This window comes from Pseudomonas crudilactis, assembly GCF_013433315.1.
Lineage (GTDB): Bacteria > Pseudomonadota > Gammaproteobacteria > Pseudomonadales > Pseudomonadaceae > Aquipseudomonas > Aquipseudomonas crudilactis.
The window spans coordinates 115,344-576,716 of sequence record NZ_WXVV01000001.1 but is presented as its reverse complement, the minus strand read 5'-3'; the positions used below and the strand labels follow the sequence as shown (position 1 = coordinate 576,716).

Below are 461,373 nucleotides of genomic sequence, written 5' to 3'. Positions count from 1 at the left end.
AACGCCAGCGTTTAAAAGACATTTCCAAACACTCTCTTAGGCTACACACCCTTGCGCCTTTGCCTACAGCTACGCCAGAATCCGCCGGCTTGTGCGCTTTGTACCTGGTCTTTATCGTCTACGTGTCGCTGGCAACCCAGCGACCGGGTTTAGCGACCTGACCAGGTATAAGTACAACGACGCTCCAGTTTGTCGCAGACGTTTGCGACGACGATATGGTGGCTGTGCGTGGGAGACCTTCGGGTCTGCCGGGTCTTATACCTCTCGGTTCGCTAACCCGCGTACAGCTGCCACCCTTACTTTGTTTAGCGACAGGTTTTGGTGGTTCCACCAGGTATAAATATGGAGCTTCACCATGATCAAACCAACACCCAACCCGCCAGAAACCGCCTCGGTTTCCCCCTACGAATCCATCGATTCCAAAAAACTCCACGAAGCCGCCGACCGCGCGCTCGACCATTACCTCTGTCCGCCCGGTTCCACTCCGCCGCCACGCAAGAAACGCGGGATGTACGCCGTAACGGCGGACTACAAAAACGAAGAACTGCTGATCGATGCCAGTGAAACACTCGCTTCGGCCAAAACCCTCGCGCAGAACGTCGCCAGCCTGTTGCCGGCATCGCAGCGCCAAGCGCTGGCGGGGATTGCGCAGTTGATCATGCTCGGGGAGTTGGCGGTGAATCGGGCGTTGGATAATTTGCAATTGCCGGGTTGATGCGGGTGCCGGGATCACCTGGTGATTGATCGGGTGTTCATTCTGACGCTTTCGCGAGCAGGCTCGCTCCCACAGGGTTTTGTGCTGATTGCAGATGTTGTGTACAACGCTGAAACCTGTGGGAGCAGTTGATTATTACCGTGCCGTCTTCGTTTGGTTATTGAGTCGCTTCAGGACATTCGCGGGTCCATCGCGTCACCGTCATGTCATTGAATTGCTCACCGAGGGTATCGACGCGTAGGCAAGTTCCTTTCTTCGCGTAGTACAAGATGCAGCGCGAGCTATCAAACGAGCAGGTGTCCAGTTCGAAGAACTTGCGTGTAGCCAGCTCCTTCTCCACGCCGCTGTACTCATAGCCGTCGTTGGTATGCATCCGCGTCGGCTTCCAGCCTTGTTTGACTAGCTTGGCCCTGGCCGCCACTAAACGCTCACCGACGACGATGCCTGCTGGCCCGTGCTTTTCGTTTGACGCCTGTGAGCCGCCGGCAAACGCTGCGCTGATACCCATGCAATAAACTGCGACAAGTACTAGGGTTGAAGCCTTCATTGGACAGTTCCTCCGCAGATTGGTAGGTCGATAAAAAGTCCGGATACTCGGCGTAAGGTTGCGGAGGATAGTGATTCTTCTTGCCTGGACCTTCGGGAAGCGCCGCCCACTTTGTTGTCGATTTCTGGTTTCAATCCTTTTCAGGGCATTTGAAGTTCCAGGAATAAACTTTCATGTCTTTGACTTCTTCGCCGACAGTTCCTACACCTAAACAATCTCCGTTCTTGATGTAGTTGAAGCTGCAGAAACGGACGCCCTCCGTGCAAGACTCGATTTCATTGAAGCCTTTTCTTTGGATGACGTTTTCAACCCCGAACTCACCTGAGTAGGACGGATTCGGCTTCCAGCCATTTTTGATCAAAGCTTTTCGGGCTTTCGAAAATGGCATTCCCTCTTTGATAGGAACGTCTGCTGCGCTAGAAAATAAACTGACGCAACATAAAAGGCTGATGGCTAATATTTTTAGGTTCATTTAACAGTACCGCCAAAAATCTACCGTCCATGTACATTTGCGTCGCACAGAATGCCTGAGGCAAAAGTTGCGCTCAACATTTCTTACAACTCTTTGATTGACTGTTGGTGAGTGGCTTCTGTCGAGTCGCTCGCAATGCCTTTACGCCCCGACTGGGTTTACGCTTTGTGCGCGGGAACAATTGCCGGTAATGGGGCAGATTTGTTTAAGGGGGGAGGTGCCGCAGTAAGGTCTCGATAAACACCAGCGTTTAAAAAGACATCTCCAAACACTCTCCCAGGCTACACATCCTTGCGCCTTTGCCTACAGCTACGCCAGAATCCGCCGGCTTGTGCGCTTTTGGGTCGGATTCTATTGTGGTCCGGTCGCTGACGAATCAGCGATCGGGTTTGGTAGCCCGGCTTAGACTTGGCGCATAGCGTCACCCGATACAGACCTTTTTGGGGCTGTGTATTTATGGTGGCCATGCGCAGGGCGTCTTCGGGCGCGCCGGTTCTCCAAGTCACCGGTCTACCAACCTTCGTATGGCCACCACCCCTTCGTTTGGTAGCGAAAGATGATGGCTCCTTTTCTATGATTTGGAGATTCACTCATGATCAAACCAACACCCAACCCACCCGAATCTATCTGCACGTCTCCCTACGAATCCATCGATTCCAAAAAACTCCACGAAGCCGCCGACCGCGCGCTCGACCATTACCTCTGTCCGCCCGGTTCCACGCCGCCGCCACGCAAAAACCGTGGGATGTATGCCGTCACCGCCGACAACAAAACCGAAGAACTACTGGTCGATGCCAGTGCAACACTCGCTTCGGCCAAAACCATCGCCCAGAACGTCTCCAGCCTGTTGCCGGCATCGCAGCGCCATGCGCTGGCGGGGATTGCGCAGTTGATCATGCTCGGGGAGTTGGCGGTGAATCGGGCACTGGATAACTTGCAGTTGCCGGAGTGATGCGGGTGCCGGGATCACCTGGTGATTGATCGGGTGTTCATTCTGGCGCCTTCGCGAGCAGGCTCGCTCCCACAGGGTTTTATGCTGATTGCAGATGTTGTGTCTGGCGCTGAAATCTATGGGAGCGGGTCGGTTACTCTGCTGCGGCGTGTTCATTTGGATTCACGGGGCCACTAAAGTCTCAAACCGTGCCGGCTGCGATCAAAGACCTGCAGTCAGCCTTGGTCAGTCACCTATTCTCCGCCAAACGGATCGTCTGCTTACAGGGCAACAACGATCACCTCTTACCGTGTCTCATCGTTATCTTCCCCATCGACCAGACGGCGTTTGAGCCGTAAATCGGTCATTCAGTTTGTTGCGCGATCAGAGTGATAAATGCGTATAAGCATTTTTCCGCATTATGAAATGCATTTGTGCATTGATTAATTATGCATTAACGCATACCGTTGCTCCGACCGGTTCAACAACCCGGTTCGAAACCCAACGTTTCAGCTGCCCCGGTCTCAACGGTTCGGCGGTAGCAACTTAATCATTGAAAAAACTCTCGGCCCCGACAGGTGCGGAGGATTTTTCACATAAAAGGAGTCATGCCTAATGACAGATAACGCGACCAATAGCGCTGCCCAGGTTGATTGCATCGGTGTCGATACCCTCACCGATTTGCGCGCTGTGAGCTCGGCTACGACCAGGAAGGTTTCCACACTAGGCTTCGCTGCTCGCGGAGATGGCGGCCACGTAGATTACGTTTTAGACGCGGCAGATACGACGACTCCCGAGTCGAGTCCCATGGTCATCGTTGCGTACGATGGCGGCCGATGGAAGTTGATGCACGACGGTAACGTCACGGCTGAACAGTGTGGATTCAAGCGCGATGGCACGGTAAATACCCAGAACGTTTTGAACTCGGCCATCGCAGCAGTGACGAAGGCAGGGGCGCGAATCATGTGGGGACATGGCACCTATGTCTGCGAGCACATTGCAATCATTCCGAATATGTCATGGGTTGGTAAAGGGCAGTTTTTTACTGTTCTCAAGGCCAGAGACGGCCTGAACCAGGACTTCATAACCTCGAATTTCAACATCAACACGGACAACGTTTCGGTTGTGGGTATGCAGTTCCATGGCAACCGCGCCAAAAACTCTAACGGGCAGACCTTCGCACTCAAAGGGGCCAAGCAGAATCTTCGGCAGGTCACCATCACGCAATCGGCACTCCATGGTCTGATCACTGACTTCGACATTATTGATGGTGAACGTCCTCTTGGTTTTGAAAGCACCTATGAAGACATTCTGATCGACACCACGGGTGGCCATGGCTGGATGTATAACGGCCCGACTGATTCCTCAATGACCAACGTAACGTTGCTTGACTGCGGCGTATTGAAGGACAACACCTATTTCGGATTGATTGCGAGCAGGAATTTCAGAGCGGACAACCTGCACCCTTGGAACCGTTCTTCAACCAGTCACGTTCCCGCTGCCTCTGTCTATATCCAGGCGAGTGCACCCGGCTGTACGGCGGTCAACTCACACTTTGAGGGAGGCCACTGCCCGCTGAAGATTCTCAGCAACCAGAACGCCTTCAGTGACTGCGATTACTACGCAACCCGTGGCGTTTATTGCATTGAGAACTATGGCGCGGCGAACAAGATCAGCGGTGTACTTGGTGCGACAGCGGCTGCGGTGAACCCCAACTACCGGGGAATTTTGCTGCAGGGCGCAGGCAATATGGTCGACCTCACGGACGGTGGGTGTGTAAACGGCGCGATCGACTTTAATGGCAGTCAAGGCGGCAACATGGTCAGGATTTCTGGCTATCGGAATTCGGGTGTTCCGTATGTCGGAACGCCTCATCCGGCAGATATCGTGAGTCTGGTTCTTCTTGGCCCGGGAGGAGGGGTACTGACAAAAGCCTATTCGGCGTAATTGTCAGTGCGGTACATCAGTGCCGCATTTCGCTGCCTGCGAGCAGGTTTTGATTGGGTGGGGGTTGTCAGTGACATCTGGCGACCTCGGCCATTTAAAAGGGGAAAAGGGGACGAATTTTTTTTGAAAAATAGATCCGTCCCATCTACCGCATAGGTGGATGCCCATCTAACGGTGCAACCTCTGACGTTGCACCGTATCAAGATCTGCCTAGTCGCCCAAATCAACGGCATTACCGGTAGCCCGGACATAGTAATTATCGAATTCACCGCTTTCGACGAACACGAAGCCATGGCGAGTGTAAAAACGATTTGAAGCGCTTTCCTTGAGAGCCCCCACCTTGATGGGACGCCCGATCTCATCAGCCTCTCTGAAAATCCGAGTAAGCACTTCAGAGCCGATTCCTGCTCCTTGAGCACTGGGTATCACATACAGATGATCAAGCAGCAACTCGCTCTGCTGGTCTTTGATTACGACAAAACCGACCAGATCACCTGATACTTCTATGCGGCGTGTGCTGTTAGCGTTGAACCCACCAATAAATCGTTCGCGCGCACGATCTGGGTCAAATCGTCCAAGCCGTTCAAGGCTCTCGCGCATGGCTTCAATCCTGATGGCTACCAGATCTTCCAGGTCGTTATTGGAAGCGGCGCATAAAACGACAGCGGAGTTTTGATCAGCGGAGGTTGGCATAACAGGCACCCTAAACATGGCCGGTCGGTGATTATAGAGAACAGAATCCGCATAACCACTGCGACCTCGGTTCAATGGAGGAGATGGTTCCATCGTCAGCTTCAGGGGGATGTGTTCGCTGGCCGCTTACGTCTGTTGGGGCAAGGTGCCGGATCTGTCGTGGGATCCGAGACGCAATGAGGATTCCGATAAACGCCAACGTTTAAAAAGACATCTCCAAACACTCTCCCAGGCTACACATCCTTGCGCCATTGCCTACAGCTACGCCAGAATCCGCTGGCTTGTGCGCCTTGGAGACGGGTTCTATTGTGGTCCGGTCGCTGACGAATCAGCGATCGGATTTGACCGTCCGCCCAATATCAAGGCGCGCCAGCGTTCTGCACGTGTTCAGGCATTGTCTGAAATCATGTCGCGGTGGCTGTGCGTGGGACACCTTCGGGTGTGCCGGATTCCTTGATGTCCGGTCGGTCAACCCGCGTACAGCTGCCACCCTGTTTGTTTGACCGCGAACGGTGGCGGCTCCAGTCATCAAGGAGCTTCACCATGATCAAACCAACACCCAACCCGCCCGAAACCGCCTCGGTTTCCCCCTACGAATCCATCGATTCCAAAAAACTCCACGAAGCCGCCGACCGCGCGCTCGACCATTACCTCTGTCCACCCGGTTCCACGCCGCCTCCACGGAAAAACCGTGGGATGTATGCCGTGACGGCGGACAACAAAACCGAAGAACTGCTGGTCGATGCCAGTGCAACACTCGCTTCGGCCAAAACCATCGCCCAGAACGTCTCCAGCCTGTTGCCGGCATCGCAGCGACAGGCGCTGGCGGGGATTGCGCAGTTGATCATGCTCGGGAAGTTGGCCGTGAATCGGGCGTTGGATAATTTGCAATTGCCGGAGTGATGCGGGTGTCGGGGGCACTTGGTGATTGATCAGGTGTGAACTCTGGCGCTTTCGCGAGCAGGCTCGCTCCCACCTTTGAGTGTGTTCCAAGGTGGGAGCGTGCTGGCTCTTCAGCCGCGATAAATGTCGAGATGATGTACGCGTATCAGGACCTGCAAGTGGGATGCATTCTTTGCGTCAATCAACTGCGAGGTTGTCCCGAGCCCACTGTTCAGCCGTAGTGACCTGAATCGACTGCCGCTCGTTGAAAGTCCCCGCTTTCGGCCACGACACGCCTCTGCCTTGGGCAAATACGGCGCGGTATTTTTTGATGTGGTGGGTGGGGTCTTTTTCCAGTTCCTGCATCAGGTACGGAACCGTCCAGACGTTACGCTTGAACGGCCGCCCCAGCACACGCTCGAGCAGGTTCGCCACCTGCCCATACGTCACCGTGTCGCCAGACAGGTAGACGATCTCATTGCGAAAGCGCGGTTCGAAGAAGACGATTTCCGCTGTCAGCTTGCCGATGTCCTCGGGTGTCGTGAGCGTCACGCTGGTTTCCAGGCTGCCCAAGGCGTTGACGGTGTGGTTCTCAAAGTCGACGACTTCAAATACTGGCTCGAACAGAAAACTGGTGAACATGCCGGTCGAGATGATCACCCATTCGGTTTTATCCTGGGCACGAAGCAGCTCGCGCACGTCGAGTTGCGCATCGAACAAATCCTGCGGGCTGCCCCGGCCAATCACTTCGAAATCGACGCCAAACTGCCAAGGGAAGTAGCGCTTCACGCCGGACTTGAGCGCTGCGGTCGCCAGTTTCATCGGCGTTTCCCGGCCCGCGACCATGCCGGCGCAGCCTATGACGGTGTCGAATGCTGCGAACACTTCGGCCAGTTGATCGATGGAATCGTTAACCAGGTCTGCAGCGACCAGTTGGATGCCCAGACTGCGCAGTTCATCGATTTCCAGTTTTTTCTCGGGAGCTTGCGTGTTGATGGTCGAATCCCTCAGCAGGACGCTGATGGTGCTGCCGGTCGAGCGCTCGGCTACCCGCGCAAGATTGCGCAGCACCGGCAGGCCGAGTTCGCCGGCGCCGAGTACGAGAATGGATTGTGGGGAAGGGTGGGTCGCTGCGGTCATGATGTCTCCTGAGATCCGTCGTCTGTATGATTTGGCGATGCTGGCACGATTGCGCAGCGCTCAGAAGAAGGCACACGCGTGATACCAGGGGGACACATGACCGATGAGGAAACCCTTAGCCAGGCAGAAGCGATCTGCCAGACGCTAAGACGAGACGATGATGGCGTGCGGCGCGAAGTCCTGGCTCACGCCGGTAGCCGCTGGTCACTGGGTATCCTGCATGCTCTGGGTGTGTACGGCACGATGCGTCATGCCGAGATCAAACGGCAAATGACGGGCGTGACTCAGCGCATGTTGACCAAGACGCTGCGTGCGCTGGAACGCGATGGTCTGCTGATACGGCGGGAGTTGGATCAAGTGCCGCCCCATGTCGAGTATGAGCTGACGGCGTTGGGGATGGAGCTGTTGGTTCGTATGTCGCCGATTTGGACTTGGGTTGTGGAGCACGTCGATGATTTTCGTGAGGCTCGTCGTGCGTTTGATAGTCAGAGTGGGAAAAAGCCTTCGTGGCAGGTTCCGGTGGTGGGGCTGGTTGATTTGGATGGGGCTGATTGATTGGTTGCTTTGGTTCAGGCCAGTGCGCAGAACGTGGCGAATCTGTTGCCGGGTTTGGGGGCTTGCGATTAGAAGCGGCCCTCACCCCAGCCCTCTCCCGGAGGGAGAGGGGGCCGACCGAGGTGTCTTGCGAGGTACGTCGACCTGGAAGATTTTGGTGATTATGGTTTTGGTGAAAGGGCCTTGGGGATTATGGCTTTGGTGATTCTGGGGGTTGCGAGTAGAAACGGCCCTCACCCCAGCCCTCTCCCGGGGGGAGAGGGGGCCGACCGAGTTGTCTTGCGTGGTACGTCGACCTGGAAGATTTTGGTGATTATGGTTTTGGTGAAGGACCTTGGCGATTATGGCTTTGGTGATTCTGGGGGTTGCGAGTAGAAGCGGCCCTCACCCCAGCCCTCTCCCGGAGGGAGAGGGGGCCGACCGAGGTGTCTTGCGGGGTACGTCGACCTGGAAGATCTTGGCGATTATGGCCTCGGGGAAGGATTCGATTTGGCTTTGTGAGCTTGGCCATTTTGGATTCAATGAAAGACGTTCAAGTCGGTATAGCTCTCGAATATCCCCGAATCGGTTCCCTCTCCCTTTGGGAGAGGGCTAGGGTGAGGGGCTTTCCGTTCGGGACAACAACGTCTCAAGCTTGGCCAACGGCGGTGCATCCTGATTGCGGTCGAATACCTGGATACCAATCTTGAGCAAGCGGCCATTTTCGGCTGCGCTGATCACCTGCTCACACCGCAGCAACAACCGCCCCTGATCACATTCCTGCGCCTTCATCCCCATCGGCAACTTCCCTTCCAACCGCAACTCCGCCATCCGACTCTGCGCCGCAATCATCGCCACCGACCGATCCCTCAAAACTCCGCTGCTCTGCGTCATCAACCCCGCCACCCGCACAGCCGCCGACATCGCCACGGCAATAATCGCTAGCGCCACCAGCACCTCAATCAACGTGAAACCCGCTTCCCGCGAACGCGCACGCATAAACCGCCCAAAACCAAAACCCAGCCCTCGACGCTAACCCGCGTCCTTGACGGCTTGACGACGAAAACACCCGAGGATTTTCAACATCACTGACATATCTTCTTGCAACACTGCGCGTCGAATCGAATCAAGCCAGGGAATGTCGAGATGGATATCGCACCTTTCAAATCGCTTCAGCAACCGATGCGCGCGCCGCGTGGGCAGCAGGGTTTTACCCTGATCGAGATCATGGTGGTCGTGGTCATTCTGGGGATTCTCGCGGCGATGGTGGTGCCGAAAGTGCTCGACCGGCCTGATCAGGCGCGGGCGACGGCGGCGAAGCAGGATATTGGTGGGTTGATGCAGGCGTTGAAGCTGTATCGCCTCGATCACGGCACTTATCCGAGCATGAACCAAGGCCTGAAGGTGCTGGTGGAGCGGCCGGCGGATGCGAAGAACAGCAATTGGCGCTCGTACCTGGAGCGCTTGCCGAACGATCCGTGGGGGCGTCCTTATCAGTACCTCAACCCTGGCGCGAATGGCGAGATCGACATCTTTTCCCTCGGTGCCGACGGTCAGCCGGACGGCGACGGCGTGAATGCCGATATCGGTTCCTGGCAGTTGTAAGGCCGGCCATGAACAGCCGCTCGCCTGAGGGGGCGAAGCAACAGGGCATGGCGATTATCAGCGCGTTGCTGATTGCGGCCGTGGTGGCGGTGATTGCGGCGGGCATGTTGACGCGCCAGAGCGTGTCGACCCGGGCGCTGGAGGCGGATCAGCAGCGTGTGCAGGGGCGCTGGGTGGTGCAGGGTGGGTTGGAGATCAGCCGTCAATTGCTCTGGGACGCACGTCAGCGCGATCCGTTGACCCGGCTCGATCAGCCGTGGGCGCAACGTCTTTCCGCGCAAGGTTTTGAGGGGCGACTGGAGGATGAGCAGGGCAAGTTCAACCTGCGCAATCTGGTCGCCAATGAGCGTGTCGATGAGGCGCAGGTCGCGGCGTTTCAGCGCTTGTGCGAGTTGATCGGGGTCAGTGCCGGGTTGAGTCAGCGCATCAGTCAGCGGGTGATTGCCTCGTACCCGCGGCTGCTGAATGCGCAGATGGCCGAGGCGCCGAAAAGTGGTTTTGACACTGGCCGCGTGACGTCGCCAAACGCTTCACACAAACCGCAGAAGCCGACGTTGCCGATGCTGCGCAGCATCGATGATTTGCGCAGTGTCGACGGTGTTAATGAGGCGCTGATCGGCAAACTGGCGCCGTACCTGACAGTGATCCCCGCGACGACTTGGCTCAACGGCAACACCGCCACCGCGCCGGTCCTGGCCGCTTATGTGCCGGGGCTGTCGCTGGAGCGCGCGAATGCGCTGATTGCCGAGCGCGATTCCGGGCGCTGGTTTATCAACCGTGGAGATTTTGTTAACCGTTTGCGCATGCCGCAACTGGAGCTGACCAGCGTCAAGGTCGGCATCACCAGTGACTGGTTTCGCCTGCGCGGCGAGGCGCGGCGTGATCAGCGGCGGGTCAGTCTGGAGGCGTTGCTGCATCGCAGCCAGGACCGCTTGCCGCAGGTGATTTGGTCGCGGGTGGGCGTATGAGCCAGTTGAAGGTGGCGTTGCCGCCCTTGGCGGAGATGGATCTGCACAGTCAATTGCACTGCGCCTGGCTGGATCGTCAGGGCCAGGTCACGCGCGAAGAACGCCTCAGTCTGAGCCAGTTGAGTCAGCAGTCGAAACTGCCGCCGCTGGTGTGTTTTCTGCACCCGGCTGACAGCTTGTTGGCGAGTCTCGAATTGCCGCCGTTGCCTGCGAACAAGATTGTCGCGGCGGTGCAATGTGCGGCGCAGGCCTTGATGCTTGGCGACAGCAACGAGATGCACATTGCGCACAGCTCGCGGGACGATGCCGGGCAGGTGCTGATCGCTTGGGCTCCTCGACAGCTCTTGTTGCGTTTTGGCCAGTTGCTCAAAAATGCTGGGCTGAACCTGCGCGGTCTCTACCCGGCGCCGTACTGTTTGCCGGTGTTGCCCGGCACCGTCGCTTGCGTGCAGGACGGGCATTTGTTACTGCGCGATAGTGTGCAAGCGGCGCGGGTGCAGCCGTTGTTTGATGACGGCCTCGACGGTGTCGTGTGGGAACCGGGCATCACTTTGCACTGGATCGGTGAGCAACCGCCGCCGGGTGCTGAACTGCCGATGGCGGATGCGCAGCGCTGGACTGGGCCGCTACCGGGTTGGGGGCTGCATGGCGCGGTCCAGCAGCAAAAAACCGAGCATCGCGGCTGGGGCAGGGCGATCGCTCTGTCAGCGTTGGCCGTGGCGGTTTGGGTGATCGGTTTGAACCTGTATGCCGCTCGCGAAGCTGGGCAGGGTCAGCAGTTGAAAACCCAGATGAACTTGCGGGTAAAGCAGGCCTTTCCGGAGTTGCCGGTAATCCTCAACCCATTGCAACAAGCGCGTCAGCAATTGGCCGTGCGGCAGAAGGGCGCGGCGGATGATCCGGCGCAGACTTTCAATCGTCTGGTGTTGCAGGCGGGCAGCGGCATGCCGTCGATGGCTGGCAGTGTCGAGCGGTTGGCGTTTGTCGACGGCGCTTTGCAACTGAGTCTGCTGAGTGAGGCCCGTCGTGGCGGCAATGATCAGGAGTGGCAAAGCACTTTGGCCCAGGCCGGCATCAGCGTGACGGCAGACGACGAGGGCTGGATCTTGCGTCCGGCCACTGAAGCCAGCCCAAGTGAAAGCGACGACAGCGGCGGAGCAGAAGAAGATGAATAAGGCCTCGCTCGCGCTGTACCGCGTCAAGTGGCAACGCTTTAACGCTCAGCTGCAGGCGCGTTGGCAGCCGTTGGCCTTGCGCGAAAAACGCATGGTTGCCGGCATGGCCGTTGCGCTGATCGGCCTGTTGTTGTGGGTTGCGCTGATCCAGCCACCGCTGAAGAAAATTACCTATTGGCAAACCGAGACGCCAAAGCTGCGCGCGCAGACCGAAGCGCTGGAAGTGCTGCTGCGCGAAGTCAGCGTGCGCCCGGACGGGCAAAGCCTGGCGCAGTCGCTGGAGCAAACCCTTCAGGCTAGCGGCCTGGCGGGGCATTACCAATTACAGGAGGCACAGGGCGCCTGGCAGTTGACCTTCGACGCGGCGCCGGCCGATGCCGTGCTCGACTGGCTGTTGAGCAACCCGGCACAACTTTCTCTGCAAGTGGTCGAGGCCCGTTTGCAACGCGCGGACAACCCCTCGACCGAAGTCACTGCCGGCACTTTGTCAGGCACCGTTCGCATGGATCAGGCGCTGGGCGCTAAGGAAGCTTCATGAAGGGGTCAGGATCCAAACCGGCACGTCTGGCGTTGCCGATGCTGCTGATGGCGTTGAGCGCGTGCAGCAACACCAGCACACTGCAAAACCAGCCGCCGTTGCTGGTCGACAGTGAACTGGGTCGGCCGCTGGCCAACACCCAGCGCAGCGGCGACGCGGTGCTCGACCGCGAGCGCGCACAGGCTCAGGCGCGACCTGTGCCGAAGCAATTGCACAACATCAGCAAAAGTGCGCGCAGTGGGGCGGCGGCTTCGGGCATTGCCTTGCCGAGCAATCCTTTGGGCGATCAACCGGTGACGCTGAATTTTGTCGACGCCGATATTCAAGCGGTGGTGCGGGCGTTGTCGCGTTCGACCGGGCAGCAGTTTTTGGTCGACCCTCGGGTGAAGGGCACGTTGACGCTGGTCTCGGAGGGTCAGGTGCCGGCGCGGCAGGCTTACGACATGTTGTTGGCGGCGCTGCGCATGCAGGGTTTCAGCGTGGTCGATGTTGGCGGTGTGGCGCAGGTGGTGCCTGAGGCGGATGCGAAGCTGCTGGGTGGGCCGATTTACAGCGCTGACAAACCGGCGGGTAACGGCATGCTCACGCGCACGTTTCGCCTGCAATACGAGAACGCGGTGAACCTGATTCCGGTGCTGCGGCCGATCGTGTCGCCGAACAATCCGATCAACGCCTACCCGGGCAATAACACCATCGTTATCACCGATTACGCCGAGAACCTGACCCGCGTTGCGCAGTTGATCGCGAGCATTGATTCGCCGAGTGCGATCGACACGGATGTGGTGCAGATCCAGAACGGCATCGCTGCCGACATTGCGCCAATGGTCGCGGATTTGCTTGATGCGCCGGGCAATGATCCGACGCAGAAAATTGCGGTGATTGGTGACCCGCGTTCCAACACCATCATCATTCGCGCTGGCAGCCCGGAGCGTACCGAGTTGGCGCGAAATCTGATCTACAAACTGGATAACGCGCAGAGCAATCCGAGCAATCTGCATGTGGTTTATCTGCGTAACGCCCAAGCGGCGAAACTGGCGCAGGCCTTGCGTGGTTTGCTGACTGGCGAGAGCGACAGCGGCACCAGCGACAGTGCGCGTTCGGTGCTCAGCGCCATGGGTGGCAGCACCGGTGGCAGCAGTGGGCAGAATGGTCAGAGTGGTACGCAAAACAGTGGCACGACATCGACCAGCAATAGCAGCGGCAGTACCGGTGGCAGTTACGCACAAGGCAGTGGCGGCACCAGTAGCAGCGGTAATCAGGCGAGCGAACAGAACGTCGCCTTCAGTGCCGGCGGCGTGACCATTCAGGCCGACGCCACCACCAACACCTTGCTGATCTCCGCGCCGGAGCCGTTGTATCGCAACTTGCGCGAAGTGATCGATCTGCTCGACCAGCGCCGCGCGCAAGTGGTGATCGAAAGCCTGATCGTCGAAGTCGGTGAGGACGATGCCAGTGAGTTCGGTGTGCAGTGGCAGACCGGCAATCTCGGTGGCAATGGCGTGATCGGTGGGGCGAATCTGGGTGGTTCGGGGATCAACGTCAACGGCAAGACAAGCATCGATGTACTGCCACAAGGTTTGAACCTGGGTTACGTCAACGGCACTGTCGATATCCCGGGGATCGGCAAGATTCTTGACCTGAAAGTGTTGGCCCGGGCGTTGAAGAGCAAGGGCGGCACCAACGTGCTGTCGACGCCAAACCTGCTGACTCTCGACAACGAAGCGGCGAGTATTTTTGTCGGGCAGACTATTCCGTTTGTCAGCGGCAGTTACGTGACTGGCGGTGGCGGTACCAGCAATAACCCGTTCCAGACCGTGACCCGTGAAGAGGTGGGTCTGAAGCTCAACGTGCGCCCGCAGATTTCCGAGGGTGGCACGGTCAAGCTCGATATCTATCAGGAAGTCAGCAGCATTGATGAGCGGGCTTCGGCCAGTTCGACCTCGGCGGGGATTGTCACCAACAAACGCGCGATTGATACCAGCATTCTGCTGGATGACGGGCAGATCATGGTCCTTGGCGGCTTGCTGCAGGACGGTTACAGCCAGAGCAATGACGCGGTGCCGTGGCTGGGCGACATTCCGGGGATCGGCGCGCTGTTTCGCAACGAGCGGCGGGCGATTACCAAGACCAACCTGATGGTGTTTCTGCGCCCGTACATCATCCGCGACAGCGAAGCGGGGCGCAGCATTACGCTGAACCGCTACGACTTCATGCGCCGTGCCCAAGGTGGTTTGCAGCCGGAACGCAGCTGGGCAATGCCGGACATGCAGGCGCCGCAGTTGCCGACGGCGGCGCAGGGTGTGCCGGCGGTTATGCCTGCCTCAGGGCCACGCGCGACGATCAAAGCGGTGCCCATCCAATGAGTTCGCTGCCCTACGCTTGGGCCAAGGCGCAGCGCATTCTGTTGTGCGATGGCGTGCTGACCGTGTGCCCGTCGACACCGGGCTGGTCGATCAGCGAGGCGCGGCGGCAGTTTGGCGCGACCACGATTCAGCGGGTGCGCGATGACGAACTCGATGGCTTGCTCGCCGCTGCCTATGCCGACACCGGCAGTGCGGCGGCAGTGGTCGGCGCGGCGGAGAATGAAGTCGACCTCGACCGCCTGATGCAGGACATGCCGGAAATCACCGACCTGCTCGACACCCAGGACGGTGCGCCGGTGATCCGCATGATCAACGCCTTGCTCACCCAGGCCGCGCGCGACGAAGCCAGTGACATCCACATCGAACCCTTCGAAACCCATTCGGTGGTGCGCTACCGCGTCGACGGCACCTTGCGTGACGTGGTCTCACCGCGCAAGGCGTTGCACGGTGCGCTGGTGTCGCGGATCAAGATCATGGCCCAACTCGATATCGCCGAAAAACGCCTGCCGCAGGACGGTCGTATCGCCCTGCGCGTGGCCGGGCGGCCGATTGATATTCGTGTTTCCACGGTACCGACTGGTCATGGCGAAAGGGTGGTGATGCGTCTGCTCGACAAACAGGCCGGGCGCTTGCATCTGGAAACGCTGGGCATGGACGCGCAGGTGCTGGCCAAACTCGATCACCTAATTCGCCAGCCTCACGGCATCGTTTTGGTCACCGGGCCGACCGGCAGCGGCAAGACCACCAGCCTCTATGCGGCACTGGCGCGACTGGATGCGAGCACCAGCAACATCCTCACCGTGGAAGACCCGGTGGAATACGACTTGCCGGGCATCAGCCAGATTCAGGTCAACGCCAAGATCGACATGACTTTTGCCCTCGCACTGCGGGCAATTCTGCGCCAGGACCCGGACATCATCATGATCGGCGAAATCCGCGATCTCGAAACCGCGCAAATCGCCGTGCAGGCTTCCTTGACCGGGCACTTGGTGCTGGCGACTCTGCATACCAACGACGCGGTGTCGGCGGTCAACCGCTTGATCGACATGGGTGTCGAACCATTTTTGCTGGCCTCGTCGATGCTCGGCGTACTCGCACAACGGCTGGTGCGGCGGCTGTGCAATCAATGCAAGGAAGAAGACCCCACCGCGCCCGGCACCTGGCGCCCGGTCGGTTGCGCAAACTGCAATCAAACCGGTTACAGCGGCCGCACCGGCATCCATGAATTGTTCTGCATCGACGACGACATCCGCACCCTGATCCACCAAGGGGCAGGGGAGCAGGCCTTGCGCGCTTCGGCAGCCAAAGCCGGGATGTTCAGTCTGCGCGAGGACGGCGAGCGCTGGATCCGCAGTGGCGCCACTGCGCCCGAAGAAATCCTCCGTGTGACACGGGACGCCTGATGAATCGCTATCGTTTTGAAGCCGCCGACGCCACCGGCAAGATCGAATCCGGGCACCTCGAGGCGGACAGCCAGGCTGCCGCGTTCACAACATTACGCGGGCGCGGTTTGACTGCGTTATCGGTGCACAAAGAAAGCAACGTCGCCCAGCACGGCGGTGGCGGATTGTTCAGCGCCAAACTCTCCGATAACGATCTGGCGTGGGCCACGCGGCAATTGGCGAGTCTGCTCGGCGCCAGTCTACCGCTGGAAGCGGCGCTGAGTGCCACGGTCGAGCAGGCTGAGAAAAAACACATCGCTCACACCCTCAGCGCGGTGCGTGCGGATGTGCGCAGCGGCATGCGACTGGCCGAATCGCTGGCGGCACGACCACGAGACTTTCCCGAGATATATCGCGCGTTGATTGCGGCGGGGGAAGAGTCCGGCGATCTGGCGCAAGTGATGGAACGGCTCGCCGACTACATCGAGGAGCGCAACAACCTGCGCGGCAAGATTCTCACTGCGTTTATCTATCCGGGCGTGGTCGGGCTGGTGTCGATCGGCATCGTGATTTTCTTGCTCAGTTATGTGGTGCCGCAGGTGGTCAGCGCGTTTTCCCAGGCGCGGCAGGATTTGCCCGGTCTGACGTTGGCGATGCTCAACGCCAGTGATTTCATCCGCAGTTGGGGCTGGCTGTGCGCCGCGATCATGGCCGGCGCGTTTTGGAGCTGGCGCCTGTATCTGCGCAATCCGGCGGCACGTTTGAGTTGGCATCATCGGGTGCTGAAGTTGCCGTTGTTCGGGCGCTTCATCCTCGGCCTGAACACTGCGCGTTTCGCCTCGACTCTGGCGATTCTCGGCGGCGCCGGGGTGCCGTTGCTGCGTGCGCTGGAAGCGGCGCGGCAGACGCTGTCCAATGACCGCTTGAGTTTGAGCGTCACTGAGGCCACGGCCAAGGTGCGTGAGGGCGTGAACCTCGCCGCTGCATTGCGGGTGGAGAATGTGTTCCCGCCGGTGCTGATTCATCTGATCGCCAGTGGCGAAAAAACCGGATCGCTGCCACCAATGCTTGAGCGCGCGGCGCAGACCTTATCCCGTGATATCGAACGGCGGGCGATGGGCATGACCGCATTGCTGGAGCCGCTGATGATTGTGGTGATGGGCGGGGTGGTGCTGGTGATTGTGATGGCGGTGTTGTTGCCGATCATTGAGATCAATCAATTGGTCCAGTAGCCGGTTTTTATGGTGTCTGATCGGGCCCCTTCGCGAGCAAGCTCGCTCCCACAGTGTTCGGTGGTGTGAAGTAAATTGCATTAACAACATCAATCCCTGTGGGAGCGAGCCTGCTCGCGAAGGGGCCAGTCAGGCCAATAGATAATTCAAAGTTTTTGCAAAAGATTCTCCATCACCCGAGCCATGTTTCCCCCATCCTCGGGTTCTCCTTTCTGTCATCTGCAACCACCCGCCAACGCCTCCAGCCCGATTCCGCCAAACCCCCGATCCAGACGCTGCACGACACCCGACAAACACCCGAGAAAATCCCTTCGGAAACATCGTTCAGCTCCCGAGGTTTTTTCCTTTATCTGTCACCGGAAGCTGCGAATTTCTCAGTGCGACTTAACCAAGGCCAACGCTAGCGAGGGCCCCGGTGAGTCCTCCCAGTGTCATGCAAGTCACCCGAAAACCTGTGTTCCCAAACCTAGTTGAAAAGGAGATTCTTCATGTTCAAGCGCACTCTGATCGCAGCCTCATTGACCGTCGCCGCTCTGGCATCCGCCCAAGCCATGGCCGTAACCGGTGGTGGCGCCTCACTGCCTGCCGCTCTGTACAAAGGTTCTGCCAACAGCATCCTGCCTGCCAACTTCAGCTACGCCGTGACCGGTAGCGGCATCGGCAAAAGTGCTTTCCTGACCAACACCGCCGCACAGTTCAGCACCACTGGCACTGTGCACTTCGCCGGTAGCGACTCGATCCTCAGCGCTTCGGAAATCAGCACCTACAACACCAACTTCGGCGCTTCGTTTGGTCCGCTGATCCAGCTGCCATCTGTCGCCACTTCGGTTGCCATCCCTTACAAAAAGGCCGGCAACACCACCCTTAACCTGACCAGCGCTCAACTGTGTGATGCCTTGTCGGGCACCAAGACTACCTGGGGCGCGCTGTTGGGTACCTCCGACACTACCGCGATCCGCGTTGTTTATCGCACCGCTTCGAGCGGCACCACCGAAATCCTCAGCCGTCACCTGAACTCGATCTGCCCGACCAAATTCGCCGTCAACACCACCTTCACCAACGCCCGTCTGCCAGCAGGTTCCGCTGTGCCGTCGAACTGGGTAGGCGTGGCCAATACCGCTGACGTAGCCCCGGCAGTCAACGCGGTTGACGGTTCCATCGGTTATGTCGGTCCGGACGGAGTCAACGCTGCGAGCAACGCTGTTGTTGCGCGTATCAATAGCGTTCAGCCAACCAGCGCCAACGTCAACGCTGCTCTGGCTTCGGCTCCACTGCCAACCAACGCGGCCAACCCGGCGCAGTGGTCCCCAGTGGTTGCCAACCCGTCCAGCGGTTATGCAATGGCGGCTTACACCAACTTCATCTTCGGCCAGTGCTACAAGGACGCAGCCGTGGCCGCTGATGTCAAAGCGTTCCTGACCCAGCACTACAGCACTCCGGGCAACGCCGTGGCCACTGCCGCTCACGGTTTCATTCCGGTTCCAACCAACTGGAAAACCGCTGTAACCGCTAACTTCGTCACCAACTCCACCGGCAACAACCTGGACATCAACAACGCCAGCGTCTGCAACGCTGTCGGTCGTCCTTTGTAATACACGCCTCAAGCGTCAGGAAATGGCAGCAGCCTTCGGGTTGCTGCCATTTTTTTTGCTCGATTTACACCTCAATCATGAAGTTTGTGTGACATCCGTTCGGTCGCGCCCCTCGCCAACTGCCTATGTCGTAACAGCAGGTTTTTGCTGGCCTGCAGCTTTGTGTGGCAATCAAAAAGGATCTCGTAGTGATGCTCGCTCGCCCATCCCGTCGCAGTACCCGTGCCCCGATGCTCAAGCGTGAGGTCGCCGATCCGGCGCTGTGGCTGCTCAAGCCACTGGCGCACGCGGTGGCGTTGTGTCTGGTGGCGGGGAGTGCGCAGGCGCAAACGGCGTTCAGTTCCAACTGGTTCGCCGCCAAGGGCGCCGCACAACAAGCGGCGGCAGCGCGGCCGAGTGTTGGCGGGTTGCCGGGGATGACGCCACCATTGGCCCAGCAGCAACGAGCCAATCAGCAATTGCAGCGCTCGTTGCAGACGCTCAACAACACCGTGGCGGCGATTGCCGCACAGCAGGCAGCTCAGGCGGCCGGACGTGCGGTGGCGTTGGGCAGTGTGCAAAACGTGCCGGATGGATTGGGCGAGGGCGGCTTGAAGGTCGACAACAGCCTCAGCCAGGGTTGGCTGAACGCCAAGGGGCCGCAGCAGACTCAGGCTGACGGCAAGACTACGGTGAAGATCGAGCAGACCGCCGACAAGGCGATTCTCAACTGGGAAACCTTCAACGTCGGCCGCAACACCACGGTCGAATTCGCTCAGCAATCCAACTGGGCAGTCCTCAACCGGGTCAACGACCCAAGCGCGCGTGCGAGCCAGATCCAAGGCCAGATCAAAGGCGACGGCACGGTGATGCTGATCAACCGCAACGGCATCGTGTTCAGCGGCAGCAGCCAGGTCAATGTACGCAATCTGGTAGCCGCCGCAGCCAACATCACCGATATCCAGTTCCGCGACCGGGGCCTGTACTTCGACAGCAGCGCCACCCAGCCGACCTTCACTGACGCAGCCGGCAAGGTGCTGGTGGAGCGTGGCGCCAGTATCCAGACCCATGCGCCCAAGGCGTCGACGGACGCTGGGGGCTACGCCTTGCTGTTGGGCAACGAGGTGCAGAACGATGGCAACATCAGCACCCCCAAAGGCCAGACGCTGCTCGGTGCAGGCGATCGCTTTTACATCCGTAAGGGTTCAGGTACCGATGGCAACGCCGTGTCCACGACCTTCGGCAATGAAGTCACGCCGGGCTTCAAGACCGGCGCCGTGGCCGGCAAGGTCAGCAACAATGGCTTGATCCAGGCCGCCACCGGCGACATCACGCTGACCGGCCATGAGGTGCTGCAAAACGGTGTGTTGCTGGCGAGCACGTCAGTGGCCACGCGCGGCACTGTGCACTTGCTCAACCCGGTGACTGACAACGCTGGCAGCGTCACGCTCGCTCAGGGCAGCGTCACCGCGATCATGCTCGATAGCAGCGATCTCACCGCGCTCGACAGTCAGCGTGACGCATCGCTACAGGCCGTCAGTGCCAACAACCGCATCCGTGGTGATCAGTCGCGCATCGACATCGGCAGTGGCGGCAGCGTCGAGTTTCAGAACGGTTCGATCACCCTCGCCACCGGTGGCCAGGTCGCTGTATCGGCGGGGCGTCGCAGCCTGGTGCGCGACGGCGCGTTGATTGATGTGTCCGGCGCTGTCGGGGTGAAGGTGGCGATGGAAGCCAATAACATCAAGATCAACGTGCAGGGCAACGAGCAACGCGATGCGCCGGTCAACCGCGAGGGCGGCGCGCTCAACAGCAACGACATCTGGGTCGATGTGCGTGAGTTGGTGTACGTGCCGGCCGGCACCAACGGCTACGCTACAGATCGTTGGTACACGGCCGGCGGTCTGCTGGAAGTCGGTGGCTATCTCGGCACTCAGGGCCACGGCATCGGTGAATGGATGGCGCAGGGCGGTTCCGTGAATTTTGCCGGCAACGATGTGGTCACCGAGAAAGGTTCGCTGATCAACTTGTCGGGCGGCACCCTCGACGTGCAGAGCGGCGAGATCCGGCAGAGCTGGTTGCGAGGCGCCGACGGGCATTTATATGAAGTCTCACGGGCGCCGGGGGATCTGCTTTATACCGGGTTGTACAAAGGCTATGAAGACAGCAGCGAGCGCTGGGGCCAGACGCAGTTTTTCTACAACCCGCTGATTGCACCGGGCTCGCGTCAGGAATCGGGCTACACCGTCGGCCGCGATGCCGGTCAATTGGTGATTGCCACCCGCAACGCGCTGGTCGATGGCCAGATTCTCGGCGAAGTGTTCCAGGGCGAGCGCCAGACACAAGCACCCCGCGCGGTGCTTGATGGCTATGAGCAGAGTCAGATTGCACGGGCTCGTCGGGCGCAATTGATCGTGGGTCAATACGATCCGGCCTGGTCGGCGACCGCCGGTGGCCTGCAGTACCTGCTCGATCCGCGACTGGACCAGGTGCAGATCGGCAGCACTCACGCAGCGGCGCTCACAGCGCCCGGCCTGACGGATGCCGTGGCGCAGGAGCGGGTCGGCAAGTTGTTTCTCGACAGCGATATGCTCAACGGCTTTCAGCTCGGTGCGTTGAAGGTCTCTGCCGCGAAAAGCATTGTTGTCGATCAGGCGCTGGCCGTTGATTCTGGTGGTGACATCACCTTGTTCGGCCCACAAGTGCAGGTCAATGCGAACCTGACTGCGCGTGGCGGCAGTTTGAATGTGGGGGATATCCTGACCGGCAATTCCGCGTTGCCGGCAGCGGCCGGGACGGCTATCGGTGTCACGGTGGCCGAAGGCGTGCAGCTCGATGCCCGCGGACTGTGGAGCAATCTGCGTACCGATCCGGACGACGTGAACAGTCTGGCCTACCTCAATGGCGGCGTGGTGTCTGTGCGCAGTACCGGCAGCGTCAACCTCGGCAGTGGCAGTCTGCTTGACGTGTCGTCCGGCGGGGCGCTGTTGGCCAATGGCAAGACGCGCGGCGGCAAGGGCGGCGACATTACGCTGGAGTCGAGTCCGTTGACCCGTTCGGCATCGTCACAATTGATGCTTGATGGCGACGTGCGTGGCTACGGTGTCACCGGTGGCGGCAGTCTGACGATTCAGTCCGGCAACGTTTTGATCGGTGGAACCGGCGCCGCACACGGCGACAATACGCTGCAACTGGCATCGAGTCTGTTCAGCAGCGGTTTTGCCAGTTACAGCGTCACCGGCCTGACCGGACTGAAAGTCGCTGATGGTGCGCAGATCGATGTGGTGATGCCGGTCTATCGTTTCGGCGATGCGGCGCCGAACCAGTCCAGCGGCGCCGATCCGCGCACGGCCCTCGAATTGTGGACCCCCACGCTGTTTCAGGAGAACCCGGCCAAAGGCGTTCTGACCCAGCGTGGCGGCGCCAGTCTGGCGCTCCAGGCCGGCTCCAGTGAGTTGGCGCTGATTGACCCGGCGAGCAGTCCGCTGTCCATCGGCCACGGTGCACGTATCAGCGTCGACCCGGGGCAGCGCATCAAACTGCGCGGTGCCGGACAGATTACGGTCGACGGGCAATTGAACGCCTGGGGCGGCACTCTCGATATTCGTCAGCAACAGTTTGGCTCGCTGGACGTGGCGACCATGCCGCAGAACGCCGACCCGCAGGCCCACAACCGCTCGATCTGGATCGGCGAAGACGCGGTGCTGGATGTTGCCGGTCGCGCCTACACAGCCGTGGATGCGTTGGGTCGGGTCTACGGCCAGGTCGGCAAGGGTGGCAGCATTATTCTCGGCGGCGAGATTGATTCGAAGAAAATCACCGCGACGTCGGCCGATGCTTACGTGATTGTGCGCGACGGTGCACGCCTGGACGCTTCCGGTACGCACGCGGTTCTGGATGTCGCCGGGGTCGGACCGACCGACGTCGCCACCGATGGCGGGCGCATTGCCTTGAGTTCTTACAATGGCGTGTTCCTCGACGGTCAGTTGCAGGCTGCAGCGGGTGGCGTCGGCGCGTCGGGTGGACGTCTGGAGATTGTTCAGGACGCGCCGCTCTACCAGATGAATCTGGCGAGCAACGAAGTGCGTGCGCCCCGCGAAATGATCATCAGCCAAGGCTCGGATGGCCCGCTGCTGCCGGCGCATCTGCAGGCCGGCGAAGGCGCGGCGCAGTTGCGTTACGGTCAGACCCGCTTGAGCGCGGAGCGTTTGATGTCGGGTGGTTTCGATCACCTGAGCCTGTTGAGTAACGGCTTGCTCACATTCGCCGGCGACGTCGATCTGCGCATGAATCAAAGCCTGAATCTGTACACCGGCTCAATCTCGCTGGCGCAGACCGCCAGCGACACGACGCGGATCAATCTGGCCGCGCCATACATGCGCTTGTCGGGGCTGGGTCTCTACGTGCCTTCGGATGTCAGCATGCGTCCACGGGTGCTGGCCAACGCGACCACTCAGCTGTCGAACGCCCGCTTCACCGCCAGCGCTGACCTGCTTGATCTGAGCAACACCTTGTCGTTCGGCACCGAAGGGACGATCGCGCAGCTCGACGCGCCGGCCGCTGCCGTCAGCCGTCGTGGCTTCGACCAGGTCACCCTCGACAGTCGTGGCGACATGCGTTTTCTCGCGCCGAACGATAAAGAACGCAGCTCGCGGTTGTGGACACCCGGTGATCTCGACTTGCGCGCTGCGCAGATTTATCCGGCCACGGGTGTTTCGGCCGATGTCCGTGTCGGTTATCAGGGCTATACGGCTGTCCCGGAACTTGCGCGCACCTTGCGTATCAGCGGCCATGGCGAGGCACCGCAGGCCTTGCCGTATTCCGCTTTTGGCAATTTGCTGCTGGTTGCCGGCAAGATCGAGCAGGGCGGCGTTATCCGCGCCCCGTTGGGGTTGATCAGATTGGGCGAGAACTCGCTGGGCAAAACCCAGGAGCTGCGCCTGTTGCCCGGCAGTGTCACGTCGGTCAGCGGCGCTGGTCTGGTCATGCCGTATGGCGGTACCACCGACGGTATCGACTATCGCTACGACGACAAATCCGTGGTGTTGCACGGGATCGCCAGTGCCCTGGATGGCGTGATCCTTACCGGGCAGTACGTCGATGTGCAGGGCGGCGCGTTGATTGACTTGTCAGGCGGCGGCGATCTGCGTGGCGCCGGTTTTGTCTCCGGGCGCGGCGGCTCCACCGATGCCCGATTCAATCCGCTGGTGCGCAACGCTGCCGATGGCACGTTCAGTTTGCCGGGCCTGAGCAGTAACCCGGTGTACGCCATTGTGCCGGGCAACCAGAGTGCCTTTGCACCGGCACTCGCCGAGGCCGGTGCAAGCGATCCGCGCATTGGCCAGCAAATTACCGTCGGCGCCGGTGTTCCTGGCCTGGCCGCCGGCACCTACACCTTGCTGCCTTCAACCTTTGCCTTGTTGCCCGGCGCGTTCCGGGTCGAGGTCAACGGCCAGGCGACGCCGGGCATGACCAGCGGCGCGTTGAAAATGCGCAATGGTTCGTGGTCCAGTGCCGGGCTGATGTCGATTGCCAACAGCGGTGTGCGCGACAGTCTGCCGAGCCAGGTGATCCTGACGTCGGCCGATGTTCTGCGCCGCTATTCGCAGTACAACGAAACCAGCTTCACCCAGTTCATCGAAAGCGATGCGGCCCGTCGAGGTGTGCCACGTGCGTTGGCGCCAATGGATGCGAAATCGCTCAACGTGCAATTGGTGGCCGGTAGCAAGCACGATATCGACATGAACTTTCAGGGCCAGGCCCTGTTTGCCCCGAGCAAAGGCGGCGTGGCCGGGAGCGCTGTCGTGTTGGCCCAGGACCTGGAGGTACTCGGTGAAGGCCGTTCGCGCACGCCGGGGTTTACCGGGGTTTCGCTGTACGCCGGCAGCCTTGACCGGCTCGAAGCCGGACGGCTGAGCCTTGGCGCCACGCCGACGGTGGAATACGGCTCGGCGGGTAACTTCATCCGCTTCGAGGGTTCGGCTGCCAACATCACTCTGCGTGAAGGCGCAGTGTTATCGGCACCGGAAGTGCTGTTGCGCACTGACAAAGTCGACGGTGGCATCACGCTGGAAGCGGGGGCCGGTATCAACACCCTCGGACGCGGTGATGCGCCTTACGACTCGACCGACGGCTTCATTTATCAGCCGGGTTCCGCCAGTCTGTTGGTCGTGTCCAACGGTTGGACCAGCACGCTCGCACCGACGGTCGCCACCTATTCGGAAGGCCCGGGCAGCATCCGCATCGGTACGTGCGCTGCGCAGCCATGCGCGCAGCCAACGTTGCTCTATTCCAATGGCAGCATTACCGCTGCCACCGATAACCAGTTCGAACTGAACGAATCCGTGCGCTTCGGCACCCGTCACCTGGCGCTGGCCGTTGGCGCGGTCAATGCCGGTAGCGCCGAGGCGCTGGCCGCAGCAGGTCGCGTACCCAGTGGCCTGACCTTGAACCAGAACGTGCTCGATCGCCTGCTGCGCGGCGATACGCAGTTTGGTGCGCCGGCACTGGAAACCCTGAGTCTGACCACGCGCGACGCGTTCAACTTCTTCGGCAACGTCAGCCTCGATACGCTTGACCCGCAGACCGGCGTCAGTCGCTTGCAGAACCTGTTATTGGCCACGCCCGCCGTCTATGGCTGGGGCGAGGCTGACGATGTGGCGACCATTCGCACCGCCAACCTGATCTGGAACGGTGCGACCCAGGCGCCGGGCGCGGTGGCCAGTGGTGGCGCCGGGACAGGAAGCGGCACACTGGACATTCAGGCGCAACGCATCGAGTTCGGTTATGGCCCGAACCCGCAACCCAACGGCCTGGATCAGAACAACCGATTGGCGTTGGGTTTCGCCAACGTCAACCTCAACGCCAGCGAACGCATCACCGCCAACCACAAGGGCAGTCTTGCGGTGTATCTGGCGCAAGGGGCTTACGACCCCATTTCCGGCTACGTCTACAGTGGCGGCAACCTCAATCTGCGCACGCCGTTGCTCACTGGTGAAGCGGCCTCGGTCAACCTGCTCAAGGCGGGCGACGACCTGACGGTGAGTGGCGTTGCGAATGCTGCGGTGGCCGATGCCTTGGGTGCGGAGTTGACGCTTGAAGGGCGCAATGTGCTGCTCGACGGTCGCATTGCACTGGCCAGCGGCAAACTGGTGGTCAAGTCCGAGAACAATCTGACCCTGACCAACGCCGCGCACCTGGACCTGGCCGGGCGTACCTTACCGTTCAATGACGTCAGCAAATACAGCTGGGGCGGCGATGTGGCGCTGTACAGCAGCCACGGCAATATCCGCCAGGCAGCCGGTTCACGTATCGATCTGTCGGCGCACAACAACCAGGCCGGCAATCTCAGTGCGGTGGCGCTGGCAGCGGATGCCGGGGTGGTCGATCTGCAAGGCGAGATCCTCGGTGCCAGCAGCGGTTACTACGATGCCGGTGGCACGCTGGTGCCGTACAAGGCCGGTGGCGTGGACATTCGCGCACAACGGCTGGGCGACGATTTGAACCAGGACTTCGCTGCGTTGAACCAGCGCTTGAACGCCGGGCAGGTGTTCGGCAGCCGCAGCTTCCAGCTCAAGCAGGGCAGCCTGGTGCTCGGCGACGGGCTCAAGGCCGGTGAAGTCAATGTATCAGTGGACAACGGCAGTCTGACCGTGGCCGGCCTGATCGACGCCAGTGGTGAGCGGGTCGGCAGCATTCGTCTGTCCGCCAATAACGGTCTGACTCTGACTGGCAATGCCGTGCTCGATGCCCATGGTCGCGTGCTGCGTGTCGACAGCTACGGCAAGATCATCGATGCCCCCAACCGCGCCATGGTCGAACTCGATTCCGGCAATGGTTTGCTGACGCTGGCGTCAGGCGCACGGATCGATTTGCGCCACGGCACCGACGCGCCGCCGGGCAGCGCAGCCGGGCACAACGATGGTCTGCCGCGCGGTACGCTGGAACTCAATGCACCGCGTATCGGCGGCGGCGACATCGCCATCGATGCCAGCGGTGTGTTGAACATTCAGGGCGCGCGTTCCATCGGCCTGAACGCCATGCGCCGTTACACCGATGCAGCCGACGGCACCGATGCTGCCGTCAGCGGGCGCCCGTATCAGGTGATCGATCAGGCTTATCTGGACGCTATCCATGGCGACAGCACGGCGTTCATCGATGCGGCGCTGGGCAACGGCGATTTGCTGCAACGCAAACTGGCCGGATTGAATAACGCAGCTTATAGCGATGCGTTCCATCTACGCCCGGGCGTCGAGATCGCCAGCAAAACCGCCGACGGCGATCTGGTGGTGCAGGGCGATCTGGACCTGTCCGCTTACCGTTACGCCAGTCTGAATCCGCACACGCAAAAAACCGCTGTTTATGGTTCGGGCGAATCCGGCAGCCTGCTGATCCGCGCCGGCGGCAATCTGGATATTTACGGCAGCATCAACGACGGCTTCGCGCCGCCGCCGGAAACCGTTGACGACGCCGGGTGGAAACTGGTGCCGGGCATCCAGCCTTTTGGTGGTGATCTGATCGTTCCGGGCGCCGGGGTGACGCTGGCAGAAGGCACCTCGTTCCCGGTCGGCACGACGCTCAATTACGACTTGCCGATACAGGGCGCGACGCTCGCCAGCGGCACGCTGCTGCCAACCCAGGGCATCCTCGCCGGGCCTTACACGCTGACGGCCGGTACAGTCCTGGCCGGTGCGGTGCATGACGCTGCCGGCAACCTGCTGTACGCCGCCGGTACCTTGCTCAGCGACAACGTGACCTTGCCGGCGGGCAGCCGGCTCGGGGCCGGGACGCGGTTGAACGCGGCCACCGACATGCAGGCGATGCTCTGGCCCAAGGGCGTGCCATTGCCTGGCACGTTTGCCGACAACAAAATCGCTGGCGTTAAATTAAGCGGTGCATTGGCGTTGTTGCGCGGCTCGCTGATTCCGTCGATGACCGACGTGGTGCTGGCCGACGGCACAGCGTTCATCGATTTGCGTCCGTTGAACGGCACGCAGCAGGGACGCAACTGGGCTTTGGCAAGCATGCTGCCGTCGGGCAGCACCTCGTGGTCGATGCGCGTAGTGGCGGGGGCGGATCTTGATGCTGCCGACAGTCGCACCGTGAAACCGCTCACCAGCGAAGGTCACTTGCGACTGGCGGACACGCATTACGGAATGGTCGTCACTACGAAAAAACTCGACACCACTTGGGCGGTTGATAATGCGCTGGGGTTCCCGGCCGGGGAAGTGGTGAAGGACGATGAGATGTTCTGGTGCGACGCAATCCCGGGTGTTTGTGTCGCGCCCGCCAAGTTCCTCTGGACGGACGGCAATCCGATGGGCGCACCGGCCGGGTCGCCGGTCAGCGAAGACGATCTGTTCTGGTGTGATATTGACCCTGCTTATTGCGCCGCCAACGTAGGCGGTACCACGGTCTCCACTCATTCGCAGATGTTCAGCGTTTTGCGAACCGGCGCCGCTGATCTGGACGTGATGGCCGCTGGCAATCTGAGCATGGAATCACCTTTCGGGGTGTACACCGCGGGTACCCAATCCAGCGATGTCGACGCGCGTTACAACCAGCCACGCGGTCGTTTGTCGGACGATGGTTCGGTGCTGGGCAGCGCGGGCAGTGATAACGAAAAATGGGTAGATGGTGGTAGCGACAGTCTGTATCAGGCCTGGTATCCGCAACTGGGGGGTAACCTCACGATTGGCGCCGGCGGTTCTGTTTCCGGCGATGTCGTCGGGCGACGTGCGACCAGTATCACGATGGAAACCCCAGAGCAGGTGCCAAGCGTTGCCGTTGGCAACTGGCTGTGGCGTCAGGGTACGGGGAACGACGAAATACCGACCGCCTGGTGGATCAACTTCGGCAGCTATGCCAGTCAGCCGTTGGCGGATTCGAGCAGGAGTACCGCGCCGTATCTGGTGGGTTTTACGGGTTTCGGCACGCTTGGCGGCGGTAACATCAGCCTGCGCGCTGGCGCAGACGGTGGCATGCTTGACCCGGTCGGTGATGGCCGCAGTAATCTTTATCCGCGTGGCCAGGGCCTGATCGTCGCCGTGGGCAGCACCGGGCGAGTGGGCAGCGATGGCAGCCTGCAACTGACCGGTGGTGGCGATATCGACATGCGTTTCGGCGGTTCGCTCAACCCCTCGCTGCAAGCCCGGGCGGGAGAAACCGAAACGCAAGCGCCGCGCCATGATCTGCAAGGCGCGGTGATCAACTTGCGTGGCGCTGCGCAAATCAATGCCAGTGCCGTGGGCGGCGTCAATCTGCAGTACGGTGCGTTTTCCCTGGATCAGGATTCGCGCGAAGTCCGTGCATACGATCCGTTCAAATCGACCCTGGGCAGTGCCTCCGGCGGTCTGGTACTGATTCCGGGAGATTCGGGGATGCGCCTGAGCACCCGTGGCGACCTGGTGTTGGGCGGTGCAGCAGATCCGGGACGCGTGCGCTTGCAAAACTCCACAGCCTTTACTGACGCCAGTGGGGTGGGCCATGCAGGCGGTGGATTGACCGGTTTCTCGCTGTGGACCGATCACACTGCGATCGATCTGTTCTCGGCGGGGGGCAACCTCACACCCAGTACGCAGTTGGCCGAATCGGACAATCTGTTGGTTTCCACATCCAATACATCACCCACTGACGGTCGCTTCGTCTATCCGTCGATCCTGCGTGCCGTGGCTGCCAAAGGCTCGATTTACGCGGGATCCTCGGCCGCTTATGGCACGGGCAATGTTCCGCCGGCCGAGGGCTACTCGTTGCTGTTGGCACCGTCTACCTCTGGTCAGCTGGAACTGCTGGCAGGCGATTCGATCTATGCCGGCGGTTATGCGATCAATCAGTCAGGCGCCAGTCCAGCGGCGATTACTTCGCCATTTGCGCCGTCCTTCAATGGGTTCGTCAGCAACAGCGCGGACAGGCCGCTCATGACCAATAACAGCGTTGACGGCGTGGCGACGCAACGCAACGCGCGCTACCCATTATTTGCGTTTGGTGCCAATAGCTATTCCGGGTTGAGTGGCGTGCAAGGGCCCGCACGGTTTTACGCGTTGACCGGAGATCTGGTCGGAGTCCGTAGTGGCGAGACGCTGACATTCTTCAGGTCCGGCGTACAGCAGCGCACCTGGTACGAAGCGGCAGGGCCTGTGTGGATGCTCGCCGGGCGCGACCTCGTCGCCTCGGGCACTTATCTGGGCCAGCCAACAGCCGTACCGAATGAAGTACTGAGCTACAACGGCGACGAGATCAGATCCACCGGCAACCTGTTCATTCACAACCGGCCCAACGATGTGTCGCGGGTGGCGGCCGGGCGCGACATTCTCTACAGCAGCTTCGATATCGCCGGCCCAGGTGTGCTTGACGTCAGCGCAGGGCGCAACCTACTGATGGAGGACCGTGCCAGCATCACCAGCATCGGGCCGGTGCTGGCAGGCGATAGCCGACCGGGTGCCAGTGTGGTGCTGCAGGCCGGTGTTGGTGCGCAAGGGCTGGATTACTCACGGTTCATCGCGCGTTACCTGAACCCGCAGAACCTCGCTGATTCGCAGGTCTCTCTCAACGGCCAACCGGGCAAAGTGGTCAAGACCTACCTCGACGAACTGCAGAGCTGGCTGACCCTCGGCTATGGCTTCAGCGGCAACGTGGAGCAGGCGCAAGCGTTCTACGCCGCACTGCCGAGTGCCGAGCAGGCGATCTTCGCGCGGCAGGTGTACTTCGCCGAACTGCGCGCCGGTGGCCTGGAATACAACGATGTCGATGGCCCGCGCAAAGGCAGTTATCTGCGCGGTCGCAACGCCATTGCGGCGCTGTTCCCGACCACCGATGTGGCGGGCAATCCGATCCGTTACGACGGCGACATCACGCTGTACGGCGGGGCAGGGGTCAAGACCCTGTTCGGCGGCGACATCCAGATGCTCACGCCGGGCGGCGGTCAGGTGTTCGGCATCGAAGGCGCGGCGCCACCGTCCACCGCAGGGATCATCACTCAGGGCTCGGGCAACATTCAGCTCTATTCTCAGGGCAGCATTCTGCTGGGGCAGAGCCGGATCATGACCACGTTTGGCGGCTCGATTCTCGGCTGGTCTTCTGAAGGCGACATCAACGCCGGTCGCGGCTCGAAAACCACCGTGGTCTACACCCCGCCGAAACGGGTTTACGACACTTGGGGCAACGTGACCTTGTCGCCGTCGGTGCCGAGCACCGGCGCCGGTATCGCCACGCTCAACCCGATCGCCGAAGTGGCACCGGGCGACATCGACCTGATCGCGCCGCTGGGCACCATTGATGCCGGCGAGGCGGGGATTCGCGTGTCGGGCAACGTCAACATCGCCGCGCTGACGGTGGTCAATGCCGCCAACATCTCGGTGCAGGGCAAGGCGACGGGTGTGCCGGTGGTGTCGGCGGTGAATACCGGAGCGATTACCTCAGCCAGCTCGGCAGCATCCTCGGCCACGCAAGCGGCGGAAGATGTTGCACGTCAGCAGCAAGCGGCGGCGCGGCAGAATCAGGCGTCGGTGTTCACCGTGCAGGTGTTGAGTTTCGGCAACGAACAACTTGCGCCGTCTCGTGATGGTGCCAGCCGTGCGCCGGCACCGGGTTACAACCCGAACAGCCCGGTACAGGTGCTGGGCGCCGGGGCGCTGGATGAACAGGCGAAGCAACAGTTGACCGAGGAGGAGCGCGGGCAACTGACGTTGTAAAAGACTCTCGTGTAGTACGTTTGGGCGGCCGGTTGGCCGCCCTTTTTTTATGTCGATGAAGTTGAAGGGTATTTTTGCCGGGCGTGAAGCACCCCCAGTATTCTGATGCGCCCATTCACTCGATAGACCAGCAGATAGTTCGGATGAATCACCATCTCACGAGTACCAGGCACTCGGCCAGGTCGGTAACCGTAAGGTATTGATGAAAGCCTTTGTGCTGCCGCACCAACCTTGTGTCTTAGCGAAATTGAAGCGTTGGTGTTGTGTTGCTCGATGTATTTGAAGATGTCAGCCAGTTGACGCGAGGACTTGCTGCTCCATTCAAGCAGCAGAGCGGCGCTTCCTGCGCATCTCTTCCAGCATCTGGTCGAGCATCGCCATAGCCTCATCATGGGGAATACCAGGACTAGGATCATCGAGTGCATGCTGTACCTCTGCACGAAACCAGCGATCGTAGCTCTCTGCCTCTTCTTCGGATTCGAAGTCAGAGTAAAACGGGGAAAGTAATATGCTCATAGTGATCTCCGTGATCAATCTCGGCAGTTTAAGGGGGACATGGCCCATTGTCGTCACTGGCAGACGATGCACCCCATGAGCCTTGAGGAACCATGGGATAACGGAGTCCAGTATCTGCAAGCGTCCCCTTTAAATCTGCCAGACGTTTCCCCCTGTTGTCCGGTAATCTCGACCGCCGCTGTAGGCGTATTCCACCCATGCGGTTTTCAGGTTTTCAGGCTACAAACCCAGGTGCGCTTTCCTACAAATACACTCAGAACGCATAGGGAATACTCACCTTCGCCCACAACATTTCCCCCTCCGGCCGGTTCTCCACATCAAATTCCTTGGCCCAGCGAATCTCCGCGCTGGCGTACTTGAGAAAGGTGAAGTGCAGCGCCGGGCCGATCGCGAAGACCTTGCCGCGCACGCCGTCATCGACGTCCTGCCCGGCAAACTGCACGGTGTGGCCGAACTGTTTGTCGTCGGTGGTTTGCTTGAGGTAGTAGCCGTTGATGCCGAGCATCAGGTCGTCGGTGATCTTGTAGCTGGCCGAATAATCGAAGTGGAAGATCTGCCCGGACTTGTAGTCAGTGTCCTTGTTCTTCTCGTTGAAGCTGTAGGTGGTCTTCATTGAGACTTCGGTGCGTTCAGTCGGCAGCCAGGTGAACGAGAACAGCGGCTTATACGTGTAGAAATTGTTACTGGTGTTGGCCAGTCGATCGACACTGTATTCGCCGGTGGGCACGGTGACTTCCACGGCGGCGCCGAGGGTCAGGTGCTTGCCCATGTCCCACAGAATGATCGGTGCGAAGGTGGTGTCGCCCATGCCTTCGCGAGTGTCGCTCAAACCGAACACCGAGACTTCCTGCTTCAGCCAGGGCTGGGCGATGTAGCCGGCCAAGCGTCCGCCGAATATCCGCACCGGGCTTAGATAATCGAGGCGAGGGATCACCGCGGTGGACTCGATTTCGACATTCGGCACTTTGCCGCCGAACGAGCTGATGTTGAGCTTTCGCGCCTTGTAGTGGTTGTAGTAGAGGTTGAACGCGACCATGTTCTCCGGAAGGCTGTCGACTTCCAGCGGCAGCATGAAGAAACCGTCGGTGCCGGTGCCGATGTTGTCAACGCCGGCTTCGGTGGCCAGCGCCGGCAACGTCAGGGGGCAACCCGCGATGAAAAGAGCGAGCGGCAAGAAGGATGTTGCACGGTTCTGGCTCATGACTGTCCTCATTATTATTGTGATTGGGACCCGGTACCGGTCGCTCGGAGCGCCGGTACGCTAGAAATAAGCGTTTGGCGTACGTTGGGGCAGGGTATTGGCGGACACCAAGGGGGGCATCTGCGGACAGTTCGCGCACCCTGTGCTAACTTCCTTCGACATAACCGGTTACAAAAATAACAATCAAGCGTGATCCGGAATGTCAGACCCCATGAACGTAAAAGTCCAAGACCCGACCTTCGAACTGGCGCTGGTCTCGCCGTTTCTTTTGCAAACCCTCGCCGAAGTCGCGCAGAACAAAGGCATCGATCCCCAGAGCCTGTGCCGTGGGCTGGGTTTCACCCTTGAGGATCTGCAGGACCCGGCGCAGCGGATTTCCTATCGCCAGGCCGTGGCGATGATTCAGCGCGCACTCAAAGTGTTGCCCAATCAGGGTTTGGGGTTGTGGGTCGGCGCGCAGAACGTGCTCGGCACGCTGGGTCTGCTCGGGCATGTGCTGTCACTGTGCAAGACCTTGCGTGATGCCTTTGCCCTCGGGATTCGCCATCAACACACCTCGGGCGGGATTGTGGTGTCCAGCGTCGATGTGGTCGGCGTTCAGGTGCATCTCGATGCCGAGTGCCGCTTGCCATTCGCTGATGTGCAGGTGTTCGCGGTCGAGGAGTTTTTCGCCAGTTTGCTGGTGTATGGCCGGGCGCTGGTGGGGGCTGAGTTCAAGGCGATTGCCGTGGAGTTCGTGCATGCCGCGCCGGATTATCTGAGCGAATACCACCGCCTGCTCGGGCCGGATGTGCGCTTCGGCTGCCTGCACAATCGCATGCTGATCGATGTGCAATGGCTGGATGTGCACTTGCCCAATCATCACTCGTTGGCGTTGCGACAGGCCGTTGCGTTACTGGAGCTGGAAGCGGCGCAGGTGCATCAGAAGCTTGATCTGATTCAAGCCGTGGAGCGGGCAATTGCGCGGGATCTGAGTAGCGGCAGTCACATTGAAAAGATTGCCGGTGATTTGAACATGAGCAGCCGCACGTTGCGCCGGCGTTTGACCGAGCATGCGTTGACGTTCGAAGCGTTGTTGGAGCAGGTGCGGCAGGCGCGGACGATGAGTTTGCTGGCCAATCCGGATATGCCGATCGAGCGGATTACCGAGGAAGTCGGGTACAGCGATGTGCGCAGTTTTCGCCGGGCGTTCAAGCGCTGGACGGGGCTGAGCCCGAGTGCCTGGCGCAATGACGCCAACCCTCACCCCAGCCCTCTCCCGGAGGGAGAGGGGGCCGATCGAGGTGTCTTGCGAGTTACATCGACCTGAAAGATTGTGTCGATTATGGATTCACTGATGCACGTTCAGGTCGGCGTAGATCTTCAATATCCCCGAATCAGTTCCCTCTCCCTCCGGGAGAGGGCTAGGGTGAGGGGCTTTTGACTTCCATCCAAACCCCCACAAACCCTGCGGTCACAGGTAAACTCCCGCGCACTTTCCCAAGGAGTTCACATGAGTTACTACCAGCCGGGCATTCTCGCCACCCCAGTTCCTGCGCAAGCACGCCACCTGTTTTTCGCCCTTGAGTCGGTTGAAGCCCTGCCGCAGGCGATCGACAACCTGATCAATCAGGTGGACGGCAAGTCGGCGGTGGTCGGTTTCGGCGAATCCCTGGCCAAGGCCCTCAACGTACAGATCGACGGCCTGCGCAGCTTCCCGGCCATGACTGGCGTCGGCGTCGAGAACCCGTCGACCCAACACGCATTGTGGGTCTGGCTGCACGGCGTCGACCGTGGTGAACTGCTCAACCGCTGCAACGCCCTCGAAGCCGCACTGGCCCCGGCCCTGCGCTTGGTAGAAATGCAGGAAGCCTTCCGCCACAAGGACGGCCACGACCTCACCGGTTACGAAGACGGTACAGAAAACCCGCACGACGAAGCCGCCATCGCTGCCGCTCTGCAAAACGCAGGCGCCGAAGGTCTGGTCGGCGGCAGCTTCGCCGCGATCCAGCAGTGGCAGCACGACCTCAAGGGTTTCCACAAACTGTCCGCCGACGACAAAGACAACATCATGGGCCGTCGCCTCAGCGACAACGAAGAGATCGACGATGCGCCAGTCTCCGCCCACGTCAAACGCACCGCGCAGGAAAGCTTCGCGCCGGAAGCGTTCGTCGTGCGCCGCTCGATGCCGTGGATCGAAGGTGATCGTGCCGGCCTGATGTTCCTCGCTTTCGGTTTCTCGCTGGATGCCTTCGAAGCACAACTGCGGCGCATGAGCGGTCTGGAAGACGGCATCACCGATGGTCTGTATCGCATCAGCCGACCGATTACTGGCGGCTACTACTGGTGCCCGCCGCTGAAGGACGGTCACCTCGATCTGCGCGCTTTGCGCATTGGCTGATCTTGAAAAAAGGGACTGATAAATGAACGTGGTGCGCTGGGGTATGATCGGTTGCGGTGATGTCACTGAACGCAAGAGCGGGCCGGCCTTCTACAAGGTGCCCGGTTCGGCCTTGGTGGCGGTGATGGGCCGACGGCTTGAGGCGGTGACTGACTACGCCGCGCGCCATGGCATCGACCGGGTTTACACCGATGTCGATGCGCTGATCAACGATCCCGAGGTGGACGCGGTGTACATCGCCACGCCACCCGACAGCCACCACGCCTACAGCCTGAAAGTCGCCGCTGCCGGCAAACATTGCTGCGTGGAAAAACCCATGGCGCTGAATGCCGGGCAAAGCCGTGAAATGCAGCAGGCGTTTGCCGAGGCGGGTTTGCACCTGTTCGTGGCCTATTACCGCCGTTCGTTGCCGCGTTTTGCGCAGGTGCGGCAATGGCTGGAGCAGGGGCGCATCGGTGACGTGCGACACTTGAACTGGACGCTGACCAAGGCACCTTCGCCAGCGGATCTGGACGGTCGCGACAATTGGCGCACCGATCCTGCGGTGGCCGGTGGCGGGTACTTTGCCGATCTGGCCAGCCATGGGTTTGACCTGTTCCAGTATTTGCTCGGCGACATTGTCGACATCGCCGGTTTCACCGCGCGTCAGGCCGGGTTGTATGCGGCAGAAGACGCGGTCAGCGCCAGTTGGCGGTTCGCCTCCGGGGCGTTGGGTATGGGCTGCTGGAGCTTTGTCGCGGATCGGCGCGAGGATCGGGTAGAGATCATCGGCAGTGACGGGCGGATCAGTTTTTCGGTGTTTGATGAGCATCCCGTGCAGTTGCATGCCGATGAAAGTATCAGCCTGGAAATCCCGCATCACGAACACATTCAGTGGCATCACGTCCTCGGCATGAATGCGCATATTCGCGGTGATTCACAACACCCCGCAGTCGCCGAACAAGCCCTCAAGACCGACTGGGTCATGGATCAAATCCTCAAACGCCAGTAGCACACAATTTCCCTGTAGGCCTTCGCCTGCTCGCGATAGCGGTGTGTCAGGCACCGGATTCGTATCTGATACACCGCTATCGCGAGCAGGCTCACTCCTACAAAAAGCGATCGTGTGAAGCATCTAAGGTTATGCCCAAACAATATTTCTCAACCTTGTCATAACAACCCTAAGATCACGTCATAACTCGTTATGACAAGTGATCCCGTGATGACCGATAACGTTCTCTCCCTCAGCAGCGTCCCGCTGCACACCCAACTGCGCGACGTCCTCCGTGCGCGCATCCTCGACGGCGAATACCCGCAAGACAGCCAGATGCCCTCCGAAAGCGAACTCGGCGCCTTGTTCAAAGTCAGCCGCATCACCGTGCGCCAAGCCTTGGGCGACCTGCAAAAGGAAGGGCTGATCTTCAAGATCCACGGCAAAGGCACCTTCGTCGCCAAACCGAAAACCTTTCAGAACGTCAGCAGCCTGCAAGGCCTCGCCGAGTCGATGACCGGGCGCGGTTACGAGGTGATCAACCGCCTGCGCAGCTTCAAATTCATCCCGGCCGACAAACGCGTCGCCGAGCGTTTGCAAGTCGTCGAAGGCGAGATCGTCGCGCAGATCAAACGTGTACGCCTGATCAACCGTGAGCCGATCTCGCTGGAAATCACCTACCTGCCCAAAGCCGTCGGCGAGCGGCTGGAGAAGGCCGATCTGGTCACCCGCGACATCTTTCTGATCCTTGAAAACGACTGCGGCATCGCCCTCGGTCACGCCGATCTGGCCATCGACGCGGTGCTGGCTGACAGCGACCTGACCCAGGCGCTGAACGTCGAGGCCGGTTCGCCGATCATGCGTATCGAACGCCTGACCCACGACGCGCAAGGCCAGCCGCTGGACTTCGAACACCTTTACTACCGTGGCGATGCGTTCCAGTACCGCCTGCGGATCGACCGGCAAAAAGGGGAGCAGGCATGACCCGCAACGTTCTCGAACAGGAATACGACATCGTCGTCATTGGCGGCGGCACCGCCGGGCCGATGGCCGCGATCAAGGCCAAGGAAAACAACCGCGACCTGCGCGTGCTGCTGGTCGACAAGGCCAACGTCAAACGCAGCGGCGCGATCAGCATGGGCATGGACGGCCTGAACAACGCGATCATCCCCGGCCACTCGACACCGGAGCAGTACACCAAGGAAATCACCATTGCCAACGACGGCATCGTCAATCAGGCCGCCGTCTATGCCTACGCGACGAACAGCTTCGAAACCATCGAACAACTTGATCGCTGGGGCGTGAAGTTCGAGAAGGACGAAACCGGCGATTACGCGGTGAAAAAAGTCCACCACATGGGCGCCTACGTGCTGCCGATGCCGGAAGGGCACGACATCAAAAAGGTCCTCTATCGCCAGTTGAAACGTGCGCGGGTGAGCATCACCAATCGCCTCGTGTGCACGCGGTTGCTGACTGACGAGGAGGGCACCGTCAACGGTGTGATGGGTTTCGACTGCCGCACCGCTGATTTCCATGTGATCAAAGCCAAAGCGGTGATCCTCGCTTGTGGCGCGGCCGGACGCTTGGGTTTGCCATCCTCCGGCTACCTGATGGGCACCTACGAAAACCCGACCAACGCCGGCGACGGCTACGCGATGGCCTATCACGCCGGCGCCGAACTGGCCAACCTCGAATGCTTCCAGATCAACCCGCTGATCAAGGATTACAACGGCCCGGCCTGCGCCTACGTCACCGGCCCGCTGGGCGGCTATACCGCCAACAACAAGGGCGAACGCTTCATCGAGTGCGACTACTGGAGCGGGCAGATGATGTGGGAGTTTCACCAGGAGCTGGAGAGTGGCAACGGCCCGGTGTTTCTCAAACTCGATCACCTGGCGGAAGAAACCATCCAGAACATCGAGGAGATTCTGCACAGCAACGAGCGGCCGAGTCGCGGTCAGTTTCACGCCAATCGCGGCACCGATTACCGCACGCAAATGGTTGAAATGCACATCTCTGAAATCGGCTTTTGCAGCGGTCACTCGGCGTCTGGCGTTTGGGTCAACGAGCGTGCCGAGACCTCGGTGAAAGGTTTGTACTCGGCGGGCGACATGGCCGCCGTGCCGCATAACTACATGCTTGGCGCGTTCACCTATGGCTGGTTTGCCGGGCACAACGCCGCCGATTTTGTCGCCGGGCGCGAGTTTACCGCGCTGGATGCCGAGCAGATCGAAAAGGAAAAGGCCCGCGTCTACGCACCGCTGGATCGTGAACACGGTCTGCCGCCGGCACAGGTCGAATACAAGCTGCGGCGCTTCGTCAACGATTACCTGCAACCGCCGAAAGTTACCAAGAAGATGCAGATCGGCCTGCAACGCTTCAGCGACATCGAACGCGATCTCGAGCAGATGAAAGCCAACAACGCTCACGAACTGATGCGTGCCATGGAAACCAGCGTGATTCGCGACTGCGCCGAAATGGCCGCTCGCGCCTCGTTGTTCCGCGCCGAAAGCCGCTGGGGCCTGTACCACTATCGCGTTGATCACCCGCAGCGCAACGACAGCGAATGGTTCTGCCATTGCCATCTGAAGAAGGGCGATGACGGCCAGATGACCAGTTTCAAGAAAGCCGTCGAGCCTTACATCATCCCGCTCGATGCTGAAGAAATGCAGGCCTACGACCGCTTGCGGGTCGGCGCTTTCGCCGCTTGATACATCAATAAATCAAAGAGTCCGAACCATGGCCTATCAAGCTCAGGAAATTTTCTTCCGCTCCAACGCCCCCGTCACCGTCGACGAGGACAAATGCATCGCCGAAAAGGGCTGCACCGTGTGTGTCGACGTTTGCCCGATGGATTTGCTGGCGATCAACCCGGCAACGCAGAAGGCCTACATGGCGTTCGACGAATGCTGGTACTGCATGCCGTGCGAGAAGGACTGCCCGACCGGCGCCGTCAAAGTCGACATCCCCTATCTCCTGCGTTGAAACGCTTTCCTCTGTAGGAGTGAGCCTGCTCGCGATAGCGGTGGGTCATTGCGCAATGATGTCGACTGATACTCCGCTTTCGCGAGCAAGCTCGCTCCCCACAGTGGATCGAGTTACTGCACAAATTGAATACGCCAGAAATCCTGTGGGAGCGAGCTTGCTCGCGAAGAGGCCAGCCCAGACACCCCAAAGCCATCCGGAAACCCCGGACGCTGGATTCACCGAAACCCCTCGTTTCCCACCGCGCCCTGATCGCGGCGGAGACGAACTCAAATAAATGATTCGAGGGGAAACACTCATGTTGCGTGCAGCAATCGCCGGTCTGGTACTGGCTTCGTTCACCTTGTCGGCCTCGGCCGAAACCATCCGCATCGCCATCGGTACCCAGGACACCACCATCAACTGCGCCGCCGGCGGCTTGTTGATTCGTGAACTCGGTCTGCTCGACAAATACCTGCCCCACGACGGCGCCTACAAAGACGCGAAGTACGACGTGCAGTGGAAGAACTTCACCAGCGGCGCGCCACTGACCAACGAGATGGTCGCCGGCAAACTCGACTTCGGTGCCATGGCCGATTTCCCCGGTGCATTCAACGGTGTCGCGTTTGAAACCGCCGGCAAGCACAGCCTGTTCATCAGCGTGTTGTCGGGCAGCATCAAGGGCAGCGGCAACGGCATCGTGGTCCCGAGCGCATCCGCTGTGCAGGCGCTGAGCGAACTCAAAGGCAAGACGATTTCCGTGCCGTTCGCCTCCACCGCCCATGGCATGTTATTGCGTGCGGTGGCGGCGCAGGGCTGGGATCCGCTGAAAGATGTCAACATCATCGCCCAGCCGCCGGAGGTCGCCGGCTCGGCGCTGCAAGCCGGCAAGATCGACGCCCACGCCGATTTTGTGCCGTTCGCCGAACTGTTCCCGAGCCGGGGTTTCGCCCGCAAGATCTACGACGGTGCTCAGGCCAATGCGCCGACGTTCCATGGTGCGCTGGTGGATCAGGCGTATGCGAAGAAGTACCCGGAGATCGTCGTCGCGTACCTGCGCGCCAGCATCGAGGCCAATCAACTGCTCGCCGCCGAGCCTGAGAAGTACAGCGAACTGATCGCCAAAGTCACCGGTGTCGATGCCGAAGTCAATTACCTGTTCCACGGTCCGCTCGGCGTGCAGACCCGCGACCTGAGCTGGAAGCCGGAATATCGTCAGGCAGTCGGCACGGCTATCGATACGTTGAAGTTGCTGAAGAAGGCTGATCGCGGGCTCGATCTGAACAACTTCATTGACGATCAATACATCCGTGCGGCGTTCAAGGCGTCGAACCTTGATTACACGGCGCAATTGGCCAATTACGCGCAGACGCCGTTGCAAGCTACGGATGCGGCGACGGGCAAAGCGATTACAGACTTTAGCCATGTTGCGGAAATCTGGGTGCGTGGCGAGGGCAAGGTGCGGCAGTACGCGTCAGCGGAAGAGGCGTTCACTGCGTTGGCGGCTTTGAAGCAGGAAGGCAAAAACATTCGGGCGGTGTATGCGCAGGCCAGTGACAGCGGGATCAAGTTGCTGGCGGAGCAGGCGTGGTTTGCCAGTGATGCCAAGGGACGCCTGAGTGCGTTTTTGCTTAAGGGGCAGGCTCAGCAATTTGCCTCGGCGCAGGGCGGCAAGGTTTTTGACTTCACCGATGCCACGACCCAAGCCGTCGCGGCTCGCTAGTTGAAGATCAGCAGCCCCTCACCCTAGCCCTCTCCCAGAGGGAGAGGGGACTGACCGCGGTGTTTGGACTAGCTACGCCGACCTGAAATACCGAGCCGAACGCAGGTTTTGAAAAGCACGAAGATCGGCTCCCTGTCTGGCCGAACTCAGGTTTGCAAGCAACGAACATCGGCTCCCTTTCCCCCTCGCCCCCTTGGGGGAGAGGGCTGGGGTGAGGGGGTAAATCTCAGCCACAACACAGATCCAGAACTGGAAACCCGCTCCATGAAAATACCCATCCGCTGGACATCAAGAGCCACATCCTTGCTGCTCTGCCTGCTGTTCTGGCAACTCGCCGCCGGCCACCACTGGAACCTCGGCCTCGTCACCTTCGCCAACGTGCCGACACCTATCGCGGTGATCGAAGCAGCATTGGGCCTCGGCGACTCCGGCAAGCTCCTGCAACATCTGACCGCCAGCCTCAGCCGCGTCTTCGCCGGCTACCTCGCTGCGCTAGTCATCGGCATCGCCCTCGGTCTGGCCATCGGCCGCTCGAAATGGGCCGAAGACCTGCTGCTGCCACCGCTCGAAGTCCTGCGCCCAATCCCCGCCGTGGCCTGGATTCCACTGGCGATCCTGATGTTCCCGTCCTCGGAACTGTCGATGGTCTTCATCACCTTCACCGGCGCGCTGTTCCCGATCCTGCTCAACACCGTGCACGGCGTCGAAGGCGTCGACCCGCGCCTGATCGCCTCAGCGAAAAGTCTCGGGGCAGGGCGCCGCGCGATCCTGCTCGAAGTGATCCTGCCCGGCGCCGCACCCAGCATCATCACCGGCCTGGCGATCGGCATGGGCACTTCGTGGTTCTGTCTGGTGACGGCGGAAATGATCTCCGGGCAGTTCGGCATCGGTTACTACACCTGGGAGTCCTACACGATTCAGAACTACGCCGACATCGTCGTTGGCATGCTCCTGATCGGCGTGTTGGGCATGGGCAGCAGTCTGCTGATCAAACGTCTGGGCGGATTGTTCACGCCCTGGCATCGACCGCGAGGAAAAGCCTGATGAGCGTGATGCAAACCCCGGAAGGGCGGATCGACATCCGCCAACTGTCCATCGTCCTCGGCCACGGTCGTGAAGCGTTCGAAGCGGTGCGCGAACTCGATTGTCAGATCGAACCCGGCCAGTTCGTCTGCATTCTCGGCCCGTCCGGTTGCGGCAAGTCGACCTTGCTCGGTGCGCTGGCCGGGCATCTGAGTGCGCATGCCGGCAGCCTGAAAGTCGATGGCGGCGAAGTATCCGGGCCGTCACCGCAGCGCGGCATGGTGTTCCAGCATCACACGCTGTTTCCGTGGCGCACGGTGCGTGACAACGTTGCCTTCGGCCTGAAAATGCGCGGCGTCGGCAAGGCTGAGCGCCACCGCGCCGCTGACGAGATTCTCCAACTGGTCGGCCTCGAAGGTTTCGCCGAACGCTGGCCCGACCAGCTTTCCGGTGGCATGCAGCAACGCGTGGAAATCGCCCGAGTGCTGGTCAATCGTCCGCGCCTGTTATTGATGGACGAGCCGTTCGGCGCACTGGATGCGCTGACCCGCTTGAACATGCAGGAACTGCTGCTGGACATCTGGACGCGGATCCGCACCACCGTGGTCTTCGTCACTCACGACATCGATGAGGCGCTGTTTCTCGCCGACCGCTTGCTGGTGATGAGTGCGCGGCCGGGGCGAATCATCGAAGACTTGCGTCTGGATTTCACCCGGCCACGCACCAGTGAACTGGTCACCAGTCCTGAATTCTCGCGCCTCAAACGCCATTGCCTCGACCTGCTGCGCCACGACAACGACCGACCGCTGCCGCGCCTCAATCCGCTCGGCCTGCCTCCTGAAAACCCTTTGCCGCGATTTGCCCTATGACCTCTATTTTTGCTGTGACCGATAACGATGAAATCCTCGCCCTGCAACCGCGCCTGACTGCTGAAGATGCGGGTGTGCGGCGTATTGCGCTGATCGATCTGGCGGATCTCGAAGAGCCGGATGGCTTGCTCTGGCTGGTCGATCGCCTCGGCCAGGATCCTGCTGAAGAAGTTCGCGCTGAAGCCGCGAGGTTACTGGAGGCCTGGGAAGATGCTGAGGTCGTGCAGGCCTTGTGCGAGGCGCTGACTGATCCGTCGCCCGCCGTGCAATCCGCCGCTGCACAAAGCCTGAGTCTGCTCAAGACTGAAGCAGCGGGGCGGGTGATTCTGCCGTGGACCGATCACGCCGACGTCAGCGTGCGCATCGCCGCGTTCCGGGCCTTGCGTGAACTGCGTTTCGCCGATGCTGCGCCGGCGGCGGTCGCTGCGCTGAACGATGCCGACGCCAGCGTTCGTCGTGAAGCCGTGGGCGTGCTCGGCTGGCTCAAGCAACTCGACGCTTTGCCCGCCCTGGCACGATTGGCCAGCGCTGACCCGGACACCGAGGTCCGCCGCGCGGCTACCGGTGCTTTGGGCCTGGCCTCCAGCGCCGAAGTGTTGCCAGCCCTGCGCCAGGCCTTGCAGGACGAAGCCTGGCAAGTACGCGAAGAAGCCGCGACAACCCTGGGCAAGGTCGGCCACATTGATGCTGGCACCGCGCTGGTTGAAGCCTTGTGCGACGACTACTGGCAAGTGCGCCTGCGCGCCACTCGCAGCCTTGGTCGTTTGCAATTTGCCCCGGCACTGGACGCGCTGATCGACACCCTCGGCCATCGCATCAGCAACCTGCGCAAAGAGGCCGCGCTGGCCTTGGGCGAACTGAATGATCGCGGCGCCGTGGCGGCCTTGCAAGCTGCGCAGGACGACGGCGACCCGGAAGTGCGCAAAGCCGTGCGCATTGCCTTGAGTCAGTTGCAATGAACCCGCTGTCAGTCGGTAACTCGCAGAGTGAAGGGACGCTACGATTGAGCTGGCCGGACGGCCGCGAACAACAGCTCAACCACGCCGAACTGCGCCGTCAGTGCCCGTGCTCGCAATGCCGCGCGTTTCGCCTGAAAGGCCTGACGCCGATGGTAGATGACCGCGTACGCTTGATCGAACTCAACCCGCAGGGCTATGGCGTGCAACTGGTCTTCAGCGACGGCCACCAGCGCGGCATCTACCCGTGGGCCTATCTGGCAAACCTCATCCCATAGGTTCACCACGATCAATTGTGGGAGCGAGCTTGCTCGCGAAGGCGGCAGGTCAGTCGACATCTGTTTTGACTGATCTACCGTATTCGCGAGCAAGCTCGCTCCCACAGGGTTTTGCAGTGTCTGCGGGTTATTGCGCAGCCGTCATCGAAGGCCGGCAGCCATGAAAAATATCCAGCCCCGGCTGATACACCGAGGTCTTCACCTCAAACAACCCCAGCACCGAATGAAACAGGTTGTCATGGCTCAAATCCGTCTGCCCGGTTTTGCCTTGCAGACAACCGCGATCAATCCCTTCGCTGGCGAGCGTGCCATTGCCGAACCACATCACCATCGGCACATGGGTCTGCGCTTCAGGTGCCAGCGCATAGGGCGCCGCATGCAGATACAGGCCATTCTCGCCTAGCGACTCGCCATGATCGGAGACATACACCATCGAGGTGTCCAGCGAATCCTGATTGTGTTTGAGCAGCTCGATGACCTTGGCGAGGAAATGGTCGGTGTAGAGAATCGTGTTGTCGTACACGTTGACCAGTTCATCGCGGCTGCAACTGCCCAACTGGTTGGTGTGGCAGATCGGTTTGAAGCGCTCCATGTCTTTCGGGTAGCGTTCGTAGTACTCGGGGCCGTGGCTGCCGTCCGCATGCAGGACAATGATTGCATGGCCCTTGAGGCTGTCGATGTAGCTTTGCAGATCGGCCAGCAGCGCCTCGTCGAGGCAGTTGTTGCCATCGCAGAACGGCCCCGGCTGATTCTTTGAAATATCGCGATGCGGCACGCGCAGGCAGGTGCCTTTGCAGTCACTGTTATTGTCCAGCCACAGCACTTGCACGCCGGCACGCTGGAGGATGTCGAGCAGGCCCTCGTAGGTTTTGCCTTTCTTGTCGCTGTAATCCTCACGCGGGAACATCGAGAACATGCACGGCACCGAGACCGCCGTCGACGTACCGCAGGAATGCACCTGGGTGAAATTGAGGATGTCGAGTTTGCTCAGTTCGGGGTTGGTCTCGCGCGCATAGCCGTTCAGCGAAAAGTGATCGGCGCGGGCGGTTTCACCGACCACAAACACCATCAGCGATTTCTTCTCGCGGCTCGCAGCCTTGGCGCTCATCACCGCGTCTTCGCCGATGGCCTGCACCACGAAATGCTTTTTGATGCCCAGGCGTTGTTTGGTGTATTTGCTGATCGCGTAGATGTAGTTGGTCGGGTTGATGAAGTGGGTGAGCTTGTCTTCTTCGCGAAAGATCGGCGCGTAGGTCGAATAGAACGCGCCCACTGACGCGGCGATCACCAGCACACAGGCGATGATCACCAGAATCTTGTTGAGCAAGCCGCGAAAGAACGGCCGATAACTCACCGGCCAGCGCCAGATCAGCACTGCCGGCAACACGCCGAGCAGCAGCAGGTAAGCCAGCAGCTTGCCGTTGAACAGCGCGGTGGCTTCGGCGGGGTTGGTTTCGAAGACGTTCTGGATCATCACCGTGTCGATGGTAATGCCGTATTCGTTCATGAAATACGCGGCGCAGGCCGAGAGCAGGGCGACCACGGTGAGTGCCGGTTTCAGTGTCCAGCGAAACGACACCAGGGTCAGCAGCAGGGTGATCGCGGCCCACAAAAACAGCGCAAACGAAGCGAAAAACGCCAGTTTGTGCGCGCCTTGCAGGGTGATCAGCGTACCCAGCGCCTTCCAGGTCGCCAGGTTGTACAACGCCACCAGCGCCAGGGAAAACAGCAGCACCAGTCGGGTAGGAGTGATGGACGGTAAACGCAGTCCGTTGCCAAAAGCCATGTCAAACATCCCTTTACATGAATGAAAACCACGCGGTTGCGCGGGTAACTGTAGAAGAACATTAGTAAAAAAATCGTAAACATCCTGTAACAACTACCGAATTCAAAGCAAATCCTTGTAGGCCTTCGCCTGCTCGCGATAGCGGTGTGTCAGGTGTCGATGTGTTGTCTGACACACCGCTATCGCGAGCAGGCGAAGGCCTACAATGGATCTCGGTGGGGTCAGAGAGATTTGCTGACGCTGGCGACGACGGTGGCAGTGCAGACGTCTTTGAAACCCCAATTGCTCAGGCATTGGGTTTGTGAGAGATCGGTGTCGATGTAGCTCAGGCCCAACACCACGCCGGCCAGGTTGTGGGTGAGTTTGACTTCCCATTCCCGATAACTGTCCTCCGCCTGCCCGGACGCCGAGTACAAATGCGGATCCTTGAAATCCATATTGCCGTAACGCAATTTCAGCCCCGAGTCGTAAGGCAACTCGGTTTCATAACCGATGTAGCTGTACAGCGAACTCTGCTTGCTATCGATCCCCGGCGCATCGCTGGAGTAATACGCCGCCAGTTTCACCCCATAAACCCCGAGAATCCCGTAAACCTCGCTCTGATTGAACTGGCTTTCCTTGGGGTAGGCGTACTTGATGTAGCCCAGATCGAGGCTGACATCCTCGGTCGCCTGCCACAGCCAACCGCCGTAGTAATCGACTTCCTGGCGGGTTTTCAGGCCACCGCCGAAATCGACGTTGGAGCTCCAGGCGCCGAGGTACAGACCGCTGCTGTGAGCGAGGGTCAGGCCGGCCTGCACGGCGGGGTCGTTTTGCGTTTGCGAGATGCCGCGAGTGCGGTAATCGCTGGCCAGGGTCAGGTCTACCTCCAGCGCAAAGTCATCGTTCAAGGGGATCGCTTGGCTGCTCAAAGGCAGCAGACTGAAAAAACTCAGGGCGAACAGGGGCAAGGCTTTCATGTGAACTCCCGATGTTGTGATTATTTTTGGGCAGTACGAAAACTGTGGAGGGAATGCAATCTCAGCCACCCTCACAGTCCCTGTGGGAGCGAGCTTGCTCGCGAAGGCGGTGGGTCAGTCAGTGAAGATGTTGAATGGACTGGCCTCTTCGCGAGCAAGCTCGCTCCCACAGGGTGGGATGGTTGTTGTTATTTTGTGGCGGTATAGACCTGACGGCCGCCGAACCAGGTCTGCAGAACCTGGGTGTCATGCAGGACCTTGTTGTCGACGCTGAACACGTCGCGGTCGAGGACGATAAAGTCAGCCTGTTTGCCCGGCGTCAGCGAGCCGATCTGTTTCTCCAGGCCAATCGTCCGTGCGGCGTTGATGGTGTAGGCATAAAACATCGTGTCGCGGTCCAGACGCTCATCGGCATTGAGCACGCCCAACGGGCCAACGCGGGTGATCGCCTGCGCCATGGCGTTGAACGGATTCGGCGTCGACACCGGCCAGTCACTGGCGCCGGCAATCGTCGCGCCTTGTTTCAGCAGCGAATGCGCCGGGTACTGGTAGCGGAAGGCGAGGGCGCTGACGTAGGGCTTGATCATGTCAGTGGTGTAATCGTCAGCGCTGGCCCACAGCAGTTGCATCGAGGCGATCACGTTGAGCGGCTTGAAACGGGCGAACTCTTTCGGGTTGACCATTTGCAGGTGAGTGATCGAGTGGGTCACGCCGCTCTGCCGATCCTTGCGCGCCTGAGCGATGCCGTTCAGCGATTCACGCACCGCGCGGTCGCCGATCGCGTGGATGTGCACCAGCCAGCCGCGCTGGTCGATGGCGCTGACCAGATCACCGAAATGCTGCGGATCGATCAGCAGTTCGCCCTGTTTGTGCGAGTTGCTGTAGGGGTCGATCATCGCCGCGCTTTGCGCCGGGAACTCGATCACGCCGTCGGCGAAGATCTTGATCCCGGGCAGGGTCAGGTTGGGAATGCCCTGGAATTGTTGGCGCACCTTGTCCAGCGTATCGAGGTCGGCGGGCACGCTTTTCGGGTTGGCCACCAGCAGCGCCGCGACGTGCACGCTCATGTCGCCGCTTTGCGACAGCGCTTTATAGGCCGGCAGCACGCCGACGGTTTTCTCGGTCGGTTTGAGCGCGAACACCGCTTCACCCGGTGCGGCGTTGGCGGCCGGGTCCATCCACGCGGTGATGCCGAGGCTGTTGTTGTAGCGCACCGCTGACTTGGCGGCGTTCAACATGTCGGCGGGGCTTGGCACCGGCATTTTCGAGGCAACCCGGTCCCAACCAGCGTCGACCACAAAGCCATTCGGCTCACCGTTGGCCAGTTTGCCGATGGTGTCTTTTTCTGCGTCGGGCAGGGTTTTCAGCAGCGCGGCGTCGATACCAGCGCGTTTGAGCATGACGTTGTTGGCCCACGCGGTGTGATGGTCGCTGCCGATGAGCACCACCGGCACATCGGCCCATTCGCCGTTGTTGAAGGTTTTGCCCAAGGCCTCGGCCTGCGCCCAATAAACCGAACTCATACCGGCGATGCTCAGCACATCACCGTGTTTCGCTTTGCCGTTTTCGCGCCAGTCGCGCAGGCGTTTTTGCAGCTCGTCGAGGGCGACGACTTCGTCTTCCATGTTCGCCGAGACCATTTCCAGTCCGCCGAAAATCGCGTGGGAATGGCTGTCGATCAGGCCGGGCATCAGCGCTTTGCCCTTGAGGTCGATCACTTGGGTGCCGGGCTCGATCAAGGCTTTGATCTGCGCATCGGTGCCGACTTTCAGCACTTTGCCGTTTTCTACGGCCAAGGCTTGCACCTTGGGTTGAGCGCGGTCGGCGGTGAAAATCTTGCCGTTGAGCAGGATCAGATCAGGTGCGGCCATGGCTTCCATCGAGGCAAAACTTACAGCGCCTACCAACAGACTCGGGATGAATCTTTTCATTGAAGATTTCCTTGTTATTGCTTCTGATGGCCAGATTAGTGGCTGGCAGCGGCTGACAGAACGCCTCCCTCACGAAAAACGTTTTTGCCTGAATGGAAAAAGCATGGACAAGTTGGGTGCATTGAAAATGTTCGTGGTCAGCGCGCAGCTCGGCAGTTTCAGCCGCGCCGCCGAGCAGTTGGGCAAGACCCCGTCGGCGCTGACCAAAGCGGTCAATCACCTGGAATCGGAGTTGGGCGCACGGTTGTTTGAGCGCAGCACGCGGCGGATTCTGCTCACCGAAATCGGCCGTGTGTACCTGGAAACCGCACGGCTGGTCTTGCAGCGGCTGGACGAGGCCAGCGAGGAAATCGAGCAGTTGCAGCACGGTTTGCGCGGCAGCCTGAAAATCACCGCGCCGCTGGCGTATGGGCGGGCGTTTCTCGATCAGGTGTGTGACGGCTTTTTGCAGCAATACCCGCAGATCAGCTTGCAGGTGGACCTGTGCGATGCCTTCGTCAATCTGCTGGAAAGCGGTTACGACCTGGCGTTGCGCGAAGGTCACGATGATTTGCCAGGGCTGATTGCGCGGGTGGTCGGCAGCAATCGTCTGGCGTTGTGCGGTAGCCCGGAATATCTGGCGCGCAAAGGCTTGCCGGTCAATCCGCAGACGCTTGAGCAGCATGAATGGCTGCTCTATCAGCATCCGTTGCTCAGCCGCGAATTCTGGTGGGCCGAGCGCGACGGGCAGCGCTTGAGTCTGACGCAACCGACGGCGCCGCGATTGCGCAGCGACAATTATGACTTGTTGCTGGCCAGTGCCCTGGCCGGGCGCGGTTTGCTGCACACGCCGTTGTGGAGCGCCGCGCCATACATTGCCGACGGGCGACTGGTGCGGGTCATGGCTGACTATGAAATCGACCCGGACACCTTTGGTCCGCACATTCTCGCGGTGTATCCGAGCCATCGGCGGGCCACGGCCAAGGTTGTCGCCTTCATTGATTACATCGCAGCATTTCTCGCAGAACGCGGCTTGAGCTGACTGGCGGCGCTTGTCAGGAAAATCCTACAGGAGTACAAATGTACTCCATGACGAACCTGACTCCCCGCCGTACCGCCATCCTGACGTTTATCCGCGATCGCATCGCCGAACACGGTCAGCCCCCAAGCCTCGCTGAAATCAGCGAGGCTTTTGGTTTTGCCTCGCGCAGCGTGGCGCGCAAGCACGTGCTCGCGCTCACTGAAGCCGGTTTTATCGAAGTCAATCCGCATCAGGCCCGGGGCATTCGCCTGCTCGGGCAGCCGCCGCGTCCGGAACTGCTCGATATCCCTGTGCTCGGCCGCGTCGCTGCCGGTGCGCCGATTGGCGCCGATGCCGACATTCATAGCCGCTTGCTGCTCGATCCGGTGCTGTTCTCGCGCACACCCGATTACATGCTGCGGGTGCAGGGCGATTCGATGATCGAGGACGGCATTCTCGACGGCGATCTGGTCGGCGTGCGGCGCAATCCCGAAGCGCTCAACGGCCAGATCGTCGTGGCGCGACTCGACGGTGAAGTCACCATCAAACGTTTCGAACGGCTCGGCGATGAAGTGCGGCTGTTGCCGCGCAACCCAGCGTACCAGCCGATTGTCGTGCGCGACGATCAGGATCTGGCCATCGAAGGGGTGTTCTGCGGTCTGGTGAGGCAAGGCTGATGGGCGCCGTCGTTGCGTTGGATACGCTGTTCAATGGCGGCCAGGTCTGGAAGGGTCGGCCTGCGCCACCCGCTGCCAGTCCGCAACCGACCGGGCACGCCGCGCTGGACGCAGCATTGCCCAGCGGTGGCTGGCCGGAAGCGGCGCTGAGTGAAATCCTTTTGGCCGGCCCGGGTGTCGGCGAGCTGCAACTGGTCTGGCCAACGCTGGCGCGGTTGTCGGCGGCGGGCGAGCGCATCGTGCTGGTGGCGCCGCCGTTCGTGCCGTACCCGCAGGCGTGGGAAAACGCCGGGGTCGATCTGCGCCAGTTGTCGGTGATTCAGGCCAGCGAGCGCGATGCCTTGTGGGCGGCCGAACAGTGTTTGCGTTCCGGCAGTTGCGGCGCGGTGCTGTGCTGGCCGCACAAGGCCGATGACCGCGCGTTGCGGCGTTTGCAGGTGGCGGCGGAAACCGGCCAGACCCTGGCGTTTGCCTGGCGCCCCTTGAGCGAAGCGGTCAACCCGTCACCGGCGGCGTTACGCATTGCCATCGACGCCAAACCTGCGCAGTTGCGCGTGCTCAAGTGCCGTGGCGGTTTGGCGCGTGCGGCACCGATTGCCTTTGCCGTGGGGCATTGAGGTCGCCATGCGCTGGGTGTGTATTCTGTTTCCGCAATTGGCCCTCGACGCCGTGCTGCGTCAACGTCCCGATCCCGATGAGCCATTAGTGCTGCTCAGCGGGCCGGCCCAGCGCCGGGTGCTGCAAGCGGTCAACCCGGCGGCGCGCAAACTCGGTTTGCGCGCTGGCCAGTCGATGACCGCCGCCCAAGCGATGAGCAAAGGTTTTGCCACGGCGGATTACGAGGCGGCCGAGGTCGAGCACTGGCAGCAGTTTCTCGCTGCGTGGGCTTACCGCTTCAGTTCGCAGGTCAGCGTGCATTACCCGCGCACCGTGGTGTTCGAGATCGAATCCAGCCTGGGTCTGTTCGGTTCGTGGGCGCAGTTCGAAGCACGACTGCGCCAGGAGCTGACCGATCTGGGCTTCCGCCATCGCATCGTCGCTGCGCCCAATCCGGTGGCGGCGCGGGTGCTGGCCAATGCTTACGACGGCTTGGTGGTGCCGGACGGCGAAGCCTTGCAGCATCACCTCGGCCAGTTGCCCGTCGACCGCGTCGGCCTGGAACCGGCGGTGGCCACGGCGTTGTCGCGTATGGGCCTGCGCAATCTTACTCAGGTGCAGAGCCTGCCGCGTCAGGCACTGGCGCGGCGTTTCGAGGCGCAGATGCTCAAGCATCTCGACACCTTGTTTGGTGCGCGACCCTTGGCGCTGGCGTTCTACCTGCCGCCGGATCGTTTCGATGTGCGTATCGAACTGAATTTCGACGTGCAATCTCATCAGGCATTGCTGTTCCCGTTACGCCGTTTGACCGGCGATCTGTCGGCGTTCCTCTGCGGACGTGACAGCGGCGTACAGCGTTTCGACCTGCATCTGGAACACGCCGGGCTGCCGGACAGCGTGATCAAAGTCGGTTTGCTCAGCGCCGAACGTGATCCGGCGATGCTCTTCGAACTGGCGCGCGGGCGCCTGGAGCAAGTGCAGGTCGAGGCGCCCGTGCGTGGCTTTCGCCTGCGCGCCGAAGATCTGCCGAGCTTCGTGCCGCAGTTTCAGGAACTGTTCGACGACCGCCCGCAACAAACCTTGCCTTGGGAGCAGTTGCGCGAACGCCTGCGTGCACGCTTGGGTGATGACGCCGTGCAGGGGCTGCGTTTTCAGGCTGATCACCGTCCGGAGTGCGCGTGGCAGCATGGCGTCGACAAACAACGCTGCGCAGCTTTGCCTAGCGTGCATCGCCCGGGCTGGTTGCTCGGTGAACCGCAAAGCGTGGCGCAAGGTTCGGCGCGGATTCTCATGGGCCCGGAACGTATCGAGTCCGGCTGGTGGGACGGCGATGATGTGCGCCGCGATTACTATCTGATCCAGAACCGCGCCGGTCAGCAGGGTTGGGCTTATCGCGCGGTGGGTGAGGGCGGTCCGTTGTGGCTGCAGGGCTGGTTTGCATGAACGACGGTTATGCCGAACTGCACTGCCTGTCGAACTTCAGTTTCCAGCGCGGTGCCTCCAGTGCGCTGGAACTGTTCCAACGCGCGAAAAAGCACGGCTATCAGGCGCTGGCGATCACCGATGAATGCACGCTGGCCGGGATCGTCCGCGCCTGGCAAGCAGCGAAATCGGTTGAGCTGCCACTGATCATCGGCAGTGAAGTCCGTATCGAAAACGGTCCGAAACTGCTGTTGCTGGTGGAGAACCTGGCGGGTTATCAGGCCTTGTGCGGTTTGATCACCCGTGCCCGACGGCGTATGCAGAAAGGCCAGTATCAGGTGTTGCGCGAGGACTTCGACGAAGCACTGCCGGGATTGCTGGTGTTGTGGGTGCCGGACTCGCTTGATCAGGTGGACGAGGGCCGTTGGCTGCGGCAGACCTTCGGCGAACGCCTGTGGCTGGCGGTGCAATTGCATCGTGGCCAGGACGATCAGCAGCGGCTGGCGGCATTGCTGAGTCTGGCCGCCGAGTTGCAGATTCCGGCCGTGGCCAGCGGCGATGTGCACATGCACGCCCGTGGCCGGCGCGCCTTGCAGGACACCATGACCGCTATCCGCCATCACGTCCCGGTGGCCGAAGCCGGGCTGCGTTTGCACCCCAATGGCGAGCGGCATTTGCGCAGCGTCGAGGTATTGCGCGAGTTGTATCCGCAGGCCTTGCTCGACGAGTCGGTGAAGCTGGCCCGGCGCTGCACCTTCGATCTGGGCGAGTTGCGTTATCAATACCCGAAAGAGCTGGTTCCCGAGGGACACAGCGCCAGTTCATGGCTAAGGCAACTGACCAAGGAAGGCATCGCCTGGCGCTGGAAAAAAGGCGCGCCCTTCAAGGTGCTGAGGCAGATCAATAAAGAGCTGAAGCTGATCGCCGAACTCGGCTACGAAAGCTACTTTCTCACCGTGCACGACGTGGTGCGCTTTGCCCGTGAGCAAAAAATCCTCTGTCAGGGCCGTGGTTCGGCAGCCAACTCGGCGGTGTGTTTTGCCCTGGGTATCACCGAGATCGACCCGGACCGCACCACGCTGCTGTTCGAACGCTTCATGTCCAAGGAACGCAACGAACCGCCGGATATCGACGTCGACTTCGAACACGAACGCCGTGAAGAAGTCCTGCAATACGTGTTCCGTCGCTATGGCCGCCGTCGCGCAGCACTGACCGCAGTGGTCAGCACCTACCACGCCGCCGGCGCGGTACGTGATGTGGCCAAGGCCTTGGGTCTGCCGCCGGATCAGATCAATGCATTGGCCGATTGCTGCGGCCACTGGAGCGATGAAACCCCGCCGGTCGCGCGTCTGCTGGAAGGTGGTTTCGACCCCGACAGCCCGGTGTTGCGCCGGGTGCTGAGCCTGACCGGGCAGTTGATCGGCTTCCCCCGACATTTGTCGCAGCACCCCGGTGGTTTCGTGATTTCCGAACAGCCGCTGGACATGCTGGTGCCGGTCGAGAACGCCGCCATGGCCGAGCGCACGATCATCCAGTGGGACAAGGACGACCTCGATGCGGTCGGCCTGCTCAAGGTGGATATCCTTGCCCTCGGCATGCTCAGCGCAATTCGTCGCTGCTTCGATCTGCTGCGCCGTCACCGCAATCAGGATTTGAGCCTGGCGACGATTCCGCCTGAAGACAAACCGACTTACGAGATGATCAGCCGCGCCGACACCATCGGTGTGTTCCAGATCGAGTCACGGGCGCAAATGTCGATGTTGCCGCGCCTGAAACCGGCGAAGTTCTATGACTTGGTGATCGAAGTGGCCATCGTCCGCCCGGGACCGATTCAGGGCGGAATGGTCCATCCGTATCTGCGCCGCCGGAACAAGGAGGAAGAGGAAACCTATCCATCGCCAGAACTCAAGGTTGTTCTGGAAAGAACCCTCGGCGTGCCGCTGTTTCAGGAACAGGTCATGCAGATCGCCATTGTCGCCGCCGATTACAGCCCCGGCGAGGCCGATCAATTACGTCGCTCGATGGCCGCGTGGAAACGCCACGGCGGACTTGAGCCGCACAAGGAACGCCTCGCCGCCGGCATGAAGAAGAATGGCTACACACCGGAGTTCGCCGCGCAGATTTTCGAGCAGATCAAAGGCTTCGGCAGCTACGGTTTTCCCGAATCCCACGCCGCCAGTTTTGCCTTGCTGACCTACGCCAGTTGCTGGCTCAAGTGCCACGAACCGGCGGCGTTCGCCTGTGCGCTGATCAACAGCTGGCCGATGGGTTTCTACAGTCCGGACCAGATTCTCCAGGATGCGCGCCGGCATCAGTTGCAGATTCGTCCGGTCGACGTGCGTGCCAGTGATTGGGATTGCAGCCTGGAAACCACCACGGCGGCGCAACCGGCGATTCGCATGGGCCTGCGCATGATCAAGGGCTTTCGCGAAGACGATGCCCGGCGCATCGAGGCGGCGCGGGCGCGTGGGGCGTTTGCCGATGTCGCCGATCTGGGCGAGCGGGCCGCGCTCGACAGTCGCGCGCAGGCGTTGCTGGCTGATTCCGGGGCGTTGCGCGGTTTGGCCGGGCATCGCCATCGAGCGCGTTGGGAGGTGGCCGGGGTGCAGCAACAGCTGGGTCTGTTTGCCGGGTTGCCAAGTCAGGAGGAGGCGGAAGTGGTGCTGCCCAAACCCAGTGTCGGCGAGGATCTTCACGCCGATTACAGCACGGTCGGCACGACGCTGGGACCGCATCCGCTGGCGCTGTTACGCGGTGAACTCAAAGCCCGGCGCTGCCGCAGTTCGCAGGAGTTGCTTGAGGTCGAACACGGCCGGCCAGTGAGCATCGCCGGGCTGGTGACGGGGCGGCAACGACCGGGCACCGCCAGTGGTGTGACGTTTGTGACCCTGGAAGACGAGTTTGGCAACGTCAACGTGGTGGTCTGGCGTGATCTGGCCGAGCGTCAGCGGCAAGTGCTGGTCGGTTCGCAGTTGCTCAAGGTGGATGGCCGCTGGGAGCGCGAAGGCGAAGTGCGCCACCTGATCGCCGGCCGCTTGAGCGACCTCAGCCCGTTGCTCAATGGTATCCGCGTGCAGAGCCGCGATTTCCACTGATCCCAGGCCAAACACAAAACCCCTGTAGGGTTTTGTGTGTACTCAAGAAAGCCAATTCACTGGCGTCAAAAAAACCTGTCGCGAATGATGGCACTTTGTCATAATGCCGCCCCTTTTCAGCTCCCGCCGCGCATTGCCGCGTCGGGACATCCCCGATTTTCAAAAGGAATATTCAGTGAGAATGATCTCCCGGATGCTGGTTTCAGGCGTCGCGATTGCTGTGCTCGGCACGATTGCCGGCACACTCGCCGGTTGCGCCACCGAAAGCTCCCGCGCGCTGCCGGTGACCAAGGTAGAAAGCGCCACACAAGTCTGGACCGGCGTTCGCGTGCCAATGGCCGTGGGCAAGTTCGACAACCGCTCCAGCTACATGCGCGGGATCTTCTCCGACGGCGTCGACCGTCTCGGCGGTCAGGCCAAGACCATCCTCATCACGCACTTGCAGCAGACCAACCGTTTCTCCGTACTGGATCGCGACAACATGGGCGAAATCCAGCAGGAAGCGGCGATCAAGGGCCAGGCCCAGCGTCTGAAAGGTGCTGATTACGTGGTCACCGGTGACGTCACCGAGTTCGGCCGCAAAGAGACCGGCGACCACCAGTTGTTCGGCATTCTCGGCCGTGGCAAGACCCAGGTCGCCTACGCCAAAGTCAACTTGAACATCGTCAATATCAGCACCTCCGAAGTGGTGTATTCGACCCAGGGCGCCGGCGAATACGCCTTGTCCAACCGCGAAATCATCGGCTTCGGCGGCACCGCTGCCTACGACTCCACCCTCAACGGCAAAGTACTGGATCTGGCCATGCGCGAGGCGATCAATCGTCTGGTGGATGGCATGAACGCCGGTGCCTGGAAACCGGGCAACTGATCGACGCCCATTGCAAGGAGCAACACCCCATGACTCTGAATTTGTCGCGCTCGTTGATGGCGCTGACGCTGGCTGCCAGCGCCTTGCTGGCCGGTTGTGCTACCGGCCCGCAAACCCTGTACCAATGGGAAGGCTACGAACCCCAGGTCTACGAATACTTCAAAGGCGAAGAGCCGAAAGAAGCCCAGGCTGAAGCGCTGGAACGTGACCTGCAGAAAATCCGCTCCACCGGTAAAGCTGTACCGCCGGGTTACCACGCGCACCTTGGCCTGCTCTATCTGAGCATGGGCAAGGACGACCAGATGGTGCAGCAGTTCAAAACCGAGAAAACCCTGTTCCCCGAGTCCGGCACGTACATGGATTTCCTGCTCAAGAACGCCAAGACTGGAGACGCGAAATGATCGCGCGTACCTTGAAACTGCTGGCCGCCGGTCTGGCCCTGACCGTGCTGGGTGGCTGCGTCGCCCCCAAAACCGTGGATTACTCGGCCTACAAACAAGCGCGGCCGAAAACCATTCTGGTGCTGCCACCGCTGAACACCTCGCCGGATGTGAAGGCGTCGTACAGCCTGTTGTCGCAGGTGACATTCCCGCTGGCCGAGGCCGGTTACTATGTGCTGCCGATCGCGCTGGTTGACGAGACGTTCCGCCAGAACGGCTTGACCACCCCGGACGATATTCATCAGGCACCGCCGAGCAAACTGAAGGAAATCTTCGGTGCGGACGCGGCGCTGTACATCACCGTGACCGAATACGGCACGCGTTACATGGTGATCAGCAGCGAAACAGCAGTGACCGCGACGGCGAAACTGGTCGACCTGAAAAGCGGCACCACGCTGTGGACCGGTTCGGCGCGGGCGTCGAGCGAAGAGGGCGGCAATAGCAATGCCGGCGGTATCGTCGGCATGCTGATCTCGGCGGCAGTGAAGCAGATCATCAACAGCTCCACCGATGCCGGCTACCCGATTGCCGGTGTGGCGAGCAATCGTCTGCTCTCGGCCGGGCATCGCGCAGGCCTGCTGTACGGCCCACGCTCGCCGAAGTACGGCACAGACTGAATTATCAGCTGCGGCAGAAAACCACTGTAGGAGTGAGCCTGCTCGCGATAGCGGTGTGTCAGACAACACATCGATACCTGACACACCGCTATCGCGAGCAGGCTCACTCCTACAGGGGAATGCATTTCTCTGTTGGGTTATTTGGCAGCAGGCCAAAACCGCTCGCCACCGCCCGGCGCTTCCGTCCACGCTTGCAACGAGCGGGTCGGCAAATCGAAGTAATCGCGGGTTCGTGCGTAACCATGGCCACCCATGCGTCCGATCGCATCCAGGCCCAATTGATCGATGTACAGCGTCCTCGGATCGATCAGCTCATCGCGCACATGCGCCATCAACACCTCGCCAAAAATGATCTCCTGCGACTGACCAATGTTCAGCGCCATCATCCGCCGGTATGCAATATATGAATGCAATTTGCAAAGGCCCGGATTAATCTGCGTTTCCATGGCCAGGCATCGCCAAGGGCTGGTTGCCTGACGCCAAAGGAGTGTTCGAATGACCGAAAAGAAACCGGAAACCACGGTCGACCGCGTCTACCAAGGGGTTTACGAGGCGATCAGCAAGCGTTCGTTGCGCCCGGGGATGAAGCTGGGCGAGGCCTCGCTGGCCGAGTTATTCAATGTCAGCCGCACGTCGGTGCGTGCTGCATTGAAGCAATTGGAGGCCGATGGCCTGGTCACCACCGAGCCCAATAAGGGGGCATCGGTGTCGTTGCCGAGCAATGAAGAGATCCGTTCGCTGTTCGAAACCCGCCGGCTGATCGAGATCGGCATCGTCACCGAACTGTGCCGGCGCAAGGACACGGCAGCGATGCAGGATCTGCGCGAACACCTGCTGCTGGAAGATCAAGCGCACGCCGCAGGCGACCATGAACGGCTGATTCATCTGCTCGGCGAGTTCCACATCAAACTGGCGCGCAGCCTCAACAACCCGGTGCTGCTCGACTGGTTCCAGAAGTTGATATCCCGCGCTTCGCTGTATGCCGCGGCACTGGACGACGACAGCCACGAAGTCTGCCGCGATGACGAACACCTGCGACTGATCGAGTACATCGAAGCCGGCAATCAGAGCGCCGCCATCGAGCTGACCTGCATGCATTTGAACGGCATCGAGAAGGCCATTCTCGACGTCGCCGCAAAGATGAAAACTGGCTACCATCCGCTCAAACACCTGATCGGGGTGTGAGTTTCGGCCGAGCGTGAAATCGGCTATACCTCAGATGAAACCATTGCGAATGAAGACGCTCGAAACAGACGGGCGTCGCGTTGCGCTGGCGCGGCAATTTATCGGGCAATCACCTAAGGGCACTGAGTCAGTCGATGCAGTTTTTATCCGATAGCCATGGTTGTGACGGCTGGAGAGGCGAAATGGCCGGGCGCATCAGTGCGTTCGACTGGCGCCACACCGAACTCGGCCCGCTGAACAGCTGGCCAGCCAGCCTGTGCAGCGCGGTGCAATTGATGCTGGCCTCGCCACTGCCGATGGTCATGCTCTGGGGCCGCGCCGGCTACATGATCTACAACGACGCCTATTCGATATTTGCCGGTGGTCGCCATCCATATCTGCTCGGTTCACCGGTAGAGCTGGGCTGGCCGGAAGTCGCCGAGTTCAACCGGCATGTGGTCGACACCTGTCTGGCGGGCGGCACTTTGTCCTTCCGCAACAAAGAACTGGTGCTGTTGCGCGACGGCGTCCCCGAAGACGTCTGGATGGATTTGTATTACAGCCCGGTGGCCAATGATGACGGAGCGCCCGGCGGGGTGATGGCCATGGTGGTGGAAACCACCGAATTCATGCACTCCGAACGCCGGCGTCAGGCGGCAGAACAAGCCTACCGCGCTGACAATGAGCGGGTCCGTCTGGCGCTGAATGCCGGGGCCTTGCTCGGCTCGTTTGTCTGGGACGTGAAAAACAACACATTGTCCGCGGATGAGCGTTTTGCCCGTACGTTCTCGTATCCGCCGGATCACGACCTGAGCAATCTGGCCCAGGACATTGCTGAATCGCGCATCCATCCCGATGACCACGCCTGGGTGCAAGAGCGCGTCGCCCATTCCGTGCAGACCGGCGAGCCATATAACGCCGAGTATCGCGTCCGGCGTAGTGACGGCAGTTATCTGTGGGTGTTGGCCAGTGGCGCGTGTGAGTTCGACGAACACGGTGCGCCGCTGCGTTTTCCCGGGATACTGATCGACATTCATGAGCGCAAGATTGCCGAAGAATCCCTGCTCAAATTTACCCGCAACCTCGAACAGCGCGTGGGCGAGGAAGTCGAGGCGCGGCTGGCGGCTGAAGAGCAGTTGCGCCAGTCGCAGAAACTCGAAGCGATTGGCGGGCTGACCGGCGGTGTCGCTCACGACTTCAATAATCTGCTGCAAGTGATCGCCGGCAATCTGCATCTGCTCGCGCGCCACGAACCGAACAACGCCAATGTGCAGCGCCGGGTCAGTGCCTCGCTGGCGGCGGTCGAACGCGGCGCCAAGCTGTCCTCGCAATTGCTCGCGTTTGCCCGGCGCCAGCCGTTGTCGCCGGCAGTGTGCAATCCGCGGCAGATCTTCGAAGGTGTCGGCGAATTGCTGCAGCGAGCGCTGGGCGAAACCATTCAGATCGATGTGCAGCTGCCGCAGCAACCGTGGCATATCAACGTCGACCGCAACCAGTTGGAAAACGCCATTCTCAACCTGGCGATCAATGCCCGTGATGCGATGAAGGGCGAGGGCACCATTGCGCTCAGCGCCGCCAACGTGCGCCTCGATCGCGAGTTCTGTGCCGGTAAAGGCATCGTTTCCGGCGAGTTTGTCCGCGTCGGTGTCAGTGACACCGGTGCCGGCATCGCGCCAGGCATTCTCGAGCAGGTTTTCGAACCGTTTTTCACCACCAAGGCTGACGGTCAGGGCACCGGCCTGGGCCTGAGCATGGTGTTCGGTTTCGTCAAACAGAGCGGCGGCCACGTCGAGATCGCCAGTACCCTCGGCGAGGGTACGCGGGTGCAGTTGTACTTCCCGCGCAGCCTGCGCCCGATCCTTGATGAGTCGCCCAATCTGCAACGGCAGCAGAGCGGCGGCCACGAGACGATTCTGGTGGTCGAGGACAACGACGCGGTGCGCGCCTCGGCCGTTGAGTTGTTGCGCGAGGAGGGTTACCGCGTGTTGACCGCCGGCCACGGCGATGCGGCCATGCAAATGCTGCTGGAAGGCACCGACGTCGACCTGATCTTCACCGATGTGGTCATGCCGGGGCTGATCAAAAGCTCTGACCTGTTCGCCTGGGCCAAGGTGCAGACGCCGCCGGTGGCGGTACTGTTCACCTCCGGGCACACCCGCGACATCATCTCGCGCAATCACCAATTGAGTCCTGATACTCACTTGCTCGGCAAACCGTACAGCCCCGAAGCCTTATTGCAGATGATTCGGGTGGTTCTCGGCAACTGAGCGCTGAACATTCCTTTATCAAGGCAGGTCGATGACTTCCAAACGCACCTCCAAAGCACCCGCCGGCATGGTCCGGGTGCGCGGCGCCCGTGAACACAACCTCAAGAACGTCGATATCGATATTCCCCGCGATGCTCTCGTGGTGTTTACCGGAGTGTCCGGTTCGGGCAAGTCGTCGCTGGCATTTTCAACCTTGTATGCCGAAGCCCAGCGTCGTTACTTCGAATCGGTGGCGCCGTATGCGCGACGGCTGATCGATCAGGTTGGCGTGCCGGATGTCGACTCCATCGAGGGCCTGCCGCCGGCCGTGGCCCTGCAACAGCAGCGCGGTACGCCGAGTACGCGTTCGTCGGTGGGCAGTGTCACCACGTTGTCGAGCCTGATCCGAATGTTGTACTCGCGCGCCGGCAGTTATCCGCCTGGGCAGCCGATGTTGTACGCCGAGGATTTCTCGCCGAACACCCCGCAAGGCGCCTGCCCGGAGTGCCATGGTCTCGGCCGCGTCTATGAAGTCACCGAAGCGCTGATGGTGCCCGATCCCAACCTGACCATCCGCCAACGCGCGGTGGCGTCCTGGCCGCTGGCATGGCAGGGGCAGAACCTGCGCGACATCCTCGTAACCATGGGCATCGATGTCGACATCCCGTGGAAAAAGCTGCCGAAAAAGCAGCGCGACTGGATTCTCTTCACCGAAGAAACCCCCACCGTGCCGGTGTATGCCGGGCTGACCCCGGAAGAAACCCGCGTCGCCCTCAAACGCAAGATGGAACCGAGTTATCAAGGCACCTTCACCGGCGCCCGCCGCTACATCCTGCACACCTTCAGCCATTCGCAAAGTGCGCTGATGAAGAAGCGCGTCGCGCAGTTCATGCTCGGCAGCCCTTGCCCGTTATGTGACGGCAAGCGCCTGAAACGTGAAGCGTTGTCGGTGACGTTTGCCGGGTATGACATCGGTGAGCTGTCGCAGATGCCTTTGCTGCAAGTGGCCGAAGTATTGCGGCCGGTGGCGGCGGCCAGTTATCTGCAGCACGCCGAAGAAACCGGTGAGACCTTGAGTCATGCGCAGACCCGCGAGGCCCGCCAGCAGCGTGTGGCCCACGGTGCCAGCGGCCATGGCAGTGCGCCGGATGTGCGGCACACGCCAAATCTGTCGCTGGAGAAACGTCTGGCGGCGCAGCGCATCGCCGAGGATCTGCTCGAGCGGGTCAGCACGCTGACCGATCTGGGCCTCGGTTACCTGGCGCTGGAACGCAGCACGCCGACGCTGTCGTCCGGCGAGTTGCAGCGCTTGCGCTTGGCGACGCAGTTGGGCTCGCAATTGTTCGGTGTGATTTATGTCCTCGACGAACCTTCTGCCGGTTTGCACCCGGCCGATGGCGAAGCGTTGTTCGAGGCCTTGCAACGCTTGAAAGCTGACGGCAACACGCTGTTTGTGGTCGAGCATGATCTGGAAACCATGCGCCGCGCTGACTGGCTGATCGATGTCGGCCCGGCGGCGGGCGAGCAGGGTGGGCAAGTGTTGTACAGCGGCCCGCCGGCAGGTCTTGCCGAGATCGAACAGTCACAGACCCGCGCTTATCTGTTTGCCGAATCGCAGCGTCAGACACGCGCCGCGCGCAAACCGACGGCGTGGCTGAAACTCGACGGCATTACCCGCAACAACCTGAACAATCTGAGTGCCGAATTTCCCTTGGGCTGCTTCACCTCGGTGACGGGCGTGTCCGGCTCTGGCAAGTCGAGTCTGGTCAGTCAGGCGTTGCTGGAACTGGTCGGCGCGCAGTTGGGCCGTCCAACGCGGGAAAGCGAGACGCAAGAACTCAGCCTCGAAGACGACGCACCGCAACTCAGCAGCGGCCAGGTCACGTCGGGGCTGGAGTCGATCAAGCGACTGGTGCAGGTCGATCAGAAACCCATCGGCCGCACGCCACGCTCCAATCTGGCCACCTACACCGGTTTGTTCGACAACGTGCGCAAGCTGTATGCCGCGACCGACGACGCCCGGGCGGCGGGTTATGACGCCGGGCAGTTTTCCTTCAACGTCGCCAAGGGCCGTTGCGCCACCTGTGAGGGTGAAGGCTTTGTCAGTGTCGAGTTATTGTTCATGCCGAGTGTCTATGCACCGTGCCCGACCTGCCATGGCGCACGCTATAACCCGCAAACGCTGGCGATTCTCTGGCAGGGTTTGAGCATCGCACAGGTGCTGCAACTGACCGTGGAGGAGGCGGTGAAAGTCTTCGCCGAGCAACCGGGGATTCGCCGTTCACTGGAAGTGCTGCGGGACATTGGCCTGGGTTATCTGCGTCTGGGTCAGCCGGCCACAGAGTTGTCCGGCGGCGAAGCACAACGCATCAAACTGGCCACCGAATTGCAGCGCAACCAGCGCGGCGCAACCTTGTACGTGCTGGATGAACCGACCACCGGGCTGCATCCGCGCGATGTTGATCGGTTGCTTGAGCAACTGGACACGCTGGTGACGGCGGGGCACACGGTGATTGTTGTCGAACACGAAATGCGTGTGGTGGCGCAAAGTGACTGGGTGATCGACATCGGCCCGGGGGCGGGGGATCAGGGCGGCAGGATTGTCGCTGCGGGCACACCGCAGAAGGTTGCGGCGAGCAAGAAGAGCCGGACGGCGCCGTTTCTGGCTAGGGCTTTGAACCGATAGTTGCTGCGGTCCAGTTGGCCCAATGAACTGGATATCAGTACACAAGCCCCCTGTGGGAGCGAGCCTGCTCGCGAAAGCGGAGTGTCAGTCACAGATGAAGTCACTGATTTGACGCCTTCGCGAGCAGGCTCGCTCCCACATTGGATCGGTAATCGACAGAAGTATCTGTGGGAGCGAGCTTGCTCGCGAAGGCATTAGATCAGGCACCATCAAGGGTTCGGCGGACCTTGTCGAGCAGTTCACTGATCTGAAACGGCTTGACCAGCATGTCCATGCCACTGCCGAGAAACACCTGACGATTGATCGCCGTTTCCGCATACCCGGTCATGAACAGGATCGGCAGTCCCTCGCGCCAACCCCGCGCCACATCCGCCAACTCCCGGCCGCTCATGCGCGGCAGGCCCACGTCGGTCAGTAGCAGGTTGATTGACGAGTCGTTCTGCAATCGCTCCAGCGCCGTTTCGATATCCGCCGCCTGAGTGCAGCGATAGCCCGCGTCTTCCAGCACTTCCGTGACAAACATGCGCACCGACGGCATGTCTTCGACTATCAGCACATGCTCACCACTGCCTTGCGGATCGACCACCGGCGCGGGGATGTCGGCGCCTGTCGGGTCGGTGGTGGCCGGCAACATGATGGTCACTTCGGTGCCACGTCGCGCCACACTGCGGATATGCGCGTCACCGCCCGACTGGCGGGCAAAGCCATAGATCGTCGACAACCCCAGTCCTGTGCCCTGACCCAACGGCTTGGTGGTGAAAAACGGATCGAAGACCTTATCGATGACGTTGTGCTCGATCCCGGTACCGTCGTCGCGCACCGACAGCGCCACATAAGCGCCGTCGGCCAGATTCGGATCGCCGTGGGAGTACGCGGCGTAGGTGTTGACCCAGATATTGCCGCCCGCCGGCAGCGCATCGCGGGCGTTGATCACCAGATTCAATACTGCGCTTTCCAGCTGCACCGGGTCGACCAGGGCGATGGCCGGTTTGCTGGTCAGTTCAAGCTTGAGGCTGATCCGTTCACCGATGGTGCGCACCAGCAATTCTTCCAGCGAACGGACTTGGTCGTTGATGTCTACGGGCCGCGTATCCAGCGGCTGCTGACGGGCGAAGGCGAGTAAACGATGAGTCAGGGACGCGGCACTCATCGCCGAATTCAGCGCCGCTTCGCTGTAAAACTGCACCTTGTCCAGACGCTGATCGGCGACTCGTTTCTGGATAAGTTCGAGGCTGGTGATGATCCCGGTCAGCAGGTTGTTGAAGTCGTGGGCGATACCGCCAGTGAGCTTGCCCAGTGCGTCCATCTTCTGCACTTGCAGCAACTGCGCCTCGGCGCGCGCACGTTCGGCGACTTCCTTGGCCAGTTGCGTGGTGGTGTCATCCAGACGCGCCAGATGCGAGCGCTCGCGATGGCGGTGTTCGGTAACGTCTTCGACGAACACCAGGCTCAACTCTGGCGTGCGGTACGGTGAAATCTGCCACTCGGTCTCGCGAATTTCACCCTGCACGCGCATGTTCAGCGTGCCTTTCCAGCGTTCGCCATCGACCAGGCGCAGACGCAGCTCATTGAGGATGGCGCTCTGCTCCTCGGCGAAGCATTCACGCAGGATTTTCGGGTCCTGATTGTCGAGAATCAGTTGGGCGAAGGCCTGGTTGCACTCATGCACCTTGAGGCTGGCATCGAGCACTGCGATAGGTGCGGACACATTGGCGAAAATCTCGCGGAATCGCGCTTCACTTTCGCGCAGGGCATTTTCCGTGTCGCGCACCCGCAACAGCGTACGCAGGGTGGCCAGCAGCACGTCCGGGTCGACCGGGTGAATCAGGTAGGCGTCGGCGCCCGCATCGAGGCCGGTGATGATGTCACCGGTCTGGATTGACGCCGCAGATACGTGGATCACTGGCAGCAACGCCGTGCGTGTGTCCGCACGCAGGATACGCACGATGTCGAAACCGCTCATGTCCGGCAGATTGACGTCGAGAATCAACGCATCGAGCGCTTCACTGTCGATCAGCGCGAGCCCGTCGCCGCCGGTACCGGCCTCAAGGACTTCGTAACCGTGGCGCTCCAGCCGTCGCCGCAGGGCGTAGCGGGTGGCAACGTTGTCGTCGACGATCAACAGGCGGATGTCACGTTTCATCGACGTTCTCCAGAGCGATCGCCAGTGGAATGACCACGAAGAAGGTCGAACCGACCCCCGGCGTGCTTTCCAGCCCGACTTCACCGCCGAGCAGGGCCGCGAAGCGTTTGCACAGTGACAGGCCCAGCCCGGTGCCGCGCAGACGTTTCTGCAGCGGCGAGTCGACCTGGGAAAAGTCCTCGAACAATGCGCCATGTAGCTCTGGTGCGATACCGATTCCGGTGTCGCTGACGGCAAAACGCACCTTGTTCACGCCTTCGAGGCGCGCGGACACCCGCACTTCGCCACGGGTGGTGAACTTCAGTGAATTGGAAATGAAGTTGCGCAGGATTTGTCCGAGTTTCTTGTCGTCGGTGTACAGGCGCGGCAAACCGACCGGTTCTTCGAAAATCAGGTCCACGGCGGAGGCATCGACAATTGGCCGGAACATCCCGCGCAGCGCCGAGAACAGGTCGAACATGTCGAACCACGCTGGGGAAATCGTGATGCGCCCGGCCTCGATCTTCGCCAGATCGAGCAGGTCATCGACCATGTCGCTCAACTCGCGGGCAGCGGTGCTGACGAACGCTACCTGCTTGTGTTGTTCAGGGCTGAGCGGGCCGTCGAGTTCGTCGGCGAGCAGGCTGTTGATGCTGAGAATCGAGCCCAGTGGCGTGCGGAACTCATGGCTCATGTACGACAGGAAACGGCTTTTCAAGTCCGAGGCCTGGCGCAATTCCTCAGCCTGTATATCGAGTTCGGCGTACAGGGCCAGCACACCCTGGTTGGTTTCATCGAGTTCTTCGCGCAGGGCTGCAGTCTCGCTCTGCAACTGCGCAATCAGTGCGGCCTGTTCGGCACTGCTCAGAATCGGCGACTCAGCCATGGGCGGCCTCCAGGGCAACGACCAGCACCGTTACATCATCGCGCCCGCGACAGAAGTCGCGGTGCAGGACGCTGGCTATCACGGCGGGATGGCGGTGCACCAGACCGGGGTAGTCTTGAAGGTTCCAACGGGACTGCAAGCCGTCGCTGTACATGATCAATAGATGTCCGTTCACGTGAGCATAGTCAAAAGGCCGGGCTTTCCGATACTGCACGCCGACAATGCCTGGGTGCGAGGCCAGTCCACGTGACTTGTCGGCGTTGATCAGACTGGCGCCGATGTTGCCGACGCCGGCAAAGGTCAAGTGGTCGCGCCGCGCATCGAACTGGGCGAACGCGACAGCGCCGCCGCGAGTGCCGATCATGTCGCGGTGCATGTCCTCCATCAGCATCACCGGCTCGGCGAAGGGCGTCAGGGCGAAGGTTTCCGCGCCAGCGCGGCCGGCGCGTTCGGCATCTTCTCCGTGACCGAGACCGTCGATGATCAGCGCGCTGATGCTGCCGTTGTCATACGCCAAGTGCCAGACATCGCCGCAAGCAGGATCGTTGTGCAGCGAGTGCTGGCTGACGCCAAAATGCATGTCCGGTTCGCGATCCGAGCGTGGATAAAACCGGGCCAGTAATACTGCGCCACGGGCATCGGCGTACACATCAAACACTTCGGTCTGACGCGATATCGAGCCGAGACCGATGCCCTGGGTGCCTCCGGTCGAAAACCCGTCGGCCATACAGGCCTGCAGATCAAACCCCTGAGCACGGTCGATGGCGAGCAATTCAATGCCAAAACCATTGGCGCGCGGCAACACCCGCAGGTGCATTTCACCGTGGCTCGCGTGCTTGAGCACGTTACTCGCCAACTCCGTAGCCACCAGAGCCACGCGTCCGGCATCGCGCTCGTCAAAGCCATGTTGTTCGGCCAGTTGTTGCGCCGTGCGCCGTGCGTGGCCGATCTGGCTGCTGTCTTCGATCAGTAAAACCTGGGTCATCGACCCGCTGATATTCATGTCCATCGGGTAATCGTTATTCGTGTGCCCTTGCCGGGCTCTGTTTCAAGTTCGAACTCTTCGACCAGGCGCTTCGCCCCGGTCAGGCCCAGGCCCATGCCGCTGCCGGAGGTCCAGCCGTCGGTCATCGCCAGTTTCAGGTCGGGAATGCCCGGGCCTTCGTCGCGGAAGGTCAAGCGCAGACCGACCTTGTGATCCTCATCGAGAATCTGCCAGTCCATGTCGCCGCCGCCACCGTAAACCATGGTGTTGCGCGCCAGTTCGCTGACCGCCGTGACCATTTTCGTCAGGTCGATCAGGCGCATTCCGCATTCGGTGGCCAGTTTGCGTGCGGTCTGGCGCGCGAGCACGACATCCTGCTCGATGTGAATGGGTTGAGTACCGCTGCTGCGTACGGTCATTGCCGGTCTACTCGTTCCTGCAGCAGTTTCATCCCGCGCTCGACATTCAGTGCGGTGCTGACGCCGGGCAAGGTCAGGCCGAGTTCGACCAAGGTGATCGCCACTGCCGGTTGCATGCCGACCAGCATGGTTTCGGCGTCCATGATTTTCGACAGGCCGGAGATTGTGCTGATCATCCGGCCAATGAATGAGTCGACCATGTCCAGCGCCGAGATGTCGATCAGCACGCCCCGCGCCGAGGTCTTGCTGATGCGCTCGGACAAGTCGTCCTGCAAGGTGAGGGCGAGCTGGTCATGCATGTCGACCTGAATGGTCACCAGCAGGAACTTGCCCATCTGAAGAATCGGAATTCTCTCCATGGGTTCAGACCGCTTTGCCGATGCTGATGCCCAAACGGGTCAGGGCCAGTTTCAGCGCGTCGGCCAGATTGGCCTTGGTCACCACGCCTTGCAGGTCGAGGCCAAGGTGGACGATGGTCTGCGCGATTTGCGGACGTACGCCACTGATGATGCAGTCGGCGCCCATCAGGCGGATTGCGGTCACGGTTTTCAGCAGGTGTTGCGCGACCAGGGTGTCGACGGTCGGCACGCCGGTGATGTCGATGATGGCGATTTCCGAACCGGTGTCGACGATGCGTTGCAGCAGCGATTCCATCACCACTTGCGTGCGCTGCGAGTCGAGGGTGCCGATCATCGGCAGCGCCAGGACGCCGTCCCACAGCTTGACCACAGGGGTCGACAGCTCCAGCAGTTCTTCCTGTTGGCGCTTGATCACCGCCTCGCGGGATTTCTGGAAAGTGCGGATGGTGTGCATGCCGAAGGCGTCGAGCAGTTCGGAGACTTCCCAGAGCTGTTCGGCGAGCAGCGCTGGCTGGTCTTTGTAGTGATTCTGGAGCAGGTTAAACAGCGGGCCTTTGAGGGCGAAGATGAAGCTGGCGGTCTGTTGCGAATCCTGGCCGAGCAGGGCGCGGCTGTGGGAGAGTTTTTCGAGAAACTGGCGGGTGGTTTCCCAACCCTGTGCGGCAATGTTGTTGCCGTTGTCGTTCTCGAGGCCACTGACCACTAATTGCAGGAACTCTGTGGTCTGTTGCTGCAGATCGTGATCTTTGAGGTTACGCGTGGCGCCGCTGGCTTGCAGGCCGTTGATCCATTCGCCCAGCAGTTGTGCTTGTTTGTTTTTCATCGCATCGAGTGTGCTGTTCTGCAGTGCTGCCATGTGCCTGTTGCTCCGTCGCGAATTGGGGGGCGATCGTGAAAATGATCGCCGCGAAGTGATCGACATTTGCCGTTCGAAATAGTTGTTCGTTCTTGCACGTATATTTTTGATCTGGCGCAAGGAACGTCCCGGTAACTCTAGTCGGCGTGGCCGGGCGCGGCGAAGTTTTGAACGTTGGCGTGGGGCAGGCTTCGAATCTTCAAGGCCCGGCGGGTTTGCGCCGGGCTGGTTTTGACGAACGAGGTGGTCATGAACGAGCAAAAGAATCAGCAGAGTCAATCTGGCGAACCGATTAACCGCAACGATCCAGCGATTGACCCGCAGGTGCCGGGGCAACCAGCGCCGACGCAGCAGCAGGGCGAGGATGGTCAGGCGCAGAGTGCGGATCCGGTAGTGGATCAAAAGAACACGCACACCGACAACGACAATGAATTCAGTCCGGGCTTCGAACCGCAGCCGGATCGGGCGAAGCCGGGGGAGGAGACGGATGCCGATATTGATACGGATGGCGGTTGATTTTCGGCGGATACGACAAGGCCGCATCTTATGGATGCGGCCTTTTTTTGCTTGAGTCTGGTGGTGTGGCTGAGATCGATCCCCCTCACCCCAACCCTCTCCCCCAGGGGGGGCGAGGGGGAAAGGGAGCCGATCTCGGTGCCTTTCAAAAGCTGAGCTCAACTCGAAATCTCAAGTCGGCGGCTGTTCGGAACCTGAGTTCGACTCAAGACTTTCAAGTCGGCGTAGCTCAAACATCCACCTCGGTCGGCTCCCTCTCCCTCCGGTAGAGGGCTGGGGTGAGGGCAAGCCTTTTATTTGCTCGGATGTTTGGCCTGCAATTCCTTGGCAGCCGCGAGATGTTTTTCCAGCGCCGGCAGCATTTTCTGTGCAAACGCCTTCAATTCAGGGGCACCTTTAACCTTGTCATCCGTCACGGTATTGGCTTCTTTCTTGAACAGCTCGATGGTCTCTTCGTGCGCCTTCACTTGATTGTTGGCGTACGCCGCGTCGAAAGACTCATCGCGCACTTCGAGGATTTTTTCCTTGGCCTGTTTGACCAGGGTCGTGGTGTCTGGAACTTCGATGTCGTTTGCCTTGGCAATGGTCGCCAGCTCATCGTTGGCCTTGCCATGGTCGGTGATCATCATGTTGGCGAAGGCCTTGATGTCAGCCGATTGACTTTTTTCCAGGGCCAGACGACTGGTTTCGATTTCGGCAATGCCACCGGCCGCGGCGTTATCGACAAAGTCATTGTCAGTCGCAGCAAACGCGCTGCCCATACCGCTGCTCAAAGCGACAGCCAAAACCAGATGACGCAGGTTGAATCCGTCCATTGTGTATCTCCACGCAGTTTTTGTTGGTGTTAACCCAATGGAGGGATTGCGGCGAGCAAAGGTTTGATCGCATTTGCGACAGGGCGACGAACGGGCACCGCTGGTCTGACAGGTGGTCGACAGAACCATGCAACCGAGGCCATTCTGATAACTGGCCAGCGCAATCGGTCGCGTTGGCCAGCCGATCAACTGACGGAGGTGTTCCATGCCGGTGACCCATGATCTGTTACAGGATTTGAAGCTTACGAAGGAAGAGATCCAGCAAAAACGCACCGCGGATCCACATCTGGACGCACTGATCAACAAGTACTCCCAGGCGGACGCCGAAGTAGTCAAGGCCGAGACTGCGACCTCGGATGCTCCCAGCGACGACACGCTGAAAAAACTCAAAGAAAAGCGCTTGCAGGTCAAAGACAAGATCGTCGAACAATTACAGGCGCGAACCTGAGGCCCTGTTGATCCGCCGACCTGCGGTAGCGGATTGACGGGAACGACAGCCACGACCGGCACCTCGAATGTACAGAGTCTTTCATCATCGACTCTTTGCGAGGTGCCTTATGAACGATCCCAAATTCCCCGGTGAAGAGCAGGGCGCTTTCGACCCGGTTCCCACGCATCCCGAACCGAACAGCCCGGCGCATACCACGGCCAACCCCGAAGAGCCGGATGAGGATCTGCCTGAAGACGAAGATCCGGACAAGTTCGACAAGTCCAGCAACTGACAGACCGCCTTCGCGAGCAAGCTCGCTCCCACAGAGATATCTGTTGGCCACAAATGCTGTGACCAGCAAATAACCCTGTGGGAGCGAGCTTGCTCGCGAAGGCGTCTGCCCATGCAACACAGAATCCGCATGGCTCACTTCAGCGCCGCATCCAACGGCATCCGCGCCATATGCGTGGCCTTCAACGAGCCAAAGTACAACCACGGCCCGTACTCGCGAACCGTGGTAATCGGCGAGTAATTGCCATTGCTCGCATCCTGCAAATTGGCAATCACCTTGCCCTCCAGGTCCAGCCCCAGCACAAATCCGCGTTTTTCCACTGGTTTGGGTAAAACAGTCAGCGCCCGCACGATCATCTTGCGCACGAACGGATGCCCGGCCGTACCGTCGAGCAAGACATTGCGCGGCGCGTACAACGCCACCCAGAACCGGTTACTGCCATTGAACGCGAGGTTGTCCGGCAGCCCCGGCAGGTTGTCGATAAACACATCGTGAGTGCCGGCTTTCGGCCCGGTCAGCCAGTAACGGCTGATGCGGTAGGCACCGGTTTCGTTGACCAGCACATAGGCGTCGTCCGGGCCGAGGGTCACGCCGTTGGCGAACTCAAGCTTATCGAACAGGACACTGGTTTTGCCGCTCTGGAAGTCATAGCGCAGCAGGCGTCCGTCGCCGCCGTGCTCAATGATCGCTTCGCCGTCATGGCCGTAGCCCCAGCGGCTGGAGGCATCACTGAAATAGGCGTAATGCCCGGACTTGTCGATGGCCACGTCATCAGTGAAACCGAAGGCCAGGCCATTGGACTCCGTGGTCAAAGGAACCAGCTGACCCTGCGCATCAAGGGACAACAAGCCCTTGACCCCATCAGCGATCACCAGCATGCCGTTCGGGTGCCGGGCCAACCCCAGCGGGCGACCACCGGTGTCGGCGAGGACTTTGCGTTGCTGGCCGTCGAGGCTGGTACGGATCAGTCGGCCGTCGTGCAGCCCGGTGATCAGGAAGTCACTTTCCAGCAGCAACGCTTCCGGTCCTTCGATGTCGCTCGGCCCGACCTGCGCTGCGGCTTTGAGTTTCTGATTCTCGGCGTAAATGCCTTCTGTCAGCGATGGCGCTGGCGGCGGCGTCCAGGCTACGGGTTCGACTCTGGTCGGCATCAACAATAAAAACCCGATGACGATGAGCACCAGCAGCAATAGCAGATGTCGCAGCTTCACGCGCTGGCCCTCGCCGAGGCCAGGTACTGGGCGGCCATGTCACGCAGGGCCAGCATCGATGCGGCGGATTCGCGCTCGATGCGGCGTTTGAGCAGCAAGTGATTGGCGATGCGCATGCCCAGCCCGGCGAAACGATAATCCAGCGTGCGCACAAATCGCGTGCCGCTACCTTCGGCGGCGCATTCATAGGTCAGCAGCAATGACAATCCATGATCACCTTGCGCCCGCGCGGACCAGCGTCGGCCGGGCAAGTACTCAGTGACTTCCCAGCTCAAGTGGCCTTCACGGCCGCCGGCATGAATGTCCTCTTCAAAGCGCGCGCCGGCATGCAGCGGGCCGTGTGGGCCGTCGATTTTCAGCGACGACGGGTGCCACTCCGGCCAGCGGTTGACACTGGCGGCGTAGGCCAGCACGGCAATGGGGTCGCCAGCGATATCGATCGTGTGCTGCATGCGGGTCATGGGCATTCTCGCGTAGCTCAAAGGGGTGGTTTCCGGCCCCCAGTACAGGGTGCCGAACAGGTAGTCCATCAGCGGCAGAACGATGTTGAAGTTGCGCTCCTGCATGCGCTCGCGGCGGTGATGCAGCTCGTGCAGGAGGCGCATCTGACGGATCCACGGCAGGCGGGTCAGCGGGTTTTGCGGCGGTAGGTGTTCGCAGGCATGAAACACTTCGTAAGTCAGATAACCGAGCACCATGCAGCCGCCGAACAACCCGGCGACGTTGGCGTTTGCTTGTGCGAGCAGCCACCACAGCGGCAGGGTAATCACCAGCGTGTGCAGCACGATCAGCCACGCCGGGAACAGAATCACCCGCCAGTCGCGGGGACCGTCGTAGGTCATATGGCCGGGGGTGAAGAAGCTGTGATGATCACCCGCGTGCCGGGCGTAGAACATTTTCGCGAAGGTCTTTTTGTGGTGGCCGAGATGGCGGTGGACCATGTACACGCCGAAGTTGAAGAGGAGCAGGGTCAGCGGTACCGTCAGCCATTCCAGCAGACTGACCTGCTGCACACTGCTCCAGAATGAACCGATGGCCAGCGCGCCGAACAGCAGCACGAACGTACCGTGCAGCCACGGGTTGTACCGCGGATGAATGGCCGCTCGGTAGCGGCTGCGAAATGCCTCGGTGGTCTGCCTCACTGCATCACCTGCGGGGATTGTTGTTATACCCGGCAGATTAGCCGATCCGGCCATTTGTGCTGCCCGGACCTCGGTGTCACTTGCGCCATGATCGGCTGTAAAGCCGCCGCTTCAGCTCAACGGGTTCCAGCGTTGCGACCAGTCATCATCGGTGCGGATCACTTCGCGCAGCAGATGGAAGGCTTGCTGCAGCGTCGTCGAATCGCGATCGCGTGAGTAGACAAGGTAGGTCGGATAGCCGAATTCCGGGGCTTTGGTCACCGCTTCGAGGGCGCCGCTTTCCAGATAGGTGCGCACCACACGGGTGCGGAAGTAGCCGCTGCCGCCGTGTTCGAGAATGTATTGCAAGGCCAGCGGGCCGAGGTTGAAGCTTAGCGCCGCTTTGGCTTTTTCCGGCAGGGCGGCGTCATGCTGGCGGCGGAAGTCCGGGCCCCAGTCGATATAGACGTAGGGATCAGGGCGATCGGGCGCGCGCACCAGAATCAGTTTTTCTTCCAGCACTTGCTCGACCTGCAATCCCGGCCAGTATTCCGGCTGATAGACCAGCGCCGCGTCGAGCACGCCGAGTTCCAGTTGGCGCAGCAGGTTTTCGCCGTCGCGGATTTCCATGCGCAGGGCGTGCCCGGGAATCTTTTCGCGCAGCTCCGCCGCCCAACTGAGCATCAACGGGTTGCACAGGCTGACTTCGCCGCCGATATGCAACACGTTGTGGTAGCCCTCGGGCAGCGGCAGATCACGGCGCGCGGCTTCCCAGGTCTGCACCAGTTGATTGGCGTAGACCACAAAGGCCTCGCCATTGGGCGTCAGTTTCGCCCCGGCGCGGTTGCGCACGAACAGCGTGCTGCCCAGCTGACTTTCGAGCTTTTGCACCCGGGCGGTGATCGCCGTTTGCGTGACGAACAGCTTCTGCGCGGCCGCGGCGAGACTGCCGTGACGGACGATTTCCAGAAAGGTGCGAGCGAGGTCGATGTCCATGGGCGGGCCGGTGTTTGAGGTGTCGGGCATTGTAAAGGCAAAAGCCCCTCACCCTAACCCTCTCCCCGAGGGAGAGGGGACTGACCGAGGTGTCTTTCGTCATACATCGACCTGAAAGATTGAAGCGATTATGAATTCAGTAGAGATCGTTCATGTCGGCGAACCTCTAAAGCATCCCCCAATCAGTTCCCTCTCCCTCGGGAGAGGGCTAGGGTGAGGGGAAAACAGTCACCGCAAAATCAACTGGCCAACTCGGTCACCCGCGCCCACTCCTCGATCAACCGCGTCGGCGTGTCTTGCGGCATACATCGACCTGAAAGACCGAGTCGATTATGGATTCAGAGCAAGACCCTCAGGTCGGTGTAAATCCCCAATATCCCCGGCTCAGTTCCCTCTCCCTCGGGAGAGGGCTAGGGTGAGGGGAAAGCAGTCACCGCAAAATCAACTGGCGAACTCGGTCAAACGTACCCGCGCCCACTCCTCGATCAACCGCGTCGGCGTGCCACACACCTTGCGCTTGTAGACAAAATTTCGGCACTTCTCGGCAAATTGATTGCGGTTGTACAGCATGTCTTCCTGCATCTCCTGCAACTCGGTTTCGCGGCATTGCTGGATCAACGCCTGATCAACCCGCGCCTTGCGCTCGCGCACCGCCGCATAGGTCGGATCGCTCAATACGCCGTTGGCCCGTTGCAGCAACCACAGAGAAAACTCGTCCGGGCAACGTGGGCCGATTTCCTGAACCATGCCCAGTTGCCACGCCTGCACCGCGCTCACCGGCAGGCACGCCTGGGTCAGTTGTTCGGCCATCGCCGGGCCGACGGCGCGGGGCAGGCTGTAAGTCCAGTATTCGGAGCCGTACAAACCCATGCTCTTGTAATGCGGATTGAGCACGACATCGGCGCGGGCAAACACAATATCGGCCGCTAGTGCGAGCATCACACCACCGGCGCCCGCGTTGCCGGTAACGCCGCTGACCACCAGTTGCCGGGCCGTCAGCAGTTCTGCGCAGACATCGTCGATCGCCTGAATATTCGCCCAGGCTTCGGCGCCCGGGTCCTGCGCGGCTTGAATCACGTTCAAATGCACGCCGTTGGAAAAGCTGCCGCGCCCGCCCTTGATCAACAACACTTGCGTATCACGGGATTTGGCCCAGCGCAGCGCGGCGACCATGCGCTGGCATTGCTCGGTGCTCATGGCGCCGTTGTAGAACTCGAAGGTCAGCTCGCCGACGATGCCGGATTCGCGATAACGCAGTGGTTGATAGGCTTCTTCGCTGAACGGCTGTGTGGCGATCGACCAGTCCAGTACCGGCACGTTGGCCAATTGCTCGGCCAACAGGTGCCGCGCCGGTTGCTTGAAGGTTTCTTCTCCGGGTTGCGGTTTGCGTCGCAACGAACCAATCCACAAACTCTGATCACCGGCCGCGACCAGCACCGCATCGTCATGCACCGCGAGAATCTCGCCGGGCATGCCGCTGCGCGAATCGAGGTGTGCGTCGTACACGTAATACTGACCACCGGCCAGGCTCGCCAATACGCCGGGCTGGCCGTCGGCAGCATCGATGCAGCGTTTGATGAAACGCGCGCAGTCGTGCCAGCTGAAACTGCGGTCGACCTGTTTCATGTTCGGCTGCAAGCGCCCGCGCACTTTTGCATTGGCATAGTCGAGGACAACCGGTTCAAAGCCCTCGATGAATTTCTCCACCACTTCGCGTATGCAGCGAATCGCCGCATCACTGACCCGGCCGTTGTACAGCTCGGATTTGCGCAGGCCCGACGGCAGATTGAATTCGCAGGTGGCCCACACCGGACCGGCGTCCATTTCCTCGACCGCTTGCAACGCGGTGACGCCCCAGCTCGGCAGCTCGTTGGTAATCGCCCAGTCGAGGGCACTGGCGCCGCGATCGCCGACGATGCCGGGATGAATGATCACCACCGGACGCTGCGCATTGCTCCACAGTGCTTCGGGCACACGGTCCTTGAGGAACGGGCAGATCACCAGATCGGCGCCGCTGTGTTCGATCTGTTCGCACACGGCGTTTTCATCGGTAAACAGCACGACGCTGGGCGAGTGCCCGGCCGCGCGCAGTTCCAGCCACGCACGTTGGGTCAGGCCATTGAACGCTGACGACAGCAGAATGATGTTGAGAGGTCGCATGCTTGCTCTTCCTTGAGTGGGTTCAGCCACGGCTCTCGGTGGCCGTCCCTGGCTTTCGATGGAGCGGCGAGATTAATCAGTGGCCGGCCACGCGCCAGTGATCGAGGTCAACGTTCTGTCAGCCAATGTTTCTGCGGCGACGAAGCGGCTTATGCTCAATGGTTTGCTTGTGGTGATTTTTTATTACTTCAAATGTCTTCGAGGCTATTGCACAGTCGCGCCTGATCAGAGCCGGACGATCCCGGCAGAACGGTGGTTTTTCGCAGCGGGTGGGACCCGTTTCAGGGAGCAAGGCATGGGTGGGTACAACCCGCATTACCAGATCATTGGGCAGATGTTCCAAAAGGACTATCGCTGGCTGTGCGCTGCCGTTGGCCGCACGTTGGGTTGCCCGCACAGTGCGCAGGACATCGCCTCGGAAACCTTTCTGCGGGTGCTGGCATTGCCGGACCCGACAGCCATTCGCGAGCCGCGCGCGCTGCTGACCACCATCGCCCGGCGGCTGGTCTACGAAGGCTGGCGTCGGCAGGACCTTGAGCGCGCCTATCTGGAAAGCCTGGCGTTGGCGCCCGAGCCGGTGCATCCGTCTCCGGAAGAGCGGGCGCTGGTGATCGAAGCGCTGCTGGCGGTCGATCGCTTGCTCAATGGGCTGTCGGCCAAGGCCAAAGCAGCGTTTCTCTACCACCAGCTCGACGGTTTGACTTACAGCGAGATCGGCGAGCGCCTCGGCGTGTCGACCAGTCGCGTGCAGCAATACATGGTCGAAGCATTCAAGCGCTGCTATCAGGCGATGCAGGCATGAGGCCGGACGATGCGGTGATCGACGAGGCCGCGCAATGGCTGGCGTTGTTGCAGTCGGGCGAGGCGGGCATGGCCGAGCGGGCCGCATTCGAGGCGTGGCGCGTTGCCGATCCTCGCCATCAACAGGTCATCGAACAAATGGGCGGCGGCCTGAATCTGCTGCGCAACCCGAGCCTGCGCAACGTGCCGCGCAACAGTCTGTTGCACAGCCTCAATGCACCATCGAGCCGTCGACGCTTTATCAGCGGCAGTTTGAGTGTGCTCGGCATTGCGCTGTTGGCCGGGCTGCTCGGAAGGCGCTACGGCTGGCTGCCGGAGACGGGGGAGTTGGCGACCGGAACCGGTGAACGACGTGACTTCACACTCGCCGACGGCAGCGCTTTAACGCTCAATGCACGCAGTCGAGTGGTGCCTTTGTTCGATCACCAGCAACGCTTGCTCGCGTTGCGCAGTGGTGAATTGTTGGTCGATGTGGCGAAAGAGTCGGCGCGGCCGTTTGTGGTCGAGACCGAGCATGGCCGCATGCGGGCGCTGGGGACGAAGTTTCTCGTGCAGCACAACGAGGAGGCGACGCGCTTGGTGATGCTTCATTCGCAGGTCGAAGTGGTCAGCGCAGGCGGTGCTCGGCAAGTGGTGCAGGCAGGCGAAAGTCTGTTGTTCAACGGCGCCGGACTGTTGTCGCTGGAACGCAGCAACGGTCAGGAAAGTGCCTGGGTGCAAGGTCGCCTGGAAGTGCGCGACCGGCCTCTGCGCGAGGTCATCGACAGCCTGCGCCGCTACCGGCGCGGCATCTTGCACCTGAGTCCCGATGTTGCGGATCTGCGCCTCAGCGGCCTCTATCCGCTCGACGACAGCGACCGCACGTTGCAACTGCTGGAGCGCTCGCTGCCGATTCACGTCACGTGGCACAACCCGTACTGGGTCAGCATCGACGCGCGGTTATAAACCCATAACTTCTTGGCCTAATCGCCGCCCTATAAAAAGCGCCGGCCCGCTGCTCATTCCCTGCAGATGCCTCCAAAAGGGAAACCCTTCGATGTTCTCAATCAAACAACAATTACCTCGATTGACCCTCGCCGCTGCGTTGGCGATGGGCCTCAGCCCATTGCTGGCGATTGCCCAGGAGCCGGCAGCTGCACTGTTCAGCTTCGACATTGCCAGCGGGCCGCTCGACGAAGTGCTGCTGGACATCTCGCGGCAGAGCGGCGTACCGATTTCCTTCAGTCAGCAACTGGTGCAAGGCAAACGCAGTGCGGCGGTGCGCGGGGCTTTGGGCGGTCGTCAGGCAGTGGAAAAGGCCTTGCTCGGCAGTGGTCTGCAAGTCGAACAAAGCGCCCAGGGTTTAACGGTTCGCGCGGCCGATGTGCCGGCGAAAGTCACAGCCGTGGCGCCGGTCACCAGCGCCGATTACCGCATGGAAAAAGTCACCGTCACCGGTTCGCGCATTGCCCGCGCGCAGAGCGATGGCGCCACACCGGTCAACGTCATCACCCACGAAGAAATGGAAGCGCGCGGCTACAAAAACGTCTACGACGCCTTGGCGACACAAACGCAAAACACCGGCATGACCCAAGGCGAAGATTACGGCAACACCTGGCAACCGGCGGCCAGCGCACTCAACCTGCGCGGCCTCGGCCCGAACCATACGCTGGTGCTGATCAACGGCCGCCGCGTCGCCGACTACCCGACGCCGTACGACGGCAAGGTCAACTTCACCAACCTGGCGAATATTCCGTCGGCAGTCATCGAACGTATCGAAATTCTCAGCAGCGGCGCCTCGGCGATTTACGGTTCGGACGCGATTGCCGGGGTGGTCAACATCATCCTCAAGGACAAGATCAACGGCGTCGACGTCAACCTCAAGGGCGGCACCAGTGAGCGCGGCGGCGGTGACAACCAGCGCTTGCAGATCAGCGGAGGCGGCAGTTGGGGGGATTTTGACGGCTTGTTCGGTCTGGAGCTGACTAACCGCGATCCGATCTGGGCCGATGACCGTGGCTTTATGCAAAACGGCCCGCTGGCGGACGTCGGTTACCGCCGCGACCTGAGCAACAGTCGTTATCTGGGACCGGGTTGCGGTGCTTATCAGGGCACCTTCGACAACAAACTGGTCAACAGCGGCGGGCGCTGCCGCACCGACCAGATGTACAACGATTACTGGACTGTGCAGACCCAGAAGGAAAACTACGACGGCTACACCCGTGGCACCTGGCATTTCAGCGACAGCGGCCAGGTCTTCGCCGATTTGATGTACGGCCTCGACCATATCCAGAACAACACACGCGGGCCGACCTTCACCTCGCCGGATTTCATCAACCAGAACAGCGGCAATCTGGAGCGCTGGTATCGACGCTTCGGCGAAGAGGAAATCGGTGGCCGCACGAGCAACAACAGCAAGTGGCGCGATACCTCGTGGACCGGCACCCTCGGACTCTCGGACAAGATCGCCGACACTGGCTGGAGCTACGATCTGGCGGCCAATCGTTCGGAATATCGCAGCGTCAGGACAACGCGTTATACGCCACTGTCGTCGATCCAGGATTTCTACCTCGGCCCACAGCTCGGTGTCAGCGGTGGTTACCCGGTGTTTGCTCCGGATGCCTCGCGTCTCGACCGGCCGCTGACACCGCAGGAATGGCAACAGTTTCGCGGCAACCTGACCCAGAGCAGCAAATCGGTGTCGACCAGTTACAACGCCTCGGTCAATGGCGATCTGTTCGATCTGCCGGCCGGGCCCGTGGGATTCGCCGGGGTGCTGGAGGCGGGCAAGCAGGAGTATCGCGTTGACCCGGACGATGGCCTTAACGACGGCACTTTTTACGGCGTGAGCCCACAGCAAAGTTCCGGCGGCTCGCGCAAACGCTATGCGGCGGGCGGCGAGTTCAGCATTCCGGTCACCGACACGATTCTGGCGACCGCCGCCGGGCGCTGGGACCAATACAAATTCAGCGGCCGCACCGAACAACAGAAGACCTACAACCTCGGGCTGGAATGGCGCCCGGTAACCAGCCTGTTGCTGCGCGGCAGTTATGGCACCAGTTTCCGTGCGCCGGACCTGAACTACATCTATCAATCCGACAGCAACGGCTACTATCCGGCGCAGATCGATTACTACGGTTGCAGCCAGGGCGTGGAGGGCGCGTGTGATCGTGGACGGGTCGATTACACCCAGAGCGGCACCGCTAATCTGGAGTCGGAACGCGGCAAATCCTGGACCTACGGGTTTGTCTGGTCGCCGTCGCGCAACTTCGATTTCTCCACCGATTTCTGGCGCGTCGAGATCGATGATCTGCTGACCACCGTCGATGAAAACCGCTTGCTGCAACAGGAGAACGAATGCCGCAATGGCACGCAGGACATCAACTCGGCCAATTGCCAATCGACCCTGGCGCGCATCGATCGCAACGCTGGCAATGCCGCGGTCGATCCCAACCAGTTGCAGCGCGTTCGGGTCAATGCGATCAACGCCGCCAGCGAGCGGGTCAGTGGTCTGGACTTCAAGAGCAATATCCGCTGGGGTGCCGGGCAGTACGGCGCGTTCAGTTCGGCGCTGGGCTATACCCTGGTGCTGTCGCACTACTACAAGGAATCGGAAGAGGCGCCAACGCAAGACTGGCGCACTTCACGCACCAACTACGACTGGCGCAGCAAGGTCAACGCCAGCCTGACCTGGGATTACCAGAAAGCCACGGCGACGCTGATGGGCATTCGTTACGGTTCAGTCACCAACGGCGCAGGAGACGGGCGTCTGTCGCCGTGGACGGTGTTCAACGCCAGTGCGCGTTACAAACTCAATGACCGGGCGAGTGTCGGGCTGACCGTGAACAACGTGCTCAATCAGATCAAACACGATGACTCGGCGGGTTGGCCGTATTACCCGACCGGCAACTATGACCCGTACGGACGGCAGTGGTGGCTGGATGTGAGTTATCACTTCGGCGGATGATGGCAGGCATTTCGCGTTTTACGTCCTACGGAAAACGGCGGGTTTTGCGGCAAACAGGGGATATTTCCGACGACCTTTTCAGGTTGGTCGTCGGAAGCGCGATCTATAGCATCGGACCTGACATTGAAGTCGCTGAGCGGCTTGAACGCTCAGGCTCCCAGATCAAGGATCTATTATGCGTACCCCACACATCGAACATGAAACCCCTGTTTATTCCCTGCGCAACTTCTGGATCGACGATCGCGCCAGATGCCCCATGGAGGATGTCGCGATGCCCACATCAAAAGCACCCCGGCTGACGTTGCTGAAGAAGGCCGAGGGAAAACCTGTCGATTTGCTCGTGCACGGCCAGGACCTCGGTGATGATGCCATGCTGATTGTCCGCCTTACCGACGAGGGCTTTGAGCTGAGCGACGTCGTCAACATGCTTTCAACTTCCGAAATGTACCTGCGCGAAGACATGGTCAAACGCATCACCGGCAAATCTGTCAGAACCGTGCAGCGGCTGTTGAAGAAAGGCAAACCGGTACGGCTTGACTCGCAACAGAGTGTCGTCGCCTACCAATATGCGCTGGTGCTGGAGATGGCCACTCGGGCGTTCGGGGGGCTGCCACAGGCGGAAATATGGATGCAGAAGTCGACCCCTTACCTTAACGGCTACGTGCCGTTGGAATTGACCCGTCATCCACTGGGCTTCCAGATGGTCGAGCAATACTTGTGTCGGGTCCTGTACGGGGGTTACCCATGAATCCCTTGCCCTGGGAAGGACAGTGGTATGGCTGGCGCCTGGATCAGGAGGCCTACGGAGACACGTGGGACAGCGGGATGGGTCCAAAACTGAAGGGCGGTCGATGGAACGCGCCTGGCCGGCGAGTCGTCTATGCATCTGTCGACCCGTCCTCGGCCATTCTGGAGGTGGCAGCCAATAACAGTTTTGATGCACTGGACAGAGAGCCTTATGTGCTGACGTGCTTTGAGGTCATCGGCGATGCACGGGTCAAAGTCGTTCAGCCCGAAGAGGTGCCGAATCCGTACTGGTTGAGTCCCGCGTGGCCGTCGCCCAATCAACAACGGTTTGCCGACGCATTACTGGATGAACATCCGTTTGTCCTGATTCCCTCGGCGGCAACTCGCCACTCGTGGAATCTGCTGGTGAGCTGCGACCTCGCAGCGGGGCAGTTCAAAATGGTCTCTCAAGAACGTTTTGGTCTGGATACACGGTTGCTGAGGGACATGGCATCGGCTTGATATCGAGGCATGGCTTTTTTTTGCATAACCTCAGCACCCAACAGTCTAAATCGCCCTCTATAAATACTTATTCGTCATCGCACATCCCTGCATAAACCAAAACGCAGGGATGGCTGTTCATGATTCAGTTTTCACCCGTCAAATCACCTTTGAGCCTGGCCTTGCTGCTGGCAATCAACACACTGCCGGCGATCGCCGCCGACAGCACGGCAACTGAACCGACCACCCAACTGCAACGGGTCGAAGTCACGGGGACGGCAATCCGCCGGGTCGATGCGGAAACCGCAGTGCCGGTCACCATCCTGCGCGTCGAAGAGCTGCGCGAGCAGGGTGTTACTACCACGGAGGAGCTGGTCAGTCGCATTTCCGCCAACCAGTCTTCAGTCGGCTCCGGGCGTTCGGTGGGGTCGAGCAGTGGCGGCGCGTCGTATGCCGACTTGCGCGGTATCGGCGCGAACAAGACATTGGTACTGCTCAACGGCCGGCGCCTGAGCAACAACGCCACCAACGCAATCAATGGCTCCGGTGTCGATCTCAACACCATTCCGTTCGCGGCCATCGACCGGGTCGAGGTGCTGCGCGACGGCGCCTCGGCGCTGTATGGCACCGATGCGATCGGCGGGGTGATCAACTTCATCACCAAAACCAGTCTCACCGAGGGGCAGATCAGCACCAATTACGACACGCCGACGCATTCGGGGGGCGGTGAAAGTCGAAACTTCAGCGGCAGTTGGGGCTTCGGTGATTTGCAGGATGATCGCTTCAACGTGTTCGGCGTGGTCAGCTACGACAAACAACAACGTCTGGCCGCCGAAGATCGCGGTTACACCTACAACTATCAGCCCAATCGCGGGCTCGACTACACCTCCGGCACCGCATCGCCGGCCAACTGGAGTCAGGGCAGCAATGCCACCAACCCTTTGGCCGGTTCCGGCTGCAACGCACCGGGTTTGCTGGCACGCAACGGTATCTGCCGGCAAAGCCTGTGGAATTACCTCGATCTGGTGCCGGAAACGGAGAAGACTTCGGCCTTCGCCAAAGCCACCGGCAAGCTGTCGGACGATCACAACGTCAGCCTCGAATACTTTTGGGCGCGCAACGAAAACCGCACGCAAATCGGCCCCGGCACGTTGATGGGCAATCAGGTCAACCCCGGCACGGCGTTCTATCCGGGCAACGGCATCACGCCCGGGCCGAACGGCTTCGCCCTCGATCCGACGCAAGCGGTCGACGTCAACTGGCGTGAAACCGCCGTCGGTGCGCGCCAGCATGAAGACGACAACACCAGCCAGCGCTTGCTTTTGAGTTTCGACGGCACGCTGGTCGGCTGGGATTACAACCTCGGCGCCTCGTACAACCAGAACAAAGTGGTCAACAGCATTCAGGACGGCTACGTCAATGACCGTGCCGTCAGCGCCGGTATTGCCGACGGCGTGATCAACCCGTTCGGCCCGCAGACGGCTGCCGGTTCGGCGCTTTTGGCGGCCAACGCGGTGGACGGCGATTACGCCACGGCGGTAGGGCGGGTCAAGGCCATCGACGGGCGCATCAGTCGTGAAATCGGCGACTGGTTCGGTGCCGGCCCTTCGGCATTGGCGCTGGGCGGCGAGTATCGCAAGGAAGACTTCCATCAGGATTTCGCCGCATTTGCCGGCGACGTGCAAAGCCTCGGTGTTGATCCGAACGGCAGTGTTGCCGGGGATCGCAGCGTCTCGGCCGAATACGCCGAGGTCAATGTGCCGGTGCTCGACAGCCTCGAACTGTCCGCCGCCGTACGCCACGACAAGTACAGCGACTTTGGCAGCACCACCAACCCGAAATACTCGTTCCGCTTCCAGCCGTTCAAGGAACTGGTGGTGCGCGGTGCCTACAGCGAAGGGTTTCGCGCGCCATCGTTGTATGAGTTGTACAACCCGACGTTCAGCAGTTTCACCAACGCCAACTACAACGACCCGCGGTTGTGCGCTGGTGGCAATCCGAGCAATGGCGGCATCGCCAACCGCGACTGCGCGCAGCAGTTCAATCGCACCAGCGGCGGCAATACCGACTTGAGCCCGGAAACCGCACGCAACGTCACCCTCGGGTTTGTCTATCAACCATTCGAGCGCCTGAGCGCCGGGCTGGATTTCTGGTGGATCGACATCGCCAACCAGATTGCCGAGTTCCCCGAATCGGCGGTGTTCGAGAATCCTGAGCTGTACCCGGATCGCTTGGTGCGCAAGGCGGATGGCTCCATCGATCACATCGTCACCGGGCTGGCCAACCTCGGCAAGATCAAGACCAACGGCGTCGACGTCAGCTTTGATTACCGTCTGCCGAGCACACCGTACGGCAACTTCGGCATCGGTCTGCAAGGCACTTACGTCACCCGCTATGACTACCAGCAACAACTCAAGGGCGATTACATCGACAAGCTGGGTGATTTTCGTGGTGGCGACTTTGCCTCGGCGGGCGCCGTCGCGCGCTGGCGGCACAGCCTCACCGGCAGCTGGAATTACGGCCCGTTCGGCGCTGCCCTGACCAACCGTTACACCAGCGGTTACCACGACTCCGATCGCGACACTCACGATTACGTCGGCTCGTACAACGTCTGGGACCTGGCCGGCACCTACACCTGGCGCAAGACCCTGAGCGTGACCCTCGGCGCGAAAAACCTGTTCGACCGCGAGCCACCGTTCAGCAACCAGACGTACACATTCCAGAGCGGCTACGACCCGAAATATGGCGATCCGTTTGGGCGGACGCTGTACACGCGGGTCAGTTACAAGTTCTGAAAATGATCAGCGATGACGGGTTTTAGTCACCTATTGATCTAAGGCCTGCCCTATAAAAATCGCCGGCCTGTTGCACATCACAGGTAGGCAGAAGGTGTGTTGAATGCACTGACGCTTTCGCGAGCAAGCTCGCTCCCACAGGGACTTGAGTTCACTGAAGACCCATGTGGGAGCGAGCTTGCTCGCGAAGAGGCCGTCAGCGACACCGTGTAAAAGGATCTGCCCTATGTTCTCCAGGCTCATTTTATTCAGCGCTTTCGCGCTTCTAACACCGTTCAGTTGGGCCGCCCCGCAACCGGCGTTAACCGTCTACGGCGAACCCGCCAAATACGCCCCCGACTTCCAGCACCTGGCCTACGCCAATCCCGACGCACCGAAGGGCGGCAGCCTGCGCCGGTCTTCGCTGGAAAGCGGCCCGTTCGACCACCTGATTCCTTACACCGACAAAGGCACCGGCGTGGCCGATATCGATGGCTGGCTCTATGCGCCGCTGGCCTATCGCAGCAAGGACGAACCCTACAGCGTCTACGGTCTGGTGGCGCAGCAGATGGAGCTGGATCCGGATCGCCGCTGGATACGTTTCTACCTGAACCCGAAGGCGCGTTTCGACGACGGCACGCCGATCACTGCCGAAGACGTGCGCTACACCTTCGAACTGTTCACCACCCAGGGCAGTCTCAAATACCGCCAGCAGTTTCGCGATGTCGCTGAGGTCGTCGTCGAGTCGCCGACGCAAGTGCGCTTCCTCTTCAAGAACAACGACAGCCGCACCTTGCCGCTGGACCTGGCGACACTGCCAGTGCTGCCCGAACATTGGTGGCGCACGCGGGATTTTGCCGAGGGCGGCGGTTTCGAGATTCCGCCGGGCAGCGGCCCGTATCGCATCCGCGCGGTAGATGCGGGGCGCAGCGTGAAATTTCAACGGGTGCAGGACTGGTGGGCCAAGGACCTGCCGATCACGCGCGGCCTCTACAACTTCGATCAACTGAGCGTGGAGTTCTTCGCCGACACCGACGTGTCGCGGCAGGTACTCAAGGCCGGCGGCTTCGATTACAACCGCGAGTTCTCGGCCACCAGTTTCACCATCGGTTACGCGGGGGCGGCGCTGGAGCAAGGCAAATTGCTCCGTGAGCACCTCGCGCCCGGTGCTGCGCAAGGCGCGCAGGGCTTTGTGTTCAACCTGCAAAAACCATTGTTTCAGGATCGTCGGGTGCGTCAGGCGATCGCCCTGCTCTGGGATTTCGAATGGAGCAACCGCCAGATGATGCGCAGCATGTACCTGCGTCAGCGCAGCTTCTTCTCCCACAGCGCACTGGCGGCCACTGCATTGCCGGATGCCGAAGAGCTGAAGATTCTTGAGCCATTGCGCGGACAGATTCCCGGTGAAGTGTTCACCACGGTGTTTCAAGCGCCGAAAACCGACGGCAGTGGCAATATCCGCGCTGAACAATTGCAGGCACTGAAACTGCTCGAAGACGCGGGCTGGAAGCCGCGCGGCGATGAATTGGTGAACGCCAATGGCGAGCCGCTGCACTTCACCTTCCTCAATGGCCAGAAGGGCTTCGAGCGACTGTTGTTACCGTTCAAGCGCAATCTGGCGCAAATCGGCATCGGCTTCGATATCCGTCAGGTCGACACCGCGCAATACACCAACCGCGTGCGTAATCGTGACTACGACATGATCGTCGCCGGTTATCCGGTGAGTCAGGCGCCGGGGCGCGAGATGTTCAATTACTTCGGTTCTGAGGGCGCCGCTGATCCCGGCTCGAACAATTACATGGTGCTGCGCGATCCGGCCGTCGATGCACTGCTCGAAGGGCTGGTGCAGGCCGACAATCGCGAAAGTCTGCTGCGCCATGCTCATGCGTTGGATCGGGTGTTGCAGTGGGGCTATTACTGGGTACCCAACTATTACCCGCCGGGAATATCCACGGTGTGGTGGAACCGCTTCGGCCGACCAGCGATTGCGCCGCTGTACGACGCCGGTCTCGACACCTGGTGGGAAATCAGCCCGACTGCACTGACGTCAACCCAAACGCACAAGGAGTACAGCCATGTGGGGTTATAGCCTGCGGCGTCTGCTGCTGATCGTGCCTACCTTGCTGGCGATCCTGCTGGTCAATTTCGTCATCGTCCAAGCCGCGCCCGGTGGCCCGGTCGAGCAGGCCATTGCGCGTTTGCAGGGGATTGGCGTGGGTGCAGCGGTGGGTTCTAGCCATGTCGAAACCGTCGGTGGCGAATCCCGCGCCACCCGCGGACTCGACCCGAAACTGGTGGCCGATATCGAGCGTCAGTACGGCTTCGACAAACCCGCCAGTGAGCGTTTGTGGTTGATGCTTAAAAGCTATGCGCGACTGGATTTCGGCCAGAGTTTCTTTCGCGGTGCCAGCGTCACGGAGCTGATCTGGCAGAAACTGCCGGTGACCTTGTCGCTGGGCCTGTGGGCGACGTTGATCACCTACCTGGTGTCGATTCCGCTGGGCATTCGCAAAGCCGTGCACAACGGCTCGGCGTTCGATGTCTGGAGCAGTGTGGCCATCATCATCGGTTATGCGCTGCCCGGATTTCTCTTCGCGCTGCTGCTGATCGTGGTGTTTGCCGGCGGCACGGCGCTGGACTGGTTTCCGGTACGCGGGCTGGTCTCGGACAACTTCGCCGAGCTGTCGCCGTGGGCCAAGGTGGCCGACTATTTCTGGCACTTGGTGCTGCCGGTGATTGCCTTGGTCATCGGCGGTTTCGCCACGTTGACGATCCTGACCAAGAACAGCTTTCTCAACGAGATCTCGCGCCTTTATGTGGTGACCGCGCGCGCCAAAGGGCTGAGTGAACGGCAGGTGTTGTACGGCCATGTGTTTCGCAACGCGATGCTGTTGGTCGTCGCCGGTTTGCCGCAAGCGTTGGTGACGGTATTTTTCGGCGGCTCGCTGCTGATTGAAGTGATCTTTTCCCTCGATGGTCTCGGTCGCCTGAGCTACGAAGCGGCGGTCGCCCGCGATTACCCGGTGGTGTTCGGCTCGCTGTTTATCTTCACCTTGTTCGGCCTGCTGATAAAACTGCTCGGCGACCTTTGCTACACGCTGGTCGACCCGCGCATCGACTTCACCGCGAGGGCTGCCTGATGCTGACATTGTCTCCAATCGGCCAGCGTCGCTGGGCGCGGTTCAAGGCGCATCGGCGTGGCTGGTGGTCGCTGTGGCTGTTTCTCACGCTGTTCGGCGTGAGCCTTGGCGGTGAACTGGTGGCCAACGATAAACCGCTGCTGGTGGCGTATCAGGGCGACTGGTATTTCCCGGCGTTCAAGCGCTACACCGAGCAGGATTTCGGCGGTGAGTTGCCGTTTCAGCCGGACTATCGCAGCGCGCAGGTGCGGCAATTGATCGAGGGGCAGGGTGGGCGGCTGTGGTTCGCGCCGATTCCGTTCGCGTTCGACACGGTCAATTACGACCTGACGGAGCCTGCGCCGAGTCCGCCCAGTGGCGACGACTGGCTGGGCACTGATGATCAGGCGCGCGATGTGCTGGCGCGGGTGATTTTCGGCACGCGCGTGTCGCTGCTGTTTGCCTTGGCGCTAACGGTGGCGAGTGCGCTGATCGGTATCGCCGCCGGGGCGTTGCAGGGTTACTACGGCGGTTGGGTCGATTTGATCGGTCAGCGCGTGCTGGAGGTGTGGTCGGGGCTGCCGGTGTTGTACCTGCTGATCATTCTGTCCGGGTTTGTCGAGCCGAATTTCTGGTGGTTGCTGGGGATCATGGCGCTGTTTTCCTGGTTGAGCCTGGTCGATGTGGTGCGGGCCGAGTTCCTGCGCAGTCGCAGTCTGGAGTATGTGAAAGCCGCACGGGCGCTGGGTGTCGGTGATGCGCAGGTGATCGTTCGGCACATCCTGCCCAATGCCATGAGCGCAACGCTGACCTATTTGCCGTTCATTCTCACCGGGGCGATCGCGACCTTGTCGGCACTGGATTTTCTCGGTTTCGGCATGCCGGCCGGCAGTGCTTCGCTGGGTGAGTTGATCGGCCAGGGCAAGAATAATCTGCAAGCGCCATGGCTCGGTTTGACCGCGTTCTTTGCCTTGGCGCTGATCCTTTCACTGCTGGTATTCATCGGCGAGGCCTGCCGCGATGCGTTTGATCCAAGGACTTGATATGCCGGAACATCTGATTGAAATACGTGACTTGCGCGTCGCCTTCAATGGCCAGACCGTGGTGCACGGCATCGACCTCGATATCCGACCCGGCGAGTGCGTGGCGCTGGTCGGGGAATCTGGCTCTGGCAAATCGGTGACGGCGCAAAGCATTCTGCAATTGCTTGACCCGGCCATCACCCGGATCGACGGCAGCATCCGCTATGCCGGCGAGGAGTTGCTTGGCGTGCATGAGCGCTACTTGCGGCAATTGCGTGGCAACCGCATCGCGATGATTTTTCAGGAGCCGATGAGTTCACTGAACCCTCTGCACACGATTGAGCGACAACTGGCCGAAAGCCTGGCGCTGCACAAGGGATTGGCCGGGGCGGCGGCGCGCCAACGGATTCTGCAATTGCTCGAGCTGGTGGGCATTCAACGCCCGCGCGAGCGGCTCAAGGCCTATCCGCATCAGCTGTCGGGCGGCCAGCGGCAACGGGTGATGATTGCCATGGCGCTGGCTTGCGAGCCGCAGTTGTTGATCGCCGACGAGCCGACCACCGCGCTGGACGTGACCGTGCAACGCAAGATTCTGTTGCTGCTCAAAGAGCTGCAAGAACGGCTGGGCATGGCCCTGTTGATCATCAGTCATGATCTTAATCTGGTGCGCAATATCGCTCAGCAGGTGGCGGTCATGCGTGGCGGATTGATTGTTGAGCAGGCGGCCTGCGAACAGTTGTTCCGCGCGCCGCAGCATCCTTATAGCGTCGAGTTGCTCAATGCCGAACCGGGTGGCGAAGCGTTGTGCCGGGAGCCTGCGGAAGATTTGCTGCAGGTGCGCGATCTCAATGTGCGCTTCCGTTTGGGCGGCGGATGGCTGCGCGCGAAGTCGTACTTGCACGCGGTCAATAGCATTGATTTGAATCTTCAGCGCGGCAAGACCTTGGGTATCGTCGGCGAATCCGGTTCCGGAAAATCGACGTTGGGTCAGGCGATTCTGCGTTTGCTGGATGCTCAGGGAAGTATTCGTTTTCAGGGCGAGGCGCTGGAGTGCTTGAGCGGGAAACAGCTCCGGCCGCTGCGCAAACGCCTGCAAGTGGTGTTTCAGGATCCGTTCGGCAGCCTCAGTCCACGTTTATGCGTGGAGCAGATCATCGCTGAAGGTTTACAGGTGCACAGCGATTTGAACGCAGGCGAGCGCGAGAGGGCGGTGATTGATGTGCTGCGTGAAGTGGGTCTCGACCCGGCCACCCGTCATCGCTATCCCCACGAGTTTTCCGGTGGTCAGCGGCAACGCATCGCCATTGCCCGGGCGCTGGTGCTCAAGCCCGACTTGATCCTGCTGGATGAACCGACGTCGGCACTGGATCGCACGGTGCAAAAACAGATTGTCGCGTTATTGCGGCGTTTGCAGGCGGAACACGGCTTGACCTATCTGTTCATCAGCCACGATCTGGCGGTGGTGCGCGCGTTGGCCCATGACTTGATTGTGATGAAGGACGGTGAAGTGGTGGAGCGAGGCGAGACAAATGCGCTGTTTCATGCGGCGCAGCATCCGTATACCCGTGAGTTGCTCACCGCCTCGTTCACTGACTGACCACATATCAAATGTGTGCGAGCTTGCTCGCGAATGCGATGTGACAGGCAGCGGTGATGTCGACTGAGTTGACGCCTTCGCGAGCAAGCTCGCTCTCACAGGTATTGAGTGCGAGCAGTAATCCTCAGCGCTCGAATGTAAAAATCCCGCCATGGAGGCGGGATCTTCGTGTCACTGAACGTCGCTATTACGACGGGAACAGCTCGGACAGTTTCATCGACAGCATCATGTCGCCTTCAACGCGCAGCTTGCCGCCCATGAAAGCCTGCATGCCGTCGGTTTCGCCGCTGACGATACCCTTCAGGGTTTCGCTGTCCAGCACCAGCGTGCAGTTGGCGTCCGGGTTTTCACCTTCCTGGATATCGCAAGTGCCGTCTTTGACGATCAGCGAATACTGCTTGTCTTCGTCAGTGATGTTGAAACCGAAGACCAGATCCAGACCGGCAGCAGCGGCTGGGTTGAACTTGGCTTGCATTGCTTTTACGGCATCGGCTACGGAGGTCATGGTTCGATCCTTATGAGGTTGATTACAGCAAGGTTCACAGTTAACCGGACTCAACGGAAAGTGATGAGTTCCGGAACCTTCAACAGCTGCAGATGTGCATGACTGTTGAAGGAGGCCAAAGCCACCTCGCGACCGCGGAACTTCAGCTGGTTGAGCGAGGTGTTGACGATTTGCCAGTTCAATTCAAAGGCCTGTTTCGCAGGCATTTGCGTAATGAGGTGGAGCAGGGCGGTGATGGTGCCGCCGGAGGTGAACACGGCGATTTTCTGGTTTTTATCGGCCAGATCAAGAATTCGGTGCAGCCCGGCCTGGACGCGTTCGACGAAACCCAGCCAGCTTTCCAGCCCCGGCGTGTCGTAAGTGCCGGCCAACCAGCGTTCGATGATCAGGGCAAAAATACGTTGGAACTCGCCACGGTTCTGCGCGGCATTGCGCAGGATTTCGAGGGCTTCCGGCTCGTCCGCCAGCATGTCCGGGAGCAGGGCGCGGATCACCGCGTCGGCATCGAATTCGTTGAAGGCAGAATCGGTTTCCAGGATCGGCACCGACAGACCTTTGGCAGTGAATTGCTCCAGCGCGCTGGTGGCCGTGTGTTGCTGACGGCGCAGGTCTCCGGCGAGGCAGCGATCGAAGCTGATGCCCAGTTCAGCGAGGTGCTGACCGAGAATTTCTGCCTGGCGCACACCGGTTGGCGACAGGACGTCATAGTCGTCTGCACCAAAGGAGGCCTGGCCATGTCGAATCAAGTAGATGCTGCCCACGTCCGCGTCATCCCGGTACGTTGAAGGTTTGGCGAGGTTATGAGGATGACGGGGAGCTGTCAATGAAAAAACATACGCTTGTTTGAAATGCCCGTTACAGGGGTGTTGCCAGAGGTTTCACGGCTGGCCGATGAGCCGGCGCATGGGTATGCTGGAGCCATCCCGCGTGTGTTTCACATCCACGCACTGTTCTAAGGAGTCTCTGTGGAGTTTTTCACCGAATACGCCAGTTTCCTGGCCAAGACCGTCACCCTGGTGATCGCCATTCTGGTGGTGCTTGCCAGTTTTGCTGCATTGCGCAGCAAGGGCCGACGCAAATCCGCCGGTCAGTTGCAGGTCAGCAAACTCAATGATTTCTACAAGGGCCTGCGTGAGCGCCTGGAGCAGACCTTGCTCGACAAGGATCAGCTCAAGGCTTTGCGCAAGGGCGAGGCCAAGTCCGAGAAAAGCGCGAAGAAGCAGAAGAAACAACCCGAAGCCAAGTCCCGCGTATTCGTCCTCGATTTCGACGGCGACATCAAGGCTTCCGCCACCGAAAGCCTGCGCCACGAAATCACTGCGCTACTGACTCTCGCCACGCCAAAAGACGAAGTGGTCCTGCGGCTGGAAAGCGGTGGCGGCATGGTCCACAGCTACGGCCTGGCGTCGTCGCAACTGGCGCGTATTCGCGAGGCCGGTGTGCCGTTGACCGTGTGCATCGACAAGGTCGCGGCCAGCGGCGGCTACATGATGGCGTGCATCGGCGAGAAGATCATCAGCGCGCCGTTTGCGATTCTTGGCTCGATCGGCGTGGTTGCACAGCTGCCCAACGTCAACCGCTTGCTGAAGAAGCATGACATCGACTTTGAAGTCCTCACCGCCGGCGAGTACAAACGCACCCTGACCGTGTTTGGCGAAAACACCGAGAAGGGCCGCGAGAAGTTCCAGGAGGACTTGGACATCACCCATCAACTGTTCAAGAACTTCGTCGCCCGCTACCGCCCGCAACTGGCGATTGACGATGTCGCCACCGGCGAAGTCTGGCTCGGCGTCGCGGCGCTGGATAAGCAACTGGTCGATGAACTCAAGACCAGTGATGAATACCTGGCAGACCGGGCGAAAAAGGCCGAGGTCTATCACCTGCATTACGCCGAGCGCAAAAGCTTGCAGGAGCGCATCGGCATGGCTGCCAGCGGTTCGGTAGACCGCGTACTGCTGAGCTGGTGGAGTCGCCTGACCCAGCAGCGCTTCTGGTAAATCGGGCAGGCATAAAAAAACGCCGGTCACATGACCGGCGTTTTTTTGTCCGCGCTAAACCTGAAGACTTAGCGGCGACGGAACAGCGGCAGCGGTTCGTCAGTGGCAGCCTGATAGGTCACCGAGAAGTCCTTGAGGCCTTCAAGCGCTTCGTACGGGTCTTTGTCGGCGCGAATGGCGAAGGCATCAAAACCGCAGCGATGCATGTAGAACAGCTGATCGCGCAGCACGTCGCCAATCGCCCGCAACTCACCTTTGAAACCGTAACGGTCGCGCAGCAGGCGGGCGTTGGAGTAATTGCGGCCGTCGGTGAACGCCGGGAAGTTCAAGGCAATCACCTGAAACTCGGCGACGTCTTCACCGATTTCCTCGGCTTCTTCGTCAGCGTCCAGCCAGACACCCAGACCACCGTCGCGGGCCTTGAGCATGCGGCTGTGTTCGCGCCACAGTTGCAACGGCACGATCAAGTCGTCGCAGTTGCTGATCTCGTCAATGTTGAAATCCTTGGGCAGCAAGTGCCAGGTTTCGTCGACGACCTCGTTGTTCTTAATGATTCGCTGCATAGACGCGTTCCTTGAAGAGGTCGATGCCAATACGCTGGTAGGTGTCGATGAAGCGCTCGTCTTCGGTACGTTGTTCAACGTACACGTCGATCAGCTTCGAGATCACGTCAGGCATGGCTTCCTGAGCGAAGGACGGGCCGAGGATCTTGCCCAGGCTCGCATCACGGCTGGCACTGCCGCCGAGGGAAACCTGATAGAACTCTTCGCCTTTCTTGTCGACGCCGAGGATGCCGATGTGGCCGACGTGGTGGTGACCGCAGGCGTTCATGCAACCGGAGATGTTCAGGTCCAGCTCGCCGATGTCGAACAAGTAATCGAGGTCGTCGAAACGACGCTGGATCGATTCGGCAATCGGGATCGACTTGGCGTTGGCCAGCGAGCAGAAATCACCGCCAGGGCAGCAGATGATGTCGGTCAGCAGGCCGATGTTCGGTGTGGCGAAACCGCCTTCACGCAGTTCGCCCCAGAGGGTGAACAGCTGGCTTTGCTCGACGTCGGCCAGAATGATGTTCTGTTCGTGCGAGGTGCGCAGTTGACCGAAGCTGTAGCGGTCGGCCAGATCGGCGACGGCATCAAGCTGTTTGTCAGTGATATCGCCCGGGGCAACGCCGGTCGGTTTCAGCGACAGGGTCACGGCGACATAGCCCGGCTTCTTGTGCGCCAAGGTGTTGCGGGTACGCCAGCGGGCGAAACCCGGATGCTCTTTGTCCAGCTCGGCCAGTTGCGCGGTCTGGTTGTCCAGCGCCTTGTAGTCCGGGTCGACGAAGTGCTTGGCCACACGCTGCAGTTCGGCGTCGGTCAATGTGGTCTGGCCACCGCGCAGGTGCTCCATTTCCGCATCGACTTTCTGTGCGAACACTTCCGGCGTGAGGGCTTTGACGAGGATCTTGATCCGCGCCTTGTATTTGTTGTCGCGACGGCCGTAGCGGTTGTACACCCGCAGGATGGCGTCGAGGTAGCTCAACAGGTCCTGCCACGGCAGGAACTCGTTGATGAACGCACCAACCACCGGCGTACGACCTAGGCCACCGCCAACCAGTACACGGAAACCCAGTTCGCCAGCGGCGTTGTGCACCGGCTCAAGGCCGATGTCATGGACTTCAATGGCGGCTCGGTCAGCGGTGGAACCGTTGACGGCGATCTTGAACTTACGCGGCAGGTAGGCGAATTCCGGGTGGAATGTAGTCCACTGACGGACGATTTCGCACCATGGGCGCGGGTCGATCACTTCGTCGGCAGCGACGCCGGCAAACTGGTCGGTGGTGACGTTGCGCAGGCAGTTGCCGCTGGTCTGGATCGCGTGCATCTGCACGGTGGCCAGTTCAGCCAGAATGTCCGGGATGTCTTCCACCGCCGGCCAGTTGAACTGCACGTTCTGCCGCGTACTGATGTGGGCGTAGCCCTTGTCGTAGTCGCGGGCAATCTTGGCCATCATGCGCGTCTGACGCGAAGTCAGCTGGCCGTAAGGCACCGCCACACGCAACATCGGCGCGAAGCGCTGGATGTACAGGCCATTTTGCAGGCGCAGGGGGCGGAATTCTTCTTCGCTCAGCTCACCTGCCAGATAGCGTCGGGTCTGATCACGGAACTGCTTGACGCGGTCCTCGATGATCCGCTGATCGTACTCGTCGTATACGTACATATAAGTCCTGTTCTCAGGCTTGGGCCATTCGGAGTAGCACTGCGTTTTCGCTTGCTGGAGTCCGATTGTGCCTCTGCAATTCTGCGCGCACGGCCGCGCACTCCCTAACGGAGCCGGGGCAATATACCCGTTTGCAGTTATGCGCAAAAGTGATGTTTGAGTATATGTAAAGAACCAAATCGCCTAACGAGAATGGCTGTCAACTAACCCACATTTGTCGTGCGGACAATCATCGTCTTAACTGTGGTCGAGTCTTTCTGCAATCACCGATAAAACCGACAAGAGGCGATGCAATGAGCAATCCGACCAAGGCAAGAAAAAGCGACAGCAGTGTCGATGCGTGGGCCATTCTGTTCCTGATCATTCTCGTAGTAGGGACAGCGGTATTCTGGGTCAGCCATCAGTAAACGACCCATCCGGGCCCCGCTTGCGACAGATTGTCGGACAAAAAGCGGGATCAGGCATCAATAGCCGATGAAACGAGGGCTATAATGCGCGGCCATTTTTCGTTGGGCCCGGATGCTTCATGTTCAAGTTTTTCCATATCAGTCTTCTGTTGTTCGGCGCGCTGTTCCAGACCGGCGCGCGGGCAGAGTCTGTGCTGTTTTTGAATCCGGGTTCGACGCAAGAAGCCTTCTGGGTCAGCTATTCGCAATTCATGCAAGCGGCCGCCCATGATCTGGGGATCGATCTGCAGATTCTCTACTCACAACGTCAGCCCGAACTGACCCTCGCTCAAGCGCGCGTCGCGTTGCAGGGGGCGAATCGGCCTGAGTACCTGGTGTTCGTCAACGAACAATATGTCGCCCCGCAAATCCTGCGCCTGGCCGAGAACAGCGGCGTGAAGCTGTTTATGGTCAATGCCGCACTGACAGCTGACCAGCAGGCCATGGTCGGCGAGCGTGACGACCGCATTGGCAGCCTGGTGCCGAACGACGAGGAGGGCGGTTACTTGATGATGAAGGAGCTGATTCGCCTGCACCCGTCGACGCCAGGCACTGAGCCGATTGAAGTGTTGGCGTTCTCCGGGCTGAAGGTCACGCCCTCGGCGCAATTACGCGAGCGCGGCATGCAGCGGGCGCTGGCCGAACATCCACAGATTCGCCTGCGGCAATTGGTCTACAGCGGCTGGACCCAAGAGCGCGCCTATGAACAGGCCAAACAGCTGTTCGCCCGTTACCCGAAGGTGTCGCTGGTGTGGTCGGCCAATGATGAAATGGCCTTCGGGGCGATGCGCGCGTACGCCGAGATCGGCAAAGTCCCCGGCAAAGATGCCTTGTTCAGTGCGGTCAACACCTCCCCGGCGGCTTTGCAGGCACTGGTTGACGGGCGCCTGAGCGCGTTGGTCGGCGGACACTTCACCCTTGGCGGCTGGGCGTTGGTCGAGTTGCATGACGTGGAGCAGGGCGTCGATTTGAATAGTTACGGCGGCCGTGATCGGCAGATTCCGTTGCTGCAACTGATCGACAAACGTCACGCCCGACAAATGCTGGCCATGGGTGAGTCGCCGAACTACGGAGTAAATTTCCGCAAGCTCTCAGCCAAGGGACAACCGCAGTCGTATCGCTACCCTTTTACTCTGCAAACCCTGATGCGCTGAGCGCGTCAGACCCCGGCGAAGTGCAGCACCAGTTTGACGATGGCAAACAGCGTCAACGCAAACACCGCGGTGAACAGAATCCCCAGCATCACGAAATGGCTGGGCTTGCCATGGGTAAAGTCCCTTGCCCGGTTCTTGCCGCTCTGCACCCCGAACGCCGCCGCCATCACGCTGTGCAGCATCTGCCAGAAGGTCGGCGGTTTGTTGTCGACTGGATCGTCCATAAATCCCTCGTCTGCCGTGTGTGTCAGACAAGCATAGCCAACCCTCTGCAGAACACCGCAAAAGCAAATGTGGGAGCGAGCTTGCTCGCGAATGCGGTCGATCATTCAGCATTAATGTTGAATGACATGACGCCTTCGCGAGCAAGCTCGCTCCCACAGGGTTTTGCGTAAGTCTTGATTAGTTATCGTAGCCTAGGTTCGGCGCCAGCCAGCGCTCGGTCACGCTCAGTTCCTGGCCTTTTCGCGAGGTGTAGCTGGCGACCTGATCCTTGTCGACCTTGCCCACGGCAAAGTACTGCGCCTGCGGATGGGCGAAGTACCAGCCGCTGACCGCTGCCGCCGGGAACATCGCGTAGTGCTCGGTGAGGAACACACCGCTGCGACCGGCGCGCATCTCTTCAGCTTCCGGATCGAGCAAGGCAAACAACGCAGCCTTCTCGGTGTGATCCGGGCACGCCGGGTAACCCGGGGCAGGGCGGATGCCGCTGTATTGCTCTTTGATCAGCGCGTCGTTGTCGAGGGTTTCGTCCTTGGCATAGCCCCAGTGCTCTTTACGCACCTGCTGGTGCAGCCATTCGGCGCAAGCTTCGGCCAGACGGTCGGCCAAGGCTTTGACCATGATCGAGTTGTAGTCGTCGCCCGCGTCCTGATAAGCCTTGGCCACTTCTTCGGCGCCAATACCGGCGGTGGTGATGAAACCACCGACGTAGTCGGTCACTTCGCTGTCCTTCGGTGCCACGAAGTCGGCCAGCGAGAAGTTTGGTTTGCCGTCGGTCTTGATGATCTGCTGGCGCAAGTGATGCAGTTTGGCCAATGGCTGGCCGTCATCGCCGTACAGCTCGATGTCGTCGTCATGCACCTGATTGGCCGGCCAGAAGCCGAACACCGCGCGGGCGCTGATCAGCTTCTCGTCGATCAGTTTGGCGAGCATCTCTTGCGCGTCCTTGTACAGCGCGGTGGCGGCTTCACCGACCACTTCGTCTTCGAGGATGCGCGGGAATTTGCCAGCCAGATCCCAAGAGATGAAGAACGGCGTCCAGTCGATGTATTCGGCCAGCACCTTGAGATCGATGTTGTCCAGCACCTTGCTGCCGGTAAACGTCGGTTTGACCGGCTCATAAGTCGCCCAGTCGAACTGTGGCTTCTTGGCGATGGCTGCGGCGTAGCTCAGGCGCTCGGTGCGGGCGCTGCGGTTGGCGGTACGTTCGCGCACTTCAACGTATTCGGCACGGGTTCTCTCAACAAAACCGGCCTTCAATTCTTTCGACAGCAACTGTGTGGCCACGCCCACGGCGCGGGAGGCGTCGGTCACGTAAACCACGGCATCGTTGCTGTACTTCGGTTCGATCTTCACCGCGGTGTGCGCTTTGGAGGTGGTCGCGCCACCGATCATCAGCGGCAGATGGAAGTCCTGACGCTGCATCTCGCGGGCCACATGGACCATTTCATCCAGCGACGGCGTGATCAGACCAGAGAGACCGATGATGTCGCACTTCTGCTCTTTGGCCACCTGCAGGATCTTCTCTGCCGGCACCATCACGCCGAGGTCGACGATGTCATAGCCGTTGCAACCGAGCACCACGCCGACAATGTTCTTGCCGATGTCATGCACGTCGCCTTTCACGGTTGCCATGAGGATCTTGCCCTTGGCTTCCGGCTTGTCGCCCTTTTCCAGTTCGATGAAAGGGATCAGGTGCGCCACGGCCTGCTTCATCACCCGGGCGGATTTCACCACTTGCGGGAGGAACATTTTGCCGGCACCGAACAGGTCGCCAACGATGTTCATGCCCGACATCAGCGGGCCTTCGATCACTTCGATCGGGCGGGCGAACGACTGACGCGATTCTTCGGTGTCTTCAACGATGTGCGTGGTGATGCCCTTGACCAGCGCATGTTCCAGACGCTTGTTGACGTCCCAGTTGCGCCACTCTTCGGTCTCGGCTTCCTTGACGCTGCCGTCGCCCTTGTACTTGTCGGCGATGGCGAGGAGGGCGTCGGTGCCTTCCGGCGTGCGGTTGAGGATCACATCTTCAACAGCATCGCGCAGCTCTTGCGGGATCTGGTCGTAAATCTCCAGCTGACCGGCGTTGACGATGCCCATGGTCAGGCCCGCGCGGATCGCGTACAGCAGGAACACCGAGTGGATCGCCTCACGCACCGGATTGTTGCCCCGGAACGAGAACGACACGTTGGACACGCCGCCCGACGTCAGCGCGTACGGCAGCTCGTCGCGGATGTAGGCACAGGCGTTGATGAAGTCCACAGCGTAGTTGTTGTGTTCTTCGATGCCGGTGGCGACGGCGAAGATGTTCGGGTCGAAGATGATGTCTTCCGGCGGGAAGCCGACTTCGTTGACCAGAATGTCGTAGGAGCGTTTGCAGATCTCTTTCTTGCGCGCTTCGGTGTCGGCCTGGCCGGCTTCGTCGAACGCCATCACCACCACTGCCGCGCCGTAACGCTTGCACAGTTTGGCGTGATGGATGAACTGCTCGACGCCCTCTTTCATGCTGATCGAGTTGACGATGCCCTTGCCCTGAATGCACTTGAGGCCGGCTTCGATCACTTCCCACTTGGAGGAGTCGATCATGATCGGTACGCGCGAGATGTCCGGTTCACCGGCGATCAGATTGAGGAAGGTCACCATGGCCTTCTTCGAATCGAGCATGCCTTCGTCCATGTTGATGTCGATCACCTGCGCGCCGGCCTCGACCTGTTGCAGGGCGACTTCCAGCGCTTCGGTGTAGTTGTCTTCACGGATCAGGCGGGCGAACTTCGCCGAACCGGTGATGTTGGTGCGCTCGCCGACGTTAACGAACAGCGAACTGCGATCGATGGTGAACGGCTCCAGACCCGAGAGGCGGCAAGCCTTGGGAATGTCCGGAATCTGACGCGGCGCGTAACCGGCAACAGCTTTGGCGATGGCTTCGATGTGCCCCGGCGTGGTGCCGCAGCAACCGCCGACGATGTTGAGGAAGCCGCTCTGGGCGAACTCTTCGATGACTTTGGCGGTTTCCGACGGCAGTTCGTCGTACTCGCCGAATTCGTTCGGCAGGCCGGCGTTCGGGTGCGCGGAAACGTGGGTGCTGGCCTTGTTCGACAGCTCTTCCAGGTACGGACGCAATTCGCTGGCGCCGAGCGCGCAGTTGAGGCCGACCGAGATTGGCTTGGCGTGTGCCACCGAGTTCCAGAACGCTTCGGTGGTCTGGCCCGACAGGGTCCGGCCGGAGGCATCGGTGATGGTCCCGGAAATCATGATCGGCAGTTCGAGGTGCAGCTCTTCGAACACGCCTTGCACAGCGAAAATCGCCGCTTTGGCATTGAGGGTGTCGAAAATGGTTTCGATCAGGATCAGGTCGGCGCCGCCCTCGATCAGACCTTTGGTGGCTTCGGTGTAGTTTTCCACCAGCTCATCAAAGGTGACGTTGCGATAGCCGGGGTTGTTGACGTCCGGCGACAGCGAGCAGGTGCGGCTGGTCGGGCCGAGCACGCCGGCGACGAAACGCGGCTTGTCCGGGTTCTCGGCGGTCTTGGCGTCGGCGACCTTGCGCGCCAGACGCGCGCCTTCTACGTTTAACTCGTAGGCCAGTTCTTCCATGCCGTAGTCGGCCATGGAAATGCGCGTGGCGTTGAAGGTGTTGGTTTCGAGGATGTCGGCGCCGGCATCCAGGTAGGCTTTTTCGATGCCGCCGATCACATCGGGACGGGTGAGCACCAACAGGTCGTTGTTGCCCTTGACGTCACTCGGCCAGTCCGCGAAGCGTTTGCCGCGATAATCCTGCTCTTCGAGCTTGTAGCTCTGGATCATCGTGCCCATACCGCCGTCGAGTATCAGGATGCGCTCTTTGAGAGCTTGCTTGAGAGCTTGAAGGCGGACGCTGCGATCGGACATTTGGACTACTCGGAAAGACCATTACGAAGGAGCGGGATCATAGCAAACCTGTGCGCTTTTGGAGCATGCGGGGCTTTTGCATGAATATCGCTCATGTTGGTACGAGCGTCATACTGTAGACTCACGGCGTTTTTTTACAATCGGGATCAGCAGCATGTCTTACCGCGTCATTGGTTTTGTGTTGCTGTTTCTCAGCTGGGGCGCCGTGGCGCAAGAGCCCACGATCTCGTACAGCCGTGATATTCAACCGATCTTCACCGAGAAGTGCGTGGCCTGCCATGCGTGTTACGACTCGGCGTGTCAGCTCAATCTGGGCAGTGGCGAAGGCGCCGCCCGTGGTGCGAGCAAAATGCCGGTCTACGATGGCGAGCGCACACAAGCGGCACCGACTACTCGGCTGTTCTACGACGCCTTTGGCAAACGTGCCTGGCAGCAGAAAGACTTCTATTCAGTGCTCGATGCGCAGGGCAGTCAGGCGGCGCTGATGGCGCGCATGCTCGAACTCGGGCACAAGACGCCGCTGACACCGAACGCCAAACTCCCGCAAGACATCGTGCTGGGCCTGAATCGCGAGAACATGTGCGCGCTGCCCGCCGAGTTCGAAGGCTACGCCGGCGCTCATCCGAAAGAAGGCATGCCGCTGGCGGTCACCGGGCTGACCGATCAGCAATATCAGACGCTGCAGCGCTGGCTGGCCTCTGGTGCGCCGATTGATGAGCAAGGCCTGGCACCGAGCGCCAAAGAGGCACTGCAAATCGTCCAGTGGGAAAACCTGCTCAATACTCCCGGCGCCCGGCAGAGTCTGGTCGGACGCTGGCTGTACGAGCACTTGTACCTCGCGCACCTCTATTTCAAGGATGGCGAGCCGGGGCATTACTTCCAGTGGGTGCGTTCGCGCACACCGACTGGTCAGCCGATCGACCTGATCGCCACCCGTCGTCCGAATGACGATCCGGGCACCCAGGTGTATTACCGCTTGTGGCCGGTGCAGGGCGTGATCGTGCATAAAACCCACATCACCTACCCGCTGAGCGCGGCGAAGATGGCGCGGGTCAAAAGCCTGTTCTACAGCGGCAACTGGCAGGTCAATGCGCTGCCCGGTTACGGCCCGCAGAGCCGCGCCAATCCGTTTGCCACGTTCGAGGCGATTCCGGCGCAGGCGCGTTATCAGTTCATGCTTGATAACGCCGAATACTTTGTCCGCACCTTTATTCGTGGGCCGGTGTGCCGGGGGCAGATCGCCACGGACGTGATCCGCGACAACTTCTGGGCACTGTTCCAGGCACCGGAACACGACCTCTATATCACCGACCCGAACTATCGCGGCCAGGCCACGCCGTTGTTGGCCATGCCGGGGCAGAACGACGATGTCGGCAGCGTCCTCAGCCTGTGGCACAACTACCGCAACAAGCGAAACGAGTACGAGGCCTTGCGCCGCGACAGCTACGCCGATCTGCCCGCGCCGAGCTGGTCGACCCTGTGGGCCGGCAATGACAACGCCTTGCTGAGCATTTTCCGCCACTTCGACAGCGCTTCGGTGACCAAAGGCCTGATCGGCGAGGTACCGCAGACAATGTGGCTGTTTGACTATCCGCTGCTCGAACGCACCTATTACCAGTTGGCCGTCAACTTCGACGTGTTCGGCAACGTCTCGCATCAGGCGCAAACCCGTCTGTATTTCGACCTGATCCGCAACGGCGCCGAGCAAAACTTCCTGCGCTTGATGCCGGCCGATTCCCGCGAGGATTACCTCGACGATTGGTACCAGCGCAGCGGCCAGTTCAAGATGTGGCTGGATTACGAAGCGATCGACGACGACAAGCCGACGGCACTGAAACTTGATGAGAAGGACCCGAAATACGACTTCGCCATGCAGTTGCTGGCGCGTTACGGTGATCTCAATGCGCACCCGGATCCAATCAACCGCTGCGATGGGGCTTACTGCTCGCGGCCGAATATTGACCCGGCCCTGCAAAATGCCGAGCAGGCGCTGAGCCGCCTGACCTCGCGTCCGGCAGCCGGTTTGAAGGTGATCGACCTGTTGCCGGAAGCGACGATGCTGCGCATCGAAACTGCCAACGGCAAACGCGAGGTCTACAGTCTGTTGCGCAACCGCGCGCACAGCAACGTGGCGTTTCTGCTCGGAGAGTCGCTGCGCTATCAGCCTGGGCTGGACACAATTACCATTTTTCCGGGCGTGCTCAGCAGTTATCCGAACTTCATTTTCAACATTCCGGCCGATCAAGTCCCCGAGTTTGTTGATGCAATGGAAAACGCCAAGGACGGCAATCGTTTCGAGAAAATCGTCGAACGCTGGGGTATTCGGCGCAGTCACCCGCAATTCTGGTTCTATTTCCACGATCTGAGCCAATACCTGCACGAAACCGATCCGGTGGAAGAGGGCGTGCTGGATATGAACCGCTACGAGAATCTTTGATCGTTTGAGATTGGCCGACTGTCACAGTTTCAAGCAACACCGCAAAACCCCTGTAGGAGTGAGCCTGCTCGCGATAGCGGAAAATCAGGCACTGGAGATGTTGAATGTGCCGCCGCCATCGCGAGCAGGCTCACTCCTACAAGGGATCTGCGGTGGTTTCAGGAATTGTGGACGGGAGCGGCAGATGTTGATTTCAGTGCAAGCCCTGCGTGCGCTGGCCGCGTGGACGGTGGTGTGCCACCACTTCATGCAGATTTTCTTCGACTTCAAAGCGCGCGGGCCGATCGGCCAACTGTTTATCGACAAAGGCGCGGTGGGCGTCGATATTTTCTTTGTCATCAGCGGTCTGGTGATTTTCCTGTCTACCGAGAGCAAACCGCTGCCGCCAGCGCGATTTCTGCTGTACCGGCTGTTTCGCATTGTCCCGGCGTACTGGCTGTACACGCTGCTGATGGCGCTGCTGGTGGTGTTCGCCCAGCCGTTGTTGCCGGATCAAACCGTGGATTGGGCGCACCTGCTGTTGTCGCTGGTGTTCATTCCGACTGAGAACCCCGGCGGCTACGGTATCTATCCGACGTTGAATGTCGGCTGGACACTGAATTACGAAATGCTTTTCTACGTGCTATTTGCCTGGGCGTTGCTGTTCCGTCTGCAGGTGCGCCTGCTGGTAGTCGCGGCGTTGCTGTTTGCAGTGAGTCAGGCGTGGACCGGGTTTGGCTGGATCAGCGAGTTTTACCGTTCGGACATCGTCTACGAGTTTCTACTGGGGATTGGCATCGGCATGCTTTATCGCCGGGGCTGGATCGGCACCGGCCTGTGGCTGCCGCTGCTGGCGATCGGCGCAGCGCTGCTGATGATCTATCACCTGGCGCCGGCGCCAAGGCTGCTGAACTGGGGCGTGCCGAGCGCAGTGCTGGTCATGGCGTGTATCTCACTTGAGCGTTATGTCGAGCGCAGCCATGTGCTCAAACTGCTGGGTGATTGCTCGTATTCGGTGTATCTGATGCACGTTCTGGTGCTGTCAGCGGGTGGATTTATTGCGCAGCGCTACGCGATCAACCCGTATTTGATGTTTGTGGTGTGTGCGCTGGCGATTGGCGTTGGCTCGTGGTTGAGCTACGAATGGGTGGAAAAACGCAGTTACCATTGGCTCAAGGCGCAGATTGACGAGAAGCCGGACAAGAATCTTTCCCGACAAAAATACTAGGACTTTGTCCGGCGCAACGATTGGCGTAAACTGCGCCCAAGCCTGCGAGGAGTTTCCATGACCGCTATTACCATTACCGACGCCGCCCACGATTACCTGGCTGATCTGCTCTCCAAGCAGAACACCCCGGGCATCGGCATCCGCGTCTTCATCACCCAGCCTGGCACCCAGTACGCCGAAACCTGTATTGCCTACTGCAAGCCGGGCGAAGAAAAACCTGAAGACACCGCGCTGGGGCTGAAAAGCTTCACCGCTTATATCGATCACTTCAGCGAAGCGTTTCTCGATGACGCCGTTGTCGATTACGCCACTGACCGCATGGGCGGCCAGCTGACCATCAAGGCGCCAAATGCCAAAGTACCGATGGTCAACGCCGACAGCCCGGTCAACGAGCGCATCAACTACTACCTGCAAACCGAAATCAACCCGGGGCTGGCCAGCCACGGCGGTCAGGTCAGCCTGATCGATGTGGTTGAGGACGGCATCGCCGTATTGCAGTTCGGTGGCGGTTGCCAGGGCTGCGGCCAGGCGGACGTGACCTTGAAGGAAGGCATCGAGCGCACCTTGCTCGAGCGTATTCCGGAGCTGAAGGGTGTTCGCGACGTGACCGACCACACGCAGAAAGAAAACGCCTACTACTAAGGTGTTCGCTGCGGACATGAAAAACGGCGCCCCGTGAGCGCCGTTTTTTTATGGGTGAAATTTAATGACGCCTTCGCGAGCAAGCTCGCTCCCACATTTGGAATGCGATCAAATGTGGGAGCGAGCCTGCTCGCGAAGGGGCCTTCATGGGCGATAGAGATGAGCATGCCCGGCGCGATACAACGATGATTCGCTAAACACCTCACTGCCCAGCACCCGGCCCACCAGAATCAACGCCGTACGCCGAAACCCTTTCGCCGCAACCTTTCCGGCGATATCCGCCAGCGTCCCCACCACCCAATCCTGATCCGGCCACGTCGCCCGGTGAATCACCGCAATCGGGCAATCCGCGCCGTAATGCGGCAGCAGTTCCGCCAGAATCTTCTCCAGATGGTTGACCCCCAAATGAATCGCCATGGTCGCGCCATGCTGCGCCAGATTGCCGAGCTCTTCGCCTGCCGGCATGGCTGTCTTGTCGGCGTAGCGAGTCAGAATCACGCTTTGCGACACGTCCGGCAGAGTCAACTCCGCCCCAAGCAATGCCGCACAGGCTGCGGTGGCAGTCACGCCGGGAATGATCTCGAATGGAATATTCAGCTCACGCAGATAACGGATCTGCTCACCGATCGCGCCATACAGACTCGGATCGCCGGAGTGCACCCGCGCCACATCCTGACCCTTGGCATGCGCGGTCTTGATAAGTTCGATGATCTGCTCCAGATGCAATTCAGCGCTGTTGACCACCGTCTCGGCCTGATGGCCGTCGAGCACCGCCGCTGGCACCAGCGAACCTGCGTAGATAATCACCGGGCAGCTGCGGATCAGCCGCTGGCCTTTGACAGTGATCAATTCCGGGTCGCCGGGGCCGGCGCCGATGAAGTAGACAGTCATCGTTGAATCCTGAGTAAAAGAGGGCACGACCGCGTTGCAGATGAGCAACGCTCATGATCAATGGCGGGGATTATCGGGACTTTACGCCGCGCCGGCCAATGCCAGTGTTGCCTGAGCGTATTTTTGCCGGGAAATCAGCAGTTTTGCCGGAGCCTGAATCAACTGTTCGGCGAGGGCCAGCGCAGCACTCTCGGCAACGCCGTAGCAGCCGGTTCGTTCGTAGGCGATTTGCGAATGGTGACTGAGTCGTTGCTGGTAACTGGCGAGTTCTTCACTGCTGAAATACAGCAGTGGCAAGGCTAACTGGGCAGCCAGCTCCTGTAGGCCGGGTTCATCCCGTTTCAAGTCGATGCTGGCCAGCGCCTTGACCGCTTCCAGTTCAATGCGATGTGCCTGTAATGCCTGATCAAGCAAGGCGCGCAGCGTGCTGGCCGGGCAGCCGCGCTGGCAGCCCAGGCCGACCACGAAGGTCGGCGCTGCGCTGTCATTGGTCATGCGTGGTATTGGCCAGCGTTTTTGCGGCGGAACAACCAGGCGCTGATCAGGCCCAGGGCCAGCCAGAACGCGACGTTGGTCAGCTGCGAAGCGATTTTGAACTGCGCTTCCAATGCCTCGGGTGCGAGCATCGAATGCACTTCCGGCTGCGGTGCGCCGATCACGTGCGGCACGGCGAGAATGGCCACACCGAGGATCTTCATCAGCCAGTGACGGCTGAACACGATGAGAGCCAGGCCGGCAGCGGTCGAAGCGGCCGTGCCGATCCACCACGTCTGCCGCGAAGCCAGATCGGCCGCAGCGGTGCCGGGCAATTCAGGTGGCAGGCCCATCGTCGGTGCCAGTACGAATGTGGCGTAACCGGCCAGTCCCCAGAGCAGGCCTTGCGAGGTTTTGGTCGGGGCGCGCAGGGTGTACAGGCCCGCGAGCATCAGGGCGAAACCGACGGCTACCACCAGATTGCCGCCCGTGGTCGAGACCACGCGCTGCCAACCGTCTTCCGGTTCCCAGGCTTCAGCATCGTGGGTGTGCGCAGCGGTGCCGGCGGCGTGTTCGTGTACTTCAGCCACCGGTTCGGTTTTCTCGAAGGTTTCCGCCTGCAGAATCAGCGGCGAGACCCAGAAGCTTTGCAGCAGAGTGAGGAGCAGGGCGGCCAGCAGACCGGTGAAACCTGCGGTTTGCGCAATACGCTTGATCATGTCGGCAGGTCTCAGTGGCACGGGAACGCGGCGCTGTGGCGGGTATCGTGGGCGGCGTTGTGCACCGCTTCGATGTGCGAGAAACCGGCGAAGTAGACCAGGCTGGCGCCGAGGATCGACGCGAAGATCGCGGCGGTCAGGCGTTGGCTAAGGGTGGTGGTGCTGGAAATTTTGTCCGTGTTGCTGCCGGTGCTGCTGATGATCGACATGGCGCTTCCCTCTGGAATGTCAGTGGGTGAATCGAGCGCATGAAAACCCCTGCGGGTCGGGCTCGCAGAGGTTCGAACAGCGCCCGCCCACCGCGGGTTTGTTATGTTCAGCGACGCACAAGGTGCGGGCTGTGTGTTGCGGGCCGGTCTCCGGGCTCACGAGGGGTTGGCGTCAGGCCGACCTGCAAGCGTCACCTTCCCATGCCTTGTTGGCACAGTGGTTTTGACGCTTCGCTCGCTTACCGTTGCGGGGGCAGCACCGGACTGACATGGGCTTGAGTAAAGCACATGATTCACCGGTTTCCCGTTTCACCCTGTGAAGGGCACCCGTAACAAGTTGTGTAGGAGAGCATGAGGCGGGGATTTTAGTCAATTTTGTGGGTGGATCCGTTGCTGCGGTAACGGCTTGTTAGGGTTCCGCCCTGACGTTCGGCCCGCTCGCTAAAGCTCGGGGTTCCTTCGCTGCGGGATCGATCCGGGCGCAGCGCCTACGGTTTGCTTCGCTGCACCTCCTCTCGCTGTGTTTGGTTGCGCTCCCACTCCCGGATCAATCCCGGAACGAAGCCTTCCGACGTCGCCCGTGGATCAAGATCAAGAGCAGGCGAGCTGACACTCGGCCTATTGAGTGGTGAAGAGCGCGGGTGTTCGGCTTTTGATTTGCGTTGTTGCTGCCCCTCACCCCAGCCCTCTCCCGAGGGAGAGGGAGCCGATTTTTGGGCTTTTCAGAATGCGCGTTCAACGCGGTATCGCACGTCGGCGTACCTCGCCCAAACAACTCGATCAGTCCCCTCTCCCTCCGGGAGAGGGCTAGGGTGAGGGGCTTTTGATCCGGCTTTTGATCTGGCTTTTTTGCCCCTTCGGCAGGCCGAGCGAAGGTGTTCATCCGGGGGTTAGGCGCGCAGCGCCGTGCGGCGCAGCCGCACACATCGAGAGGAAGTGCAGCGAAGCAAACCGTAGGCGATGCCCCCGGATGGACACCGCAGCGAGGGAACACTGAGCCTCAGCGAAGTGCCGTACGCCGGGGCAAAGCCTTTTGGGTTACCTTTTCGGCGTTTGGAAAAGGTGACTCGCTGTAAGAGCGAAACCGCCAGCAGCAACACCCGCAGCAACGGATATGCCCCCAATCCAAACATTGACCCATAAGCAAGCCATGCGTAGCCTTGCGCTTTCGAGGTTCTTCGGCCCACGCCGAAGCTAAGAAGGGAACGCGGTTAATGCCGCGGCTGCCCCCGCAACTGTGAACGGTGATGTTCGCTGCCACGCCACTGCCAGCTCAATCGATGAGCCAGCGGGAAGGCGCAGCAAACGCCAGGCCCCACGCCTGAACACCGTCAGCCAGGAGACCTGCCTCGACACAGATTCTCACTACAACCGGGCGGGGTGATCCGGTGGCGAACGCTTCCGGCGCGCACGCGCGTTGCCGGTTCTCGTCCCGTATGCCCGCCGCTTGCCAAAGGGCATACCGATGAAAACACTGGCCAAACTCCCCGTCACCATCGTCACCGGCTTCCTCGGCTCGGGCAAAACTACATTGCTGCGGCACATGCTCGACAACGCTCAGGGCCGTCGCATCGCGGTGATCGTCAACGAGTTCGGCGAGTTGGGCATCGACGGTGAAATCCTCAAGCAATGCACCATCGGTTGCACCGAAGAAGAAGCCACCGGTCGCGTTTACGAATTGGCCAACGGCTGCCTGTGCTGCACCGTTCAGGAAGAATTTTTCCCGGTGATGCGCGAACTGGTCGCCCGTCGTGGCGATCTCGACCACATCCTCATCGAAACCTCGGGCCTGGCCCTGCCAAAACCGCTGGTGCAAGCCTTCCAGTGGCCGGAAATCCGCAGCGCCTGCACCGTTGACGCGGTGATCACCGTGGTCGACAGCCCGGCCGTGGCCGCTGGCACCTTTGCCGCGTTCCCGGATCAGGTCGATGCGCAGCGCAAACTCGACCCGAACCTCGATCACGAGTCGCCGCTGCACGAGTTGTTCGCCGACCAACTGGCCAGCGCCGACCTGGTCATCCTCAACAAGGCCGATCAGACCAGCCCGGAAGACCTCGCTCGCGTTCGCGCAGAAGTCGCCGAAGAATTGCCGCCAGCGGTAAAAATCATCGAAGCCAGCAACGGCCGTCTGCCGCTGGACGTGCTGATCGGCCTCGGCGCCGGTTCCGAAGAACACATCGACAGTCGCCACAGCCACCATGATCATCACCACGGTGAAGGCGATGACGACCACGATGACCACGATCACGACGCCTTCGATTCGATCTCCATCGAACTGCCGCAAGCCGACGAAAGCCTGCTGCTCGATGCCCTGACGCAACTGGTGGTCAAGCACGGCATCCTGCGTGTCAAAGGTTTCGCGGCGATTCCGAACAAGCCGATGCGCCTGTTGATCCAGGGCGTGGGCACGCGTTTTGACAAGCACTTCGACCGTCAGTGGGGCGCCGAAGAAGCGCGCGTTACCCGTCTGGTATTGATCGGCCAGCAACTCGACGCCGCGCAACTCGAAGCGCAACTGCGCGCCGCGCTCAGCGTTTAAATCATGCACCTGCTCAGGACCCAGCCCGGCGGTTTCGTCTCGGATGACAACATTGCCGACCTTGGACAAACCCCCGCCGAGCTGGTGATCCTGTGCAGCGGCGACTCCAGCCTGGCGCTGCTCGCCGAAGCCGCGCAGCAGTTGCCTGAGGATTATCCAAGCCTGCGTCTGGCCAATCCGATGCAGGTGCAGAATCACGCCTCGGTCGATCTGTACGTCGATGAAGTGCTGCGCCACGCCAAGGTGATCCTGATTTCGCTGCACGGTGGCATCGCCTATTGGCGCTATGGTGTCGAGCGCTTGGTCGAGTTGGCCGAGCGCGGTGTGCAGGTGATTCTGGTGCCGGGCGATGACCGTCCCGATCCGGAGCTCAGCGACTTGAGCACCGTCAATGCCGAAGATCGCGACCGCCTCTGGCAATTCTTGCGCCAGGGCGGCCTGGGTAATGCGCTGGATTTTTTCCGCTGCCTGGCTGATCGTTGGCTCGCCCGCGATTACGCCTGGGAAGAGCCGCAAACCCTGCCGCGCACGGCGATTTACCACCCGAACAAAACCACCGCCGCATTGGGCGACTGGCAAGCCGAATGGCTGCCGGAAAACCCGGTGGCGGCGGTGCTGTTTTACCGCTCGCACCTGCAAGCGGCGAACACCGCGTTCATCGATGTGTTCTGCCTGCGCTTGCAGGCGGCGGGGCTGAATCCGCTGCCGATCGCCGTGGCCAGTCTGAAAGAGCCCGGCTGCCTGACGGTGGTCGAGGATTGGCTGGACGAAGTGGAGGCTGGGGTGATTCTCAACACCACCGGGTTCGCCCAGTCCAGCCCTGAGGCCCCGCACCTGCGGCCGTTTCGCCGCAACATTCCGGTGATTCAGGCGATCTGTGCGCAGGACAACGAGCCCGGCTGGCGCGACAGCCAGCAGGGCCTTGGCCCGCGCGATCTGGCGATGCATATTGCCTTGCCGGAACTCGACGGACGCATCATCAGCCGACCGATCAGCTTCAAGGATCTGGCCTGGCGCAGCGAGCGCAGTCAGTCCGATGTGGTCTGCTATCGCGCGCAACCCGAGCGCATGGATTTTGTCGCGGAACTGGCGCGGCGCTGGATCAATCTGGCGCGGGTGCCAAATGGCGAAAAACGCATCGCGCTGATTCTCGCCAACTACCCGACCCGCGACGGACGCATCGGCAACGGCGTCGGTCTCGACACGCCGGCAGCGGCGCTGAATATCCTGCGCGCTTTGCAGGCTGAGGGTTATCCGATAACGCCAGAACTGCCGAACAGCGGCACCGAGTTGATCCAGCAATTGCTCGGTGGCGTCAGCAACGATCTCGACACGATTGACTTGCGCCCGTGCCAGCAAAGTCTGGCGATGGACGCTTACCTGACGATGTTCAACGCGCTGCCCGAGGCCAATCGCACCGCCGTTTTCGAACGCTGGGGGCCGCCGCAAGACGATCCGATGTGCCGCGACGGGCGCATGATGATCGCCGGCATTCGCTTCGGCCTGACCTTCGTCGGCATTCAACCGGCGCGTGGTTATCAGGTTGACCCGAGTGCGGTCTATCACGACCCGGATCTGGTACCGCCGCACGCTTATCTGGCGTTCTATTTCTGGTTGCGCAACACCTACGGTGCGCACGGCGTGATCCACGTCGGCAAGCACGGCAACCTTGAATGGCTACCGGGCAAAGGCGTCGGGCTTTCGGAGAATTGCTGGCCGGACGCGCTGCTCGGACCGCTGCCGAATATCTATCCGTTTATCGTCAATGACCCGGGCGAGGGCGCTCAAGCCAAGCGGCGTACACAAGCGGTGATCATCGACCACTTGATGCCGCCGCTGACCCGCGCCGAAACCTACGGCCCGCTGCGTAATCTGGAACTGTTGGCCGACGAGTATTACGAAGCGCAACTGCTCGATCCGCGCCGCGCCCGTGAGTTGCAGCGCGACATCCTGCAACTGGTGCGGGATACGCAGATCGATCGTGAATTGCAGCTCGATGCCGGGCTGGACAGCGATGCCGACGCGGCAATCTGGCTGCCGCGTCTCGACACTTATTTGTGTGATCTGAAGGAATCGCAGATTCGCGATGGCTTGCACATTTTTGGCGAGTCACCGACGGGGCGTTTGCGCATTGATACGCTGTTGGCGTTGTTGCGGATTCCACGCGGAGACGGGAAGGGCGCACAGTCGAGTCTGCTGCGCGCACTGGCGAAGGCGTTCGAACTCGGATTCGATCCGCTCGATTGCACGTTGGCCGAACCATGGACAGGTCCGCGTCCCGAGCACCTGCAATCGCAAAGCGACGAGTCCTGGCGCACAGCCGGCGACACCCGCGAACGCCTCGAACTGTTTGCCACACAGCTGATTTCCCAAGCCCTGCACGATCCATGTGGGAGCGAGCTTGCTCGCGAAGGCGTCGTGTCAGCCAGCACTTCATTCACTGACACACAGCTTTCGCGAGCAAGCTCGCTCCCACAGGGATCGGGGGGGGCTGATGTGAATGCGATTATCCAGTCGCTGCGCGAAGTCGTCGCCCCACGCCTGGATGCCTGCGGCCCCGCCGAAATGCGCGGCCTGCTCGACGCCCTCTGCGGCCGCTTCGTTCCCGCCGGCCCCAGCGGCGCACCCAGCCGTGGCCGCCTCGACGTGCTGCCGACCGGCCGCAACTTCTACTCGGTCGACGTGCGCAACTTGCCGACCACCACCGCGTGGCGCATCGGTTTCCAGTCAGCGACATTGATTCTCGAACGTCACCTCCAGGACCACGGTGATCACCTGCGCCAGCTCGGATTATCCGTGTGGGGCACCGCTACCATGCGCACCGGTGGCGACGACATCGCCCAGGCCATGGCGCTGATGGGCGTGCGTCCGGTGTGGGCGACTGGCAGTCAGCGTGTCGATGATTTCGAGATTTTGCCGCTGAGCCTGCTCGACCGTCCGCGTGTCGACGTCACGTTGCGGGTTTCCGGATTTTTCCGCGATGCCTTCGCCAACCTGATTCGCCTGTTCGACGCAGCCGTGCAAGCAGTGGCCGCGCTGGACGAGCCGGACGATCTCAATCCGCTGGCGGCAAAAGTGCGCGCCGAGCGCGAGTCGCTGCTGCAATCGGGTCTTGATGAAGAAACGGCGCGGCGTCAGGCCGGTTGGCGGATCTTCGGCGCCAAACCCGGTGCCTACGGCGCGGGCGTGCAAGGCGCCATCGACGGTCGCTTGTGGCAGAGCCGCGAGGATCTGGCCGAGGTTTACCTGAACTGGGGCGCTTACGCCTATGGCGGTTCCGACGAAGGCACGGCCGCCCGTGAACAATTCGTCCAGCGCCTGAGCCAAGTGCAAGCGGTGCTGCAGAATCAGGACAATCGCGAGCACGACTTGCTCGATTCCAACGACTACTACCAATTCCAGGGCGGCATGCTTGCTGCTGTGGAAACCCTGCGTGGCGAAGCGGCGGCCAGTTATCACGGCGATCACAGCCAACCGGATCTGCCGAAGATTCGTACCCTTAAAGAAGAACTGAATCGGGTGATTCGCTCGCGAGCAGCCAATCCGAAATGGATCGACGGGGTCAAGCGCCATGGCTATAAAGGCGCGTTCGAAATGGCGGCGACGGTGGATAACCTGTTTGCGTTTGACGCCACCACGCAGTTGATCGATGACCACCAGTACGCTTTGCTGGCCGATGCTTATTTGCTCGATCCGGCGACGCGGGATTTTGTTCGTGAGCATAATCCGCACGCGCTGCGGGATATGACCGAGCGCATGCTTGAGGCGCAGCAGCGGGGGATGTGGCAGGAGCCGGGGGCTTATAAAGAAGCGCTGGAGAATCTGCTGCTGGATATTGAGGAAGATATGTAACCGGTCAGAAGCTACCCTCACCCCAGCCCTCTCCCGGAGGGAGAGGGGGCCGATCTATGTTGCTGTCAAAACTTGAGCTCGGCTCGATATATCAGGTCGGCGTAACTCGCCAGAACAACTCGGTCAGTTCCCTCTCCCTCTGGGAGAGGGCTAGGGTGAGGGCCACCCCGACTGGCCCCCGACAACACTGAAACACACCCACGACCACGACAGAGAAAACCAAAATGACCGACATCCCACATTTCCCGCTCTCCGCCGTGGTCGGCGCCGATCACTTGAAACTCGCCCTGTACCTCACCGCCATCGACCCGAAAATCGGTGGCGTGCTGATCGAAGGCCCGCGAGGCATGGCCAAATCCACCCTGGCCCGTGGCTTGGCCGATCTGCTCGCCAGCGGTCAATTTGTCACCTTGCCGCTCGGCGCCACCGAAGAACGTCTGGTCGGCACCCTTGACCTCGACGCGGCCCTCAGCGAGGGCCGCGCACAGTTTTCGCCAGGCGTACTGGCCAAGGCTGACGGCGGTGTGCTCTACGTCGATGAAGTCAATCTGCTGCCCGATCATTTGGTGGATCTGCTGCTCGACGTTGCCGCCAGCGGCACCAACCTGATCGAGCGCGACGGTATTTCCCATCGGCATTCGGCGAAGTTCGTGTTGATCGGCACGATGAACCCGGAAGAGGGCGAGTTGCGTCCGCAGTTGCTCGACCGCTTCGGCCTGAACGTCGCCCTCAGTGGCCACACCGCACCGACCGAACGCGGGCAAATCATTCGTCGGCGGCTGGATTTCGACAGCAACCCGCAAGCGTTCTGCGCACAGTGGGAAACCGAACAACAAAACCTGCGCGCGCGTTGCGAACACGCTCGCGGCGCCTTGGCCAATATTGCGCTGGACGATGCTGCACTGGCACAGATCACCGAGCGTTGTTTCGCTGCCGGAGTCGATGGTTTGCGTGCCGATCTGGTCTGGTTGCGCGCGGCGCGTGCCCACGCGGCATGGCGCGGAGCTGAGCAGATTGGCGAAGAAGATATTGACGCCGTGGCCGAGTTTGCCCTGCGCCATCGTCGTCGTGAGCAAGCGCCTTCGAGTCCGCAACAACCGGCTCAGTCGCCGGCCGAGACTCAAGCCTCGTCGAGTGAAGGGCAGGGCCAGTGGGGCGACATGCCGGCGCCCGCGCTTGCCACCGGCGCTCGCCGTGAAGTGCCGAGCTGGCCAAAAAAGCCTTAGGCATTCGCCCCCGATCCGATGCGGGGGCGAATGCCAGACCCCGCGCCGGACGGCTGGACAACGGACGCCAGGGCAAACGTCATGCCGCCCGCAGTGGCACGGTGAACTGGCCGGGCACGTTGCTCAATGGACGTCCTCGGGTCCGTGAAGATCTGCTGTTTCAACTGCGTACGCGCTCGCCGCATGAGCTTTGGCTGGTGATCGTCGACGCTTCAGCCTCGACGCGGCGTCATCAGGCTTTGAGCGATGCCAAAGGGCTGCTCGCGCAACTGTTCGATGACGCTTACCGCCAGCGTGCGCGGCTGGCATTGCTGACTGCCAGTGGTTCGGCGCCGAGATGGCAGGTGCAGGGGTTGAAGGCATCCAGCGGTTTGCGTACCTGGCTGGAGGCATTGGGTGCCGGCGGCGGCACGCCGTTATTGGCGGCACTGGTGCAGGCCGAGCAATGGCTGGCGGTGCGACGCAAGCGTTTTCCCGCCGAGCAGCAGCGGTTGCTGGTGGTGACCGATGGGCGTTTGAAACAGTGGTCGGGATTGCCGGCGCTGGGGTGCCCGGGGTTGTTGATCGATATCGAGCGCGGGCCGATCCGGTTGGGCCGGGCGCGGGATCTGGCTGAGGCGCTGGGATCAGAGTATCGACATATCGATGAGCTGATTTCTCTCTGATACCTTCTGTGTATGGTCGGGCCTCATCGCGAGCAGGCTCACTCCTACATTTGGAATACGTTCCCTTGTAGGAGTGAGCCTGCTCGCGATTGCATCGATCCGGTCTCGAGCCGAACACTCAAAACCCGCATCCCTGCTCTATGCTGCACCCAGCCCAATCACAAGGAGTGAGCGATGCGCGTACTGGTCAAAAATCCCGCGGACGATTTCCGCGTCAAAGCCTACGCCGGCACCAACGGCGTGCTGCTGGCCATGGATCTGGCCGAGCCCCGGCGCAAAGGCTTGTTGGGTTTCGCCATCGAAAAGCAGCAGGGCGCCAAACCCTGGTTGTTTCTGTTCAACAGCCTGACCTTCCCCGGCAAGGCGCACACGTTTCCCCAGTTCCACGCCACACCGAGCGATACCGCGCCGCTGCAGAAATTCCGCTGGGCCGATTACGCCGTCAATCCGGGCATGACTCTTCACTATCGTGTGCACCTGGCCTACGGCACTGCGGATGCCGTGCAGTTGGGCGAGTCGCTGCAACTGACGATTACCTCCGATGACGGTCAGCCGAGCAATCAAAGCGTGATATTCAATCGTGCTGTCGCCGCCAGTCAGGCGTTCCAGCGCAAGTTTCCCGATCTCGACGCGCAGATCAGCGCCAATAAAAACATGCCCATCGAAGCCTGGCCCGATGCGGCCCGTCAGTGGCTGGAAAACGGCTTGCTCGGGCGCTTGCTGGGTTTTATCGAGCGCGCCGTCGATCAGCAATGGGCGCTGGACATTGCCATCTATGAATACCAATTGCAGGCGATTGTCGATGCGGTGAATGCGGCGTTCGCGCGGGGCGTAACGGTGCGGGTGCTGTATCACGCCCGGCCGGACGACGAAGACACCACGATCAACCAAGCGAGTCTGGCTGCGCTGCCGCTCGCGAGCAAACGCGGTCGGGTAACCCATAACATTTTTCACAACAAATTCATCGTTCTGAGTCGCGTCGACGGCGGCGAGCATCAGCCTGCAGCGGTGCTGTGTGGCAGTACCAACTTCACCGCCAACGGGATCTATCGTCAGGCCAACGTGGTGCATGTGCTGGACGATGAATCGATTGCTGCCAGTTATCTGCAAACGTTTGAGCAAATCTGGGCGCGCCCGGACGACGTCGGCGCAACCCGTGACTGGATCACCGAACACAATCCGATGAATCCGCAGCAACCTTTGTTCGCCGGGTTTTCACCGCGTACCGGCGGGGCCGATCTACAAGAATTCGTGCGGATCATCGGCGCAGCGAAAAAAGACGTGCTGTTCGTCACGGCATTCTCGCTGCCCGACGCAATTCTCAACGCCTTGCTCGGCCAGCCTCACGACGACATTTTGCGTTATGGCCTGCAAAACACTGCCAGCCGCATCAGCGGTTTCCACGCCGACCGCAGCGCCGAATTCGCCGCCACCGCATTGCTCAACACCGGGCTGGAAGGCTGGCTGCGCGAGAACATGAAAGGCCAGAAAGGCAATCTGCTGGTGCACACCAAAGCGGTGGTCACCGACTTCACCACGGACGCGCCGACCATCATCAGCGGTAGCCACAACCTCAGCGCTTCGGCCAGTAACGGCAATGACGAAAACTACCTGATCATTCGTGGCGACAGCGATCTGGCGGATCGTTATGGCCTGGAGTTGCTGCGGTTCTACGAGCATTACCGGTTTCGTTATTTCGCGAAGAAGCTGGCGTTGAAGCAGGTGAGTCCGTTGGCCGTGGATGACAGTTGGACCAACGATTACTACGTCGAAGGGGATTTGCGGCAGTTGTCGCGGTTGCGTTTTGCCGGCCGCTGACACCGTACTGTAGGAGCTGTTACAGATTTTGAAATGATTTCCAGCTGTAGGAAATGTTCCCAAAGCCTGTACGCTCCAAGGCCATTTTTCATTCAGGATCTACATGAACACCCTCTCGGAGCCTCCCAGTCGCACCTTCCCCTTGCGCCACGGCGCGGTCTTGACGCACTCGCAACATCCAGTTTTCCGACATCCGACTATCGTTGCTAACGCGGCTCCAGAGCCTTCGCGTTGCGCTTTGCCGTGTCCGGCAGCCTGAATTAACCGAGAGAGATAGAGACGTTTTATGGAATGGTTAGCGGATCCCACAGCCTGGTTAGGCCTGTTGACTTTGATCGTGCTGGAACTGGTGCTGGGTATCGACAACCTGGTGTTCATTGCAATCCTCGCGGATAAACTGCCGCCGCATCAGCGTGACCGTGCACGGATTATCGGCCTGTCGCTGGCGCTGATCATGCGCCTGGGCCTGTTGGCGAGTATTTCCTGGCTGGTGACCCTCACGCAGCCGTTGTTCGAGGTGTTCGACAAGAGCTTCTCCGGCCGTGACCTGATCATGCTGTTCGGTGGTGTGTTCCTGTTGTTCAAGGCCACCATGGAATTGCACGAGCGTCTTGAAGGCCATGTCGGCGAACGCACGACCAACAGCGCTTATGCGATGTTCTGGCCGATCGTTGCGCAGATTGTGGTGCTCGACGCGGTGTTCTCGCTTGATGCTGTGATCACCGCCGTCGGTATGGTCGATGAACTGGCGGTGATGATGATCGCGGTGATCATCTCGATCGGCTTGATGATTGTCGCCAGCAAGCCGCTGACGCGCTTCGTCAACGCGCACCCGACGGTGATCATGCTGTGTCTGGGTTTCCTGATGATGATCGGTTTTGCCCTGACCGCCGAAGGTCTGGGCTTCCACATTCCGAAAGGTTATCTGTACGCCGCCATCGGCTTCTCGATCCTGATCGAGGTGTTCAACCAGATCGCCCGGGCCCGGCGCAAGCGCTCGATGCAGGGTTTGCGACCGATGCGCGAGCGCACAGCGCACGCGGTCATGCGTTTGCTGGGCGGTCGCAAGCTGGCGGTGGAAGAAGTCGGTGAGGAGATATCCGATCTGCTGGACAATGGTGACGCGCCAAGCGCGGAGCTGTTCGACCGTCGCGAACGGGTGATGATCAGCGGCGTGCTGCAACTGGCCGAGCGCCCGATTCGCGGGCTGATGACCGTGCGTGCCGATGTCGACACGATTGATCTGGCCGATGACCGCGAGGCGATTCGTACCCGTTTGATGCATTCGTCCTACTCGCGGCTGCCGTTGATTCGTAATGGTGCGGTGGATGAGCCGTTGGGCTTCGTGCACAAGAAGGAATTGCTTAAGGAGTACCTGGCCGGCACCGAGCCGAATCTGGAGCACTTGGCGCGCAAGACCATCAACCTGCTCGACAGTTATTCGATCCTCAACGCACTGGAACAGATGCGCGCGGCCTCGACGCACATTGCCTTTGTGGTCAACGAGTTCGGTGATTTTGTCGGTGTGTTGACCATGACCGACATCCTTGAGTCGATTGCCGGCGAGCTGCCGGATGCCAGCGAAGTCGAAGGCCCGGATGTGATTGAGGAGCAGGGCGGGTTTATGGTCAGCGGTGCGCTGAACCTGGCGCGGGTGCGTCAACGCATCGGGTTTGGCGCTGAACCCACCGAGGACTATCAGACCATGGGCGGGTTGGTGATGAGCCTGCTGGATCGACTGCCGGTGATCGGTGATCGTCTGGAACTTGAAGGCTGGCACATGACGGTCAAAGCCGTTGAGGAACGGCGTGTGACGCGGGTGTTGTTGGTGCGTGCTGCCGCGTAATACTTGCGTTCTCTACTAACTGTGCCGGCCTGCTCGCAAATGCTTGGGCTCAGGCACCGCAGTATTCACTGATGAAAAGTGTAGTTGTTCAGTACGCATGTTCAACACACGTTCCGCAGGCGCGCACGGGCAACGGTGCGCAAAGTACGAAGTGTCTGACGCAACCAGGGCAGATCATGCGTTCGCTTGCGCAGCGCAGTGGGCGCTTTGGTCTTGCCGACGTGCTCGGCGAAATCCCGTGCGAGGGTTTCTTCCGTGCCGATGCCTTTGAGTTTTTTCACCAGTCTGCCGTTCTTGTAAAACAGCACGGTGGGTGTCCCGGTGACCAGTGGATGGCGCGGGGACTCGCTGGTTTTGAGCATGTAGATATTGGCGCGATGCCGATACGGCTCGGCCGTCTGACGAAAAATCGGCCCGGCCCACTCGCAGGCGGGGCAATGTTCGTTGGCGAAATACAGGATTACCGGGCGCCAGGTTTGCAGGGCTTTGCGGTAGGTGGGGGCCAACGTGGAGAGAGGGATATTCGCGTTCATGAGAATCTCCTTTTCGAGTGCAGCAACACCTATAGACGGTAATCCAGTGCAAGCCATGCGCCTACTGTCAGAGTTGACAGGTGTAACCCGCCTAGATTTGTGCCATGCGCCCCGAAATGTGGCGCGAATACCCGGAGTGTGTGGCCAACGGTAGCGTGTATTAATCGCGCTCTTGGTAACAACGCGACTGTCCCTTACTGCATCTCTTTGATTTCGAAAACATTTAGATCTTCTGCAGATTCTCATCCGATCCTGTGGCACACTTTCTGCTGTCTATTCCGTAGTAACAAACCGTGTTCCGGTATAGCGGAATAAACACCATCCTGGAGTGCTTGCCATGCATCGCCGTCCTTCGTTGTTCAAAGCGTGTGTTTTTGTTCTTGCGGCTTCGTCCGCTGTCATGGGTATGGCCCAGGCAGCCGACAGCAAGCTCGACAGTGTTCTGGCCCGTGGCAAGTTGATCGTGGGGACTGGCAGCACCAATGCGCCGTGGCACTTCCAGGGCGCGGACGGCAAGTTGCAGGGTTTTGATATCGACATCGCCAGGATCGTCGCCAAAGGTCTGTTCAACGACCCAAGCAAAGTCGAGTTTGTGGTGCAGTCGTCCGATGCGCGGATTCCCAATCTGCTCACCGACAAAGTCGACATGAGCTGCCAGTTCATCACCGTTACCGCCAGCCGCGCGCAGCAAGTGGCGTTCACCCTGCCGTACTACCGCGAGGGCGTCGGCCTGCTGCTGCCGAACAACAGCAAGTACAAGGAAATCGAAGACCTGCAAGCCGCCGGCGACAGCGTCACCGTGGCGGTGCTGCAAAACGTTTACGCCGAAGAGTTGGTGCATCAGGCATTGCCCAAAGCCAAGGTCGATCAGTACGACAGCGTTGATCTGATGTATCAGGCGGTGAACTCCGGTCGCGCCGATGCCGCCGCCACCGACCAGTCTTCGGTCAAATACCTGATGGTGCAGAACCCTGGCCGCTACCGCAGCCCGACCTATGCGTGGAGCCCGCAAACGTACGCGTGTGCGGTTAAACGCGGCGATCAGGATTGGCTGAATTTCGTCAACACAGCGTTGCATGAAGCCATGACCGGCGTGGAATTCCCGACCTACGCCGCCTCGTTCAAACAATGGTTCGGCGTAGATCTGCCTTCCCCAGCCATCGGTTTCCCAGTCGAATTCAAATGATCCCGTGAGAGTGGGGCGATGCACGTTGCCCCGCTCAAGGTACTGCTGACCATGAACTATCAGTTGAACTTTGCCGCCGTGTGGCGCGATTTCGACACCTTGCTGGCGGGGCTCGGTCTGGGTCTTGAACTGGCGCTGGTGTCGATCGCGATCGGCTGCGTGATCGGCCTGCTGATGGCGTTTGCCTTGCTTTCAAAGCATCGCGCTTTGCGGGTGCTGGCCTCGGTATACGTCACGGTGGTGCGTAACACGCCGATTCTGGTGTTGATTCTGTTGATCTACTTTGCGTTGCCGAGCCTGGGGATTCGGCTGGACAAGATTCCGTCGTTCATCACCACGCTGTCACTGTATGCCGGGGCGTACCTGACCGAAGTGTTCCGTGGCGGTTTGCTGAGCATTCCAAAAGGACAGCGTGAGGCCGGGCTGGCCATCGGTCTCGGCGAGTGGCAGGTCAAGGCTTACGTCACCGTGCCGGTGATGCTGCGCAACGTGCTGCCGGCGCTGTCGAACAACTTCATTTCGCTGTTCAAGGACACCTCGCTGGCCGCCGCGATTGCGGTGCCGGAGCTGACCTATTACGCGCGCAAGATCAACGTCGAAAGCTACCGGGTGATTGAAACCTGGCTGGTGACCACGGCGTTGTATGTCGCGGCCTGTTACCTCATTGCCATGCTGCTGCGTTACCTCGAGCAGCGTCTGGCGATCCGCCGATAGGAGGCTGCGATGTACGAATCTCCCAGTTGGTTACATGAATTGTGGATCGCGCGCGAACCGCTGTGGCAGGGCTTTCTGACCAGCGTGCAAGTGTCGGCGCTGGCGATTCTGCTCGGCACAATGCTCGGCGTGGTCGCCGGGCTGGTGCTGACCTACGGCAAGTTCTGGATGCGCGCGCCGTTTCGCTTCTATGTCGACCTGATTCGCGGCACGCCGGTGTTTGTGCTGGTGCTGGCCTGCTTCTATATGGCGCCGGCGCTGGGCTGGCAGATCAGCGCGTTTCAGGCCGGCGCTTTGGGCCTGACGCTGTTCTGCGGTTCGCACGTTGCCGAGATTGTCCGCGGCGCGCTGCAAGCCTTGCCGCGTGGGCAGATGGAGGCGAGCCAGGCCATCGGCCTGACGTTTTACCAATCGCTCGGTTACGTGCTGTTGCCCCAGGCACTGCGGCAGATCCTGCCGACCTGGGTCAACTCGTCCACGGAAATCGTCAAGGCCTCGACCTTGCTCTCGGTGATCGGCGTCGCCGAATTGCTCCTCAGCACGCAACAGATCATCGCCCGGAACTTCATGACCCTGGAGTTCTACCTGTTCGCCGGTTTTCTGTTCTTCGTCATCAACTACGGCATCGAATTACTCGGCCGGCACATTGAAAAGCGGGTGGCACTGCCATGACTCAAGCTCAAGTTTCCCCACAGAATCAGGCATTGCTGGACATCCGTGGCCTGCACAAACAGTACGGCGCGGTCGAGGTGCTCAAGGGTGTCGACCTGAGCATGCAGCGCGGCAACGTGGTCACGCTGATCGGTTCCAGCGGTTCGGGCAAGACCACGCTGCTGCGTTGCGTGAACATGCTCGAAGAATTCCAGGGCGGGCAGATCCTGCTCGACGGTGAATCGATCGGCTATGACGAGGTCAATGGCAAGCGTGTGCGGCATGCGGAAAAAGTCATCGCCCGCCATCGCGCGATGACCGGCATGGCCTTTCAGCAATTCAATCTGTTCCCGCATTTGACCGCGTTGCAGAACGTCACTTTGGGCCTGCTCAAGGTCAAGAAGATGCACAAGGACGAAGCCGTCGTGCTCGCGGAAAAATGGCTGGAGCGCGTCGGCTTGCTGGAGCGGCGCAATCACTTTCCCGGTCAGTTGTCCGGTGGTCAGCAACAGCGCGTGGCGATTGCCCGCGCCATTGCGATGAACCCAAGTTTGATGCTGTTCGATGAGGTCACCTCGGCCCTCGACCCGGAGCTGGTCGGCGAAGTACTCAACGTGATCAAGGGTCTGGCCGAAGACGGCATGACCATGTTGCTGGTGACCCACGAGATGCGTTTTGCCTTCGAGGTCTCGGACAAAATCGTTTTCATGAATCAGGGGCGGATCGAAGAGCAGGGGCCTCCCAAGGAACTGTTCGAACGCCCGCAATCGCCGCGTCTGGCTGAGTTTCTGAAAAGCACGCGGTTTTAATCTTGCGTTTTCAAATCAGGAGAAACACCCATGAGCATTACGCGTTACGGCACCGGCAGCACTGCCGCTGGCGGCCAGCCACGGCCATTCGCTCGCGCTGTTGAAGCGGATGGCTGGCTGCATGTGTCCGGCCAGGTACCGGCAGTGGATGGCGAGATCATTGTCGGCGGCATCGTCGAACAGACCCACCAGACCATGAAGAACCTGATCGCGATTCTCGAAGAGGCCGGGTATGGCCTCGAAGACGTGGTGCGTGCCGGCGTGTGGCTGGATGATCCGCGGGATTTCAGCAGTTTCAACAAGGTCTTTGGCGAGTACTTCAAGCCCGAGCACGCACCGGCGCGGGCGTGTGTGCAGGCGAGCATGATGGTGGATTGCAAGGTCGAGATCGACTGCATCGCGTACAAGAAAAAGGTTTGAAAATTGCTGCGTTGCCTAGGCCGCAGCCCCTCACCCTAATCCTCTCCCAAGGGAGAGGGACTGATCTCTATCGATGCAGGTTTTGGCGGCTGATCACAACATGTGCATCGATACAGTCAGGCTCCCTCTCCCTCTGGGAGAGGGCGGGGGGTGAGGGCAGCAATCCAACTGACACAACCCCACAGGCCAGTTACCATCCGGCGACTTTGAATGGGAACCACTGAAATGACCGAAGACACCATCAAGCGCCGGGCCCGCGGTCTGGACCGGGCGTTCGATATCCTCGATTTCCTCAAGGAAATCGGCCAGCCGCTGCGTCCGAACGACATCGCCAACGGCATCGGCAGTCCGAAATCCACGGTCTACGAACTGGTCGCTTCGCTGCTGGAACGGCGGATTCTGGAGCCGGTGGGCAAGGACGGTCACGTCTATCTGGGCCGCCAGTTGTACTTCCTCGGGCAAGCGCATTTGCGCCATTTCGACCTCAGCCGCGAGGCCGATCACGCCTTGCAGGAGATCGTCAGCCAGACCCATGAAACCGCGCAGATGTGCCTGCTCAACGGGCGTAAATACACAGTGGCACTGATGAAGGAGGGCGAGCGGCATTTCCGTATTTCCTCCGACATCGGCGAAAACGCGCCAATCCCGTGGACCGCTTCCGGACGGCTGTTGCTCGCACACCTGAGCGATCAGCAGATCATCGACCTGATCGACGAAGATGATTACATCCTGCCCGATGGCGAGCGTTTGCCTCTGGAACGTTTCCTGGCGGAAATTCGTCAGGCCGGCATCGACGGGTTCTTCTCCTTCGACAGCGTCGCCGACACCTTTACCCATTGCTTCGCCGCCCCGGTCAAAGACCGCAATGGCATCGCGATTTGCACCTTGTGCATCGTCGCCCCACGGGCCGATGCGAAAAACAATTACAACGACTATCGCCGAGTGCTGATCGAGAGTGCCAACAGCCTCGCCCGGCGGATCAACGAATAACCGCGGCTGCCTGCGGCCGCGAAAGTGAGGAGTTCGACCATGACGACTGCCAACAAAAACGCTGTGGAGAAGGGCAACGCTGCGATCAGCGCGCACCTGGTACGCGACGTCAGCCTGCCAGCACTGGTGCTGCATCGCGAAGCGCTGGAGCACAACATCCGCTGGATGCAGAAGTTCGTCAGTGACAGCGGTGCGGAACTGGCGCCCCACGGCAAAACCAGCATGACCCCGGCACTGTTCAAGCGTCAGCTCGACGCCGGCGCGTGGGGCATTACCCTCGCCAGCGCAACTCAGACCCGCGCCGCTTACGGCCATGGCGTACGCCGCGTGCTGATGGCCAACCAATTGGTCGGCACGCCGAACATGGCGTTGATCGCCGATCTGCTCGCCGATCCCGCGTTCGATTTCTATTGCATGGTCGATCACCCGGACAACGTTGCCGATCTTGGTGCTTACTTCGCCTCGCGTGGCGTGACGCTGAATGTGATGATCGAATACGGCGTGGTTGGCGGACGTTGCGGTTGCCGCAGCGAACAGGAAGTCATCGAACTGGCCAAGGCGATCAACGCACAACCGGCGCTGGCCCTGACTGGCATTGAAGGCTACGAAGGGGTGATTCACGGCGATCACGCCGTCAGTGGCATTCGTGAATTCGCTGCTTCACTGGTACGTCTGGCGGTGCAGTTGCAGAATAGCGGCGCGTTCGCCATCGCCAAACCGATCATCACCGCCTCGGGCTCGGCGTGGTACGACTTGATTGCCGAATCGTTCGAAGCGCAGAACGCCGCCGGGCGCTTCCTCAGTGTGTTGCGTCCAGGCAGTTATGTGGCGCACGACCATGGCATCTACAAAGAGGCGCAATGCTGCGTGCTCGACCGCCGCAGCGATTTGCACGAAGGATTACGTCCGGCGCTGGAAGTCTGGGCGCACGTGCAGTCGTTGCCGGAGCCGGGTTTTGCAGTCATTGCACTGGGCAAGCGTGATGTCGCGTTCGATGCCGGTTTGCCGGTGCCGTTGTTGCGTTACAAGGCAGGTGTGGTGCCGGCGGTGGGCGAAGATGTCGGTGCATGCAAGGTCACGGCGGTGATGGATCAGCACGCGTTCATGACGGTGGCGCCGGGTGTTGAATTGCGCGTGGGGGACATCATTTCCTTCGGTACTTCGCATCCGTGTCTGACGTTCGACAAGTGGCGTGTGGGGTTGTTGGTGGATGACGAGTTGTCGGTGATCGAGAGCATGGAGACTTGTTTCTAAAGCTTGAGACCGAGTCGCGGCCATTCGCGAGCAGGCTCGCTCCCACAATTTGGAATACATTCCCCTGTGGGAGCGAGCCTGCTCGCGAAGGCGCCAGTCCAGACACCCGCGCATCAACAGAGACAGCACAAGATGAACACCCTCAGCCCCCTGGGCCCGAACACCCCGCGGATCGCCCTGATCGGCGAATGCATGATCGAACTGCAGCAACGCGCCGACGGCAGCCTGCAGCAAAGCTTCGGCGGCGACACCCTGAACACCGCGGTGTACCTGTCCCGCGCCATGGGCGACAAGGCGCAGGTCGATTACGTCACCGCGCTGGGTGACGACAGCTTTAGCGACGCCATGTGCCAGATCTGGACCAGCGAAGGCATTAGCCTCGATCTCGTCCAGCGTCTGCCCGGGCGTTTGCCGGGCCTGTATTGCATTCAGACCGACGCCAACGGTGAGCGGCGTTTCCTTTATTGGCGCAACGAGGCGGCGGTTCGCGACTGTTTCACCACCCCGGCCGCCGAGCCGATTCTGGCGGCGCTGCCGGATTACGATGTGTTGTATTTCAGCGGTATCACCTTGGCCGTCCTCGGTGCATCGGGCCGGGAAAAACTGATCCAGACGCTGATTGAAGCGCGCCAGCGTGATGCGCGGATTGTCTTCGACAACAACTATCGGCCACGGCTTTGGGCCTCGGTAGAAGACGCGCGCGCGGCCTATCGCAGCGTGTTGCCCTACGTTGATCTGGCGTTGTTGACGGTGGATGACGAGCAGGCGCTGTTCGGTTTCGCCGATTGCGAGGCGGTGTTTGCCGCTTATGCGCAATTCGGCACGCCGGAAGTGGTGCTCAAGCGCGGGGCCGAGGCGTGTCTGATTCGCTGTGATGGTGAGTCATTCGAAGTGCCGGCGCAGAAGGTTGAAACGGTAGTGGACACCACAGCGGCGGGGGATTCGTTCAGTGCGGCGTATCTGGCCAGTCGATTGATGGGCGGCAGTCCGGCGGAGGCGGCAGAGGCCGGGCATCAGTTGGCCAGTCGGGTGATACAAGTGCCGGGGGCTTTGATTCCTAAACAGGCTTGAATGGCCGCTTGCTGCGCAATCGGTTCGCGAGCAAGCTCACTCCCACAGGGGAATGCATTCCAAATGTGGGAGCGAGCTTGCTCGCGAAGAGGCCCTGAAGCCAACCCGTCAATCCCGGTAAAACACCTGCACCAGGTGGTACCCGAACTTGCTCTTGATCGGCCCATGCACCGTGCGCAGCGGCTTTTTGAAAATCACCGCATCAATCGCGCCGACCATCTGCCCCGGCCGCACTTCACCCAGATCGCCGCCGCGCTTGCCGGACGGGCAGGTCGAAAATTTCTTGGCCAACACGTCAAACGCTTCACCCTTGGCGATGCGTTGTTTGAGCTGTTCGGCCTCTTCGGCGGTTTTCACCAGAATGTGGCGGGCTTGGGCTTTCATCTTGCGGTACCTGATAACGGGGTGACGGCGGGGCGCGGATTATGCCTCAAGTCAAGGCGTTTGGCTGATCATCGTGCGGATCTTGCTGGCCAGAAGCTCCATGGAGAACGGTTTGGCCACCATGTCCATGCCGTCCTCGAGAAAGCCCTGACGTTCGGCGGCTTTTTGCGCATAACCGGTCATGAACAGCACTTTGAGTCCTGGACGATGCTGGCGAGCGATTTCCGCCAGTTGCCGCCCGTTCATGCCCGGCAGACCCACGTCGGTAACCAGCAGGTCTACGCGTAGATCGGACTCCAGCAGGGGTAAAGCGGTCTTGGCGTCTTCCGCTTGGTGGGCCTGATAACCCAGGCTTGTCAGCAGATCCAGGACCAGCATGCGCACCGCCGGGTCGTCCTCGACCACCATCACCGCTTCACCACTGGCCGCGGCGGCGGGCGGCTGATCGGGTTCGACTGACGGGCTCTGCGTTTCCAGACCCAACAGTCGGGGCAAATACAGGCGCACGCAGGTGCCTTGCCCCGGCAGACTGTCGAGGCTGACGTGACCGCCCGATTGCTGGGCAAAACCATAAATCATCGACAGCCCCAGACCGGTGCCCTGGCCGATGGGTTTGGTGGTGAAAAACGGATCGAATGCCTTGGCGCGCACTGATGGGGTCATGCCCGTGCCGTTATCGCTGACGGCGAGCATCAGATAGTCGCCGGCCTTGACCGGTTCCAGAGTCGTAATGTCGCTGCCATCGAGGTAGACGTTGGCGGTTTCGATCAGCAGTTCGCCGCCCTCCGGCATTGCGTCGCGGGCGTTGATGACCAGGTTGAGCAGGGCATTTTCCAGTTGGCTGACATCGGTGCTGACCGGCCACACGTTGTCGGCCAGACGCAACGTGAGCTCGATCGGGTCGCCCTTTGTGCGGCGAATCAGGTCTTCCAGCGAATGGATGAGCTCGTTGACGTTCAGTTGTTTGCGATCCAGCGACTGCCGCCGCGAAAAGGCCAGCAGGCGGTGAGTCAAGGCCGCTGCACGGTTGGCCGAGGCAACGGCGGCTTCGGTAAAGCGTCCGATCTCATCGGCCCGGCCGTTGGCAATATAGCGTTGCATCAGGTCGAGGCTGCCGATGATTCCGGTGAGCATGTTATTGAAGTCATGAGCAATACCGCCGGTGAGCTGGCCGACCGCTTCCATCTTCTGCGCATGACGCAGCGCATCTTCGGCGCGCTCGCGTTCGAACATCTCGTTCTGCAAACGCTGGTTGGCCTGGGCCAATTGTTCGGTGCGGGCGCTGACACGCTCCTCCAGGGTTTCATTGAGATTGCGCAGAGCCTCCTCGGTTTTTTTACGCTCCGATTCGTCGATCACAAAGATGTAGAAGCCGTTGACTGCACCGTCCGCACCGTGGCGCGGCAGGTAATTCATCAACGCGTGGCGGCTGCTGCCGTCGCGGTGCGGTGTGTACAGGCTGAACGAACAGGATCGCCCGGCCAGCGCCTCGGCGATATACGGTGCGCGCAGGAAGTAAGCCTCTTCTCCGATCACCTCGCGAATGGTGCGACCGTACAGTTCTTGCGGCGTCAGGCCGTACCAATCGAGATAGGCGGCGTTGTTCAGGCGAAAGCGTTCTTCGTGGTCGACATAGCTGATCAGGATCGGCATGGCATTGATGATCAGCTGCAATTCGGTCTGACTCTGGCGCAGCGCCTGCTCGGTGTGCTTGCGCTCGGTCAGGTCCAGCGCCGCACCGAGAAAGCGCACTGGCCGGCCATGGTGATCCTTGTAGCAACGCCCGCGCGCAAAGACCCAGCGCATCTCGCCATCGGCCTGCAGCAGGCGATATTCCTCGGCGTATTCAGTGCCGTGAGTGATGCAATGCTTGATGCTGCACGCGACCAATGCCCGATCTTCCGGATGCACACCGTGCAGATACTCGCTGATGGGCAACTGACTGGCGCGCGCTGGATCAACGCCATGTAACTGGGCGAAATGGGCATCGGCAATGAACCGGTCCTCGCCGATGTCCCAGTCCCAGGTGCCGACTGCATCGGTGGCGGCAAGCGCCAGTTGCAGGCGCTCCTCCGATTGTCGTTGCGCCTTGAGGCTATCTTCCGAGCGCTGTTGCAGTTCAAGGGCGATGCGTCGGCGCTCGTTGGTTTCAATGGCCGTCACCAGAATACCGGCCACTTGCGCAGATTCATCGCGGATCGGGCTGTAGGTCAGATCCAGCCAGAAGTCGGAGTCCTTGCCATCACGTTGCAAGGTAAAACGTCGTTCGCTGTAGGTACGTACCTGACCTTGCAGGACGGCGCTGTAAATCGGATCAGTAAAGTCTCGCAGTTCAGGCCAGATCAGGTGCGCGGGTTGTCCGAAAGCGTGCGGATGCTTGTGGCCGGCGAGCAGAGCGAAACCATTGTTGTAGATCTGCGTGAGCTGCGGCCCCCATAGCAACAGCATCGGCATCGGCGAGTGAATCACGATGTCCACAGCGGTACGCAAGCTCTGCGGCCAGGTGCCAGCAGCGCCAAGCGGGCTGCGACTCCAGTCAGTGCGGGCGATCAATGCCTGGGCGTCATCGGTGGTCGGTACAGCGTTCATTACTTCAATCCTGAGCGGCGGTCGTTGAGACGGCGTCTACTATGCTGATTCGGTAGACGCCGTTTGGCCCGTTGCATCACGGCGCGAGCCCTCTCTGTTCATTGAAAGCTTCGCAGGTGCTTTTTGCCATGGAAATCGACGCACTGCTTAAACAACTGGCGAGCCGTCACGGCTCGGATCTCTATCTTTCCACAGGCGCGCCGCCAAGTGCTCGGTTCGAAGGGGTGCTGACGCCGCTGAGCGAGCAATTCTTCAAACCCGGCGAAGTGGCGATGATTGCCGCTTCCCTGATGGACGCCGAGCAACGCCGGGAGTTCGACCGGGATTTGGAAATGAACCTGGCGATTTCACGAACGGGCGTTGGCCGCTTTCGCGTCAACATCTTCAAACAGCGCAACGATGTATCAATTGTAATTCGTAACGTCAAACTCGATATTCCGCGTTTCGAGGACCTGAAGCTACCGCCGGTGTTGCTCGACACCGTGATGCTCAAACAAGGCTTGATCCTGTTCGTCGGCGCTACCGACTGCGGCAAGTCGACGTCGTTGGCAGCACTGATCGATCACCGCAACCGCCATAGTAGCGGGCACATCGTCACTATCGAGGATCCGATTGAATACATCCATCAGCATAGGCTGTCGATCATCAATCAGCGTGAAGTCGGCGTCGACACGCGCAGCTTTCAAGCTGCATTGAAAAACACCCTGCGCCAAGCCCCCGACGTCGTGCTGATCGGCGAAATCCGCGACCGCGAAACCATGGAGCATGCGCTTTCGTTTGCCGAGACCGGGCATCTGGTTCTGTCGACATTGCACGCCAATAACGCCAATCAGGCGTTGGACCGGATTATCAATATGTTTGCCGAAGAGCGACGACCGCAGTTGTTGCAGGCGTTGGGCAACAATCTGAAAGCCTGTATCTCGCAGCGACTGGTGCGCACGATGGATGGGAAAAGAAGGGCGGCCGTCGAGGTGTTATTGGGGTCGCCTACCGTCGCTGATCTAATTCATCGGAGTGAACTTGGTGAACTAAAAAAACTGATGGAGAAGTCGTCTGAGTCGGGCATGCAAACTTTCGATAAGGCGCTGTTCGCCTTGGTGTCGGAGGGTGTAATTGCCGAAGAAGAAGCTTTCAAGCATGCAGACTCGGCGAGTAATCTGAAGCTACGCATGAGGCTGGTCGGGAATACAGCGGTGACAGAAGATTCAAACTCGGGAAAGTGGGGTTTGATAGAGTGAAAGTTGCTTGTTTAGTTTGTGGTGGTGGTGCTCTGGAAAAAGTATTTAATAAGTTTTAGTTGGCGGATTTTAATTTTAATAAGTAGAACGTCATTGGGCTGAATGATCGGCCATTAACTTGATGAGGTTCTGTAATGAGTGCTGCCACAAAAAACAAACTATTCCGTTCGTCAAATATCAGTCTTGCCGAATGGAGGCGCATGACCGATGCCGATGCGCTAGAGCGCCAACAGGTTCTAGTTCAGCTGGAGCAGGCGCTGGATAAATACGCTGAAGATCAAGTAATAAATTGGTATTCGCATGAAGTTGAACTACAGGAGGGTTCGTCGCTTTACCAGATTTATTACCCCGGTCAGGTTCTGCTACAGCGACTGCTCGAAACCAGCCCGGTAAAAAGTGCGCTGAGTCAGGAACGTGCGACGAATCATGATGGCCTTGTACGTGTCACGTCCGATGGCAAGATGGAAGTCTATTCCAGCAACGGCTGGCTGGACTTGGTCGCTGCTGGTTATTTCAAGCAGAGTGAGCTGACACGCTCTTCAATACAATTGATTGCCGATCTGGCCCGGGTGGCGGGTGGGTATATATGGCCTGACCTGGATATCACACTCGATCAATGGTTCGGCTTTCATGAGGTGGAGTTGCCTGAAAAGAAGGCGAAGGTCAGGAATCTGATCGAGTTGTTCAAGTTTGATCCGGAAGTCAAGGAGCCAGCGAACTATTGGGAGCACTTCCAAACAGATGATCAGGCTCTCGTTGCTCTTTCCGAAGACCAGTTGGCGGCGATTCGCGCAGCGACAGTCAAGCTTATGCCGCAAAGAAAATTGCTCAATGCATTGCACAACCTCACTGGGCGTAACGCTATATCGCATGATAATGCGGCTCAGCGAATCAACGAATTTGTCAGCTACCCGGTCTCGCTGAATCTCGCCAGAAGCTATTTGAGCGAACTGGGTTGGTTTGGTGTCAATGAGGGGCAGATTGTCTCGGAAAATACCCTTCGACAATTACTGACCACGGCCCTTCTGCTGGAACTCGATCCGACGATACTGCACAACCACCAAAGGAGAAAGATCGCTGGTTTTGATCTCTATGCACCCAGTAACGTTGACCGCCAGGCATCGACCGTACGTGAAGAAATAACTGCTTTTGTGCGGGCGAAAGGCTGGGTTGATCTGGATTTGGCGCCTTTGATAACGCACATGCTGTTGGCGCGTACTGCACCGGAGTTTCTGGTCAGGGAAATTCCGTCGGCAATGACTCTGGGATCCATTGGCTGGATCAATTTCTGTCGTGCCGTCGTACTTGTGGAGGCTGCAAAGACAGGCGCGTCGCGAGTCCTGACCTATGCACAGATCATGGCCTATGCGGATCTGGAGCCGGTCAGTGATGCGCAAAAACATTTGCGGGATCTTTCCATGATTGATCCGATCGTCAGTTGGGCGCTGATCAACCAGGTTATAACGCAGACTGAACTCGATCAGGCTGAGGAAGCCAGCACCCGCCGTGCGATAGAGGCATTTGAACAGCACTCGGAAAAGTTTGCCGAGATAGCCAAGGCATTTTCGACAATTCTGCCGAACAGAGCAGGTATCGCCCGTGCAGCATTGAAAGTCGCGGCGCCGGGCTGTGACACGCTGGATGAAAAAGCACTTTCCGAAAAAGGCGGGCAGCAGGTCATGTCCATGGTAGACCTGCACCAATCGGGTGAACTTGTCACCGGCAAATGGGATAGGCGAACCGTACGCCTGGTCACCAACGGCATAGCTCGCCCGGCCATCAATTACAACCCTTCGGGTGTCAGTATCTACAGGCGTTATCCACAGTTACTGAGGCTCGGATCTTGCGACGAAGAGATGGATCGTCAGTTGGCGGTATATCTGAAGGACCTCAACAGTGCCATGTTGTCGACCGTGAAGTTGGCATTGGCGCAGATGCCCGAGGCGGATTTGCGTGCGTTCATGAATGCCCGAATCGACTTTTTGACAGTGCGCGAATCAGCGATTTATACCATTACACGTCGTGCCGGCGGACCTTTCAACGTTGAATTTCCAAGAGAAACGCAACAAAGCCGAGATGCTGCAACGGGGCGATTTGGTCTGGTGATGTGTGCGTCCTACAACAATGCCTTCGTTTGCTATGAGCTGTTCACATCCCGTGGAGAATTCCGCAAAAATGATGCCTTGGGGGCGCTGATCATTCGGGAGCGGAAAATCGAACAGCGTTCGAGAATGAGTCAAACGGCAGATTTGACTGCCCATCTGACACCGACAAATTTGCAGAGTCTACCGATCAATGTGAAGTGTTATACCCACGCTGTTGCACCAGACCCTTCGGTCAAAAGCAGCATGGCCGTCATTGAGAACTTTGGCCTGCTGCCGGAACCGAAAAAAATCGCAAATCCCAAGCAAGGCTTTTACCAGCGCTTCAACGATCCGAACGTTGCGCGTATTGCCGAGTTTATTATCAAACATCGCCCGTTTTTGAATGCCCAGGAACTCAGAGAGCTGGTTCGCATACCGACGCCTCTTGAGCTCTCCCGAGACGAAGGCGAGCGACTACTCACCTATTTCATCGACCTGGTGGTGCCGTTCAAAAAATGCATCGAAGACATTGCCACCGGTGAGCATGACAAGGTGGTAGATGGGATCTACGGCTGCTTAATGGATGGCATCGGCCTGATAGGGACGGTGGCGGGAGCCAGTTCGAAAGCGTTGATTATTTCCGCCAAGGCCATTTCCGCGACATCAAAAGCGGCGCGTTTCGCCAAGCTGGCCTTTACGTCAGCGATCTCTCTGTTCAATCCGCTGGATGGTGTGCCCTCGGGCCTGCAGGCCGGTAGTAAATTGCTGCGCAAGGGTTTGCTGCGGTTCAACAAGAACACCCACGAAATTATCACGAAGGCGAACAAACAGTTGCACACGCTCAGTGGTCGCCGGCAATCCTACGATTTGATCGACAGCGCTGGGAGCGCGCAATTAGGCCTTGGCAGTTGGCGTCCACGCGGCACCGGGAGCGATGCCGTTACGGTTCTGGCCGCGCGCCGTGACAACAAATGGTATGCGTTGAATCGTCGCGGCGATCTGTGGGGCAAGCCGCTGGATGGCTTTTCCTATAACGCGCCTTTGCAATTGAGTTATTCGCCCAGAACCTTGCCAGCAAGCTATACGCGAACGTTCATCGAAAAAAGTCTGCCCCGTGCTCGAGCGAAAATCGATAATGCCATTGGGGTGATGAGCCGGCATGATTTCAAACGCGATTGCAGTCTGGTGATGAAGACACTGTTCGGCGATACCTCATCGGTTGCCACTGAACGTCTGGTCAACTATTTGCGCTTGATTCGCTTCGATTTTGCGGGCTTCTCCATCAGCAACATGGTGCTTGATGAGATCAAGGAGCAAAACACGATCGCGGCGTTTGACATGAACGGGTACACACGCTGGAAAAGCGCCGGAGCCAGCAACGGGTCTGATGTTGCGTTCGTTGAAATCTACACAAAAAATCTCAACCGACACTTCGTCAGTCTCGGCTTCAACCACGATGTGGTGGCCGATGACCTGATTCATGAACTGTTTCATGCCAGCGCGCAAACCAATGATGTCGGTTACGCCTCCGATGCACAGAGCGGCAGCGAAAGCGGGCAGCGAATCGATGTAGCTCCGCTGCTGAATATTGCATCGGGTTGCCTGCCGGTGGTGGAGCAGGGCACGGTCTGTCATGCACCGTCCAGATCTTTTGCAAATGCAGACTCCCTGGCGGTGGCGACCTCGTTACTCAGTCAGCTTTCCACGGACAAAACCACGTATGACCGTAATATGGCGATCATCCGCGGTGCTCTCGACGTCAGTGCTGGCAAGGCAATTGTCGAGCCGGTTGTCATCACGTTGAACAAACAGGCGTGACGGTTACGGTCTTCGGTTGACCGCTTGCCACCGGCCGATCAACTTGCCAGTTCCGGCCGATTCCGAAACTGTTCCAGCGCTTCGGGATTGGCCAATGCATCGGTATTTTTCACCGGCTGTCCGTGCACCACGTTTCTCACGGCAAGTTCCACGACCTTGCCGCTGATGGTGCGCGGGATATCCGTGACCGCGACGATCTTCGCCGGCACATGACGTGGCGTGGTGTTGGCGCGGATCACCTGGCGAATCTGCTCCTGCAGGGGGGCATCCAGTTCAACGCCATCCTGCAAGCGCACAAACAACACCACTCGCACGTCATCCTGCCATTGCTGTCCGATCGCCACGCTGTCGAGCACCTGCGGGACTTTCTCTACCTGACGATAAATCTCCGCCGTGCCGATGCGCACGCCTCCCGGGTTGAGCACTGCATCGGAGCGACCGTGGATCAGCATTGCGCCATGGGGCAACTGTTCAGCGTAATCGCCCTGCGCCCAGACACCAGGGAACAGGCTGAAATAGGATTTTCGCAGCTTCTCGCCATCGGCGTCGTTCCATAGCCCGATCGGCATCGCCGGAAAATGTCGGGCGCAGACCAGTTCGCCTTTCTCGCCGATCACCGCCTGGCCGGCGTCATTCCACACTTCAACGGCCATGCCCAGACTCTTGCCCATGATTTCACCGCGGCGTACCGCCGACAGCGGATTGCTGTTGACGAAGCACGACACGATATCGGTGCCACCGGACATCGAGGCCAGGCAGACATCGGACTTGATGTCGCGGTAGACGAAATCGTAACTCTGCGGCGACAGGGCAGAGCCGGTGCACAGCAGGGTTTTCAAACTGCCCAGATCATGACTCTCGCGAGGTTTGCTGCCACTGCTCTCCAGAGTGGCGAGGAACTTGGGACTGGTACCAAACACGCTGATGCGTTCGTCGTCGATCAAATCCAGCAAGCGATCATTGGCGGGATGAAACGGCGAACCGTCGTACAGCACCACGGCGCTGCCGACCGCGAGCGCCGATACCAGCCAGTTCCACATCATCCAGCCGCAGGTGGTGTAGTAAAACAGGCGATCAGCGGGGCCGAGGTCAACGTGCAGCCCGTGTTCCTTGACGTGTTGCAGCAGCACGCCGCCGCTGCTGTGGACGATGCATTTCGGAACGCCCGTGGTGCCGCTGGAATACAACACATACAGCGGATGATTGAACGGCACCGGTACGAAACGCGGTGCTTCACCGGGTTGGTAGAAATCATCCCAGAGCGTGACGTCGGCCTGCGTCCGGTAATCCTCGCAGCGGGCTTGTGCACGGGCATACGGCACGATGATCAGCTGTTGCAGCGAGGGCAGTTGCGCAAGGATTTCGTTGAGCTTGGTGGTTTGATCCATTTCTTTGTCGGCATAGCGGTAACCGGCGCATGTGATCAGCACCTTTGGTTCGATCTGGCCGAAGCGGTCGATGACGCCGTGGGTGCCGAAGTCCGGTGAAGAGCACGACCAGATTGCGCCGAGGCTGGTGGTTGCGAGCATCGCCACCAGCGTTTGCCAGGTGTTGGGCATGCACGCAGCCACCCGGTCGCCGAGGCCAACGCCGGCGGCTTGCAGGCTGGCTTGAAAACCGCCGACGTGCTCTGCGAGTTCGGCCCAGGTCAGTTGCTCACGCTGGCCATTTTCGGCCACCGCCACCACCGCTACGGCGTTATCGCGACGGCGCAACAGATGCTCGGCGAAGTTCAGGGTTGCGCCGGGAAACCATTCGGCGCCGGGCATTGATGGGCCTTCGCGCAGCACGGCATCGGGCGGGTTATGGAAACGAATATCGAAGAAATCGACGATGGCCTGCCAGAACGCTTCGCGCTGATCGATACTCCATTGGTGCAGGGCAGGGTAGTCATCAAGGTTGAGAGAATGGCTTTGATTGACGAAGCGTCGGAACGCGTCCATGCGCGATCGGGCGATACGATTGGCGTCGGGTTGCCAGAGGATGTCGGACATTGCGTGCCTCTTGTTATCTGATTCATGCACACAGGCTGTGCGCCAAAGCCCCGTCTGAGCCGGGGGCAATTATTGCGCCAGCCAGCCACCATCGATGTTCCACGCCGCCCCGCGTACCTGACTGCCAGCCTCGCTGCACAAAAACAATACCAACTCGCCCAGATGCTGCGGTGTGACGAACTCCAGCGAAGGTTGCTTCTCGGCGAGCAGATCATGCTGCGCCTGCTGTGGATCGACACCCTTGGCCGCGCGATCATCGATTTGTTTCTGTACCAGTGGCGTCAGTACCCAGCCCGGGCAGATCGCGTTGCAGGTGACGTTGCTGGTCGCGGTTTCCAGACCGACCACTTTGGTCAGACCGATTACGCCGTGCTTGGCGGCCACATAAGCCGCCTTGCCCGTCGAGCCAACCTGACCATGCACCGAGGCGATATTGATGATTCTCCCCCAGCCTTTAGCGCGCATTCCGGGTACGCTCAGGCGCGTGCTGTGAAATACCGAGGACAGATTGATGGCGATGATCGAATCCCAGCGTTCGACAGGGAACTCCTCCACCGCGGCGACATGCTGGATGCCGGCGTTGTTGACCAGAATGTCGACACCGCCGAACTCGCGCTCGGCGTAATTGATCATGTCGGCAATTTGCGCCGGGTCACTGACATCGGCCGGATGATGGCCGACCTTGCCACCGAACCGAGCGACTTCGGCGATGACTTTCGAGGCATCACCGAAGCCGTTGAGAATCAAATTGGCGCCGGCCTTGGCCAGGCTCAAGGCGATGCCCAGACCGATGCCGCTGGTGGAACCGGTAACCAGTGCGGTCTTGCCGGAAAGAGTCGTCATGAATACCTCACACAATGCCAGTGGCGTAGAAAGTGCCGATCACTACGAAAACCGCCAGGGTCTTGATCAGCGTAATACAGAAAATGTCTTTATAGGCTTCACGGTGGGTCAGGCCTGTCACCGCGAGCAAGGTGATGACCGCGCCGTTGTGCGGCAGGGTGTCCATGCCGCCGCTGGCCATCGCGGCGACGCGGTGCAGCACTTCCAGCGGAATGTTCGCCGCGTGGGCCGCACTGATGAACTGCTCGGACATCGCCGCCAGCGCAATGCTCATGCCGCCGGATGCGGACCCGGTGATGCCAGCGAGCAGGGTCACGGTGATGGCTTCGTTGACCAGCGGATTGGGGATTTGCTTGAGCCAGTCAGCCAGCACCAGAAAGCCTGGCAGTGAAGCGATCACTGCGCCGAAGCCGTACTCCGATGCAGTGTTCATCGCCGCCAGCAACGCGCCGCTCACCGCGCTTTTGCTGCCCTCCGCCAGTTTGCTGCGAATCGCCTGAAAGCCGAACGCCAGCACCATCAGAATGCCCACCAGCAGCGCGGCCTGGACCGCCCAGATCGCCGTCAGTTTGGCGATTTCAGTGGTCACCGGTGTGGCCATGCCCGGTAGCGCGAGGCTGTGAGTCTTGCCGTACCACTGCGGGATCCACTGGGTGAACAGCAGGTTCATGATGCCCACCGCCAGCAGTGGCGACAGGGCAATCCACGGGTTCGGCAGTTTCAGGTCCTCAGCGGTTTCCGGCTCGTTGCGCAACTCGGTGCCATAACCCTCACCCGCGCGCATCGCCTTGTTGCGCTGACGCTGCAAAAACAGCATGCCGGCGCAGAACACGAAGATCGTACCGATCACACCCAGCCACGGCGCCGCCCATGCGGTGGTGTTGAAGAAGGTGCTGGGAATGATGTTCTGGATTTGCGGCGTGCCGGGCAGGGCGTCCATGGTGAACGAAAACGCGCCAAGCGCGATGGTGGCCGGGATCAGACGCTTGGGAATATTGCTCTGGCGGAACATCTCCGCGGCGAACGGATAAACCGCAAAGACCACCACAAACAGCGAAACGCCGCCGTAAGTAAGCAGAGCGCAAACCAGCACGATTACCAGCATGGCCTGCCGGGTGCCAAGGAGGCGGATCGCTGCGGCGACAATCGAGCGCGAGAAACCCGACAGCTCGATCAACTTGCCGAACACGGCGCCGAGCAGGAACACGGGAAAGTAAAGTTTGATGAAACCGACCATTTTCTCCATGAACACCCCGGTGAAGGCGGGGGCGACGGCGGAGGGGTCGGTGAGCAGGACTGCGCCGAGGGCGGCAATCGGAGCGAAGAGGATGACGCTGTAGCCACGGTAGGCCGCCAGCATCAGCAGCGCCAGCGCTGCCAAGGCAATGATCACACTCATGGTGTGTCTCTCCAGAATTGTTATTTTTGTGGGTGGAACGGGTGTGGGAGAGGTGTTAGCGAGATCTGTGCCAGTTATCTAACACGTTGAAATATAAAGGTATTGTCGTGCAAGTAGGGCAGGCTTCAGAGTTTTTATCTCACTATAGAGACGGCATTAAGCCGAAAAGATCGCAGCCTTCGGCAGTTCCTACAGTGCGGACCCGATATTCCCCTGTAGGAGCTGCCGAAGGCTGCGATCTTTTGATCTTGACGAATTTTCTAATTAATGAGATTCGCGTCTCTTTATAGAGACTCAAGCAATCCCCAGCGCCACCATCTTCTTGTACAGCGTCGACCGACCAAGCCCCAGCCGAGCAGCTGCTTGCGGTACATTTCCCGCGCATTGCGCGAGGGCAGACTGAATCAACTGCCGATCAAACCGCTCGCGTGCCTGGGCGAATGTTTCCTCTGGCACCACCTCAGCCAGTGGGCCAGAACCACGCTCAACCGGCGTCAACGTACCAATCGCCGCACGAATATCCTGCTCGGTCAGCATCAAGTCATCACTGAGCAATGCCGCTCGCTCCAGCACATTGCGCAGTTCGCGAATGTTCCCCGGCCACGCGTGCTGTCCGAGCAATGCCAGCGCATCACCGTGCAGTTCATGCTGGCTGCGCAGTTCTTCAAGAATGGCTTCGCTGAGCGCTGGCAGGTCATCAAGACGTTCTCGCAGTGCCGGCACCTGAATCGGCAACACATTGAGGCGGTAGTACAAATCGGCGCGGAACTCACCGCGTTTGATCGCCGCTTGCAGATCGGTCGAAGTCGCGGCAATCACCCGAACGTCACTCTGAATCACGTCGTTGGAACCGACCGGCTCGAACTCCTTTTCCTGCAGCACACGCAGCAGTTTGCTCTGCAAGGGCAGCGGCATGTCACCGATCTCGTCGAGAAACAACGTCCCGCCCTGAGCGATTTGCAGCTTACCGGTACGACCCTTGCGGTCGGCACCGGTGAAGGCGCCCGGCGCAGTGCCGAAAAACTCCGCTTCCAGCAATGCCTCGGGAATCGCCGCGCTATTGATACTGACGAAGGCTTTGTGTGCCCGCGGCGACGCACTGTGGATGGCCTGGGCCAGCAACTCTTTGCCGGTGCCGGTCTCGCCGAGCAGCAACACCGGTGATTCGGCGCTGGCGCTGCGTCGGGCGCGGCGTTTGACCTCGAGGCTGGCGGCACTGGTGCCGATGAAGTGGGCGAAGTTGTATTTGGTCTGCCGTGCCCGCAGCAGAGAGCGGGTCGAGGCCAGCTCCTCTTGCATGCTCAAGTAGCGTTTGAGCATTGGCGACAAGGTGCGCAATTCGTCGAACAGGGCAAAGCCGATCGCACCGATCACCGTGCCGGCATCGTCGTGGATCGGCAGGCGCATCACCACCAACGGCTCTTTCGGTGTGTCTTGCATGTCCAGAAGAATGGGGCGGCCGGTGCGCACGACTTCGCGCAGCAAACTGCCGGGAATCACGCTCTCGCAGGGTTTGCCGATTGCGCCGGCAGCCGATTCGAGACCGAAACGTCGGGCATAACGTTCGTTCATCCAGACGATGTTGGCATCGCGATCGACAATCACCGTGCCTTCGCTCGACTGCTCGATGATCTCGAACAGCGAGCGGATCGCCAGGGTGCGAACCCGTTGGTAGTCCTTGAGGCTTTCGGTGGTGTTCATCTGGCAGATCCTGAGGTATTTCGCCTGTTGTGACGCCATCGCGAGCAGGCTCACTCCTGCACTTGAAACGCATTTCATTGCAGGAATGGAGCCTGTTAGTTGTTCGACTTGCCCGGATCATGCCTAACCCGGATGCGCCGCCGCCAACAGCTCTTTGGTATACGGATGCTGCGGCGCGTCAAACACATCATGACTGGCACCACGCTCTACCACTTTGCCGTCCTTGATCACGATCATATCGTGGGCCAGCGCGCGCACCACTGCCAGGTCATGGCTGATGAACAGGTAGGTCAGACCGTGTTTTTCCTGAAGCTGGCGGAGCAGGGCGACCACTTGTTTTTGCACCGTACGGTCAAGCGCCGAAGTCGGTTCGTCTAGCAGGATCAGCGCCGGTTTGAGTACTAATGCCCGGGCGATCGCGATGCGCTGGCGCTGGCCACCGGAAAACTCGTGCGGATAGCGATGGCGACTCTGCGGGTCGAGGCCGACTTCCTTGAGCACGCGGATCACTTGTTCATCGCATTCTTCGGCGGTCGACTCGCAATGCACTTCCAGGCCTTCGCTGATGATCTGCGCCACTGACATTCGCGGGCTGAGGCTGCCGAAGGGGTCCTGAAACACCACCTGCATCTGCCGCCGCCACGGTCGTAATTCTTTCTGATCGAGGCCATCGAGCGCTTCGCCCTGGAAGCGGATGCTGCCCTGGGAATCGAGCAAGCGCAGGATTGCCTGACCGAGCGTCGATTTGCCTGAACCGGATTCCCCCACGATGCCCAACGTCTTGCCGCGTTGAATGTTCAGGCTGATACCGTCCACCGCGCAAAAGTACTTTTTGCGCTGAAAAAGCCCGCCACCGACAACGAATTCGACCCGCAGATCTTCAACTTCCAGTACGTTCTCGCGCTCATCCCGAGGCAGCGCTTCACCTTCCGGTTCGGCGTTGAGCAACACACAGCTGTAAGGATGCTTCGGCTCGGTAAACAGGGTTTCGCAGGGTGCCTGCTCGACGATTTCCCCAGCCTTCATCACGCAGACACGCTGCGCAATGCTGCGCACCAGATTGAGGTCGTGGCTGATCAGCAGCAGCGACATGCCCAGGCGTTGTTGCAAGGACTTGAGCAGCAGGAGAATTTTGCGCTGCACCGTCACATCAAGCGCGGTGGTCGGTTCGTCGGCGATCAACAGTTCCGGTTCGCAGGCCAGGGCCATGGCGATCATCACCCGTTGCCGTTGCCCGCCGGAGAGTTGATGCGGATAGGCCTTGAGGCGTTCCTTGGGTTTCTGGATGCCCACCAGACCGAGCAGTTCGAGGATGCGCGCCTGCGCTGCTTTGCCACCGAGGCCGCGGTGCAACAGTAGCGTTTCTCCGATCTGTTTTTCGATGGTGTGCAGCGGATTGAGCGAGGTCATCGGCTCCTGAAAGATCATGGCGATGCGGTTGCCGCGCAGTTCGCGCAAGACCTTGGGATCGGCACCGATCAATTCCTGTCCGCGATAGCGAATGCTGCCAGTGGTTTGCGCTTCGCTTTCGGGCAGCAATTGCAGAATCGAATGGGCGGTCACCGATTTGCCTGAGCCCGACTCGCCAACCAGGGCCAGACACTCACCGGGGCGAATGTCCAGGCACAGGTCGCGGACCACGCTCTGGCCATGGAAGGCAACGTTGAGGTTACGGATTTCAATCAGGTTGTCAGTCATGGCCACGCTTCAGGATCGAGGGTCGAACGCGTCACGTAACGCTTCGCCGATGAACACCAATAAAGAAAGGATCAGCGCCAGGGTGAAAAATGCCGTCAACCCGAGCCACGGTGCTTGCAGATTCTGTTTGCCCTGACCGATCAGCTCACCCAGCGAGGCGCTGCCGGCGGGCATGCCGAAACCAAGGAAATCCAGCGCGGTAAGGGTGGAAATCGCCCCGGTCAGAATGAACGGCAAGTAGCTCAGTGTCGCGTTCATGGCATTGGGCAGAATGTGCCGGAAGATCACTTTGCGATCACTCAAGCCCAGCGCGCGGGCGGCTTTGACGTACTCCAGATTGCGCCCGCGCAAGAACTCGGCGCGCACCACATCCACCAGCGCTAACCATGAAAACAGCGCCATGATCCCCAGCAACCACCAGAAATTCGGCTCGACGAAACCAGAGAGGATGATCAGCAGGTACAACACCGGCAGCCCCGACCAGACTTCCAGCACGCGTTGCCCGAGCAGATCGACCCAGCCGCCGTAGTAGCCTTGCAATGCCCCGGCGGCGATGCCGATCAGCGCGCTGACAAAGGTCAGCATCAAGGCAAACAGAATCGACACCCGCGCGCCAAAAATCACCCGCGCCAGCACATCCCGCGACTGGTCGTCAGTGCCCAGCCAGTTGACTGACGTCGGCGGGCTCGGCGCCGGTTTGTTGAGGTCGTAGTTCGGCGTGTCGTCACTGAATGGAATCGGCGGGAACAGCAGCCAGCCACCGTCCTTGCGAATCAGATTCTGCACATAGTCGCTGCGATAATCGGCCTGGAACGGCAGTTGCCCGCCGAACTCCTGCTCGGTGTGGCGCTTGAGTACCGGGAAGTACCACTGGCCCTGATAGCTGACCACCAACGGTTTGTCATTGGCAATCAGCTCGCCGCCCAAGGTGAGCACAAACAGCCCGATAAACAGCCACAACGACCACCAGCCACGACGGTTTTTCTTGAAGCGCTCGAAACGGCGACGGCCCAAAGGCGAGAGCTTGAACATCAGGCGTTCCTCGCGGCGAAGTCGATGCGCGGATCGACGAGGGTGTAACACAAGTCGCCGATCAGTTTTATCAGCAGGCCAAACAGGGTGAAGATGAACAGAGAGCCAAACACCACCGGGTAATCCCGGGAGACGGCCGCTTCATAACTCATGCGACCGAGGCCGTCGAGGGAGAAGATCACTTCGATCAGCAAGGAGCCGGCAAAGAACACGCTGATGAACGCTTGGGGAATGCCCGATACCACCAACAACATGGCGTTGCGGAACACATGGCCGTATAGCACGCGGCGTTCGCTCAGGCCTTTGGCGCGCGCGGTGACCACGTACTGGCGAGTGATTTCATTGAGAAACGAGTTTTTGGTCAGGATGGTCAGCGTGGCGAACCCACCGATCACCAGCGCCGTTACCGGCAGAACCAGATGCCAGAAATAATCGGCGATCTTGCCCAGTGTCGACAGCGATTCGAAGTTGTCCGACACCAGCCCGCGCACCGGAAACCAGTTCAATGACGTTCCACCGGCGAATACCACGATCAGGAACATCGCAAACAGAAACGCCGGCATCGCGTAGCCGATGATGATCGCGGTGCTGCTCCAGATATCGAAATGACTGCCATGGTGCACAGCCTTGCGGATCCCCAGCGGGATCGACACCAGATAGGTGATCAACGTAGCCCATAGCCCGAGGGAAATGGTTACCGGCATTTTTTCCAGGATCAGGTCGGTGACCGTTGCGCCACGGAAAAAGCTTTTGCCGAAATCCAGTTGTGCGTAGTTCTTCAGCATCAGCCACAGGCGTTCATGGGCCGGTTTGTCGAAGCCGTACTGTTTTTCGATGTCCTTGATCAGTTGCGGATCGAGACCTCGACTGGCGCGGGAGGTGCCGCTCATGGTTTCGCTGGCACCGCCACCGACACTGGCGCCGCCGATCCCTTGCAGATGGGCGATGGCCTGTTCTACCGGGCCACCAGGCGCGGCCTGGATGATCACGAAATTGACCAGCAGAATGATCACCAGCGTCGGAATGATCAGCAGCAGGCGCCGCAGTATGTAACCCCACATCAGTGCGGCCCTCCGGGTCTGCCACGAGCGATTTTTTCAGCCGTCATCTGCTGATTGGTCAGCGGTGTGCTGCTGATTTCCCACCAGCTCTCGATGGCCTCGTCATTACTTGCCTGCACCGACGGAATCCCGAATCGGTTCCACCAGACCGTCGAGGTGCCGGGCGGGTAGTAATTGGGAATCCAGTAGTAATTCCATTGCAGGACCCGATCGAGCGCGTGCGCGTAGTGCAGCATGTCGGATTGGGTCGAAGCGCGGATCAGGCCGTTGATCAAGGTATCGACCGCCGGGTTTTTCAACACCATATAATTGTTGGCCCCCGGGTCGTTGGCTGAGGCGGAACCAAAATAGTTGAGCAACTCGCCACCGGGAGCCGTGGTGACGGGGTAACCGGTGACGATCATGTCGTAGTCGCGACTCATCAGTCGATTGACATATTGCGAGGAGTCGATGCGCCGGATATTGAGCTCGATGCCGATCTGTTTCAGTGTGCGCTTGTATGGCAGCAACAGACGATCCATGCCGTTCTGGCTGACCAGGAAAGTAAAACTCAGCGGCTCATCTTCGGCATTTACCAGTCGATCGCCATCGGGTTTCCAGCCGGCCTGCTCGAGCAGTTCAAGGGCTTGCAACTGTTTGTCACGGATCAGGCCGCTACCATCGGTTTTCGGTGCCTCGAAGACTTGTGTGAAGACTTCATCGGGCACCTGCCCACGCAATGGCTCAAGGATTTTCAGCTCTTGGGCATCGGGCAATTGCCGAGCCGCGAGATCGGTGTTGGAAAAGTAGCTTTGCTGGCGGATGTACAGATTGCGCATCATCTGCCGGTTGCTCCATTCGAAGTCCCACAACATCGCCAGAGCCTGGCGTACGCGACGATCCTTGAATACCGGCTTTTGCAGGTTGAACACAAAGCCCTGGGCCGATTGCGGCGCTTCAGTGGCCAGGTGGGCCTTTTGCAAGCGCCCGTCACTCAACGCCGGGCTGTCATAGCCGATCGAATAACCGGTGGCGGAGAACTCACGGTTATAGTCGTAGGCGCCACCGCGCAGCACCTGGCGCGCGACGTCGGTATCGCCGAAATACTCAATACTGAAGTGATCGAAATTGTAGAGGCCGCGACTGACCGGCAGGTCCTTGCCCCACCAATCCGGATTGCGCTCGAAGGTGATGCTGCGCCCCGAATCGACTTTGCCGACGCGATAGGGGCCGCTGCCCAATGGCGGCTCGTAACCTCCACCGCCGGCGAAATCGCGGCTCTTCCACCAGTGCTCGGGAAGCACCGGCAGGGTCGCGATATCCAGGGCAAGGGTGCGGTTTTCGTTGCTTTTGAAGTCAAATCGTACTGTCAGCGGTGCTTCGACCGCGACGCCTTTGACGTCGGCGAACTGCGTGCGATAGCGCAGGCTGCCTTGGGTCATCAGCAGGTCATAGGTGTAGCGCACGTCTTGTGCAGTGATAGGTTTGCCGTCGGCGAAACGGGCTTTGGGATTGATGAAGAAACGCAACGACAGACCGTCGTCCGAGCGCTCCATCTTTTGCGCAACCAGGCCGTAGACGGTGTAAGGCTCGTCCATTGAGCGCTGGGCCAGTGGCGAGTACAGCATGCCGTCAATCTGGGTGACGCCGATGCCTTTGTCGATATAAGGAAGGACGTGGTCGAAGTGACCGATTTCAATCGCCGAGCGGCGCATCGTCCCACCCTTGGGAGCCTGCAGGTTGGTGTAGTCGAAATGACTGAAACCGGCAGGGTATTTGGCGGGTTCGCCATAAACGGTCAACGCATGTTGCGGGGCCGCGTTCACACCAGCGGCGCCCGACAGGAGGGCTAGGGCGGTGAGCATCAATGTGGGGAAAACCAGTCGCATTGTCAGCCTAGGAACCGGGAAATCGATAAGCGCAAGTTGTACGCGAGAGGCACGCCAGTCGCCAGCCGTATATGTAACTGAAACACAACGGCCCACCAGAAGGCGGGCCGTTGGCTGGCAATCAGGTGACGGATCAGTCCTGACGGCTGGTAACTTCCAGCAGGTGATAACCGAACTGGGTTTTGACCGGGCCTTGCACGACGTTGATTGGCGCGCTGAAAACCACGGTGTCAAATTCCTTGACCATCTGGCCAGGACCGAACGAACCCAGATCACCGCCCTGACGGCTGGACGGGCAGGTGGAGTTGGCCTTGGCGACTTCGGCGAAATCGGCGCCGCCTTCGATCTGGGCCTTCAGTTCGTTGCACTTGTCTTCGCTGGCAACAAGGATGTGGCGGGCAGTGGCTTTTGCCATGGGGAAACTCTCCAGTCTATTTCAGTAAAGTGTGGAGCCTACCGGATTCAGTGGGCGAATTCTCGGCAAAGTTCCGTTCGCAGGGTTGTGGGCTGATCAGAGATTCGCAGTTCGCAGGCGCGCGGCGTGTTCAACGTAAAGATCAATCGGATCGAGTTCGCGGTTGGCCACGCCAGCACTGCGGCGCAGACTGCTCAGGTGATCCAGCGGATAGTCGGAACGGATCACTTGCCCCAGATGAGAGCTGAAACGCCCGACGAAACCGTCATTCTGTTCTCCTTCAGTCATGAAATATTGTGACAGCGCCTGGCAAACGCCTCGTACCGGGTCGCAAATCGGCAGCTCGTTTGTCTCGTTTGTCGGCAGCACCCCGCTCCACGAGTAATAGTGCACGCCATTGACCTTTGCTGCGCCATGCCCGCCCCAGGTGCCGGGCAGCCCTTGGGGGAACTTGTCGTTGAAAGTGCCCACGCCCTCGGTTGTCAGTCCATTGAGCGCTGCCAGTGCATTTTGCGGCAGCGTTACGCTACCGCTGAGCAGTGACAGAAAATCGGCAAACAGTGTTGCCACGTTTTGCGCGACGATTTCCGGTAGTCGGCCTGGCACCAGCGCCTTGCGCAGGAAGTCCGCCAGTTCCGAACCGTGGTTCGGGCCGCTGACTGAAGTCACCGAGGCGACGGCGTCTGGCGCAAGCGCTGCAGCGTATCGTGCAGCCAAAGCCCCCTGGCTGTGCCCGATGAGATTGACCTTTCTGGCACGCGTGCCACGCAGGACACTATCGATCTGCTTCAACAGTTGCTCACCCCTGACTTCATTGTCGTGGGTTGCGCTGAGGTGGGGAACGAACACTCGGTTGCCAGCCGCTTTCAGGGCGCTCTTAACGTCATGGAACAGCTCGAAATGGGCGATGCGTTCAAATCCGAACAGGCCGTGTACCAGAAGGATGGGATAACGAGTTGTAGCATTCCGTTGCATGTTCTTACCTTTTTCTCAGAAGTTCATCGGGAAATCTGTGGGCCACTCTAAAACACACAACTCGTTTAAGAAGTAAGAAGAGGCTTCACTTGCCCGTTGAATCTGGACTATGGGCTGTATGATTTTTCGGATACTTGGGAAGTCCAAATCGGAAGATCTGGCGGTCTCGCGCCTGGCCGAAGTCGATTTAGCGTCGGTTGCCTACTGGGCTCGTAGCTTTTACCTCGTGTCTGCGGCGTATCGGGCTGATATCCAGAGCACGAACAATCGCGTTGAATGTTGGCTGTCGACGTCGTCAATGAAGGCAGCGTTAGTCCAAGGCATGGAGCCAACAATGAACACGCATGAAATCGAGTTTTGCTACCGGATGCGCCACCCCGCCAGCCCTCTCGCCGCCAAAGTGTTGCTGCCGGCAGCGACACTCGAAGCGCGGGAAGGGCGCGTACTTGATCCTTCGCTGGGCAAGGTCGTCGTCCGTATTGCCCCTTATCCGAACATGGCGTCTGGCGATCAGTTGCTTTTGCGCTGGGAAGGGCTTGATATAGAGGGCTTCGCCTATCACCACGAAATGACGCGGCATGTCAGTGAGGCCCAGGTTGGCAAAGACATCATTTTCGTGATCAAGGGGCTGCATATTGCTGCACTGGATGGCGGTTCACTGGAGGTTTACTGGACACTTTTCAGCGCCGGCCTGACCGAGCCCGCATCGTCTGCGCGCGTGCAATTGTCTGTCGGTGATACACGGCCGCAACTGCTGGCTCCTCATATTGTGGACGCAGTCGCCGGGACACTGGATCCGGCACGCGTCACGGAAGGTGCTCTCGTCACTCTCCAGCCTTATGCCCAAATGACGGCAGGTGACCACATTGCGTTGATGTGGTCTGGAGACACCTCGCCACTATCATTCAGTGATCGGTTGAAGGTCGAAGCCTTCGCTGTTGCCGACACCTTGTCATTCTGGATCCCGCGTGAGTACATAGCAGCACATCTTGGAGGCGAGGTGACGGTACGCTATCGAGTCGAGCGAGAGGGTGGGGCGGTGCTCGAATCCGATCCTGCGAGAGTTCTCATCAGCGCCTTGCTGCATGGTCAACTGGACGCGCCCGATGTGCTTGAAGCTGAGGATGGCGTGTTATTGGTGCAGGATTGCATTGATGGCGTCACCGTTGTGATCGGCAATGCCCGGACGCAAGAAGGCGAGTTGGTCTATCTCAAGTGTGATGGCGATTTATTCAATCACCGCGATGACCGCGAAATTACGCGGGAAACCGCCGGCAAGCCGCTTATCTTTATCGTGCCACACCGCTTCTGGCGCGAGCATCACGGTTCGATCGTGCGTGTTGCCTATACGGTTGAGCGTTTGGATGATGTCAGTCAGGACTCTGCGGTGACGCAGGTCCGGCTGGAGGCGTAGCTGTAGCGGACCACCCTCCGGTTCTTTGACCGGAGGGTGGTGCCGTCAATTTCAGTGGTGTGCGTCAATACGCTGAGCTGCATCAAGCAGCAATTGTTGCGTTGCGTCAAAGCCGAGACAGCCATCGGTGATCGATACACCGTACCGCAGCGAGGCACTCAGCGGCTGACAGCCTTCGAACAGATGAGACTCCAGCATCATGCCGATCACAGAGCTATCGCCCTGCAAGCGTTGCTCAAGGACTTCATTGAAAATGCCTGGCTGGCGTAATGGGTCCTTGCCGCTGTTGGCGTGACTGCAATCCACCATGATCCGGTTCGGGACCTTCAGTCGGTTCAGGTCAGCGTGGATTCTGGCAATGCTCTCGCGATCATGATTGGGGCCGTGATGACCTCCGCGCAGGACCAAATGAGTATCAGGGTTGCCTGCTGTCTGAATGATCGCCGGGTGACCCTGGCTGTCTACTCCGAAATGCCGATGAGGATGGGCTGCCGAGCGCATGGCATCGACAGCTACGGCTGCGCCGCCGTCAGTGCCGTTTTTGAAGCCTACAGGCATGCTCAAACCACTGGCCATTTCGCGATGAATTTGAGATTCGGTGGTGCGTGCGCCAATGGCAACCCAACTGAGCAGATCGTCAAGGTAGCCGGCCGCCAGGGGTTGCAGCAGCTCGGTCGCCACGGGCAGACCGAGGCGGATCATTTCCAGCATCAGTTCACGGGACAGTGCCAGGCCAGCGGCCATGTCATCACTGCCATCCAGATGCGGATCGTAGGCCAGGCCTTTCCAGCCAACGGTAGTGCGCGGCTTCTCGACGTAGGCTCGCATCACCAGGAGCATTTTGTCGCTGACCTGTTCGGCCAGTCGTGACAGTTTTCCGGCATATTCGAGTGCAGACTGGGGATCGTGGATAGAGCAGGGGCCGACGATTATCAGCAGACGTTGATCATCACCGTTGAGGATTGCGCGAACCGCCTCGCGATGGGCGGCGACTTGTTGACTCAAGGCATTGCTCAAGGGCAATTGCTGTTTGAGTTGCAACGAACTGGGCAGACGCACGGTCAGCGCTTCGTTGGCGCAATCGAGGGTGGACAATGGCAGAGCAGAAACGGACGAGTTCATATTCGGTCTTCCTGGGCTGGCGGCGGGTTCTTCCCGCGCGCTCGGCCCTACTGGGGTGTTCGACAATTGGCCGTATTGGCAATGTGGGCGTGTTTGCCACCTGTAGGTGACCGATCGGAGGCGGCAGGCTGTCCCGAGCGGAGGCTGGTAAATCGCCAGGCGCTAAAGCTGTCGTAACGGTAATAAGTGGCGTAGTTCATTTCGTGAGTCCTCAAAGTGTCTGGTGTATTACTGAAAATTCGGGCTTGAAAAAACAAAACCCCCGGTCGGGAGGCCGACCGGGGGTTGAGAAATCTCTGGTAGGCGACCCGTTATTATGGGCGCCGTTTGGGTATCAGGCGCGCCAGTGGCTAAACCAATACCCAAAATAAAAGCTGACCGGAGCGCAAACGTCATTCACCCGGACAGCCGCAACCGAGCGCAGGGCGCTGGCGGTACGAAGCTGTGAAAGGGTGCTGAACATGATCTGTCTCCGATGAATGGGCCGAGCTTACTAGAGGCCGATGTGGCTCAGCAATCAGAAATTGCTATCGCGTTATCAACAAGATGCCTATTGCCTGATTTGGGCAAGAGTGGCGACACTCAGCGTATTGTTTGATTGCCAAGGATGAAACGTGTCGACACTGACCATTGCCGCTGCCCAAAGCCTCTCCCTTGCTGGCGACCTCCCCGGGAACATTGCCCGACATTGCCGCTTCATTGAGGCAGCAGCGGAGCAGGGTGTTGAGCTACTGGTTTTTCCCGAGTTGTCGCTGACTGGCTATGAGGGAGAAACCGCCGCAGCTTTGGCGATCGAACCGCAAGATGCCGTGTTGCAACCTCTTAGGGATTTGGCCCGAAAGCTTGGGGTAACTGCCGTTGTCGGTATGCCCATCCGGTTGGAGGGCAGTGTTTCAGCGCTGATCGGCGCTCTGGTTCTGGGCGCGGATGGTTCTCTCGGCGTGTACAGCAAGCAGCATTTGCACACGGGCGAGGAACTTGTTTTTGCACCCGGTTTCGGTGGCCCGACGCGGAATATTGACGGGGACGTTGTCGCGTTGGCGGTGTGCGCCGATTTCACGCATGCCAGCCATGCCGCGGCGGCCGCCGATCAGGGCGCTGACCTGTACGCAGCCGGTGTATTGATCAGCGAGAAAGGTTACGCAGTCGATACGGCAATACTTCAGGGCTACGCCCGGCAACACTCGATGGCTGTGCTAATGGCCAATCACGGTGGGCTGACCGGCGGTTGGCAATCCGCCGGGCGCAGTTGCATCTGGTCTGAAGACGGTTCGCTAATTGTTGCAGCTCCGGGGACGGGCGATCTTCTGGTCGTCGCTCAGCGTAATGAAGGTGTATGGCAGGGACGGGTTGTTCCTGTTACACAAGCCCGATGACATTCCGCTTACGTCTTGCCGCTCCAGAGGACCTGGGATTTGCCCGCGATCTCACCTGTCAGAACATGCTGCGTTACTACATTCACCATGACCTGTTATGGCAGGATGAAGCGTTTGACGTAGCGTGGCCAGGGCGACAGAACTGGCTGATAGTGCGGGGTGAGCTGGCGCTGGGGTTTCTCAGTCTCAGCCGGGATCTGCGTGCACTCTACATTCGGGAATTGCAGATTGCTGAAGCGTTTCAGGGGCAGGGCGCTGGTTCCTGGGCGATTGATCAGGTTATCGACATAGCCGTTAAAGAAAGGCGCCGAGCTCTGCGCCTTACCGTGTTCGAAAATAATCCGGCAAGAAACTTGTACGAAAGAAAAGGACTACGTGTACAGGGCGAGGACGAGTGTTTTCTGCGAATGCAGCTGGATATCAGTACACCTGTGCTCTGAAACCCACGGCCGGCAAGCCCTCAATGATTAATTGAAACTTTTTAAATGCGGCTTTCCGCTAGGTCTGTCGGGCACTTTTTGCTAAGGTGTCCGGCATCCCAATAAGACCATATCGCGAGGTGTCTGCTTGATTAGGGTGCTAGTGGTCGATGACCATGATCTCGTTCGTACAGGCATTACACGGATGCTGGCCGATATTGATGGCTTGCAGGTGGTGGGCCAGGCCGAATCCGGGGAAGAATCCCTGATCAAGGCCCGAGAGTTGAAACCCGATGTGGTGCTGATGGACGTCAAGATGCCCGGCATCGGCGGCCTGGAGGCCACGCGAAAACTGCTGCGCAGCCATCCGGACATCAAAGTGGTCGCTGTTACGGTGTGCGAAGAGGATCCTTTTCCTACGCGGTTGCTGCAGGCTGGCGCTGCGGGTTATCTGACCAAGGGCGCCGGCTTGCCGGAGATGGTGCAAGCCATTCGGCTGGTTTTTGCCGGGCAGCGCTATATCAGTCCGCAGATTGCCCAGCAACTGGCGATCAAGTCGTTTCAACCGTCCAACGATTCGCCTTTCGACGCCTTGTCCGAGCGAGAAATCCAGATCGCGTTGATGATTGTCGGTTGTCAGAAGGTCCAGATCATTTCCGACAAGTTGTGTCTGTCGCCGAAAACCGTCAACACCTATCGCTACCGTATTTTCGAGAAGCTTTCGATCAGCAGCGATGTCGAGTTGACGCTTCTGGCGGTTCGTCACGGCATGGTTGATGCCAGCCTCTGACCATGACTGAAACATTCGATTCCGGCGCTTTCCTGTCAACTGTCAGCGGGCGCCCCGGCGTCTATCGCATGTTCGATAGCGATGCGCGTCTGCTGTACGTCGGCAAGGCCAAGAACCTCAAGAAACGCCTGGCGAGCTACTTTCGCAAGACGGGTCTTGCGCCGAAAACGGCTGCTTTGGTCGGGCGCATCGCTCAGGTCGAAACGACCATCACCGCCAACGAAACCGAAGCGTTGCTGCTTGAACAGACTCTGATCAAGGAATGGCGGCCGCCGTACAACATCCTGTTGCGCGACGACAAATCCTACCCTTATGTCTTTCTGTCCGACGGTCAGTTTCCACGCCTGAGCATTCATCGCGGGGCAAAAAAGGCCAAGGGCAAATACTTCGGGCCCTATCCGAGCGCCGGCGCCATCCGCGAAAGCCTGAGCCTGTTGCAAAAGACCTTTTTCGTTCGCCAGTGTGAAGACAGTTACTACAAGAACCGCACCCGTCCTTGTTTGCAGTATCAGATCAAGCGATGCAAAGCGCCTTGTGTCGGGCTGGTCGAGCCGGATGTGTACGCCGAAGACGTGCGTCACTCGGTGATGTTCCTTGAAGGTCGCAGCCATGCGCTGACTAACGAGCTGTCTACGGCGATGGAAGAGGCCGCCATCAACCTTGAGTTCGAGCGTGCCGCCGAGTTGCGTGACCAGATCGCATTGCTGCGCCGGGTGCAGGATCAACAGAGCATGGAAGGTGGCACCGGTGACATCGATGTCATCGCCGCATTCGTCAACCCGGGCGGTGCCTGCGTACATCTGATCAGCGTTCGTGGCGGGCGCGTGTTGGGCAGCAAGAATTTCTTCCCGCAAGTCGGGATCGAAGAAGACGTCTCTGAAGTGATGGCGGCGTTTCTCGGGCAGTACTTCATCAGTAGTCCGGAACGCGACTTGCCTAGCGAACTTATCGTCAACGTCGTGCACGAGGATTTTCCGACATTGATCGAGGCGATTCATGAACTGCGTGGCCGTGAACTGGCCATCAGTCATCGGGTGCGCGGCACCCGCGCGCGTTGGCAGCAGTTGGCCGTTACTAATGCGGAACAGGCATTGAGCGCTCGCTTGGCCAATCGTCAGCACACCGCCGCGCGTTTTGAGGCCTTGGCTGAAGTATTGAAGCTGGATGAGCCACCACAACGTCTGGAGTGCTACGACATCAGTCACTCCAGTGGTGAGGCGACAGTCGCTTCGTGCGTGGTCTTTGGCCCGGAAGGTGCGATCAAATCGGATTATCGACGCTACAACATCGAGGGTGTTACGGCGGGTGACGACTATGCTGCCATGCACCAGGCCCTGACGCGACGCTTCAGCAAACTCAAGGAAGGCGAGGGCAAATTGCCGGACATTCTGTTGGTCGACGGCGGCAAGGGTCAGCTCTCGATGGCTCGTGATGTGCTCAACGAGTTGGCGGTACCGGATCTGATCTTGTTGGGTGTCGCCAAAGGCGCTACACGCAAGGCTGGCTTCGAAACGTTGTATCTGAATGATGCAGCGCACGAGTTTACGTTGCGCGGTGACTCGCCGGCATTGCACCTTATTCAGCAGATCCGCGATGAGGCTCACCGTTTTGCAATTACCGGACACCGCGCACGTCGCGGCAAGACCCGTCGTACGTCAACCCTGGAAGGCGTTGCGGGGGTCGGGCCGACCCGACGTCGCGACTTGTTGAAACATTTTGGTGGATTGCAGGAGCTGACTCGTGCAAGCATCGAAGAGATCGCCAAAGCCCCGGGGATCAGTAAAAAGCTCGCAGAGTCGATTTATGCAAACCTGCATAGCGAGTAGAATGCCCCTTCACCTCGTAGCCAGTTGTGCCGATGAATATCCCTAATCTGATTACCGTTCTACGTGTTCTGCTCATTCCGATCTTCATTTTGCTGTTCTATCTGCCTTATCAGTGGAGTTACATGGCCTCCGCCTCGGTGTTTGCCTTTGCGGCAGCGACTGATTGGCTGGACGGCTACCTGGCGCGCCGCCTCGAACAAAGCACTCCGTTCGGTGCGTTTCTCGATCCGGTGGCCGACAAACTCATGGTCGCCGTGGCATTGGTGCTGCTGGTGCAGGAGCACGGCAATCTGTGGCTGACTTTGCCTGCGGCCGTCATCATTGGTCGCGAGATCGTCGTTTCGGCACTGCGTGAATGGATGGCCGAACTTGGCGCCCGTGCTCACGTCGCAGTCTCGAACCTGGGCAAATGGAAAACCGCTGCGCAGATGCTGGCACTGGTAATCCTGTTGGCCAATCCAAAGGACTTCAGCTTCTGGGTGGTATTGGGTTACGCATTGTTGATGGTGTCCGCAGGCCTGACTTTATGGTCGATGGTTCAATACCTCCGCGCGGCCTGGCCACATCTGAAAACCGATGTTGAAAAGAAATAAAACTTTTTTGAATCAAAGGGTTGACGGGGCTTCTGAAATCTATAGAATGCGCCACACCAAGCGGGAATAGCTCAGTTGGTAGAGCACGACCTTGCCAAGGTCGGGGTCGCGAGTTCGAGTCTCGTTTCCCGCTCCAGTTTGTACGTGTTTGTTGTTGTGCTACTGACAGCAAATGCTTTGAGGCCGAGTAGCAAAATGGTTATGCAGTGGATTGCAAATCCACCTACGCCGGTTCGATTCCGACCTCGGCCTCCACTATAAACAAGCTCCGTAGATCCATGATTTACGGAGCTTTTTTATTTCCAGTGCACTGCAAGATTTAGTTTTGAAAAGCGGCCACTGCGAACTTGCGTCACCGGGAAGTGATGTATATATTTCCCGCTCTGCTGCCAAAGCCCGATCCTGTCAGGATTGCGAATCGGCGGTTGAAGAGAGCAAAACCGCGCTACCGCCCGAATGGCGAAACTGGTAGACGCATGGGACTTAAAATCCCCCGCTCGTAAGGGCGTGCCGGTTCGATTCCGGCTTCGGGCACCATATACGCACTCAGGTCTTCTCCAGACCTATCAGAAAGCTCCGCTGGCATAGACCTGACGGGGCTTTTTCTTTATCCGCGCCTACACACCTTCTTTTTTGTACATCATTCAGTCTTTCCCCGGTTCGATATGACTGTGAGGGCGGCTACAAGATTTTGATAAATCAACGCCAGGGCGAGTTTGTCCGGCTTGAATGATGTATCTGACATTTGCCCCCCCAATATCCTCCACCTTCAAACAACCCCTTGCGGGATCATTGCACACAGGCCAATAAGCCATCTGGCCACGCGGATGAAGAGTAACGAAGAAACCCGGCCTGGCGCCGGGTTTTTTGTTTGCGCTGATCAGGAAGCAAAAAAGCCCGAGCGTCGCCGGGCTTGTCAGGCGAAACGTCAGCGCGAATCTGCCTCGCGCGCGATCTCGGCGGCAGATCTTTCCCTTCGTCTGCGAAGCCAACTGTAAAACGCATGAACCGGGTGCAGAAAGGCCACAAGCACGGCCAGCAACATGATGATGAAGATGATAATCAGTGGAATGCTTTCGTGCGAGAACATGGTGGGTACTCCTGTAGTCACTATGTCGGAACCCGCAGGGTAGACGCGTTGCTCGCTGTTTTCGATGAACGTATGTTCATCCCCGGGTGCTTGATCTGTGCTACGACAGGGCTCGCGGCAATCTTTGATTTGCGCAGGGAGCACGCACCACAATCCGTTGAACTGCCCCCTCTGCTAACACCTATGGTTGATTGCCGCATATCGGTTTTCCTGCAAAGATTTTCTGTCGATTTTTTCTTCGCGTTTCTCTCAGCTACGGTTAGCAATGGCGCCAGCTGGCAGCCAGGTAACGGTGTCCGATGATCAAGCATTTACCAATGGCTGCGATGGCGATGAATGAAGGTGTGCAGGTTCTGTGGGACGACGGAGAGCGCATGTTCTGTCGGCGCAAACGTGCGGGTGACGGTCTGGACGTGAACGTTCTCATTGCCTCGACGGCAGCGGAGCAACCTTGGCGCACCACCCTTGATCGCCTGGCCCACGAGTATTCATTTAAGGATGAACTGCAGAGCCCGTGGGCGGCTCGCCCGCTGGAGTTGCTGCGTGAAAATGGCACAGTGCAGCTGGTGCTCGAAGACCCCGGTGGCGTGCTGCTTGCCGAATTACTCTCGGCGCCGATGCAAACCGAGACTTTTTTGCGGTTGGCCATCAGCATCTCCGTAGCGCTGGGCAAGCTGCACAACTGCGGGCTGATTCACAAAGACATCAAGCCTGCCCATATTCTGGTCAACTGTGACGATGGTCACGCACGGCTCACCGGGTTCGGCCTGGCGTCGCGATTGCCTCGCGAGCGACAGGCACCGGAACCGCCCGAGACGTTGTCCGGCACGCTGGCGTATATGGCCCCGGAGCAGACGGGGCGGATGAATCGCTCGATTGATTCGCGCAGCGACCTCTATGCCTTCGGCGTCACTCTCTATCAAATGCTCACCGGTTCGCTGCCGTTTGCTGCGGCCGACCCGATGGAGTGGTTGCATTGCCATATCGCGCGCAAGCCAATGCCACCGAATGTGCGTGTCACCACCGTGCCCGAGATGCTTTCGCAGATCGTCATGAAGTTACTGGCCAAGACCGCTGAAGAGCGTTACCAGTCCGCGACCGGGGTCGAGCAGGATTTGCGCCGCTGTATGCAGCACTGGCAACGGCAGCAGTCAATCAGCGAATTTGCGCTGGATGAACGGGGGATGTTCGACCGCTTGCTGATTCCCGAGAAGCTCTACGGGCGCGAATCCGAGGTCGAGACCCTGATTGCCGCTTTTAAACGCATGACGGTCAGTAGCCAGCCCGAGTGGGTGCTGATCTCCGGTTATTCGGGCATCGGCAAGTCTTCGTTGGTCAGTGAATTGCATCAAACCTTGATTCCGGCACGCGGGCTGTTTGCTTGTGGCAAATTCGACCAGTACAAACGCGATGTGCCCTATTCGACCCTGGTGCAGGCTTTTCAAAGCCTGGTGCGCACGTTGCTGAGCAAAAGCGACGCCGAGTTGGCCGGTTGGCGCGAGGAATTGCTGGCGGCGCTCGGTGCTGAGGCGTGGCTCATGACGGAGCTGATCCCGGAACTCAAGTTGATCATCGGAGAAGTGGCCGCAGTCGCTGATCTTGAACCGCCTCAGGCGCAGCGACGCTTCCTGCGGGTATTGCGTAGATTCATCGGCGTGTTTGCCCGGGCCGAACATCCATTGACGCTGTTTCTTGACGACTTGCAGTGGCTGGATCTCGCCACGCTCCACTTGCTTGAGGAGCTACTGACCCGGTCGGACGTGAAGTATTTGCTGTTGATTGGTGCTTATCGCAGTAATGAAGTCGATGCCTCGCACCCGTTGACGGCCCGGCTGCAGTCGATAAAAACGGCGGGGGGGCGGGTGCAGGAGATGACTCTGGCGCCCCTTGCCCGGTCGCACATCGAGCAGTTGCTCGCGGAGTCGTCACAGTCCGAACGTTCCTGCATCGCGCCGCTCGCGCAATTGATTCTGGACAAAACGGCGGGCAATCCCTTTTTCGTCATTCAGTTTTTGCAAACGCTCGTCGAGCAGGGCCTGCTGGCCTACGACCATGAAGTCCGACGCTGGGTCTGGGATGCAGACTGTATTGATGCTCAAGGTTATACCGATAACGTGGCCGATCTGATGATCGGTAAACTGGCGCGGTTACCCGCCCAGACGCAGCAAGTCTTGCAGCAGTTGGCGTGCCTGGGCAACGTCGCTGACGTCGCCACGCTCTCAACCGTTCTAGGCGTGGCTGCCTCGCAGATTCATTCACAGTTGTGGGAAGCGGTTCGTCATGAACTGATCACGCGTCAGGATAACGTCTATCGATTCGTTCACGACCGGGTTCAGGAAGCGGCTTATCTGTTGATTGAAGAAACATCGCGCGCGCAAAGCCATCTGCGAATCGGTCGAATATTGGTTGCGCGGACGCCAGCACGAAAGCGCGAAGAAGCGATTTTCGAGATCGTTGGCCAGCTCAATCGTGGCGCCGTGTTGATGGACGAACAGGAGGAGCGCGAACAACTGGCACAGTTGAACCTGTTGGCGGGGCAACGCGCTCGGGCTTCGACGGCCTACGCATCGGCGCTGAAGTATTTCGCCCTCGGTTCAGACCTGCTGGGGGACACAGGGTGGGAGTGTCAGCGTCAATTGCTGTTCGCTTTGGAGTCCGGCCGGTCCCTGTGCGAATTTCTCACCCGGCAGTTGCCTGCCGCCGAAGCGCGCTTGAAGCGCTTATCACGGCGCGCCCTGACACTGCCTGAGCGCACTCAGGTCGCCTGCCTGCAAGTCGATCTCTACCTGATGCTGGATCAGAGTCACGACGCGGTGGCGGTCTGTCTGGCGTTCCTGCGTCATCTGGGCATCGACTGGCCGGCACATCCCGGTGACGCAGAGGTGGAAGACGAATACCTGCGCATCGAGCGTCAGCTCGGCGGCAGAAGCATCGAGGCGTTGATCGACCTGCCGCCCATGGAAGACGCCGTTGCTCTGGCCACTCTTGAGGCGTTGTCCAAGCTGATTGTGGCGGCGCTGCACATGGACGGTAATCTTCCCGGCCTGGCTATCTGCCGGGCGATCAACCTGAGTATCGAGCACGGCAATAGCGATGCTTCGTGCGTGGCCTATGCCAACGTTCCGAGGATCGCCGGACGGCGTTTTGCCGATTATCCGGCGGGTTTGGCTTTCGCTGAGCTTGGCTGTCGACTGGTCGAGCGGCGAGGCCTGGAACGTTATCAGGCGCGCACTCAGCTGGCGTTTTTGCTGTTTGCCCAACGCTGGGTTCAACCGGTGCGCACCTGTGTTGCGCCATTGCGTCAAGTGTTCGAGGTGGCCAACCGCACGGGCGATTTGCCGGTTGGCGCTTTCGCCGGTAACAGTCTGGTCTCCAATCTGTTGGCCACTGGCGAACCGTTGGCCGAACTGCAAGGCGAAGCCGAACGCGGTCTGGCCTACGCCCGGAAAATAGGCTTTGGTCTGGGCATCGATTTCATCGAAGTACAGTTGGGGTTTATCCAGATGCTGCGTGGCCAGACGCGACCCTTCGGCCGACTCGAAGCTGCGCCACCTTCTGACCTTGGTAACGAGCATCGCCAGACCTCCACCTCGCTGGTGTCCGCTTGTTGGCGTTCGATTCGCAGGTTGCAAGCCAGCTATTTCGCGGGTGATTACCCAGCGGCCACCCAAGCGGGCCTGATTGCTCAGAAGTTGTTGCGGTCGTCACACGCATTCATTGAAGAGGCCGAATACTCCTTCTACAGCGCCCTGACAGCTGCCGGCCTGTGCAGCGCTGCCTCTGCCAAAACCCGACAGGCATCCCTTGCAGACATTGGCATGCACCATCGGCAACTGCAGGTGTGGGCTGATCTCTGCGCGCAGAACTACGCCAGTCACGCCACGCTGGTGGCCGGTGAAATGGCACGTATTGAAGGCCGATACCTGGACGCCGAGCAGGCCTATGAACAGGCTATTCATCTGGCGCAGAACACTGGTTTTTTGCACATCGAAGCTCTGGCCAATGAACTGGCGTCGCGCTTTTATACGCAGCGTGGCCTGGGAAAAATTGCCCGAATGTACCTGCAGGATGCCTGTTACGGCTATCGACGCTGGGGAGCCGAGGGCAAGGTTCGGCAACTGGAGGCTGACCATCCGTTTCTGCGCGTCGAACAACCGGTACTCGGGCCCACCACCACAATCGCCACACCGGTCGAACAGCTGGACCTCGCCACAGTGCTGAAGGTCTCGCAAGCGGCGTCCAGTGAGATCGTCCTGGAGCGGCTGATCGAAATGATCATGCGCACAGCCATCGAACAGGCGGGCGCCGAGCGCGGTGTGTTGATCCTGACGCAGGCCGGTGAACAGCGGATTGTTGCCGAAGCGACGACCCGCGATGACACCACGCAATTGGCCCTTCGTGATGAGCCGGTGAGTGCGGCGCTGATACCTCAGTCGATCCTTTTCCATGTGCTGCGTACCCAGGAGAATCTGTTCCTGGATGACGCGCTGGCCGAGCCGCCGTTCGCCGTCGACCCTTACGTCATCGAGCACTGCGCACGCTCGGTTCTGTGCCTGCCGCTGATGCACCAGGCGAAGCTGATCGGCGCGTTGTACCTGGAGAACAATCTGAGCTCGCGAGTGTTCAGCCCGACGCGGATTGCAGCGTTGAAACTGGTCGCTTCACAGGGGGCCATCTCGCTGGTCAATGCGCGTCTGTACCGTGATATTGCAGTGCGCGAGGCGAAAATCCGCCGTCTGGTTGACGCCGATATCATCGGCATCTTGTTCTGGACGACTGAGGGCGAGATTGTCGAAGCCAATGACGCATTTCTGCGCATGGTCGGGTACACGCGCGAGGATGTGGTTTCGGGGCGTGTGCGGTGGCGAGAAATGACCCCGCCGGAGTTTCGCGATGTCAGCGAAAAGGCCATGGCCGACGCTGTGCGAACCGGGCACGCGCCGCCATTCGAGAAGCAATACTTCAGGAAGGATGGCAGCCGCCTGCCGGCGCTCGTCGGTCTGGCCATACTTGAAAGCAGTCAGCAGCAGGGCGTTGCGTTCGTCCTTGATCTGACCGAGCGCAAACTCGCCGAAGCCAGCAATCGCGCCAGCGAGCAGCGTTATCGCGAGATTCAGGCGGAACTGGCGCATGCCTGTCGCGTCGCGACGATGGGCCAGCTTGCCGCATCGATCGCTCACGAAGTCAGTCAACCGCTGGCCTCGACACTCGCCAGTGCGCAGGCGGCGGTACGTTGGCTGACCGCCCAGCCAGCGAACATCGAGGAAGTGCGATTGTGCCTTGAACGTATCGTCAAGGATGCCAATCGGGGCAGTGAGGTATTGGCGCGCATCCGCGGGCTGATCCGCAAATCGCCACAACCCAGGGAGTCGGTCAACCTCAACGACGTTATCGGCGAAGTCATTGAAATCACTCGCGGTCAGGCCCAGAAGGGCGATGTAGCGGTTCACTTGCAGCTGTTGCCCGGGTTGCCTCGGGTCAACGGCGATCGGGTCGAACTGCAACAGGTGGTGCTCAATTTGATGATGAATGCGCTGGAGGCCATGGGCAGCACAAGTGCCGGCGAGAGAGCGCTGGGCTTGCGCACGCAGATCACGGAGACGGGGCAGGTATGGGTCAGCGTCAGCGATTCCGGGCCGGGGTTCGGCGCGCAGTCCTGTGAACATCTCTTCACGCCGTTTTACACCACCAAACCCAGTGGCCTGGGCATGGGCCTGGCGATTTGCCGATCGACCATCGAGATCCATGGCGGGCAACTCTGGGCCTGCGCCAACGAACCCTGCGGTGCGATTGTTCAGTTTGTCCTGCCCGCCGAAATGGTTGGTTGACAGGCGCATCGAGCAGATCGGCCGGGGCGCAAAAAAAACGCCCGCCAAAACAATCAATGGCGGGCGTTTGGGAAGTGCCGGCGCAGCAAGGAGAGCGCTGCCCCGGTCAGGGACTTGATTTCAGATCAGGCAGCGCGCCCGTTTTGCTCAAGGCGCAGGCGATTGAACCCCACCAGGCGCATGACGTAACCGAGTTTGATTGCCGTGGGCCCGAGTATCGTCAACGCATGGGCGGCCACCAGTTCAGGCAACGTCAGGTGCGCGTCAATGCCGTAAGCCAGGATGACCCCGACGACGAGCATGATCAGCCCGCCGAGCAGCAAAGCGAGTGACAGCTTCAGCACCCGATAGGTACTTTCGAAAAAGCTGAACATCGTCCGACGCGGCTCAAGCCACTGGGATCAACGGATCGGCAGCCGCCAGTGCCGTCGCCCGATCCGCTGCCGGTGGGTAGATCCACACGGTATTGATCTGCGTCTTGAGCTCTTTGGCCTCCTGCCCGACCAGTTTCAACTGACGGTCCCAGCCTTCGGTGTAGACCGCGCCCCAGGCTCCCAGATCAAGGCAGGTCACATACTTGGGCTGGCTGTAGGTCATCGGTTCGACGCCCAGCAGATCCGCGGCGACGTTGTTGCCGGCATACCGACCCAGACAAATAGCGTGTTGGCAGGACATGGCAGCGAAGTTACCGACGGTATCGGTAGCGGCGTACGCGACATCGCCGGCGGCAAACACATCGGTGTGGCCGAGCACTTTCAGGTGGCCGTCGACATGCAGGCGGCCTTGCGGATCGCGGGTGCCGGCCACCTGTTCAGTGAGCGCACTGGCGCGGAAACCAACGGTCCAGATGACCGTGCTCGCCTCGATGCGCTGTCCATCGGCCAGGGTGACACCACCGGCATCGACGGCGGCGACGGAAGCGTCAAGCACCCATTCGACGCCCAGTTCTCTGGACGCTTCGACGATGGAAGGTCGAATGCCATCACCCAGCGACGCGGCGATCTGCGGGCTCCGATCCACTACGATTACGCGGATATCGGCGTCGTTGCCCAGTGCAGCACGCAAGCGGGCCGGTAGTTCGGTCGCGGTTTCGATGCCGGTGAAACCACCGCCAGCCACCACCACGGTGTTGCGAGCAGCGCTCGGCGGCAGGCTCTTCAACGACTTGATATGGGCTTCGAGGCGAGCGGCCTCTTCAATCCCATCGACGTCGAAAGCATGCTCGATAATGCCTTCCAGCGCCGGACGGATAACGCGGCTGCCAGCAGCCAGCACCAGGCGATCGTAGCTCAGCGTGCCCTGCGCGCCGGCGGCGTCGGTGTAGGTGACGCGTTTGCTGTCGGTGTCGATGTTGTCAGCGCTGCCTTTGACGAATGTCACCCCGACGGCCTCGAACAGTTCGCCCAGGGGGGCCTTCATGGTATGGACATCCGGCTCGTAAAAACGCGGGCGGATACGCAGTTCCGCCTGCGGAGCGAGGAGGGTGATCTGCACATCGTTACGATCATGCTGGTCCAGCAGGCGGGCTGCGCTCAAGGCACTCCAGACGCCACCAAACCCTGCGCCAATAACCAGAATATGCTGTTTCATCGGATGACTCCTGAAGAAAAATGGATCATTTAACGGGCAGTCTGTTCAGGCGTGACCGTTTCCAGGTCACGCGATGTGCAGGCTGCAATCAACGACCGCCGTGCGCGTGCCGGTTTGATTCGCTGGAGGAAATGCTATCGGGTCAACGTTGGCGAAACACTTCTACATAGGGTCAGCGCCGCCATGCCTAGGTGTGAGGCGGACATACCCAGGTATATAGGGAGGACGGTCAGGCGGGGCGATTGAGGATGGCGTCGATGCAGGCCAGGAGTTCGCTGCAAGGGAATGGCTTGGGAAACCAGGCCACGGGTTCGGCGGACTTTGCGCTCAGGCGAGGTGGGCAGCCCTGGTAACCGGTGATGAAAATGATCGGCACACGAATGCCTCTGGCACAGAGTTGATCGTACATTTGAATGCCCGACAGACCGGGCATCTGTATATCTGAAATGAGGCAGCGTGTGTGTTGCGCTGCACTCGAGGACAGAAATGCCTCGGCGCTGGCGTACAACTGCACGGTGTACCCGTTGGACCGCAACAGACTGTCGAGCGCCATGCGTACGGACTCATCATCGTCGACAACCGAAACAACAGCAGTGTGGGCCATTTCTATACCAGGACGATCTCGGGTAGCCCAGCAAGGACGCCCGCCATTTGCGCAAGATACGCCGCTCGATCAAGCGGCGTACTTATACGTGCGTATAGAAATCGCATTGAACTTTCGCGGTTCTGCAGGGTAGCGCGTGGCGCAGATCACACGGCTGTCAGCGTGAAAACCGGCTGCGGTATTCGCGCGGCGTAATCGAGAGGTGACGGTGGAAGGTATAGCGCATGCGCTCCTCGTCGCCGAAGCCGCATAACTGTGCGATCTGATCGATGTTGCGCTCAGAGTCCTCGAGCAGCCGCCGTGCGGCTTCCAGGCGAAACAGCTCCAGCGCTTTCGCAGGCGTACGCCCCAGCTTGTTTTTGTAGACGCGGGCAAAGTTGCGGGTGCTCATCTGCGCCTGGCGCGCCAGTGACTCGACTGTCAGACGAGGGTCGCTGAGGTTATCGCTGATCCATAGATGCAAAGCGTCAAAGCTGCCTCGGTCGTCAGTTTGCGCTTGCAGCAACTGGCTGAATTGCGCTTGCCCTCCTGGGCGCTTGAGAAACACCACCAGTTCCCGTGCGACTTCCAGTGCGACGTCGCGACCGCAATCGGCTTCGACCAGTGCCAGTGCCATGTCGATGCCGGTGCTCACGCCCGCCGAGGTCCAGAGCGTACCTTGCTGGATGAAAATCGCATCAAGGTCGACATCGATGCCGGGGAAACCATGCTTGAGCAGGTCGCACATCGCCCAGTGCGTGGTCGCGCGCAAACCTTCAAGCAGTCCGGCCTGGGCCAGCAGAAAGGTGCCGCTACATACCGATGCGGTGCGTCCGGCCTTGACCGACGCCTCGCGCAGCCAGTTCACCAGGGCGACTTCGTCAATCAGCGCCTGACGAATGTCGGGCGCGCCGGGCACGATCAGGGTGTCGATTGCCAATCCATCGAAAGTGGCCAGGGATGTGGTGTGCACCGACAGCCCCTCGGCCGTGGCGATCAGTCCACCTGCAAGGCTTGCCGTGTGTATGTCGTAGCCAGGCAGGCCGCGGACGGCCATGGCTTTGGACGCGGCCCAAAATACGGTTTGCGCACCGGTCAGGTCCAGCAGACCCATGTGTGGGTACGCGAGAAACACCAATGTGCGCGGTTGAACGCGCAGATTGCTGATGTGGTGAGTCTCGGGAAGAATCGAGTTCATGATTGCATTGAGGCCCGGTACGAATGATTGAGGTATTGGCAGCCATCCGTTTTGGCCGTAATCCACGGTTATAAGTCATAAGCCTTTCGCGCGCCAGCCGACATGTGTTGGCGGGCGAAACGCTCTTCTCACTGAATGACGGGGGGCCCGAGTATCAGCGAGAAGGGCGCAGACATGGCGGGTCAGCGACAGGCCAGGCAGAAACCGGCGACCGCGCCGGCGCCATAGGTTGCGCTGTTGTCTGCCACGCGATTTTCGATCAAACGATCCGAGCCGCCTTCGGCGATTTGATTCTGCTGCAGGCGATCGGAGCCGTCGGCGGCGACTTGACGTTCTCGCAGACGCTCGGCGCCGCCTTCGGCAATTTGATTCTGTTGCAGGCGATCGGCGCCGTCGGCGGCAAGTTGACGTTCTTTCAAACGCTCAGCACCGCCTTCAGCGACATGCTGATCCCTGGCCTTGTGAAGTGTGTGTTGCAACAACGGCGCGGATGCATCCCGGTCACCTCCGGCGCGACCGCCACTGCGAACTTCAGTGGCATATATTGTTGATGACAGACAGCTGACGGTGCTTATCAATGCCATGCTTAGAAACAGATTGGGTAGTTTCATTGTTTGATCCACTCATTAATTATGGAAGTTTGCACAACAGCATCAATTTTAATGAAGTGGTGAATTTCGGCACCCATGCAATGGGTTGTCCGGGCGCGCCGATTGGTATTAAAGACTCATCCCTGGGTATATCTGCCGTTTACCGATAAAGGACATTTATTCAACGACGTTTCAGTCGTGGCAGGCCGTCGTGGCAACCACAACAGTGAATACGTTTTAACCGGCAGGTTCGCACTTATACATTGGTATGGCTCACCGTTGCTGCAACGTCGGTGGCACTCACGCAATACGGTTCTTTCCCTATACCCGCGTATGGTTTTTGGCGCCGTGGTCGCCATGCACACTCCTTCCCAAGGAGCGCTGTATCGCTCTCGCCAACAGGGCATTCGCCCAAACGGGTTTTTGAATCAGTAACAGGAGCGCGACCATGTCAACGTATCTGAACCACTCTGCGGCGTATCAGCAAGACTTTGCACCGCAAACTTCATCCGGCCAGCCCATCACGTCGACCTTCGGCGGCGTGCAGGAGCTGGTTCCTTCGCGTTACGCGCTGCGGGTAGGCGACATTGATGTGGTCGTGATCAGCGATGGCGTGCTGCCTCTGCCGACATCGACCATGTCTACCAACGCCGATCCGGCCGCGCGCGCCGCCTGGTTCAAGGACATGTATCTGGGGCCGGATGCATTTGACTGGGCCTTGAACGTGCTGGTGATTCGCAGCGGTGAACAGATCATTCTTGTCGATGCCGGGCTGGGCGGGCAGTTTCCCGGTTTCCCGCGTGCCGGGCAATTGCCCAAGCGCCTGCAAGCCGCTGGCATTGATCTTGGCGCGGTGACGGACATAGTGATCACCCACATGCACATGGACCACGTCGGCGGATTGCTGGTCGACGAAGTGAAGAACCAGCTGCGTCCGGACGTACGCGTGCATGTTTCGGCAATCGAGGTGGCGTTCTGGGAAACGCCGGATTTCACCCAGACCGTCATGCCGACACCCGTGCCGGATGTACTGCGCGCGACCGCCAATCAGTTTATCGAGGCTTACCGCGGTAACGTCCGTACATTTGATGACGAATATCAGGTGGCGCCCGGTGTGGTGGTGAAACTCACCGGTGGTCATACACCGGGACATAGCGTCGTTTACGTGAACTCCGGCGGGGAGCGCCTGACCTTTGCCGGCGATGCATTGTTTCCGGTGGCGTTCGAACATCCTGACTGGCACAACGGCTTTGAGCACGATCCCGAGGAGTCGGTCCGCGTCCGGGTTCGCCTGATGCGGGAGGCGGCGGCAAGCGGCGAATGGTTCGTCGCCACCCACTTGCCGTTCCCTTCGGTCGGTCGCGTGGCCGTCGACGGTGAGGCGTTCCGCTGGATTGCGGCGTTCTGGGATTACTGATGAGCCAACCGGGTAACGGTAAGGCTCTGTAGACACTGTGGCACGCTGCGATCGTTGATCTTGTTTCAAATGACAAGATCCAAAGATCGCAGCGTGCCGTTTTTTTTGCAGGATTAAACATTCAATGGTCGCGACTAAACCCTGAGAGCTTGCCAGCGAACCAACATCGACGCTGGCTGAGGCGACGCCAACGCAAGCAGGCTGGCAGTTTCGCCATCAACGCCCGCGCTTCAACGCCCGCTCAATACAGGCCAAAAGCGCCTGAGTGTCGAATGGTTTGGAAAAGTAACCTTCCGGTTTCCTGACCCTGGCACTGAACTGCGGGGGCAGGCCAGGCTTTCCCGTGATGAACAGGGTCGGAATATGAGCATTCTTCGCCGCCAGTGCCTCGTACAGTTCGACTCCGCACATGCCGGGCATCTGGATGTCGGAAATCAGGCAATCGGTGTGCTCGCAGTCAGCCGTATCAAGAAACGCCAATGCACTGCTGTAAGTCTTTACGGTATAGCCGTATGCGCGCAATAGACTGTCCAGAGAAACAAGCATACGTTCATCGTCATCGACGACTGCAATTACTGCGGATTTGAACATGGCAGACCTTGCGTCTTTACCCTGGTTATTCATGGGGCAAGTTGTTCTTGATCAGGGAAAGAAACTGCGCGTTGCGCCGAGTGCATTCTTCGAAGAGCCTTTTACTGGCAGGGTCTTTATTGGCGATCGCACACTCGCGAAACTCGCGCAGCATTGCGTCCGTGACCTGTAGCCGGCGCACACCTCGACAGATGTCGGCCAGGCAGTCGGCGAAACACTGGGTCTCGGTGGCCCCGCTCAGGCTGTAAAGCCCCTCGGCTTGCGTGTAACCACCCAGGTCAGCGATACCGGTAACGAGGAACTGGGTGTAGTTGGCATTGGCGCGAGCGAGTTTGCAAAACATTTGCTGGACTGGCCGGAAACTGACGTTATGCAGTTTTTTCTCAATGCATTCGAGCTGCGCCTGAATGCTCACCGTTGTGCGCAGTGTCTGCGTAAGGGCGTCGATAACATCAATACGCGCGGCGGTGGACAAGGATATATGCGCGCCATAACGGCTGATGCGCAGCGGATGACTGATCCGGTATAGCGTTTGCGGTGCGTTCATGACAACCGTCTCAGGCTGGCGCGTCAGCGCGGTAAGTGACTTGTTGGTGCGTGGTAAACAGCTTAAGGCGACGTGTTGCCGTTAACACTTCTACCTTGAGACGGCGGGCTAGCACGTGGGGTCAGGCGCCTCATACCGGGGTATGAGGCGTGGCGTCAGTCGGTTGCATATTGCGATTGCAACAACGGACTCCATTGTTCCTGATTGTCCGGGCGCCGGTAGTAAACCACCATGCGCCGGGCGACCTGCATGGCCACATCACGACCGTTATCGGCCTCGACCAGCGCCAGCGCCAGGTCGATTCCGGCACTGACACCAGCGGAAGTCCACACCGGAGCCTGCTCGACGAAAATCGCTTCGCGGTCAAGTTCGACCCGCGGAAACATCTGCTCGAACAGGTCTGCCATCAGCCAATGCGTCGCGACTCGCAAGCCGTCGAGCAAGCCGGCGCGAGCCAGAAAAAAGGCGCCGCTGCACACGGAGGTGGTACGCCAGGCCTTGCCGAAGGCGACACGCAGCCAGTCCACCAGTGGCGCGCTGTCCATCAGTGCCTGGCGAATGTGCGGCGAGCCGGGAACGATCAGTGTATTGATCGGCTCATCAAGCAGATCGTCCAGACGCAAGGTCTGGACGACAAGACCTTCACCCGTGCGGACCGGGCCACCGTGCAGGCTGGCCGTGTGCAGCACATATCCGGGTAATCCGAGGTCGGCCAGGCAGCGGGTCGCCGCCCAGAAAACCGTCTGGGCACCGGTCAGGTCCAGCAGGCCCATTTGCCCATAGGCAACAAAAATGATGGTGCGAGGATCGGCGCATTTTGCGCGGTGAGCGTTTTCTGGATTAGGCACTGCCGAAGCTCCTTAACGCCGCATGGCGAGGGTGGATAACATTCATTTTTCGAGCCTGAGCGAGTTCAGCGCAATCGCAAACATGAACTGCGTGCCGAGCCCCTCGTCACTGTTGACCCAGATGCGACCACCGTGAAATTCAATGATCGAACGGCAGATCGACAGGCCCATGCCCAGCCCGGTGGGTTTGGTGGTGAAGAACGGGTCGAACAGTGAAGGCAGGATGTCCTCGGCAATACCGATACCGGAGTCGGCGATTTCGAGCACGGCTTCGTCCTGTTGTACCGAGGTGTGAATGCGGAGCACGCGCGCCCGGTCATGAACATTGGCCATGGCCTGGCAGGCATTGATGATCAGATTGATGATGACTTGCTGCAGTTGCACCCGGTCTCCTTTTATCAACGCGTCCGGGGCGCCGAGCTGCGCGTGCGTGCGGACGTCGTGCAGCGCAATGTCGTGCTGCATGAGCGTCAAGGCATCGGTGACGATGTCGTCGAAGATTTCGACTTTGCGCTGCACTTCGCTCTGGCGCGACAGCGCCCTGATACAGGTGATGACATCGGACACTCGGGCGGAGTTTTGAATGACCCGGTCCAGGGATCGTCGCGCTTCTTCCAGATTGGGCACGGGGCGATTGATCCAGCGTTTGCAGGATTCGCCACTGGTGATGACGGCTGCCAGCGGCTGGTTGATTTCATGGGCAATGGAGGCGGCCAGTTCGCCCATTGAAGTCAACCGCGTGACGTGGGCGAGGGTTGCCTGAGAATGAAACAGCGCTTCTTCGGCCTGTCTGGACTGTGTGACATCCATCAACGCGCCGGCGTACTCGGTCCGTGTGCCGTGCTTGAACAGCGGGCTGGCGATCATTTGTACATATTTGGTCCGGCCATCCGGCATGACCAGTCGATGTTCGACTTCGATCAGGCTTTTCTGACGCCTGGCCTGTTCCACGACACTGTCGACAATGGGCAGATCATCGGGATGCGTCCGCGCCTGAATCAGCGCCAGCGTTGGCACGACGTGCGGCGGGTACTCGAAAATCCGTGAAGACTCTTGCGACCACGTTACCGTCACTTCGTCATGGATGATGAAACCGACGCTTCCGGTATGACTGAGTTGTTGCGCGCCCAGAAAGAACGCCTCTTTGCGCTTAAGCGTTTCGGTTGCACGCTTGCTGCGCAGGGCCAGCAAACTGATGGTGGTCAGCGCAATCAGACAACGGATGAAGGCGGCGATCAGCTTGTAATCACGATAGCCTTCGTCAGCGATGAAACTGGCGGTGAGGATCGTTACGCAACCGAGGGCAACGGCGAGAAAGACCGGCACCGAGAAGATGCTCGCCGACATGAAAACCAGGGTGATGTAGAACAACGTCGGTGCGACGTCCAGTTCCAGATACGCGTTGGTAATGAAGATCATGCTGCCGACGGCGATGGCCGCCAGCCAGGCGAGGGCGTCTGAACAAAAAAACTGTGCGCGACGTTTGATGATAGACATTTTTTATTCCGGGTTTTTGCTATCGGACGGCACGCGCAAGATCATCGCTGATGCCGGGCAAACTCTTTGACAGACGAAAAATGACGAGGGAAGAAAGGTGTTTTCGATGAGGGGTTGCTGGCCGCCCCAACTACGGGTTTGCCATGAAAAAAGATGGTATTGCAACGGCCTGGGCAGGGCACCGCTACATTGGGTCATTGCCGCCATGACTAGGTATGACGCGGATATACCCAGGTATTAATGGCAGGGCGCCAGACGGCGCAGGGGATAACGCAAAGGGCTGTCGCGCAGAATTTTCAGCGCCTTTTGACACGCTGTCAGTGAGAAGCACGGTGTGGGGAACACACCGTGCGGGTTGTGCGATCAGCGGTTTGCCGGCTGAGCGGCAATGGCCTCGGACATGCGCACCAGATCGGCAAAGGAGCGCGCACCCATCTTGCGCATGGCCTGGCCGCGGTGAATTTTCACGGTGATTTCACTGAGGCCGATTTCCCCGGCGATCTGCTTGTTCATCAAGCCAGAGGCCGCCAGCGCCATGACCGTCTGCTCGCGAGCCGTCAGCGTAGCGTGACGTGCCCGTAATTCATCGGCGTGTCGGCCCGACTCACGACGCTGTTTGTCCCGGGTGTGAGCGGCGCACACGGCATCGATCAAGTCTTGCTCGCGAAACGGCTTGGTCAGGAAGTCCACTGCACCGGCTTTCATGGCGCGCACCGTCATGGCGATATCCCCGTGCCCGGTGATGAACACAATCGGCACGCTGATGCCGGCGATCGCCAGTTCGTTCTGAAAGTCCAGACCGCTGCTGCCTTGCAGGCGCACATCAAGAACCAGGCAACTGACGGTATCCGGGCGCTGATGGTGCATGAACTGGGCGACCGATCCGAACAACTCGACCTGCAGACCGATGGAGCGCAGCAGGCTGCCGAGGGATTCGCGCAGGGCTTGATCGTCGTCGACAATGTAGACCACGGGGTCGCCTGGATTTTTGTTCGGCACGGGATGATGGTTCATTGCTTTTTCCCAAAAGGTTTGACTGTGTCAGATCGCCGAGGCGTAACCGGGGTCGTTAACGGCCAACAGCGGCAACGCAAACATGAATGAGCTACCCTGACCGACCGTGCTGCTCGCCCAGATTCGCCCCTGATGGGCGTCGAGTATCGAGCGGCAGATGCTCAAGCCCATCCCCAGACCGTGCTCCTTGGTCGTAAAGAACGGTGTGAACAACTGTTCCAGTAAAGTGGCGCAGATACCCGGGCCTTGATCGGCCACTTCCAGCAGCGCCTCGCGGTCACTCACCGAGGTGCGCAGCAACAGCGTCCGAGGCGCGGCGTTCACCGTGCTCATCGCCTGGCAGGCGTTGATGATCAGGTTGATGATCACCTGCTGTAATTGCACGCGGTCGGCGCTGATCTGACCGTCGAAAACCGTCAGCTCGATTTTAGCGCTGATCCCGTGATCGGCCAGTTCATGCCTGACCAAAGGCAGGGTCTCGTTGACGATGTCGTTAAGTGACTCGGTGCGCCGCAGCGGAGCGGATTTTTGTGACAGCGCCCTGACCCGGGCCGTGATCTCGCTGCCCCGATCGGCGCTGGCGATGATCCGCTCCAGCGCCTGGCGCGCTTCCGGCAGATCGGGTTGCGGGCGGCTGAGCCAGTTGCGGCAAGCCTCACCACTGCTGGTAATCGCTGCCAGTGGTTGATTGACTTCGTGGGCGATGGACGCCGCCAATTCGCCCAGAGCGGTCACTCGACTGACATGTGCGAGTTGCATCTGTGCCTGGCTCAGCGCGGCCTCAGCGTGTTCGATGGCGGTCACATCCATCAGCGCCCCAAGGTATTCGAAGCGATCAGGGCGGGTGCAGAGCGGCGTCGCGATCATGTGCAAATGCCTGACGCGCCCATCCGGCATCAACAAGCGATACCTGACTTCGATCATTGCGTCATGGCACGACGCTTTCTGCAAAGCGTTCAGCACCAGCGATACGTCCTCCGGGTGGGTGCGAGCGAGGATCATGTCCACGGTGGGCGGCGTGTCTGACGGATACTCGAATATCCTTGCCGACTGTTGCGACCAGCCGATGCGGGTGAGGTCTGCGCGAAAACCGAAGCAGCCGGTCTGGCTCAGGCGCTGTGCGCCGCTCATATAAACTTCTTTGTGGCGCAGGTGATCGGCCACCTGTTTGCCGCGCAAGGCCAGCAGCGCGATCGCTGCGAACACCGCCAGTTCGCGTAGCCAGTGTGCCGTCGATTCCCGCTGCTCGAATCCGCCCTGAAAGACAAACATCACCGTCAGCGCCAACATGCTCAGCAGTACCGTGTAGATCACCCCGACGATCGTCAGCAAGTTGGCGGTCAACAGCAGCAACGCAAGGTAAAGCGCAGTGGAGGCGAAATCGACATCGACTTGATTGGCGAGGAACATCCCGCCTGCCACCAGCACGGCCATAAACCCGATCAACAGGTTTTCCAGCGGCTTGAGAGAGGCATCGAGCAGACGCGTCAGCCTTGGGTTCGAGTTAAACGGCATCTGACTGCAATTTCCTTTGGCGCAGAATTCGCGCGGCGCGTATTTGCAGAGGGTATGGACGGATGTCGATCATGCGCGCTCTGGTTTGTTGTTGGGGGCGGGAGCAGAGAATCGGTTCAGTATCGTAGTTGGCCGAGCGCTGCATCGGCTAGGACAAAAAACCCGGAAAAACCGCCATCCCCGGTTTCCATGTTCTGCCTGCCGTCACCTGCAAGTTGTTTATTTCACAGGTTTTTTTTGTCTGGTTCATACAGAGGTATCAAAGCCTGCACCTAACGCATGATGGTGCTGTCCCGATGTACCACAGACGACCGGCGAGCACCGCCGTAACCTGAGCGTGCTCTCTGTCGATCTCAATGGCCGCATGCCGGGTGGTGAACTCCATGAACAGAAATGATCTGCGTCGCATCGACATTCATCTGCTGGTGGTGTTCGAGACAATGATGCATGAGCGCAATGTCAGCCGCGTCGGTGAAAAACTGTTTCTCGGTCAGCCGAGCATCAGCGCCGCGTTGGGCCGCTTGCGCCATTTGTTCGATGACCCGTTGTTCGTGCGTGCTGGCAGATTGATGGAGCCCACGGCGCGGGCGGAAGAAATTTTCGCCAATCTGACGCCGGCACTGGATGGCATTGCCGCGGCGTTGAACCGATGCCAATCGTTCGAACCCTGCACCAGTGACGCGACGTTTCAGGTCGGTCTGTCCGATGATGTCGAATACGCGTTGCTGCCCCGATTGTTGCGGCATCTGCGTGCCGAGGCGCCGAACATCACGTTGATCGTGCTGCGCGTCGACCAGCAACAAATGTCACAGCGGCTGTTCAACGGCGAAATCTCGCTGGGCATCAGCCACACACTCGATTTGCCAGCCAGCGCGCGCCGCAAGGTGCTGCGCCCGATCCGGCCAATGCTCCTGCGCACGGATGATCGTCCCGGCGAATTGGACCTGGATGAATTCTGCCAACGTCCGCACGCCGTTGTGTCTTGCATGGGCAACGCCACCGATCAGGCCGATCATGCCCTGAGTCGTCTGGATCGGCGCCGCAAAGTGGTGTTGGCGGTGCCGCAGTTCAGTGCGCTGCCCAGACTGCTGGCGCACAGCGAGATGCTGGCTATCGTCCCGGATTATGTCGCTAGGGCGATGGTCTCGGTGGAGGGCGTCAGAGCCGAACCCGTGCCGCTGCCACTGCCGGTGCAGGAGCTTACGATGGTCTGGCGTGCCGCGGCGCACAACGATGCCGGGCAACGCTGGCTGCGTTCGCGGTGCCAGGCGTTCCTCGGAGTGCCTATTGAATTGCAGGTGGTGCCAAAATCTTCAACGCCCTCGCGCATCGGTTCGACGTTATTGGCGGCGAGGTAGGCTGACGTCGGGCCAAATCATCGTCGAGCCAATAAAAAGCTCCGATTCAATCGGAGCTTTTTATTGCCATGTGCACGCGCTTTCCGGCTATCGGTCTGTCTCAAGCGTTGATGAACGCCAGCAGGTCCGCATTGATTTGTTCGCCGTGGGTGGCGCACATGCCGTGGGGCAGGCCGGGATAGGTTTTCAGCGTGCCGTGCCTGAGCAGTTTGATCGACAGCTGAGCCGAGTTGGCGATCGGTACGATCTGGTCATCTTCGCCGTGCAGTACCAGGGTCGGCACATCGATAGTTTTCAAGTCATCCGTGAAGTCGGTTTCGGAGAATGCACGAATGCAGTCGTACTGCGCTTTGACCCCTCCGCTCATGCCCTGGCGCCACCAGTTTTCAATGATCGCTTCGCTGACTTTGGCGCCTGGGCGGTTGAACCCATAGAACGGGCCACTTGGGAAATCCCGATAAAACTGCGTGCGATTTTCCGCTACTGCTTTGCGCAAGCCATCGAGCACGTCCAGTGCGATGCCGCCCGGATTGTTCGCGGTGCGCACCATCAGCGGCGGGACAGCACCGATCAATACGGCTTTGGCCACACGACCGCGACCATGACGCGCCACATAACGCGCCACCTCGCCACCGCCGGTGGAGTGGCCGATGTGCACGGCGTTACGGATGTTCAAGTGCGCCATCAACTCGGCAACGTCGGCGGCGTAGGTGTTCATTTCGTTGCCGACAGCGGTCTGCGAAGAGCGGCCATGACCACGTCGATCATGGGCGATGACCCGAAAGCCCTTGTTGAGGAAAAACAGCATTTGCGCATCCCAGTCGTCGCTCGAAAGCGGCCAGCCGTGATGAAAAACGAGCGGCTGGCCGTGCCCCCAGTCCTTGTAGAAAATCTGCGTACCGTCCTTGACGGTGAACAATCCAGAGCCATTGGCACTGCCAGCGCTTCTGCCGCCCGTTGGCGCGGTCGTCTGTGTTGACTGCGCCGCCAGTGCAGGCAACGCCACCGCGAGGGTAGCGGCCATGGCCCCGGTAGTGATCAAGCCTCGACGTGTGGTTCCGCTGGTCTCGTCAGTCATGTGCAACACCCTTTGAATGGTTGAGATAAAGAAGCGACAAGGCGTGAGCCTCGGTCTGGGCAATATTTGGGCAAAGGCCGGAGACTGACCACCAGACATGGGTGTTTGAAACTAATGCTTTGGTATGCCTGCCGGTCATGCGCAGGCATGTGAACGCCACAAGAAAACGTGAGAGTGAACTCCGGGTTCAACCTAAAGAAGGATCTTGGAAAAGCGAGAAGCCTGAAGAAGCTGGGGGCAAAAAGCACCTGCTCAATCAGGCATTGAACAGGTTGAAAAGCTGCAGCGTACAACTGACAAATAAACAAGGGCCGATTAATCGGCCCTTGTTCATCCAGGTCTAAACGAATGCCTGTCCAGCAAAGCCCCGAGGCAGTCGTTGTAGACCGGCCATCTCCGTCAACCGCTCAATCCACTCGGCGCGCCAGTTCGTGGCGTGTGCGGTTTTTGCTTGCCGGGCGTTGCGGCGCGCGGCATTGCGTTGATCTTTTCTCGCCTGTTTGTAGGCTTCGGTATTACGGCAACTGCGGCACTTTACGCGATTGAGCTCTTTGCTTGCTGCCAGTTGTTTGCCTTTATGACCACAGGCCAAATGGCCGCCGACGTTGAAGTGAATGACCATGAACTGTCTCCTTCGTGACGTGTACAGGTTTTGACCGTTCATGGACAGCGCAGTTCTTTGACTGGATCAGCACGCAAAAAAACACCCGCATGCGGGCGGGCGAGAGGGGTTTTATCTAAAGGAGTGAATGCACTGTAGGCGCGCCGATGTGATTTTTATGTGAAAAGAAACAACCCGCACAGGAAATATACAAACAGCGCACAAGCGACAGCGCGGTGACGCTTGTATCACCGCTCCTGGAGCCTCTTTCGATGAACGTTACGCAACCGGTTTACCTGAATCGAGGCAGTGGCCGATCAACAGGTTTGAGCGCCGATAGCGTGTTGCGGATCAGCGGGGCATCCTTTTCGATATCGTTAAGGCGGTCGCGGATGCGCAGGGCGGTCGGGTGCCCGCCTTGGTGGTCGACCCAGTCGGCGATCTCTTTGCAAGCGGCCGCGAGGCGTGCCTGACGGGCGTCGAGCAGGGTGAGGAGGGTGGTGATGGACTCTTTTTCGGACATGAAACACCTCCGTTCTATGAAACCTGAGCTGCAGCAAAAAGCCCGCGCGTCGCGAGCCTTGTGCCGTGGGGCGCTGCTCCTTCAGCTGGTTTCAGTATAGACCCGCTTATGATCGGCATCAGCCGGACGATTCGCGGACCGCTTTTGGGGAACTGGCTGCGTTGAGGCGTTTGCATTCACGTCGTGCATCCTCTTCAACGTCGTAGCCATCGCCGATGAAGCCGTTGGTGCGGGTATCGCAGATGCGAAACCAACTCAGGGCTTCGGCGGGATCATGCTGGCTGTCTCCGGCGCGTCGACCATGAATGATGATCTTGTTGCAACGCTTCACAACGAAAATGTCTTCCATGGCGTCACCGCAGCTGATTCGTGTCAGATCAACTATAGAAGCCTCCGGCAATCGTGCAAAAAATAGACAGGTCAACTCGTCGGTTGCCGGCGCCTTTCTCGGCGTTCCGATCAATCCAGGCGTTGCTCAACGGGCACCAATCTTCGACGCTGGTGAACGGCCGGTCCTGGCCTGTAGCTGGGCGATAAGTTGTCGATCAAGGCGCGGTGGTGATGTCGCTCATGCGTTCAAGAAACATTGCCAAAGCCACTTCTTCGGCGCGCAGGCCTTTGCGCACGCGGGGGCGCGGTAATTCGGCGAGGGTGCCGAGCATGAAATTCTCCACCACCGCCGGGTGGATATAACACTTGCGACACACCGCCGGGGTGTTACCCAACTGCCTGGAGACATTTTTCACCATCTCCACCACATGCCGTTTGGCCTCGGTCTCGGATTCATGCTTGAGTTCGCGCAATACCGCCAACGCCAGGGCGCTGCCAGCCCAGGTGCGATAGTCCTTGGCGGTGAAGTCGGCACCGGTCAGGGTTTGCAGGTAGGCGTTGACGTCGGAAGAGCTGACGGTGTGCCGCTCACCGTTTTCATCCAGATACTGAAACAGGTTCTGCCCGGGAATCTCCAGACAGCGCTTGATAATCCGCGCCAACCGCCGATCCTTGACGGTAATCTGGTGTTCGATGCCGCTCTTGCCGCGAAACTGAAACAGGATCGCACTGCCGTTGACTTCGACATGCCGGCTGCGCAGGGTGGTCAGGCCGTAGGAGCGGTTGTCGCGGGCGTATTGCGTGTTGCCGACCCGAATCAGCGTCGCATCAAGCAGGGTGATTACGGTGGCCATGACCTTGTCGCGACTGAAGCCGGGCGCGGCCAACAACGCTTCCAGTTGCTTGCGCAGTTTCGGCAAGGCCAGGCCAAACTCGCGCAGCCGCGAATATTTATCGGCATCGCGCACTTCGCGCCAACGCGCGTGATAACGATATTGCTTGCGGCCACGGGCATCACGGCCGGTGGCTTGCAAATGACCTTGCGGATCGGGGCAAATCCACACATCGATGTAGGCCGGCGGTACAGCGAGGGCATTGATGCGTTTGATTTCGTCGGTGTCGGTGATGCGCTGGCCTGACGGCTCGAAGTAGCAGAACTTGCCGCGCAGTTTCTTGCGGGTGATACCGGGCTGGGTGTCGTCGACGTAATGCAGGTCGGATGGCAGGTCGGCAGTCAGCACGGTGTCGGGCACGGTAGTTTCCTTTAATGGCGCGGCGGTCTGTAAAACGATTGACCGCACGCCGTTGCCGTGGTGCCGAATGATTTAGGCGAGGACCGCGACCGCTTTGATCTGCGCCCATAAATGCTGGCCCGGATGCACGCCCAATTGGTCTCTGGAGTAGCGCGTGATGCGTGCGACCAATGGCGTACCGCCGGCGTCGAGACGAATCAGCACGTGGGCGGCATTGTCTGCTGATTGCTCGCTGACCACGGTGACCGGCAGCCGATTGAGAATGCTGCTGAACTCGCTGTTCTGCAGGCTCAGGCTGATGTCCCGGGCGTGCACTTTGCAGCGTAGGGGCTGACCCAATGCAATTGGTGCGTGGGTGACGCGAATGCTCATCTCGGTGGCCGGCAATTGCAGGCTGAGCAATTGATACTCGGCATCGTAGGCGCTGACCTGGCCTTCAATGATTACGCCAGCGTCATCGCCCATCGCCATCGGCAGGTCGAGACGTGCTAGGGTTTCACCGATCGGGCCGCTGGCCAGCGCTTTACCTTCGCTGAGCAACACCAGATGGTCTGCCAGCCGCGCGACTTCGTCCTGCGCATGGCTGACGTACAACACTGGAATGTCCAGTTCGTCATGCAGGCGTTGCAGGTACGGCAGGATTTCACTTTTGCGCTGGCTGTCGAGAGCAGCCAGTGGCTCGTCCATCAACAGCAGTTTCGGGCTGGTCAGCAACGCACGGGCGATACCGACTCTCTGGCGTTCGCCTCCCGACAAATGCTGCGGATGACGTTCGAGCAAATGACCGATACCCAAGAGTTCAGTGGCCTGCGCCATGTCTACCCGACGCTGGGACTTGGCGATGCGCTTGAGGCCGAATTGCAGATTGGCCAATACCGACAGGTGCGCAAACAGGCTGGCTTCTTGAAACACATAGCCGAGCGCCCGTTTGTGTGGCGGGACGAAAATGCCGTTGTCGCTGTCCTGCCAGACTTCGTCGTTGATCTGCACGAAGCCATGTTCAGCGCGTTCAAGCCCGGCGATACAGCGCAGGCAGGTGGTTTTGCCCGAGCCGGAATGCCCGTAAAGCGCGGTCACGCCACGGCCGGGCAAGTTCAGGTCGACATCGAGGCCGAAGTCCGCATAGACCCGTTTCAGACGTACAACAATCATTGGTCAGCTCCAACCTGCGCGGGTTTTGCGGCTGGAGTACAGCGCCAGCAACACCAGAAACGAGAACACCAGCATCGCCCCGGCCAGCCAGTGGGCCTGTGCGTATTCCATTGCTTCGACGTGATCGTAGATTTGCACGGAAACCACGCGGGTCTTGTCGGGAATGTTGCCGCCAATCATCAGCACCACGCCGAACTCACCGACGGTGTGTGCGAAGCCGAGGATCGCCGCAGTGATAAAACCAGGACGCGCCAGCGGCAGGATCACACTGAAAAATGTGTCCCACGGATTGGCGCGCAAAGTAGCGGCGACTTCCAGTGGGCGGGTGCCGATCGCCGAAAACGCGTTTTGCAACGGCTGCACCACGAACGGCATGGAATAGATCACCGAGCCGATCACCAGGCCGGTGAAGCTGAAGGTCAAGGTGCCCAGGCCCAGCCATTGGGTAAATTGGCCGAGAAATCCGTGCGGCCCCATCATCAGCAACAGATAGAAACCAATCACGGTCGGTGGCAGCACGAGGGGCAGGGCGACAATTGCCCCGATCGGGCCGCGCAACCACGAGCGGGTACGCGACAACCACAGGGCAATCGGCGTGCCGACAACCAGCAGGATCAAGGTGGTCAGGGACGCCAGTTTCAGCGTCAGCCAGATCGCCGCGAAATCGGCACTCGTCAGCGACATTTACAGCTGATAACCGTAGGACTTGATCACCGCAGCGGCTTTCGGGCCTTTGAGGTATTCAACCAGGGCCTTGGCGGCGGCGTTGTCTTTGCCTTTGTTGAGAATGACAGCGTCTTGCTTGATCGGGTCGTGCATATCAGCAGGGACAATCCATGCCGAACCGCTGCTGACTTTGCCGTCCTTGTAGATCTGCGACAGGGCCACGAAGCCCAGTTCGGCGTTACCGGTGGAGACGAATTGATAAGCCTGGGTGATGTTCTGACCTTCAACGATCTTGGCTTTGGTCGCCTCGGTCAGTTTGAGTTTTTCCAGCACTTGCGTGGCGGCCAGGCCATAGGGTGCGGCTTTCGGATTGGCGATGGACAGGTGCAGGTACTCGTTCTTTTTCAGCACCTCGCCTTTCCCATCGACATAACCTTCTTTCGCCGACCACAACGCCAGTGTGCCGACGGCGTAGGTGAAGCGCGAGCCCTTGACGGTGTCGCCTTCTTTCTCGAGTTTTTCCGGGGTGGTGTCGTCAGCGGAGAGGAACACTTCGAACGGCGCGCCGTTTTTGATCTGGGTGTAGAACTGGCCGGTGGCGCCGTAGGCGGCGACCAGTTTGTGCCCGGTGTCTTTTTCGAAATCGGCGGCGATGGCCTGGATCGGCGCGGTGAAGTTGGCCGCAACCGCTACCTGAACTTCATCAGCCTGAACAGCGCCGACGGCGAAGACCGCGAGCAAGGAGGCCACGCAGACAGGGGCAAAACGTGAGGCACGAATGGTCATGTAACAGCTCCGTTATTGGCGAGTGCAGAGCGCAGTTATTGTTGGAAGTGGACTGCGCCCATGCAAGGGGGGTAATTCGCTATATAGTGGAATATATAGCGAAATGCCGCCAAACAGGAAGTGTTGGTTGAAACCCGTGTGAGGACGCCTGAATCCTCACACTGCGCAGCTTCAATGACGAGTGAGTTTTGCCAGTGCACCTTCAGCTAATTGTCGGGTCAGTTCAGCGCTGCCCATGTCTGTGCCCAGGGTGAATGCCTGACCGGCCCAGAGGTTGGCAAATTCTGCCTCGTTGATTGCCCGCAATGGCATCAGCGCACCACCGGCCAAGGGAAATGCCGGCGCTTTCGGCGACATCGGTCCCAGCTCACGCATGACGCGGTTGAGAATGCCCCGCGCCGGCCGCCCGGTGAAAATATTGGTGACCGCCGTTTCGCTTTCCTTGGCGGTGCGCAGTGCTTTGTGGTGAGAAGCGCTGACTTTCGCTTCTGGCGTGAACAGGTAGGCAGTGCCAACCTGTGCCGCTGAGGCCCCCAACAGGAACGCCGCCGCGACGCCGCGTGCATCGGCAATAGCCCCGGCGGCAATCACCGGCACTGTCACCGCATCGACTATCTGAGGCACCAAGGCAAACGTGCCGACCTGACTGCTCAGGTCATCACTGAGAAACATGCCGCGATGGCCACCGGCCTCGTAACCCATGGCGATAATCGCGTCGCAGCCGTGCTGTTCCAGCCAGATCGCTTCATCGACAGTGGTGGCCGAGGAGAGGATTTTCGCTCCGGTTGCCTTGACTCGATCGAGCAGGGATTTCTCTGGCAGACCGAAATGAAAACTCACCACCTGCGGCCGAAATTCTTCCAGCACCTCACAGGCTGCCGCATCGAACGGCGCTCGGTTCGACACCGGCGTCGGTGCAGCGAAATCGGCACCCAGTTCGCGGTAATAAGGTTCCAGCAGATGCTTCCAGTCACGTGCACGTTGCTCATCGGCTGTCGGCGGCTGATGGCAGAAGAAGTTCACGTTGAAGGGCTTGTTGGTGTGTTGGCGAATGGTGTTCAGCTCTTCGCGCAATTGCTCGATGCTCAGCATCGCCGCCGGCATTGACCCCAGACCACCGGCATTGCACACGGCGATGACCATGGACGAATTCGTCGCACCGGCCATCGGGCCCTGGATGATTGGCAGTTCAATGCCGAGCAGATCAAGTATGCGGGTGTCTGGCCATTGGCTCATGAAAGCTGTTCTCCGAACGAGGTAGCGGGCAGGGACGGCAGAACCGGTTTTTAACAGCAAAAGCGGATCCGCAGCCAGTTCGAAATTCAGAACAACCCGTGCAGTTTTTCAGCGTCGATGGAGTCCGCCACCGCCGCCGCCAAACGAGCGATTCATCAATTGTGAGGAGTTGTGAAAATTGTTGGTGCGCTGGTTGCCGAAGTTGCGTGCGGCGGATTCACGGTTGAGATTCTGCAACTGGGCATTGTTATTGACCGGTGCAGTCCGGGTCGCGCCACCCTTGACCATTGGTTGCCAGCCGTTATCGGTTTTTTTGTACACGTTGCCATCGTGACCTGCGTAAACGTTGTCACCCACGCGTGCAGCGCCGCCATTGCGCCCGCGAACGCCACCATATTGTGTGGTGTTGCCAGTGCTGGGGTTGTACACGGCGCCACGATTGGCGGTGACCTGGGTGCCGTTGCGCGCATTGCCGGCGGTGACGCGTTCGCCGGCAATTGCGCCACCGTTCGGTCCGACTGCCACGCCGCTGCGTCCGGCCGCGTAATTACCGGTGTAGACGTTGTGCACGGCACCGCGTTGACCCGCAGCCGCCACGCCGGTGCGTGAGTTGTAGGAAGAACCGACCTGACCGGCCCAGCGATTGCCGGTCCAGGCGTTGTAGCCGGCGCCATAGCGGCTGACCGTGGCCCGGTCACCCCATTGGTGATAGATGTTGCCGGTAGTGCCCGCCCAGCCACCGGGACCCCAGGCCACCGCGCCACCGCGGTAACCGTAAGCGGCGCCGCCCCAGGCCAACGGCGCTGGGTACAAGTGCGGGCCCCAGGCGTATCCCCAGCCGTAATTGCCCCACCACGGATAGGCGCCCCAGCCCCAACCCATGGCGACAGTGCTGCCGCCCCAACTCCAGCCAAAACCGAAACCGAAGGTCCAGCCCGTCCACGGTGTATAGCGAATGGCGACGCCAAACCCATAAGTCACCGGCGGGCCATACCAGACGCTGCCTACCCAGGGTGTGTAGGGATAACCGGTGCCATACACCACGACGCCTGTGGCCGGATCCAGATTCGAACCCTGATAACCGGGCGTGTAGCCGACCACCACCGTATCGCCGCTGGACTCGTAGACTTTGACGTAGGTGAGGTAATGCATGGGCGAGCTCGGCGGGATCGAATAGATCACCGCCGGCACGGAACTGGCGACTACCCAAGGGCCGCTCACGCTGGTAGCGGTGAACCAGATACCGTTTTCCACCGCGTACCAGCTGTCGTTGTCGACACGGATGATGGGCGTTGCGCTGTTGACCACGTATTGCAACGTCGTGGTATTGATGGCTTTGAGTTGCGGCTCGCCATCGAACTGTGGCGCGGTCATTTTTACCGCGCTTTTCTTGATCGCTGAAGTCTGCGGAATGGTCGCGGCGATGGCCGCTTCTTTGGCTTGCGGCGTGCCGGCGACCGACGCCTTGACGTTTTCTTTCGGGCTGTCGTCGGGGATGTTGGCGAAGTCTGCCGGCAGTTTGTCTGCCGGGGTAAACGTCCACGGGCCATTCATATCGGTGGCGCGAAACCAGCGCCCGGAGATCAGCACATAGCTGTTCTGGTCACCGATCTCCTTGAAGATGTGCCCGGTGGTATTGGTGACATACAGCAAGCCTGTGCCTTGAATGGGCGACCACTGCGCTGCGCCATCGGTGACCAGCAATTCGGTGGGGGTTGTGGCGATGAAGATTTTCGGTTGTGGCGGCTTGGCCAGGCTGGGGACCTTGTCTTTCGGGTCGCTTTGCCCGGTCAACAGATCCACCTGCCGGCTCTGAATGGCAGCCTGCCTGGCTTTCTCCAGATCTGCTGGCGGTGTGGCCAGACGCGTATAGGCGCCATTGATCTGGTCGGCGACCATCCAGCCATCGAAGACGTGCAGATAATGTGTGCCCTGCGCGTCTTTCAATAACAGCGGACGAGTGTTGATCACCCGTTGCAGTGCAGTGCCGTCTACCGGTCGATAGGCCGCATCGCCATCGATATAGACGAGCAGGGCGGGTACGTCGGAACTGACGATGGTGGGCGGGGTGTTTTGCAGTGGCGCGCTGTCAGCTTTCTGCTCGGCTGACAGTACGCCAACCGCGGCTTCCAGTTGATCCAGCGAGATGGTTTTCTTGCGGTTTTCGGCGTCTTTCTGCAAAGCCGCGACCCACGTGGTGGCTTGACTGGCATCAGCCGGGAAATCGGCCTTGATGATTCTGTACTGATCCAGCGCGACCCAGCGTGTGGCCTTGTCGACCAGCGTATGTGCGCTGAATTGCACAATGCCGTAGGTGGATTTGCCATCGGCGCCGGTGGCTTCAACGGCCGCACGGGCATTGAGGGTGTAACCATCCCAACTGTCGAGTTGCGGCTGATACACCGTCAGTTTCGCTTTGCCGCTGCTGATGACTTGCGGCCAGGTCGGCTCGCTCGGGGCCTCAGCGGCAGGTGCCGCCCAGGCGCTGCCGAACGTCAGCAGGCACAGCACCAACATCACTAACAACGAGCGCGGGTAAGACATTGTCAGCTCCATCGACAGGCCGATTTCTAAAGGAATAACGGCAAAAGCACGACCGTCGAAAAAGCATAGTCGCCCGCCATGGAAATACCCGGCGGATTCGCCGATTGGCGCAAAGTCGAATGTGGCAGCGTGTTGCGATGTGGTATTTCAAGGCACGACATTCTGAAAACAGTCATGCGAGGCAGTCATGTTCAACGCCATTGTGATCGACAAAGACGACAGCGGTTATCGCGCCAACCTGCAACAGGTCAACGAAGAGCAATTGCCCGAAGGCGATGTCACCGTGGCCGTCGCGTACAGCACCCTGAACTTCAAGGACGGTCTGGCGATTACCGGCAGCAGCCCGGTGGTGCGCAAATTTCCGATGGTGCCGGGGATCGACCTGGCGGGCACCGTGGAAGCCAGTTCCCACCCCGACTATAAAGTGGGTGATCAGGTGGTGCTGAATGGCTGGGGCGTTGGCGAAAACCACTGGGGAGGTCTGGCGCAGAAGGCGCGGCTCAATGGCGACTGGCTGATTCCGTTGCCCAAAGCCTTTACAGCGGCGCAAGCCATGGCGATCGGCACGGCCGGTTATACGGCGATGCTGTGCATTCTCGCGCTTGAGCGTAATGGCGTGACGCCAGAGCAGGGTGAGGTCCTGGTGACGGGCGCCAATGGTGGTGTCGGCAGTTTTGCCATCGCGCTGCTGAGCAAGCTTGGCTATCGTGTCGTCGCGTCGACTGGCCGGGTTTCCGAGCATGAATATCTGCAGCAGTTGGGCGCCGGTGAAATCATCGACCGCGCCACGTTGTCAGCGCCCGGCAAGCCGCTGGCCAAAGAGCGTTGGGCAGCGGTGATCGATTCGGTGGGCAGTCATACACTGGCCAATGCTTGCGCGAGCACCCGCTCCGAAGGCACCGTCGCCGCCTGTGGTCTGGCCCAAGGTATGGATTTCCCGGCCTCGGTGGCGCCGTTCATTTTGCGCGGTGTGACGCTGGCCGGCATCAACAGCGTGACCCAGCCCAAGGCCCGTCGCCTGGAAGCTTGGGATCGTTTGGCGAGGGATCTGGATTTCTCGTTGCTGGCCTTGATCAGCCATGAAATCGGCCTGAGTGAAGCCATCGATGCGGCGCCGAAATTGCTCGCCGGGCAACTTCGCGGACGGGTTGTGGTGGACGTCAATCGCTGACAGCCGCCGACGGCGCGGGACAGCCTCTCAGGACGTCGTCTCACGCTCCAGCAACTGACGCTTGCGCTCGACACCCCAGCGATAGCCGGAAAGATTGCCATCGCTGCGCACCACGCGGTGGCAAGGGATCGCCACCGCCAGGCGGTTGGCTCCGCAAGCCAGGGCCACTGCACGCATGGACGTCGGTGCGCCGATGCGCTGGGCAATTTCGGCGTAGCTCGCCGTATGGCCCGCCGGGATCTCCCGCAGCGCCTGCCACACGCGTTCCTGAAACGCGGTGCCGCGAACGTCCAGCGGCAGGTCCAGGCCAAGCGCCGGGGCTTCGATAAACCCCACGACCTTGGCGATCAGTTGTTCGAATCCGGCATCGGCGCCGATCAGGTTGGCCTTACGAAACTGATCCTGCAGGTCGCACACCAGTTGATGCGGGTCGTCACCCAACAGAATCGCGCACACCCCACGCTCGCTTTGCGCCACCAGAATCGCGCCGAGCGAGCACTGGCCAACAGCGAAGCGGATATCGTTGTTCTTCCCGGCCGCACGATAGTCGCCGGGTTTCATGCCCAGCAAATGATCTGCTGCCTCATAGAAACGGCTGTTGGAATTGAAACCAGCGTCGTACAGCGCATCCGTCACCGAGCCGCCGTCCGCCAGGCGCTCACGGACTTTGCGCGAGCGATGGGCCGACGCGTAGCCCTTGGGCGTCAACCCCGTCGCGGCTTTGAATACGCGATGGAAATGAAACGGACTCAGGCCGGCGGTTTTTGCCAGTTCATTCAGTGCCGGCAAGGTCTCGGCGGATTCGATAAGACGGCAGGCAATGGCGACGGTCGCGGCATGCTGTGCGGCCACATCACTCTGATCTTTGCTGGCACGCTTGCTTGGGCGATAGCCTGCGGCTTCGGCTTGTTCAGCGGTATCGAAAAACTCCACGTTTTGCGGTTTCGGCAAGCGGGAGAGGCTGCTCGGGCGGCAGTAGATGCCAGTGGTTTTCACCGCGTAGACAAACTGCCCATCCGCCTGTGGATCGCGCGCAAGCACGGTGGCCCAGCGTGGATCATTTTCGGTGTTGAGCGGGGTCGAAAGCGTTTTCATGATGAGTAATCCGTTGACCTGTTTGATTCAGGTTAACCAGCCTCGCCTGGCACAACACTCCGGGCCTTGCGGTCAAACTTTTGGGGCTCAGCGAGCGACCCGAAACGTCAGGTTGATCCGTTGTTCACCCAAGCGTGGATGCTGACCTTGCTTGATCGGCAATACGCCGTGGTAGCGCAATCGGTCAACGCCGCCCCAGACCACTATGTCACCGTGCAGCAGCGGGATTCGCCGGGTCTTGTCGCTGCGGGCAAAACCACCGAACAGAAACATGGCCGGCAATCCGAGTGACAGGGAAACGATCGGCGCGGCGTAGTCCTTTTCGTCTTTATCCTGATGCAATGACATTTTTGCGCCAGGGACATAGCGATTGATCAGGCAGGAATCTGCAATGAAGTCAGAAAAACCAGCTAGCTCGGCTGCCGAATGCGCCAGAGCAGCGAACGATTTGGGCATCTGCGGCCAAGGCAGCCCGTTGAGCGGGTCGACAGCCGAATAACGATAGCCGCTGCGATCAGTGATCCAGCCCCAGTCACCGCAACTGCTGGTGCCGACTGACATATTGAAACCGCCCGGTGTCACCATGTGACGCAAGGGCGCCGCGGCGAGAACGACGTCCAGTGCCGGCAGCAACTGATCGACAGTCGGCAGGGCGAAGCCGCGCAATAACCAGGATTGCTCGCCAATCTGTTCGACTCGGGCTTGTTGTTCGGGTTCGTGGTCAGCGAACAGGTCGAATGTTGTTGAAGACATGGTCATCAGGTTGCGTCGTGAAAGATGATACCTAGGGTATGCCTTTTTCCACTGTGCAGGCGACTGACGCCATGACGCATGGTCACCCGATAGTCGCCGTGCCCGCCTTTGACCGGGCGTTGATTCACGGCAAAAATCAGTGCGTCGCCTTGTTTCAGGTCTTGCACCAATGGGCGCGATTGCATGCGCGGGCGTTGTTCGGTGAGGACGAATTCGCCGCCGGTAAAATCCTTGCCCGGTTCTGACAGAAGAATCGCCACTTGCAGGGGAAATACCAATTCGCCGTACAGGTCCTGGTGCAGACAGTTGTAGTCCTGCGGGCCGTACTGCAATAGAAGCGGAGTAGGGCGCGTCTGGCCGGCGGCATGGCAGTGCTGAAGGAACTCGCTGTGGATCTCGGGAAAGCGCGTTGCCAGGTTCATGCGCTCGAACCAGCGGTTTGCCTGCGGCACCAGATGAGGGTAAAGCGCAGTGCGCAGGCGTTCTACGGTTGAGGGAAGTGGATAGCGGAAATACTTGTACTCGCCACGACCGAAACCGTGACGCGCCATGATGACCTGCGAGCGAAACGGTTCGGCTTGCGTATAGAGCGCACTTAAACGCTCGCAGCTTTCTGACGACAGCAGTGAGCGGATAATCGCGCAACCATCGTGATCCATTTGCTGCTCCAGATTTGCCCAGTCGAGCAGCTCCAGCCGGAAGGGTGACATTGACATGCTGATGCCTTGACTGATGGTCGAGGCGGTCAGTTTAAGCAGGGCCTGCGGCAGAACACTCCGCCGCTTGCGCTCGAATTCGAGGTCGCGCCTTACAGTGCTTTGCTGACGCTGATTTCGCTGATCACGTCGTCGCTCTGACCGTGAATCGCGTCCAGGGCAGCTTTGGCCTCTTCTTCAGTGCCGTTTTCGAGTTGCGCGAACTCAAAGCGGCGTTCACCGTTGAGTTTGTACTTGATGACGTATTTGGTCGTTTGGGCCACGGTCATGCATTCCTTTCTGATTGAGCGACGTGTCTCAGCTGAGTTTGGTGCTGGAACGACGGATGATCTTGATCGAATGGGTCAGCGTCGGCTTGCGCGTGACGCTGATTGGCCGACGGTTGACGGTGTCGATGGTGATGTTCCAGAAACCCGTGCTCGGCGCGGTGATACGGGCCGGAAACGTGTCGAAGGCGCCGCCGTGATAGGTGTGACGGCCGCCATTCTTGAAGCTGCGGAAGTTGGCGTCGTTCATCAGACGGATGTTGCACATTTGCGAGCATTGGATGACGACGATGTCGTCTTCGTTGAGGTGCTCGCGCTGGTGAATGAATTTCATGGGCGCCTCCAGAAGGGCTTTTTCTACAAAATCAAAACGATAGCTTGTAATTGCGCGCAGTTTATCAGTCTGCACGGGTTATTATCTGGCCGTCGGGCGTTGGTTTGACAATTTTGAACAGATATTCGCGATCGGATGCGAGTTAAATGCAGAAGGACCCGGAGAAAAACGGCATTTGTGCTGTCGGACGGTCTTTAAAGGAGGAATTGTATGAAGTGGGGTGTGGTGTGTCTGCCGTTGGTTCTGGCTGTGGGTGGTTGTGCGAGTGTTTCTGAAATCAATGAAACGCTGCCGACCATGAGCGTGATCTCCGGCAAGAAACCCCATGAATATGCCCAGTGTCTGGCCGAGAAACTGGCTGACAGCCGCGGCGCGCTGCAAATGCAGCCACACAAGGACGGGGTTCAGGTAATCGTTCCGGGGAAACTTTCTACCGGCGCGGCAGCCGTGTTTGATATCGAAGATCGCTCCGGTGGCAGCAGCATCAAGTTGCATGAGCGCATGTCGAATGTGCCGGTTCGCCCGCGTGACGTGCAAAAGGCCGCCAATGCGTGTATTTCCGGCTGATAGACTGACAGTCATCAGCACCGATGCCGTCGCAGTCATGCTGTGACGGCATTTTCATTTCTGGAGTCGCGATGAAGCGAGAGCAAGTACGGGAGCGCCACGTAGAGGGCCTGATCTCTGCCACCCATGTCATCCAGAACCCGGCGAATCCGGGAGAATGGATTGTGTTTTTCAAGAAAAGCGCCGGCCGCAGTTACTTCCTGGTCGACGAAAACGACGAAGTCGAGTCTTTCAATCGACTCGACGATCTGATCGAGGTGGTGCGCGGACTCGGAATCAAGTTCGCCGAAATTCATATGTAAGGTCTATTTGCAGACCACGACGACACTGCGGTTCTTGTAGTTGCCGACATCGACACCCAGGGTTTTGTCGCTCTCTTTGGGCTGGGGCGTGCCGTCAGTGCCAACGATGCGATAACCAGTGCCCGCGCAGGACGCATCGGCTTTTTCATAGCAGGTCGCCCAGGAGTTGGCTTCGCCGGAGCAGTCGATCGCAAGCCCCTGTTCACCGTTGTTCAGGTAGGTGGGTTGTGAGGTGGCACAGCCGGCCAGTGCCACTACCGCGATCAGTGGCAGGAATTTTTTCAGGGTCATGTTCATGGTCTTCAGCGAGGGGGACTAGACGCTCTGACAGCGCCGGTGTGAAAAGGTTATAGCGTTTGGCCACTTGTTTGTCAGCGGGCACAAAAAAGCCCTGCACAAGGGCAGGGCTGGGGCATGTCGGGGCTGATCAGTCCTGATCTTTGCCACGGCGCTTGGCCGATGCCGGAGTGTCCGTGAATACGGAAGCAACATCGGTCGCCATTTGCTCGCTGTCGAAAGGCCCGGCGATGTGCTCGCCGTTGGTAGTGGTCAGGGTCCACTTGCCGTCTTTCTTGTCGATCACATACCCATTGATGATTTTTACCGCGGCCATCTATCTGTCTCGTTCGCTGGTTCAAAGGCGCCATGATACCGGCAAATGCTCGCATTGGGGGGCGATGAGCGTATGGTGATTCAGTTTGCCGGCAGCTTTGAGCTACGCTGATCTGGCTGCGCCCGGATGTCGATGGAACTATCGGCGAGAATATTTCTCTATGTTGGCATCGGTTAGCCAGTGCGGGGCATTGTAAGGTGCACGCCGCCTGATTAGACTGCGCCGAAACTCGTACACACAGCCCTTTCAAGGACTTATATGATCAAGAAATGCTTGTTCCCAGCAGCCGGTTACGGTACTCGCTTCCTGCCAGCGACTAAAGCCATGCCTAAAGAAATGCTGCCGGTGGTAAACAAGCCACTGATCCAGTACGGCGTTGAAGAAGCTCTGGACGCTGGCCTGACGGAAATCTCCATCGTGACCGGTCGTGGCAAGCGTGCTCTGGAAGACCACTTCGACATCAGCTACGAGCTGGAAAACCAGATCAAAGGCACCGACAAGGAAAAATACCTGGTCGGCATCCGCAAACTGCTCGACGAGTGCTCGTTCTCCTACACCCGTCAGACCGAAATGAAAGGCCTGGGCCACGCGATCCTGACCGGTCGCCCGCTGATCGGTGACGAACCGTTCGCCGTGGTCCTGGCGGACGACCTGTGCGTCAACCTCGAAGGCGACGGCGTCCTGACCCAGATGGTCAAGCTGTACAAGCAGTTCCGCTGCTCGATCATCGCCATCCAGGAAGTCGACCCGCAGGAAACCAGCAAGTACGGCGTGATCGCTGGCGAGATGATCCGCGACGACATCTACCGCGTTCACAGCATGGTCGAGAAGCCAAAGCCGGAAGACGCGCCGTCGAACCTGGCGATCATCGGTCGTTACATCCTGACCCCGGACATCTTCGACCTGATCGAACAAACCGAGCCAGGCAAGGGCGGCGAAATCCAGATCACCGACGCCCTGATGAAACAAGCCCAGAACGGCTGCGTCATGGCCTACAAGTTCAAAGGCAAGCGTTTCGACTGCGGTGGCGCTGAAGGCTACATCGAAGCGACCAACTTCTGCTTCGAGAACTTCTACAAGACTGGCAAGGCTTATTAAGAGCGCTTGATTGGTTTGTAGGTATGTCACACGGCTCGGCTCGTGTGACGCAAAAAAACAAACGCCCCGACTTGTTCGGGGCGTTTGCGTTTCCGCGAGAAGGAAAATTAATCTCCAGTCTTTTCCATATCTAAGTTCAGCCATCGTTGGCTGTTTTGCCGAAAAATCGATATTTTGTAACTTAACATTTAAGTTTGGTATGCGGCCGAAAAATATTAATTTAAGTTTCGATGATTAACTGATTGGTTAGCCTTCGTGTTTGTTAGGCTTTGCTGGCTTTTTGTTGATTGAATGTGTGAAAGTATTTCAAAGATACAATATGAAACAAATGCTCTATTGAACTGGTATGTAACGAAACTATAGAAATGTTTTGTTTTTAAAAAGGTGGAAATTCAATTCTCTTAAACCGTAAGTAATATTTTGAGGTCAAAACATGGAGTTCGACGTCATTGTTGTAGGGGCGGGTGCTGTGGGTGGTTCAATCGCGTATGAGTTGTCATCGCGAGGTTTAAAAGTCTGTCGGGTCGGCGAAACCGATCGTGCGAATGCAGCCTCGAGGGCTGCCGGGGCAATGAACGGTTGTTTTGGTGAGGTTACCAGTGGGTTGCTGGCGAGCGATTTTGGCCGCCTGAAGCTGGATATGGATCGTCAAGCCCAGCAACTATGGCCAAGCTGGGCGGAACGTTTGGCCGTTTCTTCTGGTAATCCGACATCCCTGTTCACTGCAATGGGGACTCACGTTTTGCTCAATACGGCGGGCATGGACGAAGTCGATAGCGTCAACTACGACACTATCGAGAGCACGCTGACTGAGTATGGCGAACCCTTCGAAGTCATCGATCCACGTAAAATGGAGTGGCTCAAGCCGAATCATCTCGTTCGTCCTCTACGAGGGCTGTACATTCCGAACGAACATTCAGTGAACTCCCACCTGTTACTGGAAAAACTGGATGCTGCATTTGTCGCTGAAGGGGGCACTCTGAAGAATGAGAGTGCCGAGCGAGTGCTGGCAGAGGGCGATGTAGTCACTGGTGTGGAGTTGGGCAGTGGAGAGGTACTTTGGGCACGAAAAGTCATCGTCGCTGCGGGCGTTCACTCTCTGGATTTGCTGAGTCACTTTGACGAGGTGGTTAAGAGGATTCCACCATTGTTCAGTGGGTATGGCGTGTCCATACTGGTGAAAATGCCGGAGGGGGGCGAACTGCCTAACTCCGTCATTCGTACCCCGAACCGTGCATTTGCCTGCGGCCTGCACTGCGTCCCCCGTGGTGATGGAATTCTATACCTTGGGGCGACCAATATTATTTCCGAGCAGCCTAAGAAACACGCGCTGATTTCGGATGTGCAGTTCTTGCTTGATTGTGCTGTCGATCAGTTGAGTTTGGATCTCCATGGAGCAGAAGTCATTTCCATTCAGGTCGGCAACAGGCCCATTCCGGCAGACGGATTCCCATTGATAGGTGAGTGCGGTATAGAGGGGCTTTGGCTCGCAACAGGCACTTATCGGGACGGGTTGCATCAGTCGCCGTTATTGGCAGGCTATATAGCTGACTGTTTGACTGGCATGAAAAGTAATAGTCTTGATCTCAGTCCGTTTACGCCAGTGCGCGCTCCACTGACCGGATTTGCCCGCGAAAACACTGTTAAAGAAACGGTGCAACAGATGTTTGCAACGGGCTATGAGTATCGCTGGGATATAAAACCTTATTGGTTTCCACTTCTGGATGAGGGGTTGTCGCGCAACTATCAAAAGTTGATAGATGATTTGCACCCGTCGTTTACTCCGCCACCGGAGTTAGTAGCGTTTTCTTATCTGTACGAGTCAATCCTGAATAAACTCTCCCAATATTACCGGGAGTGGTCATGAGTCTTACTGAACGTGAGTTCCTCGCTATTGACCAGGCGCGAGAACTGCTGAAAAAGTCCGGCGTCTGGAGTCTGGAAGAAGACCTGAGTTGTCTTGTGGATCGCTTTATCGAGCGCGCGGATAAGAGTTTGGCACTGGAGGAGTTCATGTTGGCGGTCCAAGAGCGCTGCAACCGGATTCCGCTCGGGCATATTGTCGGCACGGTGGACTTTGACGATTTGTCGCTTGTCGTCGGGAGTGGGGTGTTCATCCCGCGACCTCATAGCAGAGTCATTCACAAATGGATTGAGCGCAGTGCGGCGCTGGAGTCGGGCTCAAAGGTTCTGGATCTGTGTGCGGGCAGCGGCGCCATCGGTCTGGCGATTGCCCGGCGCAGACCTGATCTCGACGTCACTTGCGTAGAGTTTGATCCGATAGCCATCCAGTATCTCAAACGCAATATTGATCGCTTGTCGTTCAAGGGCGTACACGCAGACCACCTGCAGGCAGATATTCTCGACGAAAAGGCGTTTGCGCAATTTGATCAGCAGATCGACCTTATTGTCGCCAATCCTCCCTACGTTCCGCAGGCCCAGGAGTTGCTGCCCGAATGGGGTGAGCACCATCCTCCTGCGTCTGTTTATTCCGGGGCCGATGGTCTTGAGTTGATTCGGCAGATTATTGCTCTCGCCGACCGATTGCTCGTTCGCGATGGCTGGCTTGTGATGGAGCACGGCGAGGATCAGGCCGAAGCGTTGCGAGAACTGTTCAGGCTCGCTCATCTGGCAGAGATACAAACAGTGATTGACAAGGACCAGTCTGATGCGTCGGGCAGCTCGGTAATGACTATCGGCCGCAAGCCTCAGTAAATTTGGAAAGGAGCTTTAGCAATGGATGTGCAAGTCAAGCAAGACTGGATGAGCATTCGCCGTGGCAACACCACCGGTGCACTGACAACTGCCTATGAGGAAGGGTTGACGGGTTTTACCGTCACGAGTCGTATCGGCAAGCAGATCACCCTTCAGGAAGGAGGTGTGTACACCGAATTTGTGTCGTGCTCGTATTTGGGGCTCGAAACCCATCCTGCACTGATTGAGGCTGCACAACGGGCACTCAACAAATGCGGGCTGCACCTGTCCTCTTCTCGGAGTGCGATGCGTCCGCATTATCTACCTCACCTGGAGGATCTGCTTGGTCAGGTTTACAGAGGTAGCGCGGTTGCAGTGTTCACCTCTACCAGCAGTGTGCATCTAGGTGTTCTGCCTCTGTTGGGCAGTGGGTCATTGGCGGGCTATCCCGTCAGAAAGAGAGTGCATTGGCTAATGGACAAAACTGCCCATGCTTCGATGCAAGTTCTGAGGGGGATTCTTGAGCAATTCGGTTCTGTTTCCAGAGTTGAATCTACTGATCTGGAGTCGCTGACCGACACGCTGAAAGAGTGCTCGAACAGGGGCGAAACCCCAGTGCTCTTGATTGATGGCATTGGATCAATGAGTGGTTTGGTACCCATAGCCGAACTTTCCCGGCGATTAGAGTCTGCGCAGGGATATCTATATGTAGACGATGCGCACGGTATTTCGATTGTCGGCCGACATGGTGCGGGTTATGCGTTTTCTGCGGTAGATCATTCGTTGCCTGCAAATATTATTCTGGCCGGGTCACTTTCCAAGGCTTTCGGCGGTGCAGGTGGTTTTGTCGTGGTCTCGGAATCGCAGGATGTCGAGATCATCCGAACTTCAGCAAACCCATTGATATTTGGTCACTCCATTATGGTGCCGATGCTCGCGGCGAATGTTGCCTCGGCGCAAATTCATCTCACTGATGAAATTGATGTGCTGCAACGGCGCCTCTGGAAAAACGTCAGCCTTTTAGATTCTGTCACCGATCACCAGTTGCTCAATGCTGGTATTCAATCGCCAGTCAGGGGGGCCTTTTTTGAAACCGAAGAGGCCGGATTACAGGCTGCACGGGCCCTGCGCGATCAGGGCATGCTGCTGTTCCCTGTCTTTTATCCGATCATCGCCAAAGGTAAGGCAATGCTGCGATTTGCAGTGTCGGCTGATCACAGTGAGCAAGAGATCAGATCGCTCGGGGTTGCTTTGCAAGTGTTGTCGCGAAACGGGACGTGGGCACCGAATCTCAGCGAACCAGCCTGAATATGACCGTCGTATACCTTGTAGAAATTGGCTAATGGAGGTGCATGTATGCAACAACATGGACAGTTAACACAGACAGGAACGTCAAACATTTTGCAACCATTGCGAGAAAGGCTCGATTCGATAAATTTGCAGGTGGTTGATCTGCTTTCGGAGCGCATGAAGTTGTGCATGGATATTGCCGAGCTTAAAGCCGCACATGGCATAGCGATGATGCAGCCCGGGCGAATTTCCTATGTGCTCGATATGATCAAGGAGCGATCATTGGCTTCGGGGCTCAGGCCGGAATACACCGAATCGGTATTCAATCTGATCATTGCTGAGACGTGTGTGCGGGAAGACGTGCTGATCAATCAGCGTCTGAGTCAGAGCGTGTCCTCATGAAAATACTGATGATTGATAACTTCGACTCCTTTACCCATAACATCGCCCAATATCTTTTCGAGGTAACGGGGGTATCTGCAGACATCGTAAAGAACTCTGTTTCCTACAGCGAGCTGGGCATCGAACGATATGACGCTGTGGTGTTGTCGCCGGGCCCCGGACATCCTGCCGAAGAGGAGGATTTCGGTGTCTGCGGTAGTGTCATTTTGCATTCTCCTGTACCGATACTTGGTATATGCCTGGGGCATCAGGGTATTGCACAATTCCTTGGCGGTTCTGTCGGGCATGCCCCAAGTCCTGTGCATGGCTATCGCAGCCCCATTACGCATACAGGTAAAGGGCTTTTTCGGGACTTGCCCGAGCAGTTTGATGTGGTCAGGTACCACTCGTTGATGTGCACAAGTTTGCCATTAGAGCTTCAATGCACAGCTTGGACGCCCGAAGGCGTGGTAATGGCAATCGAGCACATCACTCGGCCTATATGGGGCGTGCAATTCCACCCGGAGTCCATTGATTCGGAGTATGGGCATGCGTTACTGAGCAACTTCATACGCATGGCGCTTGAACACAATGTCAGTGTGAGAAGTCGGCTGGAGTCCGATACGGAATGCGCTTCGCCAAAAAGCGCCTATGTCGCGGTGGGGGGCGAGCTGAATATGCAGCTCGCGTACCGCGAGCTGCCCGAAAACATGGATCCCCAGGCGGTATTTTCGTCCCTTTATGCAAATGACCGTTTCGCGTTCTGGCTGGACAGCGAAAAGTCGGAGAGACCGAATGCTCGTTACTCGATCATGGGCAGTGGGGAGGGGCAGGGCGCGATAAGGCTTGATTATAATGTCACTGATGAATACCTGACACTCGATGGGCCAAAAGGCAAAAAAAGTATCAGAGGCGACTTTTTCACCTTGGTTGCACAGATTTTTGAAGCCGTTCAGATCGCCACTCCACAGTACTTACCATTTGGTTTCAAGGGAGGTTTTGTCGGTTACCTGGGATATGAGTTGAAAGCACTGACCGGAGGAGGAAAGACCTATCGGTCGAGTCATCCGGATGCGGCATTCATGTTTGCGCCGCACTTTCTGGTCTTCGATCATCAGGACGGTAAAGCTTATCAGTGCATGATCACTGCCACGGGAGAGGCGGGCGTTTGGCCGGCGCTGCCTCGCATCGCCGAGCTTGTAGAAACGCCCGCCCTTTTTGGTGAAAAGTTCGTTCCTGGGGCTGTAGATCAACTGAAGCTTTCACTTGATGATGGACCGGATGATTACATTGCCAAGATCACTCAGTCGCTGCAGTACATTACCGATGGCGAGTCTTACGAGATTTGTCTGACTAATCGCGCAAAAATGGCATACGACGGTGTTCCATTGAGTGCTTACAAGCGAATGCGTCATGCCAGCCCCGTACCTTATGGGGCATATCTTTCATTTGCGCAGTTCTCGGTGCTCAGTGCATCGCCGGAGACTTTTCTCAGAATTGATGACAGCGGGATGATCGAGTCCCGGCCAATCAAAGGAACGAGGCCGCGCAGCAAGCTGCCTTTTGAAGACCAGAGGCTGCGTGATGAGCTTCAGGTTTCATCTAAGGACAGAGCAGAGAACCTGATGATTGTCGATCTGGTCCGCCATGACTTGAATCAGGTGTGTCGTCCAGGAAGCGTACATGTGCCCGAGATTTTCTCGGTCGAAAGCTTCTCGTCGGTACATCAACTGGTTTCCACAGTTCGCGGTCACCTTAGATCTGAAGTGGCAACGCTTGAGGCGATTCGCGCCTGTTTTCCGGGTGGCTCTATGACCGGAGCACCTAAGAAGCGCACGATGGAAATCATTGACGTGTTGGAATCCTCGGCACGAGGTATCTATTCTGGCGCTTTGGGATGGTTATCTTTCAGTGGTGCTGCAGAGCTCAGCATTGTCATACGCACAGCGGTTGTCCAGGACGGCGAGGCGACCTTCGGTATTGGCGGTGCGATCGTTGCACACTCTGATCCGCAACAGGAACTTGAAGAGACATTGGTCAAGGCTAGCGTGCCTTACTACAGTTTTATCGCAGGGAGCGAAGCGTGATGAACGACACGGTAGTCGTGCTGGGTGGTGCGGGGCTGGTGGGGGCCCTCTTCACCCGCATACTTATGCAATACGGATGCAATGTCCGCGTGGTGGATCGTAGGCCTCCAGAACAGCCCAGTGTTTTTCATGAGGTCGATGTCACCAACCCGTTCAGTAATACCGAACACATTTTTGAAGGGGCGACGGCGGTTGTTTTTGCTTTGCCGGAAAGTGTGGCGATTCGGTCAATACCTTGGGTGCTTGGGGCTGTTTCGAGCAATGTTTTATTTGTTCCGACTTGTTCTGTTCAGGATCCGTTTTACCGAGCTCTGAAGAATGAGTCTCCTCAACAGCCCTTTGTCGGGATTAACCCGATGTTTTCACCCAAGCTTTCCGTTCAGGGGCGCACCGTTGCTGTTTGCTTGGATACGGAGGATTCGCCTTCAACCTTTATCGAGCAGTACCTGCTCGGCGCAGGAATGAAGATCAAGCGAATGACGCCTGTTGCGCACGACGAACTGATGGCGCTTTGTCAGGCGTTGCCTCACGCCGCCATTCTTGGGTTTGGCCTTGCGTTGTCCAAGTGCTCACTGGACCTTGAGAGCGCGCTGGAAGTGATGCCGCCACCTATGCGTACCATGATGGCGTTGTTGTCTCGCGTATTGGTGAATCCACCCGAAGTTTATTGGGATATTCAGCTGGAAAATGACCACGCCATCAAACAGCGTGAGGCGTTGGCAGAGGGAATGAAGCGCTTGATGGAGAGTGTTCGTAGCCAAGATTACGATGGATTTAGCAATGATCTGCAAGGTGTTTCAAATGCTTTGGGTCGTCGTTTGAATTCGGGGGCAGTCGATTGTCAGCACGTGTTTTCACTGCTGAACTGATCCATGTACGCCAGGGAAGTGCGTAGGAAAACGTTTCACGGGGGGGGGGAGTATGAAGAGTGCCCCGTGAAACACTCTTTTTGTCTAAGGAGTTTTATCCGTGGCATTAACAAATGAGTCTACCCGCAGTAACGCATCAAGGCGCTGGTTCGGCCTCGGCGTGTTGATGTTGCCAGTGCTACTGGTAACCGTTGATAACACCGTACTGGGTTTCGCATTACCCAAAATCGCCGAAGCTTTGCGCCCAAGTGCCAGTCAACAACTGTGGATGATCGACGCCTACTCGTTGGTGCTCGCCGGACTGCTGGTGTCCATGGGAAGTCTGGGAGATCGGGTCGGGCACCGCAAGTTGCTGCTTATCGGCTCGCTCGGATTTGCTGTGGTATCGGTGCTGACCGCCTATTCTGAGACGGCCTTGCAGTTGATTATCGGGCGTGCCTGCATGGGGATTTTCGGGGCGATGCTGATGCCTTCCACATTGGCATTGATACGTTCGGTGTTTGAGGATCGAGATGAGCGCAGGCTGGCTGTCGCGATCTGGGCCACGACATTGACCGTCGGTTCGGCTCTGGGGCCTTTGGTGGGCGGAGTGTTGCTGCAGTTCTTTGATTGGGGCGCGATTTTTCTGTTGGCGGTACCCGTTCTGATTCCGCTGTTGGTGTTGGGTCCGCTATTGCTTCCTGAGTCGGAGCGTGATGCATCTGGGCCGTTGGATCCGATCAGCATTCTTCAGTCGATGGCCGCCTTGGGTGGCATCGTTTACGGCATCAAGCATGCCGCCAGTGAAGGTGTTGACGGGGTCGTACTGGGGGCCTTTCTGGTCGGCGTATTGGCAGGCTGGATGTTTGTCCGGCGCCAGTTACGTCTTCCTGTGCCGCTGATGGATATGACTCTGTTCCGCAACGGGACTTTTAGCGGGTCTGTTCTGATCAATTTGATGAGTCTTGCGTTCCTCGTTGGTTTTGTTTTCTTCACCACTCAGTTTTTGCAGATTGTCCTGCAGATGTCGCCTTTGAGTGCGAGCCTAGCGTTGGTGCCGGGCCAAATCATGGCGATTGCGGTTGGAATGGCGGTCGTCCCGGTCGCTCAGCGTATGCCTGTGCATGTGCTGATACCGATTCTGGTGGCCTTCGCCGCTGTGGCGTTTTTACTCGTGGCCAGCGTGGGCAGTAGTCTTGCGGTATTGGTTGCGGCGTTCGCGTTGCTGAATATCGGAGTGGGCGCGATCGCTACGGTTTCCAATGACGTGATTTTGTCGGCGGCGCCCCCAGCTAAGGCCGGTGCAGCTTCCGCTATCAGTGAAACAGCCTATGAGGTAGGCGTCGTTTTGGGGACGACCCTGCTTGGCGGCCTGGTTACGGCTCACTATCGCGCAGACTTGCAGCTTCCAGCGTTTTTGAGCGATGCCCAGACGATGCTTGCAAGTGAAACGCTGGCTGGTGCTCATCATGTGGCGACGGGGTTGGCGGGGGATCAAGCGCAACAGTTAATGCAGCAGGCGGGAAGTGCATTTGAAGGCGGAATTGCATTGGTATCGTGGGTCGCTTTCGGTTTGGCATTCATAGCGGTTTTGATCGCCTGGCGTACGCTGCGGTTACCGAAGGCTCAGTCCGCAGAATGTCACTGAACAAAAGCTTGCTGCTCGAATCCTCGGCATTGGTCATCGGCATAACGGCAGAGGCTTGCTCAATGAGCATCTGCAGGTATGCTGATCCCCTGCCGAGGAGATAGAAATGGCCTACGATTTTGACCTTTATGTGATTGGTGCCGGTTCCGGCGGTGTGCGTGCTGCGCGTTTTGCGGCCGGTTTCGGTGCGAAAGTGGCGGTGGCGGAAAGCCGTTATCTGGGCGGGACCTGTGTCAACGTTGGCTGTGTGCCGAAAAAGTTGCTGGTGTACGGCGCGCATTTCGCCGAAGACTTCGAGCAGGCGTCCGGTTTTGGCTGGAGCCTGGGCGAAGCGAATTTTGATTGGGCGACGCTGATCGCCAACAAGGATCGCGAGATCAATCGCCTCAACGGCATTTATCGCAATCTGCTGGTCAACAGCGGCGTGACCTTGCATGAAGCGCACGCGAAGATCGTTGGCCCGCATGAAGTCGAAGTGAATGGCGAGCGTTTTACCGCGAAAAACATTCTGATCGCCACCGGTGGCTGGCCGCAGATTCCGGAAATTCCGGGGCGCGAACACGCGATCGGTTCCAACGAGGCATTCTTCCTCAAAGAGCTGCCAAAGCGTGTGCTGGTGGTTGGCGGCGGTTACATCGCGGTCGAGTTCGCCGGAATTTTCCACGGCCTCGGCGCGAACACCACGTTGCTGTATCGCGGTGATCTGTTCCTGCGTGGTTTCGATGGTTCGGTGCGTAAGCACTTGCAGGAAGAGCTGACCAAGCGTGGTCTGGATCTGCAGTTCAACGCCGACATCGCACGTATCGACAAGCAGGCCGATGGCAGCTTGAAAGCAACGCTTAAAGATGGTCGTGAGCTGGAGGCGGATTGCATTTTCTACGCCACGGGTCGGCGTCCGATGCTCGACAATCTGGGCCTGGAAAACACCGATGTGCAGCTCACCGACAAAGGCTTCATTAAAGTCGACGAGCAGTATCAGACCAGCGAGCCATCGATTCTGGCGCTGGGCGATGTTATCGGTCGTGTGCAACTGACGCCTGTGGCGCTGGCGGAAGGTATGGCTGTGGCGCGGCGTCTGTTCAAGCCTGAACAGTACCGTCCGGTGGATTACAAGATGATCCCGACGGCGGTGTTCAGCCTGCCGAACATTGGCACGGTCGGTTTGACCGAAGAAGAAGCGCGCGAAGCGGGTCATGATGTGGTGATCTTCGAAAGCCGTTTCCGACCGATGAAGCTGACCCTGACCGAATGTCAGGAAAAGACGCTGATGAAACTGGTGGTTGACGGCAAGACCGACAAAGTCCTCGGCTGCCACATGGTCGGCCCGGACGCTGGCGAGATCGTTCAGGGTTTGGCGATTGCGTTGAAGGCTGGCGCGACCAAGCGTGACTTCGACGACACGATCGGGGTGCACCCGACGGCCGCCGAAGAATTCGTCACCATGCGTACGCCGGTCGGCGCTTAAGCGTCTTTCGGTTTGGCCGAGTCTGGCGCTGCCGCAACGGTAGCCGCCAGACGTTGGCTTTCTTCCAGGCTTGCTTGAGCCTTGTTCAATTCTTTTTCCAGTGACTGGTTGAGCAGTGTCTGCTCCTCGACGCTCTGTTTGAGTGTCTGGCTTTCCAGTGTCGCAACGCGCAGGCGTTCCTGGAGGAGGGTGCGCTCGTTGTCGACACGGGTCGCTTGCTCCAACAGTTGGTCCTGACGCTGATTGCTTTGCTTGAGCTGGTCCTGCATCAGGCTCAGTTCACGCTGTGTGCCACGGTTCTCGGTAAGCAGGCGTTCGTTGTCACGGTGCAACTGGGTGATTTCGTCTTGGCGCACCATTGCGCTTTGCTGTGCCTGACGCAGCTCGGCCTGAATCTGCTGCACTTGGCTTTCGTGGCGGCTCTGTTCCTGCTCGCGCTGCTCTTTAGTGGCATTGCGGTAATGCTCCAGCGCATCGCGAGCGTGCAGATGTTTCTCTTCCAGCGAGCGGATTTGCTCGTCCTTGTCCTGTAGGCGCAATTCAAAATCGGCCAGTGCCTGATTCAGTCCGGCATTACGAGTCTGTTCGGTTTGCAGCATCGAACGGGTGTTGCCAAGCGCTTCGGACTCACGCGCCAGCGCAGCCCCTTGAATATCGTGATCGTGTTCGAGTTTTTCCAATGCCTCGCGAGTCTGTTTCAGTTCCGACTCCAAAGCTTCGCGCTGTTCCTCGAACTGCTCGCGGGCCTGCTCGATAGGCTCTTGCGCCTGTTCTTTGAGGCGTTGCGCGAGGCGCGAGACGAGGGCGCTCAACTCATCATCAATGGGCTCTGCCGAGGCTTCAACCGGCTGCGCGCCGTCATCCAGCTCTTTCAAATAGCGATGGATCGTGGTTTTCGAGCCGGTGTTGCCCATTTCAATGCGTACTGCATCGATGCTCGGGTGTTCGCCACGGGCGAGGATCGCTGTGCGCGCGATCTGCACAAGGGCTTTGGTAATGCCGCCACGGGCCATGTGAACTCCTACGGTTACGTACTGTGGTACATGCCACTAAAGTACGCAGTGTACCATTTAGGAAATAAAGGTAAACCTTTGATAATAAAGACACGGGATATACTGGTATTACCCAGTGTCAGGCGGCAAAATGCGCATCTGCATCCCCGTATCAGTACGCCAGCGAGAAAACAGCCCATGAGCGATCTGGATCGCTATCTGCAAGCCGCCACCCGTGACAACACCCGCCGCAGCTATCGCGCGGCCATCGAGCATTTCGAGGTGAAGTGGGGCGGGTTCTTGCCGGCAACCGCCGACAGCGTTGCGCGGTATTTGGTGGCGCACGCTGAGGAGTTGTCGATCAACACGCTGAAGCTGCGTTTGTCGGCGCTGGCGCAGTGGCACAACAGCCAAGGGTTTGCCGATCCGACCAAGGCGCCGGTGGTGCGCAAGGTCTTCAAAGGCATTCGCGCGTTGCATCCAGCGCAGGAGAAACAGGCCGAGCCGTTGCAGTTGCAGGATCTGCAGCGCGTCATCGATTGGCTTGAGCATGAAGTACAAATCGCCAGAGAGCAGCAGGACCGCCCGTTACTCCTCAAGGCTTACCGTGATCGCGCACTGATACTCCTGGGATTCTGGCGTGGCTTTCGCAGTGATGAGTTGTGTCGCTTGCAGATCGAACACGTGCAGGCGCACGCAGGCAAAGGCATCACCTTGTATCTGCCACGCAGCAAGGGCGATCGGGAAAACCTCGGGCAGACCTATCAAGCCCCGGCGCTGCTCAAGCTGTGCCCGGTGCAAGCCTATATCGACTGGATCACCGAAGCGGCGCTGGTACGCGGCCCGGTTTTTCGCAGTATTGATCGCTGGGGCAATCTGAACGAGGAGGGGCTGCACGCTAACAGCATCATCCCGCTGCTGCGCCAGGCGTTGCAGCGCGCCGGCATTGCTGCCGAAAACTACACCAGCCATTCATTGCGTCGAGGCTTCGCAACCTGGGCCCATCAAAGCGGCTGGGATCTGAAATCCCTGATGAGTTACGTCGGCTGGAAGGATATGAAGTCCGCCATGCGCTATGTTGAAGCCAGCCCATTCCAAGGGATGGCTCGGATTACGGATAACCCGGCTTCGTCGTAGATATGGTTTTCTTCTATTAATACAGTCGGCTAATAGCGAAAACAAATCAGCAGCATCAGGTTTGCCAATGAGCCATCCGTCGAGTGAGTGGGTAGGATTCACCCATCGAATTCACAACCACTGACGGAGAGTCATCAATGCCTATCATCAACAGCCAAGTAAAACCGTTCAAAGCTACCGCGTTCAAAAACGGCGACTTCGTTCAAGTCTCGGACGCTGACCTGAAAGGCAAGTGGTCGGTCGTGTTCTTCTACCCAGCCGACTTCACCTTCGTTTGCCCAACCGAACTGGAAGACCTGGCTGACAATTACGCTGCCTTCCAGAAACTCGGCGTAGAGATCTACAGCGTTTCCACCGACACCCACTTTGCCCACGCTGCCTGGCACAACACTTCGCCAGCCATCGGCAAAATCGAATACACCATGATCGGCGACCCGACCCACGCCATCTCCCGCAACTTCGACGTGCTGATCGAAGAAGTTGGCCTGGCTGACCGTGGCACCTTCGTGATCAACCCTGAAGGCCAGATCAAAATCGTTGAACTGAACGATGGCGGCGTTGGCCGTGACGCTTCCGAGCTGCTGCGCAAGATCAAGGCTGCTCAGTACGTTGCTGCTCACCCAGGCGAAGTTTGCCCAGCCAAGTGGAAAGAAGGCGAGGCCACTCTGGCACCGTCCCTGGATCTGGTCGGCAAGATCTAAGTCTGTGACACGCAACTCAGGGCGGTACGCCGCACCTTCTTAAGTACGCTGCACCGCCCAATAAAAATGCCCGGGCGAGTTTCGCTCGGGCTTTTTTTCGCCTCAAATAAAGGAAATCGCCCGTATGTTGGACGCCAATCTTAAAGCCCAGTTGAAATCGTACCTGGAACGGGTCACCCAGCCGATCGAGATCGTTGCCTCCCTCGACGACGGTGCGAAATCCCGTGAAATGCTGGAACTGCTGAAAGATGTTGCCAGTCTTTCGAGCCAAATTACCTTGATCGACAGCGGTGACGATGCACGCAAGCCATCGTTCTCGATCAACCGCCCGGGCGCTGACATCAGTCTGCGTTTCGCCGGCATCCCGATGGGCCACGAATTTACTTCGCTGGTATTGGCCTTGCTGCAAGTCGGCGGCCACCCATCGAAAGCCAGCGTTGAAGTGATCGAGCAGATCCGCTCGCTCAAAGGCCAGTTCAGCTTCGAGACGTACTTCTCGCTGTCCTGCCAGAACTGCCCGGACGTAGTCCAGGCGCTGAACCTGATGGCTGTGCTCAACCCGAATATCCACCACGTCGCTATTGACGGCGCGCTGTTCCAGGACGAAGTCAACGATCGCAAGATCATGGCCGTGCCGAGCATCTACCTCAACGGTGAAAACTTCGGTCAGGGCCGCATGGGTCTGGAAGAGATTCTCGCCAAACTTGACACCGGCGCGATCGAGCGTCAGGCCGAGAAGATCAGCGCAAAAGAAGCATTCGACGTGTTGGTTGTGGGTGGTGGCCCGGCCGGTGCTTCGGCCGCAATTTACGCTGCACGTAAAGGCATCCGCACCGGTGTCGCGGCTGAACGTTTCGGCGGTCAGGTGCTCGACACCATGGCCATCGAGAACTTCATTTCCGTACAGGAAACCGAAGGGCCGAAACTGGCCACGGCGCTGGAAGAACACGTCAAGCAATACGACGTCGATATCATGAACCTGCAGCGCGCCGACAAGCTGATCCCGGGCAAAAACGGCGAGCTGCACGAAGTCCGTTTCGCCAGCGGCGCGACCCTGAAAGCCAAAAGCGTGATTCTGGCGACCGGTGCGCGCTGGCGTGAGATGAACGTGCCGGGTGAGCAGCAATACCGCAACAAAGGCGTGGCGTACTGCCCGCACTGCGACGGTCCGTTGTTCAAAGGCAAGCGTGTTGCGGTGATTGGCGGCGGTAACTCCGGCGTGGAAGCGGCCATCGATCTGGCGGGTATCGTGTCGCACGTGACGCTGCTGGAGTTCGACGTACAACTGCGTGCCGACGCCGTATTGCAACGCAAGCTGCACAGCCTGCCGAACGTCACCGTGATCACCAGTGCGCAAACCACTGAAGTCACCGGCAATGGCGAGAAGGTCAACGGCCTGCGTTACAAGGACCGCAACACTGATGAACTGCGCACTGTCGAACTGGAAGGGATCTTCGTGCAGATCGGTTTGCTGCCGAACACCGACTGGCTGAAGGGCACCATCGAGTTGTCGCCGCGTGGCGAAATCATTGTCGATAACCGTGGTGAAACGTCGATCCCGGGCATCTTCGCTGCAGGCGACGTGACGACCGTGCCGTACAAGCAGATCGTGATCGCGGTGGGTGAGGGCGCCAAGGCTTCGCTGAGTGCTTTTGATCACCTGATCCGCACCTCGGCCCCGGCGTAACTGTCAGGCCAGAAATGAAAAAACCCGTGAGCGATCACGGGTTTTTTATTGCGCGTTAAAAGCGGCCCTTCACCCCAGCCCTTTCCCTCCAGGAGAGGGAGCCGACCGAGGTGTCTGGCGTTTTCCATCGACCTGAAAGCGCCAGTCGATTATGGATTCAGCGCTAATCTTTCAAGTCGGTGAGCTTCTGCAATATCCCCCGATCAGTCCCCTCTCCCTATGGGAGAAGGCTAGGGTGAGGGCTTTTCAGCTTTTACAGTGGCGCAGGCTGAATGATCTCGACCCAGTAACCATCCGGATCCTTGATGAACGCCAGGCTTTTCATGCGGCCATCGGTCAGGCGCTTCTGGAAGTCGCAGCCCAGCTCTTCAAAGCGTGCGCACGCCGCGACAATATCCGGCACCGAAATGCAGATATGGCCAAAGCCACGCGGATCGGTATTGCCGTTGTGATAAGCGAAATCCGCGTCGTTCTCGGTGCCATGGTTATGGGTCAGTTCGAGGATGCCCGGAATCGACTTCATCCACTCGGTGCGAGCGGCTGCGTCGGCCGGGATCTGTGCCTTGTCGACCAGCGCGAGGAAATACAGGCTGAACTCGGCTTCCGGGAAGTCACGCTTCTCGACCAGCGAGAAACCCAGTACGCGGGTGTAGAAGTCCAAGGATTTGCTGATGTCTTTGACACGCAACATGGTGTGGTTGAAAACGAAGTTTCGGGTTGCGCTGTCTGGCGTAGCGGTAACGCCGGGGAAAGTGTTGAGTTCGTGCAGGCTCATGGGCCCTCCAATAACTATGGGCGAGTGAATGGACGCAATGATACGCATGCCTGTCGGCATCGCCAAATGAAAGGGCAGGCTTGCCCTGCGTGCAGGCGAGCCTCAGACTTTACCGCTCAATCTGCGAGTGCGCCCGGCAATGATCCGACTGTTCAAATCCCTGTTTGTTTTTTCTGTGTTGTCGCTTGTGGCTGTCTGCGCATCGGCAGACGAACCGAGCATCACCTGGCCGGCCGGCTGGGAAGTGGAGGCACTGCCTGAGACAAGTGCACAAGTTTCCCGTCAGCGTGCGGTGAAGAACGACGCCAATGGCAATCAGGTGATGGTGATGGAATTGACCATGACTCAGGTTGAGAAAGACCATCAGGTCAATTTGCAGGGTGTGCTGCTGGAAATGCGCAAGTCGATACAAAAGGATTTCTTCCAGACCGGCTACCAGAGTGTCTGCAACAAAGTGCATCCGGCCACGCTGGGCACTTTAGCGGCGCTGGAAACCACTTGCACGATCACTGAAAACGGTCGGCATGTGTTGTCGCAAACCTTGGTGGCGGCGGTCGAGGCGAACAGGGCTTATGTTCTTTCCTACGCCGGCCAGGCCGAGGTTTATAAGGCAAGCGCAGACGAGATAGTGGCGGTGAGAAACAGCTTGAAACTTTAAGTCGCTGTACTCTTCATGGCTTGATTAGATACCCGAAGGGATTAAGCACAAAGTTTAACGCAGGGCTACGATCGCAACATTGCGCAGCAAAATGTTTAGCTGTCTGACTCAGCCACGTTACAGAAAAGTCGAAATTGTTAGATGAAATTCATTTCATTTGTTAGATATTGTCAATAAAAAAGCCCTGCATCAGCAGGGCTTCGTTGTTGGCGTGGGATTAACCGCGCAACCAGGAATCAACAGTGCCTGCACCGTATTGTTCCTTCCAGGCTTTCAGGCCACGGTGGTTGCCGCCTTTGGTTTCGATCAGTTCACCGGTGTGCGGGTTCTGATAAACCTTGACCACGCGAGCGCGGCGGGTTTTAGGTGCAGCAGTTGCCTGCAGCCCCGATTTTGCCGGGTTCGGATCGAGAATGGCGATGATATCTTTCAGGCCTTTGCCGTAGTGTTTCATCAGCCCCTGGAGCTTTTCTTCGAATTCGATTTCTTTCTTGAGCCCGGCATCGTTCTTCAGCGATTCCAGCTGCTTGAGCTGTTCCTGAAGGGCCTTTTCAGCTGCACGAAATTCAGCGAGTCTGGACAATATCTTTACTCCAATAGTGTGTTTGGCTGATACCAACCGCAAACAAAGCTATAAGCCAAGAGCCTTGAAGCGACTCGGTGATAAATGGCTCACCTGCCAATCTTGCTCAGGTTGAAAAAATTGTAGTAGTTAATGCGCCAAGAGTAAATCCTGATGTTGTCTTCATGTAACAACAGCGGTCTTTTGTATCAATTTGGTGCGCCTGGTCGGTACGCTCGTCTTAACCCTGCTTAGTTAATGTTGAGTTAATGCGCTGATGAAGTCCGCGGCCGGCATCGGTTTGCCGAACAGGTAGCCTTGCAGAAAGTTGACGTGATGTGCGGTCAGATAATCGGCCTGCGCCTGAGTTTCGACACCTTCGGCAACAATACCCAAATCAAGCTTGGCCGACAGTTCGATAATGGTGTCGAGAATGTGTCGGGACAGCGCATCGATGCCGATCATGGCGACGAAACTCTGATCGATCTTGAGGAAGTCCACATTGAATTTGCGCAAGTAGCCGAGGCTCGAGTGGCCGGTGCCGAAGTCGTCAATAGCAATCTTCACGCCCAGCGCGTGCAGTTGCTCGAACAGTTGCCGGGTGATATCGGTCGGTTCGATCAATTCGCGCTCGGTCAACTCGAGCACCAGGCTGATACTGTCCGGGGTGAACGCGGCGAGAAACGTTCGGCAGTCCTCTACCAGTTCAAGATCTTTGCAATGGCTGGCGGTGATATTGATGCCGATATGAAATGGCGCGGTGAACGTCGCTGACAGCGGCCCCAGCAGCGCGGCGGTCTGTTGCATCAGTGCGCGAGTCATCGGCACGATCAACCCCGAATGCTCGGCGAACGGAATAAACAGATCCGGGCGCACCAAGCCTTCTTTGGGATGAGTCCAGCGCATCAACACTTCAGCCCCCGACCATTTCTTGCTGTCACCGTGCACCACGGGCTGGAAGTAAGGAATGAACTCGCCGGCTTCGAGTGCCCGGAGCATCTCGTGGCTCGGCGACGTAGAGCGCTTTTGCAAGACATGGCCGATGGCCCCCGAGACCACGCCAAAAAAGATCAACAGACTGAACAGCGGCGGATACTCATCGGCCATGTAACGCCAGGTTTCGCCCTCGGGAAAACCGGCGGAGACACTGAACGCGTAACGCGAAGAATCCAGTGTGTGTTGTGCTATCGGCAACGCGGGAAGGGCGCCAGTGTGTACTTTGCCGTCGGCTGACAGCCAGTTGTCACCCACTTGTAGCACCAGCAACATGTGCCGGCCGATCAGACGCAACATGTTGCTCAGATGGTAACCGTCGAGTGTCGTCAGTGCGCCGCCGCGACCTTCGCTGAGCCGATAGACCAGCAGAGCGGTGTTGGGTGTGACCGGGTTGCCATTCATCAGCCACAACTTGCCCTGGTTGTAGTCTCCCGCGTTGACGGCTTCCTTGAAGTCGCCAAACAACGAGCTGCAATAGAGGTTGTCGTCCCACACCAGATTGGTCGAGCGCACGAACGGGCGGCGGGTCACTTGCTCGCGCAGGGCGAGTTTGACGTTCTCGCAGGTCTGGCCGGCCAGTGGCAGCAATTCATGGGCGGCCTGTGCGGTGTTGTCGAGCATCAACTCGAATTGGCGCAACGCCTCTTCGGCAGTCTGTTGTGAGCCTTGCGCCAGCGTGCGTTCGGCTTGCATATAAAGAATTGCACTGCCCAGCAGCACCGGAAGCAAACCGCTGAGCAGTGTGAAAACGATGCGGGTGCTGCGTTTGCGGCGGTGTCTGACGGTCAACGGCATGGGCGCATCCTGTCGCGGTGGAGTGGGGCTCTTGAATGCAGGCCGGGTAACGGCGCGCCGCTGAAAAATACATCAGCCGGAGGGGAGGATAGATGGCAGAAGGCGCTTGCGCCGCTCATCAAGGATTCATCCGCGTTGCCACTTCGATAAAGGCCAGGGTGGCCGGGGAGGCCTGGCGCTGATCGAGGACGGCGAGTCCGACCTGGCGCTGCACGGCGGGCAACAACGGCTTTTTCACGTAGCGAGGCGTTGCTTCCTCCGGCAATGAGCCTTCGGCAACAATCGTGATGGCGTCACCACGGCTGACGGTGTCGAGGGTGCTCAGCAGTTGCGAGCAGCGATAGCGGATATTCGGTTGCAAACGCGCGGCCATGAACAGCCGCGATACCAGTTCTGAAGAACCCGCCTCGGTGAGCACGAACGGGGCGTCGCACAAGTCCTTGAGCGTCAATGCCGATCGCGCTGCCAGCGGATGACCTACAGGGAGCAGGGCGACCATCTGGTCTTCGATCAGCGCAAACGTATCGAGGCGGTCTTGGGGCAGCACCACAAAACCGATGTCGATCCGCCGCTCTTCCAGCCATTGAGTCACTTGACGGTCCGGGCCTTCATCGATATGCACCTCGATGCCCGGATGCGCCTCGCGATAACGCCGCAAAATAGTGGGCAGCAGCTTGATCGACGAGGTTGGCCCAAACGAGCCGATGCGCAAGGTGCCGCTTTTCATGCCGCGCGCATCGGCGGCTTCCTGGCGCAAGGTGTTGGCCAGACCGAGCATGGCGCGGGCGCGCAGCAACAGTTGCTCGCCGATATCGCTGAGTTCCACTGACGACTGGTGCCGACGCAGCAGCTCGACCCCCAGTTCCTGCTCCAGCGCCTTCATCGCATGGGACACCGCCGACTGCGAAATCCCCAGCCGATGTGCGGCGAGGGTGAAACCGCGCAGTTCGGCGACCAGCGAGAAGATTTCCAGTTGTGTGAGGGTCATGAGTGTTTGCTCATTTTACGATGACAAAGAATGAGGTGAATGATACGGCATTCCGTTAGTTCTTTGGTCTGGAGCCTCATGCGCAACGTCGAGCAACTGCATACAACCTCGTCCGACATCCCGGTTTATCTGACACTGGCGGTAGTCACCATGATCTGGGGCGGGACCTTTGTCGCCGGGCGGTTCCTGGCTGGCAGCCTGAGTCCGACCTTCGCGGCCAGCCTGCGCTTTTTGCTGGCCAGTGCAGCGTTGCTCGGCTTTTTGTGGTTGGCGCGGATCCCCTTGGCGCGACCGACATCCCGGCAGTGGTTGCAACTGATGCTCTTGGGGTTCTTCGGGATTTTCTTCTACAACCTGTGCTTCTTTTACGGCCTGCAATACATCAACGCCTCGCGCGCCTCGTTGATCGTCGCGTTGAACCCGGCAGTGATCGGTCTGGCCTCGTGGTGGTTGTTCAAAGAGCGCCTGGGCCGGATCAAAGTCGGCGGCATCGCGACCTGTATTGTCGGCGCCGGTCTGGTGATCGTCAGTCGCAATCCGCAGTTACTGGCTGCAGCGCCTGATGCATGGATCGGTGATCTGTTGATTCTCGGCTGTGTGCTGGGCTGGGGCGTTTACTCGTTGTTTTCCCGTGAACTGAATCAGACGCTGGGGCCGGTGCAGACCGTGACGTACTCGATCCTGACCGGCACGCTGATGCTGTGGATTCTGGCGGCCGCACGCGGCGAACTGAGCTGGAGTGCGCTGAATAATCTCGGCCTGCCGCAATGGCTGAGCCTGATCTACCTCGGCGTCCTCGGCTCGGCGCTGGCCTACATCGGCTACTACGATGGCATTCGTAAAATCGGCGCGACGCGCAGCGGCGTGTTTATCGCGTTGAACCCGTTGACGGCGGTCATCCTTGGCGCGCTGCTGCTGGGCGAGCAACTGACGCCGGCCATGTGCCTGGGCGGTGCACTGATCCTGGGCGGCATCTACCTGTGCAACAAACCCCTTGCAGCGGGCGCAAAAAAGCGGATTTTATAGGGAGGGCAGACAAGCCTATTTACGCTGTGTAGAATCGGGTTACGCATACAATAATAATCGTCTTCTGGCAGCAGAAGCCTCGCCCGCAAGAGCCTTGGGTCGACAATGAAGATATTCGGGTTTCAACTGATCTACGGTGACTTCCTCGCCCGCAGTGTGCGTGGCATCTCCTGTGCGCCACCCAGCACCCTCGCATGACTGACAAATAACCCTGGTTAATTGATAAGAAATGATGAGGCGTCACCATGACAGATTTATACGAAAACCCAATGGGTCTGATGGGCTTTGAATTCATCGAGCTCGCATCGCCGGTGCCGGGCACCCTGGAGCCGATCTTCGAGATCATGGGCTTCACCAAAGTCGCCACCCACCGTTCCAAGAATGTGCACCTGTATCGTCAGGGCGCAATCAACCTGATCCTCAACAACGAACCGAACAGCGTTGCTTCGTACTTCGCCGCCGAGCACGGCCCGTCCGTTTGCGGCATGGCATTCCGGGTCAAGGATTCGCAAAAGGCCTACAACCGCGCACTGGAACTCGGCGCCCAGCCGATCCACATCGAAACCGGCCCGATGGAGCTGAACCTGCCGGCGATCAAAGGCATTGGCGGCGCGCCGCTGTACCTGATCGACCGTTTCGGCGAAGGCAGCTCGATCTACGACATCGACTTCGTGTTTATCGAAGGCGTTGATCGCAACCCGGTCGGTGCCGGCCTGAAAATCATCGACCACCTGACCCACAACGTCTACCGCGGTCGCATGGCCTACTGGGCGAACTTCTACGAGAAACTGTTCAACTTCCGCGAAATCCGTTACTTCGATATCAAGGGCGAGTACACCGGCCTGACCTCGAAAGCGATGACCGCACCGGACGGCATGATCCGCATCCCGCTGAACGAAGAGTCGTCCAAAGGCGCCGGGCAGATCGAAGAATTCCTGATGCAGTTCAACGGCGAGGGCATCCAGCACGTCGCGTTCCTCACCGACGACCTGATCAAGACCTGGGATCAGTTGAAGAAAATCGGCATGCGCTTCATGACTGCGCCGCCGGATACCTACTACGAAATGCTCGAAGGTCGTCTGCCGAATCACGGCGAGCCGGTGGATCAGCTGCAATCGCGCGGCATCCTGCTCGACGGTGCTTCGGAGCAGGGCGACAAGCGTCTGCTACTGCAGATCTTCTCGGAAACCCTGATGGGCCCGGTGTTCTTCGAATTCATCCAGCGCAAAGGCGATGATGGTTTCGGCGAAGGCAACTTCAAGGCGCTGTTCGAGTCGATCGAGCGTGATCAGGTGCGACGTGGTGTACTCGCTACCGAGTAATCCGCAATTGAAATGAAAAAATCCCGGCCTGCAGAGATGCAGGGCCGGGATTTTTTGTTTCACACAAGTCCTGTGGGAGCGAGCTTGCTCGCGAATGCGGTCTCCCATTCAACATCCAGGGTGACTGAACCACCGCTTTCGCGAGCAAGCTCGCTCCCACATTTTTTTGTGTTTGGCTTAAGGACGGCGTTGCCGCATCAGATGTTTGAAGCCTTCAAAGACCAGCACCACAACCGCCAGCCAGATCGGAATGTACGTCAGCCACTCCCCGGACTTGATGCTCTCACCGAGCAACAACGCCACACCCAGCAACAGCACCGGCTCAACATAACTCAACAAACCAAACAGACTGAACGGCAGCAAACGGCTGGCAATGATGTACACCACCAACGCCGACGCGCTGATCAACCCAAGCAATGGAATCAGCCACATCAGCCCTGGATACTGATCGAACACGGCCATGCCTTGTTCGCCGCCCTGCACAAACCAATAGGCGACGGGCAGCATCAGGGTCATGTCGACCCACAATCCGCCCAGATTGTCAGTCTTCAGGTATTTGCGCAGCACGAAGTACAACGGGTAGCCAACCACAACCACCAGCGTCGCCCAGGAAAACCCGCCGACCTGATACAGCTCGTTCACCACACCCAGGGTGGCGAAGAACACCGCGACTTTTTGCAGATACGACAGGCTCTCACCGTAGGCAATCCGCCCGGTCAGCACCATCGCCAGTGGCAGCAGGAAGTAGCCCAGCGAAACATCGAGGCTGTAGCCGTTGAGCGGCGCCCACATGAACAGCCACAATTGCACACCGAGCAGGGCCGCCGAAACGATCAGGCCTGCGATCAATTTCGGCTTTGCCGCCATCAGCCGAACCAGCTCCAGCCCCCGTCGCCATTCCCCGGACACCAGCATGAACACGGTCATGCACGGAACGGTCAGCAGCATCCGCCAGCCAAAGATTTCCACGCCACTCAACGGCGTGAGCAACGAAGTGTAGTAATACATGACGGCAAACAGCACCGAGGCTGAAACCGATAGAGCGATACCTTTAGACAAACTGTCCTCGCGGGTTGATGGTCAAACGGGGCGCGAAGGATACGTGGTTTTTGTGCTGAATATTGGCCGAGTGGTCAATATTCCCCACACCCTGAAGATAAGCACAAAACCTGTGGGAGCGAGCCTGCTCGCGAACGCGGTGTGCCAGACAACGCAGATGTTGAATGTGCCGGCCTCTTCGCGAGCAGGCTCGCTCCCACAATGGATTTGTATTGCCCCCCAATCTGCTTACTTCAAGCCTGACGCGGTTTACGCCCCGACACAAAATGGCTCACATCATTGAACCCCGGTGTCGATGAATGCCCCGGTGTTACCAGCGAATCGATAAAAGCCTCATCCTCAGCCGTAATCTTCACCGTCTGCGCCAAGGTGTACGCATCCCATTGCGCCTCAGTGCGCGGCCCGACGATCGCCGACGTCACGGCGCCGTTGTTCAACACCCACGCGATCGCAAACTCGACCATGCCGACCCCGCGTTGCTCGGTGTACTGCTGAATCTGCTGGGCAATGCGCAGCGACTCCACCCGCCACTCGGTTTCCAGAATGCGCTTGTCCTGACGCCCGGCGCGGCTATTGGCGTCCGGTTGGACGTCCGGTGCGTACTTGCCACTGAGCACACCACGGGCCAGCGGACTGTAAGGCACCACGCCAAGGCCATAGGTTTGCGCCGCTGTAATCTGCTCGGTCTCGGCCTGACGGTTGACGATGTTGTAAAGCGGCTGGCTGATCACTGGACGGTCGACGCCGAGCTTATCGGCGATTCGTATCACCTCGGCAATCCGCCAGCCGCGATAGTTCGACAAACCCCAATAGCGGATCTTGCCCTGACGAATCAAATCGCCAATCGCCGAAACGCTCACTTCAAGCGGCGTGTTGTGGTCTTCGCGGTGCAGGTAATAGATGTCGAGATAATCCGTGCCCAAGCGAGTCAGACTGGCCTCAAGACCATTGAAAATGTGTTTGCGACTCAGGCCGCTGCGGTTCGGCACACCGTCCACCGGGCCGAAACCGACCTTGGTCGCCAGCACCCACTCATGCCGATGCCGGGCAATCGCTTCACCGACAATCTCTTCGGAACGGCCGTTGGTGTAGACGTCGGCGGTGTCGATGAAATTGATCCCCTGATCCCAGGCCTTGTCGATGATGCGCAGCGAATCCTCGGCGCTGGTCTGTTCGCCAAACATCATCGTTCCGAGGGTGAGGGTGGACACCTGCAAGCCCGAGTGACCGAGTGTACGAAAGCTCATGCCGAAATCCTTTTGTCGGTGGGAAAGGGTTAATCAAATACCAGAAGCGTGCAATGCGGCAAAGTGAATTATTGGCTAAACACAGCCCTCACTAACCCTCTCCCGGAAGGAGAGAGGACCGACCGAGGTGTTTGAAAGAGGTACGCCGACGTGCAATACCGAGTCGAACTCAAGTCTTGAAAAGCCCGCAGATCGGCTCCCTTTCCCCCTCGCCCCCCTGGGGGAGAGGGCTGGGGTGAGTGGGAAAAGATCTACAGGACACCACAAAAACCAAGCGGAAACCCGAATAAAAAACGGCCCTGAAAAGGGCCGTTCTTCTTCGCTTCAAAAACTCAAGCCCGCAACGTCCGCGTCATGCGCAACGCCAGCAGACTCCCGCCAACAATCACCCCCGCCAGCAGATACAACGCTGCATCCGTCGAGCCGGTGCTGTCCTTGACCCAACCCACCAGGTACGGGCTGAGGAATCCAGCCATTTGCCCCATCGAGTTGATCAACGCCAGCCCACCAGCCGCAGCGCCCGCGCTCAACATCGCCGTCGGCACCGGCCAGAACATCGGCAGACCGGTCAGTGCGCCCATGGTGGCAATGGTCAGGCCGAGAATCGCAATCGCCGGATTCGCCGCAAAATTCACCGCAATCACCAGGCCGATCGCCCCCATCAGCATTGGCACCACCAAATGCCAGCGGCGCTCTTTACGCAGATCCGCCGAACGCCCGACCACCAGCATGAACACCGCCGCCAGCAAATATGGAATCGCACTGAGCCAGCCGATCACCAGGTTATCGCTGAAACCGAGGTTCTTGATGATCGACGGCAGCCAGAAGTTGATCGCGTACACGCCGCTCTGGATGCAGAAATAGATCAGGCCGAACGCCCAGATTGCCGGGTTCTTGAACACCGCCAGCAGCGAGTCGGAGGTGGTTTTCGGTTTGTTCGCCAAGTCTTCGGCCTGATCCGCTTCCAGCACTGCACGCTCATGCGGGCTCAACCATTTGGCGTTGGCGAAGCTGTCGCTCAACAGGAAATAGGCGAGGGCACCGAGGATGACTGTTGGAATGCCTTGCAGCAGAAACATCCACTGCCAGCCGGCCAGACCGCCCTGGCCCGCCGCGAAGTGATTGAGAATCCAGCCTGAGAACGGGCTGCCGAGCAGACCGGACACCGGGATCGCCGACATGAACAGCGCCATGATCCGCCCACGGCGGAAAGTCGGGAACCACTGCGAAAGGTACAGCACGACGCCTGGGAAGAACCCGGCTTCGGCCGCACCGGTGAACAGCCGCAGAGTGTAGAACTCGGTCGGAGTGGTGACGAACAACAGGCAGGTCGACAGCGTGCCCCAGGTGATCATCATCACGGCAATCCAGCGCCGTGGGCCGAATTTGGTCAGGGCCAGGTTGCTCGGCACGCCACACAGCACGTAGCCGATGAAGAAGATACCGGCACCGAGGCCGTACACGGTTTCGCTGAATTTCAGTGCGTCGAGCATCTGCAGTTTGGCAAATCCAACGTTGACCCGGTCGAGGTAGTTGAACAGGTAGCAGATGAAAATGAAGGGGATCAAACGCAGGGTGATGCGTTTGTAGACGGCGTTTTTATCGTCATCGATGGTCTGGGTAGCTGCGGCGCTCTGCGACATAGCGGCTCTCTCTTTATTATGATTTTTTGCGATGCAAAGGGTAACGTTGATCGCCCCGAGAGTCTCGGTCACCTTTGGCCGGATTGTCTTTGTGCCTGAGCACAGGGTTTGCCGCCAGACCCTGTGCGGGTGAACAACCGACTGCCGCGTTTTTCAAGGATCTTGCCCATCATGTTTGAACTCGATCACGACCTCGCCCAGGACATCGTCGACCGGGCCATGGCCATTTTGCCGTACAACGTCAACGTCATGGACAGTCAGGGGCTGATCCTCGGCAGCGGCGAACCGGAGCGCATCAACACCCGCCACGAGGGTGCGCAACTGGTGCTGGCCAACGGTCGAGTGGTGGAGATCGACGCGCAGACCGCCGTGCATTTGAAAGGCGTGCAACCGGGCATCAACCTGCCGCTGTTGCTCGATCAGCGCTTGATCGGCGTGCTCGGCATCACCGGTGAGCCAGAGCAACTGCGTACGTATGCCGAACTGGTGCGCATGACCGCCGAGATGCTCGTCGGCCAGCGCAATCAGCAGGCCGAGCAGCAATGGCGGCGCCAGCGTTGCGATGATCTGCTGGCGTTGCTGCTGAGCGAGGCGGGCGATTCGCCGCGACTGATCGATGAGGCGCAGCAGTTGGGGCTCAAACCGCAATTGACGCGAGTGCCGTATCTGTTCGAGCTGGGTCTTGAACATGGGCCGGGGCAAACCGTCGAGGCGCTCAGTGCCTGGCTGATGTCGCGTTATCCGGACAGTTGGTGCGTGAGTTCGGCGAAGTCGTCTCTGCTTTGGTGTCGGCCGGCGAGTCAGCACGTCGAGCATGATCGCTTGCTGGAAAAGCTCGATGGCCTGGGTTGGAAGATTCTGCGCATCGCCGTCGGCGGGCAGGCCGATGGACTGGCCGGCCTACGCCGTTGTTATCGACGAGTCGGTGATTTGCTCGCCTATGGCCGGGAAGTGTTGCCGCATTCGCGATTGCTGACGCTGAGCCGCTATCGGTTGCCGGTGATGCTGTGGCGCCATCGCAATGACGATGCACTGGACGAATTGCTCAAACCGTTGCGCAAGGTGATCGCCAAGGATGGCAACGGCCAGTTATTGGCAACGCTGCGCAGTTGGTGTGAACACGATGGCCAGAGTCAGGCGTGTGCCGATGCTTTAGGGATTCATCGCAACAGCCTGCGTTATCGGATGGAGCGGATTGCCGAGTTGAGTGGGGTTGATCCGCTGCGGCTCGATGGGATGCTGGCGCTGTATCTCGGGGTACAGCTGCTGCCACAGACAGATCCGGGTTAATTGGGCATCTTCAAAGACGCCTTCGCGAGCAAGCTCGCTCCCACAGGGGGAATACATTTCAAATGTGGGAGTGAGCTTGCTCGCGAAGGCGGCGGAACATTCAAAAACAGATCTTTTGTGAAAATGAACAATAAACGCCCACGCCACTTGTGCAGCGGACAGGCGTCAAGGCGCAAGCCGACTGGCAGCATGAGGGCCATTGCAACCGGAGAATCAGCATGAAGATCGTCATCGCCCCCGACTCGTTCAAGGACAGCCTGAGTGCCCAAGGTGCCGCCGAAGCCATTGCCCTCGGCCTGGCGCAGGTCTGGCCGCAGGCCACACTGGTCAAATGCCCGATGGCTGATGGTGGCGAAGGCACGGTCGAATCGATCCTCGCCGCCTGCGAAGGTGAACTGCGCCGTACCCGTGTGCGCGGCCCTTTGGGCACTCCCGTCGACGCCGCGTGGGGCTGGTTGCCACACAACCACACCGCAATCATCGAAATGGCCGAGGCCAGCGGCCTGCAACTGGTGCCCCCGGGGCAGCGCGATGCCTGCATCAGCAGCACCTTCGGCACCGGCGAACTGATCCGTGCCGCGCTGGATGCCGGCGCGCAACGGGTGATTCTGGCGATTGGCGGCAGCGCGACCAACGATGGCGGCGCCGGGGCCATGCAGGCGTTGGGTGTGAAGTTGCTCGATGCGCAGCAGCAGTCGCTGGTACCCGGTGGTTTGGCATTGGCGCAACTGACGCAGTTGGACCTGAGCGAACTCGACCCGCGTCTGGCGCAGGTGCGTTTCGATATCGCCGCTGACGTGAATAACCCGCTGTGCGGCCCGCACGGTGCCTCGGCGATTTTTGGCCCGCAGAAAGGCGCGTCACCGGCGCAGGTGCAGCAACTCGATCAGGCCTTGGGGCACTTCGCCGAACTGTGTGCTCAGGCATTGGGCAAAGACGTTCGCGACGAACCGGGCAGTGGCGCGGCGGGTGGTTTGGGCTTTGCCGCCAAGGCTTTTCTCGGCGCGCAATTTCAAGCCGGGGTTGAAGTGGTTGCCGAACTGGTCGGCCTCGCCGAAGCCGTTGAAGGTGCCGATCTGGTGATCACCGGGGAAGGGCGCTTCGATGCCCAGACCTTGCGCGGCAAGACGCCATTCGGCGTGGCGCGGATTGCCAAGCAACACGATGTACCGGTGATTGTCATCGCCGGCACCTTGGGCGAGGGTTACCAAGAACTTTACGATCACGGCATCGATGCGGCCTTCGCCGTGACCAGTGGCCCGATGACGCTGGAGCAGGCCTGCGCCGAGGCTCCGCGTCTGTTGCGCGAACGCGCTACCGATATTGCCCGCGTCTGGCAGATGGCGAAACACAACGTGTGAAACGGGTCCACAGGGTGTTTCAATCTTGTAACACCCTGAAAAATAGTTGCCCCTGACCCGCAATCTTCCTCAAGCCTGGCCGATACAGCTGACAGGCGCGCACATAACTTCCTAAAACAGTGACGCCGGACTGGACCCGCCCCCCTCGGGCCAGTGATGACGCATGGACGCTCGTAGTTTCTATCTTCCGAGAGCTCAACTATGTCCCTGCGTAACCTGAATATCGCGCCCCGTGCCTTCCTCGGTTTTGCCTTTATCGCCTTGCTGGTGATCGTCCTCGGCGTGTTCGCCGTCAACCGCATGTCGATCATCCGTCAGGCGTCCGTCGAGATGGATTCGACGCAACTGCCCAGCGTGACGCAACTTGCCGTAGTGACAGAAAACGTCCTGCGTCTGCGGATTCTGTCGTTCCGCGTGCTGGTCAATCGCGAAGCGGCCGGGTTGCAGGAAGCGCAGACCCGCATCGGCGTTCTGGTCGACAAGGTTCACGCCGCGCAGGCCAGTTATGCCGCACTGCCGGCAGGCCCGGAAGAGCGGGCGTTGTACCAGACCTTCGCGACCACGCTGGACAACTACCTGCAAGCGCAGAATCAGATGATGGAGCTGTCGCGTCAGGACAAACTCGACGAGATGCGCACCCTGATCAACACGCGCATCAAGGACGGCACCGACCAGATGGGCGAACAGCTCAACAAACTGATCGCCATGAATGCTTCCGACGCGAAAACAGCGTCGATTCAGGCCGGCCAACATTATGACAGCGCCATCACCGGCATCATTATCGTCGCCGTATTCGCGGCCGTTGCCACCGTGCTATTGGCCTGGTTGCTGACCCGCAGTATTGTCACGCCGCTGAACAGAGCCGTGCAGGCCGCGCAAACCATTGCTGGCGGCAACCTCACCAAAGTCATCGAAGTCGACGGCAAGGACGAACCGGCCCGCCTGCTCGAAGCGCTCGCCGCCATGCAGACCAACCTGCGCAAAACCATCGAGCAGATCGCCGGCTCGGCCACGCAACTGGGCGCCGCTGCCGAAGAACTCAGCGCAGTAACCGAAGAGGCCTCCCGTGGCCTGCAGCAGCAGAACAATGAAATCGAACAAGCCGCCACTGCTGTCAACGAGATGACCGCTGCCGTCGAGGAAGTCGCGCGCAACGCCGTATCGACCTCCGAAGCCTCGAACCAGTCGACCCACGCCGCCCGCGAAGGTCGCGATCAAGTGGTAAAAACCGTCGACGCGATCCAGACCATGACCCACGACGTGCAGAACACCGCGCACATGATCGAAGGCCTCGCCGCCCAGGGCCGTGATATCGGCAAAGTGCTCGACGTGATCCGCGCCATCGCCGAACAGACCAACCTGCTGGCACTCAACGCGGCCATCGAAGCGGCGCGCGCCGGGGAAGCCGGACGTGGTTTTGCCGTGGTGGCGGACGAAGTGCGGGCATTGGCTCATCGCACGGCGCAGTCGACTCAGGAAATCGAAAAAATGGTCGCCGGCATTCAGAACGGCACCGGCGAGGCGGTTTCCTCGATGCAGCAAAGCAACCAGCGCACCCAGTCCACCCTGGAAATGGCCCGCGCGGCCGGCGTGGCGCTGGAGCAGATCACCCAGTCGATCCATCAGATCAACGAGCGCAACCTGGTCATTGCCAGCGCCTCGGAAGAACAGGCGCAAGTCTCGCGCGAGGTCGACCGCAACCTGGTCAACATCCGCGATCTGGCCACGCAATCGGCTGCCGGGGCCAACCAGACCAGTGCCGCGACCCACGAACTGTCGCGTCTGGCGGTGGATTTGAACGCCATGGTGGCGCGTTTCGTGATTTGAGATACGGTGAAGGCTGGAGACCGCGCAATCAGGAGACGTACATGCGCTATTCAGCCTTGACCCAACGAATCGCCGGCGAAGGAGCAGCCGCCTGGCAGATTCACGACCGAGCGCTGGAGTTGCGCGCCGAGGGTGTCGATATCCTGCTGCTGAGCGTGGGCGATCCGGATTTCGATACGCCACTGCCGATCGTTCACGGCGCGATCGACAGTTTGCTCGCTGGCGATACCCATTATTCCGAAGTGCGTGGTCGTTTGGCGCTGCGCAAGCTGATCGCCGAACGCCATCGTCGGCGCAGCGGGCAAGCGGTCGATGCCGACCACGTGATCGTCATGCCCGGTGCGCAATGCGCGGTGTATTCGGTGGCGCAATGCTTGCTGGATCCGGGCGATGAAGTGATCGTCGCCGAACCCATGTACGTCACCTACGAAGGCGTTTTTGGCGCTTGCGGCGCAACGGTGGTGCCGGTGCCGGTGCGCCCGGAAAACGGTTTTCGTGTCGACCCGGTCGATGTCGCTGCGCGCATCACCCCGAAAACCCGCGCCATGCTGCTCAACAGTCCGAACAATCCCAGCGGTGCGAGCCTGTCACTGCTGATCTGGCAGGAACTGGCCGCACTGTGCGTGCGGCATGACTTGTGGCTGATCAGCGACGAGGTCTACAGCGATCTGCTTTATGAAGGTCAGCACGTCAGCCCGGCGAGTCTGCCGGGCATGGCTGAACGCACGGCGACCATCAACAGTCTGTCGAAATCCCACGCCATGACCGGCTGGCGCCTCGGCTGGATGATCGGGCCGAAATCGTTGGCCGAGCATTTGGTCAATTTGTCGTTGAGCATGCTCTTTGGGCTGCCGGATTTTGTGCAGAAAGCCGCGCAGATTGCGTTGGAAACAGATTTGCCGGAAGTGACGCAGATGCGTGAGGAATATCGCCTGCGCCGGGATCTGGTCTGCGAGCGTTTGAGCGGTTGCCCGGGGCTGTACCCGATTCGCCCCGATGGCGGCATGTTTGTGATGGTCGATGTGCGCCAGACCGGGTTGGGCGCTCAGGCGTTTGCCGAGCAGTTGCTGGAGGGCTATGGGGTTTCGGTCCTCGCCGGTGAGGCGTTCGGGCCGAGTGCGGCAGGGCATATCAGGATTGGTTTGGTGCTGGATCGGGTGAAACTGGCGGATGCCTGTGCGCGGATTGCGCTTTGTGCGGCGCAGCTTCTGCAGATGCGCAGCGCCTGATGGTTTTGTGTTGCCTGTAGCGGCCTCTTCGCGAGCAGATTTTCCACCGCACACCGCGCCATCGCCTCGCGCGTTTCATGCGTTGCCGAGCCCATGTGCGGCGTCGCCACCACATTACTCAGCTGCAACAACGGCGAGTCATGCGGCAACGGCTCGCGCTCAAACACATCCAGCCCCGCCGCACGAATCCGCTGGTGACGCAGCGCATCAATCATCGCCGCCTCATCGACCACTTTGCCCCGCGAGATATTGATGAAGATGCTTTCCGGTCGCATCAGCGCGAACTGCTCGGCGCCGATCAAGCCTTCAGTCTGCGCCGTCAGCGGCAAGGTCAGGCAAATGAAATCGGCCTGCTTGAGCAAGTCTTCAAGGCTTCGATACTGCGCATCAAAACGCGCCTCGACCGCCGGCTTGCGCGACTGGCTGTGATAGAGCACCGGCATGCCAAACCCGAAATGCCCACGTTGCGCCAGCGCTTCGCCGATGCGACCCATGCCGATGATGCCCAGCGTCTTGCCATGCACATCGGTGCCGAAATGCGCCGGGCCGATGTTGCGGCTCCATTGACCGCTGCGCACCATGTTCGCCAGTTCCACCACACGCCGCGCGGCGGCGAGGATCAGCGCGAAACCGGTGTCAGCGGTGGTTTCGGTGAGCACGTCCGGGGTGTTGCTCAGGAGGATCTTGCGCCGGGTCAGGTAATCGATGTCGTAGTTATCGACACCCACCGATACGCTGGCAATGGCCTCGAGTTGTGGCGCGAGATCGAGCAACGCCGCATCGAGCTTCAGGCTGGCGCCGAGCAAACCGTGGGCGCGGGGCAGGGCATCACGCAATTGCATGAGGCCGTCGGCATCGAGGCTATTGATCAGCGTTACTTCGTACTGTTCCTGCAGACGCGCCATCAGCGCGGGCGAAAGTTTCTTGTACAACACGACCTGTTTTTTCATGGCAGAAGTCTCTTCAGGAATGCGCTGGCACGGCAGGCGTGGCAACGGCTTTGGCGACGACGCGATCACTGGCGCCGGGCTTGAGAAAAATCGTCAGCACCACCGACAACAGCAACGCGCCGCTCATCAGCAGATACGAAGCACCGGGCGAACCGGTGGAGCTGTTCAAATAACCGACCAGATACGAGCCGCCGAACGAACCGAGCGCGCCCATGCTGTTGATCAACGCCATCGCGCCACCGGCAACGTTGGCCGGGAGAATCTCCGGGACGATGGCAAAGAACGGTCCGTAAGGCGCGTACATGCAGGCGCCGGCAATCACCAGCAGCGTGTACGACCACCAGAAATGCTCAGCACCCAACGCGTAAGAACCGTAAAACGCGATGGATGCGATCAGCAGCGGCGGCCAGACAAAGCGTTTGCGCTTCTGCAACTTGTCCGAACCCCACGACACCACAAGCATGCCGATCACCGCCGCCAGATACGGCAGCGCCGACAGCCAGCCGGCCTCGATCATGTCCATTTGCGCGCCGGCCTTGAGGATCGACGGCAGCCACAGCACAAAGCCGTAAACGCCGATGCTCCAGCAGAAAAACTGCAGCGCCAGAATGATCACCTTCGGCGAACGGAAGGCCTCGGCGTAGTTCTTCACCGCTTTGATACCGACCTGTTCAGCCGCCAGCGCACTTTCCAGATCCTGCTTTTCCTGGTCGTTGAGCCACTTGGCCTCGGACGGACGATCATCGGCCAGGCGCCACCAGATAAATGCCCAGAGCACCGCCGGCAGGCCTTCGATGATGAACATCCAGCGCCAACTGAAATGCTGCACCAGATAACCCGAAACCACCGACATCCATAGCATGGTCACCGGGTTGCCAAGGATCAGAAAAGTGTTGGCCCGCGAGCGTTCGGCACGGGTGAACCAGTGGCACAGATAGACCAGCATCGCCGGCATCACAGCGGCTTCGACGACGCCGAGCATGAAACGGATGACGATCAGCCAATAGGCGTTGGAAACCACGCCGGTCAGCGTGGCGAGGCCGCCCCAGAGAATCAGGCTGACGAAAATCAGTTTCTTCACGCTGTGTTTTTGCGCGTAGATCGCGCCGGGCACCTGGAAGAAGAAGTAACCGAGAAAGAACAGCGCGCCGAGCAGCGACGACAGCCCCGGGGTGATCATCAGATCGGCAGCCATGCCGGACGCAGCGGCGAAGCCGTAATTGGCGCGATCGAGATACGCCAGGCTGTAGGTGATGAACACGATGGGCATGATGTACCACCAGCGGCGGGTGGCGAGGGTTGCGGTTTTCATGGGTCTTGCTCCTGAGCTTGTTGTTTTTGTCGCAGCAGGTTCAATTATTTGCGGTGATCAGGCTGGCCTCTTCGCGAGCAAGCTCGCTCCCACATTTGGAATGCATTCCCCTGTGGGAGCGAGCTTGCTCGCGAAGGCGGCCTCAAATTCAACGGATAACTCCAGGCGGGTTGGAAGGCCCTCCATATCCCCGCGACTCTGCACCGCCCGACTGCCAATCCAGTTCGCACGCTGCACCGCCTCGGCAAAACTCTGCTGTTCGAGCAGGGCACTGATCATCCCCACTGCAAAGCCGTCACCGGCACCGACCGTGTCGACGACATGCGCCACCGGCACACCGGCGACAAATCCCGACGCCAGGTGCGTTCGGTAATAAGCGCCTTCCGGGCCAAGCTTGATCGCCACCGCCTCAGCGCCCTGATCGAGATAAAACGCGGCAATGTCCGCCGGATCGTCAAAACCAGTCAGCAAGCGGCCTTCACTCAGCCCCGGCAACACCCAATGGGCGAGGGCGGCGAGGCGGTTGATTTCGGTGATCATTTCGCGCTCGCTGGCCCACAGGCTCGGGCGCAGATTGGGATCGAACGAGACGCTGCGCCCGGCATTGCGCATGCGTGTCATCAGCTCGAAAGACATCTCCCGCGCCGAAGCGGAAAGCGCCGGTGGAATGCCAGTGGCGTGCAGATGGCGAGCGCTCAGCAGGCTTGTCGAGATCGACTGCGGCGACAGATGACTGGCCGCCGAACCGCGCCGGAAATACTCGACCTGCGGGTCGCTGCCGTCGTCATTGCGCGATTTGAACTGGAAACCGGTCGGGTGCTGTTGATCGACATCGACATGGCTGCAATCCAGACCTTCCTTGATCAAGGTCTCGACCACAAAGCGCCCGAGCGAATCATTGCCAACCCGACTCAGCCAGGCGACGTTGAAACCCAGACGCGACAGCCCGATCGCGACATTGCTGTCAGCTCCGGCGATGCGCTTGTGGAAGTGCTCGACCGCCGCCAGATCACCGGTCTGCTCGGCGACCAGCATCGCCATGGTCTCGCCGAACGAAAGAATATCGATCTCAGACATGAGCAGGCTCCAGACGCGATTGGCCGAGGCGGGCGAGGGCGGCGACGTGCTCGGTGGTCAGTTGCACCAGATCTTCGCCCTGCAACGGGTATTCGGCCGCGCGCATAACGCCTTGGGCCATGTGCCGCAGCAGTTGTTCCCACAGATGCAGGTCGCTGACGGCGGGCGGCACCGCCACCAGTTTGCCGTCGGGGCGGCGGGCCACGGCTTTGCAGTGCACATAGCCGACATGCCGGCCGAGCAGGCGTGCAGCGCTGGTGGCGGACTGGTCCTGCCACTGCCAGTTGCCGATATCGAAAGTCATCTTGATTGGCAGATTGTGCTGCTCGACGGCGGCGAAGAAACGCTGAAACGGTTCGATGCGTCCGCCGTGCAAGGTCTGGTCGTTTTCCACCAGCAGTTGCACCGGACTGTGCTGCAAGCGTTCGGCCAAGGCTTGCAGATCATTGTTGTCGGTGAAGTAACCGAGAGAAACTTTCAGCCATTTCGAACCGAACGCTTCGGTCTGTTGCAGCGCGGTAATCAATTCGGGATTCGGTTGCGCCTGACCGGCCAGCCACAGTTCGGTGGGTGAGGAATAGATGCTTTGCAAGCCTTGCGCCTGAGTGGCCATGGCCAGTTGCGCAGGGTCTTCACGGGTCAGCAATTCTTCGCGCCACTCGATGCGATTGGCCCCGGCCGCAGCCAGAACGTCGATAAAAGAAGCTTGCCCTCGCTGACGCACGAGCTCGGCACCGTAGCTGGACAGACTGATGGAAACGGCGGGTTTGTTCATTGTTATTGACCTCTGAAACCGGTTTCATTTTTGTTCAAAAAAATATCGATGAGTGATGTGTTGTTTTTGCTGGCCCCTTCGCGAGCAGGCTCGCTCCCACAATGGAATGCGATCACCTGTGGGAGCGAGCCTGCTCGCGAAGGCGTCAGCTCAAACACCTGAAATCCCAATGGTCGACCCACGCTCAACCAGCACCGGCGCAAAATCCACCACCCGCGCCACCTCATCATCCCCACGCAAACGCTTGAGCAAACACTCAAACGCCCGCGCGCCAATCTCGGCCGTCGGTTGAGCCAGCGCGGTAATCCCGCTGCCCACCAACGGATACCAATCCAGATCATCCAGAGCGATCAGCCCGACATCCTCGAACAACCGGCAACCCATCTGGTGCAACGCCGTCGTCGCGGCCAACGCCGCAACGCCATTGGCGCAAAACAGCGCTTTTGGGCCATTGCCGGGTGTGTTCAAAAAGGTTTGAAGTTGTGCGCTCAGATCATCGCCGGTTTCCAGCACCGCCCCAGTCAGCGCCGAGCGCTGGGCAATCTGCGCCTGAAAACTGCTGACCCGCTCGATCCGCGAACTGGTGCCGTCATACGGTTCAGTGACCAGCACCAGATCCCGATAACCGCGCTGCTCCAAATGCGCCAGCGCCATCTCCACGGCTTGCGGGTTGTTCAGCCCGACCATGTCGCTGTCGAGACCGTCGACCTTGCGATCCACCAGCACCAGCGGCATCTCGCGACGCAGCTCATGCAGTTCATCACGATGATGGCCCAGCGTGTTCACGATCAGCCCTTCGATGTTGTACGAGCGCAGCAGTGCGAGGTGCTGGCGTTCCTGCTCGTCATCGCGGTCGGTGTTGCACACCACCAGGCTGTAACCGTGCGCACGGCAAGCGGTTTCCACCCCGTGCATCACGGCAATCGAATAAGGGTTACGGATATCGGCGACGAGCATGCCGATCAGGCGGGTACGCCCGCGTTTCAGGCCGCGAGCCATCTGGTTGGGGCGATAGCCGAGTTCCGCGATGGCCTGCTCGATGCGCAGGGCAATGGTATCGGAGAGCAGGGCACGGTCATCGCCGATGAAGCGCGAGACGCTGGCCTTGGAGACCCCTGCGCGTTCGGCGACGTCAAGCATGGTGACGCGGCTGCGCTGAGCGGCAGAAAAGACGTTCAATTCGGTAGACCTTATTTTTGGAGGGTAGCGTTTCAATGTGCAAATACCGCTGAAACCGGTTTCAGAAGACACTATCAGACCCGGGCCGTCAACCTTCAAATGCGTCAGAAACATTCATGGCAAGTTGAATTTCCGACAGGCGGCTGCTTTACCTGTCAGATCTGACAGTAGGCAGTTTCCCAATAGCAGCGCTTAATTTCTTCAGGCCAAGATGACCAGCCAGTGAGAGACTCCATGCCGACCAAAGCGCCAATTACAGCCAGTAGCACATTGAGTTCCGCTGTGCTCCTGAGCCTTCCGCGAGTGGACGGAGTTGACCCCCAAGATCCGGCCGGAACATTGCCGCCGGATGCAAAGCAAGTCGGCATCGTCTGCGTGATTGACCGCTGGCTGAGTTTTCCTGTTTCTGGCGCGCGCAAAGACCGTGTGGAGATTTTCATTGTTGGTAACCCCGATTTTGTCGCTTGGGCCGAATATGGGGTCGCGGACGATGCTGTGGAATTTCGTATTTCAGTGGCTCCCGAGAAACTACCGGATGTGGCGACGTTCGAGTTGTTTTATACGGTACGTTCGATCAACCCGACGACGTCGGAAAAACGACGCCTGACCTATGCAATCGTTGCGCCACCGCAACGATTGAAAGAGGCGGGTTTTCCCGACGCAGACATTTGGGGGTATATCGGTTGTCATAAAAATTATCCCGACGATCCGGAATCCTTGTTTATCTGGGAAGGGGTGCGCGTCGAGATTCCTTTTGATGATTTATTTGATCTCAACGATGTCCTCAGAGTTTATTGGCAAGCATGGGGCTCTCTATACGGGCCAGGAGAACTAGTAGATCCATTAACGCCAGAGTTCGAATTCAATGAAGTTGTGACTGATGTTGTAAACAAGCAAGCGGTGAAGTTGGTGATAAAACCATTTGCCTCACATATAGAGCCGATGCGAAACAACCATTCAGCGACCGTCAATTACCAGTTGTTGCGAAATGGAATTCCTATATTTCGCTCTTTTACCGGGCTGGTGAAAGTAGACAGGGTGATTCCGGGACAAAGCGAATATTGCGCTGACTCAAGTTGGATGACTTGATCAGAGCGTAATAGTGGCAGCGATATCACGACTGCAGTTGGCGGCGTTCGCCATTGTCGAAGATGCATGGATTGAAGACATTTTCTACGCAATGGAGAAAGCACATGACAAGTATTCAAACAACGGCGTCAGGGTCACCAATGGGCATTTTGGCTGCGCCTACCCCGGAGTTACCGGATGGGCGCGGTCCAACCGGGAACATTATTCCGATAGCCGCGATCCCTGTGGGCGGCCCGCTGACACTGATGGTCAAGACTAATGTGTGGTTGAACCCCAACAACAGGGATCAGATCGCCCTTGATGTCACGCGAACTCAACCTCCGGCCAATCCGTTGCCGTCGGACTTCACGCGGTTACCTAGGGTGAATCTCGGTGACCTGGCCACCCGCCCTGTAGATTTTCCGATCACAGTGCCTACCGACTATCTGGGCGAAGATGCAACCCCGGTCGGACCGACGCCGATCTGGGTTCGTTGCGTTCTGTATGAGCGGGGGCTCAACCCGCTGACCGGTGATGTAATGCAGTTTTTTATCGACCGTACCGGTGCCTGGCAGGCGAAACCTGCACAAACAGGTACAAATCCCGGGCAGACCCCTGGCGCCAGAACAGTTCCGCCAGCCACGTTTCCAAATGCCCCCGGCGATCTCGATGACGCATGGGCGAACCTGCCAGGTAACTCAGGGGGATTGCAGGTAGAAATTGGTACCAGCTACCCCAACTTTCAGGCGGATGACACGTTGACCCTGTACGTGGCAGGAATACGTACCAACCCTCCGCAAGTGCCGCCTTTTTTTAACGGGCCAATGCCCACCGGTGGCAGGCTGTCCATCCCGACCGCAGAGCTGCGCAAGGTAACGAGCGGCCGGGCGTTCATCTGGTTCATTATTACTGATGCTGCTGGCAACCAGAGCGCATGGGGCGTGTATTTCAGAAACGTACGTTTTCTGCCACTTCCTAAATTGGGCGTAATTACCATCCCGGCAAACGAGGATGGTCTGATCGATTTAAATGATGCGCGTGCAGGTGTGAAGGTAAAAGTCAGCCGGTTGGTAGATACAATCGGCACCGACGGAGTGAGCCTGACGTACGGCGATCAACCAGCCCAGGATCTCCAATTCAATGCACTCCCAGAGCTGGAGTTCACCATTCCATGGTCGAGTCTGAGCAAACAATACTTTGATAACCAGACGGGAACGAATTTTGAGTTGGACGTGGTCGTCAAAGCTGACTTGATGCGTGGCGGTTTATCGATCGACGATGGAACGAAAACTGTAAAAACAGATTTCTCGACGCATCCGCCTTATACCGTCGACCCGACGAACCCGCCCCCTGAGGTTAATCCCGAGTTCCGGAAACTGATTGTCCGCGGCCAGGCCCCTGTCACCGACAACGTACTCGGCCCTCATGACGTCGATCAAACAGCCATAGCTCATATCGATGTATCGCCTGTCACAACCGGGACGACATTTCCCGATCCCGAAGCGGGCGATCTGGTCACTCTGATGTATCTCGGGAATCAAGGCGAAATTATCGTTAATTCAGTGTCAGTGACTACGTCGAATATCAATACAGTCATTCCGGTAGAGTTGCCATATACCGTTGTCGGTCCGGGTGGTATTGGACCTAAAGAAGCTTGGTGGATTTATGAAAACCCGGCTCGAAATAATACTCAAGAGGCGGAAAAACAGACGGTAACTGTCAACACTGTAGTCATCGTCCTCGATAAACCGGTATTCCAACGTCCACCGACCGATGGCACCGAATATCCAGACATCATTTGCGAGAGTTTGACGGGGGATGATCACGTTGCGACGTTCAAGATCCAGCCCAATGATCATTTCACCGCCGGGATGGACATCACATTCAATTGGAAAGGCTGGCATGACGACGCTTATACCGTAGATGCACCGGCCGATACCGTGTTTAGTGAGACTCGTCCTATCACCCCGACGGAACTAACGGCTGGTATGTTATGGGAAGTTCCGTATACACCGAATATTCGCAATCTTCCTCGTCCTCCTGATACCCCACCTGATCCAGCCGAGTTTTATGCGGGCTATGTGAAAATCTGGTACTCCACGCCGACTGTACCTACATCGGAAGTTGAAGAAATGGTGGTTTACTTGCTCAACGGTGACTACTTGTACTGCGAGTCGGAACCGGGTTGGAATCCTGCGCCTGCTCCTTAATCGGCAATCCTTGTTATTGCATTGCCGGGAGAGTGAAGTTCTCCCGGTAATGCAACCTCGTTGACGAATAAAAATGTACGTTGCATCACGATTTTCGACGATTAAACCCACTAACAAAGAGGATTATTCCTACAGAGATGGTTCGGGCTTGCAGGTATCCTCTGGCCCCCTCAACCACGGGTGACTGATGGGGCTTGATTATGTGAGCCGTCGTTTTTCCGTCCCGATTAAACTCAATGAGAAGTTAATATGTCGATCGAAAAAAGACTGGGACCGACAGTTTTGAAAATGACTGGCACGCTCTCGTGCGCCGCAGTGCTAGTTGCTTTCTCGGAGGCTTCTTTTTCGCGAAATCTCAATCCTGGCGAGGTCGAAACCGTATCCGTCGGTGCTACGCCAGAAGCCTGGTTCATCCCTTCCACCGCCACGCTCAACCTCAATGGTGGTGATGCGCTTAACATCGTTGTCGGCGGTGGGACGTTAAACGCGAATTCCGCCAACACTTCACAGATTGAAGCCTCCGCAGATGCCCTCGTGACTCTGGATGGGGCGAAGGTGACCGGTAGCAATTTTGACACTGCGCTGAGCTTGACCGACAGCTCGGCAGTGGTATCCGGTAGTACGCTGTCCAGCGATGGCAGGGCACTGTTGCTTGCGCGCGACCTGAACATACCCGTTGGCTCAACAGCGACCGTCACAGACAGTACGCTGGCAGGAGGTTTCTCGGGTGCAGCGGTGACATCCCTCAGTACGTTGAATCTGGTGAACAGCCGGGTTGAAGGGACCGACGCAGATGGGGTTGGCCTCGAACTTTATGGCGGCAACGCCAACATCAGTGCAGACAGCCGGGTCATCGGAGAGCAGAACGGGATCATCTTCGGCGAGGACACCGTTTTGAACCCGAGCGATGTCACCGCACAGAGCGTATTGAAGGTTGATGGGTCAACCGTGCAGGGGCGCACCGGCGCAGCGATCAAAGTCGATTTTGCGACGCCGGACGATCAACCGGTCTTGATCGAAATATCTAACCGTTCGAACCTGATCGGCGGTAACGGCAATATCCTCGAAGTCATCGATGGCGCAGCGGCGCGATTTCAGGTCGACAACAGCCAATTGACGGGCAATGTGGACGTTGCTGACGGTGGAACCGCCGCCGTTTTCTTGCAAAACAATGCCAGCCTTGACGGCAATTTGCTCAACGTTGGATCTGTTTCGCTCGATACCCGAAGCATACTCACCGGTAACATTCAGGGCTCCGGGACTGGCGTCGTGACGCTGGACAACGACTCGATCCTGCACGGTTCGGTTACAGGCGTCAGTACTATGTCCATCGGGCGTGGCGCTGAATGGAACCTGGTTGGCAACAATTCGTTATCGAATATCGAAATGCAGGGCGGGAACGTGAGATTCGGCACGCCCGCCGAGTTCATCCGCCTGGACGTTGCCAACTTGTCAGGCAACGGCCGGTTTTTTTTGGATGCTGACGTGTCCACCGGTGAAACCGACTTTCTCAACGTTACGGAATCAGCCAGTGGCCGTCACGAGCTGGTGGTCGGTGCAAGCGCCAGCGAACCTGTCACTGGTGCACCCGTTCAAGTGGCTAACATCGCTGGCGGGGATGCTCAGTTCGATCTGAAAAACGGTCAGGTTGATCTTGGTGCTTTGGCTTACAAACTGGTGCGAGAGGGCGAAGGTATTTTCCTGCGAACTGATGGGACAACGCCGAGCACAGGTTCACAAACAGCATTGGCTATTGCCGGTACCGCACCCACGGTTATCTATTCGGAAATGACCACTCTCAATACCCGCCTCGGCGACCGTCGCATGGCCGGCACTCAACCCCGGTCGCGATCGGTTGCTGCACTGGACTCAAATAATCAGAACGCGACATCCGGCCTGTGGATACGGACTCATGCCAATCAGTACAACGTCAAGAATGCCTACGGTGATGGTTATAAACAAAATCAGACTGGCGTCTCCTTGGGGGTGGATACCCCATTGCCGATTGGTGATGGCCAATGGTTGATCGGGGTTTTTGTTGGATACAGCACCACTCGCCTTGACCTTGCCCGTGGCAGCGCCGGCACGATCGACAGCACCTATGGCGGGATGTATCTGTCGTGGTATGACGAAATGACCGGGTACTACGTGGATACCGTTGGCAAAATCAACCGTTTCAGTAATGACGTTAAAGTCACCTTGAGCGATGACACTCGAACAAAGGGTGACTTCGATAATTTCGGCATCAGTGGAACCGTCGAATTGGGTAAGCATATTGACTTGAACCGAGGCTACTTCATCGAGCCCTCTGCTCAGGTTGGTGTAGCGACCGTGAAAGGCAAAGACTATAAGTTGGACAATGGACTGCAGGTAGACAGCAACGAGACCCGCTCATTGCTCGGCAAGGTCGGAATGACAGTTGGCCGCGAGGTGGTGCTGAACAATGGCGGCAAACTGCAACCCAGGCTGCACGCGGCGGTAAGTCATGAATTCGTCAATAACAATCGTGTCAGCGTGAATGACACTGACTTCAACAACGATTTGTCCAGCACCAGTCTTGAGCTGACCGCTGGCCTGAACTGGGTGCCAGCCAATAACAAATGGCAGATGTATGGTGAGATAGGGACAAGCAGGGGCAGCAAAGCTGACCAGGAACTAGGTGGGAGTGTCGGGTTAAGCTTCAATTTCTGACCGCATCAGCAAAAAAAAAGGAAGCTTCGCAGCTTCCTTTTTTCCGTCGTCAGTAAGTGTTTTTTCTTTTGCTCAGGTCGGCGGCAACGACAAACTCTCCAGTGATCGGGAATTCTTCGTTGCCGTTCTCTCCTCCATGGTCATAGGTGCCGGACCAAGTACCACTCAGTGTTTTTTCAATGTCGTCATATTTCACTGTCAGGCTCCCGTTCACAGAGACGTGCAGGTCACCCGTCGCGGGATTGGAATAGTAGGTGCTGCTAACATCATCGCTATCTTTCGACAGGTCATATGTCATCGATTGGGGTTTGAAAGGGAACACAAACTCAAGCGTTCGTGTCACACCATCCTTTGTGTATCCAGCTGTCAGGACGTAACGAGTGCCTTCCGGGTAGGGCTTCGGCCCGAAGGAAGGCGCAGAGGTAGATCGAAACTCCATGAATAGAGGAACTTTGACAAACCTGTAGCGTGGATTGGCATCGCCGTTGATCGTGGCCGACAAATAGGTATGCGCTGAAGCTGGAAAGATTGTCGCGTAGGCACGGGCTGCATAGCTCATGAGTTTTATCTCCATACAATATGGTGGGGGACATCCAAAGACTGACCCGTCCTACTTCTGGATGTTGTATGGAAGCCTGAATACAGTACGCCTGTAAACTGTCAGTGTTGACAGTTTACAGGCGTACTTTTTTGTGATTTTTAACGGTTATAACATGCCGTGTTTTTTCAGCCGAACAACCCTGCTGCAATGTTGATCGAGAACCCGAGGATCGCCGTATTGAACACAAACCCGATCAACGACTGCGCCAGCACAATCTTTCGAATATCCCGCGTTGCAACACCTACATCCGCCGTCTGCACCGCTACGCCGATGGTGAACGAGAAGTACAGAAAGTCCCAATAGTTGGGCGTGGTCAGCCCTTCGGCAAAGCGCAACGCCGGTTCCTTGCCATCCCAGGTGTAATACAACCTCGCGTAATGCACGCAGAAAATCACTCCGATCAGCAGCCACGAACCAATCACCGTCAGCGCGGTGAAACCGTAGTGCATGAGCTTGCGCGTGGTTTCCAGATCCTTACTGCCGGCCAGCTCGAAGGTAATGGTCGCCAGACTCGCCAGCGCAGCGATGCACACCACGAACAGCACCAGACCAGCATTTTCGTCTTCGACTTCAGCGATGCGTTTGACGTCCGGGGCCTTGGCACGCACGGTCAGCCAGAACATCAGTATCAGGTAAGTCCAGACACCGGCGTTCCAGCCGATGAGGATTTTGCTGACGATGGAATCGGCGGGGGCCAGCAGGCCGGTGGCGAGGCCGAAGAGGGCCGCGGCAGACAGGCGAGGGTGGGTGCGGGCGAGGAAGCGCATGGGGACTCAATGGGCCAGGGTGGTTCAGACACCTTAGCCCAGCGATGGAGGATATGACCACTGGCTCGAGTTTATGAAGATCCCTGTGGGAGCGAGCCTGCTCGCGAAGGCGTCGGTACATTCAACATCAATGTTGGCAGACCGGACGCTTTCGCGAGCAGGCTCGCTCCCACAGTTTGGATTAATGGCGTTTGGTGAATCGTTGTACGAGCTTCATGACGACAACAAAGAATACCGGCACAAAGATCACTGCCAGCGTGGCGGTGATCATCCCGCCGATCACCCCGGTGCCGATCGCTTGCTGACTCGCCGAGCTTGCGCCCGTGGCAATCGCGAGCGGCACCACGCCGAGAATGAACGCCAGCGAAGTCATCACGATCGGCCGCAGACGCAGGCGGGCTGCCTGCAACGTTGCATCGATCAGGTCGTGACCTTCGTCATACAGGCTCTTGGCGAACTCGATGATCAGGATCGCGTTCTTCGCCGACAGACCGATAATCGTGATCAAACCGACCTTGAAGAACACATCGTTGGGCATGCCGCGCAGCGTAACGGCAAGTACCGCGCCGAGCACACCCAGCGGCACCACCAGCAACACCGAGGTCGGAATCGACCAGCTCTCGTACAGTGCCGCCAGACACAGGAACACCACCAATAGCGACAAGCCGAGCAGGATCGGCGCCTGGTTGCCGGACAAGCGTTCCTGCAACGACAGCCCGGTCCATTCCTGGCCCAGACCTTTCGGCCCCTGCGCAACCAGACGCTCTACTTCCGCCATGGCTTCACCGGTGCTGTGCCCCGGTGACGGTTCGCCGGAAATCGCGATCGCCGGATAGCCGTTATAACGGGTCAACTGCGCCGGGCCCTGAACCCAGTTGGCCTGGACGAACGCCGACAGCGGCACCATGTGTCCGGCGTTGTTGCGTACATGCATTTTCAGCAGATCGGCGACCTGGCTGCGCTGATCACCTTCGGCTTGCACGACAACGCGCTGCATGCGCCCCTGATTGGGGAAATCGTTGATATAGCTGGAACCGACGGCGGTGGACAGGACATTGCCGATATCGGCGAACGATACGCCCAAGGCATTTGCCTGCTTGCGATCAACGACCAATTGCACCTGCGGCGCTTCGGCCAGCGCGCTTTCACGCACGTTCATCAACACCGGACTTTTTTCCGCCGCCGCGAGCAGTTCTGTACGTGCCTGCATCAAGGTCGCATGGCCGAGGCCACCGCGGTCCTGCAAACGGAATTCGAAACCGCTCGAGGTGCCGAGGCCATCCACGGGCGGTGGCAGTACCGAGAACGCCATGGCGTCCTTGATCTCGCTCAGCGCGATATTGGCGCGATCAGCAATCGAGCTGGCGGAATCATCGCTGCTGCGCTGCGACCAATCCTTCAGCGTCGAGAACGCCAACGCGGCGTTCTGGCCGCTACCGGAGAAGCTGAAACCGAGGATCACCACCGTGTCACTGATCCCAGGCTCGCCGGCGTTATGCGCCTCAAGCTGTTCAGCCACGGCTACCGTACGATTCTTGGTCGCACCGGGCGGCAGCTGAATGTCAGTGATGGTGTAACCCTGATCTTCCACCGGCAGGAACGAGGAGGGCAGACGCGCGAAGCACAGCCCCAGTCCTACCAACAGCACAACGTAGATCAGCAGGTAACGACCACTGCGTTTCAGCGCATAGCCGACCCAGCCCTGATAGCGATCGGTCAGGTGCTCGAAGCGGCGGTTGAACCAGCCGAAGAACCCGGACTTCTCATGATGTTCGCCCTTGGCTATGGGCTTGAGCAGCGTCGCGCACAGTGCCGGTGTCAGGGTCAGGGCGAGGAACGCCGAGAACAGAATCGACGTCGCCATCGACAGCGAGAACTGCTGGTAAATCACCCCGACCGAACCTTGCATGAACGCCATCGGAATAAACACCGCGACCAGCACCAGGGTGATGCCGATGATTGCGCCGGTGATCTGCGTCATGGCCTTGCGCGTGGCTTCCTTGGGCGACAGACCCTCGGTGGCCATGATCCGCTCGACGTTCTCGACCACGACAATCGCGTCGTCGACCAGAATGCCGATGGCCAGCACCATGCCGAACATGGTCAGCACGTTGATCGAGAAGCCCAGCGCCAGCATGGTCGCGAACGTGCCCATCAGCGCCACCGGTACCACCAGTGTCGGGATCAGCGTGTAGCGCACGTTCTGCAGGAACAGGAACATCACCGCGAACACCAGCAACATCGCCTCGCCCAGGGTGTAAATCACTTTGGTGATCGAGACTTTGACGAATGGCGAGGTGTCGTACGGGATCTTGTATTCCACGCCCGCCGGGAAGTAGCGCGCCAGTTCATCCATCTTCGCCCGCACCAGCGTCGCGGTGTTCAGCGCGTTGGCCCCCGGCGACAGCTGCACGCCAACGGCGGTGGACGGCTTGCCATTGAGGCGCGTGCCGAACTGGTATTCCTGACTGCCGATTTCCACGCGTGCGACATCGCCGATACGCACGGTCGAGCCGTCGCGATTGGCCTTGAGGACAATGTCGGCGAACTCTTGCGGCGTCGACAACTGACCTTTCACCAGAATCGTCGCAGTGATTTCCTGACTGGACGGATTGGGCAAATCACCGATGCTGCCAGCGGACACCTGGGCGTTCTGCGCCACGATGGCTTCATTGACGTCAGCCGGTGTCAGGTTGAACGCGATCAGCTTCTGCGGATCGATCCAGATGCGCATGGCCCGTTCGGCGCCATACAACTGAGCCTTGCCGACGCCTTCCAGACGCTTGATCTCGTTCATCACGTTGCGCGCCAGATAATCACTGAGCGCCACGTCATCGAGCTTGCCGTCGCTGGAGGTCAGGGTGATCAGCAACAGAAAGCCGGACGAGACTTTTTCCACCTGCAAGCCTTGTTGATTCACCGCTTGCGGCAAGCGCGACTCGACCACCTTGAGGCGGTTTTGCACGTCGACCTGCGCCAGTTCCGGATTGGTGCCCGGCTGGAACGTGGCTTTGATCGTCGCGCTGCCGAGGCTGCTTTGCGATTCGAAGTACAGCAAGTGATCGGCGCCGTTGAGCTCTTCCTCGATCAGGCTGACCACGCTTTCATCGACGGTCTGCGCCGAGGCGCCTGGATACACGGCGTAGATTTCGATCTGCGGCGGGGCGACGTCGGGGTATTGCGCCACCGGCAACTGCGGGATGGCCAGCGCACCGGCCAACAGGATGAACAACGCGACGACCCAGGCAAACACCGGGCGGTCGATAAAGAACTGCGGCATAGAAAAGCGTCCTGCTTACTGACCAGAGGTCTGGGCAAGTGGAAGAGGGGTGTCGTCGATCTGTACTTTTTCGCCGGGACGGGCGTGTTGCAGGCCTTCGATGACGATGCGGTCGCCGGGCTTGAGGCCGCCGGTGACGATCCAACGATTGTTCTGCACCGCGCCCAGTTGCACCGGTTGCTCGGCGACGCGCATCTGCTCATCGACGGTCAGCACCTGAGCAATGCCGGCGCTGTCACGCTGCACGGCACGTTGCGGTACGGTGATGCCGTTCTGGATGGTGGCCTGCTCCAGACGCACGCGAATGAAACTGCCCGGCAGCAAGTCGAGATCCGGGTTGGGGAATTCGCTGCGCAGGATGATCTGGCCGGTACCCGGGTCGACAGTGATGTCGCTGAACAGCAGCTTGCCCGGCAGTGGATACAGGCTGCCGTCATCCTGAATCAGCGTGGCTTTGACCTGATCCTGGCCGACTTCCTGCAACTGCCCGGAGCGGAACGCGCGGCGCAATTCGTTGAGTTCACGGGTCGACTGGGTGAGGTCGGCGTGGATCGGGTTGAGCTGCTGGATCAGCGCCAGTGGTGTGGTTTCGTTTTGCCCGACCAGTGCGCCTTCGGTGACAAGCGCCCGGCCGACGCGACCGGAAATCGGTGCGGTGACGGTGGCATAACCGAGGTTCAGTTTTGCGCGCTCGACGGCAGCCTTGTTGGCCGCAACGTCAGCGGCAGTTTGCCGGGCATTGGCGCGGGCGTTGTCGTAGTCCTGGCCGCTAATGGCCTGGTCATCGATCAACTGGGCATAGCGCTGCTCTTGCAGTTTTGCCTGGAACGCATTGGCTTCTGCCTTGCGCAGTGCGGCTTCGGCGCTGTCGAGGTCAGCCTTGAACGGCGCCGGGTCGATGCGGAACAGCACATCGCCCTTTTTCACGTCACTGCCTTCGCGGAAGGTGCGCTGCAAGACCACACCGGCTACCCGTGCCCGCACTTCGGCGATACGTGGCGCGGCGATGCGGCCGCTGAGTTCGCTGCTGATCGACAGGGGATGCGCTTCGATCGTCTCGATGCGCACCGTGGCCGGTGGCGTCTGATCCTCTGCCTTCGAGGACGAATCACAGCCGCTCAGTGTCAGCGCCATCGCGATCAGGCCGAGCCCGGCCAGCAGTTTGTTCGACATGTACAACCCCCAATATTGATGTCCGCATCCTACGGGCAGACGCCGAGATTAGCGGTGAAGCTTTGTAGGCGCTGTGTGAAATTGTGTAAGGGTTTTGCTCAGGGACGGGTGAGGGCGTATATCCTTCAGGTCTTGAAATTTATTGCGACAGATAGATAGCTTTCGCGAGCAGGCTCGCTCCCACAAGGGATCGCATTCCAAGTGTGGGAGCGAGCCTGCTCGCGAATGGGCCTTATCAGTCGCCACAGCACTTTCTGGATCACCCCATGCCCAACATCCTCCTGGTCGAAGACGACACCGCCCTCGCCGAACTGATTTCCAGCTACCTGGAACGCAACGGTTATTCCGTCAGCGTGATCGGCCGTGGCGACCATGTGCGTGAGCGGGCGCGAGTCAATCCGCCGGATCTGGTGATCCTCGACCTGATGCTGCCGGGCCTCGATGGCCTGCAAGTCTGCCGTTTGCTGCGCGCTGATTCGGCGACGTTGCCGATCCTGATGCTGACGGCTCGCGATGACAGTCACGATCAGGTGCTGGGCCTGGAAATGGGCGCCGACGATTACGTCACCAAACCGTGCGAGCCGCGCGTGTTGCTGGCGCGTGTGCGCACCTTGTTGCGCCGCAGCAGCCTCGGTGAACCGTTGACCGTCAACGACCGCATTGTCATGGGTAATCTGTGCATCGACCTGTCTGAACGCACCGTCACCTGGCGTGATCAACCGGTCGAGTTGTCCAGCGGCGAATACAACTTGCTCGTGGTATTGGCGCGACACGCCGGTGAAGTGTTGAGCCGCGATCAGATCCTGCAACGCCTGCGCGGTATCGAATTCAACGGCACCGACCGCTCGGTGGATGTAGCGATATCCAAGCTGCGCCGCAAGTTCGACGACCACGCTGGCGAGGCACGCAAGATCAAGACCGTGTGGGGCAAGGGCTATCTGTTCAGCCGTTCCGAGTGGGAATGCTGAACTGATGTTTCGCATCCTGTTTCGCCTGTATCTGGTGACGATCGTCTCCTACAGCGCGGCGATCTATCTGGTGCCGGATCTGGTGGTCATGGCGTTCCGGGATCGCTTTGTCACTTACAACCTCGATTATTCGCGCGGTCTGCAATCGCTGATTACCCGCCAGTTTCACGCCGTGCCGCAGGCGCAGTGGCCGGCGCTGGCGGCGTCGATGGACAAGGATTTCCAGCCACTGCACATCGTTCTCGCGCGGATCGACGATGCCGAGTTCACCGCTATCGAGCAGGAGCGCCTGCGCCGTGGTGAAAACGTCGTGCGCATTGGCGATTGGGGCTGGCGCACGCTGGCGGTGACGCCGCTGGACGACATCTCGGCCGTGCAAATGGTCGTGCCGCCGGACCCGATGGACGTCAATCTGTTGTACTGGAGCATCAATGTGCTGGTCGGCGCGACGCTGCTCGCCTGCCTGCTGATGTGGCTGCGCCCCCACTGGCGTGATCTGGAACGGCTCAAAGGCACCGCCGAACGCTTTGGCAAGGGCCATTTGAGCGAGCGCACGGAAATCGCCCCAAGCTCAAACATCGGCAGCCTCGCTAATGTCTTTGACACCATGGCCGGTGACATCGAAAACCTGCTCAACCAACAACGTGATCTGCTCAACGCCGTGTCCCATGAACTGCGCACGCCGCTGACGCGTCTGGATTTCGGTCTGGCGCTGGCGCTCTCGGACGATTTGCCGGCTGCCAGTCGCGAGCGCTTGTTGGGACTGGTCGCGCACATCCGCGAACTCGATGAGTTGGTGTTGGAGCTGTTGTCATACAGTCGCTTGCAGAATCCGGCGCAAACGCCGGAGCAGGTCGAAGTGTCGCTGGATGAATTCATCGACAGCATTCTGGGCAGTGTCGATGAAGAGCTGGAATCGCCGGAGATCGTCATTGATGTTTTGCTGCACGGTCAGCTCGAACGCTTCTCGCTCGATCCACGCCTGACCGCGCGGGCGATCCAGAATCTGCTGCGCAACGCCATGCGCTATTGCGAAAAACGCATTCAGATTGGCGTGCAGGTCAATGCCGAGGGCTGTGAGATCTGGGTCGATGATGACGGCATCGGCATTCCCGATGATGAGCGTGAGCGGATTTTCGAGCCGTTCTATCGACTTGATCGCAGTCGGGATCGGGCTACGGGTGGGTTTGGTCTTGGTCTGGCGATCAGCCGTCGCGCACTGGAAGCGCAGGGTGGCACGTTGACGGTTGAGTCTTCGCCGTTGGGCGGTGCGCGCTTCAGATTGTGGTTACCCACTACCGTCTAGCCTGCGAAGAACTCCCTGTAGGAGTGAGCCTGCTCGCGAAGGCGCCGAATCAGTCGCCAACTTCAGCGCTGGTTGTCCGCGATTTAGAGACGGCGCAGGCCTGCAGTTTTCTTACACTTTCAGCAGCTGCGCGCGCACCAGTCCCGCATGCTGCTCCAGTTCCGCCGACGAATGACGGCCAATCAACATCCACGCATGCTCACGCTCTGTCCAGTACACCACATTCATCTCACGCCGACGCTCATGGGCCAACGGCCGACTGCCGCTGTTTGAGCGCGTGACACACAGCGCCAATGGCCCATGCTTCGCATCCAGATAAACGATCTGCGCAATCGGCACACCGTCGTACTCAAGCATTTGTGCCCGTTTGAATTCAGCGCCCGGTAGCTTCAAAGTCGCTGGCGAAAGGTTCAGGCCCAGGCGCGCATCGACGGTGCGCAGTTGCGCCCGTTGGGAAGCTTCGTCGGTGGGCAGATGATCGAGCGTCTGCGGCACATACAGCGCCATATAGTCGCTGACCAATACGCGCCAGTTGTTCGATTGCGCGGCATGCCAGCCGAGGAACAAGCGGTCGGCCACCACGCCACCGGCCAATAGCGCTGCTGCGGCGCCACCGATAAACCAGCGGCGACTGAAGCCCGGACGCTGCGGTGAAGGAATGGCATCCAGCCGCGCTTGCAGGCGATCCAGCGGCGCCTGTTGCGCCAGTTCGTCATAAGCGTTCTTGTACGGCAGGTTGCTGCGGCTGAGCCATTGCACGCGCAGGCTCAGTAACGGATCTTCGGTAATGGCACTGTCGAGTTGATCGCGATATCCGCCGTCAAGTTCGCCGTCCAGGTAGGCGACCAATTGTTCATCCGAAGGTGTGTTCATCAACGGTCTCCTTCGGTGGATTTCGGCACAGCCTGCAGTGGCGGGTATTCGGCGAGTTTCAGGCGGGCGGTGGCCAGACGGCTCATGACCGTGCCGATCGGTACTTGCAGGATCTCGGCAACTTCGCGGTAGGACAAACCTTCGACATAGGCCAGATACACGGTTTCGCGCTGGGTTTCGGGCAACGCATCGACGCGGCGAATCACTTGCGCGGCCATGACGTGAGTCTGCGCCGCATACTCGCCATCGAACGCCAGTTGGCCATCGGCATCCACCTGGCCCGCGCCCTGACGTACGCGGCGAGCGCGCACTTCGTTGAGCCAGATCGAATGCAGAATACTCAGCAACCAGCGATCCATACGCGTGCCGGCGACGTATTGACCGGCGCGCTCCAGCGCCCGCACACACGTGGCCTGCACCAGGTCCTCGGCCAAATGCCGATTGCGCGACAGCAGCAAACCGTAACGCCACAGTCGCGCCAGATGCTGTCCGAGTTCTGCTCTGAAGGCCTGATCGCTGACGATGATGGCTGCCCTTATAAATGCTCAGGTTTTTGATGAAACGTTGATGGCTTCGGCCAGGTCCTGGTATTCCTCGCAGGACGTACCGCAAATCGATTTGATCTGCTGCAACTGTTCCTGCGCCAGATCGACGCGGCCTTTGATCACATAGGCCTCACCGAGGTATTCGCGCACTTGCGCGTATTGCGGATCAAGCTTCACCGATTGCAGGTAATAACCGATGCCTTCGTCTGTTCTTCCCAGCTTGCGCGTTGCATATCCGCGATAGTTGAGAGCCTTGGCGGTGTTCGGTTGTTTCAGCGTGTCGAGCAGCGCCAGGGCTTCTTCGTAGCGACCGGCCTTGGCGAGGCGATAGGCGTAATCGGTACGGTCAGCGTCCGGCAGCAGGCTGCTGGTTTGCAGCACACACTTCTGCGTTTTGCTGTCCCAGACCTGGCCTTTCGGACATTCCGGTTTCTGCACCGGTGCTTCTTCATCACCATTGGCCAAGGCCAACTGGCTGGACATCGCCGCGACCAGCAGCAACGGGGCGGCGAACATAACGGAACGGATAGTCATGGGCAAGGCTCCACAAGGGGATATGTTTCACTTTGAACACCACAGGGTGAATTTTTATTCATTGCTTTATCAGTGACTGTTCAAGTTCAGCGTAAATTCAAGCGCTATGCTCGGGAGCGTCTGCCGTCGATCCGATGTTTGCCGTAAGGAGAGTTGCCATGACCGATCACGTCCATCATTCAGCCGCTGCGGGCTACAAAACCGCTGCCGACACCTATGTGAAAGGTCGGCCGGACTATCCGCCGCAGGTGACCGAGTGGCTGAATGCGACCCTGGGTCTGGATCGTCATAAAACCGTGATCGATCTGGGCGCCGGCACCGGCAAGTTCACCGGACGTCTAGTGGCGACCGGCGCGCAAGTGATCGCGGTTGAGCCGGTAGCGCAGATGTTGGAGAAACTCTCTGATGCATGGCCCGATGTGCTGGCCGTGAGCGGTACGGCGACTGACCTGCCGTTGCCGGACGCTTCAGTCGATGTGGTGATCTGCGCACAAGCGTTTCACTGGTTCGCCAGCAGCGAAGCGCTGACGGAAATCGCCCGGGTACTCAAGCCCGGTGGCCAGTTGGGGTTGATCTGGAATCTGCGCGACACCCAGGTCAGTTGGGTGCCGAAACTGGACGCCATCGTCAACGCACTGGAAGCTGACACGCCGCGCTATTACACCGGCGCCTGGCGCACAGCATTTCCGCACCCGGCGTTCGAAGCGCTGCAGGTTGTGAGGTTCCACCATGCTCATGCGGGTTCGCCGGAAGACGTGATATTCAATCGAGTGCGCTCAACCAGTTTCATCGCCGCACTGCCGGATGCGCAGCGGGCAAAGGTCGATGAGCAGATTCGTGCGTTGATTATCGCCGAGCCGGAACTGCGTGACAGGGATGTGGTGACGGTGCCGTATGAAACGGCGGCGTATGTTGCGATTAAGCGGGGCTGAGGTAGCCGGGTTGCGAGAACGCCGGGCTAACCCAGCCAATGTTTACCCCGGCTCTGGTTGCAGCCGAGGTAAAGGTCTAATTTGTCATGTTGAACTTGCCATTTTTGATAAAGACTTGCTGCCCGTTTTTTTCATTCAGAGCTGTAAAAAACACTGTGCCCTCCACTCGCTCACCTTCTTCTGACGGCACGATAGTTAGCGTTATTTGTCCTGACGTTGAATAGTACGACTCCGCATCACCAAGAGTGCCGACCGCATAGCTTCCTCGAAAGTCGCCGTCCCTGGTCAGCGGATAAGTGCCAGCTGTTACCCCCACAGGGAAATAGACACTCAGATAGGCGTGTCGCCGCGGAAGCGGTCCGTCGAATTCCTGATCGCCAATAGCTTGCCAAAAAGGGACAGGCACCGGGCGAGAGCTGATGGCCAGATTCACTAACGTCGTATGAAACAACAAGCGTTCACCACCTTCCGTCTCGGCAGAAAACTCTCCTGTAGATGTGTACTCCGAATCACTCATCGCTCATGCTCCTGACGTATGACCTCGAAGGGAGCAAGCTCCCGGTGAAGGCTCAAGTTACCGCATCAGGGTTGGCGGCATAACTGTCAGACTTGACAGTTGACATCTGGGTTGATCAGGCATTCTTGAACGACATACACCTTGCCAGTGCTGACACCAACCCCTGTGGGAGCGAGCCTGCTCGCGAAGGCAATCTACCCGGCATCCGATAACCCGGATCAACCCACCCGAGCCAGATCCACCGCCTTCCTGTTGCGCTCGCGAACCCCACGCACCACCAGATACAACAACGGCCCGATCGACACGAAAACCGCCGTCAACAACAAATAAGGCAGCACCGACCAAATCGACTGCCCACGCGACCGGGCATCCTTGACCATCCACACCCCGGCCAGAGTCGCCAGCAGATACAGATCAATCACCACCTGCGCGGTATCGGGCCGCGACATCAGGCTGATGCCAAAATCGATCAACGACTGTTCAGCCTGAAGCATCACCGAAACGGTGTAACCGCTGAACGCGAGCAAAGCCGTGAGGGGCAGGGCGATAGACATCATGCAATCCTTCCTTGGTGTGATGAGAGAGTCGCCAGACTAACGTCACCGCGCAAAATTGGCCATTGACTTGCCATTAGCGCACAGGCTAATTTCCAGCCCATGACTTCGACTGTATCGCGCTGCCAGCCAAGCATTATTACCGCCATTCCTCATTCGGCGGGCTAGCTCACGACTGCAGCACCCAACCCGCCCTAGAGGCGGGTTTTTACTTTCTGTCTCCAGGGTTTTGAAAAATGTCAGGAGACGACCATGCCGCACAGCCCCGATCAGCAAACCCTGCTTGAGCACTACGTGAAAAAGATCCTCGCCGCGCCGGTGTACGACCTCGCGGTGCGCACGCCTTTGCAAGCGGCGCCGGCGCTGTCGGAGGCGCTGGGCAACCGGGTTCTGCTCAAGCGCGAAGACCTGCAACCGACGTTCTCCTTCAAGATCCGTGGCGCCTACAACAAACTGGTGCAACTCAGTGACGAGCAGAAGGCGCGTGGGGTGATCACCGCCTCGGCCGGCAATCACGCGCAAGGCGTGGCGCTGGCAGCGCGCGAACTGGGGATCGCGGCGACCATCGTCATGCCGGCGACAACGCCGGAACTGAAAGTGCTGGGTGTGCGCAGTCGTGGCGCTGAAGCGATGCTGCATGGCGAGAGTTTCCCGTTCGCGCTGGCCCATGCACTGCAACTGGCGGAGCAGACTGGACGCACCTTCGTGTCACCGTTCGATGACCCGGAGGTAATCGCCGGGCAGGGCACCGTGGCGATGGAAATCCTCCGCCAGCATCAAGGCACCCTGGACGCGATCTTCATCCCGGTGGGCGGTGGCGGTCTGATCGCCGGCATCGCGGCTTACGTCAAATATCTGCGCCCGGAAGTGCGGATCATCGGCGTCGAATCGGAACATTCAGCGTGCCTGAAGGCTGCATTGGAATCGGATCAGCGCGTGGTGCTGCCCAGCGTCGGCACTTTCGCCGATGGCGTGGCGGTAGCGCAGATCGGCGCGTTCGGGTTTGAGGTTTGCCGCTTTTGCGTCGACGAGGTAATCACCGTCAGCAATGACGACCTCTGCGCAGCGATCAAGAATATCTACGACGATACCCGCTCGATCACCGAACCGTCCGGCGCCTTGGCCGTGGCCGGGATCAAGCAATACGTAGCGCGAACCGGGGTGCGCGAGCAGACATTCGTGGCGATTGACTCGGGCGCCAATATCAACTTCGACAGCCTGCGCCATGTCGCCGAGCGCGCCGCGTTGTGCGGCGTCTCGGCGTGAAGCGGCTTACGGCAGCAAAGGGCGCAGGAAGCTGCGCTCGTAGCTGACGATGAACTTCTTCTCGACCAGGCTGGCCACCAGTGCGGTGCTTTCCGGATCGGTCATCGCGATGTGCCGATAGCTTTCGTAATCCGCCAGCGACGGAAAACTGAACAGGCAATAAGCGATGTTGCTCGCGCCTTCGGACGGCAAAAAATAGCCGTGATGAGTGCCGCCCAAGCGCTCGACGATGCCGAGCCAGGCCTTGGCGTATGCCTCGAACTCGGGCAACTGGTATGGATCGATGACATATCTGACGTGGCAGGTAATCACGCAACGGACTCCTTGTTCGGGTTATTCCTGCAGGGCTGTACCGACTTTGCCCGACGCCGACCAGATGCGATATCGCACTTCGACGTCTGACGGCGCATAGACCACGACTGGTAACTTGCTGTTGTACCGCAGCATGAAGCCGTCACCGACGACCGGCACGAACGCACGTTTCTTCTGGCTGCCAGGTGGGCAGGCCATCATCGTGCTCATCGGGCCGATGACCTTTTCCAGTCGATAGAACGGATAACCCCAACCTTCAAGATTCTTCTCATCGAGAACGCCGCCCAAACGCTGGCGGTTGCAGTCCACTTCAAGGGTCTTGCCGGCGAGAATTTCCACCTGGAAGTTCTCTTCCTGCTCTTGCTTGGGCAAGTGAATGACCTGGCGGGTGAACCCGGCTTCAGCTTTCGGATACGGCGCGACGTCCTCAAGCTTGGCGGCGTGGGCGAGGGTGGACAGGCTGGCGATGAACAAGCCGGTGGTCGCGTAGACGCGTAAAGAACCCATGGAAGCCTCCGTGCGGGTGTAGGGTGGATAACGGGCATTCTTACCGTCATAACCCACGAATGCAAACCGGCGTCGAGTTGCAAATTGCAGTGCCTGCACGATCCATTCTTGCAATTTGCAAGTAGCCAAATACTGGCACCGCCGCCAAGTGCTTGATTTCATGAGGGTGAAAATGAACCGATGAAAGGCACGCTTTATGCGTCTTTTCAGTGCGGCGCACCGGCCTTGGGCGCCTACACTCCAATGGGCATTTCGCAGTACCACCGCTTGTCGCACCAGGGAAACAGCGGGGACACACCCGTGCAGGGGCAGCAACGGTCAGCGTGAATACTTGATTGGCATCTCACAGTAAGGAGAGGGTTTCGCCATGTTTCTGTCTGCCTTGGAACTACGCAATATCATTGAAAGCAGTTTTCTGCCGAAACGCTGCCAGTGCACGCTGTCGCCGGACTTGTCGATGACCGTCAAGGTTTTCGGCGATCACCAGACCGATCAGGTCGATCTGCTGGTCAGTGGCATCGACGCCAGCCATCTCAACGGCTGTCGTGAAATCAACGAACTGATCGCCGGGCTGCGATCGGATCTGAACCAGCAAACTGTGCAACACCACTACAGCCCACGCTCCAGAGTCGTTTAACGCACCGTTTCACCCAGTTCGACCGTCACGCGCCGGGCCTGCACAAAACCAAGGCCCAGCGCGAACTCGACCAGCACCGCGAGCAAAATCCCGGGGCCGGCATGACCGTTCAGCCATTCCGCAAACCCCAACACCGCCAAACCAAAACAACCGACGATAAACCCATTGCTCAGCGCATTGCGCCCCAGCGACGGCGGTGCATTGCGCACCAGATAAAACATCACCCCCAACGCCGCAAACAGCACTGCACTGCGCCGCGCGACAAATCCGGCAGCGTCGGAATACTCGATGCTCCAGATCGCCAGCAGCCTCTCCGGGAAAACGCCCCAGGCCAGCGCCAGCAAAAAACACAACGAACACGTGAAGCCCGACAACGTGCGAAACGACAACTGCATGGCGAATCCTTGCGGCAGTGAGGAGGGCTCCGAGCATAACCGCCGAAACTCCCCACGCCTACCGCAAACCCGCAAATCAGACGTTTCTGTCAGTTCTGGAAGTTGCACGCGTCAGACAATTTCCGGTAGCTGATTTCCTCAGGCTTACCGGCGTTGTCGATGTACTTCATGTCGGCCGTAACCACTTTGCACAGTTGTGTTGGCGGCTCGGTCAACGACACCACCTTGGCCACCTGCAGCGGCATGCCGTACTCATACGGCACGGCTTTGGAAGTGGCAGAGGTGTCATTGGCCTGGGCCAGCCCGGCAAACGCGGTGCAGGCGAGGGCGGCGGTGAGCAATAAACGACGAATGTTCATGAAAGGACTCCCGAGTGGCGGTTCTAGCGTTCGGCGTGATGCACCCGAACCTGCCGCACTGGGCAACAGCCAGAATGGCTGAGGGCGTGCGGTTCAGTAGAGTTTTTGACCACGGCGTTAAGGGATGGTTAACCGAGCTGAACGCCGGCTGTCAGGGAGTGCGGCGGTTTTCTCAGGAAGGTTTGGCGAATTCCTACAAAGGCTGGTGCCTTGTCTGCTTTCGGCGGCTGGAGCGGGGCGGTTATTGTCGGTTGCCGCTGCAAAATCAGTGGTTCGGGTTTGGTCACCCGGGAATAATCGATTGCATATGTGCCATCATCTGCTCCGCGGAGTTCTTTGACCGTGAAGTGCATAGCTGTGGCGGCCGTGTGCAGGACGCCTTCGGGCGAGCTGAGTTGATTGTTCTCGGTTGACCAAGCCTGTACACGGTCCGCCTCCCACCGTTTGGTCACGGTGTCGGCGGTTACTTTTGAAACAATCGAGTAATCAAAATGCGAATAATCAAATTGTTGCACAACCGCTATCTCCCCCTCAGCAGCAACGTCACCGAAACCCCGACGCTGCTCATCGACACCCAAGCCAACCCGAAAGACATCCTCGAAGCCGCCGTCCAGCGCATCCGCGCCGCCGCCGACCTGCTCGAAACCCTGCATTGCCTGTGCTTCAAGCACGCCGACGTGCAGGACATTCCACACATCACCCATGCGCTGTACCTGCTGACGCAGGATGGCAATGATTTGCTGCAGGTGGCGCAGCAGCAGATGTTGAGTTGGAAGGCGCCGGTTTGATGGGCTAGTGAAAACGGCAGGGGTGAACAGCCGAATTTACGTGGGCTGATTCACTTGCTGCCGGTTAATGCAAGCGAGGCGTTGTGCGACTAACCGCTGGGGCTGCGGTCAATCTCCTAGTTTGTCAGGGAAAAATGAGAGGGGTGGGTGAGTGTCTTTCCACTGTTTTGCGAAAACTTTTGATTGCTCGATTTGCTCGGGTGTCATCTTCTCAGAAATTTCTTCTATCTTGCCGTCAACATAGTCTTGGATACCCCCGGCGTCATTCAAGTCTTTCATTAGATAAAACATTGCATAGCCTTCGACTAGATTCAGTGGGTAGCCAATTTTATCTGGTGTATGCGAAATGTAAGCACCATAGTTGCCCATGGCATCTTGCTCGCCAGTTTCAGCTGCAATTTTTAGCCAATGATGGACCGCCTGGATGTCGCCGTCTCTGTAAAGAACTTCCAGATAGTTATTCATCGCTTTAGGGTATCCACCCTCTGACGAAAGCCTTAACCAATTTCGGACCGATTCGTCGCGTTTCCCAGGGATAAAAAAGAATCCCTTCCCCTGCCGCACACTCACCGCCATCCAATACTGCGCAAGTGGATAACCAGCGTTTGCTGACTTTTCAAGCCATTCGTCATTCAAAGTTATTTCATACATCAAGAATAAAGACTCAGCGTCACCGCTTTTCGCTTTTGCCAACGCTAGTTCTTTTGCATACGCAAGCCACTGAGCAGGACTCTTGGAACTGGCAGGGCAGTTATCCATTATCTTGCACAGATCCGAATTTTTGCGGCCTAACTGAATCATCGCGTATATGGAGCCATTCATCGCAGCCGTTTCATACCAGCGCTGTGCTTCGGGCGTCATGTATCGGTTGCGCTTTCTTAGCGCTTCGCCTAGGTAGTATTGCGATTCCACGTTTCCAGCTTGCGCTTCTTTTTCTAATACAGGAAAGGCTGCATCAAGCTTTAGCTGATTATATAAAATAATTCCTGCAGATACTTCGTGCGCTGGCTGCGACGCAAAAGTAAGTGTGGCACTTGTTAAAAATGTCGCGATAATAAAATATCTAAATGGCCTCACTGGCGTTAATATCCTAGCTTGTCCGGAAAAAATGAGAGTGGCGGGTGAGTGGTTTTCCACTCTTTAGCTATTCTTTCTGAATCTTCAATCTGTGCTGGTGTCATTTTCTCGCGAATTTCTTCAGCTTTTCGCTCAACATATCTTCCGATTCCGCCAGCATCACCTAGATCTTTAAGCAATGTAAAAAGCGCATAACCTTTAACTAGATCTAGGGGGTAATCCAGTTTGTCTGGAGTGTGGGAAATATAGGCACCATAGCTGCTTACTGCCACTTGGTAACCACTGCGGGCTGCTAACTCAAGCCACTGGCGAATACTCGCTGTGTCGCCTTCTCTATGTAAAATTTCCAGGTAATCCATCATTGCTTTTGGATATCCGCCTTCCGACGAAAGCAAAAGCCATTTTTTTACAGATGCATCACGTTTTCCAGGAATCAAGAAGAAACCTTCGCCCTGACGTTCGCTGACCGCCATCCAGTACTGCGCGAGCGAGTATCCTGCGTTTGCGGATTTCTCTAACCACTCACGATTAAGAGTGATTTCATACATCAGATACAAGGATTCGGGATCGCCTTCCTGCGCCTTTGGTAGAACTAATCCTTTAGCTTGTGCAAACCATTCCGCTTGGGTTTTCTTGAATGGAGGGCAGTTGCCAATCTTCTGACAAAAGTCATTTTTGTGTCGGCCCAGTTGAATCATTGCATAGATATTGTCTTTTTGTGCTGCCTTTTCATACCAATGTTGCGCTTCGGGGGCCATGTAACGACTTTTTTTACGAATGATTTCCGCCAAATAGTATTGAGAGTCCGAGTTTTCGTCGTTGCTTTCAATTTGGAGTTGTTGAGTCGCTGCGTTAATTTTGAGTTGGTTGTATAGAACTAATCCTGAAACTTTTTCAGGGGCGCTGTCTGCCGCCAGGCTTGGTTCTGCCCAAGAAAAAAGAGCAATTAATAAAGGCCAAGACAAAAATCTTGTCATTCTAGTTATCTGCCTAGCTTTTCGGGGAAGAAGGAGAGCGGTGGGTGAGTGGTTTTCCATTCCTCAGCGACAGCTTTTGAGTTCTCTAGCTGTTCAGGCGTCATTTTGCTCCCAATTTCTTCGAGAGTATCTTGAACGAAATCTTGAATCGCGCCTCCACCATCCAGCTCTTTCAGAAGGCTAATCAGTGCATAACCTTTAACAAGATCGAGGGGATAACCAACTTGGTCGGGTGCATGGGCAATGTAAGAGCCATAACTGCTAATTGCTTTTTGATCGCCCGTTTCAGCTGCTGCCTGAAGCCAATGGCGCACCCCTTCAAGATCGCCTTTCTTATACAGGATCTCAATGTATTCCATCATTGCTTTTGGGTTGCCGCCTTCAGAGGCAGCTTTCAGCCATTTGCTGATGGCCTCATCACGTTTTCCAGGTATAAGAAAAAATCCCTCACCTTGTCGATCACCGACGGCCATCCAATATTGCGCGAGCGCATAACCTGCGTTTGCAGATTTTTCCAACCAAGTACGATCGGAAGTTATTTCATACATTAAATACAAAGACTCAGGGGTGTCTGTGCTTGATGCCATTTTTTTAGCCTGAATCAACCAATCAGCGCTTGATTTTTTACTCGCGGGACAATTGGTCATTTTTCTGCAGAGGTCATCGTTTTGGCGGCCTAGCTGAATCATTGCAAATATAGAACCATTATTCGCAGCGGTTTCGTACCATTGCTGCGCTTCAGCCGTCATGTACCGACTTCGCTTTCGAAGTGCCTCGGCAAAGTAGTACTGCGAATTCACATTCCCTAAATCGGCCTCTTTTTTTAGTTCGGGAATCGCCAAGTCCAATTTTAGCTGATTGTATAACACCACTCCCAGGGTTGATTCATTTGTTTGCGAATGTGCTGAGCTGTTTGCAGATAGAGCGGCGATCAGCATTGCTAAAATAATTCTAAATGCTCGCACTGCTATTAATAACCTAGCTTGTCAGGGTAGAACGAGAGAGGCGGGTGATTGGCCTTCCACGTTTTTGCGAGCTCTTTTGCTGTTTCTATTTGCTCTTTTGACAGGTTTTTTTCTATGCCGGGTAATGTGTCATTGACGTCTCGCACTACATTGCCTCCACCATTAAGTTCCAGCAGGTTTGAAAGTAAAGCATATGATTTTATTGGGTCGAATGCGAAACCGTATTTTGAGTTTTCTTCGCCTATGTAGGATGCATATCCAAATACACCTTCTACGTAGCTCGAGTCAGCTGCTTTTTCGTTCCAGTTTCTGAACGAGGCTAAATCATTTTTTTCGATCATGATGGCGGCTAACCCCATCATTGCAAGTGGATAACCATTTTCAGCAGACGCTTTCATCCATCGTTCGATAGCTTGGTTGCGTCTCGAGGGTAGTAAAAATGAACCTTTTCCTTCTTGGTACTTTGTCGCCAGACGGAACTGCGCAAATGCGAATCCGTTCTCTGCTGACTTCTCCAACCAGTCATCGTTGCCTGTCATTTCATATAACAGGTACATTGATTCGCTATCTCCCTGCGTTGCTCGTTGAATTGCAAGGCTTTTAGCTTTAATTGCCCAGCTGCTAGGAGAGTCTTCACCTGGTGGACAGTTATTCATGGTTGAACACAAGTCGTCTTCAATTCTCCCAAGGCGAATCATAGAGTAGATATTCCCCTTTTTTGCGGAGCTTTCGTATGCTTTTTTAGCTTCCGGAGTCATGTAGCGGTTATTTTTTCTTAACGCTTCGCCCAGATAGTAAAGCGCCTCATCATCTCCGCCGTCAGCGGCGGTTTTCAAAAAATCGATCGCAGAAATGGCTTTGTATTGATTGTAGAGTTCAATGCCCTGGATTTTTGCCTGAAACTGTTCGTGCGTAAGAGCAGATGACTCAGTTGCTATTATAGTTAACAACGTTAACGCTGCAGTCATCAGTTTCATTGGTATCTTTATCGAACTCATGGGTGGTTGTTTCTTCTCCGCGAAAGAAAGGGCGGCGGTTAGTCTTCGATTAATATTCGGCGGGCCGCACCTCCCTAAAGAAATACCAAGAAAACGGAGTCAGTCGCTAAGTTTTTCGGGGAAAAAAGAAATCGGTGGATGGGTGGCTTTCCACTCTTGCGCAACGATTTTTGACTGTTCAATTTGTTGTGGTGTCATTTTTTTAGCAATTTTTTCAATTTTACGATCAACATAATCTTGCACTCCACCGCTGTCGCCGAGTTCCTTTAACAAAGAAAAAATAGCGTAGCCTTTAACTAAGTCCAGTGGGTAGCCAACTTTGTCAGGAGTATGTGAAATGTACGCTCCATAGTTGCTCAAAGCTGATTGTTCGCCAGTTGCTGCGGCCACTTCAAGCCAATGCCGAGTGCTCTCCATTTCTCCTTTTGCATACAGTGTTTCTAGATATTCCATCATTGCTTTTGGATTGCCACCCTCGGAAGAGAGTAGTAGCCATCTTCTTACTGATGCATCACGTCCTCCAGGAATGAAGAAGTAACCTTCACCTTGTCTTTCACTTACAGCCATCCAATATTGCGCGAGTGGATATCCTGCATTTGCAGATTTCTCTAACCACTTATGATCCAAGGTGATTTCATACATTAAATACAGAGATTCTGGATCGCCGTCATTTGCCTTCGGCAAAGTGACCTTCTTGGCTTCCACGAACCACTCGGCTTGAGTTTTTTTAGCCGGTGGGCAGTTTTCCATTATTGCGCAAAGATCATTTTTTGCTCTGCCCAACTGAATCATTGCGTATACGTTTTTTTTCTCTGCTGCCGACTCGTACCATAATTGTGCCTCTGGAGTCATATATCCATTTTTCTTTCGAAGAGACTCGGCAAGATAATATTGCGATTCAATTTCGCCTTTTTTCGCTTCTTCCTTTAATTGCGGAATGGCAGCGTCTATTTTCATCTGATTATAAAGAACAATTCCGCGTTGTTCACTATTCAGCGTGACCGAAGATGCACTGGCAAAATTAACGCTGCACGGTAATATTGAGGTTAAGCTCAAGCTAAACAGTAGAGCGATTTGATTTAGCTTTATTTTTGTAATTCTGTTCATTGGTAGCCTTTCAAATAGGGAGTCGCTCCGCTAGGGGAGTAATTTGGTTCAGGGATGTAATTTGTTTTGCAGTATTCGACCAGGTTTGCGCCAAGTAACTTTACATGGGATTTGTAGTTTTCGCGCGCTTCAACACCCGTATCATCAAATAGGCCAAGTACACTCTCAGCCATAAAGCTATCCAGTATTGTCCGGTTTTTGCAGTACTCTTGTTCTCCCGCCTGCTCTTTTATACCAAATTCATTCATGGACATGCAGGCGAGTTCAAATTGACTTTGGGCTTTGTCAATAGTGTTGGTTTTCTTTGCGTTGTCGACTATCCAGCGTGAAATTCTTTCTATAGCTTTTTGCTGAAGAACGTGAGCTTGGGGTTGGCTATATACGCGTCCCTTATCAGATATTCCATTGTCCTCAGAGGAGGCTACCGTAATTTTAAATGCTTCAGGTTGGCTTATAAGCGTTCTGAGTAGTGGACCCAGTGCGCTAGGGATTGCATTAACGATCCACTCTTCGAGTTCACTTTGGTTTCTGTAATTCATGATCGTGTGTGCAATCGGACCACCCTTGCCACTACGAGTCAAAGCCTGATAAAGATTCATCACAACATCCCAACGCAGCATATACGCCATCGTCACACTCAACCCGGCAGCGCCCAATGCGTTTAGCGCAGATGCATATTCACCCGCCTCAGGCTCCATCCACTCGACTTTACGACCTTTGGTCTTATGCAACTCTTTGCGATACAGGTTGATGAGATCAACTACTGCCTCATAACCAACTTCAAACTTAAAGCTACCGTTAGCACCAGGCCCCAGCACTACCGCCGCTTTCAAGTTCAAAATAAACCGCCCCTTATCCAGAGATACCTGCGCCGTTCCCTGAAAGCCCGCACCTAACGCGACTCCAACGGAGCCGCTCAGCTTGGCCAGTGTCAGCCATGGATTCGCGCTTTTCGCGTCTTTAGCGCTGCCAACGCCCATCGTTGGCGCGGTGCGCAGGGCGACGAGTTCTTTGGGCGGTGCCCAGTTCATTACTCCGGTGAGTTCAATCGCGGCTTGCAAGCCTCCAAATACGTTGAAACTGGCTTTTGCGCCGTTTTCGACTTGCACTTTGGCAAAGCGTCCGCCTCGCAGTTGATCTGTGCTTTTGGTATCGGCGTAGGTGCCGGATTTAGACTTGTGTTCAAGATCGGGAGTAGGGCTGTCGTCACCGCTGTCGGCCTTGGCTTGCTTGGCTGCGGCGTGATCGGAGCGTTCTTCTTTTGCTGAAGCATCTTCACGCTGTGCGCGTTTTACCGGGCTCAGTGACGCCCCGTACTTGACGTTGCCGAAGATCGGGCTCAGCTCGACGCTGCCGGCTAGCAGCAACGATGCTCCGGCGTAGCCCCATGCCTTCACACCAAAGTGGAAGGAGAAGCGGCCGAAATTCATTTTTTGCGGGCTGCCGTCCAGGAAGTAATCAAGCGTGATTTCTTGAGCACTGGCTTTGGCAGGCATGTCGACTTTCATCAACTGAACTTCGCCACGGGCCAGGTCCAGGCTTAAGCCCATCTCTCCCGATATCTGGAAGCCCTCGGCGGCAGACATTTTCGGGCCTTCGAGCTTTACTTCGCCGTGAATGTTTGGCTGTGGAGGGGTCAGGCAGCGGACCAATTGCGCCTGAGGGCTGGCATCAAAGAGTCTTACTTTGCCGCGCACACTTTTCTTGAAAACCAGTTGCTGGAGGTGATTGCCCCAGTTGGTCAGGGCCGCGTCGTCTTCGAGTTCAGTGACCTCATAGCCTTCTTTTTTCAGGTGAGCGTAAAAGTCTTTGGCTTTGAACCAGCCTTTATCGTCGAAACAGTCGCCTACCTGATCGCTGAATTTTATCGCGCCTTGATCTTGAAGCCATTGGCGGAACGAGTTGATTTCACTGTTTTTATCGGAGCCTTCAGTAGCGTCCGTGGGCAAGCTTTTAGCGACCTTTTTAACCGCGCCGGCCGCATTTTTTGAATCCTCTGTCATGATCTTCTTGGCGTCTTTCAGGTTCGCCATGCTGAACCAGCCCAACGGCGTACCCTTGGCATCCGAAAGACTCACCTCGCGCAGCGGAAAGCCCGGTTTCACCATGCGGTCGACCGGTTTTGGCTGGAACTCTTCCGGGTCCCAAATCAGATAACGCGCAGGCTTGCTGTTGCTGACATTGCTTTGGGCTTTTGCTTGAAGGTCGTCTTTGGTCTTTTGCAGGCTATCCCATTTGGTACGTTCCACATCAACCAGGCCCGCCGGAGCTTGGGCGTTCTGGCCTGTTGCCTCAATCCAGCGTTTGTATTTCTCTTGAAGCTGTGCTGTAACTTCCGCCTGCTCTTTCTCGGTATCCAGATACAGTTTGAACTGCTCGATGCCGGAAGGAAGGCCGTCACTGATCAGCGCGAATTCTGGGAGTGCAATGCCGTATTCAGACGCTTTGATAATGGATTCAGTGTAAGCATGGTAATCAAGCGCATCGGCGTTTTTGTAGAGCGTCAAGACATACCCGACCAGATCGGCGGTGCAGTCATTCATGCCGCTGCAGATGTTTTCGTAACTTTTCTTCTTTTCCGCCAAGGCTTTGGCAACGTCTTCCAGCGGAACCTGCTTGAAGTCTTTGTTGCCGAGGAGTTTTTTACGAGCCTCCAGATAAGCTTGCACGCGTGCGCGCGCTTCAATCGCCTCTTTGGAGTACAGCGAGCCGCTTTCGTAGGTGTAGCCTTCCAGCTTCGCAGCCGCTACCGCTTCTTTTTTCAGCGCATGCCACTCAGCCCTCCGCTTGTAAAAATCGGCATAGGCTTTGTGGACGTCCTGGTCAGTAGCCAGGTCTGCCGTTAGACGGTCCATGCGCGATTGCGCGGTGTCCTCTTTTGGAGCCTGCGCAGGAGCCGCTGCCGGTTTGTTTCCGTTAGCTTCGTTTTGCCTCTTTTTAGCGGTGGCTGGATCGATTTCGATCTCATCCCCCATCGCTTCAAACTCTTCCATTCGCGTACGCTTCTCGCCCGTGAGGAAGTTGCTCAACTTGGGCTCAAGGAAGTATTCCAGCAAACCTGACTCCTGCAGCCCGTTCAGGCGTGCATCACGTGGTTTGCTGGGGGCAATCATTTTATCCAGCGCGAACATCGATTCTTTGATGGCGGACCTTGCACGTTCTGGGAGCAGCCAGAACTCTTGTTCTTCAGTTGCATAAATCGCGCTGGCAAACTTTGTATTGCACCCACGCTCATGGGGTATGAAGGTTTTTGAATTCTGGTTTGGAGCGTCCTTGACCGGATCCAGTTTTACCAGATCTTCAGCGGAACACTGAATGGGCGCTTCCGGGGCTGCCTGCACAGGCGCTTGAGGCGCGGCGGCCGGCTGAGCGGCAGGCGCGGCGGCTGCTTGAGCGCTTTTTGGTACGCTCAGGTTCCAGCCGACTTTGACGTTATCCGCATTTGTGATGAAGGGGTTGAGCTGGCGAAGTTGCGCCACGGTGCTGTTGTAGCGCGAAGCGATCTGGCCCAGGGTTTCGCCGGGCATGACGGCGTGATTCGTGATTTCCATGGTGATTCCGTTCTGTTGTCGCGTCGCCCTAACGTTGGGCGACGGCGGCTGATTCCAGGAGCCGATCTACTTTGATAAACGACTCGTCCTTAGATTGCAGGATCGCCATGATCTCAGGCTGTGTCTCAAATAGCGGACCGTTCACGGCGTGGCCAAGCTTGAGCAGGTGATCACCGTCATAAATATTGCTTTTGAGCAGCAGGTCGAGGTTGTCAGCGATGTCGTTCAAGCGCTCATCATCTGGCTCTTCAAACGCTGCGTATTCCTCATCCACCCAATAAACCCATCCCAGACGCGCTTGAACTTGCGCGGCAGCCTCAGGAAGATTGAATGCCGCTTTGTCACCAAGCCACGTCGATTCTTCGCTGGCTTTCCAGGCCAACCATGGACCCCGCTGCTGACCGAAATGGATCGGCGCAGGGCAGTAGACAGCGCTCCAGCAGCCCAGCAACTGGTCGAAGGTTTTCCCAGCTGTATAAGTCAGCGCTGCCCACAGACTCGGTTTGTGAAAACTCAACAAGCTCTGCCCACCTGAACCGTCATTGGCTCGGAGCAACCAGCGCGCATGAGCCAATGCTTGTTCAGGATCAGGTGTTGAGATCGCAATTCCCGAAAAGCGTTCCTCACAAAGTTTTGCCGCTACGTTTGCCACTTTGCTGCCCTTGGGGGCCACTAGCCACAGGGGGCCATCAGGAATCTCTGCGAAGTCAGTGCTGAAAAACAGCCCTTGAGAAACCACCGGTTCGCCTACTCGGTAGAGTTGACTCAAGGCTTGCGGCTGAAGCCCCTGGTCAATGATGAAGCAGAGCGACTCGCTCGCAGCCGGCAGGTCAGTAAAGTTGTAGCGAGGCTCTGCCAGCAGAGCGCTCAGCGCTTTTACATGCATGTGCAATCCTTACGGCTGCAAGCGCCGTTACTCTGTTTTCCGCACAACGGTGTGATGCCTGATTCATTCAGGCGGGCGGGGAGTGGTGCTTTACCAGCCTTATCCGCATCCGCTACCTTCATCGGTCCCGGCAACAGCGGTGCCGCAGGCGTCCCGACCCCAGGCGAGCCGCCGGTATTGATCTTCACCTCGGCCCCGCTGATGGTCACGCCACCCGCGTCGACCTTAACGAAACTCCCACCAGCCTTGGCCGTGAGTTCCATTGCGCCTTCGACCACCACTTTCTGGCCGGCGTAGTAATGGATTTCTGACCCGGCCTCAACAAACTGCGCCGTGCCCACCTTCAGGTGCTGCGTCACACCGACGGTCAGGTGATCATCCGCACGCATTTCGCTAATCCGATCCAGATGCGTAATCCGGTGTTCCTCAACCTTGAACTCACTCAGCGTATTGGCTTCAACGGTGTCATGTCGTTCGTTGCCGACGCGGATCTTCTGATCGTGCTCAATGTTCTCGTCCCAATCGCGTTGGGCGTGGATGTAGATCTGCTCGACGCCTTTCTTGTCTTCGATGCGGAATTCGTTGTAGCCCTTGCCGCCCGGTGAACTCAGGGTCTTGAAGGTGCTGCGGGTCTTGTTGGCCGGCAGGTCGTAGGGGGCGACGTTTTCCTTGTGGTACAGGCAACCGGTCACCAGCGGCTGGTCGGGATCGCCTTCGAGGAAGGTGACGAGGACTTCCATGCCGATGCGCGGGATGGCGATGCCGCCGTACGCTGCGCCGGCCCAGCCGCTGGCGACGCGCATCCAGCAGGTGGTTTTGTCGTTGGACTGACCGTCGCGGTCCCAGTGGAACTGGACTTTGATGCGGCCGTACTGGTCGCAGTGGATTTCTTCACCCGCCGGGCCGGTGACGACGGCGGTCTGGCTGCCGAGGACTTTTGGTTTCGGGTGTTCGAGGGCAGGGCGGTAGTGCGCGTCCCATGGGGTGGCGAGGAAGCTGTTGCGGTAGCCCTGGTGGAAATCGCTTTTGTTGTCGGTGACGTCGCTGGTGACGTTTTCGCCGAGTACTTGCGGTTGTTTGCCTTCGTGGAAGACTTCCAGCAGCAGCCACAGATCGTTCCACTCGGCGCGCGGGTGTTCGGCGAGCGTGAGGAAATGGCCGCTGGTGAGGGTTGGTTCGTCACCTTTGCCTTCGGCGAGTTTGTAGTCGCTGCGATGGCGTTCGAGGGCGCGGGTGGAGAGGAACTTGCCGCGCTCGCGGGTGGTGAAGCGGCCGGGGTAGTCGTAGTCCTCGAGGTCCGGGGCGAACTCGGTTTTCACCGCGCCTTCGGGGAGGATCTTTGGTTTTTCGAAGTCGTAATCGCGGCGGCTGACGCGGGTGGTGCGGGTTTCCAGGCGCAGGTTGAAGCGTTTGATCACCGGTTTGTCGGCGGCCATGCCGGAGTCTTGCTGGTAGCTCACCGGTTTCAGCTTGCGGAACACGGTCTGGTCGTCGCCGAATACCAGTTTGTGGCCGCTGCTGCTGTGCTGGAAGTGGAAGTGAATGCCTTCTTCTTCGCACAGGCGCTGGATGAAATGCAGGTCGGATTCGTCGTACTGCACGCAGTATTCGCGCTGCGGGTACTCGGCACCGAGCTGGAAACTGTAGGCGTCGGCGAGGATGCCGCGATCTTCCAGCACCTGAGCGATGATCTTCGGCACGGTCAGTTGCTGGAAAATCTGCTGATCGTGGTTGTGCCGCAGGTAGGCCAGTTGTGGCACCAGGCTGAGGCTGTAACGGGTCAGGGTCTTGCCGGAGTCGCCTTGCTCGATGCGATAAACCAGACCGTGGATCTTGCCTTCCCCGGTCGGGCCGAAAGTCAGGACGCCGGGCTTGTGCAGCAGCTCTTCGAGTTTGAGGTCAGGGCGGGCGCTGACGAGTTCAAGGTCGAAACGGAACGGTTCGTTGAGGGCTTCGCGACCGGTGAAGCTGAGGACTTGCAGGTCGGCGTTGGCGCCTTCAAGCGTGAGGGTGATGTGGGTTGCGTTGGCGTCCAGCATGCCTTGAATTCCGTCCGTTGAATAAGCAGGTGACGGATGATGGAGGATTAAGCGGCCTCGTTCAAGGCACAAAAGCCGTAGGTCTGGCAGGTTTGCGGTATAGGGAAAACCCTTAGGTGAGGTGTTTCGCCCAATGAAACCGGGCGGTTTGTGCGAATCGGTGCTCACTGCCGGCAACTTTTCCCACGACCCTGAGTAGAAGAATCGTCAGTCAGATTCAGACTAAAGTCGCCTGTAGCACGTCAAAGCCATCTGCCATCATTGCCGTTCACCCCTGCGTGTTCACTTTCTCCTGGTTCAATCTGACCCGGGACGGGAGCTATTTTTCTGGCTTGTTGCGCGCTTGCGCAAACGCTGCATTGTTGGAGTTTTTCATGCGTCCCCCATTTCCCCTCATCACCCCGCGCCAGTCGTTTGGCTTCGGAGCCTTTGTGTTGTGCGCAGGTTTTACCGCACAGGTTCAGGCCAGCGGATTCTTTGAAGACACCACGGCGAAAATCGAATCGCGCACGGTGTACTTCAACCGCGATTTCCGTGATGGGCACACCACGAACGATCAGGGCGCGTCCAAGCGTGAAGAGTCGGCACAGGGCTTTATTCTCAACCTGCAATCGGGCTACACCGACGGTACCGTGGGTTTCGGTATCGATGCGCTGGGCATGCTCGGCTTTCAACTCGATTCCAGTCCGGACCGCAGCAACAGCGGCTTGTTGCCCTCCAGCGGCAACGACCCGCGCGGCTCGAAAGGGCAATACGCAAAAATGGGTCTGACCGCCAAGGTCAAGGTTTCGGGCACGGTGCTGAAGTACGGCGCGCTGCTGCCGGATCTGCCGTTGCTGAAATACAACGACGGTCGTTTGCTGCCGACCATGTTCAACGGCGCCATGCTCACCTCTAAAGAGGTGAAAGACCTGACCTTCATGGCCGCGCGCCTGGACAAGTACACCGCGCGGGATTCCACCGATTCGCAAGACATCCGCGTGCACTGCAAGAACAAGCGCTACGCCTGCAACACCACCGCCGATCATTTCGACATGTACGGCTTCGACTACAAGATCAACGATCGCCTGACCGCGCAGTATCACTACGCTGAACTGGAAGACATTTATCGTCAGCACTTTGTCGGGCTGTTGGGTAATCAACCGTTAGCTGGCGGTGTGCTTAAAGCGGATCTGCGCGTGCTGAAAAGTGCCGACAGCGGTGATGCCAAGGCCGGTTCCATTGATAACCGGGCGTTGAGCGGCATGTTGTCGTATGCGCATAGCGGTCACACGTTCAGCGCCGGTTGGCAGCGCATGAACGGCGACAACTCGATGCCGTACCTCGATGGCAGCAACCCGTATCTGGTCAACTATGTGCAGGTCAACGACTTTGCCGCCGCGCAGGAACGTTCGTGGCAACTGCGTTATGACTATGACTTCAAGGCCATTGGCATTAATGGTTTGAGTTTCCTGACGCGCTATGTGAACGGTGACCACATCAAGGTTTTGGGCAGTGATCAGGAAGGCAAGGAGTGGGAACGCGACAGCGAGTTGAAGTATGTGATTCAGACGGGCACGTTCAAGGATGTGAGTGTGCGTTTGAGGAATGCTACGTATCGCACCAATTATGAGAAGTTTGCCCGGGATGTGGATGAGACACGGTTGATTGTGAGTTATAGCTTTTCGGTGTTGTAGGTCTTGGATGTGTAGTGCTTGATCGGACGCTATCGCGAGCAGGCTCACTCCTACAGGGGATCTTCAGTGGACGCGGGTTTTGTGTCCGACGACGATCAAATGTAGGAGTGAGCCTGCTCGCGATGGGGTCCTTGAAATTGCTGCTACAACCAATGCCAGAACCGGCTCCAGAACCCTCGGTTCAAATCCTCTTTGCACCCGGCATATTGCCGCGCATAAACATCCGAACGATTCTGCACTTTGCGCGCCGTCGGCATCAGCCAGGCTTTGCTCGCGTAAGTCTTGTTGCGGAAGCCGCCCCAGCCTTCGTGGTAGTTGAGGTATTGGTTGTAGGCGTCGTACTTGTACACGCCGTTGATCGAATAGGTCTTGTCCATGTACCAGCCGACAAAGTCGATGGCGTCGTCGAAGTCTTCGCGATCGGCCCAGTTGCGGCCGGTGCTTTTCTGGTAATCGGCCCAGACTTCATCTTTGGCTTGCGCATAACCTGAGGCAGTCGAGACGCGACCCCATGGGATCACCCACAGCAGGTATTTGCGCGGAGTCTTCGCGTCGTAGCGGTAGCCGGATTCCTGATACATGATCGCGAAGGGCACTTGAATCGGCACGCCCCAGCGTTTTTGCGTGACTTGCGCAGCGTCGTACCAGTCGCTTTTCTCGCGGAAGATTTCGCAGATGTCTTCCGGCGAACGGGGCGGCGAGGTGCCGCACCCGCTCAGTAGCGTTGCCAGTGTCAGTAGTCCAAGCGTCTGCCTGTAATTCAAAAGCCGTTATCCCGTCGTGCGCAAAAAGGCCGACAGTCTACGCGCTCAGCTCAATTGGTGACGATAGGGCAGATCCGGACCGGTCTTGCTGCAGGTCAGGGCGGCGGCTTGGACGGCGAACCTGAGCATGGCGTCGATCTGCTCGCGAGCGAGTTGCTGAACGCCTTCAACCGAATCCAGACCGTGCTCGGTCAGCCAGGTGATCAACGCAGCCTGGAAGGTGTCGCCGGCGCCAACGGTGTCGGCAATCTTTATCGAGGCTGCCGGGACTGACCATGTGCCGTGTTGGCGGCTGAACACAGTAGCGCCATCGCCGCCACGGGTGAGGAAGACGATCTGGCAGCGATGTTCGAGCCAGCCTTCGATCACGCGTTGCGGGTCTTGTTCGGGGTAGAGCAGGCTCAGGTCTTCGTCGCTGACCTTGATCAGATCGGCCAGTGGTACCAGCGTGGCGATGCGCTCACGCCACAGGTCGATGTTCGGCTCGGGATTGAGGCGTACGTTCGGGTCGAGGGTGATCAGGCGTTTGCCGCTTTCACGCTGCACCAGTGCGAGCAGGGTGTCGCCGATCGGCTGCACCACCAGCGAGAACGAGCCAATGTGCAGGCCGCGCACCTCAGGACCCAGCGCCGGCAGATGCGCAAGGCTCAGTTGCCGATCGGCACAGCCTTCACCGCGAAAGCTGTAGTGCGGCGAGCCATTGGCACCGACGGCGACCATGGCCAGCGTGGTCGGTGCGGCGAAATCTACCAGGTAGTCCGGGCGCACACCTTCGTCCTGCAGCACTCGCTGCAAGCGGCGGCCGAGGTAGTCGGTGGACAGCCCGCCAAACAAGGCCGAGTCCACGCCCAGACGGCGCAAACCCACGGCGACGTTGAACGGCGAGCCGCCGGCAATCGCCTTGAAGTTCACTTTCGAAGCCAGACCGCTGGCGTCGTCTTCACTGAAAAAATCAAACAGGGCTTCGCCACACACCAAATACATAATTGTTTGCTCTTTATAGGGTTGCGACATGCTGTTGATAGCGTTCATAGGCCTGCTGGAACGCCGCGACGTTGGCGGCAATCGGCAGGGTTTCACTGCTTGAATCGAGTTTCACGCAGCGCTGGCACAGATCGGCGAGGGTGTCTTCGTGGCCGTTCGACCAGGATTTGCACCACGCCGCTTGAATCGCTGCGCCGAGGGCGGCAGCTTCGCTTTGTTCGGTGCAGATCACCGGGGTGTTCATGATGTCGGCGACGATCTGCCGCCACACCGCGCTTTTCGATCCGCCGCCGATCAGGCAAATGCTGCGGCTTTGTAAACCATTGTGGCGGAGCAAATCCAGCCCGTAGCGCAAACCGAAGGTGGTGCCTTCGACGGCGGCGCGGCACAGATTGGCCTGGGTCAGGTTATCCAGGGTCAAGCCGTGCAGACTGCCGGTGGCATGGGGCAGGGCGGGGACGCGTTCGCCGTTGAGAAACGGCAGCATGCTCACGCCGTCGGCGCCGATGGGAGCCTCGGCGACGAGGTCGTTGAACTGCTGCAGATCGAGGTTGAACAACTCGCGAATCGCGCCGGTGGCGTTGGTCAGGTTCATGGTGCAGATCAGTGGCAACCATCCGCCGCTGGAAGAGCAGAAGGTCGCGACCGAGGCGTCCGGGCTGACTTTCGGCACCTCGGAATAGGCGTACACCGTGCCAGAGGAACCGAGGCTCATGGTGATCGCACCGGGCTGAATATTGCCGGTGCCGATGGCGCCCATCATGTTGTCGCCGCCACCGCTAGATACCAGCGCGTCGGGATTGATGCCGAGGTGTTCGGCGATGGCCGGGAGAATGGTGCCGACGCTTTGATGCGCATCGATCAGCTCAGGCAATGCGGCTTGCAGGCGCCCGCTGGCGTCGATGTCGCGCAGCAGTTGCAAGTCCCATTGGCGGGTGCGCACGTTGAAATAGCCGGTGCCGGAGGCGTCGCCGTATTCGCTGCAGGCGCGGCCGGTGAGCCAGAAGTTCAGGTAGTCGTGGGGCAGCAGAATGCGTGCGATGCGCGAAAAGACCACGGGGTGCTGCTCTTTGGTCCAGAGCAGTTTCGACACGGTGTAGCCAGGTGCGATAACCACGCCGAGGCGTTCCAGCGAGCCTTTTTCACCGCCCAGATGAGTGAGTAGGCGGTCGTTCTCGGCGCTGGTTTCGGTGTCGCACCAGAGCTTGGCCGGGCGCAGGACTTCACCTTGATCATCGAGCAGGACCAGACCATGTTGCTGGCCGGAGACGCCGATGCCGAGGATCGACTGGCCATCGACATTCGCCGCGAGCAATGCGCGGCTAGTGGCGAGGGTGAAGGCTTCCAGCCATTGCTGGGTGTCTTGCTCGCGACGGCCGTTGGCGCCGCTGATCATCGTGTGTGCGGCGGCCCCCTGGCCGAGAACCTGACCGCTGGCGGCGTCGAGGATGATGGCTTTGGTGCCTTGAGTGCCGCAGTCGATGCCTAGGAACAGTTGTTGTGTTGTCATGTTTGAACCACTCGGGTGTGGTGAAGATCAAGAGCTTACCCCCTCACCCCAGCCCTCTCCCCCAAGGGGGCGAGGGGGAAGGGAGCTGATCGGGGGGCTGTTCAAAAGCTGAGTTCGACTCCGGTTCTCTCAAACCGGGGCTGTTCAAAACCTGAGTTCAACTCCGGTTCTCTAAATCAGGGGCTGTTCAAAACCTGAGTTCGACTCCGGATTTTCAGGTCGATGTAACTTGCACAAACCACTCGGTCAGTTCCCTCTCCCTCCGGGAGAGGGCTAGGGTGAGGGGCTTTTCAATCCAGAATCCGCTGCAAAGTCCGCGTCACACCATCCTCGCGCAAGCTGTTACAGCACCACTCAAACGCCGCGACAAACTCCGCCGACCGCGGTATCGCCGTGCCGAAAATCTCCTCAACCGCCAACAACCGCTGCGTGATTAAAGCATCATCCGCCACCAACGCCTGAAAAAACGCCGCGCGTGGATCAGGAATCGAATAGGTATCACCATTCTCATCCACACCCTTCAAGTACAACGCCCAGGCCGCCACCACCAACGCCGCACGCTTAGTCTCCTGCCCATCAGCAATCAAGCGGTTGATGGTAGGAATGGTGAACTTGGGAAACTTCGACGAACCGTCCGAACACACCCGCTCCAACTGATCGGCAATCGCCTGATTGGAGAAGCGCGCCACCAGCGTATTTTTGTAATCGGTCAGATCAATACCCGGCACCGGCGCCAGTTGTGGGGTCACGTCGAGATCCATATAGGCGCGCATGTAACGCACGAACAGCGGATCGTTCATGGTTTCGTGCACAAACCGGTAGCCCTTCAAAAAGCCCAGATAGGTCAGCGCCAGATGGCTGCCGTTGAGCAGTTTGATCTTCATCTCTTCATAGGGGGAGACATCGTCGGTGAACTGCACGCCAACCTTTTCCCAGGCCGGGCGACCGTTGACGAATTTGTCCTCCAGCACCCACTGCACGAACGGCTCGCAGACCACTGGCCAGGCATCGTCGACGCCGTGTTTGTCCGCCAGTTGCAAGCGATGCGCAGTGCTGGTCATCGGCGTGATGCGGTCGACCATGGCGTTGGGGAAACTGACGTTGGCGTCGATCCAGCTACACAGATTGCTATCGCGCAGTGTGGCAAACGCCAGCAGGGCCTTGCGCGTCACGGCGCCGTTGTGCGGCAGGTTATCGCAGGACATCACGGTAAACGCCGGGGTACCTGCCGCCCGGCGTTTTTCCAAGGCTGCACACAAGAAACCAAACACGGTTTTCGGCTTTTCCGGGTGGGCCAGATCATGCTGAATCTGCGGCAAGTGCGCCATGAATTCGCCGTTGCTGTCGTCGATGCAATAACCACCCTCGGTGATGGTCAGCGAGACGATGCGGATTTGCGGATCGGCGAGTTTGTCGATCAACGCCTGAGCGCCGTCCTCGGCCAGCAGCATGTCGCGAATCGCGCCAATCACGCGGACTTCGGTGTCGTCGCTGTCGCCGAGTTCGAACAGGGTGAACAGGTAATCCTGTTCCTTGAGATCGTCACGGGCGCGGCGGTCTTCGGCACGCAAGCCGACACCGCAAATCGCCCAGTCCAGTGCTTCACCGGTATTCATCAGGGCATCGGTGTAATACGCCTGATGCGCGCGATGAAAGCCGCCGACGCCGATGTGCGCAATGCCTTGGCGCGTGTCGCTAAGGTTGTAGCCCGGCAGTTGCACTTCGGCGGCCAGACGATGGAGATTCTGTTGGTTGAGTTTCATCGGGAGTTCTCGAAATCAGGCCGCTGCGCGCAGCGGACGGGTCAACGCCAAACCTTCGGCATCGAATAAATGGCAGTGCGCCGGGTCGAGGTGCAGGCTCAGTTGTTCGCCGTAGCGGCTGGCCAGATCACCGCGCACGCGCATGGTCAGGGCTTCGCCGGCGTTGGTGGTGACGTGGCAGAAGGTGTCGCTGCCCAGGCGTTCGCTGACGTCGGCGGTGACTTGCAGCGTGCAGTCGCCCGCTTGCGCCAGCTCCAGATGTTCCGGGCGAATGCCGAGGGTCACGGCGCTGCCGACACTCAGATTGGCGGCGTTGAACGGCAGGGTGATGCGCGTACCGGCGTCTAGCGAGACCTCGCAGCTCAGGCCGTCGACACGGGCGATCTTGCCTTTGAGGAAGCCCATTTTCGGCGTGCCGAGGAACCCGGCGACGAAGAGGTTCGCCGGGTTGTGATAGAGGTCCAGTGGCGAGCCGACCTGTTCGATCTTACCGCCATTGAGCACCACGACTTTGTCGGCCATGGTCATCGCTTCAACCTGATCGTGGGTCACGTAGATCATCGTCGCTTGCAGATCCTTGTGCAGACGCAGCAGCTCAAGGCGCATCTGCACGCGCAGCGCGGCGTCGAGGTTGGAGAGGGGTTCGTCGAAGAGGAAGATTTTCGGATTGCGCACGATGGCACGGCCAATCGCAACGCGCTGACGCTGGCCACCGGAGAGCTGTTTTGGCTTGCGCTCGAGCATCGGCCCGAGTTCGAGAATCCGCGCGGCTTCGCCGACTTTCTTCTCGACTTCGGCTTTTGGCACGCCGGCCAGATCGAGGGCGAAGGACATGTTCTTTTTCACGGTCATGTGCGGGTACAGCGCGTAGGTCTGGAACACCATCGCCAGATCGCGCTTGGCCGGGCTGACTTCGGTGATGTCGCGGCCATCCAGTTCGATGGTGCCGTCGCTGACTTCTTCCAGACCGGCGATCAGGCGCAACAGGGTGGATTTGCCGCAGCCCGACGGGCCGACGAAGACCACGAATTCCTTGTCGTTCACTTCAAGGTCGATGCCTTTGATGATGGAGAAACCTTCGAAGCCTTTTTGCAAATTCTTGATTTTCAGGTTGGCCATGATGATGGGCCTCCGCAATTTATTATTGGGTTAAACCAGATCGGCTTTTCTGTGGGAGCGAGCCTGCTCGCGAAGGGGCCGTGTCAGTCGACATCAGGGTTGAATGACACTCCGCTTTCGCGAGCAGGCTCGCTCCCACAGGGGATAGGGTTGGATTCGGGATCTTCATTTCACGGCGCCGAACGAGAGGCCGCGCACCAGTTGCTTCTGGCTGATCCAGCCGAAGATCAGAATCGGCGCACACGCCAGGGTCGACACCGCCGACAACTTGGCCCAGAACAAGCCTTCGGGGCTCGAATAAGAGGCGATCAGCGCGGTCAGTGGCGCGGCTTTCGACGAGGTCAGGTTCAGCGACCAGAATGCCTCGTTCCAGCACAGAATCAGCGACAGCAGTACGGTCGAGGCGAGGCCGCCCTTGGCGATCGGCAGCAGCACGCGGACCATTTCCTGCCACAGCGTGGCGCCGTCGAGACGGGCGGCTTCGAGGATGTCTTTGGGGATGTCCTTGAAGTAGGTGTAAACCATCCAGACCACGATCGGCAGGTTGATCAGCGTGTAGATCACGATCAGTGCGATGCGCGTGTCGAGCAGGCCGAAGCTCTTCGCCAACAGGTAGATCGGCATCAGCACGCCCACCGGCGGCAGCATTTTGGTCGAGAGCATCCATAGCAACGTGCCTTTGGTGCGCTGGGTTTCGTAGAACGCCATCGAGTAGGCCGCCGGCACAGCGATCAACAGGCACAGGGCCGTGGCGCTGAAGGAAATCACCACCGAGTTCCAGGCGAAGCTGAAGTAGTCGCTGCGCTCGTTGATGTGCAGGTAGTTCTCCAGCGTCGGCGTGAAGATGAACTGCGGCGGCGTGGCGAACGCGTCGATTTCGGTTTTGAAACTGGTCATCACCATCCAGAAGATCGGGAAGAAAATCACGATCGCGATGGCCCAGGCCAGGGTGCCGAGCAGCAGGCTTTGCAGCCGGCGGGATTGTTGGAGAGTCATGGCAGGCCTCAGGCTTTGTCAGTCAGGTTTTTGCCGATCATCCGCACCAGAATGATCGCGGCGATGTTGGCGATGACCACGGCAATCAAGCCGCCGGCCGAGGCCATGCCGACGTCGAACTGCACCAGCGCCTGGTTGTAGATGAGATAAGCGAGGTTGGTTGAGGCGTAGCCGGGGCCGCCGTTGGTGGTGGTGAAAATCTCGGCGAACACCGACAGCAGGAAGATCGTTTCGATCATTACCACCACGGCAATTGGTCGCGCCAGATGCGGCAGGGTCAGGTGCCAGAAGATCGCGATCGGTCCCGCACCGTCGAGGCGCGCGGCTTCTTTCTGTTCCTGGTCGAGGGACTGCATCGCGGTCATCAGGATCAGGATGGCGAAGGGCAGCCACTGCCACGAAACAATGATGATGATCGACAGCAGCGGGTAGTGCGCGAGCCAGTCCACCGGTTGCGCGCCGAACAGCTTCCAGACGTAAGCGAGGATCCCCGAGACCGGGTGGAAAATCAGGTTCTTCCAGATCAGCGCACCGACCGTGGGCATGATGAAGAACGGCGAAATCAGCATGACCCGGACGACGCCGCGACCGAGAAATTCACTGGCCTCCAGCAATGCGCTGATCAACACGCCCAACACCACACTGATCAGCAACACGCTACCGACCAGCAGCAGTGTATTGGTGGCGCCGGGCATGAAGCCCGAGTCGGTGAGGAAATAGGTGAAGTTCTCCAGCCCGACGAACTCGTTTTCACCGGGGTAGAGCAGGTTGTAGCGGATCATCGAAAAGTAAATGGTCATGCCCAGCGGCACGATCATCCACAGCAGCAACAGGGCCACCGAAGGGCTGACCAGAAACCAGCCGGGATTGCGTACGCGGACCTTGCGCGCAGGCTGCGACAGGTCGATGTGGGCTTTGGCAGTTGAAGTATTCATGGTGATCACAACCGAGTCATACAGACCTATGGAGATCTAATGTAGGAGTGAGCTGTGCGGGTTACTTGGGATAACCGGCGCGCTTCATCTCGCGTTCAGTGGTTTGCTGCGCAGCAGCCAAAGCTTGATCCACCGTGGTCTGGCCGATCAGCGCCGCCGAGAACAGCTTGCCCACTTGCGTACCCACGGCCTGGAATTCGGGAATGGTCACCAGTTGAATGCCGATGTACGGCACCGGTTTCATCGTCGGTTTGCTCGGGTCAGCCGTTTTCAACGATTCCAGCGTGACCTTGGCGAAAGGCGCCGCGCTCATGTAGGCGTCGCTGTAAGTTGAGGCGCGAGTCCCCGGCGGTACGTTGGCGATGCCGTCAGTCTTCGCCACTAGCTCGCCGTACTCTTTGGAGGTCGCCCAGGCGCTGAACTCTTTCGCTGCGTCTTTGGCTTTGGAACTGGTCGGAATCGCCAGCGCCCACGAGTACAGCCAGGCCGAACCTTTATCAGTGACCTGATGCGGGGCAAAAGTGAAGCCGACGTGATCGGCGACCTTGCTTTGGGTCTTGTCGGTAACGAACGAACCGGCAACGCTGGCATCGACCCACATCGCGCATTTGCCACTGTTGAACAGCGCAAGGTTCTCGTTGAAACCGTTGCTGGAGGCGCCCGGCGGCCCGGATTTCTTCATGGTGTCGACGTAGAAGTTCAGCGCGTTTTTCCACTCGGGGCCGCTGAACTCCGGTTTCCACTGCTCATCGAACCAGCGCGCGCCATAGGCGTTGGCGACCGTAGTAATCAGCGCCATGTTCTCGCCCCAACCGGCCTTGCCGCGCAGGCAGATGCCGTACTGCTCTTTGTCTTTGTGGGTGAGTTTTTCGGCGAAGCCGGCGATCTGTTCCCAGGTCGGACGCTCGGGCATGGTCAGGCCGGCATCCTTGAACAGGTCGGTGCGGTAATAAGTGATCGAGCTTTCCGCGTAGAACGGCAGGGCGTACAGCGAACCCTTGACCGACAGGCCTTCACGCACCGACGGGAACACATCGTCGAGGGCGTAACTGGCTGGCAGATCCTTCATCGGTTCGAGCCAACCCTTTGCGCCCCACAGTGCCGCTTCGTACATGCCGATGGTCAACACGTCGAACTGACCGCCCTGGGTGGCGATGTCGGTGGTCAGGCGTTGGCGCAGAACGTTTTCTTCCAGCACCACCCAATTGAGCTTGATGTCCGGATGCTCGGCCTCGAAGGTTTTCGAGAGTTTTTGCATGCGGATCATGTCGCTGTTGTTGACGGTGGCGATGGTCAGGGTCTGGGCGCCAAGGCTGACGCTGCTGAGGGTCATGCAGGTGAGGGCAAGCAGAGCTTTTGCAGTGGGTTGCATCGTGCACTCCTTTTCTGCACCCGGTGGGAGGCAGAAGGACAGTTATTGTTTTTGTGTCTTCCTGTGCAGGAAGAATGTGCACTGATTACAGCGTTCAATCGCAGGGCTGACAAATCATCCCTAGCACTTTTATCGATACTTTTTTGCACTGGGCTTTGACGTGGTGAATGCAGAGAAGGGCGTTTCAGCGCCGAGGTGCTATCGAATGCGTACAGGTTTCTGATGTCGACACAGCCCCTTGTAGGAGTGAGCCTGCTCGCGATAGCGGAATGTCAGCCAACATTTCTGCAAGCTGTCACACCGCTATCGCGAGCAGGCTCACTCCTACAGTGGAATTGCGTTGTCAGTGGTGGTTCTGTTCGGTCAGGCGCTGCACCGCGAGCCGTCGATAATGCGACGGCGTCATCCCCTTGAGCTGCTGAAAGCGCCGATTGAAGTTGGAAATGTTGTTGAAGCCGGATTCGAAACACACATCGGTCACCGGTTTATCGCCGTCAGCCAGCAGTTCACAGGATTTGCTGATGCGCAGGCGATTGACGAACTCGATGAAGTTGCGCCCAGTGGCCTGTTTGAACACTCGGCTGAAATAAGTGGGTGTCATACCCAGATGTTCCGCGACTTCCTCCAGTGAAATATCCCGGGCGTAGTGCGCAAAGATGTAGTCCACGGCGCGGTTGGTGCGGTCGATATTGTGTTCATCGGCCAGTTGCGTGTTAGTGGCGCCCGAGAGCAATTGATAGTCGTCACTCGCAGCGAGCAATTCCATCAGGATAAAGAAGTGGCCGAGGCGGGTAATGCCTCTGGAATCGGCAATGCGCTGCATCAACGTCATGGCCTGGCGAATCGTGTGCTTGCAGCGGAATTCGATGCCGTACTGCGCACGCTCCAGCAGCGGTGCAAGGGATTTGAGTTCGGCGAAAACCTGATGGCCGTCTTCGAACAGTTCATCGGTGAAGTTGACCAGCATGTCGCGCTTTTCAACCACTTCGTCTTCAGCTACCTGGCTGATCCAGTTGTGCGGCAGATTGGGCCCGGTAAGAAACAGGGTTGCGGGATAGAAGTTGCCGATGTAGTCGCCGATGAACACCTTTCCGGCGCTGGCGACGATCAGATGCAGCTCGTATTCCTTGTGGAAATGCCAACGCACCAGCGGGCAGGGGAAGCCGTGCTGGCGATAGATGATGGACAACCCGTTATGGTCATCCATCAATTCGTATGAAGGGTCGGTCACGCGGGCGGTTCGGGTCATGGCAGGCAGCTTTTTTTGTTATCGCCCGCCGATCATGCCTCGTTTGCCGTGGCGCGCGCCAGTTCGTTGCGAAAGGATTCCATGAGCTGACTCAATCAGACTGCACGCGCAGCGTTACTGCGCCTTCTCGTTAGCTTTCTCAAGATTGGCCAGACAGCAATAAAACACAATTTTCGAGTCTTTAATAAAATCGAAATTGATGATGTTGCACAGCTTCGCCCAGCCTGTCCTGTCCGGGGAGAACCAGGTGTCCAGATCATCAAGGATTCGCTTTGGGCCGCCGGGAAACGTAAAACACGTAGCAGAGAGCGACCAGAGGTTTTTCCTGCTCCTGGGCTCGGCCATTACCTTTGTAATGAATTGGTGCAGGTCAGTGGTGCTGACAAGGCTTTGGCCGATCCATTTGTGGTTGATTGGTGAGTAAAACCGATTGTCGTTTGCGTTCCATGGCATCGACGCTGTAACCAGGACTCTTTGCAGAGCGCTTGATTGTTTGAGCTGGCCAAGTGAGCGGTACACGTTATGGGTGGGAATCATCCGTTCGCCAAGATGTTCCAGCATCAAATCCCTGAACTTGATGAAGTTGAACTCACTGTCACCTTTTTTCAGTTCATGAAAGTCGAGGATGATGAATTCATCCGGCCTTTCCGAGAGGAATCTGTTGACATCGCGAACAAGATCTTCAAGGGTTCGCGAAGTAAGATACCCGTTGTGCTGAAAACGGAACTGACTGAAACCTTTGGCGTTGTCGTGATACTCGAGTCGAACATCCAGTGCTCGGGCGCCGAGGTTGAGTTGCGTGTAGAAAGAATCATCCTGGCAGGCGATGAAGTTTTTGCCTGGAAGCAATGCGTACGAGGCTTTCCAGTCACAGCCCGAATTATGCGTTCCAGGCAGTGTCAGTTCAAAAAGGGACAAGTTGTCAAGTTGCGGGATGGCAGACATCCATTGATTGGGTGGAATGTTTTCGAGTTTGGTGTCAAGCATTTCATTATCCTGCGTAAAGTTATAGAAGTTGTGCGCGCAGGATGTTTATAGTGTCTGGGACTTGATTGGCCAATGCTTTGTTTAATGCAATACGTGTATCGGTGGATGCGGGCGTGCGCTAGGTAATGCCGCCAAGTGATTTTTGTTTGTTACTTGGCGAACATGATTCGCTTGGTTTACTGTTTGTCAGCTGTTTGAATGGCGGAGGATATAGGAAGAATACCCTCGGGTTTTTTCAAAGGCCTTCTTGATATTCGCCTGATAGCAGAAATAAACGAGTTTTGAGTTTTTTATGAAATCGAAGTTGATAATGCTGCATTTTTCTGCCCAGTCACTGTTGTCTGGATCGAACCACGTGTCGAGCTGATCAAGCATTCTGACAGGCCCGCCAGCGTCATAGATGGCTGCCGACAGCGACCAGGGTGCCGACTTCTCAGGAGGCTCAGCCAACACTCTGGCAATGAACGCCTGCAGGCGCGTGTGTTGGGGTTGAGCTATTTGCTCCAGGGTATCTCCGACAACTTTCAGAAAGTCACTGCCGGCCCATTGATGGGTTATTTGCGCACCGAAGACGGTTCGGTCCAGGTGGCGGTTGGCAGGTCCGGTGACCAGCACACGCTGAAGTCGGCTGACGTCCTTTAATTGACCAAGTGTCAGGTGTCTGTTGCCGGTGGGGATGATGTGCTCACCCAGTTGCACCTTCATTACCTCATTGAAGTATTTGAAATCGAAGGGTTCAGCGCCGTGTTCGATTTTGTGAAAGTCCAAAATGATGAACTCATTAAAACTTCTCTCGAGAAACGCTTTAATGTCACGAATAAGGTCGGCCAGCGTGCGCGAAGACCAGGTCTTGTCGTGTACAAACCGGAACTTTTCAAGCCCGTTCGCATGGGGGTTGTAAACCAGGCGCACATCAAGCGCCCGGGCACCGCGGTTGAGCTGACTGTAAAAGGATATGTCTTGGCAGGCGAACCAGTTACGCGTAAATACATTGGAATAGTCGGCTTCCAGGTCGCAACCGGCGTTATGGGTGCCTGGCAATGTCAGCTCATTGAGTGAAAGTGTGTCGATTTCCGGGGCTGCATTCATCCACTCGTAAAGAGGCAGTATTTGTCTGTTGAATTGCGTCATGTTATCCATCCGGCACAAGTGAGTAATGAAAGTCATTATTGATGCGAGAGCGGATGGTTATAGCGCTTGATGTTTGTTTGGCCAATATCGGTAGTTATGCAGTGTGTGTCGTCACGACCGGTTACTGGTCGTCACGTTGGCGACGTATTGCGGTTTTTTGCTTCAATCCATTGCGCCATATATTGAGTACTTTTGTGCGCATGATGCCGCAACATGCTGCCGATAAAGTTATTGGCTCTGAGTGTCGGCAAGTTCAGTTGGCAATCACGCAGCTTTTCGATCAGCGCCTGACCATGCACTGCCCGTTGGTAGCGCTCGCCGAGCAAGGTGTTTGCCGCCAATTGGCTCGCCTGCCACTGCGTTTCATCCTGATAGAGGCAAACGGCCTGGTTGGCCAACTCGGTCGCCGAAAGCGCGACGGCACCGGGCCACGGCTGACCGGCATGCATGCCCTCCGCTCCAATGGGGGTGGTGACACTCGGTGTGCCGCACAGCATGGCGTCAACCAGTTTGCCCTTTATACCGGCGCCGAAGCGCAGCGGGGCCAGGCAAACCCGTGCGGCGGACATGACCTGCAACGCGTCTTCGGCCCAGTTCAGCACGTGAAAACCCTGCGCAGCGTTATGCAACGCCGTGGCCTTGGGCGGTGTGTACGCGCCATAGATGTGCAACTGCGCTTGCGGCAATTGCTGACGTATAAGTGGCCAGACGATGGATTTCATCCAGAGCACCGCATCCCAGTTGGGCGCGTGCCGGAAGTTGCCGATGCTTACAAAGTGCGCTCGATCGGTGAAGGCCGCAGGGGGGGCACCTGGCAGGTCAATCATCAGTGGGCACCAATGCAGCAATTGACGTGGCAAGCCGAATTGTTCGACCAGCAACTCGATTTCAACTTCGGAGATCATCAGGTTCAGATCGCAGCGGTACAACGCCGCGATTTCCCGTTTGGCCAGATCAGTATCGGCCATCAACTCAAACTCTTCGCGCAATGCCGGCGCAAACAGATCGCTGAAGTCGTCCTGATCGCTGTTGGCTTTCAGGCGGTCCTTGAGCCGCTGATGGCGGGCATGTCGCAGGCTTTGCAGGTCGGAGGTTTCCAGCACACGCAGGGCCTCGGGGCAGTGCTTTTCAACCCGCCAGCCGAACTGCTCCTCCATCATGAACTGGTCGAACAGCACAATATCTGGCGCCAGTTCACTGATGAATACGTCGAAACTGCTGTTGTTGAGTTCAATGGATACTTCGCGAATACCCAGCGCAGAGAGGTCTGCCTTATGTTCGCCGGGGCCGGCGGGACTGCTGAAGGTGATGTCCCAACCCTGTTGCAAAAACGTTTCGAGGATCTGCATGACGTGGCCACTGGCGGCGGACGAGCGCGGTTCGGGCCAGACATATCCGATGACCAGGACTTTGGTAACGGGCTGAGTCATTAGCGGTGATCCTATGCAGCAAAGCGTGGGCGAAAAAAGGGCGCAATTAAACCACAGTGGTGGTTGCCTGCGCCCTCTGTCAGTGCTGCGGCCCGGAAAATCTGCGGGTTTTAAAAGTTTGGTTTGGCCAGATTGAGCAGGATCGGCCCGGAAAGAAATTCGCCGGGAGCTGTGTTATTGATCGAGTTGGTGATGGTGGATAGGTTGAACATAAATGTTGCATGGTTGGTTTTATGTTGGTCGATCAACGAAACCGCCAATGAATAAGATTCGGCGTTTAACAACGCAGGGTACTCTTGTACGATTTTTGGTCGGCTCGAAATCGTCGCTTTAAACTCCTCATAACCCTTTAAAACACCTAAGCGGAAATGGGGGTTACTGAGATTTTGAGGATGGGCCTTGTGCGCGTCTCTGGCAAATTCCAGTAACCCGACCGCGTTGTATTCTGCCGGGATGGCACCTTGTATTATTTCACCGTAATACAAATCAAGCGTATCCGGCGCACCATGGGACATCTCATGCACTAGGATATCGCCGACCCTGGCGTCATCGAATTTCGCCACCGTGTAATATTCATCCATGTTGTCAGGATAAATGGACAGGAATGTTCTTGTGTTGATGTCCAGCTTCTCGCCTGAGCGTACGGCCGCTTGCCAACGTTTATAGGCTTGAGGTTGTAACGCAGCGATTGCGTCGGAACCAGGTGGCCGAAAGACCATGTTATGCAAACCTACCGAATCGAGGTCCTTGCGCATGGCGCGCAAGTTCCTGGTTATTTGTTCAATGGCCTCACTCGAATCAATGCCGAAGACATGCTTGATGACGGATCTGAGATCATCGTTCTGACCATCCAAGAGTAACTGGATCGTGTTGTCGATTTTACTCTTGGCGTGGGGAATGGCTTTTTTCAAAAATCCACGGGTGTAGCTGAACGGTTTTGCTCGCTTGAAAGGGTTTGGAACGTTGAATTTGTTGACCAGTTTCAGGTTTCTTAACTCGGGGCCCCATGGTTCGCCCAAACGGTTCAACGCGTACCATTCATCACTGTGGCGTATGCCCCAAACCTGAAACACGTCTGCAAATTCTTGCGCAGTTTGTCGGATGCCCAGGCGGATAGTGTCTGGATCGACAGCCTTCGAAAGTGCGTGATAGGGCGTCTTTCCCGACCATTTGCGCGCATCGTAAATGGCGCTTTCGAGGGCAGCCACACTGCTGTGCCAACCTTTGCGCAAAAGTTTGGCACCATTCACAAGCAAATCGGCTGCTCCATCCAGCGGATTGATCAAGTTGTTGACGAGGCCAACGCCTGTCGAAGCTATCTTGCTGGCCTTGGTGGCGATACTCATGCTCGTGGCGGCCAGGCTGGCAATCTTTGCGATGGCTCCGACCACTAACAGAACGGTCATCGCGGCTTCCAGGGTGCACGCCTTGGCTCCGTCCAATTGTCGCTCGATGTCGTCTGAACCGAGATCTTCGATGCATGACTTGAAGGGCACGACAAAGTTGAGAAACGTGTCCAGGTCCTTGTCCCGTTTTGCACGCAATGCTTCAAGCCGGGTCTGGCCCCAGCACTCTTTAACCAACTCATCGTAAGTCCCGACTGGTCTGTGCTTGAGTACGAAGTTCACCAGACGGTCGAACTCTGTCGAGTAGAAGCTCTGGTAGTACCCATTTATTGGCGACAGTGGCGCGACGGCTGACAACTCGGCAACTTTGTCGATCACCCCCGAACTGACGTCCACGAGACCGGGCGTTACACCATGGGTATAACACTCGATGTTCATCGGCAGTTGATGAATTTTCGCAGGCGCAGAGTAATTCGTCTCATTGCTGCGAGCGGGAGCGCTCAACAGGTTTTCCCTTTGCACAAGCTTGGCCAGCTCGGTGTTTTCGCGACAGACGCCGTGCAGCGTGAATAATTCGTAACAGGTCACCCGGCCTTCGAACTCGCAGCAGACCACTACGCCGTAGCGACCCTTTGCTTCATCTATTTCTTTATGACTTTCCGTCGGTTTGCGCTCAGTCGTTTTCAGAATGGCGTCAAGGGTCGTCGCGATAGGATTGGCCGAGATACCGGTAATCGATTGGAGTCTGGCGACCGAGGGCCTGACGGTGAACATCGTCACCTTGCCCTTGAGCAATCGAATCCGGTCGAGCAATGGCATTGACGTAAATGCTTGCTTCAAATGCATATTCATCGCTTGCGCATACGCCAGATAGGCCCGATTGAACTGACGGTAGAACTCATCGTCGGGAGAAACCAGATTACGGCGCATGTTGGGGAACGCTGTATAGATGCTTTCCCCTTTTTTCAAATCCCAATTGCCGGTCGCCAGGTCGTTGGACATATGCAACTCGACAGGTGACATTTTTAGCGAAATGTAAGCGTCTTCCAGCGGTCGATTGCGCGTTTGCTGAAGGACGTCGCTTTCAAGATAAGTGCAACCCTTGGCGACCTGCTTGAGGATATCCAGTGCGACGCTTTTGCGGGTTGGCAGTTGACGCGTCAGTGTTTCAGCGTTTTCGGCAAGCGTCCTCGCATGTCGGGCGTAGGCGTCCGTGGCGACTTTCAGTGAGTCAGTGACTGATTTTTCGACGTCATCAGGCGTGACGATTTTGTTGAGCACTGCCCAATCAATCACAGGATCCACGGCTGCCAAAGCGTCGAGCATCTTGCGTGATTCGGTCACTGGTTCCAGTGTCGAAAGTTGCTGCAATTGCGCGTAAGTCATGGATCGAGTCGAGCCTGGCGCTATGATTTCTTGCACCGCTACGATTCGGCAAAATTCCACGCATTGCGGCGTTCCCACTAGCAGGGTGGCAGGTAGACCTTTGACCAGAAATTCCGGCGCAGGCTCCGCCAGCAGCAAGTGAGCGGCCAATGCTGCATTCTTTTTACTCACCCTGTGGTGCTCGATCAGGTGATTCTCGAAATCGGTTTGAATCTCGGCGAAGGACTTTTCCATATGCTTGGCAGCATACAAATCGAAACCGGCAACATGATTTCGCGGTACATCTTCTCCGACTTGAGGATGAAGATTGAGCAGCAGCGAAGTCAGGACAATCTGCTTGCGCGACGTTTCCGATTGCGGTTGGTTGTCGCGCGCGCCGTACCAGTCAAGATCCCGTACGTAAGCGTCGGCCCAGTCAGCAGCGATGGGGCTGGAAACAAGTGCCTTGATAATGTCCTCAGCCTCGGCACGTGTGAAGGGCGCAGTTCGTCCGCCAAAAATGCTCTCCGACAAATGCTCCAGTAACGATTGATCCTTGATGTAACTGATGATGAGTTTGCGGAACTCACTGCGCTCAGTTGCAGTAAGCGTCGCCGAGTTGCCTTCTCCAGTCTTTATCATTTCCCAATAGTTGCTCAACTCTGGGCTTGCAGGAGGGGCGGCTTGCATGAATGCCAGTAACCGGTAAACGTCGGCGGCATGACGAGGGGCCAAGTAACCGTGGAAAGCCAGCCATTGTGCTAAATCAACTTCGTCTGTGGTGGAAATTTTGCCACCGGTCAAATGGGCCATTTCAACCAGTGTCTGCAGATCGTCTTTCAGATCGGGGGAAAGTTTGAAGGCGTCTGCAAAACTCGCGATAGCACCGGAGTGTTTTGCATTTATTTCGCCTTCAGCGGTTACTTCAAAGTCTGAGTGCTCGGAAAGTCTTAGCTTGCCCAGCAGTCGTTTGAAGGAATCTTGTTCGGACATCCGTTGCAATAGCTGCCTGCCGGGAAGCAGGGCGTCTTCAAGTGACGATCCCGACTCCACAGAAAATTTTGCGCCTTCCAGTGAAATTCTTTGCGCAGGAGCAAGATGTGCTGAGCGCTGCTTGAGTTTATATATCACTTCCTCTCGTTCGCGGTTATCGCTTGCAACGTGTTCACGGTGGCGGTTAGAAGAAGGGGCAGGGCGGGATAAGTAACGTTGATTCAGGGCGTTTGAAAGTTTTAGGGTCATAATAAATTCGTTTATTTTGGTTTGTATGTTTGAGTGATCCTCTTTTGTTGGGCTGCGCTTATCAAGAAGCATTATGTGAGTGTGTTTTTCAACAGCTCGCCAGCTTGTATTTTATTCGCGAAAATATGAGACCGGACTGCCCCTTGAAGTTGTTTGAAAGGGGCGGTCCGTTGAGTTGTTTATTGAGTAATGCTTTTTACTTTGTCGCGCAATTGATCGATCGAAAAGGGTTTGCCGATGACCTGCATACCTTCGGGCACTTCAATACTTTCAGCGTAACCACTGGCAAACAGGATTGGCAGGGCGGGGCGCACGAGGCGTGCCTCAGTCGCCAACTCACGACCATCCATACCCGGCAAACCTACATCGGTCATCATCAAATCAATGTTCTGGTTCTCGTCATTGAGAAACTCCAGCGCCTGTTCGCTGCCGTCAGCCTCCAGCACCTTGTACTCCAACTCCTCCAGCACATCGACGATCAGCATGCGCACAATGGCATCGTCTTCTACTACAAGGATGATGGACGCTGGGGTGGACATAATAGAGGCTCTCAAAGATAGAAATTCAGGGGTATCGGCCGGTCGAATCTGCCGGGCTTATGCATGAGTAAGTGGCGCATGGCCATAAGTTCCCGGTTTGATACAAAAAACATTCGCTGCAAATGGCCAGGCAAGGATAACTGTTGGCGTGTCTCTAGACGCGAGCAAATGTAGGAATTTGCTGCCAAAGCTGTGAGAAAAATGGATCCATACCACCGTTTTGGGGCAAACTCTCGGGTTTTCAACAGTTCGACAAGGCTGCCCCATGTCCTCTCCGTCTACGGTTGATGAGCAACGGTTTCGCAAACTCCTGAGTCGCAACATCAGTCTGCCCTTGGGCGTCGGTGTACTCAGTGCCGTGTTCTTCGTGTCGCTGATCACTTATCTGCTGTCGGTTATCCAGTGGGTGGAGCACACCGACCGGGTGATCAATAACGCCAATGAAGCGGTGAAGCTCACCGTGGACCTGGAAACCGGCATGCGTGGTTTTCTGCTCAGCGGCGACGAGCACTTCCTCGACCCTTACGAGACCGCCAAGCCGCGTATCACCGTGGCGCTCAATACCTTGCTCGAACTGACTGCCGACAATCCGGTGCAAACCGATCGTCTGCGCCGCCTCCAGGCCTTGCAGACCGAGTGGGCCAATTACGCGCAATCGATGATCGATCTGCAGCGATCCAGCGGCGATTACCGCGGCGCGGTCAAGGCCGGGCGTGGCAAGCGCCTGACGGACGAAATCCGCAAGCAATTCGAAGACGTTATCGAGACCGAGCAGGTCTTGCGCACGACGCGCAATGAAGAGGTGCGCCGCACCACAATCTGGAGCATCAGCCTTTACCTCCTGTTCATCGCCGGTATCAGTGGTTTGCTGGCTTATATTGGCCGACGTGATCTGGTCAATCTGTCGACCAACTACGGCGCCAATCTTGCTGCACAACAAGCCAGTGCCGAGCGTCTTGAGCAGCAGGCGTGGTTGCGCAATGGTCAGACCGAACTGGCCGAGCAGGTGCTGGGGCAACTGACGCTGAATCTGTTGGGGCGCAATATTCTGCAATTCTGTGCGCAATACCTCGGCACCGCCGTAGCCGCGCTTTACGTGCGTGAAGAGCACGGCGGTCTCAAGCGTGTGGCGACTTATGGCTTCTCCCGCGAGCAGGAAGAGCAGGAGCAGTCGATCTACAGCGGTGAGGGGATCGTCGGGCAGGTGGCGCAACAGGCGCGGCTGATTCGTCTGGATTCGGTGCCGTCGGACTACTTCAAAGTCAGCTCGGGGCTGGGCGAAGGCTTGCCGCACAGTGTGCTGGTGGTGCCGACCAGCGATGACGATCGGGTCAATGGCGTGATCGAGCTGGGCTTCCTGCGTCCACTCAATGATCGCGATATCGAATTGCTGGAGCTGATTGCCGCGAACATCGGCACGTCCATCGAGGCTGCGCGCTACCGTCAGCGCCTGCAGGAAGTGTTGGCCGAAACCCAGCAGCTCAACGAAGAGTTGCAGGTGCAGCAGGAAGAGCTGAAAACCGCCAACGAAGAGCTGGAAGAACAATCGCGGATTCTCAAGGAGTCCCAGGCGCATCTGGAGACCCAGCAAGTCGAACTGGAGCAGACCAACGAGCAGCTGGCCGAACAGGCGCAGACCCTGGCCGAGCAACGCGACGCCATGGATCTGAAAAACACCGAACTGAATCAGGCTCAGGTGCAGCTCGAAGAGCGCGCCGAAGAGCTGCAGCGCTCAAGCAAGTACAAGTCCGAATTCCTCGCCAACATGTCCCACGAACTGCGCACGCCACTGAACAGCTCGCTGATTCTGGCCAAGTTGCTGGCGGAAAACCCGCAGGACAATCTCAGCGCCGAGCAGGTCAAGTTCGCCGAGTCGATCTACTCCGCCGGCAACGATCTGCTCAACTTGATCAACGACATCCTCGATATCTCCAAGGTCGAGGCCGGCAAGCTTGAAGTGATTCCGGAAACCACCAGCGTCGCGCGTCTGGCCGATGGCCTGCGCAGCGTGTTCGAACCGCTGGCGGCGGACAAACGCCTGACATTCACCGTCGCCTTGCAATCGGACGCGCCGACTACGCTGTTCACCGACCGCCAGCGCCTGGAACAGGTGATCAAGAACTTGCTGTCCAACGCCCTCAAGTTCACCGAACAAGGCGCGGTCAGCCTGACGATCAGCGGTCAGCCCAACGATCGCATCGCGTTCATCGTGCGTGATTCGGGTATCGGCATTGCCGCCGATCAGCAGGAAAGCATCTTCGAGGCGTTCCGCCAGGCTGACGGCACCACCAACCGCAAGTACGGCGGCACCGGGCTCGGCCTGTCGATCTCCAGGGATCTGGCGACCTTGCTGGGCGGTTCCATCAGCGTCAGCAGTGTGCCGGGGCAGGGCAGTGTGTTCACGCTGGTGTTGCCGCAGCAGTACAACGAGCTCAGCGATGTATCGAGCGCCCCGTTGACCTTCACCCCGCCAGCACCAGCGGTGACCGCGCCCGTTGCACCTGCTGTTTCGGTTTCGCCGTTGGCGCCGGTGCACATTCCGCGTTTCGCCGATGACCGTGACAAGGCACCCTTCGCCACTCGCTGCATCCTGGTGGTGGAGGACGAGCCTAACTTTGCGCACATCCTCTACGATCTGGCGCATGAGCTCGGTTATCAGTGTCTGGTTGCCCATGGTGCCGATGAAGGTTACGACCTGGCTCGCGAGTACGTGCCGGACGCGATCCTGCTCGACATGCGCCTGCCGGATCACTCCGGTCTGACCGTATTGCAACGCTTGAAGGAACACGCCGAAACCCGCCACATCCCTGTGCATGTGATTTCGGTTGAGGACCGCGTCGAAGCGGCGATGCACATGGGGGCTATTGGCTATGCGGTCAAACCGACTACCCGCGAAGAACTCAAGGATGTGTTTGCCCGTCTGGAAGCCAAACTGACCCAGAAGGTCAAGCGAGTGTTGTTGGTCGAGGACGACGATCTGCAGCGCGAGAGCATCGCTCGGCTGATCGGTGACGAAGACATCGAGATCACCGCCGTGGGCCTGGCGCAAGACGCCCTGAATTTGCTGCGCACGACGATTTTCGACTGCATGGTCATCGACCTTAAGCTGCCGGACATGCTTGGCAATGAACTGCTCAAGCGCATGTCCACCGAAGACATCTGCTCTTTCCCGCCAGTCATCGTCTATACCGGTCGTAACCTGACGCGCGATGAAGAGGCAGACCTGCGCAAATACTCGCGTTCGATCATCATCAAGGGCGCACGGTCGCCGGAACGTCTGCTCGATGAGGTCACACTCTTTTTGCACAAAGTCGAATCGCAGTTGTCCCATGAACGGCAGAAGATGCTCAAGACCGCGCGCAGCCGCGACAAGGTCTTCGAGGGTCGCAAAGTGCTGCTGGTCGATGACGATGTGCGCAACATTTTCGCTTTGACCAGTGCCCTTGAAACCAAAGGTGCGGTCGTGGTGATCGGCCGTAACGGCCGTGAAGCGATTGAGAAGTTGAACGAAGTCGAGGACATCGATCTGGTGTTGATGGACGTGATGATGCCGGAAATGGACGGTTTCGAAGCCACCATTGAAATCCGCAAGGATCCGCGCTGGCGCAAATTGCCGATCATTGCCGTGACGGCCAAGGCCATGAAGGACGATCAGGAGCGTTGCCTGCAGGCGGGCGCCAATGATTACCTGGCCAAGCCCATCGACCTGGATCGCCTGTTCTCGCTGATTCGCGTGTGGTTACCTAAGATGGAACGCATTTAGTGGAACGCAGTCACTCCGTGGAACGAAACAGCGAAATCGAATTGCGGCTGTTGATCGAGGCAATCTACCTCAAGTACAGCTACGATTTTCGCGATTACTCAGGCGCTTCGATCAAGCGCCGGGTGCAACACGCGTTGAGCCAATTCGAGTGCGCGACCATTTCGGCGTTGCAGGAAAAAGTCCTGCATGACCCGACTGCGTTCATGCAATTGCTGCAGTTGTTGACGATTCCGGTCAGCGAGATGTTTCGCGACCCGTCGCACTTTCTGGCGATTCGCAAGGAAGTGGTGCCGCTGCTCAGGACCTATCCGTCGATCAAGATCTGGATCGCCGGATGCAGCACCGGCGAGGAGGTCTATTCGATGGCGATTCTGCTGCGCGAAGAAGGCCTGCTTGATCGCACGATCATTTACGCTACGGACATCAATCCACGCTCGCTGGACAAGGCCAAGCAAGGGATTTTCTCGATGGAGAACGTCCGTGCCTATACCGCCAACTACCAGCAGGCCGGGGGGCAGTGTTCATTTGCCGACTACTACACCGCCGCTTATGGTTACGCGATTTTCGACAAGAGCCTGTGCGAAAACGTGACGTTCGCTGATCACAGCCTGGCCACCGACAGTGTGTTCTCGGAAACCCAATTGATTTCTTGCCGCAACGTGTTGATCTACTTCAACAAGAAACTTCAGGATCGAGCGTTCGGGCTGTTCCATGAATCGCTTTGCCATCGCGGTTTTCTGGTGCTGGGTAGCAAAGAGACGCTGGATTTTTCCAGCTACGCCAACCAGTTCGAGCCCTTGGTGAAACAAGAACGGATCTACCGCAAATCATGAACGACACCACGGATCTGCCTCGAATCGAGGCTATTGTGGTCGGTGCTTCGGCCGGTGGTGTCGAAGCATTGATGAATCTGCTTGGCCCTTTGCGCAAGGGGTTTGTGTTGCCGATCATCATCGTGCTGCACTTGCCTGAAGAGCGCCGCAGCCAATTGGCCGAGGTGTTTGCCCGGCGTCTGCTGCTGCCGGTGCAAGAGGCGACGGACAAACAGGACATCGAGGCCGGTACGGTGTATTTCGCCACCCCCGGTTATCACCTGTCCGTGGAACAGGATCGCAGTCTGTCCTTGAGCCTTGAGGACCGCCTTCATCATTCCCGGCCATCGATCGATTATCTCTTCGAATCCGCCGCCGATGTCTACGGAACCAGGCTGGCGGCCGTGTTGCTGACGGGTGCCAATCACGATGGCGCGCGCGGGCTGGCCCAGGTCAAACGCCACGGCGGGCTGACCATCGTGCAAGACCCCGAAGACGCTCAGGTCGCCACCATGCCTCTGGCCGCGCTGAAAATTCAGCCGCCGGATCATGTCTTACCCATTCACGGCATCGGCCGTCTGCTAGTCGAGCTGGAACGAATCGCATGCTGAGTAATATCCAGGCAAAACTGCTGATCGTCGACGATCTGCCCGAGAACCTGCTGGCTCTCGAAGCCCTGATCAAACGCGAAGACCGCACTGTTTACAAGGCGCTGTCGGCGGACGAAGCCCTGTCGCTGCTGCTGCAACACGAGTTCGCCATGGCCATTCTCGACGTGCAGATGCCGGGCATGAACGGCTTCGAACTGGCGGAGTTGATGCGCGGCACCGAGAAAACCAAGAACATCCCGATCATTTTTGTCAGCGCCGCCGGCCGTGAACTGAACTACGCGTTCAAAGGTTACGAAAGCGGCGCGGTGGATTTCCTGCACAAGCCGCTGGATATCCACGCGGTAAAGAGCAAGGTCAACGTGTTTGTCGACCTGTACCGCCAGAGCAAAGCCATGAAGCAACAGGTTGAAGCCCTGGAGCAGGCCCGGCGTGAGCAGGAAGCACTGCTGCAACGGTTGCAGAGCACCCAGCTTGAACTTGAGCAAGCGGTGCGGATGCGCGATGACTTCATGTCAATCGTCGCTCACGAAGTGCGCACGCCGCTCAACGGCCTGATACTTGAAACCCAATTGCGCAAGATGCACCTGGCGCGGGACAACGCCGCAGCGTTCACCCTCGACAAAATGCACGCCATGGTCGATCGCGATGAGCGGCAGATCAAGAGCCTGATCCGGCTGATAGAGGACATGCTCGACGTGTCGCGGATCCGCACCGGCAAGCTGTCGATCCGTCCGAGCCGTTTTGATCTGGTGCAGTTGGTGAGCAATCTGCTGCAGAACTTCGCGCAGCAGATTGAGGCAGCGGAAACCACTGTTTCCTTCGAAGCGGAGCATCCTGTGGAGGGTTGCTGGGATGAGTTCCGCATCGAACAGGTCATTTCCAATCTGTTGACCAATGCCTTGCGTTACGGTGGCAGAAGCCCGATTCAGGTGCGCGTCTACCGTCAGGGCAACCAGGCACGGGTCGAGGTTCAGGATCACGGAATCGGCATCAGTGAAGAGAACCAGAAGCGCATTTTCCAACAGTTCGAACGGGTCTCCGCCAAGACGGTAGTGGCCGGCCTCGGACTGGGTCTGTTCATTTCCGAGCAGATCGTCACCGCCCATGGCGGTTCCATCGTCGTCGAGAGTCAAATCAACGAGGGCGCCCTGTTTCGCGTTTGTCTGCCGGTCGAGGAAAACGGCACATCCGACGCAACCTCTGAGTGACCACACGGTCGTATCAGCAGCTATTGACCGAACAAAGGCTTCCCATGAGTGTAGATGCGCAAGATGTAGTACTCGTCGTCGAAGACGAACCGGTTATCTTGATGGTTCTGACAGATTACCTGTCGGGCCAGGGCTATCGCGTGCTGCAGGCCGAAAACGGCGAGCAGGCCTTCGAAATTCTCGCGAGCAAGCCACATCTGGACATGTTGATCACCGACTTTCGCTTGCCCGGCGGTATTTCCGGCGTGCAGATCGCCGAACCTGCGGTAAAGCTGCGTCCTGATCTGAAGGTGATTTTCATCAGCGGTTACCCGCAGGAAATCCGTGAGACGGGCAGCCCGATTACGCGCAAGGCACCGATTCTGGAAAAACCGTTCGATCTGGATGTGTTGCAGGAAAAGATTCAGGAGTTGCTGGCCTGAGCCATGCGTCGGCGCAAGGCCGACGCCCGTCGGTTGGTTATTTGACCTGGTCTGCGGGGTTATAGGTGAACTGCGCATCGGCAGCAGGTGTAGTCGGTAGCGTCAGTTTAATGATCGGCATAACGCTTCCACCGGTTTTGTTGAAGTAGTCACGTTGATCGTGCTGAGCACCGGAAAGGCCTCCCTCTACATAAAAGAATGCTTGCAGGGGTAGCTCTTTTGGAATGTCTTGGGGCCAGGTTTTAAGAATGATTTCCACGTAATCATGAACACCGGCAAAAAAGCCTACCTCGTTATGAGCGTTCATCGTGTGGCGGAATGAAGGCCCCGCTTGAGAGTTCATGGCATCGCTCACGTCAAAGCCACACATGTTGTAGCCCATCTTGTACTGATTCCAGCGCGCTACCCAGAGTGCAGAGTTGCGAATGCCTACGGTAAGACAAGGACCGCTGCCCGTAGTATCCAGGCGGTGCGGGCCGCAACCGGCGGCTGTTCGGTTGTTGGTGCCTCCATCCATCGGAAAAGCACAGAGCACTTCTACTTGCCTTGTGCCAGATGGACGATTGAGTACGGGATAAAAGATCAGCCCGTTCTTGTAGCCGTAGACTTTGGTGAATTTCGAATCCTTACTCAAGTAAGAAAACGAAACCCCGCCACTTTTCACCGAGGCGGGACTGGGATTCCAGCTGGAGTACGCATCCGAAGCCGAAGTGGCTCTTAGCATGACACCCCGACACAAGAATGCGGGCTTCGAATCCGTACCGCAGTTACCTCGCGTATCATTATATTGACGGGTCAGATCGGTGGCTGCGATTGCGCCATTCCGGGGGGCGTTTGATGCGACCGTCATCCCGATGTTTTCTCCGGCTGATGGTTGCTCTGTATCCGGCGTTTCACGCATCTGACAGGCTGATAAAAAAACCATCAATATCAACGCAAGGTATTTCCTCATAATGACCTTTCCTCTATCTGGCAGCGGTTACTTGACCTGATCTGCCGAGTTTTAAACGAACTGCGCATCTGCTCTGGAAGTACGAGGAAGATTGATCTTGAAAGTCGCAAATGACCTTGCCCGCCTCGAGTCCTTAATGGACGCGGGCCTGGAATTGGCACCCAGTACCGAGCATCCTTGGGGGGATTCAAACAGCACGCGGGGGGAATTGATAGCTGTCAGAGTTGACAGGTGACGGGGAGGGGAAAGCGGCTTATTTTAAGCGGTTTGCAATCGGTGCCAGGGATTTTCACAGTAGCCGGGGATCCTTGTAGGAACCTCTCTAGGCTGCAAACGCTGATCTTCTCATTGAGCGATCACAGCGCCGCAGTAGCTCGCGGAAAAGTTCAGGGTTTGTCGGCCTTGAAACACGTTTTTCCGGAGCTCAACCTTTAATCCAACTTGCTGGCAGCCCAACGGCGAATAACTCGAAGTCAGCGTAAAGCCGCTGCAAATTTCCCGTTGATGCAGGTGGCATGACCTGTTGGCTACCCATGGTGAACATCAGGTCAGCCGCGGATCATCTCCCGCACCTTGGCGGTCAACAGGTCAAAAGTGAATGGTTTGGTGATCATCTGCATCCCTGAATCGAGGAAGCCGCCACGCACGGCCGCATGTTCGGCGTATCCGGTGATAAACAACACCTTCAAACCTGGCCGATATTGTCGACCAACCTCCGCTAGTTGCCTGCCGTTCATGCCCGGCAGGCCAACATCGCTGATCAGCAGATCAATGCGCTGCGTCGAGTTCAGAATCGGCACGGCGCTGTCGGCATCCCAGGCTTCGACAAAGGCATAGCCTAATTCACCGAGCACCGCGCAGACCAGCACGCGCACGGCCGGGTCGTCTTCGACGATCAGCACGGTTTCGCCGTCCAGCGCATCAGGTGCCTGCTGAATGTCGGCGTCGGGGCTTTCCAGTTCTTCACCGCGAAAACGTGGCAGGTAGAGTCTGACCGTGGTGCCCTCATCGATTTCACTGTCGATCGAGACATGCCCGCGGGACTGCTTGCTGAAGCCGTAGATCATCGACAGACCCAGCCCCGTGCCCTGGCCGATCGGTTTGGTGGTGAAGAAAGGGTCGAACGCACGATTGATGACACTCTGCGGCATGCCACAGCCGTTGTCGGTGACGCTGAGCATCACGTAATCACCGGGTTCGAGGTTGCTGTAGGCTTCAGTGAATTCGCGTTTGAGCACCTGATTGCTGGTCTCGACTACCAGTTTGCCGCCGTCGGGCATAGCGTCACGGGCATTGATCACCAGGTTGAGGAGGGCGCTTTCCAGTTGGTTGGGATCGGCCTCGGCCACCCATAATTTGTCGTTGAGGCGCATGTCCAGTTGAATGCTTTCGTTGAGGCTGCGCTGCAGCAGCTCACCCATGGACAGCACCAGTGTGTTCATCTGCACGGCTTTGGAGTCGAGCGACTGCCGCCGGGAAAACGCCAGCAAGCGATGGGTCAGGCCGGCGGCGCGATTAGCCGAGGTCACGCCCAGATCGATCAGGCTGTCGAGATCATCCGTGCGCCCTCGGGCCAGGCGCCGACGCAACAATTCCAGGCTGCCGATGATGCCGGTGAGCATATTGTTGAAGTCGTGGGCGATGCCGCCGGTGAGTTGGCCGACCGCTTCCATCTTCTGCGATTGGCGCAGCGCTTCTTCGTTATGGCGCAATTGCGCGGTGCGCTCCTCGACCTGTTGCTCAAGGGTTTCCAGGGTCGATTGCAGGCGCCGTTCGCTTTCACTCAAGTCGATCAGCCGGTCGCGGGCCTCGTACTGTCGTCGTCGGCCGCGCAATGCGGCAGAGACCATACTGACCAATGTCGCCGGATGAAACGGTCGTTCAAGGAAGGTCACGTTGCCCAGCAGATCGCTCAGGCGCGAGGAGGGGCCTTGTTCCTGACCACCGTGATGGGTCAACAGCACAATGGGCAGGTCCGACCAGGCTGGTTGCTGCTCCAGATGCAGGAACAACGCCTCCAGTTCCGGCCCGCGCAACGCTTCGGCGGCGACCAGCAGCAGACCGGCACCCAGCTCCAGTTCGGAACACAGCGATCCCAGACCGGGGGTGACCAGACCTCCGTAACCGGCCTCGTTGAGGATCATCAGCGCAATCTGGCTGTCGCGACCCACAGGCGCCAGAATCAGCGCCCGTTCGGCCAGCGGCACCTGCACCGTCACAGGTTTTCTTCCCGAAGCAACGGATTACTCGCGCCGAGGTAGGTGGGGACGCCACGCAGTACGCCCTGAAAGGCTTCCAGTGGTTCGCCGATGGTCATGCCTTGTGTGGAAATACGGTATTCACGAATGGTCGATTCGTGGCTGCCGGTGCGTTTCTTGATGATCGAGATCGCGCGGCGGACTTTGCCCAGTGCTTCGAAGTAGCGCAACAGAATCACCGTGTCAGCCAGATAAGTAATGTCGACCGGCGCTTGCATGTCGCCAACCAGACCATGCTGGGCAACGGTCATGAAGGTCGCCGCGCCTTTGCGGTTCAGATACAGCAGCAGTTCGTGCATGTGCAGCACCAGCGCGTTTTCTTCCGGCATCGCGGCCTGATAGCCGTTGATGCTGTCGATGACTACGGTTTTGATTTGACCTTCATCGACGCAGCGTCGCACGCGATGAGAGAATTCGCCCGGTGACAGTTCGGCGGCGTCGACCTGCTCGATCAACAGATTACCGGTGGCTTGTAGCGCCTTGAGGTCGATGCCGATGTTGTTCATGCGCTCGAACAGCAGGCCCAACTCTTCATCGAAGATAAACAGCGCGGCTTTCTCGCCACGGAGCACGGCAGCGGCGGCGAAGATCATCGAGATCAGCGATTTACCGGTACCGGCAGGGCCGAGAATCAAGGTGCTTGAACCGGTCTCGATACCGCCGCCAAGCAGGGCGTCCATCTCCGGGATGCCGCTGGACAGTTGCAGGCGCGCGTAGTCGCCACGGTGTTCAGCCGCCACCAAGCGTGGGAACACATGCACGCCGTCGCCCATGATGGTGAAGTCGTGGAACCCGCCGCGATACTTTTGCCCACGGTATTTGACCACCCGCACGCGTCGCCGCTCGGCGCCGTAGTTGGGCGTCAGTTCTTCGAGACGAATTACCCCGTGAGCCACGCTGTGCACGGTTTTGTCGAGGGATTCGGTGGTCAGGTCGTCGAGCAGTAGCACCGTGGCGTTGTAGCGCACGAAGTAATGCTTGATGGCCAGAATCTGCCGGCGATAACGCAGAGAGCTTTGCGCGAGCAAACGAATCTCCGACAGACTGTCGAGCACTACACGCGTCGGCTTGAAGCGTTCGACCGCTTCGAAAATCTGCTTGGTGGCTTCGCCCAGTTCCAGGTCGGAGGAATACAGCAGGCTCTGCTGGTGTTCAGCATTGAGCAGACTTTCGGGGGGCGTCAGCTCGAAGATCTTGATGTTGTCATCCAGCGTCCAGCCGTGGGACAGCGCCCCTTGCCTTAGTTCGCGCTCGGTTTCCGAGAGCGTGATGTACAACGAGCGTTCGTCGGCTTTCGCGCCGGCCAGGAGAAAATGCAAAGCGACCGTGGTTTTGCCGGTTCCGGGCTCACCCTCCAGCAGGAAAACATGACCGCGAGACAAACCACCGGCCAGGATGTCATCCAGACCCACAATGCCGGTAGCGGCTTTCGCACTGATCAACTCGTTAGAAGTAGACAAAAAATGCCCTCTCATGACTAAGGGAAGCGAGGCCGCCAACTAATCGAGCGGCCTGAATAACTTGACCTTGCGCCGTGATGGCAGTTCCGAAATACCTTTCCGAATGTGTCAATTGAGCTGTCAAAACTGGCTCAGAGACCCTGCTGCAAGGCCGGATCATCCGGGTTGAGCTGTTCCAGCTGCGCCAACAGAATCTGCACGTTCTGCAATTGCCCGCTTTCTTTCCAGTAGTTGATCAGCAAAACCCGCGCCTTGCGGTCAGCGGGATGGCGCTGAACGATTTCCTGCAACTGGTTTTGCGCCGCTTCCAGTTCTTCGGCGCTGTGCAGGGTGGTAGCGAGGTCGTAGCGGTAATCCTTGTTATCGGGTTCCAGCTCGACGGCTTTGGACAAACCGAGCAGGGCATATTCGCGCTGATCGTGGTGCAACAGCCAAAGCCCCAGGGCATGTTGCAGATAGGCAGAGTCAGGTTGTGCCTTGAGTTGCCGGCCCAACAGTTGCCGGGCGGCATCGGTTTGGCCCTGGCGGTCGAGGACATCGATCTGCATCACCAGCGCCGGCAGATTGCCGGGCTCCAGGCGCAGGGTATTGTCGAGCGCGACCTGCGCCTCTTTGAGTTCGGCGTTGTGGATACGCAGCCGGGCCAGTTGCGCGTAGTTGGCAGCGCTTTCCGGTTGTGCCTTGAGCGTTTGTTCCCAACCGTCGATCGCTTGTTGCAGCGGAGCGAAGTAAAGGCCCAGTTCATCCGGAGTCAAGCCGAGGAGGGCATTGATCGCGGCAAAGCGCACGGTTTGATCTTCATCATCGAGCATCGGTCCGAGCAACAGGCTGCGTTGTCCGCCCGGCACCAGTCCCACCACACTTTTTATCGCCGCCAGGCGCACGGCGGGGGCTTCGTTTTGCAGGTCGGTGTCGGCCAGTTTCAACGCTTGCGGGCTCGGGTAATTGGGCAGCTCACCGTGCAGCCACACGCGGCGCTTGACCGAAATGTCCGGCCGGCCCAGTTGCTGATACAACTGACGCGCCGCGCCCGGTTGCCCCTTGCGGGCAGCATCCAGCGCTTCGCTATAACCGTGCTTGATCGCATCGGGTATGACCGGGACGGTGCTGCGCACCGACAACCAGGCCACGACGATGACAAGCACAAGGCCCAGGCTGATAAGCAGGTAGCGGCGAGACTGAGGCATGCAGGTTTCCGAAACAGGCGTACTTGAGCAGAGCGGCAAGCTTCGGTCAGCTCGGGCCACGAGTCAAACCCTGTGCATGCGAATCGCCCTACAAGTTGCGTCGACTCAGTTACCCGTCAGGCTTTCGATGCAGTGTCTACGCTTGCAGAAGTCGTTTCGTTGAGTGTGCCCATGCAAGCCCTGTTCATTTACTTCAAGACGGTGATTCATCCGAGTCAGGCCGTTCTGCTGTTTGCCCTGCGCACCATTGCGGCGGGATTGTTGACGCTGTACCTGGCATTTCTGTTCGATCTCGATCAGCCCAAATGGTCGATCATGGCGGTGGTGATTGTCAGCCAGCCATTGGCCGGGATGGCACTGGCGCGCAGTTTCGGCCAGGTCATCGGCACGACCCTCGGTGCGGTGGTGGCGGTGTTGATCATGGCCATTTTTCCTCAGGCACCGCTGCCTTTCATTACCACCCTGGCACTGTGGCTGGCGCTGTGTACGGCAGGCGGCACGTTGTTGCGTTACACCAGCTCGCAAGCGTTTGTGCTCAGTGGTTACACCGCTGTGGTCGTGGCGTTATTGGCGATTCCGGATCAGGACGGTACCTTTCTATTGGCCGTTACCCGCGTTACCGAAACCTTGCTGGCGGTGGCGTGCGTCTGCGTGGTGAGTCTGCTCACGGCGCGGCCGGAAGCAGTGGCCAAAGGGTACTTCGCCAAGGTCGATCAAGTGATCAAGCTGGCTGCCAGCCATGCCGCTGCGGTGCTGCGCACGGAGGAAAGCGAAGCGGACTTTCAGCGTAGGCAAATGCAGTTGCTTGGGGAAATAAGTGCCTTGGAGGGCCTGCGCCGGCATCTGTATTTTGATGCGCCACGTCTGCGCAGTGCCAACAATCTGGTGCTGTTGCTGGGTAATCAATTGATGTTGCTGACGTCGCGGTTGACCGCTTTGCGTCATCAGCGCGAGTTGCTCACCGTGCGCTGGGAAGGCGATCTGCCGCAGAACATCCAGCAACTGCGTGCCGAGGAATTGACCTTGCTCGACCAGTTGGCGCAACAAGGCCGGTCGCTACCTGCCGAGGCGCGACATCAGTTCATTACGCTCCAGCAACAGTTCGAAGCGCTGGCTTATCAGGCCGAACAGCTTACCGAAGACATGAGCGCCACCCTGCGTTCGCTGGCGTGGGCATTGCGCTGGGAGCAGGCGCGGCTGTTGCACCAGTTGGAGCAGATACTGGAACTGAGCGACGCCATTCAGGATGGCCGCGAAGCCAGTTGCCTCTATCGCGGTCAGGCCAGTCCGCTGCACCTGGATTTCACGTTGGCCACGATGAACGCCATCCGCGCCTTTACCGCGTTGCTGGTCGCCGGATTGATCTGGATCGAAACGGCGTGGGATGGCGCACGGGGCGGGATGATTCTGGTGGGAATCCTCTGCTCGCTGATGGCGACGTTTCCGCGTCCGCTGATGGCCGCGCAGAGTTACGCACGCGGTCTGGGGCTGGCGCTGGTGGTCTCGGCGGTCTATCAATTCATGCTGGTGCCGGCAATCAGTGATTTCGAATGGTTGGCATTGTTGCTGGCGCCGTTGCTGTACGTGATCGCGATCGGTCTGGCGAGCCCGGCGACGGCGGGCATTGGCATGGGGCTGGGCTTGTCGAGTTTCCTCATGCTCGGCCCGCAGAATATCGGCACTGGCCAGAACACGGCGATTCAATGGTTCGAGTTTGCCGGCGCCTATGTCAGTGCGGCAATGCTCGCCTTGATCGTCTATGCATGGATTTTCCCGTTTCGCCCGGCATGGCGTCTTCGCCGCTTGTATAACGAAGCGCGCGAGCAGGTGTATGGATTGACCAAAACCCCGGCGACCGATGAACAACAGTTTGCCTTTGAAAGCCGCATGGTCGATCGCCTGACCAGCATGCTCGGCCTGCTGCCGGCGCTGAACAGCCGTGCCATGCAGCAACTCTATGAAATAAGCCTGGCGTGCGTGGCACTGGGTGTGGCGATGCACCAGTTGCGGCAGCAGGCGCACAACAATGCGCTACTGACAGATGCTTTCACTCAGCGTCTGGTTTCGGCCGTGCACAAGACCGGGCGCTTTGTCGCCGGGCGGCAGGATGTGCAACTGACGCCGTTGTTGGCCACCCTGCACATATTGGGCGACGAACTGGATGAACTGCACGTCGCCAGCCATGAACATGTCTGGTCGCTGTTTCGCATGCGTGTGGCACTGTTGATCGTCGTGTCATTTTTGCAGCGCCACGGTGATGCTATCCAGCGCGCCGTCCCGGAAGGAGAAGCAGCCCTTGCCCATTGATTTCGAGATTGGCGGTGTCTACCTGCCGCCCATTGCCCAGGCGTTACTGTTGGCCATACCGATTTTTATGGTGCTGGACTGGGGACTGCGGCGTCTTGGCGTTCTGCGTCTGGTCTGGCATGAAGCGCTGTTCGAAGGCGCGTTATATGCCTGCGTCTGTGCCACGCTGATTTTGCTGATGGGAGCCTGATGCTTTGAAAGTGCTATTCACACGATTGATCACATTGGCGGTGGTGCTGCTGGCGATCGTGCTCGGCTGGTTTGCCTGGGAGCATTACACCCGTGCGCCGTGGACTCGCGATGCGCGGGTCAGAGCCGATGTGGTGACGCTGTCGGCGGACGTCTCGGGGCGCATTGTCAGCCTGGCGGTGCAGGACAACCAACATGTCGACAAGGGGCAACTGCTGCTGGAAATCGATCCGGCGCGCTATAGCCTGGCGGTGGAGCACGCGCGACGGTCGGTGGAGGTCGCGAAGGCAACGCTGGGCCAGTCACAAGCCTCCATTGTTGCCAGTGAAGCCTTGCTCAAGCAGCGGCAAAGTGAAGAACGCCGACGGCGTACGCTCAAGCAGGGGTTTGCGATTTCTGGCGAAGAGTGGGAAAAATCCAGTACCGATGTGGCCGTGGCCCAGGCGGACGTGTTGCGCAATCAGGCCAATCTCGGTCTTGCCGAGGCCAATGTGCAGTTGGCGATTGCCGCATTGACCCAGGCTGAACTGGATTTGCAGCGCACCCGCGTCGAGTCGCCAGTCAGCGGTTATGTGACCAACCTCCTGACCCGTGAGGGTGACTACGCGGTGAGCGGCGGCGCTTTGCTGGCGCTGGTCGACAGCGACTCGTTCTACATCAGTGGTTACTTCGAAGAAACCAAACTGCCGCGTATTGGCGAGGGCGATCGGGTACGGGTGCAATTGATGAGCGGGGAGACCTTCGGCGGCAGGGTGCAGAGCATTGCCTTCGCCATTGCCGACCGCGAAAACGCGCCGGGCAGCCGGCTACTGGCCAACATCAACCCGAGTTACACCTGGGTGAAACTGGCGCAGCGAGTGCCGGTGCGGATCGATATCGACGGCGACTACGCCGGCAAAAACCGCCTGCGAGCGGGCACCACAGCGACCGTCACCGTGCTGGAAAACTGATCCCTGCGGCAGCTCCTACAGAAGAGGGTGTGATTTTCGAGGCATAAAAAAGCCCCGCGACCGAATGATACGCGGGGCAAAAAATTTGGTTGGTTGCGGCCAACCAAAGGAGCTCTTTAACAATCGATTACTTGCTGGCAACAGTCTCCGGTTGCCAGCCGCCGCCAAGGGCCTTGTAGATCGCGACAATGCCGCGATACAGGTCGACTTCAGCCTGGGCCTGACTGTCTTCGGCATTCAGCCGTTCACGCTGGGCGTCGAGCAGCACGAGGAAGTCAGTCGTGCCTTCGCGATAGCGGATTTCAGCCAGGTCGGCAGCCTTGCGACTTGATTCGCTCTGACGAATCAGCGAGATCAGGCGCTGCTGACGCTTGCCGTAATCACTGAAGGCGTTTTCCGACTCTTCCAGGGCCAGCAGCACTTGTTGCTCGTAAGTCGCCAGTGCGCCTTCGGCATCAGCATCGGCGCCGCGCAAACGGGCGCGCACACTGCCAAGGTCGAACGCTGCCCAAGTGATGCTCGGGCCGAGTGCCCAGGCGTTAGCCGCCGAGGAACCAATCTGCGAACCACGCCCGGCCGTCCAGCCGAGGAAACCGCTGAGGCTGACCCGTGGGAACAGATCCGCTTTCGCCACGCCGATGCGCGCTGTGGCCGAAGCCAGGTTGCGTTCCGCGCTGAGGATGTCCGGACGACGTTGCAGCAGTTCGCCCGGATCACCGATCGGCAAGGCCTTGGCAATTGCCGGCAAGTCTTTTGGACTCAGATCGACGGTCAGCTTGTCCGGACGCTCGCCCAAGAGGGTCGCGATACGGTTTTTCTGCCGAACCTGTTCTGCCTGCAATTGCGGCACGCTGGCTTCGACTGAGGCCAGACGGGCATCGGCACGTTCGACATCGAGCTGATCGCCAACACCGGCATCTCGCAGGCTGATGGTGATCTTGCGCGACTCCTGCTGGTTGTTCAGGTTGGCCACGGCGATCTTCTCGCGCAGCTGAGCACCACGCAGTTGACCGTAAGCGTCGACCAGTTCGGCAATCATGGTGACTTGCAGTTGGTACAGATCGGCTTCGGCTGCTTGCTGGTCGGCGTCGCTGGCTTCCAGATTGCGCTGGATGCGCCCGAACAGGTCAAGCTCCCAGGCCATGTCCAGACCGAGGTCATAGCGTTCGCTATTGACCCGGTTAGTGGTCTGGCCGGGGATTTGCCCCTTGGCCAGGTCACTGCTGGCGCGGCTGGTGATGGTCGGCATCGCATCGTTGCTGGCGTCGTCGCGGATCGCCCGGGCGGCTTTCCAGCGGGCGAACGCCACGCGCAGTTCACGGTTGCCTTGCAGCGATTGGGTCACCAACTGGTTGAGGGTCGGATCGTCGAATTGCTGCCACCAGATGCCTTCGAATTTCGAACGGTCGAAGTTCTTTTGCCCGGCGGCGCCATCGGTGACGGCCCTGATGTTGGCCGCCTCCGTGGCTGGGGTCTTGTAGTCGGGGCCGACAGCGCAGGCGCTGAGGGCCAGCACCAGCAGACTCGGCAGGAAGACTTTCAGACTCATTGTTGCGCCTCCAGTTTCAGAGCTTTGGCCGCTTTGCGGGCTTCGCCGCGTTCGACAAAGTTACGGATCAGTACGTAGAACACTGGTGTCAGCAACAGACCGAAGAAGGTCACCCCGAGCATCCCGGAGAACACCGCCACACCCATGGCGTGACGCATCTCGGCACCGGCACCGCTGGAGAACACCAGTGGCACCACACCCATGATGAACGCGAAGGAGGTCATCAGGATCGGACGCAGACGCAGACGGCAAGCTTCGAGAACCGCAGCGAGCGGGTCGAGGCCTTCTTCCTGTTTGTCCTTGGCGAACTCGACGATCAGAATCGCGTTCTTACAGGCAAGTCCCACCAGTACGATCAAGCCGATCTGGGTGAAGATGTTGTTGTCACCGCCCGAGATGATCACGCCGGTGATGGCCGACAGCAGGGTCATCGGTACGATCAGGATCACCGCCAGTGGCAGACTCCAGCTTTCGTATTGAGCGGCCAGTACCAGGAACGCCAGCAATACGCAGAGCGGGAACACGAACAGCGCGGTGTTGCCGGACAAAATCTGCTGGTAGGTCAGGTCGGTCCACTCGTAGGTCATGCCGTTCGGCAGTTCATCCTTCAGCAGTTTCTCGATGGCTTTTTCCGCCTGGCCGGAGCTGTAGCCCGGGGCAGCCGCGCCGTTGATTTCTGCGGTGATGAAGCCGTTGTAGTGCATCACGCGATCCGGGCCCGAGGTGTCGCTGACCTTGATGAAGGTCGCCAGCGGGATCATTTCGCCTTTGTTGTTGCGTACTTTCAGCTGACCGATCTGGTCGGATTCGAGGCGGAACTGTTGTTCGGCCTGAACGTTGACCTGATAGGTACGCCCGAAGCGGTTGAAGTCGTTGGCATACAGCGAACCCAGGTAGATCTGCAGGGTGTCGAAGATGTCGCTGACAGCCACGCCGTGGGTCTTGGCTTTTTCACGGTCGATGGCGGCATCGACCTGTGGCACGTTCACCGTGTAGCTGGTGAACAGCCCGGCCAGTTCCGGCACGCTGTGGCTCTTGTTGATGATGTTCATGGTTTCTTTGTACAGCTCGTCGTAGCCCAGGTTGCCCCGGTCTTCGATTTGCAGGCGGAAACCACCAATGGTGCCCAGACCTTGTACCGGCGGTGGCGGGAAGATCGCCATGTACGCCTCTTGAATGTTCGCGTACTGGCCGTTCAAGGCCCCGGCAATCGCACCGGCGGACATGCTCGGATCTTTACGCTCATCAAACGGTTTCAGGGTCACAAACACGATGCCGGCGTTCGGGCTGTTGGTGAAGCCGTTGATCGACAGGCCCGGGAACGCTACGGCGCTTTCCACGCCTGGCTGTTTCAGCGCCAGGTCGGACATGCGCTTGATCACGTCTTCGGTGCGATCCAGGCTCGAAGCGTCCGGCAGTTGTGCGAAAGCCACCAGGTATTGCTTGTCCTGGCCGGGTACGAAACCGGTCGGCGTGCTGGAGAAACCGAAGAAGGTCAGCACCATCAGGCCTGCGTACAACAGCAGGGCGATGCCGCTGCCACGGATAACCCGGCGCACGGTGCCGACATAGCCATGGCTGGCACGGTCGAAGAAACGGTTGAACGGACGGAACAACCAGCCACCGAAAATCTTGTCGAGCACTTTGGAGAAGCGGTCTTTCGGCGCGTCGTGGCTTTTCAGCAATACAGCGGCCAGTGCTGGCGACAGGGTCAGCGAGTTGAACGCCGAGATCACGGTCGAGATCGCGATGGTCAGTGCGAACTGTTTGTAGAACTGCCCGGTGAGGCCGGAGATGAACGCCGCCGGAATGAACACCGCACACAGCACCAGCGCCGTCGCAACGATCGGGCCGGTCACTTCACGCATCGCCCGTTTGGTGGCTTCGACCGGTGTGAGTCCGAGTTCAATGTTCCGTTCAACGTTCTCCACCACCACGATGGCGTCGTCCACCACGATACCGATGGCCAGTACCAGGCCGAATAGCGACAGCGCGTTCAGCGAGAAGCCGAACAGGTGCATCACCGCAAACGTACCGATCAACGATACCGGCACCGCCACCAACGGAATGATCGAGGCGCGCCAGGTTTGCAGGAACAGGATCACCACCAGTACCACGAGGATCAGTGCTTCGAAGAGGGTGTGAACCACCGCTTCGATTGAGCCGCGCACGAAGATCGTCGGGTCATAGACGATGCTGTAATCCATGCCTTGCGGGAAGTTTTTCTTCAACTCGTCCATCTTGCCGCGAACTTCGTTCGAGATGTCGATGGCATTGGAACCTGGGCGCTGGAAGATCGGGATGGCCACCGCCGGTTGGTTGTCCAGCAACGAGCGCAGGGCGTATTGACTGGAGCCGAGTTCAACGCGAGCGATGTCTTTGAGACGAGTGATCTCACCATTGTCGCCTGCGCGAATGATGATGTTCTCGAACTCTTCCTCGCTGACCAGACGGCCCTGCGTGTTGACCGACAGCTGGAAGCTCTGGGCATTCGGGGCAGGGGGCGCACCCAATTGACCGGCCGCGACCTGACGGTTCTGCTCACGAATCGCCGTGACCACATCGGTCGCGGTCAGATTGCGCGAAGCGGTCTTGTTCGGATCGAGCCAGACCCGCAGCGAGTAATCGCCCATACCAAACAACTGCACATCACCAACACCGTTCAGGCGAGCGAGCTCATCCTTGATGTTGAGGATCGCGTAGTTCGACAGATAGAGCATGTCGTAGCGTTTGTCCGGCGAGGTCAAGTGCACAACCATGGTCAAGTCAGGCGATGCCTTGTCGACGGTGATACCGATGCGCGTTACTTCCTCGGGAAGTTTCGGTTCGGTACGGGTCACCCGGTTCTGCACCTGCACCTGCGCGTTGTCCAGGTCAGTGCCCAGGGCGAAGGTAATGGTCAGGGTGATCTTGCCGTCGGCGGTCGACTGCGAGGACATGTACAGCATGTTCTCGACGCCGGTGATGGCTTGCTCCAGCGGAGCGGCCACGGTTTCACCGATGACTTTGGGGTTGGCGCCCGGGAAGTTGGCACGCACCACCACGGTCGGTGGCACGACTTCCGGGTATTCGCTGATCGGTAGCTGGAACAGCGAGATCGCACCGGCGATCAGGATCAGCAGCGAAAGCACCGCTGCGAAGATCGGCCGTGAAATGAAGAATTGGGAAAAATTCATCGGAGTTGTCGTCCCTTAACCGCGTGGGGTCGTAGCAGCCAGCTTCACAACCGATCCCGACGCGCCTTTGGCAGGGGCGACTTTGGGCAGGTTGCTGGCTTCCAGCGCTTGACGTTGTTGAGCGAGTGCCGCGATGGTCTGTTCGCTGGCCATCGGGATCACTTCAGGGGTGACCGGTGAACCAGGACGAACCCGTTGCAGACCCTTGACGATGATCGTGTCGTCCTTGTTCAGGCCGGTACGGACGATGCGCAGGCCTTCGATTTTCGGACCCAGTTCGACGGCGCGGTACGCGGTTTTGTTGTCCGCATCCATGACCAGTACAAATTTCTTGCCGAGGTCGGTGCCGACGGCTTCGTCGTTGATCAGCATGGCGTTATAGGTGCCACTGCCGACCAGTTTCAGGCGTGCGTACAGGCCCGGGGTGTAGGTGCCGTCGCGGTTGTCGAACACCGCGCGACCACGGATGGTGCCGGTTTTCGGGTTGACCTGGTTGTCGACGAAGTTCATCTGACCGAGGTGCGGGTTGCCGTCTTCATTGGACAGGCCCATGTACACCGGAGTAGTGGCGCCGCGCTGACCGTTGCGGGCCAGTTGGGTGTATTTGAGGAACACACGCTCGTCGGCATCAAAGTAGGCGTAGACGCGGTCGGTGGAAACCACACTGGTCAGCGGGGTGGTGTCGGCGGTCACCAGGTTACCGGCGGTGATCTCGGCACGGCTGACACGGCCACTGATTGGCGCGGTGACACGGGTGAAGCTCAGGTTCAGTTTGGCCAGATCCAGTTGCGCTTGCAGGGCACCGACGGCGGCGCGAGCTTCTTGTGCAGCGCTGGTACGCGAGTCGGCCAGTTCGGCGGAAATGGCGTTGCTGGCGCGCAGACGTTCACCACGACCCGCTTCGTTTTCACTGCGGGTGGCGTTGGCGCGGGATTGGGCTACGAGTGCTTCGAGGCGGCGCACCTCAGCCTGGAACGGACGTGGGTCGATCTGGAACAGCAGGTCGCCTTTCTTGACCAGCGCACCTTCGGTGAAAGCTACCTCGTCGATCTGGCCGGAGACCCGTGGACGGATTTCAACGGTTTCCGGCGCTTCGAGGCGCCCGGTGAATTCGTCCCACTCGTTGACCGGTTGTTCGATCACCTTGGCCACGCTGACTTTGGCAGCAGGCTGGGTGGCGGCAGTCTCCGGAGTCTTGCCGCAGGCGCTCATCACCAGGATGGCCAGCATGGCCAACGGGAAGCGCAAATGTTTGAGTGACTGTTCCATGGATGCATCCGCCAATGTATTGAAGATGGGCGGATGATGCTCGGCGGGGTGTGATGGCACGAATCGAATGAAGCAAAGGTAACTATCATTCGGAATGATATAAGAGCCGAACGAGCTCTCTAGGATGCACCTTTCGTTAGGTGGCTATCAATCGGTTTGATGGGCAATTCTCTGTTGCCCGATGTGCAAAAGTCAGGAGCGACGCTGCGCGGCGGGGATTATGCGGGGATTAAAAATGCCGAACCCGCCATGGCGGCGGGTTCGGCAATGCGGTTAGAGTTTCGGCAGCTGGCCGATGCGTCCGATCATTTCCGTCACGATCTGCAGATCCAGCTGGAATTGCTCCACGGTCTTGAACTCGCCATCGGTGTGACCGGTGTACTTCACGTTCGGCATGGCCAGACCGAATTGCACGCCATTCGGCAATTCATGCACCGAGGTGGCGCCGGCGGAGGTGCCGAATTCGTGTTTCATACCAAGGTTTTCTGTTGAAACCGCCAACAGTGCCTTGACCCATTCGCCCTCAGGATTGCGGTACATCGGCTCCGCGATCGAATAGTCGAAGGCAACGGCTACGTGGCTTTTCTTGCTCCAGGCAGCCAGTTTTCCAGCAATTTCAGCCTTGAGTTTCTCCGGTGACTTGCCCTTCGGCACGCGCAGGTTGACCGCGAGTTTGAAGGCTTTGTCATCCATGCCGACGTAGGTCAGCGACGTTGTCAGCGGCCCCATGAAGGCATCGGAGAAACCGACACCCAGCTTGTTGCCCAGATAATCCAGGCCCCAGTTGTCGGCAGCGTAACGGGCCGCATCGGTGATGTGGTTGTGCTTGAGCGCGACTTTGCCATCAAGACTATTAATGAAGACCAGCATGCGCGCGACCGGGTTGATACCGGACTCGGGTTCGGAGGAGTGCGCGGAAACGCCGGTTACTGTCAGCTTGACGTCTTTGCCGTCGACCTTGGCGCTCACTTGGAAATCGCCGCCATTGCGCTTGGCAAACTCGTCACCGGCCTTTTGCAGGCTGGCAGCCAGTTCAGCAGGTTTGTCGGTGATCAGGGTGGCGACCGACGCCGAAGGAATCTGGTTGGTCGCCAGGCCGCCGGTCATCGAGATGATTTCGGCACCTTTGCCTTCACCTTTGCGCTTGGCAAAGTTGGCCATGACGGTGCCATAGCCTTTCTCGGCAATCACCACCGGGTAACCACCATCCAGCGCCAGGTTGTAGTTCGGCGTCGGGTTACGTTCGAAATAGTAGGGAATCGCGTCGCCCGTGGTTTCTTCGGTGGTGTCGACCAGCAGCTTGAAGTTACGCACCAGCGGCAGTTTTTCTTCCTTGATGACTTTCATGGCGTAGAGCGTGACCACAATGCCGTTCTTGTCATCTTCGGTGCCGCGACCGTACATGCGATCGCCAATCAGGGTGATCTTGAACGGGTCGAGGCGGGTGCCATCCTTGAGCACCCAGTTTTCCGGCGTGACCGGCACTACGTCGGCATGCGCGTGAATACCAACCACTTCATTGCCGCTGCCGTCGAGAGAGATCTCGTAGACGCGGTTGTCGATGTTGCGGAATTTCAGATTGAAGGACTCGGCAAGGCTCTTGATCTTCGCCGCGATCTTGGTGAATTCCGGGTTGTCGTGCTGTTCGACGCCATCCTTGCGAAAGGTCGGGATCTCGACCAGTTCGCGCAGGGTTTCGGTGGCGGCAGCGCTGTATTTCGCTCGCGCGTAGATACCCAGCAGACGATAGATTTCGTTCTGCTGCTCGGCGGTCAGGGTCTTGTTGTCGAGGTAAGCAGCAATGGCCGGGCCGATTTCGGCGGTTTTCGCCAGATCGCTCTTGCCCAGATTGCCAAGGAGCTGACGGAAGTCAGTGGCTTTATCGGCGCTGTAGCTCTTGAGGATTTCTGCGCTCTGCTGCGGAGTGATATTGGCTTGCGCGGGCGCGGTGAACACGGCAAGACCGGCCAACATCAACGTGGTGGCAGCCAGTTTTTTGAAAGGGACATTCATTACTAAGGGCATTCCTTTGCAGGGCAGTGAGTAAGGCGTGTCTCAAAGTGTGAGACACATACACTTACAACCTAACACCGTGCCAGAGCCTTGCGGGAGTCCTGAAAGGGGATGTGTCGCACAAAAATGCAAAAGAGGCGCACAAATGAAAAGCCCGGGGACGGTTCCCGGGCTTTTTCATGGGTGCAATCAACTGACGGCCAGAGCTTCGCCAATTCCCTGCGCCAGGCGCAGCAAAGGGCGGTTATCTGAAGATCTGTTCAATCATGATCCTGGCCGGGATGAATAACGTGTTCGTGTAATAGGCCTCATACCCATAGGCAGTAATGCGCACTTTGCACGGAATTGAAGCTTGCGACGCCAGAAACGGTTTGATGGCGTCGTAGTCATTCAAGTCGCGTTGCGTACCATTCGAATTGGTGTAGTAAAAGATCAGCCCGGAAGAAAACTTGTAATTGGGCCTGGCTTGACTGCTTGCTTTCACTCGCCCTTCGGCTATTACCGCAATTGAATGCTCGGATGAGAAATCCATGTCTCGATTCAGAGAGCAGATCAGCGTCGGTGTGAGCTGATTGGATTTTTCGTAATCATTGAAAGCGTTCTGCAAATCCACAGTGGAGCTGAAGTGCGCCGTGAAAAGGTTGTTGGCGCTCAGTGCGAACGACGATAGTGTGAGGTCGGCCGGTGGAATGCCCGCCGTTTTTACACAGCCAGTGCATAGAAGAACTACCAGGTAAATGACACTGCGCAATTGGCTAATTAGCGGTCTCCCGGGGGTGGTGGACTACGTCAGTTTATGACCCCGTGGCGGCCGATCAAACCACCACGAGTTCAGCTTGTTTATGTGGATACGACTGGCGAATCAATCGGCTTGGCGAACAATTCGCCACATGCCGCGTACGCCTTCTTCGACCCAAGTTCCTTCCAGTACATTCGAGTCCTCGAAGCGGTGCAGCGTTGCTCTGCCGACGAAGCCTTCGGCTTGCAGTTCGTAATGCCCCGGGCCTTTTTCCTGGCCTCGGTATTTCCAGCTCTGACCCCCGTGGTCATAGACCACGGTGATAAATTCGTTGTCGATCGTAACCTTGCAGGGCTCATCGAACGAGGCGGGACTGTTGATGCGGAAGGTGTCCATTTTTGCGTTCATGTTGGCGTCCTTATAAAGATATCCAGAGCGGTTCAGGGCAGCAGCCAGGTGCTGTTTGGGGTGGTTGACCGGATTCCGACGGCCTGGCAATGCTCCAGAATCGGCAGAATGTAGGTGATGTTGGTCGGGCCCTCCTTGCCTTCTGCTGTGTAACGAGCGGCCTTGCAGAGTGGGCCGGCTTCTTTGTACGTATGGTTGGAGCCGATTTCCACAGCGTGCGTTTGACCGAAATGATTGTTACCGGCGAGGTAGTCCAGCGTTTGCTGAAAAGCTGCTCGCATCAGTACCATCTGCGAATCTTTGGATCCGGTCTCAATCACAACGCGATTTGCATCAACGGCCGTGATACGGAAACGAGCCTTACGCGAAGGAGTTTGCAGCTCCTTGCCTTGCAGGCGGCTGATCAATGCCCAGAGAGTGTTGTCGACTTGAATGATGTGCTGCATGGGATAACTCCTTCGTTGCTGAACGGACACTAGCTTTGACTTGAAGCGACTTATGGAATCTTGATACCCAACGCATTCAGCGATGGCGTATCCATCCGGCCGTTCACGGTCAGCCCACTGTCCATCTGAAATGCCATCAACGCACCACGTGTCGCCTTGCCCATCACTCCATCAATGGTGCCTTGGTAATACTGGCGCACCATCAGTGCGGTCTGTACACGGGTGACCAGATTGCTTTTCTGCTCATTGGTCGCACGGTTCTTTGAAGTGCTCGAGCTTGTCCCGCTGGTAGTGCCGGACGACTGATAAAAGCTATTGCTGTTTGAGGTGCTGTTCGAAGTACTTGGCGTGCTGTAGCTCCGGGTACTGGTAGCGGGTGGGCTGTAGTAGCGAGGAGCGCTATAGCCACCCGAACCGCTGTAGTGCGAACTGTGCGAACTGTGGGACCGGTGTGAACTGTGCGAGCGATGTGCCGCATAAATGTTGACGGTGTCTGGCGCATTGAGCGTATCGGCAAATACCGGAGGCTGTAGCTTGTCGTGGGTTAGCCAGTTCGCATCGGCGAGCGGCAGATGGCCCACCTGCGCTAGGGTACTACCTGCCATTGGCAGCAGACTGATCCCCCCGATCATGACTTTCCAGCGGTCGAGCAATTTCACTGTGCACTCCTTGCATAGGCGCTAAAGGCCTCGATCGATAGTTGTTGTACGCCGCGGCTTTGCCAGCGATCGGTGTGAGACTTGAAGAAGCCAGAGCAATGTTTGACGGCAGCGCATTGCTGGCAGGTATCGATGAACAGGTTCTTCCAGTCGGAGATGCTCTGGCGGGCGAAACGCGAGAGGTGGGCCGGGATCAGGCACAGGGGCAAGTTGTAGATCGAAACCGGTATTCCGCGGTTGAACAGGAAGTACACGGTCTGGCTCAACGACTGCTGATAGTCCAGCGGGTCAATCCACAGTTCTTCGTAGTGCTTCCTGGCCAGGCCGGTGCTTTCGATACCCATCAAGGCAACATGTCGCACGAAGGGCAGGTTCCTGAACACGTAATGGGCGAGTTCGGGCAAACGTGGCGTGGTCAGACGATTGAGCACTACGCGTATCTCGATGATCTGGTTCGCGCGGGCCAGGTTGTAAAGACCTCGCAGGGTTTCGCTGAAAGCACCTGGCGCTTGCACCACATGGTCATGGTCTTCGGCATTGTCGGCATACAGCGGGATACCCCAGCTCAACTGAGGGTGGCCGATGCTAGAGAGCGCTGCGATCCAGCTCGGGTCTTGGAACAGACGCCCGTTGCTGAGTACATGGATGGATTTTTGTGGCAAAACAGCTTTGCACTTGGCCAGGATTTCGAGCAGGCCATCGCGATAAAGCGTGGGTTCTCCGCCACTGATTCCCAGGTTTTCTTCGCCCGGGTCCATCAGGTCGATCAGCCGTAGGTTCTCCTCGATGTGCCAACGGTCATCGATATCTTTGGGCGGCTGTGAGCACATCAGACAGAGGCTGTTGCAACGATCGGTCATGAACAGCAGGTTACTGTCTGAACCTCGTCGATAGAGCACTCGCACCAACGCGTTGCCTGGTGTGACGGCAATGACATCGCCGGGCTGCACGACATCATTATCTTTGGGGGTGTGCAGATGTGGCCGCGTGCTGTCGAAGTCCCCGATCAAAGGCTCCGGTGTCAGGAATCCAGCCACTGGTAATGAGAGTAGATGCGGGCTTCGTAGCCGTTCTTCGTTTGGCAGCCAAAGCAGCAGGTCAGCGAACTCAGCGTTTCCGGCACAAACCGCCAGGCCTTGTTCGATGAACTCCTCCAGAGTGATGACCTTGAGCAGTTTCGGCTCATTCAGGTGATGGATTTCGAAGTGGGTGTCCTTGCGCAGCATCGCCATCAACCCCTGTAACCCGGAAATCGAACATCGTTGTAAGAGCGCCTGTTCAACCAGGACAGCAGCACTCTCTGCACGTTGTCGTCGCCATCGCGGAGCAGGCCGAAGAGATGCTTCAGTAGCCCCATGTTCTTCTTGCAGAAGCTGCTGAACACTCGGTGTCCGATCGGGTCAGCCTGGCGGGCGTAGTGTTCGATGGGGTCAGCACCACAGTACGGGACAAGTGCGCAGTCGGAGCAACCCGGCAGCGCCTCTGCTACACCACTGGCGAGCAGCGCATTCATAACGGGCGATGTGAGCAGTTCAGACAAGGGTTGCTGCACGGTGCCGAGTCTCAAGCCGTCTTCACCCATCTCCAACAACATTCGAGCTTCGTCCGAGGGATAGACATAACCGTCATAGTTATAAACCAGCGCCGCAGTGCCAGCGCCAGCAGGGGAGCGCAGGTCTACATAGCCGGAGGAAAAGGGTGTCAGGATGTTCTTCAGCAACAAGCTCGTATAACTCTCTGAGAGGTAGACGCCCTGTTGGTTGATTTGCAGCAAATAGGCCAGAGCCTTCTTGTAGAAGGCCAGGTATCGCTCAATAGGGTAATCAAGTCGATGGGCACTCTTGGTGGCAAATCCATAGGGGCTCAGAGGCCTGAGCGAGATGCTCGAGAAGCCCTGACTTACATACTCATCGATGATCGCTTCAGGCTGTTCGAGGCTTCTTGAAGTCAGCGTGGTCAGCGCGGAAACTGCATCACGGCCAAGGCGCTCACGGACCCATTGAATGCCTTTTACAGTGCGTTCGTAGGAGTCTCGTGACGGTGTAGGGCGGTTGGCATTGTGCAAGGATGCTGGCCCATCGAGTGAGGTCGAAAACTGGACTCGATGTTGTTCTGCGAAGTCGAGTATTTCCTCCGTCAGATGGTGCAGCGTGGTGGTGATGACGAACTGGATATCCCGTTGTTCGACCACGTTCCGTTCAACGATCCATTCGACAATCTGGCGGACGCGCTCGAAGGCCAGAAGCGGCTCGCCACCCTGAAACTCCACAGTCAGAGCAGGAGCGTTCGATTCGAACAGGCGATCGACCGCAGCCAGTGCATCCGCTTCGCAAAGGTCGTGGCCGGATCCTCCCAGCGGGGCCCGCGACACCTGGCAGTACTGGCAGGTATGGTTGCAACGCAATGTCACCACGAACAAGTGCAGTGCGGGGCCCTGGAAGATGAAGTCCTTGCGGCTGCGATACTGCGCGGCCATTTCCGGGAGCGGGTCATGGCGGCCTGATTCGTAGATGAAGTGGCGGGCCAGCAGGTCCTTGTAAAAAGGCGTACTTGCTTGAACGTCGAAGTAACTCAGGGCTCGTAATTGCGCGTCGTTCACGTGCATGTACTCACCGGTATCGGAGGTGAGCAGGATGTCACGGTCATGTCCCGTGTTCATGCGCATGAATCGAAAAGGCAGCAAGCGGTAGTGCCTGGCGTCTGTCGCAATCAGTGTCATTGCGAAATCCCACACCCAGCGAGCGCGGCACGGGCCAGGATTTCGCGCAATCCAGCTGTTTCGCGGTTGATATGGTCGCGTAGCGCGAAGTCGTTCAGATGCTGGAGGATCAGCGAGTGAGCCTGCTCGGGGGAAAGCGTTAGCGTTACTTCAGCGGGGTGGGCCGTGAGGTTTATCTGATTGGCTTCAATAGCGACCTGGATCGCGACAGTGTCGGCCAGGGAATAAGCAGCGCGTTGCACCACGTTCAGCGGGTAGGCTGTGCTGTCGAGTTTCAGCGTGACTGGCCATGTCATCGGAACCGGTCCTTCAAATCCTTTGGGGGCGTGGGGATTTTGCCGGTTGCTGAGGCGTTATGCCATCATCATTTTTTACATTTTCTTCTTCTAGGCTTTCGCCGTTGTGTGGCTCCCAAAGTGATGTTTCGAGTGAGTTTATCGGCATCATGAGCTAGCGTTCATGTATGCACTTTTTTAATAACTCGCTGGATATAGCTCCGATGAGAGACCTGCCGCCCACCGCGACCTTGCGCGCATTTGAAGTTGCCACCCGGCACTTGACCTTTACGTCGGCCGCACAAGAGCTACATGTGACTCAAAGCGCGGTCAGTCATCAGCTCAAGCATCTTGAGGCCCTTTGGGGAGTGCAGTTGTTTGAACGTGGCAAGGCGTTACGCCTCACGGCAGCGGGGGCTGCGCTGGCGCCCATCGTGCGGGAGTTTTTCATCAGCCTGGAGGCGACTTTGGGTGATTTGCGCGAGCAAAAAGACAGAGTTCGACTCAGCGTCAGCACCACTTATTCTTTCGCTCTCAAATGGCTGCTGCCACGCTTGCCGCGTCTCTCTCGTCAGCACCCCGAGCTGCTGGTCTCGCTGGACACCACGGACAAAATAATCCACTTCTCTCACGGCCAGGCTGATGTTGCGATCAGGCTAGGCAAGGGCAATTACCCCGGTCTGCATTCGGAGTTCCTTTTTGGGGAGCAGGTATTTCCTGTGGCCAGCCCCGAACTGTTGCGACGCGTCGGGACTCCGCAGAGCCCCGCAGAACTCTGTTGCATTTTCCACTGCTCACGCGCGATGGTGCCGAACTGGTACCGAAATGGGAGGTATGGTTTCAAGCCGTCGGGCTGGCCTATTTGCCGCTCAAGGAGAGCGTCAGATTTGGCGATACCAACATGACGGTCGAGGCAGCCTTGCTCGGCCAGGGCGTTGCATTGGTGCGCAGCGGGCATGTCGAGAACGAAATCAGCGATGGCCGTTTGGTGCGACTGTTTGATGTGCCATTCCCATCACCGCTGGCGTACTACTTTGTCTGCCCCAAGGGCATCGAAGCGCAACCGCACATCGCCAGCTTTCGCCAATGGTTAGTCGGCGAGGCACTGAAAGGCCAACGACTGGACGATTGAGTCATGAGTATTCGTTCATGCTGTGATGAGGAGGCTTCGCTTTAGTCCTGGTGCCGCATTGCCTAAAGTGGCACATGCCTATTCATATCATCTTCCTCGTGCTTTTCGCCGCGCTCCTGCATGCCAGCTGGAATGCGCTGCTGCGTAGCGGTGCCGATCGGCTGTGGTCGATGACAGTCATGTGCATTGCCATCGCCATCACCAGTGTCGTCGCCGCAGTGTTCATGGTGCCCCCCGCGGTTGAGAGCTGGGGCTATGCGGTGCTGTCGGGTTTGCTGCATGTCGGCTACAACCTGTTTCTGGTGCGCAGTTACCGAGTCGGCGACCTGGGACAGACCTATCCGATTTCACGTGGGTCGTCGCCGGTGCTGATCACCTTGGGGGCTGCCGTGTTTGCCGGAGAACGCATCACGCCTGACGTGTTACTCGGTATTGCGCTGGTGTCAGGCGGGATTATGTCGCTGGCTTTCAGAGGGCGCAGTCTGTCGGTTCCCAGCCTGCCTTATGCGCTGGGAACGGGCGGCTTTATCGCGGCCTACAGCGTGGTCGACGGCATCGGCGCCAGGCTCTCCGGCGCGCCGCTTGCCTACACCGTGTGGATGTGCGCCCTGTGGGGCGTGCTGATGCCGGTGGTCTACATCGGCCTACGCGATACCCGCAGCTTGTTCTGCGTCCGGCCCGGAACAGTGACCGCGTTGGTCGGCGGGCTGGTCTCTTTGCTTGCGTATGCAATGGTCATCTACGCCATGACCGAAGCGCCGCTGGGCGCGGTATCGGCACTGCGCGAAACCAGCGTGCTGTTTGCGGCGTTGATCGGCTATGTGTTTCTCGGCGAGACGCTCACCGCGCGCCGGATACTGGCATGCGTAGTGATCGCCAGCGGCACCCTCATCATCGGCTGATACAGCCAGCGGCTCAGGAGCTTTATTTCATGGTCAACGTCTCGCAGGCACCGCTGATTCTAATCACGGGGGGAAGTCGTGGAGTGGGGGCTGCCACCGCGCGCCTGGCCGCCGAAAGAGGATATGACGTGGCGATCAGCTACGTTGCCAACGAGTCCGCAGCGCTGGCCGTGGCTGCGGATGTAGAAGCATTGGGGCGCAGGGCGTTGACGATGCGAGCCGACAGTGCGGACCCCCAACAGGTGGCCGATTTGTTCGCGGCCATCGACCGCACGTTCGGACGCATCGATGTCCTGGTCAATAACGCCGGGATGCTGGCGCCTCAGTCACGCCTGGAGGACCTCGGCTTCGAGCGGATGCAGCGCATCTTTGCGGTCAATGCCATTGGGCCAATTCTCTGTGCCCAACAGGCGGTGAAGCGTATGTCTTACCGCCACAATGGCCCGGGCGGTGTAGTGATCAATGTCTCTTCGGCTTCGGCGCGCCTCGGCAGCCCCAACGAGTATGTCGACTATGCGGCGTCAAAGGGCGCGTTGGAGACGTTCACCATTGGCTTTGCAAAGGAGGTCGCACGGGAAGGCATACGCGTCAACTGTATTCGCCCCGGACATATCTATACCGAAATGCATGCCAGTGGCGGTGAGCCGGGGCGGGTGGATCGTGTCAAGGATTCGATCCCGATGGGGCGGGGCGGACAGCCTGAGGAAGTAGCTCGCGCGATTCTATGGTTGGCGAGCGCGGAGGCATCCTTCGTTACCGGTACATTCCTCGATGTAACGGGGGGCAAATGAGTCAGTGGCACGGATCATCCACTACCTGCGTTCGGCTTGCCTCACCTTACGGCTCAAACCCGGTGTCTTGCCCGTAATGCGCTTGAATGCACGACTGAAGGCGGCCTGGGAGGTATAGCCCAAACGCTGCGCTACCTCTTCAATCGGTAGCCTTCCGAGGGTCAGCCACTGGCTTGCAAGCCGCATTCGCAGTTCGGTGACATAGCGTAGCGGGGCCATGCCAATCGTCGCCTGGAAGCGGTCCGCGAAGACCGAGCGTGAGGAATTGCAGTGCTCTGCCAACTGCGCAACAGTCCAGTCGCGCCCCGGCTGTTGATGGAGCGCAAGCAGTGCACCGGCCAAGCGGGGATCGCGCAAGGCGGCGACCAGGCCAGAAGCATTGCCGCAGGCGCACTCGACCCAGCCGCGAACGACCATGGCCGCCACCACGTCGGCCAACCGCGCGAGGATACCGGCGAAGCCGACGCGTGCGGCGCTGACCTCGCGCTCCATGGTGGTCAGGATCGGCACTAGTCCGGGGTAACGCTGACCGCCGGCATCAATCAGCATCAGTCCCGGCATCAGCCGGCCAAGGCCATGGATACTGCCCAGTTCAAACTCCATACAAGCACTGAACAGAATAGTGCTCGGAGTGGCGCTGGCATCAGTTCCGGTATTCACCGCGCTGACGGTGTCACCCAAGGGCGCACCGTCTAGATGATCGATGTCCTGAACAGGCGCGCCCTGATGGGAAAACAGTTGATGGGCTGCGCCATGGGAGATGAACACGGCGTTGCCGGCAGACAGCGCGTACGTAGTTCCGTCCTCCATCCGCAACACCGCATTGCCGACGGCCATGAAGTGGAACCAGGCGTGCCCAGTTTTTTCCGCGAAGGCCAAACCGAAGGTTGGACCCGCCTGGATACGCCGGTATTCAACGCCACGCAGACGCATGCCGCGCAACAGCTCGTTGATGAGATCCGAGGAAAGGGCAAACTGATCTGCAGGCATCGTTCAGGTGTTTTGATCAAAAAGTAGAGACTATGGATCATAGATCATCCGTATTTCGGCGCCTAGACTTCGGCTCTTAATGAAGATTGAGAGATCCGTGCAATGACTGATTGTGTATGTAACACCGTGTCCGACCGCCATTGCAGCGTCGGCGCGGACGTAGAACCTGCAACCCCCGCGTGGATGGCCGTATTTTCGTTGGCAATGGGTGTGTTCGGGTTACTGACCGCTGAGTACCTTCCGGCCAGTTTGTTGACGCTGATGTCGACCGACCTGGGAGTGTCCGAGGCGCTGGCTGGCCAGGCGGTAACGGTAACCGCCGTGGTGGCGCTGTTCGCCGGCTTGTTGGTGCCAGGCCTGACCCGCGGCATCGACCGACGTTGGGTGTTGCTGGGTTTTTCCATGTTGATGGTCGCCTCCAATCTGTTGGTCGCCGTTTCCTCCAGCTTCGCGGTGCTGTTAGTGATGCGCATCTTGCTGGGCATTGCCCTTGGCGGGTTCTGGAGCATGGCGGCGGCGGTTGCGATGCGCTTGGTGCCGAATGCCTTGTTGCCTCGGGCGCTGTCGATCATTTTCAGCGGCATCGCCATCGGCACGGTCGTGGCAGTGCCGCTGGGCAGCTATCTGGGCGGGTTGTATGGCTGGCGCAGCGCGTTCTTTGCCGCGGCGGCGGTAGGCATGGTGACCCTGGCTTTCCAGGCGTTCACTCTGCCGCGTCTTGCGCCGCGCCGGCCGGCAGGCCTGCGCACTGTGCTCGAGGTGTTGCAGCGCCCAGGCATCGCCATGGGGATGTTCGGTTGTGTGCTGGTGCACAGCGGGCACTTCGCGATGTTTACCTATGTTCGGCCATTCCTTGAAGGGACTACCGGCATCGGCGCGCAAGGGCTGTCCCTGATGCTGCTGGGGTTCGGCGTGGCGAACTTCGTCGGCACGCTGTTGGCCGGCAGGCTGCTGGAGCGCCACCCGCTGGCCACTCTGGTGCTGATGCCCGCGCTGGTCGGGGTTGCAGCACTGGCGTTGGTGCTGTTGCCGGCCTCGGTGCCGGGGCAGGCGGTACTGCTGGCGGTCTGGGGCATGGCCTTTGGTGGTGTGCCGGTGGCGTGGTCGAACTGGGTCGCCAGCGCGGTACCTGATCAGGCGGAAAGCGCCGGAGGCATGGTAGTGGCCTCTGTGCAGTCAGCCATCGCCACTGGCGCCGCCGCTGGCGGTGCAATGTTCAGTCTCGGTGGCAGCGCAGGCGTATTCGTAGCGGCAGCCGTGCTGATGCTGCTGGCGGCGTTGCTGATTGCCTTGCGTGTCCGAGTCCCTTCTGGCCATGGCGTTCGCCAGTCCAAGCCCGCGCTGCACCTTTGATCCGGTTTGCCAAACCGCCTCGATCCGTCCGTAACCAGGGACGCAGCCGTGTTATCGAGCTGCAAGCGGGGCGAACCGATCCTGTTCTGCTACTGAACCCCCACGTCGCTAATGGGCCAGTTTGATTGGGTCGAACTGGCGCAGAAGCCGGATCCCGAAATCTGGCAGGGGCGGGTCAGTGAAGCAGCGGCCAGGAAAATCGATGCGACTTTTTTGGAAGGTTTTCCAAGGCAGGGAAGCCTTTCTTTAATCGCAGATAGATTGCGCTGAGTTTGCCGATGTTCGCCGTTCTAAAGTGCGCACCGTCGCGGTCGATAACTCAGAGTACGCATGGGCTCTATCTCCTCATAACAACACATGCGACGTTCAGTGCTAGCGTTTCCCCTTGCCAAAACTATAAATATCCGCAGGTGAAGTCATGAATATCAAGCAGAAGCTGACCTGGGCGTTCGCAGCTATCGCGTGCGTCCCGGTCATCTTGGTCGCCGTTTTGGTAGTGCTGAATTTGCGAGAGGGGGCCCAGGCCAATTTTCTCGACAGCAGCGGTCGTGAGATCCGCCAGATCGACAATGGCATGAAGCAGTTTTTCGACGGCATAAGCCAAAACGTCGACTATATAGCCAAGGACCCGCGCGTTGTCGCAGCCAAAGACCTCAAGAGCTACGCGGGTGCCGAAGCCGCGCAAATTCCACTTACTCAGGCCAACAAAGAGCTGCTGGCGATATTTGAGCAATTCGCCAAAAGTCATCCGAGTACTGCTTACCTGTCCCTGGGTCTGAGCGATGGCGGATACGCCAGTTGGCCGGACGACACCAAGCTGAACAACTACGATCCGCGCGTCCGTCCCTGGTACAAAGCGGCCATCGCCACGCCAGGCGCCACTGTGCGCACGGGTGCCTACTATTGGGCACCGGACGATGTAACGCTGATCGGCACCGTGCGTACTGTCGCCGACGCCGCCGGGAATATCCTGGGAGTGGTTGGCCTTGACGTATCGCTCAAACAGCTCACTGAACTGGTGCGCAACATCAAGCTGGGCGATAGCGGCTACCTGATGCTGGTGGAAGACAACGGTAACGTGCTGGTAGACGCCAGCGACGCGAAGCACAACTTCAAACCTCTGGCCGACCTGGGTCCCAACTACGCCGAACTAGCCAAGGGAGGCGACGGCGTGACCCAAATCGAGATTGATGGCGTGGCCTACATGGCCAACGTGGTCAGTTCCAAAGACCTGGGCTGGCGCTTTATCGGCCTGATCAAGCGTGATGAAGTGATGGCCGACGTCACCCGGCTGACCTGGTTGATCGCCGCCATTGCCGCGGCATTGGCGTTGGTGTTCGCGATAGTAGGCGCCAGCTTTGCCAGCGTCATCGTGCGTCCGATTCGCGGCGTGGCCGCCGGCCTGCAGGAAATCGCCGAAGGAGAAGGCGACCTGACACGCCAACTCCAGGTGCAGGGCAAGGACGAAACCGCCAGCCTGGCGGGCTGGTTCAATCAGTTCCTGAGCATGATTGCACAATTGGTGCAACGCATAGGCAGCGCCTCATCTGACCTGCAGACCGCGGCCGCCGACACTAGCGAAGTGGCCAACAACATGAACCAGGCTGCAGGTCGCCAGCGCGAGGCCGTGGAGTTGGTGAGCACCGCATTCAACGAAATGGTCGCTACTGCCAACGAAGTTGCACGTTCGTGCAGTGCTGCCGCGTCGAGTGCCGACGAAGGCTACCGCGACGTACATGACGGCCAGCAGCACATCGGCGAAGCCACCGGCAGCGTGCTCAAGCTCAGCGAAGACCTGCAAAAGTCGACCCAGACCATGCAGTTGCTGGAGCAGGACAGCCAGAACATCAACACCATTCTCGATACCATCCGCTCGATTGCCGAGCAGACCAACTTGCTGGCGCTCAATGCGGCGATTGAAGCGGCGCGCGCCGGTGACCAAGGCCGAGGCTTCGCCGTAGTCGCCGACGAAGTCCGCGCCCTGGCTCGCAGGACAGCCGACTCCACCGGCGAGATAGACAGCTTGCTGGGTAATCTCGCCCGCCGCACCCAAGAGGTCACGCAGCAGATGCAAGGCAGCCTGCAAGTGTCCCACGCCAGTGTGGAACGCATCCAGCAGGCGCGTGACAGCTTCGACAAGATCCGTGGCTCGGTGGACTCGATCCGCGACCAGAACACCCAGATCGCCACCGCCGCCGAGGAGCAGCACCAGGTGGCCGAAGAGATCAATCGCCACATCGCGCAGATCCATGCCGATGCCCAACTGGTCGAAGGCTTTGCTCAGTCGTCACAGGCTGGCTCGGGTCGATTGATAGACATTTCCGGTCAGCTCAAAGGCCTGGTGGGTCGTTTCAAATATTAGTATCCCGACCCGAATGAAAACGGTGAGCACTCACCGTTTTCATTCGGCCGACATCCGCAGTTTTATTGCTTCCACTGTTCCGCTGAAAGCCTCAGACCGGTCTATCGAATAGCGGAGAAGACCCCTAGAGACTATCCGGATCCCCAAAGAACATTTTGACTGGGCTCTAGGACGGTAGTTTTAGGTCATAAAAAACTAACGATGCCCCCGGTTTTGCCCCCAGTTACACAGGGTGCGAGAGCGCTCGCGAGCGGCGATTTATCACGGATTCCAGTATGGCAGTGGCTGACTTTCGGTGTAACTCCTCGTTGGATCTGGAGGAAGGGTGCAGGGCTCATGAAGGACAAGTTAATCCGCTCTCGCTCTAGAGCAGCGACTCCGATCGGCTGTGTTCGACCAAATATTTGCATCCGCGTAATTGGTTTGCTGGGGTTGGAGGTTTCTACGAAACCCGGGGGCGATTCAACGTTCGTAAAAGAGAAGCCAGTTGCTGCAATCGCGATCGGTGTAGTTGCGCTGCTGGTACTAGACCGTTTCTTTCGCCGTTGAACTCGAAAGTACGAGTTTCGACTGGGGCGTTCCCTATCGGGTTTATCGCCCCCGCCCTTCAGGCCTGCCCCTCAATGGCTGCGGGGGCTACGGCAGGTATCTCGACAATTCTTATGACATGACGACTTGAGCCGGCTCAGTGACATGATGCATGTTTTATTTTGTCAGTGAATAGGTGCCTTGATCGAGTTTACGCCTGCGAGTTCGATACACTTCAGCGCCAGAATGGTTGTCGGATCGACCAGTGCTACCTCATGTTTTTTGATGACGAAGGATTCACTATGCTCAAGCACCAATGGGAGCTCTGTGCACCCTAAGATGAGCACATCCGCACCTAGTTCACAAAGGTGCTCTGCAGCGGTCAGTAACTGATCTTTGCAGATGCCATCTGTAAAACCCGCCTTGATTCCGCGATCTCCGTATATTGACTCCATAACCAGCGTTTGGTAGTCCGCGCCAGGGATGATGATTTGAAGTCCTGCCCGCCGGGCTGCCTCGTGATACACCTGACTTTTTATCGTGCCGGAGGTCGCAAGCAGTCCAACGATTTTGCCAGCGCCGTACCGCTGTACGATTGCCTCTACGGTTTCAGTCAGCATGTTCACAATGGGTACGCGAAGGTGAGCCTGGATGCGCTCAACAAATGCATGAGCGGTATTGCACGGAATCGCTATGGCATTGGCGCCAGCGCTTTCCAGTCGCTTGCACGTTGCGTACATCGCCATCGTCGGATCAGTTTCATCATTCAGCAGGTTGGCTGTGCGATCAGGAATCTGGGGGTTTTGTTCTACCACCATTTTGATGTGCTCCTGGTCGCGACCGGCGGGTGTGTGCGCCACAACCTTACCCATGAAGTCCACTGTTGCCGCCGGCCCAACTCCGCCAACGATCCCAAGCTTGAATGGCGGGCGGGTTGACTGACCTTTTTCTAACGTAGCAAAAGTCGCATAAATATCGTTGATATCCAGGACAGTCAGGCCACGTCTTTGAAGGTCACCGCAGACCAATGAGAGCTCAGTCATGCCGGGCAGAATGATCGTGGCACCCTGATCCTGAAGTGAGAGGCAAGCCTGATACACACACTCCACTGGTACCCCATCAAGATGTCCATCTTTGATGCCGTTTACCCCATACATGGCGTCCATCAACCCAGACTGCTCGGTGTCATGGGGATAGATTAGCTTGAAGTCGGCGCCAAAATAGCGCTCGAACAACCCGGAGTGCCGGACATAGTCAGATGCGATGATACCCAACGTAGTGCCAGGTTCAGCGACATGATCGATGTGCTTGCGCAGAGCCTTCATCATATCCAGGACGGGTATTCCTATCTCTTCCTGGATCTCCTCTCGAAAGGTGTGGCTGGCGAAACAAGGCAGTAATACTGCATTGACTTCGCTAGCCTCGAACGTCTGGCAAACCTGGAATACGTAGAACTTTCTGGAGGTCATATTGGCGCCCTGATCCAGTGGCATCAGGACGTCCTTGAAGGGGTGTTGCTCAAACAGGAAATGATAGCGGCCTTGATCTTCCAAAACTGCTCGGGACTTCACCAGCTTGTAGAAAAGGTCGCCGCCGGCCAGTGATCCAAGTCCGCCGACGATACCTAATTTTCGAGCAAACGATGACTCGCTGGACGGCTTCGATTTACCTTTCATCTCTAAGTTCTCAAGCGCTGGCTACAGTTTGGGTCGGGAGTACAGATGCATTTGCAGGCTCGTCTTCAGCCTCTTCATGTGGTTCTGATTTGGCAACCACTGCAGTCGCAATGCTGTTGCCAACCACGTTGGTGGCAGTCCTGGCCATGTCGAGGAATTGGTCAATGCCAAGGATCAGCAAGATGCCTGCTTCGGGAAGGTTGAACATGGGTAGCGTCGCCGCCACTACAACCACCGATGCTCGCGCTACACCTGCCATTCCCTTGCTGGTGATCATCAGTGTCAGCAGGATGAGCAGTTGCTGTGTGAAGCCCAGGTCGACGTTGTAGGCTTGTGCAATGAACATGATGGCGAACGCTTGATACATCATTGAACCGTCAAGGTTGAATGAGTAGCCCAGCGGCAGAACGAAGCTGGACACGCGTTTCGGCGCACCGAATTTCTCAAGTGCCTCCATGGTTTTCGGATATGCAGACTCGCTGCTGGCGGTGGAAAACGCCAACAGAACAGGTTCGCGAATGAGCTTGCCCAAGGTAAATACTGAGCGCCCCAGGAACAGGTAGCCAGCACCGAACAACACACACCACAGAATCACAATGCCCAGGTAGAACTCGGTAATGAGCTTGCCGTAATCAACAATCAAGCCGAGACCTTGAGTGGTGATAGCCGATGCGATGGCTGCGAAAACGCCGATGGGTGCGAAGGCCATAACGAAGTCCGTGACCTTGAACATGACCTTGGCCAGTTCTTCGATGCCATCGACAATCGTCGTGTAACCGGCGCGCTTCACACCCGCCAAGGCGAACCCGAAGAACAATGAGAACACCACGATTTGCAGGATTTCGTTGTTGGCCATTGCTTCAGCGATGCTGCGTGGAAACACGTGACTGATGAAAACTTTGAGGCTGAAATCCCCGGTGTTCACCACGGGAGTTGCCGCATGCTGGACAACCTCCATGTTCAGTCCTGCCCCAGGTTGGAAAAGGTTCACCAAGCCCATGCCGATTGCCAGCGAGATCACAGATGCGGTGACGAACCAGACCATCGCTCGTAGGCCAATACGTCCAACAGAGCGGGAGTTTCCCATGCTGGCAATGCCGCCCACCAAGGTGGCGAACACGAGAGGCGCGATGATCATCTTGATCATGCGTAAAAATATATCGGTGACCATCGAGAAGTAGGATGCGATCTCCTTGGCGTTTTGTTCGCTCCCTGCGAAATGGTGGCACGCCCAACCGACAAGCACGCCTAAGGCGATGCCAATTGCGATCCGACGCGGAAGTTTATTTTTCTTCACGGAGCTATCCTCAAGTGGTTTTTTTGCTTTTTTACTTGGCAGGAGACAAGTGTCATTCGGTCGAAGCTCTTCGGCTTCGCTTCCACGTCTCGATTCTAGGGGCGGTCTTGTGGGGGCATGATGAGTAATCCCCATAGGCTCATGCGCTTTTGGAATAGTTTTCGAAATCGCTGCATCATGTGGGCTGCGGGGCAGTAAACTGCTTCCTCGGGACATGGGGTGTCAGTATGCAAATCAAGTGGCTGGACGATCTTCTGGCGGTCGCGGAGTGGAAGAATTTTTCGCGGGCTGCCGAGGCTAGGTGTGTGACCCAGTCGGCTTTGTCGAGACGTATAAAGTCATTAGAAGAATGGGTAGGTGCCGAGTTGGTGGATCGTGGCACCTACCCTGTCCAACTGACGCCGGCTGGTCGCACATTTTGCGATGAGGGGCGCGAGGCATTGGAGGGGCTATTGAGACTGCGCTCGAGCCTACGGGAGGTGGAGCGAATGCCAGGTCGCTCCATTCAGGTCACTGCTGGCCATAGCCTGTCGATGACATTCTTGCCGAAGTGGCTAACTCAATTTCAGCAGCACAACGAACAGTTTAATGCCCGAGTCGTCGCCGCCAATATTCATGACGCCGTCATCGCCTTGGAGGAGGGGAGTTGCGATCTGATGATCGTCTATCACCATCCTTTGGCGCCTATACTTCTAGACCCAACAAAATTCGGCAGCCTTACGTTGGGACATGACGCTTTCATCCCATTGTGTGCACCTGACAAGAAAGGGCAGGCGTTGTACCGCTTACCCGGCACCTCAACCAAAGCTGTTCCACACCTCGCCTACACGGCTACCACTTTTCTGGGACGCGTTGCGGACATCGTCATCAAAAATGGGCCATGTGTAAGTGTGCTGGAACGCTGCTATGAAGCGGACATGGCGATGCTTTTGATGCGCATGGCGATAGAGGGATACGGGGTGGCATGGTTGCCCCAAAGCGCAGTCATTGACGAGCTTCAACGAGGTCAGTTAGTGAAGGCCGGTGGTGATGAATGGAGTACACGGTTAGAGATACGCTCCTACTGCTCGATAACCAATGAGAATCCTACGATGCGCAGCTTGTGGGAAACTCTCGAAGGGGCCTCTCGGGATATCCAGAGTACGGCGACCCTCTGATCCAAGCTCTCAAATTCAAAAAATACTCCTTTCGCCTACATCTTCATCCTGCTTTAGGTTTACGACCACGTGAGCTTGGCTTTGCCGGCACGCTATTCCCATACTCACTCCACCATAGCGCGAGTGCTTCCATTGTTGGCCCGAGCGCACGGGCCTTTTCCGTCATTTCATATTCGACGCGCGGAGGGACTTCGGCGAACACTGTTCGGGACACCAAGCCATCGTTCTCAAGCTCACGCAGTTGCGCCGTCAACATGTGCTGCGTGATGCCGTTGATCGCTTTGCGAAGCTCACCAAAGCGATAGATTCGTTGGTTCAACAACCACATGATTTCCAGCTTCCACTTGCCTGAGAGGAGTGCAAATGCACGACGCATTTCCTCATGCATGTTGATCTGCTGCTCACCAATAGTCTGGTTTTCCATACTAAGCACCACTTTTTCATCCTACTTGTAGAGTTTCATATTAGGCGACATCTTTGACCTAAGTCGACGTATTAATACCTGCTTAGGAAAAGTCTCATGATTGAAATCTACATTTACTGGATCAGCACAACACTGCTGTCGTTGTTGTATCTAGCTTCGGCGACCCTGTACCTGGTCAAAAGGGAATGGGTTCGTCAAGCACTCGCCGACCTCGGCTACCCCGCCAATCTTATGCCGCTGCTGATTGCGGTGAAGATCCTGGCCGTGGTTGCCATCCTTCTACGAATTAACGTTTCGCTTAGCGATCTCGCCTACGCCGGCATGCTTTATCACCTGCTGCTCTCAGCATTCGCGCATATCAATGCCCGAAAGCCTAGCGGAGCCTTACCGGCGGCTATCTGCCTGGTGTTGCTGGCCACTTCTTTCCTCACCCAAAACGCCGCTCGTGACGTGCAGTCACCTTACGTGCAAGTAGCAGCGGCCCATTCAGTAACCCCTAAATAACAGGAGAACGTCATGTCCCGACTTAATGGAAAAGTAGCCATCGTCACTGGAGCCGGTCGTGGTATTGGCCGCGCTACCGCAAAGCTTTTTGCAGAAGAAGGCGCGAAGGTGGCCGTTGTTTCACGGACGGCTGAGAATGTTGCAGGTGTGGTCGCCGAGATCCAGGCAGTGGGCGGTACTGCCCTCGGAGTAGTCTGTGATGTTTCCGACCTGGGTCAAATCAGCGCCGCCGTGGAAAAGGTCGTAGTTGAATATGGTCGCATCGATATTCTTGTGAACAATGCCTTCGACCCCTCAGTCGTCTCTTCATCGGTTCTCGGCCTGTCGACCGAGAAGCTACAACGCAATTTCGAGATGGGGCCAATAGCCTATCTCCGGACGATGCAAGCCTGCTATCCATACCTCAAAGCTAGCGGTGAAGGGCGGGTTATCAATTTTGCATCGTTGGCCGGTGTGATCGGCTTGCAAGGTTATGCCCCTTACAACATGGCAAAGGAGGCGGTACGTGCTCTGACACGCTCGGCGGCAAGGGAATGGGGCGCTGACAACATCACGGTCAACAATGTCATGCCTGTCGCTGACACATGGGGGGTCGATGCCAATACGCCTGCGCCTACTAACGCGCTTGGCCGTTATGGATCACCTGAAGAGGACGTTGCGCCTGTCGTGCTATTCCTCGCCAGCAAGGATGCACAATTCCTGACGGGTTACAGCCTGACACCGGACGGTGGTCAAATCATCGATAGCGCCCGATGACGACCACGCTAAATTTCCGAGCGTGTACTTCCCAACGGTTCGAGACGCCGCGATGCCGACGTTTGAGGCGACGCTGGATGAGTTGCTGAGTAAGCGACGGGCGTTGGCGCGGGACATGTTGAGCGGGGCTTCGGATATTCAGGTTTCGAATTTTGAGGCGTTGCTGAAAACACGCTGAGCCCGTTTGCGGAAAACCAATGCTGGGTAATATGTCAGTTATGGGAGCGGTTAAGTGCATCCGCAGCTTTGTAACCCTCCCGGCAGTTCTTCGGCGAATGCGCCTGGCAGCCCACACCTAAGCGGCAACTTTGAGCTGGGAGCTAATACGGCTAGAACTAAGAGCGACGCTGGCTTCACTAAGAGCTTAGCTACGCGATCAATAAGGGTGGAATACTAGATACAGATCCCACCTAATCCGAAAAGTCAGGCCGTCATTGCCCGGTTGGTGGCAACAATTTGCTCGTGAGTAAACTGACTACCGGGAGTCATAAACTTGGCAATGAGTGCGTCGCGGTTTTGAGGCGCCCGTGACTTGTCTGCCGCATTCAATGCCAATTTGAGTTCCGGCAAGGTCAGCTCAGTGCAGTAAGCAGGTGTACCTGGTTGCTGGCGCCATGAGTCTTCAAGGGGGCCTGAGGCGAGCGCGATAAAGCCCGTATCCTCAACAAGATCCTGCGCGATTGTTTCAGCTCTGGTATCTCCCCCAGCTACGGGTATGGCTATGCGCGATGAAGAACCGGCTGGTTGACCTTTATCGGCAAGGGTCGCAGCCAGTAAGGCGTTCCATGCCTTAACAACTGGGTGACCAATCTGTTCGCTTACCCAAACGCTCTCAGGCTTGCCGTCGTCAACTTCTTTGATTGCCCCGTCGCGTCCCGGATAATAATTGGACGTGTCAATGACGACGGTTGTCTCCGGCACATTGCTCAAGGTCTGTTTGAGATCAGGGTAGCTTGCGAAGGGGATCGAGAGGATAACGACGTCTACCTCAGACACCGCCTCTTCCTTAGTAACCGCATTTACGCCGATTTCATTGGCAAGATTCTGAATGCTCTGCGGGCCCTTCGAGTTTGCCAGTTTAACTTCGTGACCGCCCGCCGCGAGTTTACGGGCAAGGGTAGCCCCAATGTTACCTGCGCCGATAATTCCGATTTTCATTTAAATAACTCCTCGCATGTAAGCAAGATTAAAGTAATTGCGTGAATGACTGCTGCTGGCTCGCCTTGGCGTTCAGTTGCCAAACAGTTGTTTTGAAAACGCTGACCATGTGTGAGAGATTGAAAATCCACCAAATCGCGTTAGACTTTTAATAGTCCGCGCTTCATATGTCTCTGTATTTTGATAAAGCTTCGTCGAAGTGCTGTTATGACGACTACTTCATCCATATATCAACTTCGAAAGCTGAACAATGTAGTCGCGGCTTGGATTTGTTCCAATTGTGCCAAACCTTTCTTTATACACCGCGAAGAAAAGATCTTGACGCTTTCGAGCGCGCGCCAGATCCGCGTCTGTCAGTGCCTGCGGAAGGGACTCAAGCGTTACTTCAGTGCAATAGCAAGGAGTGCCACACTGTTGTCTCCAGGATTCTGCTAACGAGCCAGCATGGTAGGCATCGAATCCGGAATCCTCGACCAGTGACATCGTCACGACACGGTCGTGATCACGATCCGCAGCGATAGGGACGGCAATGCGATCCGGGTCGCCAGCAGGCCTACCCGCTTCGTTTAATGACGCGGAGTAAATCGTGTTCCAAGCTTTTGCGAGTGGACGGCCAATTTGTTCGGATGCCCAGACACTGTCAGGCTGGCCATTCTCGATGGCTTCCAATCGCTCGTCGCGCGCCGGTATATAGTTGGATGTGTCGATGATTACGCTTTCTTCAGGAAGCTCGGCAACAAGCGTTTTAAGATCCGGAATGCGGATAAAAGGGATCGAAAGAATCACGACGTCGGCGCCAACCAAAGCTTCTTCTTTCGTGACCGCCAGCGCGCCCGTGGAAAGCACGTCAGCATTAACAGTATTTGGCCCACGGGAGTTAGCGACCCTTACTGTATGGCCGGCAGCGCTGAGCAGTTTTGCCAGTGTTCCCCCGATAAATCCGCTACCAATAATTCCGATGTTCATAGAGATTCCTCATCTTTGGAGCTTAGGTGTGCATGACATGTGGATCTGCGCGGGGAGCTTCTCGGCAAGGCTTTCCCTTCGCTAACTCTTCTACAAGCGCATCGCGGCTCTGTGCGCTTGTGTCTAATCTGCAACTGCCAACCCGCTACTAAAGCTCTGCCGTTGCTAGCCGCTTCTAAGGCAGGTACTAAGTGGTAGCCGGTCGCGCCAGACCCTCAAGTGTGCACCGAAGCTCCTCAAGATCTTCTGACGTGAGCTGGCACGCAGTTCTGATCTTGCCGGTGATGCTGCGAAGCTCATCCTCCATGGCACGGCTAGGCTCTGTGAGATCAATAAGCACTCGGCGTTCATCGGAGGAGTCGCGTGTGCGTGTAATCACTCCAGCAGCTTCAAGCCTCTTCAGTAGCGGCGTAAGCGTGCCGGTCTCCATGTCGAGGCGATCACATAAATCGCTCACAGAAAGAGGCGACCCGTTCAAAAGCTCGAGCGTGACCAGGTACTGCGAGAAGGTGAGGCCAAGCGGTTCGAGAAACGGTTTGTGTAATCGAACCATCCGGTTCGCAGCTGCGTTGAGCGCGAAGGAGAGTTCTGTGGCTACGCTGCGTGCTGCCGAATTCATATATATCGTCTACTATTGTGTAGTGTGCTACATAAATTATGCGTAGACCCGCCGTGTGTCAACAGCTTCCGAGGCTGGTGGCTTTTTTTTAGATGAAGTACCACTGCGTGGCCACTTGATAATTGGTTCTAAGAGAAGACGAATCTGCGTGCGCGAGGACATGGAGCAGCTTGGATCTGGTGCCAAGCGCGGATGGTTGGGTGGGTATAAGGCGGTGATCATCTTGACGCGATTGGGTGACCAACTCTGTCTTAATTTCTCAGTACGTGCGTCTGAGCATGCCAAGCGAGACGCGGTTGCACCGCCTGGGGCGCAGATATGATCTGCCCCCCCTGGATGGAATCAGGTGTACCCACGAGGTAAGCGTTACTCTGCCGGCGGCTTGTATCCCGCGAGCATTTTCAAGACATCACCATGTGATCCGCTCGCTTCTGCAAATCGTAATGGCTTCGCGCGTTCGACGACGAGTTCAGGCGGGGTCGGAGAAATCTTGAGCAGTTCGAAGACTTCATCCAAAAACTCCTCCAATGGCATAGCGTTTTCGTCGTTTTCCTGTCCAAGCAATGTGGTACGTACCCCTGGCGGCGCAAGCTCGATCACTTCGACGGACGAATCCTCAAGTTGCACTCGAAGACTTTGAGTGAATGAGTGAACTGCCGCTTTGGTTGCGCTGTAGGTCGGTGTAGCTGGCAACGGTACAAAGGCCAACGCCGAGCTGACATTCACTATCGTTGCACTGGGCTGCTTGCTCAGATGGGGAGTGAATGCGTAGACCATGCGAATCGTGCCAAGTAAGTTCGTCGTCACGATATCTTCGGCTGTGCTCAGGCTTTCCGGATCAGTCAGATCCTCCCAGTGCATGATCCCAGCGTTGTTTATGAGAACGTTTAGATTTGGATGGCTGATCGCAAGCGCTTCGCTGGTGCGCTGGATGGATTGTGGGTCGGAGACGTCCAGCATTACTGATTCAATACCTGGATGTTCCGACGCGATCTTGTCGAGCAGAGACTTGCGACGTCCCGCGATGATGACTTTATTGCCCGCCTTGTGAAATCTTAGCGCCAGACCGAGGCCGATGCCTGAGGTGCCGCCAGTAACCAGAATCGTGTTGCCAGTGCTGTTCATAGTAAACTCCAGAAACGATGACTAAGCGGACAGCTGTCCACTTTTAAACCGTACCGGACAACTGTCCGCTTAGCAATGCAGTGAAGGAAAATTTTGTTCATGACTCACGATTTGGTGATGCGTTCTGACGCCAAGAAAAACCGGGAACGGATTCTGGAGGTCGCAGTGGTAGAGCTGACTAGCGATCCTGCGATTCCGTTAAGCACGATTGCGAAGAAGGCGGGGGTAGGGCAAGGCACGTTCTATCGTCACTTCCCTACCAGGGAGAAGTTGGTATTCGAGGTTTATCAGTTCGAAATGCAGCAGGTGGCCGCGTTGGCAGAGGAGCTGCTGGCGACCAAACAACCTAAGGAAGCCCTCCGAGAGTGGATGGACTGCCTCGCTGAATATGCAATGACAAAGGCAGGACTCGCTGCTGCGATCCAACAAGCCGCTTCCGTTTACGAGTTCCCAGGGAAGTCGGGATACGCTCCTGTCCAAGGAGCTGCCGAATTGCTTTTGAGGGCAAATGAGAAGGCAGGAACGATTCGTAGCGGGATTACAAACGACGACTTTTTTCTAGCCATCGCTGGAATATGGCAAATGGATGCCCAGAGCGAATGGCGCTTACGTCTCGCCAGATTGATGAATTTGGTGATGGATGGTCTGTGCGCTGGCAGCCCCGAAAGCCTGAAAAAGAATAATGCTTAGCATCAAAATCAGGACAAGCGTCGGCAAAAACAGGAAACGGAGCGCATCGGCAAATCGTCGATCTTGTTTAGAGCGGCTTAAGCTTGAGTAGCCGCCCCAACCTATAAGCCGCGCTCTATTCTGCGCGGCGGCCATACTGCCAGCGTCCTTGTCGTCACTGCGTCCATCTGTGCCCTAGCCCGTGAGTATTCACGAGGTCTCTCGGTTGTCGTCCTTCGAGACCCGTAAGCAAATTTTCCAGTGCACGCAGTGCCATCGCATTGCGTGTATCGCTTGTTGCAGAGCCGATATGAGGCACAGTGACAACGTTCTTCAATTTGAAAAGACCTGAACTCACAAGCGGTTCTTTCACGTAAACATCTAAACCCGCTGCTCGTATCGTTTTCTCCTCAAGCGCTTGGAAGAGTGCGTCCTGATCAACCACAGGGCCGCGAGAAACGTTAATCAAAATACTCTCCGGGCCCATCAACGCTAGCTCCTTACGTCCGATGAGGTTTCTCGTGCCGTCCGTCAACGGCACGACCGGGCAGACAAAATGAGACTCGCTTAAAAGTTTCTCTTGCGGGACGAACCGCGCACCGAGTTCTTTCTCAAGCTGCGGTTTACGATTGTTGCCGTTGTAGAGGATGTTCATGCCAAAACCGAAACGCCCTCTGCGTGCGATGGCCTCTCCAATTTTGCCTAAACCGATAATGCCCAAGGTCTTTCCATGCACATCGCATCCGAAGTGGGATGCTTCGATGGTCTTTGTCCAATTGCCGGCTTTCGTCCAGGCATCAAGCTCTGGGATGCGTCTCGCTGTGGCCAGGATCAGGGCGAAAGCCAGATCAGCGGTGGTTTCGTTCAAGACATCTGGCGTGTTGGTCAACATGACCCCTCGGCCATTGAGATAGCTGAGGTCATAGTTGTCGTAGCCAACCGATATGCTGGAGATGATCTCAAGGTTTTTAGCCGATGCGAGCTCTGCTTCACCTAGGCGCCGATTGCCGCCGATCAATCCATGAGCGCTGGGAATGGCATCTTCGAACTGAGCATCCATGTCACCAAACTCTGGACGCATGACGATGATGTTGTACGTATCTTTGTAAGGCTCAAGCAGCGTGGGTGAGACGCGGCTGAAGGCCAGGATTGTCTTTTTCATGACGCCTTATCGCACCTTTTTCAAACTCAATTTGAATCGTGTTCTGACTTCAAATAGGTTTTCGCCCACTCACGGTAATTGTCCGAGAGCGTGTATTTAGAAAGCAGCTCAGGGAGGGAAAACTCGCTCCCCTTTGTGCCGCTTTGTTCGCGCAGCGCCTCGTAAGTCGCTTTGATTGCGGACAGATAGGGAGCATGCCCATTGACCACAATCCGCACGTTGGCTGCACTCAGTTTCTCAACATCGCTCAGAGCCGGATTTCCATAATTGATCAGCATGATCGGCACGCTGAGATGTGCAGTGAGTGCTTCCAAGTGTTGGAAGTCTTTCACCCCGACGAGGCAAATCGCGTCGGCCCCGGCTTTTTCATAGGCCGTAGTGCGTGCAATGGAATCTTCCAAGGTGGTAACGGCCACATTTGTTCGGGCGATGATGGTGAGCGCATCATCTGAACGGGCAAACCGCGCAGCGTAAATCTTGCTCGCAGCTTCTTCCCTCTCGATAAGCACATGCGACTGCTCGTCGTATTTGGCCGGGAGGTGGGTGTCTTCCAGTGTTAGGGCTGCGACACCGGCTTTCTGCAACTCGGTCACTGTTCGCATCACATTCAGCGCGTTTCCGAATCCATGGTCAGCGTCACCAATGATTGGGATTTGGCTGGCCCGTCCGACTCTGGAAACCTGCTCGACATACTCATCCCGCGTGAGCAGTGCGATGTCCGGTGCCCCAAGCACCTGAAGCGAGGCGACGGAACCACCTTGAATGGCGACCTCAAAGCCAAGGTCGGAAGCCATACGAACCGAGATCGGATCGAATACGGAAGCAGCGAATTTGCAGACGGTACCCTGGAGTAAATCACCAAACGCCTTGCGCAGTTCATGATGTGATCGCTCAATCATTTTTGGCTCCATCAAATTCTTAGAAGTAATTTGTTGGTCTCATTCGATTTGAACGAGACCTGGAAGGCACTCCCGGTCATAACCGTTTTAAGGCGAGATGACCGGCTCCCTTTGCAGATTATTTCTGTGCCAGCATTGCCTTCCTGGCCGCTTTTTCGTGTTTCATGGCGGCGATTTCACGCTCGCAGGCCTCGACATCGAACGAGTTATCCCACTTGGCAATGGCGATGGTGCCGATGCCATTACCGATCAGGTTGGTCACGGCCCGTGCTTCGTTCAGGAATCGGTCAATGCCCAGTAGCAAGACGAGGCCGACCAGAGGAATGGAGTGGATGGTTGTTAGCGTTGCCGCAAGGGTTATGAACCCGGCACCCGCCACGCCAGCGGAGCCTTTTGAGGTCAGCAGGAAGACGCCCAACAGAATCATCTGATCCATAAACGTCAGTGGCGTATTGGTTGCCTGTGCGATAAAAATCGCCGCCATGGTGAGGTAAATGCAGGTGCCATCTGCATTGAAGGCATATCCAGTGGGGAGCACCATGCCTACCACTGACTTCTTGCAGCCCAGCTTTTCAAGTTTCACCATCATTCGCGGAAGCACGGCTTCGGTTGAGCAGGTGCCAAGCGTGATGAGAATTTCATCTTTGAAATAACGAAGAAATTGCATCAGCGGCATGCCCGACCATCTGGCAACCGTACCCAGCACTACCACGATGAAAATCAGGGTGGTGATATAGAGCGCGACCAGCAACTGGCCGAGTGACAGCAAGGTACCAATGCCGTACTTGCCTATAGTGAATGCCATCCCGGCGCCGGCGCCAAGGGGAGCCAGGCGCATCACCATTGCCACGATCTTGAAAAGCCCTTGCAGAAACAAGTCGATGGTATTGATCAGCGGTTTGCTGGTTTCGCCCATCTGAACGAGGGCTACGCCCATCAATACCGAAATCAGAATGACCTGAAGCATGACGCCATTCGAGAATGCGCCAATGAAGGTGCTCGGGATGATGTTGAGAAAGAAATCGATGGTGCCGCCCTGTTCACTGGCGGCCTGGCTGTACTTGGCGATAGCGCTGGCATCAAGCGTGGTAGCGTTGATATTCATCCCGGCGCCTGGCTTTGCGATATTGACCACAATAAGGCCGATGACTAGCGCAATGGTGGAAAGGATTTCAAAGTAGAGCAGCGCCTTGACGCCGATCCGTCCGACCTCCTTGATGCTGCCCATCTTGGCGATGCCAACCACGACGGTACCGAAAATAATAGGCGCCAACAGCATTTTGATGAGTTTGATAAAGCCATCGGCAAAAGGTTGAAGCTTGGCTCCGAATTGCGGTTCAAAGTGACCAATCGCTGCGCCGATGACGATGCCGATCAGCACCTGCACATATAGCTGGCTGTACCAGCGGGACTTGGAAATTTCCACGGAAGCACCTCATTTTATTTTTGTGATGGGCATGTGGTTTGGCGTCAGCGGATGACGCCTGAGTCTGCGGTCTCCTTAAAAGAAACCGCAGATCGAGGTTGATCAGCCTTCGCCCAACTCGCGCATGACTGCGTACAAGGCGGACTTGGCTTCGAAGCCAACACCTGGAATATCTGGCAGGCCGACGTAACCATTTTCCACCTTGATTCCGTCGGCGAAGCCGCCGAAAGGCTGGAACACGTCGGGGTAAGATTCGTTGCCGCCCAGGTGCAGACCGGCTGCGATGTTCAGGGACATCTGGTGACCACCGTGCGGAACTACGCGGCGGGAAGACCAACCCATTTCTTCCATCACTTTCAAGGTGCGCATGTACTCCACTAACCCATAGGACAGCGCACAGTCGAACTGGAGAAAGTCGCGATCCGGACGCATGCCGCCGTGACGCAGCAAGTTACGAGCGTCCTGGTGGGAAAACAGGTTTTCCCCGGTCGCCATAGGCAATTCATAGTGATTGGCAAGCTCAGCTTGGAGTGCGTAATCGAGTGGGTCACCGATCTCCTCGTACCAGAACAGGTTGTACTTCTTGATGGCTTCCGCGTAAGCAATACCGGTCTGAAGATCGAAGCGACCGTTGGCATCGACCGCCAGTCGCCGACCGTCCCCAACCACTTCAAGTACCGCTTCGATGCGACGGATATCTTCGTCCAGTGGCACCGCACCGATCTTCATTTTAACAACGTCGTAGCCACGATCCAGGTAGCTCTGCATTTCTGCTTTGAGCTTGGTCTGGTCTTTGCCTGGGTAGTAGTAGCCACCTGCTGCGTAGACCCAAACTTTGTCATCGGCCACGCCGTTGCGGTAACGATCAGCCAGCAGGCGATAGAGAGGTTTTCCTTCAATCTTGGCGACGGCATCCCATACAGCCATGTCGATGGTGCCAACTGCGACCGAGCGCTCGCCGTGACCGCCTGGCTTTTCGTTGGTCATCAGGGTTTTCCAGATGGCAAACGGATCCAGATTGTTGTTTTCATGGTCGACAAGAGTATCTGGATCAGCTTCGGTGATCCGCGCCAGAAAGCGATCACGCATCAAAGCGCCTTGACCATAGCGACCGTTGGAGTTGAAACCGTAGCCGATGACAGGTTTACCGTCGCGAATCACATCCGTGATAACAGCGACGACCGAGCAGGTCATTTTGGAAAAGTCGATGTAGGCGTTGGCAATTGGAGAGGCAATAGAAACTGTTTTTTCACGGATGTCTACGATACGCATGACGGGTTCCTCTTGTTGTTTGTGGCCCCACGTTATGCTTTGCGATGTCACCCGCCCAATGCTATTAATGCCGTACCCTATGCACAGGAGGCATGGCCCTTGGAACTCGTTTGGCTCGAAGATCTTTCAGCGCTTGCAGAGTACGGCAGCTTCGTTCGGGCGGCAGAAGCGCGGCATGTTACTCAGCCGGCTTTCAGCCGCAGAGTTCGCTCATTGGAGAACTGGATGGGCGTTGAGTTGTTTGTGCGTACACCGCAAGGCGCAACCCTTACCGAGGCAGGAAGGCAAATTTTGCCCAGTGCTCAGGAGGCGGCTCGACACTTGTACAGGATGCGCAACGAGGCTCAAGAGGTAGCAGGAATGGCAGCCAAGTCGCTTCAATTCGCAGCGACTCATTCCCTGTCATTTACATTTTTTCCGAAATGGCTTCGAAGCTCAGAAAACGGTGCCCCCATTGAGGCCGTTAAACTGCACTCAGATAGCATGGCTGTTTGTGAGCAGATGCTGATACATGGTCAGGTTCAGTTTCTGCTCTGCCACCGCCATCCCGATGTTCCGCCTTTACTGGCGCCTGATCAGTTCACCAGCAAGAAGGTGGGCGAGGACGTTCTCGTTCCCCTCACGAGTGCATCCGCTAACTTCGGCACCTCTCCTGCGGCATTGCCATACCTCGCTTACACCCATGAGTCTGGACTGGGGCGTATCGTCGCCCACAGATTGCGTGGCAAGGAAGATTACCTCCACCTCAAACCACTTTTCAGCAGCCACCTGGCAGCGGTACTCATGTCCATGGCCTTGGAAAGCAAAGGAGTGGCGTGGCTGCCCAAGAGCCTCACCGAGCAAGAAATCCTGGATGGGCGCTTAGTCAGAGCGCTCGACGAAAGCTGGGATATACCTCTGGAAATTCATCTGACCCGCCCAAAAGCTATTCTCAGTCAGTCTGCCGAAGAATTCTGGGGCAGGGCGGGTAGTGACCCGCAGCCTTCCACATGACGCGTTACGCTGCTCGTTAGAAATACACGGCGGCGAGGCAGAATTAAGCGCTGCGCGGCTTGATTCAGAGACTCTCAGGGTCGCCAAAAAACATCTGAATCCGCGACCTTAACCACCGCTCACCCGGATCATTATCCTGCGACCCACGCCACGCCATGTGCAGTTCAAACGTGCGCGTCGGCAACGGCGGATCTTCCGCACGAACACCGCCAGCCGCCGTCAGCGCTTCCGCCGTGTAATCCGGCACGGTCGCAACGATGTCAGTGCCCGCCAACAGCGTACTCAAGCCGTTGAACTGCGGCACGGCCAGCACCACATGCCGTTTGCGCCCCAGTTTCTCGAGCTCTTCATCAATAAAACCACTGAGGTCGCCCGCAAACGACACCAGCGCATGCGGACGCGCGCAGTAGTCATCCAGGCTCAACGGTCCCGGCACGGTGTCGGCACGCAGCAGTTTTGGTGCGCTGCGACGCAGGACCTTGCGCTTGGCGTTGGCCGGCAGGTCTGTGGTGTAGCTGACGCCAATGGATATCTCGCCGGAAGCCAGCAGGCCAGGCATCAATATGTAGTTGACGCGACGGATCACCAGCACGATGCCTGGCGATTCGGCGCGCAGGCGTTTGAGCAGCATGGGCAGCAGGGCGAATTCGACGTCGTCGGACAGGCCGATACGGAATACCGAGGTGCTGGTGGCCGGGTCGAATTCGGCCGCGCGGCTGACGGCGGTCGAAATTGAATCGAGGGCCGGCGAGAGCAGGGCGAAGATTTCCACCGCACGGGCGGACGGTTCCATACTGCGCCCGGTGCGCACGAATAGCGGGTCGTCGAACAGGCTGCGCAGGCGCGAAAGCGCCGCACTGATCGCCGGTTGACCGAGGAACAGCTTTTCTGCCGCCCGGGTCACACTGCGTTCGTGCATCAATGTTTCGAATACGATCAACAGGTTCAGGTCGACACGACGCAGGTCATTACGATTCATCTGGAGTCCTGGCAGAGTCATCAAGCTTGACGAGAGCGGCCATATGAGAACAATGGCCGGCATGAATCTTACGGGGAAAGGCTGGTACTCTGCACCGGAAAATTCAGCTTTACTGAGACGGTGGCAGCAGTTTCTTCATGGATTTTGCCAATGCCGCCCCTGTTGCGGAATCAATGACAGGCATGTCGACTATTAATAGCCACTGATAGTCTTGGGTCAAAAGCCCAGATAGAGTTCATGGCATTAGAGGTTACTTTGACGAGGTTTGCGATGTCCCGCACGATCCGTTTTCACAAGTTTGGTCCGGCCGAGGTGCTCAAATGCGAAGAGCATGCGGCCGCTCAGCCAGGTCCTGGCGAAGTGCAGGTGCGCGTCGAGGCGATCGGCATCAGCTGGTACGACACCCTTTGGCGTCAGAATCTGGCCTCGTCTCAGGCGCGACTGCCTGCGGGTCTTGGTCACGAGATGGCCGGTGTGATCACCGCTGTCGGCGACGGTGTCGATGATCTGGCAGTGGGTGACAAGGTCGCCAGCTTTCCGGCCGAGAGTGCGAACGACTACCCGGTCTACGGCGAATCGATCGTGCTGCCGCGTACTGCGCTGACCCGTTATCCGGATGTGCTCAGCCCGATTGAAGCCAGTGTGCATTACACACCGCTGTTGATCGCCTACTTTGCCTACGCCGATCTGGCACGCGTCAAGCCGGGGCAGTTTGCCCTAGTCACTGACGCCAGCCATTGCGCCGGTCCTTCGTTTGTCCAGTTGGGCAAGGCAATGGGTGTGCGGGTGATTGCCGCGACCAAAGAAGCCGAAGAACGCGAGTACCTGCTGTCCCTTGGTGCAGAAAAGGTCATCGTCACCGAAGAGGAAGATCTGTTGATGCGAATCAACAAGATCACCGACAACCGTGGTGTCGACGTAGTGTTCGACGGCCTCGGCGGCCCGCAGATGTCGCTGCTTGGCGATGTGCTGGCGCCGCGTGGCAGCCTGGTGTTGTATGGCTTGCAGGGTGGCAACCAGACGCCATTCCCGGCCTGTGCAGCGTTCCAGAAGAACATCCAGTTCTTCGTGCACTGCATCGGCAACTTCACCGGCAAGCCGGAACTGGGCATCACTCAGGATCACGTCGCTTTGCAACGGGCGCTGCGTGACATCAACCAGTTGACCGCTGACCGCGTGCTGCTGCCGCTCAAGACCCGAGTATTCCCGTTCAACGAGTTCGTCGAAGCACATCGCTACATGGACGAATGCCCTTGTCGCGAACGGGTCGCTCTGCAAGTCGAACCGGCGTAAGTCTTGTAATCAGAGTCCGTGGCCCCACGGACTCTTGTGCGTTTATCCTGCCGTGTAAATCAGAGACTCCGGGTGCTGCGCCCGGCACCGTTCAGCAACTGAACTGGTTTTTGCTCTCGATCTGTATCTTCTAATCACAATATAAGCCCTGATAATTGAATGATTACTTTCATCTCAAGGAATGAGCCATGACTGTGCATTCAATTCGTCCCTCACGTAATCGAACGGCTAAAACTGTTGATCGCGCCAACTTCTGTTTAATTGTTGTAGGGCTATTCGGAAACCGCTTCTCTTTTTCTTGTACTCACTTGTCGTGGGATGTTGTGGGAAGTTTCCTAGGAAGATTTAATCCGAGAAAATCCCTAGTAATTACAGTGGGTTGACGCTGCCTTTCGGTGGTGGGTTGGGTTTTTTGAGCTCAAGTGTTTCAAATAACTACAAATTTGTAAGTGTTAGCATTTGAGCGTCTATTACTTATTGATGAATTGTCGTGCGGCCAATGTTTGTCTGCGCGCCATGAAACTTTTGATACCGGGTAAATACCGATGAGCACTATCCATGATCAGGCAATGAATTACGTCTACCAGCAAGTCTTGCAACGTCTGCTGAGTTTCTTCTCTCGCGCAGAGCGCACGGCATTGCAGTTGCTGATCCAGCGGCTGGCCGTCGCTGCGGGCGGCATGGAGAACATCGGTCATTTCAAAGTGCTGGTGAACCAGTCCGGGACGCGTGACAGCTGTTATACGCTGGCTTTGTTGCGGGCTGCGCAACTGACTATCGCCGGGCGAGCCCCCGCAACCTTTCAATTGCGCGTAGCGACCTTGCGCTGGAACGGCAACACTCAAACGGCACTGCAGAACATGCACCGCAGCTTCAGTGCGCTGTTCCTGTATGACGATCCTCGGGTCGAGCTGATGATGGTCGATAATCGCCAGGTTTTGCCGTTCGACCATCAGTCACCACTCTGCGACGAGGGGCGTGAAGCCCATCGCGTGAATTTGCTGGTGCTTGGTCATCGCCGAACGTTCACCGAGCCGCTCGAATTGTGGGATGACGCCTATCTGGCTACCGCTGAGTTCTACGGTCAGATCGCTCGCTGGAACAGTGGTGTTGATGCAATGATCGGTAGCGAGCCCCCACAGCGCCAGAAGCACTTCCTCGACGGATTGAGTCGAGCAGTGCAGAAAGCGGCAATCTCCGGCCCCCTGTTAAATACCTCGGGATTTGAAATGCTGTTCCCTGTGCTCGACGGCCTCGGAGGTGATTATTATCGCGAGTTCTACACTGACGAGGAGCGCGTGACGTGGCGACCTGAAGGGCAGTTCGAGGCCTGTCGGCGTACCGGTTTCATCAATATCAACGACATGATCGTCGGCAAACTGGAGGAGCGCTGGCCTTTGCTCAGCGACTTTCTGGGATTCCAGGCAAATGACCAGAGCCTTTATCAAAATGACGACGAATACGCAGAGCCTTTGGTCGCGGCGCATCTGCGCGGTTTGCAGGCACAGTTCATCGAAGGTCGCACGTATGAGAATGGAATCGGCGAATACCTGCAGAACCGCTTGATGGAAATGCGGCGCAAGCAGGTGCCCGAACCGCTGTGCGAACAGTTGCTCAGCAGTTTTGGTGACCTTGGAGATCCCATGCACTTGCGCATGCAGGCAGAGGCCAGTTTGCTGGCCAGTTTCGATCTGAACGAAGCGCAGCTGACGTGTCTGTTGTTTGCACCGTTTATAGATAGCGGTGCCGGGCTCGAAAGATTCTTGCGCAATTGTCATCCCGGGATGTTGGTGGCAATGCCGGATCTGCATCGGGCCATGCAGGGCCTGAATGCGCCGGAACAAGTCCTGAAGTGGATGACCGATGTCAGCGGTTTGCCGGTCGCGATGATTGTTCGTCTTTACGCAACAGGGCCGATTCGCATGCCGGCAACCAGCGAAGGCGCTGCTGATGACGCAAATCTGAACGAGGCGGGTCGCGGGGCGGCAGTTGATCGGTCGGCGGAAGGCTGAACGTGAGCCATCTGCCAGTTTTTGTATCACAGCCAATGGCTGCGGGCTCGTGAAGGCTCAGGAAACCGACTTCGTTTATCAGGCGGTTTACCGCTACCTGACGCAACTGATCGACGAAGCGGGGAGCAGCTCGGCGGTGCGCCTGCCTTCGTTGCGGCAGTTGGCTGACCGACTGAATGTGTCCATCTCGACCGTCCAGTACGCCTATGCTCTGCTGGAAAAGGAAAACAGGGTCTATTCGATTGCCAAGTCCGGGTATTACGCGCAGGCGCTACCCACGATGGAGTTGCCCGGTAGTGGCAATGATTTGCTTGAGACGGTCTACGTCAACGCCCGCCGCCCGGGCATGTGTGTGTTGAGCACCGACGATCCGGCGACGTTGCAACCGCTGGACAGTCCGCTGTTGATGCTTGAGCGGGAACTGTTACGGCAATATCCCCGCCAGCCCCAATTGTTGTTGCAACCTTGCGGTGATCTGGAACTGCGCACAGTGCTTGCGGCACGCTACACCTCGTCAACGACGAATTGCTGGCATGCGGACGATGTCTATGTCGGTGCCGATCTACGCGGTGTGCTGGAGATACTCATCTCGGTGCTTGAGTTGCGCGGCGCCACGGTAGTGGTTGAATCGCCCTGTGATTGGATAATCCTGCGTCTGCTGGAAACTGCCGGGGTGCGTTTAATCGAGCTGCCGCTACTGGATGGGGGAGTGATCGATCCACAACGGCTGGAGTCTTTGCTTAAAAACGAGCCGGTGCGACTGATTCTTCTGTCGTCGGTATTGAGCATGCCTCACGGTAGCCTGCTGTCTCAGGCCAATCGGCAAACGGTTGCACATTTGCTCGGGTGTCATGGCACCTGGGTGCTGGAAAACGACTGCTACAGCGAACTTGACGAAGCAGTCAGCACCGATCGCTTGCGCGACTGGCTGGACCCTGATCGTTTGTTGGTATTTTCCACGTTCGAGAAATTCATCGGAGCGGAGGCTCCTTTTGGTTTTGTCCTGTCACACCATTGGCGAAGTGAGCTGCTGCGCCACTTTCTGCTGCGGGCATTTCGTTTGTCACCTATTCGCCAGAAGGCAATTGCCAGGTTGTTGGCTGGCGGTCGCCTGGATCAGCATTTGTCCGTACTCAGACGTATGCTCAAGGAGCGCCGCACGCCCCTGATTCAGCTACTGCGCGAGCGTCTGGGTGATGTATTGCAGATTGTCGAGCCGCAGGGAGGGGCAACGATCTGGGCGCGTTCACTACGCCCGGTGGATATGGGGTACGTGTTTCATCGCCTGCTCAAGCAACAGATCATTATTGCGCCAGGGGAGTTGTTCAGTCTGCAAGGGCTGCACGCGCACCATTTGCGTTTGAGCCCGCTGTTCAATGGTGACCATGACTTGGTCAACGTCGCCGGGCTGCTGGGCGAAGCGTTGCGTCTGGCGCCGTCAGACTAACGTTAAAAAACATCGGAAGTGCTGCGGATAGATCCCATCGCACTGCGGTCAAACTGCCAGTAAACTGCGCTCTATTCCTGAACCACTCTATTTCAGAGGTTTTGCATGACTCTCAGTCCTTTTGCGGGCAAACCGGCACCGGCAGAATTGTTGGTCGATATCCCGCGACTGGTAACGGCTTATTACACCGGTCAGCCTGACGCGTCCATTTCCACCCAGCGTGTGGCGTTCGGTACTTCCGGGCATCGGGGCAGTTCCTTCGACTTGAGTTTCAATGAATGGCACGTTCTGGCCATCAGTCAGGCGATCTGTCTGTACCGTGAAGCCCAAGGGATTACCGGACCGCTGTTTGTCGGCATCGACACACACGCACTGTCGACCCCGGCGGGAGCCAGCGCGCTGGAAGTATTGGCGGCCAACGGTGTGACCGTGATGATCGCCGAAGGTGATGAATACACGCCGACACCGGCCATTTCCCACGCCATTCTCTGCTACAACCGTGGCCGCACCTCGGGGCTGGCCGATGGCGTTGTCATCACGCCGTCGCACAACCCGCCGCAAAGCGGTGGCTACAAATACAACCCAACCAACGGCGGCCCGGCTGACACCCACATCACCAAGTGGATCGAGGCCAAGGCCAACGAACTGCTGGCCAATAAGCTGGCAGGGGTTAAACGCGTCAGCTACGAGCAAGCGCTCAAGGCCAGCACGACGCATCGCCACGATTACCTGAACACCTACGTTGCCGACCTGATCAACGTGATCGACTTCGACGCCATTCGTGACGCCAAACTGCGTCTGGGCGTTGATCCGCTGGGTGGAGCAGGGGTGCGCTACTGGTCGGCAATTGCCGAGCATTACCGTCTGGACCTGGACGTGGTGAACAAGGAGGTCGATTCGACCTTCCGTTTCATGACCGTCGACTGGGATGGCCAGATTCGTATGGACCCGTCGTCGAGCCACGCGATGCAGGGGCTGATCGGCCTGAAAGAGCGCTTCGATGTCGCTTTCGCCTGCGACCCCGATCACGACCGCCACGGCATCGTGACACCGTCCGGTGGTTTGCTCGCGCCGAACAACTATCTGGCAGTGTCGATCGATTACCTGTTCCAGAACCGCCCGCAGTGGCGCGCGGATGCTGGCGTGGGTAAAACCGTGGTCAGCAGTGGTCTGATAGATCGCGTGGCCAAGCGCCTGGGTCGTCGTCTTTACGAAGTCCCGGTCGGTTTCAAATGGTTCGCTGACGGCCTGTTCGATGGCTCGCTGGGTTTCGGCGGCGAAGAAAGCGCCGGCGCATCGTTCCTGCGCAAGGACGGTGGCGTGTGGAGCACTGACAAGGATGGTTTGATCCCGGCCCTGCTCGCCGCCGAAATGACTGCGCGCACTGGTCGCGATCCAAGCCAGGCCTACAAGGCATTGACCGATGAGCTGGGCGAACCATTCTCGGTACGCGTCGACGCCAAGGCCAACCCTGAGCAGAAAGCACTGCTGAGCAAGTTGTCACCTGAGCAGGTCACCTCGACCGAACTGGCCGGTGAGAAAATTCAGAGCATTCTCAGCCATGCGCCGGGCAACGATCAGGCGATTGGTGGTCTGAAAGTGATGACTGAAAACGGTTGGTTTGCCGCGCGTCCGTCGGGCACCGAAGACATCTACAAGATCTATGCTGAAAGCTTCATCAGTGACGACCACCTCAAGCAATTGGTCGTTGAAGCGCAGACGCTGGTGGATGGCGCCATCTCCAGCAAGTGATGCTCGCAAGCGCTTGAAAAAAGGGGCAACCGTGATGGTTGCCCCTTTTTTTGTCTGCGCGTCAGGCGATTAGGCCAAATCCACCAAGACGATTTCACTGTCCTCAATGGCCGTGACGCTCAGCACTTGCTCATGCGCTATCGCGACACCGTCTCGAGCTTGTGCGCGCAAGCCGTTGACTTCAATCGCGCCGGTGGCCGGCACCAGGTACGCACGACGGCCTTCATCCAGATGATACTCCGCAGTTTCCCCAGCCTTGAGATTGGCCGCGACCAATCGCGCATCAGCGCGAATCCGCAGGCTCTGGTCATCACCATCCTTGCCGCTGGCCAGGGTGACAAAGCCTTCACGCTGGCCTTGCGGGAAAGGTTTGGCACCCCACGATGGCGGGGCGCCGGTTTCCGTCGGCAGAATCCAGATCTGGAAGATCTTGGTGTCTTTCGCTTCCAGGTTGTATTCGCTGTGAGCAATGCCGGTGCCGGCGCTCATTACCTGGACGTCGCCAGCCTCGGTGCGGCCCTTGTTGCCCAGATTGTCCTGGTGAGTAATCGCGCCTTCCCGGACATAGGTGATGATTTCCATGTCGCGGTGCGGGTGCTGCGGGAAACCAGTGCCCGCCGCGATCACGTCATCATTCCATACCCGCAGGTTGCCCCAGCTCATACGCTGCGGGTCGTAGTACTCGGCGAACGAAAAGTGATGATGGGCATCCAACCAGCCGTGATGGGCGCCGCCCAGCGAGCTGAAAGGTCTGAGTTCAAGCATGATCGTCTCCTCAAAAGGTTCGTCATGGGGTGTGAGTGGTTGACACCCGACGCGACACCGGTGGTTTATGACGGCCATCATCTATCAGTTAATAATCGATAAAAAGCGTAAAAAGTGCGGCGTTATGATCGAAATGCCCGATAAGAAAAAAGCTGGAAAGTGTCTCATCTCACCTTCAGTTCATCGCCTAAACCAATGACCTGTAAGCATTTCGCTAGAACTGAGCGGCAAATACAGACACCATAGCCGCCACAGCCTCACACACTGGAGCCCGTCAGCGTGGCGCAACACACTCCCGATCTTCCTCCCGAACTTCGCCCCTTGGCCGAGATGCCATGGTTCAAACGCCTGGCTGCACGCTTCTTCGGCCATGGTTTGACCCGTTTGCGCGCGCAACACCGTGCATCGTGGTTGCACGGTCAGGCCGATGGTTTTCGCAGCGGCCACACCGCTGGCGTTGAATATGGCTTTAAGGAAGGCAAGCTTGAGGGGCTGGAAGAAGGTCGTCAGGTGCTGCTGATCCGTGACAGCCGCAACACTGAGCACCGCCCGCCGAGCGTTGATAATCATCTGTTCGACGATTGGCGCCTGCCGCTGACGGCCGAACTGAAAAAACGCATGAAGGCCGATGTCGCTCGCTTGTTGCCTGAGCATGCTCAGCCAAGCGCCGCGCAATGGAAAATGATTTTCAGCGAAACCCCGTCGACTTCAGTAGTTGCCGGCGCGGGTGCGGGGAAGTCGACCACACTGGTACTGCGTATTCTGTTGCTTAATCACTATCTGGGTTTTGAGCTGGATTCGATGACCGTGGTGACCTTCACCCGCGAGTCACGCAAGGATTTCATCAACAAATTGATTGAGCTGTTCGCGCTATGGGGCCAGGCGTTGAACCTGCGTCAGGCGCGCGAACTGGTGCGCACTTTCCACTCGCGCATCCTGCCGATGGTGCGTAGCTTGCCGGGTTTCGAACGCTTGCAGGCTTTTGAAAACCTCAGCCATCGAGCGCAAGGTGCCGACGAAGAGGTCGACAGTAACCCGTTCGACCTGCGCATTAACGATGCGCAGCGTCAGCAACTCAACGCCTGCTATCACCGCTTGTTCAACGAGGACGAGCGTTTCCGTCAGCTGATTCAGCCATTGTCCCGTGCCGGTCTACAGCTCAAGGAGCTGGAGCGTGATCACCCGGACGTGCAAAAGCGTGTAGCGGTGACGCAGTTGGCCGCCCAGCGCGATGAAGAACTGTGCGATGCCATTGAAGATCTGTGGTTCCGCGCGGGTGCCTGGCCGATCAAGGGTATAGAGCCGAACCGGCAGAGTTTCGATATCAACGGCGCAAAATTTCATTGCCATGGCTACATTCCGAGCCTGGATGCCTGGGTGATACTCGGTTTCGATCCACGGGAAAATCCGCAGGTCAGCCGGCCAAACGCCAAACTCAGTGTGCGCGCAGAGTGGGCGGTAAAGCGCACCCTGTTTCAAGCTTTCTGTCGTAAGCCTTTGATTTGGATTGATAGTTACGAGTCATCGAAACGTGTTCTGGCAACGCTGGCAGGCGATGCCAGTGCCGGGCCGGGCTTCGATTACAAGGTCAAAGGCGAGTTGGCATCGGCGCCGTTGCTCGACTGTTTTGTCGCCGCAGCAGGTTTCATCGAGAACCTCGGCCTGGACGTGCCTGACGCGGTCGCTCGCATGAGTTTCGCCAAAGACGATTCTGACCGTTTCTTCTTTGAGGCCCTGAGTCTGTTCTGGCGGGCATTTGAAGATCATCTGCTGGATCAGAAACCGCCGGTCATGACCTACAACCGCATGTTCGCGCTGTTCAGCGAGCACTCGCCGGAAAACCTCAAGCTGTTGAGCGATGAGTTGCTCCGGCCGCTGGCACACCTGATGATCGATGAGTTTCAGGATGTATCGCCGCAGATCGTTTCGTGGATACGCGCGAGCCTCAGCGAAATACGCAGCCGAGGCCCGGCCATGCACGTCGGGCGGGGCGCGCAGCGTTCATCTTTGCTGTGCGTCGGTGATGACTGGCAGTCGATTTATGGCTGGCGCGGGAGTTCGCCAAGTTATTTTATGGCGTTCGACAAGGAGTTCCCGTCGCCGAGCACCACGCGTGTGATGCTCAGTGACAATTACCGCAGCCATCAACACATCATTGATGCCGCTGAGCACATCGTCCGCGCGGCGCCGGCGATCCCCGGCAAAAAAGCCAAGGCTAGCGGCGCGCCTAAACCGTTGCAGCCAGTCAACGTGCTGGAGCGCGACGATCACGCATTGGGCCAGCGCCTCGCCGAACATTATCGTCAGGGTCATTCAATCTTGATGCTTTATCGAAAAAGCAGCGATAAGTCATTGATTGAAGAGCATATTAGGTCTGTAGTTAATGTGGATTCGAGCTTGCCGTACGAAGCGCGACGCCTGAAGCAACTGACCTACCACAGCGCCAAAGGCTTGCAGGCCGACGCCGTATTTCTGCTCGGTGACTGTCAGCACCTGACCAGTTCGCCGTATAAAAATCAGGTCTACCGCATGGCCGGATTGGGTAAGTCTGGCGACAGCGAGCCGTATGACACGGCGCAAAAGGATGAGATCCTGCGCTTGGCCTATGTCGGCATCACCCGTGCGGTCAGCCATTGCTACTGGTACGTCGAACCGCAGGAAGCGCAAGCGGTGAACATGCCCCGGGCATCGGACCGGGTGGCGAAGGGCAAGCCGTTCTTCGTTGATCACCGCATTGCCAAACAAACCGTTTAAGCACAAAAAAGCCCACATCGCTGTGGGCTTTTTCGTTTTAAATCATAACGTTATGCGTAATTCCTGAGAGACTCCGGAGGTACGAATGCTTCCAGCTCGTCCTCCACAGCCTCGATGATTCGTTCGACATCCGCTGCATTCATCACCGTCGCGCACGGGATGCCAGCGATGGCGATCATGGTTTCGCCGCTGGCACGATCGAATAGTCGGGCGATCATACTGCCCGGCGCGTCCATCGTTGCTTCAAACCCCATCGGATGAAAATGCCAACGCATCAACTGGCATGCGTTGGGGAACGTGACTTTGCTTGACCCTTTATTCATGTGTTGCCCGCCTTCTTCATCGAGCGCTTCCGTTTGCTCATGTTAGGTGGGAAGAGCCTTCATTGGCTCAACCGGTGACTGACATTAAAAGTAGCATCCCGGTGTGAAATTCCTGTGAGATTTTTCAGTTCTTTTTGCGATTGCTTCGCATTTTTTGATGTAAGTCACGGCCTACGCAATCTTCGCCAAAAGGCCACTACGGATTAGTCATTGAAGCCTGTGGTGAACTTGGGCAAGCTCGATTCTTTTTCGCCGAGCTCCCTATGCACGCCGACGACGACGGCCCGGAACAGACCCAAGCCACGGCGGCCACGGTCATGCGTTATCACCTGAGCTGGAAGCACCGTGACCTCGACAGCGTCATGGCGCTTTATCACCCGGACATTCAGTACAACGATTTCTTTCAGAACCGCGTGCTCGGTCTCGAGGAGTTACGTGAGTACGTGCGTGTCAGCATGCCGCGTGAATCCGACGAACTGCTTGAGCATTGCGACCGCATTCGCGTCGACGGCAGCACGGCGTTCATTCAATACGAAGTGACGTTGCGCGGCGGTGACGGTCTGGTGTCGTTCCGCTCAAGCGAAGCGATCACGGTCAAGGACGGGCTGATCTGGCGCGTCAACGAATACGCTTCGTTGGTGCGCACGCAAACTCATGGCCCGGCCTCTTCAAGCCAGCGCCCGGCAGTCAGCCGCCTGGGCCTGTCGCCGCGCCAGTTAAGCTTCATGGCAGAAGACCTGCAGCAGTATTTCGAAAAGCAGCAGCCGTACCTCGATCCCGAACTTGATTTGCAGCGCGTGGCGAAGGAGTGCGGGTACAGCCGCAATCAGATTTCCTATCTGCTCAATCAGGTCCTCGGGCAAAGCTTCTATCGCTACGTCAATCAGGCGCGCCTGCAACATCTGCTGCGCTCGCTGGATAGCGCCACAGCACCGCTGCGCATCGATGAGCTGGCCTTTGCCGCGGGTTTCAATTCGTTGTCGGCGTTCTACAGCTGTTTCCGCCAGCACACCGGTCAGTCGCCCAAGGCTTACGCCAAACAAATTTCTTTGCGGGCACGCGCGCAAGACATCAACTGAGCACAGCCACTAGGATCGACGCCATCGAAGCATTTCAGTGGCGGAGTCTTGCATGCCGGCGTGGCGCACTATCAGTTTGTGGATGGATCAACTCGATGAGCCGCTGACCGCGCGGCCCGAGCTTGAGCGGGATCTGGACGTCGACGTGGCAATCATCGGCGCGGGTTACACCGGCCTGTGGACCGCGTACTACTTGAAGAAGCTCGCACCGGGCCTCGATATTGCGATTGTCGAGGCGCAAACCGCCGGTTTCGGCGCTTCCGGTCGCAATGGCGGCTGGCTGATGGGCAACCTGCTCGGCGAGGATCGCTTGCTGGCCGGGCTGTCGCCAGAACAGCGTCGTGCTTCCTTTGATCTGCTGCACAGCATTCCCGATGAAGTGGAGGTCGTCCTCGAACGCGAAGGTATCGACTGCGATTACCGCAAGGGCGGCGTGCTGTACTGCGCGGCGCGCTATCCAGAGCAGGAAGCCTCCCTGCGCGAATACCTGGGCAAACTGCACGCCCAAGGCCTTACCGACGACGACTACCGCTGGCTCAGTCCCGAACAACTGGCGCAGCAGATCCGCGTGGCTAAACCGTACGGCGGGATTTACGCGCCGCACGTGGCGACCATCCATCCGGCGAAACTGGTGCGCGGTCTGGCGCGCACCGTGCAGAATATGGGCGTGAAGATCTACGAAAACAGCCCGGTCACACACTGGCAGGCGGGTAGTTTGCGCACCGCGAAAGCCAGCGTGCGCAGTCGCTGGATCGTGCCAGCCGTCGAAGGTTATTCGGTGACCTTGCCGCCGCTGGGCCGCTATCAGTTGCCGGTGCAAAGCCTGATCGTCGCCACCGAGCCGTTGTCTGCTGCGACCTGGGATGAGATCGGCCTCAGCCGTGGACAAGCGTTCAGCGAATTCAGCCGCCAGGTGACTTACGGCCAGCGCAGCGCCGACAACCGGCTGATCTTCGGCGCCCGTGGCGGTTATCAGTTCGCCGGCAAATTGCGCCACAACTTCGATCTGACCCGCGATGAGGTCGAACTGCGCCGCTATTTGTTCAGCGAACTGTTCCCGCAACTGAAAAACGTGCAGATCACCCACGCCTGGGGCGGCAACCTCGGCATGTCGCGGCACTTCAAACCGCACATGCTTTGCGATCGCGCCAACGGCATCGCACTGTCCGGCGGTTATGGCGGGGAGGGCGTCGGCGCGAGCAATCTCGGCGGCCGCACCTTGGCGGATCTGATTCTCGAGCGCGATACGGAACTGGTTCGCCAGCCATGGGTGCTGCCGGACGGTGGCATTCATGCGCTGCGTGCGTGGGAACCGGAGCCGTGCCGTTGGCTCGGCTACAACGCGATCATCAAAAGCTTCGTCCACGAAGACCAGACCCTGGCCAACCCGGCAACCGCGCCATGGCGGCGCAAGCTCGCCAGCCAGGTCGCGGGTTTCATGGAAGGTTTCATGCACTAAACGCCGTTTATTTAAAAGACAGGTCAACTCATGAGCATTACCCAGTTTAAAAACACCGCAACCCTGCAGCTCGACGAATCCAGCCCGGTCGCCGTGCCCCTCGGCGAACCGATCGCGATTGCCTCGACCACCAGCGTCGAGCGCGACGACGGCGTCGAAACCGGCGTCTGGGAATGCACGCCCGGGCGCTGGCGTCGGCAGATCACCGCGCAGGAGTTCTGCCACTTCATTTCCGGGCGCTGCACGTTCACCCCCGACGGTGGCGGCGAAACCCTGCACATACAAGGTGGCGACGCACTGATGTTGCCGGCCAACACGCTCGGTGTCTGGGACATCCAGGAAACCGTGCGCAAGAGCTACGTGCTGATTTTCTGATTGTTTGATCCTTTGATTGCCTGCCAACAAAAAAGAAAACCCACACAGGAATCGATCCATGATCCGCAAGACCCTCGCTCTGGCACCGCTGATGCTCGCTGTTTCCCTTGCTCAGGCAGCGGAAACGGTCAAGGTTTACAACTGGTCCGACTACATCGCGCCGGACACCACCAAGAACTTCGAGAAAGAGACGGGCGTGGGTGTCACCTATGACGTCTACGACAGCAATGAAACCCTCGACGGCAAGTTGATGACCGGCAAATCCGGTTACGACGTGGTGTTTCCGTCCAACCACTTCATGGCCCGGCAGATTCAGGGCGGGGCGCTGAAAAAGCTCGACAAGAGCCAGTTGCCGAACTGGAAGAATCTCAACCCAGTGCTGCTCAAGGCCCTGCAGACCAATGACCCGAACAACGAACACGGCTTCCCCTACCTGTGGGGCAGCACGGGCATCGGCTACAACATCGCCAAGGTCAAAGAAGTGCTGGGCGACAACGCGCCGGTGGATTCCTGGGACCTGATCTTCAAGCCCGAATACATGGAAAAGCTGCAGAAGTGCGGCGTGGCGATCCTCGACAACGGCCCGGAATTGCTGCCGGCGGCGCTCAACTACCTGGGCCTGCCACACCACAGCAAAAATCCCGAGGACTATAAAAAAGCCGAAGCGCTGTTGCTGAAAGTGCGGCCGTACGTCAGCTACTTCCACTCCTCGAAATACACCAGTGACCTGGCCAACGGCGACATCTGCGTGGCCGTCGGTTTCTCTGGCGACATCCTGCAGGCCGAAAACCGTGCCAAAGAAGCGAAAAACGGTGTCGATATCGGCTACGCCATTCCCAAGGAAGGCGCCGCGATCTGGTTTGACATGGTTGCGATGCCAGCGGACGCCCCGGATGAGAAGGCCGGTTACGCGTTCATGAACTATCTGCTGCGCCCGGACGTGATGGCCGGTATCAGCAACTACGTGCACTACGCCAATGGCAATGAGCAGGCGGACAGCCTGATTGACCCGGCGATCAAGAATGACACCAAGGTTTATCCAAGCCCGGAGATGATGGGCAAGCTGTTTGCGCTGGAGGCGATGCCGTTGAACATTGACCGGATTCGTACGCGGGTGTGGAACAAGATCCGCACGGGGAGTTGAATTTCGCAATAAGGAAATCACCGGTCTATAACAAAAGAGTCTCTAGGACTGTCAGCTTTGACAGGTTCAGGATCCTGAATATGAGTGCCTAATTTGAGGTGCAACGATGGGCGTTGCATATACATACCGCTGACGTAGGAGCTCTCAAATGGCACAGGATCGAACCGCCACGCTCAAAGCCAAACGGCCTCCAGAAAATGCTGAGCAAGGAAGCACGGGGACGGTGTCGGGAACTGTCAAAAACCTGGTATCTGGAAAAACATACGATCTAACGGCCACCTTTATCGCTAGAGACTATGCAACACCTTGGGGTGTCTATTTGGCAGGTCCCGACCCTGAGGAAAGTGGAGGGCAATACAGCCTGCAAATTCACTTCGATGTGGCTGAGCCGGCCACCGGATCATATGAACTGGGCAGTGCCGGCTTCGCTCATGCGGTATACGCGAGGTGGCCTTCAGAGGCGTTTTACACAGTAGAGTCCGGCGTACTGGATCTTAAGAATTTTGTCAGCGTCAGGCATCTTGAAGGGGATCTAAAAGCCATAACATTGGGAAAGTGGGAGCGAAAATACGAGTTGAATCTGAAGTTCAGCATTATGGGGTAGCCTTTTCGGTACGCGGCACCCTGGTCCCCTCGCCGTGGATATCGTACCGCTTACGGTTCGAGATGAGGCGCGCTGGAGGCGATGCCGTTGAACATTGACCGGATTCGCACGCGGGTGTGGAACAAGATCCGCACGGGGAGTTGATCATCAGGGCCGGGCTCTCTGCCTGGCCAGCTTGGTCTTGAAGATACTGGAATAACAAAGTCGGTTTTTATACCTGTCATTTATGACAGGTTTCAGCAAGATCATTTTCCGCTCTAATGAAACAACGAAGGTCGCCTTGGTCTTCGAAAAAGGAAAAAGGAAAAGGAAAATGTCTGATCCCAAAATTTTTTCTGAATTACCCGATAGCCATGAAGGCCAAAAAGGGGAGGCTTCAGGCACGATCAAGGGGACGGTGAAGAACCTGAAGACGGGAAAGGTTCATGACTTCAAGGATCCGTGGATCTGGCGCGACACACAGCTGGGCACATTGCGCTTTCATGGCGTCGTGAACGATCCGGAAGCGCCAGGTGAACAGGTCTCCATAGGTTTGCAGCTTTCTCGCGCTTTGCAACCGGATGGCGAGTTCGAGGTGGGTGATCCGAAAATTCTCTTTCTGGGCTACATCAAATATGGTTCTCCGGACGTTCTCTTCAGCGCTGAATCAGGCTTGGTGAAAATTCAGAGGCAAGCAGATGATCGTATCAATGGGTCGCTCAAGTTCGAAACGGTCACCATTGATGCCAATCAATACGCTGTTGATGTGATTTACGACATCCGGGCGACCTGATCGATTTGTCCGAACGAAAAAAGTGGGAGCGAGCCTGCTCGTGAAAGCGTCTGCTCAGTCAGCGAGGTGCTGATGGCACGGCGATTCGCGAGCAAGCTCGCTCCCGTATTTGTCTCTCGATGGCAGGTTAACGGATTGATATCAATTCACTGGCACGCACTAACAAAGTGCAGAGAAGTGAGACACGGCTAACAAAAAACAACTTACCCATATTTAATATTTAAATAGAAAATCGTCAGACAATTAGGCGAAAGCTGCGCAACTAAAACATTCTTTCATCCCCGCACGCTTTGTTTACGGCAGTTTTACGAAACAGCCCGATTTGATCTCAAAAAAATCCTTTACGGCAGATTTCAAATTGTGTCAGGTTTCTTACGCCTTCATTGGGCGAGTGATAGGACGATCTCGCCAGAGAGAGTCCTATCGGACAAAAACTGTTCCATTGCTAAACAAGGAAGTGTGTTTATGTCGAAAGTTAAAACGAATGCTATTGATACCGCCGAACAGGCTTTCCAGCTGGCAGCCTTCAGCTCGGCGTACAACCAGATCAATAGCTTCAGCCATCAATACGATCGTGGCGGCAACCTCACGGTCAATGGCAAACCCTCCTACTCCGTCGATCAGGCCGCCACCCAGTTGCTGCGCGACGGCGCTGCCTACCAGGACAAGGACGGCAGCGGCAAGATCGAACTCACCTACACGTTCCTGACTTCGGCATCGTCCAGCACGATGAACAAGCACGGGATCAGCGGGTTCAGTCAGTTCAGTGCACAACAACAAGCCCAGGCCAAGCTCGCCATGCAATCCTGGGCTGACGTGGCCAACGTGACCTTCACCGAGAAAGCCTCGGGCGGTGACGGCCACATGACCTTCGGTAACTACAGCGGTGGCCAGGATGGCGCTGCAGCGTTCGCTTATCTGCCAGGCACCGGCGCCGGCTATGACGGTACCTCGTGGTACCTGATCAACAGTGGCTACACGCAGAACAAGAATCCGGATCTGAACAACTACGGTCGTCAGACCCTGACTCACGAAATCGGCCACAGCCTGGGTCTGGCTCACCCTGGCGACTACAATGCCGGTAATGGCAACCCGACCTACAACGACGCTTCCTACGGGCAAGACACCCGCGGCTACAGCGTCATGAGCTACTGGAGCGAAAGCAACACCAATCAGAACTTCAGCAAGGGTGGTGTCGAAGCGTATTCGTCCGGCCCGCTGATGGACGATATCGCTGCTATCCAGAAACTCTACGGTGCCAACACCAGCACCCGTACCGGTGACACCACCTACGGCTTCAACTCCAACGCCGGCCGCGATTTCCTCAGCGCTTCGTCGTCGAGTGACAAAGTGGTGTTCTCGGTGTGGGACGCGGGCGGCAAGGACACTCTGGACTTCTCGGGCTTCACTCAGAACCAGAAGATCAACCTCAATGACGCCTCGTTCTCCGATGTTGGCGGTCTGGTGGGTAACGTGTCCATCGCCAAGGGCGCGATCATCGAGAACGCCATTGGTGGCTCGGGTAACGATCTGCTGATCGGCAACAGCGTGGCCAACGAGCTCAAGGGCGGCGCCGGCAACGACATCCTCTACGGGGCTGGCGGTGCCGACAAGCTGTGGGGCGGCGCCGGTTCGGACACTTTTGTGTTTGCGGCCAGCTCGGACTCCAAGCCAGGTGCCATCGATCAGATCCTCGATTTCGTCAGCGGTCTGGACAAAATCGACCTGACCGGTATTACCAACGGCGCCGGCCTGCACTTCGTCAGCAGCTTCACCGGTTCCGCCGGTGACGCGATCCTGACGTCGTCGGGTGGCAACAGCCTGCTGTCGGTGGACTTCTCCGGGCACGGCGTGGCTGATTTCCAGGTCAGCACCGTTGGCCAGGCAGCGACCAGCGACATCGTGGCGTGATGTAGCAGTGGAAAGCGGCGTGTGATGCGCCGCTTTCTTTGCTTGCATCGTGCTGGTCGGTAAGCAAGGCTACACGCCGGAGCGAATATTCCCATGATCTGTAAAGCGTTTACCTACAAGGCAATGGCGTGGCTTTCGGCGGCGCTCATCATGATTTCAGGAGAAAACGGTATGGCAAGCAGCCTCAGACTTGAAGAACCCTCGGTGTTGGCCGGACAGTGGCAGGCGACGTTGTCCGATCGGGATGCTGATCCGAAAGCGCAAAAGCAGCAGGACAAGCCTTCGAACACTTGCGTCATCGAATTGCAGGCGAACAAAACCCTGGGTAAAGGTGCCGACTGTCTCGGCGCCTGGATTGAACAAGCCCCGATCGGTTGGTTTCCCGATCCGGACGGCCTGTCGATTACCGGCAAGGAAGGCTCAAGAATCCAGTTCTTCAGCCGACAACGTGACGGGCTTTATCTGACCACTTTGAAGTCAGGTCTGGTGATTACGCTTGAACGCGCAGCGCAATAGTCTTGACTATCCAGACGGCGACAAAGTTTTAATATAAAGCGCCACGCTATGGTTATAAGTAACACTGAGTGGCAACTGCGCCGCATTTAATTGCTTGAGTTGTTATGAAAGTGTAAGCGGTAGACAAAAAATCAAGTTCCGACGTTGTGCGGTTAATTAATTCGACTCTCGCCAATGAATGGCGGGAAATATTTTCCAGGAATAATCAATGAAGATGGCGAAGGCCCCAGCCACCGCGCCTTTATTCAAGGCATTGGGTGACTATAAAAGTATCCTGATCAGCGTCGGCTGCTTTACCGCGCTGATTAACGTGCTGATGCTGGTGCCCTCCATCTATATGCTGCAGGTCTATGACCGGGTGCTGTCTTCGCAGAACGAGACAACCCTGGCGATGCTGTCGCTGATGGTGGTCGGCTTCTTCGCCTTTATCGGCCTGCTGGAAGTGGTGCGCAGCTTTATCGTGATCCGCATCGGCAGTCAGTTGGAACGCCGCTTCAACCTGCGGGTTTACCAAGCCGCGTTTGAGCGCAACCTGTTCAAGGGCGAGGGTAACGCCGGCCAATCGCTGGGCGATCTGACGCACATTCGCCAATTCGTCACCGGCCCAGCGCTGTTCGCGTTTTTCGATGCGCCGTGGTTCCCGGTCTATCTGTTCGTGATTTACCTGTTCAACGTCTGGCTCGGCGTACTCGCCACGGCCGGCGCGCTGCTGCTGATCGGCCTGGCCTGCCTCAACGAGTACATGACCAAAAAGCCGCTGGGCGAAGCCGCCGGTTATTCGCAGAAGTCCAGCCAGCTGGCTACCAGCCATTTGCACAACGCCGAAACCATTCAGGCGATGGGCATGCTCGGTTCCCTGCGCAAGCGCTGGTTTCAGGTGCACTCGCGCTTCCTCGGTCTGCAAAATCAGGCCAGTGACACCGGTGCGGTGATCAGCTCGCTAAGTAAAACCCTGCGCCTGTGCCTGCAATCGTTGGTCTTGGGCCTGGGCGCATTGCTGGTGATCAAGGGCGACATGACCGCCGGGATGATGATCGCCGGTTCGATCCTGATGGGCCGCGTGCTCAGTCCGATCGACCAGTTGATTGCGGTGTGGAAGCAGTGGAGCGGGGCGAAGCTGGCTTACCGCCGTCTCGATGCATTGCTGCAAGCGTTCCCGCCGAGTGACGACGCTATGGCGCTGCCGGCGCCGAAAGGCCAGATCACCTTCGAACAAGTCAGCGCCGGTCCACCGGGGCAACGTGCGGCGACCCTGCAGATGGTCAACTTCAATCTGAATGCCGGCGAAGTGCTCGGCGTGCTCGGGGCTTCCGGTTCCGGCAAGTCGACCCTCGCTCGGGTGCTGGTCGGTGTCTGGCCGACCCTCGGCGGCACTGTGCGCCTCGATGGCGCGGACATTCATCGCTGGAACCGCGATGACCTTGGCCCGTACATCGGCTACCTGCCGCAAGACATCGAACTGTTCAGTGGCAGCATCGCCGAGAACATCGCCCGTTTCAGCGAGGCCGATCCGCAGAAAGTCGTGGCGGCGGCGCAACAGGCCGGCGTGCATGAAATGATTCTGCGGCTGCCGCAAGGCTACGACACGCAACTGGGCGAGGACGGCAGCGGTTTGTCCGGCGGCCAGAAGCAGCGCGTGGCATTGGCGCGTTCAATGTACGGCACACCGAGCCTGGTGGTGCTGGATGAACCGAACTCCAACCTCGACACCGTCGGCGAAGCCGCATTGGCCAGCGCCATCGCCGCGCTTAAAGCGCAAGGCACCACGGTGGTGCTGGTGACGCACCGTTCTTCGGTACTGGCCCAGGCCGACAAACTGCTGGTCCTCAATGAAGGACGTTTGCAAGCCTTCGGCCCGAGTCAGGACGTGCTCAAGGCACTCTCCGGCCAGCAAGAACAACAACGGGAAAAAGCTGCGCAGGCACCGGGCGGGCTCAGCATGAGCCGACAGTATCAGCCCTCGACAAGGAATTCGGGTGTATGAGCAGCGCAAGCATGAACACTGAAAACGAAGCGACAATGGAACACGCTTACATCACCGAGCGCCCGGAGCGCGATGCGAAGTTCTTCGCACGTATGGGCTGGATTCTGGCGATCGTCGGCGCCGGCAGTTTCTTCACCTGGGCGGCCCTGGCGCCGCTGGATCAAGGCATTCCGGTGCAAGGCACGGTCGTTGTGTCGGGCAAACGCAAAGCCGTGCAGTCGATGAGCAGTGGTGTGGTCAGCCGGATTCTGGTGCGCGAAGGCGAGATCGTGAAGCAGGGCCAGCCGCTGTTCCGCCTCGATCAGACGCAAGTCGCCGCTGACGTGCAGTCGCTGCAAGCGCAGTACCGGATGGCTTGGGCCAGCCTCGCGCGCTGGCAGGCCGAGCGCGACAACCTCAAGCAAGTGACCTTTCCCGCCGAACTGAGCAATGACCCGGATCCGCGTCTGGCACTGGTGCTGGAAGGCCAGCGCCAACTGTTCAGCAGCCGCCGCGAGGCGTACTACCGCGAGCAGGCCGGACTGCGTGCGAGCATTGAAGGCGCCACCGCGCAACTGGCTGGCATGCGCCGCGCCCGCACTGATCTCAATGCTCAGGCCGACTCGCTGCAACAACAGTTGAGCAATCTGCAGCCGCTCGCCGACAACGGCTACATCCCGCGCAACCGCTTGATGGAGTACCAGCGGCAACTGTCGCAAGTGCAGCAGCAACTGGCGGAAAACACCGGTGAAAGCGGTCGCGTGGAGCAGGGCATCCTCGAGTCGCGCCTGAAGCTGCAACAGCACGCCGAGGAATACCAGAAGGAAGTCCGCACGCAACTGGCCGAAGCGCAACTGAAAAGCGTGACCCTGTCGGAGCAACTGACTTCGGCCGGTTTCGACCTGCAACACAGCGAAATCATCGCCACCGCCGACGGCGTCGCGGTCAACCTCGGCGTGCACACCGAGGGCGCGGTGGTGCGCCAAGGCGAAACCTTGCTGGAGATCGTTCCCCAAGGCACCACGCTGGAAGTGGAAGGGCACTTGCCGATCAACCTGATCGACAAGGTCGGCGCACATTTGCCGGTGGACATCCTGTTTACCGCGTTCAACCAGAGCAAAACTCCACGTGTACCGGGTGAAGTCAGCCTGATTTCCGCCGACCAGATGGTCGACGAGAAAACCGGTGTGCCGTACTACGTCCTGCGCAGCAGCGTCAGCGATCAGGCCATGGAAAAACTCAACGGCTTGGTGATCAAGCCCGGTATGCCAGCAGAAATGTTCGTGCGTACGGGCGAGCGTTCCCTGCTCAACTATCTGTTCAAACCGCTGCTTGACCGGGCCGGCTCCGCGTTGACCGAGGAATAAGGATGTTCGGCTGTATGAATAAGCTTTCCATGCTCGCAGCGGCAATGATGCTGCTCGCGAGTCACTCAGCAGTAGCGGCCATGGGGCCGTTCGAGATCTACGAACAGGCGTTGCGCAATGACCCGGTGTTCCTCGGGGCGATCAAGGAGCGTGACGCTGGTTTGGAAAACCGCGCCATTGGCCGTGCCGGGCTGTTGCCACGCATCGGTTACACCTACAACAAGGGTCGCAACTCGTCGAAAGCCACCTCCCTCGACGAGCGCGCGCGCAACCGTACTGACGACCGCAATTACAGCAGTTACGGCTCGGCGCTGACGTTGCAGCAACCGCTGCTCGATTACGAGGCTTACGCGGCGTATCGCAAAGGTGTCGCGCAGTCGTTGTTCGCTGACGAGAACTTTCGCGGCAAGAGTCAGGAGTTGTTGGTTCGCGTGCTGGATAACTACACCAAGGCACTGTTCGCGCAGGATCAGATCGACATCGCGCAGGCGAAGAAGAAGGCGTACGAGCAGCAGTTCCAGCAGAACGAACACATGTTCAAGCAGGGCGAGGGCACGCGTACCGACATTCTTGAAGCCGAATCGCGCTATGAGCTGGCGACTGCCGAAGAGATCGAAGCGCGCAACGAGCAGGATGCCGCGCTGCGCGAACTCGGCGCACTGGTCGGCACGCCGGCGGTAGACATTGGTGATCTGGCGCCGCTGGCTCAAAACTTCCAGACCTTCGCGCTGATGCCGGCCAATTACGATACCTGGCATGAAATGGCGGTGAGCAATAACCCGAATCTGGCCTCGCAGCGTCAGGCCGTGGAAGTTGCGCGATATGAAGTGGAACGTAATCGCGCCGGGCATCTGCCGAAAATCAATGCCTATGCCTCGATGCGTCAGAACGAATCGGAAAGCGGCAACACCTACAACCAGCGCTACGAAACCAACACCATTGGTTTTGAAGTCAGCGTGCCGTTGTATGCCGGTGGCGGTGTCTCGGCGTCCACGCGTCAGGCCAGCCGCACCATGGAGCAGGCTGAGTACGAACTCGACGGCAAGACGCGCGAAACACTGATCGAACTGCGCCGACAGTTCAGTGCCTGTTTGTCCGGGGTAAGCAAACTGCGCGCTTATCAGAAAGCGTTGAGCTCGGCGGAAGCGCTGGTGGTGTCGACCAAGCAGAGCATTCTCGGTGGCGAACGGACCAACCTCGACGCGTTGAACGCCGAGCAGCAACTGTTCACCACGCGCCGCGATCTGGCGCAGGCGCGGTACGACTATCTGATGGCCTGGACCAAGTTGCATTATTACGCCGGGACCTTGAACGAGCAGGATCTGGCGCGGGTGGATGAGGCTTTTGTGGTCGCTCAACAGCCCTCACCCTAACCTTCTCCCAGAGGGAGAGGGGACCGATCCGGGGATGTTTTAGAAGTACACCGACTTGAACGAGCGTCACTGAATCCAAGATCGATTAGCTCCGTTTGCCTTGGCGAGGATGTGATCTACCGAATCCACAATCGACCCGGTTTTCCAGGTCGGTGCATGACGCAAGACCCCGCGGTCAGCTCCCTCTCCTGGGGGAGAGGGCTGGGGTGAGGGGAACAGGCAACACCGCAAAAGAACCTGCATAAAACAATAAAAGTGAGTGGTGAACATGGACGTACGCATCAAGCCGATTTCGGTCGGCACCCTGCTGCTTGTGATTTCTGCAACCCAGGCGCAGGCCCAATACCTCGAAGCCGGCAAACCCGGCGATCCCACCAGTTGGCGCAGCGCTGAATTCCTCCGCGACTGGGGCCTGAGCCGCATGCAGGCCGAGCAAGCCTACGCCGCTGGCATCACCGGCCAAGGCGTGAAAATCGGCGCACTCGATTCCGGTTTCGATGCCGCTCATCCGGAATTCGCCAGCGATCGTTATCACCCGGTCACGGCCAGCGGCAGCTACATCGACGGCTCTCTGTTCAACGTCGATGGCACCCTCAATCCCAACAACGACTCCCACGGCACTCACGTCGTCGGCACCATGGGCGCCTCGCGCGATGGCAGCGGCATGCATGGCGTGGCGTACAACGCGCAACTCTACGTCGGCAACACCAACAAGAACGACAGCTTCCTGTTCGGCCCCAACCCCGATCCGCGCTATTTCAAAGCGGTATATGACGCGCTCGCCGATGCCGGCGTACGCGCAATCAACAACAGCTGGGGCAGCCAGCCGCCGGATGTCAGCTACCGCACACTGGCCGATCTGCACGCCGCGTACGCCCAGCACTGGAACAAAGGCACCTGGCTCGATGCTGCTGCGGATGTTTCCCGACGCGGTGTGATCAACGTGTTCAGCGCCGGCAACAGCGGCTACCCGAATGCCAGTGTGCGTTCAGCGCTGCCGTATTTTCAGCCGGATCTGGAAGGTCACTGGCTGGCGGTTTCCGGCCTTGATCAGAGCAATCAGCAAAAGTACAACCAGTGCGGCCTCGCCAAATACTGGTGCATCACCACGCCGGGGGCGAAGATCGACAGCACCATTCCCGGTGGCGGTTACGCGATCAAGTCCGGCACCTCGATGTCGGCGCCGCATGCGACCGGCGCACTGGCGCTGGTGATGGAACGCTACCCGTACATGAACAATCAGCAGGCACTTGAAGTGTTGCTGACCACCGCCACGCAACTGGATGGCTCGGTCACCGATGCGCCGAACGAACGGGTCGGTTGGGGCGTGGCCAATCTCGACCGGGCGATGCGCGGGCCTGGGCAGTTGCTCGGTGTGTTTGATGCCAGTCTGGGGGCAGGGCAGCGTGATGTCTGGAGCAATGACATCTCCGACAAAGCGCTGATTCAGCGTCAGGCCGAAGACCTCGCGGAACACAGCGCCTGGCAGCAAACCCTGCAGGACAAGGGCTGGCTGAATGGCGTTGCTGCGGGCGCCAGCCAACAGGATCAGACCGATTACGCCGTTGGCACTGCCCGTGATGCAGCGGCGGCGAATCGGGTGTACCAGGGCAGCCTGATCAAGTCCGGCGGCGGGCAGCTGATTCTCACCGGCGCCAACACCTATCGTGGTGTAACCACGGTCAATGCCGGCTTGCTCACGGTCAACGGTTCGCTGACTTCTGCCGTGACGGTGAACGACAGCGGCACCCTTGGCGGTTCCGGGCGAATCGGCGCGCTGCTTGCCAACAGCGGTGCTCGCGTGGTGCCTGGCAACTCCATCGGTACTTTGAACGTTGCCGGTGACGTGACCTTCGCACCGGGTTCGACCTACGCCGTTGAATTGTCGCCGACCAGCAGCGACCGCATCGTTGCCGGCGGCACCGCCAACATCCGCGGCGCCACCGTCAGCCTGTCGCTGGAAAACAGCCCGACGCTGCTCAGCACCACCGAAGCGCAAAGCCTGCTGGGTCGCCAGTACGACATCCTGCAGGCGGCCGGTGGGGTTCAGGGCCAGTTCGGTGCCGTGCTGCCGAATTACCTGTTTATCGGCGGCAGCCTCGACTATGCCGCCAACGCTATTCAACTGAGCGTCGAACGTAATGCGACAACCTTCAGCAGCGTCGGGCAAACACCGAATCAACGCTCAGTAGCGGCTGCCGTCGAAGGTCTGGGCGCGGGCAATTCGGTGTACGAAAGCCTGTTGCGTTCACCCGATGCGAGTTCCGCGCAACAAGCGTTCCAGCAGTTGAGCGGCGAGATCTACCCGGCATTGAGTTCGATGCTGATCAACGACAGCCGCCAGTTGCGCGATGCGGTGGGCGAGCGTCTGCACGACACAACTGCTGCGCAAAGCAACGGCTGGATCAAGGCTCTCGGGGCATGGGGCACGACCGATTCGAGTCACGACACGGCGGGCTACAACACTTCGATTGGCGGACTGCTGGCAGGTGTCGACGGCGCGCTGGACGAGCAGACCCGTATCGGTCTGGTCACCGGTTACAGCGACAGTTCGCTGAGTATGGGTTCGGGCACGCATTCCTCGGCCAAGGTCGACAGTTATCACCTCGGCGCGTACGCCGGCCGTGAGGTCGGCGCCTGGCGCTTGAGCACCGGCGCTGCCTACAGCTGGCATCGCGCCGATGTGAAACGCGATCTGCAATACGGCGATGTCAGTGCCAAACAGAAAGCCAAGGTCGACGCGGCGACCACGCAAGTGTTCGGCGAGGCGGCTTATCGCTTGCACCTGCAACCATTGGCGCTGGAGCCGTTCGCCAACCTCGCCTACGTGCATCTGGACACCGAAGGTTTGACCGAGAAGGGCGACGCAGCCGCACTGAAAAGTTCGGGCGATCAACGTGACGCCATGCTGAGCACCCTCGGTGTGCGGGCGATCAAGACCTTCAATCTTTCGCCCCAGCAATCGCTGGACGTGAGCGGCCACCTCGGCTGGCAACACAGCCTGAGCGACATCGACTCCGAGCAGCATCTGCGCTTCGCCAGTGGCGGCACACCGTATGCGGTGGAGAGTTCGGCGCTGGTACGCGATGCGGCGCTGGTTGGTGTGCAGGCCAGCCTGGCGCTGAGCCGCGATGTACGGGTCAACCTTGATTACAACGGACAACTGGCCAGTCGCGAAAAGCTTCATGGCGTTGGCCTGAGTCTTAATTGGCAGTTCTAACCCCCACGCGGAGCGTGGGAACGATCAGGATTTTTCGCAACATCACTAAGGAAGGTCGCTGGATGAATAACAACAATACCCCCGCGCAAACGGGTGGCCGCTTTGCCCTGAAAACCCTCACGCTCGCCGTGCTCTGTGCCATCGGCACAGCCCATGCCGCGCCCTACGTGGAGAGCGGTCGCACGGGCGATCCATCGAGTTGGCGCAGTACCGAGTTTCAGGCCGATTGGGGCCTGGGCGCGATCGGTGCCGATCACGCTTACGCCGCCGGTTATACCGGCAAAGGCGTGAAACTGGGGATCTTTGATCAGCCGGTGTATGCCGCGCACCCGGAGTTCTCCGGCAGCAATAAAGTCGTCACCCTGGTCACCAGCGGGATCCGCGAATACACCGACCCGTACATCCCGGTCAAAGCCGGCGATGCATTCCGCTATGACGGTTCGCCCTCGGTCGGCTCCGATGGCAAACTCGGCGCCCACGGCACCCACGTTGGTGGCATCGCCGCCGGCAGTCGTGACGGTGGGCCGATGCACGGCGTGGCGTTCGGTGCGCAGATCATCAGCGCCGACAACGGTGACCCGGGCCCGGAGGACGGCATCGTTCGCGGTAACGACGGCGCGGTGTACAAGGCCGGTTGGGATGCGCTGATCGCCAGCGGCGCACGGATCATCAACAACAGTTGGGGCATCGGCATCACTGACCGTTTCGACCTCGGCGGCCGCGATCCGGCGTACCCGCACTTCACCGTCAATGACGCGCAAGTGCAGTTCAACGAGATCCGCACGCTGCTCGGCACCAGACCGGGCGGCGCCTATGACGGCGCAATTGCCGCCGCGCGCAGCGGCATCGTCACGATCTTCGCCGCCGGCAACGACTACAACCTCAACAACCCGGACGCCATCGCCGGTCTCGGCTATTTCGTTCCGGACATCGCGCCGAACTGGATCACCGTCGCCGCGTTGCAGAAGAACCCGGACCTGGCCAGCGCCAACCCGTACATCATGAGTACGTTCTCCTCGCGCTGCGGCTACACCGCGAGTTTCTGCGTCTCGGCACCGGGCACGAAGATCTTCAGCGCGATCATCGAAGGCACCAACGCCGACAACCTGACCACCGGCTACAAAAATTACAACGGCACTTCGATGGCCGCGCCGCATGTCGCCGGCTCCATGGCCGTGCTGATGGAGCGCTTCCCGTACATGACCGGTGATCAGGTCGCCACGGTCTTGCGCACCACGGCCACCGACCTCGGCGCGCCGGGCATCGACGCCTTGTACGGCTGGGGCATGATCAACCTGCGCAAAGGCATCGACGGCCCGTCGATGTTCGTCACCGAGCAGGACATTCCGGCGGAATTCCGCATCGACGGCGCGTACGGCTCCGGCCAGTTTGTCGCGGATCTGCCGGGCATCGGCGCGATCATCGATCAGGGCAAACCGACCGAACGCGTGTGCACCGACATCACCTGCGGCCTCGACACCTGGCGCAACGACATCTCCGGCCACGGCGGTTTGACCAAGCAAGGTATCGGCACGCTGGTGCTGACCGGCAACAACACTTATAGCGGCCCGACCCTGGTCAATCAGGGCCGCTTGGCCATCAACGGTTCGCTGCAATCGGCGGTGACGGTGAATGACGGCGGTATCCTCGGCGGCAACGGCCACATCGGCGCGCTGTCGGTGAACAGCGGCGGTACGGTCGCACCGGGTAACTCCATCGGCACCCTGAACGTGGCCGGTGACGTGACCTTTGCACCGGGTTCGACCTACGCCGTAGAGCTGTCGCCGACCAGCAGCGATCAGATTATCGCTACCGGCAAAGCCGTGATTGAAGGCGCCACGGTGAGCATGTCGCTGGAAAACAGCCCGGCGCTGCTGACCACCAACGAAGTGCAAAGCCTGCTCGGTACTCAGTACAACATCCTGCAAGCGGCGGGCGGCATCGAAGGGCGCTTCGGTCAGGTGTTGCCGGATTACGCCTTCCTCGGCGGCACGCTGGCGTACTCGGCCACTGGCATTCAGTTGGCAGTCGGGCGTAACGAGGCCTCGTTCGCCAGTGTCGGTCTGACGCCGAACCAGCGTGCGGTCGGTGCGGCGGCGGAACGTCTGGGCGCCGGCAATGCGTTGTTCGAAACCCTGTTGCTGTCGCCGAATGCGGCGTCGGCGCAGCAAGCCTTCCAGCAACTGTCCGGCGAAATCCATCCGGCGATTGGCACGATGCTGATCAACGACAGCCGTTACCTGCGCGAAGCCGTGGGCGAGCGTCTGCGTGAGCGTGACCTGTTCAATGCCGGCGCACCGACTGACGATCGCAGCAACGCCTGGGTCAAGGTCTTGGGTTCGTGGGGCAAGAGCGATGGCGGGCATGACAATGCCGACTCCAACAGCTCCATCGGTGGCCTGCTGGCCGGTGTCGATGGCTTGATCGCTGAAGATACCCGTCTGGGTTTCGTTACCGGTTATAGCGACAGCTCGTTGAGCATGGGCAGCGGCACGCATTCGTCGGCGTCGGTCGACAGCTACCACTTGGGTGCGTACCTGGGGCATCAGATCGATGCGCTGCGTCTGACCGTCGGCGGCGCCTATAGCTGGCACCGTGTCGACGTCAAACGTGACCTGCAGTTCGGGGACGTCAGTGGTAAACAAAAGACCAAGCACGATGCCGCAACCACTCAAGTGTTCACCGAGGCCGCTTATGATCTGGGCCTGCAACCGATGAATCTGGAGCCGTTCGCCAACCTGTCCTACGTGCACCTGAACACTGAAAGCTTTACCGAAAAAGGTGACGCGGCAGCGCTGAAGGGCGGTGAGAACAATCGCGATGTGGTGCTGTCGACCCTCGGCGTACGCGCCAAGCGCTCGTTCGCCTTGTCGGATCAGCATCAACTTGAGCTGGGTGCGAGCCTCGGCTGGCAGCACAACCTGAACAACGTTGATGCCGACAGCCATCTGGCCTTCGCCAACGGCAACAGCGCGTTCACCGTGCAGGGCGTGTCGATGGATCGCGATGCGGCGGTGGTCGGTGTGCGTGCGGGTCTGGCGCTCAATCGCGATGTGCGGGTGAACCTGGATTACAACGGACTGATCGGCTCGAACGAGAAGGACCACGGCGTGGGTCTGACCCTCGACTGGCAGTTCTAAGGCGTGCTGGCAGCTCTGCAAAGAGCTGCCAGTCATTTGAAGGAAGAGAGAGCACAACATGGGACTGTTCGATTATAAAAATGCCGATGGCAAAGCGTTGTACAGCGACGCCATCGCACTGACGCTGTATGCCTACACGCCGACTGGCAAGCCGTTGCCGGCCACCGCTTGGGCGCCGGTCACGGCGACGGCACTGGGTTATCAGGGCAAGGTCGGACCGCAAGGCACGTTCTTCGGCGAGAAGGACGGCTTCACCAGTGCCGAGGCGGAAGTGCTCGGCAAATACGACGCTGCCGGCAAGTTGATCGGCATCGGCGTGGCCTTTCGTGGCACCGGCGGGCTCGGTTACAGCGACACTTTCGGCGACTTGAAAAACAACCTGCTGGCCGCCATCGGGCCGTCGGATTACGCGAGCAATTACGCGAAAAACGCTTTCGACAATTTGCTCAAGGCGGTCGCCGCATTCGCGATTGCCAACGGCATCGCCGCCAAGGACGTGCTGCTCAGCGGTCACAGCCTCGGCGGGCTCGGCGTCAACAGCGTCGCCGAATTGAGCGCGAGCAACTGGGGCGGCTTCTTCAAGGATGCCAACTACGTCACCTTCGCCTCGCCAACCCAGAGCAGCACTGGCAACAACGTGCTGAACATCGGCTTTGAGAACGATCCGGTGTTCCGTGTGCTCGATGGCACCACGTTCAGCACAGCGTCGATGGGCAAGCACGACAAACCCCACGATTCGACGACCGACAACATCGTCAACTTCAACGACAACTACTCCTCCACCGCGCAGAACCTGGTGCCGTTCAGCATCGTCAATCCGTTGAACTGGTCGGCCCACAGCTCGCTGGGCTATGCCGATGGCTTGAATCGGGTCATCGATTCGAAGTTCTACAACCTGACGCATAAAGACTCGACGATCATCGTCTCCAATCTGGAAGAAGCTTCTCGCGGCAAAACCTGGGTCGAGGATCTCGGTCGCAGCGGCGAGCCGCACACCGGCAGCACGTTCATCATCGGCACGCAGAGCAACGACTGGCTCAAGGGCGGCGCGGGCAACGACTTCCTCGAAGGCCTGGGCGGCGATGACCGTTTTCGTGATGACGGCGGCTACAACATCCTGCTCGGTGGCCAGGGGCACAACACCTTCGAACTGCAGAAACCGTTGCAGAACTTCAGCTTCGCCAACGACGGTGACGGCACGCTGTACGTACGCGACGCCTACGGCGGCATCAGCATGACCCGCGACATTGGCGCGCTGGTGAGCAAGGAGTCGGGCTCGTGGTGGGGCAGCAAGGAAATAACCTGGGGCGTTACGGCCAAAGGTTTGACCAATGGCAACGAACTGACCCAATACAACCATTCGCTCAGTGGCGACGGCTACGGCAATGCGCTGCACGCCACGGCCGACGGTGACTGGCTGTTCGGCCTTGGTGGCGATGACAAGCTGATCAGCGACAAGGGCCATGTGACCTTTGTCGGTGGCGCCGGCAACGACGTGATGAGCGCCGTGGGTGGCAACAACACGTTCCTGTTCAGCGGTGCGTTCGGTTTCGATGCCATCAACGGTTACCAGGGCAGCGACAAACTGGTGTTCATGGGCGTTGAGGGCGCGGGGCAGGGCTACGACTACAAGCAACACGCGTCGCAGACCGGCAACGATACCGTGCTGAAGATTGGCGACTATGCCGTGACCCTGATCGGGGTGGGAGTGGCTAACCTGTCGGACTCCAGTTTCATGTTCGCGTGATCCAATGTGGGAGCGAGCTTGCTCGCGAATGCGTAGTGTCAGTTGAAGTACTCGTACCTGACGCACCGCTTTCGCGAGCAAGCTCGCTCCCACAGTAAACAGCAGTAAGTAGTACTGAAATGCTCCGGGGCGTCCCCGTGGGGCGCCCTGGCTGTGAGCTATCTCTAACAATTCCAACAAGAGAGAGGCAATAGCAATGGGTGTGTATGACTACAAGAACTTCGGCACAGCCGATTCCAAGGCGTTGTTCAGCGATGCCATGGCGATCACGCTGTATTCCTATCACAACCTCGATAACGGCTTTGCCGCCGGTTATCAGCACAACGGTTTCGGCCTCGGCCTGCCCGCCACACTGGTCACGGCGCTGCTCGGCGGCACCGATTCGCAAGGTGTCATCCCCGGCATTCCGTGGAACCCCGACTCGGAAAAACTCGCCCTCGACGCGGTAAAAAAGGCCGGCTGGACGCCTATCACCGCCTCGCAACTGGGCTACGACGGCAAGACCGACGCGCGCGGAACCTTCTTCGGCGAGAAGGCCGGTTACACCACCGCGCAAGTGGAAATCCTCGGCAAGTACGACGCTCAGGGCCATCTCACCGAACTCGGCATTGCCTTTCGCGGCACCAGCGGTCCGCGGGAAAACCTGATCCTCGACTCCATCGGCGACGTCATCAACGACCTGCTCGCCGCCTTCGGTCCCAAGGATTACGCGAAGAATTACGTCGGTGAAGCCTTCGGCAATCTGCTCAATGATGTGGTGGCGTTTGCCAAGGCCAACGGCCTCACCGGCAAGGACGTACTGGTCAGTGGCCACAGCCTTGGCGGCCTGGCGGTCAACAGCATGGCCGACCTGAGCGGCGGCAAGTGGGGCGGCTTCTTTGCCGACTCCAACTACATCGCCTACGCCTCGCCAACGCAAAGCAGCACCGACAAGGTGCTCAACGTCGGCTACGAAAACGACCCGGTGTTCCGCGCCCTCGACGGCTCGGCCTTCACCGGCGCCTCCGTCGGCGTGCACGATGCGCCCAAAGAATCGGCCACCGACAACATCGTCAGCTTCAACGATCACTACGCCTCGACCGCGTGGAATCTGCTGCCGTACTCGATCCTCAATATTCCCACCTGGATCTCGCACTTGCCGACCGCGTATGGCGACGGCATGAACCGCGTGATCGACTCAAAATTCTACGACCTGACCAGCCGCGACTCGACGATCATCGTCGCCAACCTCTCGGATCCGGCGCGGGCCAACACCTGGGTGCAGGACCTCAACCGTAACGCCGAAACCCACAAGGGCAGCACGTTCATCATTGGCAGTGACGCCAATGACCTGATCCAGGGCGGTAGCGGCAACGATTATCTGGAAGGTCGCGCCGGCAACGACACCTTCCGCGACGGCGGCGGCTACAACGTCATCCTTGGCGGGCAGGGCAGCAACACCCTCGATCTGCAAAGCGCGGTTAAGAACTTTGACTTCGCCAATGACGGCGCCGGCAATCTGTACGTGCGCGACGCCAAGGGCGGGATCAGCATCACCCGCGACATCGGCAGCATTGTCACCAAGGAACCGGGGTTTCTCTGGGGGCTGTTCAAGGATGATGTGACGCACAGCGTCACGGCCAGCGGTTTGAAGGTCGGCAACAATGTCACCGCGTACGAGTCCAGCGTCAAAGGCACCGCTGGCGCCGACACGCTGAAGGCACATGCCGGTGGCGACTGGCTGTTCGGGCTGGACGGCAACGATCACCTGATCGGTGGCGCGGGCAATGACGTGTTTGTCGGCGGCGCTGGCAATGACCTAATGGAGTCGGGGGGCGGGGCGGATACGTTCCTGTTCAACGGCGCGTTTGGGCAGGATCGGGTAGTCGGTTACACGTCCAACGACAAACTGGTGTTTCTCGGTGTGCAGGGTGTGTTGCCGGCGGAGGATTTCCGTGCCCATGCTGCGACTGTCGGGCAGGATACGGTGCTGACGTTTGGCAACGATTCGGTGACGTTGGTCGGGGTGTCGCTGAACAGCCTGAGTGCTGACGGCATTGTGATTGCCTGATGTTGATCGGGCGCCGGTAAGGGCCTCTTCGCGAGCAAGCTCGCTCCCACACTGGATCTGTGTCGTTTACAAAACCCCTGTGGGAGCGAGCCTGCTCGCGAAGAACGATAACGCGGTGTTAAAAGTGACTCGATGGCCACGACCTGACTCAAACCCCTGCAAAACAGGAAATGCGGCCTAAAGCCAGCACGTGCACACACGTTCTATAGCTAGCCGCCATTGAGTACAGGAGATTCAAACGTGAAAGGTTTCAAGGGGTATGTCGGGTTCGTTGCACTGGCGCTGGGTTCGGCCAATGTCTGCGCCGATCTGCCTCAAAGCTCGATTCTGAGCCGTTACGGCGTCACCACCGATCAGCTGCCGAGCCCGCCGAAAACCGAGGTGGTCGAACCGGTCGAAGAGAAGAGCCGCTTTCAGATTCAGCCCGAACAACCGTTCGTGACCCTGCGCCTGGGTGACGGCAAGCAGCCGCAAACCACCGGCAATCTGAGCATCGATCGCATGGCGCAACAGGACCTGGAACGCTGCCGGCGCTTGCAGGGTGAAGTGGTCAAGCGCGGTGGCACGTACATGCCGTGCGACGGTAGCATTCCGGGCATGCCGACCTTCGAATAACACTCAACTTATGGTCATTCCCACGCGCAGCATGGGAATGATCGCCGTGAGTCAGTCTTCTTCGCGAACCGTGGCCACTTCATCAGCACGGACCTTCACTTTGGCCCCGGAAATATCCTCGAACTCATAGAAGCCGTCCTTGGTTTTGGTTTTCGGCATGTCCTTGGTCAGATACTGGGTGCCGTTCTGCAGAGTGACCACCGTCGGGGTCGAGCAACCGGCCAGTGCCAGCGCGGCAACGACGGCGAAAGGGATACCCAGTGCTTTGATTTTCATACCCACCTCTAAATCCTCATTCATGTGATGCCGAGCATTGTCGGCCCTCTAACGCGGTTGGTGCCATCTCCGGGGGAAAAGTTCGATAGCCCGGCGAAAAAATGCCATTGATCATTTTCCGTTTGCACCGGGCAGGGCACAGCTGGTATCTGTACGCATAACCAGTACTTGCTCGCCATGGCCCAGAATTCCCGTGACTGCCAATCCCCTCGATGATCCGTTCTATTACCTTAATAACTTCCGGCAAGTGCTTGATTGGCTTGAGCTTCGTTATGCCGATGTGATGAGCGAAACGGAACACGTCTTTATCCATGACTTCAAGGTTTTGCCCCGCGCGACTCAAGGTTTGCTGGTGCGGATGGTCATGCGCAAGGGCGTGCATTTCCGCGCCGGCAAACTCAATTACGCTGAAATCGGTGACATTGCCGTGGCTGCGCAACCGCTGCTTGAGCATGGCTGGATCGACGAACACGCGCCGCTGGCCCTCGCCGAGTTGTTCGACGTGTTGCTCAAAGCCGAGATTCTGCAAGCCTTCGGCGCCGCCATCGAACAGCCCAAGGGGCGCAAGGATGACTGGCTGCCGCTATTGGCCGAGCAGTTCAGCGAATTACGCAGCCTGCGCGACTGGGCGCCGCTGCTCGATGACCGGCTGTACAGCCTGACCATCATGGACCTGTGCGACCGCTTGCGGCTGATGTTCTTCGGCAACCTGTATCAGGACTGGTCGGAATTCGTCCTCGCTGACCTCGGCATCTTCACCTATGAAAAAGTCGAATTCTGCGCCGATTCACGAGGCCTGCGCCGCCGCGAAGACGTCGACGCCTGCCTGTTCCTGCACAATTGCCAAATGCGCTTCGAGGCCGGCGAACCACTGGACACCATCGTCGAGCAGGTCAGTACGCTGCACTTTGACAACCCGTGGCTGCAACGCCGGCGTGGCAAGGTGCTGTTTCAGATCGGCCAGTACTGCGAACGCATCAGCGAATTTGCCCTGGCCCTGAGCATTTACCGCGACTGTGGCTATCCCGGCGCGCGTTTGCGCATGATTCGTGTGCTGGAGCGTAGCGGCGAATACCCGTTGGCACTGGAACTCGCAACGCTGGCGGAACAGGCGCCGGAAAGCGCCGCCGAGCAGCAAGGCCTGCAACGGATATTGCCAAGGGTGCGGCGCAAACTCGGTGGCCCGCCGCTCAAACGTGCTGCCGCCAGACCGGTCGAGCGTCTGGACCTGCACTTGCCGCGCAGCGATCCCGCATTGTCCGTGGAGTTTTACGTGCAGGCGCACTTGCACGATGACGATGGCCCGGTGCATTACGTGGAAAACAGCCTGATCAATTCGCTGTTCGGCCTGTTGTGCTGGCCGGCGATTTTCGCGCCGTTGCCCGGTGCGTTCTTTCACCCGTTCCAGCGGGGCCCGGTGGACTTGCTCAATGAAGACTTCCAGCAACGCCGCGCCGAGCTGTTTCAGGCGTGCCTGCGCGAACTCGATGACGGTCGCTATACGGCGACCATTCGCCAGCGCTTCATCGACAAGTGGGGCATTCAGTCGCCATTCGTGTTCTGGGGCGCATTGAATGAAACGTTGCTGGAGCAAGCACTGGCCTGTCTGCCCGCCGAACACCTCAAACACTGGTTCAACCGTTTGCTGCTCGACATCAAGGCCAACCGCGCCGGCATGCCCGACCTGATCCAGTTCTGGCCGCAGCACAAAACCTACCGAATGATTGAAGTGAAAGGCCCCGGCGATCGCCTGCAGGACAATCAACTGCGCTGGCTGGAGTTCTGCCACCAGCACCAGATGCCGGTGGCCGTGTGTTACGTGCAATGGGCGGAGCAGAGCGTTTGAGTTACAGCATTGCCGTGCGCGCACTGTGCGAGTTCACCGCCAAGACCGGCGACCTAGACCTGCGCTTCACCCCATCACCCACGGCGCTGGAAGGCATCGCCGGGCACCGCACCGTGGCCTCGCGGCGCAGCGACAAATATCAAAGCGAAGTGGCGCTCGAAGGCGAGTTCCTGCAGTTGAAGGTCAAGGGCAGGGCGGACGGCTACGACCCGGCGCAAACCTGCCTGGAAGAAGTCAAAACCTACCGTGGCGACCTGAGCAAACAACCGGCCAATCATCGCCAGTTGCACTGGGCACAGGCAAAGATCTACGGCTGGTTGATGTGCCGCAAACTCGAACTTGAGCAGATCAATCTGGCGCTGGTGTATTTCGATATCGTCAGCGAGAAAGAGACTTGTCTGGTCGAGGCGTTCAGCGCTGATGCGTTGAAAACCTTTTTCGAGCAGCAATGCACGCTGTTCCTGCAATGGGCGGAACAGGAAATGGCCCATCGCGAAGCGCGCAATCTGGCCGCGCAACAACTGGCGTTTCCCCATGCCGATTTTCGTCCAGGTCAGCGGCATCTGGCCGAGTCAGTGTTCAAAGCCGTCAGCACAGGCCGTTGTCTGATGGCCCAGGCGCCGACCGGCATCGGCAAAACCCTCGGTACGCTGTTCCCGATACTCAAGGCTCTGGCGCCGCAGCAACTGGACAAGGTGTTCTTCCTCACCGCCAAGACACCGGGGCGCAAACTGGCACTGGATGCCAGTCAGGTGTTGTTCGACCAATCGCCAGCCTTGCCTTTGCGGGTGCTGGAAATGGTTGCCCGTGACAAGGCCTGCGAACACCCGGACAAAGCCTGCCACGGCGAGTCCTGCCCGTTGGCCCAAGGTTTTTATGATCGCCTGCCGGCCGCGCGGGAAGCGGCCAGTCGAATCCGCTTGCTCGATCAAGCGGCCATGCGCGAGGTCGCCGCGCTGCACGCGGTGTGCCCGTATTACCTGAGTCAGGAGATGGCCCGTTGGGTAGATGTGGTGATCGCCGACTACAACTATTACTTCGACTTCAGCGCCATGCTGTTCGGTCTCGCCCAGCTCAATCAGTGGAAAGTCGCGGTGCTGGCGGACGAGGCGCACAACCTCGTCGAGCGCGGCCGGCAGATGTACAGCGCCACTCTTGATCAGTTCACGCTGGGCAGCGTGCGCAAAACCGCCCCCGCCGCGTTGAAAAACTCCCTGCAACGCATCAACCGTGAATGGAACGCCCTGCATGCGCCGCAACTGGCGGCGTATCAGGCGTACGACAAAGCCCCGGAAAAACTCCTGCAAGCGATCTCGCTGTGTTGCGCCGCCATTGGTGATTACCTCAATGACCATCCGCAGGGCCTCGACAGCGCCTTGCAGAACTTCTATTTCGACCTGCTGCAATTCGCCCGGGTGGCGGAGCTGTACGACGAGCACTACCTGTTCGACATCAGCAAGCGCGACCTCGACCGCAAAAAGCCAATGTCGCAGTTGTGCCTGCGCAACGTGGTGCCGGCCGCTTTCATCGGCCCGCGCCTGAAAGCGGCGCGCAGCAGCGTGCTGTTCTCTGCCACCCTCAGCCCGCGCCACTATTACGCCGATTTGCTCGGTACGCCCGTCGACACTGTGTGGATCGACGTCGAATCGCCGTTTTGCGCCGAGCAGTTGCAGGTGCAGATCGTCAGCCGCATCTCCACGCGCTTCAACCATCGTCAGGCCTCGCTGGAACCGATTGTCGAATTGATCGCGCGGCAGTTCAGCGAGCGCCCGGGCAACTATCTGGCGTTTTTCAGCAGCTTCGATTATCTGCAACAAGTGGCGTCGTTACTGGCCGAGCGCTATCCGCACATCACCCTTTGGCAGCAGTCGCGGGGCATGCTCGAAGGGGCGCGGCAGGCGTTTCTCGATCAATTCACCGCGCACAGCCAGGGCATTGGCTTTGCCGTGTTGGGCGGTGCGTTTGGCGAAGGCATCGATTTGCCCGGTGCGCGCTTGATCGGCGCGTTCATCGCGACATTGGGGCTGGCTCAGTTCAATCCGGTCAATGAACAACTCAAATACCGCATGGCCGCGATCTTCGGCGCCGGTTACGACTACACCTACCTGTACCCCGGCGTGCAAAAAGTGGTACAGGCCGCCGGCCGGGTCATTCGTACCCGCGAGGATCGTGGCGTGGTCATGCTGATTGACGACCGTTTTGCCGAGAGCCGGATCAAACAATTGCTGCCGCGCTGGTGGGCCATCAAAAATGAGCCGGCCGCTTCCCAATTCGCTGGATTGCCGCATACTTCTGTCCATGACAACGGCTGGTGAGTGTGATGAGCGAAAAGAACAAGACTGCTGCGATCGAAGAGATGCGTTTTCGTCTGCTCATCGATGCGGTGGTCGACTATGCGATCTACATGATCGATCCGGATGGCATCATCACCAGCTGGAACTCCGGCGCCAAACGCTTCAAGGGCTATGAAGAAGCGGAAATCCTCGGCGAGCATTTCTCGCGTTTCTACACCGCTGACGACCGCGCCGCCGGTCTGCCGCAACGGGCGCTTGATACCGCCATCCGTGAAGGGCGCTTCGAAGGCGAGGGCTGGCGGGTGCGCAAGGACGGCACCAATTTCTGGTCGCATGTGGTCATCGATCCGATCATTGATCCCGACGGCAAATTGCTCGGTTTCGCCAAGATCACCCGCGACCTGACCGACCGCAAAATGGCCGAAGAAACCCTCAAGCAAAGCGAGCAGCAGTTCCGCTTGCTGGTGCAGGGCGTCACCGACTACGCCATCTACATGCTCAGCCCCGAAGGCCGGGTCAGCAACTGGAACCAGGGCGCGCAGCGGATCAAGGGCTATCTGCCGGAAGAAATCATCGGTCAGCACTTTTCGATCTTCTATACCCCCGAAGACCGCGAAATCGGCGAGCCTGAACGGGCGCTGGAAATCGCCACCCGCGTAGGCCGTTTTGAAAACAAGAGCTGGCGCATGCGCAAGGACGGCACGCGGTTTCTGGCCCATGTGGTGGTCGATGCGATTCGCGGCGATACCGGCACGTTGCTCGGGTTTGCCAAGATCACCCGCGATATCACCGAGGCCCACCAGGCGCAGCAAGCGCTGGAAAAAACCCGTGAAGCGCTGTTCCAGGCGCAGAAGATGCAGGCCATCGGGCAACTCAGCGGCGGCATCGCCCATGACTTCAATAATCTGCTGACGGTGATCCTCGGTAACCTCGAGATCGTGCACAAACGTGTGGGCGACGATCCGAAAATCAGCCGCCTGCTGGAAAACGCCACCCAAGGCGCGTTGCGTGGCGTGTCGCTGACCCAGCGCATGCTGGCATTTGCTCGCCGTCAGGAATTGAAAACCGAGTCGGTGGATATTGCGCAACTGGTTCAGGGCATTACCGGGTTGCTGCGCAGTTCGCTGGGGCCGGGCATTCGCATCGACACGCGGTTTCCTGCAGATCTGGAGCCGGTGCTGGCGGACACCAATCAGCTGGAACTGGCCTTGCTCAACCTGGCAACCAACGCCCGCGACGCCATGCCCGACGGCGGTACGGTGACCATCAGCGCTGAACCGCAAGTGGTGCTCGAGCTGGGGCATTCTGATCTGCCGGCGGGGCGTTACGTCTGCCTCAGTGTGATCGATAACGGCGAGGGCATGGATGAGCACACGCTGGCGTCGGCCAGAGATCCGTTTTTCACCACCAAAGGTTTGGGCAAGGGCACTGGACTGGGATTGTCGATGGTCCACGGCTTCATTGAACAGCTCGGTGGCCGCTTCATTCTCAAGAGCGAAAAGGCCCTGGGCACCACGGCTGAGTTGTGGATTCCGGTGGCGGTCGAGGGCACGGCCAGCAAGCCGCTATTGCCAAACGCCGAACCGGTGGTGGTGCCAAGACTCAGCGTACTGGTGGTGGATGACGACTCGCTGGTATTGACCAGCACCAGCCTGTTGCTCGAAGACCTCGGTCATCGCGTGGTCAGTGCGACGTCCGGTGCGCAGGCGCTGGCGCTGTTCGATCAGGGCGAAGTCGTCGACCTGATGATCACCGACATGGCCATGCCGCAGATGAGCGGCGCGCAACTGGCCCACGCAGTGCGCCTGCTCAAACCGGATCTGCCGATTATCCTGGCCACCGGTTACGCCGAGCGTCTGGAAGGCTTTGCCGCGCAACTGCCACGGTTGCCCAAGCCGTTCACGCAGATGAATCTGGTGGCGATCATTGCGCAATCGATGAAGTGAGGCGCCGGTCAATCCGGCTGAACTTGCGCGCCAACGGGGACTTCTAAATGTTTTCCCCACCCCGGAGCGTGCATCTTTTGTCTCGCATACTGACTGAGCCCACCGCTGAAGAAACCCTGACCGAACATGACGCCAAGATGTTCGGCTCGCCCAAGGAACGGCTGGATTTCTATAGGCGGGAGATCCAGTACGAAACCAGCATCCTCGCCAACCGTACCGACGCTTATCTGGCGGCGCAGTCGTTTCTGGTGATTGCCTTTGCCTCGTGCATGGCCAACCTCAACCCGGAGTGGGGCAAGTTGTTCACGCTGGTGGTGCCGCCGTTTCTGGCTCTGCTCGGGTTGCTAAGCTCGCTGAACGCCTGGCCGGGGATTCGCGCGGCGTACGACATCATCGATCACTGGCATTTCAAGCAGAGCCACTTATTGCACAGCGAACCGCTGATGGGCCTGGCGTATGACGAATCGCCGCTGTTCAGCGAGATGGAATCGAGCCACAAGGGCTATCGCAAGTCGCTGCTGTTCTCGGTGCGCACGCCTTGGATCTTTGCGACGTTTTGGGTGTTGTTGGGGAGTTATGCGGTGTTTATTCAGGTGACCAATCCTGGAGGGTGATGGGCCGGTATAGAAAAGCCCGGCTTATTTGGCCGGGCTTTTTCATTTGCTTGGATTTTGTGTTGCCATTCAGATCGATCCCCCTCACCCCAGCCCTCTCCCCCAATGGGGGAGAGGGGGAAGGGAGCAGATTTTTGTGCTGTTCAAAATCTGCGTTCGACTCGGTATCTCACGTCGACGTACCTCAACCATCCACCTCGGTCAGTTCCCTCTCCCTTTGGGAAAGGGCTAGGGTGAGGGGCTTTCAGGATTCACACGAAAGGGAGCCTATCTCTGCAGTGTTAAAAATCCGAATTCAACTCGGTACCTCACTTCGGCGTACCTCAACCATTCACCTCGGTCAGTTCCCTCTCCAGGGGGAGAGGGCTAGGGTGAGGGGGCTTTCAGCTCATTCCACGGTCTCAAGCTCTCGACGCAACGCCACCGAATTCTGCGACGACATCGGGATCGGCGGAAAATCCTCGTTCAACACGCACAAATGATCTATAGCATCTTCAAACATCGAATCGGCTTTCTTGCGCAGCGCCCGGTAGTGCTCAAACTGTTCAATGTCCATATCAGCCACATCGAGCAGCGCATTGGCCGCGCGGTTTAGCGTATGGGCGTTATCGAACAGTTGACGATTGCGTTCCAGAGCCAGTGCTCTGCAAGCCTTGATTTGCGCAGGAGTCGAGCATTCTTTCATGACCGTAACCTTATTCTTCAAGGATTCCTTTTCACAGGCTTAACGCCGCAGGGGAACCGAACCTGCCGGGCCCCGCCGGACACATCCGGCGAGGGGTTATGCTTGTGACTGCCGGCAATTGCTGAGGGATCCATTTTTTTCAAGAAAAAAATTCGATCAATCCTCCGAATAAATCCGAGAAATAAAAATCAGTTTTTTTGTTTTTTACGTTGTTCGTAGCGAGCCAGGATCGGTTGCGTGCTGATGCCGTGGAGCAAGATGCTCAATGCCACCACCGACAGGGTCAGGTCGGTACACACGCTGGCCACGCTATCGGTCAGCCCATGATTCAAGGCGTAAAACAGGTAGAAGAGACTACCGATCCCGCGAATGCCGAACCAGCCAATCAACAGCCGTTGCCGCCCCTCCAGCAGTGCACCCCAAGGCATCAGCGCAATACAGGCCGGGCGGATCAGGCAGAACAGCACGCTGCCCACCAGCAACGCCCGCCAATCCCAGTGCGCCACCAGCACCACGCCGAGCAGGGTCACCAGAAACACTTCCATGGCGCGCTCGACCAGACCGCCGAACGACAGCATGTCACCCATCATTATTCCTGCAGCCACCTGGCTGCTTTCCAACCGCTCGGTATCGCCGTGCACCGCGTGCTGCGGTTCGACGTTCTGATGACCGACCACCGGTTGCACCAGATGCTCGGCGGGCGGCTGGCCGGCGCCGGTGGATTTGACTTCGACCTGACGCAGGCCCAACCCGGCGGCGAATACCGACAGGAAGCCGTATCCGCCGATGGCTTCGGCAACGACATAGGCCAGAGCAATCAACGACAGCGCCAGATAATCATTGGGGCTGAGCGTGCTGTCGTCATTGTGGATTCGCAACGAAAGGGTCACGCGACCGATACCGCGGCCCATCCAGTAACCGGTAAGCAATCCAGCAGGCACTGCCCACAATAAACTGCGCAGCACCCAGCCTTGCCATTCGGCAGCACTGCCGTCGCCGTGCATCAACAACAGACCGAGAATCACAAACGGAAAGGCAATCCCATCGTTCAACCCGGCCTCGCCAGAGAGACCGAAACGCACGCTGTCGACATCCCGCGCATCGTTGACCTGCACCAACGCCGCCAGCACCGGGTCGGTCGGTGCCAGAATCGCGCCGATCAATAACGACGTCCCCCACGGCAAGCGCAAGGCAAAATGCAGCAGCAGACCAACGCCAGCGATGGTCAGCACCATCACTGGCCCGGCCAGACCAAAGGCGATCCGCCAACGCTTGTCGCGCAGGGGTAACCGCAGTTTGAGACCGCAGACGAACAGGGAAAACAACACCGCAACTTCCGTCAGGTGCTCCATCCACAGCGAAGCTTCTTGAAGAGGCAGTTTCAGCAAGTCGAGGCCGCTGGGGCCAATGCCGATCCCCAGCAGCAAGCAAACTGCCGATGTGGTCACCGGCATCCAGCGCAGGTACGACGAAGTCAGTGCCAGGGTCAACAGCACGGCGCCGAGCACCGCCACCCACACGATAAAACTCATGATGTGCCGCCCTCAAGTGGTCGATGTGACGGCAATCGCACCGTGTTCAATGGGCCTTCAGTTTTACTGTAGGCGTTGGCGAAGGGGTCATCACAGCATCGGTTTACCACCGGTCACGCCATAGCGCTGGCCGGTGATGTAACTCGCTTCGTCCGAGGCCAGCAGCACGTAGATTGGCGCGACTTCCACCGGTTGGCCGGGGCGGCCGAGCGGTGTGTTGCCGCCGAAGTTCTGCACTTCTTCATCGGGCATGGTCGAGACGATCAGTGGCGTCCAGATCGGCCCCGGTGCCACGCAGTTCACACGGATTTCCTTGGGACCGAGCATTTGCGCCAGGCCGCCGGTGAAATTGGCAATCGCGCCTTTGGTGGTGGCGTAGGCGAGCAGGGTGGGTTTGGGCATGTCCGAGTTGACCGAGCTGGTGTTGATGATCGACGAGCCGGCGCGCATGTGTTTGATCGCCGCCTGACACAGGCGGAAGATCGCGGTGATGTTGACGTCGAAGGTCATCACCCATTCTTCGTCGGGGATTTCCTCAAAGTTTTCGTGAGTCATCTGGAACGCGGCGTTGTTGACCAGCACGTCGATGCGGCCAAAGCGTTCGACGGTTTGGTCGACCAACGCCTGGCAGTGGGATTTCTGCGCGATATCGCCGGGCAGCAACAGGCACTGACGTCCGGCCTGTTCGACCCAGCGTGCGGTTTCCTTGGCGTCTTCGTGTTCATTCAAATAGGCCACAGCGACGTCCGCGCCTTCACGGGCGAAAGCAATGGCCACGGCGCGGCCGATACCGCTGTCGGCGCCGGTGATCAGGGCAATCTTGCCGGCCAGTCGCCCGGAACCGACGTAGCTTTGCTCGCCGCAATCGGGATAGGGCTCCATTTTGCGTTGCGAACCGGGAACGGCTTGGGCTTGTGCCGGGAAGGGTGGTTTTGGGTAGTCGGTCATCGCGGGTCTCCGAGGTCTCATGGCTGGTATGGGCGGTTGACCCGGTGTGTTTGCCGTGAGTTCGATCGGATTTACACCGCATTTCTGACTTGGAAATGCAAAACCCAATGTGGGAGCGAGCTTGCTCGCGAAAGCGGAGTGTCAGCTGACGTCAATGTCGACTGAACCACCGCTTTCGCGAGCAAGCTCGCTCCCACAAGGGATCATCTGAGGTTTCAGATCATGCGGTGGGTCAGGGCGCGCTCCATGCGGGCGATGCCTTCTTCCAGCAACGAACGCGGGCAGCCGAAGTTCAGGCGCACGAACTGCTGGTGTTGATCGCCGAAGTCCAGACCGGCGCTCAGCCCCACTTTGGCCTGCTCAAGGAAGAACTGCTGCGGATCATCCAGGTCCAGCGCCGAGCAATCCAGCCAGGCCAGATACGTGCCCTGCGGCACATTGATGGTCACGCCTGGCAAACGGCTGCGCACCGCGTCAACCAGCCAGTCACGATTGCCCAGCAGATAGGTTTTTAATTCGGCCAGCCACGGCGCGCCTTCGCTATAGGCCACGCGGGTGGCTTCCATGCCCAGCGGGTTGACGCTGTCGACCATGCCGCAACGGGCGTGGTTGACGCGCTCGCGCAGGGCGGCGTCCTGAATGATCATGAACGAGGTCTTCAGACCGGCGATGTTGTAAGCCTTGCTCGCCGACATCAGGGTGATGGTGCGCTTGGCAATCTCAGGGCTCAACGAAGCGGTCGGAATGTGTACGCGACCGTCGAAGCACAGCTCGGCGTGGATTTCGTCGGAGATGATCCACGCGTCCTGCGCCGCACAGATATCGGCCACAGCTTGCAGCTCTTCACGGGCAAAAACTTTACCGATCGGGTTGTGCGGATTGCTCAGCAACAGCGCGCCGCCACCGTTCAGCGATTCACGCAACACGTCCAACGGCGTCAGGTAAGTGCCGTCAGCCTGCGCGTCGAATTCCAGCTCAACCTTGTTCAACCCCCAATGCCCCGGCGCGTGACGCAGTGGCGGGTAGTTCGGCACTTGCACCACGACATTCTGCTGCGGCTGCACCAGCGCTTTCAAAGCCATGTTGAAACCAGACTCGACGCCCGGCAGAAAGATCAGCTCCTGCGGTTTGACCTTCCAGGCGTACTTGTTCCAGAGGTCGGCGACGATGGCTTCGCGCAGGCTTTCCTGAGGCACGCTGTAGCCCATCAACGGGTGCAGCAGGCGTTGTTGCAAGGCCTCGATCACCACCGGCGGCGCGGCGAAATCCATATCAGCGACCCACATCGGCAACACATCGGCCGAATAGCGGCTCCACTTGGTGCTGCCGGTGTTGTGGCGGTCGAATACCTGATCAAAATCGAAAGTCATGCGCGGTCTCGTGAGGGCGGGATTGGTCCTGGACGCCATTCTAAGCCTTACGCGATCCATGTGGGAGCGAGCTTGCTCGCGAAGGCGTCGGATCAGCCAGCATCGATGTTGATTGACACACCGCTTTCGCGAGCAAGCTCGCTCCCACAGGGTTTGGTGGTCTTCAATGAAAGAGCCGACAAACGGCCGACGGTCGGTTTTCACACAGAACGTAAGGTCATTGTCTACAGTAAAAAAGTCGGCACAAATTTGCCGCAACCGTGATTGTCCAGATAAAACCCGGCTCAAGTACCGGGTTCCACCTGATCAGGAGTGCACGATGGATCTCAGCCGTCGTCAGTTCTTCAAGGTCGCCGGTATCGGCCTTGCAGGCTCGAGCCTGGGCGCGTTGGGCATGACCCCGACGCCAGCCTTCGCCGAGCAGGTGCGCCACTTCAAGCTTGCCCACACCCATGAAACCCGCAACACCTGTCCGTATTGCTCGGTCGGCTGCGGGTTGATCATGTACAGCCAGGGCGATGGAGCGAAGAACGTAGCGCAAAGCATCATTCACATCGAGGGCGACGCCGACCACCCGGTCAACCGCGGCACCCTCTGCCCGAAAGGCGCAGGCCTGCTCGACTTCATTCACAGCCCCGGCCGTTTGCTCTACCCGCAAACGCGCAAACCGGGCAGCAGCGAATGGACGCGGATCAGTTGGGACGAAGCGCTCGACCGCATCGCCGACCTGATGAAAACCGACCGCGACGCCAACTTCATCGAGAAAAATGCCAACGGGCAAACGGTGAATCGCTGGCTGAGCACCGGGTTTCTCGCCGCGTCGGCGGCGTCCAACGAAGCCGGTTACATCACCCAGAAGGTGATTCGCAGTCTCGGCATGCTGGGGTTCGATAACCAGGCGCGTGTCTGACACGGCCCGACGGTGGCAAGTCTTGCCCCGACGTACGGCCGTGGTGCCATGACCAATACCTGGACCGATATCGCCAACGCGAATCTGATCCTGGTAATGGGCGGCAACGCAGCAGAAGCGCATCCGTGCGGCTTCAAATGGGTGACCGAGGCCAAGGCGCATAACGCTGCGCGGCTGATCGTGGTCGATCCGCGTTTTACCCGGACCGCTTCGGTGGCCGACTACTACGCGCCGATCCGCACCGGCACCGACATCGCCTTCATGGGCGGGCTGATCAATTACCTGCTGACCGAGGACAAGATCCAGCACGAGTACGTGCGCAACTACACCGACGTGTCGTTCATCGTCAAAGCCGGCTATGGCTTTGAAGACGGGATTTTCAGCGGCTACGACGTCGCCAAGCGCAGCTATACCGACAAATCCGGCTGGGGTTACGAGCTGGGTGAAGACGGTTTCGCCAGGGTCGATCCGACTCTGCAGGATCCGCGCTGCGTCTATCAATTGATGAAGCAGCATTACAGCCGCTACAACATCGACCTCGCCAGTCAGATCTGCGGCATGCCGGTCGACGCCATGCAGAAAATCTGGGAAGAAATCGCCACCTGCTCGATCCCGGGCAAGACCATGACGATTCTCTACGCCCTCGGCTGGACGCAGCACTCGATCGGCGCGCAGATCATTCGCAGCGCGGCGATGGTGCAACTGTTGTTGGGCAACGTCGGCATGCCGGGCGGTGGGGTCAACGCCTTGCGCGGGCACTCGAACATTCAGGGCCTGACCGACCTTGGCTTGCTTTCCAATGCGCTGCCGGGCTATTTGACCCTGGGCCAGGACAGCGAGCAGGACTACAACGCTTTCATCCACAAACGCACGCAAGTCCCGCTGCGCCCGGGCCAACTGTCGTACTGGCAGAACTACAGCAAATTCCACGTCAGCCTGATGAAGTCGTGGTACGGCGCCAACGCCACCGTCGAGAACAATTGGTGCTACGACCATTTGCCGAAACTCGACATCCCCAACTACGACGTCCTGAAGATGTTCGACCTGATGAGCCAAGGCAAGGTCAACGGCTACTTCTGCCAGGGCTTCAACCCGATCGCCGCGCTGCCGGACAAAAACCGCGTGATGGGCGCCTTGGCCAAGCTGAAATGGCTGGTGGTGATGGACCCGCTCGCTACCGAAACCTCGGAGTTCTGGCACAACGTCGGGCCGTACAACGATGTGAAAACCGACGAAATCCAGACCGAAGTCATTCGCCTGCCGACCACCTGTTTTGCCGAAGAGGACGGTTCGCTGGTCAACAGTAGCCGCTGGCTGCAATGGCACTGGAAAGGCGCTGACGGTCCGGGCGAAGCGCAGACCGACATCCGCATCATGAGTGAATTGTTCCTGCGCCTGCGCAAACGCTATCAGGCCGAGGGCGGTAAATTCCCCGATCCGCTGCTGAAACTGACGTGGCCATACAAGATCCCCGACGAGCCTTCTCCGGAGGAACTGGCCAAGGAAATCAACGGCAGCGCCGTGGCGGATTTCACCGATGCCGCTGGCGTTGCGGTCAAGGCTGGCTCGCAATTGGCCGGGTTTGGTTTGCTCAAGGATGATGGCAGCACCGCGTCCGGTTGCTGGATCTTCGCCGGCAGCTGGACCGAGGCCGGCAACCAGATGGCCCGCCGCGACAACAGCGACCCGTTCGGCATGCACCAGCACTTGGGCTGGGCGTGGGCCTGGCCGGCCAACCGGCGGATTCTCTACAACCGCGCTTCGGCGGATGTCGCCGGCAAGCCGTGGGACCCGAAAAAACGCTTGGTGTGGTGGAACGGCAAGGCCTGGGGCGGCACCGACGTGCCGGACTATAAGGCCGATGTACCGCCGGAAGCCGGGATGAACCCGTTCATCATGAACCCCGAAGGCGTTGCGCGGTTCTTCGCCGTCGACAAGATGAACGAAGGCCCGTTCCCCGAGCACTACGAGCCGTTCGAAACGCCGATCGGCATCAACCCGCTGCACCCGCAAAACAAGAAAGCCACCAGCAACCCGGCGGCGCGGATCTTCGATTCGGTCTGGGAAACCCTCGGCGAGGCCAAGGACTTCCCGTACGCCGGCACCAGTTACCGGCTCACCGAGCATTTCCACTTCTGGAGCAAGCACTGCAAGTTGAACGCGATTGCTCAACCGGAGCAGTTTGTGGAAATCGGCGAGGTGCTGGCGAAAGAGAAGGGCATTGCTGCCGGAGATCGCGTACGGGTCAGTTGCAAACGCGGCTTTATCGAAGCGGTGGCGGTGGTGACAAAACGGATCCGGCCGTTGCAGGTCAACGGCCAGGTCGTGCATCAGATCGGCATCCCGCTGCACTGGGGGTTCACCGGCCTGACGCGTCACGGTTACCTGACCAACACCCTGGTGCCGTTCCTCGGCGATGGCAATACACAGACCCCGGAATCCAAGTCATTCCTGGTCAACGTGGAGAAACTATAAATGGCCAGCCAAGACATCATTGCCCGCTCGGCCACCACCACGGTGCCGCCATCGGTGAGGAATCAGGAAGCGGTCGCCAAGCTGATCGACACCACCAAATGCATCGGCTGCAAGGCCTGCCAGGTCGCCTGCTCGGAATGGAACGAGCTGCGCGACGAGGTCGGCCATAACCACGGCACCTACGACAACCCGCAAGACCTGAGCGCGGAAACCTGGACGTTGATGCGTTTCACCGAACACGAAACCGACGCCGGCAACCTCGAATGGCTGATCCGCAAGGACGGCTGCATGCACTGCGCCGAGCCCGGTTGCCTGGCGGCGTGCCCGAGCCCCGGCGCAATCATCAAACACGCCAACGGCATTGTCGATTTCGATCAGGACCACTGCATCGGCTGCGGCTATTGCATCACCGGTTGCCCGTTCAACATTCCGCGTATTTCGCAGAAGGATCACAAGGCTTACAAATGCACCTTGTGTTCGGACCGCGTAGCAGTAGGGCTGGAACCGGCCTGTGTGAAAACCTGTCCGACCGGTGCGATCGTGTTCGGCACCAAGGAAGACATGAAGGAACACGCTGCCGAACGCATCGTCGACCTGAAAAGCCGTGGCTTTGAAAACGCCGGTCTGTATGACCCGGCAGGCGTCGGCGGCACGCACGTGATGTACGTGCTGCACCACGCGGACACGCCGACCATCTACGCCAACCTGCCGCAGGATCCGGCGATCAGTCCGTTGGTGGGCCTGTGGAAAGGCATCAGCAAACCGCTGGGCCTGCTGGCCATGGGCGCGGCGGTGCTGGCCGGGTTCTTCCATTACGTGCGCATCGGCCCGAACCGGGTTGAAGAGGATGAGCATCCGGCGCCACCCGAAACCTCGGTGCACGTCGTCGATCCGGCGGTGCACACCTTCGATCCACGCGGGGAGGAGCGGCCATGAGCAACAAGACGATCCTGCGTTACACCGCCAACCAGCGCACCAATCACTGGCTGGTGGCGATCCTGTTTTTCATGGCCGGGTTGTCCGGGCTGGCGTTGTTTCATCCGTCGCTGTTCTGGCTGAGCAACCTGTTCGGTGGCGGGCCGTGGACGCGGATTCTGCATCCGTTCATGGGCGTGGCGATGTTTGTGTTGTTCCTCGGCCTGGTGTTCCGTTTCTGGCGTGCGAACTTCTTTATCGACAACGACTGGAAATGGATGCGCCGCATCGATCGGGTGCTGGTCAACGATGAAGAAAGCGTGCCGCCGGTAGGCAAGTACAACGCCGGGCAGAAGCTGCTGTTCTGGACTTTACTGCTGTGCATGCTCGGTTTGCTGTTTACCGGGCTGGTGATCTGGCGCGCGTATTTCAGTGCGTACTTCGGCATCAGCGTGATTCGCTGGGCGATGCTGTTGCATGCGCTGGCCGGGTTCATTCTGGTGCTGAGCATCATCATTCACATCTATGCCGGGCTGTGGATCAAGGGCTCGGTCGACGCAATGATGCACGGCTGGGTGAGCCGCGCCTGGGCGAAAAAACACCATGAACTCTGGTATCGCGACATCACCCGCGACGAACGTCAACCGGACGTGCCGGAGCGACCGATCACCAAAAAGGGCTGACTTTTGCCAACCATTCTGGAACCTGGGGAAATCGAAGCGGCGGCGAGTTCGCCGCCGTTTCTGTATCTGCCGCCTTCGAATCTGCCCGCGCTGCGGGCCGCTCGATTAGAGCAACTGGCCGAGGGGCATGCGCTGGCCGAGTATCTGCGGCTGATTGCCGGATTGTGCCGGGTGCAGCAGCAGGTGTTTGACGATCCACCACTGACGGCGCCGTTTGATCAGCAACGCATTGAGGCCTGTCAGCAGCATGGTTTGCCGCCGTTCGCGGCTGACACGCTGGTGCGAGAAGAGGGCTGGCAGGCTTATCTCGGCGCTTTGCTGCAGCGTTATGAACCTGCTGAACAACCTGCCGTTATTGACGCCGTTACGACGTTACGCGTCGCCAGTACCGGCCAGTTACGTTCGTGGGCCGTGGCGCTGGTCAGTGGCCAATACTCAATGGTGCCGGCGCAACTGGTGCCGTTTCTTGGCGCGGCGCTGCAAGTGGCGTGGAGTCACTGGCTGCTCAGCGCGCCGGACCTGAAACTCAAACCCGGCGACAGCCTCAGCCAATGCCCGGCGTGCGGTTCGCCGGCCATGGCCGGGGTGATCCGCCATCGCGGCAAGCACAACGGTTTGCGTTATCTGGTCTGCTCGCTGTGTGCCTGTGAATGGCATGTGGTGCGGGTCAAATGCGTGTATTGCGAGTCGAGTAAAGGGCTTGATTATCTGAGCCTTGAGGATGATCGCCACGCGGCGAATCAGGCGCCGCTGAGGGCGGAAGTCTGTCCGGGCTGTAACAGTTATCTGAAACTGGTTTATCTGGAAAACGATGCCGATGCTGAGGCGTTGTCGGCTGATTTGAGCAGTCTGCTGTTGGACATGCGTCTGGCGCAGGACGGCTATCAGCGTCTGGCACCGAATCTGTTACTGGCACCAGGAGACGAATGATCTGAACGTCTACACTCTGGCGCAGTGATCTGTCTCCAGGAGTGGCTGATGTCCCTGCGGTTACCTTCCATTGATGGTGTGTTGCGTCACCCGGCATGTGTGTCTTTGCTTGAGCGTCACGGGCGTGATTCGTTGCTGGCGGGTTTGCGCCAGTTACTCGATGAATTGCGCCCGAGCGTGTTGAACGGGCAATTGTCAGCCGTCGAAATCAGCCCCGAAGTGCTCGCCGGCCGCGTCGGTGAACGCCTGGCCCAGCAACAACGCAGCCATGTGCGCCGCGTATTCAACCTCACCGGCACCGTCCTGCACACCAACCTCGGCCGCGCCTTGTTGCCGGACGAAGCCATCGAAGCGGTGCAAATGGCCGCGCGTTATCCGCTGAATCTGGAATTCGATCTGGCCAGTGGCAAACGCGGTGATCGCGATGACCTGATCGAAGGCCTGATCCGCGAACTGACCGGCGCCGAAGCCGTCACCGTGGTCAACAACAATGCCGCCGCCGTGCTGCTGACGCTCAACAGCCTGGGCGCGCGCAAGGAAGGCATTATTTCCCGTGGCGAGCTGATCGAGATCGGCGGCGCTTTCCGCATCCCCGACATCATGGCCCGCGCCGGCGTGCGTCTGCACGAAGTCGGCACGACCAATCGCACTCATGCTCGTGACTACGAAGCAGCGATCAGCCCACGCAGCGGTTTGATCATGCGTGTGCATGCGAGCAACTACAGCATCGAAGGGTTTACCGCGCGCGTGCCGACTGCGGAACTGGCCGAGTTGGCGCATCGGCATGGCTTGCCGTTGCTGGAGGATCTGGGCAGTGGCAGTCTGTTGGATCTGACCCGTTGGGGTTTGCCGGCCGAACCGACGGTGCGTCAGGCGTTGCTGGATGGCGCGGATATCGTCACCTTCAGCGGCGACAAATTGCTCGGCGGCCCGCAGGCAGGGTTGATCGTGGGGCGCAAAGAGCTGATCGCGAAGATCAAGAAAAACCCGCTGAAACGCGCGCTGCGAGTGGACAAGTTGACCTTGGCGGCGCTGGAGGCGGTGCTGGGTTTGTATCGCGATCCGGATCGACTGGCTGAACGTTTGCCGAGTTTGCGGCTGTTGACTCGCCCGCAGGCTGACATCTTTGCCCAGGCTTTGCGCTTGCAGCCCTTGATGACTGAGTTGTTGGGTGAGCGCTGGCAGGTCAGTGCAGTGGAGGCCTTGGGCATGATCGGCAGCGGCAGCCAACCGGTGGCGCGTTTGCCGAGTGCGGCACTGTGTTGCCGCCCGCAGGTGTCGAAGCGTTTGCGCGGGCGTTGCCTGTTGAATCTGGAAGCCGCATTGCGCGCCTTGCCGATTCCGGTGCTCGGGCGCATTGACGACGATGCGCTGTGGCTGGATCTGCGCCAGCTCGACGATGAACCGTCGTGGTTCGCGCAGTTGCCGCAGTTGCAGGTCGAGCCGTGATCGTCGGCACGGCGGGGCATATCGACCACGGCAAAACGTCGCTGCTGCAAGCCCTGACCGGACAAACCGGCGACCGCCGCCCGCAGGAACGCGAACGCGGGATGACCATCGACCTTGGCTATCTCTATGCCGAACTGGAACCGGGCGCGGGGCTGACCGGGTTTGTCGACGTCCCCGGCCACGAGAAATTCACCCACAACATGCTGGCCGGCGCCCAAGGCATTGATCTGGTGTTGCTGGTGGTCGCGGCGGACGACGGCGTGATGCCGCAGACCCGTGAACATCTGGCGATTGTTGAATTGCTCGGCATTCCCCGCGCCTTGGTGGCGATCACCAAATGCGACCGGGTTCAGTCGGGCAGGGTGGAAGCGGTGCAGCGCCAGATTCTCGATCTGCTGGAACCGGGGCCGTTTGCCCAAGCACCGATCTTCACGGTGTCGAGCGTGAGCGGGCAGGGTATCGATGAGTTGCGCCAGGCGTTGCTGCAAACGCAACAAGAAGTGCAGCACCGTAGTCGCGAAGGCGGATTTCGGCTGGCCATTGACCGCGCGTTCAGTGTTGCCGGTGCGGGAATCGTGGTCACCGGGACGGCGTTGTCGGGTGCGGTCGCTGTCGGCGACAAACTCACCCTCGGGCCTTGCGGGAAAACCGTGCGAGTGCGCGGTTTGCACGCGCAGAATCAACCCGCCGAACACGCCTTCGCCGGGCAACGGGTGGCATTGAACCTGAGCGGCGAACGCCTTGAACTGGCGCAGATCCATCGCGGCCATTGGTTGCTGAGCGAGTGGCTGCATGCCCCGACGCAGCGGGTCGATATCGAGTTTCAACTGCTGCCCGGCGAACGTACCTTTGAACACTTTCACCCGGTGCATGTGCATCTGGGTACACAGGATGTCATTGCGCGGGTGGCTTTGCTCGAAGGCCCGCGCCTGAGTCCCGGCGAACGGATGTTTGCGCAGTTGCTGATCAACGCGCCGGTACACGCGGTGAAGGGCGATCGACTGATCCTGCGCGACCAGAGCGCGCAACGCACCTTGGGCGGTGGCCAGGTACTCGATCCGTTCGCCCCGGCACGACAACGCCGCAGCCCCGAACGTCTGGCGCAACTGCGCACCTTGGCTTCTGGCGACGAACTCGAACAAGTCTTGCCCGTGCTGCTCAACTACAGCGCCGGCGGCCTCGATCCGCAACGGCTGGAGCGCCAATTCAATCGCCCGCGCTCAACCTGGTCGTTAGCGGAAAACGTCCGCCTGATCGACACCCGCCAAGGCTCGGTGCTGTTCAACGTGCAACGCTGGTCGCAACTGAAGTTCACCCTGCTGGAGCAACTCGCGCAGTTTCATGAGCATGAGCCTGACCAGATGGGCCCGGATCGCGATCGCCTCCGCCGCTTCAGTGGTTTGGCGCTGGAGCGTGCGACGTTTGTGAGTTTGCTGGATGAATTGCTGGCGGCCGGCTCAATCCAGGCGAGCGGCCCATGGCTGCACTTGCCGGATCATCAGGTGCGCCTGAATGCCGAGGACGAAAGCCTCTGGCGGCAGCTGCAACCTCTGTTCGAAAACGCCGGATTCGACCCGCCATGGGTGCGCGACGTCGCAAGAATGCTTGGCCAGGACGACGCGGTCGTACGCCTGCTGCTGCGCAAATTGGCGCGGCTCGGTTTGATGCACCAAGTGGTACGCGATCTGTTTTTGAGTGACGCGCAACTGCGCCGAATGGCCGACGTGTTGCTCAAACTGGCCAAGGAAAATCCGCAGATCCAGGTGACAACCTTCCGCGATGCGCTAGGCTTGGGACGCAAACGCTGTATTCAGTACCTCGAATATTTCGACCGCGTCGGCCTGACCCGACGCCTCGGCGAATCGCGCCAGATCCGCTTCGACAACGCGCTGGCCAACGCCGACGCGCAATGAGTTAAAGGAAGGCAATCGCGCCCGGTGGCGCGGCCGGGCTTCAAACCCGGTTGGGGACGGCATCCGTTCCCGGGCAGGTTCGACTCCGGCTGCCTTCCGCCAGTTCTTGTTCAGGACGACCGCGATCCAGTGTGGGAGCGAGCTTGCTCGCGAAGGCGGTTTTTCAGTCGACATCTCACTAACTGACCCACCGCCTTCGCGAGCAAGCTCGCTCCCACAAATTCGGCGGTGGAACCGCAGCCGCGTTAGCGACAGAAATCCCCTGTGGGAGCGAGCTTGCTCGCGAAGGCGTCGGCACTGCCAGCGCCTTACTCAGAGTCTGTCGCGAGGCCCGCTACTGCGGCAGCTCCAGATTATCCATCACCCGATTCACCGCCAGTTCGCCGAGCATGATCAGTTGCGCGATCCCCAGCAGCGTCCTGCGCTGCGATGCGGGTATGAGAATAGCGAAGTCATGGGCGATGGTTCTTGCAGAAGCGAGTGTTTCGCTGGCATTGGCCAGCAGTTCCTCGTTTTTGAAGTCGGCGGTCACGGCGTACATCCGGCGGGTTTTACGCGGCGGTGGCGTGGAGCCGGGTGGGCAGAGCTAGTGATCGAGAGCGCGGTCGGCGGCTTCGTGGAGTTTTTTTGAATCGAGGGATTCGTAGGGGGAGGTAGGGTCGGTTTCGGGCGGGTTTGGCGTTGGTTTGATCATGGTGAAGCTCCTTGATTGCTGGAGCCGCCACATTTCGCTGCGAAACGAAAAGAGGTGGCAGCTGTACGCGGGTTCGCAGACCGGGAATCAAGGAACCCGGCATACCCGAAGGTATCCCGCGCACAGCCGCCATGAAGCACCCCCAATGTCCGTGCGGTATAGCATTTACACATGTCTTAAAGCGGTCGCAAGCACCAGGCAATGAAGCGGTTATTGAGATTCGGCTCACATATTATCCCTCCGGTTCGGTAGGCAAATATGGGCCGAAGGTTACCCGGGCAGCCACCGGCATCACACATCCAATGCACCGTTCCAGTGACATAGGGCCATGAGACGTCTGGCCCGTATACACGTATCATTTCTCCAATGGCAGACGAAACCGGTATTGAACCCGGTACAGAGTTCAGCCAATTAATAGCTTCCTGATAGGTGTAGCCGGGCTGAGCGCTATGCTGTAACTGATAAATATTACTCACGCGCACTGGGTAAGAGACGCTCGAGGCATTTTCATCTTTAACGGAAATTACAGCAGAACCGGTCCTTTGCCCCGTTACTTTGCCATTGCTCGCCACTGATGCCACGTTTGCATTGCTCGATTCATAAGTAAGTTTGCCGATTCCGCCTTTGGCATTCCGGATTTGGGTATTACCGGTGAAGTCCTGTCCTGTTGTCGGCCATCCAGTTTTGACCGCACGCCCATTAAGGGTCATTTCAACGGTATCAATACTGAATTCGTAAACGATGACCAACCAGGGCCCCGACGATTGGCTCGAGCCATATAACGCGACAGCGATAAAAGTGTGTGGCTGCGCGCTTAAGTCGCGAACGGGCAACTCCCAGTAACCTGTCGTCACGTCGGCGGTAGCCGTTCCTACGGGCGACTCCCTGTCGAACACTTGGATTTTTTGCCCTTTTGCCGCTGTGCCAGAAAGAAATACGGTTGTTTCCGTGGTTTGCCCGTTTGGCAGGATCGGTTTATTGCTTGGCAAACCCAGAACAGAGGTGATCTCAGGCTTGATATCCTCCACTGCGTGGACAGTATAAATACGAGTCGGAAGAGCAACTGCCGTCACCTTGTTTTTTATGCCATCCAAATTGACAGCACATTCAACTCGCAACTCTGTCCCGTCCTTGAGATCTTTCAACCAATCAACAGGCGCCAATTCCGACAGTCCATTCGCCGAACCATTGGGCTCTCCGGACTTCACGTCGGTACTGATCGGGTTGCCATTGTTGTCAAAACCCTTGCATGTTAACCAGATCGGTTGCCCCAACTTGAACAACGGCCATTTCACCGCGAGAATCCGCGCTTCTGCCGTGAGGTCTTGAACGTCCAGTTCCTTACCAGTGTTGCCGGCAATGTTCGGTGTCGGCAAGCGCGGATCATCCTCGGCGATCGGTTGAATTGTCAGCACCAGATCCGGGGACTCACCTTCGGGTTTTCCTCCGCGAATCAATTCCCAACGCAATTTGATGGTTGTTCCGCGCCGTTCCACGAGAAATGCGGGATCAAGTTTGAAGTTGGCGCGTTTGTTCTGGTTGAGCGTCAGTAACGGAAAGGGCTTTGCGTCGGGCTTGGGGTCAACTTCCAGCAACCGAGCCTGATCCCCCGACAAGGCCGAGAGGTGTTCGACGCGCACAGTGACACCTTCCTCGTAGGCCAGCACATCAATGGGGATGGTCGCTGGTGCCACCAGTGTTGGTGGCTTCAGATCGACCGGGATTGTTCCCGTCACCGTTGCGGTTGCCGTATTGGAACTACCCACCAGACCCACATCGGGCCTGTGCAATTCATAAGTTACGGTGACGTTACTGCCCGCGAAAACCTTGTCGTTGGCCACTTCAAGGAATAAGGTTTTTTTCGAGCCGAACGGGTCTGCTTCAACTTTGCCGGGAACAGTCACCACTACGTCGGCGGGCTGGCCTGTGTTTTTAGCGGTGTAGGTTGCGAGCACTTCATCGCCCGCCACAAAGCGGTTGTCCGCCGTCAGAATCACCACCAACAACGGATTACCGGCCAGTTTTTCCAGATCGATGATGCTTGCATCATCTCCCGGAAAGTCTTCCAGTCGTTCCAGCAGGATCGGCATCGGCAGGCGCGTGCCATCCAGATCCTCATCCACACTCTGCACCGGCGACCACGGCGCGTCGGTGTCCGGGCCGTTGCCGAGCTGATCGGTGACGGTGTAGGAGAAATGCAGTTTTTTATCCAGACGTTGCGCCTTGTCGAGATAGGCGCGGGTGATGGTGAAGCAGATGGTGATAGGGGGTTCGTCACCTGGATTCGGCGGTTGCGGCGCCTGATTCGGATTGACCTTGGGCTTGGGGTCCAGCAGTTCGCCGTTGCACTTGAGGGTGATGAGGTCGTACGCCCGGCAATACGGATAGGCCACGCACACTTCGGCGCTGACGAAGTCCGGACCGACGCCGTTCTTGATCACATCGGGCAATAGCAATTGGAGTTCGGAGTGGCCACCGGGGTCGGTCAGACGATCCTTGAAGCCGGGGCGGATGCGGTTATAGAGGATTTCCAGCGATGGGGTGGAAGTGCCTCGATTGGCGCTCCCACGCCTGACGGTGTAGTAAAGCTTGTTGACCTTGTCCGGATGCAGTCGACCCTTGGGGATGCGCAACGTGGTGCGCACGTTCGGATCCTCAATGGTCTTGCTGTCCAGTGCGGTCACTTCATCCTCAAGCCAAAGCTCCATGACATCGCCGGGATCCATGGTGCCCGACGACGGTGGGTCGACGAGGACAACGGCGCCTTCACCGTCAGTGACAAGGTCATAAGCCACCAAGGGCACGCCAATATGTGCGCCTACCACGAGCTTGGTCTGGCCGTTGATCATCGGCGGTCTCAGGACGAGGACGGTGTTGTCCGGTGGGGTTGAGGTGGTCACGGATGAGGCTCCTGCATGGTGGGAACGGGCAGGGGTTATCAGAGCGCTTAATTGGAGATTGCGCACCTGTCAGATCTGACAGGTGGCGACATGTCTCAGACGAATGGTCATTGAGTGAATAAAAAAACCGCCGTCCCGGTTGCTTTGGAACGGCGGTTTTTTCTTGGGGAGATATCGCCTGTAAGTCAGCTTTCGCGAGCAGGCTCGCTCCCACTGGGATCATGGGTCAAGGGGCGCTATTGCGGCAGCTCCAGATTATCCATCACCCGATTCACCGCCAGTTCGCCGAGCATGATCAATTGCGCGATCCCCAGCAGCGTCCTGCGCTGCGACGCGGGTATGAGGTGGGCGAAGTCGTGGGCGATGGTTCTGGCTGAGGCGAGTGTTTCGCTGGCATCGGCCAGCAGTTCCTCGTTTTTAAAGTCGGCGGTGACGGCGTACATCCGCCGGGTTTTGCGTGGCGGCGGGGTGGAGCCGGGTGGACAGAGGTAGTGATCGAGGGCGCGGTCGGCGGCTTCGTGGAGCTTTTTTGAATCGAGGGATTCGTAGGGGGAGGTGGGGTCGGTTTCGGGCGGGTTGGGTGTTGGTTTGATCATGGTAAAGCTCCTTGAGAAATGGAGCCGTCAACCTTCGCTGCTAAACGAGGAGGTGGCGGCTTGTACGCGGGTTAGCAGACCAGGCTCAAGGATCCCGGCGCACCGAAGTGCCCCACGCAAAGCCGCCATAACGTAATGGCGATACTCGCGTGCCTTGAAAATTGTCGAGCTGCTAAACCCGATCGCTGATTCGTCAGCGACCGCACCACAATAGAACCCGACCCCAAAGCGCACAAGCCGGCGGATTCTGGCGTAGCTGTAGGCAATGGCGCAAGAATTTGTAGCCTGTAAGGCGTGTCTGAAGGTGTCTTTTAAACACAGGAGTTTAAAAGGCAAAAAATCGGGCGACTGGCTGGGTGCAAACGTGGTCTGTCCCTGTTACCCCCAGGGTTTGTGACGGACGCAGAAACCTGTGGGAGCGAGCTTGCTCGCGAAGGCGTTTTGTCAGGCGAAATCAATGTAACTGATCTATTGCATTCGCGAGCAAGCTCGCTCCCACAGTTGAATGATTGCAGGCGGGATTGATCGTGTTGCGTCAGAAACCCAACGGGTACTGGATAACGACATAGATCCGGTCAATGTCATCACCGGCCTGCGCTTCATTGGCTCGATGTGAAACATGCGAGACCTGCACCGACAGATCCTTGGCCGCGCCCGACTGCACGACGTATTTCAAATCGATATCCCGTTCCCAGTGCTTGCCGCCGTCACCTTGCTGCGGCTGGTAACTGCCGCTGTCCGGATCAAACGGGTTGTAGGCGCCGCCCTTGGGCGCGTGGGTGCCGTCGATATGGCTGCCGCTGACGTAGCGGGTCATGAAGCTCAGGCCGGGGATGCCCAAGGCGCCAAGGTCGAGGTCGTAGCGCGCCTGCCAGGAGCGTTCGTTGGCGCCGTTGAAGTCGGCGTATTTGATCGAGTTGGCGAGGTAGATCGAGTCGCCGCCGACGAAATCGAACGGCGTGTCGCCATTGATCCGTTGCCAGCCGAGCATTACCGCATGGGGGCCGAAGGCGTATTTGCCGGACAGGCTGAACGCGGTGTTGTCGATGGAACCTGCCAGCGCCCGGCCGGTGTCGCGGGTGTGATAAAGGTTGGCGTCGAGAAGCACGCCGGACTGCTTGAAGTGCAGGTTGCCGTAGTACTGGCGCCAGGTGTCGCTGAGGTCTGAGGCGTACAGCGCGCCGCCAACGGGGCTGTCGGTGAACAGATCGGCGCCAAGAAAACTGATCCCGCCGGCCTCGGTATTGGCGCCATAGCCATAGAAATCGCCTTTGCCGGATGAGCTGTCCTGATTCTTGAACGCGGTGAAATGCCCGGCCACCAGATTGACGTGGTCGAACTCGGCGCTGCTGAGCAGAAAACCTGTGGCGTACTCCGGTTGCAGGCGTTTGTCGGAGGTGTCGAAAACCGGAGTTTCCACGGTCATTTCACCGAAGGCGAGGGTGGTGTGCGAGGCCTTCAACTTAAGCGCACCGCCCGCGCTGGAGTAGTCGTTTTCGCTGCGGCCATCGCTGTCGACCGGCAGCAAACCCGTTCCCGAATGCCCCTTGCCACCGTCCAGTTTGAGCCCGGCGAAGGCATGCGCGTCAATACCGAAACCGACTATGCCGGGTGTGAAACCGGATGAGAAAGTGCCGATAAAGCCTTGAGCCCATTCCTGTTTGTAGTTTTTGCCGGACGGCGAGGGCGAGCGGTAATCGTTGCTCAGATAGAAGTTGCGGCTGAGCACTTCGCTTTTTGCATCGTCGAAAAAACCGCTGGCGTGGGCGGTGGTGGTCAGACCGCTGAGCAGCGCGAGGAGGGTGAGACGCGAAGGGGTGCGGTCAATCATGGTCAGTGGCCAGCGGCAATTAAGATGGCTGGGATGATCAAGCGATTGCAGGAAGTAGGATTGAGCGGATGTGCTCAATGAACGGCATTACACAACCCCCTGTAGGAGTGAGCCTGCTCGCGATAGCGGTGTGTCAGTCTCGATAAATTTAACTGACACACCGCCATCGCGAGCAGGCTCACTCCTACAGTTTTAAGCGCGTTACGCCAGCGGCGGCGTGCGTGGCGGGATCTGGCGTTTACTGCCGGTCGATTCAAACGCGGCCGCCAGGCGCAGCAGGTTCGAGTCGTCATAGGCACGGCCGGCGAAGGTCAGGCCGACCGGCATGCCGATGTCGGCCATCACGCCCATCGGCACGGTGACGGTCGGCACGCCGAGGTGACGGATCGCGAGGTTGCCGTTGGCCACCCAGATGCCGTTGCTCCAGGCGATGTCGGCCGACTCAGGATTGACATCGGCGTCCGCCGGGCCGACGTCAGCGACCGTCGGGAACAGCACGGCGTCGAGGCCCAGTTTGTCCATCCAGTCTTCGAGGTCGATGCGCCGGGTCTGCTCCAGACCCCGCAAGCCGTCAGGCACGGTGGAAATTTCATTCCACGGCGTGATGCCGCGCTCGGCCATGCGCACGTATTCATCCATGCCCGCCACCAGGTCACCTTCACGGTTGGGCAGCGTGCCCGGTTCGTGCGGGAAGATTTTCGCCCCGTCGACATCGACCAGACGATTGAGTTTCGGGTCGCCGTTGGCTTGCAGGAAGTCGTCAAACGCCCACGCGGTCAAATCCCACAGTTCATGGTGAAGGAACTCTTTCGAGACCAGACCACGGGTGAATACAGTCGGCGCGCCGGGACGATCGCCTTCGCAGTTGGAGACCAGCGGGAAATCGGTTTCGACGACTTCGGCACCGGCGGCTTCGAGGGCCTGACGCGCCTGCTTCCACAGATCGATCACTGACTCGCGAGTGTTGATGCGCTGGCCGGTCGGGCCACCGATGCCCGGTGCTTCGCTGGTGCCGGCTTCAGGGTCGGCATTGATAAACATGCGCGGCACGGCGAAACGCTTACCGGCCAGCGCTTTGGCGTCAGCGGCCAGATCAGCGTAAGCGGCAGGGCGCACCTCGCTGACGCTGGGGATCGGCACCCACGGTTGCAGACGCCACAGATCGCCACGAGTGTCCGGGTCTTCGGCGACGACGATGTCGAGGACTTCGAGCAGATCGGCCATGGTGCGTGCGTAAGGCACGACCACGTCCATGGTCGGGGTCAACGGCCAGTTGCCGCGCACCGAAATCACTCCGCGCGACGGGGTGTAGGCGCACAAGCCATTGTTCGACGCCGGGCCACGCCCGCTCGACCAGGTTTCTTCAGCCAGACCAAACGCGGCGAAACTCGCGGCGGTGGCGGTGCCGGCACCGTTCGACGAACCGGAGGCAAACGGCGCGGTGAGGTAATCAGCGTTGTAAGGGCTTTCGGCGCGACCGTAGACACCGCGCTGCATGCCGCCATTGGCCATCGGCGGCATGTTGGTCTTGCCCAGACAAATCGCCCCGGCGGCGCGCAAGCGTTCGATGGTGAAGGCATCGCGATAAGCGACCAGTTCGGCGAAGGCCGGGCTGCCGGATGCTGCGGTCAGGCCTTTGACCAGATAGCTGTCCTTGGCGGTATAAGGAATGCCGTCGAGCGGGCCGAGGGTTTTGCCTGCGGCACGACGGGCATCGGACGCCTGTGCTTCGTTCAATGCTTCAGGGTTGCGCACGACCACGGCATTCAGCGCCGTCGCGGTGTCGGCGCCGTCGTAGGCATCGATGCGTGCCAGATACGCCTGCACCAATTCGACTGCGGTGGTCTGCCCGGATTCCAGCGCGGCACGCAGTTGGGCAATGGAAACTTCGGTGACTTCGATCATGCGTTCACCGCTGTTTGAATTCGGGTGTTTTTCCTGGAATGGGTGTTCATATCGGTTCTCGTTGCACAGCTATAAGCGACAAGGTTAAGACTGGCGCCTATTTAACACCAAGCGGCGTGCAGAGTAATCGGCGGGATTGAATCTTGCCTGTTTTCAACCCGACTGACGCCATCGCGAGCAGGCTCACTCCTACAGGGGAACGCATTCCAAATGTAGGAGTGAGCCTGCTCGCGATAGCGGTAGTCCGGCCGCCATATTCCTTCAGCCGATCACAGCATCCCGTACTCCCGCGCCGTCCGATCCACCGCAATCCGCGTCTTGTCGATCAGCTCATCCAGCTCCGTGCGCGTGGCCACCAGCGCCGGGGCCATGATCATCCGCCCCAATGTCGACCGAATAATCAACCCTTCCTCAAAGCCAATCGTGCGGCAGCGCCAGGCAATATCGTTTTCGTTGGCAAAGCGCTTGCGGCTGGCCTTGTCTTCAGCAAACTGCAACGCCGCCACCAGGCCAACGCCCTGAATCTCCCCCACCAACGGGTGATTGCCAAACACTTCGCGCAGGCAGTTTTGCAGATACGGGCCGGTGTCGGTTTTCACCTGAGTCACCACGCCTTCATCGCGCAAGGCCTTTAGGTTGGCAATCGCCACGGCAGCCGCCACCGGGTGCCCGGAATAGGTCAGGCCGTGGGCAAACACGCCACCTTTTTCTACCAACGCCTCGGCCATGCGCCGCGACAGAATCAAGCCACCCATAGGGATGTAACCCGAGGTCAAGCCCTTGGCGATCGACAGCGTGTCCGGCTCAAAGCCGAACGCCTGATGCGCGAACCATTCACCGGTGCGGCCGAAACCGCCAATCACTTCGTCCGCACACAGCAGCACGTCATATTTGCGGCAGATGCGCTGGATTTCCGGCCAGTACGTCGCCGGCGGAATGATCATCCCGCCCGCGCCCTGGAAAGGTTCGGCGACGAACGCGGCGACCTTGTCGGCGCCCAGTTCGAGAATCTTGTCTTCCAGTTGCCGCGCGGCTTCCAGGCCAAATTCTTCCGGGCTGAGATTGCCTTCGTGGGCGAACCAGTACGGCTCATCAATGTGCGCCACATCAGGAATGGTGCCGCCCATTTCGTGCATGAATTTCATCCCGCCCAACGCCGTCGCGGCCAGGGTCGAACCGTGGTAGCCGTTCCAGCGGCCGATCATGATTTTCTTCTCGGGCTTGCCCATTACCTGCCAGAACTTGCGCACGGTACGGATCAGCACTTCGTTGGCTTCGGAGCCGGAGTTGGTGTAGATCGCGTGGCTGTAGTGCCTGGGCAGCAGGCTGAAGAGCAGCTCGGACAGTTCGATCACCGCCGGGTGAGTGGTGTGGAAGAACATGTTGTAGTAGGGCAATTGTTCCAGCTGCGCGGTCGCGGCGGCGGCCAGATCCTTGCGCCCGTAGCCGAGGTTTGTGCACCAGAGGCCGGACATGCCATCCAGATAACGCTTGCCGTCGTTGTCCCACAAAGCCAGACGATCGCCGCTGACTATCACCCTCGGGCCTTCCTCGTTGAGGGCCTTTTGATCGACGAACGCATGGATGTGGTGCGCGGCGTCAGAGGCTTGGTAATCGCTGGTAGTGCGTGACGAATCGAATTCGGCGGACATGGCGGATCTCCAGAGAAAAGGGCAAGTGAGTGCGTTCGTAGCAGCGCTGCATGGATGAAGTTTTGTCATCTAAAAATATTTTTGTAAAGAAAATATTTGTCGGTGAAAAAAGATCTCCGTAGGCTGAGGGCCATTGGCAAGGATCATCAGAGGCAACATGAGCGGACTCAGAGAGCGGCAGAAGGAACAGCGCAGGGAAGTGATCGCTGCGGCGGCGCTGGAGCTGTTCAAAACCAATGGCTTCGCTGCGACAACGCTGGACCAGATCGCCGTGCAGGCCGGCGTGTCCGCGCCGACGGTAGTCAATTACTTCGGCGGCAAGCAGGAGATTCTCCTGGCGCTGCTCAAGCAACCGGACGAGCAGGCCATGCGCGAGGCGCGGGCCAATCTGGATGACGACAGCGATCCACTGGAAGCCTTGTGCGAGTTCGAAGGCCTGATGACCCATTACCAGTTGCAAGCGATGCCAGCTTCGCTGTGGCGTGAACTGGCGCCGTTTCTGTTCACCGGTGAACTGGCTCGGGCGCTGGACCCGTGGAACGCCGCGGTGATCGAGGAAACCAAGGCCTTGCTGGAACATTTTCAGCGCGTCGGCAAGATCCGCGAATCAATCGATATCGATGTCGCGGCGACGTTGTTCAACCAGTATGCGAATGTGGCGTTCATTCGCTTGGCCACTGAAGCGATGCCGGACAGGGAAGCGCATGCGCTGCACATGCGCAGTGTGTTGAGTCTGCTGTGTCACGGCATGTTGGTGAGTTGAGAAAGGGGCAGAGGTGCTATCAATAAGCCATTGCCGTAGAATGACCGCTGATTTTTTTCTGCTTCAATTTGGATGAGTCAATGCAAGGCAATCAGCAAGACAAGGATGTACTTCGCGGTTGGTGTGCTTTTGTCGAGGCGACCGGGCTCGCTAAAAGCAGGATTCAGGATGTGGAGCATGAGCAGGAGATCAGACTCCAAGGCAAAGACATTGAGGAAGATGCCAGCGGGTTCTTCATCTCGCTGTCCAGTGTGCAATCGGAGGCCTTGAGGGTTCGGTTTGCAAAAAGGGACGAAGAGGGACGGTTGCAGACTGAACCGCTGCAGATCGGCTTTCCGCTGTTGCGAGTGATCGAAGGTTTCAAATCATTCTTCGTGCCGCTGTTTCGCTACTCAGTCCCGGACCATTGCCTGTCGACACCGGCGTTGCATCTGTGCGTACCGGTGAAGAAAGGCGCTGAAGTCGTTCCCAATATTGCAGCGTTCCGCCAGTACCTCGACATCGACATCGAGGAACTGGGGGCCGAGCGCCACATGATGAGCCTCGCCGCCGCCTGTTCCGGCAAACAGGGCGAGGACTTTGTCAGTGTGTTTCGAACCTTTCTGGCTTGGGTCAATCATCGACTTGCCGGTTTGAAACCTGATCGCGCCGATCTTTCCGACATTTTTCTGGAAAAGCACATTACTGCGCTGGTCTGTCCTGAGGTGAATACCGACTTCAACTCCAGGGAGCAGCTCAAGGACTACAAGATCCTGCTTGAGCGGCCGGACGTCCGAACACCCTCGCTGCTCCAGCAATATATTCTGCAGCGCACGCTCACCACTGCAACGACGCTTGAATTCACACGTTTCCCCTACGGCCTTTTCGAACGCAAATATCCGTTGGGGCGAGGCCAGATGGCCACGCTGACACAGGTCTCCAGCGGTGCGCCGCTGGTGGCGGTGCAAGGCGCACCGGGCACTGGCAAAACCACCCTGTTCAAATCGCTGATCGCCAGCCAGCTTGTCGAGCGGGCGTTGGCCTGTATCGGTGGCGCAGACTGCAACCTGGGATTGGTGGTGACCTCCACTGCCAAGAAAGCCGTCGAGAATGTCATCGATGATTTTCGCGATGACCCGTCTCTCAAAGACCTCAAATGGTTGTATTTCCTCGGCGGTGACAAGAATCAAATCACTGACGAAGTCGAGCGCGTCAATGCACTGCTGGTGCAATTGAATGAGCAGACGTACGACAAAACCCGACAGGGTTCGCTTGCCACCCGGATAACAGCAATCCGACAGCTGATCGACGGGGTTTTCGCTCGCTTCCTCGTTCTGACTCGAACCCTTGATCAGGCGACAGCGGCATTGGCCGCCCCTTCACCCGAAGTGTTCCAGGCGCGCCTGGAAACACTCAAGCGTGAGGTGGTCGAGAAGGGCATCGCGCTGAAAATGCTCGCCGCGCGCGAGCAACCTGCGGAGTTAAGCGTCCTCTCGGCGCAGTGCAAACATGCCCTCGGCGAGGTCGCGACACACAAAAACCGGCATGCTCAGGCGATGGAATGCTTGTCTCGACACTACAGCAGGCTGATTGATGCTCCGTTCGCCGAAACTGCCTATGAGGAATGGCTCGCCAGTACGCTCAGCGAGACGCTTGAACATCACTACGCCGACTATCCGACAGGATGGTTTGCGCCCTTGCTGGCCTGGATACAACGAAGCAAATACACGCGTGCGCGCAGTCATCTGCAAAGGTCATTTTCGGATGAGTTCTCTCGCTACCAGTTAGCGAGCCTGAGCGATGTCCAGTTCGCCGAGTTGGCGCGCAATCGCAGGGCGCTGTATCAACTCAGTACGACGCAAGAAACCCTGGATATTTTGCGGTTGGGGCTGCCCGATACCGCGCACGAAGAGCAAATCAAAGCACTGGTCATGGCCATCGAGCAACTTGTTCAGCGAACCCGCGATTGGGCCAGCTACAACAAGGCTCATCATGATTTGCACAGCGAGTTCCCTGAAGGGGATTGGGTGGAAGTGCTGCGCAAACGCTTTATTGCGCAACAGCGGGAAATATTCGAATCCGCCGTCGACTACCTATGGCAAGAACTGCTTCGGCAAAAAGCCGCTCTCGCCCAGGTATTGCCCTTGTGGTGCAACCTGTTGAACGGGCAACTCGACAGCGGTTTCTACAAATGGAAGGACAAACTTGACGAGTTCTATCGACTGGTCAGTCTTGCCTATCCGGTGATGGCCTCGACATTGGCCTCGGTGCAGAAACTGGCCGGATACAAACTGGGCGATCTGAACGGGTTTGCTCCGTACGCGCTCAGTCTGGTAGATGAGGCCGGGATGATTTCGGCGGAATCGCTGGTGCCGCTATTGGCCCGCAGCCAACGGGCGATCGTGGTCGGTGACCCGATGCAAATCGAGCCGATTCGCGGATTGGGTAAAGCCACGGCGGACAAACTCAAGGCGCACTATTTCGCCGATAACACCCTGTACGAGGCGGTCTCACCGATGCTGGTCACCGCTTATCATCGCGCCGCTGGCACATTGAGTGGCGCTGTAACCGATATGGGCAACGGTATCGTTCTGGATGAACACAGACGGTGTCAGCCCGCCATTGCCGATCTGTTCATGCAGATCGCCGGCTATCGGGGTGTACAGGTTTGCACCAGCGCCCCTGAAGCGCGTATTGGCGCCGCTTGTGACAGCATGGGCGGCTTCAACCTCATGTTTTATGGTGTACAGGGCCGCAGAGGCGCGATGCCCAACACCAATCAGGATGAAGTCGAGGCCATCGGGCTGTTATTGGACAAACTGGAAGCGGCCGGCTACGACCTGACCAAAGATGTCGGGATCATCACGCCGTATTCCAACCAGAAAAACCTGCTGATCAAAGCCTACGGTCAGCGAATGAAACAAAGTCAGGCGCTCAAGATCGGATCTGTCCATCAGTTCCAGGGCGTAGGTTTTGAAGTCATCATTTACTCGCCGGTTATTTTTCAGCGCACTGACCGGGACAACTTTCAAAACGGCAAACCCAATCTGCTGAATGTCGCCGTATCGAGGGCAAAACAGCAATTTATCGTGGTCGGCAACCAGCAGCGTCTGCTGGCTGCCGGGAAGTCGCTGAAGAAAATGGCAGAAGTTTGCTCGGCCTCCTTCTTTGTCAGCATGGAACACCAGAGCCCAACCTATGCGAGCGTTAATGCCAACGGCGTGAAGCATCATTTCGACTGTGATCACATCAGTGCATTCGACACATTGCTATCGGCGTCTCAGCGCTCCTTCACGGTGGTGGTGCCCTGGATTCGCCAGGGCATCAACCGCAATCACCCGCCGCTCAAACTGCTGCGCACCGCCCAGGAACGCGGGATCAAGGTCACTGTTTATTACGGCTATGACGGGCTGGGACAGAAAAATGCCGATGATGGCGACGCCGGTCTGATCATTGCGTATCAGCGTGAACTGGGCGCCGAATCTGTCGTGCGTTTACCGGAGGGAACCCACGAGAAAATCCTCCTGGTGGATGATCAGGTGGCAACGGTGGGGAGCTGGAACTGGCTGTCGCACAGCTACTATCAATACTGCGCGACGACCACCCACCGATCATTGGCGTTGCGTCGTGAAACCAGTGTCGAGTTGCGTGATCCAGCGCTGATAAGTGCTTTGAAACAAAGACTGGGTCAGGCCTGAAATACAGGCTTGCCCCAGCATTGCCGTCGTTGTCCGGCAGGAGCTCCAGTGGTGACTGTCGCGCCTGCCAAGACCGCAGCCGAACCTAGCGTGTGGGCGCAGGCATGACCGCTGTTCAGGCGGACAACGTCACTCTTTGATCCGCGGATGCTGCTGCACCAGCAACTTGCGCTTCTCCTCCAGTTCGGCAATTTCAGCATCGATGTCTTCGATCTTCTGCTCGATGTTGTCGTGGTGTTCTTGCAGCAGCTCCTTGGCTTCTTCGAGGTCAGAGGCCGCCGGGGCTGCGCCACGCAACGGCTTGTTCGCGGTTTCCTTCATCGTCACCCCGGTGACCAGACCGACCACGGCGATGACCATCAGGTAATACGCCGGCATGTAAAGATTGTTGGTGCTCTCGACCAGCCAGGCGACCACGGTCGGGGTCAGGCCGGCAATCAATACCGAAACGTTGAAAGCAGCCGCCAGCGCGCTGTAGCGAATGTGCGTGGGGAACATCGCCGGCAGGGTGGAGGCCATGACGCCGATAAAGAAGTTCAGCAGCACGGCCAGCATCAGCAGGCCGGCGAAGATCAAACCGATCTTGCCGCTGTTGATCAGCATGAACGCCGGGATCGCCAGAATGAACAAACCGATGCTGCCGACGACGATAAAAGGTTTGCGGCCAATCTTGTCGCTGATGAAACCGATTGCCGGCTGCACGAAGAGCATGCCAACCATGATCGCGATGATGATCAGCACACCACGGTTTTCGCTGTAGTGCAGGTTGTGCGACAGGTAACTCGGCATATAGGTGAGCAGCATGTAGTAGGTGACGTTGGTCACCGCCACCACGCCGATGCAGGTCATCAGGCTGCGCCAATGCTTGGTCGCGACCTCCTTGAAAGAGACTTTCGGGCCACCGGCGAGGCCTTCGCGATCGCCTTGCTCAAGCTTTTCGACGTGCTGCTGGAACGCCGGAGTTTCTTCCAGTGCGTGGCGCAAATAGAGGCCGATCATGCCCAGCGGCAACGCGAGGAAGAACGGCAGCCGCCAGCCCCATTCCTCGAACTTCGCTTCGCCCAGCGTCGTCGAGATCAGCACCACCACACCGGCACCGAGGACAAAACCGGCAATCGAGCCGAAATCCAGCCAACTGCCGAGGAACCCGCGTTTGCGATCCGGTGCATATTCGGCGACGAAGATCGACGCACCGGTGTATTCACCGCCCACCGAGAAGCCTTGGGCCATTTTCGCCAGCAACAGCAGGATCGGCGCCCAGATGCCGATCGAGGCATAGGACGGAATCAGGCCGATGGCGAAGGTGCTCAGCGACATGATCACGATGGTCGCGGCGAGGACTTTCTGTCGTCCGTACTTGTCGCCCAGTGCGCCGAAGAACAAGCCGCCCAGCGGCCGGATCAGGAAGGGCACCGAGAACGTCGCCAGCGCGGCGATCATCTGTGTGCCGGGGTCGGCGCCGGGAAAGAACACTTTGCCGAGCACATAGGCGACGAAGCCATAGACACCAAAGTCGAACCATTCCATGGCGTTGCCCAGCGCGGCAGCGGTGATCGCCTTGCGCATCTTGGCGTCGTCGACAATGGTGATGTCGTTCAGGCCGATCGGCTTGACGGTTTTCTTGCGTGATTTCATCCGGGTCTTCTCTTTGCTGATCCATCGTGCCGCGTAGATGCCATCTTTTTGATGGCGCGTACTCTTTGGCTCAGATACATGAGGACACGAAATAATTCACTGCTCGGCGCTTTTTTTCCCTGCGAACCCTGATTTCCCTAGGAGCTGCCGCTACCGGCGCAGGGTTGCGTAAGATTTGCCGAGGTCGCTGGCCCAGCCATCCAGCACGACTTTGACGTCATCGGCAGTCAGCACCTGCTTGTCGTTCTCCAACGGCACCCCGGTGCCTTTACGCACCACTTCGGCAATCACTTCTCCGGTCGAACCGTCCTCGAACGACACCTCGGTGGCGACTTCACTGTCCTGATCACGGATGCCGGTGGCCGTGCTGACACCGGCCGCGACGAGGGTGACGGGCAGCCACTCATAAAAGCGCAAACCCTGAGTGCTGGTCGCCATTTGGGTGATGGCGGGGCGCACCACCAAGGTGTTCGGCCCAGGTTGGTTGACCAGAAGCATTACCTTGCCCAGTTCCAGCCGCAGCGCCGCGTCGTAGTAGTCAGTGACGCCGGACAGCGTGCTCAGCGGAATCCGCGGCGTCGGCTCGGCACTCGGGTAAAACTGGCTTGGCGCCAGATAAACCTGCGTGTATCGGCCCCGGGCGAGGGCCGGGCTGACCCACGCCAACACCGGCTTGCCGGACGGCGACTGGCGTTCGGCCAACACGCTGTAGTCATGCAGAAAGCCGCTGTGCTCGACCTTTTTACTGCTGCAGGCCGACAGGGTCAGGGTGGCGGCGACGGCCAGCGACAGCGAACGTGTGCGGGTCATTAACGGGTTTCCTTGTGAGGCTGCGTGGTGATGCTGTCCGAACACTCGATGTGCAACTGGCCGTGGCTCATGATCCATTGGATGAGGTCGGCGGCGGCAATGCTGTGGACGTATTCGACCCAGTGCGCATTGGTCGGGCTGAACTGCTCGAAGTAGCGGCGCAGGACGATGCGGCTCTGATCGGCGGTCACGTTCAGGCACGACTCCTGAAACACAATCGGCGTATCAGGGCCGAGCGCGGCAGTGCGCTGGCTGAGGATCAAGGGACGATTGCTGCTGTGCCCCTCGGCGCAATGGTTGTCGTTCAATAGCTTCATGCGAACCCCCTGGATTGGAATGGCCGCAGAATGCCCGCGCGGTTTTGCCAGAGAATGTCCGCTTGATGTCTGGCGCGTAGAAATGTTGCTCGATTGAAATAAATGACCCGGGCGGCGAAATGGCTTTAGATTGGCTTTTTTTGGTGCATGGATTCTGTAACTGTGAGCAGACTGCTGTTCGTCGACGACGACGTGGAAATTCTCGCGCTGCTGAAGAAGTTCTTCGTGCAGCACGCCTATGAAGTCGACGTGGCGCCCCACGGCGAAGCCATGTGGGCGGCAATCGCGCAGAACCGCCCGGATACGATCATTCTTGATGTGATGATGCCCGGCGAAAGCGGCCTGAGCCTGTGCCAGAAGGTGCGCGCGCAGTTGGGCATTCCGATCATCATGCTCACGGCCATGGCCGAGTTGAGTGATCGCATCGTCGGCCTGGAACTGGGCGCGGACGACTACCTGACCAAGCCGTTCGCCCCGCAGGAGTTGCTCGCCCGGGTGCGCGCCTTGCAGCGTCGCGCCGCTGAACAACGCAATCCGGTTGAGCCTTCGCGGCCGGTGATCGGCTTCGCCGGTTGGCATCTGGACATCACCTGTCGCGAGTTGCGCTCGCCGGAAAACGTGATGATTCCGCTGTCCGGCGGCGAGTTCGATTTGCTCGTGGTGTTCCTCGATCATCCGCAACGCATTCTGACGCGAGAACAACTGATCGACCTGACTCACGGCCACGGTCATGACGCCTTCGACCGCAGCATCGATGTGCAAGTCAGCCGCCTGCGGCGCAAGATCGAACCCGACAGCAAGCGCCCGGACCTGATCCGTACCGTGCGCAACGGCGGTTATCTGTTCACCGCCAAGGTCAGCCGCTCGTGATCCGCCGACTGTGGCGCGCCGATACACTGCGTCGGCACATCGCCCTGACCATTGTGGCGGCGATGGTCGCTTCGCTGGCATTGAATGCGCTGTTCGTACAAGTCGCCGGGATCTGGGCGCGACCACCGATTGAACGCACCGGCCTGCTCGAGCAGATCGCCGCGACCTCGCGGGTGATCGAAGCAGCCCCGGCCAACCTGCGCCCGCAACTGGCTGCTGCGGCGAGCAGCGCCATGCTGCAGGTGTCGTGGCAAGCGCAGCGCGCGGATTTCGATCTGCCCAGCGACGGCCTTCGCCTGCCAGCGAGCAGGGTGCCGGTGCTGCAGCAACTGTTGAGCAAAGATCGAAAAATCGAGGTGTTCAGCCCAGGCGACTGGCCGAACGGCAGTCCCCAGGCGCATTACGCCGCCGTCGTGCAATTGGTCGATGGCAGCTGGTTGTCATTTATCCCGCCGGAGCGCAGCTGGGGCCTGGAATTCGGCGTGCGTATCGCGATCGTCATCGCGTTGGGACTGATTGCCACATTGCTCGTCGCTTGGGTCGCCACCCGGCAACTGGCCAATCCGTTGCAACGTTTCACGCGGGCCGCCAGACGTTTCGGCACCGATCTGCGCGCGCCGCCGATCAAGCTCGAAGGCCCCGACGAAATCCGTCAGGCGATCATCGCGTTCAATACCATGCAGGCGCAGATCCAGCATTTCATCGCCGAGCGCACGCACATGCTGGCGTCGATCTCTCATGATTTACGTGCGCCGCTGACGCGCATGCGCCTGCGCAGCGAGTTCATGGAAGACCTCGATCATCAGGGCAAACTGATTCGCGACGTTGAAGAAATGCAGTCGATGATCAATGCCGCGCTGGCGTTCTTCCGCGAAGACACCCATCGCGAACAAACCACTGCATTCGACCTGTCGGAGCTGCTGCAAACCATCGTCGACGATTATCGTGATCAGCACATCAATGTCGATTTCGATGGCCCGGCGCATCTGGTGTACGAGGGGCGACCGCTGGGGATCAAGCGGGTGATCGTCAATCTGCTGGAGAATGCGCTGAAGTATGCGCAGTGTCCGGGCATTGCGTTGCGGCGTGACGAGTATTCGATCTGCATCGAAGTCAGCGACGAAGGCCCCGGGATTCCCGAGGCAGCGTTGGAGCAGGTCTTCGATCCGTTCTTTCGCCTGGAGGCTTCGCGCAATCGTGACACCGGCGGTGTGGGTCTGGGTCTTTCCGCAGCGCGAGCCATCGTCCGTGAGCAGGGCGGTGAATTGACGCTGAGCAATCGCAAGAGCGGAGGGTTGATCGCGAAGGTCGAGTTGCCTGTGTGAAATTTCTTCTGTAGATTTTCATGAAATTATAAAAAGATAATTTCATGAGGCCGCGAATGTTTCTGCAATCCAGCCAGCACGTCGACAGCTATTACGCCCACAGTTGCGCCGATATTCTGCGCGATCGGCCGGCGCTGGAAGGCGAACATGACGCCGACGTGGTGATCATCGGCGCCGGTTTCAGTGGTCTGCACACGGCGCTGCGTCTGGCCTTGGCGGGCAAACGTGTGATCGTGCTGGAGGCCAGTCGCGTGGCGTGGGCGGCCTCGGGGCGTAATGGCGGGCAAGCGATTCTCGGCTGGTCGTGTGATATGCCGCCGCTGGAAGCTGCGCTGGGTCAGGAGCGGGCGAAACGCTTGTGGGACGGTATGCGCTGGGCTGCTGGGGAATTGCGTGAATTACCGGATCGTCACGGCTTCGACATCGATTATCGCCCCGGGCACCTGTGGACATCGGTGATGCCACGCCGGGTCAGTCTGCTCCGCGAATGGCAACACGAAGCTAGCCACAAGTGGGGCCACGATGTGTTGCAGTTCATTCCTCGTGAACAACTGCCGGAATGGGTGGCCACCGACCGCTATCAGGGCGGGTTGTACGACCCTGAGGGCGCGCACCTCAATCCTCTGAAACTGGCCTTGGGCCTGGCGGCCGCCATCGAGCGGGCCGGCGGGCGTATCCACGAGCAAAGCAAAGCGCTGAGTTATCAGGAGCAGGGCGGTGGATTCCGGGTCAACACCGAGCGCGGTTCAGTGCGCGCCGATGTGCTGGTGCTGGCGTGCAACGCTTATCTCGATGAACTCGACCCGCAGCTGTCCAGCTGCATTCTGCCGGTGGGCACTTACCAGGTGTCCACTGCACCGCTGACGCCTGAGCAGGCCACGGCGCTGTTGCCGCGCAATGTCTGCGTGACCGACAACCAGTTCGTCCTCGACTACTTTCGGCGCACACCGGATAACCGTTTGTTGTTTGGCGGCGGCTGCACGTATCTCGGTGGCATGCCCAAGGACATCGCGGCGGCGACCCGGCCGTTTCTCGAACGGGTATTCCCGCAGCTCAAGGGCGTCGGCATCGAGTTTGCCTGGGGCGGACATATCGATCTGACCATGAAGCGCACGCCTGATGTTGGAGGCGAGGGCAATCGTTATTGGCTGCAAGGCTATTCGGGGCACGGTGTGTTGCCGACACTGGCCGCCGCGCGCGCGGTGTCCGATGCGATTCTCGGCGATCGCGATGAATTGGCGTTGTACCAGGGCCTGAACAATGGCCGATTTCCCGGTGGCAAGCATTTCGCGGCACCACTGGAAGCCATCGGCAAGGCCTGGTATCGACTGCGTGACAGCATTTGATGAGACTTTTTTCGGAATCGCGTCCATGAACAAGCAAGAAGAAATCGCCGCGCTGGCGATCCTCATCCATGACCTGCGCAAGCACAAGAAGTGGACCCTCAAGGAACTGGCCGACAAGATCGGCCGTTCGGTGGGCTTCCTTTCGCAGGTCGAGCGCGGCTTGTCGCGGCCCACCGTGGCGGACCTGACCGCGATCAGCGAAACCTTCGGCGTGCCGACCACCTATTTCTACAGCCTGCCCAAGCCCAAAGAGCTGCCGTGGGTGACGCGGCCGGATGAGCGCCGCACGTTGTACTACGCCAACGGCATCACCGACATTCTGGTTTCGCCGCAGATTCGCGCCTCGTTCTCGATGCTCGAAAGTCATCTCGAAGCAGGCGCGAGCAGCGGCGATCGCCATCTGACCGACAGCTCGGAGCAGGGCGGTTACGTCCTCGAAGGCGAACTGACGCTGTGGCTGGGCGACGACGAAGAACCGACCACGTTGAAGGCCGGCGACAGCTTTCAATTCGACAGTCACACCCGCTGCCGTTACGGCAACCTCACCGAGCAGCTGACTCGCGTGCTCTGGGTCTACACCTGATCACAACAAAGGATGAACACGATGGACGCTGTCTGCGCTGACCTGCTCGCCGAAGTGCGTGCCTTTCGCCAACGCTACCCCGAGGTGCGTTATGTCGACCTGATTTGCCTGGACATTCCCGGGCACTTCTATGGCAAGCGTTATCCAATCGACATGCTCGAAAAGGTCGCCGCCGGCAGCGTACTGAAGCTGCCGCAGAATTGCGTACTGTTGGGCGTGCAGGGTGGCTTGTTCCCTATCGGCGATTACTGCTTCAACGACGGCGACCCGGATGCCGTGCGCCGTCTCGTGCCGGGCACGTTGAAACCGGTCACCTGGGAGGCGCAGCCGCTGGGGCAGATGCTGATCACCTCGGACGGCACTGAAAAACCGATCGAGTTCGAACCGCGTGAAGTCCTCGCCCAGGTGCTTAAGCGTCTGGCGCGCAAAGGCATTCATCCGGTGGTGGCGTTCGAGCTGGAGTTTTATCTGTTCGACAAAAAACTGCGCGACGGTCTGCCGCAATTCCCCCGCGACGACCTGACCGACGATGCCGATGATAAACCAAACCTGCACATCGAGCGGCTCTCACGCTTCGCGCCGGTGCTGGATGAAATGGTCGAAGCGACGCGGGCGCAGGGCATCGACGCCACCGTGATTACCGCTGAACTCGGCCCCGGCCAGTTTGAAATCAACTTCGGCCATCTAGACGACGGCTTGCGTGCGGCGGATTGGGCCGCGTTGTTCTGCCGCAGCACGCGCGGCGTTGCGCTTAAACACGGCTACCGCGCCAGCTTCATGGCCAAGCCGTACTTGCAGCATCCGGGCAGTGGCATGCATGTGCATGTCAGCCTCTACGATTCGGCGGGCAATAATCTGCTGGCCGCGAATGAGCAGCAGCCGCTACGCCATGCAGTCGCCGGGTGCCTGGAATTGCTGCCGCACAGCATGCCGATCTTCGCGCCGAACCAGAATGCGATGCGCCGTTTGGGCGGTACGGTGAACACCGCGACCAAGGCCAGTTGGGGTTTTGAAGACCGCGATGCGTGCTTGCGGATTCCGGAGTCGGACGTGAAGAATCTTCGGGTTGAATATCGCTTGGCCGGGGCGGATGCCAATCCGTATCTGGTGTTGGCGGCGATTCTGGTGGGGCTGGAGCATGGGCTGGAATCGGGCAAGGAGCCCATTGCGCCGCTGAATGAAGATCGCAGCAGCGGGATTGATTTTCCCAAGGAGATGTTCGAGGCCGTGCGCGCGATGCAGCATCAGCCGCAGTTGCGCGAGGGGCTGGGTGCTGAGTTTGTCGATGTGTATTGCGAGAATAAACGTCAGGATCATTTGGCGTTTATGCAGGAGATCAGTGCTCGGGAGTATCGGTGGTATTTGTGAGGGCGAGGGTAGGTTTTGAATGTAATAAACTCACGACAGCTTGATCGGATCAAGGGAGATTGCGCCCTGGAAACCACAGATAATTTCAAAGACGCGCTTAACAAACCACCCAAGTATTTAGTGAAAAAAGCATGCAAAACACAAAGACAGGCTCAACAAAGAAAAAACTGAAGGAACGAGCTATTGCAACTGCTGTGTTTTTGCTTGCGGGGGCGTGGTTTAGCTATTTGTTCTGGGCCGTTGGCATTTCAGCACGAACCATTTTAATGCCGGAAATTCCCGAGTTAACGACATACCTGCTGATTGGTACTCTTTTTGGGGTTGTTTTTGCGGGGCTGGCAATCCGCGCCGGCAAAGCGACAAAAAGCGCTATAGAGTCGTTCTTGGGCGGCTTTAGCGTGGGCTTGATTTGCTCTTTAAACATTTATGATGTCAGCGTCTACCTGTTGCCTGGTGAAGTTGTTAGTTATGAGTCTGAGTATGAGGTTACCTATCGGGGGCCGTCCAAATACTGCGAGGCAGGTCTATGGATCAACGATCCGAACACCCATCGGAGGATTGAACTCTGTACAAACAAAAAAGAGCTGAATGAGCAAATTGGGCGCGGTATATATGCTGTGTGGGTGACTGCGCACACTAATGAACTTGGCTCTTACATCATTGGCTATACATTTTTCCGTAAATAAATCTAAACGTCGAATTGAAATGTCTGATCACTGAAAGGAATCACGTTTGACCACCCCATCACCTGCTCAAACCCTGAGTGCATTGCCCGATCTTGATTACTATCACAGCAGAACGGTGCTGCTGCCTGTTGAAATCACCACTGTTGATGCCTGGAACTTCATGCGGGCCAAGCCGGGACTGTGCATGCGGCTGGCGTTTCGAACGAGGGATGCAATTTCTTCGTTATTCGGTGTGGAGCGCATCGGTGGGTTCTCCGGTGCCCGGCGAGAAACCGTACAGGCTGGCGAAAAGCTGGATTTTTTTCTGGTGGAGCATAGCGCCCCCGACCTGCTCATTCTGAGCGTGAGAGACCGGCACCTGGATGTCATGATTTGTCTTTCGATAACAGATCGTGTGTTCACAATCACATCGTCTGTCGTAACGCATAACGTCTTTGGGCGCCTCTACATGTTGCCGGTTGGGTTGGTCCATAAGCTGCTGGTCAATAGGGACCTCGAGCGTCTGAAACGCGAGACAGGCGCCGCCGAAACGTGATTGTCGACGCCAGCGTCGGGAGGGGCCGCTATCGACCAGTCTCCACCTAGCGATTGCAGCTTTTCTAGCTACGCTTGCCAGCAAGAGATTGGTGCAAGCACGCCGACTCCTTAATTGTCTGGCAAGGGAGCCAACAACCATGGACAGCACTCGCGGCGTTTACCCATCAGCTACCGTTCTGGTAGTCGACGATACCCCCGATAACCTGATGCTGATCGCCGAGTTGCTCAAGGACAAATATCGGGTCAAGGCCGCCAACAGCGGCGAAAAAGCCCTGCGCCTTCTTCAGGCCGACCCGCTTCCCGATCTGATCCTGCTGGACATCATGATGCCGGGCCTGTCCGGTTATGACGTTGCCGAACAGCTCAAGCTTGATGCCCGCATTCGCCATATTCCGATCATTTTCCTGACCTCGATGACCGCTACGGAGGACGAGATTCGCGGCTTGAGCCTGGGCGCTGCGGATTACATCACCAAGCCGATTATCCCTCCGGTGCTTATGGCCAGGGTCGAGACTCAGATCAAGCTCAAGGCCGTTGCCGATTTTCTGCGCAATCAGAACGATTTTCTGGAGCAGGAAGTGCAACGGCGTACCCGCGAGGTGATCGCCATCCAGGATGTCACGATCCACGCCATGGCCTCGCTGGCCGAAACCCGTGACAACGAAACCGGCAACCACATTCGCCGCACCCAGCACTACATCAAACGTCTGGCTGAACTGTTGCGCAATCACCCGCGCTTCCGGGACTTTCTCGACGAGGACACCATCAAGCTGCTCTTCAAATCGGCACCGCTGCACGATATCGGCAAGATTGGCATTCCTGATCGCATCCTGCTCAAACCGGGACGTCTCACCGCCGAAGAGTTCGAGATCATGAAGACCCACACCACCTTGGGGCGCGACGCCATCCAGCACGCCGAGGATCAATTAGGTATAAACGTCGACTTCCTTCATTTGGCCAAGGAAATTGCCTACGGCCATCAGGAAAAATGGGATGGCAGTGGCTATCCGCAAGGCGTGGCCACCGATGACATCCCGATCAGCGCCCGGTTGATGGCCGTGGCGGATGTCTACGACGCGCTGATCAGCCGACGCGTGTACAAGCCCGGCATGCCCCACGAGCAGGCGGTGAAGATCATCCGCGAAGGCCGCGGCTCGCATTTTGATCCGGACATCTGTGACGCGTTTCTGGCCAATGCCGAACAGTTTCGCGAAATTGCCGAGCGCTTCGCCGACAGCGACCAGGACATGGCCAGGCAGTTAGCCCTGCTTGAGCAGATTGCCGACCGTCCCTGAGCCCCGCGTATCAGTTAGCACATCCAGTTGAAAGAGGCCGTTTATGAACAGACTGTTCGAGATGCTCGAGCGCCTGTCCCTGCGCAGTAAATTGATCATCGGCTTCGCTGCGCTGCTGATATTGATCCTGATATTGGGCGTGCAAAGCCTGCGCACCCAGTATTCGCTCAAAAATGAAATGCAGCAGTTGTACCAACAGGATCTGGTGGGTATCCAGCATGTGCAGGAAGTCCGGGTGCAATTGCCGCATCTGTTGCTCGCCATGCAACGTGCAATCGCAACCAACAACGCCGACATCCGTATCAGCGCCAGAGCCCAGATGGATGTCGCCCAGGCGCGACTCCATCAAGCGCTGGAGCAGGTTCGTCCAACACTGCGCCGACAGAGCAGCATCAGCAGCCTGCTGGAATTCGAACGGGTATTACAGCGTCTGCAAAAAGATGGCGATGAAGCGTTGGCGTTCGCCGGCAAGGGGTCCTTGGGCCAGGCCTTGATGTTGCTCAACAGCAAGGATTTTCTTGCGCTGGAGCAGGGCGGTGACGGGCTGCTCTCCCAGATCGAGAAAAACAAGGAAACCGACATCCACGATACAGCGAAGAACCTGGCTGAGTACGCAGAGCGTAGCACTACGATTACGTACATCTTGTTGCTGGGTGGTTCGACGCTGGCTTTGCTGTTGACCTGGCTGGTCAGTTATTCCATTCGCGTGCCGCTGAACCGCGTACGCGTTGCCGTGGATGAATTGGCGTCGGGCAAGCTGGACGGCCAGATCCCGCATACCGACCTGCGCAACGAAACCGGCGATCTGGCGCGCGCCATTGCCACGCTGCAGGTGGAGGCTTGTCAACTTGAACGCCAGCGTTGGGTGAAAGCTCACGCCTCGCTCCTGCAAGTCGATCTGCAACAGGCCGAGACGCCGCAACAATTGGCTCAGGCTTTTTTCAGCCGCATCGCGCCCCGTTTGGGCATGTGCCAGGGGGCGCTTTACGTGCTCTATGAAGGCGCATCACGCCTGAGACTGGTCGGCGGTTATGCGGTGGACAGTGAGCACCCATTGCCCGCCGAGCTTGAACTCGGTGAGGGATTGCTTGGCCAGTGCGCACTGGATCGCCAGCCCCGCCAGCTTGAGGATCTGCCCGAATCGTTCTGGCATGTGCGCGCGCAGTTGGGCGCAGTTGCCGCCAGCCATCTGCTGGTGCAGCCGGTGCTGCGTGGCGAGCGCCTGCTCGGGGTTGTGGAAATGGCAGGCTTTCGCTCACTGGAGGAGAACGAGGTGCTGCTGTTGCAAGAAGTCCTGCCCAGGCTGGCCGGTGCGATGGCCATTATGGAACGCAGCGAGGCAGCCCAGGCGCTGCTGCAGGAAACTCGACGCCAGGCTGACGAAATGGGCGCGCAAACCTTGCAACTGGAACACCAGGCCAGAGAGCTGGAGGCCCAGCAGGCAGCACTGCGCGCCACCGAGGCCTGGTATCGCGGCATCATCGAGGCAGCACCGGACGGCATGCTGGTGCTGGGGGCCGACGGTCGCATCCTGATGACCAACCCGCAAATGGACACCTTGTTTGGCTACGCCCCCGGCGAGCTGATCGGCGCCAGCATCGAGCGTCTGGTACCGCAGGCTGCCCGCGAGCGCCATGTCAAGTTACGCGACGGCTTCATTGCCAGCGGCGGAACCCGGCAGATGGGCGGCGATCTTGACGATCTGAGCGGGGTACGCAAAGACGGCAGTCTGTTCTCTGTGGAAATAGGCCTTTCTCATCTACCGCGTCTGGAGGGTCGTGGTGTCTGCGTGTGTGCCTCGGTGCGCGACGTGAGTGATCGCCGCGCAATGGAAGCCCGGCTGCGAACCGCCAGCGATCGCCTGAACCTGGCACAGGAGTCCGGTGACATCGGGCTGTTCGACGTCGATCTGGTCAGCGGCACAAATTATTGGACGCCCCAGCTCGAAACCCTGTTCGGACTTGAGCCTGGCGCATTCGGTGGCACGTTGGCGCACTGGAAGGCGCTGATGCATCCCGAGGACGTGGCACGGGTCAGCAGCGCGTTCGAGAGCGCCATCCAGAGTGGCAATGACCGCGTCGAGTTCGACTTCCGGATCGTCCGCAAGAACGATGGAAGGGTGCGCACGCTGCGGTCGCTGAACCGCTTCTCACGCACGCCTGACGGCAAACCATTGCGCGCAACCGGCATCAATATCGACGTCACCGCACTGGCAGAGGCAAGGGCTGCGGCCGAAGAAGCCACGCAGGCCAAGAGCGAGTTCCTCGCCAACATGAGCCATGAAATCCGTACGCCGATGAACGCCATCATCGGTATGAGCCACCTGGCACTGCGTACTGAACTGGACAAACGCCAGCGCAACTACATTGAAAAGGTCCACCGCTCGGCGGAGAACCTGTTGGGGATCATCAACGACATCCTCGACTTCTCCAAGATCGAGGCCGGCAGGATGAACCTCGAACAGGTGCCGTTCCGCCTCGAAGACGTACTCGACAGCTTCGCTGCCATGATTGGCCTGAAGACCGAGGACAAGGGCCTCGAGTTGTTGTTCCAGATCCCGCCCGGCCTGCCCACGGCACTGCTGGGCGATCCCTTGCGGCTGGGGCAGGTGCTGATCAACCTCGGCAACAACGCGGCCAAGTTCACCGAGCACGGCGAGATCGTCGTCGGTCTGGAAGAAGTGGAGGCGCACACGGACAGCGTGGAGCTGCATTTCTGGGTGCGCGACACGGGCATCGGCATGACCGTCGAGCAGTGTTCACGCCTGTTCCAGTCGTTCAGTCAGGCGGACACTTCAATCACCCGCAAATATGGTGGCACCGGTTTGGGATTATCTATTTCCAAGAAACTGGTGGAGCTGATGGCCGGCCGAATCTGGGTCGAGAGCGAGCCGGGAGTCGGCTCCACGTTCCACTTCCAGGTACAACTCGGCGTACAGCAAAATGTTCTGCCGCGTCGTATGTTCAAGGCTGGCGAACTGTTGGGCATGCGCGTGCTTGTCGTGGATGACAACACCAGTGCCCGTGAAATTCTCTCGGGCATGGCACGCAGCTTTGGCCTGGAAGTGGATGTCGCGCAGAGCGGTAGTCTGGCGCTGCGCATGTTGGCCGACGCCGAGCACAAGGTCCTGCCTTACGATCTGGTCTTGATGGACTGGCGGATGCCCGGCATGGATGGCATGGAAACCGTGAGCAGAATGCATTCCGCCAGTCTGCTGCGCACGCCATCGGTCATCATGGTGACGGCTTTTGGCCGCGAAGAAGCCCGCGAAGAAGCCGAACGCCAAGGCATCCAGTTGCCGGTGGTACTGACCAAACCCGTCACGCCGTCATCGTTGCTCGAAGCAATCGGTGTCGTGCTGGGCAGAGACACACACAGCGACACTCGGGCTGGCGAACGCTCCCAACACAATGCCAGTACCGTCGCCAGTCTCAATGGCGCGCGGCTGCTTCTGGTCGAAGATAACGAGCTGAATCAGGAACTGGCCAGCGAGCTGCTGGAGAGCGTCGGAATACGCTTGCGACTCGCCACGCACGGCCAGGAGGCCTTGGATATTCTCGGCGAGGATGGCGACTTCGATGGCGTGCTGATGGATTGCCAGATGCCGGTGATGGATGGCTACACGGCCACCCGGCACATTCGCCAGCAACCGCGCTTCAGCACGCTTCCGGTGATCGCCATGACCGCCAATGCCATGGACGGTGACCGCGAGCGCGCGCTCGAATGCGGCATGAACGACCATATTTCCAAGCCACTCAACGTCGAAACGATGTTCGCCACATTGGCAAAATGGATCAAGCCAAGAGCCGCTCAAACACCGCTGAACGCAGGTTTCGCCGATGGCTTGCCCGAGCATCTTGAGGGCATCGACCTCGCGGCGGGCCTTGCCACTTGCATGGGGCGGCGGGATCTCTATTTACGTTTGCTCTGCAAGTTTCGCGATACTCAGACAGACTTTGCCGAGCAATTCCAGGCCGCACAAATCGATCCGGACCCTGCTGCCGCCGGACGGCTGGCGCACAGTTTGCGCGGCACCGCCGGCAACCTCGGCGCCAAGGCCGTGGCACAGGCTTGCACTTTGTTGGAGCAGGCCTGCCAGAACGGCGAGCCGGCTACGGTAGTGCAAGCGCTAGCGACGCAGGTCGAACATTGCTTGCGCCCGACCCTGGCGTCTCTGGCCGACCTTAAGGCGGACACAACGGCCTCCACGGATGACGAGCTGCTGGACGAATCGGCAATCAGCGAGCAACTGAACAGGCTTGTTGTTCTTTTGGACGAAGGTGATACGGCGGCTTTGGACGTGCTGGCGGCACTGCGCAACAGGCCGCTCGATCGAGCGTTGGCAGAGCGTCTGACACTCGTCGCGGCGCAGGTGGAACTGTTCGACTTTGACCGCGCCTTGCAGCTTCTTCAGGATAAATGAACCGGGTGAGCAGGTAGGCCGCTCACCTTTAACGGCTGCTGGTTGGGGCCGGCATGCTGCTCTTTGTTGCATGGCGAAAAAAAGCTGAAGCCTAAGCGAAAGAAAACTCTGCTTCAGTCTATTGCTGCCAGCCAGTAGCGGACATTCGTGATGGGCAATTCCCGGTCGGAAGCAGATTCTTCAACCTAAGACTAACTGGCCTATCCCCTGCACGGTCACGTAGTAATATCGGCACTTCACTCGTGACATTGGTACGGAAATGCCAGCAGAAATAATGCAACAGGATGGGCTGAAGCTGACCATCACGCCGTGTAGCAGCCGGATTGGCTGTATCGTCGTTCGACTCGCGGGCACTGATCTACACGCGGAAATTACAACGGAATGGACCTCCTCTGCAGATCACCTGCCTCGACTCGACGGATTCTTCGCGTCGGTTGGGCAGCTTGAGGAAGGGGTTTCTAAAGAGTGGCTTTCTGAGAGCGAGGATTTTGCACTTTCGGCCTGTTTAGATCCTCATTTCCCGGGTTTGGTGTTCTTGCGCGTCTACTTGGGTTCAACGTCAGATGACGACTGTGATTGGCAAATAAATGGGTCTTTGTTGGTCCTCCCCAGCCAGGTTGAGCGCTTTGCAAAAGACTTGTCCGCAATTTAACGGCGCAGTCGGAGTCAAGTCTTTGAACCGCAAATCTGCAACCTGGCGTGTTGATCGCAAGCTTTTTTTAGCGAGCTTTCGGCCAGAAGCAGACCTCCACCCTGGAACGAGTAGAAGCAAGAAGATTCGGAGTAGGAAAATGCAATGTACCTGCAACGGTAAAGACGATCTGGTAGATATTAGTCAGCGTTACACGGCGTTTGTCGCAGGAATGCGCTGCCTTGCAACGGCGGACTGGATCAAACTATTGCAATGTCCCGAGTGCGGGCAGCTTTGGCGAGCGGATGAGTGGGATAAATATCAAGCCCTGTACGCGCGCAAACTGGACTCGCCAGAGGGCTGGGAATCAGCTGATATGGAAACTTTGATAAAGCTGCGCATGGTCGAGAATCATGGCGGCCTGGATACTTCTGCTTGTCTGGCGAAGGACTGCAAGCAACGTGTACTCAAGGGACGAGCTTATTGCGTTGACCATTTTTATGAAACCGGAGCGAGAGGTTGAACCGTTGAAGCTGGTCAGAAGAGCGGGATTAAAGGACAGATCACGTTTTTCTGAATGTGGGCTGTCCCTGAAATCTCCCCCAGCCACTCAACCGTTCAACGACATCGGTTTTTCCCCACCCGGAGGCAAGCCAAACAGCCTCCGCACCCCGTTAAGAAACGCCCCATAGGGTCGCCCCAGAACCAGCATCATCACCGCTGCACCCAGCGTGCCGCGCACCAGACCTTCTCCCGATGCACCACTGAAGGCAATGATCGCGGCATAGATCGGCACCTGAAAACTGACCAGGGCGATGCTGTCCCAGAGCAACCGGGACACTCGACCCTGACCGGCGCGCGTCATCACCCAATCGCGCCAGAGACCGTAAGGTCGCGCGACGGGAATCATCAGCGCCGCGCCCAACAGGCGCGCGTGCAGAACCTGATCCCAGGTCATGCCGGCAATCAAACGTTCATTGATGATGCCGGTGGTGGTGAAAAACAGGATCAGCGCCGTCGTGTCTGCAATAAATGCAGTCCGACGTGTTGGCTGTTGCAGGCGGTGCTGCACTTCATTTCTCCTGACAGTTATAGGCCAGTGCTTCATCGTGCTGTGACAGTCACAGCACCGCGAGGTGCAGAGGTTTGGCAAAGTTTCGCCGTCTGAAAATAATCTGAACCGCTGTCGGACCTGCTCGCCTAATGATTAGCTTGTGGTCAATCGCACAGGCGCTGTGTCAATACCGGCACACTCCGAGAGGTGGTCAACGTGGCTAAAGACGAAAAGAAAAGCAAAGACAAAGGTGACGCTTCGAAAGCCAGCAAAGACTTGAAAGACAAAAAGTCATCACCTGAGAAAAAATCAGCAGCGGCTTCGGCGCTTTCAAAGTCCTCCGACAAGGACAAGAAAGACAAGAAAAAAGATGCCGAGCCGAAGAAGTCGGCGAAAAAAGCCGATAGCAAGCCTGAGAAGGCCAAGGATTCGAAGAAGGCTGACAAGCCGGCTAAAAAGAAAAAGTGATCGTGAAGACAATAAAAAACCCGGCATTCAAACCGGGTTTTTTATTGCCTGCTATTTGGAGATCAGAGCGCCGCTTTGACCTGCAAACCAAACACCAGCGCATTATCGATGTCCTGCCCGGAGAACGCGCCCGGCTCGATGATGTACTGCACATTCGGGCGCAGGGTCAGCCAAGGCGTGGCCTGATAACCGTAGCCGAGTTCGATCAATTGCTCGGCGCTGTCCAGGTTCGGGAACGCCGTGCCGTTGTTCAATGCGGCGTCCTGCAGCACGTCACGGCTGCGCGGGTTGGGCACGGCGCGGCCGTAACCGAGAGCAACGGTGTCTCGCGGGCGACCTTCGAACGGTTTGTACAAAACTACACCGGTGCCGTACCACTTGCTGAACGGCGAGGCCGCTTCGCTGGCCGCCGAGTACTGACCGAAAGCGTGCAGGCTGCGACCTTCGGAGGTCGGCGAGTTCCAGACCGCCTGATCGATCAGCAGGTAATGACCGCCACGGCCGGAGACTTCGTCGTCGCTGCCGATGCGCTTTACGTCGGAGCTGTCGTAGTAGTAGCCGAGCTTGTATTCGCCGGGCAGGGTACCTGCGTGTTTGTACACCAACTCAATCGGCACCACGGTGCCAGTGGTGTGTTTCGGGCCAAGATGCCAGGCGCGACTGGAGTTGCCGTTGCTTTCCGGGTCGACGTTGAACGCGGCCACGCGCAGTTGCCACGAGGACGACAGATCGTATTTCACCCGCACGCCGAGGCGCGCGTTGGGGTAGTTGGTCCAGCCGCTGCCGCCTGACATGTTCAGCGGATGGCCGCAGAAACCGGCGTTCATGAAGTTGCACAGAATGCCGCTGTCGAGGCCGCCGAGGTCATTACCCATGGCCATGTAACCGAGCTTCACGTTGAGCGCCGGGGTAAACAGGCTGCGCTCGTAACTCAGTTCGGTCAGGCGCGTGTAGAGGCCACCGTAGTTTTCCTGGATCGGCAGACGGTTGCCGACCAGATCTTCCGAAGCGCTGTTGCCGCGACGGTCGTTGATGGTCAGCTGGACCTTGCCGGCATTGTCGACGCCGTACAGTTTGCTCAGGTCGAACTGCACGCCGAGCTTGATGTTCTGCGAGTAACGCGCCGAGCGATGCAAACCGCCATCGGCGTTGTAAGCCATTTCACCGCTGTAGTCGCCGGTGAACTTGATGCCTTGTGCATCCATCTGGTGACGCAAGCCACCCCAGTCACCGCTGAGGGTGCTGCGGGTCAACAGATCGGAATCGTTGTCGGCCAGCGCGGGGAGGGTAGTGGTGCACGCGACGCCCAGCAACAGGCCTTTGAACAGGTCGGAACGGGAAAAACCAACAGCCGATAGCATGTAAATCTTCCTGCAGAAAACTTGAGCAATAGGGGGAAAGCAGCGCGGCACCCGAAGGTGCCGCGCTTTACGTGAACAGCGTGGTTTACGGCAAGGCGTAAGCCATCACGTAGTCGCCGCGATCGGTCGACTGACGCGCACCACCGGCGGTGATAACGATGTACTGCTTGCCGGTTTTCGGCGAAACATAGGTCATCGGGCCGCCCTGGCTGCCGACAGGCAGACGTGCTTTCCAGACTTCTTCACCGTTGCCGCTGTTGAAGGCGCGCAGGTAGAAGTCCTGGGTGCCAGCGATGAAGATCAAACCACCTTGGGTCGACAGGGTGCCGCCGAGGGTTGGCAGACCGATCTTGATCGGCAGGTGCATGCGGATGCCCAGTGGACCGGTGTCTTCAACGGTGCCGACTGGAACTTGCCAGGCGACTTTCTGCGTCTTCATGTCGATCGCGGTCAGCGTGCCGAACGGTGGTGCCTGGCAAGGAATGCCGGCCACCGACAGGAAGCGGTTTTTGTTCACGGCGTACGGCGTGCCTTTCAACGGCACGGCGCCCATGCCGGTGTTCAGCGCTTCGCCACCGCCAGCGGCCTGACCTTTGTTCTGCGACGGGATCATCTGAATCCACAGACCCAAGCGCATGTCGTTGACGAAGATGAAACCGTGCACCGGATCAGTGGAGATGCTGCCCCAGTTCATGCCACCCAGCGAACCCGGGAAGCTCAGGGATTTATCGGTACCCGGCGCGGTGTACAAGCCGTCGTAGCGCATGCCTTTGAAGTCGATGCGGCAGAGCAGCTGATCGTACGGAGTAGCGCCCCACATGTCCGATTCAGTCAGGTGCTGAGCACCGATTTCTGGCATACCCACCGATTTCGGCTGAGTCGGGGAGTACGGTTCGTTCGGGATGTTCGCCGCTTTCACCGGTACTTCTTTCACGTCGGTCAGCGGTTTGCCGGTGGCGCGATCAAGCACGTAGATCTGCCCGGCCTTGGTGCCGATGACCAGCGCCGGAATGCTTTTGCCGTCCTTGGTGAAGTCGATCAGGCTCGGCTGCATTGGCAGGTCGAAGTCCCAGAGATCGTTGTGCACGGTCTGGAACACCCAGCGCTCGTCACCGCTGGTGGCGTCCAGCGCGAGGATCGAAGCACCGTAGGTGTGATCGAGTTTGCTGCGCTCGACACCATAGATGTCGGTGGACGAACTGCCCATCGGCAGGAATACGGTATTGGTGGCCGGGTCATAGGACATCGGCGCCCAGCTGTTCGGCGTGCTGCGCACATAAGTGCTGCCGTCGGCCGGTGCGTTTTTGTCCTGCGGGTTACCCGGGTCGAACGCCCAGCGCATGGCGCCGGTCATCACATCGAAACCACGGATCACGCCGCCCGGCATGTCGGCTTGCACGTTGTCAGCCACGCGACCGCCGACCACCACGGTAGTGCCGGCCATTAACGGCGCGGAGGACAACTGATAGTAGCTGTCCGGCACGTTACCCAGACCGGCCTTCAGATCAACCTGGCCGTTGTTGCCGAAACCCTGGCAGAACTCGCCGGTGTCCGCATCGACTGCGATCAGACGGGCATCGATGGTGTTGGTCAGCAGACGGCGCTGGCAATTGGCGGCCGGAGCAGGCTTGGCTTCGATGATCGACGAGTTGCTCGGCTGAGCAATGGCTTTGGTGGCGTCGAAATAAGCCATGCCACGGCAGCGCTGCCAGACTTTCGACTGAGCGTTGATCGCGTTCTTCCACAGTTCTTTACCGGTGTCGGCATCGAGGGCGATCAGGTTGTTGTGCGGGGTGCAGATGAACACCTTGTTGCCGACCTGCAGCGGGGTCAATTGATCTTCAGCGCCGTTGCCATCGCTCTCGGCGACGTCACCGGTGTGGTAGGTCCATGCCACTTTCAGCTTGTCGACGTTGGCGCGATTGATCTGGTCCAGCGCAGCGAAGCGGCTGCCACCTTCGGTATTGCCGTAGTGGGCCCAGTCCTTTTGCGCTTTGTCCGGCTCGACCGGAGTCAGGCCCGGACCAGTGTCGGTTGCCGCCACGGTTGGATGAGCGACGAACATATTGCCGGCCGCCACAGCCACGCCGACCGCCAGCACCGCAGCCACGGCGTAAGCGCCGCGACCCGCAACGCCGCCATTGGCACGCTTGAGCAGCGGATAGACCAGCGCCACGACCAGGCCGATCACACTGAACATGAACAGGCGCGAGAACACCGGCCAGAACACCAGGCCGGCATCGCTCACCGCCCAGATCGCGGTGCCCACCAGGAACGCGGCGAACAGCCACGCACCGGCCAGCTTGAAGCGCGCGATCAGCAGACCGGAAACGGCCATGACCAAGCCACCCACCAGGAAGTACCACGAGCCTCCCAGGCTGACCAACTTCACGCCGCCCGCAGCCAGCGCCAAGCCGAGCAGGGCGATGACGACGCCCAGCCCGACCAGAATGAATTTTGATATGCCCGAGAGGCGTTGACTCTGCTTCACGTTGAGTGTCCCGTTGAAATGAGGCGCGCATTATATAGTTAGGTAACTACCTAGTTAAATCACAAATTTCAACGTGAAGCGTAGTTCGTTGCTGAATCACGTGCCTGACGGGGGGCGTTTTAACCTCGGGACCGAATTTATTCCAACTGCCCGAAGCGAGATGCTTTTTTTCGACAGGAATATTGGTATTTTTGACAGGTCTAAGCCTGAGCTACTCAGAAATGGCAAGAATCGAAGAGCCTGCAAGCATTCTTTGTAGAATTAGCGCATCCAACGGGCATTTATATTGCGACGATTGAGGGGCAGATCTTCAGGTATGGTGACCATGTGATCACCCTAATGAGGCTCATGTAATGGGATGTAGGCGGGGCACGCGTGTGCAATCAAATGGGCGAACGCTTGCAGAAAATCCAAGGTGCATATCCAACAGGCGACATTTACGAGGGTTTGCTTCTGTTGCATGCCTTCAAGACGCTCTGGAAAATGCCTCAAAATGAACCGTACGGGCTTATCAAGCTTGACCGAATGATGGCCGTAAGCCAGTATTCAAATGATTGAACGGTTATGATTTCTGGGACGATCAGGATTTTATGGAAAAAATTGTTTCTGATATGTTTGCTGAGCTTGATGGTAATAAATGGTCCAAATGCGCCGACCGGACGCCACGTTCAACAAGCTGCGTAGAGTGCCTGCGACTCCAGTACTTTGATAATAATGACGTAAGCTACGATTGCGTCGAAAAGCGCAAGCTTTATGTAATCCGGTTTCTTCCCGTCCATGCTGCGGAGAATCGAGCAGGTTTACGGCGCGTGTCTGAAAATGTCATAGCCAATATCCTGAGGTATGCGCCTATTCGGATTCTCTCTTTGGGTGGGGGGCCGGGGAGTGATATACATGCGACTCTGGAGTTTCTTAAGCAAGAAATTGAGGATTTCTCTCTGCATCGAATATTCATAACAAGAATGGATATTGAGCCGTTGTGGGATGATGTTGCACGTAATGTCATCCTGAATGTTGCAGGTGACATTTTATTCAGACTTGATACCATGCATGCGAATGTAATGGCGGGGCTCGATACCCTCAGAGAGGAGGACGAGGAGTTTGATATAGCGTTATGTTCCTACCTGATTTCAGAACTTGATGAGTCTGATCTTAAAGATCTAGGCAAAAAGCTGAGAAGAGTGATGTGGAATGGCGGGGTTATTGTGATAAACGATAGGGCTGAAATTGATGTTGAGAGAAAGATTCGAATAGTCTTTGAAGCTGCTAATGTTGATTGCTCAGAGGCAGGCAACCAAGGATGGGCGGGATTTCCTTATGCAGACGAAATCTTTCAACAAGTCAGGCCCAAAGTTAATATGAGTTCGACGGTGTTTTGGGGCGTTAAACGTGATAATTAGTGCTAGCCGAAGAACCGATATTCCTGCTTTTTACGCCGAATGGTTTATTAAAAGAGTGCGGGCTGGCTTTTTACTTACGCGAAACCCTTTTAATCACAATCAAATACGTCGCGTCTCAATGTTGGCGCAAGACGTCGAAGCTATCGTTTTCTGGACTCGCAACCCGACAAATTTAATGCCATACCTTCCGGAGTTGGATGAAAGGGGATTCAATTATTACTTTCAGTATACGATTACCGGGTATCCGCGCTCGCTTGAGCGCTCGGTTCCCAATCCGTATAAAGCGATTGAGGAATTCAGGAAGTTGAGTTCCCAATTAGGTGCGCGCCGCGTCATATGGCGGTATGACCCTGTTTTGCTTTCGAATCTACTGCCTCTGGAAGAGCATAAGCGACTGTTTCAGAAAATTGCAAAGAATCTATCCGGGTATACTCGGCGTGTTGTAGTGAGCTTTTCTGACTTCTATAAAAAGACAGAAAAAAATTTGCGGGATGTTGAGGGGTTGATTTGTTCCGATATTGCAAAAGATCGAGAAAGCTTGCAGAAGCTTACAGACTTCATGGCCAAGACTGCTGCCCAACATGACATGGAGATTTTCACCTGCGCCGAAGAAGTCGAGGTCAACGAAATTGGACACGGTAAATGTATTGATGAGCGGTTAATACAGGAGGTATTCGGACTTTCTTTGAGCGGTGACAAGGATAAGGGTCAACGGGAGTCGTGTGGCTGTATCAAAAGCGTTGATGTTGGGGTCTATAATACTTGCCTGCATGGTTGCTCTTATTGCTATGCGACATTCAGTCATGAACGAGTTATTTCAAACAAGCGAAATCACGATCCTGATAGTCCGTTTCTCGTAGGCAGCGCGGAAGGCATTGACCCTGACTTGCTTTTAGCAGTGAAATCCCAGGCGTCCTTATTTTGAACTGCGACGATGCGCGGTTGGCCTGTTGATAGAGTGAATAGGGTCGGGCTTTCATTTGAGTTGTGCCGCGCGGAAAATGCTGGCGTCGTTGCCTGCCGATAACGAGCGCGTCTCATTCTGCGAGCGCTTTGGCCCTGGCAATTGAAAACGCTTTCGGCAGGCTCGCGCCATTCTTCGCCGCAAGAATCTCCGCCATCACGCTGACGGCGATTTCCGCAGGCGTCTTGCTGCCGATGTACAGGCCGATCGGTCCGTGCAGGCGCGCAAGCGACGCTTCGGTTTCACCAAAATGCTCGATCAGGCGTTCGCGGCGCAGTTGGCTGTTACGCCGCGAGCCGATCGCACCGATGTAGAACGCCGGACCGTGCAGCGCTTCGAGCAGGGCCAGATCGTCGAGTTTGGGGTCATGGCTCAAGGCGACGATGCAGGTGCGCAGATCGACCGCGAAGTCGCGCACCACGTCATCCGGCATGCCGACGATGCGCTCCACGCCGTCTACCGCCCACGTCTCGATGTACTCGGGACGCGGATCGCAAACCGCCACTTTGAAGCCGTTGAACAACGCCATGGTCGCCAGATACTCGGCCAGCGCGCCGGCCCCGATCATCAGCATCCGATAACCCGGCCCCAAGGTGTTGAGCATCTGCGCGCCATCGAAGCTGAACTGTTCCGGCGTTGCGGTCGGTTCGAGCATCACCTGCCCGGACTCCAGCGCCAGACGACGGCGAACCAGTTGCCCGGCGTCCAGTTGCAACAGCAACGCGTCGAGTGACTGCCACGCCGGGTTGAACTCAAGGATCAGTTCCAGCGTGCCACCGCAGGGCAAGCCGAAGCGATGCGCTTCATCGGCACTGACGCCATAGCGCACCACTTGCGGTGCGCTGTCGCTAAAAGCGCTGCCGCCATGGGCCGTGGTGAAGCGATGGATCAGGTCATCCTCGATGCAGCCGCCGGACACGCTGCCCACCACGCGACCGTCGTCACGCAAAGCCATCATCGATCCCGTCGGCCGTGGTGAAGAACCCCAGGTGCGCGCCACCGTGGCGAGCAACACACGTTCGCCGGCGGCAAGCCAGTCCCGCGCTGTGCGCAGGACCAGCAAGTCGATGCTTTCCATCAGTCTCTCCTCTTAGCGCATCTGCAGGATGATCGGGCTGCTGCTGGCCGGATCGGTGTGTTCACGCAGTTTGCTCACCGTCTGCGCATCAACCGCCGTGCTCTGATTGCCCCAAGTGCTGCGCATGAACGTCAGCACTTCGGCGATCTGTTGATCCGACAACTGCTCACGGAAGGCTGGCATGCGATAGGCGTCCGGCACGCCGGCCGCCACCACACGTTGCGAACCGTTCAGGGTGATGTTGATCGCCGAGGCGCTTTCCTTGGCCAGTGCAGAAGTCGCGCCGGCCAGCGGCGGTATCCATTCAGGTTGACCCTTGCCGTCCAGACCGTGGCAGGAAGCACAGCGCGTCACGTAGGTATGCGCACCGGGCGAGTCCAGACGTTGCGCTGCCGACACCGCTTGATACTGCCACGGCGCGCCATCCCGTTCGCGATCCCCGGGAAGCGACTTCAGGTAGTGGGCAATCGCGGTCAAATCTTCATCGCTCATGAACTGGGTGGAGTTGTTGAACGCCTCGGTCATCGAGCCGTAGACCACCGCGTGCTGGTTGCGACCGGTCTTGAGGAACTGCACGATCTCCGCTTCGCTCCAGCGGCCCAGCCCGGTGTTGTGGTCATCGCGCAGGCTCGGTGCGTACCAGCCATCGAGCAACGCACCGGCGAGGTACGGCTTACCGGCCTCATCCAGTGCCTTCTCGTTGAAAGCCAGGCCGCGCGGCGTGTGGCAACTGCCGCAGTGGCCGGCGCCCTGAACGAGGTAAGCGCCACGGTTCCACTGTTCATCTTGCGAAGGTTTGGCCACGTAGGGCTCGGCGTCGACAAACACGCCGTTCCACAGTGCGATCGGCCAGCGCAGGTTCAGCGGAAAGGGAATGGTGCTGGGGATATTCGCCTGTTTCACCGGCGCCACGCCTTTCATGAAGAACGCATACAACGCACGTACATCATCGTCACTGAGTTTGGCGTAGGACGGGTAGGGCATCGCCGGATACAACCGGCGACTGTCGGGTGCCACGCCGTGGCGCACCGCCCGGTCGAAATCCGCCAGGCTGTAGTGGCCGATGCCGGTCTCCGTGTCCGGGGTGATATTGGTCGCATGGATTGAGCCCAGCGGCGTGGCCATTTCCAGGCCGCCAGCGAACGGCGCGCCGCCCGGCACGCTGTGGCAAGCCACGCAATCGCTGAGCCGGGCGACGTATTCGCCACGGGTGACCAGCGCCGGGTCGATGTCGGACACGGCGATCTGATGGTTTTCCAGGCGCGAGACAGGCTCGCGGGTGACATACCAGGCCAGCAGGCCTGCCGCGATCAGGCACGGCACTGCCAGCCAGCCAGCGGTTCTTGCGAATCGGCTGTTATTCATGGACGCTCCGGCGCTGATCAAGTGAAGGTGTGTCGGCTCATGGGCAGGCTGCGCACCCGCTGACCGGTTAGCCTTGCCACCGCGTTAGCGACGGCGGGCGCGACCGCTGGCAACGGCGGTTCACCGATGCCACCCATTTTTTCGCCACTCTCGACCACACGCACATGGACCCGAGCCATCCGCGCAGGCGGCAGGATCGGATACAAGTCGTAGTTGCGCGCCCGGGGTTTGCCATCAATCCACACGGCTTCTTCCATCAGGGTTTGCGACAGTCCCAGCGCCACGGCGCCATTGACCTGCGCTTCGACAATCGCCGGGTTGACGATGCTGCCCGGGTCAATTGCCTGCCAGATGTCGTGCACCTTGACCTGGCCGTTCTCGATGGACACCTCGGCGATCACCGCCGTCTCCGTACCGAACGGCGAAGCCATGGCCACGCCGCGCGCACGTTTGCTGCCGTCCTCGGCGGTAAACGGCCCGCGCTTCCAGCCACCCGACAGTTCACCCACCGCTTGCAGCAGGGTGGTCAGGCGTTTGTTGTCACGCAGCAGATGCAGGCGCAGGTCGAACGGATCCTTGCCGCCCTTGTCGGCCAGTTCATCAAGGAACGATTCATAGAAGAAGTCGTTCAGCGAATTGCCCACCGAACGCCAGTAACCGAGCATCGCAGGGCCTTTGACGTAGATCTGCGCGATGCGTTTGTTGGCGATCGCATAGGACTTGCCCGACAACCCTTCAAGCGCCGTGGGGTCGAGTTTTTCACCCTGCTTGCCGGCGAGCGCTTCGGTCGGGCCTTCGGTGGCGCTGATCGCTTCGATTGCCAGCGGCCAGCCGTCGCTGTCCAGCGCAGCGCGGAAATTCACTGCGGCAACCGGGCGCAGCACGTCACGCAGGAACTCTTCTTCGCGACTCCAGATCAGTTTGACCGGTCGGCCAACGGCCTTGGACAACGCGATCGCCTGAGGGTAGGGACTGGCCGAGTCGTAGAGAAAATGCCGGCCAAAGAACCCGCCCAGCAGCGGGGAATGCAAGGTGATGCGCGAAAGATCGAGGCCCGTGCGTTTGGCGATGTCGGCGCGGAACATGTCCGGCGCCTGATTCGGCAGCCAGACTTCCAGCGAACCGTCGGGGTTGAATCGGGCCAGTGCTGAAGGCGGTTCCAGTTGACCGTGGTTCAGGTATTGGTTGTGGTAAGTGGCGTCGATCCGGGTCTTGGTGTCCTTGAAAATCGACGCCACGTCGCCTTGGTTTTCATCATCTTTGGCCGGGCCTTTATCTTCCGCGAGGCGTTTGAACCAGGCATCGCTGGAAAAGTCGGCGGGCATCGGCCGCACTTTGCTATCGGCCGTTGGCTCTTGCCAGTCGACCTGGATCGCCTCGACGGCACGTTTGGCATGCCACCAGCGCTCCGCGACCACCGCCACGGCGCCCGGCAGACGATGCACGGAATGCACGCCTTTCATCGCCTTGACCTGCTCTTCGTTGCGCAGGTTGCCGACCGTCATGCCCAGGCGCGGGGCATGTTGAACGGCGGCATGGAGCATGTCGTCGACCTTCAGATCGATGCTGTACAGCGCCTTGCCGGTGGACTTGTCGTAGGCATCGAGGCGTTTCACCGGTTTGCCGATCCAGCGGAACTGGCTCGGATCACGCAGCTTCACAGAGGCCGGATCGGGAACCGGCAGATCCATCGCGCGCTCAGCCAGTTCACCGTAGGCCAACGAGCGGCCTGACTTGGCATGCACGACTTTGCCCGGCTCGGTAGTCAACTCGCTCACCGGCACGCCAAGTTGCTGCGCGCCCGCCTGCAATAACATGGCGCGGGCGAGGGCACCGAGGCGGCGCATGACCGGGTAGCTCATGCGCACCGACATGCTGCCGCCGGTGATGCGCATGCCGTTTTCCAACACCACATAGGCTTCGCCGGGCGGTGCGGCTTCGACCAGAAAGGTCGACGGATCGGCATCGAGTTCTTCACCGACGATTTGTGCCATCGCCGTGAACGTGCCTTGTCCGCCTTCCATGAACGGGCAGAGCAGACGCACGCGGTTGTCTGGACGGATCTCGAGAAACGCCGGGACCTGCGTGCCGCGTTCGGCCGTCGCTGCTGCAACGGCAGCTTGCACGCGTGTTGCACCGAGCGGCAGGCCGAAACCGAGCACCAGTGCGCCGACGGCAGTTCCGGTCAGAAAACGCCTGCGGGATACATTGATCGGTTCGTGCAGATCCAGTACCGAGGCTTGCTGTGAAGGGTCGATTCGAACGTTCATCACGCGTCTCCCTTGCCGGCAAGCTCATGCACGGCGGCATGAATCGCGTTGTAAGTACCGCAGCGGCACAGATTGACCATCGCCGCTTCGATCTGCGCATCACTCGGTTTGGGGTTTTGCTTGAGCAGCGCGGTGGCGGCCATCACTTGGCCGGACTGGCAGTAGCCGCACTGCGCGACCTGCAGATCGACCCAGGTCGAGACCACACGTTTGCCCACGTCATCGCTTTCGATGGCCTCAATGGTGGTGACCTCGCGACCGACCACACCCGCCACCGGCGTGACGCACGAGCGCACGACGTTGCCGTCCACCAGCACCGAACAGGCGCCGCATTGCGCCAGTCCGCAGCCGTACTTGGTCCCGGTCATGCCCAGATCATCGCGAATCACCCACAGCAAGGGTGTATCGGCGTCGGCATCGACCTGATAGGTCTTCTGGTTGATTCGTAGTTCCATGATTCACCCGCTGATCATCGGTTGACGTGCATTGTTATGAGCGGTGACACGCGGCGAGGCGCATCAGCGTTTTTCGTTCAATTCGCTATTGTGCCGAGCGCTTCTGCTTCAAATGGCTGCCCGCGCAGGAGGGCGATGTCACGACTCGGCGCGGTGCCGAACAGGCGGCCATATTCACGGCTGAACTGCGAAGGGCTTTCATAGCCGACCGCAAACGCCGCGCGCGAAACGTCGAGGCGCTCGACCAGCATCAGCCGCCGCGCTTCGTTGAGGCGCAGCCATTTCTGGTACTGCAGCGGACTCATACCGGTGAGCTGACGGAAATGATGGTGAAAGGTCGGCGCGCTCATCTGCACACGCGCGGCCAGATCGTCGATGCGCAGGGCATCTGCGTAGTTGACCTTGAGCCAGTCAATCGCCTTGGCGATGCGATAACCCTGACCATCGACGGCCGTGATCTGCCGCAGCCGTGCACCTTGGTCGGTATGCAGCAACCGATAGTGGATCTCGCGCAAAATCAGCGGCGCCAGCACCGGGATCGCCTCGGGTTCGTCGAGCAATGCCAGCAGGCGGTCAAGTGCGCCCTCCAGCGCGGACGACAGGCTGCCAATCGCGGCGCCGGTGCCCGTTGATGGCTGCCGCTTGGCCGGCAAGCCGCTCTTGGTGATGACTTCGGCGAGCATGCTCACATCCAGTTTCAGCACCAGACCGACACAGGGCTGTTCGGGACTGGCAAGCGTCACTTCGGAGTTGGCGGGCAGGTCCAGCGACGTCACCAGAAACCGCGAAGGGTCATAGCTGTAACCCTCACCACCAACCCACAAACGCTTTTCGCCGCGACCGACGAGAATCAGGCTGGGTTCGATCATGCACACCACGGGGGGCGCCGGCTGGTCGCGACGAAACAGCGACAGTCCGGGTATGGCCGTGGCGAAGTCACCCGGCGCGCTCACGCGCGGGTCGATGTTCACCGCCAAAGGCGATTCCTGGGGCAGAGGGGTTGGGATCATGTCGGGTCACTCCTGTTGAGCGAACTCTAATGCGCGCGCGAGACGTTTCCTATCCATCACCCTGCATCGCCAGAGGATCAGGCAAGCATTCAAGAGGAATGCACTAGGGAAGGGCCGGATTGACCGGGAGAATGTGTCTATCTGTTTCAGGGGCGGTGCCAGGATGGGCGACACACTGCTTGCCCCTGCGCATCACATCCACCCGTTTTTTCGCATCACAGGTCGTTCCAATGACATTTCCTTCTACAGATCCTTCCAAAAAAACAGGCGGCTGGAGCGCCGTGCTGGCCATGTCGCTGGCCGCATTCGCTTTGGTCGCTTCAGAGTTCATGCCGGTCAGCCTGCTGACGCCGATTGCGGCAGACCTGCACATCACCGAAGGCCAGGCCGGGCAGGGGATTTCCGTGTCGGGCGCCTTTGCCTTGATCACCAGCCTGTTGATCGCCTCGGTCGCCGCGCGCGTCGAACGCAAGAAATTGTTGCTGGGCCTTACCTTGCTGATGATCGTCTCCGGTACGATCGTCGCGGTCGCGCCGGGTTACCCTTCATTCATGTTTGGACGTGCGTTGATCGGGATCGCGATTGGTGGTTTCTGGTCGCTGTCGGCGGCGACCGCAATACGTCTGGTGAAGCCTGAACAGGTTTCGCGAGCGCTGGCCATCGTCAATGGCGGTAACGCGCTGGCCACGGTCATCGCCGCTCCGGCGGGCAGCTTTCTCGGCTCGCTGATTGGCTGGCGCGGCGCATTCTTCTGCGTGGTTCCGGTCGCAGTGCTTGCCTCCGTGTGGCTGCTGATCAGCCTGCCGTCCTTCAAGGTCGAGCGCCAGGCCGGAAGCGGCAACGTCCTTCGGCTGATGAAGCAATTGCCAGTGGCCTTGGGCATGATCGCCGTCAGCGTATTTTTCATGGGCCAGTTCATGCTGTTCACCTACCTGCGGCCTTTTCTTGAAGGCGTGACCGGCGTCAGCGTTTCTACGTTGTCCTTGATGCTGCTGGGGCTGGGACTGGCCGGTTTTATCGGTACCTTTCTGATCGAACGGTTTATGGGCCGGGGCCTCTACCGCACGTTGACCGTCATCCCGCTGATCATGGCGGCCATCGCGCTGGCGCTGGTCAGCTTCGGCAAATCACCGGTGTTGACCGCCATTTTGCTCGGCCTCTGGGGACTGGTCGCCACGGCCGCGCCAGTCGGTTGGTGGACATGGCTGGCGCAAACGCTTCCGGATGATGCGGAGGCCGGAGGCGGCTTGCTCGTGGCGATTGTCCAACTGGCAATCGCGGGAGGCGCGATCATTGGTGGTCTGGCTTTTGATCTGAGTGGTTATAAAGCTACGTTCGAGCTTAGCGCCGCGGTGTTGGTTGTCGCGTCTGTGCTGGCCTGGTTGGCGGGGCGCAATGCCACGGAAGTTCATCTTGTCGAAACGGCAGCTCATTCGGACGCTGTTTCCGGCGAAGCTGGGTCCCGATTTGTCTGATCAAGCAGGAAGCTGCTCAGTGCGCCAATGACGGCTGGGTAGCGACCGAGACAGTGAAGACCACAACAAACAGCACGACGACTCCCCAGAACATCACCATGACTGTCAGCATGGCGATCTTAAGGCCTTGATAAAGCCTGCGCAGCCAATGGCCTTCGGGTTGTGCTTCAGAGCGGGTTCTGAGTACGCCTTTCAAATAAAAGCCGAGGAGCGCCAACAGCGCGCCATTGATCGCAAGCGCAGGCAGGCCGGCCAGGGGGAAAATGCTTTCCCACCGATAGAAAGAAGACCGGCTCAGGAAGACCACATAACAAGTCAGACTGCCGTAGGGCAGTGCTCTCCACCATTTGCCGGCCAGCGCTCCGACCATCAGGCACATGATCACCATGAACGGGCTGAGCAGAATATGGAGCATCCACTCCAGTACGTTGGGCAAGTAGTCCGGAGAATGTATGCTGCGCCAGAGGTGTTCCAACATTGATCGGGGTCCTTCCTTCTAGGGAGTCAGTGCTGCTGCGGTGCTTCCTTGCTGCAGCACGGTATCGGCGTGTTTCCGGGTTACATAAGGGTGTTATGTGAATTGGGTAAGAACTGACGTTCGCGAAGGACTAGTTCCGCCCCGTAACCACCGTTTACACAGCTCGATCGCTAGAGTTCCAGCCAGTCAGAATGAAGCTGCGCAAATCGCTCTTGCAGCCACTCGATAAAAGCTTGAACCTGGGGCGCCAGATGAGTCCGGCTCGGGTATAGCAACGACACCGGGCGAGGGGCTGGCCGATAAGGCTTTAGAATTTCCACCAAACCGCGACTTTCCAAATGCTTGGCCACGGCGATCCCGGGTGCCTGAATTATTCCGAAGCCCGACACGCCACACTGAACGTACGCATTCGACTCGGTGACGGTGATGCCGGCGTCAGGCACAAAGGACCGATCCTGACCTTTCACCGAAAAATGCCAGGGCAATGTTCTGTTGCTCTGACCGGACAAGAAGTTGACGCCTCGATGGGAGGCCAGATCGTCGAGTGTCTTGGGTTCGCCATGCTCTTTCAAATACCCGGGCGCGGCACATGTCACCATCGTCGCCATCGCGATAGGGCGAGCGATCAAGGTCGAATCCGGTAGATCGCCGATGCGCAATGCACAGTCGACGCCTTCGCCGATCAAGTCGACAGCCCGATCAGTCACGCCCAGAACCATGTTGATACTGGGGTAGGAGACGGTGAATTCTTTAAGGCTATTGATGAATTTCATCTGCGCGAAGGCGCTTGGGATATCGACGCGAAGTCGGCCTGTGAGCGTTGCTCCTGATCGATCGAACATTGAGGTCGCAGCAGAAATACCCGCCAGAATTTCCTGTACCCGCTCATAGAACCTCTCGCCCTCGGCGGTGAGTGCGACCTTTCTCGTGGTGCGCTGGAACAAGCGCACGCCCAATGACGTTTCCAACTCCTGGATATACCGAGTGACCTGAGGTCGCCCGATGTCTAGCGATTCGGCAGCTTTGGTAAAGCTGCCAAGTTCGGCAAGCCTGGCGAACAGGCGCATCGATTGAAGCAATTCCATGACGCCTTCCTATGAACACCCGAGTGAATCAAGAGATTGAACATGATTGTTATCCAAGAATAGAACAATCATGTCTTTTTCCACGCATTTATTGCGCACCTTCAACAGCGAAAAATGCACCCAAGGCGGAACCGGTTCTGGTTCGAGGCCATTGATGTGTAATTGGAGATTGGCAATGAAAGCTTGGTTATTGAACGATTTCGGACTCGACAACCTGCAATTCGGAGAGGTAGCGACCCCGCAACCCAAGGCTGGCGAGTTACTGGTGAAGGTCGGTGCTGTCTCGCTCAACTTTCGCGACAAGGCTATCGTCGACGGCATTTATGAACCGCACAGGGTGCCCAAACCGCTGATTCCCGTGAGCGATGCAGCCGGCACGGTGGTCGCCATTGGTGCCGACGTCACGCGCTTTAAAGTCGGTGATCGCGTCAACTCCCACCTTTATTCATGCTGGCTGGATGGCGAGCCAGGGCCGAACGAACCCGATTACTGCTTCGGTTCACCGTTGCCCGGCGGTCTGGCCGAATACATGATCATCCATGAAGACAGCGCCGTCGGTGCACCCGACAACATGAGCGACGAGGAGGCGGCAACACTGCCCATTGCTGCGCTCACAGCCTGGTATTCGCTGGTGGACTTTGGACAAATCCAGCCGGGTCAAACCGTATTGGTTCAAGGCACTGGGGGTGTATCGATATTTGCCGTGCAGATTGCTACCGCACTTGGCGCGAAGGTCATCGCAACATCGAGCAGCGACCAGAATCTGCAAACCGTGACGGGGCTGGGGGCTGTGGCGGGCATCAACTACAGAACGACGCCGAATTGGGCGGACGAAGTGCTGAAGCTGACCGAAGGCAAGGGCGTGGATCTGCTACTCGATGTGGCCGGTGGCAGTGGCATCAACCAATCGGTCGCAGCAACCAAGGCATCGGGGCGTATTGCGCAGATCGGCTTTCTGACAGGACAAACCGTTGAACTCAATCTGATGCCACTCATTTTCCGCCAGACGACCATTCGCGGAATCGCCGTGGCGCCGCGTTCATCATTTGACCGGATGAATACTTTCCTCAACGAGCATGAAATCCGTCCCGTGATCGATCAGGTATATCCGTTCGAAAAAGCACGAGAAGCTTACGAACATCTCGCGAGGGGAGCGTTTGGGAAGGTTGTTATCAAAGTCGCTTAATAACGTTAAGGCGCCAATTCTGGCGCCTTTTTTCTCGCTCATCGCAGCTTGTTCGCCACCAGAGTCTGAGCCGAACGAGGCTCAGATTCCGATGTCAACGCATAAGCAGCGGCCGTCGGGCGACCCATTCCATCAAGGCGCTACATGAGTTTGAAAAATCTTGCTAATCACAGTCCACTTGCCATCAACTTTCAGCAGATGAAAAAAGTCAGTGAAAGAGATACCTGACATGTCGTTGGCGTCGATGCGAGCACTAGCGGCACTACCAACGACTTCGACGCGAACGATAGCCGCCGGTGCATCAGGAGAAGGGCGGAAACCCTTGTCGATCCCGTCGAACAGGATTGAAATTGCGCCGCCCGTCAGCTTACCGTCGCCATCGACGCTGAACATGGTCGCTTGTTCACTGAAGGCTGGCTTCATGATGCTGCTTTTGGCCTGCTTGCAGCCCTCAATGTACTTGTTAAGCACCTCGGTGATGGCTTGGTATTCTTCAACGTAAGTCGGCTTGCTCATGTGCTTGCTCCTGCTTCATAGGATTAGTGCAACAAAGGCATCAGGCTTTGGTATCAAGCCAGACAGATCCATAACGTGTGTAGGCGGTAGGAATCTCAATGATTTCTTTAAGATCATCTGCAGCGGTGCGAACCCAGAATGGATCTCGGAGCATTTGCCGCCCGACAAACACCAGATCTGCTCGGCCGTTTTGCAGGATTTCTTCAGCCTGACGTCCACTCTGGATCACACCCACAGCGCCTGTTGCGATATGCAACTCCTTACGCAGTAATTCAGCGGCCGGCACCTGGTAACCCGGGTAGGTTTCAACCTTTACCATCTTGATCCCACCGGAGCTGCAGTCGATCAAGTCAACGCCCTGTTCTTTCATCCAGCGACCATATTCGAGGAACGACTCGGGCGTGTTTCCGCCTTCGGCGTAATCAGAACTGGAGATGCGAACGAACAGAGGGCGATCTCCCCAATGCGTTTTGACCTCTTCCAGCACCTCGCGCAGGAAGCGATAACGACGCTCGGCATCACCGCCATATTCGTCGTCGCGGGTGTTAGCCAGCGGCGAAAGAAACTCGCTTAACAAGTAGCCGTGCGCGGCATGGATCTCAAGCACATCGAAGCCCGCTTCGCTGGCACGCCGTGCGGCATCGCCAAAAAGTTTAACCAGCCCCGGAATCTCGTCAGCCGCGAGTTCGCGAGGAACAGGGCTGGTTTGCGTAAATGGAATCGCCGATGGCGCGATGTGAATCAGACCGGGCAGGTCAGCATTGCGCCCCGCATGGCCGATCTGAGCGCCGGCTTTGGCACCAAAGCCGTGAAGCAATTCCGTCAGCGCCTTCAAGCCGACAACGTGCTCATCGCTCCAGATGCCAAGGTCACCGGCTCCAATACGACCGTCAGCCTGAATGGCCAGCGTTTCGGGAAAAATCAGTGCTGCCTGACCCAAGGCACGAGCTCCGTAATGAACGCGGTGCCAGTCAGTGACGAAGCCATCATCCGCCGCCATGTGCATGCACATAGGGGACATGACGACGCGGTTTTTCAGGGTGAGGCCCTTAATTTCATAGGGTGATAACAACAAACTCATCTGTCCGATTCCATAGTGGTAAATATGGAATCCATGCTAACTTTTGCAGCACATCGACGTAAGTACGCACAATTTTGTGCGGTAGGCACACTTTTTATACCAAGGTGATAACAGTGAAAAAATGTAACCCTCAGGATGAAATCGAGGCTTTCGCGTGCCCCGTGGCGTTCACTGTCGATGTCATTGGTGGAAAATGGAAATCGCTCATACTTTTTCACCTGATGTCAGGCACGAAGCGCTTCAACGAGCTGCGTCGATTGATTCCAGATATCACGCAGAGGATGCTGACACTCCAGCTGAGAGAACTGGAGACTGACGGGGTGATTCATCGCGAAATCTATCGCGAGGTGCCACCCAAAGTGGAGTATTCGCTTACAGCGTTAGGTAACTCACTCGCGCCATTGGTGAGTGCGATGCGAGAGTGGGGAGCAGTGCATGAACGCACGATCCTGGAACTCAGGCGTTCTGCAGTCTGTGACGACAAACTGGAATCTCTGGCTTGAATCATGGCGATGTTGAGAGGTGAAGGGGGTTGAAACTGCACGAGCGCAATCAACCGCGCGGATGAGGCGAATTTTTGAGATGGCGCTGCGGTTACGAAAAAATCGGGCCGCCACCTTATTTCATGTCACGCCATCGGCTTCGGGCGTGGAGATACGCTGTCAAATCGCTGTAACCAAGTTGAGCGGCAATCTCGGTTAATGACTCTCCTTGCAATTCAAGATGCATTTCCAATTCTGCGCGAATCTGATCGAGCAATTGTCTGAAGGTTGTACCTTGCTCTTCCAGCCGTCTGCGCAAGGTCCTTGGTGTCTGGTGCAGCGACTTCGCCAGATTGTCCAGATTGGGAATTTCACGTCTCGCTAGAGATCGTCGCGCTCCTTCAGCAACCTTGGCTGACCAACCGCTGAAATTCCGATGCGCGGCGATCCGTCGATCCAGCTCCTGCGTTAATAATTCCAACATCCCGTGATGACGGGTTTGCATTGGCAGGCTTAAGCTTCGAGGATGAAAATAGAAGCAGTTGATCGAGCAATCAAACTCGACTCGATCACCAAACCATTGGGTGTACTGCTTGTAATACGACGGACGCGAATGAGTGAACTTTGCCAAAATCGGCTGCACATTGTGTCCTGTACCTTGTCGTAACTGCGCTATGGACATCACCCCGTAGTGTTCGACGACATACCGCGCCAACTCTCCTGGCGCATCAACGTTCAATTCGACTCCGACGCCGTTTTCGTCATTTACCAACCTTACATTGTCGGTGTCCGAGGCAAGAGGTGCGTACCGGGCCCAAAGGTGCATAGCTGACAAAATATCGGGACTGTACAGGCAAAGATAAGCCAGGACATGCAAGTCCTGGGGTGTGAATAGCGCGAACAATTTTAATCCGATTGCCGGATCGATACGTGCCGCCTCGCGCCACAGTTGATCCAGTTCGATCAGGTTGTAATCCGTACTTTTCCGGGCAACCTGGCTATCAAGGAAGCGTTCCAATACCTGGCCCAGCCTGCCTCGATGAAAGCGTTGGGGTGGGCGGTTGGCCGGTTCTAGCTCAATTTTGTCCATTTCGCGCATTGGGAGGACTTGCTCGCAGGTTTCTAATGAAAGGGCATTGCCCGCAAGGGCCTAAATCGAGAGTGCCATGAATACAACAATGCTCGTCAATAACCCCGCTTTGATAGTAGCCGGGATTTTCCTCTCCTTCATTTTACTGGAACTTGCCTGTTCCTCGCTTCGTCAGCCGTCAGGTAGTAAACGTGACGTACTCATTGAAGTCATCGGCTCCGGAATATTAGTGATGGTCACATTCCCTTTAGTCATGTGGCTAAGTGGCACGGTATTGAATCAGGCCATCCCGGAAATGAAGGGCGCGCTGTCCTCCATTCCATGGATCGCAGGATTTGCGTTGTTTCTACTGCTGGATGACATGACCCAATATTGGTGGCATCGCCTGACTCATCGGATTCCCGCTCTTTATGCATTGCATCGCGCACATCATTCCGCGCCCTATATGAGTATTCGCATCGTCTATCGCAACAATAGTTTCTACTATCTCTTGATGCCAGGTATCTGGCTATCTGGCGTGTTGATTTATCTGGGGCTCGCACCCGTTTATTATGTTTATTTGATTATAAAAATGACTGTGATCTTCGCGGCGCACAGCAATGTTGCATGGGACGACAAACTTTATCGCATTCGTGCTTTACGGCCGATCATTTGGGTTCTGGAGCGAACCATCTCCACTCCATCCACTCATTCTGCGCATCACGGTTTGACTGCAGAGGATGGCGTGACTCATTACAAAGGTAATTTCGGTAACCTGTTGTTCTTATGGGATGTGTTGTTCGGAACAGCCAAAATTACCCGTAGACGTCCGCCAGCATACGGTATCGAACACTTGTCACCGATAACCTGGAAAGAAGAATTGTTCTGGCCAATCGTTCGCTCCCATCGCACCGCACCCAAGGTAAGTGAAGCTAAACAGAAGGTTGCACAATGAATCGTCATATCGTTCTGCTGTCTGGATCGAATAGATCCAACAGTCAATCAATCAAAGTTGCCAATTACCTGCGCGAGCGGTTAGAAGCACTTGAGCTTTGTGACTCAAGCGAACTAATAGATCTGGAGTCGAACCCGCTACCGCTGTGGCCAGAAGAAGACACTCAGAAAGCCTGGAGTGTCCAGCAATCCATCCTCAAAAAAGCAACAGCATTGATCGTGATTAGCCCAGAGTGGAATGGCATGGCTTGCCCGGCCCTGAAGAACTTCTTTTTGTACGCAGGGCTCAGCGAACTAGGACATAAGCCCGCGCTTCTGGTTGGCGTTTCGGCTGGACTTGGTGGAGCCTATCCAATTACAGAGTTACGTTCTTCGAGCTATAAAAATAGCCGGATCCTGTATTTGCCTGAGCAACTGATTGTAAGAAACGTTGAATCAATGTTTAACACTGAATTTCCTTCAGATGAAAATGATGTTCGCCTCCGCGCACGTGCCGATTGGGCTTTGCATGTTCTTTGCCAATACGATGACGCCTTGCGTACGATGCGAACTGCAATCAAACATCCACCTGAGTTCTCCACGGGGATGTGAGATTCTCGCACTTCAACAATTTCTCGTCGTTGAAATAGTACTGTCCGCTTCTGGCCGGAAGCCGCCGTTGTCGACCGCCAGCGTTCAGCCAAAAGCGGCAAGCGTCTGCTGATCGCCCGTTGTTACGTAGAGCTTTTAGCTGGCGCTACTCCTCGGATAAAAATCGTTTAGTGATCATTGCCACTGCCTCCGCCGGAGACGTCACGGCTGTATCTATATTAAACGGAGCGTTATCCCACGGCTCATACTCATGATCCAATACTGACTGCCAGGTGGGTGGCGACAGACCAGGAATATCAATCTTCCTGGTTTCTACCCGTCGCTGGTGTTCATATTTATCAGAGCAGACCACCTGGATATTCACTAATGGCGTACCGGAGCGAGTAGCGATCTCGCTCCACGCGTTTCGGCTTTCGATTACTGGGTTAACACAGTCGACTATGACAAGACTGCCAAAACGAAGATTGCTCAGAGCAAGCTCATTAGCGACCCTATAACCACTGCGCCCCACGTCTTGTGCCAGAGCACCGGAGTTTCGGATAGCCTGCTCGATCGTATCGATCCGCAGATACACCGCCCTTGCTTTGGTGGCAAGGTCACTTGCTATAGTCGTTTTTCCAGTACCTGGAAGGCCGCTGAAGACAATAAGCATTCTATGTCCTTCGATGATTGAGTTGACCCAGTCTAGGCCAATACCTACCGAAACCAATGTCCGCTTCTGGCCGATCTCTGCCCGTCGCGAGAGGAAGAGAAAACGGTCCAAAGCTGACGGTCAACTATTTAATTGGCGACCAACTGACAGTTCCAGCAAAAGAGAAAATTGGTAGATGGCGATATTTATATCGTCCATGGTTTCACCATCCCATTCTTCGATGGTTCTCAGTTCAGCTTTCAATGTAGCGATTCGCTCGGTGATTTCTGCTATCTCTGCAGGACCACATTTAGAGGCAATCGCCTTCCATTTTTCTTGGGGAATCTTCTGTTGAATGCATAGCCCTTCACGTGCCTGCATGATCAGTGCCGACAATCTGCTCATAAAAATCCTTACCTGAAGATGTCTTTAACGACGGCCATCAACTTCACGAGTATCCACAAATATCAGCTTATGCCCCGGCTGACATCCGATGATGTTCCACCAAGAAGTCGATGAACAATCGCACCCGCGCCGGCATCGCCGCGCCACCGACGAACACCGCATGAATTGGTTCCTGATCCCCCGGATTCCAAGCCTCCAACAGCGCGACCAGGTCGCCGCGTTGCAGATCCTCGCTCACGCTGAACTCTCCGATACGGGCAATGCCGGCGCCCATTCGCGCGAATTGTGCCAACGCTTCACCACTGCTGCATTCGATGTTGCCGCTGACCTTCAGGGAAAACTCTTTTCCATCGCGGATAAACGGCCAGTTGGGTTCGGCACGCCGGAAGTTGAAGCGCAGGCAGTTGTGCTGTAGCAGGTCTTCCGGTTCCTGCGGGATGCCGTGACGCTGCAGATACTCGGGCGATGCCACCACGACCTGGCCGGTAGTGCCGATCCTGCGTGCGGTCAGCGGACTATCGGGCAGGTGGCCGAAGCGCACCGCGACGTCGGCCTGCCCGCCGAGAATGTCGACCACTTCGTCGCCGAGGTTGAGGTCTACGACGATGTTCGGGTAACGGGCGCTGAAGGCTGCGACCAAGGGAACGATGGCCAAGCGTCCATGACCAAGAGCGGCACTGACCCGCAATCGCCCCCGGGGCACGCCTTGATCGGCGATGGCGTCTTCGACCTCGTCCATGTCGGCGAGGATACGTCGGGCGCCGCGCAGGAACGCTTCGCCCTCGGCGGTGAAGGTGATCGCTCGGGTGGTGCGCAACAGCAGGCGGGTGCCAAGCCGTTGCTCGGTGCGCGCGATGATCCGGCTGACGGCCGAGGGTGTCAGGCCCAGTGCACGCGCGGCGGCCGACAGACTGCCTTCCTGCGCCACGGTGGTGAACACACTCATTTCACCTGACCTGCCGTTGAAATCCACTTGTGCCTCCTACGCAAAGGTGATTGCCAAAAATGCTATCTACCGCCCGAAAAGACAGGATCGTAGCATTGACGGCATAGATAAGGAGTTTTCCATGCGCATCAATCCACCACTTGTTGCACTCGCCATCGGTGCCTTCGGCATCGGCGTTACAGAATTTGCCCCCATGGGCATGTTGCCGGGTATCGCTGCGGATCTGGGCGTTTCCATTCCCGCTGCCGGTTTGCTGGTCAGCGCTTATGCACTGGGGGTTTTGCTCGGCGCACCGCTGATGACCCTGACCACCGGCAGGATTCCCCGACGCTATCTGCTGATCGGGCTCATGGCGATTTTCACCCTCGGTAATCTGATGTCAGCGTTGGCCACCGATTACTACAGCCTCATGGTTGCCAGGGTCGTGACCTCACTGAACCACGGTGCCTTCTTTGGCGTCGGCTCCGTCGTCGCCGCTACCCTGGTTGCCCCGGAAAAACGCGCCGGGGCAGTGGCGGCGATGTTCATGGGTCTGACCCTGGCGACCATTGGCGGTGTGCCGCTGGCCGCCTGGTTTGGCGAACTGTTCGGTTGGCGCACGGCTTTCTGGGGCATTACCGGCCTGGGTGTGCTGACCATGGCTGCGTTGTGGTTCGCTTTGCCCAACGTGCGGGCGCCGCAAAGCGTCGGTGTCATGGCGGAAATTCGGGTATTGGGGCGCGGCCCGGTGCTGGCCGCGCTGGCCCTGACCGTCGTCGGCTCGAGTGCCATGTTCACCGTCTTCACCTACATCGCGCCGATCCTCAGCAGCGAGACCCATGCGTCCACCGCCTTCATCACCGCCATGCTGATGCTTTACGGTGTCGGGTTGACGCTGGGCAACATGTGGGGCGGCAAGGCCGCTGACCGCTCGATCGATCGCACCTTGATCGTCTCGCTGAGCGTACTGATTGTGGTCTTGTTGGCGTTCACCGTACTGATGCGCTGGCCGCTGCCGGCCGCCGTGGCCATTCTGATCTGGGGTATCGCCAGCTTCGCCCTCGTGCCGCCGCTGCAGATGCGTGTCATGGAAGCGGCGAAGGACGCGCCCAATCTGGCCTCGGCGGTGAACATCGGCGCCTTCAACTTCGGCAATGCGATTGGCGCAGCGCTTGGCGGCGCGGTGATCAGCAGTGGGCTGGGTTATCCGGCGATCTCCCTGGCCGGAGCGGCGATGGCGGGCCTGGGGTTGCTGATGGTGTTGGGGTTTGCGTGGCGCTCGAGAACGATTGAAGCCGCCGTGGTGTAACACGCTCAACAATGCTCGGCGAGTTGTCAGCCATTGATAGGGTGAGTAAGCTGCCCCCATGAATCAGCCATCCCTCTCTACCTCCTCGCCGAACACTCGCGGTCCCGCCGAACACGACATTCGTGACCAGATTGTCGCCGCGGCCAACGAGCATTTCAGCCAATACGGCTACGGTAAAACCACGGTTTCCGACCTGGCCAAGGCCATCGGTTTTTCCAAGGCCTACATCTATAAATTCTTTGATTCCAAGCAGGCGATTGGCGAGGCCATTTGCTCCAACTGTCTGGGCCAAATTGCTGCGGCAGTCGAACAAGCGATTAATACCGAAGCGGTTTCAGCCACCGAGCGTTTGCGCAGGTTGGTGAAAACCGTGATCGCCACGGGCGTGGACCTGTTCTTCAACGATCGTAAGCTCTACGACATCGCGGCGTTTTCCGCCTCGGAGCGCTGGAACAGTGCTCAGGTGTATGAAGCGAAGATCAAGGGCTTTATCCTCGACATCGTGCGTCAAGGTCGAGAGGCGGGGGAGTTCGAGCGCAAGACCCCGCTGGACGAGACCGTCGAGGCGATCAATCTGGCGCTGCGACCTTTCGTCAATCCGCTGCTGTTGCAACACAATCTGGATTTGATCGAGCAAGCGCCCACGCTGACGACCAATCTCATCCTGCGCAGCCTCATGCCTTGACCCGTCCCTGAGCAAGGTTTTCAGGCGATTCGAGTCAAACGACATCCCCTCATTACGTTTCCTGCCCACCGGCACATCAGTGCCGGGAGGGCATTGAATTTAGTCTTATGTGACCATTGACTGAATCGGTCACATGGATAATATGGTTTCGCTGTAGTACTCGATGTTCTATTCCAGTGATCTCCATAGAGTTCAATAATGAAAAAAACAATGCTCAAGAGCCCCGTTGGCCTGGCCTTCGTACTTGCGTCCTCCAATGTGTTTGCCGGTGGCTTTGCACTCAACGAACAAAGCATCAGCGGGATGGGCTCCGGTTTTGCCGGGCGCTCTTCATCAGCCGAAGACGCCAGTACGATCTATGGCAACCCGGCGGGCATGGCGCGGCTTAAACGGGAGCAGGTCAGCGTGGGCGCGGCGACCCTGTTCGCCAAGTCTGATATCAGCCGCACGCGCAGTACGTTCGGCGGCAATGAAGATGGCGACATGGTGCCGACGACCACCGTACCCATGGGGTATTACGTCAAACCGATTGATGACCACTGGGCATTCGGCGTCGGATTTTATGTGCCGTTCGGGCTGATCACCGACTATGGCAGTGGATTTGCCGGACGCTATTACGCCAACAAGAGCGAAGTCACCACGCTGACTTTTCAGCCGACCCTCAGCTACGCCTTTAACGAAAAAGTCTCGATCGGTTTCGGTCCGACCATTAACCGTATCGGCGGCGAGATATCGGGCATGGTGCCCAATCCACTGAGCCCGGGGCGCAATGACGGTAAGCTCAAAAGCACCGGCGATGACACCGCGCTGGGCTTCAACGCCGGTGTGCTGGTGCAGGCGACAGACCAGACCCGCCTGGGGCTGACCTATCACTCCAAGGTCAGTTACCACCTGGATGCGAAAACCAAGGTCACCGAAGGTATCTTCAGCGTACTGGGCGTCAGCGGTCGCAGCTATGACGCGTCGCTGGACGTGGACACGCCGGAGTCGGTGGACGTTTCGGTCACGCATCAATTCAATAACGACTGGACGCTTTATGTCGGCAGTACCTGGACGCGCTGGAGCCGCTTCAAGGAACTGACGATCGAGAACAGTGGCTTGCCGCCGTTGCTGAGTGGCCAATTGGGCACGATCAGCGAAGAGCAGAACTGGCATGACACTTGGGCTCACGCGATCGGTGCAGCCTATCAATTGAATAACCAATGGGTGCTGCGCGCCGGTTTCTCGGTTGATCAGTCACCGGCCAACAACACCAATCGAGGGCCGCGCATTCCGACGGGCGACCGCAAGGTGCTCAGCTTCGGTGCCGGCTGGACGCCCGTGGAAAATGTCACGATCGACCTGGCTTATTCCTACCTTTGGGAGGAGAGCGTCGAGGTCAACGACACCTCGGCATCGAGAGGTGCCTACAGTGCCCGATACAAGAACAGTGCGAGCGGGCTGGGGACTTCGGTGAGCTACCGTTTTTAGTCGGGCCTGTCAGTCGATCCGTAGTCCGATGTTGCTGATGGCCAGGATGCAGTTATTTCTCATGTGGTGACCATTGACGATATTGGTCACAAGGCTGAGAATATGATGATCATCCTATTCATCAGTAAGTGAATCTATGCGCCGGCTCCGACCTTTCCCCATTGCCGCATGCTTGTTGCCTCTTGCCCTGAGCGCCTGTGGCGACTCTTCCTCCGTTGCAGACCCTCGTACACAGGCGCCGCTGGTCAGATCCGCTGCGGTGCAAGCGTCACCCGATGTCGCTCGTTCTTTCACCGGAGTGGTTGCGGCGCGCGTTCAGGGCGACCTGGGTTTCCGCGTTTCAGGCAAGGTGCTCGAACGTCTGGTTGATACGGGGGAGGTCGTCAAGAGGGGGCAGCCGCTGATGCGTCTCGACCCGATCGACCTCGGACTGCAAGCGCGGGCGCAGCAGGCGGCGGTCATCGCTGCTCGCGCCAGCGCCAAACAGACAGCCGACGATGAGGTTCGCTATCGCAAACTGGTCGGCGTTGGCGCCATTTCGGCATCAGCCTACGACCAGTACAGAGCCGCCGCGGAGACGGCAAAGGCGCAGCTCAACGCCGCGCAAGCGCAAGCGGACGTAGCCCGTAATGCATCGGGTTATGCGCTGCTGATCGCTGATGCGGACGGCGTGGTGGTGGAAACACTCGCTGAACCTGGACAAGTCGTCAGCCCGGGCCAACCGGTGGTGCGGCTGGCGCGTGCAGGTCAGCGCGAAGCCATCGTGCATCTGCCGGAAACGTTGCGCCCGGCTGCCGGCTCCACCGCGCAAGCCAGCCTCTACGGCATGAATTCAGCAGCTGTGACGGCAAAACTGCGACTGCTTTCGGACTCGGCAGACCGCACAACGCGCACGTTCGAGGCGCGCTATGTGCTCGAAGGGGCGCTGGCCAATGCGCCAATCGGTGCGACCGTGACCCTCAGCATTGCCGAGGGCGCCACCCAGACACAGGCCCTACAAGTCCCCATCGCCGCCGTTTACGACCCGGGCAAAGGCCCCGGGGTGTGGGTGATCGACGGAACCCCGGCAACCGTAAGCTGGCGAGATGTTGAGGTGCTGGGGTTGAGCGATGATTCGGCTCGCATCACTGGCGACCTCACGGCCGGTGAGCAGGTGGTGGCGTTGGGCGCCCATCTGCTGCGCGATGGCGAAGAGGTGCGATTACCGCAACAGAGCGAAGCCAGCGTTGCCGGGAGTCGCCCATGAGCCAGGGGCGATTCAACCTGTCCGCCATCGCCGTTCGCGAGCGGGCGATCACGGTGTTCCTGATTTTCCTGATTGCCGTTGCCGGGACGTTGTCGTTCTTTCAACTGGGGCGTGCGGAGGATCCACCGTTTACGGTCAAGCAGTTGACCGTCATTACCGCGTGGCCCGGCGCGACGGCGCAAGAGATGCAGGATCAGGTCGCCGAACCCCTTGAAAAGCGCCTGCAAGAACTCAAGTGGTACGACCGCTCGGAAACCTACACACGCCCCGGACTCGCATTCACGATGGTGTCGTTGCTCGACAGCACGCCGCCGTCGCAAGTGCAGGAAGAGTTCTATCAGGCACGCAAGAAGCTCGACGATGAAGCCATCAGGCTGCCGGCCGGTGTGATCGGGCCGATGGTCAACGATGAGTTTTCCGACGTGACTTTCGCGCTGTTCGCCTTGAAAGCCAAAGGCGAGCCGCAGCGCTTGCTGGTGCGTGATGCGGAAACCATGCGCCAGCGTCTGCTGCATGTGCCGGGGGTGAAGAAGGTCAACATCATCGGTGAGCAGGCTGAGCGCATCTACGTTTCGTTTTCCCATGACCGCTTGGCGACTCTCGGCCTGTCGCCGCAGGACATCTTCGCCGCGCTGAACAGTCAGAACGTGCTGACGCCCGCCGGCTCCATCGAAACCAATGGGCCACAGGTGTTTCTGCGTCTCGACGGTGCTTTCGACAAGGTGCAGAAAATTCGTGACACACCGGTCTCCGTGCAGGGGCGCACACTCAAGCTCTCTGATGTGGCGACCGTTGAACGCGGTTACGAAGATCCGGCGACCTTTGTTGTGCGCAATAACGGTGAAGACGCGCTGCTACTGGGCGTGGTGATGCGCGAAGGCTGGAACGGTCTGGATCTGGGTAAGGCGCTGGATGCGGAAACCGCGCGGATCAATGCCGAAATGCCATTGGGCATGACCCTCGCCAAAGTCACCGACCAGGCGGTCAATATCGACTCGGCGGTCGGCGAGTTCATGGTGAAGTTTTTTGTCGCGCTGCTGGTGGTCATGCTCGTGTGCTTTCTGAGTATGGGCTGGCGGGTCGGGGTGGTGGTCGCTGCGGCTGTGCCGTTGACCCTGGCGATCGTGTTCGTGGTGATGGCCGCCACCGGCAAGAACTTTGATCGCATCACCCTCGGCTCATTGATCCTCGCGCTCGGGCTGTTGGTCGATGATGCGATCATCGCCATTGAAATGATGGTGGTGAAAATGGAGGAGGGCTACGACCGCATCAAAGCGTCCGCGTATGCCTGGAGCCATACGGCGGCGCCGATGCTGTCCGGTACGCTGGTGACGGCGATCGGCTTTTTGCCGAACGGTTTTGCGCAGTCCACTGCCGGCGAGTACACCAGCAACATGTTCTGGATTGTCGGCATCGCGTTGATCGCGTCCTGGGTTGTCGCGGTGGCGTTCACCCCGTATCTGGGCGTGAAGTTGTTGCCGGACATCAAGAAGGTCGAAGGTGGCCACGCAGCGATCTACAACACGCCGAATTACAACCGTTTCCGCCGGCTGCTGACCATGGTGATTGCGCGCAAATGGCTGGTGGCAGGCACGGTGGTCACGCTGTTTTTCGTCGCCGTGCCAGGCATGGGGCTGGTGAAGAAACAGTTCTTCCCGACCTCCGACCGCCCCGAGGTGATGATCGAGGTGCAAATGCCCTACGGCACCTCGATCGAGCAGACCAGCGCCACGGCCGCCAAGGTCGAGGCCTGGTTGCACAAGCAGGATGAGGCAAAAATCGTCACGGCCTATATCGGCCAAGGTGCGCCGCGCTTCTTCCTGGCGATGGCGCCCGAATTGCCCGACCCTTCGTTTGCCAAGATTGTCGTGCTGACGGACAGTCAGGAAGCACGCGAAACCCTCAAGTTCCGACTTCGTGAAGCGGTTGCTGAAGGACTGGCGCCGGAGGCCCGCGTAAGAGCAACGCAAATTGTCTTTGGTCCTTATTCGCCGTTTCCGGTTGCCTACCGGGTGATGGGTCCTGATCCGGCGAAGTTGCGCGACATCGCCGAGCAGGTTCGCGGCGTGCTGCAAGACAGCCCGATGATGAGAACAGTGAACACTGACTGGGGGCCGCTGACCCCGACCTTGCATTTCAGTCTCGATCAGGACCGTCTGCAGGCGGTGGGGCTGACCTCCAATGCGGTTGCCCAGCAACTGCAGTTCCTGCTGAGCGGAGTGCCGATCACCGCGGTCCGCGAGGATATTCGTTCCGTGCAGGTCGTCGGGCGTGCGGCTGGCAATATCAGACTCGACCCGGCGCAGATCAAAGGCTTCACCCTGGTCGGCGCGGCAGGGCAACGCATCCCGTTGTCGCAGATCGGCGAGGTCGATGTACGCATGGAAGATCCGATTCTGCGGCGCCGTGACCGCACGCCGACCATCACTGTGCGTGGCGACATTGCCGAAGGTTTGCAGCCTCCGGATGTGTCGGGTGAGATCCTCAAGCAATTGCAGCCGATCATTGAAAAACTGCCTTCGGGTTACCGAATCGAGCAGGCGGGTGCCATCGAGGAGTCCGGCAAAGCCGGCAAAGCGATCTTGCCGTTGCTGCCGATCATGATCGCCATGACGTTGCTGATCATCATGGTGCAGGTGCGTTCGATCGCGGCGATGATCATGGTCTTCCTCACCTCGCCATTAGGCTTGATTGGCGTGGTGCCGACGCTGCTGATCTTCAATCAGCCGTTTGGCATCAATGCGCTGGTCGGGTTGATTGCGCTGTCGGGGATCCTGATGCGCAATACGCTGATTCTGATCGGGCAGATCCATCACAACACCCTGGAAGGGCTGGACCCGTTCCACGCCGTGGTCGAAGCCACGGTGCAACGTGCGCGACCGGTCCTGCTGACGGCGCTGGCGGCCATCCTGGCCTTTATTCCGCTGACACACTCGGTGTTCTGGGGCACGCTGGCTTACACCCTGATTGGCGGCACGTTCGTCGGCACCATCATGACGCTGGTGTTCCTGCCGGCGATGTATTCCATCTGGTTCAAGATCCGCCCTGAGCACAAGGTTCAGACTGAAACAGTCAGACTGGCCTGAAATCGAGGCCCGCTCTGGCGGGCCTCTTTGTCTCCCACGTCAAAGCGTGGTGATCTGTCCGTTGCGGTCCAGCTCATACACCTTGTTGCCCTGCAATTTCTCCTTCAACCACCGTTCCGCTTTACCCAGCGGCCGCTGCCGCGCCCAGAGCAAATCCACACCAATCTGCCAGTCGGTATGCGGATACGCCGAGAGCTGTAGCTCCACCAGTTCCCCCTTGGCCAATTCACGCTGAACGAGCTGGCGGGGCAGGGTGGCCCAGCCGAGTCCGGCGCGGACCATTTCCAGTAACGCCAGATAGCTTTCCGCCTGCCACAACTGGGTCGAGCGCAGGTATTCGCTGCTCGGCAGTTTGCTTGCGTGGGCGCTGAAGGCCAGGCGGCGATGGACGTGCAGGTCGTCGAAGGTGACGTTATCGAGTTGCGCCAATGGGTGCTCGGGGTGGCAGACGTGCAGCATGATCAGTTTGCCCAGTTGCTGGAACGCCAGCTCCTTGGGATAACCGGGCTGTGAGAACGCCACACCGAGTACCGCTTCGCCGCTGCTGACCAGTTCGCTAACGTCGCCGTACACCGGATGGCGGATGATCAGGTCGACAAAGGGGAACGCGGCTTCGAAGGCTTTGAGCACCGGCATGACCGGCCCGTACGGCGTTTCAATGGCGAGCGTCAGGCTGGTTTCGACGTTGTCCGAAAGGCAATCAGCGTGGGCTTCGAAGGTCATGCAGCGTTCAAGCACGGCTTCGGCCTGTACCAGCAATTTGTGGCCGCTGGCGGTGAGGGCAGGGCTGCGGTTGCTGCGATCGAACAGGTCGACGCCAAGGTCGGTTTCGAGGTTGGCAATCGCCGCGCTGATGGTCGATTGAGTCTTGCCCAGTTTGCGCCCGGCGGCAGAAAACGATCCGCTTTTGACCACTTGGACGAACATCAACAGTTGATCGAGTGAGAAGCGCAAGCGGTGAACTCCCGGGTCGAGGATGGGGGGTAAAGCAGATTACCAATGCCAGATTCGTGCCATCGAAAAAAGCGATGGTTGCTAATTTGTTTCATCGCAATAAACGTTCAAATATGCCCTCGCGTCAAACGATCTCCGGGGCGGATCTGACTTTCAAACGCCCCCGAGCGCCCGCGATCTCAACATATGCCGCACCTTCAGGAGCGTGTTAAATGACCCCACAACGCATTCATCCGGTGGACGAGGTTTTGCCACTGCGACAGTTGTTCACGTTTGGCTTGCAGCATGTGCTGGTGATGTACGCGGGAGCGGTGGCGGTGCCGCTGATTCTTGGCAGTGCGATGGGGCTGACCTCGGCGCAGGTGGTGTTGCTGATCAACGCCAACCTGTTGACCTCTGGCGTGGCGACGCTGATTCAAACTATCGGCTTCTGGAAATTCGGCGCACGGCTGCCGTTGATTCAGGGCTGCTCGTTTATTGCCCTGGCGCCGATGATCATGATCGGCAAGGAATTCGGCCTCAGTCAGATTTTCGGCGCGGTGATCGCAGCGGGCTTTATCACCATTGCCTTGGCACCGGTGTTCAGCCGCTTGCTGCGGTTTTTTCCGCCGGTGGTGATTGGCAGTCTGATCACCATTATCGGCATCTCGCTAATGCCGGCGGCGGCGATCTGGCTGGGCGGCGGCAATCCCGACTCGGCGGATTTTGGTAATCCCGCGAACCTGTTGCTCGGTTTGGCGACGGTCAGCGTGACGCTAGTGATCTACGCCAAATGCAAGGGCTTTCTCGGCAACCTCAGCGTGCTGATTGGTCTGTTCGTCGGCAGCCTGATCGCAGCAGCCTGCGGTATGACTCACTTCAACCGTGTCAGCGAAGCGGCTTGGTTTGAGCTGAGTGCGCCGATCGCCTTCGGCGCGCCGGAATTCGCACCGGTGCCGATTCTGATCATGACCCTGGCGATGCTGGTGATCATGGCCGAGACCACCGGCAACTGCTTGGCGATCGGCAAACTGACCGGCAAACCGACCACGCAACAGACTCTCGGCAACGCGTTCCGCGCCGACGGCTTGTCGACCATGCTCGGCGGTTTGTTCAACAGCTTTCCCTACAACGCCTTCACTCAGAACACCGGTTTGATCGCGCTTTCCAACGTGAAAAGCCGCTTCGTCGTGGCCGCCGCCGGGGCAATCATGGTGCTGATGGGCCTGTTCCCCAAACTCGGCGCGTTGATCGCCGCCGTGCCGACGCCAGTGCTCGGTGGCTGCGCGATCGTGATGTTCGGCATGACCACGGTGGCGGGCATTCAAGAACTGTCACGGGTGCAATTCGAGGGGACGCGCAACGGCATCATCGTTGCGGTTTCGGTGAGTGTCGGGGTGCTGCCGATGTCCTTTCCGGCGCTGTTCGAACACGTCGGTCCGACGTTGAAACTGGTGCTCGACAGCGGGATTTTCCTCGGAGCGATCACCGCCATCGCCCTCAACATCCTGCTCAACAACGAAAAAAAATCGACCGAAACCCTCGGCGCTGAACTGGCCGACTGACCTTTTGTTTTCCACTGCCCAGGAGTTACCCATGAATCAATTCACTCAGCTCATCCCGGCTGGCGTCAGCGATCTGGATCTGGCGTTGTTGCGCCAGACCATCGCCTTGTCCGAGGCATCGAAACAACGCGGTCGCCATCCGTTCGCGGCATTAGTGGCCGACCGCAACGGCAAGGTGATTGTCGAAGCGGGGAATAACTCGATGCCGCCGGAAGGCGATCCGACGCAGCACGCCGAGTTGGTGGCGGCCGCCGCAGCGGCAAAATTGCTGTCGCCGCAAGAGCTGGAACTGTGCACGCTGTACACCAGCGCCGAACCTTGCTGCATGTGCGCCGGCGCGGTGTATTGGACCGGAATCGGGCGAGTGGTTTATGCCTTGTCGGAGCATGCCTTGCTGGGATTGACGGGGGATCATCCGGAGAACCCGACGTTCTCGCTGCCGTGCCGCGAGGTGTTCGCCAAGGGGCAGCGCAAGGTCAGTGTGCTGGGGCCGATGCTGGAGGAGGAGGCGGCTGAACCGCACAAGGGCTTCTGGTTGTAACCGCTTTGAAACGAAGCGCGCGTGGTGTGAGGTTGCGCTATCCAGAGACTTAAGAGTACTTGCTCGCCGAGAGGGAGAAGGTGCGAAGTTTTGGAACTGCCAGCCCTCGGCCGATGCCGAATGAGTAACCAGAACGAGGGCAAAGCAATGACTGAAGAAACAGCACAATTTCCAGAGGAAGAAGTACCTGATCAATCGACGCCGGCGCATTCCACAGAGGAAGAGCAAAAGCGCCTCAAAGATTTTAACAAGGAAGGCATCCCGCCCGGCAGCTGCTGATGGGTAGGCACTGGCTCGGGTCACGTACCTTCGGCGCGTCGCTTTGCGACGCGCCATGAGGCGTTGGCCCGTGCCTGTGCGGCCATCGGCGGGGATTTCAAGCGTGTGTGTCAACGCTGAGTGTCATTTGGATCAATGTTGCCTGCAGCGCGTGGAGGTTGCCAGCGCATACAGAAATCTGATTTTGAATCTCGATTGTTCTTTGAGCCTTCTCTTCTTCTGGCATATTCATTCTTTCGGTTTTAGCCAGCTCTGCTCTGCGAGTTGCAAGTTGTTGCTGTATCTCGGCAATTTGTTTTTTTATGAGCTCGACTGCACTAATAGGCTGTTTGACCGTATTAACACCTTCTTCGCTGGACTCAATTCTAATCTTGTCGTCGCTTGTGGTTTTCTTCGTAAGTGCTAGATGATTTTGCGAATCTGATTTTATGTGTTGGTTGTTCTCTGGTTTTTTCTTATAGATGGTTACGCTCATTGCACTGATTTTTGGCATGGCTAATTCTCTTGGCTTTCTCGGCTATAGGGCGTTGGGGCTATTGATCTCACACGGTTGCGCGTGAGTGCTCACTACGCCTTTTATGGTAATGAGTCTTCTGCATGTGGATATAGGAATTGTCTTGTTTTTATGCGCCATGGCTAGACGCGCAGAAACGACAAGGCTCTGAATAAATCAGAGCCTTGATATTGAAGATTGAAGAATTGAACGTGTTATTTCGATGTGTCTACGCTGGTTGAGCAAGAAAGCCGGTAATGCTCATAGTTCAAATCCTTCAGTCGTTCTGGAAGCTTGTAAGGGGCGGGGCAACTTTTACCCTGCCACTTGATTGTAATAATCCCTTGATCTTTGGTAACAAGCGCTAACGCCTTGCCGGTGGGGTCGGAAAGTGCCAGTTGTTTACCATCGGCATCCATCAATACCGCTCCGAATGGGAGGGGGTTGCCCTCGGCATCGTAGAGTTCGAACTGGATCCGTCTCCCTTTGCTGCCTTCGAAGCGCGCAAGCACTACTGAACCTCGTCTCGGTACGAGTTGTTGGGTGGCGTTGTCCAGCTCTATGTCACCGCCGAGATTTCGTGTGTCCAGCGTCACCCAATTCACCCGATAGGGCTGTGCGTTTGGAAGGACGGCATAGCCGTTGAGGCCGGTTTTCACGCCGGAGTAGCTGCTGACTTCTACCCCTGACATACCAGGCACTTCCACCATTGCGAATGTTTCGCCGACGGTCTGGCCCATGTTGATTCCCCCCGCGTGAGCCACGATCGATCCGGCCGCGCTCAGGTTTTGTGATTCATAACCGCTACCTCGGCTGTAGCCCAATCCCAGATCGCCCATCGCTGTCCGGGTACTCAGGCTGAGTGAGCCGGAGCGATCACCTTGCACACTGCGCCCGGTCTGTACGGAATAGTAGGTATCACTGTCTTCAGTCAGATAACCATTGATCCCGGCTTGCGTACTGGTGCCGGTGTTCTGATGATTGCTGGAAATATAGGCGCGAGGTGCGCGAGGTGTCGATCCGAGCGGGAATGAGATCGAAACGCTCAGTTGGGTGTCGTGAGTGGTGTCACCGCGTGCGCCGAACTCTTCGGTTTTACTCAAACTGATGTTGTAGTTCAGGTCGCGCCAATTGTTGTTGTAACCGGCGGAGAAGCTGCGCGAGCCGCCGCGATCCCAATAGCGCTGATCACTGGCATTCAAGTACAGCGAGCCGTACTGGCGCGCTTCGCCCAGGGTCTGGTTGACCGTGAGGTCGGTACGGGTTTTGGCGTTACCTGCGCGCCGTGTAGCGCCGGTGCTGGTGTCTTGAACGTGGTCGGTCAGCGTGCGGTAACCCTCGGTCGAATAACGATAGGCGGCGAGGGTGAAGCTGGTATCGGTGCCGGTGAAGGTCTTTGCATAGAGCGCGCGTACGCTGCTGCCCTGGGTCGTTTTACCGAATGCCTTGCTGGACGATTGCGTCACGTCCAGCGACATCGCGCCAATCG

Annotated in this window: 370 protein-coding genes, 4 tRNA genes, 8 pseudogenes and 2 riboswitches (1 of these 384 cut by a window edge); of the genes and pseudogenes, 194 read left to right on the top strand and 188 right to left on the bottom strand. The window is 58.5% G+C overall.

Annotated elements, in window-relative coordinates; genetic code table 11:
- The first annotated feature begins 355 nt into the window (after positions 1-355).
- Positions 356-715, top strand: coding sequence for a DUF6124 family protein (locus tag GTU76_RS02390; protein WP_180697996.1), 360 nt, complete (start codon positions 356-358; stop codon positions 713-715).
- Positions 716-872: 157 nt separating this feature from the next.
- Here the strand turns inward: GTU76_RS02390 and GTU76_RS02385 are convergent, their stop codons facing one another.
- Together GTU76_RS02385 and GTU76_RS02380 are read right to left on the bottom strand one after the other, a co-directional pair.
- Positions 873-1,262, bottom strand: coding sequence for a hypothetical protein (locus tag GTU76_RS02385; protein WP_180697995.1), 390 nt, complete (start codon positions 1,260-1,262; stop codon positions 873-875).
- Positions 1,263-1,392: 130 nt separating this feature from the next.
- The gene (locus tag GTU76_RS02380) at positions 1,393-1,734 is read right to left on the bottom strand and encodes a hypothetical protein (RefSeq protein WP_246375988.1); all 342 of its coding nucleotides are present in this window, start codon (positions 1,732-1,734) and stop codon (positions 1,393-1,395) included.
- A gap of 592 nt (positions 1,735-2,326) precedes the next feature.
- Between GTU76_RS02380 and GTU76_RS02375 the strand changes: the two genes are divergently transcribed.
- Positions 2,327-2,686 carry a DUF6124 family protein gene (locus GTU76_RS02375; protein WP_180697994.1) on the top strand — a complete coding sequence of 120 codons (360 nt, stop codon included), beginning with the start codon at positions 2,327-2,329 and terminating at the stop codon, positions 2,684-2,686.
- Between the two features lie 594 nt (positions 2,687-3,280).
- On the top strand, positions 3,281-4,612 hold the full coding sequence (locus tag GTU76_RS02370) for a hypothetical protein (protein ID WP_180697993.1): 1,332 nt from the start codon (positions 3,281-3,283) through the stop codon (positions 4,610-4,612).
- 210 nt (positions 4,613-4,822) lie between these two features.
- Here the strand turns inward: GTU76_RS02370 and GTU76_RS02365 are convergent, their stop codons facing one another.
- A complete protein-coding gene (locus GTU76_RS02365; RefSeq protein ID WP_180697992.1) occupies positions 4,823-5,305 on the bottom strand; it encodes a GNAT family N-acetyltransferase in 483 nt (160 codons plus the stop codon).
- A 543-nt stretch (positions 5,306-5,848) separates the two neighbouring features.
- Here GTU76_RS02365 and GTU76_RS02360 point away from each other — a divergent pair.
- Positions 5,849-6,208 (top strand): DUF6124 family protein, encoded by a 360-nt coding sequence (locus GTU76_RS02360; protein WP_180697991.1) that lies wholly within the window; start codon positions 5,849-5,851, stop codon positions 6,206-6,208.
- Between the two features lie 177 nt (positions 6,209-6,385).
- Here the strand turns inward: GTU76_RS02360 and GTU76_RS02355 are convergent, their stop codons facing one another.
- On the bottom strand, positions 6,386-7,327 hold the full coding sequence (locus GTU76_RS02355; protein ID WP_180697990.1) for an aromatic alcohol reductase: 942 nt from the start codon (positions 7,325-7,327) through the stop codon (positions 6,386-6,388).
- A 96-nt stretch (positions 7,328-7,423) separates the two neighbouring features.
- On the opposite strand from GTU76_RS02355, the gene GTU76_RS02350 reads away from it, so the two are divergent.
- On the top strand, positions 7,424-7,882 hold the full coding sequence (locus GTU76_RS02350; RefSeq protein ID WP_180697989.1) for a winged helix-turn-helix transcriptional regulator: 459 nt from the start codon (positions 7,424-7,426) through the stop codon (positions 7,880-7,882).
- 591 nt (positions 7,883-8,473) lie between these two features.
- Here GTU76_RS02350 and gspI read toward each other — a convergent pair.
- Positions 8,474-8,860, bottom strand: a complete 387-nt coding sequence (gene gspI / locus GTU76_RS02345) for a type II secretion system minor pseudopilin GspI (protein ID WP_180697988.1) — start codon at positions 8,858-8,860, stop codon at positions 8,474-8,476.
- Positions 8,861-9,007: 147 nt separating this feature from the next.
- Between gspI and gspG the strand changes: the two genes are divergently transcribed.
- From gspG to GTU76_RS02300, 9 genes are all read left to right on the top strand, one after another.
- Positions 9,008-9,466: a type II secretion system major pseudopilin GspG gene (gspG, locus tag GTU76_RS02340; RefSeq protein ID WP_371748295.1), complete on the top strand. Its 459-nt coding sequence runs from the start codon at positions 9,008-9,010 to the stop codon at positions 9,464-9,466.
- A gap of 8 nt (positions 9,467-9,474) precedes the next feature.
- On the top strand, positions 9,475-10,434 hold the full coding sequence (gene gspK, locus GTU76_RS02335; RefSeq protein ID WP_180697987.1) for a type II secretion system minor pseudopilin GspK: 960 nt from the start codon (positions 9,475-9,477) through the stop codon (positions 10,432-10,434).
- Positions 10,431-11,609: a type II secretion system protein GspL gene (gspL, locus tag GTU76_RS02330; protein ID WP_180697986.1), complete on the top strand. Its 1,179-nt coding sequence runs from the start codon at positions 10,431-10,433 to the stop codon at positions 11,607-11,609. The genes gspK and gspL overlap by 4 nt, the downstream gene beginning before the upstream one ends.
- Positions 11,602-12,147 (top strand): type II secretion system protein GspM, encoded by a 546-nt coding sequence (gspM, locus tag GTU76_RS02325; protein ID WP_180697985.1) that lies wholly within the window; start codon positions 11,602-11,604, stop codon positions 12,145-12,147. Before gspL ends, gspM begins: the two co-directional genes overlap by 8 nt.
- Positions 12,144-14,510, top strand: coding sequence for a type II secretion system secretin GspD (gene gspD, locus GTU76_RS02320; protein ID WP_180697984.1), 2,367 nt, complete (start codon positions 12,144-12,146; stop codon positions 14,508-14,510). The genes gspM and gspD overlap by 4 nt, the downstream gene beginning before the upstream one ends.
- Entirely contained in the window at positions 14,507-15,913 is a 1,407-nt protein-coding gene (gene gspE / locus GTU76_RS02315) for a type II secretion system ATPase GspE (protein WP_180697983.1), read from the top strand. The genes gspD and gspE overlap by 4 nt, the downstream gene beginning before the upstream one ends.
- Positions 15,913-17,124 carry a type II secretion system inner membrane protein GspF gene (gene gspF, locus GTU76_RS02310; protein WP_180697982.1) on the top strand — a complete coding sequence of 404 codons (1,212 nt, stop codon included), beginning with the start codon at positions 15,913-15,915 and terminating at the stop codon, positions 17,122-17,124. Before gspE ends, gspF begins: the two co-directional genes overlap by 1 nt.
- 488 nt (positions 17,125-17,612) lie before the next feature.
- Positions 17,613-18,716 (top strand): substrate-binding domain-containing protein, encoded by a 1,104-nt coding sequence (locus GTU76_RS02305; RefSeq protein WP_016986280.1) that lies wholly within the window; start codon positions 17,613-17,615, stop codon positions 18,714-18,716.
- 191 nt (positions 18,717-18,907) lie between these two features.
- Positions 18,908-31,384: a filamentous haemagglutinin family protein gene (locus GTU76_RS02300; protein WP_180697981.1), complete on the top strand. Its 12,477-nt coding sequence runs from the start codon at positions 18,908-18,910 to the stop codon at positions 31,382-31,384.
- A gap of 47 nt (positions 31,385-31,431) precedes the next feature.
- Here the strand turns inward: GTU76_RS02300 and GTU76_RS02295 are convergent, their stop codons facing one another.
- The 3 genes from GTU76_RS02295 to GTU76_RS02285 all read right to left on the bottom strand — a co-directional run bounded on the left by GTU76_RS02295 (position 31,432) and on the right by GTU76_RS02285 (position 33,101).
- Positions 31,432-31,773: a type II toxin-antitoxin system RelE/ParE family toxin gene (locus GTU76_RS02295; RefSeq protein WP_122600330.1), complete on the bottom strand. Its 342-nt coding sequence runs from the start codon at positions 31,771-31,773 to the stop codon at positions 31,432-31,434.
- Entirely contained in the window at positions 31,706-31,900 is a 195-nt protein-coding gene (gene relB, locus GTU76_RS02290) for a type II toxin-antitoxin system RelB family antitoxin (protein WP_007918192.1), read from the bottom strand. Before relB ends, GTU76_RS02295 begins: the two co-directional genes overlap by 68 nt.
- 253 nt (positions 31,901-32,153) lie before the next feature.
- Entirely contained in the window at positions 32,154-33,101 is a 948-nt protein-coding gene (locus GTU76_RS02285) for a SphA family protein (protein ID WP_180697980.1), read from the bottom strand.
- A 211-nt stretch (positions 33,102-33,312) separates the two neighbouring features.
- Here GTU76_RS02285 and GTU76_RS02280 point away from each other — a divergent pair, with 211 nt between their 5' ends.
- The 11 genes from GTU76_RS02280 to GTU76_RS02230 all read left to right on the top strand — a co-directional run bounded on the left by GTU76_RS02280 (position 33,313) and on the right by GTU76_RS02230 (position 44,264).
- A complete protein-coding gene (locus GTU76_RS02280; RefSeq protein WP_180697979.1) occupies positions 33,313-34,410 on the top strand; it encodes an AraC family transcriptional regulator in 1,098 nt (365 codons plus the stop codon).
- 183 nt (positions 34,411-34,593) lie between these two features.
- The gene (locus GTU76_RS02275) at positions 34,594-35,481 is read left to right on the top strand and encodes a Dyp-type peroxidase (RefSeq protein WP_180697978.1); all 888 of its coding nucleotides are present in this window, start codon (positions 34,594-34,596) and stop codon (positions 35,479-35,481) included.
- 22 nt (positions 35,482-35,503) lie between these two features.
- On the top strand, positions 35,504-36,472 hold the full coding sequence (locus GTU76_RS02270) for a Gfo/Idh/MocA family protein (RefSeq protein ID WP_180697977.1): 969 nt from the start codon (positions 35,504-35,506) through the stop codon (positions 36,470-36,472).
- 210 nt (positions 36,473-36,682) lie between these two features.
- On the top strand, positions 36,683-37,435 hold the full coding sequence (locus tag GTU76_RS02265; RefSeq protein WP_016985288.1) for a GntR family transcriptional regulator: 753 nt from the start codon (positions 36,683-36,685) through the stop codon (positions 37,433-37,435).
- Positions 37,432-39,162 carry a fumarate reductase/succinate dehydrogenase flavoprotein subunit gene (locus GTU76_RS02260; protein ID WP_180697976.1) on the top strand — a complete coding sequence of 577 codons (1,731 nt, stop codon included), beginning with the start codon at positions 37,432-37,434 and terminating at the stop codon, positions 39,160-39,162. Before GTU76_RS02265 ends, GTU76_RS02260 begins: the two co-directional genes overlap by 4 nt.
- A 28-nt stretch (positions 39,163-39,190) precedes the next feature.
- Positions 39,191-39,436, top strand: a complete 246-nt coding sequence (locus tag GTU76_RS02255) for a 4Fe-4S dicluster domain-containing protein (protein ID WP_003225615.1) — start codon at positions 39,191-39,193, stop codon at positions 39,434-39,436.
- 277 nt (positions 39,437-39,713) lie between these two features.
- Complete coding sequence (locus tag GTU76_RS02250) at positions 39,714-41,138, top strand: ABC transporter substrate-binding protein (protein WP_180697975.1); 1,425 nt, start codon at positions 39,714-39,716, stop codon at positions 41,136-41,138.
- A 264-nt stretch (positions 41,139-41,402) separates the two neighbouring features.
- Positions 41,403-42,182: an ABC transporter permease gene (locus GTU76_RS02245; RefSeq protein WP_180697974.1), complete on the top strand. Its 780-nt coding sequence runs from the start codon at positions 41,403-41,405 to the stop codon at positions 42,180-42,182.
- Positions 42,182-43,030, top strand: coding sequence for an ABC transporter ATP-binding protein (locus GTU76_RS02240; protein WP_175554518.1), 849 nt, complete (start codon positions 42,182-42,184; stop codon positions 43,028-43,030). Before GTU76_RS02245 ends, GTU76_RS02240 begins: the two co-directional genes overlap by 1 nt.
- The gene (locus tag GTU76_RS02235; protein WP_180697973.1) at positions 43,027-43,989 is read left to right on the top strand and encodes a HEAT repeat domain-containing protein; all 963 of its coding nucleotides are present in this window, start codon (positions 43,027-43,029) and stop codon (positions 43,987-43,989) included. Before GTU76_RS02240 ends, GTU76_RS02235 begins: the two co-directional genes overlap by 4 nt.
- Positions 43,986-44,264 carry a DUF971 domain-containing protein gene (locus tag GTU76_RS02230; RefSeq protein WP_175554516.1) on the top strand — a complete coding sequence of 93 codons (279 nt, stop codon included), beginning with the start codon at positions 43,986-43,988 and terminating at the stop codon, positions 44,262-44,264. The genes GTU76_RS02235 and GTU76_RS02230 overlap by 4 nt, the downstream gene beginning before the upstream one ends.
- 127 nt (positions 44,265-44,391) lie before the next feature.
- Here the strand turns inward: GTU76_RS02230 and GTU76_RS02225 are convergent, their stop codons facing one another.
- The 3 genes from GTU76_RS02225 to GTU76_RS02215 all read right to left on the bottom strand — a co-directional run bounded on the left by GTU76_RS02225 (position 44,392) and on the right by GTU76_RS02215 (position 48,940).
- The gene (locus GTU76_RS02225) at positions 44,392-46,050 is read right to left on the bottom strand and encodes a phosphoethanolamine transferase (protein WP_180697972.1); all 1,659 of its coding nucleotides are present in this window, start codon (positions 46,048-46,050) and stop codon (positions 44,392-44,394) included.
- A gap of 221 nt (positions 46,051-46,271) precedes the next feature.
- Entirely contained in the window at positions 46,272-47,009 is a 738-nt protein-coding gene (locus GTU76_RS02220; protein ID WP_180697971.1) for a TorF family putative porin, read from the bottom strand.
- A gap of 188 nt (positions 47,010-47,197) precedes the next feature.
- Entirely contained in the window at positions 47,198-48,940 is a 1,743-nt protein-coding gene (locus GTU76_RS02215) for an amidohydrolase (RefSeq protein WP_180697970.1), read from the bottom strand.
- A gap of 103 nt (positions 48,941-49,043) precedes the next feature.
- On the opposite strand from GTU76_RS02215, the gene GTU76_RS02210 reads away from it, so the two are divergent.
- The 8 genes from GTU76_RS02210 (at position 49,044) to GTU76_RS02175 (ending at position 57,656) form a co-directional block, all read left to right on the top strand.
- Complete coding sequence (locus GTU76_RS02210) at positions 49,044-49,961, top strand: LysR family transcriptional regulator (RefSeq protein WP_180697969.1); 918 nt, start codon at positions 49,044-49,046, stop codon at positions 49,959-49,961.
- Positions 49,962-49,999: 38 nt separating this feature from the next.
- Complete coding sequence (gene lexA, locus GTU76_RS02205; RefSeq protein WP_016986863.1) at positions 50,000-50,617, top strand: transcriptional repressor LexA; 618 nt, start codon at positions 50,000-50,002, stop codon at positions 50,615-50,617.
- Positions 50,617-51,234 carry a translesion DNA synthesis-associated protein ImuA gene (gene imuA / locus GTU76_RS02200; protein ID WP_095121011.1) on the top strand — a complete coding sequence of 206 codons (618 nt, stop codon included), beginning with the start codon at positions 50,617-50,619 and terminating at the stop codon, positions 51,232-51,234. The genes lexA and imuA overlap by 1 nt, the downstream gene beginning before the upstream one ends.
- Before the next feature lie 7 nt (positions 51,235-51,241).
- Positions 51,242-52,657: a Y-family DNA polymerase gene (locus GTU76_RS02195; protein ID WP_180697968.1), complete on the top strand. Its 1,416-nt coding sequence runs from the start codon at positions 51,242-51,244 to the stop codon at positions 52,655-52,657.
- A complete protein-coding gene (locus tag GTU76_RS02190; protein WP_343057384.1) occupies positions 52,633-55,731 on the top strand; it encodes an error-prone DNA polymerase in 3,099 nt (1,032 codons plus the stop codon). The genes GTU76_RS02195 and GTU76_RS02190 overlap by 25 nt, the downstream gene beginning before the upstream one ends.
- A 181-nt stretch (positions 55,732-55,912) precedes the next feature.
- Positions 55,913-56,599, top strand: coding sequence for a CsgG/HfaB family protein (locus GTU76_RS02185; RefSeq protein WP_175555707.1), 687 nt, complete (start codon positions 55,913-55,915; stop codon positions 56,597-56,599).
- 29 nt (positions 56,600-56,628) lie between these two features.
- A complete protein-coding gene (locus GTU76_RS02180) occupies positions 56,629-57,000 on the top strand; it encodes a DUF4810 domain-containing protein (protein WP_180697966.1) in 372 nt (123 codons plus the stop codon).
- Positions 56,997-57,656, top strand: a complete 660-nt coding sequence (locus tag GTU76_RS02175) for a DUF799 domain-containing protein (protein ID WP_007912525.1) — start codon at positions 56,997-56,999, stop codon at positions 57,654-57,656. The genes GTU76_RS02180 and GTU76_RS02175 overlap by 4 nt, the downstream gene beginning before the upstream one ends.
- Positions 57,657-57,793: 137 nt before the next feature.
- Here the strand turns inward: GTU76_RS02175 and GTU76_RS02170 are convergent.
- A pseudogene (locus GTU76_RS02170) lies at positions 57,794-58,048 on the bottom strand (flavin reductase family protein); the annotation flags it as partial.
- 103 nt (positions 58,049-58,151) lie between these two features.
- Between GTU76_RS02170 and GTU76_RS02165 the strand changes: the two are divergent.
- The 3 genes from GTU76_RS02165 (at position 58,152) to GTU76_RS02155 (ending at position 63,752) form a co-directional block, all read left to right on the top strand.
- The gene (locus tag GTU76_RS02165) at positions 58,152-58,841 is read left to right on the top strand and encodes a GntR family transcriptional regulator (RefSeq protein WP_180697965.1); all 690 of its coding nucleotides are present in this window, start codon (positions 58,152-58,154) and stop codon (positions 58,839-58,841) included.
- 134 nt (positions 58,842-58,975) lie between these two features.
- Entirely contained in the window at positions 58,976-61,087 is a 2,112-nt protein-coding gene (locus GTU76_RS02160) for a hybrid sensor histidine kinase/response regulator (RefSeq protein WP_175554506.1), read from the top strand.
- A 31-nt stretch (positions 61,088-61,118) separates the two neighbouring features.
- The gene (locus GTU76_RS02155) at positions 61,119-63,752 is read left to right on the top strand and encodes an excinuclease ABC subunit UvrA (protein WP_180697964.1); all 2,634 of its coding nucleotides are present in this window, start codon (positions 61,119-61,121) and stop codon (positions 63,750-63,752) included.
- 199 nt (positions 63,753-63,951) lie between these two features.
- Here GTU76_RS02155 and GTU76_RS02150 read toward each other — a convergent pair whose 3' ends face one another.
- The 6 genes from GTU76_RS02150 to GTU76_RS02125 are packed head-to-tail and all read right to left on the bottom strand — an operon-like array spanning position 63,952 to position 69,379.
- Positions 63,952-65,895 (bottom strand): response regulator, encoded by a 1,944-nt coding sequence (locus GTU76_RS02150; RefSeq protein WP_180697963.1) that lies wholly within the window; start codon positions 65,893-65,895, stop codon positions 63,952-63,954.
- Positions 65,885-66,760 (bottom strand): sensor histidine kinase, encoded by an 876-nt coding sequence (locus tag GTU76_RS02145; protein WP_180697962.1) that lies wholly within the window; start codon positions 66,758-66,760, stop codon positions 65,885-65,887. Before GTU76_RS02145 ends, GTU76_RS02150 begins: the two co-directional genes overlap by 11 nt.
- A complete protein-coding gene (locus tag GTU76_RS02140) occupies positions 66,753-67,763 on the bottom strand; it encodes an ATP-binding protein (RefSeq protein WP_180698010.1) in 1,011 nt (336 codons plus the stop codon). Before GTU76_RS02140 ends, GTU76_RS02145 begins: the two co-directional genes overlap by 8 nt.
- On the bottom strand, positions 67,760-68,164 hold the full coding sequence (locus GTU76_RS02135; RefSeq protein ID WP_077573175.1) for an anti-sigma regulatory factor: 405 nt from the start codon (positions 68,162-68,164) through the stop codon (positions 67,760-67,762). Before GTU76_RS02135 ends, GTU76_RS02140 begins: the two co-directional genes overlap by 4 nt.
- Entirely contained in the window at positions 68,161-68,523 is a 363-nt protein-coding gene (locus GTU76_RS02130; protein ID WP_007912539.1) for an STAS domain-containing protein, read from the bottom strand. The genes GTU76_RS02135 and GTU76_RS02130 overlap by 4 nt, the downstream gene beginning before the upstream one ends.
- Positions 68,524-68,527: 4 nt before the next feature.
- Entirely contained in the window at positions 68,528-69,379 is an 852-nt protein-coding gene (locus GTU76_RS02125) for an STAS domain-containing protein (protein WP_180697961.1), read from the bottom strand.
- Between the two features lie 249 nt (positions 69,380-69,628).
- On the opposite strand from GTU76_RS02125, the gene GTU76_RS02120 reads away from it, so the two are divergent.
- Complete coding sequence (locus GTU76_RS02120) at positions 69,629-69,895, top strand: hypothetical protein (RefSeq protein ID WP_180697960.1); 267 nt, start codon at positions 69,629-69,631, stop codon at positions 69,893-69,895.
- Positions 69,896-70,188: 293 nt separating this feature from the next.
- Here the strand turns inward: GTU76_RS02120 and GTU76_RS02115 are convergent, their stop codons facing one another.
- Positions 70,189-70,710, bottom strand: coding sequence for a DUF4142 domain-containing protein (locus tag GTU76_RS02115; RefSeq protein ID WP_180697959.1), 522 nt, complete (start codon positions 70,708-70,710; stop codon positions 70,189-70,191).
- 205 nt (positions 70,711-70,915) lie between these two features.
- On the opposite strand from GTU76_RS02115, the gene GTU76_RS02110 reads away from it, so the two are divergent.
- Entirely contained in the window at positions 70,916-71,158 is a 243-nt protein-coding gene (locus tag GTU76_RS02110) for an HP1242/YdcH family protein (protein WP_016983385.1), read from the top strand.
- Positions 71,159-71,267: 109 nt separating this feature from the next.
- The gene (locus tag GTU76_RS02105) at positions 71,268-71,432 is read left to right on the top strand and encodes a hypothetical protein (protein WP_180697958.1); all 165 of its coding nucleotides are present in this window, start codon (positions 71,268-71,270) and stop codon (positions 71,430-71,432) included.
- Between the two features lie 134 nt (positions 71,433-71,566).
- Here the strand turns inward: GTU76_RS02105 and GTU76_RS02100 are convergent, their stop codons facing one another.
- From GTU76_RS02100 to GTU76_RS02085, 4 genes are all read right to left on the bottom strand, one after another.
- A complete protein-coding gene (locus tag GTU76_RS02100; protein ID WP_180697957.1) occupies positions 71,567-72,643 on the bottom strand; it encodes an SMP-30/gluconolactonase/LRE family protein in 1,077 nt (358 codons plus the stop codon).
- Positions 72,640-73,785: an SRPBCC family protein gene (locus GTU76_RS02095; RefSeq protein WP_180697956.1), complete on the bottom strand. Its 1,146-nt coding sequence runs from the start codon at positions 73,783-73,785 to the stop codon at positions 72,640-72,642. Before GTU76_RS02095 ends, GTU76_RS02100 begins: the two co-directional genes overlap by 4 nt.
- A gap of 111 nt (positions 73,786-73,896) precedes the next feature.
- On the bottom strand, positions 73,897-74,760 hold the full coding sequence (locus GTU76_RS02090) for a LysR family transcriptional regulator (RefSeq protein WP_175555705.1): 864 nt from the start codon (positions 74,758-74,760) through the stop codon (positions 73,897-73,899).
- A 441-nt stretch (positions 74,761-75,201) separates the two neighbouring features.
- A complete protein-coding gene (locus tag GTU76_RS02085) occupies positions 75,202-76,920 on the bottom strand; it encodes a hydrogenase maturation protein (RefSeq protein ID WP_180697955.1) in 1,719 nt (572 codons plus the stop codon).
- 295 nt (positions 76,921-77,215) lie between these two features.
- Between GTU76_RS02085 and GTU76_RS02080 the strand changes: the two genes are divergently transcribed.
- The 10 genes from GTU76_RS02080 (at position 77,216) to GTU76_RS02035 (ending at position 91,406) form a co-directional block, all read left to right on the top strand.
- The gene (locus GTU76_RS02080) at positions 77,216-77,722 is read left to right on the top strand and encodes a sigma-70 family RNA polymerase sigma factor (protein WP_034152323.1); all 507 of its coding nucleotides are present in this window, start codon (positions 77,216-77,218) and stop codon (positions 77,720-77,722) included.
- Positions 77,719-78,666 (top strand): FecR domain-containing protein, encoded by a 948-nt coding sequence (locus GTU76_RS02075; protein WP_180697954.1) that lies wholly within the window; start codon positions 77,719-77,721, stop codon positions 78,664-78,666. Before GTU76_RS02080 ends, GTU76_RS02075 begins: the two co-directional genes overlap by 4 nt.
- A gap of 91 nt (positions 78,667-78,757) precedes the next feature.
- Positions 78,758-81,667 (top strand): TonB-dependent receptor, encoded by a 2,910-nt coding sequence (locus tag GTU76_RS02070; RefSeq protein WP_180697953.1) that lies wholly within the window; start codon positions 78,758-78,760, stop codon positions 81,665-81,667.
- Between the two features lie 271 nt (positions 81,668-81,938).
- Positions 81,939-82,415 carry an antitoxin Xre/MbcA/ParS toxin-binding domain-containing protein gene (locus GTU76_RS02065; protein WP_180698009.1) on the top strand — a complete coding sequence of 159 codons (477 nt, stop codon included), beginning with the start codon at positions 81,939-81,941 and terminating at the stop codon, positions 82,413-82,415.
- Entirely contained in the window at positions 82,412-82,915 is a 504-nt protein-coding gene (locus tag GTU76_RS02060) for an RES family NAD+ phosphorylase (protein WP_180697952.1), read from the top strand. Before GTU76_RS02065 ends, GTU76_RS02060 begins: the two co-directional genes overlap by 4 nt.
- Positions 82,916-83,034: 119 nt before the next feature.
- Complete coding sequence (locus GTU76_RS02055) at positions 83,035-85,689, top strand: TonB-dependent receptor (protein WP_180697951.1); 2,655 nt, start codon at positions 83,035-83,037, stop codon at positions 85,687-85,689.
- A gap of 226 nt (positions 85,690-85,915) precedes the next feature.
- Entirely contained in the window at positions 85,916-87,757 is a 1,842-nt protein-coding gene (locus GTU76_RS02050; protein WP_180697950.1) for an extracellular solute-binding protein, read from the top strand.
- Positions 87,744-88,808 carry a microcin C ABC transporter permease YejB gene (locus GTU76_RS02045; RefSeq protein ID WP_180697949.1) on the top strand — a complete coding sequence of 355 codons (1,065 nt, stop codon included), beginning with the start codon at positions 87,744-87,746 and terminating at the stop codon, positions 88,806-88,808. The genes GTU76_RS02050 and GTU76_RS02045 overlap by 14 nt, the downstream gene beginning before the upstream one ends.
- Entirely contained in the window at positions 88,808-89,830 is a 1,023-nt protein-coding gene (locus GTU76_RS02040) for an ABC transporter permease (protein ID WP_180697948.1), read from the top strand. Before GTU76_RS02045 ends, GTU76_RS02040 begins: the two co-directional genes overlap by 1 nt.
- 1 nt (position 89,831) lies before the next feature.
- A complete protein-coding gene (locus GTU76_RS02035; protein WP_180697947.1) occupies positions 89,832-91,406 on the top strand; it encodes an ABC transporter ATP-binding protein in 1,575 nt (524 codons plus the stop codon).
- A 187-nt stretch (positions 91,407-91,593) separates the two neighbouring features.
- Here the strand turns inward: GTU76_RS02035 and GTU76_RS02030 are convergent, their stop codons facing one another.
- Together GTU76_RS02030 and GTU76_RS02025 are read right to left on the bottom strand one after the other, a co-directional pair.
- Positions 91,594-91,911, bottom strand: a complete 318-nt coding sequence (locus GTU76_RS02030; protein WP_007912567.1) for an SCP2 sterol-binding domain-containing protein — start codon at positions 91,909-91,911, stop codon at positions 91,594-91,596.
- Between the two features lie 50 nt (positions 91,912-91,961).
- Complete coding sequence (locus GTU76_RS02025) at positions 91,962-92,672, bottom strand: histidine phosphatase family protein (RefSeq protein ID WP_175554488.1); 711 nt, start codon at positions 92,670-92,672, stop codon at positions 91,962-91,964.
- A gap of 204 nt (positions 92,673-92,876) precedes the next feature.
- Here GTU76_RS02025 and sohB point away from each other — a divergent pair, with 204 nt between their 5' ends.
- On the top strand, positions 92,877-93,908 hold the full coding sequence (gene sohB, locus GTU76_RS02020) for a protease SohB (RefSeq protein ID WP_077573155.1): 1,032 nt from the start codon (positions 92,877-92,879) through the stop codon (positions 93,906-93,908).
- 68 nt (positions 93,909-93,976) lie between these two features.
- Here the strand turns inward: sohB and GTU76_RS02015 are convergent, their stop codons facing one another.
- Together GTU76_RS02015 and GTU76_RS02010 are read right to left on the bottom strand one after the other, a co-directional pair.
- Positions 93,977-94,471, bottom strand: a complete 495-nt coding sequence (locus GTU76_RS02015; protein WP_038368934.1) for a DUF934 domain-containing protein — start codon at positions 94,469-94,471, stop codon at positions 93,977-93,979.
- On the bottom strand, positions 94,455-96,113 hold the full coding sequence (locus GTU76_RS02010; RefSeq protein ID WP_007912574.1) for a nitrite/sulfite reductase: 1,659 nt from the start codon (positions 96,111-96,113) through the stop codon (positions 94,455-94,457). The genes GTU76_RS02015 and GTU76_RS02010 overlap by 17 nt, the downstream gene beginning before the upstream one ends.
- A gap of 526 nt (positions 96,114-96,639) precedes the next feature.
- Between GTU76_RS02010 and GTU76_RS02005 the strand changes: the two genes are divergently transcribed.
- Positions 96,640-97,713, top strand: coding sequence for an ABC transporter substrate-binding protein (locus tag GTU76_RS02005; RefSeq protein ID WP_180697946.1), 1,074 nt, complete (start codon positions 96,640-96,642; stop codon positions 97,711-97,713).
- Positions 97,714-97,718: 5 nt separating this feature from the next.
- Here GTU76_RS02005 and GTU76_RS02000 read toward each other — a convergent pair whose 3' ends face one another.
- Together GTU76_RS02000 and metH are read right to left on the bottom strand one after the other, a co-directional pair.
- The gene (locus GTU76_RS02000; RefSeq protein WP_016983294.1) at positions 97,719-97,937 is read right to left on the bottom strand and encodes a DUF2970 domain-containing protein; all 219 of its coding nucleotides are present in this window, start codon (positions 97,935-97,937) and stop codon (positions 97,719-97,721) included.
- Positions 97,938-98,115: 178 nt separating this feature from the next.
- Positions 98,116-101,826, bottom strand: a complete 3,711-nt coding sequence (metH, locus tag GTU76_RS01995; protein ID WP_180697945.1) for a methionine synthase — start codon at positions 101,824-101,826, stop codon at positions 98,116-98,118.
- A 154-nt stretch (positions 101,827-101,980) separates the two neighbouring features.
- Between metH and GTU76_RS01990 the strand changes: the two genes are divergently transcribed.
- From GTU76_RS01990 to nfuA, 3 genes are all read left to right on the top strand, one after another.
- Entirely contained in the window at positions 101,981-104,263 is a 2,283-nt protein-coding gene (locus GTU76_RS01990) for a fatty acid cis/trans isomerase (protein WP_180697944.1), read from the top strand.
- A 184-nt stretch (positions 104,264-104,447) separates the two neighbouring features.
- A complete protein-coding gene (locus GTU76_RS01985; protein WP_180697943.1) occupies positions 104,448-105,470 on the top strand; it encodes an acyltransferase family protein in 1,023 nt (340 codons plus the stop codon).
- 57 nt (positions 105,471-105,527) lie between these two features.
- Positions 105,528-106,112: a Fe-S biogenesis protein NfuA gene (gene nfuA, locus GTU76_RS01980; protein ID WP_007912592.1), complete on the top strand. Its 585-nt coding sequence runs from the start codon at positions 105,528-105,530 to the stop codon at positions 106,110-106,112.
- A 144-nt stretch (positions 106,113-106,256) separates the two neighbouring features.
- Here the strand turns inward: nfuA and cobM are convergent, their stop codons facing one another.
- The 4 genes from cobM to GTU76_RS01960 all read right to left on the bottom strand — a co-directional run bounded on the left by cobM (position 106,257) and on the right by GTU76_RS01960 (position 108,405).
- A complete protein-coding gene (gene cobM, locus GTU76_RS01975) occupies positions 106,257-107,003 on the bottom strand; it encodes a precorrin-4 C(11)-methyltransferase (RefSeq protein ID WP_180697942.1) in 747 nt (248 codons plus the stop codon).
- Between the two features lie 81 nt (positions 107,004-107,084).
- Positions 107,085-107,498 carry a cobalamin biosynthesis protein gene (locus tag GTU76_RS01970; RefSeq protein WP_016983299.1) on the bottom strand — a complete coding sequence of 138 codons (414 nt, stop codon included), beginning with the start codon at positions 107,496-107,498 and terminating at the stop codon, positions 107,085-107,087.
- Positions 107,495-108,196: a CbtA family protein gene (locus tag GTU76_RS01965; RefSeq protein WP_180697941.1), complete on the bottom strand. Its 702-nt coding sequence runs from the start codon at positions 108,194-108,196 to the stop codon at positions 107,495-107,497. Before GTU76_RS01965 ends, GTU76_RS01970 begins: the two co-directional genes overlap by 4 nt.
- Positions 108,197-108,207: 11 nt before the next feature.
- The gene (locus GTU76_RS01960; RefSeq protein ID WP_016983301.1) at positions 108,208-108,405 is read right to left on the bottom strand and encodes a CbtB domain-containing protein; all 198 of its coding nucleotides are present in this window, start codon (positions 108,403-108,405) and stop codon (positions 108,208-108,210) included.
- A gap of 124 nt (positions 108,406-108,529) precedes the next feature.
- Positions 108,530-108,751: riboswitch (cobalamin riboswitch) on the bottom strand.
- Between the two features lie 808 nt (positions 108,752-109,559).
- A riboswitch (cobalamin riboswitch) is annotated at positions 109,560-109,771 on the top strand.
- Positions 109,772-109,870: 99 nt separating this feature from the next.
- Here GTU76_RS01960 and cobW point away from each other — a divergent pair.
- From cobW to GTU76_RS01930, 6 genes are all read left to right on the top strand, one after another.
- Positions 109,871-110,944 (top strand): cobalamin biosynthesis protein CobW, encoded by a 1,074-nt coding sequence (cobW, locus tag GTU76_RS01955; RefSeq protein ID WP_150709133.1) that lies wholly within the window; start codon positions 109,871-109,873, stop codon positions 110,942-110,944.
- A 3-nt stretch (positions 110,945-110,947) separates the two neighbouring features.
- Positions 110,948-114,796: a cobaltochelatase subunit CobN gene (cobN, locus tag GTU76_RS01950; protein WP_180697940.1), complete on the top strand. Its 3,849-nt coding sequence runs from the start codon at positions 110,948-110,950 to the stop codon at positions 114,794-114,796.
- 224 nt (positions 114,797-115,020) lie between these two features.
- Positions 115,021-116,022: a magnesium chelatase ATPase subunit I gene (locus tag GTU76_RS01945; RefSeq protein ID WP_180697939.1), complete on the top strand. Its 1,002-nt coding sequence runs from the start codon at positions 115,021-115,023 to the stop codon at positions 116,020-116,022.
- Positions 116,023-116,075: 53 nt separating this feature from the next.
- Entirely contained in the window at positions 116,076-116,687 is a 612-nt protein-coding gene (locus tag GTU76_RS01940; protein ID WP_425503623.1) for a vWA domain-containing protein, read from the top strand.
- 174 nt (positions 116,688-116,861) lie between these two features.
- Entirely contained in the window at positions 116,862-118,505 is a 1,644-nt protein-coding gene (locus GTU76_RS01935) for a phospholipase D-like domain-containing protein (protein ID WP_180697938.1), read from the top strand.
- A 286-nt stretch (positions 118,506-118,791) separates the two neighbouring features.
- Positions 118,792-120,351, top strand: a complete 1,560-nt coding sequence (locus GTU76_RS01930; RefSeq protein ID WP_180697937.1) for a TerC family protein — start codon at positions 118,792-118,794, stop codon at positions 120,349-120,351.
- Between the two features lie 101 nt (positions 120,352-120,452).
- On the opposite strand, the gene GTU76_RS01925 is transcribed toward GTU76_RS01930, so the two are convergent.
- Positions 120,453-120,884 carry a thioredoxin family protein gene (locus tag GTU76_RS01925; protein ID WP_180697936.1) on the bottom strand — a complete coding sequence of 144 codons (432 nt, stop codon included), beginning with the start codon at positions 120,882-120,884 and terminating at the stop codon, positions 120,453-120,455.
- A 337-nt stretch (positions 120,885-121,221) separates the two neighbouring features.
- Between GTU76_RS01925 and GTU76_RS01920 the strand changes: the two genes are divergently transcribed.
- From GTU76_RS01920 to kdgK, 8 genes are all read left to right on the top strand, one after another.
- Positions 121,222-122,070 carry a transporter substrate-binding protein gene (locus tag GTU76_RS01920; protein ID WP_064117896.1) on the top strand — a complete coding sequence of 283 codons (849 nt, stop codon included), beginning with the start codon at positions 121,222-121,224 and terminating at the stop codon, positions 122,068-122,070.
- Positions 122,071-122,121: 51 nt separating this feature from the next.
- Positions 122,122-122,784, top strand: a complete 663-nt coding sequence (locus GTU76_RS01915; RefSeq protein ID WP_180698007.1) for an amino acid ABC transporter permease — start codon at positions 122,122-122,124, stop codon at positions 122,782-122,784.
- A 9-nt stretch (positions 122,785-122,793) separates the two neighbouring features.
- A complete protein-coding gene (locus tag GTU76_RS01910) occupies positions 122,794-123,456 on the top strand; it encodes an amino acid ABC transporter permease (protein ID WP_016984341.1) in 663 nt (220 codons plus the stop codon).
- Entirely contained in the window at positions 123,453-124,244 is a 792-nt protein-coding gene (locus GTU76_RS01905) for an amino acid ABC transporter ATP-binding protein (RefSeq protein ID WP_007912331.1), read from the top strand. Before GTU76_RS01910 ends, GTU76_RS01905 begins: the two co-directional genes overlap by 4 nt.
- A 30-nt stretch (positions 124,245-124,274) precedes the next feature.
- The gene (locus GTU76_RS01900) at positions 124,275-124,664 is read left to right on the top strand and encodes a RidA family protein (RefSeq protein ID WP_016984340.1); all 390 of its coding nucleotides are present in this window, start codon (positions 124,275-124,277) and stop codon (positions 124,662-124,664) included.
- Positions 124,665-124,889: 225 nt separating this feature from the next.
- Positions 124,890-125,654 carry an IclR family transcriptional regulator gene (locus GTU76_RS01895; RefSeq protein WP_016984339.1) on the top strand — a complete coding sequence of 255 codons (765 nt, stop codon included), beginning with the start codon at positions 124,890-124,892 and terminating at the stop codon, positions 125,652-125,654.
- 39 nt (positions 125,655-125,693) lie between these two features.
- The gene (locus GTU76_RS01890; RefSeq protein ID WP_016984338.1) at positions 125,694-126,908 is read left to right on the top strand and encodes an amino acid deaminase; all 1,215 of its coding nucleotides are present in this window, start codon (positions 125,694-125,696) and stop codon (positions 126,906-126,908) included.
- A gap of 132 nt (positions 126,909-127,040) precedes the next feature.
- Positions 127,041-127,979: a 2-dehydro-3-deoxygluconokinase gene (gene kdgK / locus GTU76_RS01885; RefSeq protein WP_016984337.1), complete on the top strand. Its 939-nt coding sequence runs from the start codon at positions 127,041-127,043 to the stop codon at positions 127,977-127,979.
- A gap of 108 nt (positions 127,980-128,087) precedes the next feature.
- On the opposite strand, the gene GTU76_RS01880 is transcribed toward kdgK, so the two are convergent.
- Together GTU76_RS01880 and GTU76_RS01875 are read right to left on the bottom strand one after the other, a co-directional pair.
- Positions 128,088-128,363, bottom strand: a complete 276-nt coding sequence (locus tag GTU76_RS01880; protein ID WP_007912322.1) for a peptidylprolyl isomerase — start codon at positions 128,361-128,363, stop codon at positions 128,088-128,090.
- Between the two features lie 51 nt (positions 128,364-128,414).
- A complete protein-coding gene (locus GTU76_RS01875; protein WP_180697935.1) occupies positions 128,415-130,952 on the bottom strand; it encodes a PAS domain-containing hybrid sensor histidine kinase/response regulator in 2,538 nt (845 codons plus the stop codon).
- A 128-nt stretch (positions 130,953-131,080) separates the two neighbouring features.
- Between GTU76_RS01875 and GTU76_RS01870 the strand changes: the two genes are divergently transcribed.
- Together GTU76_RS01870 and GTU76_RS01865 are read left to right on the top strand one after the other, a co-directional pair.
- Positions 131,081-132,190, top strand: coding sequence for a PilT/PilU family type 4a pilus ATPase (locus tag GTU76_RS01870; RefSeq protein ID WP_180697934.1), 1,110 nt, complete (start codon positions 131,081-131,083; stop codon positions 132,188-132,190).
- A gap of 200 nt (positions 132,191-132,390) precedes the next feature.
- Positions 132,391-136,092 carry a hypothetical protein gene (locus GTU76_RS01865; RefSeq protein WP_180697933.1) on the top strand — a complete coding sequence of 1,234 codons (3,702 nt, stop codon included), beginning with the start codon at positions 132,391-132,393 and terminating at the stop codon, positions 136,090-136,092.
- 38 nt (positions 136,093-136,130) lie between these two features.
- Here the strand turns inward: GTU76_RS01865 and GTU76_RS01860 are convergent, their stop codons facing one another.
- From GTU76_RS01860 to GTU76_RS01815, 10 genes are all read right to left on the bottom strand, one after another.
- On the bottom strand, positions 136,131-138,086 hold the full coding sequence (locus tag GTU76_RS01860) for an acetoacetate--CoA ligase (protein WP_180697932.1): 1,956 nt from the start codon (positions 138,084-138,086) through the stop codon (positions 136,131-136,133).
- 69 nt (positions 138,087-138,155) lie between these two features.
- A complete protein-coding gene (gene hbdH / locus GTU76_RS01855; protein WP_016984333.1) occupies positions 138,156-138,929 on the bottom strand; it encodes a 3-hydroxybutyrate dehydrogenase in 774 nt (257 codons plus the stop codon).
- A gap of 7 nt (positions 138,930-138,936) precedes the next feature.
- Positions 138,937-140,328, bottom strand: coding sequence for a GntP family permease (locus tag GTU76_RS01850; RefSeq protein WP_016984332.1), 1,392 nt, complete (start codon positions 140,326-140,328; stop codon positions 138,937-138,939).
- A gap of 294 nt (positions 140,329-140,622) precedes the next feature.
- On the bottom strand, positions 140,623-142,029 hold the full coding sequence (locus GTU76_RS01845; RefSeq protein WP_016984331.1) for a sigma-54 interaction domain-containing protein: 1,407 nt from the start codon (positions 142,027-142,029) through the stop codon (positions 140,623-140,625).
- A 123-nt stretch (positions 142,030-142,152) separates the two neighbouring features.
- The gene (locus tag GTU76_RS01840) at positions 142,153-143,727 is read right to left on the bottom strand and encodes an ABC transporter ATP-binding protein (RefSeq protein ID WP_016984330.1); all 1,575 of its coding nucleotides are present in this window, start codon (positions 143,725-143,727) and stop codon (positions 142,153-142,155) included.
- A gap of 9 nt (positions 143,728-143,736) precedes the next feature.
- The gene (locus GTU76_RS01835) at positions 143,737-144,759 is read right to left on the bottom strand and encodes an ABC transporter permease (protein WP_016984329.1); all 1,023 of its coding nucleotides are present in this window, start codon (positions 144,757-144,759) and stop codon (positions 143,737-143,739) included.
- Positions 144,759-145,820 (bottom strand): microcin C ABC transporter permease YejB, encoded by a 1,062-nt coding sequence (locus tag GTU76_RS01830; RefSeq protein ID WP_016984328.1) that lies wholly within the window; start codon positions 145,818-145,820, stop codon positions 144,759-144,761. The genes GTU76_RS01835 and GTU76_RS01830 overlap by 1 nt, the downstream gene beginning before the upstream one ends.
- The gene (locus GTU76_RS01825; RefSeq protein ID WP_180697931.1) at positions 145,820-147,688 is read right to left on the bottom strand and encodes an extracellular solute-binding protein; all 1,869 of its coding nucleotides are present in this window, start codon (positions 147,686-147,688) and stop codon (positions 145,820-145,822) included. Before GTU76_RS01825 ends, GTU76_RS01830 begins: the two co-directional genes overlap by 1 nt.
- A 133-nt stretch (positions 147,689-147,821) precedes the next feature.
- Complete coding sequence (locus tag GTU76_RS01820; RefSeq protein ID WP_003445034.1) at positions 147,822-148,103, bottom strand: peptidylprolyl isomerase; 282 nt, start codon at positions 148,101-148,103, stop codon at positions 147,822-147,824.
- 96 nt (positions 148,104-148,199) lie between these two features.
- Positions 148,200-149,078 carry a lipase family alpha/beta hydrolase gene (locus GTU76_RS01815; protein WP_016984193.1) on the bottom strand — a complete coding sequence of 293 codons (879 nt, stop codon included), beginning with the start codon at positions 149,076-149,078 and terminating at the stop codon, positions 148,200-148,202.
- A 334-nt stretch (positions 149,079-149,412) separates the two neighbouring features.
- Here GTU76_RS01815 and GTU76_RS01810 point away from each other — a divergent pair, with 334 nt between their 5' ends.
- Positions 149,413-150,492 carry a hypothetical protein gene (locus tag GTU76_RS01810; protein ID WP_026000536.1) on the top strand — a complete coding sequence of 360 codons (1,080 nt, stop codon included), beginning with the start codon at positions 149,413-149,415 and terminating at the stop codon, positions 150,490-150,492.
- Between the two features lie 51 nt (positions 150,493-150,543).
- Here the strand turns inward: GTU76_RS01810 and GTU76_RS01805 are convergent, their stop codons facing one another.
- Positions 150,544-151,614 (bottom strand): 3-deoxy-7-phosphoheptulonate synthase, encoded by a 1,071-nt coding sequence (locus GTU76_RS01805; protein WP_180697930.1) that lies wholly within the window; start codon positions 151,612-151,614, stop codon positions 150,544-150,546.
- Positions 151,615-152,228: 614 nt separating this feature from the next.
- On the opposite strand from GTU76_RS01805, the gene GTU76_RS01800 reads away from it, so the two are divergent.
- The 8 genes from GTU76_RS01800 to GTU76_RS01765 all read left to right on the top strand — a co-directional run bounded on the left by GTU76_RS01800 (position 152,229) and on the right by GTU76_RS01765 (position 157,155).
- Positions 152,229-152,990: a nitrilase-related carbon-nitrogen hydrolase gene (locus GTU76_RS01800; RefSeq protein WP_180697929.1), complete on the top strand. Its 762-nt coding sequence runs from the start codon at positions 152,229-152,231 to the stop codon at positions 152,988-152,990.
- Complete coding sequence (locus tag GTU76_RS01795; RefSeq protein WP_180697928.1) at positions 152,987-153,430, top strand: GNAT family N-acetyltransferase; 444 nt, start codon at positions 152,987-152,989, stop codon at positions 153,428-153,430. Before GTU76_RS01800 ends, GTU76_RS01795 begins: the two co-directional genes overlap by 4 nt.
- 127 nt (positions 153,431-153,557) lie before the next feature.
- Positions 153,558-154,199: a response regulator transcription factor GacA gene (gene gacA, locus GTU76_RS01790; RefSeq protein ID WP_016984198.1), complete on the top strand. Its 642-nt coding sequence runs from the start codon at positions 153,558-153,560 to the stop codon at positions 154,197-154,199.
- Between the two features lie 2 nt (positions 154,200-154,201).
- Positions 154,202-156,025, top strand: coding sequence for an excinuclease ABC subunit UvrC (uvrC, locus tag GTU76_RS01785; protein WP_016984199.1), 1,824 nt, complete (start codon positions 154,202-154,204; stop codon positions 156,023-156,025).
- Positions 156,026-156,057: 32 nt separating this feature from the next.
- Positions 156,058-156,618: a CDP-diacylglycerol--glycerol-3-phosphate 3-phosphatidyltransferase gene (pgsA, locus tag GTU76_RS01780; RefSeq protein ID WP_016984200.1), complete on the top strand. Its 561-nt coding sequence runs from the start codon at positions 156,058-156,060 to the stop codon at positions 156,616-156,618.
- 60 nt (positions 156,619-156,678) lie between these two features.
- A tRNA-Gly gene (locus tag GTU76_RS01775) sits at positions 156,679-156,754 on the top strand.
- Positions 156,755-156,799: 45 nt separating this feature from the next.
- A tRNA-Cys gene (locus GTU76_RS01770) sits at positions 156,800-156,873 on the top strand.
- Positions 156,874-157,068: 195 nt separating this feature from the next.
- A tRNA-Leu gene (locus GTU76_RS01765) sits at positions 157,069-157,155 on the top strand.
- A 391-nt stretch (positions 157,156-157,546) separates the two neighbouring features.
- On the opposite strand, the gene GTU76_RS01760 is transcribed toward GTU76_RS01765, so the two are convergent.
- Complete coding sequence (locus tag GTU76_RS01760) at positions 157,547-157,708, bottom strand: hypothetical protein (RefSeq protein WP_016984201.1); 162 nt, start codon at positions 157,706-157,708, stop codon at positions 157,547-157,549.
- 344 nt (positions 157,709-158,052) lie between these two features.
- On the opposite strand from GTU76_RS01760, the gene GTU76_RS01755 reads away from it, so the two are divergent.
- Complete coding sequence (locus tag GTU76_RS01755) at positions 158,053-163,536, top strand: AAA family ATPase (protein ID WP_180698006.1); 5,484 nt, start codon at positions 158,053-158,055, stop codon at positions 163,534-163,536.
- Between the two features lie 125 nt (positions 163,537-163,661).
- On the opposite strand, the gene GTU76_RS01750 is transcribed toward GTU76_RS01755, so the two are convergent.
- From GTU76_RS01750 to GTU76_RS01730, 5 genes are all read right to left on the bottom strand, one after another.
- Positions 163,662-163,910: a hypothetical protein gene (locus GTU76_RS01750; protein WP_016984966.1), complete on the bottom strand. Its 249-nt coding sequence runs from the start codon at positions 163,908-163,910 to the stop codon at positions 163,662-163,664.
- 13 nt (positions 163,911-163,923) lie between these two features.
- Positions 163,924-165,126, bottom strand: coding sequence for an NAD(P)/FAD-dependent oxidoreductase (locus GTU76_RS01745; RefSeq protein ID WP_150707089.1), 1,203 nt, complete (start codon positions 165,124-165,126; stop codon positions 163,924-163,926).
- A gap of 229 nt (positions 165,127-165,355) precedes the next feature.
- Complete coding sequence (locus GTU76_RS01740) at positions 165,356-165,730, bottom strand: response regulator transcription factor (RefSeq protein WP_026000593.1); 375 nt, start codon at positions 165,728-165,730, stop codon at positions 165,356-165,358.
- A gap of 157 nt (positions 165,731-165,887) precedes the next feature.
- The gene (locus GTU76_RS01735) at positions 165,888-166,907 is read right to left on the bottom strand and encodes a GlxA family transcriptional regulator (RefSeq protein WP_016984969.1); all 1,020 of its coding nucleotides are present in this window, start codon (positions 166,905-166,907) and stop codon (positions 165,888-165,890) included.
- A 182-nt stretch (positions 166,908-167,089) separates the two neighbouring features.
- The gene (locus tag GTU76_RS01730) at positions 167,090-167,518 is read right to left on the bottom strand and encodes a phage infection protein (RefSeq protein ID WP_175554463.1); all 429 of its coding nucleotides are present in this window, start codon (positions 167,516-167,518) and stop codon (positions 167,090-167,092) included.
- Positions 167,519-167,945: 427 nt separating this feature from the next.
- Here GTU76_RS01730 and GTU76_RS01725 point away from each other — a divergent pair, with 427 nt between their 5' ends.
- A complete protein-coding gene (locus tag GTU76_RS01725) occupies positions 167,946-168,914 on the top strand; it encodes an MBL fold metallo-hydrolase (RefSeq protein ID WP_016984971.1) in 969 nt (322 codons plus the stop codon).
- 216 nt (positions 168,915-169,130) lie between these two features.
- On the opposite strand, the gene GTU76_RS01720 is transcribed toward GTU76_RS01725, so the two are convergent.
- The 6 genes from GTU76_RS01720 to GTU76_RS01695 form a co-directional block, all read right to left on the bottom strand.
- Positions 169,131-169,505 (bottom strand): response regulator transcription factor, encoded by a 375-nt coding sequence (locus GTU76_RS01720; protein ID WP_026000595.1) that lies wholly within the window; start codon positions 169,503-169,505, stop codon positions 169,131-169,133.
- 25 nt (positions 169,506-169,530) lie between these two features.
- Positions 169,531-170,052, bottom strand: coding sequence for a hypothetical protein (locus GTU76_RS01715; protein WP_016984973.1), 522 nt, complete (start codon positions 170,050-170,052; stop codon positions 169,531-169,533).
- 155 nt (positions 170,053-170,207) lie between these two features.
- Positions 170,208-170,900 (bottom strand): AraC family transcriptional regulator, encoded by a 693-nt coding sequence (locus GTU76_RS01710; protein WP_180697927.1) that lies wholly within the window; start codon positions 170,898-170,900, stop codon positions 170,208-170,210.
- 42 nt (positions 170,901-170,942) lie between these two features.
- A complete protein-coding gene (locus GTU76_RS01705; RefSeq protein ID WP_175554460.1) occupies positions 170,943-172,397 on the bottom strand; it encodes a sensor histidine kinase in 1,455 nt (484 codons plus the stop codon).
- Between the two features lie 363 nt (positions 172,398-172,760).
- Positions 172,761-173,411, bottom strand: coding sequence for a response regulator transcription factor (locus tag GTU76_RS01700; protein ID WP_016984976.1), 651 nt, complete (start codon positions 173,409-173,411; stop codon positions 172,761-172,763).
- A 27-nt stretch (positions 173,412-173,438) separates the two neighbouring features.
- Positions 173,439-174,926 (bottom strand): ATP-binding protein, encoded by a 1,488-nt coding sequence (locus GTU76_RS01695; protein ID WP_016984977.1) that lies wholly within the window; start codon positions 174,924-174,926, stop codon positions 173,439-173,441.
- Positions 174,927-175,309: 383 nt separating this feature from the next.
- On the opposite strand from GTU76_RS01695, the gene GTU76_RS01690 reads away from it, so the two are divergent.
- The gene (locus GTU76_RS01690) at positions 175,310-176,284 is read left to right on the top strand and encodes a LysR family transcriptional regulator (RefSeq protein WP_016984978.1); all 975 of its coding nucleotides are present in this window, start codon (positions 175,310-175,312) and stop codon (positions 176,282-176,284) included.
- Positions 176,285-176,384: 100 nt separating this feature from the next.
- Here GTU76_RS01690 and GTU76_RS01685 read toward each other — a convergent pair whose 3' ends face one another.
- The 10 genes from GTU76_RS01685 to GTU76_RS01640 all read right to left on the bottom strand — a co-directional run bounded on the left by GTU76_RS01685 (position 176,385) and on the right by GTU76_RS01640 (position 186,453).
- The gene (locus GTU76_RS01685) at positions 176,385-177,362 is read right to left on the bottom strand and encodes an alpha/beta fold hydrolase (RefSeq protein WP_049802123.1); all 978 of its coding nucleotides are present in this window, start codon (positions 177,360-177,362) and stop codon (positions 176,385-176,387) included.
- Between the two features lie 340 nt (positions 177,363-177,702).
- The gene (locus GTU76_RS01680; protein WP_016984980.1) at positions 177,703-177,984 is read right to left on the bottom strand and encodes a hypothetical protein; all 282 of its coding nucleotides are present in this window, start codon (positions 177,982-177,984) and stop codon (positions 177,703-177,705) included.
- A 271-nt stretch (positions 177,985-178,255) separates the two neighbouring features.
- On the bottom strand, positions 178,256-178,486 hold the full coding sequence (locus GTU76_RS01675; RefSeq protein WP_008082703.1) for a hypothetical protein: 231 nt from the start codon (positions 178,484-178,486) through the stop codon (positions 178,256-178,258).
- A 118-nt stretch (positions 178,487-178,604) separates the two neighbouring features.
- Positions 178,605-178,835 carry a hypothetical protein gene (locus GTU76_RS01670; protein WP_016984981.1) on the bottom strand — a complete coding sequence of 77 codons (231 nt, stop codon included), beginning with the start codon at positions 178,833-178,835 and terminating at the stop codon, positions 178,605-178,607.
- Between the two features lie 196 nt (positions 178,836-179,031).
- Positions 179,032-180,069: a DNA topoisomerase IB gene (locus tag GTU76_RS01665; protein WP_095120945.1), complete on the bottom strand. Its 1,038-nt coding sequence runs from the start codon at positions 180,067-180,069 to the stop codon at positions 179,032-179,034.
- Between the two features lie 72 nt (positions 180,070-180,141).
- Positions 180,142-181,221 carry a molybdenum ABC transporter ATP-binding protein gene (gene modC / locus GTU76_RS01660; protein ID WP_016984982.1) on the bottom strand — a complete coding sequence of 360 codons (1,080 nt, stop codon included), beginning with the start codon at positions 181,219-181,221 and terminating at the stop codon, positions 180,142-180,144.
- 3 nt (positions 181,222-181,224) lie between these two features.
- Positions 181,225-181,905: a molybdate ABC transporter permease subunit gene (gene modB, locus GTU76_RS01655; RefSeq protein ID WP_016984983.1), complete on the bottom strand. Its 681-nt coding sequence runs from the start codon at positions 181,903-181,905 to the stop codon at positions 181,225-181,227.
- The gene (modA, locus tag GTU76_RS01650; RefSeq protein WP_180697926.1) at positions 181,906-182,673 is read right to left on the bottom strand and encodes a molybdate ABC transporter substrate-binding protein; all 768 of its coding nucleotides are present in this window, start codon (positions 182,671-182,673) and stop codon (positions 181,906-181,908) included. It lies immediately after the preceding gene.
- 171 nt (positions 182,674-182,844) lie between these two features.
- Entirely contained in the window at positions 182,845-183,909 is a 1,065-nt protein-coding gene (locus tag GTU76_RS01645) for an NAD(P)H-dependent flavin oxidoreductase (protein ID WP_016984985.1), read from the bottom strand.
- Positions 183,910-184,017: 108 nt separating this feature from the next.
- Complete coding sequence (locus GTU76_RS01640; protein ID WP_180697925.1) at positions 184,018-186,453, bottom strand: autotransporter; 2,436 nt, start codon at positions 186,451-186,453, stop codon at positions 184,018-184,020.
- 187 nt (positions 186,454-186,640) lie between these two features.
- Between GTU76_RS01640 and acuI the strand changes: the two genes are divergently transcribed.
- Positions 186,641-187,624 carry an acrylyl-CoA reductase (NADPH) gene (gene acuI / locus GTU76_RS01635; protein WP_016984987.1) on the top strand — a complete coding sequence of 328 codons (984 nt, stop codon included), beginning with the start codon at positions 186,641-186,643 and terminating at the stop codon, positions 187,622-187,624.
- 27 nt (positions 187,625-187,651) lie between these two features.
- On the opposite strand, the gene ada is transcribed toward acuI, so the two are convergent.
- The 5 genes from ada to GTU76_RS01610 form a co-directional block, all read right to left on the bottom strand.
- Positions 187,652-188,719 (bottom strand): bifunctional DNA-binding transcriptional regulator/O6-methylguanine-DNA methyltransferase Ada, encoded by a 1,068-nt coding sequence (gene ada, locus GTU76_RS01630; protein WP_180697924.1) that lies wholly within the window; start codon positions 188,717-188,719, stop codon positions 187,652-187,654.
- An 87-nt stretch (positions 188,720-188,806) separates the two neighbouring features.
- Entirely contained in the window at positions 188,807-189,472 is a 666-nt protein-coding gene (gene alkB / locus GTU76_RS01625; RefSeq protein WP_180697923.1) for a DNA oxidative demethylase AlkB, read from the bottom strand.
- Between the two features lie 5 nt (positions 189,473-189,477).
- Positions 189,478-190,188 carry a 2OG-Fe(II) oxygenase gene (locus tag GTU76_RS01620; protein ID WP_180697922.1) on the bottom strand — a complete coding sequence of 237 codons (711 nt, stop codon included), beginning with the start codon at positions 190,186-190,188 and terminating at the stop codon, positions 189,478-189,480.
- Between the two features lie 92 nt (positions 190,189-190,280).
- Complete coding sequence (locus tag GTU76_RS01615; protein WP_016984991.1) at positions 190,281-190,457, bottom strand: hypothetical protein; 177 nt, start codon at positions 190,455-190,457, stop codon at positions 190,281-190,283.
- Positions 190,458-190,485: 28 nt separating this feature from the next.
- Entirely contained in the window at positions 190,486-190,788 is a 303-nt protein-coding gene (locus GTU76_RS01610; protein WP_016984992.1) for a DUF1883 domain-containing protein, read from the bottom strand.
- Between the two features lie 210 nt (positions 190,789-190,998).
- Here GTU76_RS01610 and GTU76_RS01605 point away from each other — a divergent pair, with 210 nt between their 5' ends.
- Entirely contained in the window at positions 190,999-191,355 is a 357-nt protein-coding gene (locus GTU76_RS01605) for a hypothetical protein (RefSeq protein ID WP_016984993.1), read from the top strand.
- A gap of 71 nt (positions 191,356-191,426) precedes the next feature.
- On the top strand, positions 191,427-191,657 hold the full coding sequence (locus GTU76_RS01600; RefSeq protein WP_007912247.1) for a hypothetical protein: 231 nt from the start codon (positions 191,427-191,429) through the stop codon (positions 191,655-191,657).
- Between the two features lie 3 nt (positions 191,658-191,660).
- Here GTU76_RS01600 and GTU76_RS01595 read toward each other — a convergent pair whose 3' ends face one another.
- Entirely contained in the window at positions 191,661-191,942 is a 282-nt protein-coding gene (locus tag GTU76_RS01595; RefSeq protein ID WP_026000600.1) for a hypothetical protein, read from the bottom strand.
- A gap of 142 nt (positions 191,943-192,084) precedes the next feature.
- Positions 192,085-192,270: a hypothetical protein gene (locus tag GTU76_RS01590; protein ID WP_007912238.1), complete on the bottom strand. Its 186-nt coding sequence runs from the start codon at positions 192,268-192,270 to the stop codon at positions 192,085-192,087.
- A gap of 258 nt (positions 192,271-192,528) precedes the next feature.
- Between GTU76_RS01590 and galU the strand changes: the two genes are divergently transcribed.
- The 9 genes from galU (at position 192,529) to gorA (ending at position 203,781) form a co-directional block, all read left to right on the top strand.
- The gene (galU, locus tag GTU76_RS01585) at positions 192,529-193,368 is read left to right on the top strand and encodes a UTP--glucose-1-phosphate uridylyltransferase GalU (protein ID WP_007912230.1); all 840 of its coding nucleotides are present in this window, start codon (positions 192,529-192,531) and stop codon (positions 193,366-193,368) included.
- A gap of 433 nt (positions 193,369-193,801) precedes the next feature.
- On the top strand, positions 193,802-195,235 hold the full coding sequence (locus GTU76_RS01580) for an NAD(P)/FAD-dependent oxidoreductase (protein ID WP_180697921.1): 1,434 nt from the start codon (positions 193,802-193,804) through the stop codon (positions 195,233-195,235).
- The gene (locus GTU76_RS01575) at positions 195,232-196,083 is read left to right on the top strand and encodes a HemK/PrmC family methyltransferase (RefSeq protein ID WP_064117932.1); all 852 of its coding nucleotides are present in this window, start codon (positions 195,232-195,234) and stop codon (positions 196,081-196,083) included. The genes GTU76_RS01580 and GTU76_RS01575 overlap by 4 nt, the downstream gene beginning before the upstream one ends.
- A 21-nt stretch (positions 196,084-196,104) precedes the next feature.
- Positions 196,105-197,370, top strand: a complete 1,266-nt coding sequence (locus tag GTU76_RS01570; RefSeq protein ID WP_122607746.1) for an aminotransferase class I/II-fold pyridoxal phosphate-dependent enzyme — start codon at positions 196,105-196,107, stop codon at positions 197,368-197,370.
- Positions 197,371-197,418: 48 nt separating this feature from the next.
- On the top strand, positions 197,419-197,754 hold the full coding sequence (locus GTU76_RS01565) for a chorismate mutase (protein ID WP_137217861.1): 336 nt from the start codon (positions 197,419-197,421) through the stop codon (positions 197,752-197,754).
- Complete coding sequence (gene pabB / locus GTU76_RS01560; RefSeq protein WP_180697920.1) at positions 197,751-199,820, top strand: aminodeoxychorismate synthase component I; 2,070 nt, start codon at positions 197,751-197,753, stop codon at positions 199,818-199,820. The genes GTU76_RS01565 and pabB overlap by 4 nt, the downstream gene beginning before the upstream one ends.
- Positions 199,820-200,689, top strand: coding sequence for a prephenate dehydrogenase dimerization domain-containing protein (locus GTU76_RS01555; protein ID WP_122607749.1), 870 nt, complete (start codon positions 199,820-199,822; stop codon positions 200,687-200,689). The genes pabB and GTU76_RS01555 overlap by 1 nt, the downstream gene beginning before the upstream one ends.
- A gap of 100 nt (positions 200,690-200,789) precedes the next feature.
- Complete coding sequence (locus GTU76_RS01550; protein WP_343057378.1) at positions 200,790-202,316, top strand: MFS transporter; 1,527 nt, start codon at positions 200,790-200,792, stop codon at positions 202,314-202,316.
- A 106-nt stretch (positions 202,317-202,422) separates the two neighbouring features.
- Positions 202,423-203,781, top strand: a complete 1,359-nt coding sequence (gene gorA, locus GTU76_RS01545; protein ID WP_008082669.1) for a glutathione-disulfide reductase — start codon at positions 202,423-202,425, stop codon at positions 203,779-203,781.
- On the opposite strand, the gene GTU76_RS01540 is transcribed toward gorA, so the two are convergent.
- Positions 203,778-204,794 (bottom strand): DNA-binding protein, encoded by a 1,017-nt coding sequence (locus GTU76_RS01540; RefSeq protein WP_180697919.1) that lies wholly within the window; start codon positions 204,792-204,794, stop codon positions 203,778-203,780. The genes gorA and GTU76_RS01540 overlap by 4 nt on opposite strands.
- A 177-nt stretch (positions 204,795-204,971) precedes the next feature.
- Here GTU76_RS01540 and GTU76_RS01535 point away from each other — a divergent pair, with 177 nt between their 5' ends.
- From GTU76_RS01535 to ahpF, 3 genes are all read left to right on the top strand, one after another.
- Positions 204,972-205,910, top strand: coding sequence for a site-specific integrase (locus tag GTU76_RS01535; protein WP_175554448.1), 939 nt, complete (start codon positions 204,972-204,974; stop codon positions 205,908-205,910).
- 137 nt (positions 205,911-206,047) lie between these two features.
- Positions 206,048-206,611, top strand: coding sequence for an alkyl hydroperoxide reductase subunit C (gene ahpC, locus GTU76_RS01530; RefSeq protein WP_007912224.1), 564 nt, complete (start codon positions 206,048-206,050; stop codon positions 206,609-206,611).
- 124 nt (positions 206,612-206,735) lie between these two features.
- Positions 206,736-208,298 carry an alkyl hydroperoxide reductase subunit F gene (gene ahpF / locus GTU76_RS01525; RefSeq protein WP_175554447.1) on the top strand — a complete coding sequence of 521 codons (1,563 nt, stop codon included), beginning with the start codon at positions 206,736-206,738 and terminating at the stop codon, positions 208,296-208,298.
- A 253-nt stretch (positions 208,299-208,551) separates the two neighbouring features.
- On the opposite strand, the gene gloA is transcribed toward ahpF, so the two are convergent.
- Positions 208,552-209,073, bottom strand: coding sequence for a lactoylglutathione lyase (gene gloA, locus GTU76_RS01520; RefSeq protein ID WP_038368197.1), 522 nt, complete (start codon positions 209,071-209,073; stop codon positions 208,552-208,554).
- A gap of 139 nt (positions 209,074-209,212) precedes the next feature.
- Between gloA and GTU76_RS01515 the strand changes: the two genes are divergently transcribed.
- The gene (locus GTU76_RS01515) at positions 209,213-209,731 is read left to right on the top strand and encodes a DUF4946 domain-containing protein (RefSeq protein ID WP_180697918.1); all 519 of its coding nucleotides are present in this window, start codon (positions 209,213-209,215) and stop codon (positions 209,729-209,731) included.
- Between the two features lie 217 nt (positions 209,732-209,948).
- Here GTU76_RS01515 and GTU76_RS01510 read toward each other — a convergent pair whose 3' ends face one another.
- The 3 genes from GTU76_RS01510 to GTU76_RS01500 all read right to left on the bottom strand — a co-directional run bounded on the left by GTU76_RS01510 (position 209,949) and on the right by GTU76_RS01500 (position 213,072).
- A complete protein-coding gene (locus GTU76_RS01510; RefSeq protein ID WP_016984433.1) occupies positions 209,949-210,314 on the bottom strand; it encodes a histone-like nucleoid-structuring protein, MvaT/MvaU family in 366 nt (121 codons plus the stop codon).
- Positions 210,315-210,548: 234 nt separating this feature from the next.
- On the bottom strand, positions 210,549-212,084 hold the full coding sequence (locus GTU76_RS01505) for an EAL domain-containing protein (RefSeq protein ID WP_180697917.1): 1,536 nt from the start codon (positions 212,082-212,084) through the stop codon (positions 210,549-210,551).
- 118 nt (positions 212,085-212,202) lie between these two features.
- Positions 212,203-213,072 (bottom strand): LysR family transcriptional regulator, encoded by an 870-nt coding sequence (locus GTU76_RS01500; protein ID WP_175554445.1) that lies wholly within the window; start codon positions 213,070-213,072, stop codon positions 212,203-212,205.
- 78 nt (positions 213,073-213,150) lie between these two features.
- Between GTU76_RS01500 and GTU76_RS01495 the strand changes: the two genes are divergently transcribed.
- Entirely contained in the window at positions 213,151-214,098 is a 948-nt protein-coding gene (locus GTU76_RS01495) for a DMT family transporter (RefSeq protein ID WP_180697916.1), read from the top strand.
- 245 nt (positions 214,099-214,343) lie between these two features.
- Positions 214,344-215,420, top strand: a complete 1,077-nt coding sequence (hppD, locus tag GTU76_RS01490; protein WP_016984437.1) for a 4-hydroxyphenylpyruvate dioxygenase — start codon at positions 214,344-214,346, stop codon at positions 215,418-215,420.
- Positions 215,421-215,597: 177 nt separating this feature from the next.
- On the opposite strand, the gene rarD is transcribed toward hppD, so the two are convergent.
- The 3 genes from rarD to GTU76_RS01475 form a co-directional block, all read right to left on the bottom strand.
- The gene (gene rarD / locus GTU76_RS01485; protein ID WP_180697915.1) at positions 215,598-216,479 is read right to left on the bottom strand and encodes an EamA family transporter RarD; all 882 of its coding nucleotides are present in this window, start codon (positions 216,477-216,479) and stop codon (positions 215,598-215,600) included.
- A 233-nt stretch (positions 216,480-216,712) separates the two neighbouring features.
- Positions 216,713-217,726 carry an aldo/keto reductase gene (locus tag GTU76_RS01480; protein WP_016984439.1) on the bottom strand — a complete coding sequence of 338 codons (1,014 nt, stop codon included), beginning with the start codon at positions 217,724-217,726 and terminating at the stop codon, positions 216,713-216,715.
- A 332-nt stretch (positions 217,727-218,058) separates the two neighbouring features.
- Positions 218,059-219,369, bottom strand: coding sequence for an MFS transporter (locus GTU76_RS01475; RefSeq protein ID WP_016984441.1), 1,311 nt, complete (start codon positions 219,367-219,369; stop codon positions 218,059-218,061).
- 171 nt (positions 219,370-219,540) lie between these two features.
- Here GTU76_RS01475 and GTU76_RS01470 point away from each other — a divergent pair, with 171 nt between their 5' ends.
- The 4 genes from GTU76_RS01470 to GTU76_RS01455 all read left to right on the top strand — a co-directional run bounded on the left by GTU76_RS01470 (position 219,541) and on the right by GTU76_RS01455 (position 225,076).
- On the top strand, positions 219,541-220,659 hold the full coding sequence (locus GTU76_RS01470) for a sugar diacid recognition domain-containing protein (RefSeq protein ID WP_175554441.1): 1,119 nt from the start codon (positions 219,541-219,543) through the stop codon (positions 220,657-220,659).
- A gap of 218 nt (positions 220,660-220,877) precedes the next feature.
- Positions 220,878-222,020, top strand: a complete 1,143-nt coding sequence (locus tag GTU76_RS01465) for a glycerate kinase (RefSeq protein WP_180697914.1) — start codon at positions 220,878-220,880, stop codon at positions 222,018-222,020.
- A gap of 201 nt (positions 222,021-222,221) precedes the next feature.
- Positions 222,222-223,847: a methyl-accepting chemotaxis protein gene (locus GTU76_RS01460; RefSeq protein WP_016984444.1), complete on the top strand. Its 1,626-nt coding sequence runs from the start codon at positions 222,222-222,224 to the stop codon at positions 223,845-223,847.
- Between the two features lie 41 nt (positions 223,848-223,888).
- Positions 223,889-225,076: a pyridoxal phosphate-dependent aminotransferase gene (locus GTU76_RS01455; protein WP_180697913.1), complete on the top strand. Its 1,188-nt coding sequence runs from the start codon at positions 223,889-223,891 to the stop codon at positions 225,074-225,076.
- A 29-nt stretch (positions 225,077-225,105) separates the two neighbouring features.
- On the opposite strand, the pseudogene GTU76_RS01450 reads toward GTU76_RS01455, so the two are convergent.
- From GTU76_RS01450 to GTU76_RS01430, 5 genes and pseudogenes are all read right to left on the bottom strand, one after another.
- Positions 225,106-226,026, bottom strand: a pseudogene (locus GTU76_RS01450) (2-hydroxyacid dehydrogenase); the annotation flags it as partial.
- A 13-nt stretch (positions 226,027-226,039) separates the two neighbouring features.
- Entirely contained in the window at positions 226,040-227,338 is a 1,299-nt protein-coding gene (locus tag GTU76_RS01445; protein ID WP_180697912.1) for an MFS transporter, read from the bottom strand.
- Between the two features lie 57 nt (positions 227,339-227,395).
- Positions 227,396-228,415: a sugar kinase gene (locus GTU76_RS01440; protein ID WP_180697911.1), complete on the bottom strand. Its 1,020-nt coding sequence runs from the start codon at positions 228,413-228,415 to the stop codon at positions 227,396-227,398.
- On the bottom strand, positions 228,408-229,190 hold the full coding sequence (locus tag GTU76_RS01435) for a sugar phosphate isomerase/epimerase family protein (RefSeq protein ID WP_180697910.1): 783 nt from the start codon (positions 229,188-229,190) through the stop codon (positions 228,408-228,410). The genes GTU76_RS01440 and GTU76_RS01435 overlap by 8 nt, the downstream gene beginning before the upstream one ends.
- 150 nt (positions 229,191-229,340) lie before the next feature.
- Positions 229,341-230,369: a LacI family DNA-binding transcriptional regulator gene (locus tag GTU76_RS01430; protein WP_180697909.1), complete on the bottom strand. Its 1,029-nt coding sequence runs from the start codon at positions 230,367-230,369 to the stop codon at positions 229,341-229,343.
- Between the two features lie 234 nt (positions 230,370-230,603).
- Here GTU76_RS01430 and GTU76_RS01425 point away from each other — a divergent pair, with 234 nt between their 5' ends.
- The 3 genes from GTU76_RS01425 to GTU76_RS01415 all read left to right on the top strand — a co-directional run bounded on the left by GTU76_RS01425 (position 230,604) and on the right by GTU76_RS01415 (position 236,338).
- Positions 230,604-231,458 carry a hypothetical protein gene (locus tag GTU76_RS01425; protein ID WP_180697908.1) on the top strand — a complete coding sequence of 285 codons (855 nt, stop codon included), beginning with the start codon at positions 230,604-230,606 and terminating at the stop codon, positions 231,456-231,458.
- Positions 231,459-231,562: 104 nt separating this feature from the next.
- A complete protein-coding gene (locus GTU76_RS01420; RefSeq protein WP_180697907.1) occupies positions 231,563-233,647 on the top strand; it encodes a hypothetical protein in 2,085 nt (694 codons plus the stop codon).
- Positions 233,648-233,896: 249 nt separating this feature from the next.
- Positions 233,897-236,338 carry an autotransporter outer membrane beta-barrel domain-containing protein gene (locus tag GTU76_RS01415; protein ID WP_180697906.1) on the top strand — a complete coding sequence of 814 codons (2,442 nt, stop codon included), beginning with the start codon at positions 233,897-233,899 and terminating at the stop codon, positions 236,336-236,338.
- Between the two features lie 49 nt (positions 236,339-236,387).
- On the opposite strand, the gene GTU76_RS01410 is transcribed toward GTU76_RS01415, so the two are convergent.
- The 4 genes from GTU76_RS01410 to GTU76_RS01395 form a co-directional block, all read right to left on the bottom strand.
- On the bottom strand, positions 236,388-236,897 hold the full coding sequence (locus GTU76_RS01410) for a hypothetical protein (RefSeq protein ID WP_016984455.1): 510 nt from the start codon (positions 236,895-236,897) through the stop codon (positions 236,388-236,390).
- Positions 236,898-237,064: 167 nt separating this feature from the next.
- Positions 237,065-237,706: a DUF1345 domain-containing protein gene (locus GTU76_RS01405; RefSeq protein ID WP_016984456.1), complete on the bottom strand. Its 642-nt coding sequence runs from the start codon at positions 237,704-237,706 to the stop codon at positions 237,065-237,067.
- A 181-nt stretch (positions 237,707-237,887) separates the two neighbouring features.
- Positions 237,888-240,986: an efflux RND transporter permease subunit gene (locus GTU76_RS01400; RefSeq protein ID WP_180697905.1), complete on the bottom strand. Its 3,099-nt coding sequence runs from the start codon at positions 240,984-240,986 to the stop codon at positions 237,888-237,890.
- A gap of 15 nt (positions 240,987-241,001) precedes the next feature.
- The gene (locus GTU76_RS01395; protein ID WP_016984458.1) at positions 241,002-242,159 is read right to left on the bottom strand and encodes an efflux RND transporter periplasmic adaptor subunit; all 1,158 of its coding nucleotides are present in this window, start codon (positions 242,157-242,159) and stop codon (positions 241,002-241,004) included.
- Between the two features lie 266 nt (positions 242,160-242,425).
- Here GTU76_RS01395 and GTU76_RS01390 point away from each other — a divergent pair, with 266 nt between their 5' ends.
- Complete coding sequence (locus GTU76_RS01390; protein ID WP_016984459.1) at positions 242,426-243,127, top strand: response regulator; 702 nt, start codon at positions 242,426-242,428, stop codon at positions 243,125-243,127.
- Between the two features lie 4 nt (positions 243,128-243,131).
- Complete coding sequence (locus GTU76_RS01385) at positions 243,132-244,433, top strand: ATP-binding protein (protein WP_175554430.1); 1,302 nt, start codon at positions 243,132-243,134, stop codon at positions 244,431-244,433.
- A 111-nt stretch (positions 244,434-244,544) separates the two neighbouring features.
- On the opposite strand, the gene GTU76_RS01380 is transcribed toward GTU76_RS01385, so the two are convergent.
- The 3 genes from GTU76_RS01380 to GTU76_RS01370 all read right to left on the bottom strand — a co-directional run bounded on the left by GTU76_RS01380 (position 244,545) and on the right by GTU76_RS01370 (position 246,385).
- Positions 244,545-245,306: an anti-sigma factor gene (locus GTU76_RS01380; RefSeq protein ID WP_175554429.1), complete on the bottom strand. Its 762-nt coding sequence runs from the start codon at positions 245,304-245,306 to the stop codon at positions 244,545-244,547.
- On the bottom strand, positions 245,306-245,788 hold the full coding sequence (locus tag GTU76_RS01375) for a sigma-70 family RNA polymerase sigma factor (protein WP_219342024.1): 483 nt from the start codon (positions 245,786-245,788) through the stop codon (positions 245,306-245,308). Before GTU76_RS01375 ends, GTU76_RS01380 begins: the two co-directional genes overlap by 1 nt.
- A 63-nt stretch (positions 245,789-245,851) precedes the next feature.
- A complete protein-coding gene (locus GTU76_RS01370; protein WP_180697904.1) occupies positions 245,852-246,385 on the bottom strand; it encodes a tetratricopeptide repeat protein in 534 nt (177 codons plus the stop codon).
- A gap of 158 nt (positions 246,386-246,543) precedes the next feature.
- Between GTU76_RS01370 and GTU76_RS01365 the strand changes: the two genes are divergently transcribed.
- Complete coding sequence (locus GTU76_RS01365; protein WP_180697903.1) at positions 246,544-247,317, top strand: class I SAM-dependent methyltransferase; 774 nt, start codon at positions 246,544-246,546, stop codon at positions 247,315-247,317.
- A 76-nt stretch (positions 247,318-247,393) separates the two neighbouring features.
- Here the strand turns inward: GTU76_RS01365 and GTU76_RS01360 are convergent, their stop codons facing one another.
- Positions 247,394-247,834, bottom strand: a complete 441-nt coding sequence (locus GTU76_RS01360) for a hypothetical protein (protein WP_180697902.1) — start codon at positions 247,832-247,834, stop codon at positions 247,394-247,396.
- A gap of 218 nt (positions 247,835-248,052) precedes the next feature.
- Positions 248,053-248,391, bottom strand: a complete 339-nt coding sequence (locus GTU76_RS01355; protein ID WP_016984466.1) for a DUF2834 domain-containing protein — start codon at positions 248,389-248,391, stop codon at positions 248,053-248,055.
- Between the two features lie 249 nt (positions 248,392-248,640).
- Here GTU76_RS01355 and ilvA point away from each other — a divergent pair.
- A pseudogene (gene ilvA / locus GTU76_RS01350) lies at positions 248,641-249,636 on the top strand (threonine ammonia-lyase, biosynthetic); the annotation flags it as partial.
- A 24-nt stretch (positions 249,637-249,660) separates the two neighbouring features.
- On the opposite strand, the gene GTU76_RS01345 reads toward ilvA, so the two are convergent.
- Together GTU76_RS01345 and eco are read right to left on the bottom strand one after the other, a co-directional pair.
- Positions 249,661-249,966, bottom strand: coding sequence for an NIPSNAP family protein (locus GTU76_RS01345; protein WP_064362707.1), 306 nt, complete (start codon positions 249,964-249,966; stop codon positions 249,661-249,663).
- 21 nt (positions 249,967-249,987) lie between these two features.
- Positions 249,988-250,473, bottom strand: a complete 486-nt coding sequence (gene eco / locus GTU76_RS01340) for a serine protease inhibitor ecotin (RefSeq protein WP_180697900.1) — start codon at positions 250,471-250,473, stop codon at positions 249,988-249,990.
- 367 nt (positions 250,474-250,840) lie between these two features.
- Here eco and GTU76_RS01335 point away from each other — a divergent pair, with 367 nt between their 5' ends.
- Positions 250,841-251,110 carry a DUF1652 domain-containing protein gene (locus tag GTU76_RS01335; protein ID WP_007912157.1) on the top strand — a complete coding sequence of 90 codons (270 nt, stop codon included), beginning with the start codon at positions 250,841-250,843 and terminating at the stop codon, positions 251,108-251,110.
- Here the strand turns inward: GTU76_RS01335 and GTU76_RS01330 are convergent.
- From GTU76_RS01330 to GTU76_RS01320, 3 genes are all read right to left on the bottom strand, one after another.
- A complete protein-coding gene (locus GTU76_RS01330; RefSeq protein WP_026000451.1) occupies positions 251,107-251,505 on the bottom strand; it encodes a hypothetical protein in 399 nt (132 codons plus the stop codon). The two genes, GTU76_RS01335 and GTU76_RS01330, sit on opposite strands and share 4 nt — an antisense overlap.
- An 89-nt stretch (positions 251,506-251,594) precedes the next feature.
- Positions 251,595-251,864 (bottom strand): DUF2790 domain-containing protein, encoded by a 270-nt coding sequence (locus tag GTU76_RS01325; RefSeq protein ID WP_180697899.1) that lies wholly within the window; start codon positions 251,862-251,864, stop codon positions 251,595-251,597.
- A gap of 128 nt (positions 251,865-251,992) precedes the next feature.
- Entirely contained in the window at positions 251,993-252,379 is a 387-nt protein-coding gene (locus GTU76_RS01320; protein ID WP_180697898.1) for a hypothetical protein, read from the bottom strand.
- On the opposite strand from GTU76_RS01320, the gene GTU76_RS01315 reads away from it, so the two are divergent.
- Positions 252,356-252,652: a hypothetical protein gene (locus tag GTU76_RS01315; RefSeq protein ID WP_180697897.1), complete on the top strand. Its 297-nt coding sequence runs from the start codon at positions 252,356-252,358 to the stop codon at positions 252,650-252,652. The two genes, GTU76_RS01320 and GTU76_RS01315, sit on opposite strands and share 24 nt — an antisense overlap.
- A 108-nt stretch (positions 252,653-252,760) precedes the next feature.
- Here the strand turns inward: GTU76_RS01315 and GTU76_RS01310 are convergent, their stop codons facing one another.
- From GTU76_RS01310 to GTU76_RS01275, 8 genes are all read right to left on the bottom strand, one after another.
- Entirely contained in the window at positions 252,761-253,789 is a 1,029-nt protein-coding gene (locus tag GTU76_RS01310) for a tetratricopeptide repeat protein (protein WP_246375986.1), read from the bottom strand.
- Positions 253,735-254,706: a tetratricopeptide repeat protein gene (locus tag GTU76_RS01305; RefSeq protein WP_026000617.1), complete on the bottom strand. Its 972-nt coding sequence runs from the start codon at positions 254,704-254,706 to the stop codon at positions 253,735-253,737. The genes GTU76_RS01310 and GTU76_RS01305 overlap by 55 nt, the downstream gene beginning before the upstream one ends.
- A gap of 5 nt (positions 254,707-254,711) precedes the next feature.
- Positions 254,712-255,644 carry a tetratricopeptide repeat protein gene (locus GTU76_RS01300; protein WP_180697896.1) on the bottom strand — a complete coding sequence of 311 codons (933 nt, stop codon included), beginning with the start codon at positions 255,642-255,644 and terminating at the stop codon, positions 254,712-254,714.
- Between the two features lie 32 nt (positions 255,645-255,676).
- Positions 255,677-256,648 (bottom strand): tetratricopeptide repeat protein, encoded by a 972-nt coding sequence (locus tag GTU76_RS01295; protein WP_026000618.1) that lies wholly within the window; start codon positions 256,646-256,648, stop codon positions 255,677-255,679.
- A gap of 120 nt (positions 256,649-256,768) precedes the next feature.
- Positions 256,769-257,776, bottom strand: coding sequence for a tetratricopeptide repeat protein (locus GTU76_RS01290; protein WP_180697895.1), 1,008 nt, complete (start codon positions 257,774-257,776; stop codon positions 256,769-256,771).
- The gene (locus tag GTU76_RS01285) at positions 257,773-261,327 is read right to left on the bottom strand and encodes a LysM peptidoglycan-binding domain-containing protein (RefSeq protein WP_180697894.1); all 3,555 of its coding nucleotides are present in this window, start codon (positions 261,325-261,327) and stop codon (positions 257,773-257,775) included. The genes GTU76_RS01290 and GTU76_RS01285 overlap by 4 nt, the downstream gene beginning before the upstream one ends.
- 28 nt (positions 261,328-261,355) lie before the next feature.
- A complete protein-coding gene (locus GTU76_RS01280; RefSeq protein WP_175554419.1) occupies positions 261,356-262,213 on the bottom strand; it encodes a DUF4123 domain-containing protein in 858 nt (285 codons plus the stop codon).
- Positions 262,204-264,252: a type VI secretion system Vgr family protein gene (locus tag GTU76_RS01275; RefSeq protein ID WP_180697893.1), complete on the bottom strand. Its 2,049-nt coding sequence runs from the start codon at positions 264,250-264,252 to the stop codon at positions 262,204-262,206. Before GTU76_RS01275 ends, GTU76_RS01280 begins: the two co-directional genes overlap by 10 nt.
- 374 nt (positions 264,253-264,626) lie before the next feature.
- Between GTU76_RS01275 and GTU76_RS01270 the strand changes: the two genes are divergently transcribed.
- On the top strand, positions 264,627-265,928 hold the full coding sequence (locus GTU76_RS01270) for an OprD family porin (RefSeq protein WP_180697892.1): 1,302 nt from the start codon (positions 264,627-264,629) through the stop codon (positions 265,926-265,928).
- A gap of 143 nt (positions 265,929-266,071) precedes the next feature.
- On the opposite strand, the gene GTU76_RS01265 is transcribed toward GTU76_RS01270, so the two are convergent.
- From GTU76_RS01265 to GTU76_RS01200, 14 genes are all read right to left on the bottom strand, one after another.
- Entirely contained in the window at positions 266,072-266,692 is a 621-nt protein-coding gene (locus GTU76_RS01265; protein WP_095120893.1) for a transglycosylase SLT domain-containing protein, read from the bottom strand.
- Positions 266,693-266,737: 45 nt separating this feature from the next.
- Positions 266,738-267,676, bottom strand: coding sequence for a carbohydrate kinase family protein (locus tag GTU76_RS01260; protein ID WP_016985025.1), 939 nt, complete (start codon positions 267,674-267,676; stop codon positions 266,738-266,740).
- A gap of 13 nt (positions 267,677-267,689) precedes the next feature.
- Positions 267,690-269,186: a xylulokinase gene (gene xylB, locus GTU76_RS01255; RefSeq protein WP_180697891.1), complete on the bottom strand. Its 1,497-nt coding sequence runs from the start codon at positions 269,184-269,186 to the stop codon at positions 267,690-267,692.
- 290 nt (positions 269,187-269,476) lie between these two features.
- Entirely contained in the window at positions 269,477-270,949 is a 1,473-nt protein-coding gene (locus tag GTU76_RS01250) for a mannitol dehydrogenase family protein (protein WP_180697890.1), read from the bottom strand.
- Between the two features lie 15 nt (positions 270,950-270,964).
- Positions 270,965-272,068, bottom strand: a complete 1,104-nt coding sequence (locus GTU76_RS01245) for an ABC transporter ATP-binding protein (protein ID WP_016987314.1) — start codon at positions 272,066-272,068, stop codon at positions 270,965-270,967.
- 165 nt (positions 272,069-272,233) lie between these two features.
- A complete protein-coding gene (locus GTU76_RS01240) occupies positions 272,234-273,064 on the bottom strand; it encodes a carbohydrate ABC transporter permease (protein WP_034154211.1) in 831 nt (276 codons plus the stop codon).
- 8 nt (positions 273,065-273,072) lie between these two features.
- A complete protein-coding gene (locus GTU76_RS01235) occupies positions 273,073-273,999 on the bottom strand; it encodes a carbohydrate ABC transporter permease (protein WP_180697889.1) in 927 nt (308 codons plus the stop codon).
- A 61-nt stretch (positions 274,000-274,060) separates the two neighbouring features.
- Positions 274,061-275,371, bottom strand: coding sequence for an ABC transporter substrate-binding protein (locus GTU76_RS01230; RefSeq protein ID WP_180697888.1), 1,311 nt, complete (start codon positions 275,369-275,371; stop codon positions 274,061-274,063).
- Positions 275,372-275,714: 343 nt separating this feature from the next.
- On the bottom strand, positions 275,715-276,620 hold the full coding sequence (locus GTU76_RS01225) for an AraC family transcriptional regulator (RefSeq protein ID WP_180697887.1): 906 nt from the start codon (positions 276,618-276,620) through the stop codon (positions 275,715-275,717).
- 114 nt (positions 276,621-276,734) lie between these two features.
- Positions 276,735-277,607 (bottom strand): phosphatidylinositol-specific phospholipase C domain-containing protein, encoded by an 873-nt coding sequence (locus tag GTU76_RS01220; protein ID WP_180697886.1) that lies wholly within the window; start codon positions 277,605-277,607, stop codon positions 276,735-276,737.
- Positions 277,608-277,793: 186 nt separating this feature from the next.
- Positions 277,794-278,738 (bottom strand): phosphatidylinositol-specific phospholipase C domain-containing protein, encoded by a 945-nt coding sequence (locus GTU76_RS01215; RefSeq protein ID WP_180697885.1) that lies wholly within the window; start codon positions 278,736-278,738, stop codon positions 277,794-277,796.
- 131 nt (positions 278,739-278,869) lie between these two features.
- Positions 278,870-280,168: a glycosyltransferase gene (locus GTU76_RS01210; RefSeq protein ID WP_180697884.1), complete on the bottom strand. Its 1,299-nt coding sequence runs from the start codon at positions 280,166-280,168 to the stop codon at positions 278,870-278,872.
- 110 nt (positions 280,169-280,278) lie between these two features.
- On the bottom strand, positions 280,279-284,121 hold the full coding sequence (locus GTU76_RS01205; protein WP_246375985.1) for a hypothetical protein: 3,843 nt from the start codon (positions 284,119-284,121) through the stop codon (positions 280,279-280,281).
- 179 nt (positions 284,122-284,300) lie between these two features.
- The gene (locus GTU76_RS01200) at positions 284,301-284,660 is read right to left on the bottom strand and encodes a response regulator (protein ID WP_016987306.1); all 360 of its coding nucleotides are present in this window, start codon (positions 284,658-284,660) and stop codon (positions 284,301-284,303) included.
- 265 nt (positions 284,661-284,925) lie between these two features.
- Here GTU76_RS01200 and GTU76_RS01195 point away from each other — a divergent pair, with 265 nt between their 5' ends.
- From GTU76_RS01195 to GTU76_RS01175, 5 genes are read left to right on the top strand one after another with little or no spacing between them, the layout of a single operon-like run.
- Positions 284,926-288,423 carry a response regulator gene (locus GTU76_RS01195; RefSeq protein WP_180697883.1) on the top strand — a complete coding sequence of 1,166 codons (3,498 nt, stop codon included), beginning with the start codon at positions 284,926-284,928 and terminating at the stop codon, positions 288,421-288,423.
- A complete protein-coding gene (locus tag GTU76_RS01190) occupies positions 288,423-289,256 on the top strand; it encodes a CheR family methyltransferase (protein WP_095120878.1) in 834 nt (277 codons plus the stop codon). The genes GTU76_RS01195 and GTU76_RS01190 overlap by 1 nt, the downstream gene beginning before the upstream one ends.
- Complete coding sequence (locus tag GTU76_RS01185; RefSeq protein WP_016987304.1) at positions 289,253-289,846, top strand: chemotaxis protein CheB; 594 nt, start codon at positions 289,253-289,255, stop codon at positions 289,844-289,846. Before GTU76_RS01190 ends, GTU76_RS01185 begins: the two co-directional genes overlap by 4 nt.
- Entirely contained in the window at positions 289,840-291,054 is a 1,215-nt protein-coding gene (locus GTU76_RS01180; protein ID WP_016987303.1) for a hybrid sensor histidine kinase/response regulator, read from the top strand. The genes GTU76_RS01185 and GTU76_RS01180 overlap by 7 nt, the downstream gene beginning before the upstream one ends.
- A 44-nt stretch (positions 291,055-291,098) precedes the next feature.
- Positions 291,099-291,476, top strand: a complete 378-nt coding sequence (locus GTU76_RS01175) for a response regulator (protein ID WP_003225116.1) — start codon at positions 291,099-291,101, stop codon at positions 291,474-291,476.
- Between the two features lie 37 nt (positions 291,477-291,513).
- Here the strand turns inward: GTU76_RS01175 and GTU76_RS01170 are convergent, their stop codons facing one another.
- The 4 genes from GTU76_RS01170 to GTU76_RS01155 form a co-directional block, all read right to left on the bottom strand.
- A complete protein-coding gene (locus GTU76_RS01170) occupies positions 291,514-292,428 on the bottom strand; it encodes a halovibrin HvnA (RefSeq protein WP_175554407.1) in 915 nt (304 codons plus the stop codon).
- Positions 292,429-292,976: 548 nt separating this feature from the next.
- The gene (locus tag GTU76_RS01165) at positions 292,977-294,647 is read right to left on the bottom strand and encodes an ATP-binding protein (RefSeq protein WP_180697882.1); all 1,671 of its coding nucleotides are present in this window, start codon (positions 294,645-294,647) and stop codon (positions 292,977-292,979) included.
- On the bottom strand, positions 294,644-296,146 hold the full coding sequence (locus GTU76_RS01160) for an ATPase domain-containing protein (RefSeq protein WP_016987301.1): 1,503 nt from the start codon (positions 296,144-296,146) through the stop codon (positions 294,644-294,646). The genes GTU76_RS01165 and GTU76_RS01160 overlap by 4 nt, the downstream gene beginning before the upstream one ends.
- 131 nt (positions 296,147-296,277) lie before the next feature.
- Positions 296,278-297,333, bottom strand: a complete 1,056-nt coding sequence (locus GTU76_RS01155) for a tetratricopeptide repeat protein (protein WP_016987300.1) — start codon at positions 297,331-297,333, stop codon at positions 296,278-296,280.
- A 171-nt stretch (positions 297,334-297,504) separates the two neighbouring features.
- On the opposite strand from GTU76_RS01155, the gene GTU76_RS01150 reads away from it, so the two are divergent.
- Genes GTU76_RS01150 through GTU76_RS01140 form a run of 3 tightly spaced genes read left to right on the top strand, consistent with a single transcriptional unit; the run spans position 297,505 to position 300,779 of the window.
- Positions 297,505-299,640, top strand: a complete 2,136-nt coding sequence (locus GTU76_RS01150; protein WP_016987299.1) for an FUSC family protein — start codon at positions 297,505-297,507, stop codon at positions 299,638-299,640.
- Positions 299,630-299,830 carry a DUF1656 domain-containing protein gene (locus tag GTU76_RS01145; RefSeq protein ID WP_016987298.1) on the top strand — a complete coding sequence of 67 codons (201 nt, stop codon included), beginning with the start codon at positions 299,630-299,632 and terminating at the stop codon, positions 299,828-299,830. The genes GTU76_RS01150 and GTU76_RS01145 overlap by 11 nt, the downstream gene beginning before the upstream one ends.
- A 4-nt stretch (positions 299,831-299,834) precedes the next feature.
- Entirely contained in the window at positions 299,835-300,779 is a 945-nt protein-coding gene (locus GTU76_RS01140; RefSeq protein ID WP_016987297.1) for an HlyD family secretion protein, read from the top strand.
- A 127-nt stretch (positions 300,780-300,906) separates the two neighbouring features.
- Here GTU76_RS01140 and GTU76_RS01135 read toward each other — a convergent pair whose 3' ends face one another.
- The 11 genes from GTU76_RS01135 to hxsD form a co-directional block, all read right to left on the bottom strand.
- Positions 300,907-302,328 (bottom strand): efflux transporter outer membrane subunit, encoded by a 1,422-nt coding sequence (locus GTU76_RS01135; protein WP_180697881.1) that lies wholly within the window; start codon positions 302,326-302,328, stop codon positions 300,907-300,909.
- On the bottom strand, positions 302,325-305,504 hold the full coding sequence (locus GTU76_RS01130) for an efflux RND transporter permease subunit (RefSeq protein ID WP_016987295.1): 3,180 nt from the start codon (positions 305,502-305,504) through the stop codon (positions 302,325-302,327). The genes GTU76_RS01135 and GTU76_RS01130 overlap by 4 nt, the downstream gene beginning before the upstream one ends.
- Before the next feature lie 15 nt (positions 305,505-305,519).
- Positions 305,520-306,773: a multidrug efflux RND transporter periplasmic adaptor subunit MexE gene (gene mexE, locus GTU76_RS01125; protein WP_175554401.1), complete on the bottom strand. Its 1,254-nt coding sequence runs from the start codon at positions 306,771-306,773 to the stop codon at positions 305,520-305,522.
- A 273-nt stretch (positions 306,774-307,046) separates the two neighbouring features.
- Positions 307,047-308,786 (bottom strand): dipeptidase, encoded by a 1,740-nt coding sequence (locus tag GTU76_RS01120; RefSeq protein WP_180697880.1) that lies wholly within the window; start codon positions 308,784-308,786, stop codon positions 307,047-307,049.
- Between the two features lie 244 nt (positions 308,787-309,030).
- Positions 309,031-309,537, bottom strand: a complete 507-nt coding sequence (locus GTU76_RS01115) for a hypothetical protein (protein WP_219342006.1) — start codon at positions 309,535-309,537, stop codon at positions 309,031-309,033.
- 111 nt (positions 309,538-309,648) lie between these two features.
- Positions 309,649-309,933, bottom strand: a complete 285-nt coding sequence (locus GTU76_RS01110) for a hypothetical protein (protein WP_016987292.1) — start codon at positions 309,931-309,933, stop codon at positions 309,649-309,651.
- A 32-nt stretch (positions 309,934-309,965) separates the two neighbouring features.
- The gene (locus GTU76_RS01105) at positions 309,966-310,379 is read right to left on the bottom strand and encodes a hypothetical protein (protein WP_180697879.1); all 414 of its coding nucleotides are present in this window, start codon (positions 310,377-310,379) and stop codon (positions 309,966-309,968) included.
- Between the two features lie 50 nt (positions 310,380-310,429).
- Positions 310,430-311,038 carry a His-Xaa-Ser repeat protein HxsA gene (hxsA, locus tag GTU76_RS01100; RefSeq protein WP_180697878.1) on the bottom strand — a complete coding sequence of 203 codons (609 nt, stop codon included), beginning with the start codon at positions 311,036-311,038 and terminating at the stop codon, positions 310,430-310,432.
- A complete protein-coding gene (gene hxsC, locus GTU76_RS01095; protein ID WP_180697877.1) occupies positions 311,035-312,270 on the bottom strand; it encodes a His-Xaa-Ser system radical SAM maturase HxsC in 1,236 nt (411 codons plus the stop codon). The genes hxsA and hxsC overlap by 4 nt, the downstream gene beginning before the upstream one ends.
- Positions 312,270-313,757: a His-Xaa-Ser system radical SAM maturase HxsB gene (gene hxsB / locus GTU76_RS01090; RefSeq protein ID WP_180697876.1), complete on the bottom strand. Its 1,488-nt coding sequence runs from the start codon at positions 313,755-313,757 to the stop codon at positions 312,270-312,272. The genes hxsC and hxsB overlap by 1 nt, the downstream gene beginning before the upstream one ends.
- The gene (gene hxsD, locus GTU76_RS01085) at positions 313,754-314,053 is read right to left on the bottom strand and encodes a His-Xaa-Ser system protein HxsD (RefSeq protein ID WP_180697875.1); all 300 of its coding nucleotides are present in this window, start codon (positions 314,051-314,053) and stop codon (positions 313,754-313,756) included. Before hxsD ends, hxsB begins: the two co-directional genes overlap by 4 nt.
- A 203-nt stretch (positions 314,054-314,256) precedes the next feature.
- Between hxsD and gcvA the strand changes: the two are divergent.
- The 3 genes and pseudogenes from gcvA (at position 314,257) to GTU76_RS01070 (ending at position 316,857) form a co-directional block, all read left to right on the top strand.
- Positions 314,257-315,164 (top strand): annotated as a pseudogene (gene gcvA, locus GTU76_RS01080) (transcriptional regulator GcvA).
- 74 nt (positions 315,165-315,238) lie between these two features.
- Positions 315,239-316,066, top strand: a complete 828-nt coding sequence (locus GTU76_RS01075) for a DMT family transporter (RefSeq protein WP_180697874.1) — start codon at positions 315,239-315,241, stop codon at positions 316,064-316,066.
- 29 nt (positions 316,067-316,095) lie between these two features.
- Positions 316,096-316,857 (top strand): SDR family oxidoreductase, encoded by a 762-nt coding sequence (locus tag GTU76_RS01070; protein WP_123594693.1) that lies wholly within the window; start codon positions 316,096-316,098, stop codon positions 316,855-316,857.
- A 21-nt stretch (positions 316,858-316,878) separates the two neighbouring features.
- Here the strand turns inward: GTU76_RS01070 and GTU76_RS01065 are convergent, their stop codons facing one another.
- A complete protein-coding gene (locus GTU76_RS01065) occupies positions 316,879-317,847 on the bottom strand; it encodes an AraC family transcriptional regulator (protein ID WP_180697873.1) in 969 nt (322 codons plus the stop codon).
- Between the two features lie 102 nt (positions 317,848-317,949).
- Here GTU76_RS01065 and GTU76_RS01060 point away from each other — a divergent pair, with 102 nt between their 5' ends.
- From GTU76_RS01060 to GTU76_RS30495, 4 genes and pseudogenes are all read left to right on the top strand, one after another.
- Complete coding sequence (locus GTU76_RS01060; protein ID WP_180697872.1) at positions 317,950-319,200, top strand: MFS transporter; 1,251 nt, start codon at positions 317,950-317,952, stop codon at positions 319,198-319,200.
- Positions 319,201-319,618: 418 nt separating this feature from the next.
- Positions 319,619-320,698: pseudogene (locus GTU76_RS30505) on the top strand (HAMP domain-containing protein); the annotation flags it as partial.
- 348 nt (positions 320,699-321,046) lie between these two features.
- Positions 321,047-321,562: pseudogene (locus tag GTU76_RS30500) on the top strand (methyl-accepting chemotaxis protein); the annotation flags it as partial.
- A 462-nt stretch (positions 321,563-322,024) separates the two neighbouring features.
- Positions 322,025-322,111 (top strand): annotated as a pseudogene (locus GTU76_RS30495) (CsbD family protein); the annotation flags it as partial.
- 164 nt (positions 322,112-322,275) lie between these two features.
- On the opposite strand, the gene cuyB reads toward GTU76_RS30495, so the two are convergent.
- Positions 322,276-323,766: a cysteate racemase gene (gene cuyB / locus GTU76_RS01050; RefSeq protein ID WP_058426033.1), complete on the bottom strand. Its 1,491-nt coding sequence runs from the start codon at positions 323,764-323,766 to the stop codon at positions 322,276-322,278.
- Between the two features lie 10 nt (positions 323,767-323,776).
- Positions 323,777-325,063: a dicarboxylate/amino acid:cation symporter gene (locus GTU76_RS01045; protein WP_026000773.1), complete on the bottom strand. Its 1,287-nt coding sequence runs from the start codon at positions 325,061-325,063 to the stop codon at positions 323,777-323,779.
- A gap of 227 nt (positions 325,064-325,290) precedes the next feature.
- Between GTU76_RS01045 and GTU76_RS01040 the strand changes: the two genes are divergently transcribed.
- Positions 325,291-326,220: a LysR substrate-binding domain-containing protein gene (locus tag GTU76_RS01040; RefSeq protein WP_026000772.1), complete on the top strand. Its 930-nt coding sequence runs from the start codon at positions 325,291-325,293 to the stop codon at positions 326,218-326,220.
- A 43-nt stretch (positions 326,221-326,263) separates the two neighbouring features.
- Here GTU76_RS01040 and GTU76_RS01035 read toward each other — a convergent pair whose 3' ends face one another.
- On the bottom strand, positions 326,264-326,596 hold the full coding sequence (locus GTU76_RS01035; protein ID WP_198431108.1) for a winged helix-turn-helix transcriptional regulator: 333 nt from the start codon (positions 326,594-326,596) through the stop codon (positions 326,264-326,266).
- Between the two features lie 144 nt (positions 326,597-326,740).
- On the opposite strand from GTU76_RS01035, the gene GTU76_RS01030 reads away from it, so the two are divergent.
- Both GTU76_RS01030 and GTU76_RS01025 read left to right on the top strand, forming a co-directional pair.
- Positions 326,741-327,148, top strand: coding sequence for a DoxX family protein (locus GTU76_RS01030; RefSeq protein ID WP_016987276.1), 408 nt, complete (start codon positions 326,741-326,743; stop codon positions 327,146-327,148).
- 12 nt (positions 327,149-327,160) lie between these two features.
- Positions 327,161-327,904, top strand: a complete 744-nt coding sequence (locus tag GTU76_RS01025) for an SDR family NAD(P)-dependent oxidoreductase (protein ID WP_180697870.1) — start codon at positions 327,161-327,163, stop codon at positions 327,902-327,904.
- Positions 327,905-328,327: 423 nt separating this feature from the next.
- Here the strand turns inward: GTU76_RS01025 and GTU76_RS01020 are convergent, their stop codons facing one another.
- The 4 genes from GTU76_RS01020 to GTU76_RS01005 all read right to left on the bottom strand — a co-directional run bounded on the left by GTU76_RS01020 (position 328,328) and on the right by GTU76_RS01005 (position 331,772).
- Positions 328,328-329,062: an NADPH-dependent F420 reductase gene (locus tag GTU76_RS01020; RefSeq protein ID WP_016985334.1), complete on the bottom strand. Its 735-nt coding sequence runs from the start codon at positions 329,060-329,062 to the stop codon at positions 328,328-328,330.
- A gap of 219 nt (positions 329,063-329,281) precedes the next feature.
- Positions 329,282-330,028 carry an NADPH-dependent F420 reductase gene (locus tag GTU76_RS01015; RefSeq protein WP_122687202.1) on the bottom strand — a complete coding sequence of 249 codons (747 nt, stop codon included), beginning with the start codon at positions 330,026-330,028 and terminating at the stop codon, positions 329,282-329,284.
- A 187-nt stretch (positions 330,029-330,215) separates the two neighbouring features.
- Positions 330,216-330,581, bottom strand: coding sequence for a MarR family winged helix-turn-helix transcriptional regulator (locus tag GTU76_RS01010; RefSeq protein ID WP_246375996.1), 366 nt, complete (start codon positions 330,579-330,581; stop codon positions 330,216-330,218).
- Between the two features lie 432 nt (positions 330,582-331,013).
- Positions 331,014-331,772 (bottom strand): SDR family oxidoreductase, encoded by a 759-nt coding sequence (locus tag GTU76_RS01005; protein WP_180697869.1) that lies wholly within the window; start codon positions 331,770-331,772, stop codon positions 331,014-331,016.
- Between the two features lie 99 nt (positions 331,773-331,871).
- On the opposite strand from GTU76_RS01005, the gene GTU76_RS01000 reads away from it, so the two are divergent.
- Positions 331,872-332,462: a TetR/AcrR family transcriptional regulator gene (locus tag GTU76_RS01000; protein WP_180697868.1), complete on the top strand. Its 591-nt coding sequence runs from the start codon at positions 331,872-331,874 to the stop codon at positions 332,460-332,462.
- 154 nt (positions 332,463-332,616) lie between these two features.
- Here the strand turns inward: GTU76_RS01000 and GTU76_RS00995 are convergent, their stop codons facing one another.
- From GTU76_RS00995 to GTU76_RS00980, 4 genes are all read right to left on the bottom strand, one after another.
- Positions 332,617-333,603 carry a 2-hydroxyacid dehydrogenase gene (locus GTU76_RS00995; RefSeq protein ID WP_180697867.1) on the bottom strand — a complete coding sequence of 329 codons (987 nt, stop codon included), beginning with the start codon at positions 333,601-333,603 and terminating at the stop codon, positions 332,617-332,619.
- A 26-nt stretch (positions 333,604-333,629) separates the two neighbouring features.
- Positions 333,630-334,502, bottom strand: coding sequence for an isocitrate lyase/PEP mutase family protein (locus tag GTU76_RS00990; RefSeq protein WP_016983045.1), 873 nt, complete (start codon positions 334,500-334,502; stop codon positions 333,630-333,632).
- Between the two features lie 118 nt (positions 334,503-334,620).
- The gene (gene dctA / locus GTU76_RS00985; protein WP_016983046.1) at positions 334,621-335,928 is read right to left on the bottom strand and encodes a C4-dicarboxylate transporter DctA; all 1,308 of its coding nucleotides are present in this window, start codon (positions 335,926-335,928) and stop codon (positions 334,621-334,623) included.
- 102 nt (positions 335,929-336,030) lie between these two features.
- On the bottom strand, positions 336,031-337,200 hold the full coding sequence (locus tag GTU76_RS00980; RefSeq protein WP_016983047.1) for a mandelate racemase/muconate lactonizing enzyme family protein: 1,170 nt from the start codon (positions 337,198-337,200) through the stop codon (positions 336,031-336,033).
- Between the two features lie 99 nt (positions 337,201-337,299).
- Between GTU76_RS00980 and GTU76_RS00975 the strand changes: the two genes are divergently transcribed.
- Positions 337,300-338,193 (top strand): LysR family transcriptional regulator, encoded by an 894-nt coding sequence (locus tag GTU76_RS00975; RefSeq protein ID WP_180697866.1) that lies wholly within the window; start codon positions 337,300-337,302, stop codon positions 338,191-338,193.
- Between the two features lie 64 nt (positions 338,194-338,257).
- Here the strand turns inward: GTU76_RS00975 and GTU76_RS00970 are convergent, their stop codons facing one another.
- Positions 338,258-339,172 carry a LysR family transcriptional regulator gene (locus tag GTU76_RS00970; protein ID WP_016983049.1) on the bottom strand — a complete coding sequence of 305 codons (915 nt, stop codon included), beginning with the start codon at positions 339,170-339,172 and terminating at the stop codon, positions 338,258-338,260.
- Positions 339,173-339,442: 270 nt separating this feature from the next.
- Between GTU76_RS00970 and GTU76_RS00965 the strand changes: the two genes are divergently transcribed.
- The 4 genes from GTU76_RS00965 to pgm all read left to right on the top strand — a co-directional run bounded on the left by GTU76_RS00965 (position 339,443) and on the right by pgm (position 345,676).
- Complete coding sequence (locus tag GTU76_RS00965; RefSeq protein ID WP_016983050.1) at positions 339,443-340,465, top strand: zinc-dependent alcohol dehydrogenase family protein; 1,023 nt, start codon at positions 339,443-339,445, stop codon at positions 340,463-340,465.
- Positions 340,466-341,010: 545 nt separating this feature from the next.
- On the top strand, positions 341,011-342,477 hold the full coding sequence (locus tag GTU76_RS00960; RefSeq protein WP_016983051.1) for a hypothetical protein: 1,467 nt from the start codon (positions 341,011-341,013) through the stop codon (positions 342,475-342,477).
- A gap of 49 nt (positions 342,478-342,526) precedes the next feature.
- Positions 342,527-343,924, top strand: coding sequence for an aminotransferase-like domain-containing protein (locus GTU76_RS00955; protein ID WP_016983052.1), 1,398 nt, complete (start codon positions 342,527-342,529; stop codon positions 343,922-343,924).
- A gap of 105 nt (positions 343,925-344,029) precedes the next feature.
- A complete protein-coding gene (gene pgm, locus GTU76_RS00950; protein ID WP_016983053.1) occupies positions 344,030-345,676 on the top strand; it encodes a phosphoglucomutase (alpha-D-glucose-1,6-bisphosphate-dependent) in 1,647 nt (548 codons plus the stop codon).
- Positions 345,677-345,745: 69 nt separating this feature from the next.
- On the opposite strand, the gene GTU76_RS00945 is transcribed toward pgm, so the two are convergent.
- Positions 345,746-346,441 (bottom strand): pirin family protein, encoded by a 696-nt coding sequence (locus tag GTU76_RS00945; RefSeq protein WP_016983054.1) that lies wholly within the window; start codon positions 346,439-346,441, stop codon positions 345,746-345,748.
- Positions 346,442-346,720: 279 nt separating this feature from the next.
- Here GTU76_RS00945 and GTU76_RS00940 point away from each other — a divergent pair, with 279 nt between their 5' ends.
- Positions 346,721-349,195 (top strand): UvrD-helicase domain-containing protein, encoded by a 2,475-nt coding sequence (locus GTU76_RS00940; protein ID WP_180697865.1) that lies wholly within the window; start codon positions 346,721-346,723, stop codon positions 349,193-349,195.
- A 50-nt stretch (positions 349,196-349,245) separates the two neighbouring features.
- On the opposite strand, the gene GTU76_RS00935 is transcribed toward GTU76_RS00940, so the two are convergent.
- Entirely contained in the window at positions 349,246-349,518 is a 273-nt protein-coding gene (locus tag GTU76_RS00935; RefSeq protein WP_122605514.1) for a DUF1652 domain-containing protein, read from the bottom strand.
- A gap of 263 nt (positions 349,519-349,781) precedes the next feature.
- Here GTU76_RS00935 and GTU76_RS00930 point away from each other — a divergent pair, with 263 nt between their 5' ends.
- The 16 genes from GTU76_RS00930 to GTU76_RS00855 all read left to right on the top strand — a co-directional run bounded on the left by GTU76_RS00930 (position 349,782) and on the right by GTU76_RS00855 (position 372,853).
- A complete protein-coding gene (locus tag GTU76_RS00930; protein WP_180697864.1) occupies positions 349,782-350,597 on the top strand; it encodes a helix-turn-helix domain-containing protein in 816 nt (271 codons plus the stop codon).
- Positions 350,598-350,649: 52 nt separating this feature from the next.
- Positions 350,650-352,056 carry an NAD(P)/FAD-dependent oxidoreductase gene (locus tag GTU76_RS00925; RefSeq protein WP_180697863.1) on the top strand — a complete coding sequence of 469 codons (1,407 nt, stop codon included), beginning with the start codon at positions 350,650-350,652 and terminating at the stop codon, positions 352,054-352,056.
- Positions 352,057-352,086: 30 nt separating this feature from the next.
- Entirely contained in the window at positions 352,087-352,431 is a 345-nt protein-coding gene (locus GTU76_RS00920) for a cupin domain-containing protein (protein WP_016983059.1), read from the top strand.
- A gap of 58 nt (positions 352,432-352,489) precedes the next feature.
- Positions 352,490-353,575, top strand: coding sequence for a polyamine ABC transporter substrate-binding protein (locus GTU76_RS00915; protein WP_175554386.1), 1,086 nt, complete (start codon positions 352,490-352,492; stop codon positions 353,573-353,575).
- 148 nt (positions 353,576-353,723) lie between these two features.
- Positions 353,724-354,179 carry a hypothetical protein gene (locus tag GTU76_RS00910; RefSeq protein WP_016984624.1) on the top strand — a complete coding sequence of 152 codons (456 nt, stop codon included), beginning with the start codon at positions 353,724-353,726 and terminating at the stop codon, positions 354,177-354,179.
- 313 nt (positions 354,180-354,492) lie between these two features.
- A complete protein-coding gene (locus GTU76_RS00905) occupies positions 354,493-354,951 on the top strand; it encodes a hypothetical protein (protein ID WP_016986756.1) in 459 nt (152 codons plus the stop codon).
- A 465-nt stretch (positions 354,952-355,416) separates the two neighbouring features.
- Positions 355,417-356,862 (top strand): serralysin family metalloprotease, encoded by a 1,446-nt coding sequence (locus GTU76_RS00900; RefSeq protein WP_180697862.1) that lies wholly within the window; start codon positions 355,417-355,419, stop codon positions 356,860-356,862.
- A 93-nt stretch (positions 356,863-356,955) separates the two neighbouring features.
- Positions 356,956-357,378: an AprI/Inh family metalloprotease inhibitor gene (locus GTU76_RS00895; RefSeq protein ID WP_016986758.1), complete on the top strand. Its 423-nt coding sequence runs from the start codon at positions 356,956-356,958 to the stop codon at positions 357,376-357,378.
- Positions 357,379-357,586: 208 nt separating this feature from the next.
- Positions 357,587-359,362 carry a type I secretion system permease/ATPase gene (locus GTU76_RS00890; protein WP_180697861.1) on the top strand — a complete coding sequence of 592 codons (1,776 nt, stop codon included), beginning with the start codon at positions 357,587-357,589 and terminating at the stop codon, positions 359,360-359,362.
- Positions 359,359-360,708: an HlyD family type I secretion periplasmic adaptor subunit gene (locus GTU76_RS00885; protein WP_180697860.1), complete on the top strand. Its 1,350-nt coding sequence runs from the start codon at positions 359,359-359,361 to the stop codon at positions 360,706-360,708. Before GTU76_RS00890 ends, GTU76_RS00885 begins: the two co-directional genes overlap by 4 nt.
- 2 nt (positions 360,709-360,710) lie before the next feature.
- Positions 360,711-362,081 carry a TolC family outer membrane protein gene (locus GTU76_RS00880; protein WP_180697859.1) on the top strand — a complete coding sequence of 457 codons (1,371 nt, stop codon included), beginning with the start codon at positions 360,711-360,713 and terminating at the stop codon, positions 362,079-362,081.
- 268 nt (positions 362,082-362,349) lie between these two features.
- On the top strand, positions 362,350-365,301 hold the full coding sequence (gene eprS / locus GTU76_RS00875) for an autotransporter serine peptidase EprS (RefSeq protein ID WP_180697858.1): 2,952 nt from the start codon (positions 362,350-362,352) through the stop codon (positions 365,299-365,301).
- A 62-nt stretch (positions 365,302-365,363) separates the two neighbouring features.
- Positions 365,364-368,441, top strand: a complete 3,078-nt coding sequence (locus GTU76_RS00870; RefSeq protein ID WP_180697857.1) for an autotransporter serine protease — start codon at positions 365,364-365,366, stop codon at positions 368,439-368,441.
- Between the two features lie 58 nt (positions 368,442-368,499).
- Complete coding sequence (locus GTU76_RS00865; RefSeq protein ID WP_180697856.1) at positions 368,500-370,188, top strand: polyurethane esterase; 1,689 nt, start codon at positions 368,500-368,502, stop codon at positions 370,186-370,188.
- A 196-nt stretch (positions 370,189-370,384) separates the two neighbouring features.
- A complete protein-coding gene (locus tag GTU76_RS00860) occupies positions 370,385-372,238 on the top strand; it encodes a polyurethane esterase (RefSeq protein WP_180697855.1) in 1,854 nt (617 codons plus the stop codon).
- 240 nt (positions 372,239-372,478) lie between these two features.
- Positions 372,479-372,853, top strand: coding sequence for a hypothetical protein (locus tag GTU76_RS00855; protein ID WP_016983370.1), 375 nt, complete (start codon positions 372,479-372,481; stop codon positions 372,851-372,853).
- A 51-nt stretch (positions 372,854-372,904) separates the two neighbouring features.
- On the opposite strand, the gene GTU76_RS00850 is transcribed toward GTU76_RS00855, so the two are convergent.
- Positions 372,905-373,129 (bottom strand): YgdI/YgdR family lipoprotein, encoded by a 225-nt coding sequence (locus tag GTU76_RS00850; protein ID WP_016983368.1) that lies wholly within the window; start codon positions 373,127-373,129, stop codon positions 372,905-372,907.
- Positions 373,130-373,322: 193 nt separating this feature from the next.
- Between GTU76_RS00850 and GTU76_RS00845 the strand changes: the two genes are divergently transcribed.
- The 4 genes from GTU76_RS00845 (at position 373,323) to GTU76_RS00830 (ending at position 379,829) form a co-directional block, all read left to right on the top strand.
- Positions 373,323-374,975, top strand: coding sequence for a VRR-NUC domain-containing protein (locus GTU76_RS00845; RefSeq protein ID WP_180697854.1), 1,653 nt, complete (start codon positions 373,323-373,325; stop codon positions 374,973-374,975).
- Complete coding sequence (locus GTU76_RS00840) at positions 374,972-377,290, top strand: ATP-dependent DNA helicase (RefSeq protein WP_180697853.1); 2,319 nt, start codon at positions 374,972-374,974, stop codon at positions 377,288-377,290. The genes GTU76_RS00845 and GTU76_RS00840 overlap by 4 nt, the downstream gene beginning before the upstream one ends.
- 5 nt (positions 377,291-377,295) lie before the next feature.
- Entirely contained in the window at positions 377,296-379,215 is a 1,920-nt protein-coding gene (locus GTU76_RS00835; RefSeq protein WP_180697852.1) for a hybrid sensor histidine kinase/response regulator, read from the top strand.
- Between the two features lie 77 nt (positions 379,216-379,292).
- A complete protein-coding gene (locus GTU76_RS00830; protein ID WP_016983364.1) occupies positions 379,293-379,829 on the top strand; it encodes a hypothetical protein in 537 nt (178 codons plus the stop codon).
- Positions 379,830-380,217: 388 nt separating this feature from the next.
- Here GTU76_RS00830 and GTU76_RS00825 read toward each other — a convergent pair whose 3' ends face one another.
- The 4 genes from GTU76_RS00825 to GTU76_RS00810 form a co-directional block, all read right to left on the bottom strand.
- Positions 380,218-380,514, bottom strand: a complete 297-nt coding sequence (locus GTU76_RS00825; RefSeq protein WP_016984229.1) for a hypothetical protein — start codon at positions 380,512-380,514, stop codon at positions 380,218-380,220.
- A 188-nt stretch (positions 380,515-380,702) separates the two neighbouring features.
- Complete coding sequence (locus GTU76_RS00820; RefSeq protein WP_180697851.1) at positions 380,703-382,046, bottom strand: cation:proton antiporter; 1,344 nt, start codon at positions 382,044-382,046, stop codon at positions 380,703-380,705.
- Between the two features lie 90 nt (positions 382,047-382,136).
- Positions 382,137-382,994 (bottom strand): glucose 1-dehydrogenase, encoded by an 858-nt coding sequence (locus tag GTU76_RS00815; RefSeq protein WP_016984227.1) that lies wholly within the window; start codon positions 382,992-382,994, stop codon positions 382,137-382,139.
- Between the two features lie 215 nt (positions 382,995-383,209).
- Positions 383,210-384,364: a MalY/PatB family protein gene (locus GTU76_RS00810; RefSeq protein ID WP_180697850.1), complete on the bottom strand. Its 1,155-nt coding sequence runs from the start codon at positions 384,362-384,364 to the stop codon at positions 383,210-383,212.
- Between the two features lie 319 nt (positions 384,365-384,683).
- Here GTU76_RS00810 and fdnG point away from each other — a divergent pair, with 319 nt between their 5' ends.
- The 7 genes from fdnG to GTU76_RS00775 all read left to right on the top strand — a co-directional run bounded on the left by fdnG (position 384,684) and on the right by GTU76_RS00775 (position 393,741).
- Complete coding sequence (fdnG, locus tag GTU76_RS00805; protein WP_180697849.1) at positions 384,684-387,749, top strand: formate dehydrogenase-N subunit alpha; 3,066 nt, start codon at positions 384,684-384,686, stop codon at positions 387,747-387,749.
- On the top strand, positions 387,750-388,685 hold the full coding sequence (gene fdxH / locus GTU76_RS00800) for a formate dehydrogenase subunit beta (RefSeq protein WP_180697848.1): 936 nt from the start codon (positions 387,750-387,752) through the stop codon (positions 388,683-388,685). It abuts the gene before it with no gap.
- Positions 388,682-389,347 (top strand): formate dehydrogenase subunit gamma, encoded by a 666-nt coding sequence (locus GTU76_RS00795; protein WP_180697847.1) that lies wholly within the window; start codon positions 388,682-388,684, stop codon positions 389,345-389,347. Before fdxH ends, GTU76_RS00795 begins: the two co-directional genes overlap by 4 nt.
- 3 nt (positions 389,348-389,350) lie before the next feature.
- A complete protein-coding gene (gene fdhE, locus GTU76_RS00790; protein WP_180697846.1) occupies positions 389,351-390,277 on the top strand; it encodes a formate dehydrogenase accessory protein FdhE in 927 nt (308 codons plus the stop codon).
- Positions 390,278-390,322: 45 nt separating this feature from the next.
- A complete protein-coding gene (gene selA / locus GTU76_RS00785) occupies positions 390,323-391,726 on the top strand; it encodes an L-seryl-tRNA(Sec) selenium transferase (RefSeq protein WP_180698002.1) in 1,404 nt (467 codons plus the stop codon).
- Positions 391,723-393,639, top strand: a complete 1,917-nt coding sequence (gene selB / locus GTU76_RS00780) for a selenocysteine-specific translation elongation factor (protein ID WP_180698001.1) — start codon at positions 391,723-391,725, stop codon at positions 393,637-393,639. The genes selA and selB overlap by 4 nt, the downstream gene beginning before the upstream one ends.
- 6 nt (positions 393,640-393,645) lie before the next feature.
- A tRNA-Sec gene (locus GTU76_RS00775) sits at positions 393,646-393,741 on the top strand.
- Positions 393,742-393,973: 232 nt separating this feature from the next.
- Here the strand turns inward: GTU76_RS00775 and GTU76_RS00770 are convergent.
- From GTU76_RS00770 to GTU76_RS00745, 6 genes and pseudogenes are all read right to left on the bottom strand, one after another.
- Positions 393,974-394,333: pseudogene (locus GTU76_RS00770) on the bottom strand (DUF6124 family protein).
- A gap of 176 nt (positions 394,334-394,509) precedes the next feature.
- A complete protein-coding gene (locus tag GTU76_RS00765; protein WP_180697845.1) occupies positions 394,510-397,233 on the bottom strand; it encodes an Ig-like domain-containing protein in 2,724 nt (907 codons plus the stop codon).
- A 236-nt stretch (positions 397,234-397,469) separates the two neighbouring features.
- The gene (locus GTU76_RS00760) at positions 397,470-397,829 is read right to left on the bottom strand and encodes a DUF6124 family protein (RefSeq protein ID WP_102900463.1); all 360 of its coding nucleotides are present in this window, start codon (positions 397,827-397,829) and stop codon (positions 397,470-397,472) included.
- Positions 397,830-398,364: 535 nt separating this feature from the next.
- The gene (locus GTU76_RS00755; protein ID WP_016984230.1) at positions 398,365-399,660 is read right to left on the bottom strand and encodes an OprD family porin; all 1,296 of its coding nucleotides are present in this window, start codon (positions 399,658-399,660) and stop codon (positions 398,365-398,367) included.
- Between the two features lie 201 nt (positions 399,661-399,861).
- Entirely contained in the window at positions 399,862-401,565 is a 1,704-nt protein-coding gene (locus GTU76_RS00750) for an amidase (RefSeq protein ID WP_180697844.1), read from the bottom strand.
- A gap of 269 nt (positions 401,566-401,834) precedes the next feature.
- Entirely contained in the window at positions 401,835-403,217 is a 1,383-nt protein-coding gene (locus GTU76_RS00745) for an aspartate aminotransferase family protein (RefSeq protein ID WP_180697843.1), read from the bottom strand.
- A gap of 157 nt (positions 403,218-403,374) precedes the next feature.
- On the opposite strand from GTU76_RS00745, the gene GTU76_RS00740 reads away from it, so the two are divergent.
- Positions 403,375-403,980 (top strand): TetR/AcrR family transcriptional regulator, encoded by a 606-nt coding sequence (locus GTU76_RS00740; protein ID WP_180697842.1) that lies wholly within the window; start codon positions 403,375-403,377, stop codon positions 403,978-403,980.
- A 305-nt stretch (positions 403,981-404,285) separates the two neighbouring features.
- Positions 404,286-407,657, top strand: coding sequence for an AAA domain-containing protein (locus GTU76_RS00735; RefSeq protein WP_180697841.1), 3,372 nt, complete (start codon positions 404,286-404,288; stop codon positions 407,655-407,657).
- Between the two features lie 129 nt (positions 407,658-407,786).
- On the opposite strand, the gene proP is transcribed toward GTU76_RS00735, so the two are convergent.
- The 3 genes from proP to GTU76_RS00720 form a co-directional block, all read right to left on the bottom strand.
- Positions 407,787-409,292, bottom strand: a complete 1,506-nt coding sequence (gene proP, locus GTU76_RS00730; protein WP_095118994.1) for a glycine betaine/L-proline transporter ProP — start codon at positions 409,290-409,292, stop codon at positions 407,787-407,789.
- 150 nt (positions 409,293-409,442) lie between these two features.
- Complete coding sequence (locus tag GTU76_RS00725; protein WP_180697840.1) at positions 409,443-410,102, bottom strand: DUF3313 domain-containing protein; 660 nt, start codon at positions 410,100-410,102, stop codon at positions 409,443-409,445.
- A complete protein-coding gene (locus GTU76_RS00720; RefSeq protein ID WP_180697839.1) occupies positions 410,102-410,419 on the bottom strand; it encodes a hypothetical protein in 318 nt (105 codons plus the stop codon). Before GTU76_RS00720 ends, GTU76_RS00725 begins: the two co-directional genes overlap by 1 nt.
- A 147-nt stretch (positions 410,420-410,566) precedes the next feature.
- On the opposite strand from GTU76_RS00720, the gene GTU76_RS00715 reads away from it, so the two are divergent.
- The 10 genes from GTU76_RS00715 to GTU76_RS00670 all read left to right on the top strand — a co-directional run bounded on the left by GTU76_RS00715 (position 410,567) and on the right by GTU76_RS00670 (position 424,006).
- Positions 410,567-411,289, top strand: a complete 723-nt coding sequence (locus GTU76_RS00715) for a response regulator (protein WP_016986619.1) — start codon at positions 410,567-410,569, stop codon at positions 411,287-411,289.
- Positions 411,286-412,614, top strand: coding sequence for an ATP-binding protein (locus tag GTU76_RS00710; RefSeq protein ID WP_180697838.1), 1,329 nt, complete (start codon positions 411,286-411,288; stop codon positions 412,612-412,614). Before GTU76_RS00715 ends, GTU76_RS00710 begins: the two co-directional genes overlap by 4 nt.
- A 56-nt stretch (positions 412,615-412,670) precedes the next feature.
- Positions 412,671-413,960: an NAD(P)/FAD-dependent oxidoreductase gene (locus GTU76_RS00705; RefSeq protein WP_180697837.1), complete on the top strand. Its 1,290-nt coding sequence runs from the start codon at positions 412,671-412,673 to the stop codon at positions 413,958-413,960.
- Positions 413,961-413,985: 25 nt separating this feature from the next.
- Complete coding sequence (locus GTU76_RS00700; protein ID WP_007913292.1) at positions 413,986-414,543, top strand: helix-turn-helix domain-containing protein; 558 nt, start codon at positions 413,986-413,988, stop codon at positions 414,541-414,543.
- A 21-nt stretch (positions 414,544-414,564) separates the two neighbouring features.
- Entirely contained in the window at positions 414,565-415,911 is a 1,347-nt protein-coding gene (locus GTU76_RS00695; RefSeq protein ID WP_180697836.1) for a glutamine synthetase family protein, read from the top strand.
- Positions 415,912-416,042: 131 nt separating this feature from the next.
- On the top strand, positions 416,043-416,597 hold the full coding sequence (locus GTU76_RS00690) for a hypothetical protein (protein WP_180697835.1): 555 nt from the start codon (positions 416,043-416,045) through the stop codon (positions 416,595-416,597).
- Positions 416,598-416,643: 46 nt separating this feature from the next.
- Positions 416,644-417,132 carry a DUF2867 domain-containing protein gene (locus GTU76_RS00685; RefSeq protein WP_180697834.1) on the top strand — a complete coding sequence of 163 codons (489 nt, stop codon included), beginning with the start codon at positions 416,644-416,646 and terminating at the stop codon, positions 417,130-417,132.
- A 139-nt stretch (positions 417,133-417,271) separates the two neighbouring features.
- Positions 417,272-418,429, top strand: coding sequence for a response regulator (locus GTU76_RS00680; RefSeq protein WP_175554357.1), 1,158 nt, complete (start codon positions 417,272-417,274; stop codon positions 418,427-418,429).
- Positions 418,430-418,472: 43 nt separating this feature from the next.
- The gene (locus GTU76_RS00675; RefSeq protein ID WP_180697833.1) at positions 418,473-422,852 is read left to right on the top strand and encodes a response regulator; all 4,380 of its coding nucleotides are present in this window, start codon (positions 418,473-418,475) and stop codon (positions 422,850-422,852) included.
- A gap of 674 nt (positions 422,853-423,526) precedes the next feature.
- Positions 423,527-424,006, top strand: a complete 480-nt coding sequence (locus GTU76_RS00670) for a metal-binding protein (protein ID WP_180697832.1) — start codon at positions 423,527-423,529, stop codon at positions 424,004-424,006.
- A gap of 87 nt (positions 424,007-424,093) precedes the next feature.
- Here the strand turns inward: GTU76_RS00670 and alaE are convergent, their stop codons facing one another.
- Positions 424,094-424,555: an L-alanine exporter AlaE gene (gene alaE / locus GTU76_RS00665; RefSeq protein WP_180697831.1), complete on the bottom strand. Its 462-nt coding sequence runs from the start codon at positions 424,553-424,555 to the stop codon at positions 424,094-424,096.
- A 189-nt stretch (positions 424,556-424,744) separates the two neighbouring features.
- Between alaE and GTU76_RS00660 the strand changes: the two genes are divergently transcribed.
- Complete coding sequence (locus tag GTU76_RS00660) at positions 424,745-425,005, top strand: hypothetical protein (RefSeq protein WP_163013585.1); 261 nt, start codon at positions 424,745-424,747, stop codon at positions 425,003-425,005.
- Positions 425,006-425,067: 62 nt separating this feature from the next.
- Here GTU76_RS00660 and GTU76_RS00655 read toward each other — a convergent pair whose 3' ends face one another.
- Both GTU76_RS00655 and GTU76_RS00650 read right to left on the bottom strand, forming a co-directional pair.
- The gene (locus GTU76_RS00655; RefSeq protein WP_180697830.1) at positions 425,068-426,366 is read right to left on the bottom strand and encodes a carbohydrate porin; all 1,299 of its coding nucleotides are present in this window, start codon (positions 426,364-426,366) and stop codon (positions 425,068-425,070) included.
- A gap of 85 nt (positions 426,367-426,451) precedes the next feature.
- Complete coding sequence (locus GTU76_RS00650) at positions 426,452-428,857, bottom strand: membrane-bound PQQ-dependent dehydrogenase, glucose/quinate/shikimate family (RefSeq protein WP_180697829.1); 2,406 nt, start codon at positions 428,855-428,857, stop codon at positions 426,452-426,454.
- Between the two features lie 554 nt (positions 428,858-429,411).
- Here GTU76_RS00650 and GTU76_RS00645 point away from each other — a divergent pair.
- Together GTU76_RS00645 and GTU76_RS00640 are read left to right on the top strand one after the other, a co-directional pair.
- Positions 429,412-430,257, top strand: a complete 846-nt coding sequence (locus GTU76_RS00645) for a hypothetical protein (RefSeq protein ID WP_175554352.1) — start codon at positions 429,412-429,414, stop codon at positions 430,255-430,257.
- On the top strand, positions 430,247-431,182 hold the full coding sequence (locus GTU76_RS00640) for a DUF1848 domain-containing protein (protein ID WP_175554351.1): 936 nt from the start codon (positions 430,247-430,249) through the stop codon (positions 431,180-431,182). Before GTU76_RS00645 ends, GTU76_RS00640 begins: the two co-directional genes overlap by 11 nt.
- Positions 431,183-431,294: 112 nt before the next feature.
- On the opposite strand, the gene GTU76_RS00635 is transcribed toward GTU76_RS00640, so the two are convergent.
- The 5 genes from GTU76_RS00635 to GTU76_RS00615 all read right to left on the bottom strand — a co-directional run bounded on the left by GTU76_RS00635 (position 431,295) and on the right by GTU76_RS00615 (position 437,399).
- A complete protein-coding gene (locus GTU76_RS00635; protein ID WP_180697828.1) occupies positions 431,295-432,299 on the bottom strand; it encodes an XdhC family protein in 1,005 nt (334 codons plus the stop codon).
- Positions 432,300-432,311: 12 nt separating this feature from the next.
- Positions 432,312-433,664, bottom strand: a complete 1,353-nt coding sequence (locus tag GTU76_RS00630; RefSeq protein WP_180697827.1) for a c-type cytochrome — start codon at positions 433,662-433,664, stop codon at positions 432,312-432,314.
- 17 nt (positions 433,665-433,681) lie between these two features.
- Complete coding sequence (locus GTU76_RS00625; protein ID WP_180697826.1) at positions 433,682-435,934, bottom strand: xanthine dehydrogenase family protein molybdopterin-binding subunit; 2,253 nt, start codon at positions 435,932-435,934, stop codon at positions 433,682-433,684.
- Entirely contained in the window at positions 435,934-436,389 is a 456-nt protein-coding gene (locus tag GTU76_RS00620; RefSeq protein ID WP_039772180.1) for a (2Fe-2S)-binding protein, read from the bottom strand. Before GTU76_RS00620 ends, GTU76_RS00625 begins: the two co-directional genes overlap by 1 nt.
- A gap of 77 nt (positions 436,390-436,466) precedes the next feature.
- Positions 436,467-437,399 carry an AraC family transcriptional regulator gene (locus tag GTU76_RS00615; protein WP_180697825.1) on the bottom strand — a complete coding sequence of 311 codons (933 nt, stop codon included), beginning with the start codon at positions 437,397-437,399 and terminating at the stop codon, positions 436,467-436,469.
- Between the two features lie 230 nt (positions 437,400-437,629).
- Between GTU76_RS00615 and GTU76_RS00610 the strand changes: the two genes are divergently transcribed.
- The gene (locus tag GTU76_RS00610) at positions 437,630-438,874 is read left to right on the top strand and encodes an MFS transporter (protein ID WP_180698000.1); all 1,245 of its coding nucleotides are present in this window, start codon (positions 437,630-437,632) and stop codon (positions 438,872-438,874) included.
- Between the two features lie 16 nt (positions 438,875-438,890).
- On the opposite strand, the gene GTU76_RS00605 is transcribed toward GTU76_RS00610, so the two are convergent.
- A complete protein-coding gene (locus tag GTU76_RS00605) occupies positions 438,891-439,352 on the bottom strand; it encodes a hypothetical protein (RefSeq protein WP_180697824.1) in 462 nt (153 codons plus the stop codon).
- Positions 439,353-439,522: 170 nt separating this feature from the next.
- On the bottom strand, positions 439,523-440,437 hold the full coding sequence (locus tag GTU76_RS00600) for a LysR family transcriptional regulator (protein ID WP_180697823.1): 915 nt from the start codon (positions 440,435-440,437) through the stop codon (positions 439,523-439,525).
- Between the two features lie 175 nt (positions 440,438-440,612).
- On the opposite strand from GTU76_RS00600, the gene GTU76_RS00595 reads away from it, so the two are divergent.
- A complete protein-coding gene (locus GTU76_RS00595) occupies positions 440,613-441,623 on the top strand; it encodes a zinc-dependent alcohol dehydrogenase family protein (protein ID WP_180697822.1) in 1,011 nt (336 codons plus the stop codon).
- Between the two features lie 132 nt (positions 441,624-441,755).
- On the opposite strand, the gene GTU76_RS00590 is transcribed toward GTU76_RS00595, so the two are convergent.
- Positions 441,756-442,139, bottom strand: coding sequence for a nuclear transport factor 2 family protein (locus GTU76_RS00590; protein WP_016986850.1), 384 nt, complete (start codon positions 442,137-442,139; stop codon positions 441,756-441,758).
- 40 nt (positions 442,140-442,179) lie between these two features.
- Positions 442,180-443,220 (bottom strand): NADPH dehydrogenase NamA, encoded by a 1,041-nt coding sequence (gene namA, locus GTU76_RS00585; protein ID WP_180697821.1) that lies wholly within the window; start codon positions 443,218-443,220, stop codon positions 442,180-442,182.
- 113 nt (positions 443,221-443,333) lie between these two features.
- Between namA and GTU76_RS00580 the strand changes: the two genes are divergently transcribed.
- Positions 443,334-443,723: a winged helix-turn-helix transcriptional regulator gene (locus tag GTU76_RS00580; protein WP_016986848.1), complete on the top strand. Its 390-nt coding sequence runs from the start codon at positions 443,334-443,336 to the stop codon at positions 443,721-443,723.
- A gap of 115 nt (positions 443,724-443,838) precedes the next feature.
- Here GTU76_RS00580 and GTU76_RS00575 read toward each other — a convergent pair whose 3' ends face one another.
- Positions 443,839-444,801 carry an AraC family transcriptional regulator gene (locus GTU76_RS00575; RefSeq protein WP_016986847.1) on the bottom strand — a complete coding sequence of 321 codons (963 nt, stop codon included), beginning with the start codon at positions 444,799-444,801 and terminating at the stop codon, positions 443,839-443,841.
- A gap of 67 nt (positions 444,802-444,868) precedes the next feature.
- Between GTU76_RS00575 and GTU76_RS00570 the strand changes: the two genes are divergently transcribed.
- Both GTU76_RS00570 and GTU76_RS00565 read left to right on the top strand, forming a co-directional pair.
- A complete protein-coding gene (locus GTU76_RS00570) occupies positions 444,869-445,726 on the top strand; it encodes a sterol desaturase family protein (protein ID WP_016986846.1) in 858 nt (285 codons plus the stop codon).
- A complete protein-coding gene (locus GTU76_RS00565) occupies positions 445,723-446,316 on the top strand; it encodes an NADPH-dependent FMN reductase (protein ID WP_049802167.1) in 594 nt (197 codons plus the stop codon). The genes GTU76_RS00570 and GTU76_RS00565 overlap by 4 nt, the downstream gene beginning before the upstream one ends.
- A 145-nt stretch (positions 446,317-446,461) precedes the next feature.
- On the opposite strand, the gene GTU76_RS00560 is transcribed toward GTU76_RS00565, so the two are convergent.
- The 3 genes from GTU76_RS00560 to GTU76_RS00550 all read right to left on the bottom strand — a co-directional run bounded on the left by GTU76_RS00560 (position 446,462) and on the right by GTU76_RS00550 (position 448,325).
- Complete coding sequence (locus GTU76_RS00560; protein WP_180697820.1) at positions 446,462-446,968, bottom strand: P-loop nucleotide/nucleoside kinase family protein; 507 nt, start codon at positions 446,966-446,968, stop codon at positions 446,462-446,464.
- Positions 446,969-447,088: 120 nt separating this feature from the next.
- Positions 447,089-447,352: a hypothetical protein gene (locus GTU76_RS00555; RefSeq protein WP_016986843.1), complete on the bottom strand. Its 264-nt coding sequence runs from the start codon at positions 447,350-447,352 to the stop codon at positions 447,089-447,091.
- 67 nt (positions 447,353-447,419) lie between these two features.
- Positions 447,420-448,325: a LysR substrate-binding domain-containing protein gene (locus GTU76_RS00550; RefSeq protein ID WP_180697819.1), complete on the bottom strand. Its 906-nt coding sequence runs from the start codon at positions 448,323-448,325 to the stop codon at positions 447,420-447,422.
- Positions 448,326-448,419: 94 nt separating this feature from the next.
- Here GTU76_RS00550 and GTU76_RS00545 point away from each other — a divergent pair, with 94 nt between their 5' ends.
- The 5 genes from GTU76_RS00545 (at position 448,420) to GTU76_RS00525 (ending at position 456,073) form a co-directional block, all read left to right on the top strand.
- Entirely contained in the window at positions 448,420-449,586 is a 1,167-nt protein-coding gene (locus GTU76_RS00545; protein WP_180697818.1) for an MFS transporter, read from the top strand.
- Between the two features lie 58 nt (positions 449,587-449,644).
- Positions 449,645-450,271, top strand: a complete 627-nt coding sequence (locus GTU76_RS00540) for a TetR/AcrR family transcriptional regulator (protein WP_016986840.1) — start codon at positions 449,645-449,647, stop codon at positions 450,269-450,271.
- Between the two features lie 198 nt (positions 450,272-450,469).
- A complete protein-coding gene (locus GTU76_RS00535) occupies positions 450,470-451,741 on the top strand; it encodes an OmpP1/FadL family transporter (RefSeq protein ID WP_026000728.1) in 1,272 nt (423 codons plus the stop codon).
- Between the two features lie 136 nt (positions 451,742-451,877).
- The gene (locus GTU76_RS00530; RefSeq protein WP_180697817.1) at positions 451,878-452,987 is read left to right on the top strand and encodes an efflux RND transporter periplasmic adaptor subunit; all 1,110 of its coding nucleotides are present in this window, start codon (positions 451,878-451,880) and stop codon (positions 452,985-452,987) included.
- Entirely contained in the window at positions 452,984-456,073 is a 3,090-nt protein-coding gene (locus GTU76_RS00525) for an efflux RND transporter permease subunit (protein ID WP_180697816.1), read from the top strand. Before GTU76_RS00530 ends, GTU76_RS00525 begins: the two co-directional genes overlap by 4 nt.
- A 39-nt stretch (positions 456,074-456,112) precedes the next feature.
- On the opposite strand, the gene GTU76_RS00520 is transcribed toward GTU76_RS00525, so the two are convergent.
- Positions 456,113-457,027 (bottom strand): LysR family transcriptional regulator, encoded by a 915-nt coding sequence (locus GTU76_RS00520; RefSeq protein ID WP_180697815.1) that lies wholly within the window; start codon positions 457,025-457,027, stop codon positions 456,113-456,115.
- A gap of 212 nt (positions 457,028-457,239) precedes the next feature.
- On the opposite strand from GTU76_RS00520, the gene GTU76_RS00515 reads away from it, so the two are divergent.
- The 3 genes from GTU76_RS00515 (at position 457,240) to GTU76_RS30235 (ending at position 459,391) form a co-directional block, all read left to right on the top strand.
- Positions 457,240-458,571, top strand: coding sequence for a nucleobase:cation symporter-2 family protein (locus tag GTU76_RS00515; protein WP_180697814.1), 1,332 nt, complete (start codon positions 457,240-457,242; stop codon positions 458,569-458,571).
- 31 nt (positions 458,572-458,602) lie between these two features.
- On the top strand, positions 458,603-459,112 hold the full coding sequence (locus GTU76_RS00510; RefSeq protein ID WP_016986834.1) for a nucleoside deaminase: 510 nt from the start codon (positions 458,603-458,605) through the stop codon (positions 459,110-459,112).
- Between the two features lie 147 nt (positions 459,113-459,259).
- Positions 459,260-459,391: a hypothetical protein gene (locus GTU76_RS30235; protein ID WP_086936038.1), complete on the top strand. Its 132-nt coding sequence runs from the start codon at positions 459,260-459,262 to the stop codon at positions 459,389-459,391.
- A 97-nt stretch (positions 459,392-459,488) separates the two neighbouring features.
- Here the strand turns inward: GTU76_RS30235 and GTU76_RS00505 are convergent, their stop codons facing one another.
- Both GTU76_RS00505 and GTU76_RS00500 read right to left on the bottom strand, forming a co-directional pair.
- On the bottom strand, positions 459,489-459,884 hold the full coding sequence (locus GTU76_RS00505; RefSeq protein ID WP_077572908.1) for a hypothetical protein: 396 nt from the start codon (positions 459,882-459,884) through the stop codon (positions 459,489-459,491).
- Positions 459,885-460,099: 215 nt separating this feature from the next.
- A protein-coding gene (locus tag GTU76_RS00500) for a fimbria/pilus outer membrane usher protein (protein ID WP_016986832.1) crosses the window boundary here: on the bottom strand, positions 460,100-461,373 show its 3' portion. The gene runs 1,174 nt beyond the window's last position; only the last 1,274 of its 2,448 coding nucleotides appear in the window; its start codon lies off the right edge, out of view; it ends in the stop codon at positions 460,100-460,102.

Bases quoted from the DNA above. Each gene is read 5' to 3' on its own strand.
- GTU76_RS02390 (WP_180697996.1), top strand. From the start codon at position 356: ATGATCAAACCAACACCCAACCCGCCAGAAACCGCCTCGGTTTCCCCC.
- GTU76_RS02385 (WP_180697995.1), bottom strand. From the start codon at position 1,262: ATGAAGGCTTCAACCCTAGTACTTGTCGCAGTTTATTGCATGGGTATC.
- GTU76_RS02380 (WP_246375988.1), bottom strand. From the start codon at position 1,734: ATGAACCTAAAAATATTAGCCATCAGCCTTTTATGTTGCGTCAGTTTA.
- GTU76_RS02375 (WP_180697994.1), top strand. From the start codon at position 2,327: ATGATCAAACCAACACCCAACCCACCCGAATCTATCTGCACGTCTCCC.
- GTU76_RS02370 (WP_180697993.1), top strand. From the start codon at position 3,281: ATGACAGATAACGCGACCAATAGCGCTGCCCAGGTTGATTGCATCGGT.
- GTU76_RS02365 (WP_180697992.1), bottom strand. From the start codon at position 5,305: ATGCCAACCTCCGCTGATCAAAACTCCGCTGTCGTTTTATGCGCCGCT.
- GTU76_RS02360 (WP_180697991.1), top strand. From the start codon at position 5,849: ATGATCAAACCAACACCCAACCCGCCCGAAACCGCCTCGGTTTCCCCC.
- GTU76_RS02355 (WP_180697990.1), bottom strand. From the start codon at position 7,327: ATGACCGCAGCGACCCACCCTTCCCCACAATCCATTCTCGTACTCGGC.
- GTU76_RS02350 (WP_180697989.1), top strand. From the start codon at position 7,424: ATGACCGATGAGGAAACCCTTAGCCAGGCAGAAGCGATCTGCCAGACG.
- gspI (WP_180697988.1), bottom strand. From the start codon at position 8,860: ATGCGTGCGCGTTCGCGGGAAGCGGGTTTCACGTTGATTGAGGTGCTG.
- gspG (WP_371748295.1), top strand. From the start codon at position 9,008: ATGGATATCGCACCTTTCAAATCGCTTCAGCAACCGATGCGCGCGCCG.
- gspK (WP_180697987.1), top strand. From the start codon at position 9,475: ATGAACAGCCGCTCGCCTGAGGGGGCGAAGCAACAGGGCATGGCGATT.
- gspL (WP_180697986.1), top strand. From the start codon at position 10,431: ATGAGCCAGTTGAAGGTGGCGTTGCCGCCCTTGGCGGAGATGGATCTG.
- gspM (WP_180697985.1), top strand. From the start codon at position 11,602: ATGAATAAGGCCTCGCTCGCGCTGTACCGCGTCAAGTGGCAACGCTTT.
- gspD (WP_180697984.1), top strand. From the start codon at position 12,144: ATGAAGGGGTCAGGATCCAAACCGGCACGTCTGGCGTTGCCGATGCTG.
- gspE (WP_180697983.1), top strand. From the start codon at position 14,507: ATGAGTTCGCTGCCCTACGCTTGGGCCAAGGCGCAGCGCATTCTGTTG.
- gspF (WP_180697982.1), top strand. From the start codon at position 15,913: ATGAATCGCTATCGTTTTGAAGCCGCCGACGCCACCGGCAAGATCGAA.
- GTU76_RS02305 (WP_016986280.1), top strand. From the start codon at position 17,613: ATGTTCAAGCGCACTCTGATCGCAGCCTCATTGACCGTCGCCGCTCTG.
- GTU76_RS02300 (WP_180697981.1), top strand. From the start codon at position 18,908: ATGCTCGCTCGCCCATCCCGTCGCAGTACCCGTGCCCCGATGCTCAAG.
- GTU76_RS02295 (WP_122600330.1), bottom strand. From the start codon at position 31,773: ATGAGGCTATGGCGATGCTCGACCAGATGCTGGAAGAGATGCGCAGGA.
- relB (WP_007918192.1), bottom strand. From the start codon at position 31,900: ATGAGCATATTACTTTCCCCGTTTTACTCTGACTTCGAATCCGAAGAA.
- GTU76_RS02285 (WP_180697980.1), bottom strand. From the start codon at position 33,101: ATGAGCCAGAACCGTGCAACATCCTTCTTGCCGCTCGCTCTTTTCATC.
- GTU76_RS02280 (WP_180697979.1), top strand. From the start codon at position 33,313: ATGAACGTAAAAGTCCAAGACCCGACCTTCGAACTGGCGCTGGTCTCG.
- GTU76_RS02275 (WP_180697978.1), top strand. From the start codon at position 34,594: ATGAGTTACTACCAGCCGGGCATTCTCGCCACCCCAGTTCCTGCGCAA.
- GTU76_RS02270 (WP_180697977.1), top strand. From the start codon at position 35,504: ATGAACGTGGTGCGCTGGGGTATGATCGGTTGCGGTGATGTCACTGAA.
- GTU76_RS02265 (WP_016985288.1), top strand. From the start codon at position 36,683: ATGACCGATAACGTTCTCTCCCTCAGCAGCGTCCCGCTGCACACCCAA.
- GTU76_RS02260 (WP_180697976.1), top strand. From the start codon at position 37,432: ATGACCCGCAACGTTCTCGAACAGGAATACGACATCGTCGTCATTGGC.
- GTU76_RS02255 (WP_003225615.1), top strand. From the start codon at position 39,191: ATGGCCTATCAAGCTCAGGAAATTTTCTTCCGCTCCAACGCCCCCGTC.
- GTU76_RS02250 (WP_180697975.1), top strand. From the start codon at position 39,714: ATGATTCGAGGGGAAACACTCATGTTGCGTGCAGCAATCGCCGGTCTG.
- GTU76_RS02245 (WP_180697974.1), top strand. From the start codon at position 41,403: ATGAAAATACCCATCCGCTGGACATCAAGAGCCACATCCTTGCTGCTC.
- GTU76_RS02240 (WP_175554518.1), top strand. From the start codon at position 42,182: ATGAGCGTGATGCAAACCCCGGAAGGGCGGATCGACATCCGCCAACTG.
- GTU76_RS02235 (WP_180697973.1), top strand. From the start codon at position 43,027: ATGACCTCTATTTTTGCTGTGACCGATAACGATGAAATCCTCGCCCTG.
- GTU76_RS02230 (WP_175554516.1), top strand. From the start codon at position 43,986: ATGAACCCGCTGTCAGTCGGTAACTCGCAGAGTGAAGGGACGCTACGA.
- GTU76_RS02225 (WP_180697972.1), bottom strand. From the start codon at position 46,050: ATGGCTTTTGGCAACGGACTGCGTTTACCGTCCATCACTCCTACCCGA.
- GTU76_RS02220 (WP_180697971.1), bottom strand. From the start codon at position 47,009: ATGAAAGCCTTGCCCCTGTTCGCCCTGAGTTTTTTCAGTCTGCTGCCT.
- GTU76_RS02215 (WP_180697970.1), bottom strand. From the start codon at position 48,940: ATGAAAAGATTCATCCCGAGTCTGTTGGTAGGCGCTGTAAGTTTTGCC.
- GTU76_RS02210 (WP_180697969.1), top strand. From the start codon at position 49,044: ATGGACAAGTTGGGTGCATTGAAAATGTTCGTGGTCAGCGCGCAGCTC.
- lexA (WP_016986863.1), top strand. From the start codon at position 50,000: ATGTACTCCATGACGAACCTGACTCCCCGCCGTACCGCCATCCTGACG.
- imuA (WP_095121011.1), top strand. From the start codon at position 50,617: ATGGGCGCCGTCGTTGCGTTGGATACGCTGTTCAATGGCGGCCAGGTC.
- GTU76_RS02195 (WP_180697968.1), top strand. From the start codon at position 51,242: ATGCGCTGGGTGTGTATTCTGTTTCCGCAATTGGCCCTCGACGCCGTG.
- GTU76_RS02185 (WP_175555707.1), top strand. From the start codon at position 55,913: ATGATCTCCCGGATGCTGGTTTCAGGCGTCGCGATTGCTGTGCTCGGC.
- GTU76_RS02180 (WP_180697966.1), top strand. From the start codon at position 56,629: ATGACTCTGAATTTGTCGCGCTCGTTGATGGCGCTGACGCTGGCTGCC.
- GTU76_RS02175 (WP_007912525.1), top strand. From the start codon at position 56,997: ATGATCGCGCGTACCTTGAAACTGCTGGCCGCCGGTCTGGCCCTGACC.
- GTU76_RS02165 (WP_180697965.1), top strand. From the start codon at position 58,152: ATGACCGAAAAGAAACCGGAAACCACGGTCGACCGCGTCTACCAAGGG.
- GTU76_RS02160 (WP_175554506.1), top strand. From the start codon at position 58,976: ATGCAGTTTTTATCCGATAGCCATGGTTGTGACGGCTGGAGAGGCGAA.
- GTU76_RS02155 (WP_180697964.1), top strand. From the start codon at position 61,119: ATGACTTCCAAACGCACCTCCAAAGCACCCGCCGGCATGGTCCGGGTG.
- GTU76_RS02150 (WP_180697963.1), bottom strand. From the start codon at position 65,895: ATGAAACGTGACATCCGCCTGTTGATCGTCGACGACAACGTTGCCACC.
- GTU76_RS02145 (WP_180697962.1), bottom strand. From the start codon at position 66,760: ATGGCTGAGTCGCCGATTCTGAGCAGTGCCGAACAGGCCGCACTGATT.
- GTU76_RS02140 (WP_180698010.1), bottom strand. From the start codon at position 67,763: ATGAATATCAGCGGGTCGATGACCCAGGTTTTACTGATCGAAGACAGC.
- GTU76_RS02135 (WP_077573175.1), bottom strand. From the start codon at position 68,164: ATGACCGTACGCAGCAGCGGTACTCAACCCATTCACATCGAGCAGGAT.
- GTU76_RS02130 (WP_007912539.1), bottom strand. From the start codon at position 68,523: ATGGAGAGAATTCCGATTCTTCAGATGGGCAAGTTCCTGCTGGTGACC.
- GTU76_RS02125 (WP_180697961.1), bottom strand. From the start codon at position 69,379: ATGGCAGCACTGCAGAACAGCACACTCGATGCGATGAAAAACAAACAA.
- GTU76_RS02120 (WP_180697960.1), top strand. From the start codon at position 69,629: ATGAACGAGCAAAAGAATCAGCAGAGTCAATCTGGCGAACCGATTAAC.
- GTU76_RS02115 (WP_180697959.1), bottom strand. From the start codon at position 70,710: ATGGACGGATTCAACCTGCGTCATCTGGTTTTGGCTGTCGCTTTGAGC.
- GTU76_RS02110 (WP_016983385.1), top strand. From the start codon at position 70,916: ATGCCGGTGACCCATGATCTGTTACAGGATTTGAAGCTTACGAAGGAA.
- GTU76_RS02105 (WP_180697958.1), top strand. From the start codon at position 71,268: ATGAACGATCCCAAATTCCCCGGTGAAGAGCAGGGCGCTTTCGACCCG.
- GTU76_RS02090 (WP_175555705.1), bottom strand. From the start codon at position 74,760: ATGGACATCGACCTCGCTCGCACCTTTCTGGAAATCGTCCGTCACGGC.
- GTU76_RS02085 (WP_180697955.1), bottom strand. From the start codon at position 76,920: ATGCGACCTCTCAACATCATTCTGCTGTCGTCAGCGTTCAATGGCCTG.
- GTU76_RS02080 (WP_034152323.1), top strand. From the start codon at position 77,216: ATGGGTGGGTACAACCCGCATTACCAGATCATTGGGCAGATGTTCCAA.
- GTU76_RS02075 (WP_180697954.1), top strand. From the start codon at position 77,719: ATGAGGCCGGACGATGCGGTGATCGACGAGGCCGCGCAATGGCTGGCG.
- GTU76_RS02070 (WP_180697953.1), top strand. From the start codon at position 78,758: ATGTTCTCAATCAAACAACAATTACCTCGATTGACCCTCGCCGCTGCG.
- GTU76_RS02065 (WP_180698009.1), top strand. From the start codon at position 81,939: ATGCCCACATCAAAAGCACCCCGGCTGACGTTGCTGAAGAAGGCCGAG.
- GTU76_RS02060 (WP_180697952.1), top strand. From the start codon at position 82,412: ATGAATCCCTTGCCCTGGGAAGGACAGTGGTATGGCTGGCGCCTGGAT.
- GTU76_RS02055 (WP_180697951.1), top strand. From the start codon at position 83,035: ATGATTCAGTTTTCACCCGTCAAATCACCTTTGAGCCTGGCCTTGCTG.
- GTU76_RS02050 (WP_180697950.1), top strand. From the start codon at position 85,916: ATGTTCTCCAGGCTCATTTTATTCAGCGCTTTCGCGCTTCTAACACCG.
- GTU76_RS02045 (WP_180697949.1), top strand. From the start codon at position 87,744: ATGTGGGGTTATAGCCTGCGGCGTCTGCTGCTGATCGTGCCTACCTTG.
- GTU76_RS02040 (WP_180697948.1), top strand. From the start codon at position 88,808: ATGCTGACATTGTCTCCAATCGGCCAGCGTCGCTGGGCGCGGTTCAAG.
- GTU76_RS02035 (WP_180697947.1), top strand. From the start codon at position 89,832: ATGCCGGAACATCTGATTGAAATACGTGACTTGCGCGTCGCCTTCAAT.
- GTU76_RS02030 (WP_007912567.1), bottom strand. From the start codon at position 91,911: ATGACCTCCGTAGCCGATGCCGTAAAAGCAATGCAAGCCAAGTTCAAC.
- GTU76_RS02015 (WP_038368934.1), bottom strand. From the start codon at position 94,471: ATGCAGCGAATCATTAAGAACAACGAGGTCGTCGACGAAACCTGGCAC.
- GTU76_RS02010 (WP_007912574.1), bottom strand. From the start codon at position 96,113: ATGTACGTATACGACGAGTACGATCAGCGGATCATCGAGGACCGCGTC.
- GTU76_RS02005 (WP_180697946.1), top strand. From the start codon at position 96,640: ATGTTCAAGTTTTTCCATATCAGTCTTCTGTTGTTCGGCGCGCTGTTC.
- GTU76_RS02000 (WP_016983294.1), bottom strand. From the start codon at position 97,937: ATGGACGATCCAGTCGACAACAAACCGCCGACCTTCTGGCAGATGCTG.
- metH (WP_180697945.1), bottom strand. From the start codon at position 101,826: ATGTCCGATCGCAGCGTCCGCCTTCAAGCTCTCAAGCAAGCTCTCAAA.
- GTU76_RS01990 (WP_180697944.1), top strand. From the start codon at position 101,981: ATGTCTTACCGCGTCATTGGTTTTGTGTTGCTGTTTCTCAGCTGGGGC.
- GTU76_RS01985 (WP_180697943.1), top strand. From the start codon at position 104,448: ATGTTGATTTCAGTGCAAGCCCTGCGTGCGCTGGCCGCGTGGACGGTG.
- nfuA (WP_007912592.1), top strand. From the start codon at position 105,528: ATGACCGCTATTACCATTACCGACGCCGCCCACGATTACCTGGCTGAT.
- cobM (WP_180697942.1), bottom strand. From the start codon at position 107,003: ATGACTGTCTACTTCATCGGCGCCGGCCCCGGCGACCCGGAATTGATC.
- GTU76_RS01970 (WP_016983299.1), bottom strand. From the start codon at position 107,498: ATGACCAATGACAGCGCAGCGCCGACCTTCGTGGTCGGCCTGGGCTGC.
- GTU76_RS01965 (WP_180697941.1), bottom strand. From the start codon at position 108,196: ATGATCAAGCGTATTGCGCAAACCGCAGGTTTCACCGGTCTGCTGGCC.
- GTU76_RS01960 (WP_016983301.1), bottom strand. From the start codon at position 108,405: ATGTCGATCATCAGCAGCACCGGCAGCAACACGGACAAAATTTCCAGC.
- cobW (WP_150709133.1), top strand. From the start codon at position 109,871: ATGAAAACACTGGCCAAACTCCCCGTCACCATCGTCACCGGCTTCCTC.
- cobN (WP_180697940.1), top strand. From the start codon at position 110,948: ATGCACCTGCTCAGGACCCAGCCCGGCGGTTTCGTCTCGGATGACAAC.
- GTU76_RS01945 (WP_180697939.1), top strand. From the start codon at position 115,021: ATGACCGACATCCCACATTTCCCGCTCTCCGCCGTGGTCGGCGCCGAT.
- GTU76_RS01935 (WP_180697938.1), top strand. From the start codon at position 116,862: ATGCGCGTACTGGTCAAAAATCCCGCGGACGATTTCCGCGTCAAAGCC.
- GTU76_RS01930 (WP_180697937.1), top strand. From the start codon at position 118,792: ATGGAATGGTTAGCGGATCCCACAGCCTGGTTAGGCCTGTTGACTTTG.
- GTU76_RS01925 (WP_180697936.1), bottom strand. From the start codon at position 120,884: ATGAACGCGAATATCCCTCTCTCCACGTTGGCCCCCACCTACCGCAAA.
- GTU76_RS01920 (WP_064117896.1), top strand. From the start codon at position 121,222: ATGCATCGCCGTCCTTCGTTGTTCAAAGCGTGTGTTTTTGTTCTTGCG.
- GTU76_RS01915 (WP_180698007.1), top strand. From the start codon at position 122,122: ATGAACTATCAGTTGAACTTTGCCGCCGTGTGGCGCGATTTCGACACC.
- GTU76_RS01910 (WP_016984341.1), top strand. From the start codon at position 122,794: ATGTACGAATCTCCCAGTTGGTTACATGAATTGTGGATCGCGCGCGAA.
- GTU76_RS01905 (WP_007912331.1), top strand. From the start codon at position 123,453: ATGACTCAAGCTCAAGTTTCCCCACAGAATCAGGCATTGCTGGACATC.
- GTU76_RS01900 (WP_016984340.1), top strand. From the start codon at position 124,275: ATGAGCATTACGCGTTACGGCACCGGCAGCACTGCCGCTGGCGGCCAG.
- GTU76_RS01895 (WP_016984339.1), top strand. From the start codon at position 124,890: ATGACCGAAGACACCATCAAGCGCCGGGCCCGCGGTCTGGACCGGGCG.
- GTU76_RS01890 (WP_016984338.1), top strand. From the start codon at position 125,694: ATGACGACTGCCAACAAAAACGCTGTGGAGAAGGGCAACGCTGCGATC.
- kdgK (WP_016984337.1), top strand. From the start codon at position 127,041: ATGAACACCCTCAGCCCCCTGGGCCCGAACACCCCGCGGATCGCCCTG.
- GTU76_RS01880 (WP_007912322.1), bottom strand. From the start codon at position 128,363: ATGAAAGCCCAAGCCCGCCACATTCTGGTGAAAACCGCCGAAGAGGCC.
- GTU76_RS01875 (WP_180697935.1), bottom strand. From the start codon at position 130,952: ATGAACGCTGTACCGACCACCGATGACGCCCAGGCATTGATCGCCCGC.
- GTU76_RS01870 (WP_180697934.1), top strand. From the start codon at position 131,081: ATGGAAATCGACGCACTGCTTAAACAACTGGCGAGCCGTCACGGCTCG.
- GTU76_RS01865 (WP_180697933.1), top strand. From the start codon at position 132,391: ATGACCGATGCCGATGCGCTAGAGCGCCAACAGGTTCTAGTTCAGCTG.
- GTU76_RS01860 (WP_180697932.1), bottom strand. From the start codon at position 138,086: ATGTCCGACATCCTCTGGCAACCCGACGCCAATCGTATCGCCCGATCG.
- hbdH (WP_016984333.1), bottom strand. From the start codon at position 138,929: ATGACGACTCTTTCCGGCAAGACCGCACTGGTTACCGGTTCCACCAGC.
- GTU76_RS01850 (WP_016984332.1), bottom strand. From the start codon at position 140,328: ATGAGTGTGATCATTGCCTTGGCAGCGCTGGCGCTGCTGATGCTGGCG.
- GTU76_RS01845 (WP_016984331.1), bottom strand. From the start codon at position 142,029: ATGAACACCACCGAAAGCCTCAAGGACTACCAACGGGTTCGCACCCTG.
- GTU76_RS01840 (WP_016984330.1), bottom strand. From the start codon at position 143,727: ATGACTGACAACCTGATTGAAATCCGTAACCTCAACGTTGCCTTCCAT.
- GTU76_RS01835 (WP_016984329.1), bottom strand. From the start codon at position 144,759: ATGTTCAAGCTCTCGCCTTTGGGCCGTCGCCGTTTCGAGCGCTTCAAG.
- GTU76_RS01830 (WP_016984328.1), bottom strand. From the start codon at position 145,820: ATGTGGGGTTACATACTGCGGCGCCTGCTGCTGATCATTCCGACGCTG.
- GTU76_RS01825 (WP_180697931.1), bottom strand. From the start codon at position 147,688: ATGCGACTGGTTTTCCCCACATTGATGCTCACCGCCCTAGCCCTCCTG.
- GTU76_RS01820 (WP_003445034.1), bottom strand. From the start codon at position 148,103: ATGGCAAAAGCCACTGCCCGCCACATCCTTGTTGCCAGCGAAGACAAG.
- GTU76_RS01815 (WP_016984193.1), bottom strand. From the start codon at position 149,078: ATGCAACGGAATGCTACAACTCGTTATCCCATCCTTCTGGTACACGGC.
- GTU76_RS01810 (WP_026000536.1), top strand. From the start codon at position 149,413: ATGAACACGCATGAAATCGAGTTTTGCTACCGGATGCGCCACCCCGCC.
- GTU76_RS01805 (WP_180697930.1), bottom strand. From the start codon at position 151,614: ATGAACTCGTCCGTTTCTGCTCTGCCATTGTCCACCCTCGATTGCGCC.
- GTU76_RS01795 (WP_180697928.1), top strand. From the start codon at position 152,987: ATGACATTCCGCTTACGTCTTGCCGCTCCAGAGGACCTGGGATTTGCC.
- uvrC (WP_016984199.1), top strand. From the start codon at position 154,202: ATGACTGAAACATTCGATTCCGGCGCTTTCCTGTCAACTGTCAGCGGG.
- pgsA (WP_016984200.1), top strand. From the start codon at position 156,058: ATGAATATCCCTAATCTGATTACCGTTCTACGTGTTCTGCTCATTCCG.
- GTU76_RS01760 (WP_016984201.1), bottom strand. From the start codon at position 157,708: ATGTTCTCGCACGAAAGCATTCCACTGATTATCATCTTCATCATCATG.
- GTU76_RS01750 (WP_016984966.1), bottom strand. From the start codon at position 163,910: ATGTTCAGCTTTTTCGAAAGTACCTATCGGGTGCTGAAGCTGTCACTC.
- GTU76_RS01745 (WP_150707089.1), bottom strand. From the start codon at position 165,126: ATGAAACAGCATATTCTGGTTATTGGCGCAGGGTTTGGTGGCGTCTGG.
- GTU76_RS01740 (WP_026000593.1), bottom strand. From the start codon at position 165,730: ATGGCCCACACTGCTGTTGTTTCGGTTGTCGACGATGATGAGTCCGTA.
- GTU76_RS01735 (WP_016984969.1), bottom strand. From the start codon at position 166,907: ATGAACTCGATTCTTCCCGAGACTCACCACATCAGCAATCTGCGCGTT.
- GTU76_RS01730 (WP_175554463.1), bottom strand. From the start codon at position 167,518: ATGAAACTACCCAATCTGTTTCTAAGCATGGCATTGATAAGCACCGTC.
- GTU76_RS01725 (WP_016984971.1), top strand. From the start codon at position 167,946: ATGTCAACGTATCTGAACCACTCTGCGGCGTATCAGCAAGACTTTGCA.
- GTU76_RS01720 (WP_026000595.1), bottom strand. From the start codon at position 169,505: ATGTTCAAATCCGCAGTAATTGCAGTCGTCGATGACGATGAACGTATG.
- GTU76_RS01715 (WP_016984973.1), bottom strand. From the start codon at position 170,052: ATGAACGCACCGCAAACGCTATACCGGATCAGTCATCCGCTGCGCATC.
- GTU76_RS01705 (WP_175554460.1), bottom strand. From the start codon at position 172,397: ATGTCTATCATCAAACGTCGCGCACAGTTTTTTTGTTCAGACGCCCTC.
- GTU76_RS01700 (WP_016984976.1), bottom strand. From the start codon at position 173,411: ATGAACCATCATCCCGTGCCGAACAAAAATCCAGGCGACCCCGTGGTC.
- GTU76_RS01695 (WP_016984977.1), bottom strand. From the start codon at position 174,926: ATGCCGTTTAACTCGAACCCAAGGCTGACGCGTCTGCTCGATGCCTCT.
- GTU76_RS01690 (WP_016984978.1), top strand. From the start codon at position 175,310: ATGAACAGAAATGATCTGCGTCGCATCGACATTCATCTGCTGGTGGTG.
- GTU76_RS01685 (WP_049802123.1), bottom strand. From the start codon at position 177,362: ATGACTGACGAGACCAGCGGAACCACACGTCGAGGCTTGATCACTACC.
- GTU76_RS01680 (WP_016984980.1), bottom strand. From the start codon at position 177,984: ATGGTCATTCACTTCAACGTCGGCGGCCATTTGGCCTGTGGTCATAAA.
- GTU76_RS01675 (WP_008082703.1), bottom strand. From the start codon at position 178,486: ATGTCCGAAAAAGAGTCCATCACCACCCTCCTCACCCTGCTCGACGCC.
- GTU76_RS01670 (WP_016984981.1), bottom strand. From the start codon at position 178,835: ATGGAAGACATTTTCGTTGTGAAGCGTTGCAACAAGATCATCATTCAT.
- modC (WP_016984982.1), bottom strand. From the start codon at position 181,221: ATGATTGTTGTACGTCTGAAACGGGTCTATGCGGACTTCGGCCTCGAT.
- modB (WP_016984983.1), bottom strand. From the start codon at position 181,905: ATGTCGCTGACGAGTGCCGATTTCGCGGCGATCTGGCTGACGCTGAAA.
- modA (WP_180697926.1), bottom strand. From the start codon at position 182,673: ATGACCATTCGTGCCTCACGTTTTGCCCCTGTCTGCGTGGCCTCCTTG.
- GTU76_RS01645 (WP_016984985.1), bottom strand. From the start codon at position 183,909: ATGAGCCAATGGCCAGACACCCGCATACTTGATCTGCTCGGCATTGAA.
- GTU76_RS01640 (WP_180697925.1), bottom strand. From the start codon at position 186,453: ATGTCTTACCCGCGCTCGTTGTTAGTGATGTTGGTGCTGTGCCTGCTG.
- acuI (WP_016984987.1), top strand. From the start codon at position 186,641: ATGTTCAACGCCATTGTGATCGACAAAGACGACAGCGGTTATCGCGCC.
- ada (WP_180697924.1), bottom strand. From the start codon at position 188,719: ATGAAAACGCTTTCGACCCCGCTCAACACCGAAAATGATCCACGCTGG.
- alkB (WP_180697923.1), bottom strand. From the start codon at position 189,472: ATGTCTTCAACAACATTCGACCTGTTCGCTGACCACGAACCCGAACAA.
- GTU76_RS01620 (WP_180697922.1), bottom strand. From the start codon at position 190,188: ATGTCAATGTCACCCTTCCGGCTGGAGCTGCTCGACTGGGCAAATCTG.
- GTU76_RS01615 (WP_016984991.1), bottom strand. From the start codon at position 190,457: ATGACCGTGGCCCAAACGACCAAATACGTCATCAAGTACAAACTCAAC.
- GTU76_RS01610 (WP_016984992.1), bottom strand. From the start codon at position 190,788: ATGAAATTCATTCACCAGCGCGAGCACCTCAACGAAGACGACATCGTC.
- GTU76_RS01605 (WP_016984993.1), top strand. From the start codon at position 190,999: ATGAAGTGGGGTGTGGTGTGTCTGCCGTTGGTTCTGGCTGTGGGTGGT.
- GTU76_RS01600 (WP_007912247.1), top strand. From the start codon at position 191,427: ATGAAGCGAGAGCAAGTACGGGAGCGCCACGTAGAGGGCCTGATCTCT.
- GTU76_RS01590 (WP_007912238.1), bottom strand. From the start codon at position 192,270: ATGGCCGCGGTAAAAATCATCAATGGGTATGTGATCGACAAGAAAGAC.
- galU (WP_007912230.1), top strand. From the start codon at position 192,529: ATGATCAAGAAATGCTTGTTCCCAGCAGCCGGTTACGGTACTCGCTTC.
- GTU76_RS01580 (WP_180697921.1), top strand. From the start codon at position 193,802: ATGGAGTTCGACGTCATTGTTGTAGGGGCGGGTGCTGTGGGTGGTTCA.
- GTU76_RS01575 (WP_064117932.1), top strand. From the start codon at position 195,232: ATGAGTCTTACTGAACGTGAGTTCCTCGCTATTGACCAGGCGCGAGAA.
- GTU76_RS01570 (WP_122607746.1), top strand. From the start codon at position 196,105: ATGGATGTGCAAGTCAAGCAAGACTGGATGAGCATTCGCCGTGGCAAC.
- GTU76_RS01565 (WP_137217861.1), top strand. From the start codon at position 197,419: ATGCAACAACATGGACAGTTAACACAGACAGGAACGTCAAACATTTTG.
- pabB (WP_180697920.1), top strand. From the start codon at position 197,751: ATGAAAATACTGATGATTGATAACTTCGACTCCTTTACCCATAACATC.
- GTU76_RS01555 (WP_122607749.1), top strand. From the start codon at position 199,820: ATGAACGACACGGTAGTCGTGCTGGGTGGTGCGGGGCTGGTGGGGGCC.
- gorA (WP_008082669.1), top strand. From the start codon at position 202,423: ATGGCCTACGATTTTGACCTTTATGTGATTGGTGCCGGTTCCGGCGGT.
- GTU76_RS01540 (WP_180697919.1), bottom strand. From the start codon at position 204,794: ATGGCCCGTGGCGGCATTACCAAAGCCCTTGTGCAGATCGCGCGCACA.
- GTU76_RS01535 (WP_175554448.1), top strand. From the start codon at position 204,972: ATGAGCGATCTGGATCGCTATCTGCAAGCCGCCACCCGTGACAACACC.
- ahpC (WP_007912224.1), top strand. From the start codon at position 206,048: ATGCCTATCATCAACAGCCAAGTAAAACCGTTCAAAGCTACCGCGTTC.
- ahpF (WP_175554447.1), top strand. From the start codon at position 206,736: ATGTTGGACGCCAATCTTAAAGCCCAGTTGAAATCGTACCTGGAACGG.
- gloA (WP_038368197.1), bottom strand. From the start codon at position 209,073: ATGAGCCTGCACGAACTCAACACTTTCCCCGGCGTTACCGCTACGCCA.
- GTU76_RS01515 (WP_180697918.1), top strand. From the start codon at position 209,213: ATGATCCGACTGTTCAAATCCCTGTTTGTTTTTTCTGTGTTGTCGCTT.
- GTU76_RS01505 (WP_180697917.1), bottom strand. From the start codon at position 212,084: ATGCCGTTGACCGTCAGACACCGCCGCAAACGCAGCACCCGCATCGTT.
- GTU76_RS01500 (WP_175554445.1), bottom strand. From the start codon at position 213,072: ATGACCCTCACACAACTGGAAATCTTCTCGCTGGTCGCCGAACTGCGC.
- GTU76_RS01495 (WP_180697916.1), top strand. From the start codon at position 213,151: ATGCGCAACGTCGAGCAACTGCATACAACCTCGTCCGACATCCCGGTT.
- hppD (WP_016984437.1), top strand. From the start codon at position 214,344: ATGACAGATTTATACGAAAACCCAATGGGTCTGATGGGCTTTGAATTC.
- GTU76_RS01480 (WP_016984439.1), bottom strand. From the start codon at position 217,726: ATGAGCTTTCGTACACTCGGTCACTCGGGCTTGCAGGTGTCCACCCTC.
- GTU76_RS01475 (WP_016984441.1), bottom strand. From the start codon at position 219,369: ATGTCGCAGAGCGCCGCAGCTACCCAGACCATCGATGACGATAAAAAC.
- GTU76_RS01470 (WP_175554441.1), top strand. From the start codon at position 219,541: ATGTTTGAACTCGATCACGACCTCGCCCAGGACATCGTCGACCGGGCC.
- GTU76_RS01465 (WP_180697914.1), top strand. From the start codon at position 220,878: ATGAAGATCGTCATCGCCCCCGACTCGTTCAAGGACAGCCTGAGTGCC.
- GTU76_RS01460 (WP_016984444.1), top strand. From the start codon at position 222,222: ATGTCCCTGCGTAACCTGAATATCGCGCCCCGTGCCTTCCTCGGTTTT.
- GTU76_RS01455 (WP_180697913.1), top strand. From the start codon at position 223,889: ATGCGCTATTCAGCCTTGACCCAACGAATCGCCGGCGAAGGAGCAGCC.
- GTU76_RS01445 (WP_180697912.1), bottom strand. From the start codon at position 227,338: ATGAAAACCGCAACCCTCGCCACCCGCCGCTGGTGGTACATCATGCCC.
- GTU76_RS01440 (WP_180697911.1), bottom strand. From the start codon at position 228,415: ATGTCTGAGATCGATATTCTTTCGTTCGGCGAGACCATGGCGATGCTG.
- GTU76_RS01435 (WP_180697910.1), bottom strand. From the start codon at position 229,190: ATGAACAAACCCGCCGTTTCCATCAGTCTGTCCAGCTACGGTGCCGAG.
- GTU76_RS01425 (WP_180697908.1), top strand. From the start codon at position 230,604: ATGCCGACCAAAGCGCCAATTACAGCCAGTAGCACATTGAGTTCCGCT.
- GTU76_RS01420 (WP_180697907.1), top strand. From the start codon at position 231,563: ATGACAAGTATTCAAACAACGGCGTCAGGGTCACCAATGGGCATTTTG.
- GTU76_RS01415 (WP_180697906.1), top strand. From the start codon at position 233,897: ATGTCGATCGAAAAAAGACTGGGACCGACAGTTTTGAAAATGACTGGC.
- GTU76_RS01410 (WP_016984455.1), bottom strand. From the start codon at position 236,897: ATGAGCTATGCAGCCCGTGCCTACGCGACAATCTTTCCAGCTTCAGCG.
- GTU76_RS01405 (WP_016984456.1), bottom strand. From the start codon at position 237,706: ATGCGCTTCCTCGCCCGCACCCACCCTCGCCTGTCTGCCGCGGCCCTC.
- GTU76_RS01400 (WP_180697905.1), bottom strand. From the start codon at position 240,986: ATGCCGCAGTTCTTTATCGACCGCCCGGTGTTTGCCTGGGTCGTCGCG.
- GTU76_RS01395 (WP_016984458.1), bottom strand. From the start codon at position 242,159: ATGTCGAACAAACTGCTGGCCGGGCTCGGCCTGATCGCGATGGCGCTG.
- GTU76_RS01390 (WP_016984459.1), top strand. From the start codon at position 242,426: ATGCCCAACATCCTCCTGGTCGAAGACGACACCGCCCTCGCCGAACTG.
- GTU76_RS01385 (WP_175554430.1), top strand. From the start codon at position 243,132: ATGTTTCGCATCCTGTTTCGCCTGTATCTGGTGACGATCGTCTCCTAC.
- GTU76_RS01380 (WP_175554429.1), bottom strand. From the start codon at position 245,306: ATGAACACACCTTCGGATGAACAATTGGTCGCCTACCTGGACGGCGAA.
- GTU76_RS01370 (WP_180697904.1), bottom strand. From the start codon at position 246,385: ATGACTATCCGTTCCGTTATGTTCGCCGCCCCGTTGCTGCTGGTCGCG.
- GTU76_RS01365 (WP_180697903.1), top strand. From the start codon at position 246,544: ATGACCGATCACGTCCATCATTCAGCCGCTGCGGGCTACAAAACCGCT.
- GTU76_RS01360 (WP_180697902.1), bottom strand. From the start codon at position 247,834: ATGAGTGATTCGGAGTACACATCTACAGGAGAGTTTTCTGCCGAGACG.
- GTU76_RS01355 (WP_016984466.1), bottom strand. From the start codon at position 248,391: ATGATGTCTATCGCCCTGCCCCTCACGGCTTTGCTCGCGTTCAGCGGT.
- eco (WP_180697900.1), bottom strand. From the start codon at position 250,473: ATGGGTTCTTTACGCGTCTACGCGACCACCGGCTTGTTCATCGCCAGC.
- GTU76_RS01335 (WP_007912157.1), top strand. From the start codon at position 250,841: ATGTTTCTGTCTGCCTTGGAACTACGCAATATCATTGAAAGCAGTTTT.
- GTU76_RS01330 (WP_026000451.1), bottom strand. From the start codon at position 251,505: ATGCAGTTGTCGTTTCGCACGTTGTCGGGCTTCACGTGTTCGTTGTGT.
- GTU76_RS01325 (WP_180697899.1), bottom strand. From the start codon at position 251,864: ATGAACATTCGTCGTTTATTGCTCACCGCCGCCCTCGCCTGCACCGCG.
- GTU76_RS01315 (WP_180697897.1), top strand. From the start codon at position 252,356: ATGCGAATAATCAAATTGTTGCACAACCGCTATCTCCCCCTCAGCAGC.
- GTU76_RS01305 (WP_026000617.1), bottom strand. From the start codon at position 254,706: ATGACAAGATTTTTGTCTTGGCCTTTATTAATTGCTCTTTTTTCTTGG.
- GTU76_RS01300 (WP_180697896.1), bottom strand. From the start codon at position 255,644: ATGCTGATCGCCGCTCTATCTGCAAACAGCTCAGCACATTCGCAAACA.
- GTU76_RS01295 (WP_026000618.1), bottom strand. From the start codon at position 256,648: ATGAAACTGATGACTGCAGCGTTAACGTTGTTAACTATAATAGCAACT.
- GTU76_RS01290 (WP_180697895.1), bottom strand. From the start codon at position 257,776: ATGAACAGAATTACAAAAATAAAGCTAAATCAAATCGCTCTACTGTTT.
- GTU76_RS01285 (WP_180697894.1), bottom strand. From the start codon at position 261,327: ATGGAAATCACGAATCACGCCGTCATGCCCGGCGAAACCCTGGGCCAG.
- GTU76_RS01280 (WP_175554419.1), bottom strand. From the start codon at position 262,213: ATGCATGTAAAAGCGCTGAGCGCTCTGCTGGCAGAGCCTCGCTACAAC.
- GTU76_RS01275 (WP_180697893.1), bottom strand. From the start codon at position 264,252: ATGCTGGACGCCAACGCAACCCACATCACCCTCACGCTTGAAGGCGCC.
- GTU76_RS01270 (WP_180697892.1), top strand. From the start codon at position 264,627: ATGCGTCCCCCATTTCCCCTCATCACCCCGCGCCAGTCGTTTGGCTTC.
- GTU76_RS01260 (WP_016985025.1), bottom strand. From the start codon at position 267,676: ATGTATTTGGTGTGTGGCGAAGCCCTGTTTGATTTTTTCAGTGAAGAC.
- xylB (WP_180697891.1), bottom strand. From the start codon at position 269,186: ATGACAACACAACAACTGTTCCTAGGCATCGACTGCGGCACTCAAGGC.
- GTU76_RS01250 (WP_180697890.1), bottom strand. From the start codon at position 270,949: ATGAAACTCAACCAACAGAATCTCCATCGTCTGGCCGCCGAAGTGCAA.
- GTU76_RS01245 (WP_016987314.1), bottom strand. From the start codon at position 272,068: ATGGCCAACCTGAAAATCAAGAATTTGCAAAAAGGCTTCGAAGGTTTC.
- GTU76_RS01240 (WP_034154211.1), bottom strand. From the start codon at position 273,064: ATGACTCTCCAACAATCCCGCCGGCTGCAAAGCCTGCTGCTCGGCACC.
- GTU76_RS01235 (WP_180697889.1), bottom strand. From the start codon at position 273,999: ATGAATACTTCAACTGCCAAAGCCCACATCGACCTGTCGCAGCCTGCG.
- GTU76_RS01230 (WP_180697888.1), bottom strand. From the start codon at position 275,371: ATGCAACCCACTGCAAAAGCTCTGCTTGCCCTCACCTGCATGACCCTC.
- GTU76_RS01225 (WP_180697887.1), bottom strand. From the start codon at position 276,620: ATGACCCGAACCGCCCGCGTGACCGACCCTTCATACGAATTGATGGAT.
- GTU76_RS01220 (WP_180697886.1), bottom strand. From the start codon at position 277,607: ATGCTTGACACCAAACTCGAAAACATTCCACCCAATCAATGGATGTCT.
- GTU76_RS01215 (WP_180697885.1), bottom strand. From the start codon at position 278,738: ATGACGCAATTCAACAGACAAATACTGCCTCTTTACGAGTGGATGAAT.
- GTU76_RS01210 (WP_180697884.1), bottom strand. From the start codon at position 280,168: ATGACTCAGCCCGTTACCAAAGTCCTGGTCATCGGATATGTCTGGCCC.
- GTU76_RS01205 (WP_246375985.1), bottom strand. From the start codon at position 284,121: ATGACCCTAAAACTTTCAAACGCCCTGAATCAACGTTACTTATCCCGC.
- GTU76_RS01200 (WP_016987306.1), bottom strand. From the start codon at position 284,660: ATGTCCACCCCAGCGTCCATCATCCTTGTAGTAGAAGACGATGCCATT.
- GTU76_RS01195 (WP_180697883.1), top strand. From the start codon at position 284,926: ATGTCCTCTCCGTCTACGGTTGATGAGCAACGGTTTCGCAAACTCCTG.
- GTU76_RS01185 (WP_016987304.1), top strand. From the start codon at position 289,253: ATGAACGACACCACGGATCTGCCTCGAATCGAGGCTATTGTGGTCGGT.
- GTU76_RS01180 (WP_016987303.1), top strand. From the start codon at position 289,840: ATGCTGAGTAATATCCAGGCAAAACTGCTGATCGTCGACGATCTGCCC.
- GTU76_RS01175 (WP_003225116.1), top strand. From the start codon at position 291,099: ATGAGTGTAGATGCGCAAGATGTAGTACTCGTCGTCGAAGACGAACCG.
- GTU76_RS01170 (WP_175554407.1), bottom strand. From the start codon at position 292,428: ATGAGGAAATACCTTGCGTTGATATTGATGGTTTTTTTATCAGCCTGT.
- GTU76_RS01155 (WP_016987300.1), bottom strand. From the start codon at position 297,333: ATGCCTCAGTCTCGCCGCTACCTGCTTATCAGCCTGGGCCTTGTGCTT.
- GTU76_RS01150 (WP_016987299.1), top strand. From the start codon at position 297,505: ATGCAAGCCCTGTTCATTTACTTCAAGACGGTGATTCATCCGAGTCAG.
- GTU76_RS01135 (WP_180697881.1), bottom strand. From the start codon at position 302,328: ATGAGTCTGAAAGTCTTCCTGCCGAGTCTGCTGGTGCTGGCCCTCAGC.
- GTU76_RS01130 (WP_016987295.1), bottom strand. From the start codon at position 305,504: ATGAATTTTTCCCAATTCTTCATTTCACGGCCGATCTTCGCAGCGGTG.
- mexE (WP_175554401.1), bottom strand. From the start codon at position 306,773: ATGGAACAGTCACTCAAACATTTGCGCTTCCCGTTGGCCATGCTGGCC.
- GTU76_RS01120 (WP_180697880.1), bottom strand. From the start codon at position 308,786: ATGAATGTCCCTTTCAAAAAACTGGCTGCCACCACGTTGATGTTGGCC.
- GTU76_RS01110 (WP_016987292.1), bottom strand. From the start codon at position 309,933: ATGAACGCAAAAATGGACACCTTCCGCATCAACAGTCCCGCCTCGTTC.
- GTU76_RS01105 (WP_180697879.1), bottom strand. From the start codon at position 310,379: ATGCAGCACATCATTCAAGTCGACAACACTCTCTGGGCATTGATCAGC.
- hxsC (WP_180697877.1), bottom strand. From the start codon at position 312,270: ATGGCGATGCTGCGCAAGGACACCCACTTCGAAATCCATCACCTGAAT.
- hxsB (WP_180697876.1), bottom strand. From the start codon at position 313,757: ATGACACTGATTGCGACAGACGCCAGGCACTACCGCTTGCTGCCTTTT.
- hxsD (WP_180697875.1), bottom strand. From the start codon at position 314,053: ATGACATGGCCAGTCACGCTGAAACTCGACAGCACAGCCTACCCGCTG.
- GTU76_RS01075 (WP_180697874.1), top strand. From the start codon at position 315,239: ATGCCTATTCATATCATCTTCCTCGTGCTTTTCGCCGCGCTCCTGCAT.
- GTU76_RS01070 (WP_123594693.1), top strand. From the start codon at position 316,096: ATGGTCAACGTCTCGCAGGCACCGCTGATTCTAATCACGGGGGGAAGT.
- GTU76_RS01065 (WP_180697873.1), bottom strand. From the start codon at position 317,847: ATGCCTGCAGATCAGTTTGCCCTTTCCTCGGATCTCATCAACGAGCTG.
- GTU76_RS01060 (WP_180697872.1), top strand. From the start codon at position 317,950: ATGACTGATTGTGTATGTAACACCGTGTCCGACCGCCATTGCAGCGTC.
- cuyB (WP_058426033.1), bottom strand. From the start codon at position 323,766: ATGAAAGGTAAATCGAAGCCGTCCAGCGAGTCATCGTTTGCTCGAAAA.
- GTU76_RS01040 (WP_026000772.1), top strand. From the start codon at position 325,291: ATGCAAATCAAGTGGCTGGACGATCTTCTGGCGGTCGCGGAGTGGAAG.
- GTU76_RS01035 (WP_198431108.1), bottom strand. From the start codon at position 326,596: ATGCGTCGTGCATTTGCACTCCTCTCAGGCAAGTGGAAGCTGGAAATC.
- GTU76_RS01030 (WP_016987276.1), top strand. From the start codon at position 326,741: ATGATTGAAATCTACATTTACTGGATCAGCACAACACTGCTGTCGTTG.
- GTU76_RS01025 (WP_180697870.1), top strand. From the start codon at position 327,161: ATGTCCCGACTTAATGGAAAAGTAGCCATCGTCACTGGAGCCGGTCGT.
- GTU76_RS01020 (WP_016985334.1), bottom strand. From the start codon at position 329,062: ATGAAAATCGGAATTATCGGCGCAGGTAACATTGGGGCTACCCTTGCC.
- GTU76_RS01015 (WP_122687202.1), bottom strand. From the start codon at position 330,028: ATGAACATCGGAATTATTGGTAGCGGATTTATCGGGGGAACACTGGCA.
- GTU76_RS01010 (WP_246375996.1), bottom strand. From the start codon at position 330,581: ATGGTTCGATTACACAAACCGTTTCTCGAACCGCTTGGCCTCACCTTC.
- GTU76_RS01005 (WP_180697869.1), bottom strand. From the start codon at position 331,772: ATGAACAGCACTGGCAACACGATTCTGGTTACTGGCGGCACCTCAGGC.
- GTU76_RS01000 (WP_180697868.1), top strand. From the start codon at position 331,872: ATGACTCACGATTTGGTGATGCGTTCTGACGCCAAGAAAAACCGGGAA.
- GTU76_RS00995 (WP_180697867.1), bottom strand. From the start codon at position 333,603: ATGAAAAAGACAATCCTGGCCTTCAGCCGCGTCTCACCCACGCTGCTT.
- GTU76_RS00990 (WP_016983045.1), bottom strand. From the start codon at position 334,502: ATGATTGAGCGATCACATCATGAACTGCGCAAGGCGTTTGGTGATTTA.
- GTU76_RS00980 (WP_016983047.1), bottom strand. From the start codon at position 337,200: ATGCGTATCGTAGACATCCGTGAAAAAACAGTTTCTATTGCCTCTCCA.
- GTU76_RS00970 (WP_016983049.1), bottom strand. From the start codon at position 339,172: ATGAATCGTAATGACCTGCGTCGTGTCGACCTGAACCTGTTGATCGTA.
- GTU76_RS00965 (WP_016983050.1), top strand. From the start codon at position 339,443: ATGTCCCGCACGATCCGTTTTCACAAGTTTGGTCCGGCCGAGGTGCTC.
- GTU76_RS00960 (WP_016983051.1), top strand. From the start codon at position 341,011: ATGAGCACTATCCATGATCAGGCAATGAATTACGTCTACCAGCAAGTC.
- pgm (WP_016983053.1), top strand. From the start codon at position 344,030: ATGACTCTCAGTCCTTTTGCGGGCAAACCGGCACCGGCAGAATTGTTG.
- GTU76_RS00945 (WP_016983054.1), bottom strand. From the start codon at position 346,441: ATGCTTGAACTCAGACCTTTCAGCTCGCTGGGCGGCGCCCATCACGGC.
- GTU76_RS00935 (WP_122605514.1), bottom strand. From the start codon at position 349,518: ATGAATAAAGGGTCAAGCAAAGTCACGTTCCCCAACGCATGCCAGTTG.
- GTU76_RS00930 (WP_180697864.1), top strand. From the start codon at position 349,782: ATGCACGCCGACGACGACGGCCCGGAACAGACCCAAGCCACGGCGGCC.
- GTU76_RS00925 (WP_180697863.1), top strand. From the start codon at position 350,650: ATGCCGGCGTGGCGCACTATCAGTTTGTGGATGGATCAACTCGATGAG.
- GTU76_RS00920 (WP_016983059.1), top strand. From the start codon at position 352,087: ATGAGCATTACCCAGTTTAAAAACACCGCAACCCTGCAGCTCGACGAA.
- GTU76_RS00915 (WP_175554386.1), top strand. From the start codon at position 352,490: ATGATCCGCAAGACCCTCGCTCTGGCACCGCTGATGCTCGCTGTTTCC.
- GTU76_RS00910 (WP_016984624.1), top strand. From the start codon at position 353,724: ATGGCACAGGATCGAACCGCCACGCTCAAAGCCAAACGGCCTCCAGAA.
- GTU76_RS00905 (WP_016986756.1), top strand. From the start codon at position 354,493: ATGTCTGATCCCAAAATTTTTTCTGAATTACCCGATAGCCATGAAGGC.
- GTU76_RS00900 (WP_180697862.1), top strand. From the start codon at position 355,417: ATGTCGAAAGTTAAAACGAATGCTATTGATACCGCCGAACAGGCTTTC.
- GTU76_RS00895 (WP_016986758.1), top strand. From the start codon at position 356,956: ATGATCTGTAAAGCGTTTACCTACAAGGCAATGGCGTGGCTTTCGGCG.
- GTU76_RS00890 (WP_180697861.1), top strand. From the start codon at position 357,587: ATGAAGATGGCGAAGGCCCCAGCCACCGCGCCTTTATTCAAGGCATTG.
- GTU76_RS00885 (WP_180697860.1), top strand. From the start codon at position 359,359: ATGAGCAGCGCAAGCATGAACACTGAAAACGAAGCGACAATGGAACAC.
- GTU76_RS00880 (WP_180697859.1), top strand. From the start codon at position 360,711: ATGTTCGGCTGTATGAATAAGCTTTCCATGCTCGCAGCGGCAATGATG.
- eprS (WP_180697858.1), top strand. From the start codon at position 362,350: ATGGACGTACGCATCAAGCCGATTTCGGTCGGCACCCTGCTGCTTGTG.
- GTU76_RS00870 (WP_180697857.1), top strand. From the start codon at position 365,364: ATGAATAACAACAATACCCCCGCGCAAACGGGTGGCCGCTTTGCCCTG.
- GTU76_RS00865 (WP_180697856.1), top strand. From the start codon at position 368,500: ATGGGACTGTTCGATTATAAAAATGCCGATGGCAAAGCGTTGTACAGC.
- GTU76_RS00860 (WP_180697855.1), top strand. From the start codon at position 370,385: ATGGGTGTGTATGACTACAAGAACTTCGGCACAGCCGATTCCAAGGCG.
- GTU76_RS00850 (WP_016983368.1), bottom strand. From the start codon at position 373,129: ATGAAAATCAAAGCACTGGGTATCCCTTTCGCCGTCGTTGCCGCGCTG.
- GTU76_RS00835 (WP_180697852.1), top strand. From the start codon at position 377,296: ATGAGCGAAAAGAACAAGACTGCTGCGATCGAAGAGATGCGTTTTCGT.
- GTU76_RS00825 (WP_016984229.1), bottom strand. From the start codon at position 380,514: ATGAAAGAATGCTCGACTCCTGCGCAAATCAAGGCTTGCAGAGCACTG.
- GTU76_RS00820 (WP_180697851.1), bottom strand. From the start codon at position 382,046: ATGAGTTTTATCGTGTGGGTGGCGGTGCTCGGCGCCGTGCTGTTGACC.
- GTU76_RS00815 (WP_016984227.1), bottom strand. From the start codon at position 382,994: ATGACCGACTACCCAAAACCACCCTTCCCGGCACAAGCCCAAGCCGTT.
- GTU76_RS00810 (WP_180697850.1), bottom strand. From the start codon at position 384,364: ATGACTTTCGATTTTGATCAGGTATTCGACCGCCACAACACCGGCAGC.
- fdxH (WP_180697848.1), top strand. From the start codon at position 387,750: ATGGCCAGCCAAGACATCATTGCCCGCTCGGCCACCACCACGGTGCCG.
- GTU76_RS00795 (WP_180697847.1), top strand. From the start codon at position 388,682: ATGAGCAACAAGACGATCCTGCGTTACACCGCCAACCAGCGCACCAAT.
- GTU76_RS00760 (WP_102900463.1), bottom strand. From the start codon at position 397,829: ATGATCAAACCAACACCCAACCCGCCCGAAACCGACCCCACCTCCCCC.
- GTU76_RS00755 (WP_016984230.1), bottom strand. From the start codon at position 399,660: ATGATTGACCGCACCCCTTCGCGTCTCACCCTCCTCGCGCTGCTCAGC.
- GTU76_RS00750 (WP_180697844.1), bottom strand. From the start codon at position 401,565: ATGATCGAAGTCACCGAAGTTTCCATTGCCCAACTGCGTGCCGCGCTG.
- GTU76_RS00745 (WP_180697843.1), bottom strand. From the start codon at position 403,217: ATGTCCGCCGAATTCGATTCGTCACGCACTACCAGCGATTACCAAGCC.
- GTU76_RS00740 (WP_180697842.1), top strand. From the start codon at position 403,375: ATGAGCGGACTCAGAGAGCGGCAGAAGGAACAGCGCAGGGAAGTGATC.
- proP (WP_095118994.1), bottom strand. From the start codon at position 409,292: ATGAAATCACGCAAGAAAACCGTCAAGCCGATCGGCCTGAACGACATC.
- GTU76_RS00725 (WP_180697840.1), bottom strand. From the start codon at position 410,102: ATGACCCGCACACGTTCGCTGTCGCTGGCCGTCGCCGCCACCCTGACC.
- GTU76_RS00720 (WP_180697839.1), bottom strand. From the start codon at position 410,419: ATGAAGCTATTGAACGACAACCATTGCGCCGAGGGGCACAGCAGCAAT.
- GTU76_RS00715 (WP_016986619.1), top strand. From the start codon at position 410,567: ATGGATTCTGTAACTGTGAGCAGACTGCTGTTCGTCGACGACGACGTG.
- GTU76_RS00705 (WP_180697837.1), top strand. From the start codon at position 412,671: ATGTTTCTGCAATCCAGCCAGCACGTCGACAGCTATTACGCCCACAGT.
- GTU76_RS00700 (WP_007913292.1), top strand. From the start codon at position 413,986: ATGAACAAGCAAGAAGAAATCGCCGCGCTGGCGATCCTCATCCATGAC.
- GTU76_RS00695 (WP_180697836.1), top strand. From the start codon at position 414,565: ATGGACGCTGTCTGCGCTGACCTGCTCGCCGAAGTGCGTGCCTTTCGC.
- GTU76_RS00690 (WP_180697835.1), top strand. From the start codon at position 416,043: ATGCAAAACACAAAGACAGGCTCAACAAAGAAAAAACTGAAGGAACGA.
- GTU76_RS00680 (WP_175554357.1), top strand. From the start codon at position 417,272: ATGGACAGCACTCGCGGCGTTTACCCATCAGCTACCGTTCTGGTAGTC.
- GTU76_RS00675 (WP_180697833.1), top strand. From the start codon at position 418,473: ATGAACAGACTGTTCGAGATGCTCGAGCGCCTGTCCCTGCGCAGTAAA.
- GTU76_RS00655 (WP_180697830.1), bottom strand. From the start codon at position 426,366: ATGCTATCGGCTGTTGGTTTTTCCCGTTCCGACCTGTTCAAAGGCCTG.
- GTU76_RS00635 (WP_180697828.1), bottom strand. From the start codon at position 432,299: ATGGAAAGCATCGACTTGCTGGTCCTGCGCACAGCGCGGGACTGGCTT.
- GTU76_RS00630 (WP_180697827.1), bottom strand. From the start codon at position 433,664: ATGAATAACAGCCGATTCGCAAGAACCGCTGGCTGGCTGGCAGTGCCG.
- GTU76_RS00625 (WP_180697826.1), bottom strand. From the start codon at position 435,934: ATGAACGTTCGAATCGACCCTTCACAGCAAGCCTCGGTACTGGATCTG.
- GTU76_RS00620 (WP_039772180.1), bottom strand. From the start codon at position 436,389: ATGGAACTACGAATCAACCAGAAGACCTATCAGGTCGATGCCGACGCC.
- GTU76_RS00615 (WP_180697825.1), bottom strand. From the start codon at position 437,399: ATGATCCCAACCCCTCTGCCCCAGGAATCGCCTTTGGCGGTGAACATC.
- GTU76_RS00610 (WP_180698000.1), top strand. From the start codon at position 437,630: ATGACATTTCCTTCTACAGATCCTTCCAAAAAAACAGGCGGCTGGAGC.
- GTU76_RS00605 (WP_180697824.1), bottom strand. From the start codon at position 439,352: ATGTTGGAACACCTCTGGCGCAGCATACATTCTCCGGACTACTTGCCC.
- GTU76_RS00600 (WP_180697823.1), bottom strand. From the start codon at position 440,437: ATGGAATTGCTTCAATCGATGCGCCTGTTCGCCAGGCTTGCCGAACTT.
- GTU76_RS00595 (WP_180697822.1), top strand. From the start codon at position 440,613: ATGAAAGCTTGGTTATTGAACGATTTCGGACTCGACAACCTGCAATTC.
- GTU76_RS00590 (WP_016986850.1), bottom strand. From the start codon at position 442,139: ATGAGCAAGCCGACTTACGTTGAAGAATACCAAGCCATCACCGAGGTG.
- namA (WP_180697821.1), bottom strand. From the start codon at position 443,220: ATGAGTTTGTTGTTATCACCCTATGAAATTAAGGGCCTCACCCTGAAA.
- GTU76_RS00575 (WP_016986847.1), bottom strand. From the start codon at position 444,801: ATGCGCGAAATGGACAAAATTGAGCTAGAACCGGCCAACCGCCCACCC.
- GTU76_RS00570 (WP_016986846.1), top strand. From the start codon at position 444,869: ATGAATACAACAATGCTCGTCAATAACCCCGCTTTGATAGTAGCCGGG.
- GTU76_RS00565 (WP_049802167.1), top strand. From the start codon at position 445,723: ATGAATCGTCATATCGTTCTGCTGTCTGGATCGAATAGATCCAACAGT.
- GTU76_RS00560 (WP_180697820.1), bottom strand. From the start codon at position 446,968: ATGCTTATTGTCTTCAGCGGCCTTCCAGGTACTGGAAAAACGACTATA.
- GTU76_RS00555 (WP_016986843.1), bottom strand. From the start codon at position 447,352: ATGAGCAGATTGTCGGCACTGATCATGCAGGCACGTGAAGGGCTATGC.
- GTU76_RS00545 (WP_180697818.1), top strand. From the start codon at position 448,420: ATGCGCATCAATCCACCACTTGTTGCACTCGCCATCGGTGCCTTCGGC.
- GTU76_RS00540 (WP_016986840.1), top strand. From the start codon at position 449,645: ATGAATCAGCCATCCCTCTCTACCTCCTCGCCGAACACTCGCGGTCCC.
- GTU76_RS00535 (WP_026000728.1), top strand. From the start codon at position 450,470: ATGAAAAAAACAATGCTCAAGAGCCCCGTTGGCCTGGCCTTCGTACTT.
- GTU76_RS00530 (WP_180697817.1), top strand. From the start codon at position 451,878: ATGCGCCGGCTCCGACCTTTCCCCATTGCCGCATGCTTGTTGCCTCTT.
- GTU76_RS00525 (WP_180697816.1), top strand. From the start codon at position 452,984: ATGAGCCAGGGGCGATTCAACCTGTCCGCCATCGCCGTTCGCGAGCGG.
- GTU76_RS00515 (WP_180697814.1), top strand. From the start codon at position 457,240: ATGACCCCACAACGCATTCATCCGGTGGACGAGGTTTTGCCACTGCGA.
- GTU76_RS00510 (WP_016986834.1), top strand. From the start codon at position 458,603: ATGAATCAATTCACTCAGCTCATCCCGGCTGGCGTCAGCGATCTGGAT.
- GTU76_RS30235 (WP_086936038.1), top strand. From the start codon at position 459,260: ATGACTGAAGAAACAGCACAATTTCCAGAGGAAGAAGTACCTGATCAA.
- GTU76_RS00505 (WP_077572908.1), bottom strand. From the start codon at position 459,884: ATGCCAAAAATCAGTGCAATGAGCGTAACCATCTATAAGAAAAAACCA.